The sequence below is a fragment of the Phycisphaeraceae bacterium genome (genome assembly GCA_019636795.1).
Lineage (GTDB): Bacteria > Planctomycetota > Phycisphaerae > Phycisphaerales > UBA1924 > JAHBWW01.
On the sequence record JAHBWW010000003.1, the window covers coordinates 1 to 461,373 of the forward strand.

The following is a 461,373-nucleotide window of genomic DNA, read 5'->3' on the forward strand; positions in this document are numbered from 1 at the left end:
TTGGATCAGCGGGCCGCGCGACGAAGACGGGCCGGACAACGAAGTCGGCTACGCGGGGTATCGGTTCAACTGCGAGGAGCAGATCTACTGCGTGCGCTTCAGACACTACAGCCCACGGCTGGGGCGGTGGCTGGAGAGAGATCCGGCGGGGTATGTGGATGGGGGGAGCCTGTATGAGTATGTACGGTCAAGCCCGGTTCGTTACAACGACCCGTTCGGTCTAGAGTGTTGTGACTCTGTTCTCGACCGTATTTGTAATGCACAGGAGGCGGTACGCAACAATTGCGGTCCATTTATTGCTGATGTTGATGACCTCCTTATGCAGATATCACTCGGCCTACTGGCGGCTGGAGTTGGCACTGAAGGAGGACGATACTTGGGCGACAAAATTGGGAAAGCGGCGGCAGATAAGTCTGCAAGAGTTAGGCCTGATTTGAGGGAAGGAATGTCGTCCATCGAAAAATCTATTGCAGATGGTGATTTGAATGCAAAGGGAAAGTCACTTCAGAAAGGTGCAAAGGCAGCCAAGGCAGCTGGCAATGCTATTGGGGCTGTTGGAGTTCTCCTTGATACCGCGATCGGTGTTGATGCAGTGATCGAAGGTGACAATGAAGGAGCCACATCCGCCTTTTCATCTGCCGCGTTGGGCATCTTGGCATTTACGAACCCTGTTGCTGCCGCAGCTGCTGTGGGTGGTGCTGCGGGACTTTACTGGATTGACCGAAATGTACTAGGTCCTGCAAGGAATGCAGATGAACAGTCAAGACGTAGAACGTGCGCTTTAAATTTACAGGGGCTCCTGAATCTCCTCGGAGAGCATCCGGAATGCGCTGAAAAACTTGGAACCTGCCCATGAGCCTGTTCTTTTCCGACAATCATGATGAAACGGCTGCTTGGACTGGCGATTTCGCAAAGATACCTCTGGGTTCTAATTTTGCGTTGAATTTCGACAGCGGTGCTCTTGGCACATATCACATAAAAACTCAAGGGCTGTACTACACAATTATTTACGCAATCCCAGGCATTGTCCTCGTCGGGTTTGCGATTTATGCATTCTTGACGCGAAGTAACACCGAATCATTTTCTACTTTTTTATCGTTATGCGCTTTGGGAATGGCAGGTGTAATCTATGGTGGCTTGCAGTATTTGTGCTATGATGATTTGGTCTTTGATTTTCAGGCAAACATTCTGACATGGAAACGACGAACACTGAGAGGTCGTTCTGAATTTTTTAGTCAATTGGAAGATGTAGTCATATTCCCATGTCGATTCATAAATGTGAAATCTGGATTTAAGCCCATTGTGGGAATGGCTGTGGTAGTATCAGGTCGGCCAAATTTGGCGCTGCTCTTTGCGACTCGGCGAAGTGACGCATTGAAAAGGTACTGCGATCATCTTCCGTCTGAGGTTCAGCCGTTAATTAAAAACGACGAGACGATGCCAGGGGTGTTTGTATCCAGAATGTGCGGCCTCTATTTTTAGCGTATTTCGTTGCCAGTCAGATTCCAGCCGCCGCTGGAGTATGTCCACGACGCCTGGAACCGGCTTGTGTCGATCACGCGGCAGCCGGGGTCGGTGCTGCGCGGGTCGTACGAATACAACGGGCTCAACTGGCGGACGCTGCGACGCTACGACTCGGGCGCGACGCAGGCGACAGCGGTCGATGACGAGCGGATCTATTATTACTCGGCGGCTTGGCAGGTGCTCGAAGAACACGTCGATGAAGATTTCGGGACCTCAGCGGGAACGGACCGGATCGTCCAGCAGGTCTGGGGCGTGCGGTACATCGACGACGCGGTGCTGCGCCGCCTGGACCGCAACGCCGACGGCGACGGGATCGGCTGTACCAAGGCTATAAAAGGCGTCAAAATCATGGTGCTGGTCGATGCACGAGGCATGCCTGTTGCGGTCGATACCGCGTCAGCAATCCCCGTGAAAGCAAGCTCGTGCAAGGTCTGTTTGATTTCATCCTCACCCGGGTGACGCCCGATCGGCTCATCGGCGACAAGGCCTACGGCAGCGATGCGCTCGATGACCAACTCGCGGCTGAAGGCACCTATCTGTTTGTGCCGCACCGCAGGAATCGCAAGCCGGAGCATGTCACGCAGGACGGGAGAAGCCAGCGACGGTATAAACGCAGATGAACCGTGGAACGCACGATCGCGTGGTTCCAGATCTATCACCGACTCTGCACCCGAAATGAGAAGTCTGCCACGCTGCTTCTTGGACTCCTCCACCTCGGATGCTCAATCATTCTCATCAAACAGGCTCACGGATGGGATTTAGTTACTGAGATCGAGCCTTGCCCGTTGACTGTCGACCGCCGATGGCTGCGTTGCTTCCTCCCGATGATCGATCATTCGCGATGAATAGCACCCGCTCCAGCAACCTAATTGCCTCCTTCACCGGAGGCCTTTGAGCATAGTTCCCATGCTTTCTGACACTGTGTCGCGTCCGCGAGCGGTTGTCTGGACAGCCGGGACCCAATGTATGCACCCTCATTGCTAGCTGATTCGACATGCTGAGCGCCAAAATGCTGCATACTCTGGCGTGAAGTCACATGGACTCGCATCACGTCGCGTACGCGCAAGGAGGCACACAGCCATGAAGTTGGTCAATACGAACTCAATCGAAGCCACGTACAACGCCATGTTGGAGATGATGAGTCTCGCGGAGATCGTGGCGGCCGAGATCCATCAATGGGAGCAATTGGCCGCAAGCGGCGCTGTCCCGACGGAGTTGCAAAGAGCATATCTGTTCGACTGGAGAAACCCTGAGGTCTATCAGCGCCAGTTTGAGCAGCTTCGGAACCGAGGCCTTCCAAATCCGGTGCTCAATCTGGCTGCTGTAGTGAAGTCGCTCCGAGGCAATGTACACGCACTCCTAGAGCAACTCAAGTACGCAGCCAGCATGATGGACGATCCAGCCGACCCGCTGCCGAAGCGCTGGTCTGTCCGTGTTCGAGAGTGCTGCAGCGCACTGCTTGGGACCTTGCTCATCGGGCAGGAGCCGCAGTTTCCGCTGAACAATCTGCCATGGCCGGATCAGGGGATCAGCGAGAAACTGCAGAGGCTCATCTTTGAGCTTGACAGGCTTTGGCAACCGCTTAAGTCGTGTCGGAACCACCTGTCCGATGCGGAGCAGCTCGCTGAAGACGACTTCAATGGAGACCCTTCTGGCAGCGAGGGCGACGAAACTGACGGACAGAGCCAGCGTCTTCCGACGCTTCCGCAACTCGGGCCGCACGACAGGCGCGCGTATTTGCTTTACATCACTGGCATGACGCAAACTCGAATTGCTCAGGAGCTTAACAAGGAGTACAAAACCAACTACACCCAGCCCAGAGTCTCCGAGATACTCACGCGAGTAAAGCTTCACGCGGAAGCAGGCGGCGTCTTGGACGAACTCGAGAGTGTGCGTCCAAAATACGAACGCCTTCGAATGAACACCATGGACCCTCGAAACATCGATCAGGGAGGTCGATCAGATCGTCGTTCGCAGTATCTTCTCGTTCGGGAGAGACAGGGTGCCTTCGATAACAACTAGCAAAATGGGGCACTATCGGGCCAGAAAACACTGATTATCAAAGCATATCGGGCAGTATCGGAGGTGATTTTGGCGATACCGCGACGGGAATCCATGAGGGCATATTGCCCGATTTTGGAGTCCCGCCATGAGAGCACCAAGAGTCTTTGAGATCCCGTCACCTTCACCTCAGGTACAGCGCTGGCGACATCACGCTGCGAGCCGCTGGTCTGAGCGTGCATGCACGCTCGGTCCCATACCCAAGCCGGTGAGAGAGGACTGGACCGGCGACAAACCCGGCCCCTTCCAGGCTAATTGCCAGAAGGGGGTGGGCAATGCCTGATCAACTCCCCGCAATTCTGGTCAAGCCCAAGTACATAGAAGACGCACTGAGCATGTGCTCACGCACTGTGTGGGCGCTGACTCGCTGCGGCGCGATCCCTTCTTATCGAGTTGGGCGCAGCATCAGGTACTCGCCCGATGAGGTCCAAGCGTGGGTCCGCGCTGGGTGTCCGACTGAGCCCGGCTCGGGAGCCAAGGTGCGGGCGGGCCTCCATCGGAAGGAGTCCAAATGACAACGCCGACAACTGCCCAATCCTCGACCACGACGGAATCGAACAAGGCCGACGCCCCTGATGGCTCACACCTCACCTCCACGTCACGCTCATTCAACCCCGTCCAGAGAATCCTCGATGCCCTCCGAGCGGCCGGATCCGATCCAAAGCCAAGCGGCGATGGGTGGATTGCGAAGTGCCCAGCCCACGAAGACTCAACGCCTTCACTGAGCATTGCGACAGGCGATGACGGTAGAGCGCTCGTGTTCTGTCATGCGGGGTGCGAAACTGCGAGTGTGGTAGCTGCCATCAGCCTCACGGAGCGTGATCTCTTCCCAGAAGGATCACTCAAAAAGCCAAGCCACCGTCCTAGGACATTCTGGAAATCGCTCGACGATCTTCTAAATGCGGCCAAGCCAACACGGCACTGGGTGTACCGCACCGCAAATGGCGAAGCCTGCGGGCTTGTCCTCCGGTTCGACAGCGCCACAAAAAAGCGGATCCTCCCAGCAAGTGAGTCTGCACGCGGATGGTCCTTTGGAGCAATGCCCAAACCGCGACCGTTGTACAAACTGCCCGCCCTGCTCAATGCTGACCCCTGCGACACCATTATCGTCGTAGAAGGTGAAAAGGCGGCGGACGCTGCGGCGGCCTGCGGTTGGCTCAGTACAACGAGCGCGGGCGGCGCGAAGGCGGCGAAGCACAGTGACTGGTCCGCGCTGGCCGGTCGTGAGGTCGTGATTTTTCCAGACAACGACGAGTCCGGAGAGAACTACGCAACGATAGTCGCGAAGCTAGCGATGGCTGCGGGTGCACGATCGGTGCGCATCATGCGCCTAGTGGAACGCTGGACCCAGCTTGCCAAGGGTGGCGACATTGCTGACATTCTCGAAACCGAAGGCGGCGACGCTGAGAAGGTTCGGGTGATGGTGGACGAACTGATCGCCAAAACACCACCAATCCAACCGTCTGACGCATCGCTGGCTGGCGATGGCGAAGTGCACTTCGACCTCGAAGAATCCTCCGATCGCGAGGCTGCGAGGCTGCGCGTGGTCAGGCTGGCCATGCAGCGCTATCGATTCGGCCGCGACGAACGGGCTGAGCCCTTCGCCGTCGAGACTTCCGGACCAAATCTGGCTCTTCCACTCGACTCTTCTGCATTCCGAGACCGGCTCGCTCGCGCCTATTTCGAGGACTCGCGCATCAGGGGCAAGCCGGAAGCACTGAGCGTTTCAGTCTTGGCTGATTCGATGTTGACGCTCCGAGGCCTGGCATTGGATCATCCCGCTCAGCCGCTCGCACTTCGAGTCGCTGCTTTCGAATCTGGGGTCGTGATTGACCTCGGCACCGCAAATGGCGCGGCTGTCCTCGTGCAACAGACGCAGTGGCGTGTTGTGCCGCGATCTCCAGTGCTGTTCCGCCGCACCGAACTCTCAGGGCAACTACCGATGCCTGAGCGCGGCTCAGGCATCACCCTGTTGCGTAACCTGCTCAACGTGAGCGAAGAGACGTGGCCACTGCTCTTGGGCTGGATGATCGCGTCCTTTCTCCCAGACATTCCGCACCCGATCTTGCTCGTCGGCGGCATGCAAGGTACCGGGAAGTCCACCGCGGCGAAGCTGGTCTTGCAGCTCATTGACCCCAGTCCGGCCCCATTGAGATCGCAGCCCTACAACCCCGAAGCATGGGCTGTCGCATGTGCAAACAGTTGGGCGTTCGCCGTTGACAACGTCAGCAAGATACCCGATTGGTGGTCCGATGCACTCTGCAAGTCATGCACTGGCGATGCCTGGGTGGGTCGAAAACTCTTCACCAACGACTCCGTGGCAGTGATGGCATTTCGGCGTGCCGTGGTACTGACTTCGATTGACACTGGTTCATTGCGTGGCGACCTCGCCGACCGACTCGTCATGGTCGATCTGGAGCCCATCTCAACCCATCGCCGACAGCCTGAGAAAGGGCTGATCGCGGACTACAACCGACTCCAGCCGAAAATCTTCGGAGCCCTGCTCGACCTCATAGCCACGGTGTTGGCTGCGTTGCCAAGCGTGGAACTCAAGGAACTGCCAAGAATGGCAGATTTTGCCCGCGTGTTGGCCGCCATGGATAGCGCGATCGGAACGCGAGCGTGCGAGATCTACGCCCGACAGTCGGATCGCCTGGCTCAAGATGTCGTCGAGTCGAGCGAAGTCGCCATCGCCCTCCTGGAGTTCATGCGTGAACGTACCGAATGGTCCGGCACCGCTGGTCTGTTGTTGGAAGAACTGGCATCAGACGATCGATCCAAAGACTGGCCTCGATCGGCTCGCGGCATGGCTGGCGCCTTAAAGCGTTTGGCACCCGCCCTGTCGGCCCATGAACTTGATGTGCATCCACCGTCCCCGACGGACAAGCAGCGCATCTGGCGGATTTCAAAACGAACCGCCCGAGCCGCCCAACCGCCCGAGGAAGCACGAATTGACTCTGCCATCTCCATTCGAGAGTCGGGCGGTGAGTACCTTCCAACCGCCCAAGGAGCATAACACCGCCCACGAACCGCCCCATCAACAAGCCGCCCAGACCCCTTGAAAGCGATGCCTTGGGCGATTGGGCGGTTCGGGCGATTGTCTCTCCACGCGTGTGAAACAAGCACAACAACTCCAGCATTCGGTATACTGGCCGAAGCGACGAAAGGACCCGACGATGAGTAAAACGAAGCAATCTCGAAGGCAAAGAACCAAAGGAAGCGGCTCGCTCTTTCGCAAGACCGAGAACGGATCTTGGATCGCACGCTTTTGGGATCATCGAGGCCTGCGACGCGAGCACGCGACACGCACAAGCGACAGACAAACCGCAGAGCGGATTCTGAACCGACTGATCGCTGAAGACCGACTCCGTCGAGACGGCGTGATCGACCCGCGGCACGACCGTTTCGCAGCCGAAGGTCGCAAGCCAATTACTGAGCACATCTCGGCGTACATCGCTCACTGTCGCCATGCTGGCCAATCTCCACATCACGTGGCCCAGAAAGAAACGCATCTCGAAGCCATCGTCGCAGGCAGCAAAGCCAACCGGCTGACCGAACTAACCGCTGACTCACTGGAAATGCACCTGTCTTCGCTCAAGGAAAGCGGGCGCTCTGCTCGGACGATCAACTTCGCCCGTCAGATCGCCGTCGCTTTCTATGCCTGGTGCGTCAAAACCGGCCGGGCGGAGGCGAACCCCCTCAAAGTGGTTCCGAAGCAAGATGAATCGCGTGATCGGCGAAGAGTCCGCCGTCCGCTCACAGTTGATGAACTGTCGCGGCTACTCGAGGTCGCACGCGTTCACGGGCGTGAAGCCTGGTACTTGGCGGCCGCACTGGCTGGATTGCGCAAGGGAGACATGCGGCGGCTGCAATGGAGAGACGTGGACTTCATCAACTCGACCTTGACAATCCGCCATGGTAAAGCCAAACGACAAGACGTGATTCCGATGCACTCTCAACTCGCCGAGGCATTGCGTCAGCGCTTCAATGAACAACCTGCGCTCCCAACTGCTCATGTGTGGTCAACCACGGTCACTGATCAGACTCGCCAAAAGGACTTCCTGCGAGCCGGTATCGCTCGTCGCGTGGTTGTGCTCGATAACGATGGGCAGCCGGTCAAAGTGGGCTCTGGAAGTCGAACTCGAGTGAAGACTCGCATAGTCGCTGAGGATGAAGAGGGCCGGGTAATCGACCTGCACGCACTACGAACAACACTCGGCACCCAACTTGCCCGCGCGGGAGTGCCGCCACAGATCGCCCAGCGAATCATGCGTCACAGCGACTACCGCACAACGCAGAAGCACTACACGGTCCTGGGATTGACCGATACGGCTGCGGCTGTCGAACGGCTTCCTGCGATCTCAATCGGGCAGCCCACGATGCGAGCAACCGGCACTCTCGCAGCGGATCCAAGTACCCCCCCACCATTCTGCCACCCTATGGGGTGCAAAACAGCGCCAAATGATGCGTCACGGTGCGACAAAGCCTCGCCGACTGCCGCTCGCTCAGGAAGCACAAAACCCCTGCAAATGCAAGGGTTTTTTCGTGCAACTGCGGAGATTTGTGCAAAGCGGGCGAACGGACTCGAACCGTCAACATTCAGCTTGGAAGGCTGACGCTCTACCATTGAGCTACGCCCGCAAGGTCGGGTCCATTGTATCCTGTTGCTTTCCCGTCGCCAACCGGCGGCGATCACACGTGTTCGCGTCGAGGGCCGCACCATGTTTCATCGAATAACCGCCCATGTCTTGGCTGTCCTGCTCACAGGTGTTCTCGGGGTCGCCGCCTCGGGTCGGACGGATGCGTCTGCCGTCGAACCGCCTGTGACGGTGGCCGAAACAAGCGACTTTGCCCGCACCGGTCGCTACGACGATGTGCAGGCCTTTCTCGCGGCGCTCTCCGAGCAGTCTCCTCTGATTCACCTCGACTCCATCGGCACGACCAACGAAGACCGTTTGATTCCGCTGGCGATTCTTGCCGATCCCCCTGTCACATCGCCCCAGGATGTCGGCAACCGCCTCGTCGTCCTTCTCTTTGGCAACATCCACGCCGGAGAGGTCTGTGGCAAAGAAGCCCTGCAGATGCTCGCCCGCGATATCGCACTCGGCGACGAAGACCGACGCGCCATCCTCAAAGATCTGGTGATCTGCTTCGTACCGATCTACAACGCCGACGGCAACGAACGATTCAGCCCGACCAACCGCCCCGGCCAGGTCGGACCCGAAGAAATGGGCATCCGCGCCAACGCACAAGGCCTCGACCTCAATCGCGACTATGTCAAACTCGAAGCGCCCGAGACCCGCGCTCTCGTCCGATTCTTCAACACATGGGATCCCGCCGTTGTGGTCGATACGCACACGACCAATGGCTCGCGGCATCGCTACACACTGACCTATCAGGGCCCCAAGCACCCCGCAGGCGATGCAGCGATCATCGAGTATGTGCGCGACACGATGCTGCCCGCTGTCGACAAGGCATTTGAAGAGAAAACCGGATACCACGCGTTTTACTACGGCAACTTCGCCGAGCAGCACACGAAGTGGACGACCTACCCCGCCCAGCCTCGCTATGGTGAAGGCTACCTGGGCGTGCGCAACCGGCTCGCCATTCTCTCCGAAGCCTACTCCTACGCGCCCTTTGCCGACCGCGTCAAAGCAACATACGCCTTCTGCGACGAGATCCTGCGGTTCTCAGCCGTGAACGCCAGGCCGATCCGCGATCTCATTCGTGCTGCCGATCGACGCACCATTGATGCCGGTCGCCAGCCGGACGGCTCGTCCCTTGTCTCGCTCGATAACAAACCTGAGGCGTTCTCTGACAAAGTGACCGTTCTGGGCTATATCGAGCGCGATGAGAACGGCAATCGTATCGAATCGAATGAACCCTTCGACTACGAAGTCGAACTGATCAACAACTTCGTCTCGACCCTCGATGTCGCCCGCCCGTGGGCGTACACGTTCCCGGCGGAATACGAATGGCTCGCGACGCTGCTTGGGCATCACGGCATCCGCGTCGAAGTGCTGCGCGAAGACATCGAAGTCGATATCGAAGCCTACTCGATCGACGAGCACCAGAAGGCGACTCGCGCCTTTGAAGGCCATCACATGGTCCGCACTGTTTCTGTCAGTGCCGCTGCGCGCTCGCACAGGCTCATGGCCGACTCGTACATCGTCCGCACATCGCAGAAACTCGGCACGCTCGCGTCAATCCTGCTCGAACCGCAAAGCACCGATGGCCTGGTTGCCTGGAACTTCTTCGACGACGCGCTCGACTCAGGCTCGGAGTTTCCGGTCGTGCGCATCCCGAGTCGAGCGTATCTGACGCTACGCGACGCCCGCCCGCTTGCTGAAGATCGCACCATGGGACGGCGATTGTCGTACGACGATGTGCACGGCTCTGCACGCCTGAACCTCAGCGGCTCGGCGGTCAGCGGGTTGAGTTGGCACGATGATGAGCACTTTCTGCAGCGCAAGGATGGGCAATTGCTCAAGGTCCACGCCGTCACCGGCCGCGCCGAACCACATGAACTCCCCCCCACGGACGCCGTCGCCGAATCTCTCGCTGCGCTGCCCACCATCGACTCCAGGACCGCTGCCGATCTGGCGCGGCGGCACTTTGCGCGCATCGACGACAGCGAGGCGGGTCAGGTTTTTGAGCATCAGGGTGATCTGTACTTCGCCAAGCGCGACGGCTCGCACGCCATCCGCCTCACGGCTTCGCCCGAGCGGGAAGACTTTGCGCAACTTTCGCCCGACGGGCAGTTCGTCGCCTTCGTACGAAGCAACAACCTCTGGGTTGTTGATGTCATGACCGCAACAGAGCGAGCGATTACGACCGGTGGTTCAGACACGCTTCGGCATGGTCGCCACTGCTGGCTCTATTTCGAAGAACTCTACAGCCGCAACTGGCGAGCGTTCTGGTGGAGCCCCGACAGCCAGCACGTGGCGTACTTCATCACCGACACCGCCGCGCTGCCTGTCTTCACCATCGTCGATGACAACCCTCGTCCTCATCGCGTCGAGACGGAGCGCTGGTCTCGCCCCGGCGAACCGAACCCGCATGTCGAAGTCGCCATCGCATCGCGCGCGGGCGGCGAACCCCAGCGCGTCAATCTCTCCCACTATGACCATGGCTCGTATCTCGTCTCGTCGATACACTGGTCGAAATCTACGGGTCGCCTGCGACTCACCGTACAGGATCGCGTCCAGACATGGCTCGATCTGCTTGACGTGGCGCACTCCGGCGGCGAGCCGGTCACTCTGATGCGAGAAACCACCCAGGCATGGGTCGAGCCTCAGGGCGCACCGCACGAACTCAAGGACGGCTCATTTATCCTCCCCAGCGAACGCGACGGGTACAAGCATCTCTACCTCTTCAACAAGGATGCTTCACTCAAGCATCGCATCACTGAAGGCCCCTGGGAAGTGCGGCGCGTTGTGCATGTCGATGAGGACAACGCTGTTATCTACTTCGAAGGCACCGCCGACGCTTCGACCCAGATCCACTTCTACCGCGTGAATCTTGATGGCTCGGCGATGGAACGCCTCACGCCCGCTGGGGGGTCACACCGCGTGCAGATCAACCCCGCTGGCACGTACTTCATTGATACATGGTCCGACATCGACATCCCGACGCGCGTGACGCTTCGCGATGTGAGCGGCACTCTTGTCCGCACGCTCGACACCAACCCTGTCTATGAACTCGAAGAATGGGACCTCGGCCGCATTGAACGTGTGCAGGTCGCTTCGGCCAAGGGTAATGATCTGGAAGTTCGCATCACATACCCGCCCGACTTTGACCCATCCCGCAGGTACCCGATCTGGTTCCAGACCTATGCTGGTCCCGGCGCTCCATCCGTCACCGATTCTTGGTCGGGCGGGCGTCTTTCGGATCGGCTGCTGGCTCAACTTGGCATCATTGCTGTGCAAGGCGACCCGTACCCCGCCAGCGGCAAGGGTGCTGTGTCCGCATGGACCGCATACAAGCAACTCGGCGTGCGCGAACTTGAAGACATCACTGAAATCATCACCTGGATCACCAGCCACCCCTGGGCCGACTCAACTCGAGTCGGCATCGCGGGGCATAGTTATGGCGGGTTCATGACTGCGTTTGCCATGACCAATTCCACGCTGTTCTCGGCAGGGATCTCGGGCGCTCCCGTGACCGAGTGGTACGAATACGACTCCATCTACACCGAACGCTACATGCTCACGCCACAGATGAACCCCGAGGGCTACCGCCGCACGAGTGCCGTGCGTGCTGCTGGCAATCTCAGCGGACGCCTTCTCCTGCTCCATGGCATGATGGATGATAACGTGCACCTTCAGAATGCTGTGCGACTGACCGACGCTCTTGTGCGCGCCGACAAGCAGTTTGAGATGTTCTACTACCCCGGTCGGCGGCATGGCCTTTCCGGAAGGCACTATTCCCGCCTCGTCCACGATTTCATTCTGCGCACCATGACGCCCGAACTTATCGTGCCTGCTGAGTCATCGACGCATGAACGCGATTCAGAATCAGGTCTTGTCGATGAACCATCGCCTCTGGGCCCCTGATGTTCATTCGAGCACCTGTGCCAACGCCTCGATATTCTCGCGCATCACGCTCAGGTAGTCCCCACGCTCCGGCCTCGATTCGCACGGGCGAAACACGACGCTTCTGGCTCCGAAGCGCTGTGCAAACCCCCGCGCATTGGCTTCGCTCGGTTCATCTTCCCACAGCACGATCAGATGCTTGTCAGAGGTTGCCGCCAGATCCTCTTCGACGTGCTCCCAGTCGTGCGATGTGAGCACATCATCGGGCTCGATGCCGAGATTGATAACCTCCCAGCCGTAACGCCGACCAATGTAGTTGTACGACGGATGCGACGCAACGATGATCACCGAAGCCATCTTTGATGCGAGCGATTCAAGCGACGCATTCAACTCGATGAGGTCGCGACGCAGTTCGCCGGCGTTGCGCCGAAACTCGGCATCGTGTTCCGGCCACGTATCGACCATCGCTTCAAGAATCGCCTGCGACTGCTCGATCGCATTGATCGGATCCAGCCATGTGTGTCCGTCGATTCCTTCATGCGAGTGCTCCCCGCCGGGTCCGTGGCTGTGAGTCACAGCGTTGGCATGCACAATCAAAGGCGAAGTCAGTCTTGCCGTCGTGTCCACGATGCGACTGCGCGGCAGCGGAGCCGTTCCCACCCACTCCTCAAATGACGCACCATTCACAATGATGAGCGACGCTGACTGCATTGCCTCCATCGCGGAGCGATCGGGCCTCCACGACGCCGGATCTTCGTCATCGGGAAGGAAGCACCGCACTTCGACCTTGCCCCCCGCGATGCGTTCGGCCCAGTACTGCGTCGGATAGAACGTCGTCACCACTCCGGTCGAGGATGCGGCCGATTCAGGTTCCTTCTGCACATCAGAAGGCGCAGGCTTTGAGCACGACAGCATCGCAAGCGATCCTGCAACCAGCAACCCGCTCAACACCGTACGACGATCAATCATGGCTACCCCCGAACTGAAATTGTTTGCAATCCATTCGTCACAGCAGCGCAATAATATCCGGAGCTCGCAATGCCAGCCCCGCCGCGCACACAACCGCGAGCAGGAGCCCTGCTGCCACCAGGCTCGCAATCTCAAGCCCGAATGTCATCGGAACAAAGAATCTATCGCACCCGATGCGGTGCATCGTGAGCCATTCGCGCTCGCGCGACCGCACCGAAAACATCACGATCAACCCCATCAAAAACACGCTCACAACAATCAGTACCACTGACACCGCATCAATCACCGACTTAATCCGAAGTACATATGACAACAACTCGTCAATCACTCGGCTCGGCACCACCATTTGCTCTGTCCGAGACAGATTGACCTGAGTCGAAAGGATTGTCGCCGACTTGGCATCACGCGGCACAACAATCACGCTCGTCAGTGGTAGATCCTTCGGATTCGCATGCAGGTGATACGCAGCAACTGTCTCCTCCGTCACTTCGTTGTACTCGATCATCGCTCCGCTCACAGCAACATGAGACCCATCACGTTGAAGAATCATTCGTGTATCCCGAATCTCTCGCGGATTGTCGTGCCCGTGAATGATGCCTGATAACAGCCACGATGTCGCGATATCCACGATCACCGCGTCATCATCGGGTGTACCAGCGCGCTCAAGCACCCCCACCACGCGCAGTCTGATGGCTGGGGGCCTGGAAATATCGAAGGCTTCCATCTGATCTGAGTAGATCGTGTCGCCGACATCCAGTTTTTCGCGTGCTGCAACGGATGCCCCAAGTACAGCCTCGCCCAATGCAAGTGGCCACGTTCCCGCCGCCACACGCAGCCGCCGCAGTTCCCGGTATTCCGGACTCGTACCAACCACAGGATGCCCGCGTGCCGAGTACTCCGTGTTCATCGGGATCGCGATTCCCAGTCGCATCGCGTTAATCTCGTCAATGACCCCAAATCGCACCTGCGGCACCGGGGCTCGCCGAAAGTGCGTTGTCGTCAGCACAAGATCAAACCGCGAACCCCGGGCGCCCATCACGAGTGGCGTATCGACCGCGCGCTGCCGCAAGGATTGCTCATATCGATCCAGCAACAAATTCGTTGCCAGCGGCAGCCCCGCTGTCAGCGCGAAGCACGCGATGAGAATCGCACTCTGAAGCAGATTCGCACGAATATGCCGAATCGCAATGAACAACGCGCCTCTCATCGCGACACCGCCTGAGCATGCTCACTCAGATCGATCACTCGGTCGAACTTCGAAAGCACGCTGTGATCGTGCGTCACGACAAACAGGGATGCGCCTACAGCCATGCTCGCCGAGATGAGCAAATCGAGCACGGCCTTGGCGTTCCTGGGGTCGAGACTGCCCGTCGGTTCGTCCCCGATGACCAGCACCGGCTTCATGATGAGCGATCGACACACCGAAACTCTCTGCCGCTCACCCTGCGAGAGCCGGCGCGGAGGCCTTGCCAATAGACTCGATATTCCCAGCGACTGCGCAAGTTCGTGCGCGCGCTCGCGCACTTCCCGAGTCAATCTGAGTCCCCCGGACAATCTGAATGGGAGCAGGATGTTCTCAATCGCGCTCAAGTAGTCGAGCAGTTCGAACTCCTGAAACACCATCCCGATCTTTCGCAGCCGCGCCGCACGTCGAGCACTCTCTCCGAGATCCGAAATCCGTTCGCCATCGAGCTCAATCCATCCAGCGTCGGGTCGCAGAACCCCCGAAATAAGGTTGATCAGCGTCGTCTTCCCGCAACCGCTCGGCCCAACGCACGCCACACGCTCGCCGCGCGCGATCAACAATTCATCCAGCCTAAGCGCGAAATTCTCGCCGTACGCGAACTCGATCCCATGCGCCTCAATAACCGCTTGTCTCATATTTCCCCATCCGGAAACCACAGAGGCCTGGCTGGACCGCGGTTCTCAGGCATCACCGGATCGATCCGGTTCTGCTCCAGCACGCGATGCGAAAGGATGCGCCAGCCTCGCTCGCGATGCGCCACCACATATTCCGCAAGATACTCATTCGTTCTTCGGTGCGAGTGTCCAGCGTGATACACGACGCCATCGACCTGCCACCTCGCCCGCGCGGTGAACCCCGGCGTCGACCCCGCGAGCATGCCAATTGACAGAATCTCAGTTTCCATCAGCCGCACCGCCGACACACGACTGACCGCGCCGCCTTCTTCATACATAATCAGGCTGCGATAAATCTGGTCATACAGCGTTTCAAGCAGTTCGCCATCCACACTTCGCGCCAGGGCGTCGTAGATCTCGCTCTGCGTTTCATAATCAAACGCACGATAGATATTTCCATGTAGAGGCGTAAAGATCGCAACCGCTTCTGATTGCGTCGGCATCCCGTCGGAAGCGCCCGCGCCAAAATCCATCGATCCGCGACTGCCGATTACTGGCGCAGACGCAAAGCACGCAAGGGCCAGCAACATCCAACCGCGTTTGCGCCCCTTGCTGGCAAGCCCGACGACAAGTCCCGCGCAACCCGCAACTGCCGCACCCAACGCCAGCACCGGGATTCGCCGCTCCACTGCCTCATCAAACTCGGGCACAGTCTCGAAACGTTCCTCCCGTGTCAATCCAGTGCCATGCCATGTGCGCTCAGGCTCGTCCTGCGTGAACTCCAGAATGTCGACCAGCCCCTCGGCCGACAGTTGCATCTCCACCACAATCGGAGGAAGTGTTTCTCCGGGTTCCACATCCGCAAGCACATTGGGTGGATATCCGCTCCATTTGAATCGAACCGATCTCGGATGGCTCTTGGCGGGATAGGTCAACTCGATCCGCGCCCGTAGCAAGCCCCGCATGCCCGATCGCGGGAACAGTGGCAGGTTTTCCACCTCCGGCCTAAGCATCTCGAATCCCGCGATCACCGGCGACACTTCGACCCCGTCAATCTCCACGATTGTGCGATGCAGAAAGTGCTCGCTCAGCGAAAGTCGCAGGGCATCCTCTTCGACCTCGTGCACCGCGTCGGTCGATTCGCGATAGAACGGCATTTCCTCGTCGATAAACGCCAGATTGATCATGACGCCAATCCGCACGCCATCTTCGTCGATCACGATCCGAATGTCCGCATGCGGCCCGTCCTGTGGGTGCAGCAATGCCGCCTGCACGGGCAACTGGCCGAAGCACAACATCGCTGCAATGGCAATCAAGAGACGCACAGGCAAAGTCTATGGCCGGGCAAAGTTCGGGGTGTCATTGAGGAGCACCTTCAGATTCCTGTACTTCCCAGTTGCGGAATGTGGTACACTTTGCCGTACGTTTATCGTCCGGTCAACCGCTGAGTGCAAGGAGTGCTCTTCCGATGAGATTTTCTCGTGCCTTTTCATATGGTGTCGTCGCCCTGCTCGCCGTTCCCGCCTGCCTCGCAGCGGAAGAGAAGATCAGCGCCTCTCCGATTGCTGACGCTCTCCAGATGGTCTCTGAAGATGTCAGGATCTACAACGACCACCTGACGATTCTCGCCAGCCCGTACATGGAAGGCCGCGTCCCCGGTTCCAAAGGCATGGAACGCGCCATGGAGTATGTCGAGTACTACTTCAAGCAGTACGGCGTCGAGCCTGCCTTCCCCACCACCCGCACAGGAAGTGACGGCAGCGAGATTGTCACGCCGCGTTCGAGTTTCCGCCAACCCTTCCCGCTTGGCGGAACGACCGCCGTCACCAACCAGAGTCTCTCGATCAATGTCAACGGTCGCACGCTGACCTTCCGCGCCGATGAGGATTACTCCGTCACCGGGCTCGGCGCGTCGGGCGAGGTTGAGGCTCCGATGGTGTTCGTCGGGTACGCGATCAATGAAGGCCCGGATGGGTATTCGAGTTTTGCCGAGGGCGACGATCTGAGCGGCAAGATCGCGCTGGCCTTGCGGTTTGAGCCGGTCGATGCCGAAGGACGCAGCCGCTGGTCGGGCAATGCCGGCTGGAGCAATCGCGCCAACTTCGCGGCCAAGATGCGGGCGCTGGCCGCTCGCAATCCTGCCGGCGTGATCATCATCAATCCGCCGGGCACCACCGATCCGCGTGCCGGTTCGCTGATGACCATCGAGCAGACTGGAGGCCGAGGCATCGAGGTTCCGGTCATGATGATGACCATCGAAGCCGGGCAGCGTCTTGTTCAGGCTGCGGATTCTTCCGGGCGCACGCTCGATGACCTTCGCAAGCTTGCCGACGAGGGCCGCGCGATCATCGACCTCAACGGCAAGGCCAGTATGGCTGCAACGATCGAGCGTCAGTCGCTCATGGCCGAGAATGTCGGCGGGCTCATCCCGGGCAAGGGCGATCTCGCAGACGAGTACATCGTGGTCGGTGCGCACCTCGACCATATCGGCATGGGGTACTTCGGCTCGCGCTCGGGGCCGGGCGAAATGCATCCCGGTGCTGACGACAACGCTTCGGGTTCGGCGGCGATCATGATGATGGCCGACAAGATCAAGCGCGCATACGACGCCATGCCCCCCGATGCAAGTGCCCGTTCAATTCTCGTGATTGCGTTCAGCGGCGAGGAATCGGGGCTCAATGGCTCGCGTTTCTATGCCAACAACCCCATCGTCCCCATCGACGATCATGTGCTCATGATCAACTTCGACATGATCGGGCGCATCGTCAACGGGCGCCTGAGCGTTACGGGCTATCACACAGGCGAAGGTATGAAAGAATGGCTCCAGCCTTTCTTTGCCGATACGCCTCTCACCGTGGTTCAATCTGACCGCATGAGCGGCGCGAGCGATCACACGTCATTCGTCAATCGCCAGGTTCCGGTGCTCTTTGGCATCATCGCCGACTTCCATTCTGAGTATCACACCCCGCGCGATGTCAGTTCGATGATCAATCGCGTCGGGGCGGTTGATACGCTCAATCTCTTTACCAAGATCACTCTTGCCGCTGCGACCAGGCCCGAGCGGTTCTCGTTCGTCTCGACAAGCACCGCGCCGCGTGAGCGGCAGGGTGGCCAGGCGGCCGGCCCGCGTGTCCGTTTCGGCATCATGCCCGGCTATGTTGAGAATGACGAGATCGGAGGCGTGCTCATTGAGGATGTCACGGCCGATGGAACCGCCGACAAGGCCGGCATCAAGGCTGGCGACCGCCTCGTCCGCTGGGACGGGCAGAAGATCGCCGACATCTACGGCTGGATGGAATCGCTCGGCAAGCACAGCCCCGGCGACAAGGTCATGGTCGGCGTCCTTCGCGACGGGACCGAAATCTCGGTCGAAGTCGAGTTGCAGGGCCGTTGAGCCGCGACCGCGAGTTTGACTCCAATGCCCAGGGACTTTGGTCCCTGGGCATTTTCGTTCTTGTGGCGCTGAAACCGAAGACCCTACACTCCAAAACACCTGCCGCCGGCTTGTCGGCATCGAAAGGGGGCAACCGTGGATATCTGGAAGAAACTGCGCGGCGAACTCGTCGACATTATTCAATGGCCCGAGGACAACCCGCAGACACTGGTCTGGAAGTTCCCTCGCTTCAACGACGAAATCAAGAACGGCGCGCAACTCATCGTGCGGCCCGGGCAGGCAGCCGTCTTCGTCGATCAGGGATGCGTCGCCGACGTTTTCCAGAGCGGGCGCTACAAGCTCTCGACCGACAACCTCCCGATCCTTTCGACCCTGCGCGGCTGGGCGTACGGCTTTCAGAGCCCGTTCAAGGCCGACGTCTACTTCGTCGCCACGCGGCTCTTTACCGATCTCAAGTGGGGCACCATGAATCCGGTCATGCTCCGCGATCCCGAGTTCGGGCCTGTGCGGCTTCGCGCGTTCGGCACGTACTCGATGCGCTGCACGCACCCGAGCACACTCATCGCCGAAGTCGCCGGCGCGGGCACGCAGTTCACCGTCGATGGCATTGTCGATCAGCTCCGCAACATGATTGTGTCGCGTTTCAGCAGCATCCTCGGCGAGAGCCGCATCCCGATTCTCGATCTGGCGGGCAACTACGACGCGCTGGGCCAGTTTCTGTCCGAGCGCATCGGGCCTTCGATCGCCGAGCTCGGGCTCGAGCTGCGCAACCTGCTCGTCGAGAACATCTCGCTTCCGCCGAATGTCGAAGAAGCGCTCGACAAGCGTTCGGGCATGGGCATCATCGGCGACCTGAACAAGTACACGCAGTACCAGACCGCGCAGGCCATCGGTGACGCGGCCAAGAACCCCGGCGGCGGCATGGGCGACGCGATGGGGCTTGGCGCGGGCTTTGCCATGGCCCAGCAGATGGCCCAGGCGCTGGCGCCCAAGGCCGACCAGGCTGCACCGCCTCCGATCCCCGGGGCTCTGCACTTCCACATTGTCCTCAACGGGCAACAGGCCGGGCCGTTCAGTCTCGATGAACTGGGCGCTCATGCTGCGCGCGGCTCGCTCACGCCGGCGACACTTGTCTGGAAGCCCGGCCTCCCGCAGTGGACGCCTGCTGCGCAGGTTCCGGCCGTGGCCGCTGTGATCGCCTCGCCCCCACCCGTTCCCGGTTCACCGCCGCCGGTTCCTGAAGCCTGAATCTGGCGATGAGCACGGCCAGCGTTTCAACGCACGGTGAGCGACGCTTCCCTTGCACCAGTTGCGGGGCTGAGGTGTCGTTCGCGCCCGGCGTGTCGATGCTCGCCTGCCCGTACTGCGGCGAAACGACCGACATCCCGCTCGACGACGATGCGCGGGTCGAGGAGCTCTGCCTCGAACGCACGCTGCGAGAGCTCGATGAGTGCGCCGACACGGTCGATCGCATCGTCTCGCACTGCGACACCTGCGGGGCCAATGTCGAGTTCCCGGCCAATGTCACGAGTCATGCCTGCCCGTTCTGCGGGTCGAATGTGGTCGCGGTCGGCCGCTCGATCAAGCAGATCCTTCCCGGCGCGGTGCTGCCGTTCGGGATCGACCAGCCGCGGGCGATGGCGGCGTATGCGGCGTGGATCCGCAAGCGGCGCTTTGCCCCGCGCGATCTCAAGACGATGGCGACGCTCAATGCGCGGCTCACCGGCATCTATCTCCCGTACTGGACCTTCGACGCCGACGTCAACACCGACTATCGCGGCCAGCGCGGCGACGCCTACTACGTCACGCAGACCTACTCGACAATGGTGAACGGCAAGTCGGTGATGCGCACGCGGCAGGTCCGCAAGATCCGCTGGAGCAGTGTGCGCGGGCGGGTCTTTGATCGCTTCGACGATGTGCTCATCATTGCGGCCGATTCGGTGCCCCGGGCGACGCTTGAGAAACTCGGTCCCTGGCCGCTCAAGTCGCTTGTGCCCTACAACGATTCGTTCCTGGCCGGCTTCAGCGCCGAGAGTTACCAGGTGACGTTGCCGGTGGGCTTTGCGGCGGCGCGCACGCTGATGGAGCAGCAGATCCAGATCACGATCCGCCGCGACATCGGCGGCGACGAGCAGCGCATCACGCAGATGGTCCCGCACTACGCGAACATGACGTTCAAGCACATTCTGCTGCCCGTCTGGATCATGGCGTACCGCTACCATGACAAGACGTTTCAGGTACTTGTCAACGGCCGCACCGGCGAGGTGATCGGCAAGCATCCGTATTCGTGGTTCAAGATCTCGTCGCTGGTGGTGGTGATGCTGATCGTCTTTGCTGTCATCATTCTCATCATGTCCATGCGTTAGCCCAGCACCGAGTCCCCCCACTGTTCACCGGAGACCGCCATGACCCTTGCCCAGCTTCAGCAGCTCATCGCCGATCGCTACTCGGCCACCGACGCCGCCCGCGGCACGCCGGGCACGTTCATGCACTTTGCCGAGGAGTTCGGCGAACTGGCGACGGCGTTGTATGCCTGCAACGTGCCGGGCAAGCCGCCGACGGCGGCCGAGCGGGCGAACCTCGAGGAGGAGTTTGCCGACGTGCTGGCGTGGCTGGCGACGCTGGCCAACATCAACCGGGTGGATCTGACGGCGGCGATGGGCAAGTACACCGAGCCGGGGCGTGTGACGGGCGTGAAGGACTGAGCAGCGAAGTGACAAAAGCAACACGGCGGCCCCTCCGAGCCGCCGCGCTGTGAGTTCAGGTTTGTCGCCTGGTCACACTCACGCCGCGATGGTCAGGCCGCCTTGTGCCTGCTGCTGCTGCGAAGGAGTTCCGAAGAGAACCTGCCCGGGTTCGCTGGCGATGCTCATGCCCCCGACGCGTTGGGCGCGGACGCGATAGAGAGCGGTGGACAGGCCCTGCGGAACGTTCTGGTCGATGAACCTGCGTTCTTCGACGCTGGTCAGCAGGGTCCACGGCCCCTGAACCTGTCCAACGGGGGTGATGCTGCGTTCGATGATGAACGAGGTTCCGCCTTCGCGGCTGGCGTTCCAGCGGACTTCGACCTGCCCTTCATTGTTGATGGCGGCGGAGAGGTCGGTAGGCGTTGCGGGCGGTCCGAGCGGCGACGGTTCTTCGGGCAGAGGGATGGACGCTTCGGCGTAGATGTTGGGGTTGTTGGTGGCGGCGGCGTTGCCCTTGATGCGCAGGATGAGCGCGGCGCCATAGGCGGCGAGGGCATCGGCGGCGGTGTGGTAGGTGATCGTGCTGTCTTTCGCGCTGATGCGTGCAGAAAAGGCAGCGGACTGTGCCGTCTGTGCTGCGTTGATAAGTGTCGCCAGTTCCGAGACTTCGGCAACGGTTAAGCCGAGGGTCTGAGCACTGGCTGCCCAACTCGCTGCCCGCTGACTGAACCATTGAATCATTTCCTGCCGAGATTTCGGCACAACATTTGCCATTGTGGCCTCCAACTTTCTTCGGGCGTCTCTGCCCGCATTGATGATGCTGACGCGTGCCCCGCGCCCGTCCATAGGCGCGATCACACGGTCAGTGTCGTGTCCCATCGAACGATGCGGATGCAGATCTTTGAAAATGAGCGAGACGAAAAACTGAGGCCGCGAGCAGAAGGTTATCGGCGGGGCTCTCCGGCGGGTAGCACCGACCGCCACCGTTGATGCATGCTGCCCGTGCCACCGACCACGGCTTTGAGTGATCGGTGTGCCTTGGTTCCTATTGAACTGTACCACCGTTCAGGTGGCCTGATGGCACCGACCGCAATGTGTGGTCGGCCACGAACAACCGGGAGAAGATCGGCGATATGCACATGAACCCGATCGCACGGTGCGCGGCCCGAAGACTGGTCTGGTCGAGCGCCCGGTCGTTCCGCAATCCTCAAGCAGGACCGATCCGCATGGATCGTGTGCAGATCCCATCACGGTCGGAGCGCTGTCCGTCATGACCATGGAGAGCCATGGCCGGTACCCGGCACGGGGAAGAGCACGTCGGTATCGCTTGGATCGGAAGGCACGACCGACCACTCCGAGACGCGGATCGCTAGCATGGAGATATGAAACCTGCGATCATAGATGATGCCACCACGACGGTAAGCCACCGTCTGGGGCGAAGTGACACCCTGAGGCCCCATCCTACGGCCCATTGCACTACCGGACTTTCCTTCAGCCGAAGGTCACTGAACGCGCTTATAGTCAAAAAAGCATCGGTCCGTGACTCTAACTAAATGCTCTGGCTTGCCGCTGCCAACTGTCTTGCGTATGCATCTGCGGCAACGCGCACCCAATCTGTGTGGATCCGCACGATCCAAAAAACAGTAAGCGCAGAACCCAGAACGACCGCATAAGCGGCCGTCATAGTGACCGGCTCGTCACGGATGATCTCGAGAGTGAGTCGGCTGAGCCCGCCAGCGAACCCAAATGCTGCAAGCAAGATACCCGAGGGCTTCATGGCCCAGAGGTTCCGGCGATACCCGTAGTTGACATTCTCCTCAAACACCAAATTGAATTGCTCGCGGTCCCGTGTTCGGCTCAGCAGCAGTTCGTTGGCCGATTCGTACACAGCGTGCGCTCGGCCGGGATTCTCTGCCTCCTGCTCTGCGGTTTCAGGAAAACCGAGTGCCGGATCGAACTCCCTGAGCCGGGTGCCGTGGTCATGGCTCTGCATGGCCACGATCAGTGACCCAGACCGCCCATCCCCCACTGCCCACTCCGCGACGCTACGCAAAGTCGAGGCTCGGACACCCGGCCTTGACCTGGCCGCGATCCTGCCGCAGCCGTAGCGATCTCCGTCATGGCCATGCAGAGCCATGGCCATGGTACCCAGCGGCGTGTTTGACCGGATTATGGAAGGTATTTTTGCAAATGTCGCGATCGTGTGGCGATCTGCGTCGATCGTGTCGGCATGTCTGGGGGGTGCCGGTGAAACCGGTCTTCGGGAAGCCCGTCGAGGTCTTCTCGCAGGCCTCCGCGATCGTCTCGCAGCCCTCCGCGGTCCTCTCGCAGCCCTCCTTGATCGTCTCGCAGGCCTCCGCGGTCTTCTCACAGGCCTCCGCGATCGTCTCGCAGGCCGTCGCGGTTGTCCCGCAGGCCGTCGACAGTTTCTCGCAGCCCTCCGTTTCAACCCGGGTGGCTGGTGGCACCCGGCAGAGGAAGACTCGCGATGACGTACTCGCCCCCACCCCCGCTGGCCTGCGGGCCTCACTGCGGAATCATCACTCAGACTTGGTCGCTTCGATCGCCCCGCGCACGCCGCCGCGCACTGTCACTTCCCAGAAAGTGAGTAAGCCGCCGTACAAGCCGCGCCTGCCCTTGGGTTCGTACTCTGCCTCGGCCAGTTTGCGTAGCGTGGCCAGTGCTCCCTCGTGCTCCTGTCGCACGCTCTGCGCCGGGCGAATCGCGTTCAGGCCGCCCATGATGCTGCCGAAGACCCGCTCGCGGCGCGAGGTGTCGCCGTCGATCCAGACGTCGATCTTCCGCTGGTCGAGGCTGATGCGCACGGTCGCGCGGCAGTCCTGTTCGCTGAGCGTGAACTGATCGCGGAAGAGTTGCGTCTGCGGGTCGAGGATGTCGCGGTAGCGCCGCCCGATGAAGCGCAGCACCATCCACTCGGGCAGGTGCTCATACTTCGCGGCCCAGCATGTCGCGCCGTCGGGCTTGACAAACGGCGCGCGGCGGCGCTCCAGCAGATCGGGCACGAGCACCGCCCCCGACGGCCTGCCGCCCTCGCCTTCGATGTCGAAGATCAGTTCGCAGGCTTTCATGAGCTCGAGCACGCGGCGACGATCCGGCTGAGAAAAGGACAGACGCTGCCAGAGTTCGTCGGCATCTGCGTTGCCCGTGTCGCGCACAGGCAGCAGGTGATTGAGTTGCGCCGCCGTGATGACGCCGTACTCGTGGTCGCCCGTACCCGCGCGCACGAGTGTGTAGGCCGGACCCTTGACCCAGCGCGGATTGAACAGCAGGTCGGCCAGTTCGCTCGAGTTCCGCACCGTCGGGTCATCGCCGACGTAGTGCAGCACACCGAGGTTGCGCAGATCGTGCAGGCAGACGTCGCGCAGCGACGAGTGGAGGCCGTACTCTTCGCAGGTTCGCTTGTAGGCCTGCGTCGTGACGTACTTCTGACTCTTGCCGCTGTCCTGGCCGTGCGTGCCCTCGGGCGGGAACTCATCGTCGAGCCAGGCGGCCACCTCGTGAAAGGCTTCGGGATAGGGCGTGCTGACGCCGGGCAGGTGCGCGATGTGCCCGTCGATGATCGCGCGCAGCCGCGTGATCGCGTCCCGGTGCTCGCGCTCGCGCGCGGCTCGCTCGCCGCGCGAAAGTTGGTCATTCCATCCCATGCCATCGACGACCGCCAGGATGTTCAGGCCGGTCTGCTCTCGCAGCGCGCCGGCGGTCAGGGCTTCGAGCGGGCGCGGCTGTCCGGCCGGCACGCGATCGCAGCCGGCGATGACGACGATCACGGGCGGGCCGCCTGCGTTCCCGCTGCCGTCGCCGCGCCGCCCGGCTTCTTCGGCGATGGTGCGCAGCCAGTAGTCGAGATGATTCCCGGCGCGGCTGCGGGCCGCATCGACGACGACGAGGAACAGGTTGCGTCGGTCCGAGAGAAAGAAGCGGTGGGCGCTGTGCAGTTCGCTCTGGCCGCCGAAATCCCAGACCAGCAGCGTGACCCGTTGCGTGCCGCCCTCCCACTGCGCCTCCGTGGGCACGCGCAGGTGGGCGATATTGTGCGTGCTGGGTTCGTGTGCGTTGTAATACAGGGGATCGTCGCCAAACACACGCTCGCGCAGGTGCGTTTTGCCGAGGCGGCCATCGCCCAGAATGACGACCTTGGCCGCCCACAACGGTTCGCCAGCCTGCTCAAGCCAGCGCCGCATGAGGGCAGGGTCGTTGGTATCAACCACTTCGTCCGAGAGAATGGTGATGGGATTGGAAAACAGAAACAGTCGTTGAAGTGTGGCCAGCGGTCGGCCGGGCTGTGTCAGCGCGAGCAGGGCGCGGGCCGCATCGTCATCGAGGCCGTTGTTGCGCAGATCGAGTAAAGTCAGGCTTGTCAGACGCTCAAGCGCCAACGCGAGTGCAGACGCACCCTCCGGGCCCATGCAGTTATTCCCCAGATCGAGTACGTTCAGTCTTGTCAGATGTTTGAGCCCCGAAGCCAGCACTGCCATGCCTCTGGGGCCGAAGTCGTTGTAACTCAGGTAGAACCCGGTCAGGCTTGTCAGGCGTTCAAGCGCCGACGCGAGTGAAGCAGCACCACCCGGGCCAATACCGTTCTCAGTCAAATCGAGATCGATCAGGTTCGTGAGGCGTGCAATCGTTGGCGCGAGTTCGGCAACACCATCTGGACCGAGGCTGTTGGCACCCAGATTGAACCATTTCAGGCTCGTCAACTGTTCGAGCGCTGGCGCGAGCACAGTGGCACCCTCTGCGCCGAGTCGGTTGTCCCACACGTTGAGTGTGGTCAGGTGTTCGGCCAGCGCGGGCAGGCGAGAGGCGAGAATGGAAGCCTGTCTTCCCTCGAGTGTCCTACGCAGGTCAAGTTCCGTCGCCCGGTCCCGGGCGGCTTTGTCGAGCAGGGCGATGAGTTCGGCGTCGGTCAGTCTGGCCATGAGCACAGGATACCCGCAGTGTCAAGACCCCGGTGCGGCACGCTGGCCGGGAGGCGGAGCGCACGCATGGCCGGACGCGGACGCGGGGCGCGGTTGACCACATTGCTCCGTGGCCGTAGTGATGTCTGTCATAGCCATGCAGAGTCATGGCCATGGCACCCGGTCACGATTTCGGTGTCGGCGGGCGTCAACTTCAGCCGGATGGGTCTTCACCCCGCGTTGCGGGCCTCAACAACGCGGATTTTCGGCCCGTCAACCAATATCGGGGGGGGCGTAACCGAAAGCCCGACTCATGAGCCCGAAGGCTGCGCTCATGACTCCCGGAGCCGGGCGCTTGAGTCCGAAGACTGCGCTCAAGAGTCGCAAAGCCGGACTCATGAGACCGAAGGCTGCGCTCACGACTCCAGGTCTGGGACACCTGACGCCGAACATCGAGAGCATGCGTTCAGGAGCCGGGATCATGACCCGCTCCGTTTCGCCGCACGCGCACGTCCTCCCTGCCCTCGTCGTGATTGCTGCTGACTCACGGTTCGAGCGTCATCAAGGCACGCCGACCGCTGCGCGTCGTTCCGATCGAGGACCTGGTTGACTGGTGAGAGGCAGGAAAGGCACACCGACCGCTCAGAGCTGTTCCGATCGGGGACATGGATCGAACGGCACGGGCGGTGCTGCTCGCTGCCGCTCTCGTCAGCCCAGCGGCTTGCGTTTCGGTTCGCCGCTGGCTCTTGGGTACTTGCCCGGCGTCGGGCGGGACTTGTCGAGCACCACGATGCGGCCGGTCGGGGTTTGAATGACGCCGCCGACGCTTACGCATAGCGCGTGCAGCGCTTTGCGGGCCTCGGCCAGTTCTTCTTCGGCCCGCTCGCCCTTGGTCAGCAGCACCTGCCCGCCCACCGCCGCCAGCGGCACCGTCAGTTCGGCCAGCATCGCCACTTTCCCCACCGCGCGGGCCAGCACCGCATCGAACGCCGCCCGCCCCGCTCCCGCGCCGCCGGGCCCGTTTGATTGCCCATACGTCTCGGCCCGATCGTGGACCACGCTCACGTTGGCCAGCCCGAGTTCGGCCGCCGCGTGCCGCAGGAACGCTGCCTTCTTGCCGGTGGCGTCGAGCAGCGTGAACCGAAGATGCGGCAGGACGATCGCCAGCGGCACACCGGGCAGCCCGCCGCCCGAGCCGACATCGATCACCCGCGCACCATCGGGCAGTTCGGCCAGCAGCGGCAGCAGCGTCAGCGCATCAAAGATCAGTTTCTCCCACGCCTCGGCCGGGTCGCGCACCGCCGTCAGGTTCACCATCGCGCTGGCCGCCAGCAGCAGCCCCAGGTATTGCCCGAGGCGTTCGACCTCGCCCGGCTCGAAGACAATGCCCGCCTCGGCCGCAAGCTGGACGAACCGCTCGGTAGGCACCAGCGGCCGGGCCGCCGGCGGAAACACGATCTCAGCGCGTAAGGGCCCGCCCGCTGAATCCGGCGCTGCGTCCATAGGGCCGCGTGGCGTAGAAGAGTTCTTCATCATCATCAGCGTATTCAAACGAATCGCGGTACGGCGGACGCGGGCGGTGCAGCGCCACATTGACGATCAGCCCCGTCATCAGCCAGGTCGTGACCATGCTCGACCCGCCGTAACTCACAAACGGTAGGGTGATGCCGATGATCGGCAGCAGGCCGACGTTCATGCCGATGTTGATGATCATCTGCGCCGTGATGAAGCCCGCAAAGCCCACGCACACAATCCGCCCGAACGGCTCGCGGCACGAAGCCGAGACCAGCAGCGCCCCCGCGATCCAGAGCAGGTACAGCCCGATCACCGCGGCCCCGCCGACGAGCCCGAAGCGCGCCACGATCACCGCGTAGATCATGTCGTTGTGCCGCTCGGGCAGACGGTTGTAATGCACGATCGCCCGCGCCTGCGACTCGCCCAGCCCGCTGGCCTGCCCGGCCCCGATGAGCGTCTGGGCGCGGAAACTCTGGAAGTTGATGTCCTGCTCGCTCGAACGGTCGCCGCTGACCTGCTGAGCCATCGCGATCAGCCGCGTCTTCTGGTGCGGCTGAAGCAGCGGATACAGCAGCGGCGCCGTCGCCACCGTCAGCACCAGAATGAGCACCAGATGCCGCAGCCTCGCGCCCGCCGCGATCAGCATGCCCGCCAGCGACGGCACAAACAGAATCGCCGTGCCCAGGTCGGGCTGAAGCGTGATGAGCCCCGCAGGCGGGATCGTCAGCAGCCCCGGCACGATCAGCCCGCGAAACTGCCGATGCTGCGTGCGAAAGCGAAGATAGCGAGCAACCACCAGCACATACGCGATCTTGGCCAGTTCCGCCGGCTGAAAGTCGGTAAAGCCCAGGTTGATCCAGCCGCGGGCCCCGTTGCGCGGCGTGACGATCGACGCGGGCACGAACGGCAGCAGCAGAAACACCAGCAGGCCCAGCACCACCGCCATGCCCACCCACGACAGCAGACCCAGCACGCGATAGTGCGGAAGCGCGACCACCGTCGCAGCGAGCATGCCGATCGTGACGAAGACAATCTGCCGCCACGCCTCGCTGGCCAGATCCGCCCCGCCCGAAAGATTCTGCGCTACATCGATCGACGCCACCCCAAGCATCGACAGCGCCACACCCGCAAGCACGCACAGCCACGACGCATTGATCAGCCGCACACTCTGAATCACCGTGTCACGCGATGACGATGAGCCCTTGATCAGACTCGTCAGCGCGTGCAGGCCGTGCTCGGCGTCGAGCCGCACCATTACAGATACCCCTCGGCCCGCAGAGCCCACAGGATCTGGTTCGTGATCGGCCCGCTCACCCGCCCGCCGCTGCCCGCGTAATCCATCACCACCGCGATCGCATAGCGCGGCCCCTGACCCTTCGGGCCCACCAGCACCACGAACCACGAATGATCGCCCGTGCGCACAATCTCGGCGGGCATCGGCCCGTCGCCATCGGGGTCGTAGCGCACGTCGGGTGCCGTCGCCGTGCCCGTCTTGCCCCAGACATCGACGCCGGGCATGTTGAAGATCGGCTCGCGGCGACTGATGCCGTTGGCCACGTACGTCAGATGATGCCCGGTGCCGTTCTGATGATTCACCGACAGCGACAGGCCTTCGAGAGCCTCGGCCACACTGCGCCGGTTCAGCCCCAGATCCACCGGATCGGACGAACCTTCATTGGCAATCAGCCTCGGCGCAATGCGGTAGCCCGCCCGCGCCAGGGTCGCGTACGCATCGGCCGCGTGCAGCGGCGTCCATGTCACAGGCCCCTGCCCGATGCCCATCAGGATCGCGTCCTGAATCCCAAGCCTCGACGCATCGACCGACCCGCCGCCCGCCGACATCGTGCCGATGCTCCCCGGCCACTCGGGCCCGGCACCCAGTCCCGGCGCCGTGCCCACGCCGAACTGCTCATACACGCTCGTCACCCCCCGAGGCCCCATCCGCTGGCCCAGCGTGTAGAAATAGATATTGCACGACCGCTGCAAGGCTTCGGGTGCCTTGAGCCCATGGCCGTCGGGGCTGTGCGTCGCGTTGTAGTGCTTGTAGATCCAGCAGCGAAACAGCGTCGGCTGATTGGGCAGCAGGTGGCCTGTGCAGGCGATGCCATGATCCAGATCCGCCCGCCCCATCGTGCTCGCCCCCACCAGCATCATCGCCTTGGCGATCGAACCCGGAGGATACGGCTTGGCAATCGCACGGTTCACATACGGCGCGTTGATCGCGATAAATCGCTCGTTGGCCGCCGCATCATCGAACCACATCCCCTCGCGCGGCACGTGCGGCGTGGACACCATCGCCAGCACCTCGGCCCGATCAATGTCAAGCACCACCGCCGCGCCATACAGCGGCGTCCCGATCGGTAACTCGGTGTTGGCGTGCCACGGCTGCACCTGCGCCAGCCCCACCGCCGGATCCATCAGCGCCTGAATCCGCGCCTGGAGCATCACATCGATCGTCAGATACACATCATCACCTGGCGATGGCGCCAGTTCATCGACCAGCCCTGTGTCCAGATGAATCGTCCGCAGGCCCCGCAGCCCGCGCAGCCGATGCTCGCGCGCACTTTCGATGCCCGCGATGCCCACCGCGTCGTTCGGGAAGTAACGCCCGCGATCAACCCCCCCGCTCGTCACCGACTGGGCACGCAGCGACAGATCGGAACTCAACGCCGCCTCCCGAGCCGCGATCTCCTCACGCGTCGGCTTAGCTCGCACCCGCCCCAGAAGATGCCATCCGACCCCGGTCGCGTCAATACTCACGCTGCCATCGCCTCGGATCGGCTCGGGCAGTGTCGAAAGCCCGATGTCCACCGCCACGCGATCAAACGGGTACGTCCGATCCGAGACATCGATCACCTCGAGCCCGGGTAGTCGAGGCACACGGCGCTCCTGCGTTCCGTTGCGGCTGAGCACCGGCACATCCTGCTCGGCCAGCCGCAGAAACCGAAAGCCAAGGTCGTCGGGAAGATCGCGCACGATCACATGCGCCGACTTCTGCTCGGCGATCGGTGCCAGGGCCCGCCGCCGGATGTCCGCGACAGCACGCTCATCGAGCACCCGGCCGCTCACGCGGTATTCATCGACCGCGCTGGCGATGCGACCCTCGACCAGTTGCTCATGCATGCGATCGACCCGTGCGACCGCCGCCGCCGCCGCCGCGTCGAGCACGCTCCGCTCGATCCCGCACTGGGCCGCGATGTCGTTCCACATCGCCGACACATGCTGCTCGAACTGGGCCTGGGCTGCATCGGTCAAACGCTCGCGCTCGCTGGCGCCGAGCAGATCCCACCGATCCACATTGTCGATGCGCGCCTGCGCCACCGCCTGCGACCGCGCCCACTCGCCGCTGAGGACCGCATACGACACCGCCAGAGCGTAACTCGGGCGATCGGCCGCCAGCACGCGACCCGTTCGATCGAGAATGCGCCCGCGCGTCGTCGGAATCCACGAGTGCTTGAGCAGCCTCGACTTGGCCTCGGCCCGCAATTCTTCGCCCTTGACCAGCGTCAGCCTCGCCGTCTGAGCACTCAGCACCGTCGCCGCACCGATCGAGGCCATGAACAGCAACGCCAGGCGACGGTGAAACATGCTCGGGATGAATCCTGTATTCGCCATGATGCCCCGGACTGGCACAACCTGTGCCCGATTCCCAACAACTCTAGAGACTCAATCGGTACGAACGTCGCGTTCTCCACAACTCCCGCGTCGAGTCGCCGCACCCCGTGAGCGCATGGTCTACCATGCCGTGAGCCGGCTTTCCCCGAGGCACCCCAGGTCGATGAACGTCGCAAACTTCTTCAACCACTGGAACCTCACCGAAAACCCCTTCAGGGGAGAGGAAGCACGCCACGACTCCGTCTTTGCCCGCATTGGGTTCGAGACTGCCGGAGCCCCGCCATCCACCCACTCCGACTTCGAGAAGATTCTCGGGGAACTTTCCCGACCCAGTACGTCCATCGTCTTTGGTGAAAAAGGCAGCGGCAAAACCGCGATCCGCCTCCAGATCGTCCACCGCGTCCGCGCCCAGAACGCCCAGCACCCCAGCCACCAGACCTTTCTTGTCTCCTACGACGATCTCAACCCGTTCCTCGAACAAATCCACTCCAGAATGGGGGGGAATGATCCCGCAGCCTCCCTCCGCGCCGTTCGCCTGATCGACCACCTTGACGCGATACTTGCTCTGGCCGTCACGGAACTGACCGACACGCTGACTGGAGCCGCGCGCACAGAATCGATCAACGCCCTTGGCCCCGAAGTCGCACGCACCGCACGGTCGTTTCCCCCTGCGGTAAAGAACGAGTTCCGCATTCTCCAGGCCCTGTACGACCAGAGAGACACGGACGGGCACCGCACCAGCCGCCTGCGTCGCGCGCTCAGAGTTGGCGGGGCCATGAGCAGTGTACTTCGGACCACCATCCTCCTGTTTGGGTGGGTGCCGAGTGTGGCGCTCGCTGGAGCCGTGCTCTTTGCCGAACTGGATGAGCAACTCAAGACGATTGCCGCGTATGCCGCGCTCGGGTTCGGGGTGCTGTATCTCCTGGCTGCGCTCAAACTGCTGTTCTGGAACCGGTTTCGGGTTCTGAGGCTCGCGCGACGGGTGCGTAAACACCGTCGGGCACTGCCCCGCGAAGAGTCTTCGTATGCGGCGAGTCTGGCGCAACTGCCGCTTGCTGTGCGCGCGCAGATTTCCCATGATGACAACGAAGCGTCACGCTACGCCCTGCTCGCCTCGTTGCATCGGGCGCTCGAATCGCTGGGTTTCTCGGGGATTCTGGTGCTGGTCGATCGGGTGGACGAGCCGACGCTGATCAATGGCGACACGCAGCGCATGCAGTCGATCATCTGGCCCATGCTCAACAACAAGTTCCTCCAGCAGGAGCGCATGGGGCTCAAGATGCTCCTGCCGATCGAGCTGCGCTACGCGCTGTTCAAAGAGTCGAGCGCGTTCTTTCAGGAAGCCCGGCTCGACAAGCAGAGTTTCATCGAGCGGCTCTCGTGGACCGGGGCGATGCTCTACGACCTGTGCAACGCCCGCCTCAACGCCTGCCGCCCGACCGACCTGCCCCCGATTTCGCTCCTGGATCTGTTCGCGGAAGATGTGACGCGGCAGGATCTGGTAGACGCCCTCGATCAGATGCACCAGCCCCGCGATGCGCTCAAGTTCCTGTACCGCTGCCTGAACGAACATTGTTCGAACGTGACGGCGGAGGACGGTTCGTGGCGAATCCCTAAACTGGTGCTTGACAACTGCCGCAGGCAGGAAGTCGAGCGGGTTCAGCAGTTGTATCGTGGGATCCGTCCGGCGTAGGTCTGGTTTGTCAAAGTTCGGCTTGCCTTTGGGCCGAACTTGAGGTAGATTGAATGGGCGGGGTGTATGATCCCCCAAGGTTCCGCTCTGACGGACCTTACGGATTTTCAGGCGGCCGAGTGATCGGCGAATCGAGCACCGGCTTCAACGCACGTATGAACACCGATCATTGGACATCACCGCACGAGCACCGCACCGACGAGAGTCGGGCTTTCGGCGGCAGCAACCCCTCGGCATGCCCATGATCGCGTGCTTCCCGATCCAGAATGGAGTTCAAGTCCGCGCAGGAGTGTTTCCTGTAGCGGTTGTTTTCGGCGCTTGCGGCGCCGTCGTGTCCTGAACAAGGAGATTTCATCATCAACGGCAGAAAGTTCTTCCGACCGGCCGGTCCCGTGCAGCGGACCCGCATGAACCACATGATCCGGATCAGCCCGGTGCGTGTGATCGGGCCCGACAACGAACAGATCGGGGTGCTCGAAACTCACGAAGCGCTCAAGATGGCGCAGGAGCAGGGGCTTGATCTCGTGGAGATCTCGCCCGATGTGCGTCCGCCCGTCTGCAAGATCATGGATTACGGCAAGCACAAGTACGAGCTGTCGAAGAAGCAGCAGAAGAGCCGCGCGTCGTCCAAGACGACCGAGATGAAGGAAATCCGCCTCGGGCGTTCGGTCAAGATTGACCCGCACGACGTGCAGATCCGCGTGGATCAGTCGCGCCGATTCCTGATGGCCGGGCACAAAGTGCAGATCACGCAGCGCTTCCGCGGGCGCGAGATGGCGCACAAGGAGATCGGCATCCAGCGACTGGCGGCGATCTGTCAGGACCTGTCGGACGTGGCCAAGATCGAGGTCGCGCCGCGCTGGATGGGCAAGCAGGCGAGCATCATCCTCGCGCCCGACAAGCACAAGGTCGAGGCGGTCAGGCGCAAAATGACCAAGGAGCAGCTGGCCAAGGAAGAGGAAGAACTGCGTGCCCTCGAGGCGCAGCACCAGGCCGAGCTCGATGCCGAACTCGAAGCCGACGCTCGCGACGAGGAGGACGATCAGGATCAGCCTCGCAAGAAGAAAGGCCCGGCCGACGATCGCTCGTTCAATCCCGTCGATGAGGAGATTTCAGATCTGCTCGGCGAATCATGAGCGCATGAGAATGCTGTGGCCCTGGTGCCGAGCGCTTCATCAACAACGCCAGCCCCACCCAGAGGAAGCCCGAGCGGGCTTCCTTTTTCGTGTCGATCGTTTTCAGGGCGACCTGATGCGTCCGTCGTGATGCGACTTCAGCGCCGACGGCGTGCGACCAGACCCAGAGCGACAACGCACGCCCCAGCCGATCCCGGTGCGGGGACCTTTGTGAGCGAGAGGTTGATCAGCAGAGTCGCCGACGTATTGCCCAGGACGGTGGGCGAGTTGTCCCATCCGCCGTGCTGGGCCCAGCTGCGGTAGTCGTAGGTGTAGAGTCCCGGCGCGAGCACGCCTCCGTAACTGAAGTTGTCGGTGTAGTTTCCGACGCCATTGAGCGCGAGCGTGCTGGTGTTGAGGAGGTAGGAGTTGTTGAACCAGTCGTAGAGCCTGATATGGTGGAAGGCTTCGCTCCAGCCGCTGGAGGCGGCATTGGTCGTGCCGACGGCCGTGCCGGAAATGGACCACGCGGTGGGCTGGCTGACGCTGAACTGGACCCAGCCGTAGGTTGCAGCACCGGCGTACTCGGCCCACGGACTTGCGGTGCCGGTGACATTCACGAAGTTGATGTTGACGGCGGTGTGCCCGAAGAAGACGCCGCTCAGGCCGGGGTTGGCAGGTGTGTAGGAGGTGTTGTGCAGCGATGTCCCCTGACCGACCCAGCCGCCGTAGGAGAGCGACGAGGTGATGCTGGCGTTCTGGTTGAGCCCGGTGTTGAGAGAAGTGAAGATCTGGTTGTCGTTGGTGAAGGTGGAATCGAAATCGAGCACCTGACTCCAGGTGTCGATGGCGACAGCATCGCTATGAAGGACCGGATTGCCCGACGCTGCCGACACGAGCATCGTTCCGCACACACTGATCGCGCCAACCGCAAGTTTGATCTGCACAGCTGTTTTCCTTTTGTCTGAACTGGCTCGGTGTTTCCGTTCGTTCGTCCGGCCGCAACGATCGCGCAAACGCCTGCGCTGTGCTCACGAACCACTGTTGAACGAGCGAAAAGTCCGACGCGTTGTCTGCTCCGGGTCTCGAACGAGATCGAGACCACTCCTATGGCGCGCACGGTACCAGAAACTTACCCTCGTGTCAATACCCTTGATGCGCGTTCGCATGGCGTGCGGGAGTTATGGCCCAAGGACCCGTCGGACCGGCAAATCCTCGTGCTGCGCACCGGCGAGCCTGTGACTGGTCGGGGAAATGGAGTAGTAAGCATTTCGGTGCCGAACGGAAATTCGAGTTTCACACGAGCCCTACCCGCGACCTACCGTATTCAACCTATGTCCGATCGCCTCGATCCCCTGCTGCTGCTCAGCGATGAACCGATCGAGGGCACCGGTCCCGATGACCTTGGGCGCGATGCCGACGCCCGACTGCTGGCCGAACTGGCCCTGGGCACACGCGGTCCGTTCACCGTCGGGGTGTATGGCAACTGGGGCACGGGCAAGACCAGCCTGCTGCATCGCGTGCGTGCGATGCTCGAAGCCCGCAGCGGCGAAGGTCACAACGGCCCGCGCCTCTACCCGCTGATCGTCACCGTCTTCTTCAATGCCTGGCAGTATGAACGCGAGGCCGAGCCTCTGGCGCACCTGACCGAGGCGATTCACGACGCGGTATCTCTGCGGCTCAAAGAACTCCAGACCATGCGCGGTGCCATGAAGGAGATGAGCATCGGCTGGCTGCGGTCGCTGCACACCGCCACCCGTGCCGCGGCCCGTTCGGCGGCGCACGGCCTGTCGGTCGGAGTAGCGGGGACTCAGATCAAAATCGGCGACGTGCTCGACCGATACGAGAAACTCATCAGCGAGCAGCAGAACACCGACAGCCGGGCGTGGAAGAAGCATGTGAGCGAATCGGCGACCATGGCCGCGCTGCGATCGCTGCGCGCCGAGGAGACGCTGCTGGGCACGGTGCAGCGCAGTACCGTGAGCGAAGTGCCGCGTGTGGTCGTGTTCATCGACGATATGGATCGGTGTGCCGCTGCTGATGCCTTCGGCGTGCTGCGCGGCATCAAGCTCGCGCTGGCTCAGCCCGGGTTCGTGTTCTTTCTTTCGCTCAACCCCGACACTCTGCGGCCATACATCGTCGAACAGACACGCAGCATCCGGGGGGGCGACGACGACGGCGTACCTCACGCAGCGGAGAAGATTTATCTCGACAAGCTGGTGCAGTTGCCGTACCCGCTGCGGCTGCGCGACGAGCAGTTCCAGCGTTTCGCCCACGCGGTGATCCATGAGCGTCTGGCCGACGTGGTGTCGACGGCCGAGCACGACGTGTTCAAGCGACTCTACGCGGCGCTGCGAGACAGCAGCGACCGCAACCCGAGAACGCTCAAGCGGCGGATCAACGCGGTGATCGTCGAATCGCGACTGGCTCCGCCGGCGCTGCTCGAACTGCTCTCGCCGGAAACGGAAAAGGCCCGAGGCCTGTTCATGGGCTTGTGCCTTCTCGAACAGACCGCCCGACACCTGGGCAAGCCGGACCTGCTTGATCGGCTGGCGCAGGATCCGCCACTGCGCGGACGCATCGCTGCCGAGGGCGTTCGGAGACTGTATCTTCTGCTGCGCAAGCTCGACAAGCGCCAGGCCGACACTGACGAGTTCGGCAGGCCAAGGGATGGATCGACGATCGATACGCACGATCAGGTGCTGCTCGCCGGGGCCGAAATGATCGAGGATCTCAATGCGGTGCCGCCGCTCGATCGGCTATTACGCGAGGAGTTTGGACGCAAGTGGTTGCTCGATGACCGCGTGCGAAAGGGGTTTGCCGAGTTTCTGGCGCTGCGGCCTGAGGGATATGGTCAGGAAGAAGACATCGGCATTGATGCGGCATCGACGCGCGACGAAGTGCAGGACGATGTGAGCGATGACGAGGCGTTTGAAGAAGATACCGGGAGCGATGAACCCGGGGGCGAAGCGCCCGAGAGTGATGCCGAAGACGACGAGGCCGACCTTCCAGCCCCGCGCCCCGGCCGCCAGCGCAAGCACAGTTTTCGCCGCGCGAGGATGGCGATTATGGACGCCGACCGCGCGATCATCGAACGCGCGGTACGCGAGTCGCTGGAGATTCTTGAAGATGAGGATCTGATGCCAGATGATTGGGCGCGCGTGGAACGGCTCAATCTGCAGAGCGAAACGATCAGCAGCGCAGGTCTTTCATGGTTGGCCTGGGGCGACACCGGTTTGACATCGCTCAGCGAACTCGACTTGAGTCATACCGAAGCATCGGATGACACGTTGGAGAGCTTTGCGAGCCGTTCGAGTGCGCTCACTGGGCTCAAAGTACTTCATCTGCGCTCATGCGCGATCGGGGACGCAGGACTCAGGAGTATCGCTGACCCCGATTCCTCACTGAAATCCTTGCGAGTCCTCGATCTCCATGGAACTCAGATGACCGACGCCGGCATTGATGCGCTGGTCAGTCCGAAGTGCCCGATCATGAGACTGGAAATTATCAATCTCACTGACACACAGGTATCGAGCGCGGGTGTCTTAAAGTTGAAGCGACGCTGGAAAGATCTTCAGGTCATCGATCTGATTGCGTGATTCTTCCCGTGAACCTCACTCACACCCCTGGCTGTACGCATTCAGATACGCCTGTACGTCGAAGAAGTCGATGAGGCCGTCGCCGTTGATGTCGGCGGTGCAGGCGGGCTTGCGATAGATCAGCAGGTCGGTCAGGATCAGGTCCTGCGGCGCGCCGTCGAGATCGGCAACGATGTCCAGTCGGCCCGTCGTCAGACCGTAGCGGAAGACGTGGCTGTCGCCGAAGACGTTGACCAGCCCGATGTCGAAGTCGCCGACAGGCTTGATGCCGGTCGCGTCGTCAAAGAACACGGTCTGTGCGTTGGTCGGCAATCGAGTCAGCACGGTATCGGCCAGCCCGTTGTCATCAAACGCGCGGCCGACGATGAGCCTGCGGTCGCCGCTGAGTGGGTCGATCTCCATGATGCCGCCGTCGTAGGCATCAGGCCCCAACTGAATCGAATAGCCGACGAGGATGCGCCCGCCCAGCACCATCACGCTGCGGCAGTTGGTGGTCATCACGGGCCCGCTGCCGCCGCCGAAGTCGCCGTTGCCGTCGCCAAAGACCTGCGAACCCTGATTGACCCCATCTACCCAGACCTGCCGCGTGAACGGCTTGGCAGAGAGGCGACTGAGGAACGCGCGGTCGCCGGTGTCGAGGTTGATCGAGAAGAGCCCGCGTCCGGTGCTGACGCCGTCGCCCAGGCCGCTCTCAGCGACGACGAGCGTGCTGGGCCCGATGAGCGCCCCGCCGCGGGCCTTGCGGATGTTGGGCCCGCTGCCGACAGTCTGGCTGGCGAGAACCGTTGTCTGGCCCGTCGTGACGTTGTAGCGGATGACGCGCGACATCGAGCCGCCGAGCGCGTTGAAGTTGTCGCTCAGCGCGATGAGCGTGGTGGCCGATTCGGGGATCATGACGCCGATCTCCGACCACGAATTGCCGACAGTGCCCGGAAGCAGCGTGCGGTTACCCGAGTCAATGTCGATGCGGTACAGGCCGAAGGTCGATGGAGAAGTCACCGCGCGGACGAGAAGGTCGCGACTGCCGGGCAGTTGCAGTAGTCGCGTCTCGAATGAGCCTGCGATCGAAGGTCCATCGCCCACGACGCCGCCCTCCGGGTCGAACAGGTCCGGCCCCGAGATCGTCGAACGGACGAGCCCCGTAGCCGGATCCACCGCGATGATGGAGCCGAAGTTGCGAGCGACCACGATCCAATCGCCATCTTCGGGCGGAGCAGCAGTCACCGGTGCCGACAGAATACAAGCAAATGCAAGCAGCACCCCACCCACACGATCAAAAAATCCCCGGAACCTGTGCATCAATATCTCCATCTCTTCGTGAATCTTTGTGAACATCGATTGCGAACGACACAGCGTAAACGCAGGCAGATTCTACCATGACAGCCTCTACTGGTTCGCTTCTTCGATAGGGGAGTTGATCGATCACCGACCTGAATCGGCTTCCGACGCGACATCACTCGCCAGCCGGATGATTCGTGCGAGCCAACCTATCTATCCCCTTTCAACTGATCAAACAAGGGCGGACGTACATCAGCCCGAACGTATTTGTAGTGTTTCCGTGTAACGAGTGCTCGCAAATCATGAGCCAGAGAGTCGGCCGCTTGCTGCGAATTGCAGAGAATCGTACTGCGTAATGTGAACCAGGGCTCGGGCATGTTCAAGTCCCGGCGCAGATCTTCGGTCCATCCCGTCATGGAGTCGAAGAGTGCATAGTGCTTTGCAATCGTTTGCGTCACGGCCAGCACAATGCCGGAGCAATCGCGCGTAAACAGAGTCAGGTCAACATTCCATGCCTGCGAAACCGCCTTGGGAAGAGGAAGTTTGAGCAGTTTCTGTCGCTCTCGGTTTTGTGTGCTGAACAACAGGCGGGCGTTGTGGTCCTTATTGACGATAAACTGCTTAATTGCCATGAGTGTGCGTGGCTGTGGGTGAAAGAGAACCAGATCGATTCCAATTTCAGGGTTGGAAAGACTATGAATGGCATAGCCCCTCAACTCCCGAAAAAACAATCCCGGATAGTTGTCGCAGAGATTGGCGACGGTGTTCGCGATGAGGCCGTAGCACGCATGAGTCTTGGCTTCGACATACAGCGCATCTCCGACCATACGGGCGTTGTACAAGCGTGGGCGAGAGATCATCACCATGGCACATACCTCCAGCAAAGCAGAGTGAGGGAGGGAATCGAAACTGAATGCGCCCAGCCACGGTTTTGCAGCCGAGCGCAAGAAGGATTAAAATTCACCAAAGTTACCGCGCGATGGGTCGGCAAAGAGCGGTGCCGCGAACACTTCGCGATACGGCAGGAGTTTGATACGGTCGATCGCCATCAAGGCCGATTCCGCATCGGCGAACGCAGCGACGCTGCGCAGGAAGAAGTCGGGAGTTCCCGGATAGAGCCCCGAATTGGCCGTGTCGCAGTGAATGGAATGCAGCGTGCCCTGCTCGGCGAGAACTTCGCGGCAGAATTCTCGGACAATTCCAGCCTGATCTTCGGTGCGAATCGTCGCACAAATGCACTTGTGCTCGCGAGGTTGCATCCGAACCACTTTCATCGATGCGCCGATGACGCCAAGAATCTCGGGGTCTTCGTGCGTCAGGAGTTGGCGCAGGCGAATCAATCTAGCCATCTCCTGGAGGTCGCGCTTGGTCCCTCGCATCTCGAAGTCGAACCCGAAGTAGTTACTCGATCCGTCGCGACGCACGGACCCATCAAAGGTATGGAAATACAGCCCGTTGCTGATTTCCTCGGCATTCAATGCCAAAGCGAGAACGATGCCAGGAATCTGGGGAACGCAACCCGAACCCATCAAACGTGGAACCGGATCAAGGAGGAGTTTGCTGTAGGGTTTAAGAAATACGTTCGGCATGATGGAAACAGCCTTTCTGTCGGCAAACTTGCGCAGAACACAAGTGGAAGCGACAACTACAAAGAAAATGTGCAGGTGAATGGTGCTCTTTCTGACGGGGGGCCAGCCCGTGAGGCCCACACATGGGGCCAGAACATCCGAAAAGAGGCCACGTCGGGAAAGCGGTTGATCGTTCCCACGACGCCAGTGCCGAGAACCGGCACCATGAGTTATACAGCCAGAATTCGAGCGCGGTTGCAGAGACTTTTTCAGAATCTTCCGCAGACTTGGCAACATAAAGAAAACGCGAAGGGCAGGACAGTCGGCATCCTGATCGATAATGGGTTTGACGCCTGCCCGCTTCGCACGCCGGGGTTGGCGATACCCTCTGCCGCATGAGAATCGCGGTGATCGGAAGTGGACCAGCCGGGCAGGCCGGTGCCGCGCTGCTGGCACGCAGCGGGCATGACGTCACGCTCTTCGAGCGGGCCGAAGCGCTGCGACCTGTCGGGGCGGGCCTGCTCCTGAGCCTCCCGGGACAGTCGGTGCTGCGGACGCTCGGCTGCACCGACACCTTTGAACAACTCTCAACGCCGATCCGCAGCCTCCGGGGCACGAATCATCGCGGCAAAGTTGTTCTCGACCTGCGCAGCGACGACTTGAACGCGGGCTCGGTCGGACGCGGCGTGCACCGCGCAGCCCTCGCGGCATTGCTCGATCAAGCCGTCGCTGCATCGGGCGCAGCGCAGCGGCTGGGCGTCGAGATCACCCGCTGCATGTCAAGCCCGCAGGGCGTCACGCTCCTTGATGCAGTCGATCAGGACTGCGGGTGCTTCGATCTCGTGGTCGCGGCCGATGGGGCGCGCAGTCGCACACGAACCTCAAGCGGCGCAGCGATCGTGCGCCGAAACCGGGAGCAAGCGTGGGGTGCTCTGTGGTTTGTCGGGCCTGCCGCCGGAGACATGCCGACGGATCAGTTGTGCCAGGTGTATCGCGGCACCGAAACAATGATCGGCTTCCTGCCTTCAGGGCGACTGACAGCGGATGGATTGCCGCTGGTGAGCATGTTCTGGAGCATCCGTCGGCGCGACTGGAATGGCCCGGCCGCGTTCGACTTTGCGCGGTGGCGCCTGGACGCTGAACGTCTCGCGCCGTTTGCACAGGAATTTCTGTCGCAGATCAGCGGGCCCGAGCAACTGATTTACGCATCGTACTGCGACGTGGTGCTGCGGAGGCCCTGGACAGGACGCATCGTGTTCATCGGCGATGCCGCACATGCGATGAGCCCGCAACTCGGACAGGGAGCCAGTCTCGGGCTGCTCGACGCGGCAACACTGGCCCGCGCGATCGAGCGTCATCCGCAACCGGAGCGGGCGTTTGTCGAATATGCCGCGGCACGGGCGCGGCATGTCCGCTTTTATCAGTTCGCATCGCGACACCTGACGATCGCGTTCCAGAGTGACTGGCCCTTGATCGGTGCTGCGCGCGATGCGCTGCTCGGGCCGCTGTGCCGCCTGGGGCCGACTCGCGCCATCGGCATGGCGTCGCTTCTGGGTGTGGCGACGGGCGCGCTGGGCAGAATCAGTCTCGAACCTGCCGATGGCTGATTCCTGGCGGTTCGCGACGCTGCCCGGCGCTATGCGACCGCAACGCCTCTACCATGCTCAGCATGAACCCCATCGCATGGAATCGTGCGCATGACACGCTTGCCCGGCGGCTGCTCGAACTGGCCCGCGATGAAGATCTCGGCCCGCAGGGTACAGACCTGACTGGATCTATCTTTCTCGATCCGCTCTCGCATGGACGAGCAGCCGTGGTCGCGCGAGAGAGCGGAGTTGCAGCGGGGCTGGCCCTTGTGCCGATGCTGCTCGAAGTCTTTGACGCGCGCGATGTGATCGTTCGGACGCCGATCAGCGATGGACAGGAGTTCGGCACCGGAGCCGCGCTGCTCACGCTCGAAGGCCCGCAGCAGACGCTGGCCCGCATCGAACGCACGCTGCTCAACCTGGTCGGGCGGATGTGTGGCGTGGCAAGCCTGACGGCGGCGTACGTTGCACAAGCTGGCGGCGGCGCAAAGATCTACGACACGCGCAAGACCACGCCGGGGCTGCGTGTGTTCGAGAAGTACGCGGTACGCTGTGGCGGCGGGCACAACCATCGCATGAGCCTGGCCTCGGCGGTGCTCATCAAGGACAACCATCTGGCCGGTGCTGCGATTGCGGCCGGGTTCGATCTGAGCGAGGCGGTCGCGGACGCATCGCGCCGCGCGCGGGCCGAAGCACGCCGCGGGCCGGACTGGTTCTTCGAAATCGAGGTTGACACGCTCGAACAGTTCGAGCGCGTGCTTGCGGTCGAGCCGGGGCTGATCGATGTCGTGCTGCTCGACAACTTTTCGCTCGATGGGCTCGCGGCCGCCGCAGCACTGCGCCGCGCGCATCAGCCTGAGCTGGTGCTCGAAGCCTCGGGCGGTGTGCGACTGGCCACGGTGCCGGGCATCGCGCGCTCGGGCGTTGATCGCATCAGCGTCGGGGCGCTGACGCACAGCGCGATCAGCACCGACCTCGGGCTTGACGCCACATGAACGACCAGACACTGCATAACTGGCACGACGCGATCGAGGCCGCGCTCGATGGCCATGTGCTACGGCGCGTGCGGGTGCTGACCGAAACCGGCAGCACACAGGACGCCGCCTTTGCCGCCGCCACCGAACCTGGTCTGGTGGTTGTGGCCGGTCGGCAGACTTGCGGACGCGGGCGGCTGGGGCGCGCGTGGCAGAGCGATGACAGCGGCGTGGCCATGTCGTGCGTGATCAGCGTACCGCACGACGCACGCCAGGCGTGGCGTTTGCCTATCGCTGCAGGCCTGGCGGCCGCGTCGGCGTGCGATGAAGCCCTCGGCAGGCGGCGATGCCGCGTGCGCTGGCCAAACGATGTCATCGAACCGGATGCTCAGCGCAAACTCGCGGGCGCGCTCGTCGAGGTGCGCAGCAATCTGGCATGCATCGGCATCGGCATCAACGTGCTCGAACGCGAATGGCCCCAGGACCTGCAAGGCCTGGCGGTTTCGCTGGAGGCTCTGGGCTCAACGAGCAGCCGCCTTGATGTGATGTGCAGCCTTGCCCGGCATCTCCCACGCTGCCTTCAGACTCCCGATCACGATTTGATCAAATACTGGCGCGAGCGCGAGATGCTGATCGGCCGCAGAGCAACCTTTGCTCAGGGCACGCGGCGTGTGTCGGGCATCGTGCGCGAGATTGACCCGACCGGAGCGATTGTCATCGCGCTCGATGACGGGCAGATCGAAGTACTTAATGCAGCAGTCGCGACGCTGATCGAATGGGACTGATGCGCGTCACGCCCGTGAAGCGGCGCTCGGGCCGACGAGCCCCATCATGCGACCGAGCGTGCGGACGGATTCCTTGACGGTCATCGGAGGCGGATTGGCAGCGTTGTGATGCAGGACGATGAGCGTGTTGTCGTCACCGATGGGCTCATCATCCGCGTGAGCCCTCGCTCCTTCGATGAGGCGGCGACCGAAGTTCTCGCTGCGCGACCCATCGGCCTCGGCAGCGACGCGCAGCAGCCCCTCTACGCCCAGTTGCCGCCCCCTGCGATCACGTGCTTCCATCAGCGCGTCGGTGTGCAGCACCACGAGATCGTGAGGGTCAAGATGAACCGCAAACTGGTCGTATCCGGTGGGCTCGATGATGCCCAGTGGCAGATTGCGCACCCCCACCGCCGAGGCATCGCTCGTCACGACGCCCGGGGTTGCAGCCGTCAACGCCATCCATGCTCCCTGGTCAGCGCGATACAGAAGCGGCGGCGGGTGACCGGCGTTGACAAGGATCAAGTGATCGGTCGGCGCCCAATAGGTCGCAAGCACGGCTGTGGCAAAGACGCCCGAGTCTGAGATGCGCCCGAACTGTTCATTGAGTGATTGCGCAAAGCGGGCCTGATTCGGCGTGTTGATGTGCTTGCGCATCATCGAGCGGAGCCTGGTTGCAATCTCGCCGACGGCCGAACCATGGCCCGAAACGTCGGCAAGGGCCATGCGCGCGATGTTCCCAGAGCCGCACAGCGAGAGGTAATACACGTCTCCACCCTCGGCATCCCCCTTGTACGGCTCGCTGAGCACATGCACATCGAGCCCGGGCGTCGAAAACTGTTGGTCAGCCGCATCAACACCACCCCAGATATCCATGCAACTGAGCGTGAGCGGGCCGGCGTCGCATCGAAGGCAGTCCTGCGGAATGTTGTCCTTCATCGCGTGCGCTCCTTGGGCGCGGCGGCCCAGTGCATTTTGCCAAGCAGGGTCTGCCAGTAACTTACGTCAGGGTCGATGACAAGCTGAACCTGCTGATGCGTGCTGCGAAACTCGACGCGATCGCCAGCGTGAATGCGGTGCGGCCTCTGACCATCGGCGACCAGTGTTGTGCCGCCTTCGTCGCTGTCGTTGACGCGATCCATGCGCAGTTCGATGCGGCTGGAGGTCGGAACGACGATCGGACGGAATGAAAGCGAATGTGCAGCGATCGGGGTGATGCATACACCTTCGACGCCGGGGACCACGATCGGGCCGCCCGCACTGACGTTGTACGCGGTCGAACCCATCGGCGAGGAAACAATGAGCCCGTCACCACTGACGGCCGGTCCAGGCTCGCCGTCGATCGACAAGGCCAGAGAGATCATGCGAAACGGCGGACCGGCGGTGACCACGAACTCATTGGCTGCAATGGCTTCGAAGCGGGGTTCGCGCTCGCCCGCGCTGGTCACGCTCGCACCGAGCATCGGGAGTTGCCGAAGCGGCAGAGGCGCATCGCCAAAGAGCGAAGCCGCGTGCTGGCTCAGCGTAGTCATCTCAAATCCGGCCATGAAACCGACGCGGCCAAGATTCACCCCCAGCATCGGTTTGCCCAGCGGCAGGCATCGTCGCACCGCCGACAGCAACGAGCCATCACCACCGAGCACAACGACCAGATCAACCTCGCTTGACGATGGCAGTGGTTCATCGGAACCTGTAGCCAGCACGCTGGCCACCCGGCCGTGAGCGCGCACGAGCGCAAGCACGCTCTCGAGCGCTGCGGCAGCGTCCGGCTTGGTTCGGTTCACGATCACCAGTACCGAGCGGGACATCGGAACGCTCCTAGGAACGAGTCTGGCTTGGGGTTCCCGCGGGGCGGGTCTGGACGATCGACGCTGGTGGTTTGCCCATTGGATGCCGGTCAATGGCCTCGCGGATCGCGCGAGCGATGCCTGCGACATCGATCCCCGCTTCGGCCAACTGAGAAGAACGCGAATCGTGGTGAATCCACGAGTCGGGCAGGCCCAGTCGCGTGCACAGAGCAGCACTCAGCCCCATCTCGGTCGCGGCCTCGATGACGGCCGACCCGAAGCCCCCCACCGTGCTGTGGTCCTCGACGGTGATGACCGGTCGTCCGCTCGCGACTGCAGCGTGCACGAGGTCCGCATCAACAGGTTTGGCAAAGCGTGCGTCGTAGACCGCTACTGCGTACTCAGGACCGACTTCGGCAGCCGCCCGCAGCGCGTCGAGCGCCGGTGTGCCGAAGCCGAGCACAATGACATCGGGCTTGGCGCCGTTGCGTACATCGAGTGCTGGCGTAAGGCATCGAGCCTTTCCAAGTTCGAAGGGCGGGCAGACATGCGTCGAGAGCATCGCGCTGACATCATCGCGCGGATAGCGCACAGCTGTCAAGCCCTCGTCATACTCGCGCATGAACTCGAGCGAAGCGCACAGGCTCGGCTCGTCGATCGCCGCCATCAGCACTGCGCCCGGCAAAGTGCGCAGCAGGGCAATGTCGCAAAAGCCATGATGTACCGCCCCGTCGCCTCCGACCAGACCTGCACGATCGAGGCACAGACGCACCGCCAGGCCCTGGAGCGCGACCTCCTGAAACGCCTGATCAAATGCGCGTTGAAGAAACGTCGAATACACGGCAAAGAAGGGACGCATGCCGGTCTTGGCAAGCCCTGCCATCATGTCCATGCCGTGCGATTCGCAGATGCCTACGTCCCAAGTCCGATCGGGGAACTGTTCTATGGCTTTGGTTACACCGGTGCCGTCAGGCATCGCTGCGGTGCAGGCCACCACGCGATCATCGCGACTCATGATGTCGATCAGCGCGTCGCCGAACGCACTGGTGAACGATCGCCCGGAGGATCGGATCTCGATACGACATCCGAGAGATTCGGCCCGCTCGACACGGAACGGGCTGGGCGAGTGGAACATCGTCGCGTCCTCTTCCGCAACATCCAATCCTCGCCCCTTGATCGTCTTGACGTGCAGCACCATCGGACGATCCATATCACGGGCTTCGGTCAGAAACTCGATCAGCGTCGGCAGGTCGTGCCCGTCGATCGGGCCCACCGTCAGTAGCCCGAACTTTTCAAACCACGCATCTTCGCTCACCAGCGCCTTGGTCGCTTCTCCAGCGCGGTGGTAGGCTTCTCCGAGCACGGACCCACCCGGGATATGCCGAAGAATCTGCCTGGCACCCTTCTTGAAGTCGCCATAGGTGTGGCTGACGCGGACGCGATCAAAATAGCCCGCGATCGCGCCCTGCGGCTTCGAGATCGACATGCCGTTGTCATTGAGAATGACGAGGAACTGCCGCTTGAGTGTCCCGGCGTTGTTCAGGCCTTCCATCGCCACGCCATTGACGATCGACGCATCGCCGATGAGCGTCACGACGCAGCGCCCGCTCGCGTTGGTTTTCGGATGGAAGGATTCATTGCGAAGTTGATCGCCACGCGCCATCCCAACGGCGGTGGAGATGCCGGTTCCAGCGTGCCCGACGCGGAACAGATCGTAAATCGATTCCGAAGGCTCGGGGAACCCCGCCATGCCTTCGCGCGTCCGTAACTTCCCGAGCATGCCTGCCCGACCGGTGAGCAGTTTGTGCGGGTAGCACTGGTGCCCGACATCGAAGAGCAGGCGGTCGTGAGCGAAGTCGAAGACCCGGTGCATGGCGATCGTGAGTTCGACCACGCCCAGATTGGGAGCCAGGTGTCCCCCGGTCTGTTGCACCTGAGAGATAATCGCTTCGCGAATCTCCTGAGCGAGTCGATCAAGATCCGCCAGCGACATAGTGCGCAGGTCAGCCGGGCTTGTGAGTGTTGAGAGCATATTCACGCCTGTATTGTTCGCACGACGGTGTTCGGTTTCAGAGATTCCTGAAACTTTTATGTTGATCGGTCACGGTCCTATCGAGTCCGCCCGCCAAGATACTCCAAAAGGCTGATGAGGGTCGAGGTCGAAGGCCCCAGCGACCGGGCGAACGCGGCTGCTTCATCGGTCAGTCTTTGGATTTCCACCCTCGATTCTTCCACTCCAAGCACTCCGGGATAGGTCAGTTTGCCAGCCTGCCCATCCTTACCAGTGCGCTTGCCCGTGTGTTCAGTCGGCTGTTCAACATCGAGCAGATCGTCAACAATCTGGTACATCAGCCCGATTGATTCGGCGTACCCGGTCACAGCCTCAAGCGCGTTCTCGGTCCCACCGACCGCGATGACCCCCATCCTGCACGAAGCCCGAATCAGGGCTCCGGTCTTCTGCCAGTGAATCTGCCGGAGCCTTTCGAGTTCGGACTGGTCAGGCCCGAACCCGCCGAGCGTGTCATGCACCTGCCCCGCGATCATGCCCATGGTGCCATCCGCAAGTTCGCCGATCAATCGAGCCCGGGTTGCGTCCGGAAGCGATGACTTGCGGATGACATCGAACGCCAGAGCAAGCATCGCATCCCCTGCCAGTATGGCCAGGGCTTCGCCTGCATGAATATGCAGCGTCGGTTTACCTCGGCGCAGTGTGTCATTGTCCATCGCAGGCAGGTCGTCATGCACCAGGCTGAACGCGTGAATCAGTTCAACAGCCGCTCCGGCGGGCAGCGTCTGAGCGCCATCGCCACCCGCTGCCTCCCCACAGACGTACGCGAGGATCGGGCGCAGACGCTTGCCGCCATCAAGCAGCGCATAGGCGATCGCATCGGTCAGAATCGCAGGCAAGGACAGACCCTCGACGATCGCCGCGAGGAATCGGTCGATCTCGTCGCGCGGAGCCGCGAGCAGTTCATGGACGAAATCCACATCTCGACTTTTCGACATTGATCCTCCATGACCTGCAAGCCTGCCCTCGAAGATCCTCTCAAAAGCGAGTATATGGTTCGGACGCATCGCATGCCCAAGCAAGATACTATCTCGCCATGAACTGGTTGCAGCAGACGGGGTTGCTTTTCGAAACCGGCGGGTGGGCGATGTATCCGCTGCTGGCGCTGAGCGTCATTTCGCTGTCTTTGTCGTTTGAGCGCGGAATCTTCTGGCTCATCACGCACGGGCGAGCGGGCCTGAGCCGACTGGCACGCGTTCTCACCATTCTGCGCGACCAACCCGCATCCAGGCAGGCAGCCTCGCTTGTGCCAGAACGCGGGGTGTACGCCATGTTCGCGCGTGATCTTGTCGCAACACTTGGCAGCACGCCTCGTGAGGAGGCTTATGTCGCGGCTGTGGCACACGAAATGATCGACCGCTACCGTTCAACGATCGAACGCTTTTCCAACACTCTTTCAACCATCATCACCGCAGCCCCCATGCTCGGCATTCTCGGGACGGTCACGGGCATCATCGACAGTTTTCGCCTGCTCGGTGCCGAAGGACCAGTCACCGATCCGGCTGCGGTCGCGGGAGGCATCGCAGAAGCGCTGCTGACAACTGCGTTCGGATTGCTGGTCGCGCTGATGACGCTCTTTCCGTATGTATGGGCGCGGAGCCAAGCCGAACGGTGCCTGAGTCGCCTCGAAGCCATCACCGCTGCTGCCGCCCTCCGTGGGGAGACGAACTCCCCGCCGGCCTCAGACCATCGCGACTAATTGCCCTGCTACCATCGCCTCCATGACCGGAGACATCACCAGACTCTTGGAGCGTGCCCGCGAAGGCGACGCTGTTGCAGCCGACGAACTCTTCGAGATCGTCCAGTCGGAACTGCGAACAATCGCAGCCCGACAGATGCGCAGCGAACGCTCGGATCACACCCTTCAGGCAACCGCTCTAGTCAACGAGGCCTACATGCGTCTGGCAGGCAAAGACGCGTTGCAGTTCGAGAATCGTGCACACTTTCTTCGCGTTGTGGCGCAGGTCATGCGCCGATTGCTCGTGGACCACGCTCGCACCAAGGGGCGTGTCAAACGTGGTGGAGACTTCAAACGCGATCAGCACGAACCACTCGATGCCATGATCGATCGCAGCGGTATCGACCTCGTCGAACTCAACGACGCCCTCGAACGACTTGCATTGCTCAGCCCTCGACAGGCACAACTGGTCGAACTTCGATTTTTTGCCGGCCTCACCGCACAGGAGGCCGCAGACGTGCTGAGCATTTCAAAACGCACTGCCGATGGTGACTGGCTCATGGCGCGGGCATGGCTCGCCGCTCAGTTGCGCGACAACTCCGATCCGAACGCAACGCTCTGAACCCCGTTCTATCGGCTCTTGCCACACCCACTCAAGGGCATCCGGCGCTGTACAAGCCCAGGAAGAACTGAAGGTCAAAGAAGTCGATAAATCCATCTCCATTGAGATTGGCACGCGGATCTTGCGCCGCAAGCCACTGCAGAAACAACTGTACATCAAAGAAATCGAGCACCCCGTCCTCATTCACATCCGCAGGGCATGGTGGCAGGCCCTTCGAAAGCGACGGCAGAAGCGTTATGTCCGGCAGCCCACCACGCGGCACAGGCAGCCCCCCCGGAGGCAATGGGTCGTTGATGATGATCAGGTCCGCACCACCGATGTTGTCAACGTCACCGGCAAACAGATACAGCGGGATCCCGCTTGAAGTCGGCGCATCCGCCACGGTGAACGCCAATTGCCTTTCAACCGTATCGAAATCATTGCGCAAAATTTGCACAATGCGCCCCCTATCAGGATCATCGACGATCACCGCAGCGTCAAGATCGTCATCTGAATCAAGATTGGCAATGACAAGTGCGTCGACCGGCCCACCAAACGAGATCAGCGCTGGAGGTCCGAAGGTCCCGTTGCCATTGCTGATCAACGTGGCAACCACACCCTCTCCATCATTGCTTCCGGCAAACATGAGATCGAGCGACTGAGCCAGGATCTTGTCGTTATCCAGATCACCAGTGTCGGCCGCCAGAGCCAGGAAGTTCAGATCGATGCGTGATTCGATCTGGAATCCGCTCCACGATGCCAACTGTCCACCTTGCAGATTGCGCATGATGACGACTTCGCTGTTGCCGTCGTCGTTTTGCAGCCCCCACATCCAGAACGGCAGCCGCTTGTCATTGTCGAGGTCGCCGGTATCCGCACGCACAAATGAGCCTGTTGTGCTCGGAAGCGATCGGCTGAAGCCAAGCCCGTTCCAAACTGTCCCCGTAGAACCCAGATTGAGCATGGTAAAAATACGCGCTGTGCCGTTGTTGTCGCCTCCAACCATCACATCGAACCGTCCGTTGTTGTCAAAGTCGCCGACCGCAACGCTTTGAGGGTTTGACATCCCGGCGTCAAACGTTCGCCGGCTGAACGTCGGGAGCTCACCATCGATGTTGATGCTGTGCAAAATCTGAATGAGTCGACGGGCCCGATCAATCACGACAATGTCATCGACTCCATCGCCATTGAAATCTGCCACAGCAATGGCAATCGGATCGCTCTCGATTGCGATGTTCACAGCCTGCCCGAAGCGCTGATCCTCCGCGCCTGTCGCACCGGTATTCGGGCAAATAAACAGATAACCGCCAAGGTCGATGTCGGACGAAGCCCCAGGCGCTGTGGCTGCAAGATCAGGCAGTCCTCCCCCGCGATCTACACCAAATCGCCCAAGCGCGCCAGCAGTGACTGCATCGTCAAACGTGTACCCTTGCCAAGAGCCGAAACTCGTGTCTGCATTCGGGGCCAACGCATCGACCAGCAAGTCCACTCGCTTGGTGATTTCGTCATATCGAAGTCGCAAGTACTTCTGCCCGGGCAGAGCTGGAAAACTCGCAACCATGAATCGATCTGAAGGAAGCGAACCGGCCTGGATAATGTTGATGACCGAATCGAGAGGTGGATCGAATCCAGGCTCGGCCTTGATGATCAGCCCCCCACGCAGACGCGCATTGTCACGCACCCAGAGCGAATCATGCGGTTGACCACCGCCTGCACCCAGATTCAGTTCCAGCCGCCCGAGCCTTGCTGCCTGACCGAAACCTTCTACTTGCTGATACGCGCCCTCAATTCGAATCTGACCGATCGTATTCAAACGCCTCAGCCGACCGAAATTGAAAACATCGGATTGCAATGTCGCGTCTGTCCGCACGACGCCGTCACGTTCAATGTTCGTTCTAGGGCTTACGAATACTGCACGATTCTCCAGTTCGAGCGTGCCGCGTGCAACCGTAGCGATGGCCTCGACCGTAAGCACCGACGCAGGGGTGTTGACATCGTCCGGATTCGGAAGCGCAACCACCCCAGACCCGCCAGCGAACTCGAGTGATCCGATCTCGAGATACCGTGGCTGAGCGTGCGCGCCACGCGCAATGCTGACGGACGCGGGGCCCTTCTCTCCAACGCGCCAGACGTTGCTGACGTTCAATTGCGTGCTCGGCTCACTCAGTCGCATGGACGCCGACGATCCCACCACCGGCGCAAGCACAAGCGAACCTGGGTCCACCGGGGTGCCAACTTCGAGTTGGCCCGCGAAGAGGTCCAGCCTCGCATGCTCCGGAGTTGTGGCCACGAGCACCGGCCGCCCGTTGAAGAACGCATTGTTCTGGTCAATCACGCGGAGTTTGCTTCCCGCAACCGAGATCAGCATGGGCTCGGCCTTGCGCACATTGATCGAACGAACCGTCGCAGAAGTAATCGTGATGAACTCAGTTGGCAGCCCGTCAGGCGTCGGATGCCTGAAGATCACCTTGTGCGACGGAGTCGGTATATCTGCACACCAGCTGTTCGGATCCGAGAACACTCCCTTGTATTCCGCTGTCCAGACCGCAATCGGAGGCTCGCCAGCTTCCAGCGCGCAACCGTCAGGAATTCCATCCCCATCGCAGTCGATTGCTGTACCTTGAGCGATCTCGCACAAATCCCACACTGTGTCGTCATCGCAGCTCGGCATGTCACGGGCAGCGAGGAATCCGTTGACTGCGCCGCGGCCACCCTCGCGCGCAAACGCTCCGCCAACAACAAATGGCGTACGCACTGCTAGCGACGTCCCGAACTCCTCATTATCCTGAGGATTCGACTTCGTCAGGGTGACTCGATAGGTCCATTGCTGAGACTGAGCCTCGCGTGCATACAGAAAGACCGCCCCACGCTTTGGACCGGTATTGAATGTCGGACCTCCAGGAAACCGATTCGCCGCCACATGCAGCAGATCATCCTTGATCGATACCGAAACGCCGAACTGACTGAAACTACCTACCGACGCAGGCGGCGCGATTCGAACTGGACTCCCCGTCATCCACGCGCCAGTCCCCGGTAGATTGCGACGATACACATAGACAACACCGGTCTGCGTCGACAGGCCCGTGAATGTCTCACGCTGCGCCCCGACAGCGAGGGAAATGTCATCGGTAAACACCGATACACCAAAGCCGGAGGTGCTCGTCGGTGTCGCAGGGACCAACTTTGCCACAAAATCCCACTGCTTCGGATTGACCGAGTTGCGCGTATAGAGATACGCAGCACCAGATGTCCCGCCACTGACCGCATTGTCACCGGGCGCGCCAACAATCAGCGTATTGCCCTTGATCGAGACGCTTGAACCAAAACGAGATGTCTGCACCAGCCCCGCGGGGCTGATCGATTGCGACTCGACCCAATGATCGGTCGAACCTTCCGCCAGTTCGTAGACTACCACTCGTCCGCCATTGGTAACGCCGTTCGGTTGGTTGTAGTTGTCCGATCCGACTGCGATTGTGGTACCATCGATGGCAACTGCATGTCCGTGACGCTCGTTCTGCTGTGGAGTCAGGGGCACCGGCAGGTCGCTGAGCACCCACAATCCCTGTTGATTGCGCTTGTATATGTAGATGCGCCCCGTGTTGCTGTTACTTGGCGATGGAAGAAGATCGCCGCGACGGGCGCCAACCACGAGAACCTCATCGTTCGCAGCCACGGACCAGCCAAACTCCTCGTTGTCATTGATGCTGTTGACGGTGATCGTCTGGCTCAGGCTCCAGTTCCAAGGCTCATCTGCCACGCCCGAGTACACATACACCGCACCAGTCGATCGGCCTGAAATCAGGTTGAGCGGCGAACCCACAGCCATGAAAGTCTGTGCAACCGCCACGCCGCGACCGAACTCGCTGGCTTCAGGTCGAAACGAATCCAGACTCGTGATCTCGCACTGAGCTTGGACATCTTGTGCAAACGTCCAAATCCCCGCGACGCTCGCGGTGAGCGCAAGTGCACCAACCTTGGTCCAGAATGATCGCATTGTGTTCTCTCCGTTTCCCCTAAAGCGTTGAGCAGTAGGAGAGTAACAGACGGATCGGTTCATTGCAAGAAACATCGCGCCAGCGACTTGCATGAATGAACACACAAGCGACACAGGCGACAACTTACTCTCGCGTTTGAATCATGATCTTTTCAAGTCTCGATCGAGTGTCCGAAGGTACGCGGCATAGCCCCCCACGCCCTTCCCAGTCGGCAAGCACATCGAGTGCTCTTGTCGCTGACGTCCTTGCAATCAACAAATCCTCACGTGACACTTCGCCCGATGCAGCAGCCCGAAGTACTGATGTCGCATGATGTTGCAACACCGAAACCAAGAGCCGGGCAAACTCGGCGCGCTGCGGATCGTCAACCAGCAACTGCTCCGCCCGGGTGATTGCAGCTTTCAACTCTGAAGCCCCCTCCACCTTCCGACCAGACAACATCAAAGCACGTCCAATAACACAGGCAGCCTTCGCGCTCAACTCTGATCCGCGATCATGATCAGGGCTCAAATTCAGTAAATCACCCAATGTCGATTCCGCACGTTGCCCCGCTTCGAGAGCCGCACCTGCATCCCCAAACTCGACCGCAACCTCCGCCAGTTGCAGTTCTGCCTCAAGAGCAGTGAGCGTCGCACGAACATCACCCGGCGTTGCATTCCTCGCCTGATTGAGCCAGCGATACGAAGCCTCGAGTTGAGCCCGAGCGCTCTGGAGATCCCCCGCCTGAGTCAGCAAAGGCGCGAGCAGGAGACGTGCAACCGCAACATCACGCTCGAACGTCGGCAACCACTCGTTCTTCTTCTCGAAGGTGCTCGCAACCAACTCCGCCAGCGACTTTTCACGCAGGTCGAGCGCCTGTTCAGCCTCCGCCACTGCAGCCAACGGGTCGCCTCGCAGTGCAATCAAATCGGCCCGAGTCAAAAGCCCGACCGAGAGATCGCGCCGAGCGCGCAACTCGTCTTCGGTCCCCCGAGGCGTTGCCAGCAGCAGCATCCGTCGTGCCGCTACATCCTGATCGATAATCGCCGACGCCTCTTCGAGTCGGCACTGGCGCATGAGTACGACGCCCATATCACGCGCAACCCGCGATCGCCACCGCAGGAGCTCCGGCTTCTTGGCCAATTCTGCGACCGGAATCGTGCTGAGCACGTCGTTCGCTCTGCTGTACGCCTGCTCGGATTGTGCAGAATCAGTCGCCCGGAGCATGTCGCCAAGTCCACTCTGCGCCTGAGCGAGCGAAATGAGCATTGATACTGAACGTTCGTTCCCCGTCGTCGTCTCGGCGACTTGGATCGCACGCTGATATGACTGCCTCGCCAGATCATGCATTCCAGGGCCAGGAGTGCGCAGCGAACCCAGCACCTCTGCATGTACCAGAAGCGCCTGCACGAGTTGTTCGCGCATCGCTATCTGCACAGGTGTCGGTTGCGCGATCAACTTTCGCGCGTTCTGGCTCACTCGCTCATAGCCCTTGGCCGCACTCCCTTGCGAAAGTTCCACGTTGGCCACAAATGCCGACAGCAGATCACGCAGCAATCCGTCAGCCACCGCCGACCCTTCGCCCGATGAGTTCGTGAATGCCACCGCTTCTATCGCGCGTTCGACAGCAGTCATGCCTTGACGATCTAGTTCTCGTCGCGGTGCTTCGCTCTGGACATACTGCACAATATTGAGTGTGCCGAGCGTCCCCGCAACCAGCACCAGCGATCCTGCCCACACCACCGACTGCCGATGCCGCCGCACGAACTTGCGAGTGCGATACAGCCGACTCGGCGGGCCCGCGTTCACAGGCTCATGCGCCAGAATCCTTCGCAACTCGGCTCCCACTTCGCCCGCGGTCATGTACCGGTGGTCACGTTCCTTCTCAAGACACCGCATCACCACCCAGTCAAGATCCGTGCGCAACTGCTTGGTCAGCGAACTCAGTTCCATGCGACGAGCACGCGCAATCTTCGCCGCGTCCACCGCAGCCGTGCCGATCTTCGTCGATGTTCCGAGTCTCGTGCTCGGCCTCGGTGGTTCCACTTCGCGAATGATGCGCACCATCTCGGCATAGCCCGCTGAACGCAGCGACTCCGGATCAAACGGCGGGGTACTCGTCAGCACTTCATACAACAGCACACCCAGGCTGTAAACATCCGTGCGTGTGTCGATATCCACGCCCGACATCTCCGCCTGCTCCGGGCTCATGTATGCAGGCGTCCCGATCAATTGCCCGCGCTGCGTAAACAGCGTGTTCTCGCTCAGCCCATGCCCTATCGCCTTGGCGATGCCGAAGTCGATGATCTTCGGACAAGGCTTGCCATCCTGAAACGCGACAAGCACATTGCTCGGCTTGATGTCGCGGTGGATGATGCCCTTGAGATGTGCGTGCTGCACTGCATCGCAGACTTGAGCCATCAATTGCAGTCGCTGTTCGATCGTCAGCCGTTCGCGATCGCAGAATTTGGTGATCGGATCGCCACGCACCAGTTCCATCGCAAAAAATGGAAGACCCGGATGCCCCGAATCGGCGCCCGTCGTCCCGCCATCAAGCACCTTGGCAATGCACGGATGATCCATCAGCGCCAGCGCCTGCCGCTCGGCTTCAAAACGATTGATCACCGCCCGGCTGTCCATTCCCGGCTTGATGATCTTGAGCGCAACGCGCCGACGCACCGGCTCAGTCTGCTCAGCCTCATACACCATGCCAAAACCGCCTTCACCAAGCAGACTCAGCAGGCGGAAGCGTCCGATGTCGGGCCCGACCTTCAGCGGGTCACGCCACTTCGAATCATCATCCTTGAACTTCGACGCCGCATTGATCCCCATGACCCCGGGCTCAAGAAACGCTGTGGGGATCTCCGTCGGGTCCGGAAGCGCTCGAAACGCCCCCAAAAGCGAAGGCTCAGCCCCGAGTTGCTCTCGCACAAACGACTCCCGCTCTTCACGCGGCACATCCAGCGACTCAAGGTACACGCGCTGAACAAGGGCAAACTGCGTTGGTGTGAGGTTGGTCATAAGGCTCTCCAGCATACTGAGTGTGCCTGCATTGGACTCGCCATTTTTCCCGATTCAAGATTCTTGCGTGGCAACGTCAGTGGCCTCACCCGTCATATCAGAAATGCTCAATCCCAACGCCTTGTATCATGATGCATTGCGGGGGATCCTCGCGCCTCGCATCACTCGGCTTAAGAGAAAGAGCACGTCCTACAGGTAAAAGCGGCATTCTCGACTATCTTGTGCAAACGGGCAAAAGAACTCAAGAAAAAGTTCATGCACGCTCGCCTTTGAGCTTCACAACCTGCAGTAACCCGGCCTCACAACGCAATGGCACAAAAATAAAAAGGGCGGCTTTTGACCAGCCGCCCTAACGCAATGCTAATGGGCGATACAGGACTCGAACCTGTGACCTCCTGCGTGTCATGCAGGCGCGCTAGCCAACTGCGCCAATCGCCCGACTCGTCAGTCTCTGCGAAACCGACGATCAATATAGCCCTGTTCCGGGCTGTTCGACCACTTACAGACGCCATTTAGGCGCCTGTTATGTCAGTTTCAGTTCGCCAGGATCACGATCTCGACCCTGCGACTCGCAGCCTTGGTCCCTTTAGGCTTCGACGCCCCGAATGCCGCCGAGTAGATCCGGTTGTTGTCAACCCCCTTCGAAACCAGATATTTCTCGATCTCCAAAGCCCGCATCGCGCTCAGGTGTTCATTGGATTGCCAGCCACTCTTGCGGATCGGGTCTGTGTCCGTGTATCCCTCGACCCGAATCGTCCGCCCCGCGTACTGCGAGTTCAGATTCGAGGCAATGCGATCGAGTTGCCGCCTGCCCTCTGCCGTGATCGTCACCTGGCCGGACGTGAACAGCACATCGCCAGCAATCGAAATCACGACCTCGCGCCCGCCTCCTGTAGCACCGAAATCAGTTCCGCCACGCCCCTCATCCATGATTCGACGGTTGTCGCCCAGCAACTGCTGATTGGCCGACGTCAACTCGCGGTTGCGCTCATTCACTTCCGTAAGCGAAGCCTGCGCCTCGCCGAGTCTCTCGCGCAACTCGGTATTCTCGGCCACGGCGGCGTCATAGTCCGCTTGCCGCACCTTTTTGCACCCCGTCATGCCCATCGCCATGGCTACACCCAGCGCCAGGCACGCCACCCGACCGACTCGCTTCATGACTCGTTCCTTCCGCTTGTTCATCATCGATCCGACCTCCGTGCCTTTCCAGAAAATGTGCAGGGACTGACTGTATCACCGTGTGAGTTCGCCCGCCTCACCTAATTACGGCAGATTGATCGTCATTCCAGCAAGTTTACTCAAAAACCATTCGACGCCCGGTTTCCCAAGCAGCACCATCACGCTCGCAATCGCAATGTACGGCCCATACGGCAGCGTCCTCGCCACGCGCCCGCCCATCGCCCATCCTGCAATCGTCCAAGCCAATCCAACAAAAGCCGCTCCAAAAAAACCGAGTACCCCATCAATCCATCCCAGGCACGCACCGATCGCTGCCACCAGGTGGACGTCTCCGAGCCCCAAGGCTTCTTTTCCAAAAGCCAGTGAGCCAAGGATGCGTACCGCCCAGACCACTCCCCCCCCGATCAGGTACCCCATCGCCACCCCACTGGCCACCGCGAGCCAGAGCGGGACATCGATCGGTGGCACCATCATCGGGGAGAACACGTTCGCCTGTTTCCAAGGCCCATGCATCTGCTCGATCAATCGCGGCATGAGCGACATCCCCAGCACCCCCAGCGCGACGGGCGGGGCAACAAATGCCACTTCCTTAAGCATCTCCCGGCGAGCGTACGGATACTGAATCCACAAATCCGCGTCCTGTGCACTGGGTTGATCTTCTCCCCCAGATTCTGTGACTGATTCGGTGTCGCTCTCCACGCCTTCTTTCGCTTGCGCATCGGCAAGGGCCTTGGTTTCCCACTCTTCGTAGTCGGCAAAACTCCGCCGGATCAGCCCAATCTTGAGCAGCACAAGCGCAAGCCCGAGTCCGATGGTTCCACCAGCCGCTGCACCCACAAACCCCCAGCCGTGCACGCCGGATGATGCGATCGACCACACCTCGCCGGGCGATGTCACCCACCGAACGCCATCCTCAAGCCGCCACCCCATGCCGCTGGACAGGCGCGAACCCGGATTGCCGTGCTTGACCTGAATCCAGACCGCGTGCCCGACATGGAGCACAAGGGCTGTGGCTGCCGGCACCCAGACGAGTACCAGCGGGATCTGGGCTGTACGCGCGTCGATCAGCGTGATCGCCACCAGGCACCCGAGCAGCACAAGAATCGTCACGAACATCGGCCATGTCCAGAGCAGCCCATTTTCCGCCCACTCCGGCTGAAGCACGCTGAACGTCAATCCGAAAAGATTTCCCGAAGGCAGCGCATAAAACAGCAGATACACGACACAAAACAACAACCCGACAAACCCTTCCACAAGCGGATACTCAGGAGAGATTCGGTTTTTGCAGAACCTGCACCGTCCACGAAGCAGAATCCACCCCAGGACCGGGATGTTCTCACGCCACGTCAGTTTCGTCTGGCACGACGGACACCGCGAGGCGGGCCTGACCACGCTGAGCCCCCGAGGCAGGCGATACACCAGCACGTTGGCCAGCGACCCGACGCACGCCCCGTACACAAAGATAAACACCAGTGCCGTCGCTGTCGGAAGCAATGTCATCAGGCTCAACTGGTCCATTGCGTGTTCTTACTCCGGGTCTACATCCAGCAGCGACTTGTCCAACTCTTCCAGACGCTGCTCCGCGACGCCGAGAATCGCCCGGCAGCGTTTGAGGAGTTTCGTCCCCCGCTCGTACAACTTGATCGACGCTTCGAGCCCGATCTCTCCGGTCTCGATTTCCTGGACGATGGATTCCAACTCCGCGACTGCCGCTTCGTAGGCCATCGTCTCAACATCGGTTTGCGCCTGCTCTTTTCTGGACATGGGACTCACCTTACTCCGGCGTGGCAAACAGGTCCATCTGAGGCCCCTCATCTTCTTGCGACTTGGCCCGACTGACCGCCTTTGCCGGCCCCGGCCCACGGACAACCGAATGCACTGACCCGTCACCTAAACGCGTCTCGATGATCTGCCCGCGGGTGATCTGCGCGACCGACCGAACCACTCTTCCCTGCTCATCGAGCGTCAGAGAATACCCGCGGTCGAGCACCCGCACCGGCGACACCGCCTCCAGCAGCAATCCCAACCCTTCAACCCTCTGCTGTTCAGACGCCAGATTCATCCCACGCTGCAACTGACGATACAGGTACTTCAATCGATCGACCTGTCGCGCGCGGGCAGCCTCGGGCATCGCCCGGGCCAGCACCCTCTCCTTGTTGTCAAGCACGCGTGCTTGCTGCATGACCATCGCTCGTGCTGCCCCGACAAGCCGCCCCGAAAGTGCGTTCAGATCGCGCCGGCGAAGGGCCACAATCCCGGCCCCAGACGCCAGCACAGGCCGCGTCGCCAGTGATTCCACATGCCTGCGGCTGAACGCAACCCGCCGTGACAAATCCGTGCGCACACGCCTCGACAGTGCGTCCACCTGCCGAAGGAGTTCCACCCGGTCCGGAATGAGTCGCATGGCGGCCTGAGTAGGCGTCGCGCAGCGTTCGTCGGCAGCAAGTTCCGCAATTGTGGTGTCCGTCTCGTGACCGATCGCAGCAACCACAGGAATCGGACACTCCACGATGGCCAGTGCGACCACCCGCTCGTTGAACGCCCAGAGGTCTTCCATCGATCCGCCGCCACGGGTGACCAGTATTGCATCAATACCCAGGCGGGTGGCGTTGCGCCCGACACTGCGAATCGCGGCTGCGACTTCCTCGGCCGCTCCCGCCCCCTGCACCCGCACATCGACGAGCACAAGTTCCACCGCAGGCATGCGCTTGCGAGCGGTATCCAGAACGTCGGCCAGCGCGGCCGCGCTGCGGCTTGTCACCACCGCAATCCGACGCGGAAACAACGGCAGTTTCCGTTTTCGATCCGGCGCGAACCACCCAAGCCCGCGCAGTTCCTCGCACAGTTGCCGGAATCGGAGTTCGAGTTCCCCCGCCCCGAGGCGGTGGAGCGACGTTGCGATCAGCGAGACCTTGCCTTGTGGGGCGTAGAAGTCGATGCGGCCTCCGATGACGACTTCCTGACCGTTTTGCGGTTTGTCCCCGGTCTTGGCGGCTGCGGATGCAAACATGACGACACTGACCACGGCATCGGCATCCTTGAGGTCGAAGTACCAATGGGTGCGCTCACGAAACCCGCTGATCTCGCCTCGAACTCGGACCGTAGATGGAATCCCTTGTTTGAGTGCAGTGTCGATCCGCTGGGCCAAAGCCGAGACGGACAGCACATCGTCCTTCGGCGGGCGAGGCCTGGCCATCTTGTCGGGATCAAAAGGCAATCGGCCGGTCATTGGTGTGCAGTATCGCACACCGACCGGCCGACGTCTCGCTCGTGCTGCCGCGAGATGGCGAAATGGGGAGAATCTGGGTTACTCGACCGTCTGGTCTGTCTTCTTCTGGGCCACAGCCTGCTTCTGGGTCTCAGCCTGCTTGGCAGCGCGTTCGTTGCGGGCGGCCACGCGGTCGCGGGTTTCGGCCGAGATCCCCAAATCAGGGAGGGAAATCTTCACGGGCTCGTCGCCGCTGAGCACGATCGACCTGGAAGTCGACTTCTCCACACTCTCCATCGGCTTGGTGCGGGGCTTGTCGTCGGGCACCGGGATGATCATGCGGGGCTGGGGAAGTTCGGTCGAGGCCTCAGTCTTGGCAGGATCCCCCGAGAATGAGCGCACGCTGCCGATGTATCCGCTTTTCTTGAGCCAGAGCACGCGAGCGGTTTCGAGGGCGCGGAAGAGTTCTTCGGTCCGCTCGGTTCGACGCCAGCCATAGAGCGATTGATCGGTGTCAAGAGTAACGGTGGGCCCAGTGGTGCCATATTTGACAGGCTTGAAGATCTGCCGCATGGTGTTGTTGTCGATTCTGGTCGGGAGGGCCGTGAACGGGTCGATCCCGAAGAGTCCGTCGCGATGGCGGACGATGAGCCATTGTGGCGCTTTGCCTTCGGGGTCGAGGCGAACGCGCTCGGGGTTGACATGACGGCCTGGGAATGTCGCAACCACAGCGTCATCGACCTTCGGGTCCCATTGCTCATAGAGCGCGGGCGTGATGTAGGTCACCTGCTCGGGCAGGACAATCGCCGAGTTGTCATTGGGCATCGCAGCGGGGATCGCGGTCATGGCGGTCAAAAGTGCAAGAGTCAGCATCGTATTTTCTCCCTATTTCTGATCTGTGTCCGGTTGGCACACAGGCAACCCGGTTTGGGTGCCTTCCTTGACAGCATACCGCGCGCTCCAGTCTGTTCTGAAGACAATTTGTGTGCAAGGAGGTCCGTCGGCGTCCGCGGCGCGTTACAGACCGACGGAGTTTGAAGTATCGGACTCAGCGGGCCGTTTCGCGGAACGCGACAGCGTCCGAAGTCGTGAGCCATTCGTATCCGTCAAGGACACTTCGCACATGGTTCGTGGCCCGATAGTCGGTGCGGATGCGCTCGCGAGCCGACAAACCGAGGGCTCGCGCCTCGTTCGGAAGTTTGAGCGTGCGGCGGAGTTCAGCGGACCAGATTTCTTCTGACGGGTCGTTGAGCACGCGTGCGGTCTGATCGGGGATCAGGCAAGTTACCAAGGGGTCGGCGTGTGCGATGACGCACATGCCGGCGGCCATGGCATCGAGGAGGAGCGTGCGTTGCTCGCCTCGGTGATCCGGGTAGAGGAGGATGTCGTTGCGGACGACGAGGTCGCGGCGTTCCTCGACGGCATCGATGAGCGAAACGCGATCGAGCAAGCCTGCAGCCTGAGCGAGCTTCCAGATACCGGCCCGGCGTGCGGCGTCGGCGTCGACGAAGAGCATGGCGTCAGGAAATTCGTCGAGTGTGAGGCATGCTCCTCTGAACGCCGCCAAGAATGAAGAGGTATTGCGCCCGCTTCCTGCAAGGACGATGGCTGGCGGCCTCCCAGGTCGCAGCACCGGATTCGGGCGACTGGGTGCGTGAACCCCCCAAGGCGTCAGACGCACGACAAGCCCAGCACCTTCGCGCAGCAGTGTGCGTTCGATCCCTGGCGAAGAGGTGAAGAACGCCACACGATGATCGCCCGCGACGCGCATGGCACGAGAGCGATCGCTCAGGCCCGCTCGCCAGACCTCAAAGACGACGATGGAGCGCAAGCGACGGGCGACATCGGATGCCAGCCCCCAGGCAGACCCTCCCATGACATGCACGACGTCTACGGGAACATCGGGGGCACTGGCCAGAATTGAGTCGGCGAGGCGCTGTGCACGCAACTGTCGCGAGAGCCATGTCCCGCGGCACTCGAACGGAATGACCGGTCCGACAACGTCGAGTTCGACAGCGTGTGCGACTTCTACAGGAACTGCCACCTGCGCTCTGACGCCTTCATCGGCCAGCCCTACAAGCAAACGACGGATGAGCGTTCGCTCGCGGCTGACAAAGGGTTCATCGGTGACGATCACGACACGCACAGCGCAATGGTATCGGCATGACATGCGAGCGGACGTCAGTTTCGAGGCTGAATGTCGACGGGGGCAATATCGGGAAAACTGCCTTCATTCATGTTTGGATCGGCCCAGACACCGACCCAATGCTGTGGCTCAACCTCGAGAAGTGCGGGCGCATTCAAGCCCTCGGGCGGGGTATGCCAGGGCCACCAGGGAAGGAATGAACGTCCCTGGTATTCAATCTGCCCGAAGCTTTCTTTATCAGCAATGGTCTGGGCAATGGTTTCGAGGCGGTCGCGCTGCTCGCCGAGACGAGGGATGCAGGCGAGCAGCCCGCGTGTGTACGGGTGCATGGGTTTATCGAAGAGCACGCGAACGGGTGCGTATTCGACCACCCGACCGGCATACATGACACAGACAACATCGGCACGTTCTGCGACAACGCCGAGATCGTGCGTGATAAGCATGATCGCCAAGTCTCGGGATTGCTTGAGGGCACCAAGCAGATCGAGGATTTGTGCCTGAATGGTGACATCGAGCGCGGTGGTCGGTTCGTCGGCCAGCAATACGCGTGGCTCGCAGGCCAGAGCCATGGCGATCATGACGCGTTGTCGCATTCCGCCGCTGAACTCGTGCGGGTAAGCCCGAAGTCGTGCCTTTGGATTGGTGATGCCGACATCGGTCAGTGCCTGCGCCGCGACCTCGATCGCCTGCTTGCGATTGACGTTCTGATGCAGCGTGATCGCTTCGATGATCTGGTCGCCGATGGTGAAGACTGGATTGAGGCTTGTCATCGGCTCTTGAAAGATCATGGCGATTTCGCGGCCTCGCACCTCGCGGATTGCTCGATCATCGAGTGCGAGGAGATCGATATGCTGGCCGTTCTGACGCTCGAAGAGAATTCGTCCGCGATCGAATCGCCCCGGCGGGGTAGGAATGAGGCGAAGCGTGCTCAAGGCTGTGACGGATTTGCCGCACCCCGATTCACCGACGACCGCAAGGGTCTGCCGCGGGTAGAGGGTCAGTTTGACACCATTGACTGCGGAGACGCGATCGGCTGTGCCATTGGAAAATGACAGAGCGAGGTCTTCGACACGAAGTATCGGGCGGGCAGCGGTCGCGTTCATCGCTTGGCCCTCCGCGGGTCGAAGGCCTCGCGCAGTCCTTCGCCGACGAAGTTGAGCGCGAGCAGCGTCGCGCCGAGCATGAGGCACGGGAAGAACAGCAACCACCAGTGGCTGCGATGGCGATTGAGCTCTGAAAGCCCATCGGCAGCGAGGTTTCCCCAACTTGGGAGCGGAGGCTTGACCCCGATGCCAAGAAAACTCAGGAAACTTTCCTGCAAAATAGCCTGCGGCACGGTGAGGGTGGTGTACACAATGATCGGCCCGAGCAGATTCGGGAGCAGGTGGCGCAGAAAAATCCAATGGACCGGCGCGCCGATAGCGCGTGCAGCTTCGACGAAAGGCTGGGCTTTGAGGCTCAGCACCTGCCCGCGCACGACGCGCGCCATGGTCAGCCAACTGACGCCTCCGATTGCAAGGAGGAGTGCGAGCACATCGATCCGAGTGCGCTGCCGATTGCTGAGTTCGCCTGTGCCGAATCGGGCCAGCGCGTCGGCTTCGAACTGTGCCACGCGATCGGGCGAGGCTTGGGGCTCGATAGCAATCTGTCGTTCGATATAGTTGATGCGATCGGCAGTTCGATTCGAGATGGCTGCCCGCTGAAAGCGATCGATCATGCCATCGGCCGCGACGGCAATGAGGACGACGAGCAGAATATAAGGCAGGCCATAGAGCACATCGACGATGCGCATCATCATGGCATCAAGTCGGCCACCGGCGTACCCGGCAGTGGCGCCGTAAAGCGTGCCGATGAGCACGGAAATGAATGCCGCCGCGAGCCCGATACCGAGCGAGATCGTGCCTCCTGCGAGGAGTCGAACGCCGAGGCTGCGCCCGAGTGCATCGGAACCGACAACGAATCGTGGCCAGGCATCGCCGAGTCGTTCAATGATCGCCGCGTTCACGTCGGGATCTGTGGATGCCAGAACGGCATTCGGGGTGAGGCCGAACTGGCGTGCGACGTGCTCGAGTGCGGGCTCGAGGTGTTCGGGCGGAGCGGTTTCGATCAGTCGGTCGATGGTGTCGGCGTGAGCGGGCCACCACGATGGTTGGACGCGGGCCTGCTGCGGGTTGCCAGCTTCATAGCGAGCGGTATTGAGGACGGTGCCGTCGGGGGTGCGTGCCCAGCCAAAGGTCCAGGGTGCCGAGATGAAACTCAGCAGCATGATGAGCGTAAGAAACCCGATACCGATCATGCCCGCGACGCTGCGGGTCAACGGATTTTCGCGTGCGACGACGGGCGCATTGAGCGTGGGAGTTTGGGTGGCAGACTCGGACATCGCACACACGATAGCGACCCGCGAGGCCCGAGCGGGCATCTGTGCAAGGATCGGTGGTGTTTTCCCAAGAGATGAGCGTGCATATGTGCACACGAAGTGGGGCAACCTGACAATCAGGCAATGTGTACGATAATCGGGCCCATGTGGCCGGAGGTAGTGCCATGTTCGACATGCTCATGAGCGGTTATACGCCGATCTTCAGTCTTCCCGCATTGGTGGGGACGCTGGTCTTTGGTATCCGCGCGCTGTCGATGCTGATGGGCGGGGACGGCGAACTGGATGCCTCCGCCAACGATGCCGGCGAAGTGGACGTTGCTGGCGACGGGTCGGACTTTGCGTTCGAAGTCGTTTCGATTCAGTCGATTGCGGCGTTCATGATGGGCGCGGGCTGGGGAGGCCTCGGCGCGCTCAAGGGCAGCGGACTGTCGCTGCCGATGAGCGTGGCCATCGCGGTGGTCTGCGGGATTGGGATGGTCTGGCTGTTGTACTGGCTCCTGCGCGGCATCCATGAACTACGCACAAACGGCAACATTTCGATGAGCGACGCAGTTGGGCGGCAGGCGCAGGTGTATGTGACGGTGCCGCCAGCCGGTCAAGGTCGCGGGCAGATTCAGGTGGTTGTCAAGGATCGTCTGCGGACGATGCCAGCGGTGAGCAATGGGCCCGAGATGCCCCGAAACGTACGAGTCCGCGTGATCAGTGCCAATGCAGACAACACCGTTGTCGTCGAGCGAGATGGTGCACACTATTCTGAGGGGGAACGATGAATTTCATGAGCATGACCGCATCGAGCAGCGTTGGACTTGCGCAGGCAACCCAGATCAATACGAGTTTACTCTGGTGGCTGGGCGTGCCGTTTGCGGTGTTTCTGCTGTTGATGTTCGGCGTTCTGGTCGTCAAGACGCTGTACAAGCGGTGCCCATCGAATCGCATTCTGGTGATTTATGGTCGCGTGGGTGGAGGCCGGGCTGCCAAGTGCCGTCACGGTGGTGGCGAGCTCATCATTCCGCTGGTGCAGTCGTATGCGTATCTGAGCCTTGAGCCGCTTGTGATCGACATTCCGCTCGAAGGCGCGTTGTCGCTGAACAACATCCGCGTGAATGTTCCTTCGACGTTTACGGTGGGCATCTCGACCGATCCGGTACTGATGAACAACGCAGCCGAGCGTTTGTTGATGCTTTCGCAGCAGGAAATCCGTAATCAGGCTCAGGACATCATTCTGGGGCAGTTGCGTCTGGTGATTGCGACCCTTTCGATCGAGGAGATCAACAAGGATCGCGAAAAGTTCATGAACCTCATCAACGAGAATGTCGCGGGCGAGATCAACAAGATCGGGCTTGAACTGATCAACGTCAACATCCGCGACATCACGGACGAGAGCGGGTATATCCAGGCGATCGGGCAGCGTGCTGCGGCCGAGGCGATTAATCGCGCAAAGGTTGAAGTGTCGCAGCAGGAACGCGAAGGCGCGGTCGGCGAAGCGATGGCGGTGCGCGAGCGAAATGTGCGTGTTGCACAGGAAAAGGCACTGGCAGACACCGGGCAGAAGAAGGCTGAGCAGGATCGACGCATTGCGGTGGCGAAACTTGAAGCCGAGGCTATTCGTGGCGAATCCGAAGCCCAGCGCGACCAGGAGATCGCGGTCGCCGAACGCACGGCCGAAACGGTTGCAGCCGCCAAGCGCGCCGAACAGGAACAGCGTGTGCAGGTGGCGATGGCCGAAGCAACTGCGGTTGACGGCGAAAATACATCATCGGCCAAGGTTGCGGACTCGAATGCGAAACTGGCCGAGATCCGGGCCGAAGCGCAACGCCGCGCCGATGTCGCGACGGCAATCGCCAGGCAGAAGATCTATGACGCCGAGCGTACGCAGGAACTCTCACGTCTGGCCAAGGAAAGGGTCGCGCCCGAGGAGATCGCCAAGCAGTTGGTTGAGATCAAGGCCGAGGCCGAAGCCGAACGTCAGCGGCGCGAGGCTCGGGGTGAAGCGGACGCGATTCTTGCTCGCTATGAAGCCGAGGCACGCGGCATTCAACAGGTTCTCGAAGCCAAAGCTGAGGGATACCGCAAACTCGTCGAAGCCTGTAGCGAGAATCCGCAAGTGGCACCGACACTCCTGATGATCGAGCAGTTGCCGCAACTGATTGCTGAACAGGTCAAGGCGATTGCGAACCTCAAGATCGACAAGATCACCGTGTGGGATAGTGGTCGAAGTGGATCACAAGTCGAAGGCAAGCCCGGGACGCGCGGTGCGACGGCCGATTTTCTGAGCGGACTGATCGGATCTCTCCCCGCCGTGCACGAACTTGCCGAACAGGCTGGAATCGAACTGCCCGGGGCACTGGGCAAGGTCCGCTCAACCCACAATGGCCGGGGATCAGATGAGTAATTCAGGCGCTGGGTGCGAGTGATTCGAGATAGTGGGTCAGGCCACCAAGAAACATCTCGACTGCGATCGCGACGAGCAGCATGCCCATGAGCCGCTCGAGTGCAACGAGACCTCGCTTGCCGATGCGGGCTGCCACGCGATCGCCTACGAGCAGGATCAGACCAGCCCCCAACCACGCGAGGATCACCGCGCCGACCCACGAAGGCCACGCGCCGGGATCGCCACTGCCGATCAGCAGCACCGTCGCCAAAGCCGAAGGCCCTGCAATCATCGGTGTCGCGAGCGGCACGATGAAAGGCTCGCCCGTTGATTCTGCGTCGAAACTGATCTTGATCGAAGGAAACACCATCGGCAACGCAATCAGGAACAGGATGATCGCGCCCGCAACTGAGAGCGCCGATTCGGAGATATGCAACAGCCCGAGCAGATGGCGGCCGAGAAACAAGAACACAAGCAGGATTGCGAGAGCAATCAGCAGTTCGCGGACAATCACTCGTCCGCGGCGCTCCGGAGGCACATTCTTGAGTAGGCCCAGGAACACCGGAATCAGTCCGAACGGGTCGATGATCAGAAAGAGCAATATGGCGTTCGAAAGCATGGCATAAACTCCGGGCTTGACTGTACCCGAGCAACAGGCATGCACGCAACCGCAGCCTGAAACGGTCTAGACTCTGAGCATGCAGTTCAACACACTTCATATCGGTGATCTTGCTCCGCGATTCGCCCTCCCTTCGACCGACGGGAGAACAGTCTCGCTCGATTCATTCAGTGGCCCGTTTGTCGTGTTTTTCACATGCAACCACTGTCCGTATGTCGTCAACTCCGACGAATCGACAAGGGCGATCGCTGAGAAGTTCGCACAGGTTCCGTTTATCGCGATCAATAGCAACAGTGCTAGCACATATCGCGAGGATGACTTCGATCACATGGTCGATCGCATGGCTGAGCATCGCTTTCCATGGATCTACCTGCACGACGTCACGCAGGACATCGCCCGGGCCTATGGCGCGTTGCGCACGCCCCACTTTTTCGTCTTCGACCGCGCGAGGCGGCTGGTGTACAAGGGTCGGGCAATCGACACGCCACGAGACCCATCCAAATCCACAACGCACGAACTCGAGGATGCGCTGGCCGACCTCGTCGCGGGGGTACCCGTTCGCCAGCCCATCACATTACCTGTCGGGTGCAATGTCAAATGGGACGGCAAGGATGCACACTGGATGCCCCCCGAGGCGTGCGACGTGAGTTGACGCGAAAAATGCACCAACCTTGTTGATTTTCTGCACCGCTCCGGCGATTTTAAGGTACACTCGACGGCACCCGGAGGCGCTCATGGCGGTCGACTTTGATGTACTCGTAGAAAACGCGCGTTCTGCGCAATCGAAGATCGGGGAGCAGACGCTCTGGAAGGCCGCGTTCGCTCTCGAACAGTGGTATTTCCTCGGCGTTGGCGAAGGGGACGACCTCCAGCCCTTGTGCGCGGTTGCTGAGGGACACGTTCACTTGCTCGCATTCACCGATGAAGACCGGGCACAGGCGATGGCCGATCAGCGTCCTGACAACAAGCCCGCGAGCGTCGTTCACATGGATGTTCAGGACGCTGTCGACTACTGCCAGGCTCTGGATCAGGGCGAGGAAGTCGCGGGTGTCTTTTTTAACAATGGCGATTATGGCTTCGGGTTGTCGTTGGCGAGCATCGTCGAACGGTATCGTCGCCACGCAAAGGACCCGTAAACGCCACTGAGTGATCAACGAGTCCCGGATGCAGTCTGTTCCACCCTATTCGGCCATCTGTCGCTCTCGATTCTCAGGCTTCGCATTGATGAATCGGGCCCAGAACAGACGAGAAAAGTGTTTCAAGGAGAACCGCATGCTGCTGACTCATTTCCGTCCCATTCGCTCCAGCAAGCCGGACTTGCGTGTGCTTGTGCTGCTCGCAGCTGCGTGTTTTCTTGGCTCGCCATCGATCGGCGCGGCCGCCGCACGCGAAGACAAGACCGAAAAGAAAGATGCGTTGACACTCGAACGCATATTTCCCGAACGATCGTTCTTCGGCCCCGGCGCAAGCAGCATGACTTTCAGCCATGACGGACGCTTCGCTGCATTTCTGTATCGGCCGTATCACGAGCGTCGGCACGGCAGCGACCTGTATATTCACGATACGAGCACCGGGCAGACTCGGCGGGTCACAACGGCGAGTCGAATGGCAGAGTTCGAAGCATCGACACGTCTGGTGGTCGAAGACCGTGAGAAAAAGGCCAAGGCTGCGAATGTGTCGCTGGCTCAACTCGCACGCGAGCAGGCATCGCAACTCGAGTGGATTGACGATCGGCCGCTCGGCACATGGGAAGGTACAGCGGTCAGCGATGGCGGGCCTATCACGACTGGGAAAACTTCGGTGGTGATCTCCCGCGACAGGAAGGGCGATCTCGTCGGCGAGCTGAGCGTTGGTCTTGTGAGTCTCACGATCAAGGCGTTGACCTACGACGATGCTGCTTCCGCATTCAAAGGTGCGATCGACGACGCGGCACGCAGTGCCAAGGGCGAGTTCGCGTTGTCAATCAAGGACGAAGGAGCCTCAGCCCTGCTTGTGCTGACTGAGCCTGCGCAGACGTTGACGTTCCAGTTGACGCGGGCTGCTGCTGAAACGCCGAAGAAGAGGCCTCCGCCAGCGGGTGTGATCGGTGCCATTGGTGAACGTCTGACACTCGGTGATGTCGTACTCGATGATGATGCGACGGTCAATGATGAAGTTGACGGCCGACCGCCACGGACGCGGGCGCCGCGCTATTCCGGCATCTCGTCCATCGAATGGTCACCCAAGTCGCACGAGATGTTGCTGATCTCTGATGGCGAGATTTACCGTCTTGTGTTCGATCTGAATCAGTGGGATGCACCCATCAAGCCTGTCGCAGCACAGGCTGCGCAGCCCGACGCCGAAGAACCAGAGTCCCAGAATGACGACGCTACGAATGAGTCTGAGGCAGACTCCACCCCCACCGCCGACGCTCGACCTATAGAGGACAACGAGGCAGTCGCAACACCAACCGACTCAGCGACGAGAATAAATGAGCCGAAGTTCGATAAGCCCGTCATCCCGTATCGCGGCGAACTGTCTCGCCTGACGCGCACCCGCGAGCGAGAAGCAGATGTACAGTACCTGCCCGATGGGTCAGGATACACATACATGCGCTCGGGCTCGCTGCTGCGCGTTTCATTCAACGATCACACAATCATGCAGCTCGACCCGGAACTCAAGGACGGCGAGCGCATGGTTGGCTATCGCATCAGCCCCGATCAGAAGCGGCTTGTCTTTCTGGCCAATCGCGGCGACAGTTACTGGTCCGGCGGCCGACAGGTCACGATTGTCAACTATCGCGATCGCTTCGCGCGCGCGCAAACGGTCACACGCCACATGCCCGATGACCCGTGGCCCGAGGCGTACTCGAGCATCTATCTCTATGACCTCGCGGGACACGATAAAGAACGTGGCACGCTCGAACGCGTCTTTACACGCAGGCTGAGCGGGCCTCGCGATATCATGCGTATCCCCGACTGGTCGCCCGACTCATCACGCATTGCCTTTGCTGCGTTCGATCAGCAGAGCGGGCACGTCAAGATTCTTGAAGCCGGCTTCGTGGACGCCAACGCCAAGAGCGTGCCTCCCACAACGGTCGATACGCCTCCCGCGAGTGCCGAAAGCGACAAGCCAGCGACAGAACCCGAAGAGCCGATCTTCAAGATCGAGAACGCGCGCGTGGTCTATCAGTTTCTGCATCATGGCGGCCCCAATACGCCCGGCATGGTCGCGCCGATGTATCTGCCCGACAGCCGGCGCATGGTGTTCATCACGGAACTTTCCGGTTTTCGCCATCTGCACTTGCTCGACCCTCGCTATGAAGCCCTCTCGCAGATCACAGAGGGACAGTTTGAGGTCTACCCGTTCCATCTGGCTCGCGATCATTCAACACTCTTCGTCACTGCAACCAAGGACGACCCCAATCAGGAGCAGGCGTACGCGATCGACCTCGAATCGCGGCAGATGCGCACACTGACAGATCGTCCCGGAGTTTTCGGCAGCGTTGCGGTGCGCGATGACGGCAACTATCTGCTCGCTCGGTATGTCGATTTCGGAGGCCCCAGCGAACTCGTTGCTATGCGCCCCGGCACCCCCGAGAGTCTGACTGTGCTCACTGATTCTCATCCTGAGGAGGGGCACAAACTGACCACAGCCTCGCCCGAATACTTCACCTACGAAAACCGCCATGGCCAGACGATCCACGGGCACATGTTCAAACCAGCCGACTGGACCCCGCAGGATAAGCGGCCACTGCTGATCTACGTCTATGGCGGACCGCTCGGTGAGCGCAAGATGGCCACCCGCGGCGATTACGCTGCCCCCTCATACTTCTTCGCGCGATACATGGCCGAGGTGCATGGCTGGGTTGCTGCAACGATCGATCCTCGCGGCGCGTCCGGCTACGGCGCCGTCTTCGAGAAGGCCAACTTCGAGCAGGTCGGCAAGCCTCAAACCGAAGACCTTGTCGATGGCGCACGTTGGTTCGTCAAGAATCACGGGGTAGATGACAAGAAACTCGCCATGCATGGCTGGTCTTTCGGCGGCTTCCAGACCCAGATGACGATGTACACCGAGCCGGACGTGTTCGCAGTGGGCATGGCGGGTGCCGGCCCCACCGAATGGCACAACTACAACTCCTGGTACTCTACTGGAACGATCGGCGCGAACAACCCGGGCAGGACTGACCTCGAGAAGTTCTCGCTTCTCCCGCTGGCCAAGAACCTCAAGGGAAAACTGCTTCTTGTCCACGGCGTGGAAGACTCCAACGTGCTCTACCAGGACACTGTGAGAGTCTACCGCGAACTGCTCAAAGCCGGGAAGGAAGTCAATGTCGAACTCTTCCTCGATCCCACCGGCGGTCACGGGCTCGGTGGTGACGTCAAGACGATCGGGCGGTACCGCAAGTATGAAGACTTCCTGATTCGTCACCTTGGCAAGGGCACAGCACACATTGCGACGCAGACCGAAGAACAACCAGCGACCGAAGAGGCCCAAGAAGAGCAGCCGACTGAGTGATGCTCAGCGCGCGACCTCAATCGCCCGCGTCTCACGCAGCACGGTCACGCGAATCTCCCCAGGGAAGGTCATTTCTTCGCTGACACGCTTGGCGATATTGTGCGCGATCAGGTAGGCCTCATCGTCGTTGACGCGATCAGCATCGACCATGACGCGCACCTCGCGACCGGCCTGAATCGCGTAGGCCTCCTGCACGCCAGGCTGATCCATCGCGATGTCCTGAAGCTCCTGGAGCCTCTGGACATATCGGTCCATCGACTCACGCCTTGCACCAGGGCGTGCGCTGCTCACCGCATCGGCTGCCATCACGATCGGGGTGTAGAACGTCGTTGAAGGAATATCGGCATGGTGCCCGCCGATGGCGTTGAGCACGGCTTCGTCCTTCTCTCCGAACTGCCTCGCGAAGTCCATGCCGATCTTCGGGTGCCCGCCTTCCATCTCGTGGTCCATGGCCTTGCCGATGTCGTGCAGGAACCCACATCGCCGCGCCAGCGTCCCATCCAGCCCCAGCATGTCGGCGATGATCTGCGAGAGATACGCGACCTCAACCGAATGGCGCAGGACATTTTGCCCATAACTCGTGCGATAGTGCAGCCGGCCCATGGCCTCGACGATCTTCGGGTGCAGACCCCTCACATTGACTTCAAGTGCAGCTTCCTTGCCGGCCTTGGCAATCTTTTCGTTGATTTCTGATCGCACTTTCTCGACAACTTCTTCGATGCGTGTCGGATGCATGCGACCGTCGGCGATGAGCCTTTCCAGCGATTCCACAGCGACTGCCTGACGCACTTTGTCAAAACAGGACACGACGATGACGCCGGGGGTGTCATCGACGATGATGTCAACACCCGTCACCTTCTCGATCGCGCGAATGTTGCGACCCTCGCGGCCGATGATGCGGCCCTTCATGTCGTCGGACGGAATCGCGACCGTGCGGACTGTGGATTCCGAGGTGTGCTCGGTCGAATACCGCTGAATGGCCATCAGCGTAATCTCGCGGGCGCGTTCCTTGGCTTTTTCCTCTGCTTCTTCCGTGATCTTGCGCACAACCTTGGCCACGTCATGCCTGGAGTCGGCTTCGACACGTTCGAGCAGGATATCCCTTGCCTGCTCTTCCGTGAGTTTGCTGATCTGGCGCAGCATGGAGTTCTGCTCCTCGATCAGGCCTTCTGCCTGCTTTTCCAGTGCGTTGATCTTCGCTTCCCGTTCGGCAAGCTGCTCCCCAAGTCGGGTGAGTTGCTGGTCCTTGCGCGTCAGCGCTTCTTCCTTGCGATCAAAAACGTCTTCTCGCTTGACGAGGCGACGTTCGTTCTCTTTGAGTTCGGCTCTGGCCTCTGCGATTTCCGAATCCAGGGCTTGCTTGCGCTCGATCGCCTTCCGTTCCGCTTCGAGACGAATACGCTCGGCTTCGCTCTCGGCGTCCCGCTTGGCTGCGGCCACGATCGTGCCGGATTCGGCCTTGGCGCCCGCCAGTGTGCGGTTGATGATGAACCGGGCACCGAACACTCCGACCACGATGCCCAGCGCGATTCCGACCAACCCGAACACGAGGTCAAAGGCTGTGATTTCTGCCCATGTCGCCAATCTCATATGCGACACCCTTCCGCAGGCCGGCGCCTTCCCGCGCTTGCCTGCTCAAGGCCGAACCGGATCTGGACGCTTCGCTGCGTCCGTCAATCCCGCCGCAATGTCGCTGGATCAGATCACTATACCGAGGTCCCCGCCGATGACCGTTGGGCGCGGTTCTGACTTGGAGTGCCCGGTTCCGGGTAGTCCAATGCCCGAAACAGGCATAAATCCAAACATGACTCGAAGAAACCCACTAGCGTCATCCATGCACCCGAGGCTTTTGTCCCGGTGAGGTGAATCTGATTGCGACATCGGCGACTGAGTCCTGCCGATGTTTGTACTATCCCGGATCAGGCCACGCCGCCTGACCCGCTTGCGTTCAGATAGTATAACCAAGTTCTGATCTGGCACCAAGTCTCATGAGGCGTCGAGTACAATCCCGCCGTAACCTGTCTGGAAGACTCGCTGCGTGTTTTTGACACCATTCCTCGCAGGGATGAACCCGGTCTGACCGAAACAGGTAGTGCTGAGACGCATTTCACCCTTTGGGATCCCAAGCATGAGTACACGTATTTTCCGTTTGCTGATTGTCGGACTGATCATCCTGACCACCCCTTATTTGGGTGGGTGTGGTAAACGTTACGCCAAGCAGTCGCTTCGACCGGATGGGTTGTCCACACGATACTCCGATCATCTGCCGATTCGAGGCGAAGTGGTCGATGGGTCGAAGCCCGTGGCCATCGACATCGAAAACCTGAACGGTTCGGTCACCGTCAAGGTGGATGACAAGTACGACAAGGCGTTTGTCTATGCCCGTGCGCAATGGCGGGGGAAGTACTCCAAGGCCGAGTGGGAATCACTCCGAAACGAGGAATGTGTGGTGGCAGAGCACGTCATCGAGGACGGCAACTCGATCCTGCGTGTGCTGAGTCAGGCTTCGCCCGAAACGGACCCGCCGGCGTGGGTGCAGATCACGGTGCTGATGCCATCGTGTGATGGGGTGTTCATTCGCAATGCGGGCGGGCCGGTGCTGGTCGTCGGATCGGGCGGGGCGCACACGATCGAGAGCGGATTTGATCGTGGGAGTGGCGGTCACGTCGAAGTGCGAACGGGACGCAAGATCGTCGATCCCATCAGTCTGCGCACTTCGGATGGAAACGTGGACCTGATTCTCGCGCCCAACTCGGGTGGGACGGTTGATCTTCAGACCGATCGAGGCCGCGCTATTTTCGGTTCGGCGTTCGGGCGTACGACATCGGTGCGTGCCGAATCCAAGCGATGGAGCGGGGTGTGGAACGCGCAATCGAACCCGATCTCGTTGCAAACTCTGAGAGGCACGGCTGTGCTGCGTGTGACGAAAAACCCGGAGATGCACTCGACGGGGCAGAGGCTGCGGTGACCGAGGGTTGGAGCGTGACAGTCAGGTGCTGGCGGTTTCTTCTTCCGTAAGGTCGTTGGCGTCTTCGGGATCTTCTGCGTGCTCGGATGGGCCGAAGATCGCGGTACCGACGCGGACGATGTTGGCACCTTCCTCGATGGCAACTTCGAAGTCGTTTGACATTCCCATCGAGAGTAGATTGAAGCGTCCGTCACCGATGCCGGCTTTGCGAATTTCCTCGAAGAGATCGGCACAACGCGAGAAGACTGGGCGTGCGTGCTGCGGATCATCGTAGTGCGGAGCCATAGTCATGAGGCCCCGGACGCGAACATTGAGCATGGTGGAGAGTTGTTCTGCCAAGGGCATGGCTGCGGGAACGGGGCATCCGAATTTTGAGACCTCACCAGAACAGTTGACCTGAATGAGAACGTCGATCGGGACTTCGCGTCGATCGGCAACACTCTGGAGTTCTTCGGCGAGTCGCAGGCTGTCGATGGATTGAATGAGACGAGTGTGTTCGAGTGCCTTGCGGACTTTGTTGCGTTGAAGGTGTCCGATGAGGTGCCAGCGTGCGGGGCCGTGGAGTGTGCCATCGCCTGCGGGTTTGCCGGAGACGAGGATCTTGCCAGCCTGAGAGCCACCGCTCGATTCGCGTGTGCGTTCGAGAACGCGGAGGCGTTCGAACCATTCGCGGACGATTGATGCTCGCTGTGCAAGTTGCTGGACGCGGTTTTCTCCAAAGTCGCGGTGTCCCAGTTCGAGGAGAGTGCGAATCTGTTCAGGGTTGGCGTTCTTGGTGACGGCCACGAGAAAGATATCTTCAGGCTTGCGGCCTGTGCGAGCTGCAGCGACCGCGATGCGTCGCTTGACTTCCTCGAAACGTTGCTGGAGCGTTGGGTTCTGGTCCATGATGCCGAGACCGATTCAGAATTCGTGTTGGAACAACCGTAGAATACGCGACTTCGAGGCGAGATCCAACCGGGCACGTTTTGCACAAGGAATTCAATGTGAGGAACGAACACCTTACCCCGCGACAGACGGTGCTGATGCCGGGCGATGCGGCCCCCGATTTTTCGCTGATGGACCAGGACCGCAAGACGCGGAAGCTGTCTGAACTGGTCGGGAAGAAAGGGGTGATGCTGTGCTTTTTCCCGTTCGCGTTCACATCGGTGTGTGCGAGCGAGATGGAGTGCGTGGCGTCCGAATTGTCCAGAGCGCGCGAGACCGGGCTGGAAGTCGTGGGGATTTCGTGCGACAGTTTCGCAGCACTCAAGGCATGGGCGGATCAGTTGGGGCTCAAGCAGGTGCTGCTGGCCGATCTGCACCGGGAGGTCTGCCGGGCGTATGGGCTGTACTGGGCGGATATGAATGTCGCGCATCGCGGGACGGTTGTTGTGGAGAAAGTTGGGGGGCAGTTGAAAGTGAAATGGTCCGAAGCAAGAGAGCCTGGTCAGGCAATGGACTTTGACAGCATGTTGGCACACGCCGGGGTGGCATAAGTTCTCGATTTTGGACGCGGACTACCTGAACAGGGGAAGGATTTAGAGTGGCACAGACGCCGATGGTGTTGATTATTCGTGATGGCTGGGGCGAAAATCCGAACTCGGAACATGATGTGTTCAATGCGGTGAAACTGGCGAGGACGCCGGTGTCCGATCGTCTGATGACCGAGTGGCCCAGCACACTGATCAAGACAAGCGGGGAAGATGTGGGATTGCCCGCGGGGACGATGGGCAATTCGGAGGTCGGGCACCAGAATATCGGCGCGGGGAGAGTGGTCGATCAGGAATCGGTTGCGATCACGAAGGCGTGCCGGGGCGGGCTGGAAAAGAACGAGGTCATTGCCAAGGCAATCGGCCAAGCCAAGGCAAAGAAGCGATCGGTCCACCTGATGGGGATTTGCTCGGATGCGGGAGTGCATGGCCTGCTGGAGCACCTGTACGCGGTCCTGCACGCATGCAAGACGCTGGGCCAGCCCGGGGATCGGGTGTTCGTGCATCTATTCACGGACGGGCGTGATACAGGGCCGTTCTCGGGGATTGAGTTCGCGGGGCAGGTTGAAAGAGCGTGCACGGAGATCGGGGTCGGCCGGATCGCGTCGGTGATCGGGCGGTACTTTGCGATGGATCGCGACAATCGCTGGGAGCGTGTGCAGAAGGCGTATGACTGCCTGACGGGGCGCGGCCAGGTGCAGCGGTCGAAGTCGGCAACTGAAGCGATCAGGGCGTACTACGACACTCCGGCGGCTGCAAACCTCAAGGGCGATGAGTACATCCCCCCCACAGTCATTGCGGCGGATGATGCCGAGGCGCACGCGACGCGCATCAGCAACGATGACACTGTGATTTTCTACAACTATCGCGGGGATAGGCCTCGCGAAATCTCGGCTGCGTTTGTGTTTCCCGATGAGGCGTGGGCGAAGGTCAAGCCGTCGCCAGACTCGGGGCGGATCGGATTTGATCGGGGCGAGCGGCTGAGGGTGTGTTATGTGACGATGACGGCGTATTGGGAGGAACTTGCGGGGCATGTGAAGGTCGCGTTTCCCAAGCCGCCCAAGATGGTAAACATTGCGGGAGAGCATCTTTCGAAGGCGGGGTTGACACAGTTTCGATGTGCGGAGTCTGAGAAATATCCGCATGTCACGTTTTTCTTCAATGACTACCGGGATGCGCCATTCGAAGGTGAACATCGGGAAAACCCGCAGAGTCCGAAGGTATCGACGTACGACCAGAAGCCGGAGATGGCTGCCCGGGAGGTTTGCGAGGCTGTGCTTCGTCGGCTAGATGCTGCGGATTGCGAGGCGTTCATCGTTGTCAACTTTGCCAACGGCGATATGGTCGGGCACACGGGCAATCTGGAGGCGACCGTCCGGGCTTGCGAAGTGGTCGATGAGTGCGTCGGAAAGATTGTGGACAAGACGCTGGCGCGAGGCGGCGCGTTGATCGTGACTGCGGACCACGGCAACGCGGAGCAGATGTGGGATCCGTTGTCGAATACTCCGCACACAGCACACACAACGTATGACGTGCCGATGATCGTGGTGGGCGAGGCGTTTCGAGGTGCGAAACTCAAAGCCGGGGGTCGGCTTGCGGACCTGGTCCCCACCGCCTTGGCGATGATGGGGCTTGAGAAGCCGGCCGAGATGACGGGGATCTCGCTGATTGATCGGTGAGGGTTTCCGAGCGGGCAAGACCTCGCTATCCTGTTGCCATGCTCATTCTTTCAGTAATGATGATGATTGGGATGTCAACGAGCGATCCGCAGGGCGACAGCGGTTCTGTGGCGGTCGATTCGAGGTTGGAGACCGGAACGATCGCGTTTGATTTGCAGAAGGCCGGACCAGCGTTTCTTGAACCGGGGCATACGCGACTGACGTTCGGTGGAGGAGTGGCGTGGGCACTTGAAAGCGACGACGAATCGACGGATTACAACGTCTTCGTGACGTGGAGCCGATTTCTCGTGCAGGACATCGAGATTCGGCTCGAGGGCGGGCTGTGGTACTTCGATCAGGAAGGTGATACGGCGTTTGGATTCAATCCGAGTTTCACGTTTCGATGGCATTTGATCAAATCCGACCCATGGACGATCTTTTCCGACCCATGGACGATCTTTGCGGATGCGGGGATCGGTGTGTTGCTGGCGAGCGACGATGTGCCGTCAGGTGGGACGAGTTTCAATTTCATGCCGCGGGCGGGTGGTGGTGTGACATATCGGCTCAATGACGTTGGGCATCGGCTTGAGCTTGGCGTGCGGTGGCACCATGTTTCCAACGCGCGTGTAACGGGCGACAGCAACAATCCGGATCGCGACGGTGTGATGGTGTATGCCGGATTCAGCATCCCGTTCAACTGAAGTGTGTGATGGGGCAATGTATCAGCCGGCGTCTGCGAGGCGCGGTGTAGCCATGCTATCGAGATCCCTCACGACGATGCGGTTGCGCCCGGATCGTTTGGCCTGATAGAGGGACTTGTCGGCTTCTTCGATCCACTTCCATGGCTCGATCGCGGTCGAACCAGAGGCCCCGGCGATGCCCATTGAGGTGGTGACGAGCCGCTCGGGGTGCTTGGGCCAACGCAGCTGTTCGAAACGGGTACGGATACGTTCACAAAGTTCGGAGGCCTGCTTTGGCGAGGTCTCGGGCATGATGACGGCGAATTCTTCGCCACCATAGCGGCACACAATGTCGGTCTGCCGGACTTCCTTGAGCATGAGGCGTGCGAGCGTCTGGATGACGGTGTCTCCAGCGGGATGGCCGTAGGTGTCGTTGATGGACTTGAAGTGATCGATGTCGACCATGGCCAGTGAAAGCGGGCTGCCATAGCGAATGTTGCGTGCGTGTTCTGCTGCCCATTGTGCATCGAAGTGGGCTCTGTTCCACAGGCCGCTGAGTCCGTCGACTTGTGCCCGCTGTGCGAGCATGTTGAGGAGCGAACTGAATCGAATGGCTGCGCGAACTCGCGCTCGAAGTTCTGCAAGATTGAAGGGCTTAGTCACATAGTCTGATGCGCCAAGATCGAAGGCGGTGACCTTGTCGTCGCTCCCGGTGCGGCCAGAGAGAACAATCACGGGAATTTCGTGGAGAGTGGAGTCGTCCTTGAGGCTGCGAAGAACTTCGAACCCGTCCATTTTTTCCATCTGAAGGTCGAGAATGATGACGGCGGGGCGCAATGCACGGGCGAGTGCGAGACCTTCTTCGCCAGTAAAGGTGGTCACGAGATCGAGAGACTCGGAGCGCAGGCGTGCCTGAAGCAGACGATGAATATCGGCGCAATCGTCGATGAGGAGCACGACGGGTTTGATCTCGTCGTGGGCGTGTTGTTCGGGGCCGACTGTGTGCATGCGAGCACCGCCGATGCAAGAGACTCAGGTGTGGCGAACGCCGGCGACAGCGTGAGAACAGAGAGCAACGAGCTCGCGGAACTGGTGCTCGACGCCATCAAGAGCGTCGGACTGGACTGGACGATCGCGAAGTGGGGATTCGAGTTCGCCCGCTGCGATCCCGATGCTCTCGAACCCGAACCCGGCTGCGGAGCCCTTGAGTTGGTGTGCGAGTCGGCGGAGCGAGCCGAGATCGGCGGAGTTCCACGCTTGTTCGAGTGCGGCTACACGTTGCGGCAGTTCCTGGATGAAGAGACCGATAAGTTCCTTCATCTCGGGATCATCGGCAAAGGTACTGGTAATCGGATCGCGCCGGAATGCGTCTTGGCCCATGCTGAGACCTCCCTCATCAATGTCTTCGGCATTGCAGCCTACCGAGTTGATGGGAGACCAGCAAAAGGAATCGGCGTGATGCACGCCTGTAACGATTCAGGATGCAGGGTCGCGGCGCTTAGAGTGGCGAACAATAACGCCTGTCGCGAGATACACGACGTCCTCGGCAATGTTGGCCATGAGATCACCAACACGCTCGAGTTCTCGGCCGATGCGGTAGGCCAGGAGGGCGTGTTGCACGGCTGAGACATCGCGTTCGATCCATTCTCGGACTTCCTCGAAGAGTTTTCGGTCGAGGTCATCGATGACTTTGTCACCCGAGATGAGCATCCGGGCGGCATCGACGTCTTCATTGAGCACGGCGCGGAGGAGGTTGTGGCACATGGCCGGGACGCGATCCCCCATGTCACGCAGGGCGGTGGGCCAGGGAATATCGGAAGAATTCTCAAGTCTTCTCGTGATCTTGGCAATTGAGGACGCGTGGTCGGCGACGCGCTCGACATCCTCGTTGACCTTGAGGCAGAAAGTGAGCACGCGAAAGTCGTGAGCGAACGGCTGCCGAAGGGTCATCAGACGCAGGCACTCCTGCTCGATGGCCACTTCTTCTTCATCGACCCGGTCTTCCTGTCGGCGCACGTCGGCGGCCTGTTCGTGATTGCCGGTCCAGAGTGCTGTCAGAGAAGACTCGAGCATCGCAATGGCATATGAGGCTTCAGTCACCAGACGGCGACGCAGGCGCAGCAGCTCTCGTTGGAGCATCGAATCGCCATCGCGTGAAGTCCCGAATTGACCAAAAGCCTCAGCAGCCATGAGCAACGCCTCTCTCCAGCACTCAGCAAGGAACCCTACGCGATGGAAAATGTCACAAGAGTGATCCTATGCGCAGATTTAACACTTATCGGCGCTGCAGCGATGGGAACTCAAACTTTCGGCTGAATCGGGGGGTTCAATCTGTGCCTGAGAATCCGGAGGAGGGTTTCGGGCGCGAGGTGATTGGGCGGAAGACGAAGATAGATTTCGGACAATGGTTCGCCGCTGATATCCCGAGCATTGGTTTGGGCGAGTTCGGGACCGATGACTCGGACGGTTCCCTGCCCGGTACGGAGCAATGCGGCTGCGGGTTCTGGGTTTGACGAAAGAAGGACAACATCCTGCCCGCGTATGGTGAGCGTACGGATATCGACAGCGGCCGCCGCCACGCGAAGTTCTGCGAGCTCGAGTAAGTTTTCGACCTGCGTAGGCGGTGTGCCGTACGCGGCTTCGAGGTCAGTGCGGACGATCTCGATTTCGGCGCGTGTAGGGGCGATGGCGATGCGTCGGTAGGCTTCGAGGCGACGCACGTCGGACGGAATGTAATGGCGTGGTATAAGACCAGACACTCCGATTTCAACGGTTGTGGCGCTTGGAGGCTCAATGGCGCGGCCATGCGTGAGTTCCTGAACGGCTTGTTCGAGCAGGCGGCAGAACATCTCGTACCCAACAGCGGCGATGTGTCCGGATTGCTCGGCACCGAGAATGTTGCCAGCGCCGCGAATCTCAAGGTCGCGCATGGCAATCTTGAACCCTGCACCGAGCATCGAGTATTGCTCGATGGCCTTGAGTCGCTTCTGAGCCACCTCACGCACCGTTCGTTCTGGGGAAAGAAGCAGATAGCAGTATGCGCGATGCTTATAGCGTCCGACTCGGCCTCGGAGTTGGTGGAGATCGGCCAGACCGAAACGGTCTGCATCGTTGATGATCATGGTATTGGCGGTCGGATTGTCGATGCCAGATTCGATGATGGTGGTGGAGACGAGAATGTCGGCCTGGCGACGCATGAACTTGAGCATAACTTCTTCGAGTTCGCCCGGCGGCATCTGTCCGTGGCCTACGACAATGCGAGCACCAGGGGCCAAACGCTGCACTTCGCCAGCGACGCTGTTGATGTTGTGAACTCGGTTGTGGACGAAGTAGACCTGGCCTTCGCGCGCCAGTTCGCGTGCAATGGCTCGTGCGATGCGCTCGGAGTTATATGGGATGACTTCGGTGACGATGGCGCGGCGGTCGAGCGGAGGAGTCGAGAGGCTTGAGATGTCGCGCAGGCCGAGCATAGCCATGTGAAGCGTGCGCGGGATCGGAGTGGCCGAAAGGGTGAGCACGTCAACGAGCATGCGCAATTGGAGCAGGCGTTCCTTGTGTTCGACGCCGAAGCGTTGTTCTTCGTCGATGATGACCAGTCCGAGGTCGGCGAATCGGACGTCCTTTGATAAAAGGCGATGCGTGCCGATGACGACATCGATCTCACCCTTGCGCAGACGCATGAGTGTGTCATTGATTTCTTTCGTGGTCTTGAAGCGGCTGAGGGACTCTACGCGAAACGGATAATCGCGAAATCGGCTCGAAAAAGTGCGTTCATGTTGCTCGGCAAGGACGGTTGTGGGGACAAGCACAGCAACCTGCTTGCCGAACTCACAGGCCTTGAATGCAGCGCGGATGGCCAGTTCGGTCTTGCCGAAACCAACGTCGCCACAAAGGAGGCGATCCATCGGGCGCGGGGACTGCATGTCGCGTTTGATCTCCCCTACTGCTGCGAGCTGGTCTTCGGTTTCCTGGTACGGAAACTCTGCTTCAAACTCCTGTTGCCATGGCGTGTCGGCAGCGTACTGGATTCCGGGAAGATGCTCGCGTGCGGCACGAACACGCAAGAGTTCGGCAGCCAGATCGCGGACAGAATCTGCCACGCGTTCTTTCTGGTTTTTCCATTTGACGCCGCCGATGGTCGAGAGCGGAGGCTTGCCGCTGAATCCGCCGACGTATTTCTGAACCTTGTCGATCTGAGTGCACGGAACGTGGAGGCGAGAGGAACTGGCGAACTCGAGAGTCATGTACTCCTCGCGTTCGGACTTTGGAGGCTCGGGCTGACCCGGGAGGCGTCGAGGTTTGAGCAATTGCAGGCCGACGAAGAGGGCAATGCCGTGATCGGCGTGGACGACGTAATCACCGACAGAAAAGCCGAGAAAGGTGTCGGTTGCGCGCGACTGGCGAAGTTTGGCGCCGCGGCGGCGGGCATCGAAGCGATGCAGAAGTTCGTGGTATGGCAAAACAGCGACACGATTCGGCTCTTCAATCACAAAGCCACGATGTACATACCGATCGATGCTCACGATCGCGGGTCGATTCGGAATGTGCTCAGCCAGGAGTTCGACAAATCGGGACTTCTCGCCTTCGTTCTGGCACGCGATGACGACTTGCGATTCCTCTGCGAGTCGGCCCAGATCTGCAAAGGCTTCTGGTGTGTCCTGAGCGATTGGAGGAAGCGACTCGAAGGGGAGTTGGATGCGGACGTCGGCGGAGGAGGCACCGCCCGAAAACTGATTGACTTCGATGAGCAACGCGCTGTGCTGTTCGAGACGTGAGAGAACAGCCGGGGGGCCGAAGATCCCGCGGCCGTCGGTGACGCGCTCGAAGTAACCTCTGGCCTGTTCGACGATTTCGAGTGTCTCGGCAAGCATGGCCACGAGAGTGGGCGGTAGGATGTCCACAAAGCACACGCCTTCGCAGTGCAGAGCCTTATGTGCGTCGGGTGTGACGATGTTGACGGATTGAATTTGCCGATCGGAGCCAAGGGTGTCGAGATCGACTTCGTTGATGCGTTCGATCTCGTCGCCGAAGAAGTCGAGACGAATGGGGGTTCCGGAGGCTGCCGGGGTGAAGATATCGAGGATTCCTCCTCGGACGGCAAAGTCGCCTTGTTCTTCGATTGCGTCGGTGCGACGATAACCAACACTGACAAGCCACGTGCAGAACTCGGTCTGGTCAAGCGGCTGGCCAACGCGAATGGTGCGGACAAGAGATTCCATTGCGCCTTCGGTCGGGACGGACTGCATCAGCGCCTGGATCGACGCGACGAGCACGCACGGTTTGTCTGGCAGAATTGCCGATGCAGTACGGACGGCCAATAGCCGTTCGGCGAGCAGGTCGGCGTGGACCGACTCTTCGCCTGCGAGAACTTCCATAGCCGGAAGTTTGAGGACCGGGCACGAATTGGGGTCGTCGGCAAGTTCATCGAGCACTTCATCGGCATCGTCGAGGTGTGCTGTGACGAGTAATACGGGTACACCGAGTGAGAGTGCGAGAGAGGCCGCGAGGAAGGTCGTGGAGGAACCTGCGACACCGGTAGCCACGCAGCGTCTGCCGGCGCGCACCTGCCCTGCGAGGTTCGAGACCTTTGGTGCCGTGCTGATGATCTTGATGATGTCCATACTGAACAAGAGTGCTTCGAGCGGGCAGGCTCGATGCGAAGACATTATTCGAAGACGATCAGGTCTTCGAGGCGTTCGAGTGTGCGGGGGCCGATGCCCCGTACACGGTCAAGATCGGAGAGGGTTCGGAATCGGCCGCGCATGCGTTCTTCGATGATTCGCTGGGAGAGTGCGGGCCCGATTCCTGGCAGGAGTTCGAGCTCTCGCTGTGTGGCTGTGTTGACATTGATGCGAAGTGGAACCGGAGAACTGCCAATGGGGGGCGGCAGTTGCTCGGGTATCTCGGGCGCTGGAGTTGTAGTGGCCTGAATGGGCGGTGCCGATTGTTGAGGTGAAACGGGTTGCTCGACAGGGGTGGCGATCTGTTGCTGAGCCGGAGGTTGCTGAGGCGGGGCATCGGGGATGGGTGCGGGTGAGCGTGAGGCAAGCACAGGCGGCAGCGGCACCTGGTATGCGGGTGCGGGCGCTGGCGAGCGACTTCCGACAAGCGCCCATGCCGAACCCATCACCGCCAGACCTGCGACAAAGCAAGCAATGTACTTGCAGAGCACCATGGTCGAACTGTGTGTCGAGTTCAAAGATGTCATGGATCTAGTGTAACGTCTGGGGGGTGGTCAGTGAGCAACGGGTTTACCGCCGAGGACTGAATAATCTTCGAGTCCGCGCGGGGGGCGTTCGTTCTCGAGGGCATCGCGGAGTTCAACGATGCGTTCGACGATGACTTTGGGGTGGCCGCTGACCGAGATCAGGCCGCCTCGGGGCATCTCGGCGGGCTGGGGAAGGTCATACAGCTCGTGCCAGCAGACGCTCTGAATGAATGGTTTGGAAAGGGCGATGGCCAAAACTGAGGTGGCCCAGTCGGCCTGGACCTGCTCGGTCCAGGGCTTGCGCCACGAGCCGGGATTTCGGTCAGCCAGTTCGGGGTGGCCGACGGATTCTGGCGTTGCGCTAGGGGCACCAACTGCGGTCAGGCTGATCGGTTTTTCGAGCATCGCGCATCGATCAAGCATGGCAGAGAACTCCATAAGATCGCGCACGGATTGGCCCTGTTCGGGCTGCCCCATCTGCACGCGCAGGCCGAATGAATCGACCATGATGCCCGATTGCGTGAGCATGTCGGCGTAGAGCAGAGGCGGAAGCGAGCGGCGTGAACCTGTGTAGTACTCGCCCCACGGATGCGTGAGTTCGACCTGGATTCGTGCGGCCGGGTGCAGTTTGCGCACCACCATCACGCAGATGCGGGTCAGGTCCATCATCTGGTCGAACGTCAACGCGAAGTTCGTGTTTGCGTGCAAGCCCGAAACAATGGTCCAGCGTGCGATGGTGCGGCGATATCGCGTCACGACATTCTTGACGTGCTCGTACACGAGTTCGCGCAGTGTCTCGTAGTCATTCTCCCAGATATAGAGCCAATCGGGAACCGAACAGGGTCGAAGATCGACGACTGGTCCGGCGACAACAGGGAGTTTTGCCTTGCGCACGGCCCATTCGATCCAGCGGTCTGTGTTCTGAAAAAGGTACCGGCCTTCGGTTGGTTCCATCTCAGCCCATCGCATGGGCATGGTGACGAACTCGGAACACTTGAGGGCGACATCCTGGGCGGTGTCGAAGAAGGCTCCGGGGGAGATTGCGCAGCCGAGTGCGGGGCGCATGGGCAGGATGACGCCGACGCGGTTGGGGGAAATTACGGTTGCGACGACACCTCGTGCGGTGCGGTCGGCCGAACCGCCGGGTTGATCTTCGAGTGCCTGACGGTGCAGTTGCCCGGACATGCGAGGCCCGAACTCCGTCGCGGCGTTGAGTAGAGCGAGTCGTTCGCTGGCATCGATGGCGAGCCAAAGAGCGCGCAGCGCAAGGCGATTGGCGTCGGCCGAGTAGCCGAATGTGGCGGAGGTTCCTTCGCTGTTGTCGCCAAGACCGTGCCTCTGGGCGACGAGGGCATCGGTGAATGTGAGCCTTGCCTGTTCAAAGAGCTGCATGATCTGGTGATCGCGCGGGAGGTCGAAGAGTTGCCAGTCCTCGAGTTTGTAGAGAAACAACATGAGGCGATGGCGTGCGAGTTCGAGCGTGAGGAGATATGGCTCGTCGCGTTCGGGAAGCAAGCAGGTCTGGAGCGTGAGAACCCCCAGAGCGGTCAGACGGTCGAAAGACATGACTTCGGCTTCGGGAGATGGCGCGGCTTCGCCAAGGGCTTGAGCACCCTGAGCTCGACGGGCACGCTCGGCACGGATTTTTTCCCGAAACGCCTTTTCGTCGAGCATTTCGTCGCCGCTGCGGGTGGGCGCGAGTTTGTGCAGGACCGCCGAATCGAGGGCGATTTGCATGGACAGGCCGGCAGCCTCGATATTGGGCTTGATGCAACGGATCAAACCATCCTCAAAGCGAATATCCCCCGCAACCGGAGAATTGTCGGGGCCGACAAGATGGGCGTGGCGCACTGCGAGCGTGGTCGCGGGAAGGTCGCCATCGAAAACTACGAAACTCAGCATGCTGGACCCTGGCCTCCGCCTTTGGAGGATGGAAACTGTACGATCGTGCCCCGGCTTGGGCGAGTCGGAACCGCAATGACTTTCGGGCAGGGGGAATCGGCGGATACCATTGGCCGTGAGCAACTCTCCCCCCACCGAAAACACCAGTGTTCGCGGAACAGACCTGCGCCTTTCAGGGCGTGCCGAGGGAAAGGTACGCGACGTCTACCACCTTCCGCCAGGAACGATCGCGGAACGGGCTAGTCTGCTGCTGGTGGCATCGGATCGGATCTCGGCCTTTGACGTGGTGATGCCGTCACCGATTCCTGGAAAAGGGATCCTCCTGACGGAAATAGCGACATTCTGGCTTCGGATGATCGAGTCGGCGGGGCTTTGCCGAACTCACCTGATCTCGACGGACGCGGGGCTGATTCCTGAGTCAGCATTCGATGGGGCGAGCGTGACGCGGGCGGACCTGCATGGACGGAGCATGATCGGTCAGCGGTGCCGTGTTGTGCCGATCGAGTGTGTGGTGCGTGGATACCTTGAAGGCTCGGGATGGAAGGACTATCGGCACACGGGTGGGATTTGTGGCGTAGAACTGCCGCGTGGGCTTCAGCAGTGCGAAAGACTCCCGCACCCGATTTTCACGCCTGCGACCAAGGCTGAACGAGGGACACACGATGAGAATGTCTCGTTTGAGCAAGCCTGTGCCGCGGTCGGGCGGGAGTTGATGGAACGATTGCGCGATGTTTCACTGGCGATATATGCGATGGCATCGGCACACGCTGAGAAACGAGGCATCATCATTGCGGATACGAAGTTTGAGTTCGGATTGCCGGTCGATGAGGCCGGGCGCATTATTGATGATGAGCCGATGTTGATCGATGAAGCATTGACGCCCGATAGTTCACGCTTCTGGCCTGAAGCGCATTACCGCCCGGGTGGGCCACAGAAGAGTTTTGACAAGCAGTTCCTGCGTGAGTATCTCGAAACGCTTGTCGAGAGCGGTCGTTGGGACAAGAGCCCACCGGGCCCACGGCTTCCTGAAGATGTCGTGCAAGGAACGCTCGAACGCTATCGCGAAGCGCGAGACAGACTTGTGTACAGTTGAGGCTGGGCGTTACTTCTGCTCGACATTGAGAGAGTCGCGGAAGGCCAGTTCCTGAGCCTCGCGTTGGCGAATGGCTATGCGAAACTCGGCCATGCCAGGAGGCTCGGGAAAGAGCGTCGAAAAGGGCTCGGACTCGCCTTTGGCATGCATCTGCTTGACCACGTCCTCGTATGTCGAGACGAGCGAGTCATATGCGTATTGCTTCAGATCGTTCGGAGCGAGTTGGTAGAGCAGTTCGGCATCGGTCAGAGATAGAGCGTTGAATGTGAGCACAAAGACGATGCCGGCAAAGTACCTGAAGTCTCGGGGAAGGTACTCCATTCGAGCGGTTGTGCCACTGGCGACCATCGGGCGATACTGCTTGACCATGTAGTATTCGTGGGCCTTTGCAGCATACTCAAGCCCGCCGCGGAATCGGTCGGCATCTCCCGCCAGAAGCCAGGCGTAGGCCTGCTGGAGTGAGGCAAAGGTCTCCTGCCGAGCAACATTGGGGGAATCCCAGCGATCGTTCAGATTTGAAAGTACGAACTCTTCGATTGGTCTTGAGTACTGCACCGAGCGGTTCGGATCGTTGATGTTCTGGCCTTCGAATGTGCGCAGGCGTTCGTACCAGCGTTCGGCTTCGGCCACCTGCCCGCGACGAAAGTACATGGACACAACGTCCTGCATGAAGTTTTCGTAGCCGGTCGCGTACGGTGTGAGAGCGCGGCGACGACGGTCCTCGAAGACACCACCCAGTCGAACGATTTGTTCGTGTAGATCGCCATAGGACTCGGAAAAGTAGACGTTGGGCATCGCGAGATAGACACCTTCGCCACCGCTCTTGAACTCGAGGTAGTTGAAGTACACCTCACCGCCGCGCCAGAGTTCGGCAAGAGACTGCATGATCATGCGGTTGGTGTTCACAAAGTCGAACGCGGTGGCGTTTTCGAGACTGACGCGTTCCTCGCCCCGTTCGACACCCAGAGCGGACCAGTAGAGTGCGTGAGCCATGGGATGACGCCAGTCGATGGGGCCCCACCGACGGGTGAGACGTTCCATCGTGTGCGGATTCATGTTGAAATCGTCGATGATGACACGTTTGCGGGCGTGTGCGATGAACACATCCCAGGCCTGCTCGTACTGTGGATCTGCGAGAAGCTCGGCGAATGCCTTGTTTTTGTCCCCCCACTCGCTGACATAGAGCCCTCGCAGTGGAGAGCCTACGAGTTCGCTGTGAAATGTGTACCTCGTCAGCAACTCGCGATAGGACTCGAATCCGACGCGGGATTCGATCTGGGCGATGAGTGCAGCTGCATTTGGTGATCGCGCGATTACACCCGCTCTTGAATCGGGCGCCTCGACAATGACACGGATCCAGTTGGCGAAGAGATTGATGACATCTTCGCGTGACTGCGAGTCGGCCAAGCGGACAAGTGGCGGACGCCCGAGAATCTCGGTCCATTCTGCCGCGACCTTTCGCTTATAGAACTGGCTCGAATCGTCTGTATAGCCGCCGATTTTGTGGATATAGATCCACGAAAGTTCCTTGTAGAGAAGCATCTCATTAGGGTTGTACTTGATGCCTTCATCGCGGAGGAGGCGAATTCCAGCCTGAACCCACTGCCAGCGCTCTTCCGGAGTCTGCGTGACGACTGAGATGTTGTAGGCCATGTTCCAGGCGTGGAATGCCCACACACGCGGAAAACGAGGTTGAAGGCGAGTGATGGCCTTGGAGAGTTCGATCGCCTCGTAGTACTTGCCCTGTTCCTTGAGCTCGTTGGCGCGGATCCAGAGAATGTTGACGAACAGGCCTCGGAACGCGCCCATCGCGATGCCCAGCGCAACCTGCGGCGGATCACCTTCTTCGACGCGATCGGTATACGAGAGTTTGTGCTGTCCGACCGAGCCGGCGAGTTGGTACGAGAACCCCGCCGAGACGCTGAGTCCGAGCAAAACGCACCCGATGGCGATGATCCTGATGATGAGGCCGGAGTTCACGAGATCATCCTTTGCACACAATCAACCTTGACCCGAATACACCGCCAACTGGCGCTTGCGGAAGATTGCGACGCCTATGGCGTAGAGTACGAATGTGACGATGCTGAGCACGACAACTGCAACCGCAACGGTCTGCCACGACATGATGCGACCCTGAACGAGGCGATCGACCGGGCGAAGTTCCGAATACACGCTGAAAAATCTGGCGACGATGGTCGAAACGATTGCAGCGAGTTGCTTGAGCAGGACTTCCTTTCCTGAGTGGTCGGTAGTACTGAAGGATTCCATCGACTTGGTGAGGAATCCTGCAGATTCGGCCATCAGGAAGACGGAAATGGCTACGAGCGAAGCGACAGAGAAACTGAGAAATGTCGCCGCCCAGATCGAGAGCATCGCCAGAAATGCCAGTTTGATCCACAGCACGCCGGCGACTCGGACGAAGTTTATCTGAAATCCACTTGCTCGGTAGGCGATTTCGATGCCGCCTGGTGGGAACGTGATGGTGGCGGGGTTGGGGGTGATGAAGGGCACGCCATCTGGTGTTACGCGCAACTCGCCGTTGTAGACGCGAATACTCAGTTCGCCGGGGTTTTCATGTGCGGGCTGGCCGATGTACTCGGGCGAGAGCGTGATCGTGTGATTGATGCCAAGAGCGGTGCGTCGGGTGATGATCTGCCCGGTGGGCATGAGGAACGAGAGGATGTAGAACTCGTCGGGGCGATTTCCGGCTGCATCAACCCGATAGCGAAGCGTGATCGGCAGATCGCGAGCCTTGGCGCGTTCGAGCCCGGTGAACGTGTACATCTCGCCAACCATCTCATTGATCGGGTCGATCGATCGATACGATTGCACGAGGCTCTTGAAGAGATCACTTTGGACCTTGGCTCGCTCGGCCGGATACGTGGCGAACTCCGGATTGAGCACTCGCTCGCGGCGAATGAACTCCTCGACCGCTTCAAGAAAGTCTGGATCTGAGGGCGAATACGGATTGACAGGATCAACGCGACGGACAGCGGTGAGCACCTGCGTTTCGAGAATGAGGCGGTCTTCTGAAACACCACCATCGGCGGCAACATACGCCTGGACTTCGCCATACGCCGGCTGCGAGCGGAGGTACTCGACGAACAGAAAAATGCCGGTGCAGCAGACCGACAGCAGGACTCCCTGAAGCGCGACAATACCAATCCATTTGCCGAGGAGATACTTCCACGCAGGTACGGGCTTGGTCATGGTCTGCCAGATGACGCGAGTGCGTTGCTCGTTGCTGAGCGTGGTAACGCCGAATACGAGAGTGAGCACCGCGATCAGCCAGAACGAGCCGCCGGTGCTGTACTGAAGGAAAGACTGGAGGCGGTATCGCAGCGGCTGCCCGGAGTCGAGCACACCCGGGAGCGCGGCAAGGCCGAAAATCAGCAGGACGATGAAGACGAGCGAGACTCGCATGCGTACCGCTTCGGCGAGGACGTTGCGCGCTATAGCCATCACTGGCCCAGGCCCGGAGAGCAGAATGCGCACGCCCTGCATCAATGCAGTGAACGAAGCCGTGAGTGCAACGATGCCGATGAGCAGCCTGGCGTAGATTGCGGTGCTGCTGTACATCGAAAGCGGCCAAGCCAAGCCAAGCGCAAAAAGCAGCAAACCCAGATACGTCAAACCGAGCCCGAGCCACACGACAATACAGGCGACGATCGCGATGGATCCGACAAGCACGCCAAAGCCCGAAACACTCTGTGATCTTTCGAGCAGTTGGCCGATGATGCGAGCGGTCTCTTCGGAGGCTCCGGGCGCAAGGCCCGTCGCTGTTCCGGATGTGACAGAAACGGCGTACCACCCAAACACGGCCACTGAAGTAATGAACACAAGGGCCGTCGCGAGGATCTTGAACAGACGCGACTGCTGCACGCGATCAATCTGGCTCCAGCGGTCTTTGAGACTCACCGGCTAGGCTCCTCGTCTGCGTCGTCGGAATCAACCAGCGAGTCGATCAAACTTCGATCAACCTGCGGCTGCGGAGCGGTTCGCGCTTCATGTTGCTCAACGGGTGATGACACTTCGGGCTCCGGCTCTGACATCAGGTCGCTGATAAGCGAGTCTGATTCATCGGTTGCTTGTTCGCTGACGTCCCGACTTCTGCTCTGCTCGAACGCCTCATCAACACTCGACGGGCTGGGCTCGTCGCGGGTAAGGCTTGCGATGAGTTCATCGCCTTCGGGCGTCGAATCAGCGCGGAGAAATGCAGCAGTTTCCCCGCCGTGCATCGCTCCCGAAGTCGATGCCTTCTCAGCCTGAGCACGCTCTACGATGCCAAGGAAGAGTTCTTCGAGTTTTTGACGTGGCTTGGTGACGCGGCGAATGGACTTGTCGCCGGAAGACCGCCGACGGATGATCGCGTCGATTTCGGAGATAGTCTGATCGTCGAGCTCGTCGGTCTCGATGGTCGTGAGGTTTTTGCGCGTCAGGAGTTTGTCACACGTGCCCTCATCGCGGATACGCCCGCCATAGAGAATGACCATGCGGTTGACAACATCCTCAACATCTGCCAGAAGGTGGCTCGAAAGAATGATCGTCTTGCCTCGACGACCAAGCTCCAGGATGAGATCCTTGACTTGCCGGGTGCCGATCGGATCCAGGCCGGTGGTGGGTTCGTCGAGAATGAGCAGATCGGGATCGTTGATGAGTGCCTGTGCAAGGCCTATGCGGCGCTGCATGCCTTTGGAGTACTCTCGCACGGGGCGAAACTGAGCATGCGTGAGGCCCACCATGTCGAGCAGTTCATCGATGCGGCGGTGGCGTACTGAGCGATCAAGATTGAAAAGTTTGCCATAGTAATCGAGGGTCTCGCGCGCATTGAGAAACTGGTACAGATATGACTCTTCTGGCAGATATCCGATACGACGCTTGGTGCGGACATCGGTCGGGAGGTTCCCGAACACAACGGCACGGCCCGAAGTCGGCTTGAGCAAACCCAGAAGCAACTTGATCGTCGTGCTCTTCCCAGAACCGTTTGGACCGAGAAGCCCAAAGATTTCGCGGGGCATGACGTTGAACGTGACGCCATCGACTGCGCGAGCGCGATCGCGCAGCCAGAAGTCCTTGAAGACCTTGGAGAGCCTCATGCACTCGACAACAGGCTTGGACTTTTTGGCTTCGCCGGCTACTTCAACCATGCTTGCATGCTCCTGGCATTCGTCCGCTTAACCTCCGAGTTCTGGTACTTGCTGACGACTGAATCGCTCTGCCTCGATTTCCTGAATGCGACGGCGCTGCTGCTCTTCGGTCTGTCGCCGCTTGAGATCACTGTACATTTGTTTCATGATTTCGGGGTCGGCGTTGATGATGAGCTGAACCCCCATCGCATCAGGAATCATCATGGTCTGTACAAAGTCCCTGGCAGTGAACTCGTTGTAGGCCGTCACCCAATCGCGATACATCATCAGCGACGGATTGGCCGCAAACTGCTCCTGCTTGGCCAGGAAGATGCGAAGGTCAGCCTCTGCCGTTTCACGCAACTGATTCCCCTGCGAACGGGCCTTGGCCAGGATTTCCGTCACTTGCCCAGACGCCAGACCTGCCGGGTAGGTTTCACCCTCGAACTCAACCGCACGCCCTTCCATGATGTCATTGATCGAGGCCATTACCGCTTCGGCTCGCTCGGCGTCGCGGGTTTCGATCGCTTCCTCATACTTGCGAATCAAGCCGACCAAAGCGTCGGCCGCCGCGCCGGCGATCGACCGCTTTACCGTGTCACCCTCGCGCCCGGCCTGCTCGCGGGCTTGACTGGCATTGCTGACCGCAGCCTGCACACTCTCAAACGCGGGCCGGAGTGTCAGAGGAGCAGTCTTGCGATAGAGCGTTACCTTGTCGATATCGATGCCCGAGTTCATCTGGTCGAGCATGTCCTGCGCGACGAGTTTGATGCGAGCAACAATCGAGCCTTCGTCGCTGTCAGCCTGCTTGAGAAGGTCATCGATCGTGATCTGTGCCATGACCCGCACAATGCCTCGCTTGACGGCCGCAGCGACGATTCGCTGTTCATCCTCGGGCAGGATGCTCTCGGCGTACACGCGGTGCCGTACGCGGCGGTAGTCAACCTTCCATTGCGCATGAGCAATGTTCAGATCGCCCGTGACGAGCGACCCGTCTCGCTCGGGAGAGATCTGTGGCAGGCCCTGTATCTGGTCGATGGGAGTCTCGTAGTTGGTCCCGACATACGGCCAAAACTCGCCGAGCAGACCGAGAGTAGTGTGCGCAGCATTGACCTTGACCATCTCGCCGATGGGGAACGGGAAGCTCAGGTGCAGGCCCGGTTCGAGTTGGTCGGCGGTGGGCTTGCCAAAGATGAGAGGCACGCCGCGCTCGTTCTCTTCGATGCGCTGCATGCCGCTAAAAATGAAGAGAATGGCCAACCCGACCATCGCAACCTGTACGATGCGGTAGGTGATGCGCAGCGCGTCGGCGAGCGACTGGTTCGCCGGGTCCATCATCTGTTCAGTGGTCTCGGTCGCCCCGCGCAGCTGGACCGACGCCGTCCGACGCAGCCCGGTGCTCGTTGGCTCACGCATGATCGGATCCTGCTCGCTCATTCGGCCGCTCCTCGCGATTGCAGGCCCATGTCCAGGTCCATTGCCGGAAAGTCAACCGGCAACTTGCCAGGTGCGAGGTCACGCAGCGCTGACGGGCTGAACAGTCGCATGCCGAAATCACGCACCGACAGCACGAGGGTGACGCGACGGGCAAGAATCTCGCGCATCATGTCAACATTCTGAATGAAGATGGCCAGTTCAGGATGGGTGTTTTGTGCAGCAAGATATTGAGCTGCTTCCTGCTCGCCACGCGCGATGATCTCCTTGGCGCGGCTTTCGGCAAACGCGCGAATGCGCTGCGCATCGGCATCGGCTGAGGCTTTGACCGCGCGGGCAATGGCTTGCCCCTCGCTTGAATACTCGGTTGCAAGGCGAGCGCGATTCTCCTTCATGCGCTCCAGCACGTTCTTGGTCGTCTCTTCAGGCAGCACGATGCGGTCGATTCCAACCATGGTGACTTCGATGCCATATTCCACCAGACTTTCACCGGCCTCGCTTTGACCCGTGATGAGCTCGAAGACGGCAGACTCGAGCTGCGGCAGTCTGGAAGCACCCGCACGCTCGGCAAACAGTTCGTTCATGCGATACTTGCTGGTCTCGCCAAGGGCGCTGCGCAGTCTCGAACGAAGCATGTCCTCAGCCTGGCGAAAGTGATCGCTCGAACGGTTGCCGGCAGAACTGAACCTCCGATAGAACGCAAGTGGGTCTGAAACGCGATAGGTCGCAAACCCTTCCACGATAATCTGGAAATTGTCCGCCGTCTGCTGCGTCTCGCTGCGAGCCTGCAGAAAACGCTGCCGAGTGTCGTACTTGGTAACCGACTGAATCGGGTATGGCCACTTGAACCTGAACCCGGGTTCTGACGCGCGTGTCGCGTCATCATTGGCCGCGCCGAAGGTCGTAAGGACAGCGGCTTCGGTGAACCTCACGCTATAAGAGATGGTGAACGAGATCAGTGCGGCCAGAAAGACCGCAACCACGCCCCACACCAATGGAAACTTCGCTCTGTTCACTGTTCGGACTCCTGGCTTGATCGATGATTCTGGTCGTGTCGAATGTCAGTCTTGGTCATTGCGGCGCTCCTGCGCTCGGATCGAAAATGTTGGTCGTGCCCTGGTCTTCGAGTTGGAAGCGAATCCACGCGAGTTCTTCCGGGACGACATAGACGCGGGCGTCTTTCATGGCTTCACGCAGTGCTGCGAAGTACTGTTTGGCACGGTAGAGTTCAGGCGCTGCGTTGTAGGAGGCAACCTGCCCCTGATGCAAGGCTGCAAGCCCGCGTTCGTGCATGTGCCGCGTCCAACGCTGCGCACTGGCCTGAATGATTCGGGCACCCATCTGCCCGCCGGCCTGCTCGAGTTCATGCTGGATACGCACTCGAATCGCAGCCAGTTCTTCATCAGCTCCGCCTGATCGCGAACTCACGTCGAGTTCGTCGAGCATCGCTGCAATCCGTTCAGCCCGCCCGACAGAACCCGCGGTTCTAGACAAGACTTCGATCTTGTAGCGCTGCGCATCTTCGATCGCGGCTTCGCGTCGCTGCTTCTCCTGAACCACACCTTCGAAGTGGATTGCAACAGCCTGTGGCGGATGAACGCCTTCAGCCCCGACGAAGAGAATCTCAATGCCTGCGCCCTTGCCCCCATTGAGTTGGCTGTACGCCTCATCGAGCCGCTGACGCAGATCGGCAGCAATGCGTGTTCTGCTTGCCCCCAGAACGTCATCAATCGTGAGCGTCGACAAGTACCTCATTACCTCGCGGCGACCGATACCTTTGAGAATCTCGTCGCGGGCTGCAGGCGATGCGAACTGGTCGTACAACTCGACATTCGTAATCGTGTAATGAAGCGGCACCTCGACCGCGACCAGAGATGGATCGATCCCTCCTTCGGAGCGTCCCGCTCGCTGAGTGGATGTCTGCACGATCATGAGCGACTCGTTCAGAGCGTGCGCAGTCGTCCAGAGGATGGGCTTATTGTCGTTTGTTGGCGGATTCGAACCGAGATGGATCACTCGGACGCCTGACGCGGTACGAATGATCTCGCCCTTCGACTCGCTGTGATCATCGCCGTAGTGAACACGCTGGTATTCGGGAATCTCGACCGTACTGATAGGCCATGGCCACTTCATGGTCAGACCAGGCCCGACATCGCGACGCGAGATTTCTCCCCATGTCAAAATCATTGCCCGCTGATGAGGTTGAATGACGACAAACGAGGTCAGCAGCCACGTCGTGCCCACCGCGAGGACCAGGAGAATCAGCACCCATCGGCTCAGAAGGCGATAGAACCAAGTGCCCGCGACATCGACGCCGAACTGGTAGTTGATTGCTTCGCCGATCGACTCGGCAATCTTGTCCGGAGCAGCAAGGAACCCGAGAACGCGCGAATCAAACGCAGCCCGCGGATCTTCGCCTGGGCGACGAGGGCGGTACAGATTCAGCGCGAAACTGAAGATGACCTCCAGCCCAAGCACCAGCATCCCGAGCGGAAAGATCACCGGCAGATAGCGCAGGACGATGTCTTCCTTGGTGGCATACGCAATAAAGTGCGCCAACGCCAGGGCCAGGCCGAAGAGCGCGCTCCCGACCGCAAACGCCGCTCCGCCGCGCAGACTCGACCAGACACGCTGCTTGGCCATGCCTGCGACAAAGCGTGCAAAGACAAAGCCCACAAACGCGGTACCAATGCCGATCGAGATACCCCAGCCGGGCAACTTGGCAAAGACTGCGTCATCCGCTTCCACCAGACTACGCCCCGACGTGAGTCGCAGCCATCCAAACCCCAGCAGAAGTGCAGCGATCAAAAGGCTCACGCCCGGCACGAAGAACTTCTGCATCGCCGCAAGCCTCTGGGCGGCCGGACGCAGTTCTCCCTCCGATGAATCGAACGCGCTCGAAGCCCCACTCTTGCCGATCGCTTCGATCTCGAGGTCTTCGAGGCGTTCGCGACGATGCAGATCGAACATCAGTCCGAGCGTTGCCCACGCCAGCAACCCGATGCCAAGGTGCATCGCCGCGGTCAGTGCCGCGTGATCCTGCCCGTACTGGCTATAGATCAGGAACACCAGCGTCAGGAGCAACTGAATCAGGAAGCCCGTGATCGAAACTGTTGTTCCACGCCGGTAAGTCAGATAGTCGGCTTTCATCTGTACCGATCACCTCGCTCGATGGGGCAACGATCGACCGATCGTTCACGCCCGTGTCCACTGCCATCCCCAGACTCAAACACATGCTGCAACTGCGCGGAGAACCCCGCGCAGTCTATTCTCGCCCGATACCGGACGGCGGGGGTCTATTCTCGCCCTACTAACCCGCGGTTTCCACAATTTGCCCTCAACAACCCAAACATGAATCGACTCCCATGCCTTCCCGCGTTTGAATTCCTTGATCTGCGTCGAACCCAGTATGGCGATATCTGCTATACACTGTCTCACGGGCTGCTTCAAGGCCATAGCTTTGTCGACTGGCGCGATGCTGCAACATTTGTACGGCCTCACATCCCCCGAGTTCGCGCCTGATCCCAGATCTGAGGATACCATCGCCTCAATCGCCAGGCCGGTGATGACCCCGTTGCACTGAATCCCTCATGACTGCCTCGCTGACCATCGCCCGCAACACTTTGACCGAAAGCCTGCGCCAGCCGGTCGTCTTTCTCCTCGTCATCACATCGGGCGTCCTTCAGTTGTTCAGCGTCTGGTGGTCGGCGTATTCAATGGGGTACCGGAACGAGCCGGGCGATGTCACAAGCGATGACAAGCTCCTCTTCGACATCGGGCTGAGCACCATCTTCGTCTGTGGCATGCTCCTGGCTGCCTTCATCGCCACGGCCGTTCTCTCCCGCGAGATCGAGAACAAGACCGTCCTCACAATGGTGTCCAAACCCCTCTCTCGCACCAGCATTGTCATCGGCAAGTTCCTCGGAGTCGCCGCGGCGGTATTGATCGCCGTCGTGATCATGCTCGTGTTTCTCATGCTCGCGCTGCGGCATGGCGTGATGAGCACCGCTGCCGACGAAATCGACATGCCAGTGCTCGTCTTCGGGTTTGGCGCCGTGATGCTGTCGCTGCTCATCGGGGCAGGCGCAAACTTTCTTTATGGCTGGTCATTTCCACAAACCACTGTGGTCTCGATGCTTCCCCTAAGTCTGATCGCGTATTTCGGTGTCCTGGCGATCAGTGAAAAATGGCAGGTTCAGCCCCTCACCACCGATTTCAAGTCTCAGGTCGCCATTTCATGCGCCGCGCTCACAATGGCCATTCTTGTCATGACAGCGATAGCCATTGCTGCGTCCACACGCCTCGGCCAGGTCATGACCATCGTTGTTTGTGCCGGCGCATTCATGCTCGGGCTGCTGAGCAACCACCTCTTCGGCCGACACGCATTCAAGAATGCACCAATTGCTTCAGTCGCCTTTGCCTACCCGATCCTTCCCGACCAAACTGCGCTCACACGCATCGGCGATTCATACACCGTAGTGCTCGTGACACCACCAAACGTCGAACTCAGGCCCGGCATGCAGTTTCTCTACGGCCCCACCCCGAACGGGCTGGGGCTGGCGGGGCCGTATACCGCAGAGTTGCAAGGGACCGATCTCCACAGTAATCCAGTCTTCCCGGCGAACACACCCTCGGGGCTCGTCGTTTCCGCCATCGATGATCTGACTCTCACAATTCGTCACATCGGTTCGCGCCCGAGTTCCGTTCGCAGGCCACCACAGTCCGGCGACTTTGTTTTTCTCGAACCCACACGTGTCAATCCCGTAGCCGCCGTCTGCTGGGCGGTACTGCCCAACATGCACTTCTTCTGGCTTGTCGACGCAGTATCACAGGCCAAGAACATCCCAATTTCTCATCTGTTTTTGATCATCGGGTACGGCCTTACACAGATACTCACATATCTGGCACTCGCTGTGGCACTGTTCCAGACACGCGACGTCGGATGACGCACACAAGCATCTGGGCATCGGTGTTCACGCGGCTCGTGAATCGGGCCTGTGCGGACGGGTTTTGGAACCCTTCGATTGCGAGATCGAACCAGGCGGGCGAACGCTCGGCGTGCTGCGCGCGAGTTTCTGCTCGATCTGCACACTCGGCTTCCTCGATCCGCAACCCATGCGGATCGCAAGCCTCTCGGCTGCCGCAATGACTTGCTTGCTCTCTCCGGCTTGTCCCAACTCGCTCAATCCTGCCAGAAACGCCGACCGACTGAGCAGCAGAGCCGCTGGGCAATCTTCGTGCTGTGTACTTCTTGCCATGGCGCATAGGGCTTTGCGATCTCGCGTGCTCAGCCCCAACCGCCCACCGAGAAGGTGAAGCGTCGTTTCACCGAAGCCTCGTTTGGCTCGCCGTCGAATGGCCAGTGCAATGATCGCACTCGACACCAGCACAATCACAAGTGCGATGATGATCGCAACGCTCTGCGAAGAAACCAGAGGCTCAGCCGCCGGAGCGGCACTCGGATCAAAGAGCGTAATGGCGTTCCTCACCGTCGGGCTCCTGTCATGGTCGATGAGTGATCCGCCAAGGCCTGCACTCGACTCCCGGAACGCATTTCACCGAGTAGTCGTCGGGCGCAACGTGTAGCACGATTGCGTACAACCTCGTCGTCTTCGCGGGATGCCATTGCTGCGACTCGTCGGCACAAACCATCCCACGACGCTCCCACTCGGTCGCGCCCACACCCGGAAAGCGAACGCTCGGCAAGCCAAAGCCCTGCCAAACGATGCAACGGCCGATCGTCGCTCAGCAGCGACGCAAGCCCGTCGATACCCGATGAGTCCCGCGAGTCTGTGTTTCCCGCTGCGGATTGTTCAATCACACATCGAAGCGCGTTGGCACGCACTCGATGATGCTCGTCGGACTTGAGTTCTGCGATCGCGGCTTGCAAAAGCACCTGGGGCTGAAGGTGCGTCACCCGAGCCAATGATTCAACCGCGTTCGCCCGAACTCGGGGATCGAGCTGGGCCAGTCCAGCGATCAGCACTTCGCGCGCTGCGGGTGTATCTATATCGCCGAGCGCCGCGACGATGGTCGCCGCAACCCGAGCATCCGTGCGATTGCTCTCAAACATCGCGATCAGTGTCGGCTCAAACGTCAGCACCAGCTTGAGTGTTCTTGTGAGCAGGATCGCTTCGATCTGTTCATGCCCCTTGCTGCGCTCGATGCGCCGAGCGAGTGCGCCGAGAAACTCCTGTCGATTTCCCTTGAGCCATTGCCTCGCAGCAAGCCGTGACTCGGCAGAGCGGGAAACGAACGGGTTGAGCCTGCGCGCGTCGCCGCGCGCAATCGCCCGCACGCACGGATGTTGCGATCGCACTAGAGCGCTCGTTGTGCGCAAGCGATGCTGGTCGCTCGTACGCAACGGCCAGCGCACCCATTCCCGCACCCCAGCAGGCGATCTCATCAGGGCAGCCGACCGCGCCAGTCGTTCGTCCACATCAAACGCGAAGTTGACTTGCTCGCGAGCCTCCGCCCGGCGCAAGTACGCCCATCGCACCCAGGGATGCGGGTCGCACAAGCCCCCATCAGCGAGAGTCGCTCGCGCTGCTGGCGAAACTTGAACACTCTCGGCAAAGTTTGCAAGGTATCGCCGAGCGACCGGAGACAACTGCTCCCTCTGGGCGAGCGTTGGCAGTGCTTCGCCAGGATTGGGCTCCTCGCCATGTACACCACGACGTGATTTCACCTTCAGGGCCGACAGTGCCTGACAACGCTTCGGGCTGGCCAGCAGGTAGCCGCACTTGAGCACGAGTTCGTGCTCACGCAGCGTTGTCGCTCTCCCGAGGCGGTCGAGCGCAGAAACCCTCAATCCTTCGGTTCCAAGCCAGCGCCAAGCCCGCTCCCGAACAATCGGCGACTGCCCGCGACGCAGAATGGCACGTATACCCGATTGGCCCGGATGCTCAGGGTTCCTGCACATCGATTCCAGGCGAGCCAGCACCACGCCTTGTCCATGACCCGGCCCCTGCGCCAAAACCAGCCCCGCGAGCATCACCTCACGTTGCTGGTGCTCACCGAATTGTTCGCAGGCGTCGACGATCGCCACGATCACCTTCGAGTCATCGGTCGGTGCCAAAGAGCCTTGGCACCCGTACTGCTTGAAATCTGGTGCGAAGTCCGGATCGTCCGCAATGTGCATCATTCGAGTCAGGCGGCCAACAAGTGCTGTCGCTGCTCGCTTCGAGATATCCCTGTCCGGATGTGCCAGAATCAGTCGCGCAAGATCCAACGAGACATCATCGTGATGACTCGACACCCAATCAGCAACCGCTTCCGGGTGCTTCTCGACGGCTGCAAGAAGGGCGTCGCGCACCGCGTCACTTGGCAAGGTACGCACCATCTCTCGAATCCGAGGATCCAGACGGCTCCAACAGCTCACCACTTCGGTGAGCAGCCGAGTGCGCTCCGCCACATCATCAAGTGACCAAGGCCAGGTTGCCCAGGCGTGCCTCAGTGCTAAGAACCACGAAAAGCGCCGAGGAGGTGCCACTAGACAGTCAACCGCAACCGTCGCCAAGTCAGTTTTTTCCGCAGCGTGAGCAATGCGCATCGCATCAGAAAGCAGTCGAAACACCCACGTTTGGGGGATTCTTGCGACCACTTTGCGAATAGAGTCAATAGAAAATTCTCCTTGACTCGATTTTTTAGTTCTTGGTAAAGTATGCACTTACGACTCGCCAGTCACTTGTTTGAACAGATTATCCAAGAAGTTGTGGACACAAGGCTCCCATTGTCGATATATTGTGGCAAGGTGCCCACGCCTCCAAATTCGGGATCTGCTGCCTTCGCTATTGATCACCCGTGTCCGCGATTGAGTTTCGGCTTGCCGTCGCGTTCGGGACCAAAATCGGGGGTAAGGAATCGGCAGCCCGACAGAAGCGCGAAGTATGCCGAGCACGGAGCCGCCGCATGTTGAACCCCACCGTCCGAATGAACTCCCTCCAAACGTACCAACTGCTCCTCTACAACAAGGCTTTACACCCTGAACTGTTCCAACTGCGCGACCGAAGGGTGGTCAGTGGCACCGGATTCGAGCTCGAGGCCTGGATCATGCCGGGAAGGCACCTGCTTCGCTTTGCGCTGAACAGCGCGGCCTGCGTGTGCGAACTCGTGACGGATCGGGAAGAAGAAATTCCCGAAGCAGGTGTCGTCGCGGGATTTTTCTGTGCCGGTGAGCGGGATTTTGATAGGGATTTTGCCCTCCAGGGCATCAACTACATGACAACGGTGCAGACCGAGCAGTTGAATGACAACATCTTCCATTCGACCCTGGATGAGATGAGGGAGTTTGCGGCTTCGGCCGAGGCACTGACGCACGCTTGGTCGGACGAAACTGGGCCATGCCTCTCGGTGCTGGACTTGCAGCGATACGCACGGGAGATTCACGCGCAGAGTTATCACTTGATTTCAAACGGGCGCATCGTGCTGAGAACACAGACGATCTTCGAACGGCATGGGCGTTAGTTGTCGGCTCGGGTGGTCTGCCAGTGCTATGCTTGTGCATGATTCAAGCGACGGTTACAGTGCGCACAGGTTCGATGATTCGAATTAGCCAGCCCCGCTAGACGATCATGCCGATCGGCTGTGCGGGGCGTGTGCCCGTTGCGTGTTTCTGACCCCCACTTCAAGTAGAGATTACTGCCCGACGGCGTGGGCCTGCGGGCGGTCATTGACAGGATGACGACACCATGAGTGAAAAAAGCGCACCGAGCGCGCAAAGCAGCGCCCGCGACTACAAGAAATCGCTGAATCTGCCAACGACAACATTCGCGATGAAGGCGAATCTCGTGCAGAACGAACCGGCGAGCCAGAAGCGATGGGAGCAGGAAGGGCTGTACGGGCGGCTGCGCGCACAAGGCACGGGCAAGTCGCGCGGAACTTTCAACTTTCACGACGGTCCCCCCTACGCAAATGGTTCGATCCATCTCGGGCACCTGATGAACAAGTGCCTGAAGGATTTTGTCGTGCGTACTCGGACGATGATGGGCTATGACTGCCCCTATGTGCCGGGGTGGGATTGTCACGGCCTGCCGATCGAGCACAAGGTGATGACCGAACTTGTCGAGAGTGGCAAGGCAGCCAAACTCGATACGCTGGCGGACGATGTGCGACGAATGGCGATCCGACGTGAGTGCCAGAAGTATGCGGAGAAGTTTCAGAAGTTGCAGGCGTCGCAGATGAAGCGACTCCTCACACTGGCTGACTACGACAAGCCCTACCTGACAATGTCGCCAGACTATGAAGGGGCGACGCTGGAGGTGCTGGCCGAACTTCTCAAGCAAGGCCTCGTCTATCGCGCCCTCAAACCCGTCCATTGGTCCATCGCCAACGAAACCGCCCTCGCCGAAGCCGAACTCGAATATCAGGACCGCGAAGACCTGTCGGTCTATGTTGATTTTGAAGCCCTCGACGCAGGCAAGGTCTACGACGCCTTCAACCTCAGCGCCGACGATCGCCCCACCCAGACACCGAGTTTCATGATCTGGACAACGACGCCCTGGACGCTTCCGGCCAATGTTGCGGTTGCGGTGCAGGAGAAGGCGGAGTATGCCCTGGTTCGTGTTGATGGCAACATTACCGTGCTCGCCGCGGATCTGGTCGAGCGCGTGACGAAAAACGCCGGGGCTGAAGCCGTCGAAGTGCTGGCCGTCACCCGCGGCGAAAAACTCCTCGGCCTGCGATACAAGCATCCATTCGTCACGCGAGTACCCGAATGTGGACTCGGACACATCTGTAGCGTCGAAGTCGTCTGGTCGCTCGTCAGCGCCGACTATGTGACGCTCGAAGACGGCACGGGGCTCGTGCATACAGCACCAGGTCACGGTGCCGAGGATTATCAGACGGGGCTCAAGCATGGGCTGCCGATCTATTGCCCGGTGCTGGGCAATGGTCGCTATGACGACACAGCCCCGGAGCACTTGCGCGGCGTGAGCATCTGGGATGCCAACGAATCAATCGCCAAACAGTTGCGCGATAGCGGCCACCTCTTCCACAGCGAGCGCTTTTCGCACTCGTATCCGCACGACTGGCGCAGCAAAACCCCCGTCATCTTCCGCTGCACCGAGCAATGGTTCGTCAGCGTCGAGAAGCCGTCGCGCCATTGCGATTTGTCGCTCCGTCAGCTTGCTTTACGATGTGTCGACATCAACGAGATCGAGGATCGCGGATTGCAATATCCCGAGGCTCGCGCGACGCTCGATTCCCGCAAAGAGCGCCGAGCGGCCGAGCAGGCCGAAACTCGACAATTACAGGAAGAACTCGCTTCCGGCGAGGATGAGAGTCGCCCTCTCGACCCATCGCAAAAACGGGACTTGTTTCGTGGCATCAAAGATGTGCGATGCGTGACATTCATCCCCGCCTGGGGCCGCAACCGCATGCGCGGCATGCTGGAGAGTCGCCCCGACTGGTGCATCAGTCGTCAGCGTGCGTGGGGGTTGCCGATCCCGGCGTTCGAGTTCGAGAATGGCGAGGTGCTGATGACCGAGGCCTCGACTCGAGCGGTGGCGCGCGTGTTTCGGGCGAAGGGTTCGGACTCATGGTTCCAGTTGTCGCCGGCAGAGTTACTCGCCGACTATGACTCCAAGGCCGATGTCGACGCGCCCGAGTCGGTGCGATCCGGCGAGGTGCGCCTCGAGAGCGCGCGCAAAGGCGGCGACATCCTCGACGTCTGGTTCGAATCCGGGTCATCGTGGAATGCGGTGATGCGCGAGCGCTTCGGCGATGCTGCATTCCCGACCGATCTGTATCTCGAAGGCTCCGACCAGCATCGCGGCTGGTTTCAATTGTCGCTGCTCACGAGCCTGGGCGCGCAGGGTGTCGCGCCGTTCAAGACGCTGCTGACACACGGGTTCATGGTCGACAAGGACGGCCGCAAACTGAGCAAGAGCGCCGGACACACCATCGAGAGCCTGTTCGAGCATTATGGCGCCGACGTGATGCGATGGTGGGTGTGCAGCCTGAGTTATGAAAACGATGTCAAAGTCGATGACGAGTTCTTCAAACTGGCGGGCGAGAGTTATCGCAAGGTGCGCAATACGCTGCGCTTCATGCTGAGCAATCTCAACGACATTGACGCCTCTTCCGTCGCGCCGACCCTGGCCTCGATCGAGCCGACCTCGCTCGATGCGTGGGTGCTGGCCGAATTTGACGCGCTGGCCGGGCGCGTGATCGGGGCGTACGAGCGGTATGACTTCCGCGCGGCGCATGCGGCGCTGTATGACTTCTGCAATGACACCCTCAGCGCGGTGTACTTGGCTGCGGTCAAAGATCGGCTGTACTGCGATCGCATCGATGCCCCGCGGCGGAGGCGGACGCAGGCGACGCTGCACGCTCTGACCGACGGCCTCTGCCGCCTGCTCGCGCCGGTGATGTGTCACACGGCTGATGAAGCGTACGGCGCTCTGTACAAGGGCGCTGGCGATGCGTGTGTACATACGCGCGAGTTCCTGGCGTCTGTTGGCGTGAAGGCCCATGTTGCGTGGGCCGATGTGCTGCGGCTGCGCGATGAGGTGATGCTCGCTCTCGAAGCCGCGAAGAAGACCGGTCTGGACAACCCGCTTGATGCGTGGGTCGAAGTTGGTGCAGGCTCGTCGGGTGAGGCGAGCGCATGGGACACTCTTGCACACTTCGACCCTGCCGATCTGGCCGACCTCTGCGGCGTCAGCCGCGTCATGGTGCAACCGGGCGGCAAGAGTCTGCGCATCATCAACGCGCGCGAGCGCTTTGAAGCGGGCGATGCCTCGGCGGCACGCTGCGAACGCTCATGGAAGCGCGACGGCACTGTGCGTGAGCGATCTGACGGCGGGATGCTCTCTGATCGTGATGCGCAGGCGGTAGGTCAGGCATAAAAGACAACGCCCGAATACACGGTGCGAGCATTACTCATATGTACCCTCGCTCGCCTCACGAACTCGCCGATATACCAGTTCCACATCATCACCCAGCCTCTTGGTAGACACCAAATTGAACCGCCTCCCCTCGGCAAGTGATGATGCCACGCGGCCAGAAGCAACCGACTTCGCCAGGTCATCGCCCAACAGCATTGGAGCAACATACACCACCGCTTCATCCACAAGATCCAGTTCAAAGAGGGACCCCAGAAGCCCCGGTCCCGACTCGACCAGTACGCGGCTCACGTCGCATCGCGTTGCCAGCGTCTCGAAAAGCAGCGGAAGATGCAGGCCTCGGACATCTTCGGGCACGCCCAGCAGCCACACGCCAGCCGCCTCGAGCGCTTCGCGTCTTGCCGCGACGATATCGGCCACGATCAGTTCCTTGGCGCACGCGACGATAGTCGGGTGCTGCCTGGCGGATTGCACGAGCAGGCTCTGAGGGTTGATCGTCAGATCGCGATCAATCACGACGCGCTGCGCGACCCGTCGTATATGCACACCACGCGCCGTCAGGAGCGGATCATCAGCTTCGACTGTACCCATTCCTGTCAGTATCGCGTCAACCCTGGCCCGCAATTGGTGCACGCGACGCCGCGACCGCTCGTTGCTGATCCACTGGCTCTGGCCCGTGCGCGTCGCGATGCGACCGTCGATTGTCTGAGCCCACTTGGCGATGATCCACGGCAAATTTTTCTGAGTGCGCTTCACGAAAGCATCACTTGCAGCAATGGCCGCCATGCTTGCGTCACTCTGCCGCACGCGCACGCCAGCATCACGCAGGATCGCGGCGCCGCCGCCCGAAATTTCTCCAGGGTCGGGCCGCGCATACACCACCTCGGCGATTCCAGCTTCGATCACCGCTTCTGTGCACGGTGGCTGTTTGCCGGTATGGCAGCAAGGCTCAAGCGTGATGTACATCGTGCTCCCGCGTGGATCGTGCCCACGGGCGCGACAGTTGGCAAGAGCCTCACGTTCGGCGTGCAGACCGCCGAAGCGACGATGATGCCCGAGCCCGATGAGGCGCCCATCCGGCGCGACGATTACCGCACCGACCATTGGGTTCGGCTCGACAAGCCCCTCTCCCCGCCGCGCCAGCCGCGCCGCCAGATTGAGCATTGTTTTGTCCGGGTCATGGTGCATACCACAGGAGCCTACGCCTTGCGCACGAGCACCGCCCGGGTGGGCTCATCAAGCCCTGCTTCCGCGAGCCACCGCCGCGCATCCTGCACATACCCTGCCGTCGGCCTCAGCCCCGGCACGCGGGAGCTCCAGTATCGGTTGAACCGGGCCATTGCCAGTTCACGCACCAGTTTGGCCGTCATCGACGCCAGCGCCACCGGCATGTGTGCGTTCTCTGCCTCGGGCTGAAAACTCACGATTGTCCGGTCGTCGAGCGCGTAACGGCTCACACGATCGGCTTCCTCAAGCACGCTCGCGGTGCCTCGCCCAGCAAGATCCGACACCGTCCGTACATACTTCTGGCGTCCGCCTTGCCGATCACACACGATGCGCACGTGCGACTCGCCCGCGTGCTGCAGAACGCGCTCGATCAACCGCCGCAGTGCAAACTCTGTCGTCGCCGCCTTAGTCCCGTGCCTCTCGATGAGTGTGTTGTACGGCTGCTCGGGCAGTGTCAGGCACCACAGCCCGACCAGTCGCACGCCGGCATCACGCCCTGCTCGCAAAAGCATGTTGGCGTCGATGCGCAGCGCATCGGCCAACCCGGCACGAGGAAGCGTTCTCTCTTGATCCGCATACCACGCCTCGTCACCAAGGCGCACACCCAGTGCGTTGAAGAGGTCCGCATCGCTCGTTGGCATTTCGAGCCACGCGCCCAGATGCGACAACACGCCACGCTCCAGATGCACAAGCGGATCGACAGAGCCCGAGTTGGACAGCTTCAGCTTCTTGGAGTCCGCAATCGGGATCCTCGTGCCCGCTCCTCTCGCCTGGCGAGTGACCGCCCGCGAGAGCAGTGTCCATAAATCCGGTGCGGTGTCGCCGGGCTGCCAACCTTCTACTTCATAGGCTGCCAGCGCAACACACAAAGGCCCGAGCATCGGACCATACCCCGCCTCGTCGATGCCGCAGTACAACACACCCACGCTCCCATCGTAAGCCCCATCATTCGGCCGTTCTTGCGCTTCGAAGTCCCCCCATCGGGGCAAGCCCCCGCACACTCCGACCAATCCGTACGGTCGTTGCCGCCGATTCAACCCTGCAAGTTCATCATCCGCCTTGATTTGCCGATCCGGTCTGAGTCCGCAACTTTGCGAGCACCAGCCACGGAGTCACACCATGAAGAAAAACATCACCAAGTTCCACCCGTCAGCACCGCATTTCCGAAGCACTTCGACCATTATCATCACCACGCTGGTCAGTGCTTTGGCCGCCACGATGAGCGGGTGCCAATCCCGCAGTCAGAGCACGACTTCATCCAGTGCCGAACTAACCGCTGCTGCCGCCCAGGCGTCAGTCCAGATTTCCGAAGACCTGATCGCTGGTCGTTACACCGATCAGGATTACCTTCGCGATGGTCGGGCGGCGCAGGCTCCCGTCGCGTGGGTGGTCTCGGCTGTTGGTGAAACTGACAGTCAGCGTCTCCAGCGTGCCACCGCAGAGGCCGCACGCATCCAAGCCGCTGCCAATCGCGCGGCTGCCATCGCAGCCGCCAACAGTCAACTGGCGCAAGCCGAGTCCATGCTCGAGGTCGCCCGGGCCGATGCCGACTTCCAGCGTGTGACCCAGACAACCCGCGCCCGGCAGGTTCTCGACAGCGTGCACGCCGAGCGAGCCTCGCTCGATGCTCATCGTGTTCGCCATCATGCCGATCGCCATGCTTCGCTCGAGTCGTGGTTCGCTGAAGCAGATCGGCTGCGCACGGCTGGCGATGCCGCGTGGGAAATTGCCCAGGCCGAGCACGCTGCGATGCTCGCCCAGATCACCCTTGCATACGCCCAGGGCATGGCACAAGCCGAGCAACTCGAGTTCGCAGCCAGTGCAGCAACAGAGCGAGGCGAGAGCCAGTCGCTGGCTCTGCGTGCTCGCGCCGAATCGCTCCGACAGCAGGCCATTGCTACATCCGCAGAAATGGATGCCAAGGTCGCCGAGCGCGAAGCCTTTGCTCGAACCGCATATGAAACCCAGCAGCACCTCGCTGCCACCGCCTGCGCCCGCGCCGAAGCCACAGCACAAACACTTCGCGCCCAGGCCGAAACACTCAGTGAGTCGGCCATTGAGCAGACCTTTCGATCAGCCACATCATTCGCGGAAACACAACGCGAAAAGACACGGATCGAAGCGCAGCGCATGCGCGACACCGCGACCGAACAACTCCGAGGTCTGAGCGCACAACTGACACGCGATCGGCTCGACATTCAATCATCGCTCAAGGATTCGGCCATCGTCCATCAGCACACGCTCGACGAGATCGCATCTGAAGAGCGGCTTGTTCGCCTCCAAGCCTCCATCCGCCTTGCCCGAATGGCCGAAATGGAGTCGGATCTGGCGTCAGACACTGCAATCTCAAGCACCGCCCGTGATGAACGTGCCAATGAGATCATCAGGCTCCGTCTCGAAGCCGAAACGACCCGCGATCGCGCACTGGCGCAGTGCGAGATCCGCCGCATTGACTCACAGAACTGGCTCAAGAGCACACACGCGCAGGCGGCCGAGGCGGAAACACGACTGGCGCTGATCGAGCAGGAATCGGCGGTGCGTATCAAGACCCTCTATGACAACGCCGAGTCGCTGCTGGCGCGTGCTGCGGTTACCTATGACCAAGCCATGGTCTCTGCTCACTCGATTCGCGAGGAATCGCGTGCCCGTGCGGTCGAACTCAGCATTCAGGCCGATGCGATTCTGGCTTCAGCAGCGATCGAGCAACAGCAGCACAGTGACAGCGCGATTCTTCAGCGCGATCAGGCTCAGCGCGAAGCGGCTTCGCTGCGTACGCAGCAGCAGGCCACGCTGGGCAAGGCTCAAGCCGAGGCAGACGACCTTCTGGCTCAGGCCAAGACCATCAGTTCGGAAGGGAATTTTCACGCGACTGCGCTGCGCGCCCGTGCGGCGGCGGTGACTGCGGCGCTCAATGCCGATCTCGCGGCACAGCGGCAGGGTGCGGCTTCGTATCTGGCGACGGCTCGGGCCAACTTCAATGAAGCGGCCCTGGTCGCCAACAGCCTGACCGAACTTGCGCAGGCTCGTGCGACGGAACTTGACGCGGCGTTTACGGCGCGCATGGCGCGAACCGAAGCACAGATCCGCCAGTCGATCGCCGATGCCGATCGTGCGCGTGCGGTTGCCTTGGCCGAAGTCGAGCGTGCCTGGGCCGAAGCGAATGCGGCGATGATCGAACTTGCTGCGGAGAACGAACTCCGCCGCGCTCACGCCACGGCCAAGGAGCAGATCATGCTTGCGTTCGTTGAACAGCAGCATGCGCACGCCGACGCCCGTGAATCGGCGACGGCGGCGACGTTTCAGGCCCGCCTGGCGTCGCTTCAAGCCCAGCGTGACCGTGCGTACGCCGAGATTTTCCTGAGCGAGCAGCAGCAGAAACTCGCGCACGTCAGTGCTGGTGGCGAGTTTGATCTCGCCGACGCGGCGCTGGCACGGATTCATGCGGCGGTGCGGGCGATGGCTGATGTGGCCCCGACGGAGGAAGCATCAGGATCGGTCGCGACTGTGCCGATCGACTGAACTAGCGATCATGCCGCTGGCGTAAACAATGCCTCAACGCCTGAAGCATCGCCATGAGCTTTGGGCGTTGATGCGTTTTGTGCGGTGGTTTATCCCGCCCGACGATCGTCGCGGTCTTCGATGCCCAGCGCCTTCATCTTCTTGTAGAGCGTCGTGCGGTTGATTTCGAGGTCTTCGGCTGTCTTCTGGCGGTTCCAGTCGTTGGCTTCGAGTGCTTTGAGGATGATGCGCCGCTCGGGGTCCTTGAGCGCTTCGAGCAGTGGCATCGGCACCCATGCGGTGTCGGAGTCATCGGCGCTGGCGCGAGAGCGTCCGGTCAGTGCCCGCAGCATGCCTTGGTCTGTTCCCTCTGCAACATGAGGCGGAAGATCGGAGACTTCGATTCTGGCTGCTCGCGTGAGCACAGCGGCCCGCTCGACAATGTTCTGGAGTTCACGCACATTTCCGGGGTAGGAGTAGCGTCGCAGGGCGAGCATGGCTTCATCGCTGAAACCGACGAGGGTCTTGCCGAGTTGTTCGGCATGGACCTGGAGAAAGTGCTCGGCGAGCATCGGAATGTCGCTGACGCGCTCGCGCAGCGGGGGGAGTTCGATCTTGACGACATTGATGCGGTAGTAGAGGTCCTGGCGGAAGTGGCCTTGCGCAACGAGTTCTTCGAGGGGCTGGTTGCTGGCGAGGATGACGCGGGCGTCGACTTCGATGGTCTGTGTTGTGCCGACGGGTTCGAAGCGCCGTTCCTGGAGGACGCGAAGGAGTTTGAGCTGCATGCCGGGGCTTGCGCTGTTGATCTCGTCGAGGAAGATGGTTCCGCCATCGGCAGCGAGGAAGCGTCCGACCTTGTCGGCGTGTGCGCCGGTGAAGGCGCCTTTGACGTGGCCGAAGAGTTCAGATTCGAGGAGTGTTTCGGGGATTGAGCCGCAACTGATCTCGACGAATGGTTTGGAGCGGCGCGGGCTCTGCTGGTGGATCGCGCCGGCGATGAGGCTCTTGCCGGTGCCGCTTTCTCCGGTCATGAGGACGGTGGTTTTGCTGGGGGCGACGGATTCGACCAGTTCGTAGATGCGCTGCATCCGGTGGTCCATGCCGATGATGCTGCCCAGCGCGTAGCGGCCGTCGAGGCGGCGTTTGAGTGTGCGGTTTTCTTCGACGAGTTTCTGCTGTCGCGTTGCGCGTTCGAGGGCGAGTTTGAGTTCTTCGTCGATGACGGGCTTGGTGAGGAAGTCGACAGCGCCGAGGCGGAGCGATTCGACCGCGGCCTCGACGGTGCCGTAGCCGGTGAGCATGACGACGACGACGGCGGGGTGCTTTCGGCCGATTTCGCGGAGGAGTTCCATCCCGCCCATGCCGGGCAGCGAGACATCGCTGATGACGATTCGGATCGGATCGGTTCCGCGTGCCGTATCGCGACCGTGTTCTTCGGCGACGGCGAGCGTCGCGAGGGCTTCGGTGGCGTTGTATGCACTGAGCGCGGCGTAGCCCTCGCTGGACAGGTATTCGCACAGCGAGTCGGCGACGATGGGGTCATCATCGACGACGAGCACGCGCATGCTCACGTCTGGCCTCCGATCGTGTGCTCGCCACGCGCCAATTCCGGGTAACTGACGCGCAGCACCGCGCCGGGGCGTGCCTGGCCGGCGCGCTCGGGCCTGCGTGTGAGCGCGATGGTGCCGCCCAGTTCGTGTGCGATGCTTGCGCACACCGCAAGCCCGATGCCGCGGACGCCGGGCTTGGTGGAGTAGTTGGGCTGAAACACACGATCGGCCTCTGCGGGCAGGCCGATCCCGTCGTCGGCTATTTCAATGGTGACCTGCCGTCGCCCGCTGCTGGCCGCCTCGCCGACCTGGCTGCTGATCTCGATCAGTCCACCCGAGCTTCCCATCGCCAGCGCTGCTTCGATCGCATCGAGCGCATTGACAAGCCCGTTGAGCACGACGCTGTACATCGGTCCGCTGGGCATCTGTCCGGCCGCGTCGTCGAGCGACAACTCGACCATGACGCCCAGTTCCTCCGCCCGCGGCATCATGACGGCAACCGCATGTTCGATGGTCTCGCCCAGACGCGGCCCCAGCGGACCACCGAGCATGGGTGAGCCGAGCGAGAGGTGCTTGCTGCGGAGTGCGGCGTTGACCAGGTCGGCCATGCGCACGAGTGCTGCACGCACGGTGTCGAGTTGGCGCCGGGCGGCTTCGACGGGATCGGTCTCGGCGCGGGCCAGGTTGCGATCGGCAATGGCGAGCCAGCGCATGGAACCGTCGAGGAGGTTGCTCAGTTCGTGGGCCAGGCGTGTGACGTCATCGGCCGCGCGCGGGCTTCGCTTCGAGGTGGGGTTGGGGCCGAGCGAATCGTGTGGCGTTCGCTCACCGTGTTCGTTGTCGCCTGTGGGCATCATTGTGGGGTGTCATCGACCGAATGTCCCTGCGGCTCCACTGCGGCCGTTGCCGCGACGCAACAAAGCCAGGAATCGGCAGATTGTGCGCGATTCGTTCCGTAGGAACGAGTGAGCTACGCCCTCTTGCGCAGAGGAGTCGAAGATCGATCCTGAATGACACAGATTTGCGTCCGCATAACGCCAAACCACGATGGTGAGCCAATAAACGCAACGGACCTTCGCTTAGCTTCGTGTGTAAAATTACGCACCCAGCAGCATCAGTTGCAGATCCACACGGTGGTTCACACGCCTCAGCACGCTACTTGCAAGTCACTGTCACCCTCAGGCAGCAGCATACGCTCAGCAAGGAGGCGTACGCGATGAGTCAGTTGTACATGGTGGTGGAAAGGTTCAAGGATGCCGCAGCCGTCTATGCGCGGTTTGGCGAGCAGGGTCGCCTGCTGCCGCCTGGGGTCGAGTACATCCAGAGCTGGGTGGACGAACAGAGAACGGTGTGTTTTCAGGTGATGCGTGCCGACAGGCTCGAACTGCTTGAAGCATGGATGCGAGCGTGGGATGACCTTGTCGTGTTCGAGGTGTGGCCCGTGACGGGTTCGGCCGAGGCTGCGCAGAAAATGTGAGACCCGGGGCAGCGCTCGATGATCGATGCGCATGCACCTTGGGCACTGCACGGAGAAGTGGAAATTGGTCAAACCTGGCCCGCACCCCCCCGGATCGGAGGCGGCGCGGGCATGCCCCCCCGAACTATGACGACATCATGTCCGCTTCACTCTCTCTTCAGTTCACCCCCCGACCGGTGCAAGCATCGCGTCGATCGGGATGCCTAGTTTTTCAGCGACGCGGCGGCCGTAGTCTTCATCGGCGCGGAAGAAGTGGCAGACCTGGCGCATCTGGACTTCCCTGCGGGCCTGGCCGAGGACGCCGGCGATGCGCGTGGCCAAGCGGTCGCGGTGGGCGTCGTCGAACATGCGGTACAGGTTGCCGGGCTGGGTGAAGTCGTCGTGATCGACGGTCGAGTCGTAGCGGTCGACCACGGCCTGACCAAGATCCCATGCGGGATCAGAGAAGTGTTCATTGGGCTGGGGCGTGCCGGAGCGCGTGTTGGGCCAGTAGTTGGGGGCGTTGCCGTAAGTCTCGGCGGTCGCTCCCTGACCGTCACGCATGTAGTGCATCACGGGGCAGCGGGGCTTGTTGACGGGAATCTGATGGTGATTGACACCCACGCGGTGCAGGTGCGTGTCGGCGTATGACATCAGGCGGGCCTGGAGCATCTTGTCGGGACTGGGCCCGATGCCGGGGACGAGGGCGGAGGGTTTGAAAGCCGCCTGCTCGACCTCGGCGTGGTAGTTCTCCGGGTTGCGGTTGAGTTCCATCTGCCCCACTTCGATCAGCGGGAAGTCGCCATGCGGCCAGACCTTGGTCAGGTCGAACGGGTTCCAGCCGGTCTTCTTCGACCAGGCTTCGGCCTGCTGCTGAGTCATGACCTGGATCTTGAGCGTCCATGAAGGAAACTCGCCCTTCTCAATCGCCGTGAACAGGTCGCGCTGATGGCTCTCGCGGTCGGAGCCGACGACCTCGGCCGCGTGATCGTCCATCCAGTTTTTGATGCCCTGATTCGATTTGAAATGGAACTTGCACCAGACGCGCTCGCCCGCAGCATTGATGAGGCTGTAGGTGTGGCTGCCGAAGCCGTGGATCGTGCGATAGGAAGCGGGCAGGCCGCGATCGCTGAAGAGAATCGTGACCTGATGCAGGCTCTCGGGGCACTGGCTCCAGAAGTCCCACTGCATGTCCATGTCGCGGAGGTTGGTCTTCGGGTCGCGCTTCTGCGTGTGGATGAAGTTGGCGAACTTGTAGGGGTCGCGGACGAAGAAGACGGGCGTGTTGTTGCCGACCATGTCCCAGTTGCCCTCATCGGTGTAGAACTTGATGGCAAAGCCCCGGACATCGCGCTCAGCGTCGGCAGCGCCGCGTTCCCCGGCGACAGTGCTGAAGCGGAGGAAGAGTTCGGTCTTCTTGCCGACCTTGGAGAAGATCGAGGCCTTGGTGTATTTTGTGATGTCATGAGTGACGGTGAACGTGCCGTACGCACCGGAGCCCTTGGCATGCACGACGCGCTCGGGGATGCGCTCGCGGTTGAAGTGCTGCATCTGTTCGAGCAGGGCGACATCCTGCATGAGCAGAGGCCCGCGCGGCCCGGCGGTCAGGGCGTGCTGGCGGGCGATCGGGGCCCCTTCGGCGGTGGTGAGAACGGGGCAGTTGGCGGAATCATTGGGCTTGGTGGTCATGTGGTGAGATCCTGCAATGGTGGGCACTGGTGAACAGAGTCAATAAAACGTGAAAAGTCACTTTGGAATAGTTCTAAATTAAAGGCACAAATGCTATCCTCTTCAATCCCCTGAAAGAGGTGGTTTCGACAACCGCGATACCCCCTTTGCCATGATCCGGCACAAAATATGGCATTGAGTGCGAAATCTGGATCAGTATACTTGCGGCTCAACCTCGCCATGGGCAAATGCCGATCAGTGCTTGGTTGCAAGGCATTTGGGGGGCTTTATGGCGACAGGCAATGGCAGTGCGAATCTGAGTTTTGACGTGGCGATCATCGGGGGCGGGCCGGCGGGCACCACGGCGGCGACGATGCTGCGCAAGTATTCACCGGACTTGAAGGTGCTGTTGGTCGAGAAGGAAAAGTTTCCACGTGACCACATCGGCGAGAGCCAGTTGGCGTCCATCGGTGCGGTGCTGCACGAGATGGGCGTGTGGGACAAGGTCGAGGCGGCGGGGTTTCCGATCAAGATCGGGGCGTCGTACACCTGGGGCCGCGACAATGACCGGTGGGACTTCAACTTTTATCCGCCGGAGAAGTGGGTCGATGAACCGAGGCCGGGCAAGTTTGAGGGGCAGCGGACTTCGGTGGCGTTTCAGGTGGATCGGTCGATCTTCGACACGATTCTGTTGCGTCACGCCGAATCAGTCGGGGTGACGGTGCGTGAGGAGACAGCGGTCGAAGAGGTGCTGTGCACGGGCGATCGCGTTGATGGGCTCAAGCTTTCGAGTGGCGAGACGGTGACGGCACGGTGGTACATTGACGCTTCGGGCGTTGTGGGGATTCTGCGTCGGGCGCTGGGGATCGGCGCGGATGTCGTCAAGGAACTGCGCAACATCGCGATCTGGGATTACTGGCGCAATGCCAAGTGGGCAATCAGAATCGGCACGGGCGCAACGCGCGTGCAGATCCGCAGTCTGCCATATGGCTGGATCTGGTTTATCCCGCTGGGTCCTGAGCGGACGAGCATCGGGCTGGTGACGCCGGTGGATCACTATCGCACATCGTCAAAGTCGCCCGAGGATTTGTATCTGGACGCAGTGCGTGAGCAGCCTGAGGTCGCATCGCTGCTCGAGGGGGCCGAGCGTGAAGGAACGATTCGTTCGTGCAAGGACTGGTCGCAGTTGAGTGATCGGGTCATCGGCGAAAACTGGTTGCTGGTCGGAGAGACGTGCGGCTTTGCCGACCCGATTCTCTCGGCGGGCATGTCGCTGGCGCATGCGTCGGGGCGTGATGCGGCGTACACGATCATGGAGCTTGACCGGGGCGAGCACGATGCGAAGTGGCTGCGCGAGCGGTACAACGATTGCAACCGCGCTAACGTGCGCCAGCACATCCGCTTTGCGCAGTACTGGTATTCAGCCAACAGTTGTTTTACGGAACTGCGTGACAACTGCCAGGCGATCGCGGCAGAAGCGGGGCTCAAACTCTCGCCACAGGCAGCGTGGGCGTGGTTGAGCCAAGGTGGTTTTGCGACCGAGCACCCGGGGGTTCCGTCGGCGGGCACGTTTGACGTGTCGTTGTCGCGGCAGCTCATCGGGCTGTTTTCGGGCGATGGGCATACGAAGCCCGACTACCTGATGAACGGGCACAATAAGTTCACGCTCAACCTGACGGGGGCGACTGCGGGGGTGATGGGGTTCCTGCATGAAGGCCGCATTCAGAGAGTCGAGTGCTATGAGCGTGCGGGGCATCGTCTGCCGAAACTGGGCTATTACGATCTGGTGATTCAGACGCTCAAGCAGACTTCGGATGCCCAGACGATGGTCAACATGTTGAGCGCTGAACTTCAACGCAAGAACCCGAGCGCCCCGCCACAGGTACACCGCAGCCAGATGGCGCTGTGTCTGTCGGCGCTTGAGACGATGCTCGATGAGTATTGGGTGACGCGGGCGATCAACCGGCGCAAGCCTCTGCTCCAAGTGTCGCACGAGGGGACGGCCCTGTTGCGAACGGCCAAGGAAGACCGCGATGCGCTATCGGGAGAAACGGTGTCGCGGATCGAATCGAACATCGATTGAGCAGGGGCCGAGTGGTCGATTACGACCACAGGGTGAAGACTGCGATGACGTGATGATGTGAGGCGTCCAGCCTATGTGCCTTCTTTACGCGCCTACTCGGGGCACGAAGTGGGCGGTTGCGCCAAACCTAAACCATCTGAGGTTTGGTCATTTGGGCAATGGGGGTTGACGGAATCGTCAATTCGCTGTAGTCTGGATGCGACGCGAGCGCCGGCGGGCGGTTGCGGTGAGGGGAAACCATGATGAACAGCGTTCGGTGGAGCTTTGGGGCTTGCCTGGTGTGGTGTGCGATTGCTGCAGCCGGTGGCGGCGAGGATCGCCCGGCAGCGGTGTTTGCGACGGCAGCGGTCGAGCCGATCGGGCAGAGCGTGGTGCATGAGCCGACGACGAAGAGAGCTCGTGCGATCGATGCCGACATGGCGCTGATGGACGGGGCCTTGATGAGGTCGGTTGTGCGGCTGAATCTGTTTGATGATGTGGATCTGCGCGTCACGATCGATCGGCACGAGGATCGCGGGCTGCATCGCTACACATGGACCGGGCGCGTGCTGAGCGAGCCGGGCGGTTCGTTTGTGCTCGTGGTCGAGGTGGACGCGATCATGGGGGCGGTATGGCTTGATGATGATCGGGTGTTTGAAGTGCGCTCCGACGCGACTGGGCAGGTCTGGGCCGTCGAACTCGATGGGATGGCGTTCGATCCGTGCGCGACGGATCATGAGCATTGCATCCATGCGCCGCGCGAGGCTTTGGACGATGAACTCGGGCTGCGCGGCAGTGTGTGCGCCGACGACGGATCGATCGTTGACGTGATGGTGGTGTACACGCCAGCGGCGCGGTCGGGGGCTGGAGGAACAAACGCGATCAGGGCGCTCGCCGAGTCGGCGGTGGCGGCGACGAACAACGCGTATGCGAACAGCCAGATCAATCCTCGGCTGCGGCTGGTGTACCTTGACGAAATCGAATACACCGAAACGGGAAACTTGAGCACCGACCTGAGCCGATTGCGGAGTTCGACCGACGGGCACATGGACGCGGTCCACGCGATCCGCAACAGCGTACGAGCTGACATGGTGGCGCTGCTGACCAACACCGGCAGCGCGTGCGGCGTGGCGTATCTGATGACGAATCTTTCGACTGGGTTTGCTTCTTCGGCGTTCTCGGTCACGCGGCGGTCGTGTGCAGTAGGCAACCTGACCTTTGCGCACGAACTGGGGCACAACATGGGGAGCTCACACGACCGCGATAACGCGGGGTCGGCATTGTATTCGTATTCGTACGGGAGCCGGTGGTATTCGACAAATGGAACACACAACCGCTCGGTGATGGCCTACTCGCCTGGGACACGGCGGGCGCATTTTTCGAATCCGGATGTGCTCTATGGCGGGAACCCGACTGGTGTGCCGGTGGGCCAGCCGAATCCGACGGACAACGCGCGGTCGATCAACAACGCCGCGCTGACGATCTCAAACTGGCGCAATGGCGGGACGCCGCCGACGATGGTCTTGCACCCGCAGGGAGTCGAAGTTGAACTTGGTGCGAATGTCCTGCTCGTGACGGCTGCAAGCGGGCTGGGGCCGATCGAATACCGTTGGGAACACGATGGCGAGCCTGTGGTCGATGACGGACGCATCAGCGGAGCGACGACGCCGGTGCTGCTGATCGCGAATGCGGTGGGCGGAGATGCGGGCGTATATCGGGCGATTGCAAGCAATGCGTGCGGACCGACGATGTCGAACGCGGCGATCGTGACGGTGGTGTCCGCGCCGTGTGCGGTTGATCTCAATGGTGATGGGGCGCTCGATTTCTTTGATGTGAACGTGTTTCTCGGCGCATTTTCCGAGGGCGACCTGAGTGCCGATTTCAATGGCGACGGCGTGCTGGATTTCTTCGACGTGTCGGCGTTCCTCGCGGCGTTTGCTGCGGGATGCGTGTAGTTGCGAATCGCGGTGGATGAAGCGCGAGTTTGGCCGGTTCAATCGGAAAGGCCTCTGCCTCTGCGGTTCGTCTGGGGAGGTGGCGGCTTGCGAAGGACCGGCTGTGGAGTAACTTCTGGCAAGGCGGTTTCATCGCGTGCCATGGAAAGAAGCGTTTCAGTAGACATCAGCAATACGGTGCCTGATCGCGCAACGATGGCGACCTGCTGGCTGTCTGATGAAAACGCAGTGAGAGGTGCATACGAAAGCGGCACGATGCCTATGAGTTGAGTCGATTCGAGATCGACCACGCCGAGGCCGCCAACGATGCGTCCTCCCTCGCGACGGCTCGAAGCCCCGCTCAGGGCATAGCGTCCATCGGGCGAAACGGTAACCTGCGGCTGGTGCGCTTGCCCTTGGCTTGCGTCGAGCGGGCGCTCGTGTGCGGGTAGTCCGCCGGGGCCGGGTGGGCTTGCCACTGACGGGACGGTCCACCGCACGGGCGTGATCTGCGCGGCAGCAACGCTGGCGCGGATCATCAGTCGTTCGCCGGACTTGACGACGGCGTCGTGCGACGGGTACGCGTACATGGTGTCGTTGTCAGCCAACCATGTGAACGCGGGCACAAACGCGTGTCGCCGCGACGCGCCGGTGTCGAGCACTGCCAGCACAGTGCCGCGGGAAACATCCCAGACGATGATCGTACCTGTACGCACATACGCAGCGAGTTTCGCACCGTCCGGGGAGAAAGCGAGCCATCCGATTCCGAGGCTGTCGGTCGTGTCTGTCTTTTCAAAGTCGCGAGGCCCGATCGTGCGATCAGTCAGCGGAGATTCGAGCACACGCTGAACAGCGCCGCTGCGCGGATCGCCAATGGCAACGCGGTCAATAGTCACGGGCATTTTCGCGCCTTCTGGCAGTCGCGCGCGCAGAGTCGCGAGGAAGCGGGTGCTGTTGCGAGGCAGTTCGGCGTATGCCGCTGCATATGCGGAGCCATCAGGGGCGATATCGACAAGCGTAACAGCCATGATTTCGCCTTGCCCGGGTCGCTGCCGGCCTTGAGCCGAATATGGGGCAGATGGCAGAGGTCCTTTCCAGTCGCCGCGCGAACGCCCGGTTGCTGCGTCAATCAGAATTTGTGTCGGGGCGATCTCGGCGGACTGCGGCGTTGTGATGCCAAGGAACATGGTGCCCGTGCTGGACATCACTGATGATGTGAAAGTGTGCGCGTTGCCCGACGGCTGGAGCCGCCCAGTGCGTACATCAAATGACCAGAGCAGGCCGAAATCAGACAAACAGAACGCGTTGCCTCGCGGGCTGAAGGCAGCCCGCATCCATGCTCCATCGCCGTAGGGTGAGAAATTCCAAGACCGCACGCCTTCTGGCAGTGTTGGTTGCCCATGTGCAGGAGCACCGAATGCAATGGTGACCAACGACACTGAGATTGCTATGAAGGCCAGGGCGAAAACAGCCGGCAAGTCGCGAACTCCGATCATGGATATTGCTCCTTTCCAACGAGACTATACGATTCATCGAACAAATGCAATTGAGATAAGCATTCGAGGTACAACTGCAACGACATAAGGCTGCAAGGCATCTGGTCCACTAGATCGCTGTCTGATCGAAGACCGAAGGGCTCTCGTCGTGGCCTGTGTTGAGCAGCGAGCGTGCTCGAACCAGGGCGTCGTCAAGGTTTTCGAACATGTTGTCGAGCCCGATCTCGTCGTCGAGCCCCACTCGCGCAAGCTCGAACATCGGATGCGCGTGCACCCCGCCGAGCAGCAGTGTCGTCCCGCGACGCCGGCACTTGGCGTGAAACTCACGCAGCGCGTTGAGGCCCGTCGCATCAATGTGTGGCACATAGCGCATCCGCAAGATGATGATCTTCGGTGGCCTCTGCAATTGATCGAGCGCAAGCTGCAACTTGTTCGCCACGCCAAAGAAGAATGGGCCGTTGATTTCGTAGACCACCACATCAGGAGGAACTGCGAGATCCTCGACTCGGCCGGGGTCTTTAGGGTCCGGAGCCTCGGTGTCGATGCCGCCGATCGTGTCATCAAGCCCGCGCACGGTCGTGATCTGCGTCATTCTCTGCATGAACAGCAGCGATGCGAGGACCACTCCAGTGCCGATCGCAATCGTCAGATCGAAAATCACGGTCAGCCCGAATGTGGTGAGCAGCACGAGCACATCGGGCTTAGGTCCCATCAGCAGCCGACGAAAATTCTCCAGATCGCTGACCTTCCACGCCACCATCACCAGCACTGCGGCGAGCGACGCCAGCGGAATTGCCTTGGCTAGTGGTGCAAGCGCGAGCATGAACAGCAGGATGAACAGCGCGTGCAGAATCCCAGCCACCGGCGTCTTGCCTCCGCTGCGAATGTTCGCCGCGGTTCGCGCGATCGCCCCGGTCGCTGGCAGGCCAAAAAACAACACACTGGCGATGTTTGCCGAACCCTGTGCGACGAGTTCCTGATCAGATCGATGCCGCGAGCCTGTCATGCCGTCAGCCACAACTGCCGAAAGCAGACTCTCGATCGCGCCCAGAAATGCGATCGCGGTTGCAGCGGGTATGAGTGCTCGCACCATGTCGAGCGTGATCGTGGGCAATTGAGGCCTGGGAAGATTTGATGGAATCCCGCCAAAGCGCGTCCCGATTGTTTCCACCATCGGCCGAACATGCACGCCGTCATAGACCACAGTCGCGCTCGACCACCCCATCAGTTTAACAACGATCGCACTCAGCCCCACAGCCACAATCGCAGCCGGCACGCGCGGAGCTAACTTGGGCAGTCGCGCCAGAATCAGCAGCGATCCGAGGGCGATGCCCACCGAGTACAGGTTGAACGTGTGACGATTCGCCCAGAAGATCTCGAGTTTCCCGATGAACTCGGCCGGCACCGACGCCACGCCGCCCTCAGGCGTCAGCAGCGCAAGCCCGAAGAAGTCTTTGATCTGCGACGTCATGATCACCACGCCGATCCCCGCGGTGAACCCCGCGACAACCGGATACGGCACGAACTTGATCACACCCCCGAATCGAAACAGGCCCAGCAGTATCAGAATCACCCCCGCCATGCATGTCGCCAGCACCAGCCCCGCATACCCATGCGCAGCGCAGATCGCAAACACAAGCGGCATGAACGCCGCCGTAGGCCCCCCGATCTGATACCTCGAACCGCCCAGAATCGAAATTATCGCCCCCGCTACCACCGCCGTGAACAACCCCATCGCCGGAGGCGTCAGCCACGGATGAATCGCTGCCAGTTCATCCGCGACGTTCTGCGGAATACTCGCGATGCCCAGCGCCATCGCGAGCGGCAAGGCAATGACCGCCACCGTCAAACCCGCACCAAAATCCGAAACAAATGTCCGAGTGCCATACCCTTCACGCAGACAGGTGACCAACTTGGGGGTATGACGATCGCGCCATGAAACACGCGTCACGGGGGCTCCCTTCCGGCCTGGATTCAGGCCAAGGCAGCGCGCATTGTAGGCGGCACTCGAACCCGCACCGGCATAAGGCACAACAGACTCACATCACGCCCGCGCACATTCCGGTATCCTCGGGCCACGGAGACCTCCATGCTCATCCTCGCCAACCTGCTCATCTGCGCCCTGTTCGTAGGCTGGCTCATCAACCGTTACGACCTCTATGACAAGGAGCCTTGGTACATGCTCCTTCTGGCTGTCATCCTCGGCACTGCGTTCATGCACCTGTCCCTCGACCCTCAGGTCTGGTCTATCACGATCCTGTATCCACACCTGTCATTTGCTCAATCGCTCGCCCTTGTAGCTGCAACACACGAGGAACTTGCCAAACTTCTCGCGGTCATTCTCATTGCAACCATCTTTCGCGGCGTCTTCAAAGATCCAATGGACGGCCTCATCTACGGCTCGATGGTCGGCATCGGAGCCGCGATCGACGAATCCTTCGGCCTGCTCTCAGAACTCGAAGGACCGCTCCCGCCATCCGAAGTCGTCCGCATTTTCGGCCACGCCATCTTCGGCGGCATCACCGGATTCGGCATCGGGCTCTACGTCATCGGGCACCATCGCCGCCATGCGTTTCTCGCCCTCACTCTCTCGGCCTCGATGCTGCTGCACTATCTCTGGGATCTCGCCACCGTCGAACTCGTCGAGCCATCACAAACCGCATCGTTCTCATGCTGCATGATCATGCTCTGCGGCCTTGCAATCTATGGTCGACTCATCTGCGTCGCCCAATATCACTCGCGTAAACGCTTCAACCCCGATCATCATCACCGCCTCTTCGGCTGGCCTATCTCACTTGTCCTCAAGCCACCGCGCTCACCATCGCCCTGACATTCCGGCATTTCACGCCGCCGCTCCGCGCCCGCCTTCACTGGCCTTATTCATCATCCAACTCCGGCACGTTTCAATCAACTCTTCCCTGCGTATCGGCTTGCTGGCGTAATCATCGCACCCAACTTCCATACACCTTTGCCGGTCCTCAGCCATCGCATGCGCCGTCAGGGCCACGACCGGAATTCTGTCTCCACGCTCACGCAACGTTCGCACCAGCGTGTAACCATCCATCTCCGGCATCTGAATATCCGTCAGCAGCAGATCAAACGGGTTCCCCTCCTGCACTGCTTCTTCGAGAATTTGCAAAGCAATGGCACCATTGTCCGCAATCACTACCTCCGCCCCCGCACGCCTCAGATGGAACGAAATCAGTCGTTGATTGTCGATCCCGTCTTCCGCCAGCAGAATCCGCCCGCTCAACAACTCCGCCACATGCGCAGTCGCCTTCGCCTCCTGCGTCGGCTCCGCAGCCTCAAACGCACTGAAATTTTCAACCAGTACAGACCCTTGAACTTCGATCAGCGGCAACTCCATGACAAAACACGATCCCTTCCCGGCCTCCGTCCACTCCAGCCAAACATCCCCACCCATCAAGTCTGCTAACCTGCGCGAGATGACAAGTCCCAAGCCGGTCCCGCCGTGTTTGCGTGTGATCGAACTGTCCGCCTGCGCAAAAGGCTCAAACAAACGAGAAGCCTGCTCCTCGCTCATGCCCGAACCCGTATCCTCCACCTCGAACCGCAGCCGCCGCAGCGCCCCCTCCCCAGCCGTCGCGATGCGCACTTGAATCACGCCTTTGTCAGTGAACTTTGTCGCATTCCCAATCAGATTCATCAAAATCTGTCGCAACTTCGTCGGATCGCTCAAGATTCTGTCAGGCACCGGCGTTGTAAACTCCGTCTGCAGTCGCACGCCCTTCCCACGCGCACGCGGACGCATCAAACTGTCAATGTCGTACACAACACGTACGAACGGCGTCTCAATCCGCTCGACGCCCATTCGCCCCGATTCAATTTTCGAAATATCCAGAATGTCGTTGATCACCGTCAACAAATGCTCGCCAGCACGCTCAATTGTCTCAAGTGACTGCAATCGCTCCGCAGAGGCCTCTGGATGCTTGCTCTCCTCCTCCCGCATGACCTGCGCATAGCCAAGTATCGAGGTCAGTGGCGTCCGAATCTCGTGACTCATGTTCGCCAGAAACTCGCTCTTGGCCCGGCTCGCGCTCTCGGCCTCGTACTGCGCCTCACGCAACGCGCGCTCCGCACGCTTGGCCTCCGTAATGTCGCGCACAAAACACAGCACATCATCCGCAGTCAGAATGATGATGCGAAGTTCATACTCCCGCTTGCCCTCGGGCATCATCAACTCATATTCCAGCCGCGTCAGCTCTCCTGTATCCAGTGCCTGCTTGATTGCAGCCATCGCACGCACCGCAAGTTCCGATGGCAGCACATCCACCACTCGCCGGCCGATGAACTTCTCGCGAGAAAGAAGCAACCCACTATCACCTTCATAATCCAGGAACTTTCCTTCGCTATCAATCCAGAACATGAGATCAGGCAGCGCTGAGACAATCGCCCTGTTGCGCCGCTCGCTCCGAGCCAGCGCTGTCTCCGCGGACTTCTGTGCCGTTACGTCAAACCGAATCGAAACAAACTTCTCGATCCTCCCGCTCGGCCCACGGCAAGGCACTATCGTGCTGTCTACCCAATAGTTCGTCCCATCCTTGCGCCTGTTGCAGATCTCACCACGCCACGCTCGCCCGCTTGAAATCGTCCTCCACACTTCCACCCAGAAATCCTTGGGATGAGTCCCCGAGTTTAACATCCGATGATCCTGCCCGATCAATTCTTCCCTTGAGTAGCCGCTGATCCTGCAGAATCCCGTATTAACGTCAATAATTCGCCCCGCCCGATCCGCAACAGAAATTATCGAGTGCTCATCGAGCGCCCCTCGCAGGGCTGCGACCTCGAGCAGTGCCGCCTCAGCCACCGCTTTGGCATCGCGCAACGCAACCTCGTCCATCTTCTGTTGCGTGATATCAACCAGCACCCCACGAAGCATCGGCACGCCACCATCGACATCAGGCACCTCTACATGCACAATATCTTCCATCCACAGCTCTTCTCCATTCGCACTCACAAATCGGTACTGGAATCTGTGACTCTCTCCCTGCTGCGTGCAATCAGCGCAGAACTTCACCGCACCTTCCCGATCCTCCGGGTGAATATGGGCCGACCAGAACCCCGGCGTCAGCCACTGCTCAATGCTGTAGCCATACTTCAGCGCCTGAGGCGAGACATATGTAAACTTGTCCTGCGATGGATCGAATTCCCACACCAGAACATCCGCTCCCTCGACCAGTGTCCTGTACCTCCGCTCGCTCTCCTGGTTTTTGCGCTCTGTCTCGAGCTGCGTGGTCACGTCAACAAACGACGCCACCACCGAAGCGATTCGTCCGTCAGCATCGCGAATCGGTTCTGTGCTTACCGAGAGCCACCGCAGGTTTCCTTGTGGCGTGTGAATGCCGTAGACGCTCGACCGGATCGATTCTCCTGTTCGCATCGTCACATAAATCGGCCGCTCATCTCCAGGAAACTCCGACCCATCAAGCTTCACGGCCCGCCAGCGTGCATCCAGCGTCGTTCGACCAAGTATCTGCTCCTCAGTCAACCCCAGTATCGCCGACGCTGCCTTGTTGCACGCCATGATCTCGCCGACTGCATCAACCTGCACGATACCCTCGGCTACCGCTGAAAATGTCGAACGCAATCGCTCCCGCTCCATGACCAATGCCGTGATGTCGCTCTCCACCGCCAGGAAACCCGTGACCGTGCCGCGCTCATCGACCAGAGGCTCGATGTTGATGTCAAGCCAGTAATCCCTTCCATCCTTACTTCGATTCAGAATCTCGCCGCGGAACGGTTCACCACGATCGCAAGCCTCCCGAATCCGCTCGATGACCGCCTGATCGGTCTTGTCACATTGCAGCAGTTCACTCGGCTTGACGCCAAGCGATTCCTCCAGCGTGTACCCCGTTATTCGCGTATACCCCTCATTGACCCATGTGATACGACGTGCTGCATCTGTGATGATCACCGCGTTTGATGTCCGCTCAACGACCAGCGCAAGCCGTGCGATTTGCTCCTCCGATTTTTTGCGACTTGTAATATCTCGTGCCGATGCGTAGATCTTTTCGCCCAGAGGCATTGAACGCCACTCAATCCACCTATACGTCCCGTCCCGACGCTGATACCGGTTCACAAACAGCGGAATCGGCTCCTGCCGTTCCAGATGTTTCATCACTTCGAGTGTCTGCTCCAGATCGTCCGGATGTACGAACCGCAGGAATGACTTTCCCTCCAACTCCGACCGCGTATGCCCGAGCACCTGTTCCCACTCCGCGTTCACCCGTATGAACTCACCGTCAATGTTGGCGATGCACAGCAAGTCGAGATTCGACTCGAAATACTTGTCCAGCTCTTCGCCCTGCATGCGAATCTCATCCTGCGCCCGCTTCAGCTCAGTGATTTCGCTGAACACAGTCACCGTGCCAATGAGTTCGTCAAATGCATTGTGCATTGGCGCGCAGTTCACTAGAACTGGTATCCGGCTCCCATCTGGCCTCGCAATCACAATCTCCACCTGCTCGACTGCTTCGCCAGTATCCATCACTTGCGCAATCAGACAATCCTCGCCACTCAACACGCTCCCAGATGGAGAGTACAACTGTGTCGACCCGCAGTATTGTTCAACCCCGATCACTGGCCGTCGACCGAGCAACAACTCCGCGGTGTCATTGTAATTCTCAATGAACCCGTTCTTGTCGCACACGAGCACCGCTGCAGGCACCGATGTGAACAGCGCACGATACGCGTCCTTGCTCTCCACGATGCGGGCCTGACTGCGCCGACGAGCATGCGCAAGCCCGAAAACGCTCAGCCCCGCCATCACCGCGATCACACCCGACGCCCCGTGAGCAACCCACTCGGCACGCCGAATTCCGGCGAGTCTTACTTGAAACGCATCGGCAGTGATATCGACCCCAATCACGCCGGCAATGCTGCCGTCTGCTCGAATCAGCGGCGCATATCCAGTGAGAAACGTCCCCCACTTGTCCGTATAGACCTCGTCGCTCGACAGGGCGACGCCGCTCATCAGTGCCTCAACGATCGCAGGATTCGGATCTTCATACAGTTCCATCAACTGCGCTTGATCATCGATTCCATCTCCATCCCGATCGCCCGGTTTCGAAGCGTCAACAACAAAGTATACATGACCTTCGCGTTGCACCGCACTGTATATGAAGAAAATGTCCTTCGTGCGCCCGAGAATCTGCCTCAGCGGTGACACAACATGCTCGTACTCGCATGAACCCTGTTTCGATGCATCTCCCACCAACCGATCATGAACCTCAACGTCCACCATCGACGCCGCAGCCTCGGCCAGACTGATCAGGCTCTCTTTCACCTGCGCGACGTACGCATCTCGACTCACGAGCGACACCATGCGAATGCAGATCGTCGCCCCCACCAGCACGCACACCATCGCCACGATGCCATCAAGCAATGACCGATGCACCGGGCTCGCGGCACTCCAATGCCTGCCACGCTCGATCAGCCCGCCAATGTCCCACTTCGGTCTTTTAGCCATCGCGCGACCGCCGGATTGTGTCACCCCGGGAATCCAGTCACCAGGCGCAATATCTGCGCCATCCCTGCGCCGGACTCACAGAGTCACCGACTAACAGTCGGCTCCACCATCCCACTCGCTTGAAACCTAACCCGTGCGCGCGACACACACGCCCATTCACGGACCAAGCAGAACATCATCCGCAGACGCCGGAACCTCGGTCCCCGTCATCCCGTGATACCGCCTGATCAACGCAACCGCCTGCTCGATCTGCCTCGGAAGCCAGATATTGTCCCCGCTCGCAACCAACGGCGTCGTCAGCCATTCCACAGTGCCGTCCGTCTTCATCACATGCTGCCCACGCATCCCATGATTCGGCGAATTCTCCTCAGGCCTGATCGCTTCATCACGCGCAATCCGAAGCACCACCGGCGAACGATCCGCAACTATCACCAGAGGCATCGGCGACGCCCAGAGCCGTTGCCGCACACCATCCTGCACCTGATAACTGTACGAAATCTCCTCAAGCCTGCCCCAGTCCCGCGCCTCGGGTGACACCTCATTGGTCGGTGCAACCGGATTGCCCGCACACGCCAGATCCGCAAGCCTCACATACCGCCCACGCACCAGCATGTACAAATTCGCCGAGTTTGACTGCTCTGGCGTCGTCCCAACATTCATCCACGAACGCCCGCCAAAACCCGCGGTCGCTGTCGGAAGCGAAGCCCGATGTGCCCCAGCATACATCCCCACTGCCTGCGCCACCTGCGCAAGATTCGTCTCGCACATTCCACGCCGCGCCTGATCCCGCAGCGTCCCAAGCACCGGAAACGCTATCGACGCCATAACCAGCAACACGGCCGCCACCGACACCACATCCGCCAAACGCAAACTCGGGCGACGCACCAGACTCATCCGCCCTTCCTGCGCCGTGATCGTCGAATCAATCCGCGCCAGCGTCGAGGCAATCAGCGCCTCGCGATCTGTTCCACCCTCCACCGCCGACCCCGAGACCAGCATCGCAAATGCCGCATGCCGACTCGCACGCTCACGCAGCCTCGAAGGCAGCCGCCCAACATCTCCGCCCGCCAGAATCAGCGCTTCAAGCGCATCGCTGTCCTCCTGGCACAGTTCCGCCTCGACATACTCCGCCCGATCCTCGCTCCGCCCCAGCACCGCCGCGACCGTCCGCGACGCCAGATCACCATTGCCCTGCGCAACGTCACTCCCCAGAAGCCCAAAGAGCAGACCAACACGCTCCGCACGCGCACGCTCGGCTTGCGGTACTCGCGAAATGTCAAACTCGGCTTCAATCAGCGCATCAAGCGCACACTGGTCAATGTCCGACAACTGACTCCACGATTCATTCTCGTTTTCCATCGGCACGAGTCTTCTCCGAACTACTGCCTCTTCGAGTCCTCGATCCCCTGCCACGCTCGCGCAAAAGCCGCAACCGCAGCATGCAACCTCGACTTCACCGTCCCAAGCGGAATCTCCAGGTCTTCCGCCATCTGCGCATACGTCAGCCTCTGAAAATACGCAAGCAACAGGATCTCACGCATCGTCGGCGACAGCGATCCCAAAGCCCGTTGCACCTGTTCATCCCTTTCGGCTGCATCCAAAGCCGCATCCGGCGTCGGAACATCAATCCGCATCAGATCCACGATCGAAGGACCATCCCCGTCAGGCCCCACAGGAGCCGAAATTTCCATCGACTGCCTGCGCCCTCTCTTACGAAGGTAATCACGCCCTTTGTTCGCTGCAATCGTGAACAACCAAGGCCGAAATTTTCGAGTCGAGTCAAAAGTCTCCGCCGAAACGTGAATCTGGAGAAATGTTTCCTGAAAAACATCCTCAGCCGCCGACCTGTCCCCGATCAGACGCGTCAAAAAACGAATCAGATCGTCGTGATGACGTTCGATAAGCGTCCGAAGCAGCACCGACTCCCCACGGCGGTACCGCTCAAAGACCTTCTCATCGCTCAACCCGTTTGCATCCGCCAGGACCGGCTCCTTCCCGACACGCTTTGGCCCAACTACGAACCATGAACCCCGCCGGATCGCCACAGCGACCACTCAACCATACATCATGCTATCGGACTTCATCGCCCCGTCGCCCGACTTCCCCTTCAAACGCCACCAGCACCCCCTCCGTACGCGACATGCGTACACCCCGCTGCGGCCCGAAACGCCTCAGCCCATCCTCCCGGAGCCGCGGCGCATGCTCCAGGATATAGCGTGCATACTCCTCTTGGGTTGCAAACACATACCGTACCTCTAGGACGCGGCTGCCCGACACCTCCATGTCCACCAAATCCGCCCGAACCGCCCCACACGCCAGCACAGCCTGAATATGCCCCTCGCATAGCCACTCCTCCACTTCTCTCAGCACTGCATCTTCCTCACACTCGATGCGAACCGTGTATGCTGCCATATTCATGGCCAAAGGATAGCGTTTGTCGGGCAATGTCCGGGGCGTTCCGGCGTTCTGCACTCTGTACAGGGGACTGACTTGGGTCGCGAGCACGCTGAGCCATCTCCGCAGCCGAAGGAACTGACCGACCTGCTCGCGCGGGCCGCCCAGGGTGAGGATGACGCATGGCGACAACTGATCGCACAATACAGCCGACGCATCTTCGCCCTCTGTCGCAGCCGACTCAACTCCGTCGAACTGGCCGAGGAGATCACTCAGTCAGTGTTTGTCACCGTCGCTCGCAAGGTCACCGAAGGCGGGTACATAGAGTCCGGGCGCTTCGAGCCTTGGCTCTTCCGCGTCGTCATGAATCGGATTCGCGATGAAATACGCCGCCGAAATCGCGCAGCCCACCACGCTTCCTCGCCTGTCGAGCAGCACGCCGATCCCATTCCCTTCGCCGATGAACCGCCCGAAGATCTCCTCGCACTCCGTCAGGCAATCAGCCAGCTCCCCGCACCCGACCGCGAAGTCATCGAACTTCGCCACCACGCACAACTCAGTTTCAAGGACATCGCCGATCTCACACAAGAACCCATCGGAACCCTTCTCGCCCGCCACCACCGCGCCTTGCGGAAACTGAGAGCAATGCTCGAATCCCGCTCCATATCGAGCGAATCTGGAAACAAGCCATGATCGACCACAACCCGCACCACGATCCCGAACTTCAGCCCATCACCGATCAACTCGATCGCCTGGCCCATGCTGAACGCACGCACGCCCCTCATCACCTCGAAGACTCTGTCTTCGCCTCGATCGAACGTGAAGTCTTCGACGCGCCCCCGATGCCTTTGGTCAGCGCCAATCCGTGGTTCCGCAACCCCCTCTCGCTCGGTCTCGCAGCCTCCGTCGCGCTTGTCGCTGCTCTCTCGCTCATCTTCTGGATGTCCGCCCCGCAACGTCCCATCCACACCTCCGTTGTGGCCCAGTCCGACGCTTTGGCCGATGTCGAGGAGTTCATCGCCACCGTCGCATGGCTCGGAGCCGAACTTCCCGACTTCTCCGACCTCAACCGCGCCGCACAGCAGATCCCAGGCCTCGATGACGACACCTGGCACAACACCGAAGAGACACTGCTCAACGTCGAGGAGTCAATCTGATGACCATCGATCGCCCCCTCCTCTCACGCATCGCCATCACACTGGCCCTTTGCACGGGCTTGCTGGCTCTCGCGTGCGCACAACCCGAGGAGCGACCCCGCCCTGCTGCCGAACCGCCGACCATCGACCGCGGTCAACTGCGCGAGCGCCTCACCTCACGCCTCGAACGTTCCAAAGCCTCCTGCGTAGCTCTCGAATCCGCCATAGCCCGCCTCGACAACAACGAAGAACCCACAGCCGTCCTTGTCTCGCTCGGCCCAGTCCTTCGCGAAGACATGTCCGCCATGTTCGAACCACAACGCCCGCGAGGACCCTTCCCACGCGACGGCGCGATCTCTGATGCGGACCCGCACTCACGCATCACGCTCGATCCAGACGCCATCAATGAATTCATCGATCGTGAACTCCCGTGGCTCGCGGAGCGGCTCAATCAAATTGAAGCCGAGCGCCCCGGCTCACGCCTCGAAATGATCCGTCGCCTCACGCCGCAGATCGAAGAGATCATCAATACAAGCAACGAAAACCCGGAACTGGCCAAACTCCACATCGAGCAGTTTCGCCTCGGGTCCGAGATCATCGAGACCATGCGCCGGGTACGCCGTGCTGTCGATGCTGGCGAAATGACCGAAGACAGCGCCAAAGCCGCGATCATTGCGATTGCTTCTCAGCAGGTTGACCTGCGTGAACGCATCACCCGCACCGAAATCGAATCGCTCCGCAAACGTCTGGCCGAACGCGATGCCGAACTCAGCGCCCAGATCGCAGACCGCGATCGAGTCATCGCCAACATGACCGAGCGCATGTTCCGCCGCGGGTTTGACATGCGCCGCGAACCCTCAGGCCGCGGGGTACGCCGCGAAGACTTCGACCGCCGCGACCCGCCAGAAGACAAGAAGCACGATTGATCGCACTCACCTGATCCTCGATCGCGCTCTCACGACACCGTCGAACCCGGCGCGATGTCGCTCATCGGCGACAGCAGAATCACCTGCCGCTCCTGACCCTCAGTTGCGTCCTTCGGCACATCGCTGGCTGCAAGCAGCATCCCGCGCGATTCCTCCCCACGAATCTTCCGAGGCGCCAGATTCGCCACGATCACGATGTGACGCCCCACCAGCGACGCCGGCTCGTAATGCCCCTTGATGCCCGCGCAGATCTGCCGCGCCGTGCCTGAACCATCATCCAGTTGCAGCTTCAAAAGTCGATCCGCGTTTGGGTGAGGCTCCGCAGCCACGATCCTGGCAATCCGCAGATCCACCTTCACGAAATCATCATACGAAATCTCGGGTTTGAACCCCGCCTGCACTTCTGTCATCGCGTTGCTCCTTGGCGATTGCGCCCGCAGTCTAGCGCACCTTGTCGCCACAAGAGATTCGCCCGACCTCACACCCACGATCGACCGTGCTCGTTCTCTCCAGAAATTCGCAGGCCCCCAGCGCTCAATCAGAGCCATTCTCGCCAGGTGGCTCCATTTCGACGCCATTCCCATCACTCTCAACACCAGCCTCTACCTTCACCGCCTCTTCCTCGGTTCGCCATGCGCCACCGATGTACCGCGTCTGTGTGACATCCACTCCGAACCGTGCTGCCAGTGTCGCAAGATCCATGTCGCGGAATGGCGTGCCTTGATCCATCTCGATCTGCGCCCCCCACGACCGCTGCTTGCCATTGAGCACACGCGCCTCGAAACGCAACTGTGCCGCAAACTGCTCCGGCGATGCAAACTTCATCCCCGGATTCCCCAGGCATGTATTGCACAACACCGTGCTCACCGTTCCCGATACCCGCCGCGTGACCGCGCGTTCATTTCTGCACTCCGGACATGGCCACTTGGCGGCTTCACGCTCCAGTTCAGGCAAAGGATCCTGATTGGCAGAACCCGTAAGAATCGCGCCATACGCCCGGATCAAAGATTGCACATCGGCTCGCCTGAGCACTTCTCGCGCAAGGTGACCCTGCCCGGAACGCACATTGCCGATCGCTGCCGCAGCCGCATACGCCACATCATCCGAAACCTGCGGATCCACAGTGCGACTCCAGTCACGCATCGCGTACCGCTCATCGAGAGATCCCGCAAGCGCCCACAGCGAACGCCGATCCGTCTCAGATCGTGTGATGTCTGCCAGCGCCACGCAGGCACTGGCTGCAAGTGTGTCGCGCCCCTGCACGCTACGCGACAGCGCCGCACCAAGCACATACAGCCGCTGCGCCAACCGATACTCCGCCTCGCTCCGTGCCTCCGACGCGATCTCTTCACCAAGTTCGATATACCCCATCGGACTGGTAGGATCGAGCGCTTCCAGACTCCTCAGAACACCCGGCACACGCTCCTCCAGCCCAGACACCACCACATCCTGCCCCCAGGCGCAGGCAACCGCCAACAGCATCAAACACCCCACACACCACTTCATCCGCCATCTCCTGCGCCATACCTGATCTGCCACAACGCTGCAATTGTGCGCTCACCTGCAGCGATCTGCTCGACGATGTGAGTCGAACTTCTGCGCACAGACTCGAACTCTCTCAAAACACTTTCAATCGCACCCAGCGCTCCAGGCCTCTCACACGCAATCACATACGCCATCGTCCCGATCAGGGCCAACTGTTCCACGTGGAACTCCTGCACCGGTCCGCGGACGAGGGTCAGGCGACCCATGCGTGTGCGTTCGATGGTTTCGAGGGAGTTGGTGAGGGTGAGGGGGGGAATCGACCGTTCTGCGAGCCTCACCCAGCGCTCGCGCAGCGCTCGCGCGGACTGGGACGCGGAGACTTTGATCTGGTCTCCGGAACTGGTGGTTCGGGTGGGGCTTTGGTGCTGGTACGCTTCTTCGAGGAGGAGTGCGAGATCGTCGAGGATGGCTATGGGACTTTGGCCGACAGTGAGTTCGATGAGTCGTTCGACAAGGACGCGGCGGACTGTTGGGCGCCAGGTGGGGCTGTTTGGGTCTGGCAATGGGGAGTAGGTCAGTGCGGTCACGAGGTCGTTGGTGGCGCGGGTGGGAGCGAGGCGTGGGGCCTCTTCGAGAAGTGCGTTGATGATGGCGGGCGAAGCGCCAAAGGTGAGAACAACTTCGCGTGCGGTGTCGCGGATGGAGCGTACATTACCACGGACTGCTTCCTTGACGAGGACTTCGGCATCGACGGATCCGATGGATCCACGACTGGCCCCCCGCAACTGACGCAAGAGCTCGATGCGCTGTTCGATGTGCGTACCGGCGGCGAGATACCGGACGGCCCATGTGGTGGATTCGTCGAGCACGACAGGCGAACGATTGGACTGCATCTGCGTGATAGAGAGGGTGGATGAGGAATCGAGCCATGCCTTGGCTTCGAGGGAGTTGCCCTGCCACTGCGCAGCAGCGGCGGCGTTGAGTCGGGCGTAGCGGACCGCGGCGACGAAGGTGTCGGTGGATGATTTTGCGGAAGTGGCTGCCTGGTCGATCTGGGTGCGTGCAGCGAGAATCGAATCAAGGAGCGTGCGATCTTCGCCGGGACGATCGAGACTCCATGCGGCGGCGTAGCGATCGCGCAGGTCACGGCGGATGAGATCGCTGGCGTTTGCAGCGAGTACCATGGTCGGATCGACGTTTTCGGCGCGTGAGTCAGCGACGATGGCTGCGGTGATGGCACTGAGAGCGGCGTTGTACACATCGCGGTTGTCGAACTGTCGAACGACCCATCGCTTTGCGTCGGGCGACTCATTCCATGGCATGACGCGCATGAGTTGGCGAATGGCTTCGTAGGAACGTCGCTGCTGTGGATCAGAGCTGCGCATGACGACGCGGTCGGTTGCGTGCATGAGCATGTGTGCCCGTCGCTGCACATCGGAGCGTGTGACCTGTTCGAGCGATCGAACCCATGCGTTCCAGACGGAAGAAGAAGATGACTGACTCGATGCGAGCGGTTCGATCATTGATGTGAGTGCAGCAAGAACACCCTCATCGAAAGTTGATTGCGTGGGGACAACATCGCGAAGTGCGGTGCTGAGTGCGCGGTCGACGCGGCCGAGAAGTTGCGAGGAAAGGTCTCGCTCGCGGCGAATGCGGTTGAGCATGCCAAGGGACCACGCGGCTGAAGAGACGTTGTCTGCTGAGAGTGGACCAGCGGATCGAAGGGGCTCGATCGCGTCTTCCAGAGGAGCGAGGAGCGTGGCATGGCCTGCAGTGTTTGCTCCGTGACGATACATAAGTTCGACAACGGCATCACTGATGCGAATGCGTTCATCGGTGCTGAGATCGAGCCAGTGCGCAGCTGCGGCGTGAATGGCCCGCGCGGCCAGGGCGCGCGAGCCGTGGGCATCGGTTACGGCCATGGATTTGGCGCGGTCGAAGGCTGTGATGATTTCGCGCGGGCCGAGAAGTGGCTGAGCACTTTCGGCAGGCAGTGATGCCGATGCAGCTCCAGTGCGTGGTGATGGGAGAGGCGTAGACAGTTCGCCAATGGGGAGCGGGGCAGTTGTTGAGTCTGAGGTGTAGGACGTGTTGTCCATCGCTTCGCGTACGACGAGACTTGCGACCAGGACGCTCGTGATGGCCACGGCAGCGATGACCCAGCCTCCACCTGATGATCGACCGGTGATGCCTTCGAGTTCTCCGACGCCTGGAGCAAGTACACCGGTTGGGGGAGCGATGGCGCGTCGCTTGCGTGAAAGGTGCGAGAGCGCGACGGCGACATCGGAGGATGTGAGGCCTCGCGCGTGGGCGAGTGCGAGGAGGCGAGGGAGACATTGTCGGCTCCAGCCGCCGAACATGCCAAGCGTGAGGACCATGTCGTGCTCGAACGCGAGCAAAGCGGCGCGGCGTGCATCTGCAGTGCGGGCGGTCGCGAGATGCGCGCGTACAGCGGGATTGAGGAGTTGTGCGGTGGCGGCGTGAACAGCAAGACGGACTTCGTCGGCAGCGGCGGAACCGGCCTGCGAGTGACGATCGATGAGTGTGAGGCACCGGTCGCGTGCAACGAGAACGTCGGCATCGGTGAAGCGAGCCTCATTGAGACCGAGCAGGCGCGCGGGACCTCGACCGGCTGCTTCGTGGCCCAGGAAACGCGAGACCGGATCTCGTGCGTCGTCGTGGGTCAAGGTTGCGAACCTCCGGGGATGGTGATGCGAGGGAGGAGTTCGAGGCGAGCGGAAAGGGCGCGGAATTTTTCGTCCCACGGCGGAGGGCCGAGGCTTGGAAAGAGGACGACATGCTGCGAGACGACTGTGCGAGCGGATTCGGGATCGAGTTCGACGAGCAGTCGCATGGCGTTGTAGCGTGCTTCGAACCAGGATTCTTCGCCGGTGCGATAGGCAGCGGAGAGGGTATTCCAGGCTTCGAAAGCAGTGGTTTTGTCGCCTTCCAGTTCGGCCAGGCGTGCGACGCGACGGAGTGTGCTTTCGGTCCATTTGCCGCGTTCGAACCACTGCTGCGCGATGCGCAGCGCTAGGGCGCGCATGGCGAGATCGTCGTGATCGGTCCAGAGTGCTTCGGCGGCCTCACTGACGCGATCGGCGACGCTGAGGAGAGTGTCAGCGTTGAGGCGATCGGAATCGTCGTCGGGGGTTGCGAGGATGCGCCCGCCGAAACGGACGAGGTTTCGGGCTTCGAGTTGGCCGGCATCGGGCCTTGACCAACGATCGAGGTAGTGTCGATAGAGCAGCCGGTCGGCGGCGCGGGCGAAACGGCCAGCGGTGCGTGCGAGGCGGCTGAGTTGCTCTTCGATTTGTGGCTCATCGGAGCGAAACAATGCGATCTGAAGGCGGCGATACGCGAGTTCGGAATCGAACTCGCCGAGGCCCAGACCCATCTGGTTGGCGACACGTTCGAGGAGTTCGAGCGCACGATCGGCACGAGTGAGTTCTGGCGCGTGGCTGGAGAGGACGACATCGAGTATCTGGCGTACGCGGACGATGACGGCTTGTGATGCTTCGGTGGCCTGCTCGCGTGAGCCCGAAACAACGATTGCAGCGTCGAGTTCGAGGAGTTCTTCGGCTACGGCGAGGAAGCGGGCGGCTTCGGCATCACGGCGGTCGGGCGTGGCGCGGCGATACTCACGATAGAGCAGGCGGCCGAGGTGTCGTCGAGCGGAATCGTACAACGGCGATGAGGTTGGGACGGCGGAAAGGACTTCTATGGCTTTTGGGCCTTCGATGTCGTCGAGGTTTTCGCTTCGGAGCAGGAGGATTGCGGCGCGCTCTGTCTGTGGGAACTCTCGCATGTAGACGACGGTCAGACGTGAAGCCCATTGGCGTGCTTCTTCGCTTGCGCTTTCGGCGACGGCGCGATCGAGGGCAACGAGCGCGAGCCACAGTGATTCTTCACGTTGCTTCGGGTCGGGAGAGAGCGCGGCAGCCTGCTCGCACCACTGTGCGGCATCGGAGTATCGTGCGCGGTAGTAGTGAGTGAGGCCGACGGTCAGTGCGCAGCGTGCGCGTTCGCTGGCAAAGCGTGAAGCATCGGCGGCATCGAAAGCGGGAGCGAGGAGATCGTTTGCTTCTTTGTATTTTGCAGCGACGTCTGCGCGGCGTGTGGGCTGATTGTCATCTTCGGCCGATTCTCGATGAGCGCGCCGGGCGAGGTCGTAAGCGAGCAGGCCACGGGCGTAGCGAACGATGAATCCGTCGCCGACAACGGGAAGCGTGCCATAGCGGCGCAGAAGATCGAGAACGTGTGCAATTTCGCCTTGCGCGATGAGATCGGCGATGGCGTCGGCGGCGATCTGGGACTGGAATTCTGTGTCGTGTTGTGATGTGGACGCGGATCCTTCCATCGCAATGATGGCGACAAGACGAGCCTCGAGAACGGTGAGGCGTCCTGCGGTGGTCTTGCGACGGGAGTCGATGAGGCTGTGGAGTTCTTCCCATCGTTTGGCCTGTGCGATCGCCCAAGATTCGCGGGAAAAGAGTTGGTCGCGAACGGATTCGTGGAGATCGGGGGCTGCAGCGAGTCTCTTGAACCAGAGCAGAGCTGTGGAATCGCTACCTTCGACACTATGGGACATTGCGATGGCCATTGCGGCGCGAGCGACATGCTCGTATGAGAGAAGCGCGGTGTCGAGCAGGATGATTTCGGGCATTTTGCCATCGGCGCCGAGGAGAGTGCCGAGGTCGTGCGCGGCGCGCCTGGCAGCGCCCTTGTCGTTGGCCATGAGCGCGAACCAGTATCCGGCCCAGCCGGCGTAATACATAGCGGAGGAACGGTCGGCCTGAGCGGCGTTGATCTGGGCGCGGATGTTGGTTCGCTCGGGTTCGTCGGCGCGTCGTTCCTGGTTGGTCAGTTGGGTGATGCGCGAGGCTGCCTGCGAACCGATGAGGCTGAAGGTGCGCTGAACTTCCTGCAAGGTTCGGCGTGCTTCGGTGGCGTCTTCGTCGGTGGTGAGGCGGAGCCGCCAGCGTTCGGCGATGCGTTCGGCCTGGAGGTATTGGGCCTTTGCGAGGCGGATGCGCAGGGCGAAAGAATCGAGGCCTGGGATGGAATCGAGGAGTTCTTTGCTTTGGCGTTCGATGTCGCGTCGTTCGGCGGGGGAGATGGGTTGTTCGAGGAGTGCGGCGTAGATATCGCCGAGGCGCTCGGCGATGGCGAGGCGTTCGGCTGCGGTGCCGCCACGGGCGAGGCGTTGACGGAGTTGTACGGCACGGAGTTCGTCGAGGGCGTGGAGTTGGAGATAGCGTTCGACGATTGCATCGGGAGTCTCGGGGTCAACGAGATCCTGAGCGCGGGCCGAGGAGAAGGCGAGCGCGAAGATGAGGCTAGTTGTCGCTGCGCGATGGAACATAGGACCTCTTGGTGAAACCGGCGTCGTGTGCGGCTTGAAGGGCGGTCGCGGCGGCCTGGATGGGGACGTGATCATCGACTTTTACGGCGATTCCGGCGTCTTTGGGGAGTTGTTCGAGAATCGCGCGAAGGGCGATGTTGGTGAAGACGACGCGTTCGCCGATGCGGAATCCGACGCGGCCGCTGATGAGTTCGACCGAGACGATTTGAGGCTGGAGTTGCGAGGCACTTGCTCCTGCGCGTTCGGACTGGATGGTGGAGGTGACACGATCTTCGCGTTCGGAGAAGTTTGCGGTGACGAGGAAGAAGATGAGCAGGAGGAAGACGACATCGATCATGCTGGTCATTGGCAGCGTGAGGGTGGAGCGCTGGCGATGTGCTTTGTCGGTGAGTTGCATCATCGCGCTCCGAGCGGGTCGGTGGTGCCGATCTGCCATTTGCCGACGCCTTGCTCGCGCAGGCGCAGGGCGAGATCGCTCAGGTGTTTTGCGGGTGCGAGGCGGTCGGGGCGGATGAGGATGGTGACGTGTTCTGGCCCGCCGGCGCGGGAGATTTCGAGATCGACGAGGCGGGAGAACTGTGCAAGACTGATGGGGCGTCCTTCGAGAATGAGCTCGCCGTCTTCGAGGAGGTCGAGGACGAAGGATGGCGGAGCCTGCGTGATTTGTTTCTCACCGGGTTCGAGGGGGAGATCGACTTCGGTCTGTGTGATTCGGCCGAGTTGGGATGTGAACATGAAGAAGATGATGAGTTGCAACACGACGTCGATCATCGGCGTGAGGTCGAAGGTGCGGAATTTTGTGCGATCGACAGTCGAGAACCGCATGTCAGGCTCCGGGGCCGCGCGAGGGTTGAGTGCTCGTGGACTCGAGGTGTGCTGCGAGATCCTCGATGGTTTGGCCGACTTCGTCGGTGAGGTTATCGATGCGGTTGCGGAGGTAGGTGTACGCGGCGGTGCAGGGGATTGCGACGATCAGGCCGAGCACGGTGGTGATGAGGGCTTGAGAAATGTTGCCGGCGAGTGCATCGGGGCGGACGGGACCTTCGGCTACGCGGATGGCATCGAAGGCGCCGACCATGCCTACGACTGTGCCGAGGAGGCCGAGCATGGGGGCGATGGCGGCGATGAGGTTGACACCATCGGTCAGGCGGTAGAGGCGTGCGACCTGGAGTTGGCCGACTTCTTCGATCGCGGACTTGAGTTCGAGAAATCCGAACGGGCTTCGGCTGCAGCGGAGGAGGGCTGCACCCATGACGCGTGTGAGGAAGGAGTCGTTGTCGGGCGAGTCGCAGTATGAGATGGCGGCTTCGATCTGGCCTGCGCGGAGGTGTTTGTCGAGGATTGCGATGGATTCTTCGGGCGCGAGGGCGGAGCGTCGGAGGCGCACGAGTTGTGCCACGATCAGAACAACGGCGACGAAAGAGAGGACGATGATGATGAGGCCGATCTCCCGCCCTTGAGCGATGTAGGTGAGCAGCGATCTGCTGGTGCCTGCGGCGGGTACGGTTGCGAACATGGCGTGTAGCAAATGCATGTCACCTCGTTTCTTCGCGGAGTGGGAGCGGGAGGGCTCGGGTGTGCTGCATGAGCAGTTGCTGCAACGGAGCCCATTGGGTTGCGGCGTGAGAAGCATATTGATTGCGGATCTCTGACAGGAGGGCATTGAGGCTTCGTGGGTCGGCGTGCTGATCGAGCGCGACGGCGCACTCGGCCAAGGCGAGTCCGGCGAGATAAGGGAGGCTCTCGCCGAATCGCGCGGGGAGGTGGAGAAGTTCGACGATGCCCGAGAGTCTGGTTTCGCGGTCGGTTTCCATGAGGAGCGAGCGCCCGATGCCGAGGCGGCACCATGCTTCGATCCACATTCGCTGGCGGGCGACTGGAACACGAGCCTCGGCATTCATGATGTCGAGCAAGGTGGCGCGGGCATCGGCGCGTTGCTGCGTGTCGCCGCATCTTGCGAGGATGATTGAGAGGGCAAGTTGGATGCCTGGATCGCGCTGTTCGCGGCTGTCGAGGTCGAGTTCGGGCGTGCCCTCAACGAGTCCGACTTCGAACTGGGCTGCATGGCGGTAGAGACGGCCGAGGATTTCGGCACGGCGTGGGGGTGAGGCATCGGTCGCGGACCATGCCACGATTTCATCGGCGTTTGCAAAGGCTTCGACCGCTGGGGTTGCGAGCCAGACTGGGGCGAGTGACGGAACAAGCCCGGTTTCGGGATCAACCGCAGGGCGGAGGACACCGACGATGAGCGACCGGTACGGCCCGTTGCCTTCACTGGTGAGGTACGCGAGCCAGGGCGTCACGGCGGCGGTGTGAGCACTGCGGCGCAGGCGACAGCGCAGAAGACCCTCGGCGACCATCGACGCCATTTCGCTCTGCGATCCTTCGTAACGATCGAAGAGTTGTTCGAACAGCGGCTCGGCGGTGACGGCGTCGCCGCGTTCGAGGCGGGAGCGTGCTCGCCAGGAGTCGACGGCGATAGGTTCGTACACAAGGGCGTCTTGGGCCTTATCGCCGGTGATTCGTCGAACAGAGTCCCAGCGGATTGTGCGTTGTACGCCGAATGGATCTTCGACGATGACACCTGCGAGACTGACGGCGTAGATCTTGCCTTGCGGCGGGGTGCGACCTGCGCGAAGTTCGAGTTCATCTGCGCATGCGGCTGCGCCGACCAGACCAAGGACGAGGGCGATTGTCCATCGCATCACGGTCCGTCTCCGACGTGCCTGAAGCGTCCGCCGCCGCTGTCGCGGGAAATTTCGCGCATCATGGCTTCGACGCGTGCGCGGGCCTGGGCATTGCCGATGTTGCCGAACATGATCGAGTGAATCGGAACCCGTGATCGTCGATTGAGCGATCGCACCTCGCCGGGAATTTCGGCTGCGAACTCGCCATCGGTCATGAAGTAGATTGCGTCGGGGGTTGGCTTCATGCTCAGGGCCATGCGGAATGCTTCGAGTGGCTCGGTTCCGCCCGAGGGCTCGATTTGCTCGATGCGCCGGCGGAGCAGCAATTTGTTCGACTTGTCTGCGCGGCGCCAAGCGAGTTCGCCCATCAACGGCGTGGACTGACTGGAAAAGAGGATGATAATGATTTCGGAGGTTTCGGCCAGTTCGGTTGCAGAGCGTGCGAGTTCGACCTTGGTGCGCCCCATGCGGTTCTCTGAGGCCATGGAGCCGGAGATGTCGACGATGTAAGCGAAGCGGGAACCCTTGGCTTCGAGGCCGAAGAAACTGGCACCGTCGCCGCTGAGCCCTCCACCTCCGGCTGCGGCATCGAGGGATCCTGAAGAGAGGTCGCCGCCTCCGGCTGCGATGTCGATATCAACGAGTTCGGTGGTGAGGGCGTCGATCTCGCCGCCGGTCATCTCGGCGGAAATTTCGATTTCGGTGAGGCTTGGTGGAGCCAGATCTGGGGCGTGTGTGGAGGAGAGTTGCACAGTGCTGTCGGCCAGCTGTGCGAGTTCGGCTTCGGTCAAGATTGCGAAGTCGACGATGGAAGACCCATCGCCGCCGGTGTCGGCGGGTTTGTAGGTGACGTTGAGAATGAGCGCGAGCAACGCTGCAACCAGATGGACCGCAACGCTTGCCAGAACACCGACGACGGAGGCCCGCTGCACCCACCACAGCAGGTTGTGGCTTTTGTTGATCGGTGCTGTCTGTGATTCGATCATGGTCGTGCCTTGCGAAGATCCTTGCACCCAGGGCGTGTGCTCTCAACAGCATCGGTCGATTTTGCGCTGTCCATGCACCCTTTACGGTTCGCGTGAGTGCTGCGCTTGGTTCTACAGATCCCCTTCTTACGGGTTGCATCGACTTGACCTGAGGGGTCCGAGACCGTTCAATCGCCCGGTTCAACCCACACACTGCGCGAGACCCGAATGCCAACTGCCCCATCGACAAGCCCGAGCACCCGGCCGACCCTTCACTCGATTCTGGGCCGGCCCCCTCGACGGGTGCTGCTGAAGATTTCCGGGGAGGCTTTTGCAAAGGCGGGGGAATTCGGGATTGATCCTGACGAGTTGACGCTGATCGCCAAGGAGATCGGGGACGCACATGCTGTGGGAGCGCAGGTTGCGGTTGTGGTCGGGGGGGGAAACATCATTCGGGGTGCTTCGCTCGCACGGTCGGGTGATATTCATCAGGCGACGGCAGACTACATGGGAATGCTTGGGACGGTGATGAATGCGGCTGCGCTCAAGGAAAAACTGTTGAGCATGGGGGTTGATTGCCGGGTGCAGTCGGCCCTGGAGATCAAGGCACTGGCGGAGCCATTTATTCGTGGTCGGGCGATCCGTCATCTTGAGAAGGGCCGGGTGGTGATTCTGGCTGCGGGGACGGGCAATCCCTTTTTTACAACCGACACATGTGCGGCGTTGCGGGCGAGCGAACTGGATTGCGATGTGCTGCTCAAGGCGACGAAGGTGGATGGAATCTACACGGCTGACCCGAACAAGGACAGTACTGCGATACGATACGATCACTTGACGTTTTCGGAAGCGCTGGCCAAGCGTCTTGCGGTGATGGACCTGACGGCGCTGGCGATGTGTCAGGAGCGGAAGTTGCCGCTGCTGGTGTTTGACTTCAAGAAGCCCCGGAACATCAGGCGTGTGATTGAGGGCGAGCCGATCGGGACGATTGTGACTGCGGATGCCTGACCTTTGGAGCAGGGTGGGCTTATGATGCTTGCGTTTTGGATTTTGCGATCGACTTTGCGGAGGTATGCATGATGACGACAGACCCTGACACGATTTTGCTGGAAGCCGAGGAGTCGATGCTCAAGGCGATCGATTATCTCAAGCATGAGTTTCAGGGGCTGCGGACAGGGCGTGCTTCGACGGCGCTGGTGGAGTACATCAAGGTGGACTACTACGGGAGTGCGACGGATTTGAAGTCGATTGCGGCGTTGAGCATTCCGGAGCCTTCGCAGATTCTGATCAAGCCTTTTGACGCGACGTCGCTCGGGGCGATCAAAACGGCGATTGAGCAATCGGGGCTTGGGCTGAACCCGCAGGTCGAGGCCAAGCAGATTCGGCTGAATATTCCGATGCTGACGAGCGAAAGGCGCCAGCAGCTTGTGGGGCAGGCCAAGAAGATGGCTGAGGAGCAGAAGGTGGTGATGCGCAACGCGCGGCGCGACGCGAACAAGCACGCGGACGGGCTCTCGAAGCAGGCGGGGCAGCACTTCTCGGAAGACGAGATCGACACGTTGAAGGAAGAGATTCAGGACATGCTCAAGAAGTATGAGACGCAGCTCGATGAGATGCTGACGAAGAAGTCGAACGAGATTACGGAAGTGTGAAAGAGCTCGCCAGGCGGTGGGCTTGGACTGAAGGACCGGATAGAAAAAGCCCGCGAACGAGTGTCGCGGGCTTTTGGTTTGTGAAGAAGAATGACGCAGTGATTCACCGGAACAGCAGGACGCGAGGCGAAGTCAGCAGGACGGGTTCGCGGCGGAGTTGCATGTTTGCGTTGATCGCATCGCGAAGGACTTCGAAGCGCCTTTCGCCGAGAAGCTCGCGAAGCGTGCCTGCGATGGGAGCCAGCGTGGCCTGCGTCGAGAGGCCTGCGGGCGCTTTGACGAACCCTCCGAGCATTTCGTCGATGAGGTCGGTGATGGATTTGGGGCCGGGGAAGTCCATGATTTCGAAATCGTCGAGATCAAGATCGGCTGCGAGTTCGTGGATGGCGTCATCGAGCCCGCCGATGGCATCGATCATGTTGAGATCGAGGGCTTGTTCGCCGAGGAAGAGGCGGCCTTCGGCTGTGCGACCGAGATCGATGCCGGGCCTGCCGGAGGAGACGCGGCTGGTGAACTGGTCGTAGGTCTGCTTCATGCGGTCGCGGATGAGTGCGCGTTCAACGTCGCTCCATGGGCGGGTGGAACTGAGGAGTTCGCTGCGTGGCCCGCGTGAGCGTTCGACGACGTTGATGTGGAGTTTGTCGTAGAGGCCTCCCATCGCGATCTTGCCTCCGACGACGCCGATCGAGCCGACGATGCTCGATGGATTGGCGTAAATGCGTTGACCACCCACGGCGATGTAGTAGCCGCCCGAAGCTGCCATTGAGCCGACGCTGACCCAAACTGGTTTTTCTTCGGCGAGGCGCTGAAGCCCCTGCCAGATAACTTCGCTTGCGATGGCGGAGCCGCCGGGGGAATCGATGCGCACGACGACGCCCTTGATCATGTCCTGTTCGAGAATGTCTTCGATGGCGTTACGAATGGTGCGACTTCCGACGCTTGAGCCGCCGAGGAACCCGCCAGAGGAGGACTCGCCATCCACGATCGCGCCATCGATGTGGAGGATGGCGATGGTGGGCGAGGTTGCGGTGTGTGATGGCTTCTTTGAGAGGATTGAGAAGAAGGCGAATGGGTTGGCCATATCGAATGAGGAAGAGGTGTCATCGTTGAGATCGAGCGTGAACTCGACTTCGGAGCCGTAGATGGTTTCGAGGTGGTCGTAGATGGTCGGGAGATCGACTGCGGCGTCGATGAGCCCGAGGGAGATGGCTTCGGCCTCGTTGGCCCACCAGCCATCGGACATGGCGCGATCGAGTTGCTGATCGTCCATGTTTCGGCCGTCCATGATGATCTGTCGCATGGTGCCGTACATCGCGTCGAGTAGCCCCGAGATGTTTTGTTCCCAAGCGGGGCTGGGCTGGGTCTTCATCATCATTTCGTCGGCGCCCTTGTAGTCGCCGATCTGCACGTAGTCGGGGTTCATGCCGATCCAAGTAAACGTATCGCGCAGGTACATCTCTTCCATATGCAGGCCCGAAAGCGAGACATTGCCGCCTGACTGGATGAGGATGGAATCGGCGAAACTACCGAGCAGGAGTTCGGGGTTGGCGTAGTTCTCGGCGAAGACATGGATTTTCTTGCCTGCTTCGCGGATACGAAGCATCGCCTGACCGAGTTCCTCGATGTGCGTGACATCGAGCGCGGCATCCTTGAGGCGAATAACGAGGCCTTCGATGTCGTCGTGGTAGGCCACTTCGTCGATTCGTTCGACGAGGCTTCGGAGGGTGTCACCTTCGGAACCCCCGAGCCAGGCGAATGGGCCGGGCTGCTGGGTGGGTGTGCCCGAGAGTTCAAGCCATGCAAGCCCGACGGGCTGGGCGGCTGCTCCGGACACTGCGACTTGCGAAACCAGGCCCGCAACACAAGCAAGCGAACGTGTGATCAAACTCATGCCTCACTCCGTAGATTAGGAAAATACGAACAAAGGTTAGGCCCGCTAGGGGACTGAAACATTCGTGGGTCGAGCGATGTGTCGCCTGATCGATTCAGACCAACGGTCAGTCGTACCCGAGATCCTCAAGATCATCCTCATCGAGCCCGAACTCGTGTCCGATTTCGTGCAGGAGCGTGATTCGGATCTGCTCGCGTACCTTTTCAATGCCGCCGGGTTGATCGAACCCGCCGGCGAGATCGATGATTCCGACGCGGAATAGGTGGATCTGCGATGGGAGACGCCATTGGTGCTCGATGCTGCGCTCGGTCGTGGCGATACCCGTATGAAGCCCGCACAAGGTTTCGGCTTCGCCTTCTTCGAGTTCAAGCCCGACCAGCAGGTCCGGAGTCGGCACGTCGAGCACGACCACGGGGACCTCGTCGATAATGGAGCGCACGCTGACGGGGAGGTCGGTGATGACTTCTTCGAGGAGCGTGTCGAACTGTTCACGGTTGTGTCGGTTCATGTGCGATCATCGAAGATGTCGGTCAGGCCGATGCCGGGTGCCATGATGACGCGGCGGATGCGCCATGCGTCAAGCGTTACGCCCCAGAGTGCGACGGTGAGCAGGAATGAACCGGCTGCGACAAGGATGACGCCGACGGTGTACAGCAGGTTGGTAATCGGGCCTGAGAACTGAGTTTGAATCAGGAGTGTCAGATCGCCTATGAGTGCGATGCCCGCTGCAGCTGCGAGTGCTCGCAAGGGCTGGCGATCGACACGACCGGAGCGTACAAGCACGCTTCGATGCGCGAGAATGAGCGCATTGGAATGCAGAAGGAGCACCATCGCGATGAGGCTGATGCCGAAGACCAGGCGAAGTGCGATGCGCAGCATCGGCATTTCGGTTGTGCTGCTATAGACGTAGTACTCGTAGGGATCGATGCGGAAGAACATGTACCATGCGGCGGCAATGAGTGGTGCATAGCACAACACGCCGAGAATCGCGCGGCGCACATTGCGTCGGTCCAGGCCTGCGTGAGGGCGGATGATCGCAATCGCGCCAAGACCCGAGGCGATGAGCGAGCCAATATAGAAACGAGACAACGGAACCACATCAGCAGATATGCCGAAGAATCGTTCGGAGAATTCACATGCGCGAATGACCCAGTTCAGGACTGCGGCACAAAATGCTGCGAAGGTCCACAGAAGAACCCCGATCTGGATGAGGCGGGGATGCTCGATGGGCTGCAACTCGTCGGCGTGCGGATCGACCAGCGCAAGGATGGACGCTTTGACGGGCAGACCGCACTCGCCGCACACGGACAGAATCGACAATCCTCGAAGATTGTACTGGCATCGGGCGCAATGGAGATCGCCGGTGAGTTCGCGCGCAATGAACTCGGTGCCTTGGGTACGGGGCAACTCAGGCAACTGGGTAGTCCGCTTAGCGAAGTCTTCCGGCACGCACACACTCCATCAGGAATCCCGACCAGTGAAAGCATACCTTCGCCCCGCCGCTGGCATCGGAAGCGAGCAGGCTTATACTGGACCTTGAGAGATCAGGAATCCATGCGCATACACCTTGACCGACTTCGCGAAAACGTCGCCCGAACTTTTCTGGGAAGCACCCGGCCGATTGATCGCCTTATCTGCTGCCTGCTGGCACGCGGGCACGCGCTGATCGAGGATGTGCCGGGGGTGGGCAAGACGGTGCTGGCGTCGGCCCTGGCGCGCAGCATTGATGCGGACTTTTCTCGCATTCAGTTGACGCCTGACCTTCTTCCTGCCGATGTGCTGGGCGTGAGCATCTATGAGCGGGAGACAGGGAAGTTTCACTTCAAGAAGGGGCCTTTGTTTGCCAACATTGTGCTTGCCGACGAGATCAACCGCACGACGCCGCGCACACAGTCGGCCCTGCTCGAAGCGATGAATGAAGCGAGCGTGACGATAGAGGGCGCTCCGGTTCCGTTGCCTCACCCGTTCATGGTTCTCGCGACGCAGAACCCGTATGAGTTTGAGGGCACATACCTGTTGCCCGAGAACCAACTCGACCGGTTTCTGATGCGTATCAGCCTGGGATATCCGTCGGCCGAGGTCGAAACGCACATGCTCGATTTGCGTCCGGCGCAGAATGTGCTGACGGACCTGAAACCGGTGCTGACACGCGACGATGTTATTGAAGCGCAGAAAATGGTTGACGCGGTGAAACTCGATGAGTCGCTGCGGCGGTACATCGTAGAACTCGCCGGTGCGACGCGGCGACACGAAGAGATTCAGGTCGGCATGTCGCCGCGCGGTGCGCTCGCGCTGGCACACGCTGCCAGAGCGACGGCCCTGCTCAATGATCGGGACTACGCCATTCCCGAAGATATTCTCGAAAATCTGATCGAAGTCGGCGGGCACCGCATCATTTCGCGCTCGTATCGCGCGGGGCAGAACTGGGAAGTCGCAGCCGGGCTGCTGCGGCAGATTGCACAGAGTGTGCCGAGCCCGATGTGACGGCAGTCGAGCAGGACGACAATGGAGAAACCAATGCCTCGCATGATCCGTCACGACGCTACAGGCCCGATTCGCATCGACCCTCAGGACAAGCCGATTTTTGTGTGCGCGTGCGGGTTGTCGCAGAAGTTCCCGCTGTGCGACGGCACTCATAAAGGCTGCAAGGATGAGCAGCCCGGCAAGGTGTATGTGTATGACGCGGAGCGGAAGAAGGTGATCGAGGAGCGTGACGAGGCTCAGCCGTAGGTTTTGGTATCGCCCGGAGCCATGGCCCACACTTCGACTTCGGCCGGTCGGAACGGCGTGATATCCTGGGCCAGCAGCGGGAAGGTCTTCCAGTGGATGGGAATGGCGATGCGTGGCTTGATCATCTCGGCAGCCATGCGCCCGAGTTCGGGGCCCATCGTGAAGCGATCCCCGACAGGGATGCACGCGATATCGGGGTTGTAGAGTTCGCCGATGAGGCGGAGGTCGCTGAAGAGGCCGGTGTCACCGAGATGGTAGATGGTCGCATTCTCGGCTTCGAAATGTGCGACGATGCCGCAGGGCTGGCCCATGTAGCGACCTTCGTAACTTGAAGAGTGGAAGGCCTGTGTAAAGGCGATCCAGCCGAAGGGCGTCTTGACCTTGCCGCCGGGGTTGCCGGGGTTGGTTTCGACGCTGTGCTCGCCCATGAATTCGCAGATTTCCCAGCATGCGATGACGGTCGCGTTGTTGGCCTTGGCGATCGCGACCGAGTCGCCGATGTGATCGCCGTGGCCGTGAGTAATGGCGATGTGATCGCACTTGATCTGATCGGGCTTGCGGGTTGCCAGGGGGTTGCCGGTGAGGAATGGGTCGATGACGAGGGTTCCGCCGGCGCTCTTGATGATGAAACCGGAATGGCCGAGATATTCAATGGTCAGCGGCATGATGTGCTCCTCTCGCGAAAGAAAGTATGGCAATGCTAGAGCGATCGGAGCGCAGAGGCGGCGCCGATGCAAGGCGATCACGAGAGCAGGGGTCTGCGTGTCGTCAAAACGGCTGGAGCACTTGTTAGAAAATCAGCGGACGTTGAGGCTGCCGACGTACTGGTTGAGTTCGTTGCGGCGTTTTTCGAGTTCGGTTCGGGCGGCTTCGATTTCGGTACGGATGGCTTCGAGCCGCGTCTCCTGCTCGCCCATGTTCTTGAGATAGCGGGCATAGAGATCCGTATTGCGGTCGATGCGGCCCATGTTTTCGCGGACGCGAGTCTGATCGGCCGCGATGTCGTTGCGTTCCTTCTCGAGCGCGGCGATCTGTCGCTCGACTTCGCTGACGCGCCCGGCAAGGCGAGCGGCCTCGCGCACCGCGGCCACGACCTGCTCGGATGCTTTGCCGTCGCGAGAGTAGGCCAGAAGGGTTTGCATGTTGTACTGAGTCACGGCAAACGACTGCCTGTCGGTGCGTTCGAGTTGCACTTCGAGCGCGACTGACTCGCTCGCAGCCGCCTGGACCTCGAAGCGGTACGCGCTTGGGGTCTCGCTGGCGGGTTTGGTTGTTCCTGCCAGATCCCAGCCACCTTGCTTGGTGTGTTCGACGATGATCGTGCGGTCACGCTTGGCGTCGTTGTTCTTGAAGGCGTAGTTGGTGGTCTGCACGCTGCGGCGAGTCTCCTCGATCATGCCGCCGACAATGCGAAGACTCATGACATTGGCGTCGAACTTTGATTCGGTCGTGGAGATGCAATCGAGATCGACGGCGTAGGCGAGGAGTCGCTGATCGCCGGCCGAGACGTGCCCGATCTGCGAATCCCCGGCGAATGCGGCGCCATCGAAGACGCTGATGGGCCCGGGCATGAGTTGCAGGCCCGAGGTGTTGTTGATTTCGACGCCGCGCATCGGGCTCTTGAGCCCGTCGTTGACGTTGAAGATGCTCACGCGACGGCCTTCGACGGCCGAAGCCAGAATCGGCAGCATGGCCGAGCGGCGGCGGCTGATGGTGACCGGGCGATCGAGTTGATACTGGAAGACTTCGCCGACTTCGGCTGCGCTGGCTTGTGCGCGGGCGGCGTACTCGGCCATGTCGCGAGCGGAGTAGCTGAGTGGTGACTGGCCACCACCCCCCGGTCCCGCTCGCTCCCTCAACGCGTCCAGTTCCATCGCTGGAGCTGGCGAGGCTGCCATGGAACGGCGGACACTCCGCGCATCATCAATCGCCAAGCCTTCCTTGCTCATCACATCGCCCTCATACGCCCGCGCGATCACGCCTGCTGTCACGGGCACGGGCAGTTCGGGCCGATCGAGGAACAGGGGCTGATAGAGATCCATGCGGAAGCCGACCGGTTGACCGGCGACCAGCGAAAGTTTGATGTTGGTCCAGTCTTCATCGGTGGTGTTCTCGACGATGGCCCAGCCCTGAAGCGTCGGCTCGCCGCCCGAATCATCGGGCATGACGAGGCGGTAACTGGTCTTCCAGACGGGCATTTCGTGCACATACGCCACGAGCACGCGGCGCGAGCCCTGGCCCCTGAGAACAAGATCGACGGCCTTGGTGTTGTCGGCCCGATGCTCGGCCAAGGCTTCGAGTGCTTTTGCCAACTCGGCCTTGAGCATCTCATCGAGAATCTCGAACGACGAAACTTGCGTCAGATCGACGCTGCGCACGCCCGAGGGCGTCATGAGGTTGACGTATGGGCGCTCGGCGATGGTGTCTTCGCGCGTGACGACGGGGCGTTCTTCGACGCCGACGACGACGCCGGAGACAGGCCCTTCGGTCGTGCGCAGTTCAAGCCGAGCGCCGCGCAGGCGGTTGATCAGCGTGCCCATCGAGGGGTTGTCGGCGATGTTGACCGCGAAACTGGCCAGGCGCCGGGCGAGGGGTTCCTTCGAGCCGTAACTCGCGCCTTCGATGTCCCCGCCGTCGAGATCGAGGGCGATCATCGACTTGAGGATGTCGTTGATCTGATCGGTGGCAAAGCGGAGTTGGACGGTGGTGTCGTCCTGCACGAGCCCGGCACGCTCGAAGTAGCCGACGCCGGAGCGGTACAGGGTCAGGTTCGTCACGGGCAGCGGCGTATCGCTGGCTGCCAGAACCACATTGCCCGCACTGCCGCACACCGCAATCAGAATCAGGCCGACTACGTTTCCGCGCACCATGACTGTCTCCTTTGGGGTTCACACGCTCGGTGACCACATGAACTGTATCGACCCTGCGGGCGGCGCGGTTCCAGGATTTCAAAGTGTTGCGTTGCAGTGACACAGCGCGCGCAGCGGATACAGTCCCCGCGCGATGCCGATGCCCCCCACGCCTGCCGCCGAGCCGAGCCTGCATGCCGACGACGTGCGCGCGCTGATTGCCGCGATCGAAGGCGAGTTTCGGCCAGGACTGCACGATCGCATGCTGTACGCCACGGACGCTTCGCTGTATCAGGTCGAGCCGCTGGGCGTGCTGATCCCGGCCGACATCGAGGATGTGGTGCGCGCGGTGCGTGTGTGCGCGGCCCGCAACCTGCCGATGCTGCCGCGCGGCGGAGGCACAAGCCTTGCCGGGCAGTGTACGAACCGGGCGGTGGTGTTTGATCTGTCTTCGCGCTGTCATCGGCTGCTGGATGTCGATATCGAGCGTCGCCGGTGCCGGGTCGAGCCGGGCATCACCATCGACGATCTGAACGAGCGGCTGCGCCCGACGGGCCTGTTCTTTGCCCCCGATCCGGCGACGAGTCGCCACGCAAACATCGGCGGGTGCATCGGCAACAACGCGGCGGGCGCGCGGTCGATCCGCTACGGCCGCACGAGCGAGTCGCTCATCGCTCTGGACGTGTGTCTTGCCGATGGAACCCGGCTGACGTTCGAGCCCGGGGCGGCCCGGCGTGATGCGCGGGTGCGCGACCTGACGCTGCGCGTGTGCGAGGTTGTGTCGCAGCATGCCGATCTGATCCGTCAGCGGTTCCCGAAGACCGTGCGCCGCAACGCGGGCTATGCGCTTGACCTGGTGCTGGCGCAGCTTGATGCAGCGGGCGGCGATCCGCTCGCGGTGAATCTCGCGCCGCTGCTGTGTGGATCGGAAGGAACGCTGGCCGTCACGCTGGGGGCCGAGCTTGCCCTGCATCCGGTGCCGGTGGCGCGCGGGCTTGCGGTGGCGGCGTTCCCGACGCTCGACGATGCGATGGATGCCCTGCTGCCGATTCTGGCGCTCGGGCCCACGGCGGTCGAACTGCTCGACGATCTGGTGATCTCGCTGGCCCGGGCGCAGACGGAATATAAGCACTACGTCGATCTTCTGCCGCATCCTGGCGGCCAGTCGCCCGAAGCCGTGCTGTATGTGGAGTTTTCTGCCGAGCACGACGCAGCCGAGATCGCGGCGGCGTTCGATCGTCTGCGGGCCCTTCTCCCCGAAGATCGGCTCGCGTGCCATACCGATGCGGGCGCGATGCTCGACGCCTGGAAACTGCGCAAGGCCGGCGAGCCGCTGCTCCACGGCGTGCCGGGCGACCGCAAGCCGATCACGTTTGTCGAGGATAACGCTGTGCCGCCCGAGCGGCTGGCCGAGTTTGTGCGGCGGTTCCGCGCGATCGTGGCCGAGCACGGCACAACGGCGGCGTTTTATGCTCACGCCTCGGTCGGCGTGCTGCATGTCCGGCCCCTGCTGGATATCAAAGACGCGGGCGATCGCGCGGCGATGCAGTCGATCGCGGTCCAGGTCGCGGATCTCGCAAAAGAACTGGGCGGAGTCATGAGCGGCGAGCACGGCGACGGGCGGGTCCGCGGGCCTTTGCTCGAACGATTCTTCGGTCCCGAACTGATGGCCGCGTTCGGCGCCGTCAAGACGATCTTCGATCCTGCGAACCTGCTCAATCCCGGCAATATCGTCGCTCCGGGCCCGATTGCGTCGATGGCCGCGAGCCTGCGCGTCGAGCCGCGCGGCGTGCCGGTGCGCGTGGCCGAGGTGGACACGTTCTACGACTACGCCGACCAGCACGGTTTCGCGCATGCGGTCGAGATGTGCAACGGGGCCGGTGTGTGTCGCAAGAAAAGCGGCGGCACGATGTGCCCGTCGTACATGGCGCTCCTCGATGAACGCCACGCCACGCGCGGGCGGGCCAACGCGTTGCGCATGGCGATGACGGGTCAGATGTCGCCCGACGGCTCGCCCGCCCTCAACGACGCCCAGACCATCGCGACGCTGGATCTGTGTCTCTCGTGCAAAGCCTGCAAGACCGAGTGCCCGAGCAATGTTGACGTGGCCCGGCTCAAGGCCGAGTATCTGGCGCTGTCGGATCGCGCGGCCGGGCGGGTGCCGCTGTCGCGCCGGGCGGTCGGAAGCGTGCATGTGCTCAACCGCATCGCGTCACTGACGCCGGGGCTTGCCAATGCGTTCAATGCCTCGCGGCTGGGCAAGGCGATCCTGTCGCAGACGCTCGGGGTTGATCCGCGTCGCACCATGCCCGCGTTTGCCGAGCCGCTTTTCAGGCAATGGAAGCGAGCGGCGGCGCGCGATCCGGGTCCGGCTGCCTCGGCCCCGCGCGTGATCCTGCTGGCCGACACGTTTACCGCGTTCAATGAGCCGCACCTCGCGCTGGCGGCGCGGCGGGTGCTGGTGCAACTGGGCTATCGCGTCGAACTGTTCCTCGGGTCCGACTTCGGGCGGGCGGCGATCAGCGCGGGTCTGCTGCCGGCGGCGATCGACGACGCAGCGGGCTTGCTCGACCGGCTGGGGCCGATGCTCGACGCCGCGGATGCTCCGGTGTTTCTGACGCTCGAACCCTCGGTCCACAGCGCGATCATCGACGACTGGCTGAGTCTGAAGATTCCCCGCCCTCTTGCCGACCGGCGTCTGCTGGCGTCGCGCACGTTTGCGATCGAGGATTATCTGGAAACGCACTGGCTCGATCATCCCGTCGAGCCTGCCCTCGCGCCGCTCAGCGCCGACGTGCTGATCCACGGCCATTGCCATCAGAAAGCCCTGACGTCCACCGCCCCCACCGCCCGGCTCGCGGCGCGGCTGACGGCGGGGAGTGTGCGGGTGCTCGACACCGGCTGCTGCGGCATGGCCGGGAGTTTCGGCTACATGAAAAAGCGTTACGACCTGTCGGTGAGCATCGCGAACCTGTCGCTGCTGCCGGCGCTGGCGGCGGCTCCGGCGGCGCTGCTGATGGCCAGCGGGACAAGTTGCCGCCACCAGGTGCGCGAACTGGCGGCTCGTGAAGCGCTGCACCCGATCGAGGTGATGGCCCGGGTGCTCTGAAACGTGTTTCGCCTGCACGCTCACCTCCCGCCGAGCCGGGTGACCATGTCATCAAACTCGGCGAGCACGCGAGTGAGCGCTTCGGTCGCCGCTGCAGGGTCCAGGATGCGGGCCGCGTACAGTCCGACCTGGCTCCGGGGCGGAAACGCTTCGCCCGTCGCCAGCATCGTGCGCACTCTGGGCACGAACACCCACGCCAGCCACTGCGGGAAGGTCATCGTGTCGCACCCGAACGCGCCGACGACCTCGAGAGGCCCATCTGGGGCCGGTCCCGGCCAGAGCCCGGCTTCGTGCATCGCCGCCTCGATGCGTTCGAGCAGGGCCGAGACGGCTGCATCATCGCGCGCGTGGCCTTCGGTCGCGGGCGGGGCCACCTCGAGTACGAAGCGCAGCAGATCCGTCATCCGCTCGATCGGCGGCGGCTCGTCAGTGGGCAGGCTCGCATCGACCGTCACCAGCAGCAGTCTGAACCCGAGTTCGAGCTTTGTACCCTCCGCCCCGACCGGCTCGTGACGGATGCGGACGGCCCTGATGGCTGCCCCGAGTGCGTGGCGGTGGCCCTCGTGCAGGCCGATGCGGGCGAAGGCTTCGACGATCGGCGTCAGGCCGTGATGCACAATGCCCGCGATCCGCTCAAACTTCCCGCCGAGCGATTCTTCGAGGATCAGCAGTTCGATGTCTCCGCCGCTGGCCAGTTCCATCTGCATGGCCCACGTCGGCTCGGTAGTGCGAAGCATGCGCACACCCAGCTCAAAGCGTTCGGCGGCGGAGTCTGCTTCGTGCATGGCGATGGCGTGCGGCGCGCGGGCCTCGAGTCAAGTCTCACTGCCGGGGGCGCGATCATCGGCCGTGAGAGTTTCTCCGCCAAAGGCCGACGCGACCTGGTGTTCGACGAAGTCTCCGGTCTGGTCGTCGTCCCATACCGGGACGGTGCAGCGCAGGATTCCGTTTTCGAAGCGCAGTTCGCGGCCTCCGATCAGTTCGTCGTCGATCCAGATGGTGTGCAACTGAGTGCGCACGATGCCGGCGTAGGCCGGATCGCCCAGTGCCAGACCGATGCCGCCCAGGATTCTTCCCAGCCCGCTGCGGTAGAGCCTCAGATCGCGTTCATCGTTGAGCAAAAGGCCCGCCGGATCAGCGCACAGACGCACATTTCGCCCGATCATGTCGCTGATGCGCTTCATCTGCCTCGGGGCGACGTGATCGAACCATGCCTGTCCGGCATCAGGTGTGCCTTCGGCGGGAATCTGGCGTGTGGTGCCGTCGAACTGGGGAAGGATCTCTTCGGGCAGGGCGGCGGCCACCCCGCAGCCGAGGGCGACCAGTTGATTCGGGCCGATGGCCTGCACATTCTCGCCCGTGGCCATGCGCAGGACGATGGCGTTGCCGTCGGCCACGAGGTAGCGCCAACTGCTTGCGTGAACCGGCTCGAAGCGCAGGCAGTTCATCCGTCCGATCAGCGGCACGAACCGCGCGATCGTGGGCAGGACTTCGATCCAGGGCTTCATGAACTCGTCTTCGAGCCACGTGATATAGCCGTCGATCTGCGCCCGCAGGTCGTCCTCGATCGGCCAGTGCATCTCATTGAACGTCACCACGGCGCGCACCTCGAAGCCCAGCGCTTCTGAGACGGCCGCGGTGGTGGCGGGCAGGGCAAAGGTGGGCGGAAGCGTCTCGAGTTCGCTGTGGGACGGATACGGCTGGACATCATCCCAGACGCGGCACTCAAGCGCGGGCGCCGCCTCGATGAGCCGGGCCGCCAGCGAACCGGGCTCAACGTCTTCATCGTCGCCATAGGTGCTGAGCGTGTCGCCGACGGCCGCCGCGATCAGGCCGAGGCTGTCGATCGCTTCTCCGGTCGCTTCGCCCAGCGCGCTCAACATCTCTTCGGCGAGTTGTTCGAGTCCTTCGGGCCCGCCGTAGAGCAGTTCGATCGAGGCGACCAGATCGAGTTTCCAGTCTCCGTCCTCGAAGATCATGATGGCAGGCAGGGGCGGGCGTGTAGCGGCGAACTCGGGACCGGGTTCGATAGGGATCATCCATCCATCGCTGTGCGGTTCGGGCTCACCGAGCGTCACGGAGTCGAACTCGCTCGTCGAGCCCGAGAATCCGCCGGCGTCGCGTGTGCGCCGGCTCAGGAGCGCGAGCATGGCGGCATCATCGCGTCTGGTGTTGGCGGCCAGAAAGCGGCGCAGGCTCTCCAGCGCGGCAGCGGCGTCGTCGTGCATGGTCGTTCCCCCGGTTCGTACCCCAAGCGCGCGTGCTGCGCTCGTGAACAGTGTACCGCGCACGCGTGCCCCGCGCGCTGCGGGCTCGCCGATGCTGTATCGTTCCATGCGGCCGGACCCGAGAAAAACCGCTTTGATTCACCCTGATGAGGTGGGATTGGCGGGCAGGACGGGGATGCCGACGGGCAGGGCGGCGGCGCCGGGAAGTGGTTGTATGGGCCAGGCGGGCTGGGCGACCGGGCGGGTTGGCAGGCTAGTCTGGCAGTCTGGCGAACTTATCTGTCTGACTGGTGATTTGTTTCCGCCCGTGGTAGCTCCATTTCCCCTCGCGGGAGCTCCATTTCCCCTCGCGGGAGCTCTGGAATCCTTCGATGACACGACAAAATCCCTCGATGACACGATAGGACCCTTCGATGACACGATAAAACCTGTCGATGACACGATAAAACCTGTCGATGACACGATAAAACCTGTCGCTGGAGCTCTGGAATCCTTCGATGGAGGAGCATTTCCCTTCGCTCGCGGAGCATTTTCGAAGGAGTTTGCTGCATTTTCCTTCGCTTGCGCTCCATTTCCCTTGGCTTTTGCTCCATTCTTGAAGGTCCAGATCGCGTTCTCGCGAGCCTGAGCCGCGTTTTCGTGGCCTTCAGGGCCTCTGAAGCGGGTATTCGCCCCATAAGCCACCCCCTCCCGGGTGCCGGGGCCATAGCCCTGCATGGCCACGAGCAGCGACCGGGTGCCGTGGTCATGGCCCTGCATGGCCACGAGCAGCGACAACCCCGAGACCAACGAAGGCGCAAGAACCTCGCCCGCCGTTCCGCCCGTCCGGGTGTCCGCCTCATCGCAGGGGCTGTACACTGTGGCCGCAATGGACCCGGCCACCTCGCCATCTCCCGCCCCCAGGCCCACCCTCAACGGCCAGAGCGCGAACCCCTTCGACTGGCGCGCGTTCTGGAAGGCGGCCGACGCGGGAGCGGTCATCGAAGTCGCGCATGTGACGTTTGACCGAGAGTCTGACGCCGGCCAACTCGCGCGCCTTCGCAGCCGCGTCTTCAAGGAACGCGTGCGCTTTGTGGACTGCCGGTTCCACGCGCTGGTGGACCTGGCCATGGCGCGTTTCGAGAAGTCGCTCTATCTGGTGGACTGCACATTCGAGCAGGGGCTGTCGCTGCGCGATGTGGACGTCCGCAGCCGTCTCTCGCTCCGCGGCTCGACCATGCGCGACGACGCCCGTTTCTGGCTGGACTGGCGCGGCCTGCGCGTTGGAGCCGACATGAGCCTGATCGGCGCGACCGCCTACGCGCCGATCGACCTGTACAACGCGACCATCGGGCAGGATCTGCGCCTTGACGGTCTGCACGCGCTCACAAAGGGGAAGGCGACAGAAGAAGTCGCGAAGAACCAAACCCTCGGCGTGATCGACCGCAACCACGTCGCCCGCGAGATGGTGGGAAAGGCGATCAATCTGGAAGGGGGGGAAATCGGCAGGAATGTCATCGCCTACCCCTTCAACGATCGATCGACGACGATCAAGGGTCAGTTCGACCTTCGGGCCAGAGTAACGGGGCAGGTGCAGTTCAGCAACTCCGTCGTCGATGCTGGCACGGGCGGCACGGCTGTGGATCTTGAGTCCGCCACTATCGGCGACTCGGTCTTCTTCATGGATGGCACGCGGATCACGGGAGCGGTTGATCTTCGAGCCAAAGTAACGGGGCAGGTGAGCTTCAACAACGCCGTCGTCGATGCTGGCACGGGCGGCACGGCTGTGGATATGGCGGAGGCCGCCATCGGCGGCTCCGTGTTTTTTCAGAATGGCACACGCATCACGGGAGCGGTCGATCTTCGAGCCAAAGTGGCAGGGCAGGTGGCTTTTACCAACGCCGTCGTCGATGCGGGCACGGGCGGCTTGGCTGTGAATATGTGGTCCGCCGAAGTCGGCAGCTCGGTCTTCTTCGTGGATGGCACACGTATCACGGGAGCGGTCGATTTTCGAGCCAATGTAACGGGGCAGGTGGCGTTCTTGAACGCCGTCGTCGATGCGGGCGGTGCCCCGAACACCATCGCCTTCGAATCTGCCGACATCGGCGGCACCTGTTTTCTGCGCGAGCGGACCCTCTTCATCGGCTCAATCAACTTTCTGAAAGCACGACTGCGCGGCGGACTCACCTGTTCGGACATTTTCGATCAAACGACGTTCGATCGACCCGGCTCGGGCGGCGGTGGGACGCCCCGCCAGTGCCTCTGCATCACCGGCGGCATCGATCTTGATTTTGCCGAGGCCCATGGCCCGGTGGTGCTGCACGGTGTCGGCATCGGGGGCAATATCAGAGCCCGGCATCTGACCGTCCACGGCGACCTGCACCTCTGCGGCGGAGTCGCGGGCACGGTGGACAAAGCGTCAACAGAGGCTCGCGATGCGTTTGTCGAACACTACAGAACACTGCACACCGCCCATCTCGCAGCCCTCAAGGCTCGGGACCAAGCGGACACGCCCACTGCCAAACTCGATGAGGCCGTTGAGAAGGCACACTCGGCATTAGAAGACCATCTGAGCACCATTTTGCCTCGGGAGTGGGAAGATTGGGAATACGAGTTTCCCGAAATAGGCTGGCAGGACTGGGACACCGCCAGTTCGCCCGCTGACGCAACCCAGACCGCCCTCGACCTCGAACTGGCCGACATCCACGGCCACGTCTGGATCAAGGGCACGCGAGTGCTGGGCACTGTCAGGCTCGATGACGCCGAAATCGTCGGTGAAGCCAACTTCGAGAAGGCGATGATCCACGGCGACCTGCTGATGCGCTCGGCCAGCGTGCGCGGAAGAGTCTTTGCCGACGAAAAAGCGAGCGACGGCCCCTGTCCGCAGGTCACGGGCACGGTCGATGCGCGCGGAGCCAGGCTCGCGCAGGTCAGCATCAGCCTCGTGCGGAGCGACGGCGACACGATCCCGCAGGCCATCGTGATGAGCGGTTCCACGGTCGATTCGTTCGAGGTGCGCGGCCGACCACCCGAGGGCCCCGGGAAACGGCGCTTCAACATGCACCGCATGAACTTCGCAGGTCTTGACGTGTCTGCCTTTATCTGCGACCGACCCGTGAGCATGAGCATGCGAGATTGGCTGCGGATCGGCGCGTTTGTCGGTCTGATCGCGCTGGCCGCGCTCGTGCTTCATCTGGGTGGCTCGCCGCCTGGCAGCGTGCTGGTGTCGATCGTCATCGGAGTGTACTTTCTTATCGCTTGTGGGCTCGCCATGCCCGTGCTGGCGCCACTCACCGGGCATGCTGTACGCAAACCTGTACTCGACTTTCTCGATCACACAAAGTTCAGCGCCGCGTTTTATCTCGGGGTGGAGCGATGGGCAAGGGCACGCGGCAATGATCCGCTGGCTGACGAGGTTTTCCTCAGCCGTCGCAAGAGGGAATTGATAGAACGTCGGGCTCGCATGGCAGGGACCTCTTCAGATCAGAAAAAACAGAGGGTCTGGCATGACCGAGACTTCACATGGTTCTGGCGCTACTGGGTGATCGAATTCCTCTTCGGCTACGGCGTGCGACCCGGGCGCGTTGTTCACTTATATCTGCTCCTCTGGCTGCTCAACTGGGCCGTGTTTCTGCCCGCTTTCAGCGTCGAGCGGCCGCTGTCGTTCGAGGTTGCGGCTGAAACCGACTCTGCCGCTGCCCAAGGCAGCCTCGACGAGCGCCAGAAACAGGCCCACGTCGCGGGTACGCCCAATCTCTGGCCCGGCGAGGGCGGAAGGCCCGGGCCCGAGGACCACTGGGGCGCGCAGCGGGCCTTCTTCATGGCGCTGCGGCTCCAGATCCCGCTCGTGGACCTCTTCGTCGACAAACCCTGGAAGCCCGCCGACCGGGCCATGTTTGCGGGCGGCGAAAAAACCGGTGGCTGGCATCTGACGTACGAAAACTACGCCGCGGCCATGCGCGCGATCAACCTGATCCTCCTGCCCGTCGTCATCGCCGGGGCCGCGGGCTTTCTCAAGCCGCGCGATCGCGGCGAACACGGCACCTGACCGGCGCTGCGCCGCTGCCCGGCCAGAGAACATGTGCAGGCCGGGGCATGTCCCTGTATACTGCCCGTTGCCACGGCGGTCCGGCGCGGGCCGGATCGCACGCGCCGGACCACGCAAACAGGATCGTGCGTCATGACCGAGCCGCCAAATGTTGATTCTGGACACACGCAAAGGCCCCGCGAGGCGACCGCTGCCGCTGCGCCGGGCCCCGGCGGCCGGCGCCTGCTGGTCGGGGTCGCGCTGCTGGCCGCGGTGCTGCTGACCCCGCTGGCGTTCGTGTGGGTGATGCTGTCGGTCGCGCGCGGGGCGGTGTGGGCGCTGGCCGAACTGCGCGAGCACATCGCGGCGACCGGCTGGGTGGTGCTGGTCCTGATTCTCATCTGGCTGGCGGCCGAGGTGCGCATGATGATGCGGGCCGGGCGCGACGGGGCCGATGGCAGGTCCATGCCGCGCCGCAGACGCTTCAGCGCGTGCGTTGGCTGCGCCGCGATCATGGTCATGGGCAACGGCGCGCTCGAGATCGCCTCGGGGCGCGTCGAGGCCCACTGGGAAGCGCGCAAACGTGACGGCGTCGATCTCTACCGCAACCACGACCTGTCGCGGCTGGTCGGTCAGTGCATCCGGCTCAGTCTGCTCCGCCACGCCGAAACGATCGGCCGATCGGGCGTGCAGCGCGACCTGACGCGGCTGGCCGAGACGGTGCCCGATCGCTGGGAAGCTCTTGCGGCCGCGGGCGATGCGCGGGTCATGCGCCTTGGCGATGCGCAGTTGAGCCGGTTCATTCTCGAGCCCGACGCGGCTGCGCTCTCGGCCGACGAGTTCGGCGCGCTGCTGCGCGACTGGCGACGGCAGGCCAACCTGCACGCCCTGAGCGAGGCCGATCTCGACGCGGCGGCCGCCGCCATCAGCCGCGACCTGGGCATCACGCTTCGAGAAGCCCTCAAGAGCGATTTCCAGCGGGGCGGAAAAGCCTGGGCGGCGATGCAACTGGACATCGCCCAGAGCCTGCTGGCCGCTCTGTCGGCCGGGACCGCCTCGGCTGACATCGCCTCCGCCATCGCCGACCTGCACGCGCTCGTCGCCGACCACGCCTCGGCCCTGCCCGCCCTGTCAGATCTGCTCCACACCGTCGCGGCCGCCGATGAACGCCACGCCCGCGCGGTGCTCGAACGCTTCGACGCGACCGCAGCCCAGCTGGCCAGGCTCGAAGAGACGACGCGCGCGATCCGCGATGACACGATGGCGATCCGAGCAGACACGGGCACCATCCGGGATGACACCGCTGCCCTGCGTCAGGACACGGGCGCGATCCGGGGCGATACGGGCGCCATCAGGCAGGACACGGGCACCATCGCGGGGACGCTCGATAGTGTGCTCTCGAGCGTGAAGGACGTGACGGTGCTCCAGCGCGAACTCAACGAGCGGTTCCTTGCGCACACCACCATCGGCCAGCGCGCCCCAGCCGAAGCCGCCGTGCCCGATTTGAGCACCGATCCGGCAGCCTCAGCCCAGATCGAGGCCGACTTTGCAGCCTACGAAGCGGCCCGCCGCACCACCGGCTCGCGGCCGTTCTTTGTCGAGACCGCCCCGCTACGCAGCCGCCTGTGGGAGCGCGAGGCTCGAGCGGGCAACGCGGCCGCCGCCGTGCTCATCGGCCGGACCATCCAGGAAGGTATTGGCATGGAGCCGAATCAGCCCGCCGCCCGCGCGTGGTACGAGCAGGCCGCCGATGCGGGCAGCGCCGCGGGCCTGTTCAACCTGGCTCTGATGCACGAAGATGGCGAAGGCGGGTTCCCGCAGAGCCATGCCGCTGCCCTGCGGTTGTATATTGCCGCAGCCGAACTCGGGCATGAAGGAGCGATGGCCGCTCTTGGGACATACACCCGCGACGGCCGGGGAGGCGTGATATCCAGCACCGAGGCCGCTCTGGTCTGGTACGAACGGGCCATCGCGCTTGGTGATACGCACGCTATGAACCTGGCGGCGTACCACTACCACCGTGGCACCGAGGTCCGCAGTGCTGACCCGGACGCCGCACTCGCACTCTTTCGTCGCTCCGCCGCAGCCGGCAACGAGGAAGCCAGAGGCATCGTCGCAGCCGAAATACTCGGAGCGTGCTTCAGGGCCTACACAACTGAAGGGGCTGGTGAGACAGCACGCGAAGCAGCGCTGGCTGAGGCCCGAAGCGCTTTGGGAGTACTGCGCATCTCTTCTGCAGAACACCTGCTCAGATTGCTCAACCGCGATTCCATCTGGACCATCCTCGAAAAGTTGAACGACGCCTCTGCCCATGACCCGATGCGGCAGTTGCTCGAAGAGTTGAACGTCTTGACCATCGAACGCTTCCTCGCTGCTGACGAGTCAGATCGCGTCCGACTTCTCGATGGGTTCGCACGAGCGACAGCCGCGACTGTATCGGCGTGGACAAGGAACAACGAACACCATCGCGTGGTCGAGTTCTGGAAACTGGCCTACCGAGGCGTACCGCTGGCCAGTCGAACCCAGGGTGAACAAGACCAGATGCTCGCCCAGATCAAGGCATGCGTCGTGAGCCTGTACACCCTCGGCTACCGGGCCGACGCCGCTCGCCAGACTGACGAAGCCTTTGTCATGTTTGACGCCATCATCGCCCAGCGTCCGTGGGACTGGTACCTGCGAGGAGCGGCAACGCACCTCGGGTGGGAAGCCGGCGCTGCCGCCCTGCACGCAGGTGATCACGAAAACGCGCAGCGCTTCCTGCGGCGAGGCTGGACTGTTCAGGCCGAATTTGAAGGTCAGGAGGACCTGATCGCACGCACGACGATCCTGCCGGTCAAAGGAGTGATTCCGCCGGGCATACCCGAGAAAGACACGGCCTACTTCCGGGTCTTCGCCCTCGGGAGCGCGGACCGTGACAAGGCCGATCCACGATGGGGCCTCATTAAGTTCACAGTGCCCTTCGATTTCGAAGGCCGAAAGATTCCCATTGCAATCTATCTGCACAAAGGTCCACGCGGATATCGAGGCTTGCAGGAACAGTTCATCTGGTGGCGGGAGTATCGGCGAGGCATCGTGCCGCCGGATGTTGAGGACAGTTTCCGAAGGCTCAACGACATCGCCCGAGAGAACAACGTCGATTTTGCCGATCTCTGCGTCTATGCCCTCGGTACCAATGACGCGGCAGAGAACAAGCCATAAGCAGTCCCGCTTCCGCCGCCGGCACCCGCCGCGACCGACAGTGTCCGAAACGCACACTCTGCGCTGATCCGGCCCATAACCGCCGCGCGAAGTTCAGGAGGCCATTGCTGTCAAGGATGCCCGCCCGCCCGCAGCAGCACCCCGCCCGGGTCGCTATCCTGCACGGCCATGAGCGCGTCTGACCCGCCCACCACCTCTGCCACGAACGCGCCGCCCGATGCACCGCCGCCGCCGAGGCCGAAGAATGGCTCGCCCATCGCGCGCTTTCTGGCCGTCGTCGAATGGCTCGGGAACCTGCTGCCGCATCCGGTGACGCTCTTCGCCCTGTTCGCGCTGGGGGTCGTGATCGCCAGCGCCATCGCCGCCTGGCTTGGGGTTTCGGTCGCCGACCCCCGCCCGGGTGCCGCGCCCGGCGCGATGTTCACGACCAACTCGCTGCTCGATGCCGACGGCGTCCGCTGGATGAGCCAGAATCTCGTGGCCAACTTCGCGGGCTTTGTGCCGCTGGGGACCGTGCTCGTGGCGCTGCTGGGCGTGGGCGTGGCCGAGAAGTCGGGCCTGCTCTCGGCGGCCATTCGCGGGCTGATCCTGGCGGCCCCCAAGCAACTCGTCACCGTCGTCGTCGTCTTCGCCAGCGTCGTGAGCAACACCGCCAGCGAGATGGGCTACGTCGTGATCATTCCGCTGGCGATGGCGATGTTCTACGCCCTCGGACGCCACCCGCTGGCGGGGATGGCGGCGTCGTTTGCCGGGGTCAGTGGCGGGTACAGCGCCAACATCCTCATCGGCACCGTCGATCCGCTGCTGGCCGGCATCACGCAGGAGGCCGCCCGGCTCATCGACCCGACCTACGAAGTGCACCCGGCGGTCAACTGGTACTTCATGAGCATCAGCACGTTGCTCGTGACGGCTGTGGGCTGGGCCGTGACCGCGTGGATCGTCGAGCCGCGTCTGGGCCCCTACAACCGCGCCGACGCCGATGACACACTCGAGCCCGCTGCGACAATGGAGAAGCTCAGCGCCGTCGAGAAGAAAGGGCTGGCGCTGGCGGGGCTGGCGGTTGGGCTGATCTGTCTCGGCTTCCTTGTGCTCGCGGGCCCGCGCTACGCATGGCTCGAGTGGGCCAGATTCCTGCCGGGCTGGGGCGTCCTGCGCGACCCCGATCCGGCGCTGAGCGGGCCCGACTCTTTCAGGCCCATGCTCCGTAGCGTCGTGACGATGATCCTGATCTTCTTCATCATCCCCGGGTTCATCTATGGCCGCGTCGTGGGCACGATGAAGAACGACCGCGATGTCATCGACGCCATGGCTGCCGCGATGCGATCGATGGGGCTGTACATCGTGCTCGTGTTCTTCGCGGCACAGTTCGTCGCGTTCTTCAACTACTCGGGCCTCGGACAGATCCTCGCGGTCGCGGGGGCCGATCTTCTCATCGCGCTCAAACTCGACAACCCGCTGGTCTTCGTGCCGTTCATTCTGATGTGTTGTTTCGTGAACCTGATGCTCGGCTCGGCCAGCGCTCAGTGGGCGGTCACGGCCCCGATCTTCGTGCCCATGCTCATGACCGTCGGCTACAGCCCCGAGGTTATTCAGGCCGCCTACCGCATCGGTGACAGCACGACCAACATCATCACGCCGATGATGTCGTACTTCGGGCTGATTCTCGCGGTCGCGGCACGCTATCAGCGGAACCTGGGGATCGGCACCATGATCGCGACGATGCTGCCGTATTCAATCGCGCTGATCATCGGCTGGACGGCGCTGTTCTACCTCTGGGTGTTCCTGCTGGGCATGCCCGTCGGACCGGGGGCCCCGACGTATTACACACCGTCCGCAGGGCTGTGAACCCCACAGCGAGCCAAACATCCCGGGTTGGATTCGAACCAACGACCTGCGGATTAGAAGGCCAAAGGGATATGCACAGAATACACGGGAAATAGGCCACTTTCCAGCATGTTCACCCCTTGGTAAGGAACTTGGCAAGGATCGTCCCCGCCCAGGCCCACCACCCGGCCCGGTAACGCTCGCCCAGGTGGAGCCGGGCCACGGGGCCGTGGTCGCGTCGGTTGACGGCCTCCCGGCCACGGGTAGAGTGAGGGACGCGGCGGCCTCTGACGCGCGGCGCGAAGTGGTCCCCTCGACCGACCCCCGCGAGAAGCGTAAACTATGGGTGGCACACCCTTGTGAGTCCGCAACCCGCGCAAGCGGAGACCGGATCGGGGGCCATGAACTTGTGAAGTTGTGAACCTGCGAACGTGTGAAGTTGTGAACCTGCGAACTGCTGCCCCAACTCGGCGCGTTCGTCCGTTCGTGGTTCCACCGTCCATCGTAAAGACGGCCCCGATGCGTTGACGGATCGCGCCCCCTGGGAGCGTCCGTCATGTCTGTTGCTTCACCCGGCGGGGCGCTTCCCGCCGACTTCGCCCGCACCGTCGCCCAAGCCGTCATCGCGGAGATTTCGCGCCGGGGCATCGTCCAACCCGAGTACCTGGATACCGCCCAAGCCTCTGTCTACACGGGCATGAGCGCCGATTGGCTGTCCAAGGGCCGGTCAGAGGGATTCGGGCCGCCCTACTCCAAGGTCAGTGATTCGCGCGGCGGCGCTGTCCGCTACAAGCGCACCGACCTTGATGCGTTCATGGCCGCACGCCGGGAAGGGGGCGGGCGGTAACATGGACACCGGATGCCAACTCGACGCCAACGCCATTCGTGACGACGTTCGGCTACTCGCCCGGCTCGCCAACGGCGCGTCCGGCAAACTGGTTGCCACGGGGTTCGGAGAAGACCCTTGCGGGTCCGCTCCGTTGATGCCCAAGGTGATTCACGGCTCCCCTTCCGACCCTGACACCTTCGCCGATGCGATGGTGTCACTGGGCGCGGAGCGTCATCGGAATGTGTACCTGTCTCTGGCCGTATTCACGCCCGATCTACGCGACGGCTTGAAGGGCGGAGAGGCCGAAGTCATTTCCGTCCTGGGCGTGGTGGCGGAGTTCGATTCCAAGAATGATCCGCACGCGGGAGAGTGGGCTACTCGGCTCCCGATGCCGCCGACGATGGTACTCGAAACCAGTACCCTCCCGGCCCCATCGGTCCAATGCCGCTACCTGTTCACGCGGCCCATCGAACCGGCCCAGGCGAAGCGAATCGCGGTCATGTTGACAGAGGCCACGGGAGCCGATCCCGTGTGCAAAGACTTCTGCCACGTCTGGCGGCCTGTCGGCGGCCTGAATCATCCGAACCGCCGCAAGGTACAAGCGGGCCGTCCCCTTGAACCCCAGGCCGTCAAGGTGATTGTCCCGTTCGCGGATGATCGTCTGATTGATCCCGACGAACTGGAGCGGAAGTTGTCGGTGATCGCGCCGAAGGCGAAGGTGAACGCTTCGGCTCCGTCCGAATCCATCGACATTGCCACCAATGCCCCGCGTCTGAATCACGTTGACGAACTGGGGCAGGGTGTTTCCGATCAGGTGAAGGTCTACATCGTCAATGGCGAGAATCCCCAGGAACCGGGACACTTCCCTTCCCGTTCGGAGATGCTGTTCTGGGTTTGCTGCGAGTTGATCCGGTCGGGGGTTTCGCACCCGGTCATCTACTCGGTCATCACCGATCCGAAGTTCAAGGTGTCGGAGTCGGTGTTGGAGAAGGGATCGGGAGCGGAACGCTACGCCCTCCGTCAAATCCGCCGAGCGGAAGATGAAGCCATTGACCCGATGCTCCGCGAAATGAATGACCGGCACGCCGTCATCGGGAGCCTGGGCGGGAAGTGTCGCGTCATGGAGGAAGTGTTTGACGAAACGCTCCATCGTCATCGGGTGGAGTTCAGCACCTTCCCCGACCTTCGGAACCGCTACCTGAATCGAACCGTGGTCCTGGGCCAGAAGAAGGACAAGAAGGGGAACGTGGTCGGTGATATCGAAATGCCCGCCGGTGAATGGTGGCTCCGGCACCCGAACCGACGCGAATACGCGGGCATCATCTACGCACCGGGCCGCGTGGTGGAGGGTTCGTACAACCTCTGGCAGTCATTCGGAGTTGTCCCGAAGCCGGGTTCGTGGGTTCGCATGGCTACGCACCTGCGGGACAACGTGTGTGCGGGGAACGCGGACCACTCCCGCTACGTCCTGGGCTGGCTCGCCACGATGGTCCAGAAGCCCGGCGAGCCTGGGCACACGGCCATTGTCATGCGGGGCGGTCAGGGTACCGGGAAGTCCATCGTCGGACACAACCTCCGCCGCATCATGGGCCGACACGGTATCTCAATCTCCAACCCAACCCACTTGGTGGGCAACTTCAACGCCCACCTCCGGGACTGTTCGTTCGTCTTCGCGGATGAAGCCTTCTACGCCGGTGATCCCCGCCACGCTCGCATCTTGAAGACCTTGGTGACGGAGCCGGTGTTGATGATCGAACAGAAGGGCGTGGACGCTTCGCCGTCACCGAACTGTGTTCACCTGCTCATGGCCTCCAATGAGAAGTGGGTAGTCCCGGCGGAGGCCGACGACCGCCGCTATTTCGTGTTGGACGTGTCCGACGCCCGCGCGAATGACCACGCCTACTTCAAGGCCATTCAGGAAGAGATGGACCACGGCGGCCTTGAAGCCATGCTCCATGATCTCTTGGCCCTTGATCTCTCCGGCTTCAATGTGCGGGCCAAGCCTGACACGGCGGCCCTGCGGGATCAGAAGTTGCGGAGCCTCCCGCCAGAGGATGAATGGTTGCTGTCCATGCTGGAGGACGGGGCCTTGCCCGCGTCGGCTCTGGCCGTGGGGCAGAGTCGGGAGGTGTATTCGTCCGACCGGGACACCTACCCCACCACGTCCTTCGGCCTCTACACGCTCGCCCGCCGATCCGTTCCCCGGCTCCGGGACTGGAGTGACAAGCGGTTGGGGGCGGCGCTGGCGGCCTGGGGTTGCACACGCCGCCGGTGGGATCATGCCCGAGGGTGGACCTTCCCTCCCCTGGGCGAGTTGCGGGCGGCCTGGGATGCGAAGTACGGGCCGCATGAGTGGCCGGAAGGTACCGGGCCGGACTGGGCGGCCCCGGTCACTGACTCATGGGGCGAGCCTGACCCATCCGCCCAGGGGGAAGAGTCAGGAGAACGTCCATTCTGATACACGCGACTACATACCGATACGGAGAACCTGACTCTTCTGACGCTTCTGACGCATTCGGAGCGAAGTCGGGAATCCTGGCGCACTTCACACCCTGGGTAGTCGGCGCACTCTCTGGACATTCTGATTCTCTTTATAAGAGTCAGAAGAGTCAGAAGAGTCAGTCTTCCAATGCTCTACATGCCGCACCCCTACGGCTCCATGCTGAATCGCATGACCCATCCCCTGACGCATCTGGGCGATGGGTCATGGAGCATGGAGCGGGGTCCGAGGATTCACCCCGCGCGTCGCCCGCGCCGCCCGATAACCCCTTGCGCGCCCGTATCGGACCTTTCCCGCGTTATCGGGCGTCCGCCCCAGGCTCCCCGGCCCGCCGACCGGCCTTACCAACGCGCTCCGAATCCTTACCAACGGGCCTCCGTCCCATAGGAACCCCGCTCCCGTGGTCCCAGGGCCGTATCCCTGCAACCTACTTGGTCCCCGGCCTCCGCCGCACCCATCGTTACCGGACCCTGACCTGTCAACCTGGAGAAGGTGTGACGGCTGTAGGGGTTGTAGGGCCTGGGAGGGGGTGTCCCATAAAAGCGCAGATTCTCGGACGCGGGGACCCATCCGCCCCCATATTCCCGGCCCAAACCCGCATCGCAGTTTGTTAGGTGTTTACTAGATATGAGTACGAACCCCCCAACCCCCGATCCCAACGGCCTCCCGCTCGCCCCGACGCGCGGTTCACCTGTCAGCGCCGCCATGTTTGACCGGCTCATGGAGGCCGCCAGCAAGGGCGGATGGGCCGCCGTCTACACCACGTTCGCCCAGGGTGAAACCACCACCGAAGCGAAGCCCTACGCCGTGTACGAACGCCCCGCGCGTCGGCGCACGCTCGCGGCCTTCCTTGACAAGCGCCCGGACCTTCGCGCGTTGCTTGACAACGCGGCCCAGGAACGCCGGGACCGCTTGCTGTCCGCTTTGGAAGATGAAGTGGAGCGCATCGCGCTTGGACCGGGCGACGTGACCCAGGATTTCGACGCGAAGACGGGAGCCTTGACGCGGACCCGCGTTGATCGTCGGAACAAACTTCACGCGCTGTTGAAGTTGCTGGGTTCGCATGACCCCGACACCTACGCGGATCGGAAGCGCCTTGACGTGGCCGGACAGGTGAACCACGCGCACGCCCACCTCACCGTGAACGCTCCCTCCGGGTACGTCATCAATGTTGAGGCTCTGGAGGCGCTGGAGCCGGAGGAACGCACCACGCTTATGCGATTGATCGTCAAGATGGAAGAGTCCCGACGCGAACCGCCCGCGCTCCCGCCTGGAGGCCAAGCATGAACGCCGCACACACCTACCGCCAGCGCGTGAACTTCCTGGGCCTGAAGGCGAAGACTCTCGGCTTGACCGCCCAGGAAGAGGCCGAACTTGAACGGCTCCAGAGTATCCGCATTCACGAAACGCCGTGGGCCGTCATCGTCGCGCCGATCCCGCTTGACGTAGACGGCTGGAAGGCCGCCGTTCAACGGAGCCGGGGAGCGCCGCGCACGTTGCTGGCGGACAATGAACATAAGAATACATAAGAATACAAAGCGTTACATAACTCTGTGTCATTGCCCGATCCGACACCGAAGCGTAAACTATATCAGGATGCAAAGTAGTAACACACTCACACCCGAAGCGTGTATGGTCGCGGACGCGATGGAACCCCGCGTGGCCGCCGCGATCATCGACGCGATCCGCACGGCGCATGCCCAGGGCGTCGGGCGTCCGACTCCGGCGCATTGCATCGACGCGGCCAAGCGTCATCGGGCGAAGGCCCGGCTTGTGTGCGCCGCGAACGGTTGGCTTCGGTGCGAACACTGCCACACCTGGATTGATGCGGCGGGGTGCGAAGACGCGGAATCCGACTGTCCGCACGTTGGCGAAGCCGACAGCGCCGACGTGTACCGCGCCTTGATGCTCCGGGTTGCTGTCGGCGCTCCGATGAACTGCTCACACTCCATGCCCCGCGCCGTCGCGGAGCGAATGAAGACCGCGACGGCCTCACGATCTCCGGGGCCGTCGCAGAGTCCCGCCACGTCACCGAAAGGTGGCGCACCGGCGGTTTAGCGCGGCGGCATCCCCGCGCGATCCCTCCGGCGCTCATTGGCGTGGGCCGCCGGAGTTTCAGACGTTCACCGGGCCGCCGTCGAAAGGCGACCGACCCGGTTTCGACCCGGCTTGTTGTCGGGTCCGCTCACTCGCCGGGGTTTCGTACTGGCCCCCGGCGGGTTTCGCAAAGCCGAGTTCGGATACCCAATCATGGAACCAAACACCCCGCCACCGATCAACACCGACATTCCGGTATCGGTTCACGTTGACAATCTCGCGCCGATGCGGGACGCCTTCATCCTGGGCGTTGACACCCAGGGCCAACCGATCATCGACGATGCGTTCAACAAAGCCTGGGCGTCGATGGAAACCCTCTACACCAAGTCCGCCGCGCTGTCGGAAGCGGATCGGGCGTTGAAGGCCACGCGCATCGACTCCGCCCAGGAACGCCGACTCCGCGCCGGAGCGGACAAGGCGCTGTCCGACGCTCGCCAGACGGTGGCAACGGCGATGGAGTCCATCGCCAAGCATCGGGCGAAGGCGGAGGATGAAATCTCCGCCGCGCTCCAACTCCCGGAGCATCGGTCATCGGTGGTTCACTCCATGCGGGCCGACTCCATCCGTCGCGTGTTGCACACCATGCCGAAGACGGCTCGCCTTGACGCGCTCCGCGCCGCGATCAATGAAGGGGACGTGGAAGCCGTGGCCTCTGTCCTGTCCGCCTCCCCGCTCGCGTCGGGCTTGTCCCGTGGCGACTTGGAAGGCTTGCGGATGGACGCGGAGCGGAAGTTCGCGCCCCAGGCCGCCAACCGCCGGGATGCGTTGATCCGCCTGGGTGAAACGCTCGCCCGCGCTGGCGATGCCACCGAACGCACCTGGGGCCGACTTGTGGGCCGGGGTTCCGATCCCCACGCCCGCGCGGAGGCCGCATTGCGGAACCTGGAAGGGAGCGCGGTCTAATGGCGGACACCGACCCCAACGCCGCGCCGCCGGTCGATGAACTGGCCCAACTCCGCGAGTTCGCGGGAAGCGTCCGCAAGGCGCTGGCCCTGGGCGACGATGCGGACCCCGCGTCCGTCCTGTCCGCCCTGGGCAACGTGTCCAAGGAACTGTCCGAAACCAAGGCCCGCGCCGAATCCATCCAATCGGCATGGGCGTCGGAGAAGGTGTCGGGGGCGATCCGCTCCGCGCTGGAGGCTTCGGGCGTCAAGCCGGAGTTCATGGAAGACGCGATGCTCCGCGCTACCCCACTCTTCACCGTCAACGAACGGGGCGAAGTCGTGACCAAGGCCGACGCGAAAGACACGATTCCGGGCCAAGCGCCCGCCGCGTGGATTCATGGCGAGTTGATGGCCCAGGTGAAGGGGCGGTACTGGCCTACGTCTGTCGGCGCTGGCGCACGCGGCGCGGGATTCCTCAACACCGACGCTTCCGGCGCGGATGCCATGTTTGATCCGCGCTCCCCGTCGCATTCGTTCACTGCCCAACTCCAATATGAAGCGAAGTTCGGGAGCGTGGCCGCCGACCACGCCCGCGCAAAGTACCGCCACCGTGGAAAGGGGTTCGTATGACCAATCAACTCTGGGACGCCCGCGCGTCCGCCGTTCTCTCCGCCGTGCGCCGGGAAGTCGCCCGCCGCGCCGTCAAGTCCGTTCGCACCCAGGTGGAGGCCGCCGAAGGCGACTGGGCGGACCACGCCGCGAGCGTCAAGGCCGCCGTCCTGGGCTTCCTCGCGCTGGCGGAGTGTCACCACGTCATCCTTTACGCCGCGTCCTACGAATGCGCCCCAGGTGTCTACTCCGAACCCGCCGACGTGGGCTTCCCCCGCGCCGTTCGTCGGGCCGTCCGGCGCATCGGCCCGATGCTCCCGGCCCAGGCCGCCATGCGCGGCCTGGACACCGTGGCCGCCTCCCTGGGCGAAGCGTCGCCCGTGGTCCAACGGATGCGGGCGAACGGGTAGGGGCCACACGCGGCAACCGATTCGGCTACACTCGTCCCACGAACCGCCTTCCCGCCCTTCAACGGGGTTGACAGGCCCGTTAGGGCATCGTACAGTACCGCCTGTAGCGGTCTGTCCTGGGACGTGGGCGACTAGTGGTGCCTATCATGGCGCACCGACCGATGAGGTAAGCCGTGGCTGGAACCATCCCGTTTACCGCGATTGACCTGTTCGCCGGAGCGGGCGGACTGGCGGAGGGCTTTCGACAGGCCGGGTTCCAATGCCTCGTCGCCAACGATTTCGACCAATCCGCCGGTGAGACTTTCAGCGCGGCCTTCCCCGAAGCGAAGTTCATCCCTGGGCCGATTCAGGACATCAGCAATGCGAAGATGCTGGAGTTCGCCGGGCTGAAGCGCGGGGAACTGGACGTACTGGTTGGCGGGCCGCCGTGCCAAGCCTTCAGCGTCTACAACCATCAGCGCGGGATGCACGATGAACGATCTGGCATGTTCCGTGAGTACCTGCGCATCGTCAAAGGGCTGTTGCCCCGCGCCGTTGTCATGGAGAACGTGACGGGTATCACCAGCATTGAAGAGGGCCGCGCAGTTGAAGAAATCCACTCCGCGTTGAAGGACCTGGGCTACACCGTCGAGCATCGGATTCTGAAGGCTGAAGAGTACGGAGTCCCGCAAGAGCGCCGCCGCATCTTCTTTGTCGGTGTCCGGGACGGGGACGCGATTCAGTGGCCCCAGCCGACGCACTACGGGAAGGATGCCAGTTCCCTCTTCGGTGAACCTGGGCGAGAACCGTTTGTGACAGTGTGGGACGCAATCAGTGACCTACCGAAGTTGTCGATTGAGGAAGGCGAAGAAGTCTGCGACTACGGCTCACCCGCGAAGTCGGACTATCAGCGCGTCATGCGCCGGTACTCCCGCAAGTTGTATAACCACGTTGCGCCGTATCTCGCGCCGATCAACATACAACGTCTGAAGCACATCCCTCCGGGCGGAAGTTGGCGCGATATCCCGCGCAACCTGCTACCGGCGGGCATGAAGGCCGCTCGCCGTAGCGACCACACCAAACGCTACGGTCGGCTGGAGAAGACCGGCCTTGCATCGACCATTCTAACCAAATGCGATTTGCACTGGGGGGCGTTCATTCATCCAACACAGGAGCGCACGCTTACGGTTCGTGAAGCGGCGCGCTGTCAGTCGTTCCCTGATCGGTTCCGTTTCAACGGCTCGCGGGTCGATCAGTTCCGGCAAGTTGGAAACGCTGTTCCTCCGTTGCTCGCCCGCGCCGTTGCGCAGTCGGTCGCGGAAATGTTGAAGGAACCCGCGACCGAGAAGGGCACGGTAGAACTTGTCTCGTGACCCGCTCACGATCATCGCCGAAGTTCTCGGTGAACCAGCGGACCAAATGCGAAACCCAGTAAACGCTGGGTATCAGTGCCCCTTCATCAACTCGGTTTGCACCAAGCGAAGTCAAAGGATGCAGGGTTCGTACCCGGTGTGCAGCATCTACCGGAAGACGATCCAGCATTGCGTTTGTCCGAAGCGGTTCTATCAGGCGGACTTGGTGGCGGACGTGCTGGCGCATTGCTGGGCGGGCACGCCCCCAACAGCGCCGCAAGTCGCCTACGAAGTCCAAATGAAGGGCTTCGGGATGGTGGACTTGGTGATTGCGGATATCGACGCGACGAACACCGTCCGTTCATTCGTTAGTGTGGAGTTGCAGGCGGTTGATATCACGGGGAGCGTCGAACCCGCGTATCAAGCGCTGTTGGGCAACGCGCAGGTAGAGGGAAAGATCAGTTACGGCCTCAACTGGGCCAACGTCCGCAAGCGGTACGTTTCGCAACTGATATCGAAGGGCTTCTATCACCACCACTGGGGGAGCAAGATCGTTTCCGTCCTACAGGAACCGCTATACGCCCAGTTCCGCCACTATATCCCGTTCGATGAACTGGACCCGAAGGCGGGCACGAGCAATGTTGTATTCATGCTGTACGATTTCCAAGATGATCCCGACCGGGGAGCGCCGCATCGGCGTTTGACGTTCACACGCGCCATCGGCACAAGTCACAACAGCCTAATGACGGGCGCGCTGTATCGCACGCCTCCCGATCGCGCCGTCTTCTGCCAACGAATCTTGGAGCGATTGAACGGGGCCTGATCCCGCACTCGCTAGGCCTTGGTCGGGATGGTGTCTTCCAAGCGTTGACGCCGCGCCCACGTCTTCAACCCGGTACGGGACGCGATGCCGCGCGCCTCATGCTCCGCTTCCTCTTCACTGGGCCACCCGCGCCCGTGGTCCGGGTCCGCGAGCATAACGCCTCCCTCTTCATCCTGAATGACCCAATACTCTGTCGGGTCATCGCGGAGCATGATGGACGCGGACGGTTGGGCCGCGTCGAATGCTTCATCGTCGGGATACTCGGCCACAAGGTCATCCGAGAAGACGACGATTGAACCGTCCGGGCGTCGGAGCGCGACGACGTAGATACCGCCCCCGCTCTGCCACGCCTCCCCGCCCATCACTTTCGCCAACGCTTCGGCTTGTCGTTCGTCCATCGTCGTTTCCTTTGCAAGCGTCCCCGGCTGGACTCGAACCAGCAACCACCCATTTAGAAGACGGGAGCGCTATCCAGTTGCGCCACGGGGACAGGTGGGACCATTCTACGCGCTGGCCTGTCGCCGCTCCCCCTGGGCGTCCGCTCCCCGGACGATTCGGCCCGCCGGGTTCGTAGCGGCGGGGACCGCCCCGGCCTTGCGGATGAGGAACGCGGACACCTTCTCCGTTGCGGCCCGCATCGCGTCCATGCTGGGCTTCCGGTACCGATCCGTTACGTTGGCGCTTTCGGGAGTGTGGTTCAGCAACGCCTTCAACACGCGCTCCGACACGTTGACACCCTCTTCATCGGCGGTACTGGCGAAGGTGTGGCGGAGCCGGTGGGGGTTCGCAAGCGCCGTGAACTTCCGGGGCTGGCCTTTGGGGTCAACCGCCCACGCGCCCGCCGCGTTCCGCTTGAAGCGGAGGATTCGCCCGTCCGCGTCCCGCATGTAGTCCTGTTGCTTCGGCTCCGACAGGTGGACCACGGCTCCCGACTTGTCCCGCGTCGGGAAGACCCACCCTTGATCGTCGCCGAACAGCGCCGGATTCTCCGCTTTGCGGCGCTTCAGGATTTCGACCGCCGGAGCGGACAGGGGGACCGTGAACGCCTTGCGCTCGCCACCCTTTGGGCATGGCCGGTGAATCGACTTCGGCGGGAGCGCCACGCGCTCGCCTTCGGCGTTGACGTACCACCCCGCCTTGTCCGTCAGGTTCACTTCATCCCAACGGAGCGTCCGCGCGTCAAGGCTCCGAAGCGCTGTCAACAGGACGAACCAGTACCAATCGCACCGGACGGAGTTCCGAATCCCGTTGACGGACGCGGCCCACTCCGGGAGCGCTTCCCATTCGATGGGTTGGCCCTTCGCTTCCTCATGCCACACCTTGGCGAAGCGCCGAACGGGGTTCACGGCCCCGTAGTTCTCGTCGGCTTCCCGCTTGCCCGCCGCCGTGTTCCAGACGGCGCGAAGGTTGCGGAATGACTTGTTCGCCACGGTCCCGCCGTGGTCATCACACACCTGGGCGTGGCGCTTCATCGCCTCTTTGCGCGTCAGGGTCGAAATGGGCCGGTCCATCCACTCGCCCAGGTAGCGTTCCATTTCCGCCTTCATGGACGGGACGGAGCGGGCGCGCTTGCGGCGGCGCATGTAGGCGAAGTGTTCATCCATCGCCTGGGCGAGCGTCAACGCCCGCCATTCGGCTTCCTCCGCCTCCGCCTCTGTCATCGCGTGGCCCGCCTCCCCGTTCACCTGGGCCACCGGAGCGTCCATCCCCTGGGCGTCCGCCTGGGCCGCCTGGGGAGCGTCGGCGCGGGCGTTGGGACGGGCGGGCGCTCCGTCCCGCTCCAGCCGTTCCCGAATGCGGGCGACGATCCGGGCGGCCTCCGCTTCATCCCCGGCCTTGGCCGCCTTGTTCGCTTCCCCCAGTTCGCCCCGGACCTTCTCCGCCAAGTCGCGGAAGTCGGAGGCCGTCCGCTTGCCCCCGGCCCGCCCCAGGGCCAGCCGGACGGACTTCCCGCCGACTTCGCGTTGGACGTACCACGTCCCCGCCTCCCCGTTGGCCTTGAACAGGAAGCCCCGGAGCCGGTCATCGGTGAAGACCACCGGCCCGCCCGCCTTGACCGCCTCCGCGCGGCACCGCTTCAACGCCTCTTCCGTCAGGTAAACGCGACGCTCCATATCGGACCTCCGATTCCCTTACCAAGGGCCTTGGTAAGGTCGGTCCCTCCATACCGCTACTTGCGGCTACAGAGGGACCGATCAGAAATCCCTTTGGAATACGGCGTTTACAACACCTGGGGCTACGGCTACACGCCGCGTTCAGCCCTTAGAAGTCCGCTGCTCTATCCAGCTGAGCTACCGGGACAGACATCGAACACACGACACGAACCTCGAAACCATCCGCGTCAATGGTATGATCCCGCCCAAGGTTCATTGCGGCGTGAGCGATGCCTTTTTCTCACGCTGACAGACTGGGACCGGTGGCGGCCGGCCCGATTGCCGGCTCGTGCCTCCACCCTCCCGCCAAACGCCTCGCCTCGCGTCAAGCCCGGAGCCGATCGTGCCCGAATCTCATGCAACTCCATCCGCCTTCCGCGACCAGTCACCCGTCGGGAGCGGTCCCTATGTCGTGCGGCAGGGCGAGTGCCTCCTGAGCATCGCTGAAGCCAGCGGGCACTTCTGGCAAAGAATCTGGAACCACCGCGACAACGCCCCGGTCCGCTCGGCACGCTCCGACGCCATGGTCATCCTGCCCGGCGACCGACTCGTCATCCCCCCCATCGAGCCGGGCGAGGAATCGGGCGCGACCGAGCAGCGCCACCGCTTCCGCCGTAAGGGCGTGCCCGCAGTGCTCAAACTTCAGATGATGCGCGACGGCGAGCCCCGCGCGGGCGAACCTTATGAACTCGAACTCGACTCAAAGCTTCTCGAAGGCCAGACTGACGACGAAGGCCGCATCACCATCACGATCGAGCCCGGCGCACGCGCCGGCCTGCTTCGCGTCGGCACCGACGAAAACAAGACGATTCAGATGATCGAACTCGGCCATCTCGCCCCGCACGATACCGTGCTGGGGACGCAGCAACGCCTGGGCAGCCTCGGCTACTACGAAGGCCGCGAAGACGGCCAGTGGAGCGACGCCCTTTGGCGCGCGATCAACACCTTCCTCACCACCAGCGGCCTGGAACCCGAGGACAACGTCAGCCACGCCACACTGCAGAAGATCCGCGACGCGCACGGATCCTGATCGGAACACCCGCATGGACACACACGGACATCACGAATGCGCCGATCAGGCCGGGCTCCCGCTCATCACCGCAGCGCTCGTTCGCGCCAGGAAGCCCGGCTGGCGCACCGGCGCGTTCTACCTGGGCAACTGGATCACCGATGTGCAGCAGGCGGTCGATCCGCAGCCGTATACCAATGTCGCCAACGGCGTACGCGAAGGTGTCGATGGCGCGGTCAAGGCCATCATGTCGCTCGAGATCCTGAACTCGCCCGGCTGGATCAGGAACAACCTCACGGTTCCGCTCACGAAGTTTCTGGGCGAGATCAAGGCCGCCGCCAGCGCGCTCGATGGTGGGCAGGACAGCCAGGTTGCGGGGATGATGCGCAAGGCCTTCTTCGTCATGGGCTACGACAAGTTCGTCCATCCTGAACATCGCCACGGCCCGGCACGCATGGACTACAAGGCCTACAAGCATGTCTTCGACTCTTCCTACACCCAGTACTATCCGCACGAACACCTCGACCGCTATCCGCAGTTTGCCGTCACCGCGCAGGAGCAGGCCACTCGCTCGGCCGACAAGCACGGCACCGGCTCTCGGCCCCTGAGCCCACACCTCTACGACTACCTCATCGAGGACATCCAGATCGCCGCCGGACTGCTGGCCAAAATCGACCGCGACTGGGCTCAGCGGACCTTTTCGCCCAAAGGTCAGGCGTGGCCCGATGCCGACGCGAACCTCGAGTGGAACATGGGTCTTGCTCGCCTGGGCCACGCTGTGCATGCCCTGGAAGACTTCTTCGCACACAGCAACTTCGTCGAACACGCCATGCACGCCCGGGCGCGCACTCTCAAGGATGAGCACTCCAAGAAAATCTTTGAGAATCGACTTGCCAAACTCAATCCCGATGAGTCGATCGGCTCGCCGTTCAGCGAGACCAACGTCGTCACCGGCTATTTCGACTCGTGGGACACGCTGCACTCTCTGGCGCACGTCGCCCAGGAACTCGGCCTGCGCGTCGAAGCCCACCTTGACCGGGCTCCCGAACCCCCAGGCGTGCACGGCCACGGTACGAAGCTCGGCCGCCTCATGGTCGAACTTGTCCGCAAGATCAAGAACGGCCCAAAGACCCGCGCCACCGTCGAAGCTGCGCTGAGCAGCATCGTCTCGGGCGGCGACCCGAGCGTCGATGCCGCGGTGCGCGACGCCGCACGCTTTGTCATGCACGAGATCCCGCCGGAAGCAAAGGAGGTCAAGGACGCGTTCTTCGACACCGTGCTCGCGCTCGCAGCCGATGTCCCCGGCTCGTCGCTGACCGTCGCCGATGCTCTGATTCTGCTCGCCGAGATGCACGAACGACTCATGTATCCGTGGGAGTTCTTCAAGTGGATGGTTTCCGAACTTCCGCTCGGGGCTGCCAAGTGGATTGTCGAGAACATCGGCGACGCCATCGAAGACCGAATCCGCGAGCCCTTCGACCGCGCCGTTCGTCGCATCATCGAAGAGCATCTCGGGCGCTTTCGGGTCGGCTCGCACTCTCTGCTCGCCAAGGACTACGAGTGGCCGCACGAAGAGGAGATCAACACGCTTCACACGCACGCGATCAACCTCGCCAAATCGGTCCACTGGTATGTCATCAAGGCAATGACGCGGCACACCGACCCGCCGCGTGTTGCCGTCACCCGAGCAGCATACGAGGACCGCGATCTCGCCTCGAAGAATCTCAACGTCCTCGGGTTCTACACATGGATCGACTGGCTCGAACTCTGCGAGACGTTCCTGCGCCATCCCGCTGGCGATCGCAAGAAGTCGCACGACACTCCGCTGCCCTCGCCCTCAACCATTCCCGACATTCAGAAACGCTGGTGGAACATCGTCATGGAGGGCAGGTCATTTCGGCGCTTTCCGGGCTATACGGGCACAGCAAAAGGCTGGGATGCACGCCTGCCACACAGTCTCATTTTCATATCCCCAGCCGAACTCGACGACCAGATCACCGCCGCCGAGTCGCTTCGCAAGAATGCCGAAAACGCCTACAACGGCGTCGAACCGACGCCACCACCGCCACCACCTGCTCCGACCGGCAAGATCGTGGACCTGCAGAAGATCCTCGGCGTGGCAACCACGAACGTATGGGATGATGCCACCGAACAGGCCGCACGCCGAAATATGGTCGCCCACGGCTCGCGCGGCGCGATCGTCGAATGGGTCCAGACTCAACTCAATGCTCAAGGCATGGACAGCGGCAAGGCCGACGGCATCTGTGGCGTGCTCACGACCGGAGCCATTCGACGCTGGCAAAGCAAGACTCCCGGACTCAGTGTCGATGGCATCGCCGGCCCGCGAACCATGCAGACTCTGGCCGAGGCATAAATGCCGCACGCACAGCATGCGTAAAGTCTCGCAACTTTTCGCGAGAGGAACAGCATGCGCCACCGATTCTCCGCCTCGATCATCGTCGCCGTTCTCACCCTCGTCTGGTTCGGTGCGACGAGTGAGGCGGCACAGGAAGAATCTCGCCCCGTTGCTATTCGTGTCGCAACGTTCAACCTTCAGGATGTCCGCCCAAGCGACATCGGCGACGGCTCGACCTATCGCCTGCGACAACTCGCCGAGACCATTCAGCGCATTCGCCCCAGCGTGATCCTCCTGAACGAAATCGCATTCGCAGCCCCCGACGATTACGGACGTGAAACCACCGGCTCGTGGACTGCCGAGCAGTTCGCCGAGCGTTACATCGCTGTCGCGCAGCGCCAAGGCCTCGAACCAATCCGTTACCGCGTCTTCACCGCCCGCACCAACACCGGCATGCCCAGCGGGTTCGATCTCGACCGCAGCGGCGAAGTCGTGAGCAGCTTCCCCGCACCACGCACCGCCAAGCCCGACGGCACACATCACTCAGCCTCCGACGAAGCGCGGGCCTACGCCGGCGATGCATGGGGCTGGGGAGAGTTTCCGGGGCAATATGGCATGGCCATTCTGGTCGATGAACGCCTCGATATCGTCGAAGATCGCGTCCGCACGTTTCGCCTCTTTCCGTGGATGGGCATGCCCAATGCACTCTTGCCCACACTCGGCACGGACGAAGAAGAATCAATGTGGTATGAAGAAGAAGCCCTCGAACTCTTCCGTCTGAGTTCCAAGAGTCACTGGGACGTGCCAGTCAAAATGCCCAACGGCACAATCGTGCACTTCCTTGCCAGCCACCCGACTCCACCCGCATTCGATGGCGATGAACTCCGCAACCGCAAACGCAACCACGACGAGATCCGTTTCTGGGCCGACTACATCCTCAACGCCGACTACATCGTCGACGATGAGGCTCGCCGCGGCGGACTTCGGCAAGGCTCATCATTCGTCATCCTTGGCGATCTCAACGCCGACCCCGATAAGGGCAACTCGTACCGCAACCCGATGCGCCAGTTCCTGCTCGACAACCCCGCGATCAACAGCCAGAACACCCCCACGAGCGATTTCGCCATCGAAGGCCTCGAACCACACGACACCGCCCACTTTCGACTGAGAGTGGACTACATCCTCCCGTCATCGAGCCTTCGGGTACTCCGAAGCGGGATCTGGCGCTGGTCCGACGGACAACGTCCGAGCGACCACTTTCCGGTGTGGATGGATGTCGTTGTACCGAACCCTTGATAAAAAGTTGCTGTCTCGCTTCCCTTCAAAATTTTGCACGTCAAAGGCATAAATATGCGAACATACTGCGAACGTTATCCCTATGTCAGTATGCGATAGGGTATTTTCGCCGCAATTTCCGCCTTGCATCGACGTTCAAGATCCATTAGATTATGTACTTAGGTAAAGGAACGCCAGCGCGCATTCGCCGCCCTCGGCTTTAGTAGGGTTGCTGCTTGGCTCAGAGGGGAGCCATGTCGCTTTTGACAGTTCATGAAGGGGGCTGCCTTTCGATCCCAGGCAGCCGGGGAGAAGTTCAGCTGTGTTCCCGCATTCAAGGAGTGCTGCTGTCGCGCCTTTTCAATCGCGAAGGGGTCATGGTTTTTCTTGGAGTTCACGATGAGAATTGACGCACTGGTCGCAGCGTGTGGTCTGCTTGCTATCGCAGGCACAATGAGTCTGGCCGCAAACCCAAACCCGATACCCGCCGGATCCATTGACAACCTCCGCTCGACATTCATGGATGACACGCTTGTGGTCTATTGGGGCATTGATGCCTCGGTTGCAGCACGTCAGGACATTCTGGACTCTATCGGTGGACAGGTCGTCGCTTCGGGCGCCAACGGTACTGATGTCATCCGCGTCAGCCATGGACTCGCCGCTGCGCATGCCGTTCTCAATCAGGTGCAGCCCACTGTTATCGTCTCCATTCAAAATACCGATATCTTCCTCGGCGAGCAGTACGACATCAGCACGTTCGAACTCCAGTCATTGACGATCGTTCCGACCGGGCCTCAGCGCGTGCTCGTGCCTGTCCTGCTCGATGGTGGGCTCTATACGCTCGAACTCGCCCCGTTCTCGTCGCGAGCACCGAACTTCAAAGTTCTTGTCGATGACGGCAGCGGCCAACTCGTCGAGGTCGATCCTCCCGCTCCCAAAACATGGCGAGGTCGAGTCGTCGAAATGCCCGGCAGTATGGTTGCTGCTTCGATCGACGGCTCGGCAATGACGGCCTCGATTCTGCTTCACGATAACGTTCAGGACGGATGGTTCATCCAGCCCCTCTCCGAAACCCTTACCGGCAATCCCGCCAATGCGCACATCGTCTACCACGGCCTGGCGTCTGTTTCGCACGGGCACGAGTGCGGCGGAGCACTCCCTCACGATGGAATGCTCTTCAACCCCATCGAACCAAATCAGAACGCCCTGCGCGGCGGCGGTCATCTCATCGTGGAAATGGCGTACGACGGCGATTTCCAGTTCTATCAGCAGAACGGCAGCAACCTCAACAACACCATCGCCGACATCGAAAACGTTCAGAACGGCATGATTGTCGTCTATGAGCGTGACTGCGGCATCACATTCGTCACCACACAGATCATCGTTCGCACATCAAGCGCCGGCAACCCCTATACAACAAGCAACGCAGAACAGCTCCTCGGTCAGTTCGGCACTCAATGGATTCAGAACCACCAGAGCATTCACCGCGATCTGGCTCACCTCATGACCGGTCGCAACATGGGCGGCGTCCTCGGAATCGCCTGGCTCCAGGGTGTCTGCAGCATCAGCAACGGCTACGGAGTCAGCCGCTCACGCTTCACCACCAACTTCGCACAGCGCACTGCGCTGACCGCGCACGAAGTCGGTCACAACCTCAGCGCGCCACACTGCTCTGGAAGCACCTGCCGGATCATGTGCGCCAGCCTCGGCGGCTGCGGCGGGATCGGACTGCCGAACTTCAGTGTCCCCGAAGCCACCGGCATCACCAACTTCGCCAGCAATCGCTGGTGCATCGACGACGGTTCGCCACCGCCCAATGATCCGCCCACCGTCTTCATCACCACTCCTCAGGCCAACAGCGTTTACAACGAAGGCAGCCCCGTTTTCTTCTCCGCCCTCGCCTCTGACCCTCAGGATGGAAACGTTGCTGCAAACCTCGTCTGGACGTCCAACATTGACGGGGCATTCGGCAACGGCGCGTTCTTCCAGTACACCCTCCTCTCACCTGGCGCACACACCATCACGGCTTCGGTCATCGATGCCGGAGGCCTCAGCGGCGAGGATCAGGTCCAACTCACCATCAACGCCGTGAATCCGCCCTGTCCCGCCGATCGCAATGGTGACGGCGAACTCAACTTCTTCGATATTCAGCATTTCCTCGACGCCTTCGCCGCCCAGAACCCCTCGGCGGATATGAACGGCGACTCTATGTACAACTTCTTCGACGTTCAGATTTATCTCGATCTTTTCAGCCAAGGTTGCCCCTGATTGGAGTTTCATACCGGCGGGGGGATTCTTACCCCGCCATCAACAGAGTTCATATACCAACAGGTTTGGACGTGCTTCGAGTCGGGTCGATGCCCGACTGACGCACGTCCCGCCTGTTTAGATTTTGAGGATGCACGAATGGGAAACATCAGATCGCTAGGAAAGATGCTCGCTGCATGCGGCCTTCTTGCCCTGGCCGGTCCCGCAACGCTCGCGGCCGGCCCGGACCCGATTCCACCGAGCACATTCGAACGCCTTCAGTCCAATTTCATTGACAACACACTGGTTGTCCATTGGGGCATCGACGCCTCCGACTCGCACCGACTCGCTGTCCTCTCGACCATCGACGGGAGCATCGTTGGAACCGCAGCGGATGGAGCCCAGGTCGTTCGTGCAGGCGTGGGAGCAGGATTTGCACAAACCCTGCTTGCACAGTTCCCCCCCACAGTCGTGGCAGGTGTCGAAAGCTCCGACATATTCCTCGGCAACCAACTCGGCCTCAACGCACTTGGCCTTCAGTCGCTGACCATCACCCCGCATACCAACGGGCGCGTGCTGGTGCCTGTCATTCTCGATGGCGGGCTGTACACCCTCGAACTCGCCCCGTTCTCGTCGCGGGCAGCGAACTTCAAGGTCTTCATCGACGATGGTTCGGGTCAACTTGTTGAGATCGAGCCCCCGGCCCCGAAGACGTGGCGCGGCCGTGTCATCGAAATGCCCGGCAGCGTCGTCGCGGCATCCATCGATAACGGTCTTTCCGCTTCGATTCTCCTTCACGACAATGTGCAGGACGGATGGTTCATTCAGCCGATCACCGACGTGCTCGCGGGCGTCGCGGGCGATGTTCATATCGTCTACCACGGCAACGCCGTGCGAGAGATGGATGTGCACTGTGGCGGCGGATTGCTGCCCGACTTGGGCGGCTTCAACCCGATCGATCCGCAGATGGATGGCACGTTCCGCGGCCCAGGGTTCAAGATCTGCGAAATGGCGTATGACGCCGACTTCCAGTTCTATCAGCAGAACGGCAGCAACACCAACAACACCATCGCCGACATCGAAAACGTCCAGAACGGCATGATCATCGTCTACGAGCGTGACTGCAACGTCACCTTCACGACAACGCAGATCATCGTCCGTACATCGAGCGCCTCGAACCCTTACACATCCAGTAATGCCGAAACCCTCCTCAACCAGTTCCGCAATCACTGGAATGCCAACCACGGCAATGTGCATCGCGATCTGGCCCACTTGATGACCGGTCGGAACATGGGCGGCGTCCTTGGCATTGCGTGGCTTTCGGTTGTTTGTGTTCAGAATACGGCCTACGGCGTCAGCCGCTCTCGCTTCACCACCGCGATGGCCAGCCGCATCGCACTCACCGCACACGAGGTCGGGCACAACTTCAGCGCTAACCACTGCTCAGGCAGCACCTGCAAGATCATGTGCGCCAGTCTCGGCGGTTGCGGCGGCATCGGGCTCCCGAACTTCAGCCCTGCTGAGGCTTCTGTCATCACCAACTACGCCAACGGACGCCCGTGCCTCGCAAACACCGGCCCACCGCCAAACGACCCCCCCAGCGTTTTCATCACCACGCCATTCAGCGGCGCACAGTTCAATCAGGGCAACCCCATTTTCTTCTCAGTCATCGCTGATGACCCACAAGACGGCAACATCGCTGCCAACGTGCTCTGGAGTTCAAGCATCAACGGCGTATTCGGTGCCGGCGCGTCCTTCACCTACAGCAACCTCGCGGTCGGCACGCACACTATCACTGCATCTGTAACCGACTCGGGCGGACTCAGCGCCAATCATCAGGTTTCGATCACTATCAACGGTACTGTCGTGAATCCGCCCGATCGCCCTGCCAAGCCGACTGTCACCGACCAAGGTAACGGATCTGTGCTTGTGCAGTGGATTGACCTTCCCAACGAAACCGCCTGGGACGTTCAGCGTCAGGAGAAGGTTGGCGGCGTCTGGACCAACTCTGTCATCGTTGGGTCCAACCTGCCAGCAAACACGACTTCGTTCGTGAATAACCCCGGCGGATTTGGGGATTGGCGCTATCGCATCCGCGCCAAGAACTCGGCTGGTACCAGTCAGTGGTCTGTGTGGCAGACGATCACGCTGGTTGATCCCAGCATCACGGTCCCGGATCGCCCGGCTCAGCCTACCGCCACGCATACCGGCGGCGGGAATGTCCTCGTCAGTTGGACCGATCTTCCCAATGAGGACTACTGGCGCATTCAGAGGCAGCAGAACGTCGGTGGCTCGTGGACCAACACCACGGTCCTCAACAACAACCTGCCTCAGAACACCACGTCATACAACGACGCTCCGGGTTCTGGCCAGTTCCGTTACCGCATTCGTGCGGGCAACGTCGCCGGGCTTTCGCCGTGGTCACCATGGCGCACCATCACGGTGCCATAATCCAGACCTGAAGGCATGATCCATCAAGGGGTCGCGACACAGGTCGCGGCCCCTTTTTCATGCGCTGGTGTCGCGGCGACGAGTTGATATCCCCGTGCGGTCTCAGAGCATGTCTTCGGGCCGAGGCTCGTCCACGATCTGATCCCGAATCTGGTCGAGCATTTCGAGCAACTTCTCGCGTTCAGGCCCATCGAGTTGATTCGCCATCGCGAGCAGGCTTTGCGGAGTGATGCGTTTTCGCTGCGCCGACCCGTCGGGCATGCGCCGAAGCGCAAGCCCCGGCGACGCGCTGAGCATGTCGCCGTTGCGTTCGATCAGATCGGCAATCTTGCGAAGCAGTGTCGCGGCAGTCGCCGGCGAGACACCATGCCCCACACGCACCCGCACCGGCACAAGACCCGGGTCGCCGGTCTCGCGGCGAAGCACCGTCGCCGTCACGACGTGCCCTTCGCTGTCGGCTGAAGGATCATCGGCGCGGTCATAGGTCTCGGCATTGAACCCTGTCAGATACACCGCGAGGTGTTTCGAATCGCTCATGATTTCCCTTTTCGCACTGCCCGCTCGATCCATCCTCCGCCCAGCACCAGACTTGGCTCATCACGCCCATACAGCACGATTGCCTGCCCCGGCGCCACAGCGAACTGAGGCTCGGCGAAGCGAACCTCAAAGCGGCCAGAGCGTCCCGATTGCGTCGCCGCATGACCCGGTGCAATCACGCGATACTCAGCCAGACATGCGTCACTGTTGTAGCGGTGCTGCGCTCGGCATGGTGTCCAGTCGGCTGCAGGCTCGACGAACCACTGCGCCTCGCCGCCGGTGCACGACTCAAAGTAGAGTTCCTCGCGCGAGCCCACGACAATTGTGTTGTCCGCAGTCCGCTTGTCGACAACGTAGATCGGGCTTCCGGCCGCAACGCCAACGCCGCGACGCTGCCCGATCGTGAAGCGATGGTGCCCCTGATGCCGACCGACTTCACGCCCGGCTGTGTCGATGATTTTCCCTTCGACGCGTAACTCAGGCCGCTGCCGCTCGACAAAACCCGCGTAGTCGTTGTCCGGGACAAAACAAATCTCCTGACTGTCGGGCTTGTCGAAGACAGGAAGCCCGAGCGCCTTGGCGCGCTCGCGCACTTCGGACTTGTGCATGCCTCCAATCGGGAGCATCATGTGGCCAATCGCATCGGCTGCCGCACCGAACAGGACGTACGACTGGTCCTTCGATTCATCCAGCCCCCGCATCAAACGCGGTCGTCCGTCACGCTGCTCGATGCGCGCGTAGTGCCCGCTCGCGACCAGATCGGCACCAAGCTGCTGCGCGTACGACTTGAGTTTCCCGAACTTGAGCCAATCGTTGCATCTGATACAGGGGTTGGGGGTGCGCCCGTCGGCATACTCGCTGACAAAGTGGCGGATGATGCGTCCGAAGTCTTCGCGGAAGTTGCAGACATAAAAAGGCACATCAAGAATCGCCGCGACCAATCTTGCGTCGGCCGCGTCCCCCACCGAACAGCACCCCTGATGTCCCACCTTGAGCGAACGCGTGTTGCAGCCGTCTCCCTCCTTGACGATGAGTTCATCGCCCGGGGAACCAAGCCGCATGAAGCACCCGATCACTTCGTATCCATCGTTGCGCAAAATCGCCGCGGCGACCGAGGAATCAACACCCCCGGACATCGCGACCAAGACCTTTCCCCGTGTTGCACGCATGAGCCTGATCGTAGGTGTGGTCAGATGCGCGGGAGCCCCGGCAGATCGTCGCCCGCATCGCTCACCGAAGGCTCGGCCAGAGGGATCGGGAGGTCGTCGGAAAGCGATGCCAAAGGAATCGAAGGCGACGGCTTGGGAGGCGGAGGAACCCTCGCTGCCAGGCTTGCAATGCGCTCTTCACGCCGTGCCGAAACCCGGGCGTCGCGCTCGCTGGCTGTCACGGCATTGTTGACAGCCCATGTCGCCATGTGCGATAGCTGAAGCAGAAAAAACAGAAACCCAACCGTCGCGATTCCACTCACCGAGACCGACCACATCAGCACCAACGCTGCCATCCCGCGCATCCCGACCGATCCGACAAGAATCATCGCCATGACGACCGCAGTCATAGTGCACAGCGCAATGACCGAACTCGCCAGACGGAAGCGCGTGCTCAGGCTCCCGTCGCCCGCCCAATCGCATAGCGCCGACAGATAGACACCCAGCGGCACAAGCGCCACCACGCACAGAAGCACAATGCCCAGCCCCGCCAGAAGCAGAACCTGAGCGATCAATGGTAAGCCCACGGGTGTACTCATCTGCGTCAAATATCCCGCAAAGATCAACCCTGCCGCGACGATGGGCAGCATGTGCACGACCCGAAGCGTCACGCGGAGTTTGCGATGATCCAGCACCGAGTCCCGCGGCAATCCGCTTGGCCGTTTCCACGTCGTGAGCCAGACTCCAGCCGCCCAAGCCGGCGTGAGCCCGAGCATTGACACGGGAACGATTGCGTACTGCCCCGTCCACCACGCTGCTGCAACCGTCACAATGGCACCGATCGAGACAACTGCGAGCAGAAGCAAAGCCCATCGCAGATGTCGCAGATAGTTCAGCGGTGCATCAACAAGATTGTCGCCAAACCTCCCGGATGGTCGGTGCATCACAATTGGCCGCCCGCACTCGGGGCAGACACCGCCAGCCACGAGCCCGATCAGGTCATACTCGCAGTTCGGGCAACGCTGATGCTCGCGGATCACCGATCCGCGCGAACGCCCTTGCAGACTCGAAGGCAACGAAGTCATATCGCTCGTTCTACCTCCCGCTGCCGCACGGGTTGCACTAGGCCAATGTGCCCGCTGCTGCAGCAACCGCCGCGTTGAACATCACCAATCCCGGCGTCTGGCGGCCTTCACGCGGACCAAGCCGCGTCCAGAATGGGTGCCGCGTCCAGTCCAGATACCGCTCAGGGTGCGGCATGAGTCCGAAAATCCGCCCGGTCGCGTCGCACACGCCGGCAATCGATCGGGCAGAACCATTGAAGTTTTCCCGATACCGCAGCGCGACCTGCCCGCTCGTTTCGAGGCGATCAAGCACCGCTTCGGACCGGGCGACCAGCCTCCCCTCGCCGTGCGCGCTCGGGAGCATCAGTTCATCCTCGCCATACCCCTCACGCCAAGGCGCAGTCCAGACGCACACCGAGTTGGCCGGCACCTCGACCCGAGTCCATTGATCGACGAAACTCCCGCCGACGTTGTGCGCCAGCGCCAGTTCCTGCTCAGGCCGCGCTAGAGGCATCCGTTCCCCGGGCGTCGGCCCCGGCAGAAGCCCAACCTGAACCATCACCTGAAACCCATTGCACGCCCCGATCATCAACGTGCCTCGATCCGCTGCTGCCCGCAAAGGCTGCCACAAATTTTCGCGGATCTTCATCGCCAGGATGCGCCCGGACGCGATGTCGTCACCATGGCTGAACCCGCCCGGAAAGCCGATCAGGTCTGCTCGCTCGATGGGCGAAGCATCCTCGATCAGGCGATCGATGTGAACCAGATCGACACCGGCCCCCGCCAGCGCGAACCCGCGCACCATCTCCGCTTCGCAGTTGGTCCCAGCAGTCCGAATCACCAGTGCCCGTACCATGCCGATCCCTCACAACTTCCCTTTGACGATAGGAGCGGCACCGGCGCGCCGAACCTCGGCCCTCCGTATAGTCTGGTGAAAGGAATCTCCATGCCCAAGGTCTACCCCTTCCAGGCTATTCAATACAACAAAGGGATCGGCGATGTCAGCACCCTCGTCGCGCCGCCCTATGACGTACTCAACGCGACACAGAAGGCGGACCTTGTGCGCCGCAACCCCGCCAACATTGTCGGGGCCGACCTGCCACACGTTCCTGCCAAGGAACTCGGCCCACCGCAGGCATACCGCGCCGCTGCCGATCTGATCGCACAGTGGACTGCCCAGGGCACGCTTTCGAAGCGATCAGCTCCCGCCATGTTTGCCTACGTTCAAACCTTCGACTTCCAGGGCCACCGATTCCGCCGCAAGGGCATCGCCTGCACCGTCGAAACACTGCCACTCGGCCCGCGCGACGGGGGCGGCGTTCTCCCCCACGAACACACCTTCTCCGGGCCAAAGGAAGACCGCCTCGCGCTCATGAAGTCAACCGCGATGCAGATCTCCCCGATCTTCGGGCTGCATGCCGACGAGTCCGGCCGCGCCACCGCGCTCATCGAACACGTCATCGCTTCTCGCTCTCCCGACATGACGGCAAACCTCGGCGACGGCGTTGTACATGAAGTCTGGACCATCGAAGACGCGCCGACCATCGCTGCGTATCAGGACGCACTCGCGGGAGAAGACATTTTCATCGCCGATGGCCATCATCGCTATAACACCGCAGTCAACTATCTTGCCCACCTCGAATCGCAGCAACCAGTTCCCGCCAGTCATCCCGCGCGGCGCACCATGTTTGTCATTGTCGGCATGTCCGACCCTGGGCTTGCCATCGGTCCAACTCATCGCGTCCTGGGCGGCATGAAGCACTACACCATCGAGAAGTTCATCGAAGCCTCGCAAGGGTTTCTCAACATTGAGCCCGTCGACAACGACCCGCACACGTTTGACAAGTCCATCGCCCACATCGCCGACCGCGAGGGTACCAATGTGTTTGGGATCATGGATTTTGCCACGGGTCTGTGCTATTGCGCGTGGTCCGTCGTCGATGATCCGCTTGAGGACCGTTTTCCCAAGATGCCCGAAGCCTGGCGGCGACTGGATGTCGCGATCATTCAGCACCTCATCGTCGAGGAAATCTGCCAGCCGATGCTCAACGAAGACAAACCCGTCACCTGGGCTTTCCCGCACTCGATCGATGAACTCCTCGAAATCGGACGCGGCGGCGAAACAGGCGCAGGTGGTGGCTCAGGATTCGCACAACTCGCTGTCGTCGTACGCCCCACGCCTCTGGCGTCGGTCCGCGATGTGAGTCTTGCCGGCGAGGTCATGCCTCAGAAGTCGACCTTCTTCTATCCCAAACTCGCGACCGGGCTGTTCCTCAATCCTCTGTCATGACCAGGCGCCGGTGAGCTTCTTCAACTGCCGAACGAAGCCATGCCAGGTAGGCAGAAGCCTTCTGCTCGCCTTCGAAGCGCGTTATTTCGTGTGCACCAAGCCTCACCACGCTCGTCGGGAGGTAGCGGACGTTGCCGAGTTCCAGCGCATCGCGCCGGTCATTGTCCGCATCGACATACACCGCAATGAACTCGCGCCGGATGAACGACTCGACCTCGGAATTCGACAGCGTGTGCCGCTTCATCTTCTGGCACGAACCGCACCAGTCCGCCGTCACGAACGCCAGCACGGGCTTGCCTGATTCATCGCTCTGCTCGGTCGCCATATTCAGCGTGATGTTGCGATCAAAAACCGCAGGCGTGGCTGCGACTCCTCCAAGTCTCGGAAGGACCATTGCCGCTGCTGCAATCCCGACGATGGCAACCAGAACTCCAAGTCGTTTCACAAACATGCTCCGTTCTGCCCCCGCTCTTGTTCAAACTCCGATCGCTCTGATCCTATTTCACATCTTTGACGAGCGAACCCAGCAGCGGCTCGATCAGCCTCCGCGTGGTTATCAGGCCAAAATCCAGCGAGCCACGCGTCACAATCGCCTCGCGAGCCCCTGCCGCCGACATGCGAGAAAGCCCCTCACGCACCGTCACGTTCTCATCGATGCGTAGCGGCGTACGCACCGGCCAGCCCTTCCCCGCATCCGGCACCCCCGAGATCAACCCCTCCACTCTCCCACGCTCGCGCATCACCACCACGGGGTCGCGTGCTGCACGCTGCACCGCTGCCGCCACGCGAGCACGATCCGCCGCATTGACCACCGACACCGAGGCCGTGAGAGGTACTGCGTGACGACCAACGGTCGTTCGACTCAGTTCCATTGCCTCATCGACCAGTGAAGCCTGAACTTCGCTGATCGCCCCGTGTGTCGCGCCTTCCTTGAGCATCCACGCGATTTGCGAACGACGGTCGGGCGTCGCCTTTTGCCCTCCAAAGGCACGCGACGCACCTCTGGCCAGCAGGACCACCAGCACCATCACAGGCCAGCACAACACACGCAAGACGCGAACCAGCCACACCAACCGATATGAAAACCGATCCGCCCCGACGCGAAACAACTCCTTGGGCAGCGATTCGCCAAACACCAGCAGCACCGGAGTCAGCGCCAACGTCTGCAACCCCACCACCCAGCCCTCTGAAAACCCCATCGAGAGCAGAGCCATGCTCAGTCCAAGAGCGCCCATATTGTTGAATACGTTGTTCCAGATCAGGAGCGTCGTCAACAGGCGATCGGGCTCATCGAGTTCCTGCTGCACCGCCACTGCTGCCGCATCAGGTGGCGTTTCGCCCGCACGCAGGCGAAGCCGGACACGATTGACACAGTAGAACCCCATCTCCAGCCCGCTGCACAAGGCCGAGCCGAAGAGTCCGACCACGCCAAGCGCAATGCCTGTCATCATCGACTCATTCATCGCCAATCTCCGTCGAGCCGAGTCGTCGCACGCGAACCCTCCGCACCGCACGCCCACGCAACTGACTCACTTCAAGCCTCAGGCCTCCGACTTCCACAGCGTCACCCACCACTGGCATACGTCCGAGTTCGGCCTGTACCAAACCCCCGATGGTGCTCACCCGTGCCGACCCGGTCCAGGGCTCGACCTCACCGAGTTCAAGTTCTTCCGCAAAATCCCGCAATCCCAGCCGCCCAGTCACAATCCACGCGCCTTCGCCCGCCGGCCTTATGTCTCGCGCATCGGCATCACCTGATCCGATACCCGCCGCAAGTTCATCGACAATGTCGTCAAGCAGCACCATGCCGATGATCGCGCCCATTTCGTCGACGCAGTACGCACACTCCGCCGCGCGCTGCGTCAGCACACCAAGCACCTGGTCGAGCCTGGCTTGCTCCGGGACGAACACGGGAGGCAACACCATGCCACCCTTAAGACCCGCCGCAACCCGACGAACGTCGATTGTCCCGCGAACATCGTTGTGCAACTCGTCACCGCTGATCGGAATGAACATCTGATCAGCATCGAGCACTTCTCCAATCGACCAATCTGCACGCACCCACTTCAGATCAATCCGAGGCGTCATGATTTCGCGCGCTCGCCGCAGCCGCAGTTCGAGCACGTCCTGCAGAAGCGCCTGCTCCTCAGCCGACAGGTGCAAACTCTCCATCTGCACTAGTTGGGTCAACTCGATTGTGCTCACCGACCCTGACGATTGATCGGGGTGAACCAGCCTCGACAAAGGTGCAATCACAAGCGAGTCCAGCACCGAAAGCACAGGCCACCCGATCTTGCGAAGCACATACAGGGGTCTGGCGATCATCAGGCACACCCACACACGGGCGCTTCCCGCTGCAATCTTCGCAAACACCTCGCCGAACAGAATCATCGCCAGAAGCGCAGCCCCAGTCATGATCGACGCGTGAAGCGGATCGGCAAAACGCAGCGAGAGCACCGAACTGACCGCGAAGTACGCGACGTTGATCGTCATGTTCAAAACGAGAATGAGGATCAGCAGCACGCGGGGAGAACCGAGCAGCACCCCCACGATCCGGGCGGTCGCATTTGATTGCATCGCGAGCTTTTCCCGGTCCGCAGCCGTGAGCCCGAACAGGGCCGTCTCCGAGCCTGACGCCAAGGCGGAAAGCACAAGAAGCAAGGGCAAGATCAGGAGTAATCCGTACAACTCACACCCGTTCCGGGCTTCAAGCCCGCATGACCCTATCATAAACCAATCGCACAGAAACTGGAAGCGACATTGACGCGAAAGGCAAAAGTCTGGACGATACAAGCACAGACTCAACCCACGGAGCACACGCGTGGCAAAGCATATCGGAATGGTTGGAATCAGCCCTGTCGGAGCGGCGTTGTGCTATCGACAACTTTTTCGACACGCAAGAGCAAATCTGCCCCCGCACGAGCATCCCGCCTTCACGATGCACTCGCTGCCGTTGCATGGCTTCCTTGAAGCGGTGCGACGCGACGACTGGCACCGCGTGGCCGCCCTCCTGCGACAGTCCGTCGACATCCTCGCCAATGCGGGCGCGCAGATCTGCTTCACCCCAGACAACATGGTTCAACACGCACTGCCCTTGATTGCCCGCAACTCCCCGATTCCATGGATCAGCATGGCTGAAACCGTTGCCGAAACAATTTCGAAAGACGGTCGCACACTCGTCGGCATCATCGGCACCACCATCGTGACCTCCGGCTCCACCTATCAGGCACATCTTGGGGTCAAAGGTATCAGAATCCACAAGCCTCAGCATGACGAAGCCGACACCATCCAGCGCATCATTCTTGAGCAACTTGTTCATGGTGTGCTCGACGACGCGAGCCTCGACGCTCTGCACGCGATTGTGGTGCAGATGAAGGAACGCGGGTGTGACGCTGTGCTCTTCGGGTGCAGCGAAGCCCCACTTCTTGTGGAAAAGGGAGATTGGGCGCTCCCTGTCTACGACTCGAACGACATCGTTGCCCGAGAAGTGTTCAACCGATCAACTCAGCCCTGATCGAAATGAACCGGACTCGACTCACTGGCTCGATTCAAGCGGGTATCCCGCCCGAGTCCACGCTTCGATTCCGCCATCGAACATCCGCGCCCGCTTCATGCGCATCTTGAGCAGTTCCTTTGTGACACCCTTGGCCACACCACTGCCCGGGTTGGTTCCGTACACCACGATGCTGCTGTGCTGTCCGATCGCGGGGTCAACCCCAGCAGGGGCGTGAAAGTCGGCTGGGCGAAGTGAGCGGGCGGTTGGAATATGCCCCGCGTTGTAATCTGCCAGTGGCCTGGCGTCGAGCACAATGACGCGCATCGGGTCACGTTCCTTTTCGTTGAGCATCTGTCGCAGTGCAGCCACATCCACATACTGGATGTCCTTGTCCGTCACATTGCGTTCTCCGCAACCCCCCAGAATTGCAGTGATTCCAAGACAAATTGACCCCGAAATCGGTAGAAATGACCTCATAGTCTGACCCCCAATACATCAACCCACGAAATATGGAACAAAACACCGAACTGAACGTTCAACAGAAGAGAATACTCCCGTCAGGGGCTTCGTGCACCCCGTACCAAACGATTCCCTCACCATGACGAACCACATCGCCACTCTCGCCATCGCTGGTTCCCTCTTGGTTTCAACCGTGGATGCCAAGGCCAGTGTGCCTCCGTCCGACGAGGGCCCCAAAGCGACGTTCACGCTCATTTCCGATGTGTCGCACGCCAAACCCGGAGATGTCTTCTGGATTGCAGTGCAGTTCAAGATTGAGCCAGAGTGGCATATCTACTGGCCCGGACAGAACGACACCGGCATCGCTCCGATCTTCAACTGGACTCTGCCGAGCGGCTGGAAGATCGGTCAACCGCGATGGACAGCACCGAGGCGCTACGAAACGAATAGCGACATGCTCGACCATGTGCTCGAAGGCTCGCCTGTGATTCTTTTCCCCGTGCAGATCGCGCCGGATGCAGCGCTCGGCTCGACCCAGCAGATCGAAGCCGACATCGAGTGGTTTGTCTGCCGCGATGTCTGCCTCGCGGAGTTCGACCAGGCTTCGCTCTCGCTGACGATCGCAGAATCCACAGTCCTTTCTCCCACAGAAGCTCGCGTCCGTGCGCACAAGGCTGCGCTTCCGGCAGCGTGGCCCGCGTCAGACGCCCCCATAGAAATCAATCGGCCAGGGGCGAACTCGTTGAGCGTGTCGAGCTCGCTCCCGGGTGTCCTGTCGTTTTATCCCGCTGCGAGTGGCCGAGGGGTGCTCGATATCGCCGAATCGTGCCAGACCCGCTCGGGCACGTTGCGCATCGAGTTCGCGTCTGAGTCGCGGGCTCCGGTCGTGGGCATCGTGCATTTTGCTGGCGACGATGGGTCGTCATACGCTTATCTGTATCGTGATCCCGTTGAGCCGGATGCTCGGCGAGACGGATTTGAGATCAGGTTGGACACCGTGAAACAAGAAGCATCAAAGGAGTGAATCATCATGAATCTGCGTACGACGAAGATTGCTGTTCTTATTGCAGCCATGGGTATTGCCGGCACTGCCTTCGGCCAAGCCGAAGCCATCAAACCCATCACGAAAGACGCTGAAAAACAGGTTGAGAAGATTGAGAAGAAACTCGACCAGACCGGCAAGGACATCACCAAGAGCATCGAGAAGATGAAGGCAGCCAAGAAGTTCGAGTTCGGGCAGGCTGCGCCTGAGTTCGAACTGGTCGATTCGGCCGGCAAGAAGCATGTCCTCAGCGAGTACGTCGCGGCGGGCAATGTCGTTGTGCTCGAGTGGTTCAACCCGCAATGCCCGGCAGTCGTCAAGCACTACAACGCTGAAGGCACCGGCACCACGCTCAAGATCGAGAAGGAACTGGCCAACGAAAAGGTCGTCTGGCTGCGCATCAACTCGGGCAGCGAAGAGAGCAAGACCAGCGGCAAGGAATACACCGAGAAGGTTCGCAAGGACTGGAAGATCGCCAGCCCGGTGCTGCTCGACATGGACGGCAAGATCGGACGCAAGTACGCCGCCCGCGTCACGCCCGAAATGTTCATCATCAACCGCGAGGGCGTGGTCGCGTATCACGGCGCGATTGACAGCGACCCGAGCACCCGCAAGGTCGGCGACGACCTCTGGGTCCGCGACGCGGTGCGTGCGGTGATCGCCGGCGAAACCGTCGAGAAGCCCCAGACCAAGGCGGTCGGGTGCAGCATCAAGTACGCCCCCGAGAAGAAGGCCGACGCGCAGGATTGAGTTTCAACTTTTCATACTGCTGATCTCCGCGTGCCCCGGCCTCGTGTCGGGGTACGCACTTTTTGCGCCCAGCCAGAAACCCTGAGCACCAATTTGCAACCGCGAGTCTCGGGTTGTTTCGTCCGCACGCCTCCGGACCGATACCATTGCTGCACATGTTTGGAATCCCAGGCCCAATTGGTACTGTGCTCGATCTGCTCGTCGTCATCTTCGGCTTCGGGCTGATTATCTTTATCCACGAACTTGGCCACTTTGTCGCTGCCCGGTGGGCGAAGATCCGTGTGCTGGCGTTCGCGCTGGGTTTCGGCCCGGCGATGGTGTCGTACCGCAAAGGCATGGGCTGGACGCGCGGCACAAGCGAACCGAGATATCTCTCGCTCTTGTCGCGAGGCGAGGCTGGGGGAATCTCATCGACCGAGTATCGCCTCAATACGCTGCCGCTCGGTGGCTATGTGAAGATGCTCGGACAGGAAGACCTCGACCCCGGCGCAGTAAGCGGCGAGCCTGACAGTTACCAATCCGCCAAGCCCTGGAAGCGCATGGTCGTGATCTCGGCGGGTGTGGTGATGAATCTCATCACCGCTGCCATTCTGTTTGTCGTTGTGTTCATGGTTGGGCTGAAGGTTGAGCCACCCAAGATCGGGCAGGTCGAGCCCAACTCCCCCGCTGCTCAAGCCGTTGCGATCAACGCATCGGAAATCGGCATCGTTCAGCCGGGGCTGCAACCGGGCGATGTCGTGATCGAGATCAATGGCCGGCAACCCAAGTCGTATTCGGATCTGTTGGTCGAAGTGGCCATGACCGCGCGGAACGAGCCTGCTCGCCTGTCGATTGCGAGACCCGGCATCGCATCGCCCCTGACATTCGAGATCAAGCCCGAAGCCAGCCGCCTCGATCGACTGCTCTCGATCGGTGTTTCGCCGGCGATGTCGAGCACGCTTCGCTCGTGGCGCGGCGAGGATGCCGAACGCGCGATCGAATCGATCGGGCTTGCAGGCGTCAAGCCGGGCATGCGTCTGATCAGCGTCGCAGGCCAAACCGACATTGCGGGCTATCACGACTTGCTTGCTGCGTGCGCCGCTTCGGGTGGCGAGCCGGTGCGAGTCACTTTTGCCAATGATGCGGAGACTGTCGAGATCGAGCTTACGCCAGCGTCGCAACTGCAGACCGCATTCGTGCCCGGCAGCGAGAAAGACGCTGTTTCGGTGATCGAGCACATCCTCGGGCTGACGCCTGTCATCGCAGTTGCACCGGGCGAAGACAGCGTGACATCGGCTGCACACGAAGCCGGGCTGAGGCCTGGCGACATCTTCGCCCGCATCGGCAGTGTGGAATTCCCGAGCATCGCAACGGGCATTCGCGAAGTGCGCCTCCATCGCAACAAGATGATTGATGTGGTGGTGCTCCGCGACGTCAATGGCGTGATGACAAGCCTTCCTCTGACCACAAAGGTCACATCGGAAGGACGCATCGGGTTCAACGCCTCCGACACGCGCGCAATGAATACGCTTTTGTCGCTCCCACCCACTCAGATGCGAGAGCCAAACGCGACTGACTGGTCTCCATCGCCCGCGTCGAGCGCCATTCTCACCAGTGGACAGCGCATTGTTGAGGTGAATGGCACGAAGGTCTCGAACTTTTCCGAGTTGCGCTCGGCCCTGCAAGACGCGACGCGCGAGGCTGCCTCAACCGAATCGAGCGCCACCGTCCGCCTGACGCTCGAGTGGTTCGCGCTCGCGGGAGATCGACCTCGAGTCGAACGTGAGTGGGCCATTGCCGCGGCCGACGTTGCGGAGTTGCATGCTCTAACCTGGGTTCCGCCGTTTCGCGCCGAACTCTTTGAGCCTGAGCAGGTGCTCCTGCAAGCAGCGACTCCTCTCGAAGCGGTCCGCACGGGCCTGAGCGAAACCCGGCGCGTACTCATCTCGACGTACATTACGTTCGCACGTCTGTTTCAGCAGACGGTCAAGATTGAACACATCAAGGGCCCGGTCGGCATCGCGCACATGGGCACGATCATTGCCGAACGCGGGTTCATCTGGATCCTGTTCTTCATGGCGATCATCAGCGTCAATCTGGCGGTCATCAACTTTCTGCCGCTGCCGATCGTCGATGGCGGGCAGTTTCTGATGATCGTCTACGAGCAGATTCGCGGCAAGCCCGTTCCCATCGTCTTCCAGAATGTCGTCACCATGGCGGGGTTGATCCTCATCGTTTCACTGTTTCTCGTCGTCACGTTCAACGACGTCAAAAATCTCTTTGGCCTCTGAGGCGGGCGGTCCATGGGCCACATCGCCCAGCCCCACGGACCGACTGCAGATGCGCTCAGGAGTCGTGCGCATGCAGTGTCTGGCGGCGTGCTGTGACGCCGTAATGCCGTTGTGGCTTGGGAGTTTTCGGTGCCGCGCTCGATCGGTTGCTCTACAATCCCCTTATGAGCGTTGCTCCGCGAAAGCCCGTGATAACCGCCCCTGATGAGTCTGTCGCAAAGACAGCGCGCTGCGAATCGTCGAACCCTCCGGCGTCGCACGTGTGGGACTATGCGCCAGCTCCGGAATCGCTCAAGGTTACGATCCTTCCGCGTTACGGCCACTTCATAGATGGTGTATTCGTCGAACCCAATACCGGAGTGGACACCGGCCGGCCCACGCATTTCGCCACGATCAATCCCGCGACCGAAGCGGTGCTGAGTGAAATCGCGCACGGTTCGGCTGCCGATGTCGATGCGGCGGTGGTGGCGGCACGCGATGCTCTGCCGGCCTGGGCTGCCCTGCCGGCGCTCGAGCGCGGAAAGTTTCTGTATCGCATCGCCCGACGGATCCAGGAGCGCAGCCGCGAACTCGCGGTGCTTGAAACAATGGATGGCGGCAAGCCCATCAAGGAAAGTCGCGATGTTGACGTGCCCCTGGCAGCGGCTCACTTTTTCTACCACGCAGGCTGGGCCGACAAACTGGCGTATGCGTTTCCCGGTCGCGGCAAACCCGGGCCTGTCGATGTATGCGGGCAGATCATCCCGTGGAACTTTCCGCTGCTGATGGCTGCGTGGAAGATCGCCCCGGCACTTGCGTGCGGAAATACGGTCGTCCTCAAGCCCGCTGAAACGACATCGCTCACGGCACTTCGCCTTGCGGAAATCTTCGCTGAAGTCGGATTGCCCCGAGGCGTGGTCAACATCGTCACCGGCGACGGCCGCACCGGGGCTGCACTCGTCGAACATCCTGGCGTCGATAAGATCGCCTTCACAGGTTCGACCGAAGTCGGCAAGCGCATCGCGGCGGCAACGGCTGCGAGCGAAAAGAAACTCACGCTCGAACTCGGCGGCAAAAGCCCGCACATCATCTTCGAAGATGCAAGCCTCGATCAGGCAGTCGAAGGCATTATTCAAGGCATTTTCTTCAACCAGGGGCATGTGTGCTGTGCGGGCAGCCGATTGTTCGTGCAGGAATCAGTACTCGATGAAGTCGTGCAGAAGTTGACGCTGCGTCTGCGGACATTGCGCGTGGGCGACCCGCTCGACAAAAACACCGACCTTGGCGCCATCAACTCTGGCGAGCAGTTATCGCGGATCGAGCGGTACCTGTCACAGGGAGTGGACGAGGGGGCTGGGCTTTGCGTCGGGGGCGTGAGTGCGATTGCTGGCTGGGATGGAGACACGCCGATTCGTCCTAAGGGCGTCAAAGGATTCTGGTGCCGCCCGTGCCTGCTGACGAGTGTGCAGCCGAGTCATGTAGTCGCCAGAGAAGAAATTTTCGGGCCCGTATTAGCGGTGATGAGTTTCCGCACACCCGAAGAGGCAATCGCACGCGCAAACAACACGCGTTATGGTCTAGCCGCTGGCGTATGGACCGACAAGGGCTCGAAGATCTTTGAACTTGCCGCAAAGTTGCAGGCGGGCGTGATTTGGCTGAACACCTACAACCGATTCGATCCGTCGAGCCCGTTCGGGGGCTACAAGGAATCGGGATTTGGACGCGAGGGCGGAATGCATGGGCTTCGCGGTTATGTGAAGTTCTAGTCGAATTGCACCTTTGCGGACTGAAAGGAGTATCGATGGGCGATCAGGCACAGGACGGATTCAACCCGGCATCGATTGTCCCTGCGGGAGCAAACTTTGAACTGCGCGCGATCACCGAGGCCGACAAGCCCTGGATCGAACGCACGTTGATCCGGTACTGGGCGTCGACGTCAATCTATTCGCGTGGCAAAGTCACCGACGCCTCGACGCTCTCCGGCTTCGGCGCGTTTCGCGACGAAGAACCGATTGGTCTGGTCACCTATCTCATCGATGGCGACTCGTGCGAGATTGTGACGCACAACAGCATGGCTGGCTCGGGCGGAATCGGGACATGCCTGCTGGCTGCAGTTCGGCAGGAAGCTCGAGATCGCGGATGCCGACGCCTGTGGCTTGCGACCACCAACGACAATATCCCGGCGCTCAAGTTCTATCAAAGACGAGACTTCGATCTGGTCGCGCTGTATCACAACGTGATGACTGATGCTCGCAAACTCAAGCCGGAGATTCCTGACGTGGGCTTGTTCGATATTCCGCTTCGACATGAGCTTGAACTGGAGTTTCTGTTGTAGGCACGAAGCGAAAGAGGCACAGCGCGATGAGCGAACGGATTGAAGTTCTCAAGACATACAAGTTGTTCATTGGAGGCAAACTCCCTCGAAGCGAATCGGGCCGCACGCTCGCAGTCCGTGGGGAAACGGGCCAGATCCTGGCGCATGTGTCGCAGGCAAGCCGCAAGGACCTTCGCGATGCTGTAACCGCAGCCCGGGCTGCTGGTCAGGGATGGCGTGCAGCAACCGCGTATCTGCGCGGGCAGATCGTCTACCGCATGGCGGAAATGATGGAAGGCAAGCGCGAGGAATTGGCCCGGGCTTTGATCGAGGTCCGCCCTGGCCGAACCAAGATCGACGCTAGCAGCGAAGTCGATGCAGCGATCGATCGTGTCGTGAGTCTGGCCGGGTGGGCTGACAAGTTTGCGCAGGTGATGGGGTGTGCCAATCCGGTTGCCGGGCCATATCACAACTTCACGGTGCCCGAACCGGTCGGCGTCGTGGGCGTTATCGTAGAGCATGAACAACCGCTCGTCGCGCTCGTGACACTCATCGCAGCCGCGATGTGCACTGGCAATGCCGTTGTCGCGATTGCCGATGAAGCAAACCCTATCGCGGCGTGCATTCTGGGTGAAGTGTGTGCGACCAGTGATGTCCCGGGCGGCGTTGTCAATATCCTGACAGGCCTGCACTCAGAACTGCTGCCGCAGATGGCCGAGCATGGCGGACTGGATGCGGTGGTCGGGCTGGGGATTGGAACCGAAGGCCGGGCACGCCTTCGAGCGGGCATCGCAGGTAACCTCAAGCGCGTCCACTTCGTCGATGTCGCGTCTGTCGCACACGAAGACTCGGCGGGGCCTGTGGTGCTCGAACCATTCGTCGAGTTCAAGACAATGTGGCACCCGGCCGGAAGTTGACCTCCCCGCTTTCCATCATGCACTGAGCGCCAGCACGGGCTTGAGTGGCTCGCGACGTGGCGCATCTGGCGCGGGTCCGGGCTGCGCTTCTTCATGCCAGACCCATTCGACGTGGACATTGAAAAGCCCGAGCAGTGCTGCCAGATGTCGCTCGATCGTCTCGCGCGCCTGATTGGTGTACTTATCTTCGTGCAGATCGTACAGCCGCGATGCCTGCTGCTGTGCGTCGCGCATCAGTTGAGCCTGACGGTCCGCATTCATTGAAATCACTTCGAGCAAGCCAAGCATGCGACCCTGCTGAATGTCGTACGGGGTGACATCGACCAGCCGGAGCGAACCTTCGATCGGAGGCAAGTGCACGCGATAACGATCGGGCGCGAGTTGCACGACATCGGCTCCGCGCACAGCTGCAAGATCGACGCTGTACTGCTTCTCGAAATGGAAGATCATGGCAAGTTTTGCCTGACTCAGCAGAATCGGAGGACACCACGACCACCCCGATCGGGCAGTCGCAATCTCCTTGGCGAAGACTTCAAGCCCGACGAGTTTGCCAACCGAGCGCACACGTTCAGCGATCGTGCGAGTCTCCGTGCTTGTGCGCGCTCTGCGCCCGACGAACAAACGCAGCACAAGCCACGCGCATAGAACGCCAACAGCAAATGTTCCGAAAAGGACCAGAGCGACGAAGAGCGTCGTGAGCAGCATGAAAGGTTGTTGGGAGAGAGGCCAGTTGCGTTTCTCACCGGCACTCAGCGCTTGGCAGCGTCGGCTTGCGTCTTTGTGCGCTCAAAAGCGGTGATCAGCAAATGTCCGCTAACTGAAAGCAGGGCAATAGAAATGATGCCGATCACGAAAAGCGCTGACATGCGAACAATTTCCGCACCGCCTTCTCGCGTGTCGAGCAGGAATCCGAGTTTGCGGAACCAAAACGCCACACCGAGCATGAACACCGGAAGTCCGAACGCGAGGCCCAACGCGATTCTCTTGAACTCGGCAGGCCTGCGGAGCAGAACCGCCAAAGCACCGAGACCGGCGATCAAGACCCCGAGCACCACCCGAATCAGGACCACAGGCAAGACAAACTTTCCCAGCGAGGTTGTGGCAAGATTGGTTGAAAAATCGAGCGAGCCAAGAACGCTTGCTCCGAGAATGCAGCCCCCGATCGAAGCAGCGGCGATTCCGAATCCACGGTCGAATCGCCCGGTGCTGGAGATCAGACCGACGATTCCAGCCAGGAGAAGAACGAGTTCGAAACTGAGTCCCCCCCAGATCGGGGTTCCGATCGCAAACAGCGCGACTCCAAGGCCTGCGAGGGCGGTCAGGGTCATCACCGCACTGGCAAGTGCTACGAGTACTCGGATGAATTGAGGAGTCGGAGGCATGATGGGTCGCTCAGGTTATCGGCGAGATCGACTGTTTACGTTAGGAGGCGACATGGGGTTCGTGCACGACCGGGTGAAACGCTATCGGACGTATGCAACGCGCAAGAACGCGCGCGACCGACCGGTCGAAGTGGTCATGGGTGCGCAGGGAAGACCCAAGCCGAACCGTCACAAGAGATTGGCCGATGAAGGAGTTACGCGATGGCGCATCGGTTGGGTGTTTAACCTTCAGACCTGGCTCGTTTTTGCGCGGCACGCTGTTTGTGGTTGAATCAGAGCAGGGAGGCTCCACGGCATGAGCGGTATCACATCCGGCATCGGCCTGTTCAGCGGCATCGATACACAGAGTCTGATCGAGCAGTTGCTCTCGGTTGCGGCGCGGCCTCGGGCGCTTGCCGAGCAGCGACTTGTACAGTTGCAGGTTCGGCAATCGGCGTTTCTTGCGATCAACTCTTCGCTCGGTGCGCTCAAGACCGCGGCTTCGACGTTTCGATCGAGCTCGATCTTCGACACCAAGGGCGTGTCAGTATCGGACCCGACGATTCTGACCGCGTCGGCGGACAAGAACGCAGTGCCCGGAAGCTACAACTTTCTGGTCGATCGTCTCGTCTCGACACAGCAGTTGCTCTCGCGCGGATTCGCGGATCTGAATACATCGGGCCTCAACGCAGGGTCGTGGTCGTTCGAGTCGAGCGAGGCCAGGCTTGATCGCGATGTGGCGCTTGCCGCACTCAATGGCGGTGCTGGCGTCAGTCGCGGGAAGATCGTAGTCCGCGACAGCAATGGCGATTCGGCAACGGTCGATCTGTCGCGTGCAGGAACGGTCAATGAAGTGCTCGATGCGATCAACGGCGCAAGCGGCATCAATGTGACCGCGAACGTGCGCGACGGACGGTTCGTGATTGACGGCGCAGTTTCGGTGACCAGTTCGCCGGGGTTTACGACGGCGGCATCGCTCGGGCTCAACTCGGGCACAGCGACGATGGAAGGCAGCACGCTGGTCGGCGGATCGGTCTACGCCATGGGCGTGAACACAGCGCTGAGCGCGCTCAACGACGGCAATGGCGTGAACTTCGGCGTGGATGTCGGCGAATCGCGCTACGACTTCATCATCAATGTCGATATGGACGGAGCAGGAGGCGATGGACCGATCGCGGTGCGTGTCAACATCGGCTCGATCTGGGAAATGACCGACGACGGGCTCAAGGAATCTGCGACGCGCGTAACAACGGTCGGGGGCGTGGTGGATCGCATCAACGCGGCGCTCGAGGCTGCGACGGGAGTCACGGGCGTCTCGGCGTCGATCGATCCGGCCAATGGGCGCATCGTCATTGGCGCGGGTGCTGGAGTCGATATCACGGTCGAAGAAAAAACAACCGGAGCGTCGGGTCAGGCGTCCACAGCACGCGACCTTGGATTGCTCGGTTCGGGAACCGGCGGCGTCAATGGCCAGCGTGTGCTAGCGGGCATGAACACGACGCTTCTGCGCAACCTCAATGGAGGCACAGGCCTCGGCGGGGACGAACTCGACTTCACGCTGCGTTCGGGTGCATCGCTCTCGATCAGCGGGCTCTCGGCAGCGACAACGGTTTCGGAGCTGATGAATCTCATCAACAATGACACGACCAATGCCGGACGCATTGTGGCTTCGCTCAACTCGAACGGAACCGGTCTGACACTGACGGATACCACCGGCGGCAGCGGCAACCTGATCATCGGCGGCTCGGCGGCCGAGAGTCTTGGGGTCGAGACGGATGTCGCGGGCGTGGCTGCGAGTTCTGTGCGCGGTGCGAATCTGCAGCATCGGTACATGAGCGAATCGACGCTGCTGACTTCGCTCAATGGCGGCAAGGGCATCGGCACCGGCAAGTTCCGCATCACTGACGCTTCAGGGAGCATCGCGGAAATCAACATTGATTCGGGCGCCTTCACGCTCGGGCATGTGATCAAGCGCATCAACGATGCCGGTATCGGAGTCAAGGCTCGCATCAATGAAACCGGCGACGGAATCATGATCGAAGAGAAGGTTGCCGATGGCGCGGCACACGGAGCGGTCAAGATCAAGATCGAGGATGTGAGCGGGTCTATCGCCAGAAATCTGCGCCTTGCGGGCGAGGCCAAGGACACAGGGAGCGACAACCTGATCAATGGCTCGTTCGAGACGACCATCGAGTTCGATGCGACTGCAACGCTGAGTGATATCGTCAAGAAAATCAACGATTCGGGCGCGGGTGTGCGGGCGAGTGTCATCAGCGACGGAACAGGCGTAAACCCATACCGCCTGAGCCTGTCGTCGACGCAGAGCGGCACGACGGGCCGATTCATCCTTGATTCGGGTGCATTTGATCTGGGGCTCGACACACTCGACAAGGGCGAAGACGCGCGAGTGTTCTTTGGTTCGAGCGATCCGGCCAAGGGAGTGCTACTGACAAGCAGCACGAACGCTCTCGACGGCGTGGTAACGGGCGTGACGATCAACCTCAAGAGCGCGTCGGAAACGCCCGTCACGATCAACGTGACCCAGGACACCGATGCGATCGAGTCGCGTGTGACGCAGATGGTTGATGCGTTCAACACGGTGATCTCGCGTATCGCCACACAGACACGCTATGTGCAGGAGACCAGGGAGCGCGGGCCTCTGCTGGGCGATGGCACGGCCATTTCGCTGCGCAATGCTCTGTTTAATGAAATACTCGGCAAAAATCGAGGCTTCGGTGGAACCTTCGATGACCTGACAGATGTGGGCATCTCGGTCGGGAGCGGGGGCAAACTTCAGTTTGACAAGGCGACCTTCCGAGCGGCGATGGAGCAGGATGCGGCGGCTGTCAAGGATCTGTTCACACGCCGCGTCATCGAAGCCGACGGCAACTCGATCGACCTGGGTGATGGCATTACGGGGCGAGATCCGGACGCTGCGCCGATATATTCGGAACTTGGCGTCATCCCCCGGATCGAGCAGTTCATCGATACATACATCAGCTCGATCGATGGCGTGCTGACGCGCAAAAACACGTCGCTCAACTCGCAGATTGCGCTTCAGCGAGGCCGCATCACGAGTATCAACAAGGGCTTGGAAAGCAAGCGGCAGATTCTGCTCAGGCAGTTTATAGCGATGGAGCAGGCGATCGGACAGTTACAGAGCCAGCAAGGGTCACTGGGCGCGATTCAGCGGATCGGCTGATGGAAGTCAAGACCGAGCCGTTGTAGGACGATAGTCAAGGCGATGGAGAACAGTGCACAGGTTTATCTGAGGACTCGGGTCATGTCGGCGGCGCCGGAGGAACTTCGGCTGATGCTGCTCGATGGCGCGATGAAATTCACGCTGCAAGCGATCGAAGGTCTCAAGCAGAAGAACTTCGAGATGTCGTTCAACGGGTTTTCGCAGGGGCGCGCGATTGTGCTCGAACTGGCGACGGGCATCAAGGAGGATGCCGACCCGGAACTGGCCGAGCGCGTGCGGTCAATCTTCCTGTTCATCTATCGCGAGCTCATGGACGCGAGTTTTGCCAAGGATGCTGCCAAAGCGGAAAAAGCACTGGAACTGCTGACCTATGAGCGTGAGACGTGGGTGCTGGCGATGCAGCGTGCAGCGGCCGAGCGTGGGCAAAGCGTGCCAGGACGTTCGGCGGAACACAATGCGGGGCGTGCCGATGTGGGGAGCGCTGTGAACAAGACTCCAACCCCGGCTCGCAGTTTCAGCGCTCAGGGCTAGCAACCAGGTTGCATTGAGCAGGGTTGCATCGAGATCAACCAAGCGTAACGGTCAGGTCGGCTGCCAGGGCATCGAAGGCGAGCGATGGCTGAACGTTTGAAGCAAGTTCGCGCTCGGTCTGCTCGATGCGCATGATGGCCATGGAAGCCCAATCAGCGGTTGCCGCATCTCGCAGTTGAGGCCTGATGCGCTGGCTGAGGATGCTCAGCACGTTGCGTGCGGCGACACGATTCGCGGCTTCTTTGCTGCGGTTGGGGCGGGCATCGGCCCATGCGGTGGCGTAGTTTTGAATTAGTTGATTGGCGATCGGTCCGAGGTTGAAGATCGAGCCGCCGGGCTTGAGTTCACGCAGGATCGGCGCGAGCGTCTGATGCCATTGATACATGCCGCTGTCGAGGGCTTCGACAAGTCGGCCGGGCGAACCCTGTGCAAAATCGAGCATCCATGCGTGGCCTTCGGCGGGCACTTGCAGGTTCTGGCGACGGATGCACTCTTTCATCTCGGCATCGGTCAACGCGCGAAAGCCGACACGCTGCGAGCGACTTCGGACGGTTGGGAGCAGGCGGTCCTCGCTTGTTGTGAGCAGAATGATGACTGTGCCCACGGGCGGTTCTTCGAGCGTCTTGAGCAGCGCGTTCTGAACCGGTGCGTTCGAGAGACTGCGATCGAGCAGTTCGGCCTCGTCGACGATGAAGACTTTGGACGCAAGGGCGCTGCTTGCGATCATCGCGGCCCGATGCGCCGGTTCGAGCAGGGAGTCCCGAATGACATCGATCGGAAAGGACGCGAGTTTGCGGCTGCGGACGTTGGCGTCGTGGTGGTACTGCGCCAGTTCCTTGCGGATGATGTGCAGATCGGGGTGCGCCCCGGCAGCCAGTCGCTGCTGCGTCGGACTGTCCGGATCCGGCTCGATGACGCCCGAGAGCGTCGGAGCGGTGGAATCGTCCATCAAGGCTGCGGCAAAGGCGAGTGCGGTGGTGAACTTTCCGACTCCTCGCGGGCCATGAAAGATCCACGCGTGATGAATGTTCCCAGAAGCGAGGACTGATTGAAGCAGATCGACAGCCTGAGTCTGCCCGATGATGTCGTCCCATCGCGGAATGGGCGGCAGGCGGAGTTCAGGGGGAATAGCAGCAGGTTCGTCGAATGCTTTGCGGGCCACGATTGAGGGTAGGAGGAGTGCGGCTGATGCGTCACAGCGTCGGTCTCAGACCCCGCGGAGCTTGTTGAGACCATTGAGCGCGGCGACCTTGTAGCACTCGGCCAGAGTCGGGTAGTTGAAGACTGCGTTGACGAAGTACTCGACGGTGGCGTTGAAGGCGATGGCCGCCTGACCGATATGAATGAGTTCGGTCGCGCCGGTACCGATGGCGTGGACGCCGAGAATCTGATGAGTTTCCTGATGGATGAGCATCTTGAGCATGCCGGTGAGGTCGCCCAGCAACTGCCCGCGTGCGATCTCGGAGTATTGGGCGATGCCGGACTCATACGGAATCCCCTCGGCTGTGAGACGTTCTTCGGTCCAGCCGACCATCGAGATCTCGGGAATCGCGTACACGCCGTACGGGATCTGCTCCGGGACGTTGGTGCAGGCGGTATGGAACATGTGGCACGCGGCGATGCGTCCCTGCTCCATCGAGGTCGAGGCCAGCGCGGGGAAACCGATCACATCGCCGCACGCATAGATGTGCGGCACCGCGGTCTGGAGATGTTCATTGACGGCCAGGCGACCGCGAGAATCCGACGAGAGACCGATTTTCTCGAGGTCAAGCCCATCGGTTGCCCCCTGCCTCCCGACGCAATACAGGAGACAATCGGCGCGGAGCACCTTGTCGCTTTCGAGCACGGCCTCGACCAGACGGTTGTTGACCGACCGCGCGCCCGATTGCGGCGCGACAGTGCCGATCGACACGACTTTTTCACCCAGGCGCAGCGTCATGCCGCTGCGTCGCAGGTGATATTGCAGGGCTTCGGAGATCTCGGCGTCCACAAAATCAAGCAGGCGATTGCGCCCTTCAACGAGCGTGACCTTGACCCCAAGCGCCGCGAGCATCGAGGCGTACTCCGTCCCGATCACTCCCCCACCGACGACCAGCAGCGAGTGCGGAAGGAACGGGAGCGAGAGCAGTTCATCGGACGTGATGATGTTGGCGCCGTCAAACTCGATATCGTCCGGTTTGGCGGGATGCGAACCGACGGCGATGATGAAATGGTCGGCCTCGATGCGCGCGATGCCCGACTCGCTGACCGCTTCGATGACATGCGGCTCGACGAAGCGTGCGCTGCCGTGAAACAGGTTGATCCCGTTCGAGCGAAAGTGCCGTTCGATCATCTCGACTTCGGTCAGGATGACCTTGCGGCACGAGGCGATGAGTTCGGTAAACGAGCGGTTGCGTGCGGCGGCGAAGTCGCGTTCGAGCGGGGTGGCCGAGGCGTGTCCGATCATGTGCAGGATTGCCTCGCGCAGGGCTTTGGAAGGGATGGTGCCCGTGTTGACCGTGACGCCGCCGACGACTTCGCGTTTTTCGATGACGCAGACGGACTTTCCGAGTTTGGAGGCCTGAATGGCGCCCTTCTGCCCGGCCGGGCCGCTGCCGATGACGCAGAGGTCGTATCGCATGGAGGAGTTTCCTGTCATGAAGTGAATCCTACCGACCAGTGTCGCGCGGTGCTCGGGTGGTGGAGAAACGCCCTCCTACAATCGAAGCCACACCGCTCTGAGAGGCTGCAATGACCCATGTGAGTGCGTCCACGATTCGCCAGACCTTTATCGACTTCTTCCGCGCCAGGGGCCACAGTTTCGTGCCCTCGTCGCCGACGGTCCCGCACGATGACCCGACGCTGCTGTTTGCCAATGCGGGCATGAACCAGTTCAAGCCGATCTTTCTGGGGCAGGTGGACCCATCGAGCCCCCTTGCCAGCCTCAAGCGGGCGGTCAACAGCCAGAAGTGCATCCGCGCCGGCGGCAAGCACAACGACCTCGAAGACGTCGGCAAGGACACCTATCACCACACGTTCTTCGAGATGCTCGGCAACTGGTCGTTTGGCGACTATTTCAAGGTCGAATCCATCGACTGGGCGTGGGAACTGCTGACCAAGGTCTTTGGCCTGCCCGCCGATCGGCTGTATGCGACCTACTTCGGCGGCGACGAGAAGCAGGGCCTCGCGCCCGACGAGGAAGCACGCCAGCTCTGGCTGCGCTATCTGCCCGACGATCATGTCCTGCCCGGCAACATGAAGGACAACTTCTGGGAGATGGGCGAGACCGGGCCCTGCGGGCCGTGCAGCGAGATTCACTTCGACCGCATCGGCGGGCGCAACGCCCGGGCGTTTGTCAACAGGGACGACCCGAACGTCATCGAGATCTGGAACCTCGTGTTCATTCAGTTCGATCGGCAGGCCGATGCGTCGCTCCGGCCTCTGCCGGCCAGGCATGTCGATACGGGCATGGGGCTCGAGCGGCTCGTGAGCATCCTGCAGGCCAAGAGTTCGAACTACGACACCGATGTGTTCATGCCGATCTTCGCCGCCATCGAGCGCACCACCGGCGACGCGCGCGGCTATCACGGCAGACTCGGCAAGGATGACATCGGCGAACATGACATGGCCTATCGCGTGATCGCCGATCACATCCGCACGCTCACGTTTGCGCTGACCGATGGTGCGATCCCGAGCAACGAGGGACGCGGGTATGTGCTGCGGCGCATCCTGCGTCGGGCCGTGCGCTACGGGCGGCAGAAACTCGGTGCCAAGACCGGCTTCCTGTCGCAACTCGTGCCGACGGTCGTCGAGACGATGGGCGATGCCTTCCCCGAACTGCGCCGCGACCCCAAAGGCGTGGCCGCGCTGATCTACGAAGAGGAAGAGAGTTTCGGCAAGACGCTCGATCGCGGGATCGGGCTCTTTGAAGAGATCGCCGCCTCGGCCTCGGGCACGATCGCGGGCACTGACGCCTTCAAGTTGTACGACACCTTCGGCTTCCCGCTCGATCTGACGCAGCTCATGGCGGCCGAGCGCGGGATGTCGGTCGATGTCGAGGGGTTCGAGGCGTGCATGGCCGAGCAGAAGGCCCGCAGCCGCGCGGGCGGCAAGGCCGGCAGCAACGACGAAATAGCGCTCGACACCGACGCCATCGCCCGGCTCCAACATCTGCGCGTGCGCCCGACCGACGACTCACACAAGTTTCACGCCCGCGACATCCGCGCGACGGTGCGCGCGATCTGGAACGGACAGAACTTCGACGAACACACCGGCACGCGCGCGACCCAGCGCGTCGCCATCATCCTCGACAAGACCAACTTCTACGCCGAGATGGGCGGGCAGGTGTGCGACCACGGCCGCATGCTCGTCAGCCGCGAGGCCCGCACCGGCGGCAGCAGCCACGGCGGGGAGTTCAAGGTCGAAGAAGTCCGCTCGCTGGGCGGGTACGTGCTGCACATCGGGCACATCAAGCGCGGCGAACTGCGTGTCGGCGACGATGTGCACCTGCACATCGAGAATCAGCGTCGCCAGCAGATCTCGGCCAACCACACCGCGACGCACCTGCTCAACTTTGCCCTGCGCAAGGTCCTCGGGGCCACAGTCGATCAGAAGGGCTCGCTGGTCGCGCCCGATCGCCTGCGGTTCGACTTCAACTCGAATCGCCCGGTCGAGCCTGGCGAACTGGCCGAGGTCGAACGTCTCGTGCGTGATGCGATCGCGCGCGACCTGCCGGTGCACGCCGACCTGGGGCCGCTGATGGTCGCGCGCGGCATCACCGGCCTGCGCGCGGTCTTCGGCGAGACGTACCCCGATCCGGTCCGCATCATCAGCATCGGCGCGCCGGTGACCGATCTGCTCGATTCGCCCGAGAAGCCCGACTGGGCTGCGCTGAGCGTCGAACTGTGCGGCGGGACGCACCTGGCGCGCACGGGCCAGGCGGGCGCGTTCGCGCTGGTGAGTGAAGAAGGCATCGCCAAGGGTGTGCGGCGCATCACCGCGCTGACCGGTGCGGCCGCGACGGCGGCTTCGACAGAAAGTGACGCGCTGGCCGCGCGCATCGCAGCGGTCGAGCCGCTGCGCGGAGCAGCGCTGGCAGCGGCCGTCACGGAAGTCGGCGCGGCGATCGACGCGGCCACGCTGCCTGCGGCGCGCAAGCACGAGCTGCGCTCGAGCCTGGCGTCGCTGGCTGAGCGCGTCAAGGCTGAGCACAAGGCCCAGAGCGCATCGCGCGCCAGCGAGGCCAGCGGCATGGCGCGGCAGATTGCCGAGATGGCAGCGGGCTCGATGGACCCGATCATCATCGCGGCGCTCGAGCTGGGATCCGATCGCGACGCGCTGACCGCCGCGATGAACACGATCCGCCAGCGCGCCCCGACCATCGGCATCATGCTGCTCAGCGCCGACCACGAAGCGGGCAAGGTGTCGGTCATGGCCACTGTCCCAAAAACCCTCATCGCCAAGGGTCTCAAGGCCGGCGACTGGGTGCGCGAGGTGGTCGGGGTTCTGGGCGGCAAGGGCGGAGGCAGCCCCGAGATGGCCCAGGGGGCCGGGCCCGAGATCGGCAAACTGCGCGACGCCGCGAGCCACGCGCGCTCGTGCGCCTTTACAGCGCTGTCATAAAACGCGCAGCACGCGCGGCTGGCAGAAACGGAGCTCGCGATGGGCAGCAGGATCCCCAGGTCGGACATGTCGAGCCTCGGCCGGGCGTGGGCGGTGGGCATGGACCTGGTGATCTATGTCATTGCGGGCGGGCTGCTCGGGTTCGGGCTTGATCTGCTGTTCAAGACGCGGCCGTGGCTGATGATCGTTGTTGCTCTGCTCGGCCTGGCGTCGGGGATGCTGCGGTTCATCCGCGAGGCGATGGTGCTCAACCGCGAAGTGACACGCAAAGCCGAGCGAGAGCGCGACGCGCGCTGAGCGGCCGGGCACCGCACGGGCGAACCTTCGCGCGGGTCCGAAGCGTTTATTGACGGTGCCAGGGCTGAGCCGCGCAATTTTTGCCCGCGGCGGCACTCCTCAAGAGGCCTCTGGCACTCCTCAAGAGGCCTCTCGCGCTCTTCGAGAGGCCTCTGGAACTCCTCAAGAGGCCTCTCGCGCTCTTCAAGAGGCCTCTGGAACTCCTCAAGAGGCCTCTCGCGCTCTTCGAGAGGCCTCTTGCGCTCTTCAAGAGGCCTCTTGCGCTCTTCAAGAGGCCTACGGAACTCTTCAAGAGGCCTCCGGCACTGTCCCGCAGCACATCCCGGCAGCACCGCACCGCCCACAAACTGCCCTGCCCCGGCCCGTGGCCCTGTTGCCCGGCGGTCGGCGGCCGCAGTTCCTGACCGCAACGTTCAAGGACCTGTTTTTTCGCGTGCTGCAGACTCGCCGAACAGGCCGCAAGCCGCTATTCTTCTCGTCCCGCAGGCAGGGGTGCGCGGGGGCAGGAGCGGATTGCTTTCTGTCGCGTTCTGTTCGGGGTCTGGCGGCCGCACTGGCCGCATCGGAGCGACTTGGGGATATGGCTTCGCTGCTCACTGCGCCTGTGGTCAGACTCCCGCTGCGATCGGCGATCGCGTGGTCGGCCGCGCCCGGACTCTTCGCAGCTGTCGCCATAGCGATCGTCTTCAGCCTGATCCACGGCCAGAGCGGACTCGTCGGGGTCGCGCTGGCAGCCGCAGGCGTCACGGTCGGAGCCGCCGCCGGATGGGGTGTGCTCGCGGTCGGCGGCGCAAGCGCGCGATCGGCCGGAGCGTGGAGCCTCATCATTGTCTATGCTCAGGCCGCCCGCATGATGATGGCGCTGGTCATCGGCGGAGGTCTGTTCTTTCTGTTGCGCCCCGCACCAGCCGCGTTCTGGGCGACGCTGCTGGCGATGTTGCTGGCGATGCTCGCGGTTGAATCCGCGTGCTCGATCAGGTGGATCCGGGCCGCAAGCCCCAAGCCGGAGTCTGGAGTGAGGAACGTTCATGCCTGACGCATTTTCGGCCGTGGTCGCTGGCCTGACGCTGGGTGCCTCGAACCCGCTCGACCACGTGCTCAATCACAAGTGGATCGAAGTCAACGGGTGGATCGTGTGGTCGGCCATTCAGACCAACCTGGTCCTGACTGTCATCATCATGCTGGTGCTCGGTTCGTGGATCGCAAAGCAGATCGCCACAGGCCCCCAGAGCGACGGGCACGATCGGTTTGTCACGCGCAATCCATTCGCGCACATGGTCGAGGTCATCTGCGTGTACCTGCGCGACAAGGTGGTTCGGCCGCTGCTGCACGAACGCACAGACGCGTTCATGCCGTTCCTCTGGACTGTCTTCTTCTTCATCCTCATCAACAACCTGCTCGGGCTGATCCCGATTCTCGACCTGATCACGCTCTTCGCCCCAGACATGGTGCAGGGCGAACACAAGGCCCCGGTCGGCGGCACCGCCACGCAGCACCTCTGGGTCACCGGTGCCCTCGCGCTGGTCGCCGGCGTCGTGATCAACATCGCCGGGCTCAAGGCGCTCGGGCCGGTCGAGTTCGTCAAGCACCTGACCGGCGGCGTGCCGTTCAAGCCAATGTACCTGCCGGTGATCGCGATCGTGTTTGCGATCGAAGTCGCGGGCATTTTCATCAAGCCGATCGCGCTGGCCATTCGTCTGTTTGCCAACATGACGGCCGGGCACACGCTGCTGGCCACTCTGGCGATGTTTGTCGGGCTGGCCTTCGCTGCCAATACGCTGCTGGTGACCGTGCCGATCACGGCGGTCTCGGCAGCCGGGATGATTGCGATCTATTTCCTGGAGATCTTCGTCGGGTTCCTTCAGGCGTTCGTGTTCATGTTCCTCACGACGGTGTTCATCAGCCTGCTCTCGCACCACGGCGAACACGCTGAAGATCACGCTCACGACCATCACGGGCATCATGACGTTGCGCACGCGTAGGGTGCGTGCGAGAAGTTGAAGAGTTTTGGCCTCGGGCTTCGGCGGGGAGCCCGATCGGCAAGTACAGGGGGTCAATGGAGACCCACCGATGTCCCCGCCGAGAACCGGGCCCACGAAGGGCCGAGCGAAGAAAGGAATGATTCACACCATGACGAACCTGATGAAGAATGCAGTTCTGGCTGCGGGGATGCTGGCGGTATTCGGCCCGACCATGGCGATGGCGCAGGACGGCGCGGTCGAAGGCATCGGCAAGGGCCTCGGCGCCGTCGGCGCAGGCCTGGCCGTGATCGGTGGCGCGCTGGGCATCGGCCTGGTCGGCAAAGGTGCGGTCGAATCCATCGCCCGCCAGCCCGAAGCCACAGGCCCCATCGGCACCAACATGATTCTGGCAGCCGCCCTGATCGAAGGTGCGACGCTCTTCGCCGTCGTCGTCGGCCTGCTGACCATGGTCCTCTGATCGAACTTCCCCCGTCCGTGGCTGAAAGGCAACGGACGGACTTGGTGCCTCGAACGTAGAGCGGGCATGACACCTCGCGCCCGAGATGGAGATCGTGATGAATCGTGTGCTCTCGCTGCTGACTGTGTTGATCGTGATGTTCGTGTCGATGGCGACGGTGCCGGCCTCTGCTGCGCCCGAGGGCGAGAAGCACCCTCCGGCCGTGCTCCCCGACGCCAAGGGCGGCATCGCGCCCGCCGTCACCACACTGATCGCGTTCGCGATCGTGTTCTTCTTCCTGTACGCCAAGGTCTGGCCCAAGATCACCAAGGGCCTCGAAGAGCGCTCGGCCAAGATCCGCGAAGAGATCGCCGCCGCCGAAGCCGCCCGCAAGCAGGCCAAGATGGCGCTGGACGATTACGAAGCCAGCCTCTCCGAAGCCCGCGCCGAAGCCCAGAAGATGCTCGAAGAAACCAAGGCCCAGCAGGTCGCGCTGGCGGCCGAACTTCGCGCCAAGGCCGATGTCGAACTCAACGCGATGCGCGACCGTGCCAAGCGCGACATCGAAGCAGCCAAACGTACAGCCCTCAACGAGATCTACGCCCAGTCGGTGTCGCTCTCGACAACCATGGCCTCGAAGATCCTCGGGCGCGCGATCACTCCCAGCGACCAGCAGAAACTGATCGAAGATTCGCTCGCCGAGATGCAGGCCCGGAGCAACTGACCGCACGCTGGTGACACCACCAACCTGGAGACTTCATGCCTCTGATCGAGTCACAACCCGACGCGCTGGCAACCATGTATGCCCGGAGCCTTTTTGAACTGGCGCTCGAACATGGCGGACAAAGCCTCGCCGAGTCAATCGCCGGACAGATCGAAGACATCATCGAACTGGCAAGGCAGGATCGGACGTTCAGCGAGTTCCTCGCGTCGCGCGTGCTGCCGATGAAGGCTCGCGACAAGTCGATCGACCGCATCTTCAACGGGCACGTTCACCCGCTCGTGCTCAACTTCCTGCGCCTGCTCAACCGCAAGGGCCGCCTGAGCCATCTCCCCCCGATCGGAGCCGCACTCGACGCGATTCTTCAGGCCCACTTCGGGCGCGTCGAGGTTGATGTCTTCACCGCTGCACCGATCGAAGAGCGGCAACTGAACCTCATCCGCGACCGCCTGGCCGTCGTGCTCGGCCGCCAGCCGGTCCTGCATGCCTACACCGAGGCATCGATGATCGGGGGCATGAAACTACGCATCGGCGACCAGTTGATCGACGCTTCGATCGCCTCGCGTCTGAGGCTGATGCAGGAGAGGCTGACCAATCGAGGCGGAGCCAAGATCCGCGGCCTCGGAGCCGACCTGATCGAGGGCTCTGGCCACCAGGAGGGGTAAAACATGTCAAAGAAGAGCGTGACCTCGGTCGACGTCGCCGGCAAGCGTGTCCTGATTCGAGTCGATTTCAATGTCCCGATCGAAGGCGGACGCATCACCGATGACCGCCGCATCGCAGCCGCATTGCCCACGATCCGCAACGTCATCGACCGCGGCGGGCGCGCGATTCTCATGAGCCATCTTGGCCGGCCCGAGGGCCAAGGCTACGAATCGAAGTATTCACTCAAGCCCGTAGCCGAGAAACTCGCCGCGCTGCTCGGCAAGCCCGTTGCCTTCCCGTCAAGCGACTGCACCGACGCCGCCAGCGAGCAAGCCGTCGCCGCCATGAACAATGGCGATGTCCTGCTGCTCGAAAACCTCCGCTTCCACGCTGGCGAGAAGAACGGTGATGCAACCTTCGGTGCCCGCATCGCATCGTTCGGCGATGTGTACGTCAATGACGCCTTCGGAACCTGCCATCGCCTCGACGCCTCGATGGTCGCCGTGCCCGAAGCCATGAGCCCCGGCAGCCCGCGTGTGACTGGACTGCTCGTCGAAATGGAAATCAAGTTCCTGTCTGGCGCGCTGGCTGCTCCTGCCAAGCCCTTCGTCGTGGTCCTTGGCGGGGCGAAAGTCTCGGACAAAATGGGCGCGATCGAGAATCTGCTTCCCAAAGCCGACGCGGTCCTGATCGGCGGAGCCATGGCCTACACCTTCCTCAAGGCCCTCGGGCGCGAAGTCGGCACCAGCCGCATCGAAACCGACCGCCTCGGCGATGCCAAGCGAGCCATTGACCTGGCCGCCCGCGAGAACGTCGATCTGCACCTGCCTGTCGATCACATCTGCTCGACCGCATTCGCCGAGAACGCCGGCAACATCGAAGTCTTCGACGACAACATCAAGCCCGGGTTCATGGGGCTGGACATCGGACCCAAGACTCAGATGCAGTTCGGCTCGATCCTGACCAAGGCAAAGACCATCGTCTGGAACGGCCCGATGGGCGTGTTCGAGTGGCGCCCCTTCCGCGTTGGCACCCGCGCCGTCGCCACCGCTGTCGCCGAAGCAACCGACGCCGGTGCGACCAGCATCGTCGGTGGCGGAGACACAGCCGCCGCGGTCGAAGCCTTCAAACTCGCCGATCGCATGAGCCATGTCTCGACCGGAGGCGGCGCCAGTCTCGAAATGCTCGAAGGCCGCCCATTCGCCGCCGTCGAACTCCTCGACCGCGCCTGATGAGTTCCCAGCCATCGGACCTGTACGTTCTGGTATAATCCCGTCGTATGGGCGGACCAAGCTTTGACATGCTGCTGGTCATCCTCGGGCTCGTGGGTGTGCTGCTGATCATTCCCGCGATCATGCTCGTCGTACTCGTGCTCGCCAAACGGCACACGCCCAAAAAAACCGGCTCGCGCCGCGACTCGCGCCCCCGCAACAATCGCAAACGCCGCTAGGCCGTCAGCCCTCCCAGTGGCCCCGTCGAGTCGCCGAAACTCTCGACCTCGCACCCCATCCGATCCAGCATCGACATATACAGATTGCACAGCGGCGTCTCTCGCTTGAACCCGACCACCCGCCCCGTGTCAATCGTCCCGCCCCCTCGCCCGGCAAGTATGATCGGCAGGTCTTCATGGTTATGCCGATTACCATCGCTGATGCCACAGCCGAAAAGAATCATCGAGTTGTCCAGCAGCGTCCCTTCCCCCTCGGGCGTCTGCGAAAGTTTCGCGATGAAGTGCCCGAATCGCTCGACATAGAACCGATCGATGCGCCGAATCTTCTCGATCATCTCCTCGTTATTCTGATGGTGCGAGAGATGGTGGTGCCCCTCGTTGATGCCGATCTCAGGCAGCGTGCGGTTCGAGCCATCCACACCGAGCATGAATGTGCTGATGCGCGTGACATCCATCTGAAAGGCCAGCAGCATCATGTCATACATCAGATCAATATGCTCGCCAAATCGGCGTGGAATCCCCATCGGCGCCGCGACATCCGGCATCGCCACCTCGCCCGATTCAGCCCTCGCCCGCTCGACACGCTGCTCGATCTCTCGCACCGATGATTGAAACTGATCGAGCTTTCTTCGATCATTCACGCCGAGCGAGCCTTCGAGCCTCTTCGCATCATCGAGCACAAAATCCAGAATGCTCTGCCGTCGGCTCAATCTCGCTTCGCGCGCCGAAGCCTCGCTGGCGTCCCCGAACAGCCTCTCGAAAACCGCTGCAGGATCGATCAACTTCGGGACCGGCGTGTCCTCGGCTCGCCACGAGATATTCGACGTGTACGCACACGAATACCCCGAATCGCAGTTGCCCGCTGCCGGTCCGTTCTCGCATCCGATCTCGATCGAGGGCAGCCGTGTTCGCTCCCCAATCTGCCTCGCAGCAAACTGATCGACGCTCACGCCAATGCGAATATCGTTGCCCGCGGTCTTGCGAGCCTGATGCCCGGTCAGGAACGACGCACTCGAACGCGCATGATCGCCAGGCCCATCGCCATTGGCACGCGCCTTGTCAAGCGTCAGACCAGTCAGGACATTGATATGCTCGCGCACGCCCGCCAGAGGTTCGAGCGTTGGCGAGAGCATGAATTCGCGCCCGGCACCCTTGGGCGCCCAATGCGCATAGTTCACACCATTGGGCATGAAAATGCACGCCATGCGCACAGGAGCCGCAGCCGGTGTACCCGTCGCACCCACCGCCGCTCGCGCGCTGCGCCCCAGCCCACCCATCGCTTCGAGATACGGCAGCGCCATCGTGACGCCCAAGCCTCGCAACACCGTTCGACGTGAAATGCCGTTATTCATGGTGCCTGCTCCCTTCCTCGACACGAGCCAAATGTCTCACTCAACACCACCGCCTCGATGATCGCGCCCAGCGTGTCGCCCGACGCACGCGCCTGGCGCGCAATCTGCCGAACTGCGGGTCGATCAAAAGGCTCAAGCCCGCGACCGATCGCATACATCAGCACCGTCCCGCTCAGATTCTCGATGAACTGCTCATCACGTTCGAGCAGAATCCGCTTCAGATCCGCTGCGCCATCGATCCTGACCCCGCCGGGCAGCGTCCCGCTCGCGTCGATCGGCCTGTCCTCGTCGTGCGTGCGCCAGCGCCCGATCGCGTCGAAATTCTCGAACGCCAGCCCCAGCGGGTCGAGCCGATTGTGGCAGACCGCGCACGTCGGATTGGCAACATGCGCCGCCAGTTGTTCACGCAGACCCGGACCCGCAGCCGCAAGGGCCGCCTGTTCGAGCGGCGGAATGTCGGCGGGAGGCGGAGGTGGCGGCATGCCCAGAATCTGATCCAGCACATACAACCCACGCTTGACCGGGCTCGTCCGTGTCGGATTGCTCGTGACCGTCAGCACCGCACCCATCGTCAGCACGCCCCCTCGCTGCGAAGTTGCGCCGAGTTCGACACGCCGCATCTCGCGCCCCTCGACGCCCTCGATCCCGTACAGCGCAGCGAGCCGATCGTTGACAAATACCATGTCCGAGTCGATGAAGTTCAGCACGCTCCGATCATGCTTCAACACATCGGCAAAGAACATGGTCGCTTCTGACTTCATAGCCGAACGCAACTCGTCGTCAAACTCCGGAAACCGACTCGTATCCATCGCCATCTCGTCGAGCGACCGCAGATGCAGCCACTGCCCGGCAAAGTTCTCGCAGAACACACTCGACTTCGAATCCGCCAGCATTCGGCGTACCTGACTTCGCAGCGTATCGTCTTCCAACAGCGAGCCATCGATGGCCGCTGCCATCAACTCCTCGTCAGGCATGCTGCTCCAGAGAAAGTACGACAACCGACTCGCCAGTTCAGTGCCCGTCAGGCGATGCACATGCGACACATTATCAGCGTCAGGATTGTCCACCGCACGATACAAAAAGTGCGGCGAAACAAGGCAAGCCGTCAACGCGAGCCGCACCGCCGACTCAAACCCTTCGCCGCCCGCACGCGACTGCTCATACAGCGACATCAGTGCTTGCACATCGTCCGCCGTCGCAGGCCTGCGATACGCGCGCGTCGCAAACGCCAGGAGAATTGCTCTCGCACGCTCCGCTTCATCCTCGATCGCGCGATGCGGCCCAAAGATCGAACGCCACGCCTGAGGCCTCTGCGTCGTCTCCTCATCCAGAGGCCCCGCCACAGTGATCCACTCGATCGCAAGATTCCGGTCCGCGACGTTGGGCACCCAATAGTCGTTCGTGAAGAAACCCGACACTGTTCGCAAGCCGCCACGAACCCGCACACGCATCGAAACTTCCTCAGGCTCCGCTTGCGTGCCCGAGATCGAAAACGCACCCACTTCGCGTCCGTCAACACGCACACTCAGCCTCGCGTGCTCGTCGCCCGCTTTTGTCTCCCACGCGCTCAGGCGAATCTCGTACTCGCCCGTGGCGCCAAACTCATGCGTCCCCTGCACCGCCCCGTTCGAAAACAACAAGAATCCGCCTTGCCGTTGAGGCTGACCGTTGGCCGTGCCTCGCAAAGGTCGCACGGGCACTGGCTTGCTGCCAATCTCCACGATTCGACCCAGTGCGAGATCAATCGCACGCTCCGAGGCTTCGAGATACTGCTCGATCGCGAGCGGCGAAACGCTCAGCACGTCCGCGATGTTGTCGAGCCCATACCCGGTGTCGTCACGCGGCAATCTGGCTGCCAGATCAACCTCGCCCGGGTCGATCCCCAGCAGATCGCGCAGCGTGTTTCGATACTCTGTTCGATTCAGGCGATGAATCGTGAACCATCCAGGATCGATCTTGGCATCCGGCGGAATATACGCCAGTGCGTCATCGAGCCATTGCACCACGATCAGCCTCTCATGGCTGCTCGGTTCCTCTTCATCCGCCGGCGGCATCTCATGCGTGCTCACCATCTCTCGCACCATCGCAAGATCGCCCGATGACGCCAGAATGTCCTTGATCGTGCGCACTGCGCTCAGGTCGACGCCGCCCTTGGACTTAGCACCCGAGTGACAGGAAACGCAGTACGCTTCAAGAATCGGCCCGACGTCTTCAGCCAGACGCCTCTCAAGTTCAATCGCCTGAATGTCCGGCTGTGCGATCGGCTCCGCCCGGTTCTCAGGCGACCACCACGCCAGGCCGAGCATTACCCCCCCACTGGCGATCAGCATGCACACCATCGCCCCGGCCCAAAGTCCGGAAATACCTGACATTCCCAGGAAATCGCGAGGCGCAACCACAACATCAGACGACCGCATGCAATCGTGATCGGCTTGCTTCACACGACCAGACTACAGAATCATGGGCTGTTCGTCAAGATTCCCGCAAGATCTTCAGGGCGTCACCAGCCCGACGCGAATCGCAAAACGCACCAGATGCGCCCGATCCCGTACCCCAATCTTGTCCATGATCGAACCCCGATGAGCATCAACCGTCTTGGGACTGCGGAAGATGACCTCGGCAATCTGAAGCCGTGACTGCCCCTCGCCAATCAGCCTCAAAACCTCGATCTCGCGTGGCGTCAATCGGGCAAGGGCTGCATGATCGTCTGACAGAATGTGCCCGTTGTGCGTCAGCCCATCGGCCGACACTGGCACATTCGACATGGCGGGCAAAGGCACCGTTGCACGCCCCCGGATAGACCGAATGAGCGACTCGAGAGGTTCAGACTTGGTCACAACCTGCGATGCCCCGGCATTGAGCAACGAATCATTGGTGAACCTGTCCTCACTCGAAGTACACACCACAATCCGAAGCGATGGGAGTAGTTCGGAGACTTCCTCCATCAGATCAATGATGTCCGACTCCATTGAGTGAAGGTCGATGGCCAACACATCCGGCTTCAACTCGACAGCCGCGTCGATCATGCTCTCAAATGCTGTCGGTTCACCCACAATGCGCATGTCCGGCTCTTGCGCCAGACACCGCCGAAGGCAATCCAAGATCATCCGGTGTGCCCCCGCAAACATTACACACAATACCGGTGCCATCGGCTGCACCCCCACTTCGTGGGGCTCAACCGCCTAAATCCGTCTTCTTCCCCAGAAGTAGACCAGATCAGGAAAACGACCCCACTACAGTAAGTAGCGTCATTTGCAACTCTTCCTGACAGATCTGTATGAAATATCTATCGAAAAGGGGTGTTCACCGGATGGACATGAGCTCGCGGTAAGTAGGCAGTGGCCAAAGGTCGTCTGCGACCACTTTCTCCAGCTCGTCCACAATCTCTCGTAAATCACCCAAAATGGGGTGGATCTTGGACTTGATGTACTCGGCCGCCGGCTGGGGCTTCTCTTCGAGGTCGAACTCGCGTTCGAGAGCCGAGCTCAGACTTGTCAGGATTACCTGCAACTGGGTGGTCATCTCGACAAAATCTGCCAGGGCCGCACGAGAGGCATCGCAATCGACTCCTGCCCCCTCTGTCGCGGCCACAGCCTCCGCCACCCGTGACTGGTGCTCAAGTGCTGCGGGCAGGATCAGCGTCCGCGCAATCGTCAACATCTGCTCGGCCTCGATCAGGCAGGTCTTGGCGTACTTCTCCATCAGAATTGTCACGCGACTTTCCAATTCAGGCTTGGTCAGCACGCCGTACTTCTTGAACAACGCGACCGACTCGCGGCTGCGCAGGACCGGAATCGCCTCGACCGAGTTCTTGAGATTGGGCAATCCCCGTCGGGCAGCCTCTTCGTGCCATTCGGTGGTGTAGTTGTCGCCGTTGAAAATGATCCGCTTGTGTTCAGTCACCAGCGACTTGAGCAGTTTCTTGACAGTCTGCTCCAGTTTGGCTTCGGATGGCTTGGCACCGAGTTGTTTCTCAAGTTCGGTCGCGATGTGATCGAGCGCCTCAGCGACGATGACGTTGATGACCGTGTTGGGCCACGCGACTGAAGCCGTAGATCCGACAGCACGAAACTCGAACTTGTTGCCAGTAAATGCAAAGGGACTGGTGCGATTGCGATCGCCAGCGTGCCTTGGAATGTTCGGCAGTGTGCGCGCGCCAAGGTTGATTGCGCCGCCCTTGATTGTGCGACTGGTATCGCCTCGTTCGATCTGATCGATAATGTCGGTGAGCATTTCGCCCAGGAAGATTGACATGATGGCTGGAGGCGCTTCGTTGGCACCAAGCCGATGATCGTTGCCAGCGCTGGCGATCGACGCGCGCAGCAGATCGGCGTGCATATCGACAGCCCGAATGACAGCGCAGAGGAAGACCATAAACTGCATGTTGGTGTGGGTGTCGTCGCGCGGGTCGAGGAGGTTGACCCCGGTATCGGTGGTCATGGACCAGTTGTTGTGCTTGCCCGAACCATTCACCCCGGAAAAGGGCTTTTCGTGCATCAATGTGCGCAACCCGAAACGAGGGGCTACGCGAGTAAGCGTTTCCATCACCAGCATCTGATGGTCACAGGCGACATTGGTCTCTTCGAAGATTGGAGCGAGTTCATACTGGGCTGGGGCGACTTCGTTGTGACGAGTCTTGATCGGGACACCAAGGCGGTGCAGTTCGTATTCGACTTCGTCCATGAACGCCAGAACGCGCTCGGGGATAGACCCGAAGTAGTGGTCAGCGAGCTGCTGCCCCTTGGGCGGACGACACCCGAAAAGGGTGCGATTGCAGGACATGAGATCAGGTCGGGCGTGGTAAAGGTTTGCGTCGATGAGGAAGTATTCCTGTTCGGAGCCGAGGGTGGTGTAGACGCGCGAGACCCCGACATCGGTGCCGAAGATCGCCAGGATGCGTTTTGCCTGCTGACTGAGGGCATCGATTGAGCGCAGCAGGGGTGTTTTCTTGTCGAGTGCTTCGCCGGTCCAAGAGACAAAGGCGGTAGGAATGCACAACGTCGGGGAATGGCTGCCTCGGACGATGAATGCGGGGCTTGAGGGATCCCATGCGGTGTAGCCGCGTGCTTCGAATGTGGCGCGAAGTCCGCCGGAGGGGAAACTGGAAGCATCGGGCTCGCTCTGGATGAGTTCTGAACCTGACAGGCCATAGATCGCACGTCCGGAGTCATCGGGAATGATGAGGGATTCGTGCTTCTCAGCGGTGGAGCCTGTGAGGGGCTGGAACCAGTGGGTGTAGTGGGTGACGCCACTGGCGACTGCCCAGTCCTTCATTGCGGCAGCGACGGCATCGGCCACAGTTGGGTCGAGGGGCTCGCCATGCTCGATGGTGCGAAGGAGGGATTTGAAGATGGGCTTTGGGAGGCGTTCTCGCATGGCCTGGAGGCCGAAGACATCGGCCCCGAAGACCTGATCGGCGCGTTGGTCGCCATTGACGCGACGTGCGCGTTCTCGCCAGTGGATGGACTCATCAACTGCCCGATTGACTGCGGTCTGCCTGTTCATGCGTGGTGGCCTCCGTTGACGGTGTACCAAAAAAGACGAACTGCCCCGTGTGGATTCGGGGATATTCACAAATCGTGATTGGAGTGGGTGTGAACCGCTCAGGTGTCCTGAATCACACGACTCCGAACGGGATTGATTCTTTGCGCGCGCAGTGGCTTCGGCAAGCGCGTCGTGCAAATGAATGCAAAAAAGGAGCGAAGTCGGCTCAATCGTAGACGCTGGACGTCCATTCACGGACCGATCAGGGCGAGTGCTTTCTGGCGATGGCAGCGACGGCTGCGATTTCGGAATCGGAATACTGGGTCGGGCGTGGCGTCTGGAACTTGACCTGCTCGCCGGTGAGGGCGAGGATGGCTTCGAGCGCGACATCACAGACGCGGAAGGGGTGCGTGTCGGGGAAATCCGCGGCCAGATGCAGAGCGACATCGCGGCGAGAAAGCAAGGGAATGAGGTGAGGGATGATCCAATTATCCTCGAAATATACAGTGCCGCGAATGGTGTCGAAGGCTTTGCGTCCCTGGGCAGCATTCATGGTTGCGACGAAATCCTTGCGGGCGGGTTCGTCTCCCATGCGGGCCAGTGCTTTGGCAATATCTTCCTTGGTGTACGGATCGGTTTCGCTTGCCCAGTGCATGCGCCATGCGTCGATGGCTTCAGTAGGTGTAACTCGTCCGGCAAGGAGCGCGATCTGCCCTCGCAGGGCGGGTTCTCTGGCGGTGGCGTAGGCGCTGAGCAAATGCGCCATGATTCCGGCAGGCGGGTTGGGTCGCAAGATGGCGACGGCGAAAGTCTTGACGTCGTCGGATGGGTCGGAGAGGGATTGGACAGCCAGAGGCTGGGCGCGCTGAGCGTCGGCCGCGTCGAGCACACGCAGGCTGATGGCGCGGACTTGAGGCGATGAATCGCCCAGCAGAGGCTGAACGGAATCAAAGACGCCTGGTCCTGATGCCGACGCCATGGTGATGGCGCGATCGTCGTACCCTGCGCGGATCAGTGAGATCAACTCTTGGGTGCTCATGGTGGTCTCCGCAGTCGGGGGCGACTGCTCAGGTGCGGGTGTGGCTGAGGATGCATTGGGCGAAACGGAATCGCGCAGCGGCGCAGGTCCATCGGGGTTGGGCGTCGACTGCTCGCACCCGGCAAGTGCGATGAAAACAGCGAGCAAGACTGAGGCGGTGCGGCTCATAGACCTTCAACTCCATCGTCCGCCCTGGACTGCCAAGGCTCGCCGGCGTGCCTTGGCGACTTCGTCGTCGGTTTCGTGGTGGTCGAGATTCTTGAGTGTGAGCATCCAGCCGCGGACTCGATTGCCGTAACCATTGTCGTTGAATCGATGGTCGCTGGTGAGAGTTCGTGGCGTGACTTCGGCTGCGATGTTGGAAAGGGGATACATGAGATGCCGCCTGGAGCAGGTATCGCCTGCGGGATTGTCGGAGTTTCGGCGGTGGACGTGTTCGAGAGTGAGAAAGTGGCCGATCTCATGGGCGATGGTCCGGGCGCGGAGTTCGACAGCGGCGTTGTTGCCGACAACGCCTTGGGAGGTGACGAAAATACCGGGGGGGCAACCGAGTTGCGTCGCGAGATCAGGCGTGATGCCTAGCCCGACGGTGGTTGTGTCAGGCGCGGCGGGGTTGGGTGCAAAGCGGTTGATGATGAAGAGGTGAACTTTGTCATCAAGCACACTGTGCCTGCGGAGGAGTTCGGGCACTTCGCCGAACCCGCCGCCGAAGAGTTTGACCTCGTCCTTGACGGCGAGCGTGATGTTGTTGTCCTGATCTGGGCGTGCGGCGGGATCGTGCTCCATGTCGAGTCCTGCGGGCCACCAGATTGCGCGAACGCGCTGAGCCATTTGTGCGATGGGCAACGTGGCACGTGTGCCCGAGCCGGAGGCATCGTCAACGCGAACATTGTGTACGACGAGTTTGACTTTTTTGGGGGTGAAGATATGAGGCTCAATCTCGGCGAGCACTGGGCCTGTGGTGCTACCCAGGCGAATCTCAACAGAGACGGGTCGATTGGCGTAGTCGGCCACGCCGAGGATTTTGAAGTCACCGGATGCTGGGATCGGGCCTCCGTTTGCGGGTTCGACGATCTTGACGACGGCGGTGTCGGTGCTTTTTGCGAAGAGCGGCGCGCCTATGTCGATGTCCTCGCGAAGAAGGCGAACGGTGACGGGGAATCCTGTCGTGAGTCCGACCATTGGTCCACGGGCCTTGGATTGACCCCATGTGCCGGCGCGAGTGCCCATGTGATAGCCACGGTCGTCGATCTCGGGGAACTCGCGTTCTGCATCGACATCGCTGGCTCGCCGAAACCGGAGTGGCACGACGATCTGCTTATCCTGGATCACGTTCAATCTGATCATTCGAGTTCCTTCTGATTGTCAGTTCGATGTGCTGACGAGCGAGCGATGTGGATCAAGGGATTGCGTTGACGGCGGTGTTGAGGTTGGTGATGGTGGTGCCCGAGGCGTGGCCGTCGAAAGCGAGCTTTTGATCGATCTGGAAGTCGAGAATGGCTCGGTCGGTGAGTTTCGTGATATCGGATGTGATGCCGTCGGCATCGGGACCGTCATGACCCAGTTGATGGCCGAGCATGCGCAGGCGGCGCTGAACGCCGGGAATTGTGTTGTCGGCTTCGAGGGCAGCGGATCGCACGCGGACGTCGTAGGTGGCGACCGGATTGCCGTTGTGAAGGATTTCCAGGGTTGCGCGCCCGCCCGGGAGCCTGACGATGATCCGGCCATCGGCTGGTGTGCGGCCTGTCTGGACGACGCTGCCTCCGGAGGTCACGCGAAAATCCATGCCGGAGATGCCTCGATCGTTGCCTGTGGCGACGCCGGGTGCTCTTTGAAAGATGATGGGGACGGTGGGCGTGTTGAGGGTGTTATGACCCGTCGCCTCACGAAAGAGTCTGGATATGAAAGCGCTGAATCCGCTCATTGTCCGGAGACCTCCTTCAGTTTCGACTTCACTTCGTCGTTCATGGCTCCGGTTTCCTCGATGGAGTGGTCGTGCTGAAAGTTCTTGATCGCGACTGAGAAGTCGGCGAGGTCGTATCCGAGGTTTTGCAGGCGGCGTTTTTGGCCGATCTCGGTATCAATCGGTGCGAGCGTGCCGAATACGAAGTGGTAGTGGTCGTTTCCGCCGTCATCGCGATCAACGATCAGTTCGCCCTGGCTGGCGTCGACGGGAATGAAGTGTTCGAGGAATCCATCGCCATCGGTCTTGCCTTCGATGATCTGTGCGTCGACCACAAGCCGATATGCGATGAATTTGCGCGGCTGACCATCGTCGAGAAGTCGGATCTTGAGTTTGCCGGGGACACCTTTGCGACGAAAGCGATGCCTTGCTTCGGTCGCGCGAGATTCTTCCTTGATTTCGATGTCTGGAATTGTGATGCGGTCGCTGGGCAGCAGGGTATTGGGATCCTTGCGGATGTCACGAAGTTCGCGGTTGTCGGCGAGGTTCCAGAGTTTTTCCCAGAAATGGCCGTAATGCTCGGCAATGCTCTGGACGCATTCGCCATGGCGAACAACGTGAGATCCCGAGCCAACGGGGGAGTTGTATTGAGCTTCGGTAGGCATCGGGCAAGACTCCTCAAAGTTTCCAAGGTTCGTGACTTTCTAGTTTGCGGCTACGAAGCAAGATGTCGAGCCGCAATGGAGGGCGATGCGTGAGGGTTGCTCATGCGGGCTCCCAGGCGTCCTTATCGAGTTTTGGAAACGTGATTTTGCACGTACCGGGTTCGAGGTTGTTGACGCGAGCGAAGCCATCGCCATTGAGTGTGCCTTCGGCGACGCGTCCGTCGGGCGCGGTGATGCGGTAGCGCTCGCCGGGGATTGGCTTGTCATCTTCGCCGACGAGTTCGATCTCGATCCAGACAAGATTCTTTGCGTCTTCGGGATCTTCGGGGGGCTGGAGGGGCTTGACTTTTTCTTTGCCGTACTTGCCTTCCTTGAGTTCGCGTTGACGTGCCTTGACCTCGGAGACTTTTCCGGGGTCTGCGTTATCTGCTTCCTCAGCGGCTTGGGCTTCGGCAGCCGAGATTGGGCTTGGTGCGATGGGGTCCTTGGGAGTCATCTTCTTCTCCGAGCTAGTTGATCATGACAACGCCGCCGCTGATTGTCGTCATTGCCGATCCGTCGACGGTGGTCGAGAGTGATTTCAATTCGGCCGTGGCGGTGCCTTCGAGAGCGAGGTTGATTCCACCCTTTCCAGTCAAGTCACCAGCGGTTGCTTCGAGACTGACGGCACCGGTCTTCGAGGTGACGGCGATGTCGCCATTGGCTTCGAGGACGATCTGCCCGTTGGTGGCGATCTTGATGCCGTCGGACTGAATGGCGATGTATGACTCGCCGACCTTGAGGGTGATGTTGGTGGCACACTTGATGACGGCGGTGTCGGCGACGAGCGAAGATTGGTCCGTGACTTCGGTCGAAATGTTTGCGCCGAAAACCTGGTGAACATCGGCGTCGACTTCGAGGGTCTGCTCGCCGACAACTTTGGTCGAATCATTGCCTTCGACGAGGAGATGGCGGTCCTTTTCGATCTTTTCCTTGTGGTCAGCACCGACAATCTCGTCGCGGTTGTTCTTGATGTGTTCGAACTTGTCGTTCTCGACAACGAGGTGCCGATCGTTCATGATTGTTTCGAAGCGATCGTTGAGGACGCGGATGTCGAGGTTCTTCTGAGCGTGAATAAAGAACTGCTCTTCATCCTTTTTGTCTTCGAAGCGGATTTCGTTGAACCCTGCTCCGCCTTTTGATGAACTGCTCTTGATCGTGCTGACGGTGCCCATTGATTTGGGTTCATAGGGGGGCATGTTCTGCCCGTTGTAGACGCGCCCGGTGATGATGGGGCGGTCGGGGTCGCCTTCGAGGAACTCGACGATGACTTCCTGACCGATGCGTGGGAGAAAGAAGACGCCCCATCGCTTGCCAGCCCAGTTCTGGCTGACGCGAACCCAGCACGAACTGTTTTCGTCGCCCTTGGTGTAACGGTCCCAATGGAACTGGAGTTTGACGCGGCCGTGCTCGTCAGTCCAGATTTCCTCACCATCCTTGCCGGCAACGATGGCGGTCTGCGGGCCTTGGATGATGGGTTTTGGTGTCGTGCGTGCGGGTCGAAAGACTTCGGTTGCCGGGATGACAGAGAACCCGAGCGAGTAGACCTGCCCATCGCCGCCGTCGCCGGAACTGAAGAGGTCCTGACTTGCCTGAAGGCCTGACGAGACGATGATGTATTCGCCGCCTTGATCGTCGCGCAGGCCCCCGATCGGGATGGTGAGTGTGAAGCGTGCGCCTACGTGCATGCGAAGAACGTCGCACTGCCCGTTGATCTGGGCGTAGCGGGCCTGGAGTTCCTGGAGGCGAATGGTGGCGTAGTTCTCGGCTTCTGTTGCAGTGACATATTCGCCGGGATAGTCGTACATGGCCTCCCATGGACCATTGGCGTGATCGCGGGACTTGCGGGCTTTTGCGACAACGGGAGCGGTTGGATTCTCGAAGTCGAAGTCGGCCAGTTCATATTCGAGCGACTGGACCTGCTTCTGCTGCGACCACGAACGGATGTACTGCTCATCGCGGATGCCCTGGTCGGGTGGGTAATACGGAATTTCGGAGCCGTCGGCGAGTTCCGGGTGAGAATCGTGACCATCGCAGAGTACGAGTGTGTGCTTGCCGTTTTCGTGCTTGAAGTAGTAGTAGATACCTTCCTGCTCCATGAGACGCTGGACGTAGTTGAAGGTGGTTTCGCGGTACTGGACGCAGTATTCTCGCTCTTCGTAGGAGCCGGAGAGTTTGTCGTCGAGGTCGGTAAAGCCGGCGTCCTTGAACACCTTTTTGATGATGTCGGGGATGGTCATGTTCTGGAAGATCGCACAGTCTGATTGACGTGTGAGGAACCACAGCCACGGGACCACGGTCGCGCGGTAGACAGCGTATCCGTTGCGATATTCATGCTGACTGACGCGACTGATGTAGCCATTGACGTATCTCACGTCGGGTCCGTCTTCGCCGACGCCGATGCGGACGGTGACGTTCTGTCCGAGAAGAGTGTCGAAGTCGATTTTGTCGTCGGTGCTGAGGAGTTCGAGTTCGTATTGGAAGAGGCGACCGAGTTCCTCGGTGCCATAAATGGATTGGATGGCGACGTTGTCTTCGCCAAGCGGGGTCTGGACCGCGATGCTGCGTTCAGATTGCGGCAGGATTGTGGGGGGCATCGTCGTGTGACTCCGTTGTGCAGCGTTGATCGATCGCGTGTTGGTCTTTACGAGTGATCCTCAGGTGTAGTCAAGAGAGCCATACTGGGCGAGGTCGCATGAATCCCCAGAGTTTCGGACTGGCCATGCGGTCGGTGCGCAAGTAGACGCCGTCGCCGTCTTCGATTCCTCCCGAGTCGGTGTTGCCCTCGATGGTTGTGAGAGTCTGGGTAGAAGCGTCGTACGACACAACCAGGCCCGCGTGGCCGTTAAGCATCGTGGGAGTTTTTCCAGAGTTGAGCATTGAAACGTTCACAGGGTTACTTACCATCGCAAACACATCGCCAGCCATTGGAGTGCGTGAACCGTCCAGAACGCTTTTTTTGGGAAAGGTGAGATTTCCTGCTTTGCGCCCATCGAAGATCATGAAGACAGCGCGAGTGGTTCGTGGGCAGGTCGTATCGGCGCAAAGTAAATCTGCTGCCTCGCGATGGCAATGAAATGCAAAGGCTGCGCACCACGAATTCCCGGGGCTGCCCCCTGCGGATGAGAGTATTCCTTCAACATCCTTTCCTCGGTTCGCGCCTTGCTCTCGAACGTGGAAGTATTGTGTCGCAACTTGTTGGACAGCGAATGCGTAGACTGCCTGCGACAGCGTCACTCCAATCGACAGCGCTGGCCGCGCTCCTTCGGTTGCGCGCGCCAGTTCAGCGGCGTTTTTGATGTCATCCCAACTCATCGAAACGAGTGCCTGAGTTTCGAGGGCTCGAATGATGGTGTTGACTGCCGAGAGAGCGGATGAACCTTCGCCAGCGGGTCCGGACCGTGTACTCCAGACGCGAGCAAGCGTGCCATTACCTACCGGTGTTCCTGCTTGACACTGACACATCACTCCTGGCGTTCGTTGGACCGACATGCGCTGACTCCTGGGCCCAATCGGGGTTTGGGCCAGTTTCCAAGCGAAAACCGGCCCCGTTGCTCACTCGAATTCGTATTCAAACTCGCTCTCCTTGACCCGAACAGCCACCCGAGCGATCTTGGCCCCCTCCATCATTCGATGCAGGAAGGCAGACGAAATCTCCGGCAGCATGGTCTGGGTGAGGATGGCGTCGATCATGCGGCCTCCGGATTCGAGTTCGGAGCAGCGACTCACGATCAAATCCAGAACATCGTCGCCGAAATCGAACTTCGCTCCGTGGTTTTCGGAGATGCGGCGTTGGATTCGCTTCATCTGGAGACGGGTGATTTCGCGGAGCATGTCCTGGCTGAGCGGGAAGTAGGGAATGACGGTGATACGCCCGAGAAGTGCGGCGGGGAATACCTTGAGCATGGGCTCGCGGAGCGCCTTCTGGAGACCTTCGACCGCGGGCATGAGATCCGGATCCTTGCACATATTCATGATGAGATCGGACCCGACGTTGGTCGTCAGGAGGATGATGGTGTTCTTGAAGTCGATGAGGCGGCCTTCGCCGTCTTCCATCTGACCCTTGTCGAAGACCTGGAAGAAGATCTCGTGAACGTCGGTGTGGGCCTTTTCGACTTCGTCGAGAAGGACGACAGAGTAAGGCTTGCGACGGACAGCTTCGGTGAGGATGCCGCCTTCGCCATAACCGACATACCCGGGAGGCGCGCCCTTGAGCGTGCTGACGGTGTGTGACTCCTGAAACTCTGACATGTTGATGGTGATGACGTTCTGCTCGCCGCCATAGAGCGACTCGGCAAGTGCGAGTGCGGTCTCGGTCTTTCCGACACCTGATGGACCCGCGAGCATGAACACGCCGATGGGTTTGCTGGGGTTGTCAAGACTTGCGCGACTTGTCTGGATGCGTTTGGCGATGGCGTCGAGGCCGTGGCGTTGACCGATGACACGCTTGTTGAGTGTTTCACCGAGATCGAGGACGGCCTGAATCTCATTCTTGACCATGCGCCCGACGGGGATACCGGTCCAGTCGGCAACGACGGCCGCGATTGCATTGGCATCGCAATCGGGCAGGATGAGGGGGGCGTCACCTTGAAGTTCGGCGAGTTGCGACTTGAGTGCTTCGAGTTCAGTGCGCAGTGCGGTGCGTTCTTCAGGCGAAAGAATGCCTGCACCGGTGCGTTCGGCTTCGGTGACAACCGCCGTTTTCGCTGCCTTCTCGGCCTTGCTTTGCGTGCCTTCGACAGGTTCGGCGCCGGTCGGGCCGCGGAGTTGCTCGCGGATCGCGAGGATGCGGTCGATGAGACCCTTCTCCTGTTTCCAGCTGTCTTCGAGCTTGGCGAGGCGCTCGGTTTCGAGTCCGATGGTGTCTTCGATGCTGCGAAGGCGGTCGTTGTGGTTCATGCCGACGACTTCTTCACGCATGAGAATGTCGCGTTCGGTTTCGAGGGCGGCGATGCGTTTGCGTGTGTCATCGACTTCGGCGGGCACGGCGTGCTGCGCGATCGCGACGCGAGCGCAGGCTGTGTCGAGCAGGCTGACCGATTTGTCGGGGAGTTGGCGAGCGGGAATGTATCGGTGACTGAGCCGAACGGCTGCCTCGATGGCTTCATCGAGGATCTGCACGCGATGGTGCTTCTCGAAGATCCCGGCGACCTTGCGCATCATGAGGATCGCGCGGTGTTCGTTGGGCTCATCGACAAGTACGGTCTGGAAACGCCGCGTGAGGGCGGGATCTTTTTCGATGTGCTTCTTGTATTCGGCCCAGGTGGTCGCGGCAATGGTGCGCAGGAGTCCACGCGCCAGCGCGGGCTTGAGCAGCTGTGCCGCATCGCCGGTGCCTGCCTGCCCGCCGGCGCCGATAAGGCGATGGACTTCGTCGATGAAGAGAATCGTCGGGGTTGTCGAGGCCTGAACTTCCTCGATGACTTGCTTGAGACGTTGTTCGAACTCGCCCTTCATGCTTGCTCCGGCCTGAAGGGCAGAGACATCGAGCTCGAGCAACCGCACTCCCTGGAGCGGCGGGGGTACGTCGCCTTCGATGATGCGGTGCGCGAAACCCTCGGCAACAGCGGTCTTGCCGACACCGGCCTCGCCGACGAGAACCGGGTTGTTCTGTCGGCGGCGCATGAGAATATCGACGACCTGGCGTGTTTCTTCATCGCGCCCGACGATGGGGTCGATCTTTCCGCTGCGAGCTTCTTCGGTCATGTCGCGGCAGAAGCGTTTGAGGGCTTCCTCTTTGCCCATCTGTGCGGGGGACAACGCGCCCGAAGCTTCACCCGGGACCGCCCCACCACCGACGGCCGAACCATCGCTGGCGCGCAAGCGTGATTCGGGTGATTCACCGACGATCTTTTCATAATTGGTAGCGAGATCATCGGGCTTGATGCGGCTGAACTCTTCGCTGATGGCCATGAGTGCTCGCGCAAGGCCCTTGGTTTTGAGGATGCCGAGGACAATGTGAGAGGTGCGGACGGCGCCTTCATTGAAGAGCAAACTGCCATAGACCCACCCGCGCTCGACCGCTTCTTCGAGGTCGCTCGAAAAACCCGAGAGCGAAGACGCGCCGCGCGGCAGTCGGTCGAGGGTGGCGGTCAGGTCGGCAGCAAGTTTGGAGGGGTTGAGTTCGTAGTGGCGAATGATGCGGTGCAGGTCGGAGTCCTGAAGTTGCAGAACCTGATGAAGAAAGTGGATGATGTCCACATGCGGGTTGCCTCGCATCTTGCAGAATACGGTGGCGCTCTCTGCACTCTTGTAACACAGGCTGTTCATTTTTCCGAACAAGGCTTTAAGACTGATGTCTGCCATGGCAGTTTCTCCCGCGAGCCGCACAACCTGCGGCTGATGATTATTCCGATCATGCCGCAACGGTGTGCGGCGTTCATACCGGATCTGGCGGCCTCAGAACCAGATCATCGCGATCGCTCGCGCTTGGCCCGGTGCTGAGCCACGTTGTCCAACCGAGTTGACCGGACATCCCGAGACGTATGCTCGGGATGTCCTGCTTCTTGAGCACCAGCTGAGCATCCCAACGATATTCATAGCCGACGTAGTTGCGCACCCAATCGACCATCTTCCTGAAACTTTGACCGGTCGGGAGGAATCGCTCGTAGGTCTTGAGCGAGACGGGGCCGATGCGAATGCGAAACTTCTGCTGTGTTTCCCAGACCTGTGAACCGATGACAGCGGTCGAGCCGAGAGATCCGGTGCGTGGCGACTCGCCGAGGCGACATTTGCTGTCTTCTGGCAGTTCCATCCAATGCCCGACGAACTCGATGATCCGAGCGGGAACCCGGAAGAAATCGGCAACGATGGCTTCGAGCCCTTCGGCGTTCTTGGCGCCGAACGCGAGCCTCCCGATGTAGTGGAGTTTGGCCAGATCGCTGACGTGATCGCGGAGGCGCATCTGAGGCGAGCCATAGCCGGCGATTGACCCGACGTAACTCCCGATGCGATCGCTCAATGGGTCGCGGGCGGCGCGGTCGAAACTGGCGGTGGGCTGATTGACAGCCCAGGCGCGGTAGAACATTGAGATCATCCGATGATGGAAGACATCGAGAAAGCGTGCGAGCGTCGGGTCGTGGTGGTTGTGCTTGCGGTCGAAGACGTACTCGGTGATGTGAAGGGGCATTGGGCCATTAGGGCCCAGCAGACCGAAGAAATGAACATCGAGTTTGCTCGCGGTCGATCCTTGCGCAGGGTTGAATGATGCGATGGTCGAGGGCGCGAACGCGAGTGAAGGCCTCTGCCCAAAGCGTACGGGATCGCTTGCAATTCTGGCCGAGGTGCCGACGCACTCACTCGATGCGTACGCGCAGTCGAGGCGTCGCACGGCCTGGAAGAAGTCGAACGAGTATGGCTTCTCCGTTAGGCGGAGAATCAGAGCGTATGTCTCTGACCGATTCGTGTCGGCCATCGCATGATCTCCCCGCGTTCGGTGGTATTGACGACGGTTTCAGTGAACGAGTTGAGCGAAACGTACTTGGCAAAGAAGCGTTCGAGCACGCCTCCGAGAAGGAATGGCCCCGAGCCCATGAAGGCGGAATCCTCTAATTGGCACGAGACTTCCAACCCGCGTGCGAATGCGATTGGTCCTGGCGTCGGTACACGCCGCGAGATGGGGCGGGCGGAAAGTTTGCGCACGCCCTCGATCTGCTTGCGTACGGCCGAATCGGCAAGATCGCCATAAAGTGAGAGGAGTTCGCGCATCGCGGCTGCGCTGCGTTGTGTGTCTTCATCGGCTAGTGATAGATAGTTCAGCGAAAGGTGGCTGATGAGTCGCCACGCGGTTTCACCCTCGGCTAGCGACGGCTTGGGGGCGGTCGGGCCCCCGACGCAGCGGATTGAATCCACTGCAACGCCCGATTCGGTTGTGAAATCGGTTCGCCCAGCGCCGATCGGCATCCGCAACGGCAGATCGCGGTTTGTGCACCGGATCTGCGAACCGAGTTGGCGCAAGTCCGACGAATACGGCGCGGCATGTGCGTCAACGAGCGAGATGTAGACATCGCTTCCTGTGTAACTTGAACGTCGGCCCTGTCGTTTTTCCTTGGCTGTCAGAGTGCGCGGAACGCGGTTGGTCGAGTAGTACGCTCCGATGCGTTCGGCGTGCTCGTCGTAATCGCTGGCAGCATAGAACGGTCGAAACGGTGTTTCGTCATCGGCTGTGGTGCCGAATCCTGTCACATCCAGCACGTCATAGACCTCAAAATCCAGTGGTCTCGTGCGATCTGGAACGAGATGAAACTCGGGAAACTTGTCCGATAGGTGGATTCGGTCGGCACGTTTCTCGAAGAGATTGATCGCGGGCGTGCAGTGCAGGAGAAAGTTTTCGACCGTCAGCGCGCCTTCGAGTTCAGGATCGGGCTGACGGAGAAGAACGACGATTTCGAACTGAGGCCCATCGGCGCGAGCGAGGGCCTTGTCGAGATCGCTGATTTCGAAGAACATGAAGCGTGATGGGAACGTGAAATACTCGTGCAGATGGCGATAGCCTTCGAAACTTCGTGCGCCGGCGGGGATGAGCGCCTCGTCACGGTGAAACCCGATCTGGCGGATGCTCGATGCGGCGACACGCGAATGCCACTTGGCGGGGCGTGTCGTAGGACGCACGATCACGCCCAGTGAGTGAGCGAGGATTTGCTCATAGACGCGCATGGGTGTGTCGCCATGGCCACGAATGTAGAACGGCAGGCGCTTGATCGCGAGTTCATTGGGCATAAGGCCCGCAGTTGATCGCAATCGCAGGCGAATGGCTGCCCGTGCGTCGGACGCACTGGGGACATCGAGGCTCGCCAAATCGCGGTCGTGGTACTGTGCCTCGACAAGTTCGAGCGGCCAGAGCTCGATCTGGTGGGCAGTGCGATACTCGCATGCGGTCTGATCGTCCTTGCCGATCATGCTTCGGATGGAAGTCTGGCGAGGCACGGTAAACCCGCCTGCGAGCCCGCTGTCATCGAGGTCGGGCTGAAATTGCGCGATGAGCATCGATGGCGTCGGGCAGAGATAATGCGGATACACGCTTTCGAGCATGTGCTGCGTGAAGCGCGGGAACTCGGCATCGAGTTTGAGTTGCACACGAGCCGCCAGAAACGCAAAGCCTTCGAGCAATCGCTCGACATACGGATCGGCACACTCGAGCGCGTCGAGCGCGAGTCGCCCCGCGATTTTCGGGTATTCCTGCGCGAACTCTCCCGCGGATTCGCGGATGTGTCGCAACTCGCGTTCGTAGTAGCGCAGCAGCCTCTTATCCACCGATGCGCTCCTGCACCATGCACTGACCGGTTTCGAGATCGACCTCGGTCTTGAGATACATCGGGTCGGGTATGGGCTGAGCCCAGAGATCGCCGGTGATCTCGAACATCAGCGTGTTGCGGTTCATGAGCTGAGTGTTCTTGACCGCTCGAACCTTGATCGTGCCGGGGAGCATGCGGGGTTCGTAGCGTTGGATCGCGCGTGCAACCATGGCTTCGAGTTGTACTACGCTGACACCTGACGCAGTGGTTCCTGAAAGATCCACGATCCCGAAGTTGACGACCGAACTCTCGACATTGGGAAACCCCGAGAGATCCTCGGCTGTTGAGCGAGCGGGGGTATTGAGCAGCCACGACAGATCGCGCAACACCGCCTGACGGATCTGTCGAAGAGAAAACACTCGCTTGTTGCGACTCTCCTTGTTGTGCTCGGGCTCTTCATCAGTCAGCCGATCGAGCAAGCAAGGTTGAAGCCGTTCACTCGGAGTCAGTTCGGCCATGGTCCTCGCCCTGCTGGGGATGATCGAACTCGATGCGGCGTGTCTGCATGATCGGAAACTCGCCGACGTCAGTTGCCCACATTCTCTGCCCGAAAACAACGAACATCTCATCGCCTAGGTCCACGAACTCGGTTCGTCGCGACATGCGGATCGCGTAGTCATCGTGTATCTCGGACCCAGGGTAACGCGTTGGGATCAGCCCCATGGCGTCCCCGCCATTGACCCATCGCAGGCTTACAGGTGTCCAGACGGCATCGCGCAGATCCTGCGGCGGCTCGACATCGATCGACGCGATATGCGACATCGGCACCCAGTAATACTTTCCTTCGAGCATGAGTTCGATCATCGGGCCGAGGCGCTCGTCGGCGTCTGCTGCCCAGGCGAACTCGGTAGTCTCGGCTTGGTCACCGGAGTGAACGGTGATGCGGCCAGCGACGGCCGGGGCATCCTCGAAGGCCTGCGCCCTCAACTCGCCGGCGGCACGATGCTGTCCGCGGGCCGTCATCCCGCAAGCCTGTACCATCATGCCAACCCATGGTGCGGGCTCGCCGAGGAGGAGTGGGCTGCGATTGCCAGCAAAGACTTCACGCCGAAAGGCTTCGCACTGAATGACGCTGCGCCCGACGGTTGAGAGCATCTGGTTGAGGCCATCGAGATCCGATGCCACACTGGCCTGAGTGAGCGCTTTGTCCCAATCGCCAAGGACGCACAGGAGCTGGAAGAGAAAGACGCGTTTGGCGGGGTCAGAGGGATCCTGCCGAATCGCGTCCTTGAGCTTGTCGAGGGCTTCGGCGGGCTTGCCCTGCCTGATGAGTTCTTCAGCGGCGATTGCTTTGGTAGCCATGAAACCCTCTTGTGCTCAGGAGCGATGAGTCGGGACCGAGTGTACCCGAAAAAAGAACCGGCAGCGAGCCGAAACTCGCTGCCGGAAGTGTATGGTGGGTTCCACGGTTGTAGAGCGGTCAGATGGGCTTGTTCTCGAGGGTGCTCCATGCGGCCTTGACGTCCGCGCCGGTCTTGCCGCCGCCGCGTGGGTCGGTCGGGGTGTAGGAGAGGTGGATCTCGCCGTAGCGGAAGGAGATCTCTTCGAGGGGGATCAGGTCGGAGCCTTCGGTCGAGCCTGACGCCCGGCAGGAACTGACGATGACGTCCTTCATGATGTAGGTCATGAACGTGGTCTTCTCGCCCATGGCGCGAGCCAGTTCGATCTTGATCTCGGGAATCGGCTTGGCATTGCAGCAATGGAGGAAGAGTTGGGGGCTTGCGGTGTCGAGGCGCTTGACGATGCTGAAGTCAGAGTGGTCGCTGCGGCCTCCGGCGTGAGTGCCTTGTGCGCTGGCTGCACCACCGGTGGACTGGGTGACGCCCTGGTTGAAGGCCTGGATTTCGATCCAGTCCTTGTGAGCCGCGTCGGTGCTGTCGCCTTTGATGCCCTGAATATTCAGAAATCCGTCGAATGACATTGCTGTTCTCCTTGCCCGTTGTGGGTGAAACGTGTGTTCTGCCTTGCCCGTCGTTTTTGTTGTGTGCCGTCCGGGCCCAGTTTACAAGCGTGAACGAGCCCGGTTGCTCACGCAACTTGGTCAAAAAATCCCCAGTCGCGACTGCAAGTCGAGTACGACTGGGGATTTCTATCAATAACCGAAATCAGCCCTTCTGGCTCGGGAGCTTAGAAACCAGCCTCAGGGAGACGGTCAGGCCTTCGAGTTGGTAGTGAGGCCTGAGGAAGAACTTGGATGAGTAGTACCCCGGATTTCCTTCAACTTCTTCAACCGTGACCTCGGCAGCCGCCAATGGACGACGGGCTTTGGCTTCCTCGGTTGCGGATTCGGGGATCGGCTCGACATACTGCATGATCCAGTTGTTGAGCCACCGCTCCATGTCCGCCCGCTCCTTGAACGAACCGATCTTGTCGCGGACGATGCACTTGAGGAAGTGCGCAAAGCGGCACGTCGAGAACAGATACGGAAGGCGAGCGCCAAGATTTGCATTGGCAGTCGCATCCGGATCATCATATTCCGCAGGCTTGTGGAGACTCTGGGCACCGACGAACACCGCGTAATCGGTGTTCTTCCAGTGGCTCAGCGGCATGAACCCGTTCTTGGCCAGTTCGGCTTCACGACGGTCCGTGATTGCGATTTCGGTCGGGCACTTCATGTCCACGCCACCGTCGTCGGTCGGGAATGTGTGGCAAGGGAGCCCCTCGACCATACCACCCGACTCGACACCGCGAATGCGGCTGCACCAGCCGTACATCTTGAACGCGCGGTTGATGTTGACCGCCATGGCGAACGCAGAGTTTGACCAGGTGTACTTGCTGTGGTCGGCACCTTCGGTGTCTTCTTCGAATGCGAAGTCCTCGACGGGGCTGGTCTTTGAGCCGTAAGGCAGCCGCGACAGGAACCTCGGCATCGCGAGGCCGATGTACTTGGAATCTTCGCTTTCGCGCAGGCTCCGCCACGGCGCATACTCGGCCGAGCCGAAGATCTTGGTCAGATCGCGGGGGTTGCTCAGTTCCTGCCATGAATCCATGTTCATGACCTTGGGGTCAGAGCCTGCGATGAACGGTGCGTGGGCAGCAGCTGCGATCTGCGCCATGCCCGTCAGGATCTCGACATCGGGGGGTGAATGGTCGAAATGATAATCGCCGACGAGGCAGCCATAAGGCTCGCCACCTGGCGACCCGAACTCTTCTTCGTACATCTTCTTGAACAGCGGGCTTTGATCCCACGCGGTTCCCTTGAATTTCTTGAGAGTTTTGCCAAGATCCTTCTTGGAGATGTTGAGCACGCGGATCTTGAGTTGCTCGTCGGTCTCAGTGTTGTTGACGAGGTGATGGAGGCCTCGCCATGTGCCTTCGAGTGTCTGGAAATCGGGGTGGTGCAGAATCAGATTGATCTGCTCAGTGAGTTTGCGATCGAGTTCAGCGATCATCGACTCGATCGTCTTGACTACGTCGTCGCTGATGAGTGTCGTCTGCGACAGCGCTTGAGCAGCGAGCGTCTGCACACCTTCTTCGATTGCCGACTTCTGCCGATCGCTCTTTGGCTTGAAACTGCCTTCGAGAAGGGCTGCAAACTCTCCCTCCTGCATGGTTTCAACTGGTCCGGACTGTGCTTGCATTTCTGGATTGTCAGCCATTACTGAGCCCCTCCTTCACCCGAACCGTCCTTGGCCTTGGACGCCAGCGCCGAGAGCAGCGCCGAATCCTTGAGGGCCTTGCTGAGCAACTCTTCGGCGTTGCTCTTGCCGTCCATATATGACAGCAGGTTTGACAGTTGCGTACGCGCCGTGAGCAACTTGTTCAGGGCATCGACCTTGCGGGCGACGGCTGCGGGCGAGAAGTCGTCCATGCTCTCGAAGGTCAGATCGAGGCTGAGGTTGCCCTCGCCTGTAAGAGTGTTTGGCACCTGGAACGCCACGCGTGGCTTGGACGCCTTGAGTCGATCGTCGAAGTTGTCGACATCGATCTCGAGAAACTTGCGGTCGGCAACCCCCGGCAACTCCTCGGCTGGCTTGCCCGAGAGATCTGCCATCACGCCCATGACGAACGGAAGGTTGACCTTTTTCTCAGCACCGTACAACTCGACGTCATACTCGATCTGGACGCGCGGCGCGCGATTGCGGGCAATGAACTTCTGACTGCTTGCTTTGGCCATTGATTGCTCCTTCGTCACTTCGCCAGAGACGACTCTGATAGATTGTCTGAACGGATCCCTTGAACTGGCAAACAGGTGCGTCCGCTCGATCACGCTGCCCGCTCGAATGGATCATACCACAAACTCCCCATTTCGCCAATGGGATCAATATTCGTTGAACGTCTCGACCCCTGCGACCATCTTCAACTGTGAAAGCGCATCTGGAGAAAGATCCCTTACTGCGTCCACAAAACTCTTACCCACAAGTCTTTCCGCACGCCGGAGGAGAATCGGAACTGGGCTGGAAGGCTCATACTTCTGATAGTACTCACAGATTTTCCCGATCAGCATGATCACATCGCCCGTCCCGCGGACCGACCCCCTGATCGGATCGTTAGCCCCACCGCCGCCCGAACCAGGATCGCCGCTCGCCTGATCTGCAACAGCTTCGGTCGGGGCGGCACCGTACCCTCGCTTGGCCAATTGCTCCTGCATGAAGCGATCGATCTGCTTCAGAAGATCGAGCAAGGAAGCCAAATCAGGCGCGTTGTGGGCCCCGACTTTAGCAGTGACCCATTGATCGATCTCCTGCGCCAGTGTATTCGCAGTGCTCGCAGCCTGCCCAAACGCCAGCAAATCGCTCGACTCGGTCTCGGCAAACGCGCCCTCGATGACCCCCATCGTTGGCGGAGCCGGCATCGAGGACGGCGCAGGCATGTCACCACGTGCGATCAGAACATCGCGAAACGAAAACGAACCCAGCTGGCGGCTTTTGCACAACGGTGCCAAGCGTATGTTGGCCTGGTACTTCCTGATGTCACCAGTTGCCCCCGGAGCAGCTGCCAGCGAGGCGACGATGTTCATCCGTTCGAGGAAGGGGTCGTCCTTCTCGTCGGGATCGATGCGAGGATGGAATCCATCCCAATGGCGCTCGAGCAAGGCTTTGAGCAACCCCAGTCCGTCGGCCAGACCGGTCATTCCGTCGTTGTGGACCATCGCAGCCAGAAGAGTCATGACAACATTGAGGTCTTTTGATCGCGCGAGTAATTCGATCGCGCGGCTCTTGACATCGCGCCAGTCAGGCTCCTCGCCTTCCTTGACCGAGTCGCCGATTTGCTGCGCGGGGGTGCCTTCAGCGGCCCGCATCAGTTCAAAGTACGCAGTGTCATAGCTCAGGTCCGGCCCGCACGGTTCATCGGGCGAGACCTCAGCGAGCAAACGATCTATGTCGAGCGCCATGTGGGTTCGATCTCCATACCGAACCCCTCGAAAGGGGCCACAATGTCTTGCCCGAGGTCATGCCCGTCTCCGCCGGGCTCGATATGACCAGGGACACCGTGCTTACTGCTCGATCTCGATGACCGGAGCGAGTCCGTTGTGCTCGCTCGACCGGACAATCTCGACCGGTGCCTGACCAGCCACGAGCCTGCGGAAACCATCGCGATCCAGGCCACGGGGTGCCAGTTCATTGAGTTTCAGATCCCAGACACGGCGCAACTCGTCGGCTGAGAGACCCATCGCCCGCAACGATTGCATCAGGGCTTTGAGTTCATTGACGTATGTCGCAGCGGCCGGATAACGCGATTCGTTAGCCATCAAATACGCCATCCAGACATCGGCAGGCAGTTCGCGTGCTTCGGCCAATTCCGGGTCGGTTGCCTTCAGCGAATCGCGGCAGTCCTCAAGAACCTGCTCAAACGATGCCAGGATCTTCGCGGAGGGGGCATCGGCGGGGTTTTCCGCGATTGTCCGGCCGTCCATCATCACGGGCTTGACTGCGCCGGTCTGAGGATCGACCTCGGTCATGAGTCGGCCCGAGTCGTCACGACGACCATACCACAACAGCAGATACCGTTCAACAGTTTGTTCGGTGATCGTGCGTTCGAGACGTTCGAGGGTGATCTCAGGTGCGCCATCGCCACTGAGATTGGCAACGTCGATGAACATGCCGACGCCATCGAGCGAACCGAGAATCGTCTGGGTGACATCCTGGCGGGCGTACGAGCCTTCGGGATAGTCGCCAGCGTACCCGCGCGGGTCGAGTCCAATCTCACGCAGAATGTCGCGCACCGTCGAAGCAACGACCGTACCCGCTTCGACCGAGCCACCTTCTTCAGTCCGGACAGCACCCGCGATCGACTCGGCGATGTTGGTGTTGCCGGGGCCTTGTGCACGCAGATCAAGCACGAACCCGTTACTGATGAAGAGGTCTGCCGATGCAAGCGGAAGCGACCGGATCTGAAGGTCGCCCAAGTCCTGCACGCTGCCCGTGATCAGGACATTGGCACCCGTCGCGGCCAGCGACACCGCACGCAAAATCTCGCCCTCGAAGAGTTCTCCGCGGCGTCCTTCGACACGCAGGGTCTGGCCACCCACAAAGATCCGCATTGAGCCGGTGGAGACCAGGTCCGTGCCGTCGTCATCGGTCAGTCGCAGCGTGATCGGGTCGAAGGTCTTGCCACTCGGGCGATTGCGGATGGTCAGGTCGTTGCTGAGACGCAAGACCATGTCGCCGAAAGTTGTGATGTCGGCGATCCGGGCGTTGGTGGCATCGAGCGTGAAGTTGCCCAGCGCGGTCAGCGCTTCGCCATGGCCCATGTGCAGTTCGCCGACGTTGACCGTGAAGTTGCCCCGCTGGCCATTGGCAACGAACGCCTGAGGATCGCCAAAGACTATGGTCGCAAGGATCGATGAGAACCGCTTGCCATCCGTCGTCATGCGTCCATCAATGTCCGCGCCGTCGATATTGAGCATCAACTGCCCGAGGCGAACGCTGTCGCCGACGTTTCCGCGGAACTCGATCACGGGCATGTTCGTCGGGATCGCATCGGTCCCGCCGACATCGTTCAGTGCGAACCCGGTCGAACGATCGACAATGATCGTGAGTGAATCGGCGCCCGCGGTTGCACCATTGACATTGCCGAGGAACCGGATGGTGTCAGCAGCGTTTGGCGCGATGCCATCGCCGTGTGCCTGCATGCGCACATCGCCTCTGATCGTCACGTTGTTTTCGTAGAGTTGCTCGCTGCTGGTGTTGATCGTGGTGGCTCCGCCGGTCTGGCCGACGACAAGCCCACCTCCACCGAACATCAGCGAACTGAATCGTCCGGTTGCCCCGACGTTGCCCGCGATTTCGGTCTGGCTGCCGCCACGAATCTCGATCGAGTTGAGCCCGGTGCCCGAGTCGATGTTGCCCAGGAAACGCACTACACCCGCCGAGATGGCGCGGTTGCCGAACATCAGCGCGTCGGCATCGACAACAAGTGCGTCGAATCCGGAGGTGTTGCCTCGGAACTCAACAAGTCCGTTGGCACCCGTGCGAAGCGTGAGACGTTCGTCGAACTTCTTGTCAACCGTGCCGCCGATCTCGCCGACGCGGATTCGGCCGTTGCCGCCCGTTTGCACTGTGTGAACATTGCCGACGATGAGGCGGTTATTAAAGACGATGTCACCCGAAAGCGAGTTAAGCACACCGCCACCCAGTTGCAGCGACTGGTTCCCGGTATAGGTCTGGTTCCCCGAGGTGAAGACGTTGGAAAGCACAAGGTTGTTGGCAATGAGATTGACCGAACGGAGGCGAGTCGTCGTGCCGATGCCGCTGCCGGGCGCGAGATTGATGTTCCCACGTCCGACATTGAGGTTGAAATCGCCCTGATTAGCAACGAGGCCCTGAACGCCACCCGTGACGGTGAAGTTGCCATCGCGAGCCGCCCCGAGTGTGTTGAGTGTTGCGTTGGAGGAGATCAGAGCGTCGGAAAGCATGAAGAGATCGCCGCCGCCGGTATTGATGCTTGATGCGAGAATCGATTGATTCCCGCCGATGGTGATCGTCCCACCCGAGCCCGCGATAGCGCCATTGAGACGCGTTGTGTCGGTGGAGTTCATCCTCATCGCCGCAGCATTATTCAAAGTCAGCGTCTGCCCGCTGAGAATCTCAATCCCCTGTCCGAAGAGATTGAGCCTTGAACCGAACGCGAGGTCGCTGATACGAATCAGGCTGTTCGACTGCTCGAAGATCTGATTGAACCCGGGGTTGCTCTGGTCATTCGACGCCGCGATGCCGCCGATGTTCAGGGAACTTGTTGCAAGAGTAGAGCGGAACCGATCAAAGGTTGCCTGACTGATTTCGAGAATGTTGTTGCCCAGAATCTGAGCCGTACCGAGCGCGATCTCGCGCCCATCGGTGAAAGGCCGAATCAGTGTTTCACCACGGACGAACACATTGCCGAGGACTGCCAGCTCATCGCCAAAGATGAGCAACGACTGAATGCCGGTGTTGTTGGAGTTGCCAATGCTGCGAAGCGTGACGCCATCGCGCCCGCGCACACCGAGCGACATACTTGTGCCGGGCATGCCGAGAATGTCAGCCAATGCCACGCGTCCCTGGTTTGCGTTGAAGTTGAGCGTGCCCTTGGTAAAGGTGATCAGACCGCCCGTGAACGTCAGATTGCCCGCGTGCGCGATGATGCTCTGGTCCGTTCGGCCTGGAGGCAGTTCGAACATGTAGTTGCTCGCAGCGAAGGCCGACGAGTCCGAGTCGATACGGGCCATGTTGAAGTTGATCGTATTCGAAGAGATCGTGAGATCGCGCAGACGCTGCGACTCGACCGTCTGGCTCCCGATCGGAGCATTGAGGTTGACGATACCGCCACCCATATTGATGGCCAGGTTGTTGCGACCGGTGATCGGCGCGTCAATGGTCAGCGTGCCATTGGCGTTGTTGAACGTCGTGTTGCCCGCGAGAGTGATACCAAAGCCGGTGAGACTCATGTTCACGCCGTTGCCTGTGTACACGCCGTCAAGCGAAATATTGCCGGTTGCGCCCGCCGCGACTTTCCACGCTGTGGAGCCTGCACCAAACTCGATACCGCCGCGACCGGCATTCCCCGTATCGCCAAAGAACAGATTGTTGCTGTTGGTGGTAAACGTGATGTCCGAGTTCGCGAGCATACCGCCCGAAGAGAAATACCTGGCAGCATTTGTGTTGTAGTGGTCGCCCTGGAATGTGACGAGCCCCGTTCCGCCGATGTTGGTATCGCCGGTGACACCGCTCTTTCCTGCAGTTCCGATACCCGCAAGATTGATGACTCCGCCGCGAACGAACAAACTATCAATCGCGATTGTCTGCCCGATCAACCCGAGATCCACACGGCCCGCACCCGCCTCGATGCGAAGCGTATCGAGGCCCGGCAGGCTTGCAGCGTCGATCGGCCCGAGCAGGCTCACATCGCCGCCAGCCGTCAGGAGTCGCACATCACCCAGAATCACGCTCCGCACCGCTGTGCCGTTCAGACGCGAAGAGATAATGCTTCCGCCCTGTGTCGAAATCGTCGAGTTGAACACCACACCCAGATCGGCAAACATACGCAGCGATGCGTCTCCTGTGCCAGTGATGTTGCGGTTGATCGTGATCGCGCCCTTCGTCCGAAGCTCAAACGGATCGCGAATCATGAGCGCCAACCCGCCAGCATCGCCGACAACATTGATGTCGTTCGTCGAGGCGTTGCCGATGCGCACAACATTGAACCCATCGGCCAATGCATCGATGTCGGTCTTGGTGAGGTTGAGTTGATTGGCGACGGCTCCATCGCCCCCGAGCGTGATGCCGAAGGCACCATTACGCTGCAGAATTGTCATGTCGCTGCCGACGATCGACCCAATTCCACCTTTGAAATCAATGCGATCCGACGTCAGCGTAAATGTATCGGCAAATGCACTGGCACCAAAGTGAATCAGGCCCGCAATCGTGCCGTCGCCAGCAACCACGTCAACCAGCGAGAGTCGCGCGCCATTCGCAGCCAGACCCTGGAAGTTAATGTCATCACGCACACGCGCAACAAGTCTCGCGTCAGCATCAGCAGCGTCAACCAGCAGATTCGCAAGGTTGACATTGCCGCCGTTGAGTGCGGTCAGCGTCAGATCCGTGCCATTGAACAGATTGATCGTCCCGCCGTTGAAATCGATGTTTCCGCCTCGTGAGAGGAACTCAGTGACACCACCGCCCGTGCGGTTGATGTCGTAGAACGTGGCGTTGTAGTTCTGAGTGATCGCACGGTACCCGCTGCCTGCGAATGTGATCCGCAGCGCATCGAGCACTTCGATAAGAGAGAGGTGGCGTCCATCGGCGCTTACACCCACCACATCCTCGAACCGGACGAGCCCGAGCGGACCAGCGTCGATCCGCAGTGTCGCTGTGCCCGGCGTCTGATCGAGCACCGAGCCCGCGAAACGCACCTGCCCGCCGGACGAGAACACTTCGAACAGCCCATTGATGACCGTCGTGCTCTGCGCATCGAATGCACCGCCGCTGGTCGTGACGCGCACCGGCCCGTTGACAATCAGTGCTCCGCGTGCGGTGACCGCGCCACCCGCCGTGGTCACGTCGCCGCTCAGACTCGTCAATCCGTTCAGATCGACATCGCCGCCCACGGTGTTGATCGTGCTGAGGAAGCTTGAGGTGCCGAGATTCCCCGCATTGACAGTTACTCCGTTGTCATTGACGCCATTGGTCGCGAGCGCGCCGTTAAAAGTGAGACTGGCGATGCCGTTGTTTCCAAGTGCGCTCGTGACGGAAATTCCGCTCGAGTTTGCACCCAGCGCCGTACTCGACAGCCCAGCGAACACCCCCACATCGCCCCCGCTGCCGTCGGCATCGATGACAATCTGAATATTGCCGTCAAGCGTGCTCAGGTCGTTGTTGAGCGTGATGCTGCCATCCGAACGCATCGCGATCGAGTTCTCGCCGATGATGCCGGCTCCTGCCGTCATTTCGAGCATGGAGAACGCAATTCCCTGCCCGATCATGCCGCTCCCAAACCGCAGTTCGCCGGTGCCCGCATCGAGGACCAACGCTTCGTTCGTTGCTGCATCGAGTGCGCCGACGAATCGCATCGTGCCCAGATCGGTCACGATGGTGCGCGTTCCGCCGCCATTGATGCGCAGGTCGCCATCGAACTCCAGATTTCCCGTGCCCGTGACATCGCTGAACAGATCGATCAGTGTGCCCAGACCCGATGCCCGCAATGTCGCATTCGTGGTGAGAATGCCATTGGTCGCTTCGAGGTGCAGATTGCTCGCCTTGGTTTCAAGAGCGACGCCAGTGATACCGATCTGATTGAGCGCGATCAGGTCGAGTGCTGCAAATGATGAGTTGTTGTTGATAGCACTGATGTCATTGCTGCGAATCGTGAATGCACCGCTGTATGTGGTTGAAACTCCATCGAGTGTCGCCAGCGTCGCTTCCTGACCCGCAAGCCCGAGGCGAACGCTTGCCACGCCAAGATTGTCGAGCGTGGCGTTGCTCAGGTGGAACCCACCGTTGTCATTGCCCACGCTGAACGTGTCGGCCAGGATCGCCAGCCCGTTGCCCAGCATGACCCCGCCGAGCACCAGCCCATCCGTATCAAGCGCGATGTCGCGCCCGGTCGCGTCCAGTCCATTGGCAAACTCGAGCACCCCATCAAGTGTGACCTGAAACTCACCCGCTCCGCCCGTTGCATCGACAGAGCCGATGAACGTGAGGTCGCCCGCGCCTTGAATGTTGCTCAACAGTGCCGTCCCGCCGCCAGCATTCACGACGAACGGATTTGTACTCTGGAAATCGATGAGTCCCGTGCCCGCATCGAGGCTTAGCGCGCCCACCGTGTTGAGCCCTTCGACACCTGCACCAAACACAATACCTGTGCCCGCCTGCGCGTCGAGCGAACTGAACTGATAGGTTGTGGGTGCCGCGCCACCGAAGAGCAACTGTGCCGAACTGGTCAGCCCAACACTCGAAGCACTCGCAAACACCGGCCCATTGCCGAGCAGCTCGAGATCCCCGCCAAGCGTCTCGATCGCAAGCACACCATTCGTGCTCAGTTCGCCCGGCAGATTCGCCGTCGCACCAAGCCCGCTGCGCGATGTGATCGAAAGACCATTCGTGCCCGTCAGACTGTTGTCACCAGCCATGGTGAATGAGTCGGCGATGACCGAGAGGTTGTTGGCTGCGACAAAGCGCCCCGCAGCACCTGTCTCGAAAGCACCATCAACGTCAATCGTGACATTCTGGAACCCCGAACCGAACAATGCTTGTGCGTTGAGGCCTCCCGTGCCGATATTCAGTGTCGCCGAGTTGCCTGTGAATGCTCCGCCGAGTGCCGCATTGACGAGCAAACTGTCGAGGTCGAGCAGAATTCCGCCGGTGCCCGAGTTGACCGTCGGCGCCCCTGTTACAGAAATCGTTGGCGCAGTGATGTTGATTGCGTTCGTACTCAGGCCGTGACCCGTCGCGGTGATGTTCGAAAGAATCGACAACAGGTTCGGGGTCGTGAGAGTGATCGTTCCGGCGGTGCTGACGATGCCCGCAATGTTCTCACCACTCACCGTTACGGATCCGACTTCGATACCTGCGCCATTAATAAGTTCGTTCAGCGCGAGGAACACCGAACTGCCCGCCGATACAGCAACGCGACCTGTGATCACTTCGAACGGCGTTCCGGAACTGCCGATCGTCCCTGCTGCTCCGCCTGTAGTGACCAACTGGATCTGGGCAGCCGAAATCGTGCCTCCGGTCGAGCGAATGTTGCGCCCGCTGATTCGAGCGTTGGCTGCCACCGTAATGTCGTCAGCAATCACCAATTCACGAGCGGTGACCAGTTTGAGCAGACCCGCACTGCCTGTCACACCCGCGAGAGTTGCCACGGTGCCGATCGTGACTGGCGAAGATCCATCGAGTGAATCGATGTTGACGAACACGGAGCCGCCCGCAGCCACTGCAAGACGGTCTGCTTCCACAGCCGTCCGTGCCGCATTGGTGCCGACTCCGTTGGCGCCGACATTGAGTCCAACCTGACTTGCCCGCAACACGCCAGCGCCACGAATGCTCTCGGCGTCCAACACGATCTGTGTCGAAGCGGTGATGCCCTGCGTCAGCGTGATGCGTTCGGTCGTATCGAGCAAGATGCGACCTGTGTCGCTTGTGATGCCGGCTGTGCCATCGACTGTGCCGACCGTCACGCCTGCTGGTGGCGTAGTGCGCGATGACCCATTCAGGAAGATGCTCCCCGTTGCGCTCGCTGCCAACGTATTGGTTTCGAACGCCAAACGGGTTGCTTCGGTGCCGATCGTGCCGTTGGTTGCTTCCACCGCCGCCGTATTGCCTCGCATGGCTCCACCGGTAGCACGAATATCCTCGCCTCGTGCAACAACTCGGCCTGTACCTGAGTTCATGTCCTGCGCCAGCGTGATGCGCCCGGGGCTGAGCAACGTGATGTTGCCGTTTCCGCTCGTAATACCATTGATTCCATCGACAATCCCGACAGTGACCGCGCCCAGTGTCTGGCCGAAGATCGCGCCGCCTGTCGACGACATCGCGATCGTTCCGACATCCAGCCGCATGAACAGCCCTGATGTTCCTATGGTGCCGGTACCGTTGGCGATGGAGAGTCGCGCACTGTTGGCCGTGATCCCGTTCCCCGCAGCTGCCTGCAGAATGTTTCTACCCGGGCCGGCCGTGCCATTGTGCGTGATGATGACCGAGCCACCCGCCGCATCAATGGTCGAGATCGTGATCGCGTTAGAGGTTTGGTCGTTGTTGAACCCGTTGTCGAGGCTAAAGCGGATCGTCCCGCCCGCTGTGCGAATGACCGCGTCACCGGCCATAGTAATGAATCCTGTGCCGCCGCCGCGATCAAGACCGGCCGGCACACCCGCAGGGTCGAAACCGGCTGCGTTCGCGAAGACCTCGAACGACCCGCCACCGAAGTCAAGCGTCACGCCCGCTTCGAAGATCACCCGACGGCCAGCCTCGACGATCAATGTGCCGAACCCGTCTGCACCAACATCGGTCACGTTGACGGTTGCATCAGCCAGGAACGTGAAGTCGCGCGTCGTCTGAAGCCTCATCACGCCGCCATTGGCCAGCAACGACAACTGTTCAGCCAGTTTTGAATCCGTGATCGTCACAGTCTGCGGCGCGTCGAAAAACGCGATGTCCGTCAGCCCGCCGCTGACGTCATCGTTGCGCTCCACACGCGTGTCGCGCGGGTCGAGCAACAGTTGGCCGGCTTTGCCATTGGTCGCTCGCACGTCGGCCAGGCCGCGATAGACCAGGTGCTCCTTGCCCGAAACTTCGACAAACCCGCCCGCGCCGCCAAGGGCACCGCCGCGCGCCGAGATGAATCCGCCAAAGCCTGTCACCTGATCCGACCACACAATCACGCGCCCACCGCTGCCCGCAAGCAACGCATCGGCCCGAATCAAAGTCGAATCCGTTACCAATGTGCGGCTTGCAGTCGGGCTCAGGCCCTGACCCTGATAGTCGCCACCGATGCGAATCACGCCGCCACCAAGATCGCCCGAAGCGTCGATGTGCGCGCCATCAACCACAACCGTGTCGCCAAATACATCCACGCGCCCGCCGCGCTGCATCGGTGCTCCGGTCGCGTCGATCTCGCCCGAGACGGTGACGGTGCTGTTCTTGCCGCCACGAACCGTGATTCGATCGCCTCGCATACTCGATGTGTCGAGCACTGCCAATGCGAAGTGGTCCCCCACGCTCAGCATCGTCTGGAAGGAATCGATCGTGCCCGCCTGCGTGATTCCGCCTTCGACCTGCGGATCCTTGTTGCTGATGCGCGCAAAGACGTGCCCACCACGCTCACCGATGAGCACTTCATCACCGCTGGCCAGAGTCACCATGCCCTGCGGCGCGACGATGTGCCCGTAGTTGGCAACCCGGCGCCCGACAAGCCCGATTTCTCCCGCTTCGATGCGACCCTGGTTGATCACATCTCCCGCGACATCCGTAAAGCGGTTGTTGCCTGCGATGAAATCGCGGTTCGAGATATTGCCCGCCGCTGCATACAGGCCGCCGACATTGAGCACCGAGTTCTCGCCAAACACAATGCCTGCGCGATTCACAAAATACACCTGCCCGTTCGCGCGAATCGAGCCGTCAATAAAGGTCGGAGCGTCGCTCTGAATCCGGTTCAGCACGCGCGCACTGGCCCCGGGCTGAATGAAGCGGACTGACTCATGCTGGGCCAGATTGAAGCTGCTGTAGTTGATAATCGCCCGATCGCTCGCGCGGATGACCGTCAGGTCGCCCTGGCGATTGAACGTCGCTGTCCCATGCACCACTTTCTCGCCTGTGGGTCCGGCGAGCGCAGGCACACTCATCAACCCAACCAGAGGCCCCGCCAGGAGCAAACGCGATACCGTCCCCTGTCCGAGACCCTGCCGCTGCTTCCTGCTCGTTCCGACGCGTTGACGCTTCGCCATCGCTTGCTCCTGATCTGATCGGCAACTACGACTGTTCCTGCCGATGCCGCTGCTGGATTTTCACTATCGGACCTGACTCTGCGTAGCAACCCCTTGCCACACTTCGGGTTGCATACCAAGATACACCAATCCTCTTCCCATTAGAAGAGAATTGTCAACACAAAGTGGAAACGACTGTCGCCGACCTCCTCCTGACCGTCACCAATCTCGTCAAGCACCACACCCCAGTCCGTCCGAAAACTCAGATTGCTCATCAATTGGAGTTCCACACCGAGGCCTGCACCTACCAGTGTCTCGTCACGCTCGAACACGCGGCGGTCGCTGTTGTACACCTGCCCAACGTCCAGAAACCCTTTGAGTACCAGATCCCAGTCCGGACGCCCATACACCGACTGAGGTGAAACCTTGAATGGGCGACCACTACTGAACAGAGGCTTCGGCTCAGGATTGATCTTCAGCGCACGCGGGACATGGAACCTGTATTCCAACGTTCCCACCCACGACGTATCACCCGCAACCGCCGATTCGCTGTAACCACGCACCGTGTACAACCCGCCAAGCACCTGCTCCGCATTGGGAATCAGACGCTTGCCGAACGCATACTGCCCCCGGAACGACAGAAACACCTCATGCGCCAGCGTCGAACTCCGAGGCGTCGATGGGTCTGACCACGCTGTATAGTTGAGCAGAGGCTCAAGAAACACGCTCAGTGACGTGTCCCACTGGAGCACCTGCCAATCCTTGTCCGGTGACAGCCGGCCCAACTGCTCCAGCGTTGCAGTTTGCGCGCCCGACACCCCCGACATCGTCCATTCATAGTTGAGCGACCCGAAGAATGACGCAGTATCAGTGATCTGCTGGGCCTGAAGACCGATGCGGGGAATGAACAGATCGTCCTCGCCTTCATTGCCGGTTCCGAGCGTGGCGTTTTTGATCGAGATGTGCTCCCATCGCGCCCCGCCAACGACATCGAGGAAGAAGTTTCGATTCTGGTAGATGTTCCAGATCAAGTCGCCACCGAGCGTCCACCCGTCGCCCTCGAACTCTTCTTCAAGCACGCCGACATCCGATGCGGTGAACTCGTTGTACGAACCCTGCACACGCCAGCGCAGTCGATCAGACCCGCCAAAACGTGCTTCATATGACCCGACAACCGCGTGCGACGCTTCGAACCCTGCGGTGATGTATTCGATGGACAGAATGTCATCGCGGCCGGTCAATTGATTGTGAATGAACCCGAATCGCTGTCGCCATTCCTCTGTATTCGATGTGCCGGTGTTCGAGAGTTGTGCGTAGACGGTCCAGGGCTTGCCCTCCTGCACCAGATAATGCACTTCGACCTCGCCCTGCTCAGCGCCGCGCGCGATCGCCACATCCACCCGTCGCCCAGGGTGACGGTTGAGCATCATCGCGTATCCGTCGAGCAGATCGCGTCGCACCAGATCGCGCCGCTCGGTCGTTTCGCCTTCGACATAGGGCTGCACCGGCGATCGCTCCACGATGCGACGATGTTGCCTCGCGTCGATGCGATCCTCGATTCGAATGCGATCGCCCGACGCGATCGAGTGCAGTTCCGTCGCGCGAACATTGTAAATCAACAGCGTCAGACCCGTCTCGTCCTCATCGCGCAGATCGCGCAACCTCGCGCTGATCTGCCTCGAATCCGGCTCCACCAGAACACCCGCAAGGCTTCGCTCCCTGAACTCCACCACAAGCGCACGCCCGATCGCCCGAATGGCCGACGCATGCAGGTTCCGCACCTGCCCATCGCGCAGGTCCGCGAGCGAGAGCGTCATGGTTGGCAACCCCGGCCTGGCCCCGACCCACCCGCTCGGTGTCTGCACCAACTCGAACCGCACACGTTCCAGTTCTTCGATCGTCGGCAGGTTCGGATGCTCCTGCATGTACTCCAGCGTCACTACACCAATCGGAAACGCGGGCCCATCGATCGCTTCATCCGGCACACTTGGCGAATCGAGAACGATCGGAAACCCATCATCCCCGATCGCCTGATCCCGATCGCGCTTGAGTTCGAGCACCTCCGGTGGCGGCGGAATCCCTCCATCTCCATCCTGCGCTATGGCCGGCATCACCGAAGCCGCAAGGCCCACCAACCCCCATCGCAAGGCGCATCGCAGTTCATATGCATGATCAGATGAGAAACGCCCGAGTTCCCGTCGTCCAAGATTCCGATGGTTCATTCCGTTTCCCTTCATCGCCAAGTCGAGAAGTTGAGCCTCGCACTGGGGCGAATGCTGCTGTCGAGTTGCAACAGTATCAGCCCCGGGCAATTTCCGCAACCGACGTGACCTTATTCTTCACACAGTATCTTTCGCATTCGCGTCAAAACGCCGCCTTGTCCAGCACCGCCATCACCCGTGCTGCAACGCTCAACCTCGCGTGCCCTGTAAACGCAAGCCTCACGCCAACATCGCTCCATCCGCCGATCACATCCTTCGCCTCACGAGGCTCAAACACCGAAACATCGGCTCGGCTGAAGACCGAACCCCCAATCACTCCTGCTCCCACCTCCCGCGCCAGCCTCCTCGCAGCGTCAGCATCCACTGCCTTGGGATTCGAGCCAAACGCGCGATAGGCGTCCTCGTCATTCGACCTTAAAACCACATACTCGCCCACATTTCCCACAAGGTGCCGGAACGCCGCTTCGGGCCCAGCATCGACAGCACTCACCCACAACTGCTCATCATTGAATGTGTGCGCTTCCTCACCACGCCAGCCCTCGAACGCGCCCTCATCGGGTAGCCTTCCACGCCATCCCGGAGTCGCCAGTCGCGCCCGAATATGTGCCGCCTGCTCCGCAACCCGTGCATCCCGCAGGTTCCACCCGCCCGAAAGTTCAAGCCCCGCAACTTCATTCGACGCGGCACGCCACTCGTCGATTGTCGGCAGCCTGCACCCCAACCTGCCCGCAATGAACAACGCGTCTGACAATCCAAGCCGATGAAATGGATGCTTGCGCCCTGGCCCGGCACCGCGCAACGGCCTCACGTAGTAATCCTGAGGCTCAAAGGTCCCGGCAACCCAGGATTCCGCCGCCCCGAGCGCCACATCGTCGCGCGATGCTCGCCACTGCCATGTCAACATACCCACACGCGATTCCTGCCGATCACTTGTCCCGCCGAGGCTCTCGATCAGCCCACGCCGCGCCGTTTCATCAGACGCTGCCAGCGCCGCCACCACACCAACCGACAACTCCTGCACACTGACATACGACGTTCGACCCGAAGCATCCGTCACCAGCCGAAACTCCAGCCGTTCAGCAGCACCGCCCGACCCAAGCGTGTACACCAACGTCTGTTCGCTACTCGCGACATCTACCGCCCAACCCGCCCGCGCTGGCCCCACCGCCGAAGGATCCAGCGGAGGCAGGCCGTCCGTCGGCTCATCCACCACCGCCAGCACCTCCGCAAGCCACCCCGTGCTCATCCTTTCAAGCGAATGCGAGCGAACCGACTCACGAATCGCCGCCCGATTGGTCTCATCATCTGCTTCAGCCCGAACCGCATCGCGCAGATGAAGAGCAAGTACACGCAAACGCACTGCATCATTCGCATCCGCGATCGTCGCGCCGCACCGTTCACGCAGTTTCAGCACCGATATGAACTCGTCCCAGTCCGCCGCGCCATCCGCAGTGCGTTGCCAGCCACGCGCCAAGTTCTGATCAACCTCTGACCGTATCTGGCTGACACGCTGCGCATCATCCAGCCTCGACGCAGCCGTCACGATTCGGCTCCGAAGTTCGATCGCTTCTTCCAGTTCCGACCGTTGCGCAGGCCACGCATTGGACTCCTTGGCCAAACTCCGCCACGCGTCGAGCCTCGCGCCATCATCAAGACCTGCCCCCACGGCCAAACCCATGAGCGCTGTGCGATCTGTCCGAGCCTTGCGCACCGCTCGCAACCCCTCGATTCGCTTCCAGAGCGATGGCGCCAGCGATTCCCACATCGCCCAATCGCCAAATTGATCCTGCCCCGCGCCAAAATGCTCATCAAGAAGCACTTCGAGCGTGCGACCATCCGCGCCAGGCTCATCAATCGCATGCATCGCACTCACGCGACGCTCAACATCTCGCAACACTCCAAGCCGGTCACGCATCCCGTGCCCCCACGCAGCCGTCACCTCGGCAACGCGAGCCGCAACCGTATTCTCATCTTCAACGATACCTTGACGCCACGAAGCCACAACCTCTGCCACTGCGGAATTCCGCATACCCAACTCGGCAACACGCACCAGGCCGATTTGCCAGCCGCTTGGCGCGCTCTCCAGGCCAAGTTCGACACGGCTCGACTCCTCCACCAGCCGAAGCCCGCCACGAAGTCGATCCAGATCGCGCCGCAAACCCACCAGACTTCCGTCAATCTCGAATCGCGCCAGCAACGCATCGCGCCCGCTCACCCACGCCGCATCGATCGACGCCAAACCGTCGCTCGAAATCGAACCCAATCCACGCTGGCTGAGCACATACTCGGTCGCATCCGTCTCGATGCTTCCTCGCAGCGCACCAATGTCGCGCGCCAGACTCCGCACTTCGCGCTCGAGCGTCTCGCTCGACTGTTCCACATCCTGCCGCGTGAGGCGGTTCCAACGCAGACTCGCAACTGCTTCCAGTTTCATCGCCAGCGTGCTTGCCCGTTCTCTGAGCCCTCCGACCGCATCCGTCGCATCGGCCCCGCCACGCTGCTGCAATTCATCCAGATCCTTCTGAGCCGCCTCCAGATCACGTTTGGCTGTCAGGTTCGGGCGAGGATCATCCTCGGCCCGCAACGACTGATACACATCCTGCCCTACCTCCGCAAGCCACAGCCTCAGCCGGTCCTCGCTGCTTCCCACAATTGCATCAGTGTGTGCCCGACTGCCTGTGAAAAACGCGTCACGATCAACATTTGCCCACGTCGTATCGAGCACGGTCTCGATTCGACGTGTCAGATCCTCCGACTCTTCCAGAGCTGCCGCTGAGTTTGAGAGTTCCTGCACACTTCGAGCCGAAGCAAACGCCGCCAACTGCGAAGCAATCGCATTGGCTTCGCTCGACAGAACCGTGTCGCCGCTCGCCTTCATTCGTTTCGTACTGCGCTCCAGGTTCTCGACCAGATTCCCCAGCGGAGCCGCCGCTTCAATTGCTCGCATCAACCCCGAAGCTGAATCGATCAGATTCTCGCTCCCACCCGGCAGCGATGCCGTGACGAATGACCGCAGTTCCTCAGCTGGTGCCGACCACCTATATGACTCAAACTGCGATATCATCGCTTCGGCCGTGCGCCGCACCGGCCACGACCGCAACCCCTCTTCGACATCCCCTATCAATCGCGTCGCACGCTGCGTCTTGTTCATGATCTCGGGCTTGGCAATCTCATTCGGCACATTCTCCGCGAGAATCGTCACCGTTGGAGGCGGGTTCGAAACCACGTCACGCGGATTCAGACTCACCCGCTCAGCAACGGCGTGCACCACTGGCCCCATCACACGCGATGCGAAGTGGTCATCCAGACGCACCGTGTCCCCTCGCCGCTGCACATCGTCGGCGAACTGTCGAAGCCATCCGTTGTACGCCAGACACCACGCTCGAAACTCCGATATCTGCGCTTCACTCGCGACATAGTCGGTCGCTGGCGTCTGATTGTTCACGACCGGAGGCACTGGCTTCAAAGGCTTCTGACCACCAGAAGACAACATCTTCATCGCTGCAATCACGATGATCACCACCAGCACCACAACTACGCCGACTACAACTCCAACATTCTTCTTGCTACCAGCGGTTTTGACGCCCTGCCCCACGACCCGCCGCGCGACCGAAGCCACCTCGCTCACAACCCCAGGGTCGCGATCGCGTCCAGTCCCCAGCCTTGCCTTTTCAATACGTGCGCGAATCTGCGACCTGAACTCTTCATCAATCGTGTACGGAATGTCGGTACTCAGCGGAATCCGCTTGAGCGCCGCCTGCAGACACAAGAACTGCCCACTCGTCGGCACTCCCACGACAACGTCCACAAACCCGCCGTCAACTGGTGCCATCGCCAGAATCGGCGTGCTCACGTCGACTCGATCCAGCAGATATCGAATCCATCGATCGCACGCCTGCCCCGCGTCTTTCGTACACGCCGGCACACGCATATGCCGAGGTCTCACGTCCACCGTACGCGACTTCTGCCCCGTGTCCTCCTCGTTCCGCAGAAACGAAGAAAACTCACGCTCCAACTGATACCCCACGCGCACAAGCCCTTCAGCCCCCTCGCCCATCGCATCGCACTCGGCAAGCAACACCAACGCGGGAGTACCCGACACGCCCTCAGCCTTTGCCGGCGGCGCGCCCGCTCCGAGCCCGCGCAACTCCTGTCGCGCGCGATCAACCCCCATGATTACGCCGCCTGCATCGCTGCTCGCACGACACTCCGCCGCGAGTCGTTCGAGCCTGTCCAGACATGCCCCCACGACCCACGACGATGCCAAGCCTCGCGCCTGTGCGCACACGATCATCGGATACCGCGTCCGGCCCTTGCCGTCGCTCGAAGACCACATCCGCCCGACAATCAGCCCCTCAGCCCACCGCCAAAGGAACACATGGTCAAACCCATTGCGCCGCTCCTCAGCATCGAGCGCATCCCACGCGCCAGCGTCCAGATTACCGCCGATGCCCTCGACATAGATCAGTCTCTTGACGCGCACCAGCAGCTCGGTCTCAAGCCCCTGATCCGTGAGATGGTCGTCCCACCCGGGGTGCTTCCCGAACGCGCCAACCCATACTCGAGTCTGATCATCTGCCATCGAACGCAACTCCGAGTCTTCGCCTCCGAACCCTCACTCAACGAGGCCAATCGCTCACGCGGGGCCACTCATCACGCGAAGGCAACGCTCCACCGCTGATCTTCACTCCCACGAAATACTGCAACCCCTCAAATCCCGCCTGCTGACTCCGCATCACCAATGGCATCAGCAAGGGACCATCCGCAGAACGCTGCGGGTTCGCATCCTTCATCGCGAGCAACCCATGCCAGGGCCCGGGGATTTCTCCAACTACCTTCACATCGTTACGCAACTGCTCCGAGGGCGCAAACTCGAACTGAATCGCCCCGCTCCGCAGCGGCACCTCCAACTGCCCCAGCGATACCCCCTGCGTCAATCCAGGATCCATCCATCCATCCGTAGTGCTCAGCGCCCGGATTGGTTGGCCGCCCGAAGTCACGCGCGCGCGGCGAAGCCTCGACGACAAGGCAGCATTCTGCTCCGCATTGCCCACCAGCACAATCTCGATCTGCACACGCTCCCTCGCTTCGGTCGAAAGAGCCGAAGTCACTTTATTGAGGTTGCGAATCCATGCCTCCTGAGCCGCGCTTTCGAAAACCCCCTGACCTTTAAGCCTTGCGAGCTTGCGATCTAAATCGTCCGGAATCCCCGGAATGTTCGTCGACCGCGACCCTTCGCCAACAGGTTGACCCGTGCCGACCTCCCCGAGCAGTTTCGTCACCAACTGCCTGGCTCGCTCGACCTCCTCTGGCGTCGAGAAGGTTGTACCATCAAGTGCCAGCGGGAACGCCGGCGGAATCTGACGCAACTGCCTCACCGCCTCCGCTGCGTCGTTGGCATAACTCTGCCACATCGCCTCCATCATCGCCTCGACAAACCCGCTCCAGTACACCCGCGCCGGCGTCATGGCCATGCCCGCTTCAGACACCGTAGCGAGATATTTGTTCTTGAACGAAGAAGCCGGCAACGACCGCAGTTCACTCGAGAACACACGATGAGCCGGTCCAGGATCCCGATTCAATGTCACCCATGCATCACGCGCCGTTTCGGCCTGTCTCCGCAACTGATCAATCTCGTTTGCCGCCAGCGACGATTGATCGCGTTGCAAAGCCGTAATGAAGTCATTGACATTCACTCCGTCCGAGTCCGCCCGATACTCCGCCGGAACAGCCTCCATTGCTTCGAGCAGTCGAGCCGTGATGTGGCTCAGACGCTGGCACGCCAACGACGCTTCCACGTCATTGGCTACCGCCCAGGTCGCTGCCCACGCCCCGCCCGCACCGCCTGTCCCCTGCGCGATGCTCGGTGCATACCGCTTGGGCACTTCAACTCGCCAGTAGTTCACATACTCCTTCGCGTAGGCTCGCAGCTTCTCGCTCAACTTCTGATACGCCGGACTGATCTCGGTCTCACGATCAAGCACACCCACGCCCGTCGTCGCGCTCACCCTCGCATTGATCGCTGCAATCGACGAAAAGACTTCTCTCGCAACGCGCCAGTCATAATCCGGGTTCACAGTGTTGCGATCATCTGTCGCACTGACCATCGGCAGAGTGTCCAGGCCGAGCGAAAGCCTCTCTCGCTGGGCAGCCGAGCCAGACTTGACCAGCGACCTGATCTCTCCTTCGCTCAACTCCTTGAGCACATCGCGCACCACCGCCGTCATGTTGAACGACTCGTACGCATTGAGTGCCTCGGTGCCCACTCGCCGCACCAGTTCAAACCGCGGCATGCCCTCCATCGCCGAAGTCTGCGAAGGCAGCTGCGAACGCTCCCGATCCATATCACTCTTGAGTACACCTGCCCACCTGCCGAGTGCAAACACATCCGTGCCCGCTCGGTCGCGATCGCGTTCAATCACACCAGCCACCGCGGCAATCCGCTCAAAACGCGACTGATAGTGCACACGCGTGCTCCCCTGCGCCCGACCGGCCAGCCTCATGCGAATCTGCTCAGCGTTGCTCTTCGGATCCATCAACGCGTCCACGCGCGTATCAACATCCCGCACATACTCGGTCTGGCGCTCCTGCAGCGCACGCCGAAGCTCGGACAGCTCTGCTGCTCGCTCGGTCTTGTCGGTGCTCAGGTCCGTCGGAATTGCATCAATCAGAGCTTTAAATGTCGCGTCAACCTCGCTCGTCGCCATGCGCTTCGCCTTCGTGGCCAGCGAAATCGGCGTCTCCCGCGACAGCACTTCTCCGAGCCTCTCCTTCAGCGGCGGCTGCCCGGGCCTGATCTCAACCTCCGGCTCAAGAGCCATCAACGCATCAAGTTTCGCCTTGCTCTCACCCAATTTCCCGACTTGCTCCAGCCAGGCCTTGCGTCGCTGCTCAAACTCTGCGCTCGATGCCACACTTCCAAAACCCTCGAACGTGAGAACTGCCGCCTCGAGTTCGTCATACACAGTCCCCTCGCGCGCAAACTCTTCGATCAGTCTCAGCAGTCCGCTCTCCCCGCCGCCGCTCGGCCTCCACGCCTCCGAGAACGACGCCGCGCCTCGCCGAACCGCCTTGCGGGCATCTTCGGCGTCCACCTTCGCCACGCGCGCCCACGCAGCGGCATCTTCTCCATAAAGCGATGTCATGATTGCGACAAACTGCGGAACATCCTGCGCAAATGGTTCCCATTGATCGCTCGGCACCGTCGCCGAAAACCCGGAACCCTCCGGCAAATTTCCCAACGAACTCAGCCAGACTTCGTACGTCGGCTTCCACTCTACCCCCGACAAGCCCGCCTTCTGCATGCTCATCAGCGTTCCCAGCACGCCGACTGAGCCAGAGTGCCACCAATCACTCCCAACACGGCTTCGGCCCTCATCGCTTGCCGACTCAAGCATCCGCCGACGCGACTCATTCAAGAACGCCTGCACCACGTACCGATCGAACAGCGATTCCTGCGCCGTCTGCAGCTTATTCCACACGTCCCCCTGCACCGCCCTGACCGGCAGGAAGATCAGTGATGTCGAAACTCCTGCCTCAACCGCCTTGGCGTGCGCGTGGGCATCTACCTGAACTTCGAGCCTCGTTTTGCGACCAACAGGACCAAGATCGAGTGCCGACATGCGCCCGTCCGCATAGTCACCGCTCTCCGGCTGCACCACCGACAACGCGGGATAACTCGGATTCTCCTCGCGCACCACGTCCGCAACCGCCTTCCAGAAGTCGCGGTAATCTCCAACGTTCTTCTGGAGCTGCGTATATCCCATCCACGTCCACAAACCAGTCAGCACCGCAAAGATCGTTCCGCCAACGAGCAGAATCGCCGATTGCCTGCGACGGCTCTTGCTCACGTTCGACTCGCGCGTCACCAGCCCACGCTCACGGAACACCTTCTCCATGAACATGTCCTTGAGAAAGTAACTCCGCTCACGTTCCCAGAGTTTTCCTTCCTTCAGCGCGTCAACCTGCACCCCCAGCACGTCCGCCAGATCGGCATCCAGCGCGTCCCCCTCTCGCATCGAACTCGTGAAATAGATCCCGCGCAGGAACAGGGGCTTCTGCGACCACTCTCCCGCCACAAACACCATCTCAAGATACCGCCGAAGCCGCGGTGCAAGCTTCACAAGACTGTCAGGAAACGCATACAACGCATCGACCTGATCGATTCTGTGGTCCTGTGGGTCATCCGAATGCACGGGGTCCGACATCAACGCAAATCGACGACGCACCAATTTGCCACGCACAGTCTTGAGGTGCTGCTCAATCATCGACGGATCAAACGGCGTATCAAGATCGTTCGGGTTCGACCACCCCATCATCTGCATCTGCGTCACCGGGTCGGTCAGATCATCGAAAAACTCGCGGAACCCGTTGATCCGGTCCGCCTTGCTGATGATCACATACACCGGGAACCGAACCCCCAGTGCACGCTGAATGTTGTCCAGTTGCTGCGCAATCTTGCCGCCCTTGCGCTCGATGTCGTTGGCCGAATCCTTGATCAGGCTGTCGGCCGGAATCACCAGCAGCATCCCATTAAGCGGGCAGTTCGGCCTCGCGATCCGAAGCAGTTTTAAGAACTCGGACCACTCGCTTGTCTGTCCCGGCTCAAGATCCTCGAACATCAAGCGACCGGCCGTATCGATCATCACCGCCTGGTTCGTAAACCACCAGTGCATGTTCACCGTGCCGCCAACCCCCTGCAACTGATTCTGCAGCCCCGGCGGGAACCCGACATTGCAATGCCGCATTGCCTCGGTCTTGCCCGAGCCAGGCTCGCCCACGATCACATACCACGGCATCGTGTACAGATCCTTGCCGTGGTCCTTGAAGACCTGAATCCCTTCCTCGAAACGCTTGCGCAAATCATCCAACTTCGCGCGGCTGCCTGGGTCGCTCACACTGCCAGGCGTCGCAGCATTGCTCTCGGCCAACTTCTGCTCGAACGGCTTGGCCTTGCGCTTCTCCATCTTCTTCATGATGAACATGAAGATCCCGCCCACCAGTGCCGCTACCGCAAGTGCTACCAGCAGCAGATACCCGAACGCATTGCCAAAGACCCCCATGCTGCTCAACCAGAACAGAATGGCAACCAACCCCGCGCCCGAAAACAGCATCATCGCCGCCTTCACCGGCATCGGAAGATTCACAAACGCTGTCAGACTCGGCCTCATATCCGTAACTCCCGGTTCGGCGCTCCGCGCCGCATTTCAAACACCCTTCAGTTCTTCTTCAGACTGCTCGGCGTGATGATCTCATCCAGCGCGCTGCCAAGTTCCCCAACCGCTCCGGCGTACAAAATCCAATTCGTCACCAACACGCCGATCAGCACCGCAACCAGCACCACCACCATGCCCGTCAGGTTCCGCAGCGGCGGCAGATTCAGAGGCCTCGTGTCCACATGCTCGTACGCTTCCTGACAGATGCGCCCGCTTGTGTCTGTGTCCATCACGCCACGAATCCGCGCCTGAATCTCCATCATCTTCTTGCGCAGATACTCAGGCTGCCCCGTGTAGAACCCCGTGAATCCAAGCCCAAGGCACGAGTAATACACGACAAGCCGCTCCACCGCAGCCTCGCTCGGGTCCTTCAGCGTCTCATCCAGAAGATCAAAGAACTCTTCGTCGCCCGCCATCTTGCCCTGGTCGTGCGCAAGTTCACGCCACTGCCCCGCGAACGTCAACCGGCTCTCCTTGATCATGAAGTCCACGAAGTAGATCAACGCAAGTTCCACCTTCGCGAACTGATCCGAAAGCCCAGGCTCCTGCGACGCACGCGCTCGCATCTCGCTGAACAAGGCCTGAATATCCGAACGCACAAGATTCGGTTCAAGACCCACTCCCTTGCGCGCCGACCGGTTCAGCCTGCACACATACTGAAACAATGGCTCGCATAGATCGTGCAGTCGCATCTCCGTACGCATGTCAACCCCTCCCGGAATTCATCCGGGCACAGTCATGTACAACCCGACTTCGTCAAAACCAGACGATTCGACGCCCTGAAAATTCACCGCAAGCGCACGCTCGCTGCTGATCTTGTCCCACATTCGCTGGCTCTCGGACCGCATCAGCCGGTAGTAATGCAACCCCACTTGCGCAGGCAACTGCATTGGCGGATGCCGCTCCTCGACCAACCTCACCCCACGCACCCGCGTCCGCGCCATCGACTTGGCGATCAGTTTGAACTCGTCCTGATCCTCCACCAACTTGGCAAGCTCTCGCGGATCGCGCTTGGTCCTGATCCCCAGAAAATACTCGTTCGGACCCTTGAGGTGCTTGTCCTCCAGGTCCGTGATGTAAATCCCGCCTTCGAGCCTGAACAGCGCGCGAATCCACGTCGCCGCACCCTCACCACGCAGCAACGACCGAATCCGCTCCGAAAGACTCAGAAACGCTACCGCAGGATTGTCATGGTCATACCGCGCAGCCTCGAACGGGTCCACATCCGGCACCAACGCCGCAAGCTGCCCAAGAAGCCCACGCAACTCCAGATACATATCCAGCGGCGAAACCCCACCCGGGGCCTGCACCAGCGTGCTCAACCTCGACGCATAAAAATTCAGCGTCGAGAGCCTCATCATCTGTTGCACCATCACCCCACGCAGCGCCTCAACATTGAACCCGCCACGCGACAACAACTGTGCCGCTTCCTTCCTCGCAGCTTCCACTTGATTCGAAAGATCACGCAGCGCCTCACGCAGCACCGAACTCCCGCTCAAAAGCATGCAAGGAGGAATAAAATTCGGGTCCAGCCTCGGAACCCCAGTTTCCTCACCCGCCGCGTGCATGATTCGCAACACCGGCAGCGTTTCCATATCGCTGCGATCGTCATCCGGAAACAACAGCCTCGCGTTCACACGCCGCACAATCAGCGTCTGCGCATTCTCCCCGCTGTTCTCGTCCGCATGATCCTGCTCCGCTACACGATAGAGCCGCTTGACACGCCAATCGCCTTCGCCCCCGATCTCCATCGCGTTGGCACGCTTGGCATACCACAACGGCACCCCGATGCTCACCCCGAACGGAGACGTGCTCTCATTGAACACTGTCTCGATATCCAGCGCCGGCAGATCCGCATTCTCCGGAACAATCACCTCCAGCCCGCTCGGCATGATGACATGCAGCCGATCGAACCGCAGACGCATGTTCTCCAGTTCGTCCGTCGAAAGCCTCGCCTCGATTACTCCGTACGGATAGCCCCACGACAAACGCCGCTCCGTCGCGACTCGCGAGAGCATCTGCCGCTGCATCGTTTGCAGATGGTGCGGCTGAAGAAACAAACCTTCGTGCCAATGAACCTGAAGCGTCATGCCCCGCTTTGCCTCCTTCTCTTCACAAGCAATTCGGATCCATCCTAGCGAGACTGCCGACTCATCCAATCATTCACAAAACCTGCAAGCGACCTGAGCACTTCCGATTCGACCTGCGCCGGATCAAGCGTCTCAGCCATCTCCCTGTACCGCCGCCAGCATCGCACCTCGTTGCTCACAAGCACCTTCGACCCTTCCGTCCGAATCACCCCTTCGATCTCGTCCGGATGGTATTTGCGCATCTGCTGGTACGCCGACTGCCCCGTCTGACTCAGCGCCAGCAGCAGCGACGCCGAAAGCCGTCGAAACGATTCCAACTCCTCCGTCACCTGCGAACTCCCAACCGCTTGATCGTTCGTCAGATACTGTCCCAGCAGCCCCGCCATCACCGAACGCCCGCGCGCTCGCCCGCTCTGCGAAATCTGCTTCCAGTTCCTGATCGCGATCTCATCAATGCTGAACACCTTCTCCAGCAACTGCCCCATCACCGAAACCAATCTCTCGAAATCAACCGGCGCCCCTGGCGCAACCTGCAATGAAGCTCGGAGTCTGTCCATGCATTCCGCCGACACCCCCGCAGCACCGCCAGTCGTGAACCCCGCTTGCGAAAGTTGCTCAGCTGCACTCACACGCTGTGCCGGTGTCATCGAACCCGCAACCTTTGCCAGTTGCCGCACCAGAAAACCAGGGTCGTTGAACTCCGCCAGGTCAGTCGGTGAAACCGTCGCCGGTGTTGCCTGTGCACCAACCGACTTACGCATCCCCCCCATCTCTTCCGACTCCCACGCCGGAAACCTCTCTTCAAGTGCTTCCAGAAACTTCTCCCGATCCTGAGGCACGATCTTCTCCAGCGCAGCGCGAATTTCCTCCGCAACATGCTCACGACGCGACGCCGCATCCTCTTCCGAGAGATCCGCTTGGAGCATCCGTATCCTGTTCGCAGTCCGTTCAGCCAGCGAACGCCAATTCTCGTCGCTCACGAAACCCGCCTTTCCTGCTACGGGCGTTATCGCACCTGTCCACGCACGCCCATAATACGGGGTTTCTTTCCGCTCTGCACCCCAGAACCACCACGCTCACGTCAAACCGCGACTTTTGTACAGTCTCAGCGCGCCCAACAACCTCTGCTCCTCTGCCTGCCACTCACCACGCAACCTCTGAGCGCCGATCTCTTTGCGGAGTCACAGGAGGCGCAACATGAGGCGAGCCACGATCGCAACCGTCACTTTATCTGTACTCGTTCTGGGGGGGTGCAACGCCCACCGCCAATCCCACCTTCAGTTCCCAACCGTCCAAGACCGCGATTGGTGGATGCTTACAGCGTCCTCGGACCACACTGTCAATCTCGCAGCAGCTGATCCGATCGGGACGAGTGTCTACCAGAACGAGGGGTATTCCGGTCGCTCAATGCTCGCTGTCGGCGACTCACTCGGTTCGGTCTCCTTCTCTGACACATTTGCTTACGCAGAGGCTGCTCGCCAACACCGCCAGGATCAACTCGCGACTTTCCCCATCGCCGACTGATTCTCGCCAATTCTCCCACAATTACGCGCCTCAAGGCTCCCACTGGTACGGCGCACGCGCGACCACGCGCTCTACCCGTCGCACCACCGTGCTCCGCAGGCTGTCCGCAGGAACCGACATCGCAAGCCGCAACCCAACGTCGGCCGACGCTTCCAATCGATTGTTGCTCAGACGCACTGGCTCCAATGGATTCATCGAAGGGGGCGACATCGCCGACCCGCCGATCACCACCCACTGCCCGCCATCGATCACCACCTCAGCGACATTCCCGATGAGGTGTCGAAACTGACCACTGGCGCTCGTGCCACCATCGGCTGCGTAACGAAAGAGTAGATAGCCGTCATTGACCCCTTCCCACGCAGCGTCAACCTCTTCATCACGACGGTCGAACCGCCCTGTCCTCCAGAGCGTCATTTCGCGCTCGCCGCGGCTGACGTTCTTTTCGTGTTCGCGTTGGTTTTTCCACATCTCGTCGCGCACATTCAATCCCATCGGCGAAACCCACGAAGTGTCGAATGCACCGCCCGAAACGCCCGCACGCCCAATCTCGCTTTCGACTGCTGCACGCCAGACTTCAAGCGGAGGCAGTTTCAGACCGACATCGTCGCATATCTGCTGCACGATCACATCGTTCACCTGCTGCAATGGCATGCTTGCGTGCGGGCTCATCCCTCGCGCGCCAATTTCGGTTCCGCGGCCTTGAAGCGCGGGCATGAACAAACTCGACGTGCGAAACACTGGACTGCTGACTTCGATCCAATCTTCCCGAGCAATGACCCCCCGATCATTGCGCCATCCACTCGGTCCGCTCCCCTGCCGATCATCGGTCCATTGCCCTTCGCGTCGCGCCGCTCGCGCCAAAGCCGCAAACTGCCCGACCGTCATCTCCGTCTCAGCCATGAACCAGACATCGTCGCCGAAAGGCTCTTCACGCACTCTGCGCAGCACAATCTCGCTCGTTCGAGTGCCTCCGATTGAATACACCAGTGTCGTAAAGTTCTCGACATCGGATGAACCAACGACAAACTGCATTCCTTTGGTCGCAGGCCCCACCTTTGACGCGTCAAACTCTGCCCCACTGCGCGCGCTATCCACCAGCGCCGCTTCAAGCTCTCCAAGCCACGCGCCGTCTGCACCAACCAGATTCGACGCCCGTGCACGGCCGACCCACGCCCGCACAACTCGTGCCATCTCCGCGTCCGCCGCATCCGGATCGGCTCGGTTCACTGCCCGCACATCCCGATCAAGCTCGACCAGCAGCAGATGCCGTCGCGCTCGCATCGACAGCCTTGATTCCTCTGCCCCCACGCGCTCACGCAGGGTCCCGACGCGCATGAGTTCATCAACCGACGCCGCTGCATCCATCGCCGCTGCCCATCGCGATTGTGACACCTCGGCCAATCGCGATTCGAGCGTTCCTCGCCACGCCGGTCCAGCAGAACTCTCGAACGCTGCTTGCAGCACCTGCCGCACCTGCAAGTCCTGCTCGATGAACTCGGGTGTTCCCGCAGCGTCGGCCGCCACATACGACGCCCACCGCATCTCAGGCCTGCTCGATGCGTTACCCGCCTCAGCAAGCATCGCCGCCACATCGCTGCCAACCACTCGCCGCGCAGCCTCGACCCGTGCCCGCACCGGCGCGATCGACTCCTGATACGCTGCGGTCATCGCGCCTTGCCCAGCAAAATCTCTCCCCAGCACACGATCAAGCGTTTCGATTTCGCTCGGCGCCCGCCACCCATCCAGTTGCGACTCCACCGCCACTGCCTCTGCAATTGCAGCCCGAATCGCTTCGGCAAGCGTCTCCAAAGGTTCGTATGTGCCGATCAACTCCGAAAACGCTGTCGCGTTGTCCCACGCCACCGCATCAACAAACTTCTGCGCCTCCGCAAGCTGCACCTGCATGAACGCCGCATTCATCGGCCCCGGATCCATTGCCGAACCAGTCGCCCGCTGCACGACGCCATTCACATCAAAGTGTCGATCAACCGCCAGCAAGTGTGTCTGCTGAGCCTGCCATTGCTTGCGTATCTGAAACAATGTCCGCCGATCGCCTTGCGCCGCGCGCACACGCTGTTCCGCGACCGTCGCCCGCTCACGCCACTTGGCATCAATCGGCGACAGAACCTGCACTGGAAGTGCCGCTCGTATCTCGCCAAGCAATCCTTCTTCGCTGATCGTCAAGTCCGCGTACAGCCCGTCCGCTGCATCCTGCAATCCCTTGATCGACTGATCGAGCGTCGCACGCTCGCGTGCCAGCGCATCACGCGTCGACTCGATTGCTGCCAGTCGAAGCGCTCGCTCCACCTCTGCCGCGATCGCATCACGCCTCGTACGAAACTCGGCCGAACTCGTCACGAGCCGATCGCGATCTTCGCCCTCGACATCCCCGCGCAATGAATCGAGGTCACGCAGCGTCCCATCGACCGTCGCGAGCGCAGCCTCAGCACGACCGCTGCGCCACGCTCCCATCGGATCCGCCCCCGCCTCGAGTCGATAGAGCGAACGATCGCTCGCCAGCGCACGCCACTGCGCTATCGACGCCATGGTCGCATCACTGCCCAGATTTCTTGTGGCAATCGCTTCGCGAAACGTCGGCAGATCCACACGGGCAAACTCTGGTGAGCGCAGCACGCCAAGCAGCGTCTGGGCTTCTCTGGCCGCATCCGCCCCACGCGCCACAGCAACCGAAAGCACCTCGCCCACCGATTCGCCCGAGACCGAAAGCACAGTGTTCAGCAACGCATCGTTAGCGCCAGCCAGGACCGGATCCTCATACCCTTCAGCCGCCAAAATCGCCCGCTGTTCCGCGATCCCATCAAGGTGCATGCGCAACGTCGCAATGTGCCCGGCCGCGTCTTCAGCGAGCCTTGCTGCGCCCGCGATGCGCAGCGCTTCCTTGATGTCGTCCTGCGAACGAACTTCAAGGTCTACCAAGCTCCGCCGCGTGCTCTCGATCTTCTCAAGCAGCGAGCCTCCACTCCCCGTAGCCTCGATTTCGTTTATCAGCCGCGCATAGCGCTCAACCGCTTCGCTCTGCCGAATGGTATTGACAATCCTCCGTGCAATCGGCACCGCAAGATTGGCCTTCTCGAGCGCGCCCCGGCCCTGTCGATCGCGCGTCGTCGATGCCTCCAGAAAGTACCCCTCCTGCTTGCTCTCATCCTCCAGCATCAGAATGGCCCGCGGCGGAGCGAAACTCGGCACCACATCCCGCGGACTCCACTTGCCAAAGTCCGCCTGCTTCGGACACACTCTGAGCAGTTCATCGCGCAAGTCCGTATCGATCTCGCTCGAAGTTGCCTCTCGCAGCACACCATCAAGCCCACGCATCCAGTCGTCAGCGCGGACCCATTCCTCCCACAACTCCATCGTGAAATCAGTCGCAACTGGCGCAAGCGTCTCGACCATTGGTTCGGGAGCCAGCAACTTCCACCCGAACACCGCGCCCCCACCAAGAAGCAGCACACACCCGACTGCCCCCACCGCGATCAGTTTCCCCTTCGACCCGCTCGCCTTGGCAGGAATCGCTGCAATCCCATCGCGCACCGACTCGAGCGTGACGCGATCACAGTTAAGATCAGGATCGAGCAACTGATTCAGCGTCGCAACCCACGATGACGCTCTGGGCCCTGCGACCCGAGTCCACGCCTCCGTCACCTCGATCCGCTTGTTCAGTGATCGTGGCACCTTGTGCTCGACCAGCCCGATCGCAATGCCCGCAATCCCGCGCAGATCCGCCTCGCGCGATCGCTTGCGTTCGTCTTCGCCCTTGCCGATCAACCCTGGCTCGCACAGCGCCACACGCCACCGTCCCAGTCCAGCGTTGTCATTGATGAGCACAAACTCCGGCCTGAGCATCCCGTGCGCACGCCCGCTGCAGTTGTCCCGCAGCGCGATCAACCCCTCTACCACACCCAGAAGCACCTGCTTGAGCGAAACCGCGTCGAGCCTCGACTTGCCATCGACAAGCCCCTGCACGGAACGCGGGTAGAAATCCGATACCGCGAAGGCTCCTTCATCCGTTTCACCGACCTCGTAAACACGAAGCCAATGATCCCCGCCCGCCTTCTGCTCGATCGCAACCTGCCCCAGGAACGACTCAACGATCACACGCTCCTGCCCACGCTCAGCGATCGGATCAAGAAAGCAGACCCGAAGCAGGAACTCCGCCCCCGCACTCTCGCCTCCCGTCTGGCGCGCAAGCGCCCGTAGCCCGAGCGGGCTTCGCGACAGTTCCTTGACAACTTCGTATCCGCCGTACTTACCCATCATTCAAACCAAAGGCCGCCCCGCGTCAACGAGACGGCCTGTGCTGATTCATCAGATCATCACCCGATTCCCGTTCACTTCTGAGGCTCGGGCTGCGACGCCGAATACACCCGTGCCGGCTGAACCACGATGTTCAGATTCCCACGCCCTTTCCATCGCGCCTTGTCCAGCGTCAGCGTGAAACGCCGAAAATCTGCATCGCCAGGCTGATCGCTGATCCCGGGTCCACGCAGATCCGCCAGCACCACCATGTCGACCACTCCACGCTGATACCAGTGCTGCCATGTATCGCGATCCTTCCCCTTACGATTCAGTTCAACCGTCTTTGGGCCCGAGTCTCCATCGCGGAACACCAGCGTCACCCGGTCCTTGCCCTGCACCAGACTCTGCCGGTACGGGTTCAAAGGCTGGAAGTATGTCGAAACTGACGTATTCTGCGCCGTCGAAAGCTCCGCCGCAGGCAGGCCAATCAGGTCAACTTCCGTTGGAGGAATGCTCCCGCCCTGCGCAAAGTCGCTCGACAACGACACCGTCACCGTGAACTCGCCCAATCTCGGTTTGCTCTCGCACCCGATCAGCCCCATGACCATTGCAACGCTGAGGAGAACCGTCAATACCTGCTTCACGTTCGTCATCACTGCTCCTTCTTTCCGATGACTCCATTCACCCATGTACGAGCGTGTGCACGCTTCACACACGCCCGCCGACCTGTTCGATCATACGAGTCCGAAGCCCGCGAACCACCGCATGAACCTCCCGGTTGTAGCGCCAATCGATCAGCATCAGGCTCCGCGTCCGCACCAGAAGATCATCAAACGCCTCGATCGCAGGGCTGAACACACGGTGCCCCGCGCCGCCACGAGAATCCCCAAGATCACGGCAAATGCTATCCGGACCCATCCCAGGAAACATCCGCACCAGCGCCGCAAGCACACGCCACCACATCTCCGGCGGAACCAGATCGAACGCCTCCGACGCCGTCATCTTCTCCTGCGTCAGCCACTGAGGCCCAAGCGCCTCGACCCACCGCGGATCGGCTTCAAACGCCAGCCTCACCCGCGACGCAAGATCCGGTGCATTCTCCGCACCTCCGAGTTGCGCATGCAGTTCGCCAACCTGCCTGGCAAGACTCAACACCTCGTCGAGCGCCTTAGGCAGCCGCTTGTCCCCCGTCACCAGCAACGCACGCACCCCAAGCACCCCAAGCGCATACAAGTCGCAAGGTGTTGACAGCAAAGGAAGTGTCTCGAATGACACATCCCGCATCGGCACGCCCTCTGCCGATCGCAACGCCTCCGCCTGCGCCGCAGTCACGCGCGTCGGCACGCTCCTGAGACGCAGCTCGCCCGACGCCATCGCCGACTCGGATTCCAACTTCGCATGCAGGTCTAGCCGCTCGGTCCCGATGTTCAGACGCAGCGCCAGCAGGTCGCTTCCGTGCGCTGTCACCCGCTCGGCGGTCTGAAATGTCGCTTCGACCGTCGCTGTTCCGTCCTCGTCGATTGTCACCTGCCGAAATCGGATCGAGCACAGGCCTTTCGCCGGCTCAACCGCAAGTTGCGGACGGTAAATACCCTTCCCAAGCCCATCACGCGATACATAGTAATTCACTCGGCTCCCCGGAATCGGGAGCGCCACCGCACCCCCCGGATCGACCAGCACCACGCGAGTTGTCCACAACCGAGGCAGCCCGCACGCTCGCCTCCAGACCTCCACCTGGAAACTTTCATCCGTCACGTTCAGCAGCGGCCGGCCCGTTTTGGCAGCCATCTCCGCCACGCTTCCGAGCGCGTCCGAAATCAACCTCAACTTCAGGTGCAGCGTTTCGACCAGTCTGCCCCACTTGCCGTGCTGACCCAGAAAGAACCGATCCGGGTCAATCGACTCACCCCCACGTTCGCCCGCCTCGACCGATTGCGAATCGATGTGGATCACGCCGCCGCCATGGCTCACACCCTTCCAGGGTCCGCCACCGAGCACCTCCACAAAATCCGACACCGAAACCGGGCTGTGCCGACGCACCAGCATCAACCCGCCGCCCGCATTGAACGGCACAAGATCGCGATTGATCCCCGACAGGATCTCCGTGAGTTTCATCACGTTCTGACCTGGCGCATCGCGCGTCACCGCAACGATCGGCGACTCGGCCCCCAGCGCTTCCACATATAAATACCGATGCAGAGTCGTGCTGTATGCCGCCAGCCCGCGCTCTCGCAGCAAGGCATCCTCGCGGCAGATCTCGAAGGGCATCCCCGACGCTTCGTGCATTGCGGGCTTGACCTTCCGCCGCGCAGGGTCGAGAAACAGCGCCGGCGCGGGCTCGCGCTCGAACCCCGTCCGAATCAGATCCCGAGGCACCAGTTGCTCGAGAGCCTCGACCGCCTTGATCCATCGCTCCTCCAAAGCCGTGTTCGAGAGCGACGCGCGATAGTGCTCGAGCGAACCCGCTGCCAGATCGACATCCTGCATCCAGATTTGCACCCATTCCTGCACCACGCCAGCCGCATCGGTCACGCACCCCAGCACCGCCCGCGCATCAAGCGAATCGCGCAGCACGACCAGGTGCCCGCCGACCGCGTCGGCCTTGTCGCGACTCAGCACACACAGCCGCAGCGGCGAAATCACGCCCCCAGGCTCAAGATCGACCGCTGAATACCCCTCTGGAATCGTCAGACTCGGATCCATCAAACCTCCGCCGATTGAACCACACCCCAAACGCACCCGATGAAGCGAACACTGCCCGCACCGCTCACCCCCGAAGGCTCCGCAAGCCCGAGTTTACACGGTAGGGCCAATCCACGCCAACCAGAGGCCGCCACACCCGCTTGGCGACCACTCCAGACCGGGCATAGACTGTGCTTCACAAGGGGCGGTAGCTCAGTTGGTAGAGCGCATCGTTCGCAATGATGAGGTCGAGAGTTCGAATCTCTTCCGCTCCACTTCGAGGAAAAGCCCTGTTTTGCGGGGCTTTTTCGTTTTCAGGGGTCGCCCGAAAACCTGACGAAAACGGATCACGGAAAAATGACGGGATTTTCGGCTGGCGGTTTGAGACACCGTCAATTACTAATCAATCGGCGGAGCCGGGACGAGAGTTTGCCAGCGTCTCGGGTCTGGCACTCATCACGGACCAGATCGCGGACTCGACTATCTGATCGATCGGCTTCTTCTCGAGTTCCAGCCAAATTGCCTGCGCAATGGAATCCCACACATCGTAAAGGTACGGCAATTCGCCGCCCCATTTCGCGGACGCTCCGTGTCTCACTCGGAAACGCTCCATGAATTCAGCCGCGTCGGCGATCTGCTTTATGATACCGACATGGCCTCCGCATTCTGCTGTGACACGTGCAAATCGGGCGACGGCCTCTGCATCTTCTGATTCCAAACACGCGAAGGCATCTGCAATTCCGGCAGCATTGATGGCATAGACGGCAAGGTCGATCTGCGACACAGGTGATCCTCCTTTGGGCACTACGCGACAAAAACCTCACGGCGGTGGAACTCCAGCATTTCCGCTGCTGGTCGGAATCGCTCAGGCATCGTGATCGGCGCGCCAGTCCGACTCTCGAACATCTCCGTGTAAACAGGCTGCGGCACTTCCGCCTTGAGCCGTCTGGAGATCTGCAACTCGAATTGCTCTGACAGCGTGATGAGCCCACGATCGAACGCGGCATCATGGAGCGCGTTCAGACAGAGGCCATTACGAGGGTCGAGCCGTAGCACCGGATCGTGCGACCACGGCACGATGTGGCTTGCCCGCAGGAGCGGTTCGCTGGTAATGCCGGTGATACAGCACTTCCCATCGTGCGCCGCGATGACCGACGCCCGAAAGAACGATTGGCCCCGACGTTGCGTCGCTTCACACACGATTTCTGTCGGGCCACTCGGTTGAGTCCGCGACGCTCGCAGAGATTGCGACGCCGCTTTGGGCACGACTATCTGCTCGGATATGACCAAGTTTTTAGCCAGCACATCCCACCTGCCGTAGTACTCACTCCACACGGCGCGATCCGCCGCGGATGTGTTCCCCATTCCTCCCACGCCACGTTCGTGTAACTCTGGGTCGAGACTAGCGAAATTCACCAGTTTCATAGCAACGGCGGAGGGCGTACGACCAATTGCTTCCGCCAGCGCGGTTATCTCCGGATTGCGTGAGTGCATTCGGCCAAAGGGGAGCTGACAGTAAAGGGAGAGAGCCTTTATGAGTTCATCCCGATTCCAGTTCTGGCGGCTCATACGTTGGCTCCACTGGCTCACGAACGCTTCAAAAACGTCCCGCCCGGGTGGCGACTAAGTCGCTAAGACAAAATTATCACCAATTGATATCCAATCATTTCCGTTACGGATCCACCGCAACAATGTCTTGGTCAAGGATGTCGCGCCGCTTCATGTCGCGTTTATCCCCAAACGGCACCTCATCGTACCACGTCTAGTCTCCCCGACGGTAGCAATGACGGCGTCAATCCCAGTCATTGCCGCCAGTGCTGGGAGTGACTTCCCCATTCGCCGGATGGCGTTGCGGACGGCTCGCGGCGTTGCTTCCTCCTCTTCCCTTTCCCCCTCCCATACACTCCCCCTCCCATGGCCAAGAAACGCAATCCCAAAACCTCCAACGAGCCCACGATCGAGAATCGTCGCGCGAGGCATGAGTACAGCATCGCCGAGACGCTCGAGGTCGGGATCGCGCTGGTCGGGACCGAGGTCAAGGCTGTGCGGGCGGGAATCGTCTCGCTCGGCGAAGGGTTCGTGATGGCGCGGGCCGAGCCGCCCGCCCTCGTCCTGCATCAGGTCAGTATTGGGGAATACGCCCCCGCTGGTGGTCAGCAGCACCGCCTCGACCGCACGCGGACCCTGCTCGCCCACAAGCGCGAGATTCGGAAACTTGCCCGGATTCTGGAGACCAAAGGCGTCACCATCGTGCCACTGAAGTTGTACTTCAAGAACGGGCGGGCCAAACTGCTGATCGGCGTGGGCACGGGGCGTGCGGAGCACGATAAACGCCGGGCGATCGGGGAGCGCGAGTCGCAACGCGAGATCCAGCGTGCGATGTCGAAACGGGCGTGATTAAGGGTTTGACCGCATTTATGAGGAATTTATGCACACCGCATTCGGGGGTGTGCCGATGCCATTGTGAGCAAATTGTCGCAAATTGCGAGCACGAGGTCCAAAAAAGAAGAAAGCGTGTGAGAACAGACGATTTGTCTGTGCAGTGGGATTCAGGCCAAGGAAGGCCAGGCGCAGGGAAGGGCGCGAATCCCGGGTTGTGTGTTCGCCAGTAGGTATAGGTCAAGGAACGACTCTCTCTCTCCTCGGTGCCGCTCGGTTCAAACGAATTGGGCGGCCCTTCATCCCGGTTCGTACCCCGAACGCAGGTTGATGAGGCCCGACTGGTGCCAACCCCCCGATGCCAGATGTTGTCTGTCGCGGGTTTTGTCATGCGCCTGAACTGGCCCGGACCATGTCATAGCCGGTGCTTGAGTTGCGAAAAAATTTTCTCTTTCAAGGTCCGCGTGCCTGCAACCAGCCACCGTGCCCATTTGTATAGTATGTGTGACATAGTATGTAGGCCGTGGGTTGTGGCTTCTGGAGGGTCGTCATGCGGATTGAACGTGAACTGATGCGCGGAGCCGGACCGGTTGCGGTGCTCAAATTGCTCGGTCGAGGCGAGAAGTACGGCTACGAGCTCGTTGATGAACTGGCCCAAAAGAGTGATGGCGTGCTGGCGATGGGACAGAGCACGCTGTACCCGATGCTGTACAACCTCGAAGGCAAAGGCCTGATCGAAGGCGTGTGGCGCGAGGCCGACTCGGGGCGAGATCGCAAGTACTACCGCCTGACCGATAAGGGGCGCAAGAAACTCGCGGAGGACATCAAGCAATGGCAGGCGCTGGCCGATGCCATGGTCGGACTTGGTGTGCTCAAGCCCTCGCCACGCGTTGAAGGAGGCCTGGCATGAGCCATACCACCGCCACCGCGAATGGTGCCAAGCGAAACCGCGCCTTGCGAAATCATCGCGGCGCGCGTTCGGTCGATGCGATTGTGCAGCAGGCCGAGTTGCCGGCTGCCTTGAGCGCCATTGTGCGCGAGGTCGTCACTCGCTGCCGGTTATGGCCGCGAGAACGGGCAGATGTCGCGCGTGAACTGTGTGCACATTTTACTGACGGGCTGAGTGCTGGCGCTTCGGCCGAATCGCTGGCAGAGGCGTTCGGCGACCGCCGGCGCGCGACAAGACTCATCACCTCGGCCCGCAAGAACATGCGTCCGTTGTGGTGGCGCTCGGCGCGGGCAACGCGGCGTGCCTTCGGCTCGGCGGTGCTGGTGTGCCTGGCGGTCTACATCATACTCGCAGCCCGCTTTTTTCTGACCGCGCCGCGTATCGATCGCAACATTACCAACGAACTCAACGCACCGACACTGGCGAGCAATCCGCAGGATCGTGCCTGGCCGCTGTATCTCGAAGCCAAGCGTCAGTTCGGGCAGTTGCCGACGTTCTTGACGGATTACACACAGCCGCAGCCTGGACGACCGGGTGATGCGAACTGGGACCAGATGGTTGCGTGGCTCGAAGGGAACGCTGAGGCGCTTGAACTCGTGCGTCAGGCCGCTGCGAAGCCGCTTGTCGGTGTGATCTATGGTTCGCGCATGGATGAGGAATTCGCGAGAATTCAGGCAGAAGTTCAGAATCGGCCATTCAAACCGGAAGATCTCGGGCAGCATATCGAGAACCCGATGGTGATCGGCCTCCTGCTTCCGCACCTGTCTGAAATGCGCCAGTTTTCTCTTCGGCTTCGCTGGCACGCGCTGCATGCAGCCTCACGCGGCGAGAGCGAAGTCTACATCGCCGACATCGAGGCCATGCTTGGCATTGCCGAGCAGACGCTGGGCGAACCTTTCATGATCTCGAATCTGGTCGGCGTCGCGATCGCGCACATGACCTTTCAGAATGTCCTTGAAGAGGCTGCCAAGCCTGACTTCCTTGAAACAGATCAACTCCGCACGCTTGCACACCTCGTGGGCGGGTTTGCTGGAGGACGGATGCGCATCGATCCGTCATTTGAACTCAACTTCATCGAAGACATTCTCCAGCGTTTCTATAGCGATGATGGCAAAGGCGACGGACGCTTCATCGGTGGATTTGATTCTGACGAAATGTATGAGGAATGGGGCGTCGCCAAGTCTCAGGGGTGGTTCCTCTATCGCATGTATCAGCCGGTTCAGAGTGTGGTGCTGCCCTCGCGCAAAGAACTTTCTCAACTCGCCCATCGCTGGATCGGCGAAGCGACAGCTGACGACCTTCTTCCACCCTGGCGTCATGACGAACGCAAGAGTGATGAGTTCTATGAGCAGTTGATGAACTCTGGGATCTTCAATGCCGTGCCATTTCTGGAATCGCTCCAGGGAAATTCGTATGAGGTTATGGGAAGAGCGTCCACTGCCCGCGACTCAGCAGAAACTGTGCGTTCGGCAGCCTTGACAGCGCTTGCGCTCGAGTCCTGGCGTCGTCGCCATGGGCATTATCCAGCCGCGCTGAGCGAACTTGTGCCGACGTATCTGCCGACCATGCCGCGCGATCCGTTCGACGGAAAGCCTTTGCGCTATGTGGCCCCAACCGCGTCGGAAGCAACTCCGCTGCTGTATTCGATCGGTGTCGATGGTGTGGATGACCACGGCAGAGCGCCTGCGACCGAGCGCGGCCGAAGCATGGCACGCCGCTTCGACCACTTTCATGCATTCCACTCAGGCATACCTGCTGCAACCAATGATGAACGCCTGGCCATGGATGCGGCCCGTGGTGACTGGATCCTCTGGCCTGCACTCGAACCAATCATTCAGGTTGATGAGGCTTATTCCGACGACTGATCCGGCCGACGCTGGAGCCAAATGCCCATTCTCAAGCCCCTGTCATGTCACTTAATGAGCCGAGCGAATCTCAAGACGCCAGTCTTCCGCTCGGTTGTCCAGGGCATTGGCTTCGAAGAACCGTTGCGTCCGCGAGGGCATGCGCTCGTAGCGCCAGTCCGGCTGCGGGTCGATCGGGCGGCCGAGCGAGTCCAGGAATGTGAACTTGTAATCGACGCGCATAGTCTGATGCTTCGTCAATGTGCGCACGGGCACCGTCACACGCAATGGTCCGCGGCCGTCTTCGCCGCGCGAAATGATCGGACGATCCACCGCAACCCAACCGGCCAGATCCGGCGAGAGTGCGATCTGCGGATACTGGAACAGATCGGTGGCTGGCTGTGCAGGTGGATCGACCCGCCGTTGCCCGCATCCGCCGGCCGCGAGCACGAACGCGCCAAGAATTGCCACACTCATAGCCGCGCTGGCTCTGAATCTCGATGTCTTCATTACTCGACTCCTCGTTGTGTTTGTACCTTCATGTTTGCCTGAATCTCTCGCGTCAGTGCCGCGACGCGGTCGCTCTTTGGCTGATACGTCCGATGCGGGCGGCACATAAGTCGCACATATCCAAGACTCGTTCGCAGTGGCACCGCCAGCGATCGCCCGCCTTCGAGCAGGTGACGCCCTGGCGGAACGCCCGGTCGAACTTCGCCCGCGAGTTCGATTCCTTCGAGTCTGTATAACTCCATCAGATCCGCCGAAGTCATGCCGAGAAGAAATCCTGATGCCTGATACTTGGCCAGCGCGTCGTGCCCGGGTTCCATGACACATCGTCCGCCCAGAATGTATGGAAGTTCATCGCCCGGCACACGCACATCGAGGCTCGCTGAATACTGCTCACCATGCCAGCGATCAAGCGTGCGACCGACGCCCTGATATGCCTCGTCGGCCGGGATGCGCACCATTCTCACAGCAGGTCCGTGGCCACGATCGAGAGCCAGCGGCACCACCATCGACTCGCCTGATCTGGCACCGATCGCAAACTCGATCGCCTCGGCATCATCAGTACGGATGGGTACAAAGTAATATCGTTGAGGCAGCACGCTGAGCGATCGCGTATCGGCCTGCGATCCGGCCTTGGTCAACAAGCCCCCCAGCAACAACCCAAGCCCCGCCCAGCGCACGCCCTCATCATCGCTCATCAGCATTACCGCGCCCGCGCCGGTCATGAGCGTGCCGGTGCTCGACTTGATCTGCCTTGCCTTTGCCAGATGATCCCACCGATAGGCCTCGGCAAAGCGGTTTACATCGAGTCCCAGAGGAATGGACCACAACTCGCCCGCGCTCGTGCGCACCCGCAACTCGCGTTCATCACTCGGCCAGCGGCGCGTCAACTGCGAAACTGCGCCATCACCGCCCGCTGCTTCCTTGCCAGGCCCAACGCCTATTTCCACGACGATCAGCGCGTCATAGTCGCCCGAACGCAGCGTTGCTGTCACTGGTTCCATGCGAGGCCGCACGCGATCGACGCGATCAAAGTAATCCGAAGCCTCATCCCCTCGCCCAAGAGCAGCATTGGCGACCCCCGCGATCAAGAGCGCCGGCACAAAGTCGCTTTGCGACGTCACATATCCGTTCGCCTCGGATGGCAAACCCCGCGCGATTCCCCTGGCCGCGTCGAACTCGTCGATCATCTCGAGGGCCGAACCCGCAGCTGCCCGCGCGTTTCCCCACGAACCGATCATTGCCTGTTGCATCGCGAAATAGACATACAGCAATGCCTGTTCGTACGGCTCTCCCTTCCAGGTGCGCACGCCCTCATGCAATACCACCGCTGCACCATCGCGCCCGACATTCACGCCTCGCGTGCGCAACGTCTCATAGACACGATTGAACGGCTCCTCGGCCTGCTCGGGCAACCCATCAGCAAGCGTCAGCACACCCAGCGTCGCCTCTCGCAACATGCGGTCGATGGGTTTGATTTTTTCGTCGAGCGCGATCTGCCGGGCGTGACCGAACATGCCGTGCCCGGTCGGCCTGGTGGTGCTCGTGAGCGTGCGTGCTGCGCATGCCGGCAACAGCGCCAGCAGAACGATCAGCATGCATGCAACTCCGAAATGTGAAACCTTGCGTGTCATGCGCAGCACTTTTTGCGATCAATCCCAACTTCGCCCGTAAGCGAGCCGCTTGATTTCATATTGTCCTGACCACACGGTTTCGCCGACAACCAGATCCTTGATCTCGAACTCCCAGCGATACAAATCGGTGCGGCCTCCTTCACCGATGCGCGTCACGGAGCGGATTGTTCCGCCCATGCGATGTGTCGGCATGCGCAGTGCGCCAGCCTCGGCAAACTCCGGCTCGCGCCCGCGCAGTTGCCTGAGCCGCTCGGCTGGTATTACGAATCTCACCGCTCGATCCTGCGAGAGTGACTGCATCGGCAGCGCAGCGCGCACTTTCTCGATCATCAGCCACTGCTCTCCGACCGGGATCACATCGCTTGACAGATTCTCCACGCGGTCGATAGCGATGATCCAGGGCTCATCGCTGGCGTGCCGCGTTGCCAGCCAATCGCTCGAAGCCAGTTGCTGCGCAAGCGAAGTCGACGCGACGAGAACATCGTCAGCCGCTAACCGCGTCGAGCGTGACTGCCTTGCGCCGCACCCCCCGAGCGGGGCGGAACACAACACCAACGCTACTGCGAGAAAGGCAGCGAACCATCGCGATGCAGGCATGCTACCACCGCTTCGTTTCGTAGTCGTTGGTCCAGACGATTTCACCGTCGCTGAAGCGCACAAGTTCGAATGTCATGAGGTAGTAGTTCGTCGACCCGCGCGAGATCCGATACATGGTGCCATTGAGCAGCATCGTGTCGTCCGGGTGCACGCGAGGATTGAGCACCCGTCCCTGTGCGTCTTTGGGGAACATGTCGTCACCGAGTTCAACCGTCTGCAACTCTTCGAGCCTTTGTCGACTCGTCAGGAACCGGAACCGCTCGTTGAATGTCCGGCTTTGCATCAGGCGGTTCTTCATGCGCTCACGCACCACTTCGAAATCGTTGGTGCTCACGATCCCGGTCTTGTTGACGATGTCGCCAAAGAGGATTGTTGTGCGAGGCGTGTAGCGCGGCGCGAGGGTCGGCGTCGCTTCCAGGTCACGCATCAGCCCCTGCGACAACTGATCGCTGTAGGTGATGAAGTCCGAGACCATCGGCCTCGAATCGGCAGCCTCGGGCGGCGTCGTGTGGCTCGGTTCAACCCGGCCCCCACGATTGCCCCGCGGCGGCTGGCTCTGACACCCAAGTTCCGCACCGAGTAACAACGCTCCGAGCATCATCGCACCAGTTGTTCGCATCATGATCGTCCTCCTTGGCGGCAAGCCGCACATTGAGCATCGGAATCGTACCGCGTGCATTGCAGGAATCCTGACGCGAGGCTTTGAACTCGGGTGCTTGAGCGGGCGTATTATTGCAAATGCGTTCGCGATTGCAGCATCTCGGGCGAGCAACCGTAGTCCTGGCGACCATGCTCGCTGCTTTTGTATTGGTGGGCTGTGGCAAGCCTTCGGGTGAACAACCCGAGCCGTTGACGCGCGTTGTCACCACGATCCCTGCACTTGCCGGCTTGGTCGGGCCACTGCTGCCCGAATCCGTCTCGTGTGAATCCCTGCTCTCGCCGGGGCAGTCAATTCACGGCCACCGTATGTCCGCATCACAGATCGCCCGCGCCAGCAGCGCTCAGATCATCTTCGGCATCGGGTTGGGTCTCGAAGAGGGCGCCCTCGAGTACTTTGAACGCACCGCACGCCCGACGCAGCGTGTGCTCGCCTTTGCCACACTCGTCGGTATCGAGTCGAGTCATGCCCACACACACGCCCACAATCACAACCCCGATGATCCTGAAGACGCTTGTATCGACGAGCACGGCCTGAACCCGCACCTCTGGCTCGATGTGCAGCAATGTCTGCTCTTTGTCGAGGCGGCGGGCGAAGCACTTTCGGAGTACGCGGCTGACGAAACTCTCGCTCGCGACATCCGCGCCAGAACGATCACCATGCTTGAACGCATCCGTGCTATCGATGCCGAATATGCCGCTGCGCTCGCTCCTCATCGCGGACGCGCGATTCTGACACAACACGCTGCCTTCGCACCGCTGCTTGATCGCTATGGCCTGCGCGAGATCGCCATTCACCGCACCGGAGGCGAAACAAGCCCGACACCCGGCGAGGTCGCAGCCGCAGTGCGCACCTTGACTGAGAACAAGGTCGCAGCGATCTTCGTTGAGCCTCAAATGTCCGATGCCTTTGCCCGGCGCCTCGCTGCCGACACACGCCTGCCGATCGGCACGCTCGACCCGCTCGGGCGCGGCGACTGGTTCGAACTGATGCGCACGAACCTTGCCCAACTCGTCGAGGCACTCAACCGCTCGCCGGTGCCCGCTCCGGGCGAGGGTGCTCCATGAGCGTGATCGAAATCGCTGACCTTTCATTTCGCTATCCCGGCAGCGATGAAGACGCGCTGAGCAACATCTGCCTTCGCGTCGAACCGGGCGAAAAACTCGGTATTCTCGGGCCCAATGGCGGAGGAAAGAGCACGCTGCTCAAGATCATCCTCGGCTTGTTCCCGTGTCAGCGCGGCACGGTGCTCATCCATGGCCAGTCTCCCGAGCACGCCCGCCGCGCCGGCTTGGTTGGGTATCTGCCACAGCGCATCGAAGCCGCGCTCGACGCGCCGATCTCGGTGCGACAGGTTGTCGAACTCGCAGCGATGCAGGACATTTCGCCGTTCGCACGAATTCCGCCCGAACGCCGGCAGCATGTTGATCGCGTGTTCGAACTGCTCGGAGTCTTCGATCTGGCGTCGCGGCCGGTGCGTGCGCTCTCGGGTGGGCAGTTGCAGCGGATCATGATCGCAAGAGCACTGGCGCGCAAGCCGAAGCTGCTCATTCTCGACGAACCCACCGTCGGGATCGACGTGCGCGGCCAGCAGCAGTTTGCCACACTGCTCTCAACGCTCCATTCGGAACTCGGGCTCACCACGCTCATCGTCAGCCACGAACTGCGCACCGTGGTCGCAGGTTCCGACCGCATCGCCTGCCTGGCGCGCACAATGCACTTCCACGGCACCGCGAGCGGCCTGACGCCGGAAATCCTCGCGCAGGTTTTTCGTCACGACGTGGAAGCCCTCGTCCCCTCAACTGGCGCGAAGGTCGGTGACACCAGCAAACCGCACACACACGACGGAGGGTGCTGTGCACACGATTGAGTTCCTCACCAACCCCGCACTCGCTTCGCTGTTCTGGCCCGGAGTTCTGACCGCCATTCTGATCGCCATCGTCGGTGGCTCACTCAGTTGGCTCGTCGTAGTCAAGAGACTCTCGTTCATCGGGCAAGGGATCAGTCACTCGGCATTCGGAGGCGTCGGGCTCGCACTCGTTCTCGGCCTCGGAGGCGCCACCACCGGCGCGAGCCTGGCTTCATTGCTGGTCGTTCTGGCGTTTGCCATCGCATCGGCCATCGGCATCTCTGCCCTCACCGACAAGCGCTATGCCAACTCTGATGTCGCCATCGGCATCGTCCTGAGCATCACCATGGCGCTTGGATTCCTGCTCCACCACCGGGCGCAACTCATCGCGTCAGCAGCTGGCCGATTTCCTCCACCATCACTCGAACAGGTTCTCTTTGGCTCCATCACCACCATCGGGTGGGCAGATTTTGCCACGGCTGCACTGGCAAGTCTCGCAGTCCTGGGGGTCACATGGTGGTACCGACGTGCCATCATCTTCTGGATGTTTGATGAATCGACCGCACCGGCATTCGGCGTCCCGGCAGATCGCATCCGCGTTCTCGTGCTCATTCTGCTCGCGACGGTCGTTGTCGTCACCATGAAACTCGCGGGTGTTGTCCTCGCGACAGCGGTGCTTGTCCTCCCGGCCGCTGCCGCGATGAAACTCAGTCTCCGACTTGGCATCGTCATCGTCTGGTCCATCACCCTGACACTTGTCGCCGCGATGGTTGGGCTTGTCGCTGCGTTCGAGTTCGACATCCAGCCCGGACCTGCCATCGTGCTGGCCCTTGGGGTTGCCTACGGCCTGGCGCACTTTTTCGGCCCTGCACGCGGCTAGCACCACTATATCATCGCACGCATGCACGACACGGCACCCGATTTTTCCCTTTGCGATTTCGTCACTCCCGCGCACATCGAGCGTGCCGCCGCTCGCCTTGCGGGTGTCGCACGCCGCACTCCGGTGCACACCTCCTCGACCCTCGATGCCCTCACGGGCGCGCGTGTCTGGCTCAAGTGTGAGAACTTTCAGCGTGTCGGCGCGTTCAAGTTTCGCGGAGCATACAACGCCTTGGCCAACCTCGAATCGGGCGGGGTACTGGCCTATTCATCGGGCAATCACGCGCAGGCCATCGCGCTCGCTGCAGCGCTGCTCGGGCGATTGGCGGTCATCGTCATGCCCGACAATGCGCCAGCGATCAAGATGGCAGCCACCCGCGCCTACCTCGACCGTGCGCCTCATGGCAGTCGCATCGTCCTCTATAACCCCAAGACCGAATCGCGCGAAGACCTCGGCCGTCGCATCGCCTCCGATGAAAATCTCACCATCATTCCGCCATACGACCATCCCGATGTCATCGCCGGACAAGGCACTGCTGCCCGCGAACTCTTCGAAGAAACCGGCTCGCTCGATACACTATTGGTCTGCTGTGGCGGAGGCGGTCTCCTGAGCGGGTGCGCCATCGCTGCATCTGCTGCCTCGCCCGACTGTCGAGTCATCGGAGTCGAGCCGGCACTGGCCGACGATGCCACACGCTCCTTCAAGACCCGTATGCTCGCGACCGTCTCGAACCCGCCGACGATTGCCGACGGTGCCCGTACGCCCTCGCTCGGACGCTACACATTTCCGCTGGTTTTGACTCACGTCGCCGACATGATGACCGTCGACGAGGCCGAGATTGCCCGTGCAACCCTCTTCGCCTTTGAACGGCTCAAACTCGTCATCGAACCGACCGGGGCCCTCGCACTGGCCGGTCTCCTGCAACGTGCCCGCGCGGGTCAGACCGAAGGCCAACGCATCGGCATCATCATCAGCGGCGGTAACATCGACCCGAGTTTCCTTTCCACCCTACTGACCCTCGCCCAAACGCCGTCTGCACGATGAAACGCATATCATCGCCCCATGGCATTTGTGCATCCAACAGCCTCAATCGGCAGTGATGTCGAACTCGGCAACAACGTTCATGTCGGCCCCGCGTGCAACCTCGAAGGTCGCGTCCGCCTCGGCGATGACGTACACCTTGTCGGCAACGTTTATCTCCGTGGGCCCCTGACCATCGGCCCCGGCACCACCATCTACCCCTTCGCCTGCATCGGTTTCCCCGGACAGGATGTCAAGTTCAAGATCGGCGACCCGACGCCCGGCGTTGTCATCGGCCGAAACTGCACCCTCCGCGAGCACGTCACGATCCACGCCGCTACGCACGCCACACTCCCCACAACCATCGGCGACCGCGTCTTCATGATGGTCAACAGCCACGCCGGGCATGATGCACAAGTCGGTTCCGATGTCGTCTTCGTCAACAACGCAAGCCTCGGCGGGCACTCGATCATTGCCGATCGCGTTACACTCTCGGGCCACTCCGCCGTGCACCAGTTCGTACGCGTTGGTCGCCTCGCATTCATCTCGGGGTGTCTGGGTGTCAGTTGCGATGTGCCGCCCTTCTGCGTCGCGTACGACACCAATCGCATTGCCTCGATCAATCGCATCGGCATGCGCCGGGCGGGAATGTCGGTCGATGAGATCACCGCGACTCGACGTGCCTTTCGCGCTGTCTTCCGCCGCGTTGTCAGCCGTACCGAAATGCTCGCGACGCTCGACGCACTGGCTGCTTCGAGCCCCGCTGTCGCAGAGATCGCCGAGTTTGTCCGCACCGCCAAGCGCCCGATCTGTGGCGGCCCCGGCAAGCCATCTCGCCGCAACGCCACTGATACACCCCGCGATCAGGCCGAACCTGCGCCCGAACCACAACTCAATCAGGCATGACACAGCCCAACGCGACAGCCGCAGTCCCCCGATCGCTCCCATCACAGGCGCTCGGCGTCTTGTGCGTTCTGGCTAGTGGTTCACGTGGCAACTGCTCTGTCCTCGTCGTCCCTGAAGGCGGGACGCGACGCATCATCCTCATCGACGCAGGACTCAGCCCACGCCGCACCTTCGCCCTCCTCCGCGAGCGACACATCGACCCATGGGAGGTTGACGCCATCCTCTTCACGCACCTCGACAGCGACCATGCCCACCTCGGCTGGTCCAAGGTATCTCGCCTTCGCGCGCCCTTCTATATCCACTCCTCGCATCGCGGCCGCGCCGAACGCATGGGCCTGTGCTCCCGCGCCACCGAAGTCTTTCGCGAATCCTTCACTATCGGCTCAGGCATTCGAGTCGATCCAGAACTGCTCGCGCACGACAGTCTGGGCGTCGTCGCCTTCCGCTTTGACATCACCAGCGACGAGCCAAACCGCTCGGCCCGTGTCGGGTTCGCCACCGATGTCGGCCGCCCCACAGCAGAACTCATCGACCACCTGCGCGATTCGGATGTTCTGGCTCTCGAATCTAACTACTGCCCCGCGCTTCAGCGCGCCAGCAACCGTCCCGCGTTTCTCAAGCAGCGCATCATGGGTGGCTCGGGCCACCTGAGCAACGATCAATGTGTCGAAGTCGTCCACCGCATCGCGCCTCGACGCAGCCTCGTCTGCCTCCACCTTTCGCAGCAATGCAACCGACCGGACATCGTCCGTTCGCTGCATGCTTCAGCCGCATATGACCTGACCATCGCCGACCAGTTCCGCCCCACGCCATGGATTGACATTCAGCCTCGGAGCACACCCCTGGCACCGATTGTCAAGACCGCCCGGCCCCAACTCGCGCTCTGGGCCACCGGAGGCACAACGTGAGTGCGCACCGTGCTATTGACACCACACGCAAGCCCGTTCGCCTGGGCGACGCGCACGCTCGCAAACGCTCGCGCGCCCGCGAGCACGCACGGTCTCACATCGCTGCATTCCTCCGCAAACTCGCCTACCTCGTCGGCATCCGCAAGTCGATCGTCGTTCAAGGCGTTCGCTATCACGAACGTGACCAGACACCCATCCGCCGCGCTCTGGCCCCGCGAGGCCCTGGGCACAAGGAATACAGCGTGCGCTTTGCCGACAACGCTCGCATGCGCATCCGCTGCACTGCAGACCGCATCTATTCCGACCTCATGCACGACCCGCGGCTCGAAGTCTACGAACTGGCCGTCTCGCGCGTTCGTCCCGGCCAGCGCGTGCTCGAGATCAACTGCGGCACCGGCGCAGGATCGCAACGCCTTGCTCGCGCCGTCGGGACCTCCGGAGCTGTCGTCGCCATCGACCGCGATCGAGAATCAATTCGATTCGCACGCCGCCGCTATGCCGCGCCCAATCTCGCATTCGAAATCGGCACCAGCGAATCGCTCCACGGCGAACTCGATGGAGCCTTCGACGCCTGTTTCGTCTGCACACGCTCGGCAGTCGACTTCTCCGAGATCTGGCGATGCCTCGCTCCAGGCGGGACCATGCTTCTCTGGCCCGACCCGGCACTCTTGCCCGATCTTCCGGGCATCGATCGCAGCCTGCGCATCGCGGACGTTACGATTGCAAACTCCGCACGCCTCATCACGCGCGAAGAAGCGCCAGCACACCCACGCCACAAAACCCGAACGGAGGATTCCGACCACGATGGATGATCAGCAACCAGAATCTGTGTTCTTTCCCGATCGAAGCACCGCCGACCCCGAGGTCGCACGCGATTTTGCCATTGAAGCCGCACAACTGCTTCACGACGACAAATGCGAACACGTCATCATTCTTGACGTCCGCCAACTCAGCCGCATCACCGACTTCATCGTCATCGGCTCGGGCACCTCGCAACGGCAGATGGGTTCGGCCCTCGATCACGTCACCGATCTTGCTCGCGACAAGGGATTCGACCGACACCGCACCAACCGCGACGATCAGAGCCTCTGGCTTCTGGCCGACTTTGTCGATGTCGTCGTGCACCTCTTCGAACCCAACACCCGAGCCCACTACGACCTCGAAATGCTCTGGGGCGACGCGCCCCGCATCACATGGGAGCCGCACGCGAGAACGCGCCCTTGAATCGCACCGTCCATGTCGATGTTGCCAGCGAGCCGTACGACGTGCTCATCGGCCATCACCTGCTCAAAGACGCAGGTGCTCTGATCACAGCGTGCCTCAATCTGCCCGCTCGCCGCGCGCTCATCGTCTGCGATGACAAGCTGCCCCGAGCGCTCCCCGCTGCGCTGGCCGGCTCGCTCACCCGCGCTTCGCTCGATGTCTCCACCATCTCGATCCATGCCAGCGAACCCGACAAGTCGCTCCACACCTTTGAACGCATCCTCATCGCAGCAGCCCAGGCTCGCCTCGATCGACACGACCTCATCGTTGCCCTCGGAGGCGGCATCGTCGGCGACATCGCCGGATTCGCCGCCGCCACACACCGCCGTGGCGTGCGCGTCGTTCAATGCCCCACCACGCTCCTCTCGATGGTCGATGCCTCTGTCGGAGGAAAGACCGGCGTCAACCTCAACGTTCATGGCTCACTCCTCAAGAACGCTGTCGGCTCGTTTCATCAGCCCATTCTCGTCCTGGCCTCCATCGACACCCTCGCATCCCTCGACGCGCGCGAGTTTCGATCGGGTCTGGCCGAATGCATCAAGCATGCCATGATCGCTCGCCCCTGGCAGGATCCTGATCTTTGGGACTGGACCGCCCGCTCCATCCCCGCACTCCTGGCTCACGACCCTGCCGCATTGCTTGAACTCATCGAGCGCAACGTCCGCATCAAGGCCCGCATCGTGGCCAGCGACGTGCGAGAAACGGCCCCAGATGGTGGGCGCGCCCTGCTCAACCTCGGCCACACCTTCGCTCACGCCATCGAAACTCTCGAACACCTCAGCCCAACCGAATCACTCGACGATGCCCCACTCCTGCACGGCGAAGCCGTCGCCTTGGGGCTCATCGCTGCCAGCGCGACCGCAGCCGCCCTCGGCCGCGTCGATCAAGATTTCGTCAAGACCGTCATCGACCTCGTCGCCCTTGCCGGCCTGCCTACTCAGGTTGCCGGACTGCCCGACCCGCAAGTCATCCTCCAGCGCATGGGCCACGACAAGAAATCCCTAGGCGGGCGCATGAGGCTCATCTTGCCGCACGCCCCAGGCGTATGTGCTGTGGAGACATCCCCCGACCCGGCTTGTATCTTACAGGGTATATCCACCCTGTCCCTGTAGTAAATTTTCCATTTTCAAGAGTTCGGATGAGCGAATCCGATAACCGAGTGGGTTGTTTGTTCAAACAGCCTCAACCCCGATGTGTGACTTCTCGGGTTCTTCACCGAAAGGGGTACTCGTCTTGAGGATCATTGCGATCATCAACCAAAAGGGCGGCTGTGGTAAGACAACCTCGGCCATCAGTCTCGCGTCCATCTTCGCCAAGCGGAACTTCCGCACGTTGCTTGTGGATCTCGATCCACAGGGGCATTGCGCCGCTGGTCTGGCCGTCCCCGAGTCGCGCATCGACCTCGACATCGGCGACGTCATGATGACCCCGCCCGACCGCCCCATAGACATCACCCGCCTCCTCTGGCGCGTTGCACGGAACCTCGACCTGGCACCAAGCCGCATGAAACTCGCAGGCCTCGAAGCCCCCAAGGGCGGGCTCATGGATGCGCATGACAAGGAATACTTCCTCACTCGTGCCATCGAACGCATCAATGAAGCCGTCGATCATGCCTACGACGTCTGCCTCATCGACTGCCCGCCTTCGATCGGCCTGCTCACCTACAACGCCTTGGCCGCTGCCAAGGAAGTCATTATTCCCGTCGAAACCAGTTACTTCAGCCTCCAGGGTGCCAGCCGGCAACTTGCCACCATCCGCTCGCTCACGCGCCGCCTGGGCATGCGGGTTCGTGCACGCTTGCTGCCCACCCTCCACGAACCCACCAGTACCCTCGCACGCGACCTCCTCGACGAACTCAAGCGCCTCTACCCCGGAAGCATCATTCCGCAGGTCATTCGCTTCGACGTCGCCCTCAAGGAAGCCACTTCATTCGGCCAACCCATCGACGACTACGCCCCAGATTCGCCGGGCGCGCAGGACTACACCGCTCTAGGCGAATGGCTCATCGAGCACGCCTGCATCGACCGCCAACTCGAACCCGATGAGTTCGACTCGGTCACCACCGACCAGCTCCAGTCCGCCATTGACGACATGATCGAACTGCGTCGTCCCACAGCCATCGATCTGACCGAAACCGTCGAACCGGACGCCTTGAGCGCAGAACCTGCGCCCCCGACACCCCAGACAAGGGCAGACGAGATCTATCTTCGGACACAGAACATGACTCGAAGGGCCTGAGAAGGTTGCCAACCCGAGGCGAAGTGGGAACACTGTGTCATGCGTGGGAGCGCTGATACACGCCGCAACCCGGGCTGAGGGCAACATGGAACATAATCCGACTCATCTAAATCGTGCCTTGCTCAACCGATTCGAGATCCCTCGCGATGCCGAGTGCGACGCGTTGGCCGATCTGTTTCTCGGTTCCGCATCTCCCGCGACCCCGCCCCCCGCTGCAAACACCAACACACTAGAACTTGTCGTTGCGCTCCACCTGACCGATGGCCGCGAACGATTCGCTGCCCATTGCCGGCGCCAAGCTGCGATCAATCAACTCCCCATCGGCTGCGTCGAGCATGTCGGTGCCGGGTGGGCTGCCAATCTCGTCGGTCCCGGATCAACCCCCTCACGCGGTCGCCGCGCCACCGTTGGCAAAGCCATCGCCCATATCGCCGCACATGCCGCCCGCGTCTGCGTCCTCCTCCCGGCTCACGACGAGGTCGGTTCGCTCATCGCCGGGCTGTCCGACCTCACACAACCTGCCGACCAGATCACCGTCCTGTGCTCCACCGACGAAGGGGAAATCGTCGCGTCCTACCGACAGATTAAGTCCATTGCCATCCTCTGCCCTAAACACATTTCACGACTGACGCTTGCAGTGATGGGGAAAGATCCCGAACGTTGCCGCTCGACCATCGACCGTATCGAGCGCACCGCCCGCCAGTTCCTCTCGCTCGAACTTCGGTGTACAGTGCTCGTGGAGGAAGAGCCCGTGTACACAGAGCAGCATTTCGACCCGCACGACCCGGCGCAGGTCTCCATCGACGCCTACGCCCCGGTCACGCCGCCACCGCATCAGCCCGCCGCGCCGCCCATCGCGCCACATGTGCCAGCACCGGCCCCTGCGCCTGCGCCGTACCACAATGCGTACAACCGCGGGGCCCCGACCGACCGAGGTCTCGAAGCCCTTGTCGGAGCTGTCACCGCGCTCGCCGTGCGCTGCCCCAGCGCACCCGAGGTCACCATCGCCGTTGACGCTGAAGGCCGCCTCCATGTCATCGCCGCCACCTTCGCAGGTCCAGGCTGGAACCCGAGTACGGACCCCGTAGCCGCATTGACTCTTGCCCGCGCTTTCGCGGCACGCCATCGCGGCGTTCTCTCGGCGCTGGATCCCCGCGTCACGCCAACCGCGGGCGCTCCCGAAGCCCATCTCGTCGTGAACCACTTTGCCGATGCCGCTCCCATTCTCGAGAGCGGCCTGCGACTTCACCTGGCCACCATCATCGAAGTTGACGGCCTGCGCCGCTTCGGTGCCTCGCCTCTGGCCTGAGCCACTCACCCATCGGCACGCTTCAGACGCGCATACTCCAGCACCAGCGTCTTGACGCCAACTTGCCGAAATCGAATCTGCGCCCGCGCGTTGCTCCCGCCCTGCACGCTGAGCACCTCGCCCAGCCCGAACTGCGGGTGCCGCACCAGCATCCCTGCCTTGAACCCCGACGCAGAAACCGTCGGCCTCGGTACCGCAGGCATGTCGCCAACGCTTCCTCCAGTTACTCCTCGCCGCGTCGCGCCCGATGACCACTCCTGTTCGCCAGTCTCATAGCCCCCGCCCATCTGGTCGCTCAGCCGAACCAGATCCTCCCCGATCTCCTCGATAAACCGGCTCGGGATCATGCGCTCGGTCACTCCGCGAATCGTGCGGTACCGCGCGCTGGTCATCAGCAGATGCTGCATCGCGCGCGTGATGCCCACGAACGCCAGCCGCCGCTCTTCTTCCATGTCCGAAGGCGACTCGGCCGCCCGGCTGTGCGGCAACATGCCCGTTTCAAGCCCGATCATCGCGGCGCATGCAAACTCGAGTCCCTTGGCCGCGTGCAGTGTCATCAGCGTCACCGCCCCCTGCTCCGGGTCCACCGCATCGGCATCGGCAACCAGCGCGACCGATTCAAGAAATGCCCGCAGCATCGCAAGCAGAGGCGGAGCGTCAGCCAGCACCGCCTGCGCCCCATCCCCGATCTCGAACTCCGCTGCGGGGTCCGCCGTCGGGTCGAACTCGTCCTCGAACGCCCGCGCCGAGGAGACCAGTTCAGACAGATTGTCCAGCCGCTCTTCGTCCGACGCCAACCCGCTCGCCTTGGCTTGGCCGTCGTAGTGCTTTTCGAGCCCCGACTCCTTGATGACACGTTCGACCAGATCGTGCAGCGTCCCCGCCACACTCGCGCCCATGAATGTTCCAGCGCCAGTCCAGCCGTCAATCAACTCTACAAACCGCCCGACCGCCGCACCAGCACGTTGCGTCAGTCCGGGCGTGTCCTGCACGCCCCGCATGGCTTCGAACAGCGGCACACGCAGCGCCGCACCCCGATCCTCAAGTGCCGCCAGCGTCGTCTTGCCGATCCCGCGGGCCGGAGTGTTGACAATCCGCCCGAGGGCCACATCGTCAGCCGGATTGGCGATCACGCGCAGATACGCCAGGGCGTGACGCACTTCCTCTCGCTCATAAAACGCCGTCCCGCGTGCGATCGTGTACGGGATCGCGCTCGTGCGCAGCGCGTCTTCGATGACACGCGACAGCGCGTTCGTGCGATAGAACACCGCCATCGACTTCCACGCGATCCCGTTCTCCGCGTGCAGGCGCAGAAAGTCCGCCACCACGTCGCCCTCGTGCCGCTCATCGCGACAGAGCACCACCGTCGGCTTCTCGCCCCCGGCGCGCGAGGTGAACAGCGGCTTGTCCTTGCGCTCGACGTTGTGCTTGATGAGCCGATCGGCCGCTGCCAGAATCGGCGCAGTCGATCGAAAGTTCTCGCCCAGCGCAATCGTCCTCGCGTTGGGATACCGCTCCTCGAACTCGAGGATGTTACTGATATCCGCACCGCGCCACGAATAGATCGCCTGATCCGGATCGCCCACGACGCAGATGTTGGGGTTGTTCTCGCCCGCCAGCGCACCCGCGATGAGAAACTGCGCATGGTTCGTGTCCTGATATTCATCGACCATCAGATACGACCAGCGCTGATTGCACGCGCGACGCACCTGGTCATTCTCGCGCAGCATCCTGGCCGTCAGCAGCAGCAGATCGTCGAAGTCGATCGCGCCCGCGCGCCGCATCGCCGTCTCGTAAGCCGTATAGATCTTCGCCACTTGCTTCGACGCAAAGTCCCCAGCCCCGGCCGTGTACGCCGATGCATCCATCAGGTCGTTCTTGGCCCGGCTGATCGCTGCACGCACCGACGCAACCGGCCAGTTCTTGGTCGTCAGTCCCAGATCTCCGATCACGCGCTTGACCACCGCTGTCTGATCGCTGGTGTCATAGATCGCAAAGTCCGACTTGAGCCCCGCGATGCCCGATTCCTCCGCGTGCCTCCGCAGCAATCGGGCGCACAACGCGTGAAACGTCATCACCGTCAGCCCGCGCATACTGCGCTCGCCAGCCCCCGCGAGCAGATGCTCGGCTCGCTCGCGCATCTCCCCGGCCGCCTTGTTCGTGAATGTCAGCGCACAGATCGACCACGGCGGCACGCCGATCCCCACGAGATACGCGATGCGACGGGTGATGACGCGCGTCTTGCCCGAGCCCGCAGCCGCAAGCACCAGCAGCGGCCCTTCGGTCGTGGTCACGGCCTCGCGTTGGGGTTCGGTCAGGTCCGCGAGCAGGTCGCGTTCGGGATTTCGGCTCAAGCTCTGGCTCACGCGCCGCACTGTAGCCGATTCGCGGTACACAAGTTTGCTCCCGGCATTCTTGTTCCAGGTCGGGGCCCAAGGCCCCCGAGCATCGGTGCTTCACGACTTTGCCAAGACCTGCACATACCAACTCACAGGTCCGACACACTTTCCAGATGCATCACCGGCAGCCGATCAAGCCGAGGACGCACGCGCGGCGGCAGTGACACACTCATCACCTCCCCGCGCTCGATCGCGCACACGAGTTGAGGTTGGCCCGCTGCAAGACCGCCTTCGATTGGCAGCACCACATCGCGCACCGGACCGCCTCGCGCGAAATCAAACTGCCGATACACCTGATGCCGTGTCCCCACCCCGCTTGGCGCTAATTCCCCTTCGAGAGTCAGCATCGCCATCATCAGATCAAGAACATCGGCCAAATCATCCAAGTCCAGTTCGAACGATGTCGGCACAAGGTGAATCGCCGGGCTTGTCTCGAACAGCGGCACCCCCGGAGAAGGGACGTGCAGATCCCGCACGATCCCGCTTTCGAGCATCGCCGCAATCAGATCCGCCGGATGCTTCGCGACAAACTCCTCCGACACCACGCTGCACCCCCACCCGATCGTCTCGGCCTGACGAAGAGCGAGCTTCGCTTCATCCACCACCTCCAAAGCCTGCGGCGGCATCGGTTCGCCTGCCCAGATTTCGGATATCTCGATGCTTGCATCCTCAATGCTCTTGCCTGCGCGCACAAGTGCCGCAGGAATCTCCGCTGGTTCAATCTGCGATAACTCGCTCAGTGCGTGCAGATTCGCCTGGAGAGTGATAATCCCCGGCACCGCCCGACGCCAGCGCCCGCCCTCCCCCAAAGTTGGAAGTGCGACCGCGGACTGAGCAAACTCCGTCCACTTCCCGAGCAGCGCCGACCATGTCGCCATTCGACTCATGCCATGAGAATAGGTCACGGAACTCACCCGCTCGATTGGGGGAAAGGCGAGCGATTGTAGTGACAAATCAGAATTATTTTGTACTTGAACGTGAGCACACGTTGTGCCTGTCGCTTGTGAACTCGACATTCTGCCTTTTGGCCGCGATCGGGGAAGAGGAGAGCCCCCGTTCGCGGCAAGTGCCTGTGCTCCGGGAAACCGAAGTTTCAGGCGGGCAGCCACGCCCTCGCAGTGGGGTTTGGACCCGGTTTTTCGTGATCGCTTCGGCTGATCTGACTGACCCCGGCCCGGACACTCAAAGCGAGGTTACCCCAGCGGGCCGAGCGACCTTCCCCGTCGCTCGGCCTTTTTATGCGCTGTTTATGACCGATCCTGCGGCGTGTCCTGCTCAGCAACTAGCGTGTCATCGAGCGGAGGAAGTTGCATCTTCCTGCGCAACTCGGCACGCAACCTCACCGACTCGTCGCGTAGCCGAAGCATGGCTGCTTCCTGACCGTTTTGCATCAAATCATCATGTTCGATCGGCTCAGCGAACATGACCCAGACGCGAGAGCGAAACAAACGTGGCTTGCTTTGCCCGCGAGGCCAGGCGTCGTACGCGCCTTCGATCGCGAATGGCACGATCGGGCAGTGTGTGCGTTTAATAAGCAGGGCTGCGCCGCGCTTGAACTCCCCCACCCGGCCGGTTTCGGTGCGCGATCCTTCCGGAAAAATCAGGACCGCCTGATCCTTTTCGAGCAGTTCGATGACCGTTCGCATCGCAACCAGATCGCTGCCTTCTTCACTGACAGGCACCGAGTTGAGAAACGAGATGAGACGCCCGAAGAGCGTTGATTCGAACAGTCCCGCACGAGCAAGGAAGCAGATGCGACGTTTGGTGATGGCCGTGGCGACCATTGGCGGATCGAGATAGGACTGATGATTCCCCGCCAGCAGCACCGCGCCCCGACGCGGGATGCGATCAACATGAAGCCACCGCGCGCGAAAGAGCACACGCAGGGTCAGCCGTGCTGAAAAGAGCACGATCCAGTATCCCAGCGCACGCCACCAGGTGTCTTTGGGAACCTTTGGAACCGTGGGCACTGTGGATCGCGAAGTGTCGGCCATGAACGGCTTAGCCCTGCCTCAACGCGACAACCCGCTCGCGCACGGTGCTCTCGAGTCTCGCGATCACGCCCGGGATTTCCAGCGTCGATGTGTCGATGACGATCGCGTCCTCTGGGCAGATCAACGGTCCATCGTGCCGCGTCGAATCAATACGGTCTCGCTCGATGATCTCTTCGAGCAGCTGCGATTCATCGACCTCGCGACCATCGGCTCGCATCTGCTCGGCCCGACGGCGCGTACGAATCTCGGGCGAAGCGTCGAGATAGAACTTGATTGCTGCATCCGGGAAGACGATCGACCCCTGATCGCGGCCTTCGGTCACCAGACGCGGATGCTGCTCGGCGATGATGCGCTGCTTGCGGACCATGTGCTCACGCAGTTTGCCGATGGCGGCCACGACAGAGACCAGTGCCGTCACGTCCGCATCCCTGATTCGGGCGTCCATCGGCTGAAGCCACGCGAGCATGGTCGGCGGATCGGCAGTCCAGTCAAAGTGCAGATCGGCATCGACCACCACGCGGCAAAGCGTGTCGATGTCGGCTGGATCGATGCCGCGGTCGATCGCGATGGCGGTTGCTGCGCGGTACATCGCGCCGGTATCGAGAAAATCAAGCCCCAGGCGGTGGGCGAGTAATCGGGCGACAGTCGATTTCCCGGTTCCGGCCGGGCCGTCGATGGTGATGATGATCTGTTGATCGTCAGGCACACGCCACTCCGGTCGTAAGCGAGCCAGTTCAAGGATTGCTGTGGTCATGGTGCGTCACTCGCTCAAGCAGGTCCCGGGCTCTGTCAAGTGTACCAGATTTGTGCGCCGAGTGTCAGTCTTTCTCGAGCGCCCGCTCGACCGCATCCTCGATCGCGGTTCTGCTCGACAGCAACCCCTCAACAGGGTCTCCCGAACCCCGGTAGTCCAACCCCAGCGTGATGTCGAACCCGACCGAAATCACAGCCCCGATCAGCGGGTTCAGGTCAAACGCCTTGTGCACCGGCACGGATTCACTCAGCAAGTCATCAATACTCATCGGCTGATCGTCCGGACCCTCGATCGCTTCTTCAAAGTCCGAGGTAGAGGCGATCACGACTGCGGCGTACGGCGTGAGGCGGCGAAGATACGTCACCGCATCCCCCGAGTCGACGGCGCTGAGAAAGTCGGGAAGCGTTCCGACACGAAACCCCCCGACCCGCTTGATGAGGTCCGTCACACGGTCGGCCTTCTGCGTCAGACCCTTGTAGGGCGCGATCAGGAGATTGACTTCAAGTCTCTCGGCGTATTCCACAGCCTCGCGCAAGCGGTCAATCGCCCGTTCGAGGTTATCTTCAGTGTCATTGGCCTTGACGTGAATGGCTGCGCTGTTGCAACCCAGGACCTGGGCCGCTCGCAGCACTTGATGGGCGCGATTGACCGCTGCGGTGCCGAGGTCAAAGTCTTCGGTCGCAAACGGCAGAGGGTCGGGCTCGGCGAGCATGAGGCATGAACATGCGGCCTTGTCGGCGCGATCACGGAGCAGTTCCAGATCCGTTCTCGTCGAACCCTTGAGCAGGTCGGTCGACAGCGTCAGGCCGTTGAGCCCAAGAACATCGCGGGTAAACGCCGGAACATCCGGCAGTTTGAGTTTGGGAGACCTGCCGGTCAGGAGCGGGCGGATGGATTGGAGGCATAGGGAGAGCAGCATGGAGGGCGGCACTCTACACGCCCAATCGCCCGTTGGCCATCGGGAATGAACTTTTCAGTCCCAAAACCGTCGATGCTGCATCGGCCAGGCGGACGCCAGCGACATCAAAAAGTAGACGGTCGGGCCTGTACAGCGCCGACCGTCCGGAGGGGAGAAAGCAAAGGAGTCGAGTCCGACGCGCCAGAATACCAGAACCACCCCACTCTCGTCAAGCATCTATTTTGGACATTGCGCCCCTTGGCTTGATAGCATCATGCCTGTATTGATACTTTCCACTCCTTACAGGAATCCCCGCACCATGGCAACACCGGACGACCGACGTTACAGTTCTTCCCACGAATGGCACCGCGTCGAGGGCGATCTGGTCGCCATCGGGCTCACCCGCTATGCCGTCGACGCCCTGACCGACGTGACCTACGTCGAACTCAAGAAAGCCGGAACCCGAGTGGCATCAGGAGATTCCGTCGGGGAGGTCGAGTCGGTCAAGACGACCAGCGACGTGTATTCGGCCTTGGACGGCGAGATTGTGGCGGTCAATGGAGCGCTCGAATCGAGCCCGGGCCTGCTGAATGAAGATCCCTACGAACATTGGTTGGTGCGCATCAAGCCCGGCGATCTGGGCGGTCTGGCCGATCTCATGGATGCAGCAACATATGACCGTCAACACGCGGGCTAAAACCAGTCGGCGAATGGCGGCCCGAGCATGATCGCGTGCCAGGATGTCCACAAGTCGTACAGGCTGGGGGACCGTGATGTCACAGCGCTGTGCGGCGTGACGCTCACGATTGCCGAACCTGGGTTCTATGCCATCATGGGCCAATCGGGCAGCGGCAAGAGCACGCTGTTGTATCTGCTCGGGGCGCTCGACCGCCCGACTTCGGGCACCATTTCCATTGCCGGGAGGGCGATCCACAGCCTCAGCGACCGCGAGGCGACCGAGTTCCGTCGCACGTCGGTCGGCATGGTCTTTCAGCAGTTCAACCTCATCGCCACGCTCAGTGCCCGCGAGAATGTCGAACTGCCCGGCTTGCTCGCGGGCCAGAAGCGGGCGTGGCTGAGCGAGCGCAGCGGCATGCTGCTCGAACGTCTGGGTCTTTCGGACCGGGCCGACCATCGACCCGATGCGATGTCGGGCGGGGAGCAGCAGCGTGTCGCGATTGCGCGGGCTCTGCTGTATCGTCCGCCGCTGCTGCTGGCTGATGAACCCACGGGCAATCTTGATTCGGCCAGCAGCGAGCGGCTCTGGTCGCTTCTGGCCGAGATCGCGCGGGAACAGGAGACCACGGTCGTGATGGTGACGCACGAGCCGGCTGCTGCGACGCATTGCCGGCGTGTGTTTGTCATTCGCGACGGAGCGGTGCTCGGTGAAATGGAGACGGAGGGACTCGATGCGGGCCGTGTGGCATCTGGCTATACGCACCTTGTCGGCTCGCCGCTGGCGTAGTGCGATGCTGGTGGCGGCGGTGGGTCTTTCGGCCGCACTGATCGCGGCGGTGTCGTGTGCGCTGGCGTCGGCCCATGCGGCGGTCAATGCGCAGATCAATCAATCGGTCGGCGATGCCGATGTGCGGCTCACCGCGTCGAGTTCGGGCACCAACTTTCCCTCGCGCTATCTCGACCAGGTGCGGGCGTGGCCGGAGGTGGCCGAAGCACGGGCTGAACTGACTTCGACGCTCTCGCTGGCGGTCGAGAAGGACGGGCTTGCGGAGGGCGAATCGGGCGATTGGGTGCGTACGACGCGGCTGCTGCGCGCGACGGTGCTGGTCCATGGCGTGTGGTTCAGCCAAGGCGGGGCGAGGGTGGATCTCATCGCGGGTCGCATGCCCACTGATCGCGGCGAGGTCGTGCTCGATGCTCTGACCGCCGAGCGGCTCTCGTGGCTCGGGCACGGCACGGGCGTGTTTTCATCCAACCGCAAGACACTCAGCGGCAACGCAACACATCTGACGATGCCCGAGCCGGTGGTGCCCGAACTGGCAAACCCATCGCGGGCCGAGACGATCAACGCGGCCATCGGCGTGCGTCCGGGCGACACGATCCGCGTGGTGCGGTTGTTCCGCGCGCCCGAGGAACTGCGCGTCGTGGGCATCGCGGCGGCCCCGCCGCTGGGCGGTCGGCCGCAGGCGTGGTTCTCGATGCCCGATCTGGCTGCCCTGTCGGGCGCGGGCGAGCGGCTTTCGCAGATCGAGATGGTGCTGCGCCCGGGCGTCGATGCCGATGCCTTTGTCGCCGAGCGTCAAGCCGAGCTGGGCGAGCGTTTCCTCCTCCAGACCACGGCCCGAGTGCGCGCGGGCGTCGAGAAGAACGTCGCTTCGAGCCAACTGGCCTTTGCGCTGGCGACGGTGATGTGCTTTCTCTCGGCGTCGTTCATCATCATGACGGGGCTCAACACCGGCCTGGCCGAGCAGCAGCGCTCGCTGGCGGTGCTCCGCTGCATCGGTGCGCGGCCGCGGCAACTGGCGATGGTGCAGATCCTCACCGGGTTGCTCGTCGGCGTGCTGGGCGCGCTGGTCGGCGTGCCGCTTGGTGTGGGCATCGCCTGGGGGCTCATCGAGATCTTCAAGGACACGGTGCAGACCGGGCTGGTGCTCTCGCCGATGACGCTGTCGGTCGCGGCGCTGGGCGCGGTCGCGTCGGGCATTCTTGGGGCCTTGTGGCCGGCGTGGCAGGCGACGCGGGCCAGTCCACTGGCGGCACTGGCGCTCCGCGCGATGCCGGTGCGGGCGCGGCATGTGCAGGCGACGTTGGCAGTGGCGCTGGCGTGCATCGGGCTGCAACTGCTCATCGTCGGCGTGCCCGATGACGGGCAGTTCATCTTCTGGATGTACGCCACCTTCGGGCTGCCGGTGATGTTCATCGGCTACTTCCTGCTCGGTGTGCCGCTGGTGGTGCTGATCGCGCGCGGGCTTTCGCCGCTGCTCTCGCGGCTGCTGGGCCTGCCGGCGTCTCTGCTGGGACGCACGATCGCTGCGACGCCCTATCGCTATGGCCTGACGGCGGGCGCTCTCATGGCGGGCATCGCCCTGATGGTCGGCCTCTACACCAACGCGGGCGGCTTCCTGAACGACTGGATCAACCGCATCCGCTTCCCCGACGCCTTTGTCTCGGGCGTGGCGCTCTCGCCCGAGAGCCAGCGGCTGCTCAATGAACTGCCCTTCGTCACCGACACCTGCGCGATCAGTCTGGTCCCGGTGGCGACCGAGGCCTTCGGCGTGCGGGCGCTGCAATCGTACAAGACGACCTTCGTGGCCTTCGAGCCCGAGCCGTTCTTCCGCATGACCGAGCTCGAGTGGGTCGAGGGCGAAGCGGCGAGTGCCAAGCGGCGGCTGGCTGAGGGCGGGGCGGTGATGGTCGCGCGCGAGTTTCGCGTGGCCAAGGGGCTGGGGGTGGGCGATACCTTCCGCTGCACGCTCAACGACATCGAGCACGAGTTCGAGATTGTCGGCGTTGTCACCAGCCCGGGCCTCGAAATGGTCAGCAAGTTCTTCAACGTCGGCGACGAGTATGTCGATCAGACGCTTCACGCCGTCTTCGGCTCGCGGGCCGACATGATCGAGAAGTTCGGCACCGATGCAATCGGGCTGATCCAGATGAGTTTCGCACCCGGCACCGACGACGAGGCGGCCCTGAGCCAGATCCGCGAGCGGCTCTTTGGCGCGGGGATCATCGACGCGGGCAGCGGCCGCCAGATCCGCGAGGCGATGGTCGAGATTGTGCGCAACGCTGTGCGTGTCTTTACCGTGGTGGCGGGGCTGAGCATGTTCATCGCGTCGTTCGGCGTGGCCAGCGTGATCGCGGCGGGCGTACACGCGCGGCGGTTTGAACTGGGGGTGCTGCGAGCGGTCGGCGCGCAGCGCGCGCTGCTGGCAAGGCTGATCGTGGGCGAGGCGATCATCATCGCGCTGTCGGCGTGGGTGCTGGGCTCGGTGCTGGGGCTGCAGGGCGCGTGGGCGGGTCGGCGGCTCGATGCGCTGCTGCTGGGGATCAGGATCTCGGGCGAAGCGCCGTGGGGCGCGCTGGCCGGGGCACTGGGCGCGGCGCTGCTGTTCACGCTGGGAGCCTCGCTGCCAACGGTGGTGCGCCTGACGGCAACAAGCCCGCGCGCGCTGCTGGCCGCGCGGTTGGGGTGAGCGGCGATGTTGGTGGCAGTGATCCTGATCGCGCGATCAGACGTCTCAACCCTCGGCGATGAGATTGAGCTCCTTGACTAGACGAAGGAACTCATCGATCTGTCGGCCAAACAACATCGCTTCTTCGCCATCATCTCCGATGAGCATGCCCCGCGTGAGCGCGAGTTGAGTACACAGTTGCTTAAGCGCCGTTGAACGCTGCTTCTCTCGTGTCTCGGACGAAGTCTTCTCGGTGCGTGCGATGGATTCCAACCTCTTGGCGTAGATTTCGCTGATCTCGGCTTCGATCTTCTCTACTTCGACCCCTTCCTTGCGGAGTTTATTGCGAGCGAATTCAAGCATGCCGCTGGTGAATCTTTTGGCCTCTTCGCGGATGGTAGTGCCTTCATCGTAGTCGATGGTGGTGTCAAGAAACTTATTCATCATCTCAATCAGTTGCGGTATCTTCGTGTTGATGAACTCGGCGCGTTTGGCGGCCCAGAGCGATGGCGACTTGCCTCGCACATCGACGCGGACAAAGTCATGGCCCTCATTGGCAGGCTTGTCATTCGGATGATCTGTCATCAGCAGATCTCCTCGGGAACCGCCGAATAGTTCATGACGCAGACATCGTCAATGATCAGTTCGTCGCCTCCGATCTCCCTGTAGAGTTCCGAAAGCCCGCTGATGATCAGTGCGATGGTTTCGCTATCAAACTCACTGGCATCGAAGTACAGCGAGAGAGCGGGAGCATCAGCGGGCGGGTCTACCCGTTCAATGGGCGGGTCTACCCGTTCAACTTTGAGATGTAGCTTTTTCTTCAGCCACCCTTCCGGCTCGCCGTCGGGCCAGAGCGGGCCGAAGAACGCGGGCGGGACAGGGGTGTCGTCGGTCCACTGCTCGGCCTTGGCTGCGGTCTTGAGCAGTTCGTAGTCGCGGCGAACTGCAGAACGAAAGGCCGAGCCAAACGATTCTCGCATCGGCATGTTCAAATCACCACCGCCATCCGCCTGATGCAATACGCTTCTTCGTGATTCTTGCGCGGCAGCTTCCGCAGCACTGATCGCGCTGTAGACCTCTGCGGCGTTCTCGAATGTTGCCGCACTGACGGCGCGTGCTACCGCGTAGGTGACGGACTCGACGTTATTGTTTTGTGCATTCGCATTGGACGCGAGCGTGAAGGTCGTCTCTGACGCTGCGCGAAGCGTGCCTTGGTCTCGAGACGCAGGCATCGCCGCCGCATCTTCCGCCAATGTGAGCATCTGGCCCAATTCAGCTTCCAACCCCTTTGGCGCATCCGGCCAGAATTCCCCGTGAAGGGGCAAAACGCGACGGGCACATCGCACTGCGAGCGCGACACTCGCCCAGAGTGGCAATGCGGCGAGCTCTGACGCTGAAGGAATATCACTGTTCAACTGTAATGTCTCAACTTCCTGCCCAGGCCATCCGCTCGGTTCGCCATCGGGCCAGAGCGGGCCGAAGAACGCGGGCGGGACAGGGGTGTCGTCGGACCACTGCTCGGCCTTGGCTGCGGCCTTGAGCTGTTCATAATCCCGGCGGATGGCGCGGGAGGCGTGGGCGAAGACGTAGGGGGCGGTGTCGGCGGAGTGGGCGGCGGAGTGGGCGGCGTCGGCGGCGGCCGCGGCGCGGGTGGCGGCCGCGTAAACAGCGACGGCGGCGGAGTAGGCGGCGACGGCGGCGCGGGCGGCGGCGTCGGCGGCGGAGTAGGCGGCGACGGCGTGGGCGGCGGCTGCGTCGGAGGCGGCTGCGTCGGCGGCGTGGGCGTGGGCGGAGTAGGTGGCGGCGGCGGCGTGGGCGGCCGCGTGGACGGCGCGAAGTTCCGCCTCACTCGTGCTGGCGGGGTCTGCCGCCGAAGCCTGCGCGAGTGTAATCACCTTGTCAAGAGCCTCGACATGCTTGGCAGGTGCATCAGGCCAGAAGTGCTTGTACAGCGGCTGCACGCGCCGGGCGCAGCGGGCGGCGAAGGCAACGCAGGCCCAGCGCGGCAATGTCGCGAGTTCCTCTTCGGTCGGAATTCTGGGATCGTCTGCGGGCTCGGGGCCTGATGGGCTCATCGCTGTTCTCCGGACTGGATGCGGGGCCGCTGGATCGGCGGGGCCGCGGGCGGCTGGGTTGGTCTTTTTATTCTAACGGAAACCGGCGGTTGGTGTTGCGGTTTTCGGACTGCGCTCGCGCACAAACCGCCTGCGGCGCCCCGGCACGTTGTGGCGGCGGGGCCGCTGGGCAAGGCATACTCGGCGGTTCATGTGGACGGGGTATGCAACGGCCATCCCCTCACTGGCGTTCGGGGCTATTTGGGTTGGCCATGGCTCTGGTCACTCGGAACTGTGCGGGAATCGCCGCTCGATGTGACTCGGTCCGCAATAAATGGCTCTGGCGTGGCGGGAGGCGGGATTGCGGCTGTTGCCACCGTCTGTTCGGGGGCCAGATGTGCTCCGGATCTAGCCAGAAAAACTCCGCATCTAGCCAGAAAAACTCCGCATCTGGCTCGATCCGCTCTGCATCTGGCTCGATCTGCTCCGCATCTGGCTCTATGTGCTCTGGATCTGGCCAGAAAAACTCTGCATTTGGCTCTATGCGCTCCACAGCTGGCTCGATCCGCTCCGCATCTGGCCGGATGTGCTCCGCAGGACACCAGCACACGCGCATCATCTGCCGATCACCCCAAAGTGTGCAGATGATCGCATCCTTTCGATGCCTCATCGCGCTGAACGGGTGACACGACACGCGCGTCGGGTGCCGCGACGCGCGAGCGACCAGATCGCCCGATTTTCCGTGCGCTGCGCTGGAAGCATGGATCGTGGTCAATGGTCGTGGCTCTTGAACGCGGCCCTTGATCGTGGCCATGCAGAGCCATGACCACGGCACCCGCCTGTTTTCATGCCCAATGCCTCGTGCCCAGTGCCTCGTGCCCAATACCTCGTGCCTTCCAGCCTCACACCTGCAACACGCCCGTGCGCAGCGGGCGCGCGTAATCCCACCCCTGCTCAGCCGCGGACAGCGCTTCGATCAGTTCGGCCCGCGTCGCCAGCGGGTCGATGATGCGATCGAGCCAGCCTCGGGCCGCGCCGTGGCGGATGTCGGCCTGCTCGTTGTACCCGGCCCGCACCGCGTCGAGAATGGCCTTGTGCGTCTCGGGGTCGATCGTCTCGCCCTTGCGCTGGCGGCTCTTTTCTTCGATCATCGCCAGCGTGCCCGAGGCCTGCGCCGCGCCCATCACCGCGCAGCGCGCCCCCGGCCAAGCGAAGGTCAGGAACGGCTCGAACGCGCGGCCGCACATCGCGTAGTTGCCCGCGCCGTAACTGCCGCCCATGATGAGCACGATCTTGGGCACGATGCTGTTGCTCATCGCGTTGACCATCTTCGCGCCCGAGCGGATGATGCCCGCCTGCTCGCTGTCGCGCCCGACCATGAAGCCGGTCGTGTCGTGCAGGAAGATCAGCGGGATCCTGCGCTGGTTGCAGTCCATGATGAAGCGCGCAGCCTTGTCGGCGCTTTCGTCGTAGATCACGCGCGGCATGTTGGTCGAGACGCCGGGCCCCGCCTTGCCGCCCGCTTCGGCCTGCCGGGTCAGGCAGCCCTGGTTGGCCACGATGCCGCACGCAAAGCCGCCCAGACGCGCATAGCCGCACACGAGCGAAGCGCCATACTCGGCCTTGTACTCGTCAAAGTCGGCCGCGAGCGATTCGTGCCCGTCGGCGTTGGGCTCGCAGCGGGCATCGACCAGGCACGCGATGATGTGCCGGACGTCGTACTGCTCGCCGGGCTTGTCGGTGAAGATGGCCGCGATGCGCGAGGCCTCCGACACAGGCGGGACAACGCGCCGGCTTTCGCTCGAAAACGAGCCACCCAGCGACTCGAACAACTTTCGGAGCCGCTCGGGATCACGCAGATCGGCTTCGTCTTCGATGGCACCGATGGGGATATTCAACTCTTCTTCGAGATAGGTGCGGATCACTTCTTGTGACCGGGCATCACGGACATGCGCAGGCGCCCCCTTGTGTGCCAGAAGCGAGCGAGCGGCATCATCGAAGAACAACTGCTGCCTGTCGCTCGTGTCGCGAAAGGCATACTTGAGCAATCGCGACACCGCAAGCACATTGCGTTGATCGGCATCACGAGTCAGCCTCTTTCCCACCACCTCGCGGAGGCGAGCCAGGCACGAATCATCATCAGGCTCCTTGAAGTCGATCGTGCCGCTGATCGCCGCGTGCATGCTCGCGCCGCCGAGTTCTTCATCGCTCACCGACTGGCCGATCGCGGCCTTGACCAGCGCCGGCCCGGCCAGATACAGCCCGCTGCCCTCGGTCATCAGCAGCGTGTCACACAGCACCGGCAGATAGCCGCCGCCCGCGACACAGAAACCCATGATCGCAGCCGTCTGCGCGATGCCCTCGGCACTGAGCACGCTGTTGAGATAGAAGATGCGGCCGAAGTCGTCGGTGTCGGGGAAGACATCTTCCTGCAGCGGCAGATACACGCCCGCCGAATCGACCAGATACACCAGCGGCAGGCGAGCCATGCGCGCGATGTGCTGGGCGCGGATGATCTTCTTGCACGTCATCGGGAAGAACGCCCCGGCCTTGACGGTCGCGTCGTTGGCGATGATCATGTGCCGCCGGCCATGGATCACGCCGATGCCCGTCACCACGCCCGCCCCGGGCGCGCCGCCGTGCTCGGCGTACATGCCATACGCCGCCCACAGGCCCAGTTCCTGAAAGTTGGGAATCTCGGAGGCGTGCGGATCGAAGGCGGCAGTTTGGCCCTCGCGCCGCATCGGGGCATCGACCAGCCGCGCGACGCGCTCGCGCGCCGTTAGCCGTCCCTTCTCGTGCTGACGCTCGATCGCCTTGGACCCGCCGCCCTGACGGATGGCAGCGGCAATGGCAGCGAACTCGGTGGACATGGTTTCAAGATTCGACGGCATGCGGCCTCCGCGTTGGTGGGAAGAAAGCGTAGACCGCGAGGACGACAAACAAGTATACTGGGCGCGACAGCGCTCGCTGCTTGACTCCGGCCGCACACGGCAGAAGGTCCACACCATGAAGATCCTGCTCTCGACCCAGATCGACGCCCCGCCCGAACTCGTCTTCGCCCGCGCGACCGATTTCGCAAACGCCGCCGACACCATCAGCGGTATCACGCGCATCGAAATGCTCACGCCCGGCCCCACCGCCGTCGGCACACGCTTCCGCGAAACCCGCGTCATGTTCGGCAAGGAACACTCTGAGACGCTCGAAGTCACAGCGCTCGACCCCGGCCGCAGCGTCACGCTCGGGTGCATGTCGTGCGGGGCCGAGTATGTCTCCGAGTTTCGCTTCGAGCCCAGCGCCGGCGGCACGCACGCCACGCTCGAAGTCAACTCGAAGCCCGTGACCTTCATGGCCAAGCTCATGGTGCCTGTGTGCGCCATGATGAAAAAGAGCATGAGCGCGATGATGGCCAAGGACCTTGACGACCTCAAGACCGCCGCCGAACGCGACACCGCCGCCGCAAGCCAGGCCTAACGCGCCCGCCGCACGTGGTACACCCATTCGCGGTCCGTCTGGCTCACATCAAGCAACTGCCAGCCCGCGCGATCGAGCAGATCGAGCGCGTACAGCCGCGAGCGCGTCGGCGAAGCCGAAATATCGCGCGGAGCGACGAACTTCTGCACCTCGCTCGCCGTCGAAAACTCGAGATCGACGATCGTCTTGGCCGCGCGAAACTCGCCGTGCTCCCACTCGATGCGGTTCTGGCCCGACCAGGCCGCCAACCCTGCCAGCACTGCCGCCCCGGCCACCAGCCCGACCCCACACCGCTGCCAATGTTGCCAATCTCGCTTGGGATTCATCGCGCACCGTCCTTTCTCTACAGGCTCGACCGCCCCGCGCGGGCCGCCCCTGACAGAAAACGCGCAACTGAACAACAAAGAGTTCACGAGCAATCACCACCCGCCCCCGCCGCCACCACCTCCACCGCCACCCCCTCCCGACGATCCGCCGCTGAACCCGCTCGATGAGCCGGGCGCGCTCGATGATGTCGAAAGTGCCGACGTGATTGATGACCCGATCGACGAAGCAAACATACCGGGCCGATAGGTTCCCAGGTACCACGGGTACAGACGCATCGCCTGCTGATCGTCCTCGCCGCGATCTCGCGTGCCCGCGTCTTGCGCGACCTTCGCAAGCCACTCCTGCCATTCGCCCTCGAGCCCGAGCGCCACGGCATAGGGCAGCAGCAGTTCAAGACGGTGTTCGTCGAGTCGCGGGGCGCGGTGCTCGTCGCTCTTGAGGTACGCTTCGAGCGCGCTGATCCGGTCGAGTGCTTCGCGCCCCTCGAGCGACGGAGCCTTGAGCAAGTGGGCATACACAAAGATCAGCAGGCCGATCCCGACCAGCAGCGGCACCATCAGCGCGCTGCTCAAGGTCGAAATCATGTAGATCGCAATGCACTCGGCCGCAATGAACGGAACCGCAAACGCGGATATCGCGATCGCGCCCGGAATCGCCGCAATGCTCGTGCGCGCCCTGCTCCACGCCTGCACCGCACCCCAGACCAGCACAACCACCCCGACCGTCCAGATCGAAAGCCACGCACTGAGAAACAACGCCACCGGGATAGTGTGAGGCGGCAGAAACACCAGCGATGAACCGCCCGCCACCAGCGCGACCAGCAGCCCTGCAGCCCACTCCTTGCGATGGTGATTGAACATGCGCCCATAAAAGGCGTCGCGCAACGACTGCTCGTGTCGTTTTATGATCGATGAAACGCGAGTGTGATTCTTGCTCTCGAGTTTGAGCGACTCGTGCCTGGTCAGTTCCTGCTCGATCTCGCGTTCATCAGCAAAGGTGCCGCGCAGGCGATTGCGCGCCCCGCCCCCGATTGCGCCCGATGGCTGCGTGCGATGAATCGTGAACTTCTTGTCGATTTCTTCCACCGTCACCACGCTTTCGACCGCGAGGTTGAACACCGCAGCCGCGAAGCACTTTGGGTCGTACTTCATGCGTTTGATATAACGACACGCCGCAGGCGAGAGGTCCGTTGGCGGTTCGCTGCTCGGCGCGATGAGCCCCGGCTTCGGGTCGCGCCCCACACGCATCCACTGCACGTGGTAATACACCCACAACAGCACCAGCCCGCACAGCCCCACCACACCTGCAAGATTCGCCTGCACCAGCTGCCCCGCACGCTCGGCAAACGCTTTGGGCGCAACGACGCCCTTGGGCCAGCCCACGACAATGCTCATATTCCCACCCACAGGCTGCGCACGAGTCGTCTCGAAGACCGCGCGCCCCTCATCGTCGACCGATGCAACAAAGTCCTTCTTCGTCTCGCCCTTGAGCCCGGTGAATGCATCGAGCCGGATCGCATCGCGCTCCACACCAGCCGGCAGCGTCACGCGCGCCACGATCGATTCGATCGCAAACCCCCACTCGTTGCCCGTCACATGCCAGTACAACTCGTCGTGCGACTCGAAGAAGCCAAGTTGCTCCGCCGTCTCATACGTGATCGTGTATGTATGCTCGCCATGGCTCAGCATGCGCGACGCATCGCCGATGCGGACGCGCAGTCCCCGCCCGAGAAGCTCGATCGCGAACGGCTCGCTCTGTCCGTTGCGCGTCACACTCACCACCTCGAAGGGCACCTGCACACGCAACAGCATCGGACCCGTGTACAACGTCGGAAGATCGCGGTATATCCCGCGCTGAATCCTCTTCCCCTCGGCCCGAACCACGATCTTCTCAGTCACACGCATGCGACGATCGGCAAAGACCTCGATGTCGGACTCGAACCGAAGGATGCGCTCGCCCTGGGCGCACGCGAGACTGACCGACAGCATCAGAACGAACAAGGCCAAACATCGATGTGCAAGCATGTGGTCTCCGAAGCGATCAGGTTGAGAACCGCGAACCGAGTTACCCACAATTGTATCAAAGTTGAGCGCCTCGATTTGACAGACTGTTTGGGGTTTGATATTGTGGCTCCTGTCAGGCTCGCACCCGGCGTTGCCCCTGATCTGGTGGTTAGTCGCTGTTGACCTACACCAGTTTGTACGTCGAGGTCCGCACGCCCACAAGGCTGAGTCGGTGCCATCCGCGAAATGGTTGGCAAACCCGGCAAGAGTGCCCGAGGCCCCGTGCGGCAGAAAGGATGGTTCGTCATGGCCAAGGCCACCGCTCCCGCTGCAACTCTCGAAGCCAAGCCCGAAAACGACAAGCAGAAGGCACAAGCACTTCAGCGGGCCGTCGGGCAGATCGAAAAGGCATTCGGCAAAGGCTCGATCATGCGTCTGGACGAAGACGCATATCTGGCCATCCCCGGCATCTCGACCGGAGCAATCTCACTCGATCTGGCTCTCGGCGGACGCGGCATTCCCCGCGGCCGCATCGTCGAAATCTTCGGCCCTGAATCTTCCGGCAAAACCACACTCGCCCTCACCGTCGTCGCCAACGCCCAGAAAAACGGCGGCGTCGCGGCCTTCATCGACGCCGAGCACGCCCTCGACCCCACCTGGGCCCGCAAGATCGGTGTCAACATCGACGACCTGCTCGTCAGCCAGCCCGACACCGGCGAACAGGCGCTCGACATCTGCGAACTGCTCGTCCGGTCCAACGCTGTCGACATCATCGTCGTCGACTCTGTCGCCGCCCTCATTCCCAAAGCCGAAATCGAAGGCGACATGGGCGACACGCACGTCGGGCTTCAGGCTCGCCTCATGAGCCAGGCCATGCGCAAACTCACCGGCGTCATCGCACGATCGAGCGCGACCGTCATCTTCATCAACCAGATTCGCGAAAAGATCGGCGTCATGTTCGGCAGCCCCGAGACCACCCCCGGCGGCCGCGCGCTCAAGTTCTACTCCTCCATCCGCATCGATATCCGCCGCACAGGATCCATTAAGGAAGGCGAAGAAACCGTCGGCAACCGCACCCGCGCCCGCGTCGTCAAGAACAAGGTCGCACCCCCATTCCGCCAGGCCGAGTTTGACATCATGTTCAACGAAGGCATCAGCCTGACAGGCGACATGATCGACCTCGCGGTCGAGTGCGAGATCTGCCAGAAATCCGGCGCGTGGTTCAGCTATGGCGATGTCCGCCTCGGCCAGGGACGCGAGAACTCCAAGAAGTTCCTCGCCGAAAACCCGGAACTTATGGCCGAGATCCGCCGCGCAGTCCTCGAACTCAAAGCACCACGCCCAACCAAAATTTCCCCCGTCGATCTTGACACCGGCGAAGTGCTCGAAGACGACGAATAATTCCCCCTCAAACACATGAGGCAGGGTGGTTCAGGCCTGAGTATCATCTGATCGCCACTGAATCGCTTTGACAAACCACAAGTTCACAAAAAACGCAGGCGTAAGCCTGCGTTTTCAATTGCGCCCCACGGTCACTCAAACTCAACTCGAAGTACGATCAACAATCCGGTACGACTCACGCTCGCCCCGGCCACGCAGCGGGTAGTCCTTGCGCAACGGATGCCCCGGGAATGCCTCCCACGTCAGAATCCGACGCAGGTCCGGGTGATTCCGAAATCGGATGCCGTACATGTCAAAGACCTCTCGCTCGGTCCACTCGGCACCGGCCCAGAGCGGGCACATGCTGTCGAGCCACAACGCCGGATCTTCTTCGATTCCGTCCGTCGGAAGAGACGGGTTCAGGAAGGTCTTCACATAGAACCGATCCGTGCGCTCATACGAGCACAAGTTGTACACCACCGCAAACCGCCCCATCATCGGCGATGGGTAGTCCAGATAGTCGATCCCAATCACATCCGAAAGAAAATTGTACTTGCACGCCTCATCATCGCGCAGGAACTTCATCACCTCGAACAGATGCTCAGGCTTGACGACCAGCGTCGACTGCCCGCGAAACTCCGTCGCTGAAAACGGATGGTCGCGAAACGCTGCCTTCACACGGGCAAAGGTCGGATGGTCCAGATGTGGAGTTGTCATTTCGTGCATTCTCCGATGAACAGCAAGTGTAGAACCTTGGCGATGCAAAGGCGGTGCACCCGTCTGGCCGATTGCCCAGCCTCTTTCAACTCAGTATGGCACGCAATGCCTCAGCCTCGGCCTGCGATCTCGCAAAAAGCCTCGCCCCCTCCGCTGCTGCCTTGCGCGTCAATCGCACCACAACCTCCCGCGGCAGCAAGCCCGAACCAAAGGCTACGGGCACGCACCACGCATCACCATCCTGCTCAGCCATCTGCACATCAGAAATCACAACCACCTCGGCTGCCAATGCCAAGGCCCCGAACATCCGTTCCAAGTGATCCTCCGCCGCTGCGAACATCACAGGCTCGAAGAGCAACGCGGGCTCAAACGCGAGTCTGAATCGAGGCTCGCTGCGAAGCAGACCCAGGCACCCCGGCACATCGCTCACCAGATGCCGCGCGTGAGGCCGAACCATCGGCACCGGATCCAATCCCCGCAGCCTTTCCATCGCGGCCTCCCTGGCCCGCGCAGACGACGGCAGAAAATGCCCCGGCACACGCTCGAACCAATCCCCCGAACGCTCCCCAAGCCACCCAGACCAGCACACTGCCCCCGGCTCAATCACTGCCCCGGCCTCGCACGGGTTCTCCTCACAATTCCGAATCCGCGCAGCAGGCTCTTTCTCATCGATCGCAAACAACCATCCCACAAACACCCCCACTTCAAGTGATCCTGCGGATTCCTGCGTCCGCCTCAGTTACACGTTCGAGCGAAGCGCAGGAATCGCCCGATACCACTTCCCGCGGCCCGATCCAGAATCGAGTCCCGCCGAGCCGTGGAGAATCGAACATGCGACTATACGACAACGAACTCCCCCTCTTCGATCGTCGCGAAGCGGCAGCGGAGCGCAGCCCTGAGCGCGAAGACAAGGCCTTGGAAACCCCCAAAGAGCGTCACCCGCCGCTCGCGTGGGAATCCACTGAAGGCCTGAGCCGCTCTGCGATCGTCGAGCAGATTCTGGAGATCAATATCACGGCGTCGCTCGAGTTTCTGAGCGAATTCTCGGATCAGGATCTGTCCAACTACTTGAACCACCTGTTGTGGTTACAGCAACCCAGAACCGGGCAGGCGCGCTGGATCAGGCCGGGCGATTCGCCCGCGGTCATGGCTCGCTCGCGCGATTATTAGTCTTGGCCATCGCTGCGTGGAGGCGATGAAGAGGGGCGTCCGTGGTGGGGCGCCCCTTTTCGCGCGCTCTTGGCATGCAAGTTGCGAATCCAGATTCCGGACGATTGCCCCACCGCTGGCCGGAGTGAACTCTCGCTCTGAACCGGTCGATGCGTCTGGTGCGGGCAAAGTGGCCAGGGAAGGCAAGCCGTGCCCTTTGCACCGCACGTCAAGGAGTTTGGATTCATGCAAAACCGTCGCACCAATTCGATTCGCGTTGTCGTCAGCCTTTGCGGGCTTGCCCTCGGTCTTGGGGCCTGTCAATCAACCTCGCCCTGGGCTGCACAACGTGGCCCCGCGCCCGTGGCGGTCGCACAGCAGACCCCGCCCAGTACCACTCCCGCTTTTGTAAGTGAGCCGTACCAGTCGATTCCGATCTCAGCCCCGCCCGCAGCCGCGCCGGATTGGAACACTGTTGACTCGGGCTGGTCCTTCACCCAGTCTGCCGCGAGTGCAGAAAGGTCAACGACATCAACAAACTCCTCATGGAACAACAACACTGGTACCGACATGTCGTCGCGGATCTATAGCGGGCTGCTTTCGCTCGATCTCCCGGCAGAATCTGCGCCTGGCCAGCAGTCGGCGCACACGGTCAACATCCACCAGATCAGTTTCGCGCACGACGGTGCGAACTTCGACCCGAAGGTCAGCCGCGACGGGCAGACGCTGGTGTTCTCCAGCACCCAGCATCGCGCAACATCCGACATTTACATGCAGCGTGTCGGAAGCCGCGTTGTTTCACGCCTCACCGACGACCCGGCCCACGATGTGATGCCAGCCATCAGCCCGGATGGTTCGCGTATCGCGTTTTCCAGCAATCGCTCGGGAAGTTGGGACATCTTCGTCATGCCCATCACCGGCGGAAAAGCAGTCCAGATCACCAGCGAAGCCGCCAACGATCTGCATCCGAGCTGGAGCCCGGACGGACAGAAACTGGTCTTTTCCCGCCTCGGAACCACCAGCGGACGTTGGGAACTCTGGGTCGTGGATGTTTTCAATGCAGCTCAGACCGAGTTCATCGGCTACGGCCTGTTCCCCGAATGGAGCCCCCTGCCCGCGACTGGCTTTGCCGGCGCCGATCAGATTCTGTTCCAGCGCAGCCGCGAGCGTGGCAAGCGGACATTCAGCATCTGGACCCTCGATTACAACCGATCGACACATCAGGCCAGCAACGAGACTGAGGTTGTCTCCAACCCTGCGTACGCACTGATCAATCCGACGTGGAGCCCCGACGCAGCGCGCATTGTCTACGCGGCCGTTCCAAACCCCGAGGAATGGAGTGGTCGTGCCGATATTGCGCCGACCAGCGCGTCGCTGTGGATGGTCGGAGTCGATGGCCGAGGACAGGTCAACCTCACGAGCGGCTCGTCGGTCGATCTCATGCCCGCCTGGGGCGGCAACGGGCGTGTCTTCTTCGTCTCGAATCGAGGAGGTGTCGAAAACCTCTGGTCGCTCGAGATCGCTCCGGCAATTCTTGCTGCCACCGGTGAACTTCCCAAGGGGGGCGAAACATTCACTTCGGCCCCGGCCGACAGAGAATGAGCAAAGGCAATCAGCAGTTCCGGCATGGACGCCATTTCCCGACCAAGGAGGGTCAGGCATGAAAAGTTTTGCAATCCTGTCGTCCGTCGTTGCGCTCTCGCTCCTGGCGGGCTGCGAAGCACCCAAGTCGACATTCATGCCACCGAACATGATTACGTCGCCCTACGACGCGACGGTTGGCGATGTGCTGTGGGCGGTGGTCCCGCCTCGAAACGAATCGGGAACATCACTGGTGGACCCGAACGCCTTTGGCGACAAGATCGTCGCAGCCGTGACTGAAATTCGGGGCGTGACCGCTCTTCCAGTCAACCGGACACTGGCTGCCATGCGCGCGCTTCAAATGGAGAGCGTGAACTCGCCACAAGATGTGCGCAAACTGGCGGAGACGATGGGAGTCGACGCAGTGCTGATCGGATCGATCACCGCCTGGGATCCATACAACCCCCCTGTTATAGGGATATCACTTGCACTTTACGCGCGAACTGGGAGGCTGCAGCCGCAGGGTCCGGAGCTGAATCCAAAAGCACTCTCGAGTGCTGCAACAGACGCGAAGTTTCTTGCGCACAGTAACTTCGGGAGTTCCCCTGTTTCGGTTGCGTCCGAGCATCTGGATGCCCGCAACCACCAGGTCAAGTTGTTTGTGAAGGAGTTTGCCCAAGGGCGGAGCGAGACCGGAACGGCGCTCGATTGGCATATCTACTTTGCCAGCATGGATTTATACACGACTTTTGCGGCGTACCACACGGTTCGCCAGGTTATGGAGAATGAGTGGCTGCGAACCAGCCGAGCCGCGGCCGAGTAGTTTCCAGAGAGAGGTTCTCTGGAGCGCGGTGGCCGTGTCGATTGCGCATGCCGAACCGTCAGTTTGGGACAAGATTCAGACTCAAAAGACACGAGCACAAAGATACTGATCCGGACCCGATTTCGACCGATAGGTAGGTGCCAGAGGAGTACACGATGAACACACTGCCGATCACCGACGCCTTTGCCAGTTATCTGACCGACGAACGCCGATTCAGCCCGTATACAGCCCGTTGCTACGGGGCGGATCTGCGACAGTTTGTCGAGTTTCTGAGCGAAGAGTTCGGCATCGAGCCTGATTCTGTCAGCGAAGGGAAGGCCCTCGAAGCCGCCCGCGCGGTGTATGGCCAACCTCTGCCCAAGCCCGAGACCGTGGCCGGATCGATCACCCCCAAAACGGTGACCGAACTGGTCTGCGAGGGGTCAGCCGAGACTGTGCGCACATTCCTGGCGTTCCTTGGTGAGCAGAAGTACTCGGCTGCGACGATGGCGCGCAAGATTGCGACGCTGCGGTCGTTCTACAAGTGGGCCGACCGGCAGCGACTTGTGGCGACGAACCCGATGGCGCTGATTCGCACGCCTCGGCAGTCCAAGCGTCTGCCCAAGGCCATCACGATCGATCAGGTTGAGCGTCTGCTTTCGGCTCCCGATGACAACGACGTGCTCGGGCGGCGCGATCGGGCGATGCTCGAGACGCTGTACTCGACGGGAGTGCGCGTGAGCGAACTTGTGGGCCTGAATCTCGCGGACCTTGATCTGGCGGGCGAAGGGCTGCATGTGCGCGGCAAGGGAAAGAAGGAACGCGCAGTGCCTCTGGGCTCTCATGCGCTCAATGCCATTCGCAGGTATATCGAACTGGTTGAGAAGGATCAGCGGTATGCGTCGATCTGGTCGCAGTCGATCGCCGGCGGAGGCAAGGGCCCACTGTTTCTCAATAAGCATGGCAAGAGGTTGAGTTCGCGGTCCGTTCGCCGCAAGCTGGACAAGTACCTGCGTTCGGTGGGGCTCGACCCGACGATCAGCCCGCACACGCTGAGGCACAGTTTCGCAACTCATCTGCTCGACAACGGGGCGGACCTTCGCAGCGTGCAGGAACTGCTCGGGCATCAGTCGCTGAGCACGACGCAGGTGTACACACACCTGACCAGCCAGCGTATCACTGAGGCCTACAAGGGCGCACACCCGCGTGCCGAAGCCAGTTGAGACGATCAGTCACTCTCGGGTAGTTTGTGATCGAGCGATGTCGGATTGAGCACCCGCGAGAGCGCGTGCTGCCAGGAGTCTGTGCCTGCTTCGATCGGGATCGCGGCGACAAGGCGTGTCGTGGCATCGACGACCACGACGACGGTTGAGGCTCCGGGTGCGAAAAGGTCGATCGTCTCGCGTGGTGGGTGCGTGATGAGCATGCGAGGCACAGAGGCTTCGAGGCCGGGCAACAGAGGATCCGCAGCGACTCGCTCGGCGATTTTCGCAATCTCATCAAGGCGAGCGGGCGCATAGTCGGGAACGTCAAACACGGCAGCGATGCGGACGAGAGCGTGCTGCCGCGGCTGAGCGTGGAGGGCGGATTCAAGCGCGTGTTCCTGACGCAGTTGATCGATGCAGGCGATAAGGCGGTCAAGGGGAACAAGCGGTACGGTGCTGCCTTCGCGCGTGCTTACGGCGTGAAGGACGAGCACGAGGAGATCGGCTGAGCGTGGCAGGCTGGCGGTAGGCTCGGGTCGAAACGCCGAGCCGATGGTCCAGACAGTGCCAATCGCGTCAATGAGTCGAAGGCTTGCGACAGATCGACCCACATCGATCGGGGGTGTCCTTGGCGCGAGGGCTGAGACAGACGGAACGAGCGTGCGATTGGCAATCTCGATGCCCCACGCAGCAGATGATGAGGCTGGGGACCATTCGTAGGTCAGCTCGAGCGTGAATTCGGCCTGCGGTTCGGAGGAACGAATTGTTTCGCGTACAAGGCGGCTGCTCTCTCTATCGAACTGACGTTCGACGGTGAGACGACTCGTGATGAGTGATCGATTGTGGGCGTCTATCTCGCGAACTGCTGGCGGCTGCGACCAGGCATGACCGACGAGCGGGTTTGCGTCATCATGCTGAGACAGAAACTGCGCCAGAGGCGAGGACCACAATGGCGGAAGATGTTGGCGAAGGAGCCCGGCAAGGTCTGGACCTCGGGCAATGAATGCTGACTGCGGGTCGCGTGTGTGCCAGGCGATGAGTGAGGCAGAGGCATCCTCACGTCGGCCGAGCACACACACACTACCCAAATCGAGGCGAAAGAGATCGGCGGCAATCATGAGGCGATACGTGGCGACACGTCTGGTGGTGCTGCCGTGGCGCGTCGTGTCGAGGATGACGTTGACGGTTGCCTGCCATGGCTGTGCGATCGGCTGCATGACAGGAGGCGAGGCGCACGGGCGGCTGGTGAACACCACACACACGATGAGGCCGAGAAGCGGGCGCATCATGGCGAGGCTCCGGGAGAACACTCCATCGCCCCTCGGAGGTTATTGAGTAACTCGCGAACGGTCCGGTCAAGACCCGGCACAAGTTGGTCGGGCGCGATTTCGGCCAGTGGTTCGAGCACGAAAGCCCTTTCGGCCAGGTGCGGGTGCGGGATTGTCAGGTTGGGGTCGTGGAGTTGAACCGACCCCACGATGAGCAGATCGAGATCTATTGTGCGAGGCCCCCACCGCAAACTATTGCTTCGGTCTCGGCCCAGGCTGCGTTCGACCGCGAGGAGTGCTTCGAGCAAGGCGTGCGGGGATAGCGTGGTCCGCAGCACGGCAGCGGCATTGACGTATCGCCCCTGTGGCACGGGGCCGACGGGGTCAGTCTCGTGCAGGCTGGACACGGCTTGAACCTGAATGCCGGGCAGGTGACGGAGGGCTTCGATCGCGGCGAGAATGCGCTCGTGCCGAGGCTCGATATTCGAACCCAGACCGATGCAGGCGATTGACTCAGGGTGCAGCATGCGCAGGAATCCAAGCGCGGCTCGGTTGAGCGGACAAGGCCAGAAAGAAAATGCCCCTCGCGATGGAGGGGCATGAATCGGCAGAAATCGAGGAGGCGTGTCAGCGGACTGGTTCGAGTTCGCGTGCCCGGAACTGCATGAGGGCCTTGAGCCTCTGGAGGATCGAACTGTGCATCTGGCTGACGCGCGATTCGGACAGGTCGAGCGTGGCGCCGATTTCCTTCATGGTCATGCCTTCGTAGTAGTAGAGGATGACGATGAGTCGTTCGGCCCGGGTGAGGCCTTTGGTCAGCAGTTCCTTGAGGTCGCGCTGCTGGAGTTCAGAGATCGGGTCGCACTGGCCGTCGTCCTTGATGATGTCGAGTTCGCGCATGTCGCGGACGCTGTCGGAGGGCATCGAGCGGCGGGTGATGCTGGACATGCCGACGGCGCGCGAGTCGCGGAGATACTTTTCGAACTCGTCGCGGCTCAGGCCCAGACGTTGCGAGATCTCTTCGTTGGTGGCCTTGTCGCCAGTTTCCATCTCGATGCGCATGCGGGTCTGGTCGAAACGTGCGGTGCGCTGGCGAACCAGACGCGGCACCCAGTCCATCGAACGCAACTCATCGAGGATCGCTCCCCGGATGCGCTGGGCGGAGTAGGTCTCGAACTTGACGGCCCGATCGATGTCGTAGGCGTCGATGGCGTTCATCAGCCCGAAGATGCCCACGCTCATCAGGTCGTCGACTTCGACCTCGTCGGGCAGGCGTGCGTGAATTCGCTCGGCGACGAAGGGGACAAGGTGCAGGTATCGCTGAAGGAGGTAGTTGCGGATCTCGCGCCGCCTGGGCTCGTTGTCCTGCGAGTCGCGATACTCGACCCAGATTTCTTCGATGGGGCGCTGGTCGAACGGCGTACCAGTGTTGGTCTGTTCGAAACGGCGTGCTACGTGACGACCCAAAGTGCGGGTGCTTGACCTCGTCGAGGTTTCGGTCGCTGGCATTGGTCCTCTCCTTGACCCTTGTGTGTGCCCCCTGCAACGCCCTGGGGCTCATCCGTGAAAATCAGGCCTTCCTGGCTTGACAATCCAGTATAGAGAAACTTCTCGCACGGTGACAGAATCTTTTTTGCTAAATCTGGGGCATAGAGGCCGAACAGATCCCCCGAACTAACTCGCAGAGTCCGCAAAAACTCTATCGAGTTCACGATGGAGATCAAGTGCTTCCTGTTGGCGGACGGGCCTCTGGTCTCGATAATCTTCGAGAAATTCGATGATCGCGATATTCGCGCTCCACCCGATCGCCATGCCGACGGCGTAGCAGAATGCCATTGCGAGCAGTCCACGTTGGAGCACAATGATCCCCGAATTGTCCACAGCCAATCCACCGAGTATCGCCACAACGAAACCCGCCAAGGCGATCATGGCTGCAATTGGTTGGACGATCGGCTCGGAGTGCATCGGCGATAGTCTCCCCGCGCGGTTGAGCGCCCCCCGACATCATCGGTCGAATGGACACGCAAGTTCAGTGCCATGGCAAAATGCGTGGGGAATACTCGAACTCAATCCGCACATAGTTTCAGGCTGCCGAAGCGGAAGTCGCGGCACCAACGAGTTCGACGGATTCAATCTCGACGCCGCTGAGGATTTCGTTGTAGCCCAGGACTGAGACAGTCGGGAGCGAGCCTTCGATGATCTGGCGCACAACAGCTCGCACGCGAGGCGATGCGATGATCACGGGGGAAGCGCCGGTTCTGGTCAGGCCCTTTTCTATCGCGTCGGACAAGCGTTGCGCGATCTGGTTGGCGACGCGGGAAGGCATGTTGACCGTGGTGACGCCGCCGGTGCGATCAACAAACCCTTCGATCTGATCTTCGAGTTCGGGGTCGATGGTGACGCAGACGATGCGTGGCTTGCCGGTTTCTGAGGTGACCGCATGGGCTTGACAGATCGAGCGTTTGAGCCCATTGCGAACGTACTCGGTCAGGACATCTGTATCGCGGGTTTTTGTGCCCCAGTCGGCGAGGACCTCGAGCACGGTTTCAAGGTCACGAATCGGGACACGCTCGCGAAGGAGGTTCTGGAGGACCTTCTGGAGTTCGCCGATTTTGACGATCGCAGGAACGGCCTCCTCGACCAGTTTGGGCGACTTGGACTTGAGGCCTTCGAGAAGGTTGTTGACTTCTTCGCGAGTCAGAAGTTCGTCGGCATGCGTGCGAACGACTTCGGTCATGTGCGTGGCTAGTACGCTGGTCGGATCGACAACGGTGTAGTTGAGCGATTCGGCGCGGGGTTGCTGTTCGGGCTGGATCCAACGCGCTTCGAGGCCGAAGGCAGGCTCGCGAGTGGGAATGCCGTCGATCGTGCCCATCGCGATACCCGAATCCATGGCCATGAGCAATTCGGGGTGCAGCGATCCCGAGGCGATCGTGCTGCCCCGGATCTTGATGCGATATTCGCCGGATTGCAACTGCATGTTGTCGCGGATGCGCACGGGAGGCATGACCAGACCCAGTTCGGCCGCCAGTTGCCGGCGAACAGCGCTGATGCGATCGAGCAGCGTGCCCCCCTGGTTGACGTCGATCAGCGGCACGAGGCCGTAGCCGACTTCGAGTTCAAGCACATCGACCTTGAGAAGGGTCTCGACGGGCGGGGGTTCATGCGATGTGGATGCAGCGTCGGCTTGCATCGCGGCTTCAGTGGCGGCGTCGGCCCGACGGAAACGCCGCATCATGAACGCGATTCCACCGAGAACCATCGCTGTCGCGAGCAATGGCACAGTGGGCAGAGGCGTCAGACTGAGCAGCGCCAGGAAGGCAGCCGTAATGACAATGCCGCGCGGCTGGCTGATGAGCTGGCTTGTGAGTTCTTCGCCGAGATCCTTCTTTGAACCGGAACGGGTGACAATCAGGGCTGAGGCAATGGCGATAACGAACGAAGGCATCTGACTTGTCAAGCCGTCGCCGATGGTCAGTTTCGTGAACACCTGTGCGGTTTGACCGGCGGGCCACCCTCGTTCAATCGCTCCGACGGCGAATCCGCCGAGGATATTGATCGCGGTGATGATGATGCCGGCAATCGCGTCGCCCTTGACGAACTTGCTGGCACCGTCCATCGCACCAAAAAAGTCGGCCTCGCGGGAAACCTCATCGCGGCGCGTGCGTGCTTCGGCCTCGTCGATGAGCCCGGCGCTCAGGTCCGAATCGATGGCCATCTGCTTGCCTGGCATCGCATCGAGCGTGAAGCGGGCTGCGACTTCGCTGATGCGGCCGGCACCCTTCGTGACGACCATGAACTGCACGATCATCAGAATCAGAAAGATGATGACCCCAACGAACAGCGAATCACCGGCGACGAACGAGCCGAACGCGCTGATGACCTGTCCGGCTACGCCGATCGCTTCGGCCGGGCTGGCTGCATCGGCGGTCAGAATGAGGCGCGTCGATGCGATATTGAGGACGAGGCGAAACAATGTCACGCCCAGAAGAAGAGACGGAAACACCGAGAATTCAAGGGCTCGATTCAGGTAGATCGTGGTCAGAAGGACGATCACTGCGAGCGAAATGTTGATCGCGATGAGAATATCCAGCAGCACCGGCGGCAAAGGGACAAGCAGGACCATCAAAAGCAGCACAAACGCGACGGGAACGATCAGCCCTCGGTGCGCACTCAGGCGGCGGATCAAACCGTCAAAACTGTTTGGCGAACTCGGTGACACGATCGTCAATCTCCGTTATGCGGTGGCTGCTGCATGCGCTGCTGTGGGTGTCTGCTTCGATTCAAGGCGGTACACATACGCGAGGATTTCAGCAACTGCTTCGTAATGCTCGGGCGCGACCTGCTGCCCCACTTCGACTCCCCAATACAGGGCGCGTGCGAGCGGAGGTCGGGCTATGACAGGAATGCCCGCGAGACGAGCAAGCTGCCGAATGCGAAGGGCGAGAAAATCTGCACCTTTGGCCACGACCACGGGAGCATCCATCGTCGCATCGTCGTAGCGGATCGCGACACTGAAGTGCGTAGGGTTTGCGATGATAACATCGGCTTTGGGTACCGCCTGAGCGATGCGCTGCATAGCAATCTCTCTCGCCATGCGGATGCGTTTGCCCTTCATTTGTGGATCACCTTCCATCGAGCGGCGCTCGTCCTTTACTTCCTGTTTTGTCATCTTCAAGTCGCGCTTGTGCTGCCAGCGCTGATAGACAAGGTCGATCAGTGCCAGAACCAGGAGCAGGACGATGAGCCAGACAGCCAGCTCGAATGCGGTTTGACCAATGACTCCAGCCGCCACGAAAAGGCCCATGCGGGGCAGGGCAATGAGCTCGGGAAGGTGCCTTGAGACGATCAGCCAAGCGACGCCGATCACAACGATCAGCTTGAGGATATTGACGCCAGACTTGACGAGGCTGCGCATACCAAAGATGCGCTTGATACCGGCCACTGGGCTGAGTTGCGAAATCTTGGGTTTGAGAGGTTTGAGTGTCAGAAGAAAGCCCACCTGCGTGAGCTGTGTGATGTAGGCCCCTAGAAAGACGAGGGCAAAGACTGGAGCAACGAGCAGGCCGGCCGTGAACGCGACATGTACGACACTCGCGGTCAGCGTATCAACGGCAAGAGGCGTGCCGAATCGATCGAGCAACAGTGTTTCACGCATGAGTCGTGCAAGACCCATACCGATATCAGAGCCAAACACAAGCATCAGAATCAGCGCGACCGCAAGTCCCACAGCGGCGTTGATGTCCTGGCTTTTGGCGACTTGACCTCGGCCGCGCGCATCAGCCAGTCGCTTTGGCGTTGCATCTTCAGTTTTTTCGCCCATGTCATTGGCCACACCAACCCGCCTTTCTCATCATCACGGAGTCAGCCCATCGGACCAGAGCACGAGTTCGTGCAGCATTGCAAGGGATTCATCACGAAGTACCGAGTCGATCGTGCCCAGTGCGATCGCGAATATTGAAAGTCCAGTCAGAATCTTGGCGGCAAAACCAACTGAGAGAATGTTGATCTGTGGCATGGTCTTCATGACGAAACCCATCGATATGAGAGAGAGCATGATCGCGCCAATCACCGGGGCTGCCAGTCGGAGCGAAAGTTCGAATCCGGAACCGATGAGGCTGACCAACAGTTCAAGCGGGACGTGATCGGCTGCGAAACCACCGACCGGAATGCGCTCGAATGTGGTGATCAGTGAGATGAAGACGAGATCGATTCCTCCTGCTGCGACATATGCCGTGATTCCGAGGATGAACATCATCTGGCTGACGACGTCGCTGCTTCCCTCCATTTCGGGGTTGAAGGCTTGCGCGAGGCCCAGACCCATCTGATATCCCATGAGGTATCCGGCCATCTGCATGACGAAAACTGGCATGATTGCGATCAGTCCGATACTCAGACCGATCAGTAGTTCGCTGAACATGACAAACGCCAGTGAGCCGAGATCGAGCGGGATTGGTGTCGCAAAGTATGAAGGCGGCGCCGAAGGAAAGATTGCGAGCGCGAGAAAGAACACGAACAGGGCCATGGCAGTGCGTGGAACGGCCACACTCGTCAGCAGCGGAGTGAATAGAAATATACCAACAACACGCGAAAGCGTGAACATGAAGGGGACGATCAGGGGCTCAAGAAACTGAATGAAGGGCATGAATCCGCTCAAAACAGCAGCAAACGTTCAGTGGTGAACTCGATGAGTTGCATCGCTACCCAAGGCAAGAGCATCGCGGCAACAAGAATCATGATCGTGATTTTGGGAACGAATGTCAGGGTCTGATCCTGGATGCTCGTCACTGATTGAATAAGGCTGATAATCAGCCCGACCGACATGCCAGCCAGAAGTATTGGCGCGGCGATCTTGAGCACAATCAACAGCGTGTCTCGCACGAGATATACGCTCGCTTCGTCATACATCATGCTTCGACTCCTTAAGCAGCGGATGCGGATTCCTGCCTGGTCGAGGTCTGCGGATGTAGCACACAAGGAGAATGGCCGGGATCATTGCCGTCTGCGCCGACGCCCGCCCGCTCATGCCCTCCTGCACAAAAGTTTCCATCAGACTACCGACGACCAGTGTCCAACCATCGACGAGCACAAAGAGCAGCAACTTGAATGGAAGCGAGATCAACACCGGTGGGAGCATCATCATGCTCATCGAAATCAGCAGACTCGCAATCACCATGTCGATCACGAGAAACGGCAGATATATGCGAAATCCGAGAAGAAACGCGACTTTGAGCTCGCTGAGCATGTACGCGGGAATCAACGTCACCATGTCAACATCGGCTCGTGTCATTTCTGACGGGCGAGTGGTATCGTGTCCGCGATAGTTCATCACGGTGTATACGCTCGACCAGTTGCCGGTTGCCTCGATCTGGTCAAACATGTAATCGCGGAGCGGCTGCTTTGCTGCGCTCCAGAGTGTGTCATAATCGCGAATTTCGCCCTCACGGTACGGCACTATCGCTTCGTTCCAAATTCGGTCGATCGTCGGCGACATCACGAGCAATGTCATAAACAGTGCCAGCCCCGTGACAACCTGAGGCGGGGGGAGTGACTGGGTGCCCATCGCCTGCTTGAGCAGCGCAAGGACAATCAGAATCCGCACGAAGCATGTCGTCATGAGCAGAATTGACGGGACCAGCGAGATCACCGTCAACATCAACATGACATTGACTGCAACAGACAGCCCGGGGCGCTCTTCGAAGGATTCGCCATCGCCGCGTGAGGGCTCAATCAGGCCTGACGCATCAGCCAGCACACGCACGGGATTGATGCGCGAGGCAGAAGTTGGGAGTTCAACACGGCTTGACTCGCGCGAGGGCAATGCAGCGGGCGAAGGATCGGCAGGCGGGCCGAAATCTTGCGCGACTGCGAATGCGCAGAAGCATGCCAGAATGAGGGCGATGAGTCGTATCAAGCGAGGGTTCCCTTCTCCCGCATTGCCGCGAGTCGAGCGCGGAGTCTTCCGATTGCCGGGTCTGGCTCGACATCTTCTGATGCAGATCGCGTGGGAATCTGAATGCGTTCATCGCGCCACTCGACCGAATCGCCCTCGGCGGTGGTGAATCTTAATTCAGACTCTGCTGGTTGAACCGGTGCTTGCTGGTCGAGTTCGACCATTGCAGCCTTGAAAGCAGAAACGCTCGATTCACCATCAGACTGGCGTACAGCACGCAGAATCGTTGCGACCTCATCCGGATCGCTGATCTCGGCAAGTGTAACCATCGCACCGGAACCTGATCTCACGCTGCTCGATTGGCAGACAAGCAACACACGCCTCCCGACACGCAGCAGCACAAGCCGCTGTGTGCGTGCGACTGGATAGCGAGCGAGAATTTCGAGTACGCCTGATGGTGCACGACCTGCAGCGCCCAACGCCGCCATGAGCCCGCCGCGGCGTGTGGCAATCCGCTTCCAGACGAGTGCCCCAATGTATGCCAGGCCCACGACGACCACAAGTGATGCCAGCGTGCGGCTCAGCCCGAGCCCACTCCTGGCGGAGTCCTGTGCGGCTAGCGAGCGAGACTCACGCTCCGCGCTGTGCAACGATCGCTCAGATCTGGGGCCCAGCGGGAGAGATTCTGCTGGCACCGATTGGGCCGGCTCATGCGAAGATTCGGCCAATGGCTCTTGTGCCTGTGCCCGCACTGGCGCAGCAGCGCCGCTTGCAATTCCCACGATGCAACACAGGGCAACAACTTTGAACATGTCGCGGATCCTCCGCATCTTCAATCACGCCCTCCTGGCGTTGAACATTTACGCTCTTTTCGCGACGACCTTCTCATCGAGGCTCAGAATTTCGCTGATTCGTACACAGAAACTCTCGTTGAGAACCAGCACTTCGCCGCGGGCAACGTGCCGATCATTGATGTACACGTCAACCGGATCTCCTGCGAGCTTGTCCAGTTCCACAACCGCGCCCTCGCCGAGCCTAAGGACATCCTCAACAAGCATGCGTGTGCGACCGAGTTCGATCTTGACATTCAGATTCACATCGCTGAGCAGTTGCAGTTCATCGGGCGTCTGACGAAACCCAGCGTCCGCAAAAGTCGGAACTGCAAAGGCTTCGAGGACTGAACCCGGTACAAATGGTGTGCTCCCACCGACTGCGCGAGCAGCTTCACCTTGGGCTTCGCGGGCGGTCGCGCGAGCGGCAGCGAGTGCCTGCTCGGCCTCTGCACCACCCACAGCAGGCGATGAGTGCGATTCCTGTGCTACCTTGTCGACCGACAACTGCGCTGCACGCAGGGCTGCCTCGGTATTCGAAGCCGCCGATTCCGGTGTTACGTCTGCCGGATTCGCCCCTTGATCGCTTCGAATTTCATCGTTCTCAGACATGCACGCTCCATCCAGTACACGAACCGATTCTGGCTCGATAGCGGGAGCATCGGATGCACCGTCAGCTTTGGATTGACTTTGCCGGGGGCGGTGCAATGCCGCGCAAAAATGGCCGGTTCGTGCGCAGTTTTAGCTGGCACTCAGCCCGCAGTGTTGATCCCCGTGCATTTGGGGATGATGACCCGTTCGATCAGTGGCAGGTCGTCGCGGTCAGTGCCAAACACCTCGTTCAGATAGGCCGTCAACTGACGTGTGAGCGTATCGAGCCCCGGCTCGTTGCGTAGATGCGTGTCCTGGGCACGGCGAAAGATCTGCGAGACACCCTCCTTGATCTCGGCTTCGCGACGCGACATAACGTCGCCCACCCTCGACACGTTCTTGTTGCGAACCTTGAGAAAGATCGCCGTGTCCCACAACCAAATGGTTCCCGAACTGACATTCGGGAATCGATCCTCTATGAGCACGATCTCGCGAGTCTGCTCACGCTCGGCCTCGGCCTCCCCATGCAGCGTCTTGGCGCTTGAATGCGAACTGGCGGTCATTGACACAAGGAAGTACACCGCTGCTCCCTCAGCCAGCATGATGCCCGCGATAATGCCCAGCATCTTGACGCTCAACTTTCCAGACTTGGTCGGAGAACTCTGTGCTTCGGGTTCGGCCATTGTGCGTGCTCCTGATGGGCTGAACTACGGATTGCGCCCTGTGAAGGACGGATCCGGATGAATCTGATCAACGGTCTGGCCGGTCTGATACAACTGAACCCTGCGATTTGACGCCGATGCGTCTCCGACATCGAGGGTTCCGCTGCGCGGCTCCTGATCGCCGGACGCGACAATGCGCAGAATCTGCGGACTGACTTCGCAATCCTGCACCAGGTACTGCGCAACGGCCTCGGCCCTGCGAAAGGACAACTCGGCATGCGATAGTCCGGAAAGTCGATCGGGCGAACCCCAAGAGTGTCCTGTGACCTGAACCACATAACGCTGATCGCGGATTAATGGTGCGATCTCGAACTTGAGCGTGCGCTGCACCGCCAGGGACAGTTCATACGACCCGGGATCGAACGGCAACACTCCGCCGATCGCTGCTCGCTCGGATTGATGAATCACTGTTGCACGAGGTGCCTGACCGGAGACGTTCGGCGTTGTTGTCTCGTCGGTGTTCTTGCGCTGGGCGGCACGCTTTGCACGTTCAGGATCATTCGAGATGATTGAGTTCGTGATTTCCGCCTTCAGGTCGGCAAGCCCGATGCCACCGGTCGAGCCGAGCGCTTCTTTGATAGCATCGAGCACGCGGCGATACTCGCGCGGTTGCTTGAGTTCACTGAATGCAGCCAGCAGGATAAAGAAGCAGAGCAACAGCGACATCAAGTCCCCGTAGGTCAAGACCCACTCAGGAACACCGGGCTGACTGATTGGACGCCGCTTGCCCATGACCACATCGCTGCGCTAGGCAGCGTCCTTCCTCTCGAGTTCAGCCCGCTTACCTGGAGGAAGATACGTCAGGAGTTTGCTTTCGACGACGCGCGGGTTATCGCCAGACTGAATCGCCATCACGCCTGCAATCACGATCGTCTTGACCATGATTTCCTCGGTGTCGCGGGCTGAGAGTTTTTCAGCCAATGGACCGGTTACCACGTTTGCGATAATCGCTCCGTACAGCGTCGTTATGAGGGCCACCGCCATGCCAGGGCCAATCTTCGACGGATCATCCATGTTGCTGAGCATAAAGATCAGACCCATGAGAGTGCCGATCATTCCGAAAGCCGGCGCGTATCGCCCGGTTGTATCGAGAATCTGCTTTCCCTGAGCATGGCGATCAATCAAGGCTTCGAGTTCTGTCTCCATAATGGAGTTGATCAATTCCGGGTCTGTGCCGTCCACCGCCATCTTCACGCCTCGAATGATGAACTCGTCTTTCATCTGAGGCACAAGATTCTCGAGCGCGAGTATCCCCTCACGACGCGCGACTTCCGCATACCCAACAATGTCCTTGATTGTCGAGACGGGATCCACAGGCTTGCTGAAGATGCTCTTGAGAACGATCGAGTGCACTTTGGACACTCGCGCGATCGGAAATGACACGATAATGGCTCCGGCCGTTCCGCCGAACACCACTGCAATCGACGGCGCATCAATCAGCGCGAGTGGATTCCCACCACCCAGGACAATGCCCGTACCGATGGCGATGAGAGCGATTGCAAGACCGGCCACGGTTCCGATATCCACGCACAGTCCTCCGTGACGCCAAACAAGGGTCCAACGCAGACCCCGTCACCTAGGAATCGGCTTGTCTTGGGCCCGACTTGATCGCCGATCGTCGGTTCACGTCCGCGGAATGAGCACCCGCAGATGACGGCCGTACTCGATGACCTTGGCAACCACGTCCTTGAGCGTCTCGCGTACCACGAAATGGTCCCCGTTGACCATCGTGATGACCGTATCCGGGTTTTCTTCGACCGTACGGATCTGTTCGGCGTTGACGACGAACCGCTTTCCGTTGAGCCTGGTCACCTCGATCATGCGAAAACCTCGTGTTATCGGCCGAGAACGAGCAACTGTTGCATCAGTTCATCGGTTGTTCGAATGACTCTCGATGACGCCGAATATCCGGTTGACGTCGTGATCAGATTGATGAACTCCTGCCCGAGATCAACGTTCGACATCTCGAGCGCTCCAGAGACGATCCACCCCGATCCAACTGCCCCGGGGCTGACAACGCTCGCCGGTCCGCTGTTGGGCCCGATTGCCCAGGCGTTGCCCCCCACATCGACCATTCCTGCATCGTTTGGAACTTTGGCAAGCACGACACGGCCTAGGGTGCGAATCGCGCCGTTATCGAAGGCGCCGAGCACATCGCCGTTGTCCGCTACCACAAAGTTTGCGAGCACACCAGCGGGCAACCCGTCGCGCCAGACTCCAGCCACTTCGCTCGGCCGATCGGCAAGCGCGGTAAGCCTGCCCGCTGCTCCGGTGAACGAAACATCAAACGTCAGAGGCGTGACAGCACCGGTCCCATTGCGCGAGAGTGAAACGGTCACCGGCGTATCCGTCACAAGCCTCCCGAACGGATCAAAACTGATGATGCCCGTACCCAGATCGAGCTGCTCGCCGAGGCTGTCGTTGCCCTCGATGAAGTATCGCCAGTGCGTCCCCGCCGTGGTTTTGCTGTCGAGAACAAACGAGACATCCAGGCTCGTCACACTCCCGAGCGAGTCGTAGACGACCATTGTTGTGCGCACCGCTTCGCCATCGGCAGCCGCGGACTTGCTGGTGACAAAGGGTACTCGCACAAACGCGCCGCTGGCGTCGAGTACACGCAAATCCGCAGATTCAATATCGAGGTCGTTGATCGTGCCGGTGTTGCCGACAATGGAGATGACCCCGGTCTGCGAATCGAGCGTGACGCCCGGTGTCTGGCCATTCGGATTCGGGCTTCCAGTATCGTGCAAACCCAGCGCGACGCGCAGGAAGTCCATCAAGTCGGCCACTGTTGTTGTTTCGGTAATCTCCAGCGATCGCTCGGGAATGGACGACAGTCCCTTCTGCGCCCCGCTCATGCTCAGCGTCTGCCCAACTTCAAAGAGCGGACTCTCGGTCAGTGTTATGCCCGGATCGCGAATCTGCGTCAAGCGCGTGGTGAGTTCAATCCTGTTGCCCGCAGATGGCGCAGGTGTAGAGGTCGAAAGGGCAATCAACCCCGCAGTCGCTGTTCCGAGAAGGTTGACGGTCGATCCACGCGAAGGCACCACGCCATCGGTATTCAGGTTGCCCGCGACCGTCGCATTTGTCGTGGCCTCGGCCAGCCTCAACTTGCCCAGCGGCACATTGACCGGAACCAACGCCCCCTCCTGCACAGCGAAATCGGCATTCACGCCATAGCCCATCAGCCACTCGCCCGTTGGAGTCACGAGATTATCGTTGAGATCCTGCCTGAAGTTTCCTGCCCGCGTGTACATGGTCGTGCCCGCTCGCTGGACGATGAAGAACCCCGAGCCGTCGATGGCCAGATCACGCGGGTCGCCAGTGTTGTCGAGGGCTCCGGTGCGAAAATCGCGCTGCACGCCCGCGATGCTCACTCCGAGCCCGATCTGATGCGGATTGGTACCTCCGGTCGTGTCGGCCGGTGCGGAGCCGATCTTCACATCGCGTGATGACGCATTCTCAAACATCATGCGGCTCGACTTGAACGCTGTCGTGTTGACATTGGCTATGTTGTTGCCAATCACATCCAACCGACGGGCGTGAACATTCAACCCCTGCAGACCGGTAAAGAGTGCTGTAAGCGAAGCCATGAATTCTCCGATAGTTTGACCAACTCAATCGACAGTGCGACGCGACAAACCAAGATTCTGAAGAAGCTCTTGCCCACGGAGCACTGAGGTACGGGAGTCTGCCTCTGATCCCATCGACTCGGACTGCTCACTTGCAAGATCGACAACTGCATCAATCCCCGCGACAAGACCCCGGCCCGAAGCCGGCATTTGCTCGACGATCACACGACGCTCGACATCGAGAATGTACTGCTGAGCCCCATCGCGCACCAATACCCGCTGCACGCCGCGGTCCTGCGCCTGGTCGGCTATACGCGAAAGCACCTCGATCTTCTCGCGGTCAAGATTCAGATCGAGAGATGGCTCGACCGTAACAATCAACCCGGAGTTCACTTCTCCCTTTGCTGCACGCCCGAGCAACGCTGCGAAGTCATCAATGCGAACACTACCCCCGCCAGGCAGCCGCTCCGTTGGCGTTAAGCCCGATCCAAGTTTCTTGAGCAGCGAAACGCCATTGACTTCAGACATCGCTCTCTCCTGAAGAATCGCGTGAAATCGCGTGCGTAACCTCGAGCACGCGATCCATCCGCACGCGAGCTCCGCCATAAAGATTGAGAATCGGTCCCTCAGCCGTCTGGCTGACGGAGAAGACTCGATCGATGATCTGCTCGCCATTGATCGATGTGCCACTAATGATCGAGCCAATCAAGCCCGATGCACTCGCAAATTCGTTGCGTGCCACAAGTTGATCAAGTTTCCCTGAGAGCGTCATGTCTGATTCGATCGAGCGCAGACTCGACAACTGATTCAGCATCGCTTGTGAGTCGTTGGGCTCAAATGGATCCTGATTGGCAAGTTCTGCAAACATGATCTTGACAAACTGCTCGCTCGTGAGTTCCGAGAACCCGTTGGTCTGAGATGCCTGCGTCGCTGTGCGCGTACCGATCACGTCAATCTCGCTCATCGCGTGCCCTTTCTTGCTCATCAGGCCAAGGCTTCAAGCCTCAACGTGCCCTCTGCACGCACTTCAACGTGCAAAGTCGGTGTCCAATCCCCACTTGCCGGCTCCGCCCGCACTTGGGTCACTGCGTTCTCGTTCGTATCCGCGAACGAACCATTCCGGGTCGGTGGACTCCATTCCTGCCGCCCGCGACTGCTCGTTTCATCCTCCGAAGACTCGTTCTTGCCTCCGTGCAAAGGGCCTTCGGCTTCACTGACGCGGGCAGTCCCCGCGTCCCTGACTTCCAATCGCTCAACGACGACTCCGCGCCGCTCGAGCGCACTGCGTAAATGATCAATTTCTGATTTGAGCAAATCGCGTGCCGACTGGTTTTCTGCGTCGAAGATTGCAGTCGCCGCTCCCCGCTGAATACTGATCTCAACACGAACATCACCGAGCGATTGCGGATTGAGGCGCAACGTCATCGATCCGCCTCCCGTGCTCATCACTCGCGCGAGCGCTCGCGCAACCTGCGACGGCAACTGCTGCTGATCGACGCGCAACATCGGCCGTTGCATCGACTGACTCGGCTGTCTTGTCGCTGTCGCCCGTTCAGAGCGGAGGCCATCGACCCCCACTAGTGCGCGACCTGTGGTCGGATGTGAAGCTGACCTTGCCTCGCTCGTGAGACCACTCCCCTGGGGAGTAGCAACCGCCGAGGGAGCCTTTGATGCAACAGTCTTAGAGTCATTCACCTGCATAGGCGAAGACTGCCTGAAACCGTTTCCACGATCAGGCTCGGCTGCCGCAACTCTCTCATGCTTGCTCGAAGGCGTGGCCTGCGAACTCACCCCCGGCAAATCCTTCGAGACCTGCGACTCATTGCGTGACTGGTCTGGGCTTCGCGCCGGCTGTGACGCTTGCTCCGGCGCAGGGGACCGCTGCATCAGCGCATCCCGACGCGCATCGCGCGACCCATCCGATCCCGATGCCTTGGGCGTCTGCAACTCCGCAGTTGCCAACTCGTGAATTTCTACCATGGCCGGGTTCGCAGTCTCATGGCGGATCTGATTGCTCAGCCCCGCGCCCCGCTTCTTCGCGGGCGCAGAATCTGCGCCAAAAACGGCAAGAACCGCCGCAAATTTGGGGGCTCCTGCGCCTCGCGCTGATACTTTGGATTTGTTTTCCGAAGGTTGGCTTGTCGTTCGCACTTCGGCAACCTGATCACTCATTCAATGTCTCTCCGACCGCAGCGGCTTCGAGGCCACGGGTACGAAGAGACTCCAGCAACTGGGCTGCCAAGTCAGGCTGCCCGCCCTTGACAAACTCCGCGAGTACGCGCGACCGCACGCGCTCGTCCATCGCATTCAGATAGGACACTACCTGCTCGACTGCGCCCTCGTTCAGGAGCTCGCTAAGAATCTCGCGAGCATCCGATGCCTTTTGTGTCTCCAACGCCACAACGGCTTTGCGGAACTGCTCATTTCCCTCGATCTCACGAATCCTCGCCCGCATCGCCTCAAACTGCTGCCGATCTTGCATGAACTGCGCGCCCTGCACATCCATGACCTGCTGGTCGCGCGCCAACTTGCGTTGAAGGTCCTCAATTTCACGCCTGAGTCGCTCGATTCTTAGGACGTCGATCTCTGTCGCCTGGAGTCGCATCGCGACCAACTCCGATGCTGATCGCGCTGGCCCCGTCGGGCCTTCGTCGGCCTGGGCTTCAAGAAGAGTTTGGCGGTCCTTCTCCGCCTTCTCACGTGCCGCTTGTTCAGCAGCGGTCTCAGTCAGCATCGCTCGGATGGTCCTCGCGCGGTCCATATTCAGCCGATCTGATGACACGAGCCATCCCACGAATCCTGCGATGGCAAGAACATTGGACAGTGCGAGAATTGCCAGCGTGTTCCACATAGCTTTCATGTGTGATGCTCCGCATGCAGCGTCGCATTGGATCGATGCCGCATGACAACCATTTCGTCGTTCTCCGCCTCTTCGCGCCGGCGCTGATCGCTTCGCCACGCTGCCAACTGCCTATCACGAAGTCCCTCAATCGCCTTGCGCCTCCGCATCGCATCCGCCAAGGCCTCTCTCGCTGTGTCCCGCCTCCTGCACACACCGGCAAGCACCAGTACAACCGCGTCCGCCTTCCGCGCCAGTCCCAGCGAGGCATTGGCCTGAAGCCTTGCAGCCGCGAGATTTCCCACGCCCACCCCAATCGCCTCACGCAGATCGGCACGCTCCTGCTCGATCATGTGCTGAAACCCTCGAAGTTGCGACTCGAGTACGACGCGTTCTCGTTCGAATGCTGCAAGTTTGCGCTGAGCTTCCTGCTCCGCACGCTCGCGTTGGCGCAGCACGGACTCAAGTCGAAAGTGAAACTTCACCATGATTCAGTTCCTCTGCCCGCGGCCACCCTGCGCCTGCTGCTGGAACAGGTCGCCAGCCCTCATCGCCAAAGCGATCAACTCAGCCCGCCTGCTCTCGAACGGAGTGCGATCTGAATCCCGCTGACGAATCAAAGCACAAATCGAATCGTGCAATGCAATCGCGACGTCGGCATCAGGGTCCGACCCCTTTGCGTATGCGCCTATCTGCACCAATTCCTCTATGTCCCTGTACTTGGCCTCCAGTCTGATCAACTGCTGGCGCGCAGAACGGTGAGCCTGATCGCTGACAACTTCAGCAACGCGGCTGACTGAATCGAGTACATCAATCGCTGGAAACTGCCCACGATGCGCAAGTTTGCGACTGAGAATCAAGTGCCCGTCCAGAACACCGCGCGCAGCGTCGGCAATCGGTTCGGTCATGTCGTCGCCTTCAACGAGAATCGTGTACAGCCCCGTTATCGATCCGCCGCTCGTTTCGCACCCGCCTGCGCGCTCGAGCAGCATCGGGAGATTCGCAAACACGCTCGGTGTATATCCGCGCGTCGCGGGCGGCTCCCCCACAGCAAGCCCAACTTGACGCTGGGCATGAGCAAATCGCGTGATTGAGTCCATCATCAGCATCACATCAAGCCCATCGTCTCGAAAGTACTCCGCAATACTGCACGCCAGTCTCGCAGCACGCAACCTGAGCAATGGTGATTCGTCACTCGTCGAAACAACCACCACCGACCGCGAAAGGCCATCCTGCCCCAGGGCATCCTCGATGAATTCCCTTACTTCGCGCCCTCGCTCACCGATCAGCGCGATCACATTGATCTGCGCATCGGTCCCGCGTGCAATCTGTGAAAGTAATGTTGACTTGCCAACCCCCGGACCAGCGAAAATCCCAACACGCTGCCCTTTTCCCATCGGCGTCATCAGATCAATGGCTGCAACGCCCGTGCGAATCGGCTGCGTCACACGCATGCGCGCCATCGCGCGCTGCGGTTCCGGGTTGAGCAGCCGAGGCAACCCGCCACTCAGTGCCAACCCACCATCAACTGGCTGCCCAAACCCATTAAGAACGCGCCCCAACAGTGTTCTCGAAACTCGTACCGACTGCTCTCGCTCTACGACGGTGACACGGTCACCCACACGTATCCCGCTCGCTTGCGACAGCGGCATCACAATCGCTCGATGACCACTGAATCCAACCACTTCCGCGGGCACCCGTCGCGAACCCTCGGACCGAATGCTCACAAGCGCCCCTACCGGCGCAGGCAACTCGTCAACATAAATGCTCAGGCCTCGCAATTCGCTCACGCAGCCTTCAACGCGCAACGCTTGCGCACGCCGCACCACCTCGATTTCGTGCTCAAGAGTGCTCATGGCTCGGAATCCGTGAGGGGCAGAATGGAGCCAATCAGGCGAGAGAGCTTCGTCTCGATTGATGCATCGATCACGCCGTTGCGCTCCGTCATTGCAACACACGATCCGCGGTGCACCGCTGGGTCCACGATCAGTTCTACATGAGCTTCTTTCTCCAGGCGTGCAAGCAAGCCGGGCAGAGCCTCATTCAGCAGTATCTCGTCATCACCACACACTCGCACGCGAAGACGAGTCCTTGCGGACACGAGTTCGAGAATCTCAGCCATCTGGTCGCAGACAGTCGATGGATCGATTTCGATGATTCTTCCAGTCGCCCGCGCAGCAATCTCGCACGCAAGCCGGACGACATCCTGCCTCGCATCCAGAAGCATGCGCTCGCGGCGTTCCATAAAGACCGAGAGCGCCTCCGCCCAGGCCTCGATAAGCGCACCGATTGCAGCACTGGCGTCCGCAATTCCCTCTGCGCGACCCGCCTCATGCCCCTCTTTTCTGCCAACCTCGAATCCCGCAGCCCTACCACTGACATGCCCCTCTGCCGATGCTGAAGAGATGAGCCGTGCACGTTCATCAAATGCTTCGTTTACGATCCGCTCTGCCTGCGCCTTGGCGTGCGCAACCATCGCCTCACCAACCTGCTCGAGCCGACCAAGGTCGAGCGTCACCGCGTCTCTTGCCATGTGGTGGGCGTCAGCCCGCCGAATCAGTGCCACGACTCCCCCAATCACTACATAATCAGGTCATTGTCTCCGCCGCGACCCTGAATCATCACGTCGCCCGCTTCTTCGAGTCGGCGCACTGTGTCCACAATGCGTTGCTGAGCTGCCTCAACATCACTCACGCGAACCGGCCCCATGAACTCCATGTCTTCCTTGATCAGCGCCGACGCACGCTCAGACATATTCCCCAGTATCTTCTCCTGCAGTTCCGGGCTGGCTGTCTTGAGCGCGAGCGCCAGTTCGTCATTCTCGACTTCCTTGAGCACCGCCTGGATGCCCTTGTCGTTGACCAGCATGATGTCTTCGAACACGAACATCAGCCTGCGAATCTGCTCAACCAGATCCGGATCTTCGCCTTCGAGACCTTCCATGATCGACTTCTCTGTAGCCCGATCCGCAAGATTCAGAATCTCGGCCACGGTCGACACGCCACCCGCCTTTTCCATGCTCTGAAGAAGCATGTTCGACAACCTCGACTCGAGCCCGCGTTCCACCTCCTTGATGACCTCCGGATTCGTCTGCTCCATCGTCGCGATGCGCTTGATCACCTCGATCTGCTTCTGCATCGGCAAACCCACCAGGATTTCCGCCGCCTTGTGATGCGCAAGATGACAGGTAATCAACGCAATCGTCTGCGGGTGTTCATCCTGAATGAACGTCAAAAGGTTGTCGCTCTCGGCCCGCTGTAGAAAACTGAACGGCGTCTTCTGCACCTGCGTCTGAATCTGCCCAAGCACACGCTCAGCCAACTTCGGATCCATCGAGTTCTGCAGCAGGATCTTCGCGTAATCGAGGTTCCCCTCCTGCGCCATCCCCGTCGCAATAACCGTGTGATAAAATTCTTCGATCACCGCAGCCTTGAGCGCCTGATCCACACGCCCAAGACTGGCCAGTTCTCTTGTGACCTCCTCCACCGCCTCGGCAGGAAGCGTCTTGAGCACCTTCGCCGCCGCATCGGTCCCCAACATGAGCAGGATGATCGCAGCTTTCGAAAGCGAGTTCAGCGAAGACGGATCCGACGGAAGTTTTTCAAACGGCTTGCGTGCCATAGTCTCAATCACTCCTCAACCTGAATCCACCGCTGAAGCAGATTCGCTGCGCCCTCAGGGTTCGCCTCGACAAGCTCGCTGACCTGCTCAAGCATCTTCTGCACCTTCACGTCATCTTCCCCGATCTCGATCCCGGCCATCGGCGCGTCGCGCTCCTCCGCCTCCCCAATCACGTCCGCATCAAGTGCCAGCGCCGGAGGCACACCAACCAGCTCCTGTGCCGTTGGCAACTCTGTCTGCTTTCCTGTGCGTTTGACCATCATCAGCATCATCACCACTGCAACCATCGCAAGTGCCCCAAGCACGACTTTTTCGATCACCCCGCCACCCATCGCAAGTTGACCATTCGAAAGCACCCCCAGGAATCCGGCTTCACTCACGCCGCTCTGCAAGGTCCCAATCGGAATAGGCACCATCGATACAAAAACTTCGCCCGCATTGGTCGATCCGCCATCCAGCCTCGTCTTCAGATGAGGCTGAACCGAATTGACAATCTGCTTCTCAATCTCTGCGAACTTCGCATCAAGATCGGCCCTGGCTACCTGCGTTGCTTCGCCGCCCTCGCCGCGCGACCGACGCACCAGCAACTCGACAAAGTCTTCCGGCACGTTGATCGATGCTGCCAGCGCCGTCGGCATCCCGCGCGGGTCGAGCCTCTGCGTCGTTTCAACACCGATCGCGTTCTGCATCTCCTCGACCGTATCTTCCGTATCCAGCTTCGTCCCCGTCGATCCACTCGCCTGATTGATATCCATTTGCGTATTGGACCTGATGCCGGGCTCCGCAGCACGCGATGCCTCAGATTGCGAAGTCGACGATGCTTCGGTCCGCCTGACCAGCGACACTGTGCCTTCGCCCTTTGGCAAGTGCTTTTGAATCTGCGAGTTCACCTTCGTGACATCGACTTGCGCCGTCACAGCCACCATGACGCCCGGAATGTACGACAACAGCGACTCGAGCTTCTCGCGTGTCTCACGCTCCACGACCGTCTGATGTTCCAGGTAACTCGATGACACCATGTCGCCATCATCAGTGACTTTTCGCGAGCGTCCCGTCGATCCGTCAATGACGCTCACGTTGCGCACCATCAGCCCCGAGCGTGCTCCCGCCACCAGCCGCGCCGCTGCGTCGATCGTCGCCTGTGCAGGCGGTGCGCCACTCGACGTGAAAATTGTCACCGATGCTGTCGGTTCACGCGACGCACGCCCCAGCCCCGCCACTTCGGGCGCGTGGATAATCACGCTCGCCGAGCGCACATCGCGAAACTGACCGATCACCCGCCCAAGTTCATTCTGGAGTGCGAAGATGAACTGCTGCCTGTCCTTCTCCGCGCTGTTGCGCCAGTCCTGCACACCGATCAGATTTCCGAAGAGCAGCGTCGAGTCCGATGGCAGTTTTCCTGCCTCGCTCAACTGCGCAATAGCTGCAGCCCGATCGCTGGCCGGCACCATGATTTTGCCTTCTCGCGTCTCGACCTTGAACCCCGCCGACCGAAGCGTCGCAAGCACGGGCTGCTGCGGATCCTCCGCCATCAACTCCACAAGCTTGCCTCGTCCCGCATATTGCGTGACCAGGAACATCGTCATTCCTACGATCACGCACAAGCTCGCGACCAGCAGCTTCTGCGTCGGTCCCAGATCCTTGAGGTACGTTCGCACCTGACCGAGCACGTTGTTGAGTCTTCCCATCGGGGCCTCCCTGCCCTTGCAGCCTCGTCGCTTTTCCTCAGCGATGTCGGACTGTTGGTCGGAGACTCACGTGCTTTTTCTACAAGACTCGAGCCATGTGCGCACATCGCGCCGTTTCGCGCAGATCATGCCGAGCCAAAACCGCGCGTTACACCCGGATCTGCTTGATCTCCTCATACGCCCCGAGCACCTTGTTGCGAACCGACTGAAGCATCTTGAACGCCATGTCCGCCTTCTCGGTCGCAAGGATCACGCCCTCGACATCATGCCGATTGCCCGTCACCAGATCCTCCACCGCACGGTCAGCCTCCTGCTGAGCCGCATTGACCTGCTCAAGGCTCTTCATGAGGGCCTGCTTGAACGAATCACCACCCTCGGGCGCTCGCCCCGCGTGTGCCGGGCCGGTCCCGCGAACAGGACCCGATCCACTGGCACCGATCAATCCGATCGGATCGCTCATCATTCAACTCCACTCGCTCAATCAACCATCAGCATCGATCCGCTCCGCGCATCCTTTCTCCGTCGGCATCCGTGCCGACCACGTCTGTTACGCAAGCAACCGCAAAGCCTGTGCCATCATCTGCTTTGAAGTCTCCGCAGCCACCACATTCGCCTCATACGAACGCGCCGCCTGCATCGCATTGATCTGCTCCAGCGACGGATTGATGTCCGGATAAGGCACATAGCCCTGCTCATCCGCATAGGGACTGCCAGGGATATATCGTGGTCGAATCGCATCCGCGTCGGCCTTAATCTCTGCCACATGCACGCCCATCGCGCGCCCGCTGCGACTCATTGCCGAAGGATTCCCGCTTGAAAAATGAACCAGTCGCTTGCGAAACGGGTTCAGATTCCCCGACGAATCGAGGATCGTCTCAGAGTTCGCGATATTCGCCGCGATCGCGCCCATCCGAATGCGCTGCGCGATCATCCCGCTCGTCGAAATATCCAGGCTTCCATACATCGCTATCCCTCACGATCATGCAACACGTTCAGCAATCGCATTCTTGACTACACCCGCCCTGGTTCGAAACAGGTCCGCAGCCACGCGAAATGCCGCTGCATTTTCAACCATCGCCTGCATCGTCCGCTCAAGGTCGCTCGAGTTCCGATCGTGCGCCAGCACGCCCCCGACACTCGTTCGAGGCCTCAGGATCAGCCCTCCATCGCGCGACTGCTCGATCTCCGACGACCGCCCGATTGAAAGTTCGCCGTGCATCCCTCCCGTCGCACGCCGCCGATCCTTCACCGCACCCGCAAGTGCTTCCTGAAACCGCTTGGGCGAAACATCCACCGGCTGAAAGTTCGGCGTCTCAAAGTTCGCAATGTTGTGCGCAATCAGCTTCTGCCGCTGACTCGCGAATCGCAACGCAGCCTCAACGACCGGCAGCGAACCCGCGTTGGAAAGTTGATCGATAAACACGCCAAATCCCCCCGCAAATAGCGGGCCACACCTACAACGAGTGCGACACCAGATTATCGTCCTTCCACTTCCTCAGCTTCAAGCCCAGCGTCCGCACGCCGATGCCCAGCGCGTCAGCCGTCTTCTGGCGATGCCCGTTGAACCTCTCGAGTGTCTGGATGATCGCATCGCGCTCAATGTCCTCCAGCCGCCGCCCGGGAACCCTCGACGACTTCGACTCCATGAAACTCTCAGCCCCGAACGAAGGCTCATCGCGCCCCATGAACTGCGCACGCACCCGAGGCTGCACCGGTACCGGAACCAGCCAGGGCTCGATCAGTTCCTTGCTGATCACCTTGCTCGGAGCGCCCGCGCTTCGCCGCACCCCGCACAACACAACCGCACGCTCCGCAATGTTTTGCAACTCGCGCACGTTGCCGGGCCAGTTGTAACTCATGAGCAGTTTGATCGCTTCGGGCTCGATCTCCACCGGCTCAAGACCCTCACGCTCCGATATCTTCGTCACGAAGTGCTTGGCAATCGCAGGCACATCCTCAAGTCGATCTCGCAACGGCGGAAGGTGAATCGGAAGCACATTGAGCCTGAAAAACAAATCCTGCCTGAAGTCCCCACGCGCGGCCGCCCGCGGCAGGTCGCGATTGCTCGTCGCGATCACCCGAACATCGACGCCAATCGTTACACTCGAACCCACCCGCTCAAACGCCCGCTCCTGCAGGACACGCAGCAATTTGGCCTGAATCTGAGGAGAAACTTCCGACACTTCGTCGAGCAGCAGCGTTCCGCCATCGGCCAGCTCGAACCGACCCTTGCGAAGTCGCTCCGCCCCAGTAAACGCGCCCCGCTCATGCCCGAACAACTCGCTCTCCAGCAACGACTCGGTCAGCGCTGCACAGTTCACCGCCAGAAATGAGCCCTTGCGCCGGCTGCTCAGGTCATGTACCGCCTGCGCCACCACTTCCTTGCCAGATCCGGATTCCCCCGTAATGAGTACCGTCCCTTGCGAATCCGCAACCGCTTCGATCTGCGCCTTGACTCGACGCATCGCAGGAGAATCACCAATGATGCGGCTCAAACCCTGCAGTGCCTCCGCCGAGCGAACCGGTGCCGCAGCCGAACGCAGCAGCGCATTCTCGCGAACCAACTTCCCATGCGCCAGCGCACGCTTGATCGTGATAATCAGTTCGTCACCCTCAAAGGGCTTGGTCAGGTAGTCGAACGCACCGTGCTTCATGGCATTCACCGCGGTGTCGATCGACCCGAACGCGGTCATCAGCACCACCGGAAGATCCTCATCCACCCCCCGGATCCGCTCAAGCAACTCGATTCCCGTCATGCCAGGCATCTTCAGGTCGCTCACCACCGCATCCGGGCGCTTGGACCGAATCGACTCCAGCGCCGATGGCCCGTCCTGGGCCACCTGCACCTCGAATCCTGCGCGACTCAACGTCGCAGCAACGCTGTCACGCAACATTTCCTTGTCGTCCACAACCAGGATCACGCTCATCTTGCTCGCTCCATGACTTGAACGTCGTGCCGCACCGCAACACGACCCGCTCCACACCCTGTCGGTTCCCACACACGCCTCCCGGGGAACACACCCGGGATGTGAATTTCAATCGTCGCCCCTTGACCCCCATCACCGCATCCGCTGTGCTGATGAACCACCACGCGCCCGCCATGCGCCTCCGCGATTCGATGCACGATCGGAAGCCCAAGGCCCGTCCCGGTCGCTCGCGTTGTGAAGAAGGGGTTGAACATCCGTTCCAAAACCTCGTCGCTGATTCCCGGCCCACTGTCCTCTGTACGAAACACCACCATCGGCACTCCGCCACCAGAACCCGCAAGATCCGCGCTCATGCGCACATCCAGCGCGACAACATTTCCTCCCCCGGCCTCGAGCGTCGCCTCCGCCGCGTTGCGAATCACATTCGCAAGTGCTTGCACCATCAGGCCTCGATCACATTCGACCGTTGCTGCACACCCAACAAGTCCCGGGCGCCGCACCACCTGTATCCCCCGATCAAGGAGATCCGCACACCTGTTCAGGGCATCCTCGACGAGTTCTTCTGCCGCAACCGCCGAAGGATCGATCCGCGATTCCCTCGAAAAGGTCAGGACGTCATTGACGATGGCATCAAGCCCGCGCACCGCTGCGCTGATGCGGCTTGCAATCGCACGCTCCGCCGGGCGATCGCCCAGGTCCTGCTCCAGCATCCGGGCGTACAGATTGATCGACCCGAGCGGGTTGCGTACCTCATGGGCGATGCCCGCTGCCATTTCGCCCAATGCCGAGAGACGCCGCGAGCGTTCAAGCTCGGCGTTCGCGGCGCTGAGTTCGCTCCGCAACCGCTCCACCTCATCCTGAAGGCGAATGTGCGTCGACTCGAGCCGCGAACTGAGCGTGTTGAACGCACTCATCAGTCCGGCAAGATCGGACGAATCGAGCGTGGCTGCGAGGCTGTCGGTTGCAGTACTCATCATCACCCCTTTCGATCCTGGAATCGAGGCCCGCCCTCAGGTCGCGTGCCGCTGTCATACGCCGTCACCGCAGCATTCCCACGACCGAGATCCGACAGCGACTGGGCAATCGCTTCACGCTTCAAATCGAGCATCTGAGCGGTGCGGGCATCCCGATCGGCTATCGTCTGGGCCATCTTTTCAATGGCTTCGAGTCTGCGCGCAAAAGCCGTCCGCTTCATCTCAGTCAGACGGCCCGCAAACTCCTCCCACTGCCGACGCCGGGCATCAAACTCGGGCATCGTCGACTCGAGATCGATAATCAGGTTCTGGCGCTCGGCCAAAACCACGAGCAGCCGCTCAATGTCCTCACGCTCCAGCAACACATCCTGCTGTGAACTGAGCGCATCAAGCTGTCCGTACATCTCGGCAATTCTTGAGAGCACCGCGTCAAACTGCTCATCCCACGCGCCGGATCCTCCGGCCTTGTGATCGGTCATCCTGACCTCCTCCGGGGTTAGTCGCTCCTCCCAACAGCATACAACGTCGACGACGAAGCCAGCCAACGCTCCCAGTCGCGCCGGGTCATCGGAAGGTTCGGATCATCCCACACCTCAGGCGGAAGACTCTCGTAAAATATTCTTGCCCGCTCGTTGGCAGATCGCGCGCTCGTCAGATTGCCCTCGCGAACATACGCATTGACAATCTGCACAAGCGCCACAAGCGAGGCAGGATCATTCGGGAAGCGTTCACGCGCAACGTTGTAATGCCGTACCGCAGCGTCCGTCTCGCCCAGGTCGAACGCACAATCCCCGAGATAGAAGTATGAGTTCCGCATCGCCAGATTCTCGATCGGAGTTCGCTTCTGCGCATGCACCGCTTCGAGCCTCGCTCGTGTCTGCTCGTACAGCTCGATCGCGCGATGCAGGTGCTCGACACGCGTTTCGGTCAGCAGTCGCCGTTCGCCGTCCGTGAGCGATCCCAAAAGAACCTGCTCGATCGAGCGGGCGTTCAGACGGTACGAGTCGGCAAGCTTGAACGTCATGACTGGTGACTGCGAAGCCGCCCCGCCACGCGCCAGCACCTGCTCATACCCCTCGATCGCGCGGGCGTACTCCTTGCGCCGTTGCCACAGATCCGACATCGCGATCAACGCCGGGACGTAGTTCGTCGCATCCGGGCCGCCCAACTGCCCGCTCAGCACGCGCTCGAGAAGCAACTCAGCATCATCATCGTTGCGCGGATCGGCATCGAGAAGGTACACCTGCGCAAGCGGCACATGACTCTGATTCGCAAAGCGCCCGATCCCCGACTGCGATCGCCCTCGGTCTCGATCGTCGATGATCGATCGGTACAGCGCCGCAGCCTCCGAGTACTGCCCACGGGCTGCATGGGCCTGCGCCAACCGAAATCTCGCCTCAGGCTGGCGGCCATCTGCGGGCAAGTCTTCCATGAAGCGCCGAAACGTTTCAATCGCCTCGGCCTGATCGCCCGCAGCGTCGTACAGATTCGCCGATGTCCATAGTGAATCGGCATACTTGGCCAAGTCCTCAATCACAAATCGCATCGCGTGCAATCGGTAATAGGTCGCACTACGAATGCGATGCCGTTGCACTTCGCGCTCGGTCGATGGATCGAGTTCCGGGCCCAGGACTCCATCACGTTTAGGGGCAAGCTCCTCGATTCGATCGGCCATCAGTCGATGCGCAAGCCCGAGGGCGTCATACACCGCGTCAGGTGCCTCCTCTATCGGAAACAACTCGCCCGCGAGTTCGGCATACCGAAACGACATGTCCACACCCTGCTGCGCAACCTGATCGCGAAAAATCGACAGCAAACCCGCAACGATCGCGTCACGCACATCAATCGCATCCCGCTCGCCAGCACGGCACTGCGATACCAGACTCGCATACATCTGTTGCGCATTGCTGTGATTTCCAAGCGTGGCTTCCATGACCGCCGCACCGTGCTCGGCCCGCACACGCACCGACGGAGGCTGAAAGTGCGCCAGCACACTCAGATACACATCCCTGGCCGCCTCGTAGTCTCCACGCTGTTCGTGTGCTCGTGCCCGCAAGAGCCGCAGCGTTGCTTCAAGTGGATCGGCCGAAACAACCAACCGCTCGGCCATGTCCAGCTGCCCCCATCCCTCGTCGGTCGCGTCCGCATCCAGGTATGCTTGTGCAAGTGTCACATGCAACCGTGCTCTGGCCATATCACCAGCGCTCGTAAGCTTCGGCATCGACCGCAAAATACGCGTAATCGCGGCCTCGGCAAGCCCCTGCGAAATCTCGATCCCCGCTTGCTGATCCACCACCCATGCCTGCTCATCGAGCGGCAGCACCGGATCCGACGCCATGCGAGAAAGCAGTACTTCTGCATCACTCAACCGTGGAGGCCTGGCGCGGAGCGCTCGGCTGATGACATCCTTGAGCACTCGCCGCCGCAGTGTCTCATCGTTCTTGATCTGCTCGACCCGCGCCAGCGCTGGGTCCGTCTCCCCCAGATGCAGATAACAATCTGCGATCATGAACTGCTCGCGATCAGACAACACAAGCCCCGTCGTCTCTGCTTCGCGGAGCGATTGCAGCGCATTGCGATAGTTGCGCTCATGTTCGAATCCGAGCGACTGCTGCCCGTTGTACACTGCGTGCCCAATCAGACGATGAAACTCGCCCGCATCACGCGTCGGAAGCTCAGGCCGACCAACATACGGGAGCACCCGACCATTGAGAAGTTCGATCGCCTCGCGGTATTGCTCCTGTTCGATCATCGTCGCCGCTGCCCGCAGCGTCGGGCGAAAGTCCGGATCAGGCTTTGTCGCAAGCGCATAGGCCAGCCCCGCAATCAAGAGCCCCGCAGCCACAACCAATCCGGGAATCTGCCAGAGCCTCCCCCAGTGCGCACGAACTTCGGCCACCGGATCGGTTCGCACCTGATTCACTTCAACGGTGTCCTGATTCTCGGCTTGTGTCACGACACAGCATCTCCGTCCTGCGCGATGCACGCGCAGCCGCTCACAGTCTCTGTTATCGGAGAAGTCGCCCTGAGGCATCGATCGATCAGCACTCGACCAGTACAGAGTGTGCCGATCGGCACTTTCCGCGCGTCGCACCGTCACGTTCTCGGATTATCGGGCTCCAGCTGGACAACAACAGCCACGCCAGCGATCTGATCGCCCCGGTGGCGCCCATTCGGATCGAACAGCGCAAGTGCCGCAACCGGCGGCAATGTCCACTTGATCGCGTTGCGCACAAGCGAACGCCCAAACCCGACGCGATACGGGTGCTCGATCGTGCCATGCACGCGCACTACCCGGCACCCGACCAACCACTTGCCGATCGACCGGCCACTGAAACTCTCGGACAAAGTCCCGATTACAAGCCCCACCCCGAACGTCGCGGGCACCGCAGCCCATGCGCCATCAACCGGCACCATCACCAGAAGCGAAATAATCTCCCAGAAACTTAAACCAAAGACAACCCCTGCAACTTGCGCCGCGAGGCCAAAGTCCAACGCCGATGCCAGAATCCGCCGCAAAGGCTCGGCCAGAGCTGTGTGCGCTGGCAGACTGATAGAACCATCATCGCGCGACCGCCTGAGCACGATCACCAGAACCGAGATCAGCAGCGCGACCAGCATAATCCCGAGCACGCGGACCTCACCTGTCGGCAGTGCTCCCTCGCGTGGTACTTCGCCCGCGTGCAAAACAGCGCCCGACGACATCGATACCTCGATCGACTCAAATCGCAACAATCGTCCCTTGGCTCGTGCATCCTCCGCATCCGCCCATCGCACGCCCAGCATGCGAGGCCCATCGCACCAGATCGGCACCAGCACCGCCTCTGATCCAAAACTGGCCGATGCCACAGGCACGTTCACCCCGGTTGGATCTAACACCGACAATCGTGTTTCATCGCCATCACGCATCGCGAGAACGTCGAGCCCACCAATGTGAAACGCCACCTCGCCGTGTTGCCCGTTTGTGTCATTCGCGCGAACATACGCGGCCGGCAGTTCGATCTGCTTCCACGCCCCGAGTTCGAGCGCGTGAGCCGACAGTGAATCATCACTCTGCAGCATCACAACGACAATGCGTTCCGGTGCGATCGAGAGCGCCACAACCGTCCCCCGTGCACTGAGCAGTGGATGTGCTTCAAGCCGATCGCGCGGCTCATACACCCACACCCGCCCACGCCAGACGGCATCGAGCGCACGCACACGCACTCGCGCGACGCCATCGCGCCCCTGCAACTCAAACGCCAGGTAGACCTTGTTGCGATACGCACCGATTGCGCGGGGCATTTCATCAAACACTCTCGCAACCTGCACAGATCCCGCCGACGCCGCGCCCACTCCGTGGCGAGGCGGAGCATGCAGAAGCACATAGGACCGTGCGCTTCCGACTTGTCGGTCATCTCCAATGATCGCCCAAGCGTGGCTCTGACCAGTCGCTGCATTCACCGGGCTGGCTGCGGCAATCTGCCCGCAGGCAATCTCCGACACCGCACCGATCGCCATGATCGATGTCATTACAATCAGCACGCTGATTCTGCGAAGATCGATCATCAAGGTTCCATCGCCTGAGCCGGAGTCTGCGCATCGAGGTCATAGATCTCGTCGATGCGATATCCGCGAGCAAGTCCCTCAAAATCAAACGCCGACGCACGAATCGGGCGATTCTCCACGCCATAGAGAGAAACATCCACGCGCGTCTGCTGATCCACCAGCGTTATCCTCGCCGAGTTCGCAATCCGGGGCTTGCGCGTTGCATCCCCCACCACATTCACGAAGTCATATCGCGACAGCTCGGCCACCAGCACAACCAACCCCGCAGCATTCCGCAACTCCACACGCTGTGGCTCTGCTGACCTCGGGTCAAACCACACAACACGACTCCCACGGCTCATCGGCGCGACAACGCCCGCTAGCCCCTTGTCCCATCGCACGTCGGATTCGAGCATCATCACATCAAGCGGAGTGATCCCGAGCAGATGAACCAGATCGCGCGGGTACACCGGCACGCCAAGGCTCGCAGCTTTGTCCTCGTCCGCAAAAGCGTGCCGACCGAAGAGCGCGACTTTCGCGCTGTTCTCGACCATGTCCATCCACCAGTAGCCCTGTTCGTTTGAACCGAGGTACAACTGGACCTTTCCGAGTTTGCCCAGCGACATCGCCACGCGGTCAGGCTGCTCGATCTGCAGGTGCCCTTCAACCTGCTCGCGCAGCCGCCCGCCGCGCTCGTTGCGAGCCGTCACCTGCACACTGGTGCGTGCCCAGACACGATCGAGCGATGCTACTCGTTCGTTGTGCCGCGCGACCAGATCATCACGCGAGATGTCGGGCCGACTGTCACCGTTCTTCTTTGGCGAAGCGCATCCCGATGTCCCCAGCAGCATCACGCCCAAGCACAATCGAACAAGGCACGATGCAACACTCATCCCCCGCCTCCACGCCGACCAGGTTCGGCTGCTTCGAGTGTCATGATCTGCCCGATGAGTTCGGTCGCCGCATCGATGGCTTCAACAGTCATGCCAGGATCAATCACCGTCGATACTTCACCTGCCTCCTGCCCTCGACGTCGAACACGCATCAACCCCGGTGTACCGGCACGCATGTTCGCCGGTTGCCCGCCCTCGTACGTCAAGAGACGCTTGCGGATCAACGCAAGTGCCAGCAGATACCGAAACGCAAGTCGTTTCGGGTCTTCGGTCTCGCTCAGTTGCTCGAAGAGATCGATCAGTTCGTCATCATCAAGCAGCGGCCTTTCCGGTCGCGTGTCGTCATCAAGCACGCTCCGCCAGAATCCAAACAGCATGTTCGGAGCGGTCGGCCTTGCGCCCGCATTCCACGCACTCTCGCAGAAGTCCATTCTCGAAAAGTCTTCTTCTCCTGGAATCTCAACCAACGTCGCAACGTACCGCTCGCCCGATTCGATCGCGCGTCCGGTCGATGCGCACTGCCGGGTCGGACGAGAAACCTGATACGGGTTAGATCCACTGCTCATGATGAGCAGAGTCTATTCGCCACCGCCGCTCCACATCCCATTGCACGTGACTTCGTAGAACCGCTCGGTCGAACCCCCCGCTCCGACGCTGAACCGCACGGCCTTCGTACACGACGGGCACCGAGCGTTGTACGTCTGCCCATCCGCATCGCGAAACACCCGGCAGTACCGCCCCGAGCACGCAAAGCGCACCCCGATCCAAGGCCGTGTCGAAAGCGCCGGACGACGTCCCCCAGATTCATCACTTGTGGAACGCCGACTCAACATGCGACGTATCTATCGGTGCGCCACCCAGCACCGGCCCAAAACACCACTGGCCGAATTACGCCCCTAAGGTCGATAACCTTGTTTGGGGCGTGAAGTGCCCGTCTCGAAGCATCGCCACCATGTTCCGGGCGATCCCGTGACCTGACCGTGACGTCCTGTACGCCCGCCTCTGCTCCTCTGTGTCAGGATGCGAGCCTAGAATTTGGATACTCCCCAGAGCGGAGTTGATGATCCGACATGGCCCGAATACCCGTACCCTCAACCGCTGCCCTCACGATTCTCCCGGATCCCCCCGGGCCGCCGACGCCGATCGGTCTCATCGCAGGCGGCGGCCAACTCCCAATCGCCATCGCCCGGGGCCTGCGCGAGATAGGGCATCCAGTCCATGGCCTAGGTCTGAGCCGCCAATACAGCCGCGACCTCCCGCGCATGTGCTCTTCATTCCATGAAGTGGCACTCCTACGGATTGGAAGTTGGGCAAGAATCCTCCGCAATCAGGGGGTCCGCCATGCCATCATGGTCGGCAACGTCGACAAAGCAAAACTCATGCACGATCCGTGGCGTGCCTTGAGGAATATACCTGATTTTCGGACGGCTGTCGCATGGTACAGGCACATCCGCCACGATCGGCGGTCGCATGCCGTCCTCGCTGCGATCGCCGAAGAACTCGATAAGGAAGGCGTCTCGCTCCTCGATTCGACGTTCCCGATTCCGGATCAGATCGCCTCGGCCGGAGTGATGACCCAGAAGCGCCCCACCCCTGCCCAGATGGCCGACATCGAATTCGTCTGGCCGATCCTCAGCGATATGCTGCGCCTCGACATCGGGCAATCCATCGCTGTCCGCGATCGCGACGTGATCGCTGTCGAAGCCGTTGAAGGCACGGACCGCATGATCGAACGCGTCGGTCGCTTGTGCAAGGCCCGCGGCTGGGTGCTGTGCAAGGGGGCGAGGGTAGGTCACGATCGTCGAAGCGATGTACCGACTGTCGGCGTGCGCACTATCGAGCACATGTACGCCAATGGCGGACGATGCCTGGCTGTCGCTGTCGGAAACGTCATCATGCTCGAACGCGAAAAAATGATCGATGCTGCTGACCGTCTCGGGGTTTCAATTATCGGCGTGTCGGTCTCAATTGAAGGCCCCAAGACTGCTGGTGCTGTGATTCGTGAAGCAAAGCCTCTCGTCTCGTCGGCAGCACGCTGATGGAACCGTGCGAGTTCGTCAGCCGGGGCGGTCTCAAACTGCGCCACGCACTGACTGTTTTTGCTATTGACGTCTCAGGCCTCGTCTGCGTCGATCTTGGGTGCAGCACAGGGGGATTCACAGACTGCCTCCTTCGGGCCGGTGCCGAGCGTGTGTACGCAGTTGACACGGGCTATGGCGTTCTCGACTGGAAACTCCGCAACGATCCGCGCGTGCGCGTCATAGAACGAGCGAATGCGCTGCATGTGCCCGTGCCGGTCGACGCACTCGAACGCGGCGGCGTTGACCTCGCAGTGATCGACCTCGGCTGGACCAGGCAAATGCACGCGCTGCCGGCTGCGGCCCGTTGGTTATGTCCAGGTGGCCGCATCATCACACTCATCAAGCCTCACTACGAGCAGGGCACTTCGCGGCGGGCAAACGAAGCCGTACTGGCCGACGACAAAGCCGAGGCCGTGCTCGCCACCGTTCTCGCGGACATGGCCCAGGCCGGATTTGAAGCGCAGCGCGTTGTTGAAAGCCCGATTCGAGGCGGCAAGAAACTTAATAAGGGAAATCGCGAATGGCTCGCACTGGTTGTAGTCGAGCCTACGCAACCTGATCAATGATTCACCGAGCTCGATGAGTGTCGGGCTTGAGGCACCGTCGTCATTCGCTCGCGCGCGGGCCTTCGCCTGAAGACTCGGAGACCCAACCGGCCACGGCTTTGCCCCGACCTCGGAGCATCGTCCACAGCAGTTCGAGCAGTTCGCGCAAGCCCGTGTTCGAGGCGCCGCTCACAACCACAACCTGCACATCAGCACCAAGTCTGAGCACGCGCCGAAACTCGCGCACGATCTCATCGAGCTCAGGGCGATCGGGAAAAAGATCGGCCTTGTTGATCGCAATCACCTCGGGCTTCTCAGCCAGTTCCGGCGAGTATTGCTCCAGTTCGGACCGAATGAGTAGGTAGTTGTCGACTGGCGTTCCCTGCTCGGGCAGCGCGTCGATCAGATGGACGATCGCGCGCGTGCGATCTACATGGCGAAGAAAATCATGCCCCAAGCCAGCACCATCCGCTGCGCCTTCGATGAGTCCCGGGATGTCGGCCAGCACAATCCGCCGTTCGTCATCGAGCATGGCAATCCCGAGTTGCGGCGTCAGCGTCGTGAACGGATAGTTGGCAACCTTCGGCGTCGCGCGAGTCAGACTCCGGAGCAACGTCGACTTGCCCGCATTGGGCAGGCCCACGATCCCCACATCCGCGAGCAGCTTGAGTTCGAGCCTGAGCGTGAACTCCTCGCCGGGTTCGCCGGGCGTGAACTGCCTTGGTGTGCGATTGATCGAACTTTTGAAGTGCTCGTTACCGAACCCGCCGCGCCCGCCACGCGCAATCACCACACGCTCACCGGCTTTCAAATCATGAATCAGTTCGCCCGTCTGGTCATTGAAGACCATGGTTCCGGGTGGCACTCGAATTTCACGATCTTTGCCCGAGGCTCCGAACTGCTGCTTGCCTCGCCCCTGTTCGCCATTTTCCGCGACCCAGTGCCGACGCCCCTTGAAATCCACGAGCGTATTGAGCCCCTCATCAGCATAGAAGAGGATGTCACCGCCACGTCCGCCGTCGCCGCCATCGGGCCCGCCCTTGGGCAGGTGAGGTCCGCGATGGAAAGAAAGGCATCCATCGCCCCCCTTACCCGCTCGCACTTCGATGACAACCTGATCGACGAACATGTTCAAGCGTACGCGCCCCGCACGCCGCACACCGACACGATTCAGGCAACGCGGCGCAGACTCCGCGTCTGGAACGGCCTGAGCAGGCGATCGCGATCACCCGACCGGGCAAACCGCGAAAACGCTACTGCCAATTTGCAAGGCCCAGGCTCGTCGGTGTCGCACCACACCACATTGCCGATCACGAAAATCGCCCGTCCGGGGCCGATATCACCAGCCTCAAACGCGGCTGCGGGAAGCGAGATCTGCACCGCCACCGCCGTCCCGGGCTCAATCGGTTCATCGAGTTCGAACCGCACACCCCCCTCGCTGATGTCGTAGGCGTGCCCGTGCCGCGTGAAGTTCTGCTCTTCAAGTGTTCGGGCTGAAATAGTGGTGTACATCGGTGCGGTCGCGAACCGCTCAAAAGCCCTGCGTTCAATGCGCTGCTTCACCGGTCGACTCCTGCTCATGCCCCCGATCACTCGCGATCGGGCTTCTGACCCTATCGGCCAAAGGTTGCATGTGGGCATGAAGTTTCACCGCCGGGAAGACCACGGTGACAAAATCGCCAAAGAAACAAGCCCTCGATGTACCAAACAAACTGCTCACCTGAAGAGGATTACGCGTTTTGTCGTGTTCCGGTCAAACGCAAATCGACCCCTGTGATCCGCACACCAAGCCGTGCTTCAAGTTCGGCCAGAGTCTCGGGGCCCACTCGCGAGAGCAGTTGGCGACTCAAGTCATCGGGCACATCCATCAGGCCACCAGACTCGACCACCACATGAACATGCGGCGACACATCCGCGTCATAGCGGCAGGGGCCTGCGCCTGGAGACGCCGGCAATCTGCGACACAGCCCGCTGGCCGTCAGGAGATCGAGCGTGTTGTACACCGTCGCCAGACTCATCCCCGACTCGCTCAACCGGACTGCGCTGAATAGATCCTCAGCCGTGGGGTGTTGGTCGGTCGAGGCGAGCGCTCGATAAATCACCGCCCGCTGGCGCGTATAGCGAACGTCCCGCTCTCGAAAAAGAGCACGGATGCTGTCATCCGAACATTCGATGTGCATGGCTCGCTCGCGGCACTTCATTGCACGATTGTATGCGACCTGCTCGATCGCACGCGACTCAGGGGCAGCCTTCGCTAAACGCATTGAGATAGGCCAGCAGATCGAAAATGTTGAGCGCTCCGTCCGGAACCAGATCTGCTGCCATGTTCCCCGACGAGAACCATTCGAGAAACAACTGCACATCGAAGAAGTCGACCAACCCGTCGCCATTGACATCCGCGATACACCGAGCGCAGTCTGCCACGTCGAGGATCAGCAGCCCATCGGTGCCGTTGGCCAGATACGCATAGTTGTCATCGACATCCACGCCCAAAACAGTGTTGCCAGTCTGATACACAGAACGACGTACCGGCGCGCCTGGCACACTCACATCAATGATCTCAAGCCCACCCGATGAGTTTGCGACATACGCAAGATCTCCGACAACCTTCACATCCCATGGAAATGTGGTCTGTACCGAACCGAGCACGACCGGATTGGCAGGATTGCTCACGTCGACGAGTTCGAGACCCTGGAACAGCACGCCGACATACGCGATTGTGCCATGCACCGCGACAGAACGTGAAAACCAAGGCAGGTCAAGATCCCCTACGACAAGAGGTGCCTGCGGGTCCGAAACATCCAACACAAACAACCCGCGGGTATTGGCTGCCACATAAGCGTAATCGCCCACGACATCGACCGCACTGGCAAGGTCCGGTGTCGATACTTCCGCGAGAATCAGCGTCGCGCCGGGATCGGTCACGTCCACAATCCTCAAAGCGTCGCTGTCAGCAACGTACGCAATCGAGCCGACGACCTTCACCCCTACCGCACTCCCGGGCGTATCCGCGATGCCCAGAAGGGCGGGTTTGAACGGATCCGAGACGTCATAGATGTGCACCCCACTCAGTTCCGTTGCAACATACACCAGCGACCCCACGACATCAACGTCCTGCGCCGATCCGATGGTCTCGTCAGACCCCACTCCGACCGGCAGCGTGGGATCAGTCACATCGATCACACGCAGCCCGCCCGAACGATCAGCGACATACGCAAATCCATCAACAATCTTCACTGAAGTCGCATCGCCAGGAGTATCGAACGCACTGACCAAAGGGGGAGTCTTGAGGACCGAGACATCGAGAATCTGGAGTCCCGTCCGATCGTCGGCCACATACGCGACCGAACTCAGGATCGCGATGCCCCACGCATTGCCCGGCGTCTCGAACCAGCCCGCAAGCGTCGGAGATGTGGGTACAGAGATGTCAATGACCTGAAGCCCGCCTGTGTCGTCCGCGACGTATGCCATGTCGCCCGCAACGGTGACGCGACGCGCAATCCCCGGCGTATCAAACACGCCAAGCAGCGTCGGCGACGCCGGATTTGAGACGTTGACAATGACAAGCCCGCCCTCGGAGTCTGCGACATAGGCCGTCGTCCCGACAACGTGCACCCCGAGTGCGCGCCCGGCTGTGTTGTATGTGCCCAGCAGAACTGGCGCTGCTGGATTTGAGACATCGATCATCATCAGGCCCGTCAGACGATCTGCCACATAGGCGATCGATCCCGAAACCCAGACGCCTTGTGCGCGGTCTGGCGTGTCGTACGAACCAAGCAGTGTCGGATTCGACGGGTTCGTCACATCAACGATCTGAAGCCCGCTGATATTGTCTGCCAAGTACGCGATGTGGCCCACAACATGCAACCCGAGTGAGCGATCTGGGGTGTCGTACGAGCCAACGATCGTCGGGCTTGCCGGGTTTGAGACATCGATGATCTGCAACCCGCCGAAGAAATCGGCAACATACGCAAGATTGCCCACCGCCTGCACAGCAAACGCGAAGTCGGGGGTGTCGAGACTGCCGAGAAGCGTTGGGTTTGCCCGGTTCGTCACGTCGATGATCTGCAAGCCACCCGCAACGTCAGCAACAAAAGCCCGCTGCCCGACAAGACTGACGTCAAAAGCCCGGTCCGGCGTATCGAACGAACCGAGGTAACTCCGCTCGACACACAGCAACCCGTCGGCATACACGTGGCCGCTCATCAACCCGCCCGCAGCCAGAGCAGATCCGAAAGCAAACGAACGAACACAACGACCAAAGCAATGGCGTGACATGGGCATCTCTCCTCAATCCTAAACACATGAAAATCAAGGCTTTATGAAACCTAGTATAGCGGCTTCTCCCCATTGGGCGATGGCTTCGGTCGCAGAACCGCGTCTGACCCCGCGTGCGGAGCAAAAAGAGACCACTTCGGAGGTGTTACCGGAACTTGATGGTGCCAAATGGGCGATCGCGATCAGCCCAAATGCCGGGTTTGGGGGCGCGCCGGGCGCGTCACCAGACCCTTGACGATGATCGCTCCGCGAAGGCACGCCCGCCCCATCCAGCGAGCGATCAGCCCCACCGAATGGATGCGCAGGATCACGCACAAGCGTCGCATCGAAGCATCGTCAGGATCGATTACCCGACCCTGCCGGGCCCAATAGCGAGCCCGCAGCCACTCGCCACGTCGCAGGTGCGCGAGCGCGAGGTTGTGCATCGCTGGCACAAATCGCGGATTCAAACGCAGAGCGGCCTTTGCAGAATCGATGCCGGACTCGAGTTGCCCCATCTCCAGCATCGCCACGCTCATGTGATGCAAGGCTTTGTGATCGTTCGGGCGCAACTCCAGCAAGCGCTCGAAGACGCGCGACGCCTCTCGCGGCAGATCCGCATCGAGCAGAAGATGCCCCAACTCTTCAAGCGAAGAGGGGTCGGGCTTCGGCGATCGCGACTGGGCACGCAATTCCGTCTGAAGCAACTCTCTCGCGCGCCGCACATCGTCCGCGCTCCCCGACGACAGCAGCAGATCCGCCAACTGACGCCTGGCGTCAGGATGATCCGGATCGAGTCGAATCACGATATCGAACGCCACGCATGCGTCGGCCGATCGCCCGTGGCGAATGGCCACTTCGCCCAGGGCAAAGTGTGCGTCAGGGTGATCCGGCTCGATCTCCAGCACGCGCCGATACTTCTCGCTCGCTTCATCGAGCCGATTCATGTCAACCAGCAAGTCACCAAGGTCGAGCAAAGTTTCAATATCACCAGGATCCTGCCGCAGTTCGCGCTGATACAGCTGCCGCGCCCGTTCCTGCCGCCCCGTCTCGGCATATGCCTGAGCCAGTCGAGCGTTGATCCGGAGGAGTTCAGGGTCCAGCCTCGACGCCTCACGCAAGCACCAGATCGCACGATCAAAATCGCGACGTTCGAGCAACGACTCCGCCATTGCTGCATACAACTCCGCGTTGTTCTGGTCGATCTGCTGACCCATGAAGAACGCGACTTCTGCCTGCTCGTGCTCACCGAGTTCCGTCAGTGCGTCAATCTTGTGTACCAGAGGTGTTACAGAGTTCGGGTCGAGCTTTTCGGCGCGCTCGATCCAGAACAGCGCGTCAGCTGCACGCCCGTCACGCACCAGATTCATCCCGACTGCAAGCGCTGATTGCGCATCGTCGTCGCGCAATTCATGACACACCCGAAACGCATCCGCAGCGTCCTTGTGCCTGCCAGCAGCTTCGAGAGTCAGACCAAGATTGAAGTGCCATTCGGGTTGGTACGGATTCAGGGCCAATGCATGACGAAGTTCGGACTCGGCTTCATCCCACCGGCCCGCCTCGTAGTGCTCGTGGGCACGCTCGACATGATCTTCAGCGTCAACCCAGTCGTTCACGACGACTCCCTGCTACGGACTCACCGAGCCCGCTCGTCATCATCGTACACAATCCCCGCCATCGCATCAATCCTGACCCCGCAAGTCCGAAACCAGGATATCAAACCGACCCTCAGATCGTGGATATCGGAACTTTCAGCCGCCCGGAGTACGCGGATTGACCCGAACGGCCGTTCGCAACCTCTCGATCATGATGCGTGCCGGTCCTGCCCGCACCACACCCTCGGGCGTCTCGGGCTGCGAAGGCAACGCCTGAATCGCATCCAAAGCCGACGCAAAACCGATTGCGGGGTCCAGAGCCATCTCGAACCAGTCATCCCAGACCCGATCGAGTCGCCGCACCAGTCGAGTGGCCCTGATCCGAGGTTCCTCTGCCGGCAGGCCCGTCAAGGCCCAGTATCCAATCATGGCCGCCGATCGAACCTCGTCGCGGACGATCTCTTCGTCCATCTCGACAAGTCGGTCCATACGCCGCCGCAGGCCATACAAATCGATCGTGACGCTTCCATGACGATCGACCAGAATTTCTCGGATCGAGATCGGACCGTGACAGATTCCCCGTTCGTGAGCGTAGCGAATCGCATCGAGGATGTGCATGAGCGCACGCTCGACCTCATTCGGGCTCATGCGCCCACCCTTGAGTTCGACCAGTCGCTGCAACCCAAGCAATCCGTCCTCGCTGCCAAAGAAGGGTTCAACAGCCCAGACGGATGTCGAATAGGGATGCACTACTCGGCGAATGGCCGGCAGGTGCGAATGCTCAAAGGGCTCCACGCTCTCAAGCCACGACAGAACCATCACCCGCTCGGATTTCTCCAGAACCGGACCAAACTCGTGCAGCGTCCAATCCGTCTGCTGCTCGGCATGACGGGCCAGCCAACGAGCCCCAAATGGAGAATCATCCAGCGAACGGGCGATGTGAAACGGCCCCACTGCCCGCACGTGGTCAATATGCGTCATGGACTCAACCCTCTTCGCAACTGCGGGAGATCATCCTGATTCCCAAGCCAGCAGCGGAACCCAGCAATCCACGTCCAAACCGGTCCTCATATCGGTACTGCACCTCATCCATGACCGCAGTGCCGGAACCCAGCTGGACCAAGATAATGATAGCACACCACAGATAAGTCCGACGTGCAACCCCCTGTTTCGGAGTTTTCCACCGACGACTTCTTCCAGTCCCCCACCAACATTGGGCATCGAGGCCGCAATAATCGCCCGTGAAGCGAAGCCTCGCAAACCTGTCAGTTCTCTCGACTCTGATTGCCCTCGCGGGGTCTGCGCCATCCTGCGCCCAAAAGCACACACGAACAGGTGACTTCACAGCCACCGATCACAGTGATGAATCCAATCCCAAATATCCAGAAGCACTGGCCACGACAACCGATCCCGTCGATATTGAACTCGATGGAGCCGTCGCTCAGGATCATGAACAGGACATCCTGGCGAGGTTGATTGAAACCGTAGCCGATGAGACGCTCGAAGCCGCCCAGCGCGTTGACGCGGCGCGAGTCCTGCTCGATCTCGGTCCGTCCGGCGCGGCCTCCGCACTGCTGACAGAGGCCGCCACGCGCGTACTCGTGCTTCAGGCGGTCGATGGAATAGCCAGTCGTGCGTGTTCTGTGCTCGAAGCCTCGCGCGACGCCGGGCTGAGCAACGAAGAACTCACCCAACTCATCACGATTGCCGCGGGCGCTCGCGACCAACGAGCCGCCGAGTGCATGATCAACGCGATTGCGAGCTCTGGGCCTGTCGCCGATCACGCGATGCGTTCGCTCCATCGCATGACAGGACTTCCGCCCAGCAATGATCGGGATCGCTGGCACGCCTGGTGGACAAACGCTTCGCAACTCAGCACCGAGCAATGGAACCAAACGCTCATCGCGCAGTATGCCGATCGCATCGAACGCCTCGATAGTCGCCTGAGCGCACTAGACCGCATGGTTGTCGATCTGAATCGTCGCTTGTACTTCGTCGGCGACCAGACCGCCCGCGTCCAACTGCTCGCCGAGATGCTCGCGAGCGAACAACGCAGCGTCCAGTCGCTAGCCTTCGAGCTGGCCGACCGAGAACTTTCTGAAAATGTAACCCTTGGACCGGCCGTTGAAGACGCAGCGATTGCTCTGCTCACACACACCGAGCCTGAAGTCCGAGCCGCCGCTGCCCGACTCATCAATCGGCTTGCTCCGGCTCGCTCTGCAGCTCCGATGATCGCAGCGCTCATGGCCGAGACTTCACCCATCGCAGCCGAAGCCCTCTTGCTCGGAGTCGCGCGCTGGCCCGACGGGTCGCAGATTCCCGTCGTGCTGCGCTGGCTGCGCGAACCGCGAACCGTCGCACCCGCAGCCCAGGCAGGAGTCGCACTCTTCGATGCCGGACTGATCATCGGCGACGGCCATCGCCAGGCCATTCGCGAGGCTCTGATGCCTCTTCCCGCTGAACCGAGTGCCGCCCGTCTGCTCTTGCTCTCGCTTGTAGGCTCCGACGCCGAACGCTCGCTCATAGCCGATTTGCTCGACGCGACATCTGAACGAGTGCGTCAGGCAGCCATCGATGCTCTTGCTCGCACGCCCGAGTCCGCGACACTGCTGATCGAACGTCTCGATCGAAACCCAACCTACTTGCCCGCGGCACTCATCGCGCTGGCCCGCCACAACCAACTCGTCCTTGTCGGCGACAGGTTTGATGCAATCGATGCATGGACACAAGCATTTGGCATGGCCACATCCGCGACGATCAAGGGAGTGCTCGCGCAGCAGATTCTGCGGCGTTTCGAGGTGTTTCTGTCAGAAGAAGACGCTGCCTTGTATCGTGCTTCAGCCGAACCCGGTGGATGAGTGCTCTCGCACATTGCGTGTTACCACACGATCTCTCCTGCAACAATCACACTCTCAACCGGATTCATGCCAAACGAGTGTGCCAGTTCACGTTCATCCTGCAATGAGAGCAGGATCAAATCCGCCCTGCACCCGGCCGCGATTCGCCCGCGATCGGTCAGACCCAGCACGTTCGTTGCATTGACCGTCGCACACGCAATCGCCTCTGATGGTGTGAGCCCAAGATACCGCGTTGCCAGCGCAATGGTCATCGGCATCGATGAACATGGTGCCGATCCCGGATTGCAGTTGGTCGCGATGGCCAGCGCCCCGCCAAGATCGACAAATTGCCGGCCACTGGCGTAGCGCTGATCCAGATGAAACCCCGAGCAGGGCAACATGACGCCATGCGTGCCTGACTCAGCAAGCTCCTGCAACCCCTCGTTCGTCGAAGCCTCGAGATGATCAACGCTGGCAAATCCCCGCTCCACCGCGATCGCTGTCATACCCAAAGCATTGAACTGATCCGCATGCACTCGACACGGATGCCCAAGATCCGCTGCCCGCTCAAACAGCCGCTCGCAATCGCGCACACTCCAGGCACCCTTCTCGCAATAGGCATCAATCGCAAGACCTGGAAACTCGGCATGCACTGCGTCGAGCGTCTCGCAAACCGTTCGCTCGACTGCGTTCGGCTCATCGGGGTCAATCGCATGCCCAATGCATGCCGTCTTGACAACCGTCCCGGGCCACTGGCTTGCTGCAAGGTCGATCGCACGAAGCATCTTGAGTTCGGTGGCCGTGTCCAGACCGTACCCACTCTTGATTTCTATTGTCGTCGTTCCGGTCGCCAGTGCGCAGCGAAGCCTGCCGAGCAGGAGTTCTGCCAGTTCTGCCGTGCTGGCTGCACGCACGGCTCGCACGGTCGACATGATGCCGCCGCCTGCTGCGAGAATGTCGAGATACGTCGCGCCAGCCAGACGCTGCTCCCATTCGCCAACGCGAGAACCAGCCCAGCAAAGGTGCGTGTGACAATCGACAAAACCAGGCATGAGCACACATCCGTCCGCGTTGACTTCGTGATCGCCCGATTGCACACGCAGATTCTCGCCTATTGCTGCGACGCGGCCGCCTTCGCATCGCACATCACACACTACACGCACGCCCAGGTCGCGCAGTGCCCCTCCCCGCCTCGGACCTCCAGGACCATCGAGCGTCAGCACTCGTGCACGACGGATCATGAGCCCGCTCATGATTCCCGCTCCGCAAACGCCGCGAGAAACACAAGCAACAACCGTGCCGCGAGCCGCGCCGTCCGCCCGCCTTCATCGTGTTCCGGATTCAGTTCCATGATGTCGAAACATCGCACACGCTCGCACGCCGCTGCTGCTCGCACCCATCGCTCACACTGCGCCGGAGACCACCCGCACGGATTCATTGCACTCACGCCCGGAGCATGCGCCGCATCGATCACGTCCAGATCAAGACTCACGAAGAGGTCGCCACTCGGCCACGGATCATCGGAATTGCACGGGTCGATGCGACCTCCGTGTGCGGCAAAGTACGCCGCATGTTCGGTCGAGTTTGAAAACACGTCCAGCCCGTGAACGTGCAGCGCACGAACATTGCACTCTTCGATCAGCGCGCGAAATGGCATGCCCGAGCCCGGTTCGGCCCGCACATCAAGATGCGCATCAAAGTACACCCCCGTCATCGGTGGATGCCGCTGCGCAACCGCGCGCACGAACGCAAACGTCAGATCGTGCCCGCCGCCGATCGCTATGGGAAACAGCCCATGATCGAGCAGAGCGCTGGTCGCCAGCGTCACTCGCTCGTGCGTCTCATCGAGCGACCCTCCTGGCACAATATCACCAGCATCGCAGACTCGAGGCCATGAATTCATCGCAGGTTCACGCGCGCCGTACTTCGCAAGTGCCGCTCGCAGTGCCCCGGGGCCCTGCGCTGCACCGGGTCGCCCACCGTTCATCCGCACGCCCATGTCGTCAGGGATTCCGATCAGGGCGATGCGTGCAGAGTCGGTAGGCGTCTCGCGAAGCAGGCTCGCAAAACGCGAACTCGGCGTGTCGGGCCAAACTGCTGGAATCGTATGCGGAATCATATTGACAATCGTAGCGTGTCCGCTCAGGTGCTCATGTGCAAACCGATCATGATGTCATTGACGTTGGTCCCGGTCGGTCCGATGCAGATCAGATCGCCCGAAGCCCCGAGCGCGGTATGGCTATCGTGCTCTCGCAGTGCAATGTCGAACGAAACCCCCGCCATACGCATGCGTTCGACTGTCTGGCCATCGACAATGGCGCCCGCTGCCGGAGTAGGACCATCGATCCCATCGGTTCCAAGCGAAAGAACCGCAAGACCGCGCTGACCCGCGATGACGCCCGCAGCAGCCAGCGCGAGCTCCTGATTGCGACCTCCGACGCCGATTGCCGAACCAACGCTCACAGTCGTCTCGCCCCCAAACACGATCGCCTCGCCCGAACCCAGTGATTTTGTTGCTTCTGCGAGTGTCCTGCCCACCACTGCCGCTTCGCCCTCGACTTTCATCCGTCGCTGCACCACACGCACGCCATGTGATTCAATCGCCCGGCATGCCGCATCAACCGCAACAGCGTTGCTGCCGATAATCTTGTGCGACACCGCACCGAAGATCGAATCGCCAGGCTTTGGCGTCTCCTCGATCTCACCCCGCTGACCCTTCTCAAGCAAGGCAAGCACATTGGGCATATTGATTCCGCGGCGATGCGCCACCTCCATCGCATTCTCAAATGTCGAAGGATCTGGCGCGAAAGGCCCTGACGAAATCACGTCCAGCCGATCGCCAAGCACATCCGAAAGCACAAGCACGTCAATTGCCGAGGCCCCGCGCTCGATCAGCGACCGAGCAAGTTGACCTCCCTTGATCTGTTCGCAATGTTTGCGCACAGCATTGACTTCGCCGATCGTCGCCCCGCTGCGCAGCAGACTCGAAGTCAGCATCGCAATATCCGCAAGCACCAGAGGCTCACGAGGACACGCGAGTTGCGCCGACCCCCCTCCCGACACAAGAGCAAGAACCCTCGCACCAGGCTCTATCGACGCGCAGAACACCATCATCGCGTTCGCCGCGTCGATGTTGCGTTGTGTCGGGATCGGATGATCGGCTGCGACAACAGTCAGCCTCGGATCCCGCACCGTATCGAGATCTTCAGGACGAGTGATGACAAACCCGCGTACCCGCGGCGAAGCTATTCGCAACATCGCTTCACGAACCATGGCGGCCGAAGCCTTGCCAAAGGCAATGACAATGTGGCTACCGTCGCAATTGTCATCCCACGCGTTTGCCACTGCTCGCGCCGGATCCGCCGCTGCCAACACCGCGGGCTGGACAACTTGACTGAGGATTGTGCGTGCCACGTCCATCACGGCTGAATATAGACAACCGGAACTGGAAGCGTTACTCGTTGCCCATCTCGTACGACATCAAGGCGAAGCACCCCCGACCTCGCAACGCGCGCCCTCAACGCCCCTGCCGTCAGAGCTCCGCCCGTCATTCCGTCGATCGCATAAACCCGTTCTCCTGACTCAAGACCCACCTGCCACGCGGGCAGCCCCGGCTCAACCGACCGCACCACCCACGACTCGGCCTGCGGATGCAGGATCGCGCCGATTCCGCGCATCGGATCCATCTTCACGCTTCGATAGGCCGCGTCATGAATCCACACACACCGGTCAGCAAAATCGAAGGTCAGCACCCCCAGCTCGCACAGCACGCGCTGCCCGACGCGCGCAGGACCACTGCTCGCGTGCACAATCGGCTCGTGAAACTCCACCCGGCCAATGCTGGCCGAACCATCGAGTCGCTCACTGCTGCGCACACGCATCCCATCTATCTGAATGACACCTCGCTGCACCCCGAGCCCTGGCAACAGCGAAATCCCTTCGAGTGGCAACGACCACGCACCGTTGCCAGCCGTATCGAGAATGACCTCAATCGCCCGACCTGCAACCACCGCCTCGATTCGTGCTACCGCGCCCGAGGCAAGCCCAATCCTGACCGCACCCACAGGCACATCGCCGCCAACGGTTACCTCAGAATGTTCGTAGTCGATCGTCACGCGTGATTCGAACGCACTCATCGCGATAATTCCATCAACATCGCGCCCGAGGTGCGAGATATCGAGCACCATCGCGCTGAAATCACGCACGACAAGCCCCCCGAACGCCAGCTCTCTCATCGCTACCGCCTGAGTTGCCCGAGTTGTACTGCCATCTGCAGCGACAATGAGCCGCTCGTCATGCCGCGTGCTCAGCCCAAGTCGATTCACCACATCGGGCGAGATCACACTCACCGAAGCCCCCGAATCGAGCAGCAAGATCAGTTCTTCACCACTCGCAGTCCGTGCTTCAAGCAAAATCCCATCTTCGAACTGCACTATGGGCAGACTCACTCGGCCCGCAACTTCGCGCCGCGTCTGCGACTGACACGCAATCATCAGAGAACACGCAAGAAGCACTCCAAGCGTCCGAACCCAACTCATCATGCGCAAAGAATAGGGCTGCGATCATCACGACCGCAGCCCCTTGCACTTCTCACCAGGCGCTCAGTTGTTGAACATTCCGAGTTGCCACATCATGAACAGACGTTGATCAACAACATCGCGCACACGCAAATGAAGCGGCTTGCCGGCACCATGCCCCGCTTCATAATCGACCCACAACAGCACGGGCGCCTCAGCCGGATCCGACACCGTCGCTGCCTGCATGGCTGCCGCCATCTTGCGAGCATGCATCGGATGCACTCGAGAATCATTCTCCCCCGCAGTAATCAGCATCGCGGGATATCTGGTGCCCGACTTGATGTTCTGATACGGCGAATACTTCAAGATGAACTTGAACTGATCCGCATCTTCAGCACTGCCATACTCCGGAATCCAGTAGCGCGCCATCAGGAAATCCTGATACCGCACCATGTCAAGCAGCGGCACCGCCGAAATCGCCGCCGCGAACAACTCCGGCCTCTGCATCACCACCGCACCAGTCAGAAGCCCCCCGTTCGAACCCCCAGCAATGCCCAGCCGCTCAGGTTTCGTATACCCATTCTGCACCAACCATTCCGCTGCTGCAATGAAGTCATCAAACACATTTTGCTTGTGCTCCAGCATGCCCGCACGATGCCACGACTGCCCATACTCGCCGCCGCCGCGAAGGTTCGCAACCGCAAAGACTCCCCCAGCTTCAAACCACGGAAAATACGTAGCACTGAACGAAGGCGTCATCGGAATATTGAACCCGCCATACCCGTACAGAATCGTCGGGTTGTTGCCATCAAGCGCGATACCAGTCTGATGAATGATGAACATCGACACCGGCGTGCCGTCCTTCGACGTATACCACACCTGCTTGACTTCAACCAGCGACGGATCAACCGGAACATCCGGCCTCTCCCACAGCGTTCGCGCGTTCGTCGCCAGATCAACGTGATAAATCGACTGCGGCTCGTTATAACTTGTAAAGGTCAAAAACGCCTCAGTCCGATCTTCGCTCGTCGACAAACTCGCCGTCCCCACGCCCGGCAACTCCACCACCCCGAGGTTCCGCCCATCGAACGCAAACCGCTCGATACTCGTCTGCGCATTGACCAGATACTGCACCGCCAGCATCCCCCGCGCCGCCGACACACTCTGAATCACCTTCTTGTCATCATGCGCGACCACCGTCTTCCACGCCGAAGGCCCCGGATTGTTCAGATCCACCGCAACAACCCGACCATTTGACGCGTCGAGTGTCGTCCGCAGAAACAACGTGTCACCAACAATCGGACCCCACCCGGCCGCCCCAGTGTTGATCGTGTCAACGAGAATCGGAATCAGATTCTTCTCGCCCGTGCGCTCCCAGTGCTTCAGATCCATCGCCCAAAGATCGTTCGAACGAGTCGCAGTGTAATACCCGACGATCAGCCAGCGCCCGTCCTCGCTCGGATACCCGAACGCACCCCACGTCTTGGCCACATCATCAATCTGCTTGGCCGTGTACCGACCCGCCGAGCGATACATCTCCACAAAGTCCCGCTGCGAAAACAATGTCGCGTCCTCGCGCCAATGCTTGCCAACTTCGTGAATCTTGATCTGTCCCGAATACGGATCCGCAGTGCTTTCGAGATTGCCATACACAAACCGCCGCCCGTCCGCGAGCCAGTCAGGCGCACGCACCTTGCCCGGAATCTCGTCGGCCAAAAGCGCACGCCGCTCAACATCCATCAAATACAGCGTCGAGTTCTCGTCACCCGCTCGATACATCCCAAACGCCAGCAGCCGCCCATCATCACTCGGGCTGAACCACGACAATGTCAGCAGTCCGCTTGCATCCATTGTGTTCGGGTTGATCAACTCCACCGGCTCGGCGTCGATCCCGTGCCGAACATACAGCACCGCCTGCGCCTGCGTCCCCTCGCGCTTGGTATAAAAATACCGCTCGCCAGCCATCGCAGGCGCGCCCACGCTCCCGACCTCCATCAGTTGCTGCATGCGCGCTTCCAGCTGCGCCCGTCCCGGAAGAGCATCGAGCACCGATCGCGTGTACGCGTTCTGCTCATGCGTCCACGCTGTCACAGCCTCGGTCGGCAGACCCATGCGCGCCGGATCCGCGTTGTCTCCTTCGAGCCATCTGTACTCGTCCACGATTTCCACGCCATGAAGCGTGTCACGCACGACCGTCTTGCTCGTCTGAGGCGGACCAGCCAGGACCGATGCCCCACCAAACGCCAACACGAAAACAAGCGACGACCTGAGCATGCCCATTCCTTTCTCGATCGAAACTTCAGCGCGACCCACTTTTCCCTTCCATCTCATCATTGCACCAGACCCTTGGTCAACCGCATAAATGCAGTCTCCAGGTTGACCGGCTCCTCCGTAAACTGCGTCAAACGATAGCCATGGTTGATCAGAATGTTCGGCAGATCCGTAAACGACCTCCCGCCCGTCTGGTTGTATTCCACATGCATCATGCGGCCGTTGCCCCCGCCAGCCGCTGTGCCGTCGCCCGCCACGATCCGTACCTTCTCAACCCCCGCAACCTTCGACACAAGTTCTGCCGCTTCATCGAGCCGATTCTCGACCGCAAGGTGTATCACATGCCCGACCTTGGCACGCCGCAGGATCTCCGCCACCGACCCGCTGAACAGCAGTTGCCCTCGTTCGATGATGCCGACGACGTTGCACAGTTCAGCCAGCTCATGCAGAATGTGGCTCGAAATCAGAATCGTCTTGCCCATCCGCTTGAGTTCCTTGAGCAACTCGCGAATCTCGATGCGCGCCCGAGGGTCAAGCCCCGACGCCGGCTCATCCATCAACAGCACCTTGGGGTCATGAAGCAGCACGCGAGCGATACTCAACCGCTGCTGCATACCCCGGCTCAACGAGTTTACTTCCGCCGTCGCCTTATAGCCCAGATCCGTCAGTTCCAGCACATCCTTGACAACCTTGCGCCGCTGTTCGCCATGAATGTTGTACGCCGCTGCGAAAAACTCAAGATACTCCGTCACCACCATGTCTTCATACGCGCCCATAAAGTCAGGCACGTATCCAATCAGAGGCCTGATCTGGCGATTCTGATAGCCAACCGTCAGACCCGCAATCTGCGCCTGCCCGCTCGAAGGCTTGAGCAGGGTCGCCAGGATCTTGATCGTCGTCGTCTTTCCCGCGCCATTAGGACCTATGAACCCATAGCAATCACCCTCTTCAATCGAGAGGTTCAGATTGTCCAGCGCAACAAGCTCCGCGTACCGCTTCGTCAGGTTGATCGTTTCAATCATTGGCACAACAACAAACTCCTCGAAGTATCAACCCGCTTCGCCAGATGCACGAATGCGCGGCGGATTCGGCTCCAGCGGATACACCCACATCAGCAGCGTCCGCCCCTCGCTCGGCACACGCTGCCCATCGAGCATCACCGGCACCAACGATGTCTCGCTCCGCCCCGATTCCTGAATCTGCCCGATCACCATCACGCTCGGCTGCGTAAACCACATGCCAAGGTCAAACCCGTGCGTCAGCGATCGCCGGGCGAGTCGATCGCCCACACCCGCCCCCGTCCCCTCAAAACGCGGCGGCTCGAGCTGCGAAAACAACGCCAGCGACTTAAGCCGCTCCGGGAACCGTCGCGAATCGGGGCGTGTTGTTCCCGTCGCCGCGATCCGCTCGCCTTCGAGCAACTGTTGAAGATAAACAAACGCCAACTGCCGCCTCTGCACCGCGTCCGACTCGCCACGCCGTGTCACATCGGGCATCAGCAACCTCGAGTTCGGTGCCCAAGGCCCTGCCAGTTCATACGCAAACACATTGCCCGTCAACTGCCTCCCCGGTCGTCCGCCATCGATGAGCGATACCTGACCGCGATTGACCAGAATCACCACATCTTCGAGTGCAGCCGGCAGTCCGTGGGCGATGGAGCCCTCAATCTCGTAATTCAGCCGCACACCCGAAGCATCAAACTCATCTTCGCCCACAAGTCGCAGCCGGGGCTCTGAGAGATCGCCAGGCTCGCCGATCGGTTCCGGAAGCCGCCAATCTGTCCGCCCCGCCCACTCGACCGCAATCTCCTTGACCGTCGAACGCGCCGGAAACATCAACTGACTTGGCGCACGCGCTTCCACGCGATACGGCCGATTGTCCGGGAACCTCGCCAGACCAACCGAACTCCCCGAAGCCTCGAACGGACTCATCAAGTTCGAGTCGCGTGCACCTTCGACCTGCGCGAGCCCGACCACACCGTCGCCGTAGTATGGCACGAGCATCGCCATCCACGACCGCGCACGCTGCACCTCCTGCCCATGCACCGCCATGGCGATTGTCACATGGCGCACCACCGCACGCTGCGGCCTTGCAAGCGACGCGCCCGCCCACGCCACACCTGTGAACAACACAATCGAACCAGCGAACGCAAGCCACGCGTGCTGCTTCAGACCGCGCTTGCTCAGCAGCATGTACCCGATCGGACCCGCCACCAGCCAGTACGCTACAAAGACCAGCACCCCAAGCCCCACCCCAAACGCCGCTGTCCCCGTCTTGGCGATCTGCTCAGGCACATCAATGTCGAGCGGCACAAACGATCGCGTCTCCATCCGCACACCCGGTGCCAGCGTGCCTGACGCCGCGATCTGATCCGACGTATTAAGTTCTCCGCGCCGACCCAGCACGCGATGCCAGAAGATCTCAGCGCGTGGCAATCCCAAGTTCCGCAACCCCGCAGAACCAAGATCAATCCCGATCACTGTCACCGCACCACAGCCGATCAACCTCCGAATCACCACACACTCGTTGTCCGGCCCAACAAGAATCGGCATCGCCTCATGCGCAAGTGCATCTGCAGAAGCCCGAAATGTGCGCACCAACGCAGAACTCGGCAGCACCGCTTCCTTGTCATACGTCAGCAGTGCCCGATACTGATTCAGGTCCACACCCTCACGTGTGATCGGAGGATCGATCCGAGGCATCAGGCTCGCCAGCGGATTGCCCGCAGCGCTGAACCACTCCTGCCCGATCGAAGGCAGCACCACAACCAGGTGCCCCCCACGCTCGACCCATTCGCGCACCGCCTGCGCCTTATCCGGACTCAGATTTCCCGGATTCGTCTGCTCGCGTGTCGTCCCCCAGACAAGCACGCTGAGCGAACTAAGCCCCTGCCAACGGTCCGGGATGTCCATGATGTCCATGCCCGCAACAATCGCTGTCATTTCGTGCCCTTGAGGCAGAAACGACGTGAAGTTCCCTGTCGGGCCATAGTCATCAAGCCCGAATCGGAAAGGTCCGACCACGCCGACCATCCCCCTGTGTCCGGGGAGCACCCGTTGCAGGGGGGCTTCCGCCCGACCCAACAATCGCCCCGTCCGAAACCCAATGCGGTCCCCCCCCGACGAGTTTTCCACAGCCTCGTACGCCAGAACGTCCAGAAAATCACGCCGCGTCGAGGCCGGCAATACCGCATACAACCAGAACGATTGAGGCAGATTGGCATTCGACGTCACAACCCGGTCGTAGTGCACCTCGTCTCCATCCGGATCAACCGAACGAACGCGCAAAACCAGGTCTCGCTGCGGGGCAAGTCCCCGATCGGTCAGTTCGACGCGAATCCCGCTCCAATCTCCCTCACGAGCCGCATTTGCGGGTCCGACCCGCGTCACCCGCAACTGCACTTCCAGATCCGACTCCTGCTGCGCCACCACCGGCAACGCCGCCCAAAGCGACAGCACCACCGCAATCACCCGACCCAGACGTGCTCGAACAACCTGCTTACACATGCTCATCCGATTCTACCGGTCAATCCGGTCAGGGATTCGACCGATGAGCCTGATATGCTGGATCTCTCTCCAGAGTTCGGCCTGATCTCCATTGGCATCGCCGCCCTGGCCATCCTCGGATTTCTGTTCGCCCTGGCAACCAGGGTCCGCGAAGAGACCACGATCCATGACCTGCGCGTCCGTGTCTATGACATGAGAATCCACTACCTGCGCAAACTCATCGAAACCTACAAAAACGACCCCGGGGAGTCCGATGTCGAGATCGTCATGGATGATGAATCGGACAATTCCACCTCCGTGGTTGTCGAGCCCGAGCAACGTCAGGCTGCGTGAGCGATTTCGATCTCGCTTCGTTTAATTGCTCTGGAAAACAAAAAAGAAGCCGCGCTCGACGACGATCCGTGTGCGATTCGTCCCTCGAGCGCGGCCTTCATTCATCGGCGGATCATCCCGCGTACGTCAGTTCCCGCCACCGCCCGGCCGCCCCGCACCCTGCCGACCACCGCCAGCCGGTGCGCCCTCTCTCGGCTCCTCGAAAAGGTCGTGCCCCTGGCTCTGAACCTCGACCAAACGCATGCGAGCTGCGGTCGCGGCTGCCGCATTGCCCTGCACAAGCGCCATCTCAAGGTCGAGTGCTTCCTTGATTGCCTTGATCAGGTTCGTGCGAAACTCAGCCTGATACTTCGTTTGATCGGTCCCGAATTTCGCCTGTGCATTCTTCGACATCGGCACGCCGAGAATCTGCGCTTTGGCTGCCACGAGCGACACCTGAATCTGCTGCACCGCCCCCAGGTCGCCCTCACGCGTGTCCGCGGTGAACTCAGACCGTTGAATGCGCCTCAGAGCCCGACCCGCGTTGGACATGTTGGCCTCGAAGGGGACATCCGCAGCCGGTGCGCCTCCAGCACCAGGTGCGCCTCCCCCTGCGCCCGGTCTGCCGCCACGATTGGCAGCGAGTGCTTCGAGTTCGGCCTTGTCAATAAAGCCATCGCCATTGGTATCGAACCGATCAAACCCGCGCCCCATGGGCGAATCGGCAAGTTCTTCCCGCGACAGTTTCCCGTCGCCGTTGGAATCGAACTCCATCAGCCGGGCCATAAACTGCGCCGGATCGGTGGGCTGCCCCTGCCCCGGTCTCACCGGGCGATCCGCTTCGGGTTGGAACACACTCGTCGAAGCCACCAGACCGCACAACGCAGCAACTCCAAAGCCCGCAACCAATGTCTTTCGCATTTTGTTATCCTTTTTCTAAGATCGCTCGCGCGAACCGCACTCCAACCATGCGCCCACAGCGCTCTGACGCGCAGCAAACGCCCGCCAGACCAGCATATTGCAGACGCGCTGATCGTGCGCCAGCGGTGCACACTGTGATGTTCGGTTCAGCATGGCTCCTGGGACGGACCCCCAACGCTATTGTCTGAAGAACCCAACCGGAGACCCGACATGCGCTTCATTCCTGCATTCGTTGCAGTGCCGATCGTCTGCCTGACGATCGGGTGTGAACGATCTGTGCCTTATTCAGACTCTGTTCCAACGCCGCCTTCCTCGACGGAGCCCTCAGCGTCATCGCCCAAACGGGGTATTGGCACTCAAGTCTCTGCGCCCGACGTTCGGCTCTCGACGCCTGAAGGTGTGTTCGTCAATCTCGCCGACGCTTTGGGTTCGGGTCCGGTCGTGGTCATCTTCTATCGCGGGGGATGGTGCCCGTTTTGTACCGGCCATTTGTCCGCCTGGCAGGACCGCCTGGCCGAACTTGATTCGCTGGGCGCTTCGCTCATCGCGATCACGCCTGAACGTCCGGATCGCGTCGGGGCTGGGCAGGCCGAACACAATTATGGTTTTGCGGTGCTCTCTGACGCCCAAGGCGAAGCTGCACGCGCATTCGATCTTCAGTTCACGATCGACGCCAAGACCCGGGAGTTATACCAAACCTACGACATCGACCTCTCGCAGTTCAACGCCTCGGGAACGTGGGACATGGTCATTCCTGCCACATATGTGATCGACTCGGGAGGCGTCATTCGATACGCGTATGTCAATGAAGACTACCGCACGCGTGCGGAAGTAGATGACGTTCTTGAAGCGGTACGAAGTTTGCCGTGATTCCGCGCGTTACGCAAGCCGCCAACAGAGCCAAGCCTTTGTGTGACTCGTGCGATACGATCTGGTAACCCCTGGCCCTGTAGCTCAGCGGTTAGAGCAGGCGACTCATAATCGCTCGGTCTCCGGTTCGAATCCGGGCGGGGCCATTCTGGGATCGGGCACGAAAGGCACTTAGGCCAGACCGTGTTCGTTGAGCCAGTGTTCGGCGTCCAACGCGGCTTGGCAGCCCATGCCCGCTGCGGTCACCGCCTGCCGATAGCGCGGGTCGGCCACGTCGCCGGCTGCAAATACGCCCGGAATGGTCGTGTGACTGCTTCGGCTGCGCAAGACCACATACCCCTTGTCATCCAGCTCCACCCCGGTTCCACGCAGAAACTTCGTTGTGGGGGTGTGCCCGATCGCTACGAAAAGTCCCTTGACATCGAGCGTCGAACGCTCCTGCGTAATGGTGTCCTCGAGCAATACGCCGGTAATCGTGTCGCCACCCAGAACATCGACCACGACCTTGTTCCACACGGCTTTGGCGTTGGGTTTGGAGAGGAAACGTTCCTGCATGATCTTGCTGGCACGAAAGGAGTCGCGACGGTGAATGACATACACCATGCTCCCGAACTTCGTGAGGTACGTTGCCTCTTCCATAGCCGAGTCGCCTCCGCCAACGACGGCAAGCGGCTGACCACGAAAGGCAGGGAGCGCACCATCGCACACCGCGCACGCCGAAACGCCCCCGCCGCTCCGGGCCAGTCGCATCTCGTTGTCGAGCCCCATCCAGTTCGCGGTCGCGCCCGTCGCGATGATCACTGCGTGGGCACGTATCGACTCCCCGGCAGAAGTGTGAAGCGTGTGCGGACCGGATTTGGAAAACTCGACCTGCGTGATGTCTTCCCCGACAGCGACTGTTCCGAAGCGCTCGGCCTGCGCGGCAAAGGCGTCCATCATCTCCGGGCCTTCGATACCCTTGGGGAATCCGGGGTAGTTCTCGACCTCTGTCGTGAGCATCAACTGTCCGCCGGGAAGAATCGGCCCTGGATCCTGCTTGGGCACACCGACGTAACACACCGGTCGCAATTGTGCACGCGCCGCGTAGATCGCGGCTGTCCACCCTGCCGGACCTGACCCGATGATGACGACCTTGTGCACTGCATCGGTGCTCAATTCAGCCTCCCTTCAACACTGACCCGAGATCGGGCAACACCACGAAACCCCATGTCAGGGCAAGCGACCCGTATCGCGCAAGTGCTCGCGATGGATCGAAAGCATCGGAGGCCAGATCAGGTAGTCGCCCGTGATGGCGTCGAGATCGTTGCTCACATCTTCGGCGAAGTTCTTGACGCCGTCCTGCCCCACGGAATACATCACGAACTGGTCTTCACGCAACATCATCGCAAAGTTCTCGCCTCCGGGTGCGAACACGTTCATGCGGTGAGGCTGCGCGATCGCACGTTCATCGGGCAGATATGAATCACGCACAGGAACAAAGTATTCGAGCGAAGGCAGGCGACCGGCTGCACGATTCGGATTGAATGGATCCGCTTCGATCTGCGTCAGCCAGCGCGGACGAACCGAACTGGCATCCGGCGGGAACACCCCCAGTTCGTAGAAATAACCGAGCACCGCCAGGGCATGTCTCGTCCCAACGACTTCTGCTTCGAACACCCGACGCATCCGGAACAACTCGCTCAGATCCGTCGTCGAAGCCGTCACAACCGCAAATCGGCTGCGATCGAACTGGTCCCAATAGTGCGGCAGCGCAGACTGGCGATCAAAAGCCGACAGACGCCAACGCGATGACCAACCATCGAACACGCGATTAATCGCATCGCGCACTTCGAACCAATCGGCCTGGTTTGCACCAGCCGACTCGAATCGCGATGCCTCAGCGAACAGCCTCAGCGGGCGGTCAGACGTGCGCAGTCGAGCCATCACGCTCGCAAAGAGATCTTCCCGCACTCCGCCACGCGGGACGTACAGCGTTTCGAGCAGCTGTTCGGCCGCCACCTTGTTACCCGTTGGGAACACGAGACGTTCTGGATTGAGATAGCCTCGGTTATAGAGTTCAAGTTTTGCGATGATGCCCTGAATCTGTGGCGGCGAGAGCGACCGACTCCCGCGAAAATCCTCGTACGCAATATCGCGAATGCGCGTTGCCGCATCCATCATCATGCTCAAGCCGTAGCGCATCTCCTTGGCAAACACGCGATCGCTGAGCTGTCGCCCGACGTAGATGAGACGGACAAGAACATCGCACGCCTCGGCGGTCTTGCCCTCGGTGTTCAGCCGCATCGCTTCAATGTGCGCCAGGATCCACAGGTTTTCGAACTGTTCGAGATAGTGCATCCTCGCGCCTGCGAGCAGTGGCGGGTCGCCCAGTTCTGTGTAGGCTCGGGCACGAATGAACTCCGGACTGACTCGCGAGCCATAGACCTGCGCAAAGACCATGCCGTGCCGTTCGTCGGGGTTTTCGGTGACTTGCCGCAAAGCCGTCAGAGCGGCACGCTGGGCTGGAGCAAGTGCCCAATCTTCGGCCAGACTCCAAGTGATGCTGCCGGCGTATGTCAGTGCTGCCATCTCGGGCGAGTCAATGCCGATGGGCGGCTCGTCCATCGCGATCAGCGCGCGAAGCAAGATTCCGTCGCTGCGGCGGGACTCGGGCACCTGTACGTATGTGCTGTTCACCCGCGCGAGATGATCGACCTGCCCACTCGATGGAGAGGCTGCAAGCCCGAGGACACCAAGGATTACACCGGCCAGTCGCGTCGCCCAAGGGCGAGAACATTCAATCGTGCTCATCATGCGCGGATGGTAGCACAACCGTCAGCAGCCGGTCAGCACCCCGGGGAATCGTGGAACTCGATTCATGTGGGCAGGCTACAAGATCAGGCCGATTCGTTTGCCTCACGCAGCCGAAGCCGCGGTGATTCTTCCCCGAGTGCCTCATTCGGGCGTCTGAAGAACTGGCTCGGCTTGTCGGCCGACAGACGCGAGTTCAGTTTCGTCAGGGCTTCGTCGACGATCTGCCTGACACGTTCGCGGCTGATGCCTACTTCCTCGGAAATCTGCTTCAAAGTCAGAGGTTCCTGCCCGTCCAGACCGAACCGCATCCGCAGAATCTGGGCTTCGCGCACGTCGATGGTGTCGAGCAGTCGCTTGAGCGTTCCAAGTTCCTCGCGCAGCAGTGTCTTTTCTTCAGCCGTTCCGTCGCGGCTATCCACGACCAACTCGCTCAGGCCGAGCAGATCGCTGTCCCGCCCGCCCGGCTCCTGGGCCGGAGTGCGGAACGCCTTGACGGCGCGACGGATGATCTTGACCTTCTTGAGGGGGAGATCCATCGCCTCGGCCAGTTGCTCCATTGATGGCGGATGCCCCAGACGCCCTTCGAGCGACCGCGCGGCTTCCTTCCACTTGGCAATCAACTCCACCATGTATGCCGGAATGTGAATCGGCTGGCTGGCGTTGATCAGAGCTCGCTTGATGCTCTGCTTGATCCACCACGACGCATAGGTGCTGAACCTCGCGCCCTGGGCCGGATCAAACCCCTCAACCGCACGCAGCAGACCGATGTTGCCCTCTTCGATGAGGTCGGTCAGCAGCAACCCGCGATTGGTGTAGTTTTTCGCGATCGCAACGACCAGTCGCAGATTCGCGCGGATCATTCTCTCACGCGAAACCTGGCAATTGTCGTTGATAATCGCCCACGCCAGTTCCCGTTCCTCTTCAGGACTCAGGAGCGGAACCTGGTTGATTTCACGCATGTACAGCTGCAACTCTGATTGCAGCGCGTCCTTGGTCGATACAGATTGACCGATCATGCCACTCATTCTCCTACCCACCGCCCGCCAATTTCTCAGCGGGTTGTCGAGACTGCGGAAAACCTCGACGACTCTTCTCCTCGCCCACCCCTCCAGGAGTTCTCGGGACCACCATCCCTTGAACCCAATGAGCGGACGACCGCCTAACCGTTCGGCATCTTACACGCAACGGTTCATCAATTGCCACACAATTCCGACAAAGTCTCTGGACATTTCCAAAACTTCCTCGCTCTCCTCTCCAGATTCACTCAAACCCCATGCCCGCCCTGACTTTCTCGGGCGACGATACTACATTCCTCAAGGCCCGATACAACCAAAACGTATCTCAAAAATATGAACAATGACCTAACATCTATGCTCGACGAATGGCCCTTCGAACCCGGACAGATCAACGTCCGCATCATCGAAGGCGTCGACGGTCTCCCGCGGCTTCAGGTCCGGCTCGACCTGGGCATCATTCAGATGCACGTCAATGGCCGCCCCGATGGTCAACGCCCCTTCGGCTTCCCGAGCCTTCTCGATTATTTCGAAGCCCGTCTCGATGAAGGTTCCGTTCCTCCCGACGAATCCGATGAACCAGACCCTGAATCGGACGGCGAACCAATCTCTCCCGTTACGCTCACGCCCGAAGATTGCAAATCCCTTCGCGACGAAGCGCTTCAGTATTACCACCGATACATCGCGTTGCTTGTGCTCGAAGATTACGAGGGCGTCGTCCGCGACACAACCCGCAATCTGCGCGTGCTCGACCTGTGCGCCCAGTATGCTGCTGACGACACCGACCAGACTGCCCTCGAACAGTTTCGTGCCTACATCATCATGATGCGTGCTCGCGCGCTGGCGAGTCACGCGTTGCAATCCGAAGAACCCAAAGCCGCCCTCCTCGCCATCGACGACGGCATCGAAGCCCTCCGCAAGTGCTTCGAGCAACAAAACCGCGAGGGCGATTTTGAGAACTCGAGCGAAGTCCAACTGCTCCGCTCGATGCGCGGGGCGCTGATCCCCCAACTTCCCGTGAGCCAGAAGGCCGAACTCCGCCAGCGCCTTGCCGAAGCCATTGCTCAGGAGAACTACGAACTGGCTGCCATTCTCCGCGACGAACTCAAGATGCTCAAGGAATAAACACCCCATCCACAACCGGACCAGACCCTCACGAGCACCCACAATCCGTGGCATGATTCGCAAACGCGGGTGACCATACTCGTCACCCATCCGGAGGTCTGGACATGTCGAACCTGTACGCGCGCCTCGCTCGCCGTTTTGGCCAAACACCCACAAATCGCCAGCGGCGCGACTTCCTCAAGCACTCTGCCGTGCTCGGTGCCGCAGCTCTGCTCTCAACCGGATTCATTTCATGCGCCGGGTCGCGTCGGTCCATCCTGCTCTCGACGCGCCCGCGCACGACCGCAAATCCGATGCGGATTGCTATCGTCGGTGGTGGATTCGCGGGGCTGGCATGCGCACACGAACTGCACGCCATCGGCCACGACATCACCGTTTTCGAAGCCCGGAGGCGCGTCGGTGGCCGCGTGCTCTCGCTTGATGAAGTCGTCCCCGGAACACGAGTCGAAGGCGGCGCAGAACTCATCGGCACCAATCATCCGACCTGGGCTGCCTACGCCAACCGCTTCGGCCTCACATTCAGCGAAATCGACGAAGGAGACGACCTCGACACGCCGATCGTCATCGATGGCAGCGTCATGCTCGCCGATGAATCCGAAGCACTCTTCCACGAGATGGAACGTATCGCCGCGAAACTGTCCCGACTCGCCCGCGCGATCAATCCGCACGAGCCTTGGAAAAGCCGCAACGCCTCAGCCCTCGACGAGCAATCCCTCGCAGGCTGGCTCGACAGCATCGGGGGCGACGCCACGGCGTTGCGTGCATTCCGCGCCATGCTCGAAGGCGACAACGCCTGTCCTGCCGAACGGCAGTCGCTTCTGGGCGTGCTCGCTGCCATCGCAGGAGGGGGCTACGAGAAATACTGGACCGAGTCCGAGGTCTATCGCTGCGCCCAGGGCAACGACGCTCTCGCAGCCGCCCTTGCCGAACCGCTTGGGAGCCGCGTGCATCGCGAAACGCCTGTCACGGCCATCGAACGCCAGCCCGACGGCCGCATGCTCGTCTCGGCTGCCGGCGACCGAGGCTCAACATTCGATCATGTCGTGCTTGCGGTACCGCCGACGGTCTGGGAACGCATCACAATCAACCCCACACTCCCCGATTCGCTCCGCCCGCAGATCGGCGACGCAACCAAACATCTCTTCCGCGTGAGCGGCCAGTTCTGGCGCGACCAAGGCCTCGCCGCATGGTCACTGAGCAACGGGCTCTATTCGTGGTCATGGGAGGGCACCGATGGCAAGATCGCCCCCGATGCACCCGCCGACACCGCCCGCTGTTTCACACTCTTCGCCGGCGGGCCACCATCATCAGCCGTCCGCGCTCTCGCCCCAGCCGAACGCACCGACGCCGTCATCACCGATCTCGAGCGAGCGTACAGCGCCTTCCGACCATCGTGGCTTGGACAGCAGTGGTTCATGGATTGGCCGAGCGACCCCTGGACCCGCGGCGGTTACTCCAGTGCCGCGCCCGGCGAAATCACCGCTGTTGCGCCGCGCCTGCGCGAAGGCATGCCCGGGCTGTCTTTCGCTGGCGAACACTGCTCCACAGCCTTCCCTGGCTATATGGAAGGCGCGCTCGAATCGGGCGTACGCACAGCACGCGAGATCGAAGCACGATCCGCATCCGCGACCCGTTGACGAGCCGTGGAAGCAAGTCCACGACAAAGTCCACGACATGATGCGATATCGCACTGCACCACCCAATGACTCACTGCAACCCGCCCACACCCACCGGACGCCGGATCTTCGGACGCACCGTTGGACGTTTCGCACGCGCCCTGCTTACTTCCGCGACTGCTCGACCAGTACCCTCATCAGCGTCAAGTCCGCTGGCGTCACGCCTTCGAGCCGGCTTGCCTGCCCGAAGGTATCAGGCTGAAACCTGACCAGCGCCTGCCTGGCCTCATTGCGCAGCGTGTGACACGCGCTCCAGTCGATACTGCGCGGGATCAACTTGTGCTCGAGTTCACGCTGCCGCTTCATCTCGCGTCGCTCACGCTCGACATAAGGCTCATACCGCACATCCGCAAACACAGTCTCAATCACGCCCGGCTCGAAACCCGCGAGCACTCTTTGCGCGTCTGCCCGCTCGTACTCCGCGCGGCGCATGACCTCTGCGAGCGCGACACCATCGACGCGCGACTCTGCAACGATCCGCTGCGCGTTATCGAGCGCCTGCCTCCGCTCCTTGAATAACCTCATCCGCGCACGTCCAAGTTCAGTTGTCGCGAGCAACCCCAGCCTGTCGGCCACCGGAGTCAGACGATCAGCAGCATTGTCGGCCCGCAACTGCAACCGATACTCTGCCCGGCTTGTGAACATGCGATACGGCTCGCGCGGGGTCTTCGTCACCAGATCATCCATCAGCACGCCGATGTACCCCTCATCGCGCCCCATCACGAACGCATCCTCGCTGCGCCCCCACCGCACCGCATTGATGCCCGCAACGAGCCCCTGTGCCGCAGCCTCCTCATACCCGCTCGTGCCATTGATCTGCCCGGCCAGAAACAATCCATCGACGCTCTTGGTCATGCACGTCGCGCTGATCTGGTGCGGCCGAACCATGTCGTATTCCACCGCATACCCATACCGCAGAATCTCCGCCCGCTCGCACCCGGGCATCGTGCGCACAATCACATCCTGAACATCTTTCGGCAGACTCGTCGCGATGCCATTGCAATACACCCAGTCCGTCTCCAGACTTTCGGGCTCAAGAAACACGCCATGCGTCGGGCGGTCGGCGAATCGCACGACCTTGTCTTCGATGCTCGGGCAATACCGCGGCCCGGCGGAAAGAATCTGGCCACTGAACATCGGTGCCCGATGCAGATTCGCACGAATCACCTCATGCGCCTCAGTCGACGTCCGCGTCTGCCGACACGCGACCTGCTCGATCAGCGGAAACCGATCAACCACTCCGAGCGGCAACGCATCAACCTTCGCAAGCGCGCCAGTGCCACTCAAATCACTGAACGCGCGAGGCTGGGCATCGCCTTCCTGCAATGGCAAGTCATCCCACGCGATCGACGCCCGGCTCAACCTCGGCGGCGTACCTGTCTTGAGCCGACCCAGCTCGAACCCGAGTGCTTCAAGCGAGCCCGAGATGCCGACTGCTGCTTTCTCGCCGAAACGCCCGCCCGAGGTCTGTTCGGTGCCGGTGTGCATGAGCCCGCGCATGAATGTACCCGTCGTCACAACCACCGCTGGCGCGCGCACTTCAATCAATGCTCCGTCCCTGCTGCAAACCCGTACACCGGAAACGTGCCGATCCGCCTGCCGCCCGCCGCGTTCGATCAGCAGTTCCTCGACTGAGCCTTCAACGACGACGATTTCGGGACGACTGGCCACCAGCGCGCGCACGGCCCTGGCGTACGCCTGCTTGTCGCTCTGGCATCGAGGGCCATGGACTGCCGACCCACGCGAAGTATTGAGCACCTTGAACATGATGCCCGTGGCGTCGGCCACCAGCCCCATGAGCCCGCCCATGGCGTCGATCTCGCGGACCAACTGCCCCTTGGCGAGACCCCCGATTGCGGGGTTGCAGCTCATCTCCCCGATGCGCGAGGCATCGAGTGTCACGAGTGCAATCGTGCCAGACTCGCCAAGAGCATTGGCAGCCGCCCACGCAGCCTCGACGCCCGCGTGCCCGCCCCCGACCACGATCACCTTGTGCTGCTCATGATGCATCGGACGAAGTGTAGAGGTCCGCCCGGTGCCTCACGCTCAGGGATTGTGCCTATCCCGCCACGCGTTGCCTCGAATCGAGCTGCTCGCGCAGTTCGTGCCCGCGTTCGGTCAGGGCGAGTTCGTCGCGCAGTCCGCCGACATTGCGGATGTACCCGCCTCGGATCAGTCGCTCGCGAAGCCCCCACCACTCATCCCCGAACCCGAGCCACAGTTCATCCTCGAACCGGCTGCTGTGACCGCGTTCGAGCAGTTCCATCGCCCGAATCAGGATCTCCCCCTGCGATTTCGACAACTGCAAGACGAACATCTCCTCCTGCACCGAATGCCTCCTCAACTCAATTCAACGCTGAGGAGGCGTGCACGGTTGCATCGGAAGCGTCGGCAGTCGCACTTAAAGTCATTCGTTGCAGTAACTTGCGTAGGACATCGCCCCATGCAGTTTCCTCCGCATGACCCACGCCACCCGAACATCGGAACTCGAAATCTCGCACAATGGCTTGACACCCGAGCGAGTGCCACACGCCCGATCATGCACATTTGGGTCGATCACGGCATCGGGGGCTGGCCAGTATTCACTTCCTTGGCCCCATAATCCACGCCGGTCAAACCGCCACGCGTCCAGCGGTAGTACCCGTCCACGCGGTCACCGTTGACCTTGTCGATCAGCGGTGGTGGCTCGAACGTCAGATCGCGGGGCATGTAGTTCATCCACGATGGCTGAGGCAGGTTTGCCTGGTTGGGCCTGAACCCGGGGTTGGCGTCCTCGGTCTTGAACGCCCCCACCGAGCCGTCGAACAGCAACTGCGATGTCACCGCAGTCGGATAAGCGTAGAAAATGCCCGGCTTGTGAGTGTGCCGATCGTGGAACTCGAACATGAAGACCTTGTTCCCAGCGAACGCCACCTGCGAAAGACGCCGCCTTCCCAGAGGCTTCGAGCCCACACTCATCAGGTTGTAGTCCTGCGAATACTGCTGCACGGTCGTGTTCGGCCAGAATCCGGAGTCTTCTGACCACGACGCCGGGACGGCCTGATACGTCGAACTGTACGGGAACATCATCCGGATCGTTTCTTCACGCCAAAATGGAATGTCCGAAGTGTCTGTCGGGTTCGACTGCCATCCGATCAGCGTCTTGTCCTCCGGACAGGCCACCAGTTCCGAAGGCAACGTCGCACCGAGGTAGTCGAGCATCACAAGGTGGGTGAAGCGCCGATGCGGATAGATCTGCGTCAGCCGCGGAAAAGTCGTCCGCCCCGTACGACGACGAATGATGTCCACAGCCTGATTCATCGTCGCCTCGATCGAATCCGGCGGCGTGCGCAGATCTGCAAACTCCGTGTTGAAGTTCACACGACCCGGCGAGAGCAACTCCCACGAATACGACGGAACCTTGTCCTGATTGTCGGTTGCATAACTCGCCGCGCCGACTCCATACTGCTTCAGATTCGACAAGCACACAGCCCGGCGTGCGGTGTTGCGGGCCTTGCTCAAGGCTGGCAGCAGAATCGCGATCAACAGCGCAATGATCGCGATCACGACCAGCAACTCGATCAATGTAAAACCACGACGCTCGGATCGCGACATGCCTTGACCCCTTCGCACCGACAGAAACCGTGCGCCTCCGACGGGAGGCCCGCACGCCCGGAATCGGGCCTGAACACTATTGAACCCGATTTTGTCGGCTGCGTCAAGTCGAATGCACCTCGATGGCCTCAAATGCGTTGACACACGGGCGCAAGCTGTCTGCGGCTCCTTTTGAGTATAAAAAAACGGCTCCGAAAGGAGCCGATGGAGAGTTCAAGCTGTGTAGACGAGAAGATTATCTTCGTCCGTGGTTCAGGGCAACGGCTGGCCGGTGTTGATTTCCTTGGCGCCGAAGTCGATGCCTGCCAGACCGCCGCGGGTGAAGCGGAAGAGAACCGGCAGCAAGGCTTCGGGGTCGCCGATCGGTGCGGGCTCGGTCGAAAGCGGCGTGTATTTCGAGTAACCGGTGTCCGCGCTGGTCGGGCTGGCAGGATCCCAGCCACGGTTGGAATCCACACTCTTCTCGGAGCGTACCGAGGCATCGAAGAACAGAATCTTCGGTGCTGCTTCGTCGTAGGCGAAGAATGGATTGTTCTTTCCGCCGTGGTAATCGTTGAACTCGAACATGAAGACCTTGGAGCCGGCGAACACGACCTCATTGAGGCGGCGTTTGCCGTAGATGCCGTTGGCACCTGGTCCGCCGACTGTGCCGAACAGGTGTGTCGTTTGTGGGATCGGTCGAACGGTGTTCGTGCGATCAGCGGCCCATGCGTAGGGCACAACCTGATAGGTGGAATAGAACGGGAATCGAGGCCGGACGGAGGATGCGTTGTACTGATCGGCCCCGACAGTGCCAGCGGGCATCGTCGCCCATAGGCTGGCGTCAAGTGGATTGCCCTGTGCGAGCAGCAGGCCGCGATCTTCGGGGCAGGCGGCGATGCCTTCGGGCAACTGGCTGCTGAGGTAGTCGAAGAGCACAAGGTGGTTGAACGAACGGTGCGGCATCGTCAGTGAGTTGTGAGGGATTGCGGTCGGCCCCGTCATGCCACGACCAGTTCGGCGGCGAAGAATATCGGTTGCCTGCGCCATCTGGGCTGCCATGTCGTCGTTAAAGGGGCGATTTGTGTCGATGTGGTCTGTGGGATAGGTCACACCGGCCTGCCACGAATACGACACAATCTTGTCCTGGAAGTCCGTGGCGTATGACGCCATGGCGATGCCCTGCTGCTTGAGGTTTGAAGCGCAGACGGCGCCACGGGCTGCGCGACGGGCCTTGGCTAGCGCGGGAAGCAGGATGCCGATGAGCAGCGCGATGATCGCGATGACCACCAGCAGTTCAATCAGTGTGAACCCGAATCGACGCTTGTTTGATTTGAACATGTCAAGCAATCCTCTTCAAGATCTATCCATCAACTTTGTACACCCTTTGCCTGGGGTGCTGTGCGAGCATTGTAGCCAGAATGGCTGGGCTCAACATCTTAAGCGCAACCAGTGCGGCGACCAATGAGTCCTCTGCTTTCTTGCCCTTGAACAAAAACAATGCTGGAACCTTGACGGTTCCAGCACGTTGAGCGTGATTCACGGAATCGGCTGGCCGGTGTTGATTTCCGATGTACCAAAGTCCACGCCTGCCAGGCCGCCACGGGTGAAGCGGTACCACACCGGGAGCAGCTCGCCCGGGTCGCCGATGGCCGGCGGCTCGGTCGTGAGCGGTGTGTAGACGTAGTACGCGGTATCAGCACTCGTGGGGTTCATGGGATCCCAGCCGCGATTGGCGTCCGCAGTCTTCTCGGTGCGGACCGATGTATCAAAGAACATGATTTTGGGTGCAGCATTCTCGTAGGCGTAGAACGGATTGTTCTTGGCTCCGTGCCAGTCATTGAACTCGAACATGAAGACCTTCATGGATGCAAAGGTGACCTGACCGAGTTTGCGATTGCCATAGATGTTGTCGGCACGAACAGTGGTGAAAAGATGCGTGGTGGAAGGAACGGGGCGAATATGCGCCGTGCGGTCCTCGGTCCATGCGTAGGGCACGACCTGATAGGTCGATGAATATGGATAGCGGGAGCGCACGGTGACGTTGTTGAACTGATCAGAATACGCGCCACCGGGGGGCATGGTGCCATCGAGCGTGCGGTCCATCGGATTGCCCTGGGACAAGAGCAGGCTCCGGTCTTCGGGACATGCTGCGATCTGCTCGGGCAACTGGCTGCTGAGGTAGTCGAACAGCACCAAGTGGTTGAACGACCTGTGGGGCATAGTCAACGAGTTGTGATTGAGAGCGGTGGGTCCGGTCATTCCTCTGCCTGTGCGGCGACGAATGATGTCGGTAGCCTGCGCCATCTGTGCAGCCATGTCATCGGCGAAGGCGCGATTCGTGTCGGCGTGATCTGTGGGATAAATCACGTTCGCTTTCCAGGAATAGGACACGATTTTGTCCTGGAAGTCGGTGGCGTATGAGGCCATGCCGATGCCCTGCTGGCGCAGGTTCGAGGCACACACGGCTCCGCGGCCTGCCCTGCGAGCCTTGGCGAGGGCCGGCAGGAGGATGCCGATCAAAAGCGCGATGATTGCGATGACGACGAGGAGTTCAATGAGAGTGAACCCCAGAACCCGGCGTTTGTGATTGAGCATTCGATTCATTGCCATAGTTCTCACCCCTTCGTGGAGGACCTGTTCGATCGACCATGCCAGCGTTGACCAAAACGGGGGAAGAATACCCCCGTTGCGACATCCATTCGATACGGCTGGAACGGGAAAGTGTTTCAGCCGAACCGACCCAGCCCCTAGAAAAGGGACAAGGCCGAAGATTATTCTACAGCAATTGGCCTGCGTTGCAAGTCCGATGCCGCCCGAATACGGGAGTGGTGGACAAAATCATCAAAAAAGTGTCGGCTGAGTCCTGCATGGGGGATGAGTTTGTGGGGTTGTGCGCTGGAGCGAGGGGTTCAGATGGCGTTGCGGTGGATAAATCCACGGTAGATGGTCATGAGCAGAATCCGAACATCGAACCAGAGCGACCAGTGGCGGATGTAGAAGAGGTCGTACTGGAGGCGTTTGCGGAGGCTGGTCTGGCCACGGAGGCCGTTGACCTGTGCCCAGCCGGTCATGCCGGCCTTTACGTGCTGGCGGAGCATGTAGCCTCGCCAGTCGTCGCGGAAGCGTGCGATGAGTTCGGGGCGTTCGGGGCGTGGTCCTACGAGGGACATGTCGCCGCGAAGGACGTTGAAGAGTTGCGGGAGTTCGTCGATGCTCGTTTTGCGAAGCCAGCGGCCGAGGGGGGTGACGCGTGGGTCGTCTGCCAAGGTCCAGCCGGCGATTTGATCGGAGTTGGAGGAAACTGGGGCGGAGCGTTCGTCGTCGGCGTGTGCCATGGTGCGGAACTTGTAGATGTTGAAGACCTCGCCTCCGAGGCTGACGCGGCGCTGGCGGAAAATTACAGGTCCCGGGCCGCTGAGGCGGATGAGGGCGGCGACGGCGAGCATGAGCGGGGAGAAGAGGAGGATGGCGATGGATGCTCCTGCGAGATCGAGGGCGCGTTTGGTGAAGCCTCCGAGTCCATAGAGGGGGCACTCGCGGTAACTGAGGATGGGCATGCCTTCGAGTTCGCTGACGGTCATGCTGTGAGGCATGTAGCGTGGGTTGACATCGGGCACGATGCGGACATCGACCGCGAAGCGTTCGAGGCGGCGGAGGACGGCTGGAATTTCGCCGGCCTGCTGGCTTGGGAGAGAGAGATAGACGGCGTCGGGGCAGCGGCGTTCAAGGATGTCTTCGAGATCGTCGAGCCCGCCGAGGACGCTGCGATTGAGGCAGGATTTACGGCCGGTGCGTGGGTGATGGCTGATGAAGTAGGCGACGTTGATGCCGGTCCATGAGTTTCGGCTGAGGGTTCGGCATGTGATCTGGCCGAGGCGTCCGGTGCCGATGATGGCGACGTGACGGAGGTTCCACCCTCGGCGGCGGATGTAGCGGAGGGCGAGGCGGAAGGCAGCGCGCATCGAACCAAGAAAGAGGACGAGGAAGATGGCGAGCCAACCGATCTGAACTTTGGCGGGCGTGTCGGCCCAGCCCCAGGGGCCTAGGGCGGGGGCGTCGATGACACTCGGTGCGGTGAGCAGACTGCTGCCGATGAACCAGAGGGTCATGACGAGACCGGCAATAGTCATGGCCACGGCTTTGAGGATCTGCCCTTGCTCACCCCAGATGCTGCGATCGCGGCGCGGGCGATAGAGGCGCATCGCGGACATGGCAAAAATAGCCATTGGTACGGCGAAGAGGACCAGAGGCTGCTTGATGAAATCTTCCCATTGATTGGGCCAGCGGTCGGCACGGCGGACAACCCGTACAGCCCAACTCGCGTAGCACGCGCCCGCGACCGCGATGGCGTCGGCGGCAACGAAAAGGGTCACAAAGATCTGTTGGCGTTGTTTGAGCAAGTTCGGTCGATCCCGATTCTGTGCTGCGGCCTACGAGGCGGTTCGTGCGAAATAGGATATCACAAGAGATCGGCTGAAGCGCGATGCGGACGAGAGTGAGCTCTCAATCACTTCCATCCTGGGCCTGTGCGTGGAGATGATTGCCGAGCGACGAGTGAGTCGAGAGCGGCGCGATCATCGGCGTCCATGTCGGCAGCCTTGGGTACGACGATCTGTACGATGGCGTACAGGTCGCCGTGTTTGCCGGTGCGATCTTCTAGCCCGCGACCTCTGAGTCGAAGGGTTTTGCCGCTGGAGGTTCCTGGTGGGACGGTCAGCCCGACCGGACCAGCGATGGTGGGAATGTCGATGCGTCCGCCATTGACGGCTTCGACGATGGTGAGTGGCAGATCGAAGAAGAGGTCGAGGCTCGACTCGTCGGGCGCGCCGGGTGTGCCTCGCTTGAAAAGCGGATGAGGCGTGACATGAACAGTGACGAGAAGGTCGCCGGGCTGGCCGCCGGGCGGAGCGGGATTACCTTCGCCGCGCAGGCGCAGTGTCGCGCCGCTTGCGATGCCTTTTGGGATGGTGACATCGATCGTGCGCTGGTCGCGATCATCGGCGGCAATGCGAACCGAGCGTTTGCCGCCTTGGGCTGCGGTGACGAAATCAATGGTCAGTTCGGCGCGCACGTCGGAGCCTCGGCGAGGTTGTGCGCGGTGAGCGCGGGTTGCACGCGGACCGCCGGGAGTACTGCGTCCCCCTTTGCCTCCGAAGAAAGCGTCAAAAACGGAGGAGAGGTCGTCCATGTCAAACTCGGCACCCGGTGCCCCTCCGCCTGCGCCGCCCGACGTCCAAGTGGCGCGGTATCCTCCGGGATTTACGGTGCTCGCACCGGCTGCGCCACCGATTCCGGCGCGGCCGAACATGTCGTACTGCTTGCGTTTCTCTTCGTCAGAAAGGACGTCGTAGGCCTCCTGAACTTCAGCAAAGCGCGAGGCAGCGTCGGGCGATTTATTCACGTCCGGGTGGAGTTGTCGAGCGAGCTTGCGATAAGCGCGTTTGATGACGTCGGCCGAATCGGTTCGTTTGATTTCGAGGATGTCGTAGTAGTCTCGTTCAGACATGAGTATCACTGGAATAGCAACGGCACCCGTGCATGGGTGCCGCTGATGAGGCGCGCTCAGATTGTACGTTTCATGCACAGGCTCGTTCGGCTGGGCGAACGAGAAAGCGAGAATCAGTCTTCTTGCGCGGGCTCGGCAGCCGGGGCGGCGAGCTTTTGAAGGTGCATGAGTTCTACTTCGAAGTAGAGAGTGGCGTTTGGCGGAATGTTGGCACGGGGCATGCCTTGCTCGCCGTAGGCCAGGTGACCGGGGATGATGAGGCGGCGCTTGGTGCCGACAGTCATATCGGTCAGGCCTGTGTTCCACCCGTCGATAAGGCGACCGGGCGAGGGAATCTCGACAGCGAACGTGCGATCCCGCGTGCGGCTGGAGTCGAACTGATTGCCGTCGCGCGTCCATCCGGAGTAGTGCATGTGCAGCGTGTCGCCGGGGGTGTTGCTCTGGCCTGCAGGCCTGTAATACTCGACAGCGATCAGTCCGCCGCCAAAGTCGATGATCTTCGCAGGATTCTCGATTTTGTCCCAGGTCCATTCGCTGCTCTTGTCCGCGCCCCAGACGACGTTGCCATCGGCATCCATGCCGCGATCGCCCGTCACCATGCGGGTGGGCGAGAGTTGAATGCTGCTGGTCATCTCGACCGCACCGTGTGCGCCTGTGGGGTACGGATAGGGCGTCTGTCCGGAATAGGCATTGCCTGAACCGGTCAGTTGCACATCGAGCGTGGCGATGAGGTCGGCACGGGACATGGAGGGGAACTCGCCGGGCGAAGCCCATGCACCGCCGAGAACCTTCTGCCTGGCCTCGTTCCATCGCAGTTCGTAGGTGCGAAGGCGGATTGCGTTCTTGTAGCGGTACATGGAGAAGACTGCGTAGCGATACGGAGCATCCATCTCGTCCTCGCGGGAGGTCTCGACGACCAGCGCGTTGGGCACGTCTTCAATCGGCACGGGCCAGATCTGCATGACGATTTTGGATGCCCCGCGCGATTCGGTGTCGTGCTCCGGGATGGCTTCGACAGTGCGCCAGGTTCCGCTCAGGAGCCCCGCGACGCGCTCGATTTCGGCATCGGTCCACTTGGCCACCCAAGGCTCGGCGTGATGATGATGTTCATGATCGTCATGGTCGTGCCCCTCGTGCTGGAACGCCAGAGAGGGGCTCACCGGAGCAATCAGAGCACCAGCAAGTACACCAACAGAGAGAAACTTCGGCAGATTCATGCAATACTCCTCGTGAAAGGCATTTGAACGGTACAGGGCCGCAGTATAGGTCAAACTCCACGAATCCGCCCTTCCGGGGCGATCCGTTACTCAATCGTTGCGAACCGACCATCGGCAAACCGATGATGATTGTGATAGGTTTCCAGTCCTCGGAGCACCAATGGCGGATCGCAAGCAAGAAAACTCGATCGACGAAGCAGCGCTAGATGAGACTGTTGTCGATGTGACTCTCGAAGAATCCCTCGATCAGGTGGATACTGCGCCTAAGCAATCGACAGCCGTCTCGCCAGATGAGGTCGAATTTGATCCCGAAGCCCATACCTTCAATGTCCGCAACAAGCAGAGCATCAAAAAGGTGGTGGCATCGGACGGGGGGCAGTTGGTCCTGGCGCTCGTTGCGGCGCTGGTCGGGATCGCCGTTGGGATATATGCAACATTTATTCGTACGACGCCCTGGCTGATCGCGGCTGGAGTCGTGACCCCGGCGACATTGATCTATGCGTTTGCACGATGGCGGTTGTGGCTGGGTCAGGCCCCCTACTTGTATCGCCTGTTGACGTCGCTCGGCGAGGACGCGGACGACCTGCTCGAAGGTCATCGGCAGAAACTGGTTCAAAAGGGGAAGCTGCCCTCGGATCCGACCGACGAGCATTGAGAGGGGGCGAGACGGGCACCTGGGCTGACACAATGTGGTTGATGCTCTTTGGGGCGTATGCGATCGGTTCAGTTGTCTCGTTGACGTTGTTCGGGCTGGACAAGCACCGGGCAAGGACCGGGCGGTGGCGCATTTCTGAGAGCGCGCTGCTGTCGTCGGCGTTGCTGTTTGGCGTGCCGGGGGCGATAGTCGCCCGGAGACTGTTTCGGCACAAGACGCGCAAGCAACCATTCGGGATGATCTTGCTGGGCATCGCGATTCTGCATGCCTTGCTGCTGCTGACGTTGGCATGGGTCGAGTTGGGTTGAGATCGGGTGGGCGCACTACGCTTAGCGCGATGACGATGTTGCCGGTACCCAATCTTGACGAGGATCAGATCGTGCGTGTGGTGACTGGCCTTCGGCCGTGTCGGCGCGGGGGGCTGCGCATCGAAATTGAGCGACTGGGCTCAACAACCGTGGTGCACAACTACGGACAGGGCGGGTGTGGGGTCACGATCGGGTTCGGGTGCGCGTCGCTGGCAGCGGATCTGGTCGAGAGCATTTCGAGCCCGCCCGAGACTGTTGTCGTGCTCGGCGGCGGAGTTGTCGGATTGACGGCTGCGGATGAGTTGTTGCGGCACGGGTTTGGAGTGCGGATCGTTGCGGACAAGTGGTTGAGCCAGACGACTTCGAACATTGCCGGGGCGATCTGGTTGCCGACGGGGCTGGATGTGCCATCGACCCCGGAAGCGCGTGAGCGGTTTGATCGTGTGCAGGCAATTTCGAGAGCGAGGCTTGCGGAGATCGATCGCGCTCGCTTCGGCGTCGAGACCTTGCCGGTCTATGAGCCTGAGTACGCAGAACATCACGCGGAGTATTACAGGCCTGGAGTGCTTGAGCCTCCAGTGGCGTGCGGTCTGCTGCCTCTTGCTGGAGCGCCTCGGCAAGGTCGGGTATTCTCGACGGATTTCATCCATACGCCTCGGTTTTTGCGTGAACTTCGAGCGGACATTGTCGCACGCGGAGCGTTGCTTGAGACAGCAAGAATTGCGTCCATCAAAGATGTGCACGATTTGAACGCCCGGGTGGTGGTGAACTGCCTCGGCCTGGGGTCGGGCGAGGTGTTTGGCGATACTGCGATGTTTCCGGCGTATGGGCTATTGGTGCACCTGAAGCCTCAGGCATTGGGATACATCGTGCACGACGGGTACAAGTACATGTTCCCGCGCGAGGATGCCTTACTGCTGGGCGGGTGCTTCAGGCCTGATGTGTGGTCGCTGGAGCCGGATGCTGATCTGGCCCGCGAGATCGTGACGCACCATCGGCGGTTCTTCGGGCTTGAAGAATCATGAGTCGGGGTGTGGCGCAGCGACGACGCGATGTGTGATGATGGCAGTGAGTTGGTGGTCGAATCGCAAGATGAAGACAGTCAGAGCGAGGTTGCCGTTGCCTCGGAGTTTGTGCTGGATGGTGTCGGGATCGACGACGTGTCCTCGGGTCTTGATTTCGACGATGCCGGCGCCGCGCGATGCGAGTGCTGCGCGCACGCGGGCGAGCGACCAGGGCATAAATTCGATGACTTCGAAGGCTGTGAGAAAGGGGGAGGCGATCAGCGCTGACCCGGTCAGCAACCCACTGGCCGGATGCGGGGTGTGAAGGCCGAGTGTGCCTGCGAGGTGCCCGATGAGTTCGGCGCGTTCGACTGCGGGGTCGATGCTGTAAATGAACTGGTTGATTGGACCGAGGGGCGCGGATCCAGGCTGGCCTGCAATCGTGTCGGCTGTGGGAAAAGTCGTCGCGGAGCGAGTGTGCTGGGCGAGGGAACCGGTCCAGAGGAGGGCCTGTCGGAGGCGACGGCGCTCGCTGATGAGTTCAATCTCGCCGGGTGGAAGGTGCTCGAAAGGAACGCCAGGAAAGAGTTTGACGCAGCATGCGGGGTGTTCATGTACGAGACGCCAGAGGACGCCCGGCTCGGGGGTGAGGTCGGCCAAGGTCGGGATCCGCGAGCGAGACGCTGAAGTACGTCTTTGGGGATCAATATGCAGAGGTATGCAAGGAAGGGCAAGGGAGGCAACGTCGCCGATGAGCGTGCGGCAGGCAGTGTTCTGCTGTGTCATCCAGGCCCGAACGGGATCGAGATCGACGGCGAGTGGATCGAGGCCGGCGGCGGTCAAGGCCATGGAATCGGCACCGATGCCGGAACAGAGGTCGAGAATGTCAGTATTATTTAGCAAGTGCTTGAAACGCTGAGCTTTGTGATCCGCTATGGCGGGAGAGGATGCCATTTGAACCCCCTCGCGGTCGCAGACCATCGTGTGGATGGCAGGCCCGAACTTGGCCAGGCCTTCGGAGCGAGCGCGGGTAAGTTCGATGGCTGCTGCAACCTGTTCCGGGGAGGCATGTTGTCGGAGGCGTTCGATGGATGCCGGCGTCCCAAGATCAAGCCCGTGACAAAGGGTGAGGAGGTGCAGCCCGGGCGGGGTGAGCAAGTGCTGCCAATCGCCGAGTGTGGGCATGGTGGAAGACTATTGTGAGTCCTGGGGGAGTCAGAGTGGCTGGGGGGCAATATTTTTGTATGCATCTCTTGAATAAAGATACACATAGACGATAGTATTGTGGTATGGGCAAAGGAGTTCGCAGACGACAATTGATCGCTTCGGTGCTGCAACAGGGCAACTTTGCCAGTCAGGCGGAGTTATGCGACATGCTCAAGTCGCACGGGATATCGGCCACACAGGCGACGGTCTCGCGCGATCTGCGTGAACTTGGCGCGGTGAAGGGGCCGACGGGCTACAGGTTGTTTGCAAGTGACAAGAACGCAATCCCGGGAACGACGCTTGAGGGTCGTACGTTTCGCCTCGCGCTCGAGACGTATGTGATCTCGGCCAAACCTGCGGGCAACCTGGTAGTGCTCCGGACCGGAGTCGGGCAGGCGCAGGTGGTCGCGGTTGAACTGGACCGTCACCCGCAGGAAGGCGTGATCGGCGTGATCGCGGGCGATGACACGATTTTCATTGCGTTGACTTCGCCTCGTCAGGCTGCGCGGCTTGCCAAGAGCGTGTGCGATGTTGCGGACATCGGCAGGCCGGGGAGCAAAGCGTGACGCGGGTGGCGATCATCGGCGTTGGTGGATACACGGGCATTGAACTGGCCCGTTTGCTGGCTGCGCACCCGCGCGTCGAGTTGGTGTCGGTGCATGCGACGGACGCCTGGGCGGGCAAGGCTCTGGTGGAGCGGGCACCTGAACTTCGGGGGCTGGTGGATTTGACGGTGCAATCGAGCCGAGAACTCCCGGACGCGGAGCTTGTCTTTCTGGCTACGCCTCACGAAGTGAGCGCGGATCTGGCGCCTGTGCTGGTCGAGGCTGGGTCGCGTGTGGTTGATCTTTCGGGTGCGTGGCGGCTGAGCGATGCGGCGGCAACAGAGCGCGTGTATGCGCTCAAGATTCCGAATCGCGAACTGCTGGCGGATCGCGTGTTTGGCATGCCTGAAGTGGTACGCGCGGACTGGGCGCGGGCGAGGCTGGTGGCGTGCGCCGGGTGCTATCCGACCGCGGCGTGTGTGCCTCTTGCGCCGCTGGTGCGCGACGAACTCATCGATATCAGCGAGCCCGCTCTGGTCAATGGCATCAGCGGGGTGAGCGGCGCGGGGCGGACGCCGACGCTCGGAAGTCAGTTTTGTGAAGTGAGCGCGAAGCCTTACAAGGTTCTGTCGCATCGGCATGAGCCTGAGATGGAAATGGCATGCGGTGCATCGGTGGTGTTCACGCCGCATCTTGGTCCCTGGTCACGCGGGATTCTGTGCACGACGCATGCGAAACTGCATCGGGGTGTGACGGTGGATGTCATGCGGGCGTCGCTGAGCAATGCGTATGGTGAGTCGCCGTTCGTGCGGTTGCTGCCTGACGGAGAGTGGCCGAGCGTGGGCGCGGTGGAACGGACCAACTTCATCGACATTGCGTGCGCAGCGGACACGAAGAGGCAACGCGGGATTGTGTTCAGCGCAATCGACAACTTGCTCAAGGGCGCTTCGGGGCAGGCTGTGCAGTGCATGAACCTGATGCTGGGGTTTGAGGAAACGGCTGGATTGATCGGCACTTTCCGCGGGCGGGAGGTGGTTTCGTGAGCGGCCCGATCGTGGTGAAGGTGGGCGGGTCGGTGCTCGACGAGATTGCGTCGATGCCGGGGCTGTGGAGCGCGATTGCCTCGGCCCATGCGGCAAGGCCGACCGGCAAGGGCGTCATAGTTGTGCATGGTGGCGGGCGCGCGGTCGATGAGCAGATCGCGGCGATGGGCATGACGACGCGCAAGCATGAGGGGCTGCGCATCACGCCGGCGGAGCAGATTGACGTTGTGGTCGGCGTGCTGGCGGGCGTGGTGAACACGCGGATGGTGTCGCAACTGCGCACGCACGGCGCGCCGGCGGTTGGTGTGACGCTGGCTGACGATGGCGTGGTCGAGACGGTGCGCGAGAACCGGTACTCGGCGGATCTCGGGCTTGTCGGGCGTGTGACGGGCGGCTCGGGCTCGTTGCTGCGGTCACTGCTTGCGGATGGGCGGCTGCCGGTGGTGGCGTCGATCGGGTGCGAGGCTGGCGGCGCACTGCTCAATGTCAATGCCGATGAGGCGGCGATGGGAGCAGCGGAGGCGGCTGGGGCCGAATCGCTGGTCATGCTGACGGATGTGCCGGGCGTGCTCGATGAACACGGCGTGCTGATCGCATCGCTGGATGTTGATGAGGCGTTGTCGCTGATCGAGCGTGGCACGGCGCGCGGCGGCATGATTGCCAAGATTCGCTCGGCAGCCGACGCGGCCAGACATCTTGGTCGGCCGGTGTTGATCGGAAGTGTCGATGCGGTCGGGGCGCTGATCGCGGGAGAGGCGAACGTCGGCACGCGCATTGAGCCTTCGCGAGTGCGAGTTTAGCCGACCGGGCCCGTAACCCGGTTGGCCCCACCACTGACGCGCGAGTGATGTGAAACTCACCATCCACTTTTTCGAACTGATCTTATTCTGTCCCATTTTGCCGCTCGCAGCATGAAGCACGAGCGGACTGGAGCGATACTGACCATGACGACTGCATCCATCAAGACTGAACTCAAGCCTGCTGCTGCCCCGCTCGGCGGCTCGCTGAACTGGACAATCCGGACTGGCGTGACGGATCTGCTCTCGATCGGGCAGTTAACGACAGGACTGGTGCACACGCTGTTCGAGACGACTTCGGCCTGGAAGGCAGAGCCTGCGGCGTACAAGGGTGTGCTGGCGGGCAAGAGCATCGTGATGCTCTTCGAAAAGCCCTCGCTGCGGACGCATGTGACCTTCGAGATCGGGCTGACCAGGCTCGGAGCGCATGTGATGTACCTCGATCACTCGAAGCAGAAGCTCGGAGAGCGCGAGTCGGTCAAGGACTACGCCAAGAATCTGGAGCGCTGGGCCGACGCGATCGTGGCGCGGGTGTTCTCGCACAAGGTGCTCGAAGAAATGGCTGAGCACGCTCGGATTCCGGTGGTCAATGCGCTGAGCGATCTTGAGCATCCGTGTCAGGCACTGGCCGACCTGTTTACGATTCAGGAGCGGCTGGGCACGCTCGAGGGTAAGCGTCTGGCGTATGTGGGTGATGGCAATAATGTGTGCCACTCGCTGCTGCTGTGTTCGGCCCTGCTGGGGGTGGATATGACGGTGGTTTCGCCCAAGGGTTTCGAGCCTCAGTTTGCGGTGGTTCGCCAGGCGCTCAAGATCGCAGAGAAGACGGGAGCACAGATCGCGATCACGAATAACCTCGACAATGTCAAGGGGCATCACGCGGTGTATACCGACGCGTGGGTGTCGATGGGGCAGTCGCATCAGACGCCGTTGCGGAAGGACAGTTTCGAGAACTTTCAGGTGGACGAGGACGTGATGGAGCGTGCGAGCGCAGGAATCGAGGGCGGGGCGTTGTTCATGCACTGCCTGCCGGCGCATCGCGGCGAGGAAGTGGTCGACGCGGTGATCGATGCGGACTATTCGGTGGTGTATGACCAGGCAGAGAATCGGATGCACGTGCAGAACGCGCTGATGATGATGCTGCTGGGCGATGTGAACGGCTGACGGCACGCGGGCAGCGTGCAGAGAGTGGAGAGCAAGATGGCAAGGCCGAAGAAAGTTGTGCTGGCGTATTCTGGCGGGCTTGACACCTCGGCGATCGTGCCGTGGCTGGTCGAGAACGTCGGTTGCGAGGTAATTGCGTTCGTGGCCGACGTCGGGCAGGGCGCCGATGAACTTGAGGGCGTCGAGGCCAAGGCCAAGGCGAGCGGCGCGAGCGCGTGTTACGTTGCGGACCTGCGCAAGGAGTTCATCGAGGACTATGTGTTTCCGACGCTGATTTCGGGTGCGGTGTATGAGCGGCGGTATCTGCTGGGCACGTCGATGGCCCGGCCGGTGATCGCCAAGGCGCAGGTTGAATGTGCCCGCGCGGTGGGTGCCGATGCGGTGTCGCACGGGTGCACGGGCAAGGGCAACGATCAGGTGCGCTTCGAGGCGACGTTTGCGGCGTTGGCGCCCGATCTGGGCGTCGTCGCACCGTGGCGAGAGTGGACCTTGCGCAGCCGCGAGCAGTTGCTGGCGTATCTGGCCGAGCGGAACATTGCGTGTTCGTCGAGCTTGACCAAGATTTACAGCCGCGACCGGAACCTGTGGCACATCAGTCACGAGGGCGGGGCGATCGAGGACCCGTGGAATGCGCCTCCCGAGGATGCCTGGATGCTCACCGCGTCGCCCGCCGATGCGCCACATGCTCATGAAGACGTGCTGCTTGGATTCGAGAAGGGTCGGCCGGTGTCGCTCAACGGGAAGAGGCTCGCGGGTCATGATCTGGTGGCGGCGCTCAACACCATTGCTGCGAAGCACGGTGTGGGGCGTGTGGATCTGGTCGAGAACCGTTGCGTGGGCATGAAGTCGCGCGGGCTGTACGAAACACCCGGCGGCACCGTGATCTTCGAGGCGCTGCGCGGGCTTGAAGAGTTGACGCTCGACCGCGAGGCGTTGCATTTCCGCCAGGAACTCGGGCTCAAGTTCGCCAAGCTTGTGTACGACGGGCGGTGGTTCACGACGGTCCGCGAGGCCATCTCGACCTGCTGCGAGAAGATCGCCCAGCGCACGACCGGCGAGGTTGTGGTGCGGCTCTTCAAGGGATCGGCCACGACGGTGCAGCGGCGAAGCCCGTTCAGTCTGTACGCCGAGGACTTTGCGACCTTCGGTGAAGACGAGGTGTACGACCAGAAGCACGCCGAGGGATTTATCCGCCTGCTCACGCTGCCCGAGCGCATCGCGGCGCTCAAGGGGTTCAACAAGGGCAAGACGTGCGGGTGCGGCGCCGGATCATGCGGCGGGCAGAAGCAGCCGCACGCTCCGGCACACGCCTGAGCTGCGATCACAACGAACCGGGGATCAATCGCGTTGAATCAGACGAATCAGAATGCGGGCATGTGGGGCGGGCGTTTCGAAGGAGCGGCCGATGCGCTGTTCCGCGCGATCAACGACTCGCTGCCCGTCGATTGGCGGCTGGTGCAGCAGGACATCCGCGGTTCGATCGCGTGGGCGCGGGCGCTGGCGCGGGCTGGCGTGCTGACTGAGGATGAGGCGACGACGCTGGTGAGCGAGCTTGAGCGGCTCTCGGCCGAGGCCGCCGAGATGCCTGCGCCGCCGATCGAGTCGGGCGCGGAGGATGTGCATTCGTGGGTCGAGCAGCAACTGACGGCTCGCATCGGCGACATCGGGCGCAAACTTCACACCGGCCGCAGCCGCAACGATCAGGTCGCGACGGATCTTCGGCTGTGGGCGCTTGAAGCGCTGGCCGAGCGCGAGGCGGAAGTGCGCTGCGTGCAGGAAGCGCTTGTGAGCCTTGGCGAGCGCACGGTGGATGTCATCCTGCCCGGCTACACGCATCTTCAGCGGGCTCAGCCGGTGTCGTTTGCGCACTGGTGCCTGGCGTATTTCGAGATGTTCGAGCGCGACATCGCGCGGCTGGGCGAGGCGGCGTCGCGGGCGTCGGTCTCGCCGCTCGGGTGCGGGGCGCTGGCGGGTACGACGTACCCCATCGATCGCGCACAGATCGCGGCGGAACTGGGCTTTGCGGGCATCAGCCGCAACAGTCTCGACGCGGTGAGCGATCGCGACTTCGTGCTCGATGCGCTGGCGGCGGCGGCGACGACGAGCGTGCATCTCTCGCGGCTGGCTGAAGATCTGATCGTGTATGCCAGCCAGGAGTTCGCGTTGGTCGAGCCTGATGACGGGGTAACGAGCGGTTCGTCGCTCATGCCTCAGAAGAAGAACCCCGACGCACTCGAACTGCTGCGCGGCAAGTGCGGGCCGATCGCGGCGCGGCACGCGGCGCTGCTGATGACGCTCAAGGGGCTGCCGCTGGCGTACAACAAGGATCTGCAGGAAGACAAGCCGCTGCTGTTTGGCGCGATGGATGAGTTGTCGTTGTGCCTGAAGATTGCGGCGCGTGTGCTCGCGGGGTTGAAGGTGGACAGCGAGCGCTGCCGCACTGCGGCGCGCAAGGGCGGAACGCTGGCGACGGAGCTGGCCGACTACCTCGTGAGCAAGGGCGTGCCGTTTCGCACTGCGCATGATCTGGTGGGGCGGATTGTGCGGCTGAGCCTTGAGCGCGGGCTGGAGCTTGATGAGTTGCCGCTGGCCGACATGCAGGCGGTGAGTTTGCAGATCGGGCCTGATGCGGCGTCGTGGCTTTCGCTCGAAGGAAGTCTGGGGCGGCGGGCGGCGGCAGGTGGGACGAATCTGGATCGGGTCCGGGAGGCCCTTGCTGCGGCGAGGGAGTTGGTAAAGCCTAACATCAACGGCCAGAGTCCAGGGACGCTCGGCCATCGGAGCAAGTGAATGATCATGGCGAATGATGCAGGGACGCAGGCGCACGCGGCCGAACTGGCCTTTGCTGTCCACGCGGCACCGATTCATGCGGCGAGTGTTTCGCGGCTGATCGGCTACTGGGCCGACCACGGGCTGACGATCCGGCGTGACTTGCGACAAATTGTCACAGCGATCGACGATTTCGTCGTGGCGATTCACGACGAACGCGTGGTTGGTTGCGGCGCGCTCGAGACGGTCGGCGGCGGCATCGGCGAGATCCGCTCGATCGCGGTCGATGCAGCGGTGGGCAAGGTGGGCGCGGGGCGGGCGGTCATGGAAGCGCTGTTTGCCAAGGCGCACCTGCGCGGTATCGACACGCTGGTGCTGCTGACCAAGATCCCGGATTTCTTTACGCGCTTCGGCTTCGAGGCGATCGAGCACGACGCGGTGCCCGGTGAGTACGCGGCTCTCATTGCGGCGCAGAGCGGCCGCACGTTCGAGGGCAAGTCGATCATGCGGCGTGTGCTGGTGCCGACAGTCGAGGTGCGAGCGGCCGCTCCTTCGGGCGCTGCCTGCTGCGAGCCGTGAGCGCGAGGCAGGTCTGTCGCAGAGTGTGCGATTGAAGGTCCGCGGGCATGGCTGAGGTATCGGACGCGATGTTCGAGCGCCAGGGACAACACCGCCCGGTGCCGTGGTCATGGCTTTGCATGGCCACGATCGAAGGCGCTGGCCACCCACGGCACACTCCGCAACGCTGCCCAAAGCCGAGGCTCGGACCCCCGGCCTTGACATGGCCGTGACCCCGCCGCGGCCGCAGCGATGTCCGTCATGGCCATGCAAAGCCATGGCCATGGCACCGAGCCGTGACACCCGGCGTCTGGTTTGCATCCGCTCACGCCTGGTCTAAACCTGGTCTCTACCCGGCCTACACCTGGATCCGCGTCCAGCCGCCTTGCAGAAAGCGCCAGGTGAACGCGATCGAGCGGATCACCAGTTCGCCGCACAAGCCCAGCCACACCCCAGGCAGGCCCAGTTCGAGCGGGCTGGGGTTGGGCACCAGCACCACCGCTTCGCCCGAAGGCAGCGTGAACATCAGATCGGCCCCGCAGAGGATGAACGCCGCGGGCAGACGCACGAAGTATGTCATCAGCCAGGTGATCCACATCGTGACGTTGACATCGCCCGCCCCGCGCATGGCCGAGCGCAGCACGATCGCCAGCGCGAACGGGATCTGCACCGCACCGCAGATCTGCAGCAGGATCGGAACTTCGGCCAGATGCAGCGGCTGGGTCGAGATGAGCGCGACGATCGGACCGGGAATCAGCACGAACGCAAAGCCGAACGCCGTCATGATCGCCAGCGCGATCAGCGTGCAGCGCCAGACCGCCGCCCGCGCCATCGCCGCGCTGCCCGCGCCGAGATACTGCCCGGCGAGCGTCGCGGCCGCGGCCCCCATCGCAAAGCCAGGCAGAAAACTGAACGCCTCGATGCGGATCGCGACGATGTGGATGCCCAGCAACTCGGCCCCGCCGCCCTGCGCGATCGCCAGCGAGCCGACGAGAATGATGACCAGGAAGTTGCCGATCCACATGCCGCAGGTTTCGAGAAAGTTGGGCAGGCCCAGGCGCACCAGCCGTCGCATCGTGTGCCAGTGCGGCCGCAGCCAGCGCCGGCGGAGCCTGATCCCCCACTGCCCGCGCAGCGCCATGCCCAGCACCATGACCGAGCCGGCGATGTCGCCGGCCACTGTGCCCAGCGCGATACCCACCACGCCCATGTCCAGACCCAGCGGACTCTTGAGGCCATAGATGCTCACGCCGCTGAGCAGCCAGCTGACAGCAATGTTGACCACGTTGCGAAAGATCATCGCATGCAGCGGCCCGACCGAATCGCCCGCACCGCGCGCACAGGCGATGAGCGTAAAGAGCATGCTCGCAGCCGGCACGCCACAGGCAATGATGAGAATGTACTGGTCAAAGGCCGTCTGGGCCTCGGGCGTCAGACTCAAGAGCCCCGCCACCGGCCGGGCGGCGATCGCGATGAACACGCCCGTGAGGATGCCCGAGATCCACGAGAGCAGAATCGTCTGACCCAGCACGGCGTTGGCCACGCCGCTGCGCCCGCGCCCGATCGCGCGGCTGACCAGCGCGGTCGCGCCCACGCCGATCGCCATGATGATCAGCCCGATGAACCACATGATGTAGCTCGCCGCGCCGATGGCGGTGGTCTCGGCCTCGCCCAGATTGGCAGCCAGCATCGTGTCGGTCAGGCCCACGAGCGAGTTGAGAAACGACTCGACCATGATCGGCCACGACAGCGCCCAGATCGCGCCGCCCATCGTCAACCCGGCCAGACGGCCCGATGTCAGACGGCCATCGGGCGAGAGTGTGGATCGACGCTCGCGCACCCGCAGCGCCCCGACGCCGCCCTCTTCGGACGGGTCAACGCCGGCGGGGTCTATCGGAGGGCGGATGGGGGCTTTGCGTTTTTCGTGGTCGTCTGGGGGCATCGGGGTCTCGGTACAAAACTAGGGAATTGTCTGCCCCAGGACCCTTGCGATTCTGTACACTGTGCCCCAAAGGGTCAGCGAAGATCAGGAGTCAACGATGGCTGAAGGCAAGGTCTGCATTTTCTGCGGCGTCGATTGCTCGAATCGCCCACGGGTGAAGGATCCGCAGGGACGATATGCCTGCAGGGAGTGCGCCGAATCCAACGCAGGGGGCGGGGCTGGGGCCGCTGCGCCGCAGGCGGCCCAAGACGCCGAGGCCAACGACGGATTCGATATGTTTGAGGGGATGGATGACAACATCTCCTTCCCCGCCGAGGAGATGGGTCAGCCTGGTGCCGTGAGCGGATGCCCAAACTGCGGGACAATGCTCCCGACCGGGGCGGCGGTGTGCATGCGGTGTGGATTCAATTCGGCCACGGGCAAGGTCATCAAGACGAAGGCCAGATCGGATTCGTCGAAAGTCGCGGCCATCGGCGCGGCAGGATCGGCCGCGGCCGCAGCAGGAATGGTGGTGGCAGCACCGATCTTCTGGATCCTCGGGGGCTCGATCGGCGGCATCGTGGGCGCGGCGATCTGGGCCATCATCGCAGCCACCACCGGCCTCGAAATCGGGTGGATCGCATGGGGCGTCGGCGGACTCGTCGGACTGGGGGTCGCGCTGGGGGCACGCGGCAACGGCAATGTCATGTCCGGGCTAGTTGCGGTGGTCATCGCGTTTCTTGCAATCTGCAGCGGCAAATACATGACCTGGTACATCGTCCTCGATTCGGGTCTGGAACAGCAGGCGGAAATAGAGTGGACTGACTCGGACATCCGCGAGATGTTGGCTGACGAGATCATTTATGAGATGAAAAACCAGGGACATCCAGTCACCTGGGAACGGCCGGGCATTGAACACTATGAAGCGGTCTGGCCGCGTGATTATCCTCGCTATGTTATTGACCGCGCCAACACCCGTTTCGACGCCATGACGGCGTCGGATCGCGAAACGTACGTTCAGAACCGCCACAGCGAGATGAGGACCTGGATCGAGGAGAACAGGGACACACTCGCAGAAATCGGATTCATGTCGTCGTGGGGGATGTTCGACATCATTTTCGTGCTGCTGGCGATTGCGACGGCATACAAGGTGGGCGCGACAGAATCGGACTAGTTCCTTGCGCAGCAGCCGTACTCAGTCTGCCAGCAGTTGATCGAGCAGCTCGGGCACACCTTTGCCATGCGTAGCAATCGTCTCGCAGATCGGTCGCGCGCCCGCGATGTCGCGCAGATCGCGTATCAGTTCGTTCTCGCCCGGATGGTCGGCCTTGTTGCAGACGAAGATGTCGGCGATTTCAAGAATGCCGGCCTTGTCCATCTGCACCGCGTCGCCCATGCCGGGCGTCAGGACGACGGCTGTGCGATCAACATGCTCGCGGACGCGGACCTCGTTCTGACCTGCGCCGACAGTCTCGACAAAGAGCGTCTGGTAGGCGTCGGTGCCGCTGCCCTGAGCGCCGATGAGATCGATGATGTCGTTGAGCGCGCGATAATCTTCGCCGCTGATCGCAAGGCTGCGATAGAACACGCGCTCGCCGAGGTTGTTGAAGTCAACACGGAGACGATCGCCGAGGAGCGCGCCGTGCGTGATCGGGCTCTTTGGGTCGAAGGCGACAACGGCACAGCGGCCGAGCGAGGGGTCGGACTCGGCGCGGCGGGTGTACTCGCCGACGAGTTGGGCCACGAGCGTGGACTTGCCCGCGCCGGGCGAACCCGTCACGCCGATGACGCGCTGCGGGCGCTTGCGCGGGGCGTCGCCGCTGGGTTTGCTGTCATGCGCGAGGCTGATGCGGCGGGCGAGTTGGGCCGTCGGGTGCGCGGACTTGCCTTCGCCGGAAAGTTCGGCCACGCGCGGGCGAACGGCTGAGCGCACCGCTTCGACGATGTCGAGCAGGCCCGTGCCGGTGGTGAAACACTTGGCGACGCCAGCCGCGTGGAGCGTCGGGATGTCTTCCTGCGGGAGGATGCCGCCCATATAAACGGGGATGTCGGGTCTGCCGACGGCGCGGAGCGATTCGACCAGACGCGGGCCGAGCGAGAGATGCGAGTTGGACATCATGCTCGCAGCGATCACATCGCAATCTTCATCGCGGGCGCTGATGGCCAGCGATTGCGGGGTTTGCCACAGCCCCGAGTAGATGACGTGAACACCAGAATCGCGCAGCGCACGAGCGATGACCTTCACGCCGCGATCGTGACCGTCCAGACCCATCTTGCCCAGCAGCACGCGCGGGCGGTGCGGGAGATCGGCGCAGCGGTCGAGCTTCTCGAACTGGCTGGTGGCGACGGTGCGTGAATGCGGCATCATGATCCTCGGAGAATAGTCTTGCGCAAGAACTGGATGGTAGAGCACCACCCGCTCAGACGCCGGTCTCCGGCCCGCAGGTTCCGCATGAACTCAGGACTCAGACGAAGCCGGGACGGGGCTCGTGGCGAGCGGCGCGGACGGAGATACACCGAGTTCGGTCGCGATCTTGCCGATCATCTCGAGCGCCGAAGCATGGATCGATGCACGGCTCTTGCGCATCAGCGATCGCCAGACCCACGGCAGAGGCACAGCCGTGAGCGGCAGGTACCAGAGATACGTGAAGGCATCGAACCCGCCGATCTGAAAGATTTCCCTCTGCGAGAAGGCAAAGTACCAGTCGAACCAGAGTTTGAGCAGGGAGTCGGTGAGTTCGACTCCCGGCCAGACCGTCAGAATGAGCGTCACCGCGAAAATCGCGGGCATCTTTCGGCGCCAGCGTGTGCGAAAACTGAGCGTGGTGCGGCCGCCCGCTTCGGTCGCGGCAGCGAGCAGATCGGCATCGAAAGGCGTGCCCCAGGCGTCGACGGCAAAGAGGCTGTCCGAACGCTCTGCGGTGAACCCGGCCAGCCGTCCCTTTCGCGCGGCGCGATCGAGCGCAGTGACGATTTCGTCAGGCGAGAGAGGGACTTCGAGCAGAGGCAGGTCCGTCATGTTCGAAGGCGAGCGGGTGCTCATGCAGAGATTCCTGTTCGAGTTATCGCCATTGTTCATCGGCACGATGTGTGCATCATCATTGTTCATGGCTTGTGGACACGTTTCCGGGCAGGTGACGTTGCGAATTGTCGGCGAGGAGCGTTGCGAAACCGCAACAGTGTTGCCTCCAGACAACGCCGGGGTTTCCCTCGCCCCGACCGATCCGCGATGGGTCTTTGCGGTGCGGGTTGCGGCAAGTCTGGAAGGCGGACGCGCGGGGGTCTTGACGCCGGCCAAACGCGATCACCTGCTGCGTCTTGCGGATCTGTTCGGGCTTCGGCCGTTCGACGCGAGCCTGATTATCGCCATCGTGCAGGACAGCGTGCGGTGTGGTCGCAAGGCGCTGGGAGTCACGACGGCTGAGCGTCTGTCGCTGGTGCGTCCGGTGCATGCCGGTCGTGCGGATTCTCGAAGCGTGTGGATGACGCGCATCGGGCTGTGCCTGATGCTTGGCGCAGTCGGCGCGTTCATGCTTGCGCGACTGGTGCAATAAGGGTGCTCGACTCAGAGTCGATCCTTCACATTGCGCAGGACCGTTCGCTGCGTGAGGCCATCAACATCCACAACTTCGTCGGCCAGTTCGCGATACTTCGAATCGCGAGCCGCAAGCACGCGATCGACCTCTGCAATCACGTCGTCACCGGTGAGACTCGGTCGGTTGGTATTGTCGGCTTGAGCGAGTCGCTCTCGAAGCGTTTTGGCCGACGCACGGAGATAGATGACGAGGATCTTGTCATGTTTCTGGGCAGTCTCGATAAGATGGAACGCCCCGGGCGCTGTCGGTGTACCGCCGCCAAGCGCGATGACCTGTCCTGGTATCGCAAGCACACGCCGAAGAACCTGAGCCTCGGCATTGCGAAATCCGGATTCGCCGTGCTCCTTCCACGCCTCGGCGACACTCGGCGCGCCGAGGTGCCGAGCGGTGTGTTCGTCGAGATCGATGAAGGGCTTGCGAAGCAACGCAGCGAGTTCGCGGCCGATGGTGGTCTTGCCCGAGCCACGGAGTCCGATGAGCAGGATGTTGTTCATGGCGGTGCACCTGTGAGCGAAACGCGCGCGACCCCTAGCCTCCGATCCCAAGCGGAGCAACGCTGACGGTCGGCGCATCGACTGTGCCGCGAAGGCGGTATGTGAGCAGGCGATCTGTAATCTGGCCGAAGATATTGCCGACGCGCCCCAGTGCGCTCTGAAGCCGAGCCAGCGGTCCGGCATTGACCGTCATGTCGAGAGATCCATCGAAGGCAATGAGGCCTTGTGCTCGCGCAGCGATCAACTCGGTGATAACTTCGGATTGAGTGATATTGATACCTTCCGGGCGTAGTGTGAACTCAGCATCGGCGCGGTGTGTGAGTTTCTGGTCATCGGAAAGTTTGAGATTGCCGATCTGCGAGATCAACTGGAGCAAGCCGGGGAGCACAAGCAATCGTCCATCACGTACATGCACGGAGCCTTCTCCTGCCAGAGAAGCAAGGGGATCATCGATCGCCGTCCGTACAACACCTGAACCGTGAAGCAAGCCTGCGAGTTTGGGGGGCTCGCCGCTGGGCGTTGCGATACGCAAAGCCTCTTGCAGTTGGAGATCGGTGAGGCTCCATGTCATGTGTGCCGTCCTCGGTTCGCCCACAAGCACGGTGTCCAACCGGATCTGCCCGGAGCCACGGAGCAGGGTCATGACGCCGTCGGGCAAGTTGAGTCGTCCGCTCTGCATGTTGAATGAACTCGTGAACGAGTCGATCGGGAGACGGTAGTCGCCGGAGGCTACGTTGAAGTCACGAAGGTTGAGCGTGCCGTCGAGCTGTGCGTTGAGCGGATCGAGCAGCGGAATCGAACCCTGGGTTGAAATATCAACGCGCCCTGTCGCGTCGAACTGAGTGATGACGCTCTGAATTTGCGGCGGGAGGGACTTTGCAGTCTGGGCATCGAGCTGGATCTGACCAGTACTCGATTGAAGTTCGACGACATAGTCGTTGATGTTGAACGCACCGTTGAGTTCGAGTTCGAGCCCGGGCAATCTGCCGACATTGAGCGCAAGGGTGTACCAGCCGGGCTGCTCACGCGCAGGAGTGATGTCGAGATCGGCTTCGAAGCCTTCGATGCGCATCGGAGAACCGGATCCGTCGTCATAAATCAGCGTGATCCCGCTCAATCGGATCATTTCGAGTACGAGCACTTCGCTCAGTTGCTGGCTCGGCTCGACCTGACGTGCCCCATCGCCCGCAGCGGGCCTGACCAGGGGCGAGAGGCCTTTGAAGCCGCCCGATTCAGAGTCGCGCATCAAGCGAACCGCTCCGCCTTTCACCTCGACTTCGGCGATGCGAATGGGCTTGCCGACACTCGGAACTTCGGCCAGCGTTATGACAAGGGAGTCAACCTCGAACACATCGATCGAGTCGGGACTGGTCAGTCGCACATTCGAGAGCGTCACGGTGCCTGGATAGCGATAGTCAACGGTCTGAAAACTGAGCGTCGGGACGAGATAGCCATTGATGATGCCGGTGATCTGTCGACCGAGGTAGTCGCGCAGTTCTGCCCCTCGACCGAGCCCGAGAGGACCGGTGCCACGCGGTGCAAACAGCACATACGCAATCACAGCAACCCCGAGCAATGCCAGCGCAACCGATGCGGCAATCATGGAGCGCGCTCGAAATGCCATGGATTCCTCCGCCAGTTTTAGTCGTCCGACTTCACACGCGAGATGTACGAGCCATCTTCGGTCGAAACCTTGATCCGTTCGCCTGGTTCAATGAATGGCGGAACGCGAGTCTTGAGACCCGTGTCGCAGGTTGCTTCCTTGAGTTGGTTCGTGACGGTCGCGCCCTTGATGCCGGGGGGCGTATCCACAACAGTGACTTCAACTGATGCGGGCAGTTCCATCGTGATCGGCACGCCATCACGACAGAGCACCATGGCAGTGGAGTTTGGCACCATGAACAGCAACGAGTCGCCGAGGATGCTCTCGGGAATCGTAAGCTGGTCGAAGGATTCGGTGTCCATGAATGTGGCACCATCGTTGTCGCTGAAGAGATACTCCATCTCCCGGCGGTCAAGGATGACGCCCTCGACGTTGTCGGCGGATCCGAATCGCTTTTCGATGATGCCCGCGCCTGCGACGTCGCGCATCTTGGCCTGAATATACGCCGGGCCCTTGCCGGGCTTGACGTGGTCGGTCTTCACGACGACCAACAGGCGTCCGTCGACGCTGACAGCCATTCCGGGGCGAAGATCATTTGCCTTCATTCCTGTTCAATCTCCAAAAGAGTGCGGTCCAGTAGACAGATCGTATGCCGACCACGTCGCCTGTTCGCAGCTTGTGAGCACGCTCGGTCAGTAGGATGCTGTTCAGTATGGATCGAGGACGCGGGAGGTTGACGGAGTATCCTCTATTCGACTGCTTGTGGCCTATTGAAGGAGGAATCGAACATGGATGGAACGATCGATCGCCGGACATTCCTTGGTGTACTCGGAGCAGCGGGGCTGGCTTTGCCTCTGGCATCGGCACGTGCATGGGGCAGTATTGCTGATTCGACGAACCACTTTGCATGGAACACGCTTGTCGAGGGGCGGGCCTGGTCGACTGGCGGCATGAGTTCAGGTGGGAACTGCCTGGTGCTTGCATCGGAGGGCGAGGCACTGCTGGTCGATTCCAAATTTGTGGGCACATCACCGGTCCTTCGGGCCGAAGCCGAGGCGCGAGCGGGGTGCATGATTTCGATGCTGGTCAACACGCACCATCACGGCGACCACACCGGCGGCAATGTGGGATTCTCCGAAGCGGTGATTGTGTCGCACGCAGCTGCCTCGCACAGAGTGGCCAAGCAGATGCAGGCGTATGTGCAGCAGGCTGAGAACGCGGAGCAGACTCTTCGAGCGCTTGGCACAGGCGATGCGATTGAAAAGGGGGCTGCCCAGATTGGCGAATTGCGTGCGCGGATGGCCGAGAGAAACGCAGCAGCATTTACCGCCACACGAACGCTCGATCGTTATCCATCGGTGATGAAGGTTGGATCGTTGCGCGTCGAACTGCGTCACTTCGGCCCGGGGCATACCGACAACGATGTGGTGGTCTCGGTTCCTGAGTTGAACATCGTGCACACAGGCGACCTTGTCTTCAATGGCCTTCATCCGTTTTGCGACCAATCGGGCGGCGTGAGCATTCGAGGATGGATCGCTGCGCTTTTGCAGGTTGCAGAGTTCTGCGACGCTCGCACTATGGTTGTGCCTGGGCACGGCGCGATGACCGACCTTGCTGGCGTGGTGCGTCAGCGGGAGTATCTGGAGCAGCTGATCGAGCATGTTTCAGAGGAGATCGATCGCGGCGCGAGCCGAGATGAAGTCATGGCCAAGAGTTGGCCGTTCATGAACGGGCTCGAGTTCGAGCAGATTCGCCCGCGAGCCATTGGAGCCGCGTTTGATGAACTGAGCTTGTGATTATGGTCAATTCGTCGTGCGCACCGAACGAGAGTCCATTGTCGTGAGTCGTCCAATTGTCGGGCACAACCGCTCATTACCCGCCCATCACTCGCCACGCGGCATGAAGATCGGCGAAGGCTGATTGATCTCGATGCGATCTGTTGCGAGATTCCATGACAGAGAGCGAGCATTGGTCACTGCGCCGGTTGTAAGATCGAGCATGCGGACTGGTTCACGCTCTGTGCCGGTGGCGAAGATCATCTGTCGAGCACGGTCGAAGTGAATCTGGTCCGCGATCACTTCGCGCCCTTCGAAGCGGGCATACGCGGTGCCCGACGCGAGCACAGCTGTGATGTCGAACTCTTCGCCTGCAGTCTGGGCAAAAGCGACCACGATGCTGCTCGCGGCCAGTTCGGATGATTGATCAGAATTCAGCGGCTTTTGAATCACCCTTGCGTCGCCGGTTAGGGTGGCCTGACCAATCGCACGATCGACGAGCAACTGATCCTGCCATGTCATGAGCGCGCGACCTCGCTCCCATCCTTCGAGCGCTCCGGTTCGCTGTTCACCATCCGGGCGATGGTCGAGCACCAGCAGCCGACCCTTGCGTGGCACAATCAGCTCGTTCCCGCCTCCCTTGACCAGCACTTCTGTACTGAGCAGATCGAGCAGTTCCACGAGCCTGCCTGCCTCGTCGTGTTTTCTGATCTCAGCGTGAGCGGCAAATCGTGTCGAGCCGAGCACGGTTGCGGTATCGAGCGATTCGCGACCATCGACCTTGCGCAGTTCGACGGTGATGTGCTCGCCTTCGGTGACGCGGCGCTCGCCGGTTGCAGCGATCGTCTGCTCGACGCGGCTGTCGCCGAAGGTTTCGATCCGGCCGGTGCCGCGGTCAAAGTGCAAAGCCTCGGTCCAGGCTGCTTCGGTGCGTTCACCGTCGGCATCGCGCTCGAAGCGCCCTGCGCCGATGACGCGGCCCTTCTCACTGTGTTGTTCGAGTTCGATGCGCGGGCCCGCGATGATCGCGGTTTCGTAGTCGATGGTCGCCATATTGCCGTTTTCGCCCAGCAGCACTGCAACCGCGTCAAGCCCGTTTGCTTCGAGCCGGTCGGCGTGAGCCTCGATGGTGTCGCCGTCGCGGTAGACCACGCCCCGCTCGCCCACCACGTCGCCAACGACAACATCACCCTTCTCATCGACACTCAGATCGGCGGAAAACACATCGGCAAACAGACTCCGCTGGCCCTGAGACAGAAGCACCGCGCCGCTGGCGAAGGCGCCGGTCGGCGACGTGATCCCATCGATCGTGGTCATGGGAACAACAAAGCGACGTGCGGCCAGCGAACTGTCAGTGCCATCCGACGCCGTGGCCTCGTACGCCTCAACCTGCGTCAAGACAGGATTGCCCGAGTCATCGACACCAAACTTTGCGATCAGCATCTCGCCTGTAACGAATTGCTTGCCGTCGATCGCACGAGCCTCGCCTGCAATGTCGGCCTGCTCGATGCGCCCGGTCATGCGCCCGTCTTCGACCGCGAATCGAAAGTCTGCCTGATCGATCCATCGGACCGCCTTTTCGTGACGATTGGGACCGGACGCCACATGGGCCGCGTCGAAAATCTGTCCCGGGCCTACGACCGTTACTTCGCCTGAGCTCAGACGCGCAACAACCTTCGAGCCTTCGATCCAGCCTGCATTTTCATCGGCCAGTCTGACCGCGCCACCCGGGCCGAGCATCGTGAGTTCTTCACGGGTCATTGCGTAATCGATCGACACCGCGCGCCCCGTCGTCGTGACATCGTGATAGTGCACCATGCCGGTCGAAACGGCTGTGAAACGCAGCACCACGTCGTCGCTGCGCAGCGGGGTCGGATTCGGCTCGACGAGCGGCACCACACGCAGCATGCCGGTCCAGCGCAGGACCACCGGCTCCTGCTCGATCGGTGCGTCGGACGACTGGGAATCCTCGCCGGCAGGCGGCGATTGCTCATCGGTATGTTCTGCGGATTGGTCATCGAGCGGCTGCGGGTCAGGATCGAGCCCGTCCTGAAGCGCAAACATGCTCGCGAGCAGATGTGATGCGACATCGGCCGGGGCATGAGCAGTCGCCGACGAGCGCGTGCGATCGGGGATCTTGTGATCGATGAGCCTGGCCCACGCTTCGAGCTTGTCGGCCGTGAGTCGCTTGGTGCCTTGCGAGAGTTCGACCGAATCGCTGAATGTTGCCAGATAGTGCGCGACATGCTGCTGCGGTTCGGAAGGTTCGCTTGCCTGATGTGCGACCGCAAGCAGACCGGGGCGCGACTGATGCGGCGCAGGTGCCTTGGAGGCAATCACGCTGGCGCGATCTTTGCTGCCCGAAGCGCGGCCGATCGTCGGCGGGGCGGGATTTTGCTCCAATGGCTCGGCCTGAGCGCGAGGAGGAGGCGTGAAAACGAGCGATTCTCCCTTGGCCACTTCCAGCACATCAATGCGCTGCCGCTGCTCGTTGATCCGCGCGGTCAGGTAACTCCCTGCAAACGCAATGTCGCGTCCGGTGACGACGACGCGGCCGGGGGATTCGATGTGCGAGTAAGCAAGATTGAACCGGAGGACATCATCGAAGTTCGCAACCAGCAGCGGCTCGGCGTCCAGGGGGCCTTGGGCAAACACCGTGATCTTCGGCGTGCCGATGAGACTGCCCGATTCGGGCCCGGCCTTGCGGTCAGGCATGTAGAACCGCCCCTGCTGCGACTCAATGAGGATCGTCTCGCCGCTGCGCAGGTACACCCATGCACGCACCTTTTCCAGATGGTACAGGTGCTGCTCCACGACGCCAGCGGTATCGACGGGCCTCAACTCTTCGGCTTCGAGTTTGGACGCGATGCGTGACAGATCTTCGCTGTCGGCGAACTGGAGCGACAGACCGCCGCCCGATTCGGTGCCTCGCAGGATATCAATGATCGGCGGCACATCCAGATCATCATCGTCCAAAGCCTGCTCGTTGATTCCGGTCCAGAGCATCCACCCGAGGACTCCAATCGCGACGCCCCCGAGGACCATCGCCACGATCAATCCGACCCTGCTGGCTCCATCGCGGGCGTGGGTGTGCATCTACAGATCATATCGCGCCCGAAGGCCTGCAAGTTCGCTGCGGGCCTCGATCAGGTGTTCGACCGCCTCGCGTGCCGCCCCACGCCCACCGGCCGCAGCGGTCACCAGATGGGCGATGGCACGAATCTCGGGCACCGCGTCGGCCGGCGCAATCGCCACCCCGACCATCCGCATCGCCGGCGCGTCGGGCCAGTCGTCGCCCATGAACGCGACTTCTTCGAGCGCGATGCCCGCCTGGGCCGCGAGTCGCTCGATATCAGCGCCCTTGTCTTTCGACCGCTCGATGACGTGCGTGATGCCCAGTTCCTGCATCCGCGCGCTGACCGCGGGCCCGCCGCGCCCGGTCAGAATGCCCACCGTCTGGCCCAGAGTCATCCACGCCTTGATGGCAAACCCGTCGCGCACGTTGTAGCACTTGATCTCGACGCCATCAGACGTCAGATTGATCGAGCCATCGGTCAGTACGCCGTCGATGTCGAAGACGATCATCTGCACGCGTGCTGCACGGGCGGCAAACTCTCGCGGGTCGGCAATCGGCATGTTCTAATCCTTGACCAGGCGCAGCGCGATGAGATCCTGCACGTCGAGCAAGCCGATCGGCCTGCCCTGGGCGTCGATTACGGGTGTCTCATCCTGGCGATGTTCGCGCAGCAACCTCGCCGCGTCGGCAGCCGTCGCGCTGTCGGGCAGGCTGCGGGGGCTGCGGGTCATGACCTGGCTGATCGGGCGCGACAGTTCGTCGGGGCTGCGGAGCACGAGCCTGCGCAGATCGCCATCCGTAAAGATCCCCGCCAGCGTGCCGTTGTGTTCGACGACGAGCAGCGCGCCCGGCCTTCGACCGACTCTGGCCGCGGCTTCGAGCGCCGCAGACACACTCATGTCCGGCGTCACCACCGGCAGATTCAGCCCGACCTTGAAGCGCAGCAGCTCAGTCACAGGGCGCAGCATCCCGCCGAGCAATCCGCCCGGGTGCCGCTTGGCGAAGTCTTCGTGCGTGAAGTTGCGACGCCGCGCGACCGCCAGCGCCATCGCGTCGCCCGCCGCCATGGCTGCGGTGGTCGAAGCGGTGGGCGCGATGAACCCGCCGGCCTCGGCTTTGACTCCGACGGCGATGACGACATCGGCCAATCGCTCGAGGCTCGTCAGCGCCTGGCCCGGCGCGCTGCCGCTGGTGATGGCGATGATCGGGATGCCGTCCTGTCGCAGCGAGGCGGCCAGCGCGACGACTTCATCGGTCTCGCCCGAGTGCGAGAGGCACAGCGCCACGTCGCTGGCTCTGAACCGGCCCAGGTCCCCGTGCGCCGCCTCGGTCGGGTGCACCGCGTGGGCGGGTATGCCCAGGCTCGAGAAGGTCGCCGCGATCTTGGCCCCCACCAGCCCGCTCTTGCCCAGCCCGCTGACGAGCACCGTCCCGCCCGAGAGCCCGCAGGTCTCGATGATGGTGCACGCCCGGCTGAACGCTTCGTCCGCGCGCTCGGCCAAAGCCCCCACCGCCGCGGCCTCTTCGGCCAGAATCGAGCGGATGAAGGCGATTTCGGTCGAAACTTCGGTCGCGGGCGCGCGGGGCTGCATGTCCCAAGGGTACACTGCCAGAGCCGCCCGCGCCGCATCGAGCGCGCGGGACCGAGGATCCAGCGTCATGAGCAGTGCATACCGCGTTCGCCTGAGTGCCTTCGAGGGTCCGCTCGATCTGCTGCTCTATCTGGTCCGCAAAGCCGAAGTCGAGATCGCCGACATCCCCATCTCCACGATCACCGAGCAGTATCTCTCGTACCTGGGCGACATCGATGATCGCAGCATCGACATCGACACGGCCGGCGAGTTCCTGGTCATGGCCGCCACGCTCATGGAGATCAAGAGCCGCCTCGTCGCCCGGGCCAGCGAGCGCGACGGTGCGGGCACCGCGTCGGCCAACAGCGACGGCGACTCGCCTGACGCCTTTGACGCGCTCGACGCGGCCGACCCGCGCAGCGAACTGGTGCGGCAGTTGCTCGAATACAAGAAGTACCGCGACATGGCCGACGGGCTCGAGGCCCGGCGCGAGGCGTGGCTGAGCCGCTATCCCGCCGCCCCGGCCGCTGCGAGCCGCGAGCATCTGCTGGCAGCGATCGACGATCTCGACGGCCTCGACGCTGACGAACTGGATCTGGGCGAACTGGTCGCCGCGTTCGGCCGCATCGTCGGTTCGGTCAACCTGGCGCGGCTGGGTGAACACGAGATCATCGCCGACGACACGCCCATCGAGTTGTTCGCGGCCGACATTGTCGATGCGCTGGCGCGGGCGGGCGGCAGGCTGAGCCTGACGCGCCTGCTGCTGGGCCGCACGCGATCCGAGATGGTCGGGCTCTTCCTCGGGCTGCTCGATCTTGTGCGTCAGCAGCGCGTCGGTGTGCGCCAGCTCGACGGCGCGGTCTCTGACGGCGACCGTTTCGAGCTCTCACTGCGTGAGGATGGCACCGAGGCCGAGCCTGACGGAGCGGAGGCCGAAACTCCCTTGACCGATCCATGAAAAAAGGGCGACCCGTGTCGCCCTGATGCGCGTGTGCGCTTGATCAACCTCGCCGCCCCCGCGGCCAGGCGGCCGAACCCGGCTTACGGGCAGCCCGCGCTGAACGCGTTGAGGAACATCTGCACATCGGCAAAGTCGAAGATGCCGTCGCCGTTGACATCGGCCGCGACGTTGCCCGCCGAGAAGAGGTTGAGGAACAGTTGCACGTCGGCAAAGTCGAGCGTGCCGTCGCCGTTGAAGTCGGGCATGCACGGGGGCACTGGCACAATGTCATCGAGGCGCACCACGATCGCGTTGGGTTCATACTCGACGCTCCAGTGATGCACCATCCCGCCCGCGATCGTCGGCGTCACGATGCTGAACGCGCCGCTCACGCCGCCCAGTGCCGTCAGGATCGTGAACGCATCACCGATCTGCGGGGCGAACAGCGCTGTGTCCGCCGCGATGCTGGCCAGTTCAACGCTGAGTCTGCCGTCGATCAGCGCGGGGCCGCCCGCGACGATCAGCAGGTCGTGATCGTCGCCCTGGAGGTAGCCGCCCAGCGACACGACCAGCGCGCCGGTGTTCGATTGTTCGTAACGGTGGACCGACGCGGCACCCGTGCCGGTCGCGATGGCCAGTGTGCCGTCGTTGAGCACGCCTGCGCCGCCCAGATTGACGCCGTCTTCGAGCGTAAGCGCGCCTCCGGCCGCAACGCCGAGGCGTCCGTCACCGGCAAAGAGCGCGCCGGCCTCGACGCGCGCAACCCCGCCGAAGCGCAGTTCGGCCGAGGCCGCTCCGATGGTGGTCGTTGCGATGCCGGGGCTTGCGCTGCCCGAGAAGGTCGCGTCGGCGGTCACCAGCGCCCGGCCCGAGGCCAGCGCCACATCGCCCGCAAAGACCACCGGCGAACCGGCCAGCCGCGTGGTGGGGAACGGAGCGGTGCCCGTCAGATTCATTGCGCCGCGCATGGTCCACGCGTCACCGTGGGCGAGGTTGATCGCCAGGCGCGCGGCGAATCCGCCGCTGATGATCATCTGGCCGTCGAAGGCGTCGAACGCTTCGTGAGCGATGCGGCCCGCGTTGACGACCAGGCTTGAGTTGATGTTCCAGGTGGTCTGAGCGTCCACGCCGTCCATGATGAACGTCGACGCGTTGATGACCGCGCCGCTGGCAGCGCTGACGGTCGCGCTAGCCGACTGCATGGCCAGACCATTGAATGTGGTCGTGCCGCGCCAGTTTGTGGCCGCGTCGAAGAACAAGCCTCCGTCTTCGATCAGGCCGCTGTGATAGGTCGTGAACTCCCCGCCCGTCACGGTCGTCGGCGCGGTGAAGCGCACGAAGGTGCCCTGACTGAGCAGGCCTGTAGCGGTCGGACTGATGATGGTGGGCTGAGCGATGGTCAGCTGGCTGTCCGCCCCGGCCCGGTAGACACGCAGGTGTCCGCCGAGGGTGAACGTGCCCGTCCCCTGGCCGATGATCGCGATCTCGCTGGTGTTCGGCGGGCCGGAGAACACTTCAATGGTGCTGCCCGGACCGGTCGCCCAGCCTTCACTGAGCAGCATGTGCAGCCGCGCATACGGGCCCATGCTCAGCACGCCGTTGAACGCATCCCTGAGCCCGACACCCGAGATCGCCACCGAGGCCAGCGAGGTGCCGCTGACGAGCAGTTCTCCCCCACCGCTGGTGCCATCGAGGTCGAAGCGTCCGTTGCCTTCCTGGGTCATGAACGCACTGCCGGGCCCGAAGAGCAATCGCCCGTCGTTGACCAGCGTGTCGCCGGCACCGTTCGAGCGCCAGTGGCCGAACGAAAAGTGCATGTACGCGCCGGGGCTGATGGTTGTCCGCGTGTTGGTGCGCAGCATGGCCTCGTCGAGATAGACGCGTGCCGACTGGCCCTCGAGCACGAGCTGGGGCGTCGAGAAATCCGTCCCGGCGACCGCGTCGGTCAGGTACATGCGGCTGCCCGCGCCGATGTAGGTGCTGGCGCCGATCGTGCTGGTGTGTCCCTCGTTCTGATAGCCCATGCCATTGGTGATGATGAGCGCCGCGGCGTTGACATTGGCATTGGCAAAGACCGTCAGGTTGTTCATGCCCGGCATGTTGCCGATGCGGACGATGTCGGCGCCGTTGGGCACGCCCAGGGGCGTCCAGTGGGCCGCATTGTTCCACACTCCGTGCCCGCCGATCCACGAGCGATCGACAGCGCAGGCCGGTGCGGCCAGCCCGGCGACCAGGGCGAGCGCCACAAGCGCCCCGGACGCGGGCCGGGCCCGCGCGTGCGAGCGAACGGGCGATGCGCGGGCCGCGGCGAGCCGCGCATCTGGAGCCTCATTGGTGTTCACGTGGCAAAAGGTGTGACGCGCGCTGGCAGAGTTGATCCGAAACATGGGATTGATCCTCGTTGATGTGCATGGGGTGCGGCCCGTCCCCGGGCACCACGCCCGCGACCTGACCATCCCGCTGCACAGCAACGCGACAACGCGGCTACGGATGCGCCATCAGCGCGAAAAAATACCGGGGTCGGGCATCGAGCCGACCCGGGGGCGATGCGCGGCAGGAATTGCGCGGTTTGAGACGGGGTTTTGTCGATACGAGGCCATGTTTTGTCGATGCGAGACGAAGTTTTGTCGCTATGAGTTCATGTTTTGTCGACACGAGATGACAATTGCGCGATACGAGTTCATGTTTTGTCGATGCGAGATGACAATTGCGCGATACAACTTCATGTTTTGTCGATACGAGTTCATGTTTTGTCGATCAATTATGACCAAAAATCGCGCTTATCACGACGTTGAGTCGTCCCGCGCGAGCGAACCTCGATCATTTCCGGCCCTGACGCAACAATAAACGCACTGGGACGCACACGCATCCATGTTCGCCTCGTGTCCGCCCCCAACACTTCACGATCCCCAGACCCGGGTGCCACGATCATCGAACCAGGTGTCACCCCGGACGGGCGCACCCGCGTCACGTTCGCACGCTTCTTCGCCCCGCCGGAGCCACAAGGCGCCAAGACCGGGACGCAAGACTGGACAACGGGGCCGGAGCGCGGCCCCCTGGGCGGGCGCGCTCCCTACCCTCCGCCTGATGCCCCCCGGCCCCGCCTACGACATCCTCGCCCTCGATCTCGACGGCACCCTGCTCGCGCCCGACGGCACCGTCAGTCAGCCCAACCGCGACGCCGTCCGTGCTGCCCGCGCCGCCGGCATCGCGATCCTGCCCTGCACCGGACGCGGCTTCAACGAATGCCGCCATGTCCTCGCCGCCATCGAGCACACCGGACCCGTCGCCGTCGCGGGCGGAGCCATGCTCGTCGATGCGGCCAGCGGCACAACCCTTCATCGCTTTGCCATGAACCCGGCCATCGTCGCCCGCGCCGCCGAGGCCATCGTCGCCGCCGGGCACGCGGCTCTGGTCCACAAGGATCGGCATGCGGCCGGCTATGACTATCTCGTGGTCAACGGCCACGACCAGCGCGCGCTCGACCCGGTCAGCGTCTGGTGGTTCGAGACGCTGCGGATCACCACCCGCACCGTCGCCACACTCGAAGGCGACGAGCACCCCCAGCTGAGCGTGCGCGTGGGCCTCGTGGCCGACGCCGCCGACAGCCTGCGCCTGATGATGACCCTGCGCGAGCAGCTCGACCAGAGCGCGATCATGCACTCGTTCGCCGCCGTCGTCGGCAGCGGCACCCGGCGCGACGTGCACGTGCTGGAAATCTTCGACGCCCGGGCCCACAAGTGGTCGGCCGTCGAGTGGTTCATCGCCGACATCGCAGCGCGCATGCCCACAGCGCCCGCCCGCAACGGCTCGGGCCCGCGCGTGGCCGCCATCGGCGATCACATCAACGACCTGACCATGCTGCGGGCCGCCGACCTGGGCATCGCGATGGGCAACGCCGACCCGGCGGCACGCGACGCGGCCGATGTCGTCACCCTCTCCAACACCGACGACGGCGTGGCCCACGCCATCGGACAGATCCTCACGGGCGCGTGGTAGGCTTTGGCAGGAGCAGGCACCGTGCAGACCGCCAGCCAGATCAAGGCCATGCTCCAAGCACGCGGGCTGCGGCCGCGCAAAGCCCTCGGGCAGAACTTCCTGATCGATCAGAACCTGATCCGCAAACTCGTCGAGGCAAGCGGGGCTGGAGCGGGCGACACCGTCCTCGAAGTCGGGCCCGGCACCGGCACGCTCACCGAAGTTCTGCTCGAACGCGGCTGCCGTGTCATCGCGTGCGAACTCGATCGAGACCTGTGCGCCCTGCTGCGCGAACGCCTCGGGGCCAACCCCAACTTTTCGCTCATCGAGGGCGACTGCCTGGCGGGCAAGCGAGCGCTCTCGCCGCACCTGGAAGCCGCGCTGGGCGATGGGCCCTTTTCGCTGGTGGCCAACCTGCCCTACGGTGCCGCGACGCCCCTGCTGCTGATCCTGCTCACACGCCGGCCAGCGTGCAGCGCGATGCATGTGACGATCCAGCGCGAAGTCGCCCAGCGCCTGGCTGCCGCGCCGGGCACCGAGGCCTACGGCTCGATCAGCGTCATCGCCGCCGCCGCTGCCACCATCCAAACCATCGCAACGCTCCCACCCGAGTGCTTCTGGCCCCGGCCCGGTGTCGAGAGCGCGATGATCTCCATCCGCCGCACCAATCCCGAGGTTGTCGCGGGCACCATTGACCTGCCGCACCTGGCCGATCTCTGCCAGACGCTCTTCACCCAGCGGCGCAAATACATCCGCGCGGCCTGCCGCAACCTCGACCTGACCCTGCCTGAGGGGGTTGACCCCACCCGGCGCGTGTGCGAAATGACACTCGCCGACTTCATCGCGCTGGCACAGGCCGCCAAAATCTGATAGGCTGAGCATGGCATGGGGAGCGATTCGTTGGGCAAGGACGCGCACGATCAGCACGAGGCCCTGAATCCCGATGTGGCCGATGCGCAGGACCTGGCCCACGAACTGGCGCCCGTTCTGCGACAGACGTGCAGCGGCTGCCTCGGGCCCATCTCGTGGTTCCGCTCGACATGGCAGCACGGCGGGGCCGCCACCGGATACGCCGACTGGACCAACGCCACCGGCCAGACCCAGCAGGTCGTCGTCAAACTCCCGGTGGGGTTCACCGAATACTTCTGGACCACCCGCCTCAGTCAAGGCGACACACAGGGTTCCACACCTCGCGTCATCGCCAGCGGCGACGCACTGGGCCATTACGATCTGGCCTGGCTTGTCATCGAACGCATCGCGGGCAAGACCCTGGGCAGCGACCTGGCTTCGGAACGGGTGATGGCGCTCCTCCACGCGGCCGCCGACCTGCACCGCCGGGCTGCTTGCGTAAGGCAGGTCAGCGACCGCGACACCCCAAGCCCCCCGAACTGGGGTCAGATCATCGGGAAAGCCCGCGAGGCGGTGGTTGACAACCACATCCCGCACGAACAACGCTGGACCGACGCCCTCAAACGCGTCGGACGCCACGTCGAGAGCCTTGTGGCGCAGTGGCGGATGAGGACGATCGACACCTGGTGCCACGGGGATCTGCACCCCGGCAACGCGATCGTCGATGGCCAGGACCGACTCGTGCTCATCGACCTCGGCCTCGTGCACGCCGGGCACTGGGTCGAGGATGCGGTCTACCTCGAACGCCAATACTGGGGACACGCGGACTTTCTCCATGGCGTCAAGCCGGTCTCGGCCATGGCCAGGATCAGACGAACGCTGGGATTGGAACTTGGTGAGGATTATTCCCGCGTTGCCGACCTGCGACGGCTGCTGATGGCGGCATGCGTTCCGGCGTTTCTGGGGCGAGAGGGCACGCCGGCCTATGTCGAGGCGGCTTTGGGCATCGTTGAGAGACTTTCGGCCTCCCTGCTGCGTTGAGCGGGGGAATCGGCTATCCTTGGGAAGAAGTCGTGGCAGCGGGAAAGTGGTCTGAAGAGATCGCCCGATGCCCGATGGTTCACCAGTCCGACGTCAGGGTCGATCGACCCGGAAGGAAACGCCATGGACCAATTGGACAAGTTGCAGCAGACCATTGCCGCGATCCGCGAGGATTACAACAAGGCCAAGGGTGGAAACAAGGCTGCGGGCACCCGGGTGCGCAAGGCCATGCAGGACGTCAAATCTCAGGCCCAGGTGATCCGGGCCGAGATGCTCGAGAACCGCACCGAAGGCTGAGTAACGTGCATGTCGATCATGTCTGAACAGACCAGGAACCGCGCGGTCCGATTCGGGCCTTTTACGACTGTGGTGCAGTCCAAGCTGCTCTTCGCGCTGGACAATGTCGATCCCAGCGGGTGTGCTGCCGATGCCGACGGCATTGCCCGTGTCAATCCTCATCGCCACGAGATGTCGCTGCTTGACCGCGTGGTGTGGCACTCGCCGGATTACACGCTGGGCGTGGGGATCAAGCACCTCCGTCACGACGAGTTCTGGGTGCGGGGGCACTTTCCCAGCCGTGCGATGTACCCCGGCGTCCTCATGATCGAAAGCGCTGCCCAGCTCGCCTGCTTCCTGTACAATTCCAGACAGGACAAGCCGAAACTTGCCGCGTTTCTTCGGCTCGATGACGCTGCATTCCGCCACAGCGTCGAGCCGGGACAGACACTCATCCTCCTGACCAAGGAGGTCAAGTACAGCCCCCGCCGGTTCGTCACCCGCACGCAGGGAATCGTCGAAGGCGAGATCGCGTTTGACGCGCAGATCACCGGCATGTCGCTTGGCGATGCGCCCGACATGTGAACCGCGCGCCAGGGCCGCGCGATTCGTGCAGGCCCCGCCACAATCACCTATGATCCAGCGATGAATGCAACACACGCTATTCGATGCCTCGTGCTCGCCCTTGTGTGCATGATCGGATTCGAAGCCCTGGCACAAATCGACGAGTTCGGTCTCGATCAGAACGAGTGGGCTCGAACAGGCTCAGTGCCCATTGACCCCGATGTGGCCGAAGCCCGTCGCCTGCTCGCTCTCGATCAGCCCGCCGCTGCTCTGGCCTTGCTCAACACCTGGATCGACACCCACAAGTACACCAGCCACCCAGACCTGCCCGAAGCCTATCTGCTCCGCGGCGATGCCAAAAACGCCAAGAATGACGAGTACGAAGCCCTCTACGACTATGAGGTCGTCATCAAGCAGTTCTATGGATCCGACGCGTTTCCCAAGGCCGTCGAACGCGAGTTTGAAATTGCGGTTCGCTACATCAACGGCCTGCGCAGGTACTGGCTTGGCCTCTTTCGCGTGCAGCGGGCCACATCGCTGGGCGAAGAACTTCTGATTCGCGTGCAGGAACGCATGCCGCAGAGCCAACTCGCCGAAATTGCCGCTCTCGAACTGGCCGATCACTATTACAAGCAGCGCGACATGCGCATGGCCGCAGATATGTACGGCATCTTTGTCGAAAACTATCCCCAGAGCGAACACCGCGTATACGCAGGGCTGCGACAGATCTTCTCCAACATTGCGTCCTTTAAGGGTCCTCGCTACGACCGCAGCGGTCTGATCGAGAGCCAGGTTCTCATCGAGCGGTTTCAGGCTCGCTACCCCGCCGATGCCGAACAAGCGGGCATCACAGTGCAGTTGCAGACCTGGATTGATGAATCCGCCGCGAACCACCTTCTCGACACTGCCGTGTGGTATCTCAAACGTCGCGATGAAGCGTCCGCACGTTTCGTGCTCCGCCGCGTGATCCGCAATCACCCGGGCTCGACCGCCGCTTCTCAGGCCGCAGACATCATGCTCAAGCGCGGCTGGCTTGAAACAGCCCCAACCGAACGCAGCACCGACACCAACCCGGAGACCACGGACGATGTTGAGCAGTAAGTCCGCCTCCATCGCGTTGGCACTCGCATTGGGTACCTTGGGGGGGTGCAGCGCCGACCCCAGTAAAGGGTACAGCTGGACTTCGACTTACAGCCGCGACATCGCGTCCGTGTCGGTTCCCATATTCAAGAACGAAACATTCGCCACCGGCCTCGAGACGCAGTTGACCGACAGCGTCATCAAGGAAATTCAACGCACCACACCCTGGGTTGTCACCCCAGATCGATCAGCAGACACAACCATCCTCGGCACAATCACGAATATCGAGTTCAGCCGACTGACCGCAACCCCCGGAACCGGCTTGGTCCTCGAACAGGTGGTCTCCATCGAAATCGACTTTGACTGGATTGACAACCGAACGGGCACACCCCGCGTATCGCGGGAACGCATGAGGGCAGCCACCATATTCGTCCCGACTCGCACGACCGGAGAACGCGCCGAGACAGGGCAGCGTGACGCTGTCGCAGAGTTGTCTCGCGCCCTCGTTGCCGAACTTCGCTCGAACTGGTGAACCCCAAAACCGTATAACAAGGCAAGGGCGACGCTACAGCCCGGTCGATTCGATGCGTACGAAAGCCTAGCGTAGGGTACAGTTTGCTACACACCTGCATTCGGTCGAAGCAGAACCGGTGCGTTGACCTAATGAACGATTGAACAATGATGAGGCACAGAAAAAAGATAAGTAGTAACCCGAGGTTCAAACTCGATATGGCCGGGGGCGAGCCCAGCAAGGGAGGCGACGGCCCGGTCCAATCGGGAGGCAACGGCCCCAAAGACCCTAAGGCCCCCACCACCGCCACAGGTCCCAGCCGAAACGGGCTGTTCGGGTTCATCACGGTCATTCTCCTGATCGTGATGCTCGTGATGTTCTTCAGCCAGTCGCAGAGCGGAAACCGCATTTCAATTCAGGAACTGGTGGCTCACATCGAAAGCGGGGATCTGGTTCCCAACACGCAGATCATCGTGCGTGATGACGCCATCATTGCCGAGATCAATCAGCCTGAGAGTCGTACCAGCCGCCAGACCGTGACTGTCGCGATGAACTCTGCGACTAAGGAACTGACGGTTGGCAAACTTGACGAAGCCCTCCTCAAGAAAAATCTGACATACATCTCCAAGCCTCAGTCTGCAATGCTCCAACTGCTGCTGTTTTTTGGTCCGATCCTGCTCATCATGATCGTGATCTGGGTGCTGATCAGTCGCGGCTTGCGTGGAGCAGCCAGCGGAGGCGGTATGCTGGGCAACTTCGGCAAGAGTCGCCACCAGAGACTCACGAAGGAAATGACCGGCGTCACGTTCAAGGATGTCGCCGGTATCGACGAAGCCAAGGATGAAGTCCGCGAGATCATCGAGTTCCTGAAGAATCCGAAAAAGTTCACGCGCCTAGGCGGTCGCATCCCTCGCGGCGTTCTGCTCATCGGCGATCCCGGGTGCGGCAAGACCTTGCTCGCCAAGGCGATTGCTGGCGAAGCCGATGTCCCGTTTTTCACGATTTCGGGTTCTGACTTTGTCGAGATGTTCGTTGGTGTTGGTGCCAGCCGCGTCCGTGACCTGTTCAAGCAGGCCAAGGACTCTGCGCCGTGCATCATTTTCCTCGACGAGATCGACGCCGTCGGTCGTCGGCGTGGTGGAGGCTTCAGTTCGGGTGGCAATGACGAACGCGAGCAGACGCTCAATGCGATTCTCGTCGAGATGGATGGCTTCAGTTCCAGCGATGGCGTCATCGTGATCGCAGCAACCAACCGAGGCGATGTGCTCGACCCTGCACTCACACGCCCAGGTCGCTTTGATCGGCAGATCACCGTTCCCCTGCCCGATCTCAAGGGACGTCTCGAAATTCTGACGGTGCATGCCAAGAAAGTCAAGATGGGTCCGGATGTGGACCTCGAGCGTGTCGCGCGCGGCACCCCGATGTTCAGTGGCGCCGATCTGGCCGCGATCATCAACGAATCGGCAATCGCTGCGACCATGCAGAACAAGGATTTCATCGAGCACGAAGATCTCGAAGAAGCTCGCGACAAGGTGAAGTTCGGTCGTTCGGCCCGCAGCCGCATGCGCGACCGCGAGGAAAACCGCGCGACCGCTTATCACGAAGCCGGCCACGCAGTGCTCCAGGCCCTGCTCTCGGATGCTGATCCGCTGCACAAGGTGACGATCATCCCGCGCGGGCAGTCGCTGGGGGCAACATTCAGCCTGCCCGAAAAGGACCGCCTCGGCTATTCGAAGCGCTGGCTTCTGGCGACACAGCGTGTGATGTGTGGCGGGCGCATCGCAGAAGAGAAAGCCACCGGCGATGTCACAAGCGGCGCTTCGCAGGATATCGCGCAGGTGACGCAACTGGCACGAACCATGGTGCTCGACTGGGGCATGTCCGACCGGCTCGGATTCGTGCGGTATGCGCCGCTCGACTCGCGCGAAATGTTCCTGCCTGAGCGCGATTACTCCGACGACACCGCCAAGGCCATCGACCAGGAAGTTCGCAAACTGATCGATGAGGCGTATGAAGACGCGCGGCGACTGATCGAGGCCAACTGGGACAAGGTTGTCGCTGTTGCCGAATCGCTGCTCAAGCATGAAACGCTTTCGTCTGATGAAGTCGAAAGGCTCATGCGGGGTGAGCGGCTCAACAAGCCGAGCGTGGTCGAACTTCTGGAGGCCGAGCAGAAGCGAAAAGCAGCATTAACCACGCCAAAGCCGGAAACTCCCAGCGACGATGGAGAGCCGGATTTCCCATTCGTCCCTTCGCCGGCATAATCGTGCATGGCTCCTGACGCACGCAAGACAGAACTCGTCGGTATTGATTCGCACATCGACGCGGTCGAGGCTGAGATTGGTTTGTACGCCGATCCTGTGGTGTATGACATACTGCACACGCCGGGCACTGCCGACGAGTCCGCGGGGCTCCTGATCGCGGAGCGCTTCGGGCGCATCCCCGCAGACACGACCCGCTGCTGGCTCGAACCTGCGTGCGGGAGTGGTCGCTTGCTCAGGCTTGCTCGCTCTCGCGGGATCGACACCATCGGCTTCGACATCAATCAGGCAATGATCGAGTATGCATCAGCCCGTGCCAGACGCACGCAAGCGAATGCCCACGAGACGTACTTTACGGCGTCGATGACAGACTTTGCTTCGCAGGTTCACCGCCCAGTCACATTCGCATTCAACCTCATCAACACGATTCGCCACCTTGGATCTGACGAGGAGATGTTCGCCCACTTCGATGAAATCAGTCGCGTTCTCGCGCCGGGAAGCGTGTACTGCGTTGGCGTTTCGCTCTCGCAGTATCAACTCGAGCAGCCGAGCGAGGATGTCTGGCAGGCCACGCGCGGGGAATGCACCGTCAGGCAGGTCGTGCAGTATCTCCCGCCGAAAGAAGGCCGCGTCGAGCAAGTCATCAGTCATCTCACGATCGAGCGCTCTGGCAGCGAGGAAGCACGAACCAGCACCTACACGCTGCGCACGTATTCTCACGAGGAATGGTTTGATCTGATCGCACGCAGTTGCATGGAAGTCGTCGAGGTCCTCAGTCCGTGGGGAGAGGTCATGCCCCAGCGGGACTTTGGCTACATGCTCTTTGTGCTCCAGCCGAAACGGTCAGTCGATCAGTGTTGACTGGTTGAGCCGGGTTCCATCCTCTGGAATCGTGAGGCTCGTAGCGACGCGCGATCCGACAAGAGTTGATGCACCATTGGGCAGCACGAACGTTCGACGAACTGATCGCCCCGGCGCGAGATGAGCAACCGAGGCAGCCTCGCGCGGGTATCCAGGAGCCTGCGACGACACTCGAAATGAGATCTGTTCAGGCCCCGTGTTGAGCACATCCACATCGATAAAGACATGAGGTCCGCCCGGATCGAGGCCGTAGCGGTACGATGTCTGCATGCGCAGTTCCGGCACGCCGATCTCAAACTCGCGTGCAACGCGGATGAGGCCGTACTCCTGTTCGGTCGTGAGTTCAAAGTCGAAGATGAACTGACGCGCGCCCGATTCCTCAAACGGACTGAAGGCGATTGTGATCGGCAGATGCACTTCTTCGAACGCATTGAGACTGAACGGAATCACACGCGGCAGAATGCGCCATGTGCGATCGATCGTGCCCTCTGGAGAGCTGTATCCGCCCGGCTCAATGACGTACAACTCGCCACGAATCGGTACGCCCCATGGATTGCGCAGTAGGAGTGCGTGTTCATGCTCCGTGTTTCGCGCGCTGATCAGTGGCGGTTCGAGGCGAAGACTGCTCAGGAATCGCACGAGATTCGAGTCCACCCCTTCAATGAAGATCGGAGAAGAGGTGACGGCAACCCGGTGAAACACAAGTCCCGTATCGGTGGGCTCGATCGGTTCGAGCGAACTGCTATTGCCGAAGATATCGACGATGCGCATTTCTCCGCGTCCAAGCAGGAGTTCGATGACGCCTGAGCCACTCGTGTACGGGTCTGCCCAGACTGCCAGTGCTGAGCCTCGGTCATTTGGCGCGCCGTTGCGTGGTGCAAGAAGCACCGCACGAATGCCATCTGCAATATGAATATCCGTTGAACCCGAACGGTCGGCCAGTCGCTCGATAAGGTTGCGCCACACCGCGAGTTCGGCACGCGGCATAAGTCTTGGCCTGCGATGTGTGCTCCAGTACCACGGCTCAATGATCGCCAGCCCACCACCACGCCGATCGAGTGAGTCGGTTCGAGGTCCGAGCGCTGCCCAGGCTTCGATCGCACGCCGAGCGAAGTTGTCGGCTGCAAAACGTGCACTGACGAGGTCGGTATCGAGACAATCGAGCACGATCTGCATCGCTCGCTCTTCGTTGCCTGAGGATTGTCCGCGCATCCAGTATGATCCGAGGTCGGCCAGCCCCGACTCCGGCACTCCGGTCGCGACAAGCAGCGCCTTGCGTCTCTGGTCATCGAGATCGCCAGCCCGTTCAGCAACTTCCGCAGGCCATGGAATCGAGAGTTCAGACTCGGGAACCAACCTGCGAAACTCCGCCTCGATCGTCCTGAGAATCGCAGCCAGATCAGGGCGTGCGATCGCCTGCTCACTTCCAATCGCCCCGATCTGCCACTGATGAACAAACGGGCCAAGGCGATCAAGGACGGGCTCCATCGCGGCTCCCCATGTAGCGATGGGCTGAGCAAACATGGAGATGACCGCGTCGGAGTCCAGTTGTAGCGATTCGGCCATGCGCGGCGGCAGACGATCAATCGCGAGTGTTACCTGCAGCCACTTGTCGCGTAGCGTTCGAACTGTTGCCAGCAACTGGTCAAGGTGCGTGCCAGACTCGCCTTCAGCTGTGCCTGGCCATGCGGGTAGTGTGATCGATCCGTTTCCACTCTTGATTGCGACATCGCCCACGCGCTCGAATGTCTTTGCATCAGCGTGAAGCACGGCGATCGAAAACCGGGCACGGTCTGAACTTCCACCACCGCCCAGATGCGATCGAATGGGCTGCCCGGATTCGTGGCTGAGTCCTTCCACGATCATGCTCGGCCCGAGGATCCAGACAAGATCCAGTGAGTCAGTACCCACAATCCGCTGATCGCGATCGACCACCTCGACCACAACGCGATACCACCCGAGCAATGTGATCGCAGGCTCCCACGAGCGAGCACTGCGCCCGGACTCAAACCCGAACTCAACGTGATCGACGAGCAACCCGTCGGCGTCATGCACACGAATACGAATCGAGAGCTCATCCCCGGTCAGGTCGCGCAGTTCAACGTCAATGCTGGGGCGCTTGGGGTATACCACAACCTGACTGGTTGAGTTCGATGCCAGTTCGATGCGCGGCATCTGGATAACCATGATGTCGTCGAACCACGCAGCACCCGCGACATCCTGAAACGTGACCAGTTCCGCAAAATTGAATGTCCGCTTTTGGTAGTGCTCGGATTGGAGTACCTGAAGCTCGAGTTGCAAGTAGGCAGCATCGCGCCCAATTACGACCAGATCGACCAACGTCCACTGGCCGTCGGTAGAAACCAAAGGCGTGCGCACTTCGGTGGACTCTACCACATTCCCGTCCTGATTCAGCAGGCGAGCCGTGATGCAGGCGCGTGCATGCTGCAGATTCTCGGTACGAATCCATCCCGTCACCCTGTAGTCTGCTCCTGGCATGACGCTCATCGCACCAGGCTTGAGAAGCAAACTGGCGCTGCCCCCTCGAACCGGGAGCTTGACCGATGCGGATCCCGAGCGAGCGACGGACTTGTCAAACTCCCCCCCGTTCCAAATTGGAAACCCAGGGCGAATTCGAGGGACAAGCGGATCATGCTGGGCGCGAACCCAGTTGAGGGGAATCGGGAGCGGATTGTCTGGTTCTTCAAAGTCGAACATTCGAACGACGCGCTCGGCGGATCGCGGGCGCTGTACTGCTTCTGGCTGAACGAAGTGCGCAGCGATTGAAGGCGCAAGCATTGCGCTCATTGTCAGCCCAAGGAAACTATGAACCTGATTCATCGGTGGGAATATCGGCGAGCCGACGAAGGTAGGTCCAGAGACCGTGTCGACGTACATGCCTCGTGATCGGAAATTGCGCAATGAACAAAAAGGCGAGGCCACAAGATATCATGCGATCGAACACCGAACTGGGGTACGTAGTTCCTATAGGTGCCCCTCATGTGCCTTTGAAGCAGGAACCTCCGAAGGGCTCGGCTGAGGACGAGGCCCGGGTGTTCTACGAGCGCATGAATCTGCGGCGTACGGTGCGGACATTCAGCAATGAGCCTGTGGATCGCGAAGTCATCGAATGGTGCATTCGGGCTGCGGGAACAGCCCCGAGCGGCGCAAACAAGCAGCCTTGGCAGTTTGTCGCGGTGTCGGACCCAGCCATCAAGCGACGTATTCGACTCGGTGCGGAAGAAGAAGAACGGATGTTCTATGAATCACGTGCGTCGGAGCGATGGCTCGAAGATCTGAAGCAGCTTGGGACCGATGCTGACAAACGATTTCTGGAAATCGCACCGTGGGTAGTTGTGATTTTTGCACTCAAACACACGAGTGATGGCGGACAGGTTTATTACGCGCAAGAGTCGGTGGGAGTTGCGACGGGTCTGTTTATAGCGGCTTGTCATCACGCGGGTCTTGCGACACTGACACACACGCCAAGCCCGATGGGGTTCTTGCGAGAAATCCTCGATCGGCCATCGAACGAGAAGCCCTACCTGCTCATGCCTGTTGGGTATCCAACCAAGGATTGCGTGGTGCCAGCGATAACCCGCAAATCGCTCGAAGAGATCAGCACATTCATGTGAGCCTCGTCTCGCCTCACATGCGTTCGACCGTGGGCAGACCGAGCACATCAAGGCCATCAGCAAGAACGGATGCGACAATCGAGCAGAGCCGCAAGCGTGAAGCCTGCAACTGCACAGAATCAGCCCGGAGCACCGGGCACCGATCGAAAAACGCGCTGTACGCCGAGGCAAGATCAAAGAGATAGGCGCAGAGTCGATGCGGTTCGAGAGCATCGGCTGACGCCTGTACGACTTTCGGATAGCGCAAGAGTTCGAGCGCGAGCGTTTTCTCTTCAGGCTCAGAAATGATGATGACTGCCTTGGGATCGAGAGTGATATTCTGCTCAGACGCCTTGCGAAAGATGCTGCGTACACGCACGAGCGCATACAGGAGGTACGGCCCGGTGTTGCCCTCGAATGCCAACATGCGATCGTAGTTGAACGTGTAATCCTTGACGCGATCATTCGAGAGGTCGGCGTACTTGATGGCTGCGATGCCGACAGCCTCGGCGACAGTGGTCTGCTCGACGGGGGAAAGATCGCGGCTTCGCTCACGGACCGCAGCAGTCGCTCGTTCGATTGCTTCATCGAGCAGATCAGACAAGCGGACGTTTTCGCCTGAGCGCGTTTTGAATGGCGCACCGTCGTCGCCGAGTATCGTGCCGAAAGCTGCGTGCTGGAGGTGAGCGGGCTCGGCTCGATCGGGTTGCTGGGCGTATCCGGCGCGAACTGCCGCACCAAAAACCTGCTTAAAGTGCAGTGATTGACGGATATCGACACAGTACACGACCAGATCGGCTTTGAGTTGCTGCACACGCCGACGGATGGCAGCGATATCGGTGGTCGCGTACAAGAAGCCGCCGTCGCGCTTACGAATAATGCAAGGTTCCCCAATGCCTTCGACGCGCACAATCACCGCGCCGTCGGATACCTCGGCAACCTTACGGTTCAGCAGGTCATCGACAATTGGGGCAAGTTCATCGGCATAGGAAGACTCGCCAGCCGAGTGTTCGAGAGTGATGCGGGTATGAAGCCGAACACACGCACGCATGCATTCCTGCATGGTGATGTCGTAGATCCTTTGCCACATCGCGCGAACTCGTGGGTCGCCGGATTGCAAGGCTACGAGTGTGCGCTTCGCACTGGCAAGGTTTTCGTCTGCCTCGGTGTTGATGGCATCAAGTTCCGCGAGGAGTTTGGCGTTTGCGCCGTGGCGTGCAGCAAAGGCACTGGCTCGGTGCTCGCCGCGGCAGGCGGCCTGGGCTGCCTTGTACCACGTATCGAGATCGGTCAGTGTGAACTGCTGGTTTGCTTCGAGTGTGCGGAGCAGGCGGTCGGTCACCATGGCTATGGGAAGCCCCCAATCGCCAACATGATTCTGGCGCATGACGTGGTGCCCAAGTCGTTCAAAAAGACGTGCGATGGTGTCGCCGATGACGGTCGAGCGGATGTGCCCCACATGCATCTGCTTGGCGAGGTTGACGCCACAGACATCAACAACAACCGTGAGTGGCGGCTGCACGGGTTCAAGGCCGAGCGATGCCTGCTCGAAGTGTGTCAGCAGATCGGCCAGCGCGCTCGACTTGAGGCGGATGTTGATGAATCCTGGTCCTGCAATTGAGGCTTCGGTGAGCGGCTCGGCGATATCGGCAACATCGAGATGCTCGATCAATCTCATAGCGATCTGTCGAGGATTCGCACCAATTTTCTTAGCCAATGGCATTGCTGCATTGGATTGAAAATCGCCAAACTGAGGCTGGCGTGAGGCGCTGATGAGCGGCTCAGCCGTTCCCGCCAGTTCTGGAAAGGCTTGTCTGAGGGCATGGGTGAAACGCTCGGTCAGAATCGCGAGAGGGTCGAATGTTGCCATAAGCCGAGTGTAGGACGATCAGTAGGCTGCCCTGATCTATGATTCTCCTCTACGTGGGCTTTGACGTCGAGTGAGGCTTTGTCAATGGCAGATTCGCAGCACATGGTGATTCGCATCTCTCGCAGCAAGCTGGGCGAGGCATTGACACTGCGTGTGCATCCCGATGGCACAGTGGAAACCCCCGCGGGATCGCGTCTGGCCATGGGTGAGACATGGAATGCGGACGGCGTTGAGCTGCGAGTTGGGGCGGATCTCTCGGAGCGCGGCGGGCCCTGGTCAGGGCCGGAGTTGCTCATCATGCAAAGCGAGCGCGATAGAACGATTCGCATGCGGTGTCCGCTGCCGAACGCTGCCGGCGCGACGCTGATGCTGGGTCGAAGTCGCCGTGCGTGCGATATCGTGGTGTCCGATGAGCATGTCTCGCGGGTGCACCTGAAATTGCAGGTCGGCGAATCCGGGCACACGATTGAGGATATGGAAAGCAAATGGGGAACCTTGATCAATGGCAAACGTCTGATTGGGCGTCACAATCTGACACATGGCGATGAGATTCGGATTGGAACCTCGCTGCTCAAGTACTTGCTGAACTGGGACGGAGGCCAACCAGAACCGATGCCGGAAACAGCATTGACATGGGCGGGTGGTGCCGAGCCGCAAATGGCCAGCCGCGTGGCGCCGAGAGACAGGGTGGAGCAACTGCCGAGTCGGGCGAGTGGTCGCATGCCGAATGTTGTGCCGCCGATGGTGCGAGAAAGCGTGCCGCCACTCTGGATTGGCGTGGGTATCGGGCTGATCATCGCGTTGATTGGAATGATCATGTACACAGTGGTTACGCTGCTCTGGCCGACGGCTTGAATGCCAGCGGGTTGAGATGTCCCTCAATGTGCAGTTGGCCGATTGTGATGCCAAACGTGCGACTCACGCGCGTGGTTCGGGAATAGGTTTTCCGTGCGGATCAAGCAGCGAAGGCATCAATGGCAATGCCGATTCATCGAGCGGAATGTGCTCAAGTTTTTCGGCAACATCGTGCACATGATCGGGACGCAGGCCGGCCCTGTCGACGAGATAGGCTTCCCAAAGGCGGTGCTTGCGCACGATGCTCGCGCCTTCGCGCAGTCCTGCCTCAGTCAGGGCTATGCCGCTTGACATCTTGACGATAAGCCCACTGCGTTCGAGCTCGACGAGTAGCGATTCAAGATGGTCCGAATTATAACGCCATCGCTCTGCTGCAACCGCGAGCGACGAAGTGCGTTGGCCCGACTCATGCTCGCGATACAGAAACGCCAGCAGATCATCGCGGCGAACTCTCGATGCGAGCCGGCGCGTGTTCAACGCACGAGCAATCAACCCGCGCGAAGGCGAGAACACTATAGCGAGCACGAGAAGTACGCCGAGCATGGTTGTCATCATTCCGGATGCGTTGAGATCCACCGGAGCTCCAAGTGCGATCGGCACGAAAACAGCTGTGGTATAGCCTCCGAGACTCGCAAGCACCGCAATCAGAGCGCTGACTGCGATCTGCGGTGCGAGGCGTTCTGTGAGTAGTCGTGCTGTCGCTGCAGGCCCTATCAGCATAGCAATTACGAGAATCGAACCCACAGCCTCGAACGCAGCGACCGTTGTGGCTGCAACGAGGAGCATGAGCAGTACATGCATGATGCCTGGAGAAATGCCCTGGGCAGATGCGAGTTGAGGGTCGAATGCAGCGATGCGCAGTTCCTTGTACATGACGAACACAAAGCTCACCACGACTGCAAGCGTTACAGCGAGCACATGAACTTGCCTCGGAAGCAGCCAGACTACACCAGGATCAAGCAGGTCGCTCCACGACATGGTTGATGCCCAGTTGAGCGATTGAAGCTGACCGTGCAGAACACAATCCGCATCGAGGTCGATTCGGTCGGCTGCGACCTGATGCATGAGAAGGATGCCAACTGCGAACATGATGGAAAATGCAACACCCATAGCCGCGCCAGATTCGACACGCCCTGCCCGCCTGATGAGTTCGACGAGGAGAACCGTGATTAACCCGGCGATCAGTGCACCTATAAAGACAGGAATCGGTGCACGCGATGATGTCAGGAGAAATGCCACGACGATACCCGGGAGGACTGAATGCGAGATCGCGTCACCCATAAGGCTCAGCCGACGGAGCACAAGAAAATTACCCAGCAGGCCACAACTTAATGCCGCCAGGAGACCCGCCAGAATCGGCACGAGATCAAGAGAAACAAAGTCGCTCATGCCGAAACCTCGTTGGCTGCAAGATCGGATTCGAGTCGCTCGATCATGTCGCTTGAGAGTATGTGTTCGACCTGATCGACAGACCAGTCGACATGAGATGGAGCGACATCAGCAAATGTGATGAGGTACTGCTCCCAGAGGCGATGGTTGCGAGCGACGCGGCGACCGCGTTCAAGCCCGCGCGATGTCAACGTCAATCCACTCGGCTGACGCTTCGCCAGACCGGAGAGACACAGATACACCCCGATAGCGCGGCCGGATAGGCCTGAACGCGCTGGAGAAACTGCGTCATTGCTAACCATGGATTCAAGTGCGTGATCGGCAGCAAATCGCGTGGCCTGTCGCACACGACGTAAGGACGCGGGCACTATGCCACGTGACGGTGCCATGAGGAGCGACAGAATAAAGAGCACGCCGGCTGTGAGCACAATGATGGCTCCTGCCGGACTGCGTGGGACTGCTGCAGAGATGGCCGCGCCCACGTACCCACTCAAACCTCCGATGCAGCCCGCAAGTATGACCATGACGCCGATCGAGTTCGTCCAGAGTCTTGCCGCTGCAGCCGGGATGATGAGCATTGCGACAATGAGGATGATGCCGACAGCCTGAAGCCCGGAGACGGTGACAAGCACGACCAGCGCCATGAGCACCATGTCGATACGACGCACAGGCCATCCTGTCACTGCAGCAAAGGGCTCGTTGAAGCACAGAATCGTGAACTCCTTGAAGAGCAGCAGGCACACGATGACAACCGACAAGAGCACAATCGCCATAGTAATTGCATCAGGTTGAGTCATTGCAGCGGTTTGGCCATAAATTAAGTGGCTCAGTCCACCGGCAGGCGTGCTGGCAATGCGCGTTGCCAGATCGAGCAGCACGATGCCAACGCCGAAAAACACACTGAGCACCATGCCGATGGCGACGTCATCGCGCAGGCGCGTTCTTCGTACGATCTGTTGCACACACCAAACTCCAAGAACGCCGCTGATGGCTGCACCGATGAGCAGCAGTGCCACTGCGCGCGCGGAGCCACCCAAAGCGTCGGCAATCAGAAACGCGAGACAAATGCCTGGCAGTGTCGCGTGCCCAAGTGCGTCGGCCATCAGTGTGCGGTTGCGCAACATCGCAAAACTGCCAACAAGTCCTGCTGCTACACCGAGCATTCCTGCAGCGAACATGACGTACGAGGCGTTATGGGCTCGACCGAGAAAGACCAGATGCACTTCGCGAAGCGGAAGTATGAGTTGGTCTGCAAGTTCGGCCAATGCTTCGAACATCAGTCCACCCCGCTGCTGCGTGCGACTGCTTCACTGGCCTGACTCAGCAGGGTCAGGCGACCGCCATACGTTCGGTGAAGGTTGGCAGATGTCATGGTGCTTGACACTGGTCCAGCAGCCACCACGCGCATGTTCAGGAGAATGCAGTGTTCGAAGTAATCGTTGACCGTCTGGATATCGTGGTGCACGCAGATGACCGTTTTGCCCGTTGCTCGCAGATCTCGCAAGACTTCGATGATCGCACGCTCGGTGGCTGCATCAACGCCCGCGAAGGGTTCATCCATGAAATAGAGATCCGCTTCCTGCGCCAGTGCCCTAGCGAGAAAAACACGCTGCTGCTGCCCGCCGGAGAGTTGACTGATCTGCCTTCCCGCGAGATCAGCCAGACCCACTCGATCAAGGCACGACGTCGCGAATGTTTTGTGTGCCCGCGAGACGGGGCGAAACCAGCCAATCTTTCGATATCTTCCCATACAAACCACATCAAGTACCGAGACTGGAAAATCCCAATCCACGCTCTCACGTTGCGGCATATATCCGATTCGTGATCGCGCGTCACGAAGAGACTGCCCCCAGAAAGCCACTTCACCCGTAGCGCGAGGAACGAGACCCAGACATGCCTTGATGAATGTGCTCTTGCCGGCACCATTCGGCCCAACAATAGCGATGAGCGACGCGGACGGCGCGTCATAGTCCACATCCCACAGCACAGGCTTGCGATGGTATGAAACCGTCATGGCGTGAATAGTGAGTGGGCTTGCAGCAGAATGCTCCGGACGAGCGATGACCCGCGCGATTGCCACATCGGGCACCGCCTGAGCACGAGCACTCTTCGTCCCGCTCTTGGTACTCATGGGATCGCGACCAATCTGCCGTTGGCACCTCCCGGTGGAACCACGCCTCCAAGCGCTCGAGCGATCGTCGAGACATTGTGATCGATCATGCCGACGTAGGTACCCTCGTAGGTGCCACGCCGACCCATCGCGTCTGAAAATAGTTCTCCCCCGATACGAACAGTCTTGCCGCGTGCCCGAACCCCGGCAACCAAGGCCTCAACATTGCGTTCAGCGACAGTGGACTCGACAAACACGGCTCCGACATCACGCTCCACAATCATGCGCACCAGCGACTCGATGTGGCGTACTCCTGCTTCGGAGTCGGTGGAAATGCCTTGAATCCCGACAACTTCAAACCCATAGCGACGACCAAAATAGCCGAAAGCGTCGTGCGCAGAGATCAGAATTCGTGCCGACTCTGGTACCGACGCAAGCACTCGCTCGGCGTAGTCGTGCACATGCTGAATCTGCGCCACCACATCGGCTGCATTCAAGCGATACACATCGGCTCCGCCCGGATCGAACGCGATCAAGGCATCGCGCACGACCTCAACAGCCTTCATCCAGGCCAAGGGATCCATCCAGACATGCGGATCGGCGTGCCCCTCGTAGCCTTCAGGCTCGATGAGTTCTCTTTCGTCAATCAGTTCCGTCACAGCGTGAACCGGTTTGCCGCTCGATGCGACGCGAACCAGAGTGTCGGTCATCTTCCCTTCGAGCAGAAGCCCATTGTAAAAGACAATATCCGCATTCATGAGCGCAGCAATATCACTTCGAGTTGGCCTATAAAGATGAGGATCAGTACCGGGAGACACCAAGCCTTGAACCTGAGCCCGATCCCCGGCGACGCGCTCAACAATGTCCGTAATCATTCCTATCGTGGTCACGACACGATATCGGTTTTCTGCGGCATCGCGCTCCGACTCTGGACCGCGACGGCTGCACGCTGTGAACAGCACGAGTACCGCCATCCCCAACAGGGCCACAATGCGCCGTGTATTCACGAACCGCGTGAACTCTGAACTGACCATCACCTTGCTCCACAACGGGCGGGTTGCGCCGCCACTCGAAACCCCGCTAATGTAGCACAGGCTACATTTAGCGTCTGAAGTGTATCATGCGATTCCGGGTTCGTCAAGAGGATGGTTTGTGTGCGTCGGCGATGGCCGCGAAACGGTCCAGTGTCTTGCGACTGACGTGGTGTTCGATCCCCTCAGCGTCAATCGCAGCGGTTCGTGCGTCTATGCCGATCGCAATCAGAAACCGGTACACGATGTCATGCCTCTGCCGCGACTCTCGGGCGAGTTTTTGTCCTGCCGCCGTCAGTTCGATCGGGCGATAGGGCTCGGTCGTGACCAGGCCGACACTTTCGAGACGCATGATAATCCGCGTTACAGTCACATGGCTCACACCAAATCTCGATGCCAGATCGACTACGCGACACTTGCCGAGTTGCTCAATGACTTCAGCGATGGCTTCGACATAGTCTTCGGCCGTTTCATTGGAGTGGTCCGCACGCGTCTTTCGCATCGCAACCTTGTCAGTGACTCGTTTCATCGCAGTGTTCCCTGATCTCTCGTATGCGAAGCGTTTCACTTGAACAGCGACCACGCTGCGTGAGCATCATCTGATTCAGTCCTCGGCCTTCTCGCCTTCAGGAGCCATCTTGACCAGCCTGGGATCGAATCTCGCTATCGGTCGCACGAGATCGTGCTGGAGTGAAAGAACGCGTCGAATGTCCTTGTACACATGCGGATTCTCGTCGATGCCGGCCGAGATGAGTGTGACGCGGCGCTCGGCGAGCATCGGCTTGACCGCCTTCCAGTTGAACGATTTTCTGGCTGCAGTGCGTGACATCACACGCCCTGCTCCGTGCGATGCTGATGCGAGCGACCCGGATCCATCCTTGCCGACAACCACAAACGCCGGGTCCGCCATGGTGCCGGGAATGACGCCGAGCACGCCGGCACCCGCAGGGGTTGCGCCCTTGCGATGGACGATCACTCGCTCGATTGAGCCGTTGAAGATGTGTTCCTCTTCCCACGCGAAGTTGTGGTGGTTTTCAACGCCAAGGAGCGTTTCGGCACCGATATGCTTCGCAATGTGAGCATGGATACAGGCGTGATTTGCTGCTGCGTATTCACCCATGAGTTGCATCGCATTCCAGTACTCCTTTCCCGCGTGCGAGTCGAGATCGAGCCACGCGAGTTGACGATACTGTGGATCAAGTTTCGCGTGCTGCTCCATCGCGAGGCGAGAGTAATGATCGCACACCGCAGCCCCGCATCCACGCGAACCGGAATGCGACAGCAGTGCCAGGTACTCTCCAGCCGGTAAGGGCAGATCGGTGGAATCTTCTGCAATCGAAAGGACACCAAACTCGACGAAGTGATTACCCGAACCGGAAGTGCCGAGTTGGGCGTGTGCCTTGGGCTTGAGTCGCAGGGTAACCGGCGAAACGGCCCAATCATCATCAAGGACTGCGTGCTCACGTCTGGGGGTTCGATCGGAACGCGATCCGAACTCCGCCCCGACGCCGAAGCGAGTCTCGGATTCGATCGCATGTGTCAATCGCTCGCGGCCCGAATCGGTTTCGAGCATCGAAGGAGGCAGATCGAAGACCGAAAGTTTAACTCGACAAGCAATGTCTACCCCCACCGCGTACGGAATGACTGCGTTGCGAGTCGCGAGCACGCCCCCGATCGGAAGGCCGTACCCGACATGAGCATCGGGCATGAGCGCACCCGCAGCCGCTATTGGCAACTCGCACGCGCGAGCGATCTGGTCAAATGCCGCACGATCGAAGTCTTCCCCGACTTTACCCCACAGCCGCAACGGAGCCTCTACGGACTGCGCATACTGATCCGGATGGGAGATGAGCGCCGCCGCAACAGCACCCCAGGTTGGATCATCCGCCATCGCAGCGGGATCGTTGATGAGACGAATCAGCGACTGCCTCGCCTGATCGCGGCCAAGGCGGTGCTGTCGACACGCAGCAATCGCAGCAGCTATTGCCTCTGGTGAAGTAAGACCCAGATTGACCAGCTCACGCTTCTTCATGGCAGCAGATCGTAGGAACTGCCCCGAAGAGACAGTGCGAACGAGAGACTGCGCACCGATCGCGCGGGAACAAACCAGCACGCTGGTACTTCGCTTCAGTTGTCCAACGCGTCGGCTGTGCCACCGATCATCACGTCGCCTCGCACCTGCACCTGTGGCATGGAACCCGCACCGGATGATGCGCCAAAGGCTTCTGCAGCCTGCGAAGCTTCGGCGAGCATGCGTTCCTCGCTCGCTGCATCCAGACTCGAGACCTCGACCAATGGCCGAACGCGAATGTCCTGATAGCGCCGGAACCCAGTACCCGCGGGGATCAGGTGCCCGAGCAGCACATTCTCCTTGAGGCCGATGAGTTCATCCTCGGCCCCTCGCAGTGACGCCTCGGTCAGAACCTTCGTCGTCTCCTGGAATGATGCACCCGAGAGGAACGAATCGCTCTGAAGCGAAGCCTTGGTGATACCGAGCAGCAATGTTCGGCCGGTCGCGGGGCGTGCACGCTTGGCTTTGGCGGGCTCCTTGCCCTCAGCCTCGGCACGAGCGTTGGCTTCGCGAATCACCGACTTCTCGACCAGTTCGCCAACCTTCAGGTCTGTTCCGCCCGATTCAGAGATGCGCACCATGTTTGCGATGCGTGCGTTGTGCTGCTTGAAATTGTACTTGTCGATCACTTCATGCGGCAACAGCTCGGTATCGCCGGGGCTTTCGACACGCAACTTGCGCAACATCTGACTCACGATGAGTTCGATGTGCTTGTCGTTGATAGTCACACCCTGCGCGCGATACACATTCTGCACCTCGTCGAGCATGTACGCCCACAACGCCTCCTCGCCCTTGATGCGAAGGATATCGTGTGGCACAAGCGGACCTTCGGTCAGCGGGTCGCCAGCCTGCGCATAGTCGCCCGTATGCACCATCAGCTGCTTGTCGGAAGGAACGTGATGGTCCTTCTCGATGCCTGCGTCTGATACAACGCGAATCGTCATCTTGCCCTTACGCTTGTCGGCATGGATCTCGACACGCCCGGAGATTTCGGACATGGTCGCCGGATCCTTCGGCTTGCGCGCCTCGAAGATCTCCGTCACGCGAGGCAGACCACCGACGATGTCCTGCGAACCGGCAGCGCCACGCGGCTGACGAGCGAGCATCTGCCCAGCCTTGACCTTCTGCCCGTCCTGAACCTCGATACGCGCCTTGGCAGGAAGGTAGTGGAAGTCCAGAATATTGCCCGATTCGTCAACGACGTTGATCTGCGGGTGCAGATCGCCCTTGTGCTCGATGACGACAAGCGCCTTCTGCCCACGACCCGCATCCTCTTCGCGGACCGTCTGCCCGAGTTCGATGTCGATGTATTGCACAATACCAGGCTTCTCGGCCAGAGTCGGGCTCCGGTGAGGGTCCCACTTGACCAGCAGCGTTCCCCGCTTGACCGTCTCGCCAGACTTGACGTAGATGTATCCGCCGTATGGCACCTTGAACTTATCAAGTTCGCGGCCCTTGTCATCGAGAATGACAACCTCGCCGCTCCGCTTGAGCGAAACGTAGACGTCGTTCCCGTCGTCGTCTTTAGCTGGAACCTCGCCACAGTCGCGGGCCTCGACGGTACCGGCGCTGGTGGCCTTGGCTTCGCTCTCCGCGATCGTGCGCGTGCCGATGCCGCCCGTATGGAACGTACGCATCGTCAACTGCGTGCCCGGCTCACCGATTGACTGGGCTGCAATGATCCCGATGGCCATGCCCTCTTCGACCAGTTTGCTCGTAGACATGTCCATGCCGTAATCGAGCACTGAGCAGCCGAATCGGCTGTCGCTCGTCAGCGGGCTGCGCACCATGACGCTGTCGATGCCGAGTTCTTCGATGGCGTCGGCGATCTCGGGCGTAATCATTTCATTCGCACGAACGATGATCACATCCGTAACAGGATTCATGATGTTGAACACACTAATGCGACCAATGATCTGGTCACGCAGCGGAATGTCGACCTGCTCGCCCTTGTACGTGGCACGCTTCAGAATGCCGCGCCTCGAGCCGCAGTCATGCTCCCCGACGATCACGGACTGCGCAATATCGCACAGTTTGCGTGTGAGGTAGCCAGAGTCCGCAGTCTTGAGTGCCGTGTCCGCCAAGCCCTTGCGCGCTCCGTGCGTCGAGCTGAAATACTCAAGCACGTTGAGCCCTTCGCGGAAGTTCGCTCGAATGGGCGTTTCGATGATTTCGCCCGAGGGCTTGGCCATCAGTCCACGCATACCCGCCAACTGCTGCATCTGGCTCACGTTACCACGAGCACCCGAATCGCTCATCAGATACACGGGGTTCAAGTACGGCAGGCCTTCTTTGTTCTCGATCGACGCGTACGAATCGTCGGGATTACGGCGATCGTTCTTGAGCGTCTCGATCAGACGCTGCGTCAACTGCTCGCGGCAATGGCTCCAGATATCGAGCAGCTGGTTGTAACGTTCGCGGTCCGTAATGACACCGATCTCGTAGCTCTTCTCGACACGATCAGCGAGTTTCTGTGAATCTGCGAGCAGCTTCGGCTTTTCTTCCGGAATGCGCAAGTCTGTCACGCCGAAACTCAGGCCAGCGGTTGTCGACTGCTTGAACCCGACAGCCTTCATGTCGTCAAGCAGATCGATCGTCGCGGGCTTGCCGCTGTACTGATAGGTGTCGTCGATGACGCGGGCACAGCCCTTCTTGCCAAGTGCGCAGTTATAGAACGGCATTCCTGGCGCGAGGATATCCGAAAACAGCACACGACCGACAGTCGTGATGATGCGTCCGTGCTCGGGGATCGACTCCACCGGGCCGCGCTGGCTGTTGACCACCGACTGGAACCCGTCCACCCTGACACTGATCTGGTCGTGCAGGTTGATGATCCCGCGGTCATATGCCAGAATCGCCTCGGTGCGGTCCTTGAACCGCGGAATGTCCTTCTCGCTCTTGCGATCCTCATTGTTCATGGTGGTGATGAAATACACCCCCATGACGATGTCCTGCGACGCCGAGATAATCGGGCTGCCGTTGGCCGGGCTGAAAATATTGTTCGTGCTGAGCATGAGCACATGGGCCTCAGCCTGCGCCTCGACCGAAAGAGGCAGGTGGACAGCCATCTGGTCGCCGTCAAAGTCAGCATTGAATCCGCCGCACACGAGCGGGTGCAGGCGAATGGCATTGCCTTCAACAAGCACCGGCTCAAACGCCTGGATACCCATGCGGTGAAGCGTCGGAGCGCGGTTCAGGAGCACTGGATGCTGGAAGATGACCTCTTCGAGGATGTCCCAGACTTCCGGATCTCGCCTCTCGAGCATCCGCTTGGCGCTCTTGATCGTGTCTGCGAAACCGTGCTCTTTCAGCTTGCGGATGATGAACGGCTGATAGAGTTCGAGCGCAATCTTCTTCGGAAGTCCGCACTGCCACAGTTTCAGTTCCGGACCGACCACGATCACCGAACGAGCAGAATAGTCCACTCGCTTGCCGAGCAGGTTCTCGCGGAAACGCCCCTGCTTGCCCTTGATCATGTCAGTAAGCGACTTGAGCGGACGATTGCTCGACCCAAGCACCGGGCGACGGCAGCGGTTGTTGTCAAACAGCGCATCCACCGCCTGCTGCAGCATCCGCTTCTCATTGCGAATGATCACCTCGGGCGCATTCAGGTCCATCAACTTCTTGAGGCGGTTGTTGCGATTGATAATGCGGCGATAGAGATCGTTCAGGTCGCTCGTCGCAAAGTTGCCGCTTTCAAGCAGCACAAGTGGACGCAGGTCCGGCGGAATCACCGGAATCACATCCATCACCAGCCACGCAGGGTCGTTTGCACTTCCTCGCACCTGCTCGACCAGCTTGAGGCGCTTGGCGAGATCTTTTGTCTTTTGCTTGCTGCGTGTCTCGCGGAGTTCTTTGCGAATCTGCTCGGCCTCGGTCGCCAGGTCAAGACGTTCGATCAGGTCGCGGATCGCGTCAGCACCCATCAGGCCCCTGAACGCATTCCCAAACTTCTCGACAGCAACGCGATACTCGTCCTCGGTGAGCACCTGCTTGTACTTGAGTTCCGTATCGCCCGGATCCACGACCACGTAGTCCTGGTAATAGATGATCTTCTCGAGATCACTGGTCTTCATGGCGAGCAATGTGCCAAGGCGACTGGGCATGCTCTTGAAAAACCAGATGTGAACAATCGGGGCTGCGAGATTGATGTGCCCCATGCGCTTGCGGCGGACGCGCGAGTGCGTGACCTTCACGCCGCAACGATCGCAGATGATGCCCTTGTACTTCGTGCCTCGGAACTTTCCGCACGCACACTCGTAGTCGCGCTCGGGCCCGAAGATGCGCTCGCAAAACAAGCCGTCCTTCTCAGGGCGGTAGGTGCGATAGTTGATGGTCTCGGGCTTTTTGACCTCGCCATAAGACCACGCGCGGATGTCGTTGGGCGACGCCAGGGTCACCTTCACCGCCGAGAAGTCGTTCACACGCTCGTATACGCTGTCACTCATCTCGCTTGATCTCCTGTGCGAGAGTCACCTTCTAAATGCCTCAACATCACGACGAAAACTCAGGCTACCGACACCAGTTCGCTACAGCAGGCTTGCGCCTTCGAGTCGCTTCTTTTCCATCGTGATGTTCATGCCAAGACCCTTGAGTTCATTGCAGAGCACGTCAAACGCAACAGGCATTCCCGCTTCAAGACGGTTGTTGCCCTTGACCATGCTCTCGTAGATCTTGGTGCGTCCCTCAACATCGTCGCTCTTGACTGTGAGCAGTTCCTGAAGGATGTACGCCGCTCCGTAGGCTTCGAGCGCCCACACTTCCATTTCGCCGAATCGCTGTCCGCCGGTGCGTGCCTTGCCACCGAGCGGCTGTTGCGTGATGAGGCTGTACGGCCCGGTCGCGCGGGCATGGATCTTGTCGTCAACAAGATGGTGCAGTTTGAGGACGTACATGTACCCGACAGTCGTGCGCTGATGGAACGCCTCGCCCGTTCGACCATCGAACAACTGGATCTTTCCGCCGAACGGCATCTTTGCAAGGAGTTCACGCGTGCCGGCAGGTTCGCCCGTGCGCTCAATCTCTGCAAGGCGCGATTCGACATGCTCATTGGCCTCACGGACAGCGGCATGGATCTCGTCCTCAGTCGCACCGTCGAATACCGGTGTCACAGCCTGGAACCCCAGCACCTGAGCCGCCCACCCGAGGTGCGTCTCAAGAATCTGTCCAACGTTCATGCGGCTCGGCACACCAAGCGGGTTGAGCATCACATCGACCGGCGTGCCGTCTTCCATGAACGGCATGTCTTCTTCCGGCACAATGCGGGCGATCACGCCCTTGTTGCCGTGACGCCCGGCGAACTTGTCACCCACCGAAAGCTGACGCTTGGATGCCAGGTAGACCTTGACCATCTCCAGCACGCCATTGGGGAGCTCGTCCCCACGCTTCATATGCGCAACTTTGCGTTGTTTCTCAGTCTCGATAGCAAGAATTCGAGGCCAGAACTGCTTGTGAATAACCTCCGCCTGCTCGCGCGTTTCTTTGCTGCCCTTGGCCCACTTCACATCAAAAGTCTGAATCTGCTCCAGAATAACCTCGGGAATATCCGATGCGCCAACCTTCTGCCGCGTCATCGGGTCGATCATCTCAGTGCCGATCACATCGTTGATCGACTGCGTCATCTGACGAAACAGCGAGATCCCCTGAAGGTCCATCTCACGCTCATACGCCTCAATGTCCTTCTTGAGCTGCTTCTTCTGCGCGTCGGACATGTGGACCCGACGGCTGAACTTCTTCGCGCCAATCACAATGCCTTCAACCCCGGCTGGGACTTCGAGCGAGTCGTTCTTCACGTCCTCACCGGCGCGGCCGAAGATCGCGTGCAGTAGTTTCTCTTCCGGCGTCAGTTCCGTCTTGCTCTTGGGGCTGACCTTGCCGACAAGAATATCGCCGGGCCCGACCCGGGCACCGAGTCGAATGATCCCGTTGTCGTCGAGGTTCCGAAGCACCTTCTCCGAGACGTTCGGAATGTCTCGCGTGAACTCCTCGCGACCCAGTTTGGTATCGCGAATCTCGACATCGAACGCATCGATGTGAATCGATGTGAACGTGTCGTCCTTGAGCAGTCGCTCGCTCATCACGATCGCGTCTTCAAAGTTGTACCCGTCGAACGTGTTGAACGCGACAAGCACGCTCTTGCCGATTGCCAGCTCGCCATGGTGGGTTGAGGCGCCGTCCGCTATGACCTGCCCCGCCACAACCTTCTGCCCGATTTTGACGACCGGTTTCTGGTTCTGGCACGTGCGCTCATTAAGCCCCACAAACTTGCGCAGCACATATTCATCGGCATTGTCGATAATCACTCGTTCAGCATCGACAAATGTCACCACCCCGGATCGCTTGGCCTTGACAACCATGCCCGAGTTTCGGCCAATGTCCTGTTCAAGACCGGTCGCGATGAGCGGAGGCTCGATACGCACCAGAGGCACTGCCTGCCTCTGCATGTTCGAACCCATCAGCGCCCGGTTCGCGTCGTCGTGTTCAAGGAACGGAATCAGACCGGCCGAGATACCCACAATCTGCTTAGGCGAAATATCGACATAGTTCACCAGAGTCGAATCGACCTCCGTCAACTCGCCGTCGACACGGGCAAGCACAGCGCCCTCTTTGAGTTTGCCATCCAGAGTCAAAGAGTCGGCAGGCGCAAGCACCGCACGCAATTCCTCATCTGCACGCAGCTGAACAAGATTGCCAGTCGCCTTGCCCTTCTTGACCTCGCGATACGGTGTCAGCAGGAACCCATACTCGTCAACGCCTGCAAAGATGCCCAGCGAACAGATCAGACCGATATTCGTACCTTCGGGAGTTTCGATCGGACACACGCGGCCGTAGTGCGAAATGTGAACGTCGCGCACTTCAAAGCCCGCACGCTTGCGGTTCAAGCCGCCCGGTCCGAGTGCCGACAACCGCCGCTCATGCACCAGTGACGAAAGCGGATTGGTCTGGTCAACCACCTGGCTCAGTTCGCTGCGGCCGAAGAAAAAGTCGATCGCGCTCGAAATGCTCTTCGAGTTCACCAGGTCTGCGATCTTGGTCACTTCTTCCGGATCCTTGACGCTCATGCGCTCCTGCACCGTGCGGCGCAGTTTCAGGAATCCCTTGCGCAACTCATCGACTGCAAGCTCATCGAGCGTGCGCAGACGGCGATTGCCAAGGTGATCGATGTCGTCGACCTGTGCAATTGCTCGGCCTGTCTCCGGGTCCTGGCGACTCGAACGCAAGTCCAAGAGATACTGCACCACACGCAGGAAGTCCTCGCTGCGAAGGAACATTTCCTCTTCCGGCACGTTGAGCCCGAACTTGCGGTTGATGCGGAATCGCCCGACACGCCCGAGGCGGTAACGGTTGTCGTCGTAAAATTTCTCGTCGAACAACTGCTTGGCTTTTTCAATCTGCGGCGGATTGCCCGGGCGCAGTTTCGTGTACACGCGAAGCAGGGCCTTCTCAAACTCCGAATTGGCATCAAACTGGTCGAGTTTCTCTTCCGCGATCGTGTTGAGAATCAGCGTGTCCGACGGATTCTGAACCACGCGGACTTTCTTAAGCGAACTGGCTGCGATCGCGGCGGCCGCATCACCGATCTGACGCCCCACATGCACCAGTTCCTCGCCGCTTTCGGTGTCCACAATCGACTGGGCTGCCCAATGCTCCGCTGCGACCTTGTCGGCCGGCAACTCGGTCACTTCGTAGAACAGTCCAATGATCGCATCCGTCGAAGCCACAGACTCATCGAGACATCGCAGGAACGTCGTTGCGGCAAGCTTGGTCGACTGGTCGATCCGCATCGCCAGCACGTCTTTCTTGGTCACTTCGAGCTCGATCCACGAGCCTCGCTCAGGAATGATGCGAGCCGAGTGCAGCGGGCGGTCCGATTCGCTTGACACGATCGAAAAGTCGACGCCGGGAGAACGGTGCAACTGGCTGACGATCACCCGCTCAGCCCCGTTCACGATGAACTCACCGCCACCGATCATGATCGGGAACTCGCCCAGATAGATGTCCTCTTCGGGCAAGTCGCCGTGCGTCTCGCGTTGCAGACGCACCGTGATGCGGAACGGGTGCCCGTAGGTCAATCGCAGTTCGCGGCACTCGTCAGGGGTATAGCGAGGCTCTTCGAGCGAGTACGAGATGTACTCGAGCCTCATCGTCCCGTCGTAACTTTCGATCGGGAAGATTTCGTGCAGGAGTGCTTCGAGCCCGTACTGCTTGTTGCGTGCTGCTGGCGCAACACCAACCTGCAGGAACCGCTCGTACGCGACCCCCTGAATCTGCGTCAGGTCAGGAATAGGGAGCGCATCCCCACGCTTGGTGAACCGACGAATTACCCGGTCACTGCTTTTACCGCGCACAGTGGTCGATGCCATCAACTACCTCGCGAAAGAATAACGCGGCGCGCCCGCCGAACGAGTATGCACCAAAACGCCGCTGCTGTTTCCGTCCATCTTGGCAGAACAACACCCGTCGTCACGCCGCTGCATGAAAAAATGTTCCTGGCTGGCCCCGCACCGCGCCGAACCCGTCAGTATAACCAGTCGAATCTGCCCGGACCAGTCCAAATTTGAACTTTTCTAAAGTTTTTGGACCAATCGCGCCTCAAGAGAAAAAAAGGACCCCCGTTAAGGGGGTCCCTCGATTCGCAGTTTGTCTGCCTGGGACCCAATGTCCGTAATCAGGCGATCTCGACGTCCGCGCCGACTTCCTTGAGCGAAGCGGCCAGTTTCTCGGCGTCTTCCTTCGACAGGCCTTCCTTGACCTTGGCCGGCGTGCCGTCGACCAGATCCTTGGCTTCCTTCAAGCCCAGACCGGTTGCCTCGCGGACGACCTTGATGACCTTGATCTTCTGGTCGCCCGAGCCCTTGAGGACGACATCGAAGCTGGTCTTTTCTTCAGCCGCCGCAGCACCGCCGCCATCGGCCGGACCCGCCATCATGATCGCGCCGCCCGCAGCAGCCTCGATCCCGTAGGTTTCCTTCATATAGTCGCCGAGATCAACAGCCTCCTTGAGCGTCAAACCCGCGAGCTTGTCGCCCAGATCCTTGATCTTCGCATCAAACGTTTTGGTTCCATCCGACATGGCTTAGAGCCTCCTGAAACATCGCCCCGCAACCGAGGCCTTTGGACACGCTCATCCAAGAGGGGCCGAACCATTCGGCTCTTTAACCCGAACGCCGAAACGCCACGGGCCAGTTGGATGATCACGAGTTCATCGAAATACATTGCCCGACAACCGGGCCTGATCCATCAACCAATCGCAGCGATCGTCTCGCCCTTTTCCAACTTCTCTTCGATCGCTTTGACAATGCCGAGCAGTCTGCCACCCGGACCTTTGACCTGCCCGAGCAGATTGCGCCCGGGGCTGAGAATGAGGGTGATGTCCTTGGCGATCGCTTCTTCTCGGGTCGGGTACTTGCTCAGTGCCCTCACGCCGGCGTCACCAGTAAAGAGCTGGCCATCGAGCACCGCGCCGCGGAGTTCGACATCCGGATACTTCTTGAGCAGCTCGACGATTTCTCTGGCCACCTCGACAACCGACTCAGCCCCGTAGGCCAGCGCGTTCGATCCAGTCAGGAGCGGCGACAAGCCGGCGAGCTTGGTGTCGCCAAATGCCTGCATGAACAGTTGATTGCGAATCACCGTCACGCGGATCTCTTTCTTGAAGAGCGCCTGACGGATCTGGTTGGTGTTGTTGGAACTGACACCCCGAAGGCTGATCAGCATCGCGTCCTCGAAGTCGCCGATGCGCTCCTTGTAGTCGCGGATGATGATGTTCTTGACGGGCTTAGACATGGAACACTCCTTGAATCCTGCTTGCATTCACGCGTTCGGGCCCGTCAGGCCTCGACCGCTGCTGTTTCGTACTTCAACTGCACCCCGGGGGTCATAGTTCCGCTCAGTGTGATCTTCCTGATGTACACTCCCTTGACGGTCGAGGGACGCACCTTCTCGATCGTCGTGATGAAGTATTCAAGATTCTCGACCAGGTGCGACTCGGGAAAACTCATCTTTCCGATCACTGCGTGAACGTTGCCGCCCTTGTCCGTGCGATATTCGACCTTGCCAGCGGCAAACTCCTTCACAGCGTCTGGAACGTTGCCCGCCACGGTCCCGTTCTTCGGGCTCGGCATCAGGCCCTTAGGCCCCAGCACGCGTCCGAGTTTCGAGATCACTCGCATCATGTCGGGCGAGGCCACCGCGACATCAAAGTCGAAGAACCCTTTCTCGACTTCCTCAACCAGATCCTCGCCACCAGCCTTGAGAGCGCCAGCGGCCATCGCCTTGGCCACAACATCTGACGGGCAGAACGCGATGACCCGCTTGGCCTTGCCGATCCCGCGAGGGAGAGACACCGATCCACGCAACATCTGGTCCGCCTGCTTCGTGTCAACACCAAGGTGCATCACGACCTCAACGGTCTGGTCGAACTTCGGAGCCTGAAATTTCTTCAGCAGCGACACCGCTGATGGCGCATCAAGCGGCGCAGTCGGGCGAAGTGAGTCATTGACTTTCTGCTTCTTTGTTCTCTGCGGCATGGATCAGCCCTCCACCACGACGCCCATGGAGCGTGCCGTGCCTTCAATGACCTTCATCGCGGACTCGATCGTGGATGCATTCAGATCGGCCATCTTCTCGTGAGCGATCTTGCGGACCTGCTCCTGATTGATCTTGCCGACCTTGTTCTTGTTCGGCTCGCCTGAACCCTTCTCGACGCCTGCCGCTTCAAGGATCAGCACCGAAGCGGGCGAGCTCTTGATTTCAAACTCGAACGAGCGATCGCTGTAGGCACGAATGATGCACCCGACGAGTTTGCCATTGAGGGCTGCGGTCGCAGCGTTGAACTGCTGCACGAACTGGCCCGGATTGATGCCATTGGCACCGAGCACCGGCCCAAGCGGTGGCGCAGGCGTCGCCTTGCCACCGGGGGCCATCACTTTGATCGTCTTCGTAAGTTCTCTTTTGGCCATGATGCTCCACCTCCCACCGCCAGTGTGTTGTCGCGCGACAGGCCGTGGCGCAGACTCTGGTGGTGGTGTTGACGGTTTGACTTGTCCTGGCGCGGACCCTCCGCGTGCAGGGCCTCAAGTGTAGGCCTGCCCCTTCACGAAACAAGGGACCATCAAGACAGAGGCCGCATCCTTTTATCGACGAAGTGCCGACTTCATCGCCTGGGTAATTGGCTCATCCAGCCCGTTGGCTTCGGACTTCTGGAGCATCCGTTGAGCCGCCAGATCCTTGCCCTGTGCCTGGAGTATCACTGCCAATGTCAACCATGCAGACGATGTCTGGATCTTGTTCGCCTCCGGCGAGACAGCCCCCATCAGCTTTCGCACGCGCGGTGCGTCAAAGCCCAGTCTTGCAAGTTCGATCGGCGAAGTTGCCAGTGTTGGAGTATCGCGGTACGCCTTTCGGATCGCCGCGAACCCGTCACTGAGTTTTCCCAACTCGAGCATCGTCAGGCCATACTCGCGCAGGGCTTGAGAGTCCTCGGAGTTTTCGAGGATGTGCTCTCGGTAATGCAAAGCCGCAGCCTCGCCGTCGCCAAAGGTAAGCGCAATGCGGGCCAGTTCAATCGCTGTGGGCGGATCGACCGGAGCCGGAGGCTGCGCTGGCACACTGGTCGCGGGTTGATTGAGCGTGCCCCAGCCGACTGTCTCGATGAGTTGAGGCTGGTTCCCAGCGTAGTACATACCCGAACTTCCCCAGCCATAGACATAGCCACGGGGAATGTAGACATACTGCGAACCCCCTCTACCAGGGATGCAGATTACGTCGTATGACCAACCGTAATCGGATCCGCGAAGTACGCGGGCCGAATTCCGAACGTGAGTCGGCAACCCCGCCAGCACTTCTTCGGCATCGCGCACCGTAACGCACCGAGTGCCCCGCGAACCAATTGATCCGATGTGGCACACACCGCCGGATCCAAAAGCCAGATCGCGTGCCAGACTGCCATTGACATTGAGGTGCCAACCGTTCCCACTGACCGAAAGATTGGTTCCAGTGACTGTGTACCCCCCGTTATAGGGTCTTCCAGGTAGGCCACGAACGGCAGTGAGCATTCCCGTGGGCGTCGCCCGCATGGGGACACCTGTACTGGTGCGGATTGTGGTCCCCATGCCTGTGCGAATGGTACCGGGTTTTTCACTAAGAGATTGACCCCGAGCTGGACCGACAGATCCGGCTACCAAACATCCACTCAACATCACGCCCGTAAATAGGCTCAGTTTCATTGGAGGACTCCGATCGGCGAAAGGCTGGTGCGCCTCGACGTTCGACTTTCACTCTTCCATACTCAAGAGCGAATGGAAAGATTCACTCTGCCACGCATGATTCGAGGATTTTTGTTCATCAGACCCCCCGAACCGGCCTGCGCGGGATCAAGTCGCTATCTTCTTAAGCATATCCATGAAACTCCCATTCAAACCTCGCAACCGTGTGTTCCGTTCTGTGGCTGTCCTTGCCGGACTTGCTTGCCTCTCGGGAGGTTGCTCGTCCATCTCCACGACCTTCACGGGAACTCGCAACACAATCGAGATTCGTTCGGTCGAATCGGGCGCGGGAGTGCGCCCGGTTATGAAGCACATGGTGTATCAGTTCCACGACAAGAACAGTGCTGACATTATTCTTGCCGACTTTGACGTTGAAGACCTGACAGAATTTTCGAATGTGCCGACAGATGGCCAGATCATGCACGTTCACTTTTTTGTACGCCCGAGGCCAGGTCGAACACCGATCGCCCAGACAGCATGTTCCGCAACTGTGCGACATATCGTGATCTCGCGCGGAGAAATCGGGGTGTACACCGGCGCTGGGTTCATGATGCCCAAGGGAATACCGGGAGATTCGAGCTTTGGTGGGTCGATCGGTCAGGCACCCATGAGGCTCGCGCGGGCGACGGAGTTCTTTTTCGACCCGCTGGGGCCGTGCGTCGCGTCGATCTCGTTTTCAGCTGGCCTTGATGATGAGCGAACCCGCTCGCTGGTTGCGTTGGTGGATCGACTGGCGTATGTTGCCGAAGCGGTCGATTCGCTGGTGATCCCGATGCCAGTGCCTCAGGAAGCTGAGCCTGAAACGGAAGAGGGTGTATCCGAAGGGGAGGGGTGAGGTACTGGCAGAGGAAGCCTGAACCTCTCGTGCGATGGAGCGGAAGAACTCGTGTTTGATCATCGCCGGGGTGGCACCTTTCACACTACGATCCATTCGGATGCTCGATCGCCGATCCAGAGGATGCGGCTGTCTTCGTATGGGCAAAAACAGAGGAGGTTGGGATGAATTCGAATTTGCTCTCTCGCCGTCAGGCGGCAGTGTGCCCTGGTGTCGGGCGTATCACTCCGCTTGTGATCGAGCGCGCGTCGGGCGCGCTGCTGATAGCCGATGATGGGCGCGAGTATATCGACTTTGCGTCTGGAATCGGCGTGATGAATGTCGGGCACTGTGATGCAACGGTTGTGACGGCCTTGCGAGAGCAGGCTGGACGACTGCTGCACAACTGCTTCCATGTCGCGACGTACGAACCGTATGTCGCGCTGTGCGAGGAATTGGTGCGATTGTTTCCACACGGGGGCTCGGACGGGACCAAGGCGATGCTCGTCAATACCGGAGCCGAAGCCGTTGAAAATGCAATCAAGATCGCGCGCCAGGCGACCGGGCGCGACGCGGTCATCTGTTTCACGGAGGCGTTTCACGGCCGGACGCTGTTGTGCTCGACGCTTACAAGCAAGGTCGAGTACAAGACTGGCTGCGGGCCATTTGTCCCGGAGGTGTACCGCCTGCCGTATCCCAAGCGAACTCGGGCATCGCGTGTGATGGACGATGCCGCCTTCTCGCGTCAGGAGATCGCGAGGCTGCGCATGGCGCTGCGCAACACGGTTGCAGCACAGCAGGTCGCAGCGATCATCATCGAACTCGTGCAGGGTGAAGGCGGATTCAATGTCGCGCCCAAGCCTTATGTACGAATGCTGCGCGACCTCTGCAACGAACACGGAATCATGCTGATTTTTGACGAAGTACAGACCGGTTTCGGGCGAACTGGGCGCTGGGCGGCGAGTGAGCACTACAGCGTCGAGCCGGATCTGTCGACATGGGCCAAGAGCATGGGCGGTGGGCTTCCGATCGCTGCCGTCGTCGGCAAGGCAAGCGTCATGGATCGCGTTGCGCCAGGAACCGTTGGCGGAACCTACGGCGGGAACCCGGTTGCGTGTGCTGCTGCACTTGCAACCATCGAGCGCATGAAGGAGTTGAACCTGAACGCGCGGGCTGAGCACATCGGCAGGTCGATTCGCAACAAGCTCGAAGGCCTGGCCAAGGAATTCCAGGTCATCACTGATGTGCGTGGACTCGGAGCGATGATCGCGGTCGAGTTCAACGATCCGCCCGAAACGCCAGCACCTGCACTGGTCAAGGCCATAATCGACTCGGCACTCGCGCAGGGAGTGCTGCTGATCTCTGCGGGCGTGTCGGGTAATGTCATTCGCTTCCTTCCGCCACTGGTCATGACGGACGCACAATTAGATCGTGGGCTTGCGGTTCTTGAATCAGCCATCCGCCAGCATGCTGCGACCAACAAGCCATATGCCGAGAGTCACGCGTCATGAAGCCCTTTGCGATCGCGGGTCTCCAACTCCACGTCTCGGGGCGTCAGTCGAACCTCGAACACATCATCGACCGCATCGAGATGCTGATGTATCTCTATCCGTGGGTGCAGATGGTAGTGGTGAGTGAACTGGCGACCTTTGGCGGGTGGACGGGACACGCAGCTCCACTTCCAGGCCCAACTGAAGCGGCGTATTGCCAGCTCGCTGCCAAGCATCAGATCTGGCTCATCCCCGGATCCCTGTACGAGAAATCCGAAACCGGAATTTACAACACCGCCCCGGTGATCAACCCGCAGGGCGTCGTGATCGCGCGGTATCGCAAGATGTTCCCGTTCCTGCCATACGAAACCGGCGTGGAGTCGGGGACCGAGTTCTGCGTGTTCGATGTGCCCGAAGTCGGGCGCTTCGGCGTGAGTATCTGCTACGACATGTGGTTCCCCGAGACCACACGCACACTTGCTGCGATGGGAGCCGAAGTCATCCTCCACCCGACACTCACGGGAAGCATTGATCGCGATGTCGAACTGGCTATCGCTCGCGCAACTGCTGCAACAAACCAATGCTTTGTCATCGACATCAATGGTGTCGGCGACGGGGGAAACGGGCAATCGCTGATGGTGGCCCCGACGGGTGATGTGCTCTATCAGGCTGGGCACAGTCAGGAGATGATGCCACTGGAGATTGACCTGGCGCGCGTCGGTCGTTCGCGCGAGGTTGGCCTGCGGGGGCTCGGTCAACCACTCAAGAGTTTCCGCGATCGCAAGGTTGACTTTGCAATCTACGACCGCAGCAAAGTTCAGCCCCCGTATCTGGAGACTCTCGGCCCGCTCGAGAAGATGGCGCGCGGTTCGCGCGCTGGTCTGACACCGACCCCGTTCTCAGTTGCGAAGCCTCATATCGACGATGGCGGCTTGACCGCTGCTCAACCCTACGTGCCACCAACCCCTCCGCCCGGAGGTGGTCTGCCATGAGCCGAGGAGGGCACACATGAGCGACAGCCACGACGCAACGAGAGAAGCGCTGGGATCAGTACGGACCTATGACGCGCCGCAGTTGCGCATGGATACGTGGAACGAACTTTTGGTGAACTGCGCATGGCTGCGCGATTTTGCGCGCGGCGGTCGTGATATCGCCGAGCCTCGGTCCCGAGTCGAAGACAACTTCGTAACGCTGCGATGCCTCGAGTTTTATTGGGCATTTCCAGGTTTGCGGAAGGTTGCAGAACTCGACAGGCTCTTCGCGCGCGAGCAGTTTGTCGACCTTCAACGCGAGGCTGCCGGCATTGTGCGCTTGCTGGTTGGTGATGCCTATCGAGAGCGCGGCGCAGCGGCGCGCAACGGCAACGGGAACGGGAACGGGAACAGCGAATCTGAGGAAAGCGGGAGCAAGCGTCGTGTTCGGCCCTACTTTGAAGTCCTCTTTGTCGATGACATGGACGCGGAGGATGAAACAGAACTGCGTACAGGTTTTGCTGCGTGTCGTCGCGACACAGACGAGTTCACATACGACATCGTGACGGTACCGAGCGTCGAGGACGCGGTAATAGCGGTGCTCTTCAACCCGACGATTCAGGCGTGCTTCCTGCGATACAACTACGCCTACCGATCGAGCAATCGACATCCGATGTTCGGACGCTATCTTCACTTTCTTGCGACCGATCCGATGCCGACGAGTTTTGGGCTCGATCGCAGCCTGCACCTTGCTCGATTTCTACGAAAACTGCGTCCGGAACTGGATCTGTACCTGGTGACAGACACGCCTCTGGAACGTGTTGCTGGGAACATGGGGACCGAGTTCCGTCGAACGTTCTACAGGCTCGATCAGTTCATGGAGCAACACCTGAGCGTGCTCAAGGGCATGCAGGCGAAGTTTGACGCCCCATTCTTCGAAGCTTTACGCAAGTACAGCAGCAAGCCCACGGGGGTTTTTCATGCGCTACCGATCGCGCGCGGCAAGTCGATGACCAACTCGCACTGGGCACGCGATCTGCTCGAGTTCTATGGACCCAATATCTTCATGGCGGAAACTTCTGCCACGAGCGGCGGGCTGGATTCACTGCTTCAACCTCGCGGACCGATCAAGCGCGCTCAGGATGCCGCTGCGCGAACATTCGGCGCGCGTCACACATACTTCGTCACCAACGGCACATCGACAGCGAATAAGATTGTCA

Annotated in this window: 367 protein-coding genes, 5 tRNA genes and 3 pseudogenes (1 of these 375 only partly in view); 149 read left to right on the top strand and 226 right to left on the bottom strand. The window is 61.1% G+C overall.

The window, feature by feature from the left end:
* The 8 genes from KF757_06210 to KF757_06245 form a co-directional block, all read left to right on the top strand.
* The coding region (locus KF757_06210) for an RHS repeat-associated core domain-containing protein (protein ID MBX3322567.1) at positions 1-856 on the top strand (856 nt) is incomplete at its 5' end.
* Positions 853-1,482 (top strand): hypothetical protein, encoded by a 630-nt coding sequence (locus KF757_06215; GenBank protein ID MBX3322568.1) that lies wholly within the window; start codon positions 853-855, stop codon positions 1,480-1,482. The genes KF757_06210 and KF757_06215, both read left to right, overlap by 4 nt.
* 9 nt (positions 1,483-1,491) lie before the next feature.
* Positions 1,492-1,983 carry a hypothetical protein gene (locus tag KF757_06220; protein ID MBX3322569.1) on the top strand — a complete coding sequence of 164 codons (492 nt, stop codon included), beginning with the start codon at positions 1,492-1,494 and terminating at the stop codon, positions 1,981-1,983.
* Positions 1,947-2,144: a hypothetical protein gene (locus tag KF757_06225; GenBank protein ID MBX3322570.1), complete on the top strand. Its 198-nt coding sequence runs from the start codon at positions 1,947-1,949 to the stop codon at positions 2,142-2,144. Before KF757_06220 ends, KF757_06225 begins: the two co-directional genes overlap by 37 nt.
* A 460-nt stretch (positions 2,145-2,604) precedes the next feature.
* Positions 2,605-3,546, top strand: a complete 942-nt coding sequence (locus tag KF757_06230) for a hypothetical protein (protein ID MBX3322571.1) — start codon at positions 2,605-2,607, stop codon at positions 3,544-3,546.
* Positions 3,547-3,860: 314 nt separating this feature from the next.
* Positions 3,861-4,100: a helix-turn-helix domain-containing protein gene (locus KF757_06235; GenBank protein MBX3322572.1), complete on the top strand. Its 240-nt coding sequence runs from the start codon at positions 3,861-3,863 to the stop codon at positions 4,098-4,100.
* 524 nt (positions 4,101-4,624) lie between these two features.
* The gene (locus tag KF757_06240) at positions 4,625-6,601 is read left to right on the top strand and encodes a hypothetical protein (GenBank protein ID MBX3322573.1); all 1,977 of its coding nucleotides are present in this window, start codon (positions 4,625-4,627) and stop codon (positions 6,599-6,601) included.
* Positions 6,602-6,761: 160 nt separating this feature from the next.
* A complete protein-coding gene (locus tag KF757_06245) occupies positions 6,762-8,201 on the top strand; it encodes a site-specific integrase (protein ID MBX3322574.1) in 1,440 nt (479 codons plus the stop codon).
* Here KF757_06245 and KF757_06250 read toward each other — a convergent pair.
* Positions 8,155-8,226, bottom strand: a tRNA-Gly gene (locus KF757_06250). The genes KF757_06245 and KF757_06250 overlap by 47 nt on opposite strands.
* A gap of 80 nt (positions 8,227-8,306) precedes the next feature.
* On the opposite strand from KF757_06250, the gene KF757_06255 reads away from it, so the two are divergent.
* On the top strand, positions 8,307-12,140 hold the full coding sequence (locus KF757_06255; GenBank protein ID MBX3322575.1) for a DPP IV N-terminal domain-containing protein: 3,834 nt from the start codon (positions 8,307-8,309) through the stop codon (positions 12,138-12,140).
* A gap of 3 nt (positions 12,141-12,143) precedes the next feature.
* Here KF757_06255 and KF757_06260 read toward each other — a convergent pair whose 3' ends face one another.
* From KF757_06260 to KF757_06275, 4 genes are read right to left on the bottom strand one after another with little or no spacing between them, the layout of a single operon-like run.
* Positions 12,144-13,088: a zinc ABC transporter substrate-binding protein gene (locus KF757_06260; protein ID MBX3322576.1), complete on the bottom strand. Its 945-nt coding sequence runs from the start codon at positions 13,086-13,088 to the stop codon at positions 12,144-12,146.
* 37 nt (positions 13,089-13,125) lie between these two features.
* Positions 13,126-14,295: an ABC transporter permease gene (locus KF757_06265; protein MBX3322577.1), complete on the bottom strand. Its 1,170-nt coding sequence runs from the start codon at positions 14,293-14,295 to the stop codon at positions 13,126-13,128.
* Positions 14,292-14,969 carry an ABC transporter ATP-binding protein gene (locus KF757_06270; GenBank protein MBX3322578.1) on the bottom strand — a complete coding sequence of 226 codons (678 nt, stop codon included), beginning with the start codon at positions 14,967-14,969 and terminating at the stop codon, positions 14,292-14,294. The genes KF757_06265 and KF757_06270 overlap by 4 nt, the downstream gene beginning before the upstream one ends.
* A complete protein-coding gene (locus KF757_06275) occupies positions 14,966-16,273 on the bottom strand; it encodes a hypothetical protein (protein ID MBX3322579.1) in 1,308 nt (435 codons plus the stop codon). The genes KF757_06270 and KF757_06275 overlap by 4 nt, the downstream gene beginning before the upstream one ends.
* 143 nt (positions 16,274-16,416) lie before the next feature.
* On the opposite strand from KF757_06275, the gene KF757_06280 reads away from it, so the two are divergent.
* From KF757_06280 to KF757_06295, 4 genes are all read left to right on the top strand, one after another.
* A complete protein-coding gene (locus KF757_06280) occupies positions 16,417-18,342 on the top strand; it encodes a M28 family peptidase (protein MBX3322580.1) in 1,926 nt (641 codons plus the stop codon).
* A 135-nt stretch (positions 18,343-18,477) separates the two neighbouring features.
* Positions 18,478-19,590, top strand: coding sequence for an SPFH domain-containing protein (locus KF757_06285; protein MBX3322581.1), 1,113 nt, complete (start codon positions 18,478-18,480; stop codon positions 19,588-19,590).
* 8 nt (positions 19,591-19,598) lie between these two features.
* Entirely contained in the window at positions 19,599-20,708 is a 1,110-nt protein-coding gene (locus KF757_06290) for a hypothetical protein (GenBank protein ID MBX3322582.1), read from the top strand.
* Positions 20,709-20,747: 39 nt separating this feature from the next.
* Positions 20,748-21,047, top strand: a complete 300-nt coding sequence (locus KF757_06295; GenBank protein ID MBX3322583.1) for a hypothetical protein — start codon at positions 20,748-20,750, stop codon at positions 21,045-21,047.
* Positions 21,048-21,125: 78 nt separating this feature from the next.
* Here KF757_06295 and KF757_06300 read toward each other — a convergent pair whose 3' ends face one another.
* The 3 genes from KF757_06300 to KF757_06310 form a co-directional block, all read right to left on the bottom strand.
* Positions 21,126-21,803, bottom strand: a complete 678-nt coding sequence (locus tag KF757_06300; GenBank protein ID MBX3322584.1) for a hypothetical protein — start codon at positions 21,801-21,803, stop codon at positions 21,126-21,128.
* A 775-nt stretch (positions 21,804-22,578) separates the two neighbouring features.
* Positions 22,579-23,022, bottom strand: coding sequence for a hypothetical protein (locus KF757_06305; protein ID MBX3322585.1), 444 nt, complete (start codon positions 23,020-23,022; stop codon positions 22,579-22,581).
* 547 nt (positions 23,023-23,569) lie between these two features.
* Positions 23,570-25,966, bottom strand: a complete 2,397-nt coding sequence (locus KF757_06310) for a hypothetical protein (protein MBX3322586.1) — start codon at positions 25,964-25,966, stop codon at positions 23,570-23,572.
* Between the two features lie 313 nt (positions 25,967-26,279).
* Between KF757_06310 and KF757_06315 the strand changes: the two genes are divergently transcribed.
* Positions 26,280-26,555 carry a hypothetical protein gene (locus KF757_06315; protein ID MBX3322587.1) on the top strand — a complete coding sequence of 92 codons (276 nt, stop codon included), beginning with the start codon at positions 26,280-26,282 and terminating at the stop codon, positions 26,553-26,555.
* Positions 26,556-26,653: 98 nt separating this feature from the next.
* Here the strand turns inward: KF757_06315 and rsmG are convergent, their stop codons facing one another.
* Genes rsmG through KF757_06330 form a run of 3 tightly spaced genes read right to left on the bottom strand, consistent with a single transcriptional unit; the run spans position 26,654 to position 31,048 of the window.
* Complete coding sequence (gene rsmG / locus KF757_06320) at positions 26,654-27,400, bottom strand: 16S rRNA (guanine(527)-N(7))-methyltransferase RsmG (GenBank protein MBX3322588.1); 747 nt, start codon at positions 27,398-27,400, stop codon at positions 26,654-26,656.
* 4 nt (positions 27,401-27,404) lie between these two features.
* Positions 27,405-28,715, bottom strand: a complete 1,311-nt coding sequence (locus KF757_06325) for an FtsW/RodA/SpoVE family cell cycle protein (protein MBX3322589.1) — start codon at positions 28,713-28,715, stop codon at positions 27,405-27,407.
* A complete protein-coding gene (locus KF757_06330; GenBank protein ID MBX3322590.1) occupies positions 28,715-31,048 on the bottom strand; it encodes a penicillin-binding protein 2 in 2,334 nt (777 codons plus the stop codon). The genes KF757_06325 and KF757_06330 overlap by 1 nt, the downstream gene beginning before the upstream one ends.
* A 190-nt stretch (positions 31,049-31,238) precedes the next feature.
* Here KF757_06330 and KF757_06335 point away from each other — a divergent pair, with 190 nt between their 5' ends.
* Together KF757_06335 and infC are read left to right on the top strand one after the other, a co-directional pair.
* Positions 31,239-32,768 carry a hypothetical protein gene (locus tag KF757_06335; protein ID MBX3322591.1) on the top strand — a complete coding sequence of 510 codons (1,530 nt, stop codon included), beginning with the start codon at positions 31,239-31,241 and terminating at the stop codon, positions 32,766-32,768.
* A gap of 407 nt (positions 32,769-33,175) precedes the next feature.
* On the top strand, positions 33,176-33,904 hold the full coding sequence (gene infC / locus KF757_06340) for a translation initiation factor IF-3 (GenBank protein ID MBX3322592.1): 729 nt from the start codon (positions 33,176-33,178) through the stop codon (positions 33,902-33,904).
* A gap of 137 nt (positions 33,905-34,041) precedes the next feature.
* Here infC and KF757_06345 read toward each other — a convergent pair whose 3' ends face one another.
* Positions 34,042-34,830: a hypothetical protein gene (locus KF757_06345; protein MBX3322593.1), complete on the bottom strand. Its 789-nt coding sequence runs from the start codon at positions 34,828-34,830 to the stop codon at positions 34,042-34,044.
* A gap of 387 nt (positions 34,831-35,217) precedes the next feature.
* Between KF757_06345 and KF757_06350 the strand changes: the two genes are divergently transcribed.
* Positions 35,218-37,482 (top strand): hypothetical protein, encoded by a 2,265-nt coding sequence (locus KF757_06350; protein MBX3322594.1) that lies wholly within the window; start codon positions 35,218-35,220, stop codon positions 37,480-37,482.
* 15 nt (positions 37,483-37,497) lie between these two features.
* Here the strand turns inward: KF757_06350 and KF757_06355 are convergent, their stop codons facing one another.
* The 3 genes from KF757_06355 to KF757_06365 all read right to left on the bottom strand — a co-directional run bounded on the left by KF757_06355 (position 37,498) and on the right by KF757_06365 (position 40,349).
* The gene (locus tag KF757_06355; protein ID MBX3322595.1) at positions 37,498-38,781 is read right to left on the bottom strand and encodes a hypothetical protein; all 1,284 of its coding nucleotides are present in this window, start codon (positions 38,779-38,781) and stop codon (positions 37,498-37,500) included.
* Between the two features lie 188 nt (positions 38,782-38,969).
* Positions 38,970-39,626, bottom strand: a complete 657-nt coding sequence (locus tag KF757_06360; GenBank protein ID MBX3322596.1) for a hypothetical protein — start codon at positions 39,624-39,626, stop codon at positions 38,970-38,972.
* An 87-nt stretch (positions 39,627-39,713) separates the two neighbouring features.
* Positions 39,714-40,349, bottom strand: coding sequence for a hypothetical protein (locus tag KF757_06365; GenBank protein MBX3322597.1), 636 nt, complete (start codon positions 40,347-40,349; stop codon positions 39,714-39,716).
* A 386-nt stretch (positions 40,350-40,735) separates the two neighbouring features.
* Here KF757_06365 and KF757_06370 point away from each other — a divergent pair, with 386 nt between their 5' ends.
* The 3 genes from KF757_06370 to KF757_06380 all read left to right on the top strand — a co-directional run bounded on the left by KF757_06370 (position 40,736) and on the right by KF757_06380 (position 43,673).
* Positions 40,736-41,935, top strand: coding sequence for an FAD-dependent monooxygenase (locus KF757_06370; GenBank protein MBX3322598.1), 1,200 nt, complete (start codon positions 40,736-40,738; stop codon positions 41,933-41,935).
* 62 nt (positions 41,936-41,997) lie between these two features.
* Complete coding sequence (gene nadC / locus KF757_06375; GenBank protein MBX3322599.1) at positions 41,998-42,909, top strand: carboxylating nicotinate-nucleotide diphosphorylase; 912 nt, start codon at positions 41,998-42,000, stop codon at positions 42,907-42,909.
* Positions 42,906-43,673 (top strand): biotin--[acetyl-CoA-carboxylase] ligase, encoded by a 768-nt coding sequence (locus KF757_06380; protein MBX3322600.1) that lies wholly within the window; start codon positions 42,906-42,908, stop codon positions 43,671-43,673. The genes nadC and KF757_06380 overlap by 4 nt, the downstream gene beginning before the upstream one ends.
* A gap of 6 nt (positions 43,674-43,679) precedes the next feature.
* On the opposite strand, the gene KF757_06385 is transcribed toward KF757_06380, so the two are convergent.
* The 4 genes from KF757_06385 to KF757_06400 form a co-directional block, all read right to left on the bottom strand.
* Positions 43,680-44,591, bottom strand: coding sequence for a serine/threonine-protein phosphatase (locus KF757_06385; GenBank protein MBX3322601.1), 912 nt, complete (start codon positions 44,589-44,591; stop codon positions 43,680-43,682).
* Positions 44,588-45,460 carry an NAD(+)/NADH kinase gene (locus tag KF757_06390; GenBank protein MBX3322602.1) on the bottom strand — a complete coding sequence of 291 codons (873 nt, stop codon included), beginning with the start codon at positions 45,458-45,460 and terminating at the stop codon, positions 44,588-44,590. The genes KF757_06385 and KF757_06390 overlap by 4 nt, the downstream gene beginning before the upstream one ends.
* A 10-nt stretch (positions 45,461-45,470) precedes the next feature.
* A complete protein-coding gene (gene dxs, locus KF757_06395) occupies positions 45,471-47,471 on the bottom strand; it encodes a 1-deoxy-D-xylulose-5-phosphate synthase (protein MBX3322603.1) in 2,001 nt (666 codons plus the stop codon).
* 77 nt (positions 47,472-47,548) lie between these two features.
* Positions 47,549-48,445 (bottom strand): polyprenyl synthetase family protein, encoded by an 897-nt coding sequence (locus tag KF757_06400; GenBank protein MBX3322604.1) that lies wholly within the window; start codon positions 48,443-48,445, stop codon positions 47,549-47,551.
* Positions 48,446-48,543: 98 nt separating this feature from the next.
* On the opposite strand from KF757_06400, the gene KF757_06405 reads away from it, so the two are divergent.
* Both KF757_06405 and KF757_06410 read left to right on the top strand, forming a co-directional pair.
* Positions 48,544-49,206 (top strand): MotA/TolQ/ExbB proton channel family protein, encoded by a 663-nt coding sequence (locus KF757_06405; protein MBX3322605.1) that lies wholly within the window; start codon positions 48,544-48,546, stop codon positions 49,204-49,206.
* 22 nt (positions 49,207-49,228) lie between these two features.
* Positions 49,229-49,807, top strand: a complete 579-nt coding sequence (locus tag KF757_06410) for a sigma-70 family RNA polymerase sigma factor (protein ID MBX3322606.1) — start codon at positions 49,229-49,231, stop codon at positions 49,805-49,807.
* A 31-nt stretch (positions 49,808-49,838) separates the two neighbouring features.
* Here KF757_06410 and KF757_06415 read toward each other — a convergent pair whose 3' ends face one another.
* The 11 genes from KF757_06415 to KF757_06465 all read right to left on the bottom strand — a co-directional run bounded on the left by KF757_06415 (position 49,839) and on the right by KF757_06465 (position 65,694).
* Complete coding sequence (locus tag KF757_06415; GenBank protein MBX3322607.1) at positions 49,839-53,780, bottom strand: VCBS repeat-containing protein; 3,942 nt, start codon at positions 53,778-53,780, stop codon at positions 49,839-49,841.
* Between the two features lie 124 nt (positions 53,781-53,904).
* Positions 53,905-56,781: a protein kinase gene (locus tag KF757_06420; protein MBX3322608.1), complete on the bottom strand. Its 2,877-nt coding sequence runs from the start codon at positions 56,779-56,781 to the stop codon at positions 53,905-53,907.
* 364 nt (positions 56,782-57,145) lie between these two features.
* Positions 57,146-57,219, bottom strand: a tRNA-Val gene (locus tag KF757_06425).
* A 96-nt stretch (positions 57,220-57,315) separates the two neighbouring features.
* Positions 57,316-57,939, bottom strand: a complete 624-nt coding sequence (locus KF757_06430; protein MBX3322609.1) for an OmpA family protein — start codon at positions 57,937-57,939, stop codon at positions 57,316-57,318.
* A 105-nt stretch (positions 57,940-58,044) separates the two neighbouring features.
* Positions 58,045-59,478 carry a prepilin peptidase gene (locus KF757_06435; protein ID MBX3322610.1) on the bottom strand — a complete coding sequence of 478 codons (1,434 nt, stop codon included), beginning with the start codon at positions 59,476-59,478 and terminating at the stop codon, positions 58,045-58,047.
* A gap of 9 nt (positions 59,479-59,487) precedes the next feature.
* Positions 59,488-59,724: an exodeoxyribonuclease VII small subunit gene (locus tag KF757_06440; protein ID MBX3322611.1), complete on the bottom strand. Its 237-nt coding sequence runs from the start codon at positions 59,722-59,724 to the stop codon at positions 59,488-59,490.
* Positions 59,725-59,734: 10 nt separating this feature from the next.
* Positions 59,735-61,189 carry an exodeoxyribonuclease VII large subunit gene (gene xseA / locus KF757_06445; protein ID MBX3322612.1) on the bottom strand — a complete coding sequence of 485 codons (1,455 nt, stop codon included), beginning with the start codon at positions 61,187-61,189 and terminating at the stop codon, positions 59,735-59,737.
* 78 nt (positions 61,190-61,267) lie between these two features.
* A complete protein-coding gene (locus KF757_06450) occupies positions 61,268-62,041 on the bottom strand; it encodes a hypothetical protein (protein MBX3322613.1) in 774 nt (257 codons plus the stop codon).
* Positions 62,042-62,216: 175 nt separating this feature from the next.
* A complete protein-coding gene (locus KF757_06455) occupies positions 62,217-63,338 on the bottom strand; it encodes a glycosyltransferase (GenBank protein ID MBX3322614.1) in 1,122 nt (373 codons plus the stop codon).
* A gap of 11 nt (positions 63,339-63,349) precedes the next feature.
* Entirely contained in the window at positions 63,350-64,417 is a 1,068-nt protein-coding gene (locus tag KF757_06460) for an ABC transporter ATP-binding protein (GenBank protein ID MBX3322615.1), read from the bottom strand.
* Positions 64,414-65,694, bottom strand: coding sequence for an ABC transporter permease (locus KF757_06465; protein MBX3322616.1), 1,281 nt, complete (start codon positions 65,692-65,694; stop codon positions 64,414-64,416). The genes KF757_06460 and KF757_06465 overlap by 4 nt, the downstream gene beginning before the upstream one ends.
* A 161-nt stretch (positions 65,695-65,855) precedes the next feature.
* Between KF757_06465 and KF757_06470 the strand changes: the two genes are divergently transcribed.
* Positions 65,856-66,461, top strand: a complete 606-nt coding sequence (locus tag KF757_06470) for an NfeD family protein (protein ID MBX3322617.1) — start codon at positions 65,856-65,858, stop codon at positions 66,459-66,461.
* Positions 66,462-66,466: 5 nt separating this feature from the next.
* Positions 66,467-68,083 (top strand): hypothetical protein, encoded by a 1,617-nt coding sequence (locus KF757_06475; GenBank protein MBX3322618.1) that lies wholly within the window; start codon positions 66,467-66,469, stop codon positions 68,081-68,083.
* Position 68,084: 1 nt separating this feature from the next.
* Here KF757_06475 and KF757_06480 read toward each other — a convergent pair whose 3' ends face one another.
* Positions 68,085-68,681: a MarC family protein gene (locus tag KF757_06480; GenBank protein MBX3322619.1), complete on the bottom strand. Its 597-nt coding sequence runs from the start codon at positions 68,679-68,681 to the stop codon at positions 68,085-68,087.
* Between the two features lie 79 nt (positions 68,682-68,760).
* Between KF757_06480 and KF757_06485 the strand changes: the two genes are divergently transcribed.
* The 3 genes from KF757_06485 to KF757_06495 all read left to right on the top strand — a co-directional run bounded on the left by KF757_06485 (position 68,761) and on the right by KF757_06495 (position 73,178).
* Entirely contained in the window at positions 68,761-69,333 is a 573-nt protein-coding gene (locus KF757_06485) for a thioredoxin family protein (protein MBX3322620.1), read from the top strand.
* An 82-nt stretch (positions 69,334-69,415) separates the two neighbouring features.
* A complete protein-coding gene (locus KF757_06490; protein ID MBX3322621.1) occupies positions 69,416-69,817 on the top strand; it encodes a hypothetical protein in 402 nt (133 codons plus the stop codon).
* Between the two features lie 136 nt (positions 69,818-69,953).
* Positions 69,954-73,178, top strand: a complete 3,225-nt coding sequence (locus KF757_06495; protein ID MBX3322622.1) for a prolyl oligopeptidase family serine peptidase — start codon at positions 69,954-69,956, stop codon at positions 73,176-73,178.
* A gap of 3 nt (positions 73,179-73,181) precedes the next feature.
* Here KF757_06495 and rny read toward each other — a convergent pair whose 3' ends face one another.
* The gene (rny, locus tag KF757_06500; GenBank protein ID MBX3322623.1) at positions 73,182-74,768 is read right to left on the bottom strand and encodes a ribonuclease Y; all 1,587 of its coding nucleotides are present in this window, start codon (positions 74,766-74,768) and stop codon (positions 73,182-73,184) included.
* A gap of 538 nt (positions 74,769-75,306) precedes the next feature.
* Between rny and KF757_06505 the strand changes: the two genes are divergently transcribed.
* Positions 75,307-76,146: a hypothetical protein gene (locus KF757_06505; protein MBX3322624.1), complete on the top strand. Its 840-nt coding sequence runs from the start codon at positions 75,307-75,309 to the stop codon at positions 76,144-76,146.
* 21 nt (positions 76,147-76,167) lie between these two features.
* On the opposite strand, the gene KF757_06510 is transcribed toward KF757_06505, so the two are convergent.
* Positions 76,168-77,034 carry a YggS family pyridoxal phosphate-dependent enzyme gene (locus KF757_06510; GenBank protein MBX3322625.1) on the bottom strand — a complete coding sequence of 289 codons (867 nt, stop codon included), beginning with the start codon at positions 77,032-77,034 and terminating at the stop codon, positions 76,168-76,170.
* A gap of 98 nt (positions 77,035-77,132) precedes the next feature.
* Between KF757_06510 and KF757_06515 the strand changes: the two genes are divergently transcribed.
* From KF757_06515 to KF757_06525, 3 genes are all read left to right on the top strand, one after another.
* Positions 77,133-77,624 carry a redoxin domain-containing protein gene (locus KF757_06515; GenBank protein MBX3322626.1) on the top strand — a complete coding sequence of 164 codons (492 nt, stop codon included), beginning with the start codon at positions 77,133-77,135 and terminating at the stop codon, positions 77,622-77,624.
* A 47-nt stretch (positions 77,625-77,671) separates the two neighbouring features.
* Positions 77,672-79,297 (top strand): 2,3-bisphosphoglycerate-independent phosphoglycerate mutase, encoded by a 1,626-nt coding sequence (gene gpmI / locus KF757_06520; protein ID MBX3322627.1) that lies wholly within the window; start codon positions 77,672-77,674, stop codon positions 79,295-79,297.
* A 71-nt stretch (positions 79,298-79,368) separates the two neighbouring features.
* On the top strand, positions 79,369-79,977 hold the full coding sequence (locus KF757_06525) for an acyloxyacyl hydrolase (protein MBX3322628.1): 609 nt from the start codon (positions 79,369-79,371) through the stop codon (positions 79,975-79,977).
* Between the two features lie 21 nt (positions 79,978-79,998).
* On the opposite strand, the gene KF757_06530 is transcribed toward KF757_06525, so the two are convergent.
* The 6 genes from KF757_06530 to KF757_06555 form a co-directional block, all read right to left on the bottom strand.
* Positions 79,999-80,964: a diguanylate cyclase gene (locus KF757_06530; GenBank protein ID MBX3322629.1), complete on the bottom strand. Its 966-nt coding sequence runs from the start codon at positions 80,962-80,964 to the stop codon at positions 79,999-80,001.
* Positions 80,965-80,988: 24 nt separating this feature from the next.
* A complete protein-coding gene (locus KF757_06535; GenBank protein ID MBX3322630.1) occupies positions 80,989-81,336 on the bottom strand; it encodes an Hpt domain-containing protein in 348 nt (115 codons plus the stop codon).
* 96 nt (positions 81,337-81,432) lie between these two features.
* Positions 81,433-82,146, bottom strand: coding sequence for a phosphate signaling complex protein PhoU (gene phoU / locus KF757_06540; GenBank protein MBX3322631.1), 714 nt, complete (start codon positions 82,144-82,146; stop codon positions 81,433-81,435).
* Between the two features lie 110 nt (positions 82,147-82,256).
* Positions 82,257-85,622: a transcription-repair coupling factor gene (gene mfd, locus KF757_06545; protein ID MBX3322632.1), complete on the bottom strand. Its 3,366-nt coding sequence runs from the start codon at positions 85,620-85,622 to the stop codon at positions 82,257-82,259.
* Positions 85,622-86,164, bottom strand: a complete 543-nt coding sequence (locus tag KF757_06550; protein MBX3322633.1) for a ComEA family DNA-binding protein — start codon at positions 86,162-86,164, stop codon at positions 85,622-85,624. Before KF757_06550 ends, mfd begins: the two co-directional genes overlap by 1 nt.
* A gap of 27 nt (positions 86,165-86,191) precedes the next feature.
* Entirely contained in the window at positions 86,192-88,066 is a 1,875-nt protein-coding gene (locus tag KF757_06555) for an endo-1,4-beta-xylanase (protein MBX3322634.1), read from the bottom strand.
* Between the two features lie 115 nt (positions 88,067-88,181).
* Here KF757_06555 and KF757_06560 point away from each other — a divergent pair, with 115 nt between their 5' ends.
* Complete coding sequence (locus KF757_06560) at positions 88,182-89,159, top strand: phosphoribosylaminoimidazolesuccinocarboxamide synthase (protein ID MBX3322635.1); 978 nt, start codon at positions 88,182-88,184, stop codon at positions 89,157-89,159.
* Positions 89,160-89,168: 9 nt separating this feature from the next.
* On the opposite strand, the gene KF757_06565 is transcribed toward KF757_06560, so the two are convergent.
* Genes KF757_06565 through KF757_06590 form a run of 6 tightly spaced genes read right to left on the bottom strand, consistent with a single transcriptional unit; the run spans position 89,169 to position 98,869 of the window.
* Positions 89,169-91,139 (bottom strand): hypothetical protein, encoded by a 1,971-nt coding sequence (locus KF757_06565; protein ID MBX3322636.1) that lies wholly within the window; start codon positions 91,137-91,139, stop codon positions 89,169-89,171.
* Between the two features lie 21 nt (positions 91,140-91,160).
* Positions 91,161-93,077 (bottom strand): hypothetical protein, encoded by a 1,917-nt coding sequence (locus tag KF757_06570; GenBank protein ID MBX3322637.1) that lies wholly within the window; start codon positions 93,075-93,077, stop codon positions 91,161-91,163.
* Positions 93,074-94,306: an ABC transporter ATP-binding protein gene (locus KF757_06575; GenBank protein ID MBX3322638.1), complete on the bottom strand. Its 1,233-nt coding sequence runs from the start codon at positions 94,304-94,306 to the stop codon at positions 93,074-93,076. Before KF757_06575 ends, KF757_06570 begins: the two co-directional genes overlap by 4 nt.
* A gap of 27 nt (positions 94,307-94,333) precedes the next feature.
* Positions 94,334-95,722: a hypothetical protein gene (locus KF757_06580; GenBank protein ID MBX3322639.1), complete on the bottom strand. Its 1,389-nt coding sequence runs from the start codon at positions 95,720-95,722 to the stop codon at positions 94,334-94,336.
* Positions 95,719-96,735, bottom strand: coding sequence for a hypothetical protein (locus KF757_06585; protein ID MBX3322640.1), 1,017 nt, complete (start codon positions 96,733-96,735; stop codon positions 95,719-95,721). The genes KF757_06580 and KF757_06585 overlap by 4 nt, the downstream gene beginning before the upstream one ends.
* Before the next feature lie 55 nt (positions 96,736-96,790).
* Complete coding sequence (locus tag KF757_06590; protein MBX3322641.1) at positions 96,791-98,869, bottom strand: hypothetical protein; 2,079 nt, start codon at positions 98,867-98,869, stop codon at positions 96,791-96,793.
* A 440-nt stretch (positions 98,870-99,309) separates the two neighbouring features.
* Here KF757_06590 and KF757_06595 point away from each other — a divergent pair, with 440 nt between their 5' ends.
* Positions 99,310-100,665, top strand: coding sequence for an ABC transporter permease subunit (locus KF757_06595; protein MBX3322642.1), 1,356 nt, complete (start codon positions 99,310-99,312; stop codon positions 100,663-100,665).
* A 27-nt stretch (positions 100,666-100,692) separates the two neighbouring features.
* On the opposite strand, the gene KF757_06600 is transcribed toward KF757_06595, so the two are convergent.
* Together KF757_06600 and KF757_06605 are read right to left on the bottom strand one after the other, a co-directional pair.
* Complete coding sequence (locus KF757_06600; protein ID MBX3322643.1) at positions 100,693-101,208, bottom strand: hypothetical protein; 516 nt, start codon at positions 101,206-101,208, stop codon at positions 100,693-100,695.
* Positions 101,205-103,061, bottom strand: coding sequence for a HEAT repeat domain-containing protein (locus KF757_06605; protein ID MBX3322644.1), 1,857 nt, complete (start codon positions 103,059-103,061; stop codon positions 101,205-101,207). Before KF757_06605 ends, KF757_06600 begins: the two co-directional genes overlap by 4 nt.
* A gap of 569 nt (positions 103,062-103,630) precedes the next feature.
* Here KF757_06605 and KF757_06610 point away from each other — a divergent pair.
* Entirely contained in the window at positions 103,631-104,185 is a 555-nt protein-coding gene (locus KF757_06610) for a hypothetical protein (GenBank protein ID MBX3322645.1), read from the top strand.
* 224 nt (positions 104,186-104,409) lie between these two features.
* Positions 104,410-107,568, top strand: coding sequence for an isoleucine--tRNA ligase (locus KF757_06615; GenBank protein ID MBX3322646.1), 3,159 nt, complete (start codon positions 104,410-104,412; stop codon positions 107,566-107,568).
* A 30-nt stretch (positions 107,569-107,598) separates the two neighbouring features.
* Here KF757_06615 and ribD read toward each other — a convergent pair whose 3' ends face one another.
* The gene (ribD, locus tag KF757_06620) at positions 107,599-108,753 is read right to left on the bottom strand and encodes a bifunctional diaminohydroxyphosphoribosylaminopyrimidine deaminase/5-amino-6-(5-phosphoribosylamino)uracil reductase RibD (GenBank protein ID MBX3322647.1); all 1,155 of its coding nucleotides are present in this window, start codon (positions 108,751-108,753) and stop codon (positions 107,599-107,601) included.
* A gap of 11 nt (positions 108,754-108,764) precedes the next feature.
* The gene (locus KF757_06625; protein ID MBX3322648.1) at positions 108,765-109,718 is read right to left on the bottom strand and encodes a hypothetical protein; all 954 of its coding nucleotides are present in this window, start codon (positions 109,716-109,718) and stop codon (positions 108,765-108,767) included.
* Between the two features lie 193 nt (positions 109,719-109,911).
* On the opposite strand from KF757_06625, the gene KF757_06630 reads away from it, so the two are divergent.
* Positions 109,912-112,311, top strand: coding sequence for a hypothetical protein (locus KF757_06630; GenBank protein MBX3322649.1), 2,400 nt, complete (start codon positions 109,912-109,914; stop codon positions 112,309-112,311).
* Between the two features lie 89 nt (positions 112,312-112,400).
* Here the strand turns inward: KF757_06630 and KF757_06635 are convergent, their stop codons facing one another.
* Together KF757_06635 and KF757_06640 are read right to left on the bottom strand one after the other, a co-directional pair.
* Complete coding sequence (locus tag KF757_06635; GenBank protein MBX3322650.1) at positions 112,401-113,864, bottom strand: sigma-54-dependent Fis family transcriptional regulator; 1,464 nt, start codon at positions 113,862-113,864, stop codon at positions 112,401-112,403.
* Entirely contained in the window at positions 113,861-114,700 is an 840-nt protein-coding gene (locus KF757_06640; GenBank protein ID MBX3322651.1) for a HAMP domain-containing histidine kinase, read from the bottom strand. The genes KF757_06635 and KF757_06640 overlap by 4 nt, the downstream gene beginning before the upstream one ends.
* Positions 114,701-115,059: 359 nt before the next feature.
* On the opposite strand from KF757_06640, the gene KF757_06645 reads away from it, so the two are divergent.
* Entirely contained in the window at positions 115,060-115,320 is a 261-nt protein-coding gene (locus KF757_06645; GenBank protein ID MBX3322652.1) for a DUF3303 family protein, read from the top strand.
* Positions 115,321-115,482: 162 nt separating this feature from the next.
* Here the strand turns inward: KF757_06645 and KF757_06650 are convergent, their stop codons facing one another.
* Complete coding sequence (locus KF757_06650) at positions 115,483-116,988, bottom strand: catalase (GenBank protein MBX3322653.1); 1,506 nt, start codon at positions 116,986-116,988, stop codon at positions 115,483-115,485.
* A gap of 268 nt (positions 116,989-117,256) precedes the next feature.
* Between KF757_06650 and KF757_06655 the strand changes: the two genes are divergently transcribed.
* Both KF757_06655 and KF757_06660 read left to right on the top strand, forming a co-directional pair.
* Entirely contained in the window at positions 117,257-119,050 is a 1,794-nt protein-coding gene (locus tag KF757_06655) for a tryptophan 7-halogenase (GenBank protein MBX3322654.1), read from the top strand.
* A 239-nt stretch (positions 119,051-119,289) separates the two neighbouring features.
* Positions 119,290-120,984 (top strand): immunoglobulin domain-containing protein, encoded by a 1,695-nt coding sequence (locus KF757_06660; GenBank protein ID MBX3322655.1) that lies wholly within the window; start codon positions 119,290-119,292, stop codon positions 120,982-120,984.
* Positions 120,985-121,022: 38 nt separating this feature from the next.
* Here KF757_06660 and KF757_06665 read toward each other — a convergent pair whose 3' ends face one another.
* Both KF757_06665 and KF757_06670 read right to left on the bottom strand, forming a co-directional pair.
* Positions 121,023-122,459 carry a hypothetical protein gene (locus KF757_06665; GenBank protein ID MBX3322656.1) on the bottom strand — a complete coding sequence of 479 codons (1,437 nt, stop codon included), beginning with the start codon at positions 122,457-122,459 and terminating at the stop codon, positions 121,023-121,025.
* A gap of 109 nt (positions 122,460-122,568) precedes the next feature.
* A complete protein-coding gene (locus KF757_06670) occupies positions 122,569-124,410 on the bottom strand; it encodes an STAS domain-containing protein (GenBank protein MBX3322657.1) in 1,842 nt (613 codons plus the stop codon).
* A gap of 138 nt (positions 124,411-124,548) precedes the next feature.
* Here KF757_06670 and KF757_06675 point away from each other — a divergent pair, with 138 nt between their 5' ends.
* The gene (locus KF757_06675) at positions 124,549-125,289 is read left to right on the top strand and encodes a PrsW family intramembrane metalloprotease (GenBank protein MBX3322658.1); all 741 of its coding nucleotides are present in this window, start codon (positions 124,549-124,551) and stop codon (positions 125,287-125,289) included.
* A 12-nt stretch (positions 125,290-125,301) separates the two neighbouring features.
* Here the strand turns inward: KF757_06675 and KF757_06680 are convergent, their stop codons facing one another.
* The 4 genes from KF757_06680 to KF757_06695 all read right to left on the bottom strand — a co-directional run bounded on the left by KF757_06680 (position 125,302) and on the right by KF757_06695 (position 132,366).
* Positions 125,302-129,948: a PAS domain S-box protein gene (locus KF757_06680; protein ID MBX3322659.1), complete on the bottom strand. Its 4,647-nt coding sequence runs from the start codon at positions 129,946-129,948 to the stop codon at positions 125,302-125,304.
* 156 nt (positions 129,949-130,104) lie between these two features.
* Complete coding sequence (locus tag KF757_06685; protein ID MBX3322660.1) at positions 130,105-131,307, bottom strand: hypothetical protein; 1,203 nt, start codon at positions 131,305-131,307, stop codon at positions 130,105-130,107.
* Between the two features lie 20 nt (positions 131,308-131,327).
* Complete coding sequence (locus KF757_06690; GenBank protein MBX3322661.1) at positions 131,328-132,002, bottom strand: sigma-70 family RNA polymerase sigma factor; 675 nt, start codon at positions 132,000-132,002, stop codon at positions 131,328-131,330.
* A 16-nt stretch (positions 132,003-132,018) separates the two neighbouring features.
* Complete coding sequence (locus tag KF757_06695) at positions 132,019-132,366, bottom strand: DUF4286 family protein (protein ID MBX3322662.1); 348 nt, start codon at positions 132,364-132,366, stop codon at positions 132,019-132,021.
* 72 nt (positions 132,367-132,438) lie between these two features.
* Between KF757_06695 and KF757_06700 the strand changes: the two genes are divergently transcribed.
* Genes KF757_06700 through KF757_06710 form a run of 3 tightly spaced genes read left to right on the top strand, consistent with a single transcriptional unit; the run spans position 132,439 to position 134,404 of the window.
* Positions 132,439-133,035, top strand: coding sequence for a sigma-70 family RNA polymerase sigma factor (locus KF757_06700; GenBank protein ID MBX3322663.1), 597 nt, complete (start codon positions 132,439-132,441; stop codon positions 133,033-133,035).
* A complete protein-coding gene (locus tag KF757_06705; protein MBX3322664.1) occupies positions 133,032-133,499 on the top strand; it encodes a hypothetical protein in 468 nt (155 codons plus the stop codon). Before KF757_06700 ends, KF757_06705 begins: the two co-directional genes overlap by 4 nt.
* Positions 133,499-134,404 carry a hypothetical protein gene (locus KF757_06710; protein ID MBX3322665.1) on the top strand — a complete coding sequence of 302 codons (906 nt, stop codon included), beginning with the start codon at positions 133,499-133,501 and terminating at the stop codon, positions 134,402-134,404. The genes KF757_06705 and KF757_06710 overlap by 1 nt, the downstream gene beginning before the upstream one ends.
* A gap of 29 nt (positions 134,405-134,433) precedes the next feature.
* Here KF757_06710 and metG read toward each other — a convergent pair whose 3' ends face one another.
* The 9 genes from metG to KF757_06755 form a co-directional block, all read right to left on the bottom strand.
* Positions 134,434-134,814, bottom strand: a complete 381-nt coding sequence (metG, locus tag KF757_06715; GenBank protein MBX3322666.1) for a methionine--tRNA ligase subunit beta — start codon at positions 134,812-134,814, stop codon at positions 134,434-134,436.
* 124 nt (positions 134,815-134,938) lie between these two features.
* A complete protein-coding gene (locus KF757_06720) occupies positions 134,939-135,886 on the bottom strand; it encodes a hypothetical protein (protein MBX3322667.1) in 948 nt (315 codons plus the stop codon).
* 20 nt (positions 135,887-135,906) lie between these two features.
* The gene (locus KF757_06725; protein ID MBX3322668.1) at positions 135,907-138,576 is read right to left on the bottom strand and encodes a hypothetical protein; all 2,670 of its coding nucleotides are present in this window, start codon (positions 138,574-138,576) and stop codon (positions 135,907-135,909) included.
* Positions 138,573-141,254, bottom strand: a complete 2,682-nt coding sequence (locus KF757_06730) for a hypothetical protein (protein ID MBX3322669.1) — start codon at positions 141,252-141,254, stop codon at positions 138,573-138,575. The genes KF757_06725 and KF757_06730 overlap by 4 nt, the downstream gene beginning before the upstream one ends.
* Entirely contained in the window at positions 141,229-141,654 is a 426-nt protein-coding gene (locus tag KF757_06735; GenBank protein MBX3322670.1) for a biopolymer transporter ExbD, read from the bottom strand. The genes KF757_06730 and KF757_06735 overlap by 26 nt, the downstream gene beginning before the upstream one ends.
* Complete coding sequence (locus KF757_06740; protein MBX3322671.1) at positions 141,651-142,079, bottom strand: biopolymer transporter ExbD; 429 nt, start codon at positions 142,077-142,079, stop codon at positions 141,651-141,653. The genes KF757_06735 and KF757_06740 overlap by 4 nt, the downstream gene beginning before the upstream one ends.
* A gap of 1 nt (position 142,080) precedes the next feature.
* Positions 142,081-142,770, bottom strand: coding sequence for a MotA/TolQ/ExbB proton channel family protein (locus KF757_06745; protein MBX3322672.1), 690 nt, complete (start codon positions 142,768-142,770; stop codon positions 142,081-142,083).
* Positions 142,771-142,789: 19 nt separating this feature from the next.
* Positions 142,790-143,962, bottom strand: a complete 1,173-nt coding sequence (locus tag KF757_06750; protein ID MBX3322673.1) for a hypothetical protein — start codon at positions 143,960-143,962, stop codon at positions 142,790-142,792.
* A complete protein-coding gene (locus KF757_06755; GenBank protein ID MBX3322674.1) occupies positions 143,959-144,927 on the bottom strand; it encodes a hypothetical protein in 969 nt (322 codons plus the stop codon). Before KF757_06755 ends, KF757_06750 begins: the two co-directional genes overlap by 4 nt.
* Positions 144,928-145,134: 207 nt before the next feature.
* On the opposite strand from KF757_06755, the gene pyrH reads away from it, so the two are divergent.
* On the top strand, positions 145,135-145,911 hold the full coding sequence (gene pyrH, locus KF757_06760) for a UMP kinase (protein MBX3322675.1): 777 nt from the start codon (positions 145,135-145,137) through the stop codon (positions 145,909-145,911).
* Between the two features lie 68 nt (positions 145,912-145,979).
* Entirely contained in the window at positions 145,980-146,555 is a 576-nt protein-coding gene (frr, locus tag KF757_06765) for a ribosome recycling factor (protein MBX3322676.1), read from the top strand.
* A 103-nt stretch (positions 146,556-146,658) separates the two neighbouring features.
* Here frr and sppA read toward each other — a convergent pair whose 3' ends face one another.
* From sppA to KF757_06780, 3 genes are all read right to left on the bottom strand, one after another.
* Positions 146,659-148,446 (bottom strand): signal peptide peptidase SppA, encoded by a 1,788-nt coding sequence (sppA, locus tag KF757_06770; protein MBX3322677.1) that lies wholly within the window; start codon positions 148,444-148,446, stop codon positions 146,659-146,661.
* 106 nt (positions 148,447-148,552) lie between these two features.
* Positions 148,553-148,954 (bottom strand): metallopeptidase family protein, encoded by a 402-nt coding sequence (locus tag KF757_06775; protein ID MBX3322678.1) that lies wholly within the window; start codon positions 148,952-148,954, stop codon positions 148,553-148,555.
* Entirely contained in the window at positions 148,951-149,766 is an 816-nt protein-coding gene (locus KF757_06780; GenBank protein MBX3322679.1) for a hypothetical protein, read from the bottom strand. The genes KF757_06775 and KF757_06780 overlap by 4 nt, the downstream gene beginning before the upstream one ends.
* Before the next feature lie 234 nt (positions 149,767-150,000).
* On the opposite strand from KF757_06780, the gene KF757_06785 reads away from it, so the two are divergent.
* On the top strand, positions 150,001-150,930 hold the full coding sequence (locus tag KF757_06785) for an AAA family ATPase (protein ID MBX3322680.1): 930 nt from the start codon (positions 150,001-150,003) through the stop codon (positions 150,928-150,930).
* Between the two features lie 33 nt (positions 150,931-150,963).
* Positions 150,964-151,176 carry a CDGSH iron-sulfur domain-containing protein gene (locus tag KF757_06790; GenBank protein ID MBX3322681.1) on the top strand — a complete coding sequence of 71 codons (213 nt, stop codon included), beginning with the start codon at positions 150,964-150,966 and terminating at the stop codon, positions 151,174-151,176.
* Here the strand turns inward: KF757_06790 and KF757_06795 are convergent.
* Positions 151,167-151,841 carry a metal-dependent hydrolase gene (locus KF757_06795; protein MBX3322682.1) on the bottom strand — a complete coding sequence of 225 codons (675 nt, stop codon included), beginning with the start codon at positions 151,839-151,841 and terminating at the stop codon, positions 151,167-151,169. The genes KF757_06790 and KF757_06795 overlap by 10 nt on opposite strands.
* Positions 151,842-151,973: 132 nt before the next feature.
* Positions 151,974-154,046, bottom strand: a complete 2,073-nt coding sequence (locus KF757_06800) for a hypothetical protein (protein ID MBX3322683.1) — start codon at positions 154,044-154,046, stop codon at positions 151,974-151,976.
* Between the two features lie 139 nt (positions 154,047-154,185).
* Here KF757_06800 and KF757_06805 point away from each other — a divergent pair, with 139 nt between their 5' ends.
* Positions 154,186-157,134 carry an FAD-binding protein gene (locus KF757_06805; GenBank protein ID MBX3322684.1) on the top strand — a complete coding sequence of 983 codons (2,949 nt, stop codon included), beginning with the start codon at positions 154,186-154,188 and terminating at the stop codon, positions 157,132-157,134.
* Between the two features lie 20 nt (positions 157,135-157,154).
* On the opposite strand, the gene KF757_06810 is transcribed toward KF757_06805, so the two are convergent.
* Together KF757_06810 and KF757_06815 are read right to left on the bottom strand one after the other, a co-directional pair.
* Positions 157,155-157,919, bottom strand: coding sequence for a YqcC family protein (locus tag KF757_06810; GenBank protein ID MBX3322685.1), 765 nt, complete (start codon positions 157,917-157,919; stop codon positions 157,155-157,157).
* A 30-nt stretch (positions 157,920-157,949) separates the two neighbouring features.
* On the bottom strand, positions 157,950-159,470 hold the full coding sequence (locus tag KF757_06815; protein MBX3322686.1) for a hypothetical protein: 1,521 nt from the start codon (positions 159,468-159,470) through the stop codon (positions 157,950-157,952).
* 607 nt (positions 159,471-160,077) lie between these two features.
* Here KF757_06815 and KF757_06820 point away from each other — a divergent pair.
* From KF757_06820 to KF757_06880, 13 genes are all read left to right on the top strand, one after another.
* On the top strand, positions 160,078-163,389 hold the full coding sequence (locus tag KF757_06820; GenBank protein ID MBX3322687.1) for a hypothetical protein: 3,312 nt from the start codon (positions 160,078-160,080) through the stop codon (positions 163,387-163,389).
* Between the two features lie 132 nt (positions 163,390-163,521).
* On the top strand, positions 163,522-166,566 hold the full coding sequence (locus tag KF757_06825) for a DUF2610 domain-containing protein (protein MBX3322688.1): 3,045 nt from the start codon (positions 163,522-163,524) through the stop codon (positions 166,564-166,566).
* 168 nt (positions 166,567-166,734) lie between these two features.
* A complete protein-coding gene (locus tag KF757_06830; GenBank protein ID MBX3322689.1) occupies positions 166,735-168,411 on the top strand; it encodes an AbgT family transporter in 1,677 nt (558 codons plus the stop codon).
* A 535-nt stretch (positions 168,412-168,946) separates the two neighbouring features.
* Positions 168,947-169,237 carry a helix-turn-helix domain-containing protein gene (locus KF757_06835; protein MBX3322690.1) on the top strand — a complete coding sequence of 97 codons (291 nt, stop codon included), beginning with the start codon at positions 168,947-168,949 and terminating at the stop codon, positions 169,235-169,237.
* A gap of 1 nt (position 169,238) precedes the next feature.
* Positions 169,239-171,677 carry a hypothetical protein gene (locus KF757_06840; protein MBX3322691.1) on the top strand — a complete coding sequence of 813 codons (2,439 nt, stop codon included), beginning with the start codon at positions 169,239-169,241 and terminating at the stop codon, positions 171,675-171,677.
* A 669-nt stretch (positions 171,678-172,346) separates the two neighbouring features.
* On the top strand, positions 172,347-173,006 hold the full coding sequence (locus tag KF757_06845; GenBank protein MBX3322692.1) for a hypothetical protein: 660 nt from the start codon (positions 172,347-172,349) through the stop codon (positions 173,004-173,006).
* Positions 173,003-173,248 carry a hypothetical protein gene (locus KF757_06850; GenBank protein ID MBX3322693.1) on the top strand — a complete coding sequence of 82 codons (246 nt, stop codon included), beginning with the start codon at positions 173,003-173,005 and terminating at the stop codon, positions 173,246-173,248. Before KF757_06845 ends, KF757_06850 begins: the two co-directional genes overlap by 4 nt.
* 130 nt (positions 173,249-173,378) lie before the next feature.
* Complete coding sequence (locus KF757_06855) at positions 173,379-173,777, top strand: hypothetical protein (protein ID MBX3322694.1); 399 nt, start codon at positions 173,379-173,381, stop codon at positions 173,775-173,777.
* A gap of 192 nt (positions 173,778-173,969) precedes the next feature.
* Positions 173,970-174,719, top strand: a complete 750-nt coding sequence (locus tag KF757_06860; GenBank protein ID MBX3322695.1) for a hypothetical protein — start codon at positions 173,970-173,972, stop codon at positions 174,717-174,719.
* Entirely contained in the window at positions 174,719-175,330 is a 612-nt protein-coding gene (locus KF757_06865; protein MBX3322696.1) for a hypothetical protein, read from the top strand. The genes KF757_06860 and KF757_06865 overlap by 1 nt, the downstream gene beginning before the upstream one ends.
* The gene (locus KF757_06870; GenBank protein MBX3322697.1) at positions 175,327-175,719 is read left to right on the top strand and encodes a hypothetical protein; all 393 of its coding nucleotides are present in this window, start codon (positions 175,327-175,329) and stop codon (positions 175,717-175,719) included. The genes KF757_06865 and KF757_06870 overlap by 4 nt, the downstream gene beginning before the upstream one ends.
* 173 nt (positions 175,720-175,892) lie before the next feature.
* Entirely contained in the window at positions 175,893-177,071 is a 1,179-nt protein-coding gene (locus tag KF757_06875) for a DNA cytosine methyltransferase (GenBank protein ID MBX3322698.1), read from the top strand.
* Positions 177,061-177,873: a hypothetical protein gene (locus tag KF757_06880; protein ID MBX3322699.1), complete on the top strand. Its 813-nt coding sequence runs from the start codon at positions 177,061-177,063 to the stop codon at positions 177,871-177,873. The genes KF757_06875 and KF757_06880 overlap by 11 nt, the downstream gene beginning before the upstream one ends.
* Before the next feature lie 11 nt (positions 177,874-177,884).
* Here the strand turns inward: KF757_06880 and KF757_06885 are convergent, their stop codons facing one another.
* From KF757_06885 to KF757_06895, 3 genes are all read right to left on the bottom strand, one after another.
* Positions 177,885-178,271 (bottom strand): hypothetical protein, encoded by a 387-nt coding sequence (locus KF757_06885; protein MBX3322700.1) that lies wholly within the window; start codon positions 178,269-178,271, stop codon positions 177,885-177,887.
* A gap of 18 nt (positions 178,272-178,289) precedes the next feature.
* A tRNA-Arg gene (locus tag KF757_06890) sits at positions 178,290-178,363 on the bottom strand.
* 13 nt (positions 178,364-178,376) lie between these two features.
* On the bottom strand, positions 178,377-179,987 hold the full coding sequence (locus KF757_06895) for a tyrosine-type recombinase/integrase (GenBank protein ID MBX3322701.1): 1,611 nt from the start codon (positions 179,985-179,987) through the stop codon (positions 178,377-178,379).
* Positions 179,988-180,369: 382 nt separating this feature from the next.
* Here KF757_06895 and KF757_06900 point away from each other — a divergent pair, with 382 nt between their 5' ends.
* From KF757_06900 to KF757_06920, 5 genes are all read left to right on the top strand, one after another.
* The gene (locus tag KF757_06900; GenBank protein MBX3322702.1) at positions 180,370-181,056 is read left to right on the top strand and encodes a hypothetical protein; all 687 of its coding nucleotides are present in this window, start codon (positions 180,370-180,372) and stop codon (positions 181,054-181,056) included.
* Positions 181,057-181,069: 13 nt separating this feature from the next.
* Entirely contained in the window at positions 181,070-183,409 is a 2,340-nt protein-coding gene (locus tag KF757_06905; GenBank protein MBX3322703.1) for a peptidoglycan-binding protein, read from the top strand.
* A 54-nt stretch (positions 183,410-183,463) separates the two neighbouring features.
* Positions 183,464-184,687, top strand: coding sequence for an endonuclease/exonuclease/phosphatase family protein (locus tag KF757_06910; GenBank protein MBX3322704.1), 1,224 nt, complete (start codon positions 183,464-183,466; stop codon positions 184,685-184,687).
* Positions 184,688-185,065: 378 nt separating this feature from the next.
* Positions 185,066-186,934: a hypothetical protein gene (locus KF757_06915; protein MBX3322705.1), complete on the top strand. Its 1,869-nt coding sequence runs from the start codon at positions 185,066-185,068 to the stop codon at positions 186,932-186,934.
* A 138-nt stretch (positions 186,935-187,072) separates the two neighbouring features.
* A complete protein-coding gene (locus KF757_06920; GenBank protein ID MBX3322706.1) occupies positions 187,073-189,364 on the top strand; it encodes a hypothetical protein in 2,292 nt (763 codons plus the stop codon).
* Positions 189,365-189,466: 102 nt separating this feature from the next.
* Here the strand turns inward: KF757_06920 and KF757_06925 are convergent, their stop codons facing one another.
* The 4 genes from KF757_06925 to KF757_06940 are packed head-to-tail and all read right to left on the bottom strand — an operon-like array spanning position 189,467 to position 192,969.
* Complete coding sequence (locus tag KF757_06925; protein MBX3322707.1) at positions 189,467-189,901, bottom strand: hypothetical protein; 435 nt, start codon at positions 189,899-189,901, stop codon at positions 189,467-189,469.
* Positions 189,898-191,070 carry a tRNA 2-thiouridine(34) synthase MnmA gene (mnmA, locus tag KF757_06930; GenBank protein MBX3322708.1) on the bottom strand — a complete coding sequence of 391 codons (1,173 nt, stop codon included), beginning with the start codon at positions 191,068-191,070 and terminating at the stop codon, positions 189,898-189,900. The genes KF757_06925 and mnmA overlap by 4 nt, the downstream gene beginning before the upstream one ends.
* 20 nt (positions 191,071-191,090) lie before the next feature.
* The gene (locus KF757_06935) at positions 191,091-192,134 is read right to left on the bottom strand and encodes a hypothetical protein (protein ID MBX3322709.1); all 1,044 of its coding nucleotides are present in this window, start codon (positions 192,132-192,134) and stop codon (positions 191,091-191,093) included.
* Between the two features lie 37 nt (positions 192,135-192,171).
* A complete protein-coding gene (locus KF757_06940; protein ID MBX3322710.1) occupies positions 192,172-192,969 on the bottom strand; it encodes a phosphoribosylformylglycinamidine synthase subunit PurQ in 798 nt (265 codons plus the stop codon).
* A gap of 90 nt (positions 192,970-193,059) precedes the next feature.
* Here KF757_06940 and KF757_06945 point away from each other — a divergent pair, with 90 nt between their 5' ends.
* Complete coding sequence (locus KF757_06945; protein MBX3322711.1) at positions 193,060-194,403, top strand: DUF1015 domain-containing protein; 1,344 nt, start codon at positions 193,060-193,062, stop codon at positions 194,401-194,403.
* Here KF757_06945 and KF757_06950 read toward each other — a convergent pair.
* The 3 genes from KF757_06950 to KF757_06960 are packed head-to-tail and all read right to left on the bottom strand — an operon-like array spanning position 194,387 to position 197,070.
* On the bottom strand, positions 194,387-194,848 hold the full coding sequence (locus tag KF757_06950) for a thioredoxin family protein (protein ID MBX3322712.1): 462 nt from the start codon (positions 194,846-194,848) through the stop codon (positions 194,387-194,389). The genes KF757_06945 and KF757_06950 overlap by 17 nt on opposite strands.
* Positions 194,849-194,900: 52 nt before the next feature.
* A complete protein-coding gene (locus tag KF757_06955; GenBank protein MBX3322713.1) occupies positions 194,901-195,866 on the bottom strand; it encodes a DUF21 domain-containing protein in 966 nt (321 codons plus the stop codon).
* A complete protein-coding gene (locus KF757_06960) occupies positions 195,859-197,070 on the bottom strand; it encodes a DUF21 domain-containing protein (GenBank protein MBX3322714.1) in 1,212 nt (403 codons plus the stop codon). The genes KF757_06955 and KF757_06960 overlap by 8 nt, the downstream gene beginning before the upstream one ends.
* Positions 197,071-197,224: 154 nt before the next feature.
* Between KF757_06960 and KF757_06965 the strand changes: the two genes are divergently transcribed.
* Entirely contained in the window at positions 197,225-197,917 is a 693-nt protein-coding gene (locus KF757_06965; protein MBX3322715.1) for an aspartate/glutamate racemase family protein, read from the top strand.
* 21 nt (positions 197,918-197,938) lie between these two features.
* Here the strand turns inward: KF757_06965 and KF757_06970 are convergent, their stop codons facing one another.
* A complete protein-coding gene (locus KF757_06970) occupies positions 197,939-198,298 on the bottom strand; it encodes a rhodanese-like domain-containing protein (GenBank protein MBX3322716.1) in 360 nt (119 codons plus the stop codon).
* A 199-nt stretch (positions 198,299-198,497) separates the two neighbouring features.
* Here KF757_06970 and KF757_06975 point away from each other — a divergent pair, with 199 nt between their 5' ends.
* The 6 genes from KF757_06975 to KF757_07000 all read left to right on the top strand — a co-directional run bounded on the left by KF757_06975 (position 198,498) and on the right by KF757_07000 (position 205,630).
* Entirely contained in the window at positions 198,498-199,382 is an 885-nt protein-coding gene (locus KF757_06975) for a hypothetical protein (GenBank protein ID MBX3322717.1), read from the top strand.
* Positions 199,383-199,388: 6 nt separating this feature from the next.
* On the top strand, positions 199,389-200,150 hold the full coding sequence (locus tag KF757_06980; GenBank protein MBX3322718.1) for a redoxin domain-containing protein: 762 nt from the start codon (positions 199,389-199,391) through the stop codon (positions 200,148-200,150).
* Between the two features lie 155 nt (positions 200,151-200,305).
* Positions 200,306-202,420 (top strand): site-2 protease family protein, encoded by a 2,115-nt coding sequence (locus KF757_06985; GenBank protein MBX3322719.1) that lies wholly within the window; start codon positions 200,306-200,308, stop codon positions 202,418-202,420.
* Positions 202,421-202,584: 164 nt separating this feature from the next.
* Complete coding sequence (locus KF757_06990; GenBank protein MBX3322720.1) at positions 202,585-204,165, top strand: aldehyde dehydrogenase family protein; 1,581 nt, start codon at positions 202,585-202,587, stop codon at positions 204,163-204,165.
* Between the two features lie 35 nt (positions 204,166-204,200).
* The gene (locus KF757_06995) at positions 204,201-204,734 is read left to right on the top strand and encodes a GNAT family N-acetyltransferase (protein ID MBX3322721.1); all 534 of its coding nucleotides are present in this window, start codon (positions 204,201-204,203) and stop codon (positions 204,732-204,734) included.
* A gap of 26 nt (positions 204,735-204,760) precedes the next feature.
* Positions 204,761-205,630 (top strand): aldehyde dehydrogenase family protein, encoded by an 870-nt coding sequence (locus KF757_07000; protein ID MBX3322722.1) that lies wholly within the window; start codon positions 204,761-204,763, stop codon positions 205,628-205,630.
* Positions 205,631-205,645: 15 nt separating this feature from the next.
* Here the strand turns inward: KF757_07000 and KF757_07005 are convergent, their stop codons facing one another.
* Both KF757_07005 and KF757_07010 read right to left on the bottom strand, forming a co-directional pair.
* Positions 205,646-206,335: a DUF4230 domain-containing protein gene (locus tag KF757_07005; GenBank protein ID MBX3322723.1), complete on the bottom strand. Its 690-nt coding sequence runs from the start codon at positions 206,333-206,335 to the stop codon at positions 205,646-205,648.
* Positions 206,336-206,379: 44 nt separating this feature from the next.
* On the bottom strand, positions 206,380-207,012 hold the full coding sequence (locus KF757_07010; GenBank protein ID MBX3322724.1) for a hypothetical protein: 633 nt from the start codon (positions 207,010-207,012) through the stop codon (positions 206,380-206,382).
* Here KF757_07010 and KF757_07015 point away from each other — a divergent pair.
* From KF757_07015 to KF757_07025, 3 genes are all read left to right on the top strand, one after another.
* Entirely contained in the window at positions 207,011-207,283 is a 273-nt protein-coding gene (locus KF757_07015) for a hypothetical protein (protein MBX3322725.1), read from the top strand. The two genes, KF757_07010 and KF757_07015, sit on opposite strands and share 2 nt — an antisense overlap.
* 24 nt (positions 207,284-207,307) lie before the next feature.
* Positions 207,308-210,193, top strand: coding sequence for a flagellar filament capping protein FliD (gene fliD / locus KF757_07020; GenBank protein ID MBX3322726.1), 2,886 nt, complete (start codon positions 207,308-207,310; stop codon positions 210,191-210,193).
* Between the two features lie 81 nt (positions 210,194-210,274).
* Positions 210,275-210,724 carry a flagellar protein FliS gene (locus KF757_07025; protein ID MBX3322727.1) on the top strand — a complete coding sequence of 150 codons (450 nt, stop codon included), beginning with the start codon at positions 210,275-210,277 and terminating at the stop codon, positions 210,722-210,724.
* Between the two features lie 34 nt (positions 210,725-210,758).
* On the opposite strand, the gene KF757_07030 is transcribed toward KF757_07025, so the two are convergent.
* Positions 210,759-211,886, bottom strand: coding sequence for an AAA family ATPase (locus KF757_07030; protein ID MBX3322728.1), 1,128 nt, complete (start codon positions 211,884-211,886; stop codon positions 210,759-210,761).
* A gap of 45 nt (positions 211,887-211,931) precedes the next feature.
* Positions 211,932-213,344: a Si-specific NAD(P)(+) transhydrogenase gene (sthA, locus tag KF757_07035; GenBank protein ID MBX3322729.1), complete on the bottom strand. Its 1,413-nt coding sequence runs from the start codon at positions 213,342-213,344 to the stop codon at positions 211,932-211,934.
* A 110-nt stretch (positions 213,345-213,454) separates the two neighbouring features.
* Here sthA and alaS point away from each other — a divergent pair, with 110 nt between their 5' ends.
* The 10 genes from alaS to KF757_07085 all read left to right on the top strand — a co-directional run bounded on the left by alaS (position 213,455) and on the right by KF757_07085 (position 221,856).
* Positions 213,455-216,325: an alanine--tRNA ligase gene (alaS, locus tag KF757_07040; protein ID MBX3322730.1), complete on the top strand. Its 2,871-nt coding sequence runs from the start codon at positions 213,455-213,457 to the stop codon at positions 216,323-216,325.
* A 39-nt stretch (positions 216,326-216,364) separates the two neighbouring features.
* Complete coding sequence (locus KF757_07045; GenBank protein MBX3322731.1) at positions 216,365-216,622, top strand: AtpZ/AtpI family protein; 258 nt, start codon at positions 216,365-216,367, stop codon at positions 216,620-216,622.
* A gap of 80 nt (positions 216,623-216,702) precedes the next feature.
* Positions 216,703-217,026 carry a hypothetical protein gene (locus KF757_07050; GenBank protein MBX3322732.1) on the top strand — a complete coding sequence of 108 codons (324 nt, stop codon included), beginning with the start codon at positions 216,703-216,705 and terminating at the stop codon, positions 217,024-217,026.
* Between the two features lie 176 nt (positions 217,027-217,202).
* Positions 217,203-217,658: a hypothetical protein gene (locus KF757_07055; GenBank protein ID MBX3322733.1), complete on the top strand. Its 456-nt coding sequence runs from the start codon at positions 217,203-217,205 to the stop codon at positions 217,656-217,658.
* Positions 217,651-218,604, top strand: a complete 954-nt coding sequence (gene atpB, locus KF757_07060) for a F0F1 ATP synthase subunit A (protein ID MBX3322734.1) — start codon at positions 217,651-217,653, stop codon at positions 218,602-218,604. Before KF757_07055 ends, atpB begins: the two co-directional genes overlap by 8 nt.
* A gap of 217 nt (positions 218,605-218,821) precedes the next feature.
* Entirely contained in the window at positions 218,822-219,061 is a 240-nt protein-coding gene (gene atpE, locus KF757_07065) for an ATP synthase F0 subunit C (protein MBX3322735.1), read from the top strand.
* A gap of 97 nt (positions 219,062-219,158) precedes the next feature.
* The gene (gene atpF, locus KF757_07070; GenBank protein MBX3322736.1) at positions 219,159-219,764 is read left to right on the top strand and encodes a F0F1 ATP synthase subunit B; all 606 of its coding nucleotides are present in this window, start codon (positions 219,159-219,161) and stop codon (positions 219,762-219,764) included.
* A gap of 35 nt (positions 219,765-219,799) precedes the next feature.
* Positions 219,800-220,426, top strand: coding sequence for an ATP synthase F1 subunit delta (gene atpH / locus KF757_07075; protein MBX3322737.1), 627 nt, complete (start codon positions 219,800-219,802; stop codon positions 220,424-220,426).
* A gap of 3 nt (positions 220,427-220,429) precedes the next feature.
* On the top strand, positions 220,430-221,638 hold the full coding sequence (locus tag KF757_07080) for a phosphoglycerate kinase (protein MBX3322738.1): 1,209 nt from the start codon (positions 220,430-220,432) through the stop codon (positions 221,636-221,638).
* Positions 221,639-221,685: 47 nt separating this feature from the next.
* A complete protein-coding gene (locus tag KF757_07085) occupies positions 221,686-221,856 on the top strand; it encodes a hypothetical protein (protein ID MBX3322739.1) in 171 nt (56 codons plus the stop codon).
* Here the strand turns inward: KF757_07085 and KF757_07090 are convergent.
* From KF757_07090 to KF757_07220, 27 genes are all read right to left on the bottom strand, one after another.
* Positions 221,853-223,208 carry a DUF1552 domain-containing protein gene (locus KF757_07090; protein MBX3322740.1) on the bottom strand — a complete coding sequence of 452 codons (1,356 nt, stop codon included), beginning with the start codon at positions 223,206-223,208 and terminating at the stop codon, positions 221,853-221,855. The genes KF757_07085 and KF757_07090 overlap by 4 nt on opposite strands.
* The gene (locus KF757_07095) at positions 223,205-225,580 is read right to left on the bottom strand and encodes a DUF1592 domain-containing protein (protein MBX3322741.1); all 2,376 of its coding nucleotides are present in this window, start codon (positions 225,578-225,580) and stop codon (positions 223,205-223,207) included. The genes KF757_07090 and KF757_07095 overlap by 4 nt, the downstream gene beginning before the upstream one ends.
* Positions 225,581-225,700: 120 nt before the next feature.
* Entirely contained in the window at positions 225,701-226,315 is a 615-nt protein-coding gene (locus tag KF757_07100; protein ID MBX3322742.1) for a response regulator transcription factor, read from the bottom strand.
* A 196-nt stretch (positions 226,316-226,511) separates the two neighbouring features.
* Positions 226,512-228,713, bottom strand: coding sequence for a glutamine synthetase III (locus tag KF757_07105; protein ID MBX3322743.1), 2,202 nt, complete (start codon positions 228,711-228,713; stop codon positions 226,512-226,514).
* 241 nt (positions 228,714-228,954) lie between these two features.
* Positions 228,955-229,899 carry a hypothetical protein gene (locus KF757_07110; GenBank protein ID MBX3322744.1) on the bottom strand — a complete coding sequence of 315 codons (945 nt, stop codon included), beginning with the start codon at positions 229,897-229,899 and terminating at the stop codon, positions 228,955-228,957.
* Positions 229,900-229,905: 6 nt separating this feature from the next.
* Positions 229,906-231,078, bottom strand: a complete 1,173-nt coding sequence (locus KF757_07115; GenBank protein ID MBX3322745.1) for a hypothetical protein — start codon at positions 231,076-231,078, stop codon at positions 229,906-229,908.
* 52 nt (positions 231,079-231,130) lie between these two features.
* Positions 231,131-231,655, bottom strand: coding sequence for a hypothetical protein (locus KF757_07120; protein ID MBX3322746.1), 525 nt, complete (start codon positions 231,653-231,655; stop codon positions 231,131-231,133).
* On the bottom strand, positions 231,652-232,299 hold the full coding sequence (locus KF757_07125) for a hypothetical protein (protein MBX3322747.1): 648 nt from the start codon (positions 232,297-232,299) through the stop codon (positions 231,652-231,654). Before KF757_07125 ends, KF757_07120 begins: the two co-directional genes overlap by 4 nt.
* A 100-nt stretch (positions 232,300-232,399) precedes the next feature.
* A complete protein-coding gene (locus KF757_07130; GenBank protein ID MBX3322748.1) occupies positions 232,400-232,795 on the bottom strand; it encodes a hypothetical protein in 396 nt (131 codons plus the stop codon).
* 13 nt (positions 232,796-232,808) lie between these two features.
* Positions 232,809-234,935: a type VI secretion system tip protein VgrG gene (locus KF757_07135; GenBank protein MBX3322749.1), complete on the bottom strand. Its 2,127-nt coding sequence runs from the start codon at positions 234,933-234,935 to the stop codon at positions 232,809-232,811.
* Between the two features lie 70 nt (positions 234,936-235,005).
* Positions 235,006-235,830: a hypothetical protein gene (locus tag KF757_07140; GenBank protein ID MBX3322750.1), complete on the bottom strand. Its 825-nt coding sequence runs from the start codon at positions 235,828-235,830 to the stop codon at positions 235,006-235,008.
* A 63-nt stretch (positions 235,831-235,893) separates the two neighbouring features.
* On the bottom strand, positions 235,894-238,644 hold the full coding sequence (gene tssH, locus KF757_07145; protein ID MBX3322751.1) for a type VI secretion system ATPase TssH: 2,751 nt from the start codon (positions 238,642-238,644) through the stop codon (positions 235,894-235,896).
* Positions 238,645-238,717: 73 nt separating this feature from the next.
* Positions 238,718-239,752, bottom strand: coding sequence for a type VI secretion system baseplate subunit TssG (gene tssG, locus KF757_07150; protein MBX3322752.1), 1,035 nt, complete (start codon positions 239,750-239,752; stop codon positions 238,718-238,720).
* Positions 239,716-241,590 (bottom strand): type VI secretion system baseplate subunit TssF, encoded by a 1,875-nt coding sequence (gene tssF / locus KF757_07155; protein ID MBX3322753.1) that lies wholly within the window; start codon positions 241,588-241,590, stop codon positions 239,716-239,718. The genes tssG and tssF overlap by 37 nt, the downstream gene beginning before the upstream one ends.
* The gene (tssE, locus tag KF757_07160; protein MBX3322754.1) at positions 241,583-242,089 is read right to left on the bottom strand and encodes a type VI secretion system baseplate subunit TssE; all 507 of its coding nucleotides are present in this window, start codon (positions 242,087-242,089) and stop codon (positions 241,583-241,585) included. The genes tssF and tssE overlap by 8 nt, the downstream gene beginning before the upstream one ends.
* Positions 242,067-242,933: a tetratricopeptide repeat protein gene (locus KF757_07165; protein MBX3322755.1), complete on the bottom strand. Its 867-nt coding sequence runs from the start codon at positions 242,931-242,933 to the stop codon at positions 242,067-242,069. The genes tssE and KF757_07165 overlap by 23 nt, the downstream gene beginning before the upstream one ends.
* Positions 242,934-243,051: 118 nt before the next feature.
* Complete coding sequence (locus tag KF757_07170; protein ID MBX3322756.1) at positions 243,052-243,552, bottom strand: type VI secretion system tube protein Hcp; 501 nt, start codon at positions 243,550-243,552, stop codon at positions 243,052-243,054.
* 184 nt (positions 243,553-243,736) lie between these two features.
* Positions 243,737-245,230 carry a type VI secretion system contractile sheath large subunit gene (gene tssC / locus KF757_07175; protein ID MBX3322757.1) on the bottom strand — a complete coding sequence of 498 codons (1,494 nt, stop codon included), beginning with the start codon at positions 245,228-245,230 and terminating at the stop codon, positions 243,737-243,739.
* A complete protein-coding gene (gene tssB / locus KF757_07180; GenBank protein ID MBX3322758.1) occupies positions 245,230-245,748 on the bottom strand; it encodes a type VI secretion system contractile sheath small subunit in 519 nt (172 codons plus the stop codon). The genes tssC and tssB overlap by 1 nt, the downstream gene beginning before the upstream one ends.
* Positions 245,749-245,892: 144 nt before the next feature.
* On the bottom strand, positions 245,893-246,966 hold the full coding sequence (tssA, locus tag KF757_07185; GenBank protein ID MBX3322759.1) for a type VI secretion system protein TssA: 1,074 nt from the start codon (positions 246,964-246,966) through the stop codon (positions 245,893-245,895).
* Between the two features lie 102 nt (positions 246,967-247,068).
* Positions 247,069-256,989: a filamentous hemagglutinin N-terminal domain-containing protein gene (locus tag KF757_07190; protein MBX3322760.1), complete on the bottom strand. Its 9,921-nt coding sequence runs from the start codon at positions 256,987-256,989 to the stop codon at positions 247,069-247,071.
* Positions 256,990-257,129: 140 nt separating this feature from the next.
* Positions 257,130-259,079 (bottom strand): ShlB/FhaC/HecB family hemolysin secretion/activation protein, encoded by a 1,950-nt coding sequence (locus KF757_07195; protein MBX3322761.1) that lies wholly within the window; start codon positions 259,077-259,079, stop codon positions 257,130-257,132.
* Positions 259,080-259,332: 253 nt separating this feature from the next.
* A complete protein-coding gene (locus KF757_07200) occupies positions 259,333-263,772 on the bottom strand; it encodes a hypothetical protein (GenBank protein ID MBX3322762.1) in 4,440 nt (1,479 codons plus the stop codon).
* A 37-nt stretch (positions 263,773-263,809) separates the two neighbouring features.
* Complete coding sequence (locus tag KF757_07205) at positions 263,810-268,360, bottom strand: hypothetical protein (GenBank protein MBX3322763.1); 4,551 nt, start codon at positions 268,358-268,360, stop codon at positions 263,810-263,812.
* A 47-nt stretch (positions 268,361-268,407) separates the two neighbouring features.
* Positions 268,408-269,109, bottom strand: a complete 702-nt coding sequence (locus tag KF757_07210; GenBank protein MBX3322764.1) for a DotU family type IV/VI secretion system protein — start codon at positions 269,107-269,109, stop codon at positions 268,408-268,410.
* An 18-nt stretch (positions 269,110-269,127) separates the two neighbouring features.
* The gene (tssK, locus tag KF757_07215) at positions 269,128-270,495 is read right to left on the bottom strand and encodes a type VI secretion system baseplate subunit TssK (protein ID MBX3322765.1); all 1,368 of its coding nucleotides are present in this window, start codon (positions 270,493-270,495) and stop codon (positions 269,128-269,130) included.
* A gap of 44 nt (positions 270,496-270,539) precedes the next feature.
* Positions 270,540-271,475, bottom strand: coding sequence for a hypothetical protein (locus tag KF757_07220; GenBank protein MBX3322766.1), 936 nt, complete (start codon positions 271,473-271,475; stop codon positions 270,540-270,542).
* Positions 271,476-271,692: 217 nt separating this feature from the next.
* Here KF757_07220 and KF757_07225 point away from each other — a divergent pair, with 217 nt between their 5' ends.
* Positions 271,693-272,019 carry a hypothetical protein gene (locus KF757_07225; GenBank protein MBX3322767.1) on the top strand — a complete coding sequence of 109 codons (327 nt, stop codon included), beginning with the start codon at positions 271,693-271,695 and terminating at the stop codon, positions 272,017-272,019.
* A 30-nt stretch (positions 272,020-272,049) separates the two neighbouring features.
* Here the strand turns inward: KF757_07225 and KF757_07230 are convergent, their stop codons facing one another.
* From KF757_07230 to KF757_07240, 3 genes are all read right to left on the bottom strand, one after another.
* Entirely contained in the window at positions 272,050-276,291 is a 4,242-nt protein-coding gene (locus KF757_07230; GenBank protein ID MBX3322768.1) for a hypothetical protein, read from the bottom strand.
* A gap of 74 nt (positions 276,292-276,365) precedes the next feature.
* Positions 276,366-276,926 (bottom strand): hypothetical protein, encoded by a 561-nt coding sequence (locus tag KF757_07235; protein MBX3322769.1) that lies wholly within the window; start codon positions 276,924-276,926, stop codon positions 276,366-276,368.
* A 55-nt stretch (positions 276,927-276,981) separates the two neighbouring features.
* The gene (locus tag KF757_07240) at positions 276,982-278,976 is read right to left on the bottom strand and encodes a hypothetical protein (GenBank protein ID MBX3322770.1); all 1,995 of its coding nucleotides are present in this window, start codon (positions 278,974-278,976) and stop codon (positions 276,982-276,984) included.
* A 181-nt stretch (positions 278,977-279,157) separates the two neighbouring features.
* On the opposite strand from KF757_07240, the gene KF757_07245 reads away from it, so the two are divergent.
* Positions 279,158-279,230, top strand: a tRNA-Ala gene (locus KF757_07245).
* 128 nt (positions 279,231-279,358) lie between these two features.
* On the opposite strand, the gene KF757_07250 is transcribed toward KF757_07245, so the two are convergent.
* Both KF757_07250 and KF757_07255 read right to left on the bottom strand, forming a co-directional pair.
* A complete protein-coding gene (locus KF757_07250; GenBank protein ID MBX3322771.1) occupies positions 279,359-279,739 on the bottom strand; it encodes a hypothetical protein in 381 nt (126 codons plus the stop codon).
* A 20-nt stretch (positions 279,740-279,759) separates the two neighbouring features.
* Positions 279,760-280,320 carry an HNH endonuclease gene (locus tag KF757_07255; protein MBX3322772.1) on the bottom strand — a complete coding sequence of 187 codons (561 nt, stop codon included), beginning with the start codon at positions 280,318-280,320 and terminating at the stop codon, positions 279,760-279,762.
* A gap of 549 nt (positions 280,321-280,869) precedes the next feature.
* Between KF757_07255 and smpB the strand changes: the two genes are divergently transcribed.
* The 3 genes from smpB to KF757_07270 all read left to right on the top strand — a co-directional run bounded on the left by smpB (position 280,870) and on the right by KF757_07270 (position 284,148).
* Positions 280,870-281,352, top strand: a complete 483-nt coding sequence (gene smpB / locus KF757_07260) for an SsrA-binding protein SmpB (GenBank protein ID MBX3322773.1) — start codon at positions 280,870-280,872, stop codon at positions 281,350-281,352.
* 532 nt (positions 281,353-281,884) lie between these two features.
* Positions 281,885-282,244: a helix-turn-helix transcriptional regulator gene (locus tag KF757_07265; protein ID MBX3322774.1), complete on the top strand. Its 360-nt coding sequence runs from the start codon at positions 281,885-281,887 to the stop codon at positions 282,242-282,244.
* Complete coding sequence (locus KF757_07270) at positions 282,241-284,148, top strand: hypothetical protein (protein ID MBX3322775.1); 1,908 nt, start codon at positions 282,241-282,243, stop codon at positions 284,146-284,148. Before KF757_07265 ends, KF757_07270 begins: the two co-directional genes overlap by 4 nt.
* A 51-nt stretch (positions 284,149-284,199) precedes the next feature.
* Here the strand turns inward: KF757_07270 and KF757_07275 are convergent, their stop codons facing one another.
* The 4 genes from KF757_07275 to KF757_07290 are packed head-to-tail and all read right to left on the bottom strand — an operon-like array spanning position 284,200 to position 287,487.
* On the bottom strand, positions 284,200-284,637 hold the full coding sequence (locus KF757_07275) for a hypothetical protein (protein MBX3322776.1): 438 nt from the start codon (positions 284,635-284,637) through the stop codon (positions 284,200-284,202).
* The gene (locus KF757_07280) at positions 284,637-286,232 is read right to left on the bottom strand and encodes a hypothetical protein (GenBank protein MBX3322777.1); all 1,596 of its coding nucleotides are present in this window, start codon (positions 286,230-286,232) and stop codon (positions 284,637-284,639) included. The genes KF757_07275 and KF757_07280 overlap by 1 nt, the downstream gene beginning before the upstream one ends.
* Positions 286,233-286,286: 54 nt before the next feature.
* Positions 286,287-286,865 (bottom strand): hypothetical protein, encoded by a 579-nt coding sequence (locus KF757_07285; protein ID MBX3322778.1) that lies wholly within the window; start codon positions 286,863-286,865, stop codon positions 286,287-286,289.
* 1 nt (position 286,866) lies between these two features.
* Entirely contained in the window at positions 286,867-287,487 is a 621-nt protein-coding gene (locus tag KF757_07290; protein ID MBX3322779.1) for a hypothetical protein, read from the bottom strand.
* Positions 287,488-287,603: 116 nt separating this feature from the next.
* On the opposite strand from KF757_07290, the gene KF757_07295 reads away from it, so the two are divergent.
* From KF757_07295 to KF757_07345, 11 genes are all read left to right on the top strand, one after another.
* A complete protein-coding gene (locus tag KF757_07295; protein MBX3322780.1) occupies positions 287,604-288,590 on the top strand; it encodes a zinc ABC transporter substrate-binding protein in 987 nt (328 codons plus the stop codon).
* Positions 288,587-289,393 carry a metal ABC transporter ATP-binding protein gene (locus tag KF757_07300; protein ID MBX3322781.1) on the top strand — a complete coding sequence of 269 codons (807 nt, stop codon included), beginning with the start codon at positions 288,587-288,589 and terminating at the stop codon, positions 289,391-289,393. Before KF757_07295 ends, KF757_07300 begins: the two co-directional genes overlap by 4 nt.
* Positions 289,380-290,252, top strand: a complete 873-nt coding sequence (locus KF757_07305) for a metal ABC transporter permease (GenBank protein ID MBX3322782.1) — start codon at positions 289,380-289,382, stop codon at positions 290,250-290,252. Before KF757_07300 ends, KF757_07305 begins: the two co-directional genes overlap by 14 nt.
* Before the next feature lie 21 nt (positions 290,253-290,273).
* Positions 290,274-291,296 (top strand): threo-3-hydroxy-L-aspartate ammonia-lyase, encoded by a 1,023-nt coding sequence (locus tag KF757_07310; GenBank protein MBX3322783.1) that lies wholly within the window; start codon positions 290,274-290,276, stop codon positions 291,294-291,296.
* Positions 291,297-291,314: 18 nt separating this feature from the next.
* Entirely contained in the window at positions 291,315-292,178 is an 864-nt protein-coding gene (lpxA, locus tag KF757_07315) for an acyl-ACP--UDP-N-acetylglucosamine O-acyltransferase (protein ID MBX3322784.1), read from the top strand.
* Positions 292,175-293,086, top strand: a complete 912-nt coding sequence (locus KF757_07320; GenBank protein ID MBX3322785.1) for an MBL fold metallo-hydrolase — start codon at positions 292,175-292,177, stop codon at positions 293,084-293,086. The genes lpxA and KF757_07320 overlap by 4 nt, the downstream gene beginning before the upstream one ends.
* On the top strand, positions 293,083-293,898 hold the full coding sequence (locus tag KF757_07325; protein MBX3322786.1) for a methyltransferase domain-containing protein: 816 nt from the start codon (positions 293,083-293,085) through the stop codon (positions 293,896-293,898). Before KF757_07320 ends, KF757_07325 begins: the two co-directional genes overlap by 4 nt.
* Positions 293,891-294,310, top strand: coding sequence for a ribosome silencing factor (gene rsfS, locus KF757_07330; protein MBX3322787.1), 420 nt, complete (start codon positions 293,891-293,893; stop codon positions 294,308-294,310). The genes KF757_07325 and rsfS overlap by 8 nt, the downstream gene beginning before the upstream one ends.
* Entirely contained in the window at positions 294,307-295,461 is a 1,155-nt protein-coding gene (locus KF757_07335) for a 3-dehydroquinate synthase (protein ID MBX3322788.1), read from the top strand. Before rsfS ends, KF757_07335 begins: the two co-directional genes overlap by 4 nt.
* Positions 295,462-295,582: 121 nt before the next feature.
* A complete protein-coding gene (locus KF757_07340; GenBank protein MBX3322789.1) occupies positions 295,583-296,587 on the top strand; it encodes a ParA family protein in 1,005 nt (334 codons plus the stop codon).
* 85 nt (positions 296,588-296,672) lie between these two features.
* Complete coding sequence (locus KF757_07345) at positions 296,673-297,896, top strand: hypothetical protein (GenBank protein MBX3322790.1); 1,224 nt, start codon at positions 296,673-296,675, stop codon at positions 297,894-297,896.
* 5 nt (positions 297,897-297,901) lie between these two features.
* On the opposite strand, the gene KF757_07350 is transcribed toward KF757_07345, so the two are convergent.
* The 5 genes from KF757_07350 to KF757_07370 all read right to left on the bottom strand — a co-directional run bounded on the left by KF757_07350 (position 297,902) and on the right by KF757_07370 (position 303,962).
* Positions 297,902-300,250, bottom strand: coding sequence for a UvrD-helicase domain-containing protein (locus tag KF757_07350; GenBank protein MBX3322791.1), 2,349 nt, complete (start codon positions 300,248-300,250; stop codon positions 297,902-297,904).
* A 134-nt stretch (positions 300,251-300,384) separates the two neighbouring features.
* Positions 300,385-301,173, bottom strand: a complete 789-nt coding sequence (locus KF757_07355) for a hypothetical protein (protein MBX3322792.1) — start codon at positions 301,171-301,173, stop codon at positions 300,385-300,387.
* 369 nt (positions 301,174-301,542) lie between these two features.
* Positions 301,543-302,289, bottom strand: a complete 747-nt coding sequence (locus tag KF757_07360; GenBank protein MBX3322793.1) for a 1-acyl-sn-glycerol-3-phosphate acyltransferase — start codon at positions 302,287-302,289, stop codon at positions 301,543-301,545.
* Positions 302,290-302,296: 7 nt separating this feature from the next.
* Positions 302,297-303,043, bottom strand: coding sequence for a (d)CMP kinase (gene cmk, locus KF757_07365; GenBank protein MBX3322794.1), 747 nt, complete (start codon positions 303,041-303,043; stop codon positions 302,297-302,299).
* A gap of 64 nt (positions 303,044-303,107) precedes the next feature.
* Positions 303,108-303,962, bottom strand: coding sequence for a TIM barrel protein (locus tag KF757_07370; protein MBX3322795.1), 855 nt, complete (start codon positions 303,960-303,962; stop codon positions 303,108-303,110).
* Positions 303,963-304,260: 298 nt separating this feature from the next.
* Between KF757_07370 and gcvH the strand changes: the two genes are divergently transcribed.
* The 3 genes from gcvH to KF757_07385 are packed head-to-tail and all read left to right on the top strand — an operon-like array spanning position 304,261 to position 308,092.
* On the top strand, positions 304,261-304,638 hold the full coding sequence (gcvH, locus tag KF757_07375) for a glycine cleavage system protein GcvH (GenBank protein ID MBX3322796.1): 378 nt from the start codon (positions 304,261-304,263) through the stop codon (positions 304,636-304,638).
* Positions 304,639-304,665: 27 nt separating this feature from the next.
* Entirely contained in the window at positions 304,666-305,406 is a 741-nt protein-coding gene (locus KF757_07380) for an ABC transporter ATP-binding protein (GenBank protein MBX3322797.1), read from the top strand.
* The gene (locus tag KF757_07385) at positions 305,351-308,092 is read left to right on the top strand and encodes an FtsX-like permease family protein (protein ID MBX3322798.1); all 2,742 of its coding nucleotides are present in this window, start codon (positions 305,351-305,353) and stop codon (positions 308,090-308,092) included. The genes KF757_07380 and KF757_07385 overlap by 56 nt, the downstream gene beginning before the upstream one ends.
* A gap of 45 nt (positions 308,093-308,137) precedes the next feature.
* Here the strand turns inward: KF757_07385 and KF757_07390 are convergent, their stop codons facing one another.
* From KF757_07390 to KF757_07405, 4 genes are all read right to left on the bottom strand, one after another.
* Positions 308,138-308,656: a hypothetical protein gene (locus tag KF757_07390; GenBank protein ID MBX3322799.1), complete on the bottom strand. Its 519-nt coding sequence runs from the start codon at positions 308,654-308,656 to the stop codon at positions 308,138-308,140.
* Complete coding sequence (locus KF757_07395; protein MBX3322800.1) at positions 308,656-310,146, bottom strand: hypothetical protein; 1,491 nt, start codon at positions 310,144-310,146, stop codon at positions 308,656-308,658. Before KF757_07395 ends, KF757_07390 begins: the two co-directional genes overlap by 1 nt.
* 220 nt (positions 310,147-310,366) lie before the next feature.
* Entirely contained in the window at positions 310,367-310,939 is a 573-nt protein-coding gene (locus KF757_07400) for a hypothetical protein (GenBank protein ID MBX3322801.1), read from the bottom strand.
* 88 nt (positions 310,940-311,027) lie between these two features.
* A complete protein-coding gene (locus tag KF757_07405; GenBank protein ID MBX3322802.1) occupies positions 311,028-313,019 on the bottom strand; it encodes a hypothetical protein in 1,992 nt (663 codons plus the stop codon).
* Positions 313,020-313,134: 115 nt separating this feature from the next.
* On the opposite strand from KF757_07405, the gene KF757_07410 reads away from it, so the two are divergent.
* The gene (locus tag KF757_07410) at positions 313,135-313,599 is read left to right on the top strand and encodes an SRPBCC family protein (GenBank protein MBX3322803.1); all 465 of its coding nucleotides are present in this window, start codon (positions 313,135-313,137) and stop codon (positions 313,597-313,599) included.
* Here KF757_07410 and KF757_07415 read toward each other — a convergent pair.
* Both KF757_07415 and KF757_07420 read right to left on the bottom strand, forming a co-directional pair.
* Complete coding sequence (locus tag KF757_07415; protein ID MBX3322804.1) at positions 313,596-313,925, bottom strand: hypothetical protein; 330 nt, start codon at positions 313,923-313,925, stop codon at positions 313,596-313,598. The two genes, KF757_07410 and KF757_07415, sit on opposite strands and share 4 nt — an antisense overlap.
* A gap of 93 nt (positions 313,926-314,018) precedes the next feature.
* Positions 314,019-315,950: a DUF2207 domain-containing protein gene (locus tag KF757_07420; protein MBX3322805.1), complete on the bottom strand. Its 1,932-nt coding sequence runs from the start codon at positions 315,948-315,950 to the stop codon at positions 314,019-314,021.
* A gap of 285 nt (positions 315,951-316,235) precedes the next feature.
* Here KF757_07420 and recA point away from each other — a divergent pair, with 285 nt between their 5' ends.
* Positions 316,236-317,330: a recombinase RecA gene (gene recA, locus KF757_07425; protein MBX3322806.1), complete on the top strand. Its 1,095-nt coding sequence runs from the start codon at positions 316,236-316,238 to the stop codon at positions 317,328-317,330.
* Positions 317,331-317,471: 141 nt separating this feature from the next.
* On the opposite strand, the gene KF757_07430 is transcribed toward recA, so the two are convergent.
* Positions 317,472-318,026: an NADH-quinone oxidoreductase subunit C gene (locus KF757_07430; protein ID MBX3322807.1), complete on the bottom strand. Its 555-nt coding sequence runs from the start codon at positions 318,024-318,026 to the stop codon at positions 317,472-317,474.
* 85 nt (positions 318,027-318,111) lie between these two features.
* Positions 318,112-318,516, bottom strand: a complete 405-nt coding sequence (locus KF757_07435) for a hypothetical protein (protein MBX3322808.1) — start codon at positions 318,514-318,516, stop codon at positions 318,112-318,114.
* 341 nt (positions 318,517-318,857) lie between these two features.
* Between KF757_07435 and KF757_07440 the strand changes: the two genes are divergently transcribed.
* The gene (locus tag KF757_07440) at positions 318,858-319,196 is read left to right on the top strand and encodes a hypothetical protein (protein ID MBX3322809.1); all 339 of its coding nucleotides are present in this window, start codon (positions 318,858-318,860) and stop codon (positions 319,194-319,196) included.
* Positions 319,197-319,495: 299 nt separating this feature from the next.
* Here the strand turns inward: KF757_07440 and KF757_07445 are convergent, their stop codons facing one another.
* Positions 319,496-319,747: a hypothetical protein gene (locus KF757_07445; GenBank protein MBX3322810.1), complete on the bottom strand. Its 252-nt coding sequence runs from the start codon at positions 319,745-319,747 to the stop codon at positions 319,496-319,498.
* Here KF757_07445 and KF757_07450 point away from each other — a divergent pair.
* The 3 genes from KF757_07450 to KF757_07460 all read left to right on the top strand — a co-directional run bounded on the left by KF757_07450 (position 319,746) and on the right by KF757_07460 (position 322,781).
* The gene (locus KF757_07450; GenBank protein ID MBX3322811.1) at positions 319,746-320,777 is read left to right on the top strand and encodes a PD40 domain-containing protein; all 1,032 of its coding nucleotides are present in this window, start codon (positions 319,746-319,748) and stop codon (positions 320,775-320,777) included. The two genes, KF757_07445 and KF757_07450, sit on opposite strands and share 2 nt — an antisense overlap.
* Positions 320,778-320,835: 58 nt before the next feature.
* Entirely contained in the window at positions 320,836-321,579 is a 744-nt protein-coding gene (locus KF757_07455) for a hypothetical protein (protein MBX3322812.1), read from the top strand.
* A gap of 155 nt (positions 321,580-321,734) precedes the next feature.
* Positions 321,735-322,781: a tyrosine recombinase XerC gene (locus KF757_07460; GenBank protein ID MBX3322813.1), complete on the top strand. Its 1,047-nt coding sequence runs from the start codon at positions 321,735-321,737 to the stop codon at positions 322,779-322,781.
* Between the two features lie 5 nt (positions 322,782-322,786).
* Here KF757_07460 and KF757_07465 read toward each other — a convergent pair whose 3' ends face one another.
* The 36 genes from KF757_07465 to KF757_07640 all read right to left on the bottom strand — a co-directional run bounded on the left by KF757_07465 (position 322,787) and on the right by KF757_07640 (position 355,441).
* Positions 322,787-324,052, bottom strand: coding sequence for a hypothetical protein (locus KF757_07465; GenBank protein MBX3322814.1), 1,266 nt, complete (start codon positions 324,050-324,052; stop codon positions 322,787-322,789).
* Complete coding sequence (gene folK / locus KF757_07470) at positions 324,049-324,558, bottom strand: 2-amino-4-hydroxy-6-hydroxymethyldihydropteridine diphosphokinase (GenBank protein MBX3322815.1); 510 nt, start codon at positions 324,556-324,558, stop codon at positions 324,049-324,051. Before folK ends, KF757_07465 begins: the two co-directional genes overlap by 4 nt.
* 100 nt (positions 324,559-324,658) lie before the next feature.
* A complete protein-coding gene (locus KF757_07475; GenBank protein MBX3322816.1) occupies positions 324,659-325,540 on the bottom strand; it encodes a FliA/WhiG family RNA polymerase sigma factor in 882 nt (293 codons plus the stop codon).
* A gap of 165 nt (positions 325,541-325,705) precedes the next feature.
* On the bottom strand, positions 325,706-325,996 hold the full coding sequence (locus tag KF757_07480) for a hypothetical protein (protein MBX3322817.1): 291 nt from the start codon (positions 325,994-325,996) through the stop codon (positions 325,706-325,708).
* Positions 325,997-326,114: 118 nt separating this feature from the next.
* The gene (flhA, locus tag KF757_07485) at positions 326,115-328,253 is read right to left on the bottom strand and encodes a flagellar biosynthesis protein FlhA (GenBank protein ID MBX3322818.1); all 2,139 of its coding nucleotides are present in this window, start codon (positions 328,251-328,253) and stop codon (positions 326,115-326,117) included.
* Positions 328,254-328,268: 15 nt separating this feature from the next.
* The gene (flhB, locus tag KF757_07490; protein MBX3322819.1) at positions 328,269-329,366 is read right to left on the bottom strand and encodes a flagellar biosynthesis protein FlhB; all 1,098 of its coding nucleotides are present in this window, start codon (positions 329,364-329,366) and stop codon (positions 328,269-328,271) included.
* A gap of 21 nt (positions 329,367-329,387) precedes the next feature.
* Positions 329,388-330,176 carry a flagellar biosynthetic protein FliR gene (locus KF757_07495; GenBank protein MBX3322820.1) on the bottom strand — a complete coding sequence of 263 codons (789 nt, stop codon included), beginning with the start codon at positions 330,174-330,176 and terminating at the stop codon, positions 329,388-329,390.
* Positions 330,177-330,184: 8 nt separating this feature from the next.
* Positions 330,185-330,442 (bottom strand): flagellar biosynthetic protein FliQ, encoded by a 258-nt coding sequence (locus KF757_07500; protein ID MBX3322821.1) that lies wholly within the window; start codon positions 330,440-330,442, stop codon positions 330,185-330,187.
* Positions 330,432-331,193, bottom strand: a complete 762-nt coding sequence (gene fliP / locus KF757_07505) for a flagellar type III secretion system pore protein FliP (GenBank protein MBX3322822.1) — start codon at positions 331,191-331,193, stop codon at positions 330,432-330,434. Before fliP ends, KF757_07500 begins: the two co-directional genes overlap by 11 nt.
* Positions 331,194-331,441: 248 nt before the next feature.
* Complete coding sequence (locus tag KF757_07510) at positions 331,442-332,236, bottom strand: flagellar biosynthetic protein FliO (protein MBX3322823.1); 795 nt, start codon at positions 332,234-332,236, stop codon at positions 331,442-331,444.
* Positions 332,237-332,284: 48 nt separating this feature from the next.
* Complete coding sequence (fliN, locus tag KF757_07515) at positions 332,285-332,866, bottom strand: flagellar motor switch protein FliN (GenBank protein ID MBX3322824.1); 582 nt, start codon at positions 332,864-332,866, stop codon at positions 332,285-332,287.
* Positions 332,867-333,006: 140 nt separating this feature from the next.
* Positions 333,007-333,528, bottom strand: a complete 522-nt coding sequence (locus KF757_07520; GenBank protein ID MBX3322825.1) for a hypothetical protein — start codon at positions 333,526-333,528, stop codon at positions 333,007-333,009.
* A gap of 24 nt (positions 333,529-333,552) precedes the next feature.
* Entirely contained in the window at positions 333,553-334,299 is a 747-nt protein-coding gene (locus KF757_07525) for an OmpA family protein (GenBank protein ID MBX3322826.1), read from the bottom strand.
* A 15-nt stretch (positions 334,300-334,314) separates the two neighbouring features.
* Positions 334,315-335,088 carry a motility protein A gene (locus KF757_07530; GenBank protein MBX3322827.1) on the bottom strand — a complete coding sequence of 258 codons (774 nt, stop codon included), beginning with the start codon at positions 335,086-335,088 and terminating at the stop codon, positions 334,315-334,317.
* A gap of 102 nt (positions 335,089-335,190) precedes the next feature.
* Positions 335,191-335,388 carry a flagellar FlbD family protein gene (locus KF757_07535; protein ID MBX3322828.1) on the bottom strand — a complete coding sequence of 66 codons (198 nt, stop codon included), beginning with the start codon at positions 335,386-335,388 and terminating at the stop codon, positions 335,191-335,193.
* Between the two features lie 14 nt (positions 335,389-335,402).
* Complete coding sequence (locus tag KF757_07540; GenBank protein MBX3322829.1) at positions 335,403-337,160, bottom strand: flagellar hook-basal body complex protein; 1,758 nt, start codon at positions 337,158-337,160, stop codon at positions 335,403-335,405.
* 24 nt (positions 337,161-337,184) lie between these two features.
* The gene (locus tag KF757_07545) at positions 337,185-337,667 is read right to left on the bottom strand and encodes a hypothetical protein (protein ID MBX3322830.1); all 483 of its coding nucleotides are present in this window, start codon (positions 337,665-337,667) and stop codon (positions 337,185-337,187) included.
* Complete coding sequence (locus KF757_07550; GenBank protein MBX3322831.1) at positions 337,660-338,124, bottom strand: hypothetical protein; 465 nt, start codon at positions 338,122-338,124, stop codon at positions 337,660-337,662. The genes KF757_07545 and KF757_07550 overlap by 8 nt, the downstream gene beginning before the upstream one ends.
* Positions 338,124-338,657 carry a flagellar hook-length control protein FliK gene (locus tag KF757_07555; GenBank protein MBX3322832.1) on the bottom strand — a complete coding sequence of 178 codons (534 nt, stop codon included), beginning with the start codon at positions 338,655-338,657 and terminating at the stop codon, positions 338,124-338,126. The genes KF757_07550 and KF757_07555 overlap by 1 nt, the downstream gene beginning before the upstream one ends.
* Before the next feature lie 646 nt (positions 338,658-339,303).
* On the bottom strand, positions 339,304-339,999 hold the full coding sequence (locus KF757_07560) for a hypothetical protein (GenBank protein MBX3322833.1): 696 nt from the start codon (positions 339,997-339,999) through the stop codon (positions 339,304-339,306).
* Positions 339,996-340,466 (bottom strand): flagellar export protein FliJ, encoded by a 471-nt coding sequence (gene fliJ, locus KF757_07565; GenBank protein ID MBX3322834.1) that lies wholly within the window; start codon positions 340,464-340,466, stop codon positions 339,996-339,998. The genes KF757_07560 and fliJ overlap by 4 nt, the downstream gene beginning before the upstream one ends.
* 3 nt (positions 340,467-340,469) lie before the next feature.
* On the bottom strand, positions 340,470-341,834 hold the full coding sequence (locus KF757_07570) for a FliI/YscN family ATPase (protein MBX3322835.1): 1,365 nt from the start codon (positions 341,832-341,834) through the stop codon (positions 340,470-340,472).
* Positions 341,831-342,511: a hypothetical protein gene (locus KF757_07575; protein MBX3322836.1), complete on the bottom strand. Its 681-nt coding sequence runs from the start codon at positions 342,509-342,511 to the stop codon at positions 341,831-341,833. Before KF757_07575 ends, KF757_07570 begins: the two co-directional genes overlap by 4 nt.
* A gap of 47 nt (positions 342,512-342,558) precedes the next feature.
* On the bottom strand, positions 342,559-343,599 hold the full coding sequence (gene fliG, locus KF757_07580) for a flagellar motor switch protein FliG (GenBank protein MBX3322837.1): 1,041 nt from the start codon (positions 343,597-343,599) through the stop codon (positions 342,559-342,561).
* An 8-nt stretch (positions 343,600-343,607) separates the two neighbouring features.
* Positions 343,608-345,287, bottom strand: a complete 1,680-nt coding sequence (locus KF757_07585) for a hypothetical protein (GenBank protein MBX3322838.1) — start codon at positions 345,285-345,287, stop codon at positions 343,608-343,610.
* Between the two features lie 148 nt (positions 345,288-345,435).
* Positions 345,436-345,750 (bottom strand): flagellar hook-basal body complex protein FliE, encoded by a 315-nt coding sequence (fliE, locus tag KF757_07590; protein ID MBX3322839.1) that lies wholly within the window; start codon positions 345,748-345,750, stop codon positions 345,436-345,438.
* A gap of 84 nt (positions 345,751-345,834) precedes the next feature.
* Complete coding sequence (gene flgC / locus KF757_07595; GenBank protein MBX3322840.1) at positions 345,835-346,251, bottom strand: flagellar basal body rod protein FlgC; 417 nt, start codon at positions 346,249-346,251, stop codon at positions 345,835-345,837.
* A gap of 15 nt (positions 346,252-346,266) precedes the next feature.
* Positions 346,267-346,710: a hypothetical protein gene (locus tag KF757_07600; protein MBX3322841.1), complete on the bottom strand. Its 444-nt coding sequence runs from the start codon at positions 346,708-346,710 to the stop codon at positions 346,267-346,269.
* Between the two features lie 31 nt (positions 346,711-346,741).
* Positions 346,742-348,214: a sigma-54-dependent Fis family transcriptional regulator gene (locus tag KF757_07605; protein ID MBX3322842.1), complete on the bottom strand. Its 1,473-nt coding sequence runs from the start codon at positions 348,212-348,214 to the stop codon at positions 346,742-346,744.
* Complete coding sequence (locus KF757_07610) at positions 348,211-349,191, bottom strand: hypothetical protein (GenBank protein ID MBX3322843.1); 981 nt, start codon at positions 349,189-349,191, stop codon at positions 348,211-348,213. Before KF757_07610 ends, KF757_07605 begins: the two co-directional genes overlap by 4 nt.
* Positions 349,191-349,667 (bottom strand): hypothetical protein, encoded by a 477-nt coding sequence (locus KF757_07615; protein MBX3322844.1) that lies wholly within the window; start codon positions 349,665-349,667, stop codon positions 349,191-349,193. The genes KF757_07610 and KF757_07615 overlap by 1 nt, the downstream gene beginning before the upstream one ends.
* Positions 349,668-349,684: 17 nt before the next feature.
* Positions 349,685-352,144: a tetratricopeptide repeat protein gene (locus KF757_07620; protein MBX3322845.1), complete on the bottom strand. Its 2,460-nt coding sequence runs from the start codon at positions 352,142-352,144 to the stop codon at positions 349,685-349,687.
* Between the two features lie 140 nt (positions 352,145-352,284).
* Positions 352,285-353,736, bottom strand: coding sequence for an RDD family protein (locus KF757_07625; protein ID MBX3322846.1), 1,452 nt, complete (start codon positions 353,734-353,736; stop codon positions 352,285-352,287).
* Positions 353,736-354,608 carry a hypothetical protein gene (locus tag KF757_07630; GenBank protein ID MBX3322847.1) on the bottom strand — a complete coding sequence of 291 codons (873 nt, stop codon included), beginning with the start codon at positions 354,606-354,608 and terminating at the stop codon, positions 353,736-353,738. The genes KF757_07625 and KF757_07630 overlap by 1 nt, the downstream gene beginning before the upstream one ends.
* Entirely contained in the window at positions 354,605-355,174 is a 570-nt protein-coding gene (locus KF757_07635) for a hypothetical protein (protein ID MBX3322848.1), read from the bottom strand. Before KF757_07635 ends, KF757_07630 begins: the two co-directional genes overlap by 4 nt.
* A gap of 12 nt (positions 355,175-355,186) precedes the next feature.
* Complete coding sequence (locus tag KF757_07640) at positions 355,187-355,441, bottom strand: hypothetical protein (GenBank protein MBX3322849.1); 255 nt, start codon at positions 355,439-355,441, stop codon at positions 355,187-355,189.
* A 237-nt stretch (positions 355,442-355,678) separates the two neighbouring features.
* Here KF757_07640 and lpxI point away from each other — a divergent pair, with 237 nt between their 5' ends.
* Together lpxI and KF757_07650 are read left to right on the top strand one after the other, a co-directional pair.
* Entirely contained in the window at positions 355,679-356,647 is a 969-nt protein-coding gene (lpxI, locus tag KF757_07645; GenBank protein MBX3322850.1) for a UDP-2,3-diacylglucosamine diphosphatase LpxI, read from the top strand.
* Complete coding sequence (locus KF757_07650) at positions 356,647-357,255, top strand: methyltransferase domain-containing protein (protein ID MBX3322851.1); 609 nt, start codon at positions 356,647-356,649, stop codon at positions 357,253-357,255. Before lpxI ends, KF757_07650 begins: the two co-directional genes overlap by 1 nt.
* A 40-nt stretch (positions 357,256-357,295) precedes the next feature.
* Here KF757_07650 and obgE read toward each other — a convergent pair whose 3' ends face one another.
* The 6 genes from obgE to KF757_07680 all read right to left on the bottom strand — a co-directional run bounded on the left by obgE (position 357,296) and on the right by KF757_07680 (position 364,067).
* Positions 357,296-358,363, bottom strand: a complete 1,068-nt coding sequence (gene obgE / locus KF757_07655) for a GTPase ObgE (protein MBX3322852.1) — start codon at positions 358,361-358,363, stop codon at positions 357,296-357,298.
* Between the two features lie 41 nt (positions 358,364-358,404).
* The gene (locus tag KF757_07660) at positions 358,405-358,815 is read right to left on the bottom strand and encodes a PilZ domain-containing protein (protein ID MBX3322853.1); all 411 of its coding nucleotides are present in this window, start codon (positions 358,813-358,815) and stop codon (positions 358,405-358,407) included.
* Between the two features lie 149 nt (positions 358,816-358,964).
* Complete coding sequence (locus tag KF757_07665) at positions 358,965-359,435, bottom strand: transcriptional repressor (protein MBX3322854.1); 471 nt, start codon at positions 359,433-359,435, stop codon at positions 358,965-358,967.
* Positions 359,436-359,472: 37 nt separating this feature from the next.
* On the bottom strand, positions 359,473-361,512 hold the full coding sequence (locus KF757_07670) for a hypothetical protein (protein ID MBX3322855.1): 2,040 nt from the start codon (positions 361,510-361,512) through the stop codon (positions 359,473-359,475).
* A gap of 182 nt (positions 361,513-361,694) precedes the next feature.
* Positions 361,695-363,107, bottom strand: coding sequence for a tetratricopeptide repeat protein (locus KF757_07675; GenBank protein ID MBX3322856.1), 1,413 nt, complete (start codon positions 363,105-363,107; stop codon positions 361,695-361,697).
* Between the two features lie 135 nt (positions 363,108-363,242).
* Complete coding sequence (locus tag KF757_07680) at positions 363,243-364,067, bottom strand: hypothetical protein (protein MBX3322857.1); 825 nt, start codon at positions 364,065-364,067, stop codon at positions 363,243-363,245.
* Between the two features lie 260 nt (positions 364,068-364,327).
* On the opposite strand from KF757_07680, the gene KF757_07685 reads away from it, so the two are divergent.
* The gene (locus KF757_07685; protein ID MBX3322858.1) at positions 364,328-365,944 is read left to right on the top strand and encodes a hypothetical protein; all 1,617 of its coding nucleotides are present in this window, start codon (positions 364,328-364,330) and stop codon (positions 365,942-365,944) included.
* Positions 365,945-365,964: 20 nt separating this feature from the next.
* Here KF757_07685 and hutI read toward each other — a convergent pair whose 3' ends face one another.
* Genes hutI through KF757_07720 form a run of 7 tightly spaced genes read right to left on the bottom strand, consistent with a single transcriptional unit; the run spans position 365,965 to position 376,217 of the window.
* Entirely contained in the window at positions 365,965-367,176 is a 1,212-nt protein-coding gene (gene hutI / locus KF757_07690) for an imidazolonepropionase (GenBank protein MBX3322859.1), read from the bottom strand.
* Complete coding sequence (locus KF757_07695; protein ID MBX3322860.1) at positions 367,173-368,042, bottom strand: formimidoylglutamase; 870 nt, start codon at positions 368,040-368,042, stop codon at positions 367,173-367,175. The genes hutI and KF757_07695 overlap by 4 nt, the downstream gene beginning before the upstream one ends.
* A 23-nt stretch (positions 368,043-368,065) precedes the next feature.
* On the bottom strand, positions 368,066-369,337 hold the full coding sequence (locus KF757_07700) for a DUF4147 domain-containing protein (GenBank protein MBX3322861.1): 1,272 nt from the start codon (positions 369,335-369,337) through the stop codon (positions 368,066-368,068).
* Positions 369,338-369,342: 5 nt separating this feature from the next.
* The gene (locus KF757_07705) at positions 369,343-370,464 is read right to left on the bottom strand and encodes an aspartyl protease family protein (GenBank protein MBX3322862.1); all 1,122 of its coding nucleotides are present in this window, start codon (positions 370,462-370,464) and stop codon (positions 369,343-369,345) included.
* A gap of 60 nt (positions 370,465-370,524) precedes the next feature.
* On the bottom strand, positions 370,525-372,774 hold the full coding sequence (locus tag KF757_07710; protein MBX3322863.1) for a S9 family peptidase: 2,250 nt from the start codon (positions 372,772-372,774) through the stop codon (positions 370,525-370,527).
* Positions 372,771-373,733 carry an ABC transporter ATP-binding protein gene (locus tag KF757_07715; protein ID MBX3322864.1) on the bottom strand — a complete coding sequence of 321 codons (963 nt, stop codon included), beginning with the start codon at positions 373,731-373,733 and terminating at the stop codon, positions 372,771-372,773. The genes KF757_07710 and KF757_07715 overlap by 4 nt, the downstream gene beginning before the upstream one ends.
* Positions 373,734-373,760: 27 nt before the next feature.
* Complete coding sequence (locus KF757_07720) at positions 373,761-376,217, bottom strand: hypothetical protein (GenBank protein ID MBX3322865.1); 2,457 nt, start codon at positions 376,215-376,217, stop codon at positions 373,761-373,763.
* Positions 376,218-376,271: 54 nt separating this feature from the next.
* Here KF757_07720 and KF757_07725 point away from each other — a divergent pair, with 54 nt between their 5' ends.
* Positions 376,272-376,550, top strand: coding sequence for a hypothetical protein (locus KF757_07725; protein MBX3322866.1), 279 nt, complete (start codon positions 376,272-376,274; stop codon positions 376,548-376,550).
* 126 nt (positions 376,551-376,676) lie between these two features.
* Here KF757_07725 and KF757_07730 read toward each other — a convergent pair whose 3' ends face one another.
* Positions 376,677-377,450, bottom strand: coding sequence for a hypothetical protein (locus KF757_07730; GenBank protein MBX3322867.1), 774 nt, complete (start codon positions 377,448-377,450; stop codon positions 376,677-376,679).
* Positions 377,451-377,660: 210 nt separating this feature from the next.
* Between KF757_07730 and KF757_07735 the strand changes: the two genes are divergently transcribed.
* Together KF757_07735 and KF757_07740 are read left to right on the top strand one after the other, a co-directional pair.
* Positions 377,661-378,320, top strand: coding sequence for an AhpC/TSA family protein (locus tag KF757_07735; GenBank protein ID MBX3322868.1), 660 nt, complete (start codon positions 377,661-377,663; stop codon positions 378,318-378,320).
* A 73-nt stretch (positions 378,321-378,393) separates the two neighbouring features.
* Positions 378,394-378,466 (top strand) — tRNA-Ile (locus tag KF757_07740).
* Between the two features lie 25 nt (positions 378,467-378,491).
* Here the strand turns inward: KF757_07740 and trxB are convergent.
* The 3 genes from trxB to KF757_07755 form a co-directional block, all read right to left on the bottom strand.
* A complete protein-coding gene (gene trxB / locus KF757_07745; protein MBX3322869.1) occupies positions 378,492-379,475 on the bottom strand; it encodes a thioredoxin-disulfide reductase in 984 nt (327 codons plus the stop codon).
* Positions 379,476-379,529: 54 nt separating this feature from the next.
* A complete protein-coding gene (locus KF757_07750; GenBank protein ID MBX3322870.1) occupies positions 379,530-381,113 on the bottom strand; it encodes a hypothetical protein in 1,584 nt (527 codons plus the stop codon).
* 83 nt (positions 381,114-381,196) lie between these two features.
* Positions 381,197-382,129 carry a sigma-70 family RNA polymerase sigma factor gene (locus KF757_07755; GenBank protein MBX3322871.1) on the bottom strand — a complete coding sequence of 311 codons (933 nt, stop codon included), beginning with the start codon at positions 382,127-382,129 and terminating at the stop codon, positions 381,197-381,199.
* A gap of 333 nt (positions 382,130-382,462) precedes the next feature.
* On the opposite strand from KF757_07755, the gene KF757_07760 reads away from it, so the two are divergent.
* Entirely contained in the window at positions 382,463-383,251 is a 789-nt protein-coding gene (locus KF757_07760) for a UvrB/UvrC motif-containing protein (GenBank protein ID MBX3322872.1), read from the top strand.
* Between the two features lie 104 nt (positions 383,252-383,355).
* Positions 383,356-384,888, top strand: coding sequence for an FAD-dependent oxidoreductase (locus tag KF757_07765; protein MBX3322873.1), 1,533 nt, complete (start codon positions 383,356-383,358; stop codon positions 384,886-384,888).
* 144 nt (positions 384,889-385,032) lie between these two features.
* On the opposite strand, the gene mnmG is transcribed toward KF757_07765, so the two are convergent.
* From mnmG to KF757_07805, 8 genes and pseudogenes are all read right to left on the bottom strand, one after another.
* Positions 385,033-386,937 (bottom strand): tRNA uridine-5-carboxymethylaminomethyl(34) synthesis enzyme MnmG, encoded by a 1,905-nt coding sequence (mnmG, locus tag KF757_07770; GenBank protein MBX3322874.1) that lies wholly within the window; start codon positions 386,935-386,937, stop codon positions 385,033-385,035.
* Positions 386,938-386,986: 49 nt separating this feature from the next.
* Complete coding sequence (locus tag KF757_07775) at positions 386,987-387,256, bottom strand: hypothetical protein (protein ID MBX3322875.1); 270 nt, start codon at positions 387,254-387,256, stop codon at positions 386,987-386,989.
* A gap of 1,142 nt (positions 387,257-388,398) precedes the next feature.
* A pseudogene (locus tag KF757_07780) lies at positions 388,399-388,521 on the bottom strand (prepilin-type N-terminal cleavage/methylation domain-containing protein).
* A 1,194-nt stretch (positions 388,522-389,715) separates the two neighbouring features.
* Positions 389,716-389,841 (bottom strand): annotated as a pseudogene (locus tag KF757_07785) (prepilin-type N-terminal cleavage/methylation domain-containing protein).
* Positions 389,842-390,981: 1,140 nt separating this feature from the next.
* Positions 390,982-391,113 (bottom strand): annotated as a pseudogene (locus tag KF757_07790) (prepilin-type N-terminal cleavage/methylation domain-containing protein).
* Positions 391,114-391,412: 299 nt separating this feature from the next.
* A complete protein-coding gene (locus KF757_07795; GenBank protein ID MBX3322876.1) occupies positions 391,413-392,903 on the bottom strand; it encodes an undecaprenyl-phosphate glucose phosphotransferase in 1,491 nt (496 codons plus the stop codon).
* A 107-nt stretch (positions 392,904-393,010) separates the two neighbouring features.
* Positions 393,011-394,009 (bottom strand): DnaJ domain-containing protein, encoded by a 999-nt coding sequence (locus KF757_07800; protein ID MBX3322877.1) that lies wholly within the window; start codon positions 394,007-394,009, stop codon positions 393,011-393,013.
* A 113-nt stretch (positions 394,010-394,122) separates the two neighbouring features.
* Entirely contained in the window at positions 394,123-395,226 is a 1,104-nt protein-coding gene (locus KF757_07805; GenBank protein MBX3322878.1) for an FKBP-type peptidyl-prolyl cis-trans isomerase, read from the bottom strand.
* Positions 395,227-395,386: 160 nt separating this feature from the next.
* On the opposite strand from KF757_07805, the gene KF757_07810 reads away from it, so the two are divergent.
* Genes KF757_07810 through KF757_07820 form a run of 3 tightly spaced genes read left to right on the top strand, consistent with a single transcriptional unit; the run spans position 395,387 to position 397,214 of the window.
* A complete protein-coding gene (locus KF757_07810; protein MBX3322879.1) occupies positions 395,387-395,881 on the top strand; it encodes a hypothetical protein in 495 nt (164 codons plus the stop codon).
* A 32-nt stretch (positions 395,882-395,913) separates the two neighbouring features.
* On the top strand, positions 395,914-396,189 hold the full coding sequence (locus KF757_07815; GenBank protein ID MBX3322880.1) for a DUF1294 domain-containing protein: 276 nt from the start codon (positions 395,914-395,916) through the stop codon (positions 396,187-396,189).
* A gap of 29 nt (positions 396,190-396,218) precedes the next feature.
* Positions 396,219-397,214 carry an FAD-binding oxidoreductase gene (locus KF757_07820; GenBank protein MBX3322881.1) on the top strand — a complete coding sequence of 332 codons (996 nt, stop codon included), beginning with the start codon at positions 396,219-396,221 and terminating at the stop codon, positions 397,212-397,214.
* Here KF757_07820 and KF757_07825 read toward each other — a convergent pair.
* On the bottom strand, positions 397,209-398,378 hold the full coding sequence (locus KF757_07825; protein MBX3322882.1) for a hypothetical protein: 1,170 nt from the start codon (positions 398,376-398,378) through the stop codon (positions 397,209-397,211). The genes KF757_07820 and KF757_07825 overlap by 6 nt on opposite strands.
* 104 nt (positions 398,379-398,482) lie before the next feature.
* Here KF757_07825 and KF757_07830 point away from each other — a divergent pair, with 104 nt between their 5' ends.
* The 7 genes from KF757_07830 (at position 398,483) to KF757_07860 (ending at position 405,296) form a co-directional block, all read left to right on the top strand.
* On the top strand, positions 398,483-398,965 hold the full coding sequence (locus KF757_07830) for a hypothetical protein (GenBank protein MBX3322883.1): 483 nt from the start codon (positions 398,483-398,485) through the stop codon (positions 398,963-398,965).
* A complete protein-coding gene (gene argC, locus KF757_07835) occupies positions 398,962-399,987 on the top strand; it encodes an N-acetyl-gamma-glutamyl-phosphate reductase (protein ID MBX3322884.1) in 1,026 nt (341 codons plus the stop codon). Before KF757_07830 ends, argC begins: the two co-directional genes overlap by 4 nt.
* Complete coding sequence (gene argB / locus KF757_07840; GenBank protein MBX3322885.1) at positions 399,984-400,787, top strand: acetylglutamate kinase; 804 nt, start codon at positions 399,984-399,986, stop codon at positions 400,785-400,787. Before argC ends, argB begins: the two co-directional genes overlap by 4 nt.
* Before the next feature lie 144 nt (positions 400,788-400,931).
* Positions 400,932-401,948, top strand: coding sequence for an ornithine carbamoyltransferase (argF, locus tag KF757_07845; GenBank protein ID MBX3322886.1), 1,017 nt, complete (start codon positions 400,932-400,934; stop codon positions 401,946-401,948).
* A gap of 36 nt (positions 401,949-401,984) precedes the next feature.
* The gene (locus KF757_07850; GenBank protein MBX3322887.1) at positions 401,985-403,262 is read left to right on the top strand and encodes an argininosuccinate synthase; all 1,278 of its coding nucleotides are present in this window, start codon (positions 401,985-401,987) and stop codon (positions 403,260-403,262) included.
* A 33-nt stretch (positions 403,263-403,295) separates the two neighbouring features.
* A complete protein-coding gene (gene argH / locus KF757_07855; protein ID MBX3322888.1) occupies positions 403,296-404,738 on the top strand; it encodes an argininosuccinate lyase in 1,443 nt (480 codons plus the stop codon).
* On the top strand, positions 404,739-405,296 hold the full coding sequence (locus tag KF757_07860; GenBank protein MBX3322889.1) for a GNAT family N-acetyltransferase: 558 nt from the start codon (positions 404,739-404,741) through the stop codon (positions 405,294-405,296). It begins immediately after the preceding gene.
* A 337-nt stretch (positions 405,297-405,633) separates the two neighbouring features.
* Here KF757_07860 and KF757_07865 read toward each other — a convergent pair whose 3' ends face one another.
* Positions 405,634-407,217: an MATE family efflux transporter gene (locus KF757_07865; GenBank protein ID MBX3322890.1), complete on the bottom strand. Its 1,584-nt coding sequence runs from the start codon at positions 407,215-407,217 to the stop codon at positions 405,634-405,636.
* Between the two features lie 97 nt (positions 407,218-407,314).
* Between KF757_07865 and KF757_07870 the strand changes: the two genes are divergently transcribed.
* The gene (locus KF757_07870) at positions 407,315-408,370 is read left to right on the top strand and encodes a zinc ribbon domain-containing protein (GenBank protein ID MBX3322891.1); all 1,056 of its coding nucleotides are present in this window, start codon (positions 407,315-407,317) and stop codon (positions 408,368-408,370) included.
* Positions 408,371-408,391: 21 nt separating this feature from the next.
* On the opposite strand, the gene KF757_07875 is transcribed toward KF757_07870, so the two are convergent.
* A complete protein-coding gene (locus tag KF757_07875) occupies positions 408,392-409,564 on the bottom strand; it encodes a cobalamin-dependent protein (protein ID MBX3322892.1) in 1,173 nt (390 codons plus the stop codon).
* Between the two features lie 90 nt (positions 409,565-409,654).
* Positions 409,655-410,239 carry a hypothetical protein gene (locus KF757_07880; GenBank protein MBX3322893.1) on the bottom strand — a complete coding sequence of 195 codons (585 nt, stop codon included), beginning with the start codon at positions 410,237-410,239 and terminating at the stop codon, positions 409,655-409,657.
* On the opposite strand from KF757_07880, the gene KF757_07885 reads away from it, so the two are divergent.
* Positions 410,238-410,750, top strand: a complete 513-nt coding sequence (locus KF757_07885; protein MBX3322894.1) for a hypothetical protein — start codon at positions 410,238-410,240, stop codon at positions 410,748-410,750. The two genes, KF757_07880 and KF757_07885, sit on opposite strands and share 2 nt — an antisense overlap.
* Before the next feature lie 11 nt (positions 410,751-410,761).
* Here the strand turns inward: KF757_07885 and KF757_07890 are convergent, their stop codons facing one another.
* The 3 genes from KF757_07890 to efp are packed head-to-tail and all read right to left on the bottom strand — an operon-like array spanning position 410,762 to position 413,494.
* Positions 410,762-411,286: a shikimate kinase gene (locus KF757_07890; protein ID MBX3322895.1), complete on the bottom strand. Its 525-nt coding sequence runs from the start codon at positions 411,284-411,286 to the stop codon at positions 410,762-410,764.
* 34 nt (positions 411,287-411,320) lie between these two features.
* A complete protein-coding gene (locus tag KF757_07895; GenBank protein MBX3322896.1) occupies positions 411,321-412,910 on the bottom strand; it encodes a hypothetical protein in 1,590 nt (529 codons plus the stop codon).
* A gap of 17 nt (positions 412,911-412,927) precedes the next feature.
* The gene (gene efp / locus KF757_07900; protein ID MBX3322897.1) at positions 412,928-413,494 is read right to left on the bottom strand and encodes an elongation factor P; all 567 of its coding nucleotides are present in this window, start codon (positions 413,492-413,494) and stop codon (positions 412,928-412,930) included.
* A gap of 183 nt (positions 413,495-413,677) precedes the next feature.
* On the opposite strand from efp, the gene KF757_07905 reads away from it, so the two are divergent.
* A complete protein-coding gene (locus KF757_07905; GenBank protein MBX3322898.1) occupies positions 413,678-414,685 on the top strand; it encodes an MBL fold metallo-hydrolase in 1,008 nt (335 codons plus the stop codon).
* A gap of 87 nt (positions 414,686-414,772) precedes the next feature.
* Here the strand turns inward: KF757_07905 and KF757_07910 are convergent, their stop codons facing one another.
* The 3 genes from KF757_07910 to KF757_07920 are packed head-to-tail and all read right to left on the bottom strand — an operon-like array spanning position 414,773 to position 419,401.
* Positions 414,773-417,760: a hypothetical protein gene (locus KF757_07910; protein ID MBX3322899.1), complete on the bottom strand. Its 2,988-nt coding sequence runs from the start codon at positions 417,758-417,760 to the stop codon at positions 414,773-414,775.
* Positions 417,761-418,300 carry an HAD hydrolase family protein gene (locus KF757_07915; GenBank protein ID MBX3322900.1) on the bottom strand — a complete coding sequence of 180 codons (540 nt, stop codon included), beginning with the start codon at positions 418,298-418,300 and terminating at the stop codon, positions 417,761-417,763. It lies immediately after the preceding gene.
* Positions 418,301-418,303: 3 nt separating this feature from the next.
* The gene (locus KF757_07920; GenBank protein ID MBX3322901.1) at positions 418,304-419,401 is read right to left on the bottom strand and encodes a KpsF/GutQ family sugar-phosphate isomerase; all 1,098 of its coding nucleotides are present in this window, start codon (positions 419,399-419,401) and stop codon (positions 418,304-418,306) included.
* On the opposite strand from KF757_07920, the gene KF757_07925 reads away from it, so the two are divergent.
* The gene (locus KF757_07925) at positions 419,400-420,269 is read left to right on the top strand and encodes a segregation/condensation protein A (GenBank protein MBX3322902.1); all 870 of its coding nucleotides are present in this window, start codon (positions 419,400-419,402) and stop codon (positions 420,267-420,269) included. The genes KF757_07920 and KF757_07925 overlap by 2 nt on opposite strands.
* Positions 420,270-420,352: 83 nt before the next feature.
* Here the strand turns inward: KF757_07925 and KF757_07930 are convergent, their stop codons facing one another.
* Complete coding sequence (locus KF757_07930) at positions 420,353-422,638, bottom strand: hypothetical protein (GenBank protein MBX3322903.1); 2,286 nt, start codon at positions 422,636-422,638, stop codon at positions 420,353-420,355.
* 700 nt (positions 422,639-423,338) lie between these two features.
* Between KF757_07930 and KF757_07935 the strand changes: the two genes are divergently transcribed.
* The 9 genes from KF757_07935 (at position 423,339) to KF757_07975 (ending at position 431,672) form a co-directional block, all read left to right on the top strand.
* Positions 423,339-424,250: an HAD-IIB family hydrolase gene (locus KF757_07935; protein ID MBX3322904.1), complete on the top strand. Its 912-nt coding sequence runs from the start codon at positions 423,339-423,341 to the stop codon at positions 424,248-424,250.
* 21 nt (positions 424,251-424,271) lie between these two features.
* Complete coding sequence (rsmA, locus tag KF757_07940; protein ID MBX3322905.1) at positions 424,272-425,099, top strand: ribosomal RNA small subunit methyltransferase A; 828 nt, start codon at positions 424,272-424,274, stop codon at positions 425,097-425,099.
* Between the two features lie 15 nt (positions 425,100-425,114).
* A complete protein-coding gene (locus KF757_07945; GenBank protein MBX3322906.1) occupies positions 425,115-426,119 on the top strand; it encodes a phosphotransferase in 1,005 nt (334 codons plus the stop codon).
* Positions 426,120-426,242: 123 nt separating this feature from the next.
* Complete coding sequence (locus KF757_07950; protein MBX3322907.1) at positions 426,243-426,416, top strand: hypothetical protein; 174 nt, start codon at positions 426,243-426,245, stop codon at positions 426,414-426,416.
* An 18-nt stretch (positions 426,417-426,434) separates the two neighbouring features.
* The gene (locus tag KF757_07955; protein ID MBX3322908.1) at positions 426,435-426,980 is read left to right on the top strand and encodes a hypothetical protein; all 546 of its coding nucleotides are present in this window, start codon (positions 426,435-426,437) and stop codon (positions 426,978-426,980) included.
* A 60-nt stretch (positions 426,981-427,040) separates the two neighbouring features.
* Positions 427,041-428,060 (top strand): outer membrane protein assembly factor BamD, encoded by a 1,020-nt coding sequence (bamD, locus tag KF757_07960; protein MBX3322909.1) that lies wholly within the window; start codon positions 427,041-427,043, stop codon positions 428,058-428,060.
* Complete coding sequence (locus tag KF757_07965) at positions 428,047-428,571, top strand: hypothetical protein (protein ID MBX3322910.1); 525 nt, start codon at positions 428,047-428,049, stop codon at positions 428,569-428,571. The genes bamD and KF757_07965 overlap by 14 nt, the downstream gene beginning before the upstream one ends.
* Before the next feature lie 146 nt (positions 428,572-428,717).
* Positions 428,718-430,814 (top strand): ATP-dependent zinc metalloprotease FtsH, encoded by a 2,097-nt coding sequence (gene ftsH / locus KF757_07970; protein MBX3322911.1) that lies wholly within the window; start codon positions 428,718-428,720, stop codon positions 430,812-430,814.
* Positions 430,815-430,820: 6 nt separating this feature from the next.
* The gene (locus KF757_07975) at positions 430,821-431,672 is read left to right on the top strand and encodes a class I SAM-dependent methyltransferase (protein MBX3322912.1); all 852 of its coding nucleotides are present in this window, start codon (positions 430,821-430,823) and stop codon (positions 431,670-431,672) included.
* On the opposite strand, the gene KF757_07980 is transcribed toward KF757_07975, so the two are convergent.
* Positions 431,655-434,171, bottom strand: a complete 2,517-nt coding sequence (locus tag KF757_07980; GenBank protein ID MBX3322913.1) for a hypothetical protein — start codon at positions 434,169-434,171, stop codon at positions 431,655-431,657. The genes KF757_07975 and KF757_07980 overlap by 18 nt on opposite strands.
* A 503-nt stretch (positions 434,172-434,674) precedes the next feature.
* On the opposite strand from KF757_07980, the gene KF757_07985 reads away from it, so the two are divergent.
* The gene (locus tag KF757_07985; GenBank protein ID MBX3322914.1) at positions 434,675-435,307 is read left to right on the top strand and encodes a nitroreductase family protein; all 633 of its coding nucleotides are present in this window, start codon (positions 434,675-434,677) and stop codon (positions 435,305-435,307) included.
* Positions 435,308-435,320: 13 nt separating this feature from the next.
* Here the strand turns inward: KF757_07985 and argS are convergent, their stop codons facing one another.
* A complete protein-coding gene (gene argS, locus KF757_07990) occupies positions 435,321-437,156 on the bottom strand; it encodes an arginine--tRNA ligase (GenBank protein MBX3322915.1) in 1,836 nt (611 codons plus the stop codon).
* Between the two features lie 84 nt (positions 437,157-437,240).
* Between argS and KF757_07995 the strand changes: the two genes are divergently transcribed.
* Positions 437,241-438,011 (top strand): FHA domain-containing protein, encoded by a 771-nt coding sequence (locus tag KF757_07995; GenBank protein MBX3322916.1) that lies wholly within the window; start codon positions 437,241-437,243, stop codon positions 438,009-438,011.
* A 63-nt stretch (positions 438,012-438,074) separates the two neighbouring features.
* Here the strand turns inward: KF757_07995 and KF757_08000 are convergent, their stop codons facing one another.
* The 13 genes from KF757_08000 to KF757_08060 form a co-directional block, all read right to left on the bottom strand.
* A complete protein-coding gene (locus KF757_08000; GenBank protein ID MBX3322917.1) occupies positions 438,075-439,400 on the bottom strand; it encodes a metal ABC transporter permease in 1,326 nt (441 codons plus the stop codon).
* Positions 439,397-440,677 carry a metal ABC transporter permease gene (locus tag KF757_08005; GenBank protein MBX3322918.1) on the bottom strand — a complete coding sequence of 427 codons (1,281 nt, stop codon included), beginning with the start codon at positions 440,675-440,677 and terminating at the stop codon, positions 439,397-439,399. The genes KF757_08000 and KF757_08005 overlap by 4 nt, the downstream gene beginning before the upstream one ends.
* On the bottom strand, positions 440,677-441,531 hold the full coding sequence (locus KF757_08010; protein MBX3322919.1) for an ABC transporter ATP-binding protein: 855 nt from the start codon (positions 441,529-441,531) through the stop codon (positions 440,677-440,679). Before KF757_08010 ends, KF757_08005 begins: the two co-directional genes overlap by 1 nt.
* On the bottom strand, positions 441,528-442,544 hold the full coding sequence (locus tag KF757_08015; GenBank protein MBX3322920.1) for a zinc ABC transporter substrate-binding protein: 1,017 nt from the start codon (positions 442,542-442,544) through the stop codon (positions 441,528-441,530). The genes KF757_08010 and KF757_08015 overlap by 4 nt, the downstream gene beginning before the upstream one ends.
* A 103-nt stretch (positions 442,545-442,647) precedes the next feature.
* Positions 442,648-443,070, bottom strand: a complete 423-nt coding sequence (mntR, locus tag KF757_08020; protein ID MBX3322921.1) for a manganese-binding transcriptional regulator MntR — start codon at positions 443,068-443,070, stop codon at positions 442,648-442,650.
* Positions 443,071-443,145: 75 nt separating this feature from the next.
* Entirely contained in the window at positions 443,146-444,573 is a 1,428-nt protein-coding gene (locus tag KF757_08025; protein MBX3322922.1) for an RtcB family protein, read from the bottom strand.
* Between the two features lie 95 nt (positions 444,574-444,668).
* Entirely contained in the window at positions 444,669-449,060 is a 4,392-nt protein-coding gene (rpoC, locus tag KF757_08030; protein ID MBX3322923.1) for a DNA-directed RNA polymerase subunit beta', read from the bottom strand.
* A gap of 81 nt (positions 449,061-449,141) precedes the next feature.
* A complete protein-coding gene (gene rpoB, locus KF757_08035) occupies positions 449,142-452,975 on the bottom strand; it encodes a DNA-directed RNA polymerase subunit beta (protein ID MBX3322924.1) in 3,834 nt (1,277 codons plus the stop codon).
* A 305-nt stretch (positions 452,976-453,280) separates the two neighbouring features.
* Positions 453,281-453,685 carry a 50S ribosomal protein L7/L12 gene (gene rplL / locus KF757_08040; protein ID MBX3322925.1) on the bottom strand — a complete coding sequence of 135 codons (405 nt, stop codon included), beginning with the start codon at positions 453,683-453,685 and terminating at the stop codon, positions 453,281-453,283.
* Positions 453,686-453,852: 167 nt separating this feature from the next.
* Positions 453,853-454,398 carry a 50S ribosomal protein L10 gene (rplJ, locus tag KF757_08045; protein ID MBX3322926.1) on the bottom strand — a complete coding sequence of 182 codons (546 nt, stop codon included), beginning with the start codon at positions 454,396-454,398 and terminating at the stop codon, positions 453,853-453,855.
* 44 nt (positions 454,399-454,442) lie between these two features.
* Positions 454,443-455,141 (bottom strand): 50S ribosomal protein L1, encoded by a 699-nt coding sequence (gene rplA / locus KF757_08050; protein MBX3322927.1) that lies wholly within the window; start codon positions 455,139-455,141, stop codon positions 454,443-454,445.
* 3 nt (positions 455,142-455,144) lie between these two features.
* Positions 455,145-455,573 carry a 50S ribosomal protein L11 gene (gene rplK, locus KF757_08055; GenBank protein MBX3322928.1) on the bottom strand — a complete coding sequence of 143 codons (429 nt, stop codon included), beginning with the start codon at positions 455,571-455,573 and terminating at the stop codon, positions 455,145-455,147.
* A 174-nt stretch (positions 455,574-455,747) separates the two neighbouring features.
* Entirely contained in the window at positions 455,748-456,296 is a 549-nt protein-coding gene (locus KF757_08060) for a hypothetical protein (GenBank protein ID MBX3322929.1), read from the bottom strand.
* 718 nt (positions 456,297-457,014) lie between these two features.
* Here KF757_08060 and KF757_08065 point away from each other — a divergent pair.
* The 4 genes from KF757_08065 to KF757_08080 form a co-directional block, all read left to right on the top strand.
* Complete coding sequence (locus KF757_08065) at positions 457,015-457,713, top strand: hypothetical protein (protein ID MBX3322930.1); 699 nt, start codon at positions 457,015-457,017, stop codon at positions 457,711-457,713.
* 164 nt (positions 457,714-457,877) lie between these two features.
* Positions 457,878-459,203 carry an aspartate aminotransferase family protein gene (locus tag KF757_08070; GenBank protein ID MBX3322931.1) on the top strand — a complete coding sequence of 442 codons (1,326 nt, stop codon included), beginning with the start codon at positions 457,878-457,880 and terminating at the stop codon, positions 459,201-459,203.
* Positions 459,200-460,174, top strand: coding sequence for a carbon-nitrogen hydrolase family protein (locus KF757_08075; protein MBX3322932.1), 975 nt, complete (start codon positions 459,200-459,202; stop codon positions 460,172-460,174). The genes KF757_08070 and KF757_08075 overlap by 4 nt, the downstream gene beginning before the upstream one ends.
* 16 nt (positions 460,175-460,190) lie before the next feature.
* Positions 460,191-461,373, top strand: the beginning of a protein-coding gene (locus tag KF757_08080) for an aminotransferase class I/II-fold pyridoxal phosphate-dependent enzyme (GenBank protein MBX3322933.1). Its footprint extends 1,616 nt past the window's final position; 1,183 of the gene's 2,799 nt are visible here — the first part of the coding sequence; it begins with the start codon at positions 460,191-460,193; its stop codon lies beyond the right edge, outside the window.

What these genes read in the sequence shown, in the direction of transcription:
- KF757_06215 (MBX3322568.1), top strand. Translation starts at nt 853, where the DNA reads ATGAGCCTGTTCTTTTCCGACAATCATGATGAAACGGCTGCTTGGACT.
- KF757_06230 (MBX3322571.1), top strand. Translation starts at nt 2,605, where the DNA reads ATGAAGTTGGTCAATACGAACTCAATCGAAGCCACGTACAACGCCATG.
- KF757_06235 (MBX3322572.1), top strand. Translation starts at nt 3,861, where the DNA reads ATGCCTGATCAACTCCCCGCAATTCTGGTCAAGCCCAAGTACATAGAA.
- KF757_06240 (MBX3322573.1), top strand. Translation starts at nt 4,625, where the DNA reads ATGCCCAAACCGCGACCGTTGTACAAACTGCCCGCCCTGCTCAATGCT.
- KF757_06245 (MBX3322574.1), top strand. Translation starts at nt 6,762, where the DNA reads ATGAGTAAAACGAAGCAATCTCGAAGGCAAAGAACCAAAGGAAGCGGC.
- KF757_06255 (MBX3322575.1), top strand. Translation starts at nt 8,307, where the DNA reads ATGTTTCATCGAATAACCGCCCATGTCTTGGCTGTCCTGCTCACAGGT.
- KF757_06260 (MBX3322576.1), bottom strand. Translation starts at nt 13,088, where the DNA reads ATGATTGATCGTCGTACGGTGTTGAGCGGGTTGCTGGTTGCAGGATCG.
- KF757_06265 (MBX3322577.1), bottom strand. Translation starts at nt 14,295, where the DNA reads ATGAGAGGCGCGTTGTTCATTGCGATTCGGCATATTCGTGCGAATCTG.
- KF757_06270 (MBX3322578.1), bottom strand. Translation starts at nt 14,969, where the DNA reads ATGAGACAAGCGGTTATTGAGGCGCATGGGATCGAGTTCGCGTACGGC.
- KF757_06280 (MBX3322580.1), top strand. Translation starts at nt 16,417, where the DNA reads ATGAGATTTTCTCGTGCCTTTTCATATGGTGTCGTCGCCCTGCTCGCC.
- KF757_06290 (MBX3322582.1), top strand. Translation starts at nt 19,599, where the DNA reads ATGAGCACGGCCAGCGTTTCAACGCACGGTGAGCGACGCTTCCCTTGC.
- KF757_06295 (MBX3322583.1), top strand. Translation starts at nt 20,748, where the DNA reads ATGACCCTTGCCCAGCTTCAGCAGCTCATCGCCGATCGCTACTCGGCC.
- KF757_06300 (MBX3322584.1), bottom strand. Translation starts at nt 21,803, where the DNA reads ATGGCAAATGTTGTGCCGAAATCTCGGCAGGAAATGATTCAATGGTTC.
- KF757_06305 (MBX3322585.1), bottom strand. Translation starts at nt 23,022, where the DNA reads ATGCAGAGCCATGACCACGGCACCCGGCTCAGGGAGTTCGATCCGGCA.
- KF757_06310 (MBX3322586.1), bottom strand. Translation starts at nt 25,966, where the DNA reads ATGGCCAGACTGACCGACGCCGAACTCATCGCCCTGCTCGACAAAGCC.
- KF757_06315 (MBX3322587.1), top strand. Translation starts at nt 26,280, where the DNA reads ATGACTCCCGGAGCCGGGCGCTTGAGTCCGAAGACTGCGCTCAAGAGT.
- KF757_06325 (MBX3322589.1), bottom strand. Translation starts at nt 28,715, where the DNA reads ATGGTGCGGCTCGACGCCGAGCACGGCCTGCACGCGCTGACGAGTCTG.
- KF757_06330 (MBX3322590.1), bottom strand. Translation starts at nt 31,048, where the DNA reads ATGTTTCACCGTCGCCTGGCGTTGCTGTTCATGGCCTCGATCGGTGCG.
- KF757_06335 (MBX3322591.1), top strand. Translation starts at nt 31,239, where the DNA reads ATGAACGTCGCAAACTTCTTCAACCACTGGAACCTCACCGAAAACCCC.
- infC (MBX3322592.1), top strand. Translation starts at nt 33,176, where the DNA reads ATGAACCACATGATCCGGATCAGCCCGGTGCGTGTGATCGGGCCCGAC.
- KF757_06350 (MBX3322594.1), top strand. Translation starts at nt 35,218, where the DNA reads ATGTCCGATCGCCTCGATCCCCTGCTGCTGCTCAGCGATGAACCGATC.
- KF757_06355 (MBX3322595.1), bottom strand. Translation starts at nt 38,781, where the DNA reads ATGCACAGGTTCCGGGGATTTTTTGATCGTGTGGGTGGGGTGCTGCTT.
- KF757_06360 (MBX3322596.1), bottom strand. Translation starts at nt 39,626, where the DNA reads ATGGTGATGATCTCTCGCCCACGCTTGTACAACGCCCGTATGGTCGGA.
- KF757_06365 (MBX3322597.1), bottom strand. Translation starts at nt 40,349, where the DNA reads ATGCCGAACGTATTTCTTAAACCCTACAGCAAACTCCTCCTTGATCCG.
- nadC (MBX3322599.1), top strand. Translation starts at nt 41,998, where the DNA reads ATGAACCCCATCGCATGGAATCGTGCGCATGACACGCTTGCCCGGCGG.
- KF757_06380 (MBX3322600.1), top strand. Translation starts at nt 42,906, where the DNA reads ATGAACGACCAGACACTGCATAACTGGCACGACGCGATCGAGGCCGCG.
- KF757_06385 (MBX3322601.1), bottom strand. Translation starts at nt 44,591, where the DNA reads ATGAAGGACAACATTCCGCAGGACTGCCTTCGATGCGACGCCGGCCCG.
- KF757_06390 (MBX3322602.1), bottom strand. Translation starts at nt 45,460, where the DNA reads ATGTCCCGCTCGGTACTGGTGATCGTGAACCGAACCAAGCCGGACGCT.
- dxs (MBX3322603.1), bottom strand. Translation starts at nt 47,471, where the DNA reads ATGCTCTCAACACTCACAAGCCCGGCTGACCTGCGCACTATGTCGCTG.
- KF757_06400 (MBX3322604.1), bottom strand. Translation starts at nt 48,445, where the DNA reads ATGTCGAAAAGTCGAGATGTGGATTTCGTCCATGAACTGCTCGCGGCT.
- KF757_06405 (MBX3322605.1), top strand. Translation starts at nt 48,544, where the DNA reads ATGAACTGGTTGCAGCAGACGGGGTTGCTTTTCGAAACCGGCGGGTGG.
- KF757_06410 (MBX3322606.1), top strand. Translation starts at nt 49,229, where the DNA reads ATGACCGGAGACATCACCAGACTCTTGGAGCGTGCCCGCGAAGGCGAC.
- KF757_06415 (MBX3322607.1), bottom strand. Translation starts at nt 53,780, where the DNA reads ATGCGATCATTCTGGACCAAGGTTGGTGCACTTGCGCTCACCGCGAGC.
- KF757_06420 (MBX3322608.1), bottom strand. Translation starts at nt 56,781, where the DNA reads ATGACCAACCTCACACCAACGCAGTTTGCCCTTGTTCAGCGCGTGTAC.
- KF757_06430 (MBX3322609.1), bottom strand. Translation starts at nt 57,939, where the DNA reads ATGAAGCGAGTCGGTCGGGTGGCGTGCCTGGCGCTGGGTGTAGCCATG.
- KF757_06435 (MBX3322610.1), bottom strand. Translation starts at nt 59,478, where the DNA reads ATGGACCAGTTGAGCCTGATGACATTGCTTCCGACAGCGACGGCACTG.
- KF757_06440 (MBX3322611.1), bottom strand. Translation starts at nt 59,724, where the DNA reads ATGTCCAGAAAAGAGCAGGCGCAAACCGATGTTGAGACGATGGCCTAC.
- xseA (MBX3322612.1), bottom strand. Translation starts at nt 61,189, where the DNA reads ATGACCGGCCGATTGCCTTTTGATCCCGACAAGATGGCCAGGCCTCGC.
- KF757_06450 (MBX3322613.1), bottom strand. Translation starts at nt 62,041, where the DNA reads ATGCTGACTCTTGCACTTTTGACCGCCATGACCGCGATCCCCGCTGCG.
- KF757_06455 (MBX3322614.1), bottom strand. Translation starts at nt 63,338, where the DNA reads ATGTCATGCCGATACCATTGCGCTGTGCGTGTCGTGATCGTCACCGAT.
- KF757_06460 (MBX3322615.1), bottom strand. Translation starts at nt 64,417, where the DNA reads ATGAACGCGACCGCTGCCCGCCCGATACTTCGTGTCGAAGACCTCGCT.
- KF757_06465 (MBX3322616.1), bottom strand. Translation starts at nt 65,694, where the DNA reads ATGTCCGAGTCTGCCACCCAAACTCCCACGCTCAATGCGCCCGTCGTC.
- KF757_06470 (MBX3322617.1), top strand. Translation starts at nt 65,856, where the DNA reads ATGTTCGACATGCTCATGAGCGGTTATACGCCGATCTTCAGTCTTCCC.
- KF757_06475 (MBX3322618.1), top strand. Translation starts at nt 66,467, where the DNA reads ATGAGCATGACCGCATCGAGCAGCGTTGGACTTGCGCAGGCAACCCAG.
- KF757_06480 (MBX3322619.1), bottom strand. Translation starts at nt 68,681, where the DNA reads ATGCTTTCGAACGCCATATTGCTCTTTCTGATCATCGACCCGTTCGGA.
- KF757_06485 (MBX3322620.1), top strand. Translation starts at nt 68,761, where the DNA reads ATGCAGTTCAACACACTTCATATCGGTGATCTTGCTCCGCGATTCGCC.
- KF757_06490 (MBX3322621.1), top strand. Translation starts at nt 69,416, where the DNA reads ATGGCGGTCGACTTTGATGTACTCGTAGAAAACGCGCGTTCTGCGCAA.
- KF757_06495 (MBX3322622.1), top strand. Translation starts at nt 69,954, where the DNA reads ATGCTGCTGACTCATTTCCGTCCCATTCGCTCCAGCAAGCCGGACTTG.
- rny (MBX3322623.1), bottom strand. Translation starts at nt 74,768, where the DNA reads ATGAGATTGGCGACATGGGCAGAAATCACAGCCTTTGACCTCGTGTTC.
- KF757_06505 (MBX3322624.1), top strand. Translation starts at nt 75,307, where the DNA reads ATGAGTACACGTATTTTCCGTTTGCTGATTGTCGGACTGATCATCCTG.
- KF757_06510 (MBX3322625.1), bottom strand. Translation starts at nt 77,034, where the DNA reads ATGGACCAGAACCCAACGCTCCAGCAACGTTTCGAGGAAGTCAAGCGA.
- KF757_06525 (MBX3322628.1), top strand. Translation starts at nt 79,369, where the DNA reads ATGTCAACGAGCGATCCGCAGGGCGACAGCGGTTCTGTGGCGGTCGAT.
- KF757_06530 (MBX3322629.1), bottom strand. Translation starts at nt 80,964, where the DNA reads ATGCACACAGTCGGCCCCGAACAACACGCCCACGACGAGATCAAACCC.
- KF757_06535 (MBX3322630.1), bottom strand. Translation starts at nt 81,336, where the DNA reads ATGGGCCAAGACGCATTCCGGCGCGATCCGATTACCAGTACCTTTGCC.
- phoU (MBX3322631.1), bottom strand. Translation starts at nt 82,146, where the DNA reads ATGGCTGCTGAGGCTTTTGGTCAATTCGGGACTTCACGCGATGGCGAT.
- mfd (MBX3322632.1), bottom strand. Translation starts at nt 85,622, where the DNA reads ATGTCTTCGCATCGAGCCTGCCCGCTCGAAGCACTCTTGTTCAGTATG.
- KF757_06550 (MBX3322633.1), bottom strand. Translation starts at nt 86,164, where the DNA reads ATGACATCTTTGAACTCGACACACAGTTCGACCATGGTGCTCTGCAAG.
- KF757_06555 (MBX3322634.1), bottom strand. Translation starts at nt 88,066, where the DNA reads ATGCTGAGTTTCGTAGTTTTCGATGGCGACCTTCCCGCGACCACGCTC.
- KF757_06575 (MBX3322638.1), bottom strand. Translation starts at nt 94,306, where the DNA reads ATGGTTGAAGTAGCCGGCGAAGCCAAAAAGTCCAAGCCTGTTGTCGAG.
- KF757_06580 (MBX3322639.1), bottom strand. Translation starts at nt 95,722, where the DNA reads ATGAGCGAGCAGGATCCGATCATGCGTGAGCCAACGAGCACCGGGCTG.
- KF757_06590 (MBX3322641.1), bottom strand. Translation starts at nt 98,869, where the DNA reads ATGAAAGCCGACTATCTGACTTACCGGCGTGGAACAACAGTTTCGATC.
- KF757_06595 (MBX3322642.1), top strand. Translation starts at nt 99,310, where the DNA reads ATGACTGCCTCGCTGACCATCGCCCGCAACACTTTGACCGAAAGCCTG.
- KF757_06605 (MBX3322644.1), bottom strand. Translation starts at nt 103,061, where the DNA reads ATGGTGCGTACCTTGCCAAGTGACGCGGTGCGCGACGCCCTTCTTGCA.
- KF757_06610 (MBX3322645.1), top strand. Translation starts at nt 103,631, where the DNA reads ATGTTGAACCCCACCGTCCGAATGAACTCCCTCCAAACGTACCAACTG.
- KF757_06615 (MBX3322646.1), top strand. Translation starts at nt 104,410, where the DNA reads ATGAGTGAAAAAAGCGCACCGAGCGCGCAAAGCAGCGCCCGCGACTAC.
- ribD (MBX3322647.1), bottom strand. Translation starts at nt 108,753, where the DNA reads ATGCACCATGACCCGGACAAAACAATGCTCAATCTGGCGGCGCGGCTG.
- KF757_06630 (MBX3322649.1), top strand. Translation starts at nt 109,912, where the DNA reads ATGAAGAAAAACATCACCAAGTTCCACCCGTCAGCACCGCATTTCCGA.
- KF757_06640 (MBX3322651.1), bottom strand. Translation starts at nt 114,700, where the DNA reads ATGATGCCCACAGGCGACAACGAACACGGTGAGCGAACGCCACACGAT.
- KF757_06645 (MBX3322652.1), top strand. Translation starts at nt 115,060, where the DNA reads ATGAGTCAGTTGTACATGGTGGTGGAAAGGTTCAAGGATGCCGCAGCC.
- KF757_06650 (MBX3322653.1), bottom strand. Translation starts at nt 116,988, where the DNA reads ATGACCACCAAGCCCAATGATTCCGCCAACTGCCCCGTTCTCACCACC.
- KF757_06655 (MBX3322654.1), top strand. Translation starts at nt 117,257, where the DNA reads ATGGCGACAGGCAATGGCAGTGCGAATCTGAGTTTTGACGTGGCGATC.
- KF757_06660 (MBX3322655.1), top strand. Translation starts at nt 119,290, where the DNA reads ATGATGAACAGCGTTCGGTGGAGCTTTGGGGCTTGCCTGGTGTGGTGT.
- KF757_06665 (MBX3322656.1), bottom strand. Translation starts at nt 122,459, where the DNA reads ATGATCGGAGTTCGCGACTTGCCGGCTGTTTTCGCCCTGGCCTTCATA.
- KF757_06675 (MBX3322658.1), top strand. Translation starts at nt 124,549, where the DNA reads ATGCTCATCCTCGCCAACCTGCTCATCTGCGCCCTGTTCGTAGGCTGG.
- KF757_06680 (MBX3322659.1), bottom strand. Translation starts at nt 129,948, where the DNA reads ATGGCTAAAAGACCGAAGTGGGACATTGGCGGGCTGATCGAGCGTGGC.
- KF757_06685 (MBX3322660.1), bottom strand. Translation starts at nt 131,307, where the DNA reads ATGGAAAACGAGAATGAATCGTGGAGTCAGTTGTCGGACATTGACCAG.
- KF757_06695 (MBX3322662.1), bottom strand. Translation starts at nt 132,366, where the DNA reads ATGAATATGGCAGCATACACGGTTCGCATCGAGTGTGAGGAAGATGCA.
- KF757_06705 (MBX3322664.1), top strand. Translation starts at nt 133,032, where the DNA reads ATGATCGACCACAACCCGCACCACGATCCCGAACTTCAGCCCATCACC.
- KF757_06710 (MBX3322665.1), top strand. Translation starts at nt 133,499, where the DNA reads ATGACCATCGATCGCCCCCTCCTCTCACGCATCGCCATCACACTGGCC.
- metG (MBX3322666.1), bottom strand. Translation starts at nt 134,814, where the DNA reads ATGACAGAAGTGCAGGCGGGGTTCAAACCCGAGATTTCGTATGATGAT.
- KF757_06720 (MBX3322667.1), bottom strand. Translation starts at nt 135,886, where the DNA reads ATGCTGTTGGCGGTTGCCTGCGCCTGGGGGCAGGATGTGGTGGTGTCT.
- KF757_06730 (MBX3322669.1), bottom strand. Translation starts at nt 141,254, where the DNA reads ATGTTCCATCGCGCAGCGACAACTAGCCTCATCTTCGCGCTCGCCTTC.
- KF757_06735 (MBX3322670.1), bottom strand. Translation starts at nt 141,654, where the DNA reads ATGATGCAACTCACCGACAAAGCACATCGCCAGCGCTCCACCCTCACG.
- KF757_06740 (MBX3322671.1), bottom strand. Translation starts at nt 142,079, where the DNA reads ATGCGGTTCTCGACTGTCGATCGCACAAAATTCCGCACCTTCGACCTC.
- KF757_06745 (MBX3322672.1), bottom strand. Translation starts at nt 142,770, where the DNA reads ATGTTCGCAACCGTACCCGCCGCAGGCACCAGCAGATCGCTGCTCACC.
- KF757_06755 (MBX3322674.1), bottom strand. Translation starts at nt 144,927, where the DNA reads ATGATCGAATCACAGACAGCACCGATCAACAAAAGCCACAACCTGCTG.
- pyrH (MBX3322675.1), top strand. Translation starts at nt 145,135, where the DNA reads ATGCCAACTGCCCCATCGACAAGCCCGAGCACCCGGCCGACCCTTCAC.
- frr (MBX3322676.1), top strand. Translation starts at nt 145,980, where the DNA reads ATGATGACGACAGACCCTGACACGATTTTGCTGGAAGCCGAGGAGTCG.
- sppA (MBX3322677.1), bottom strand. Translation starts at nt 148,446, where the DNA reads ATGAGTTTGATCACACGTTCGCTTGCTTGTGTTGCGGGCCTGGTTTCG.
- KF757_06775 (MBX3322678.1), bottom strand. Translation starts at nt 148,954, where the DNA reads ATGAACCGACACAACCGTGAACAGTTCGACACGCTCCTCGAAGAAGTC.
- KF757_06785 (MBX3322680.1), top strand. Translation starts at nt 150,001, where the DNA reads ATGCGCATACACCTTGACCGACTTCGCGAAAACGTCGCCCGAACTTTT.
- KF757_06790 (MBX3322681.1), top strand. Translation starts at nt 150,964, where the DNA reads ATGCCTCGCATGATCCGTCACGACGCTACAGGCCCGATTCGCATCGAC.
- KF757_06795 (MBX3322682.1), bottom strand. Translation starts at nt 151,841, where the DNA reads ATGCCGCTGACCATTGAATATCTCGGCCATTCCGGTTTCATCATCAAG.
- KF757_06800 (MBX3322683.1), bottom strand. Translation starts at nt 154,046, where the DNA reads ATGGTGCGCGGAAACGTAGTCGGCCTGATTCTGATTGCGGTGTGCGGC.
- KF757_06805 (MBX3322684.1), top strand. Translation starts at nt 154,186, where the DNA reads ATGCCCCCCACGCCTGCCGCCGAGCCGAGCCTGCATGCCGACGACGTG.
- KF757_06810 (MBX3322685.1), bottom strand. Translation starts at nt 157,919, where the DNA reads ATGCACGAAGCAGACTCCGCCGCCGAACGCTTTGAGCTGGGTGTGCGC.
- KF757_06815 (MBX3322686.1), bottom strand. Translation starts at nt 159,470, where the DNA reads ATGGAACGATACAGCATCGGCGAGCCCGCAGCGCGCGGGGCACGCGTG.
- KF757_06820 (MBX3322687.1), top strand. Translation starts at nt 160,078, where the DNA reads ATGGCCACGAGCAGCGACCGGGTGCCGTGGTCATGGCCCTGCATGGCC.
- KF757_06825 (MBX3322688.1), top strand. Translation starts at nt 163,522, where the DNA reads ATGACCGAGCCGCCAAATGTTGATTCTGGACACACGCAAAGGCCCCGC.
- KF757_06830 (MBX3322689.1), top strand. Translation starts at nt 166,735, where the DNA reads ATGAGCGCGTCTGACCCGCCCACCACCTCTGCCACGAACGCGCCGCCC.
- KF757_06835 (MBX3322690.1), top strand. Translation starts at nt 168,947, where the DNA reads ATGTCTGTTGCTTCACCCGGCGGGGCGCTTCCCGCCGACTTCGCCCGC.
- KF757_06840 (MBX3322691.1), top strand. Translation starts at nt 169,239, where the DNA reads ATGGACACCGGATGCCAACTCGACGCCAACGCCATTCGTGACGACGTT.
- KF757_06845 (MBX3322692.1), top strand. Translation starts at nt 172,347, where the DNA reads ATGAGTACGAACCCCCCAACCCCCGATCCCAACGGCCTCCCGCTCGCC.
- KF757_06850 (MBX3322693.1), top strand. Translation starts at nt 173,003, where the DNA reads ATGAACGCCGCACACACCTACCGCCAGCGCGTGAACTTCCTGGGCCTG.
- KF757_06860 (MBX3322695.1), top strand. Translation starts at nt 173,970, where the DNA reads ATGGAACCAAACACCCCGCCACCGATCAACACCGACATTCCGGTATCG.
- KF757_06865 (MBX3322696.1), top strand. Translation starts at nt 174,719, where the DNA reads ATGGCGGACACCGACCCCAACGCCGCGCCGCCGGTCGATGAACTGGCC.
- KF757_06870 (MBX3322697.1), top strand. Translation starts at nt 175,327, where the DNA reads ATGACCAATCAACTCTGGGACGCCCGCGCGTCCGCCGTTCTCTCCGCC.
- KF757_06885 (MBX3322700.1), bottom strand. Translation starts at nt 178,271, where the DNA reads ATGGACGAACGACAAGCCGAAGCGTTGGCGAAAGTGATGGGCGGGGAG.
- KF757_06895 (MBX3322701.1), bottom strand. Translation starts at nt 179,987, where the DNA reads ATGGAGCGTCGCGTTTACCTGACGGAAGAGGCGTTGAAGCGGTGCCGC.
- KF757_06905 (MBX3322703.1), top strand. Translation starts at nt 181,070, where the DNA reads ATGGACACACACGGACATCACGAATGCGCCGATCAGGCCGGGCTCCCG.
- KF757_06910 (MBX3322704.1), top strand. Translation starts at nt 183,464, where the DNA reads ATGCGCCACCGATTCTCCGCCTCGATCATCGTCGCCGTTCTCACCCTC.
- KF757_06915 (MBX3322705.1), top strand. Translation starts at nt 185,066, where the DNA reads ATGAGAATTGACGCACTGGTCGCAGCGTGTGGTCTGCTTGCTATCGCA.
- KF757_06920 (MBX3322706.1), top strand. Translation starts at nt 187,073, where the DNA reads ATGGGAAACATCAGATCGCTAGGAAAGATGCTCGCTGCATGCGGCCTT.
- KF757_06925 (MBX3322707.1), bottom strand. Translation starts at nt 189,901, where the DNA reads ATGAGCGATTCGAAACACCTCGCGGTGTATCTGACAGGGTTCAATGCC.
- mnmA (MBX3322708.1), bottom strand. Translation starts at nt 191,070, where the DNA reads ATGCGTGCAACACGGGGAAAGGTCTTGGTCGCGATGTCCGGGGGTGTT.
- KF757_06935 (MBX3322709.1), bottom strand. Translation starts at nt 192,134, where the DNA reads ATGACTTCGTTGCCTTCGAGTCTGCAAGGGCGTTCGCGCGGATCGGTG.
- KF757_06940 (MBX3322710.1), bottom strand. Translation starts at nt 192,969, where the DNA reads ATGGTACGGGCACTGGTGATTCGGACTGCTGGGACCAACTGCGAAGCG.
- KF757_06945 (MBX3322711.1), top strand. Translation starts at nt 193,060, where the DNA reads ATGCCCAAGGTCTACCCCTTCCAGGCTATTCAATACAACAAAGGGATC.
- KF757_06955 (MBX3322713.1), bottom strand. Translation starts at nt 195,866, where the DNA reads ATGAATGAGTCGATGATGACAGGCATTGCGCTTGGCGTGGTCGGACTC.
- KF757_06975 (MBX3322717.1), top strand. Translation starts at nt 198,498, where the DNA reads ATGACGAACCACATCGCCACTCTCGCCATCGCTGGTTCCCTCTTGGTT.
- KF757_06980 (MBX3322718.1), top strand. Translation starts at nt 199,389, where the DNA reads ATGAATCTGCGTACGACGAAGATTGCTGTTCTTATTGCAGCCATGGGT.
- KF757_06985 (MBX3322719.1), top strand. Translation starts at nt 200,306, where the DNA reads ATGTTTGGAATCCCAGGCCCAATTGGTACTGTGCTCGATCTGCTCGTC.
- KF757_06990 (MBX3322720.1), top strand. Translation starts at nt 202,585, where the DNA reads ATGAGCGTTGCTCCGCGAAAGCCCGTGATAACCGCCCCTGATGAGTCT.
- KF757_06995 (MBX3322721.1), top strand. Translation starts at nt 204,201, where the DNA reads ATGGGCGATCAGGCACAGGACGGATTCAACCCGGCATCGATTGTCCCT.
- KF757_07000 (MBX3322722.1), top strand. Translation starts at nt 204,761, where the DNA reads ATGAGCGAACGGATTGAAGTTCTCAAGACATACAAGTTGTTCATTGGA.
- KF757_07005 (MBX3322723.1), bottom strand. Translation starts at nt 206,335, where the DNA reads ATGCTGCTCACGACGCTCTTCGTCGCTCTGGTCCTTTTCGGAACATTT.
- KF757_07015 (MBX3322725.1), top strand. Translation starts at nt 207,011, where the DNA reads ATGATGGGTCGCTCAGGTTATCGGCGAGATCGACTGTTTACGTTAGGA.
- KF757_07010 (MBX3322724.1), bottom strand. Translation starts at nt 207,012, where the DNA reads ATGCCTCCGACTCCTCAATTCATCCGAGTACTCGTAGCACTTGCCAGT.
- fliD (MBX3322726.1), top strand. Translation starts at nt 207,308, where the DNA reads ATGAGCGGTATCACATCCGGCATCGGCCTGTTCAGCGGCATCGATACA.
- KF757_07025 (MBX3322727.1), top strand. Translation starts at nt 210,275, where the DNA reads ATGTCGGCGGCGCCGGAGGAACTTCGGCTGATGCTGCTCGATGGCGCG.
- sthA (MBX3322729.1), bottom strand. Translation starts at nt 213,344, where the DNA reads ATGCGATACGACCTCTGCGTCATCGGCAGCGGCCCGGCCGGGCAGAAG.
- alaS (MBX3322730.1), top strand. Translation starts at nt 213,455, where the DNA reads ATGACCCATGTGAGTGCGTCCACGATTCGCCAGACCTTTATCGACTTC.
- KF757_07045 (MBX3322731.1), top strand. Translation starts at nt 216,365, where the DNA reads ATGGGCAGCAGGATCCCCAGGTCGGACATGTCGAGCCTCGGCCGGGCG.
- KF757_07055 (MBX3322733.1), top strand. Translation starts at nt 217,203, where the DNA reads ATGGCTTCGCTGCTCACTGCGCCTGTGGTCAGACTCCCGCTGCGATCG.
- atpB (MBX3322734.1), top strand. Translation starts at nt 217,651, where the DNA reads ATGCCTGACGCATTTTCGGCCGTGGTCGCTGGCCTGACGCTGGGTGCC.
- atpE (MBX3322735.1), top strand. Translation starts at nt 218,822, where the DNA reads ATGGCGCAGGACGGCGCGGTCGAAGGCATCGGCAAGGGCCTCGGCGCC.
- atpF (MBX3322736.1), top strand. Translation starts at nt 219,159, where the DNA reads ATGAATCGTGTGCTCTCGCTGCTGACTGTGTTGATCGTGATGTTCGTG.
- atpH (MBX3322737.1), top strand. Translation starts at nt 219,800, where the DNA reads ATGCCTCTGATCGAGTCACAACCCGACGCGCTGGCAACCATGTATGCC.
- KF757_07080 (MBX3322738.1), top strand. Translation starts at nt 220,430, where the DNA reads ATGTCAAAGAAGAGCGTGACCTCGGTCGACGTCGCCGGCAAGCGTGTC.
- KF757_07085 (MBX3322739.1), top strand. Translation starts at nt 221,686, where the DNA reads ATGGGCGGACCAAGCTTTGACATGCTGCTGGTCATCCTCGGGCTCGTG.
- KF757_07090 (MBX3322740.1), bottom strand. Translation starts at nt 223,208, where the DNA reads ATGAATAACGGCATTTCACGTCGAACGGTGTTGCGAGGCTTGGGCGTC.
- KF757_07095 (MBX3322741.1), bottom strand. Translation starts at nt 225,580, where the DNA reads ATGTCAGGTATTTCCGGACTTTGGGCCGGGGCGATGGTGTGCATGCTG.
- KF757_07100 (MBX3322742.1), bottom strand. Translation starts at nt 226,315, where the DNA reads ATGATCTTGGATTGCCTTCGGCGGTGTCTGGCGCAAGAGCCGGACATG.
- KF757_07105 (MBX3322743.1), bottom strand. Translation starts at nt 228,713, where the DNA reads ATGAACAGGCAGACCGCAGTCAATCGGGCAGTTGATGAGTCCATCCAC.
- KF757_07110 (MBX3322744.1), bottom strand. Translation starts at nt 229,899, where the DNA reads ATGAGCCGCACCGCCTCAGTCTTGCTCGCTGTTTTCATCGCACTTGCC.
- KF757_07115 (MBX3322745.1), bottom strand. Translation starts at nt 231,078, where the DNA reads ATGATCAGATTGAACGTGATCCAGGATAAGCAGATCGTCGTGCCACTC.
- KF757_07120 (MBX3322746.1), bottom strand. Translation starts at nt 231,655, where the DNA reads ATGAGCGGATTCAGCGCTTTCATATCCAGACTCTTTCGTGAGGCGACG.
- KF757_07125 (MBX3322747.1), bottom strand. Translation starts at nt 232,299, where the DNA reads ATGCCTACCGAAGCTCAATACAACTCCCCCGTTGGCTCGGGATCTCAC.
- KF757_07130 (MBX3322748.1), bottom strand. Translation starts at nt 232,795, where the DNA reads ATGACTCCCAAGGACCCCATCGCACCAAGCCCAATCTCGGCTGCCGAA.
- KF757_07135 (MBX3322749.1), bottom strand. Translation starts at nt 234,935, where the DNA reads ATGCCCCCCACAATCCTGCCGCAATCTGAACGCAGCATCGCGGTCCAG.
- KF757_07140 (MBX3322750.1), bottom strand. Translation starts at nt 235,830, where the DNA reads ATGTCGGTCCAACGAACGCCAGGAGTGATGTGTCAGTGTCAAGCAGGA.
- tssH (MBX3322751.1), bottom strand. Translation starts at nt 238,644, where the DNA reads ATGGCAGACATCAGTCTTAAAGCCTTGTTCGGAAAAATGAACAGCCTG.
- tssG (MBX3322752.1), bottom strand. Translation starts at nt 239,752, where the DNA reads ATGGCCGACACGAATCGGTCAGAGACATACGCTCTGATTCTCCGCCTA.
- tssE (MBX3322754.1), bottom strand. Translation starts at nt 242,089, where the DNA reads ATGGCCGAACTGACTCCGAGTGAACGGCTTCAACCTTGCTTGCTCGAT.
- KF757_07165 (MBX3322755.1), bottom strand. Translation starts at nt 242,933, where the DNA reads ATGGCTACCAAAGCAATCGCCGCTGAAGAACTCATCAGGCAGGGCAAG.
- KF757_07170 (MBX3322756.1), bottom strand. Translation starts at nt 243,552, where the DNA reads ATGTCATTCGACGGATTTCTGAATATTCAGGGCATCAAAGGCGACAGC.
- tssC (MBX3322757.1), bottom strand. Translation starts at nt 245,230, where the DNA reads ATGGCTGACAATCCAGAAATGCAAGCACAGTCCGGACCAGTTGAAACC.
- tssB (MBX3322758.1), bottom strand. Translation starts at nt 245,748, where the DNA reads ATGGCCAAAGCAAGCAGTCAGAAGTTCATTGCCCGCAATCGCGCGCCG.
- tssA (MBX3322759.1), bottom strand. Translation starts at nt 246,966, where the DNA reads ATGGCGCTCGACATAGATCGTTTGCTCGCTGAGGTCTCGCCCGATGAA.
- KF757_07190 (MBX3322760.1), bottom strand. Translation starts at nt 256,989, where the DNA reads ATGGCGAAGCGTCAACGCGTCGGAACGAGCAGGAAGCAGCGGCAGGGT.
- KF757_07195 (MBX3322761.1), bottom strand. Translation starts at nt 259,079, where the DNA reads ATGCCGGCCATAGCGCAGGATGGAGATGGAGGGATTCCGCCGCCACCG.
- KF757_07200 (MBX3322762.1), bottom strand. Translation starts at nt 263,772, where the DNA reads ATGGCAGATGATCAGACTCGAGTATGGGTTGGCGCGTTCGGGAAGCAC.
- KF757_07205 (MBX3322763.1), bottom strand. Translation starts at nt 268,360, where the DNA reads ATGAGGCCGAGTCTGACAGCGTTTGTGAATCTTCCGATGCCGGTGAAG.
- KF757_07210 (MBX3322764.1), bottom strand. Translation starts at nt 269,109, where the DNA reads ATGCGTACGGAGATGCGACTGCACGATCTATGCGAGCCATTGTTTCAG.
- tssK (MBX3322765.1), bottom strand. Translation starts at nt 270,495, where the DNA reads ATGACGCTTCAGGTTCATTGGCACGAAGGTTTGTTTCTTCAGCCGCAC.
- KF757_07225 (MBX3322767.1), top strand. Translation starts at nt 271,693, where the DNA reads ATGAGGCGAGCCACGATCGCAACCGTCACTTTATCTGTACTCGTTCTG.
- KF757_07230 (MBX3322768.1), bottom strand. Translation starts at nt 276,291, where the DNA reads ATGGGTAAGTACGGCGGATACGAAGTTGTCAAGGAACTGTCGCGAAGC.
- KF757_07235 (MBX3322769.1), bottom strand. Translation starts at nt 276,926, where the DNA reads ATGACGAACGTGAAGCAGGTATTGACGGTTCTCCTCAGCGTTGCAATG.
- KF757_07240 (MBX3322770.1), bottom strand. Translation starts at nt 278,976, where the DNA reads ATGGATCCGAGTCTGACGATTCCAGAGGGGTATTCAGCGGTCGATCTT.
- KF757_07255 (MBX3322772.1), bottom strand. Translation starts at nt 280,320, where the DNA reads ATGGGGAACACATCCGCGGCGGATCGCGCCGTGTGGAGTGAGTACTAC.
- smpB (MBX3322773.1), top strand. Translation starts at nt 280,870, where the DNA reads ATGGCCAAGAAACGCAATCCCAAAACCTCCAACGAGCCCACGATCGAG.
- KF757_07265 (MBX3322774.1), top strand. Translation starts at nt 281,885, where the DNA reads ATGCGGATTGAACGTGAACTGATGCGCGGAGCCGGACCGGTTGCGGTG.
- KF757_07270 (MBX3322775.1), top strand. Translation starts at nt 282,241, where the DNA reads ATGAGCCATACCACCGCCACCGCGAATGGTGCCAAGCGAAACCGCGCC.
- KF757_07275 (MBX3322776.1), bottom strand. Translation starts at nt 284,637, where the DNA reads ATGAAGACATCGAGATTCAGAGCCAGCGCGGCTATGAGTGTGGCAATT.
- KF757_07280 (MBX3322777.1), bottom strand. Translation starts at nt 286,232, where the DNA reads ATGCTGATCGTTCTGCTGGCGCTGTTGCCGGCATGCGCAGCACGCACG.
- KF757_07285 (MBX3322778.1), bottom strand. Translation starts at nt 286,865, where the DNA reads ATGCCTGCATCGCGATGGTTCGCTGCCTTTCTCGCAGTAGCGTTGGTG.
- KF757_07290 (MBX3322779.1), bottom strand. Translation starts at nt 287,487, where the DNA reads ATGATGCGAACAACTGGTGCGATGATGCTCGGAGCGTTGTTACTCGGT.
- KF757_07295 (MBX3322780.1), top strand. Translation starts at nt 287,604, where the DNA reads ATGCGTTCGCGATTGCAGCATCTCGGGCGAGCAACCGTAGTCCTGGCG.
- KF757_07300 (MBX3322781.1), top strand. Translation starts at nt 288,587, where the DNA reads ATGAGCGTGATCGAAATCGCTGACCTTTCATTTCGCTATCCCGGCAGC.
- KF757_07310 (MBX3322783.1), top strand. Translation starts at nt 290,274, where the DNA reads ATGCACGACACGGCACCCGATTTTTCCCTTTGCGATTTCGTCACTCCC.
- lpxA (MBX3322784.1), top strand. Translation starts at nt 291,315, where the DNA reads ATGGCATTTGTGCATCCAACAGCCTCAATCGGCAGTGATGTCGAACTC.
- KF757_07320 (MBX3322785.1), top strand. Translation starts at nt 292,175, where the DNA reads ATGACACAGCCCAACGCGACAGCCGCAGTCCCCCGATCGCTCCCATCA.
- rsfS (MBX3322787.1), top strand. Translation starts at nt 293,891, where the DNA reads ATGGATGATCAGCAACCAGAATCTGTGTTCTTTCCCGATCGAAGCACC.
- KF757_07345 (MBX3322790.1), top strand. Translation starts at nt 296,673, where the DNA reads ATGGAACATAATCCGACTCATCTAAATCGTGCCTTGCTCAACCGATTC.
- KF757_07355 (MBX3322792.1), bottom strand. Translation starts at nt 301,173, where the DNA reads ATGGCGACATGGTCGGCGCTGCTCGGGAAGTGGACGGAGTTTGCTCAG.
- KF757_07360 (MBX3322793.1), bottom strand. Translation starts at nt 302,289, where the DNA reads ATGGCCGACACTTCGCGATCCACAGTGCCCACGGTTCCAAAGGTTCCC.
- cmk (MBX3322794.1), bottom strand. Translation starts at nt 303,043, where the DNA reads ATGACCACAGCAATCCTTGAACTGGCTCGCTTACGACCGGAGTGGCGT.
- KF757_07370 (MBX3322795.1), bottom strand. Translation starts at nt 303,962, where the DNA reads ATGCTGCTCTCCCTATGCCTCCAATCCATCCGCCCGCTCCTGACCGGC.
- gcvH (MBX3322796.1), top strand. Translation starts at nt 304,261, where the DNA reads ATGGCAACACCGGACGACCGACGTTACAGTTCTTCCCACGAATGGCAC.
- KF757_07380 (MBX3322797.1), top strand. Translation starts at nt 304,666, where the DNA reads ATGATCGCGTGCCAGGATGTCCACAAGTCGTACAGGCTGGGGGACCGT.
- KF757_07385 (MBX3322798.1), top strand. Translation starts at nt 305,351, where the DNA reads ATGCGGGCCGTGTGGCATCTGGCTATACGCACCTTGTCGGCTCGCCGC.
- KF757_07390 (MBX3322799.1), bottom strand. Translation starts at nt 308,656, where the DNA reads ATGACAGATCATCCGAATGACAAGCCTGCCAATGAGGGCCATGACTTT.
- KF757_07395 (MBX3322800.1), bottom strand. Translation starts at nt 310,146, where the DNA reads ATGAGCCCATCAGGCCCCGAGCCCGCAGACGATCCCAGAATTCCGACC.
- KF757_07400 (MBX3322801.1), bottom strand. Translation starts at nt 310,939, where the DNA reads ATGGCCACGATCAAGGGCCGCGTTCAAGAGCCACGACCATTGACCACG.
- KF757_07405 (MBX3322802.1), bottom strand. Translation starts at nt 313,019, where the DNA reads ATGCCGTCGAATCTTGAAACCATGTCCACCGAGTTCGCTGCCATTGCC.
- KF757_07410 (MBX3322803.1), top strand. Translation starts at nt 313,135, where the DNA reads ATGAAGATCCTGCTCTCGACCCAGATCGACGCCCCGCCCGAACTCGTC.
- KF757_07415 (MBX3322804.1), bottom strand. Translation starts at nt 313,925, where the DNA reads ATGAATCCCAAGCGAGATTGGCAACATTGGCAGCGGTGTGGGGTCGGG.
- KF757_07420 (MBX3322805.1), bottom strand. Translation starts at nt 315,950, where the DNA reads ATGCTTGCACATCGATGTTTGGCCTTGTTCGTTCTGATGCTGTCGGTC.
- recA (MBX3322806.1), top strand. Translation starts at nt 316,236, where the DNA reads ATGGCCAAGGCCACCGCTCCCGCTGCAACTCTCGAAGCCAAGCCCGAA.
- KF757_07430 (MBX3322807.1), bottom strand. Translation starts at nt 318,026, where the DNA reads ATGACAACTCCACATCTGGACCATCCGACCTTTGCCCGTGTGAAGGCA.
- KF757_07435 (MBX3322808.1), bottom strand. Translation starts at nt 318,516, where the DNA reads ATGGAAAGGCTGCGGGGATTGGATCCGGTGCCGATGGTTCGGCCTCAC.
- KF757_07440 (MBX3322809.1), top strand. Translation starts at nt 318,858, where the DNA reads ATGCGACTATACGACAACGAACTCCCCCTCTTCGATCGTCGCGAAGCG.
- KF757_07450 (MBX3322811.1), top strand. Translation starts at nt 319,746, where the DNA reads ATGTCGTCGCGGATCTATAGCGGGCTGCTTTCGCTCGATCTCCCGGCA.
- KF757_07445 (MBX3322810.1), bottom strand. Translation starts at nt 319,747, where the DNA reads ATGTCGGTACCAGTGTTGTTGTTCCATGAGGAGTTTGTTGATGTCGTT.
- KF757_07455 (MBX3322812.1), top strand. Translation starts at nt 320,836, where the DNA reads ATGAAAAGTTTTGCAATCCTGTCGTCCGTCGTTGCGCTCTCGCTCCTG.
- KF757_07460 (MBX3322813.1), top strand. Translation starts at nt 321,735, where the DNA reads ATGAACACACTGCCGATCACCGACGCCTTTGCCAGTTATCTGACCGAC.
- KF757_07465 (MBX3322814.1), bottom strand. Translation starts at nt 324,052, where the DNA reads ATGATGCGCCCGCTTCTCGGCCTCATCGTGTGTGTGGTGTTCACCAGC.
- folK (MBX3322815.1), bottom strand. Translation starts at nt 324,558, where the DNA reads ATGCTGCACCCTGAGTCAATCGCCTGCATCGGTCTGGGTTCGAATATC.
- KF757_07475 (MBX3322816.1), bottom strand. Translation starts at nt 325,540, where the DNA reads ATGCCAGCGACCGAAACCTCGACGAGGTCAAGCACCCGCACTTTGGGT.
- KF757_07480 (MBX3322817.1), bottom strand. Translation starts at nt 325,996, where the DNA reads ATGCACTCCGAGCCGATCGTCCAACCAATTGCAGCCATGATCGCCTTG.
- KF757_07495 (MBX3322820.1), bottom strand. Translation starts at nt 330,176, where the DNA reads ATGCCCTTCATTCAGTTTCTTGAGCCCCTGATCGTCCCCTTCATGTTC.
- KF757_07500 (MBX3322821.1), bottom strand. Translation starts at nt 330,442, where the DNA reads ATGATGTATGACGAAGCGAGCGTATATCTCGTGCGAGACACGCTGTTG.
- fliP (MBX3322822.1), bottom strand. Translation starts at nt 331,193, where the DNA reads ATGTTGATGTTGACGGTGATCTCGCTGGTCCCGTCAATTCTGCTCATG.
- KF757_07510 (MBX3322823.1), bottom strand. Translation starts at nt 332,236, where the DNA reads ATGTTCAAAGTTGTTGCCCTGTGTTGCATCGTGGGAATTGCAAGCGGC.
- fliN (MBX3322824.1), bottom strand. Translation starts at nt 332,866, where the DNA reads ATGTCTGAGAACGATGAAATTCGAAGCGATCAAGGGGCGAATCCGGCA.
- KF757_07520 (MBX3322825.1), bottom strand. Translation starts at nt 333,528, where the DNA reads ATGGCCGAACCCGAAGCACAGAGTTCTCCGACCAAGTCTGGAAAGTTG.
- KF757_07525 (MBX3322826.1), bottom strand. Translation starts at nt 334,299, where the DNA reads ATGGGCAAGCGGCGTCCAATCAGTCAGCCCGGTGTTCCTGAGTGGGTC.
- KF757_07535 (MBX3322828.1), bottom strand. Translation starts at nt 335,388, where the DNA reads ATGATCGAGGTGACCAGGCTCAACGGAAAGCGGTTCGTCGTCAACGCC.
- KF757_07540 (MBX3322829.1), bottom strand. Translation starts at nt 337,160, where the DNA reads ATGGCTTCGCTTACAGCACTCTTTACCGGTCTGCAGGGGTTGAATGTT.
- KF757_07545 (MBX3322830.1), bottom strand. Translation starts at nt 337,667, where the DNA reads ATGTCTGAAGTCAATGGCGTTTCGCTGCTCAAGAAACTTGGATCGGGC.
- KF757_07550 (MBX3322831.1), bottom strand. Translation starts at nt 338,124, where the DNA reads ATGAGCAAGAAAGGGCACGCGATGAGCGAGATTGACGTGATCGGTACG.
- KF757_07555 (MBX3322832.1), bottom strand. Translation starts at nt 338,657, where the DNA reads ATGCAACGGCCGATGTTGCGCGTCGATCAGCAGCAGTTGCCGTCGCAG.
- KF757_07560 (MBX3322833.1), bottom strand. Translation starts at nt 339,999, where the DNA reads ATGAAAGCTATGTGGAACACGCTGGCAATTCTCGCACTGTCCAATGTT.
- fliJ (MBX3322834.1), bottom strand. Translation starts at nt 340,466, where the DNA reads ATGGTGAAGTTTCACTTTCGACTTGAGTCCGTGCTGCGCCAACGCGAG.
- KF757_07570 (MBX3322835.1), bottom strand. Translation starts at nt 341,834, where the DNA reads ATGAGCACTCTTGAGCACGAAATCGAGGTGGTGCGGCGTGCGCAAGCG.
- KF757_07575 (MBX3322836.1), bottom strand. Translation starts at nt 342,511, where the DNA reads ATGGCAAGAGACGCGGTGACGCTCGACCTTGGTCGGCTCGAGCAGGTT.
- fliG (MBX3322837.1), bottom strand. Translation starts at nt 343,599, where the DNA reads ATGGCACGCAAGCCGTTTGAAAAACTTCCGTCGGATCCGTCTTCGCTG.
- KF757_07585 (MBX3322838.1), bottom strand. Translation starts at nt 345,287, where the DNA reads ATGGGAAGACTCAACAACGTGCTCGGTCAGGTGCGAACGTACCTCAAG.
- fliE (MBX3322839.1), bottom strand. Translation starts at nt 345,750, where the DNA reads ATGATGAGCGATCCGATCGGATTGATCGGTGCCAGTGGATCGGGTCCT.
- flgC (MBX3322840.1), bottom strand. Translation starts at nt 346,251, where the DNA reads ATGTATGGAAGCCTGGATATTTCGACGAGCGGGATGATCGCGCAGCGC.
- KF757_07605 (MBX3322842.1), bottom strand. Translation starts at nt 348,214, where the DNA reads ATGAGCGTGATCCTGGTTGTGGACGACAAGGAAATGTTGCGTGACAGC.
- KF757_07610 (MBX3322843.1), bottom strand. Translation starts at nt 349,191, where the DNA reads ATGATGAGTACTGCAACCGACAGCCTCGCAGCCACGCTCGATTCGTCC.
- KF757_07615 (MBX3322844.1), bottom strand. Translation starts at nt 349,667, where the DNA reads ATGACCGATCACAAGGCCGGAGGATCCGGCGCGTGGGATGAGCAGTTT.
- KF757_07625 (MBX3322846.1), bottom strand. Translation starts at nt 353,736, where the DNA reads ATGATCGATCTTCGCAGAATCAGCGTGCTGATTGTAATGACATCGATC.
- KF757_07630 (MBX3322847.1), bottom strand. Translation starts at nt 354,608, where the DNA reads ATGAGTGTTGCATCGTGCCTTGTTCGATTGTGCTTGGGCGTGATGCTG.
- KF757_07635 (MBX3322848.1), bottom strand. Translation starts at nt 355,174, where the DNA reads ATGAGCAGTGGATCTAACCCGTATCAGGTTTCTCGTCCGACCCGGCAG.
- KF757_07640 (MBX3322849.1), bottom strand. Translation starts at nt 355,441, where the DNA reads ATGTTGAGTCGGCGTTCCACAAGTGATGAATCTGGGGGACGTCGTCCG.
- lpxI (MBX3322850.1), top strand. Translation starts at nt 355,679, where the DNA reads ATGGCCCGAATACCCGTACCCTCAACCGCTGCCCTCACGATTCTCCCG.
- KF757_07650 (MBX3322851.1), top strand. Translation starts at nt 356,647, where the DNA reads ATGGAACCGTGCGAGTTCGTCAGCCGGGGCGGTCTCAAACTGCGCCAC.
- obgE (MBX3322852.1), bottom strand. Translation starts at nt 358,363, where the DNA reads ATGTTCGTCGATCAGGTTGTCATCGAAGTGCGAGCGGGTAAGGGGGGC.
- KF757_07660 (MBX3322853.1), bottom strand. Translation starts at nt 358,815, where the DNA reads ATGAGCAGGAGTCGACCGGTGAAGCAGCGCATTGAACGCAGGGCTTTT.
- KF757_07665 (MBX3322854.1), bottom strand. Translation starts at nt 359,435, where the DNA reads ATGAAGTGCCGCGAGCGAGCCATGCACATCGAATGTTCGGATGACAGC.
- KF757_07670 (MBX3322855.1), bottom strand. Translation starts at nt 361,512, where the DNA reads ATGTCACGCCATTGCTTTGGTCGTTGTGTTCGTTCGTTTGCTTTCGGA.
- KF757_07680 (MBX3322857.1), bottom strand. Translation starts at nt 364,067, where the DNA reads ATGACGCATATTGACCACGTGCGGGCAGTGGGGCCGTTTCACATCGCC.
- hutI (MBX3322859.1), bottom strand. Translation starts at nt 367,176, where the DNA reads ATGAGCGGGCTCATGATCCGTCGTGCACGAGTGCTGACGCTCGATGGT.
- KF757_07695 (MBX3322860.1), bottom strand. Translation starts at nt 368,042, where the DNA reads ATGATTCCGCATACGATTCCAGCAGTTTGGCCCGACACGCCGAGTTCG.
- KF757_07705 (MBX3322862.1), bottom strand. Translation starts at nt 370,464, where the DNA reads ATGATGAGTTGGGTTCGGACGCTTGGAGTGCTTCTTGCGTGTTCTCTG.
- KF757_07710 (MBX3322863.1), bottom strand. Translation starts at nt 372,774, where the DNA reads ATGATGAGATGGAAGGGAAAAGTGGGTCGCGCTGAAGTTTCGATCGAG.
- KF757_07715 (MBX3322864.1), bottom strand. Translation starts at nt 373,733, where the DNA reads ATGATTGAAACGATCAACCTGACGAAGCGGTACGCGGAGCTTGTTGCG.
- KF757_07720 (MBX3322865.1), bottom strand. Translation starts at nt 376,217, where the DNA reads ATGTGTAAGCAGGTTGTTCGAGCACGTCTGGGTCGGGTGATTGCGGTG.
- KF757_07725 (MBX3322866.1), top strand. Translation starts at nt 376,272, where the DNA reads ATGCTGGATCTCTCTCCAGAGTTCGGCCTGATCTCCATTGGCATCGCC.
- KF757_07730 (MBX3322867.1), bottom strand. Translation starts at nt 377,450, where the DNA reads ATGCGAAAGACATTGGTTGCGGGCTTTGGAGTTGCTGCGTTGTGCGGT.
- KF757_07735 (MBX3322868.1), top strand. Translation starts at nt 377,661, where the DNA reads ATGCGCTTCATTCCTGCATTCGTTGCAGTGCCGATCGTCTGCCTGACG.
- KF757_07750 (MBX3322870.1), bottom strand. Translation starts at nt 381,113, where the DNA reads ATGATGAGCACGATTGAATGTTCTCGCCCTTGGGCGACGCGACTGGCC.
- KF757_07755 (MBX3322871.1), bottom strand. Translation starts at nt 382,129, where the DNA reads ATGATCGGTCAATCTGTATCGACCAAGGACGCGCTGCAATCAGAGTTG.
- KF757_07760 (MBX3322872.1), top strand. Translation starts at nt 382,463, where the DNA reads ATGAACAATGACCTAACATCTATGCTCGACGAATGGCCCTTCGAACCC.
- KF757_07765 (MBX3322873.1), top strand. Translation starts at nt 383,356, where the DNA reads ATGTCGAACCTGTACGCGCGCCTCGCTCGCCGTTTTGGCCAAACACCC.
- mnmG (MBX3322874.1), bottom strand. Translation starts at nt 386,937, where the DNA reads ATGCATCATGAGCAGCACAAGGTGATCGTGGTCGGGGGCGGGCACGCG.
- KF757_07800 (MBX3322877.1), bottom strand. Translation starts at nt 394,009, where the DNA reads ATGTCTGAACGAGACTACTACGACATCCTCGAAATCAAACGAACCGAT.
- KF757_07805 (MBX3322878.1), bottom strand. Translation starts at nt 395,226, where the DNA reads ATGAATCTGCCGAAGTTTCTCTCTGTTGGTGTACTTGCTGGTGCTCTG.
- KF757_07810 (MBX3322879.1), top strand. Translation starts at nt 395,387, where the DNA reads ATGGCGGATCGCAAGCAAGAAAACTCGATCGACGAAGCAGCGCTAGAT.
- KF757_07815 (MBX3322880.1), top strand. Translation starts at nt 395,914, where the DNA reads ATGTGGTTGATGCTCTTTGGGGCGTATGCGATCGGTTCAGTTGTCTCG.
- KF757_07820 (MBX3322881.1), top strand. Translation starts at nt 396,219, where the DNA reads ATGACGATGTTGCCGGTACCCAATCTTGACGAGGATCAGATCGTGCGT.
- KF757_07825 (MBX3322882.1), bottom strand. Translation starts at nt 398,378, where the DNA reads ATGCCCACACTCGGCGATTGGCAGCACTTGCTCACCCCGCCCGGGCTG.
- KF757_07830 (MBX3322883.1), top strand. Translation starts at nt 398,483, where the DNA reads ATGGGCAAAGGAGTTCGCAGACGACAATTGATCGCTTCGGTGCTGCAA.
- argF (MBX3322886.1), top strand. Translation starts at nt 400,932, where the DNA reads ATGACGACTGCATCCATCAAGACTGAACTCAAGCCTGCTGCTGCCCCG.
- KF757_07850 (MBX3322887.1), top strand. Translation starts at nt 401,985, where the DNA reads ATGGCAAGGCCGAAGAAAGTTGTGCTGGCGTATTCTGGCGGGCTTGAC.
- KF757_07860 (MBX3322889.1), top strand. Translation starts at nt 404,739, where the DNA reads ATGATCATGGCGAATGATGCAGGGACGCAGGCGCACGCGGCCGAACTG.
- KF757_07865 (MBX3322890.1), bottom strand. Translation starts at nt 407,217, where the DNA reads ATGCCCCCAGACGACCACGAAAAACGCAAAGCCCCCATCCGCCCTCCG.
- KF757_07870 (MBX3322891.1), top strand. Translation starts at nt 407,315, where the DNA reads ATGGCTGAAGGCAAGGTCTGCATTTTCTGCGGCGTCGATTGCTCGAAT.
- KF757_07875 (MBX3322892.1), bottom strand. Translation starts at nt 409,564, where the DNA reads ATGATGCCGCATTCACGCACCGTCGCCACCAGCCAGTTCGAGAAGCTC.
- KF757_07885 (MBX3322894.1), top strand. Translation starts at nt 410,238, where the DNA reads ATGCAGAGATTCCTGTTCGAGTTATCGCCATTGTTCATCGGCACGATG.
- KF757_07880 (MBX3322893.1), bottom strand. Translation starts at nt 410,239, where the DNA reads ATGAGCACCCGCTCGCCTTCGAACATGACGGACCTGCCTCTGCTCGAA.
- KF757_07890 (MBX3322895.1), bottom strand. Translation starts at nt 411,286, where the DNA reads ATGAACAACATCCTGCTCATCGGACTCCGTGGCTCGGGCAAGACCACC.
- KF757_07895 (MBX3322896.1), bottom strand. Translation starts at nt 412,910, where the DNA reads ATGGCATTTCGAGCGCGCTCCATGATTGCCGCATCGGTTGCGCTGGCA.
- efp (MBX3322897.1), bottom strand. Translation starts at nt 413,494, where the DNA reads ATGAAGGCAAATGATCTTCGCCCCGGAATGGCTGTCAGCGTCGACGGA.
- KF757_07905 (MBX3322898.1), top strand. Translation starts at nt 413,678, where the DNA reads ATGGATGGAACGATCGATCGCCGGACATTCCTTGGTGTACTCGGAGCA.
- KF757_07910 (MBX3322899.1), bottom strand. Translation starts at nt 417,760, where the DNA reads ATGCACACCCACGCCCGCGATGGAGCCAGCAGGGTCGGATTGATCGTG.
- KF757_07915 (MBX3322900.1), bottom strand. Translation starts at nt 418,300, where the DNA reads ATGCCGATTGCCGACCCGCGAGAGTTTGCCGCCCGTGCAGCACGCGTG.
- KF757_07925 (MBX3322902.1), top strand. Translation starts at nt 419,400, where the DNA reads ATGAGCAGTGCATACCGCGTTCGCCTGAGTGCCTTCGAGGGTCCGCTC.
- KF757_07920 (MBX3322901.1), bottom strand. Translation starts at nt 419,401, where the DNA reads ATGACGCTGGATCCTCGGTCCCGCGCGCTCGATGCGGCGCGGGCGGCT.
- KF757_07930 (MBX3322903.1), bottom strand. Translation starts at nt 422,638, where the DNA reads ATGTTTCGGATCAACTCTGCCAGCGCGCGTCACACCTTTTGCCACGTG.
- KF757_07935 (MBX3322904.1), top strand. Translation starts at nt 423,339, where the DNA reads ATGCCCCCCGGCCCCGCCTACGACATCCTCGCCCTCGATCTCGACGGC.
- KF757_07945 (MBX3322906.1), top strand. Translation starts at nt 425,115, where the DNA reads ATGGGGAGCGATTCGTTGGGCAAGGACGCGCACGATCAGCACGAGGCC.
- KF757_07950 (MBX3322907.1), top strand. Translation starts at nt 426,243, where the DNA reads ATGGACCAATTGGACAAGTTGCAGCAGACCATTGCCGCGATCCGCGAG.
- KF757_07955 (MBX3322908.1), top strand. Translation starts at nt 426,435, where the DNA reads ATGTCTGAACAGACCAGGAACCGCGCGGTCCGATTCGGGCCTTTTACG.
- bamD (MBX3322909.1), top strand. Translation starts at nt 427,041, where the DNA reads ATGAATGCAACACACGCTATTCGATGCCTCGTGCTCGCCCTTGTGTGC.
- KF757_07965 (MBX3322910.1), top strand. Translation starts at nt 428,047, where the DNA reads ATGTTGAGCAGTAAGTCCGCCTCCATCGCGTTGGCACTCGCATTGGGT.
- ftsH (MBX3322911.1), top strand. Translation starts at nt 428,718, where the DNA reads ATGATGAGGCACAGAAAAAAGATAAGTAGTAACCCGAGGTTCAAACTC.
- KF757_07975 (MBX3322912.1), top strand. Translation starts at nt 430,821, where the DNA reads ATGGCTCCTGACGCACGCAAGACAGAACTCGTCGGTATTGATTCGCAC.
- KF757_07980 (MBX3322913.1), bottom strand. Translation starts at nt 434,171, where the DNA reads ATGCCAGGAGCAGACTACAGGGTGACGGGATGGATTCGTACCGAGAAT.
- argS (MBX3322915.1), bottom strand. Translation starts at nt 437,156, where the DNA reads ATGGCAACATTCGACCCTCTCGCGATTCTGACCGAGCGTTTCACCCAT.
- KF757_07995 (MBX3322916.1), top strand. Translation starts at nt 437,241, where the DNA reads ATGGCAGATTCGCAGCACATGGTGATTCGCATCTCTCGCAGCAAGCTG.
- KF757_08000 (MBX3322917.1), bottom strand. Translation starts at nt 439,400, where the DNA reads ATGAGCGACTTTGTTTCTCTTGATCTCGTGCCGATTCTGGCGGGTCTC.
- KF757_08005 (MBX3322918.1), bottom strand. Translation starts at nt 440,677, where the DNA reads ATGTTCGAAGCATTGGCCGAACTTGCAGACCAACTCATACTTCCGCTT.
- KF757_08010 (MBX3322919.1), bottom strand. Translation starts at nt 441,531, where the DNA reads ATGAGTACCAAGAGCGGGACGAAGAGTGCTCGTGCTCAGGCGGTGCCC.
- KF757_08015 (MBX3322920.1), bottom strand. Translation starts at nt 442,544, where the DNA reads ATGGTCAGTTCAGAGTTCACGCGGTTCGTGAATACACGGCGCATTGTG.
- mntR (MBX3322921.1), bottom strand. Translation starts at nt 443,070, where the DNA reads ATGAAACGAGTCACTGACAAGGTTGCGATGCGAAAGACGCGTGCGGAC.
- KF757_08025 (MBX3322922.1), bottom strand. Translation starts at nt 444,573, where the DNA reads ATGAAGAAGCGTGAGCTGGTCAATCTGGGTCTTACTTCACCAGAGGCA.
- rpoC (MBX3322923.1), bottom strand. Translation starts at nt 449,060, where the DNA reads ATGAGTGACAGCGTATACGAGCGTGTGAACGACTTCTCGGCGGTGAAG.
- rpoB (MBX3322924.1), bottom strand. Translation starts at nt 452,975, where the DNA reads ATGGCATCGACCACTGTGCGCGGTAAAAGCAGTGACCGGGTAATTCGT.
- rplL (MBX3322925.1), bottom strand. Translation starts at nt 453,685, where the DNA reads ATGTCGGATGGAACCAAAACGTTTGATGCGAAGATCAAGGATCTGGGC.
- rplJ (MBX3322926.1), bottom strand. Translation starts at nt 454,398, where the DNA reads ATGTCTAAGCCCGTCAAGAACATCATCATCCGCGACTACAAGGAGCGC.
- rplA (MBX3322927.1), bottom strand. Translation starts at nt 455,141, where the DNA reads ATGCCGCAGAGAACAAAGAAGCAGAAAGTCAATGACTCACTTCGCCCG.
- rplK (MBX3322928.1), bottom strand. Translation starts at nt 455,573, where the DNA reads ATGGCCAAAAGAGAACTTACGAAGACGATCAAAGTGATGGCCCCCGGT.
- KF757_08060 (MBX3322929.1), bottom strand. Translation starts at nt 456,296, where the DNA reads ATGTACTACGCTGGGAACCAGCCTCAACTCATCGAGACAGTCGGCTGG.
- KF757_08065 (MBX3322930.1), top strand. Translation starts at nt 457,015, where the DNA reads ATGAAACTCCCATTCAAACCTCGCAACCGTGTGTTCCGTTCTGTGGCT.
- KF757_08070 (MBX3322931.1), top strand. Translation starts at nt 457,878, where the DNA reads ATGAATTCGAATTTGCTCTCTCGCCGTCAGGCGGCAGTGTGCCCTGGT.
- KF757_08075 (MBX3322932.1), top strand. Translation starts at nt 459,200, where the DNA reads ATGAAGCCCTTTGCGATCGCGGGTCTCCAACTCCACGTCTCGGGGCGT.